At 63.1% G+C, this 461,373-nt stretch carries 395 protein-coding genes, 8 tRNA genes, 1 other RNA gene, 6 pseudogenes and 1 riboswitch (2 of these 411 running past the window's edge); of the genes and pseudogenes, 178 read left to right on the forward strand and 232 right to left on the reverse strand.

Going from position 1 to position 461,373, the window contains the following annotated elements; all coding sequences use genetic code 11:
- The 6 genes and pseudogenes from MOK15_RS04465 to MOK15_RS04485 form a co-directional block, all read right to left on the reverse strand.
- Window positions 1–307: the beginning of an LLM class flavin-dependent oxidoreductase gene (locus MOK15_RS04465; protein ID WP_242930501.1), read on the reverse strand. The gene continues 1,046 nt to the left of window position 1, outside the view; 307 of the gene's 1,353 nt are visible here — the first part of the coding sequence; the start codon lies at window positions 305–307; its stop codon lies beyond the left edge, outside the window.
- 99 nt (window positions 308–406) lie between these two features.
- A complete protein-coding gene (locus tag MOK15_RS04470; RefSeq protein ID WP_242930502.1) occupies window positions 407–1,093 on the reverse strand; it encodes a DOPA 4,5-dioxygenase family protein in 687 nt (228 codons plus the stop codon).
- A 1-nt stretch (window position 1,094) separates the two neighbouring features.
- Entirely contained in the window at window positions 1,095–1,601 is a 507-nt protein-coding gene (locus MOK15_RS04475; RefSeq protein WP_242930503.1) for a RidA family protein, read from the reverse strand.
- Between the two features lie 16 nt (window positions 1,602–1,617).
- Window positions 1,618–2,142, reverse strand: a complete 525-nt coding sequence (locus MOK15_RS21835) for an FAD-dependent oxidoreductase (RefSeq protein ID WP_347567174.1) — start codon at window positions 2,140–2,142, stop codon at window positions 1,618–1,620.
- 83 nt (window positions 2,143–2,225) lie between these two features.
- Window positions 2,226–3,152: pseudogene (locus tag MOK15_RS21985) on the reverse strand (FAD-dependent oxidoreductase); the annotation flags it as partial.
- Window positions 3,127–5,742 (reverse strand): TonB-dependent receptor, encoded by a 2,616-nt coding sequence (locus MOK15_RS04485; protein ID WP_242930504.1) that lies wholly within the window; start codon window positions 5,740–5,742, stop codon window positions 3,127–3,129. The pseudogene MOK15_RS21985 and the gene MOK15_RS04485, both read right to left, overlap by 26 nt.
- 420 nt (window positions 5,743–6,162) lie before the next feature.
- Between MOK15_RS04485 and MOK15_RS04490 the strand changes: the two genes are divergently transcribed.
- Complete coding sequence (locus tag MOK15_RS04490; protein WP_242930505.1) at window positions 6,163–7,023, forward strand: TauD/TfdA family dioxygenase; 861 nt, start codon at window positions 6,163–6,165, stop codon at window positions 7,021–7,023.
- Between the two features lie 60 nt (window positions 7,024–7,083).
- On the opposite strand, the gene MOK15_RS04495 is transcribed toward MOK15_RS04490, so the two are convergent.
- The 10 genes from MOK15_RS04495 to MOK15_RS04540 all read right to left on the reverse strand — a co-directional run bounded on the left by MOK15_RS04495 (window position 7,084) and on the right by MOK15_RS04540 (window position 15,116).
- On the reverse strand, window positions 7,084–8,004 hold the full coding sequence (locus MOK15_RS04495) for a formylglycine-generating enzyme family protein (protein WP_242932624.1): 921 nt from the start codon (window positions 8,002–8,004) through the stop codon (window positions 7,084–7,086).
- A 104-nt stretch (window positions 8,005–8,108) separates the two neighbouring features.
- Complete coding sequence (gene cobU / locus MOK15_RS04500) at window positions 8,109–8,621, reverse strand: bifunctional adenosylcobinamide kinase/adenosylcobinamide-phosphate guanylyltransferase (protein WP_242930506.1); 513 nt, start codon at window positions 8,619–8,621, stop codon at window positions 8,109–8,111.
- Between the two features lie 22 nt (window positions 8,622–8,643).
- Window positions 8,644–9,582 (reverse strand): adenosylcobinamide-phosphate synthase CbiB, encoded by a 939-nt coding sequence (cbiB, locus tag MOK15_RS04505; protein WP_242930507.1) that lies wholly within the window; start codon window positions 9,580–9,582, stop codon window positions 8,644–8,646.
- The gene (gene cobD / locus MOK15_RS04510; RefSeq protein WP_242930508.1) at window positions 9,575–10,555 is read right to left on the reverse strand and encodes a threonine-phosphate decarboxylase CobD; all 981 of its coding nucleotides are present in this window, start codon (window positions 10,553–10,555) and stop codon (window positions 9,575–9,577) included. The genes cbiB and cobD overlap by 8 nt, the downstream gene beginning before the upstream one ends.
- On the reverse strand, window positions 10,552–11,271 hold the full coding sequence (locus MOK15_RS04515; protein ID WP_242930509.1) for an adenosylcobinamide-GDP ribazoletransferase: 720 nt from the start codon (window positions 11,269–11,271) through the stop codon (window positions 10,552–10,554). The genes cobD and MOK15_RS04515 overlap by 4 nt, the downstream gene beginning before the upstream one ends.
- Window positions 11,268–11,837, reverse strand: coding sequence for a histidine phosphatase family protein (locus tag MOK15_RS04520; RefSeq protein WP_242930510.1), 570 nt, complete (start codon window positions 11,835–11,837; stop codon window positions 11,268–11,270). The genes MOK15_RS04515 and MOK15_RS04520 overlap by 4 nt, the downstream gene beginning before the upstream one ends.
- Window positions 11,834–12,850, reverse strand: coding sequence for a nicotinate-nucleotide--dimethylbenzimidazole phosphoribosyltransferase (cobT, locus tag MOK15_RS04525; RefSeq protein WP_242930511.1), 1,017 nt, complete (start codon window positions 12,848–12,850; stop codon window positions 11,834–11,836). Before cobT ends, MOK15_RS04520 begins: the two co-directional genes overlap by 4 nt.
- Window positions 12,847–13,254, reverse strand: a complete 408-nt coding sequence (locus MOK15_RS04530; RefSeq protein ID WP_242930512.1) for a DUF1636 domain-containing protein — start codon at window positions 13,252–13,254, stop codon at window positions 12,847–12,849. The genes cobT and MOK15_RS04530 overlap by 4 nt, the downstream gene beginning before the upstream one ends.
- An 87-nt stretch (window positions 13,255–13,341) precedes the next feature.
- Complete coding sequence (locus tag MOK15_RS04535) at window positions 13,342–14,124, reverse strand: ABC transporter ATP-binding protein (protein ID WP_242930513.1); 783 nt, start codon at window positions 14,122–14,124, stop codon at window positions 13,342–13,344.
- The gene (locus tag MOK15_RS04540) at window positions 14,118–15,116 is read right to left on the reverse strand and encodes an iron ABC transporter permease (RefSeq protein ID WP_242932625.1); all 999 of its coding nucleotides are present in this window, start codon (window positions 15,114–15,116) and stop codon (window positions 14,118–14,120) included. The genes MOK15_RS04535 and MOK15_RS04540 overlap by 7 nt, the downstream gene beginning before the upstream one ends.
- Before the next feature lie 47 nt (window positions 15,117–15,163).
- On the opposite strand from MOK15_RS04540, the gene MOK15_RS04545 reads away from it, so the two are divergent.
- Window positions 15,164–16,027 carry an ABC transporter substrate-binding protein gene (locus MOK15_RS04545; protein ID WP_242930514.1) on the forward strand — a complete coding sequence of 288 codons (864 nt, stop codon included), beginning with the start codon at window positions 15,164–15,166 and terminating at the stop codon, window positions 16,025–16,027.
- Here the strand turns inward: MOK15_RS04545 and cobO are convergent.
- The 4 genes from cobO to MOK15_RS04565 all read right to left on the reverse strand — a co-directional run bounded on the left by cobO (window position 16,024) and on the right by MOK15_RS04565 (window position 23,379).
- The gene (gene cobO / locus MOK15_RS04550; RefSeq protein WP_242930515.1) at window positions 16,024–16,632 is read right to left on the reverse strand and encodes a cob(I)yrinic acid a,c-diamide adenosyltransferase; all 609 of its coding nucleotides are present in this window, start codon (window positions 16,630–16,632) and stop codon (window positions 16,024–16,026) included. The genes MOK15_RS04545 and cobO overlap by 4 nt on opposite strands.
- Complete coding sequence (gene cobN, locus MOK15_RS04555; RefSeq protein WP_242930516.1) at window positions 16,629–20,354, reverse strand: cobaltochelatase subunit CobN; 3,726 nt, start codon at window positions 20,352–20,354, stop codon at window positions 16,629–16,631. Before cobN ends, cobO begins: the two co-directional genes overlap by 4 nt.
- Window positions 20,354–21,391: a cobalamin biosynthesis protein CobW gene (cobW, locus tag MOK15_RS04560; RefSeq protein ID WP_242930517.1), complete on the reverse strand. Its 1,038-nt coding sequence runs from the start codon at window positions 21,389–21,391 to the stop codon at window positions 20,354–20,356. The genes cobN and cobW overlap by 1 nt, the downstream gene beginning before the upstream one ends.
- A 62-nt stretch (window positions 21,392–21,453) precedes the next feature.
- Window positions 21,454–23,379 (reverse strand): TonB-dependent receptor, encoded by a 1,926-nt coding sequence (locus tag MOK15_RS04565; protein ID WP_242930518.1) that lies wholly within the window; start codon window positions 23,377–23,379, stop codon window positions 21,454–21,456.
- A 184-nt stretch (window positions 23,380–23,563) separates the two neighbouring features.
- Window positions 23,564–23,789, reverse strand: a riboswitch (cobalamin riboswitch).
- A gap of 151 nt (window positions 23,790–23,940) precedes the next feature.
- Between MOK15_RS04565 and MOK15_RS04570 the strand changes: the two genes are divergently transcribed.
- Window positions 23,941–25,956 carry a TonB-dependent receptor gene (locus tag MOK15_RS04570; protein WP_242930519.1) on the forward strand — a complete coding sequence of 672 codons (2,016 nt, stop codon included), beginning with the start codon at window positions 23,941–23,943 and terminating at the stop codon, window positions 25,954–25,956.
- Between the two features lie 10 nt (window positions 25,957–25,966).
- Here MOK15_RS04570 and MOK15_RS04575 read toward each other — a convergent pair whose 3' ends face one another.
- The 7 genes from MOK15_RS04575 to MOK15_RS04605 all read right to left on the reverse strand — a co-directional run bounded on the left by MOK15_RS04575 (window position 25,967) and on the right by MOK15_RS04605 (window position 32,396).
- A complete protein-coding gene (locus MOK15_RS04575) occupies window positions 25,967–26,407 on the reverse strand; it encodes a DUF6628 family protein (RefSeq protein WP_242930520.1) in 441 nt (146 codons plus the stop codon).
- A gap of 68 nt (window positions 26,408–26,475) precedes the next feature.
- Complete coding sequence (locus tag MOK15_RS04580) at window positions 26,476–27,801, reverse strand: folylpolyglutamate synthase/dihydrofolate synthase family protein (RefSeq protein ID WP_242930521.1); 1,326 nt, start codon at window positions 27,799–27,801, stop codon at window positions 26,476–26,478.
- A gap of 37 nt (window positions 27,802–27,838) precedes the next feature.
- Entirely contained in the window at window positions 27,839–28,687 is an 849-nt protein-coding gene (accD, locus tag MOK15_RS04585) for an acetyl-CoA carboxylase, carboxyltransferase subunit beta (RefSeq protein ID WP_242930522.1), read from the reverse strand.
- Window positions 28,684–29,505 (reverse strand): tryptophan synthase subunit alpha, encoded by an 822-nt coding sequence (gene trpA, locus MOK15_RS04590; protein ID WP_242932626.1) that lies wholly within the window; start codon window positions 29,503–29,505, stop codon window positions 28,684–28,686. Before trpA ends, accD begins: the two co-directional genes overlap by 4 nt.
- A gap of 8 nt (window positions 29,506–29,513) precedes the next feature.
- On the reverse strand, window positions 29,514–30,755 hold the full coding sequence (gene trpB / locus MOK15_RS04595; RefSeq protein ID WP_242930523.1) for a tryptophan synthase subunit beta: 1,242 nt from the start codon (window positions 30,753–30,755) through the stop codon (window positions 29,514–29,516).
- 99 nt (window positions 30,756–30,854) lie between these two features.
- Window positions 30,855–31,499 (reverse strand): phosphoribosylanthranilate isomerase, encoded by a 645-nt coding sequence (locus MOK15_RS04600; protein ID WP_242930524.1) that lies wholly within the window; start codon window positions 31,497–31,499, stop codon window positions 30,855–30,857.
- Between the two features lie 33 nt (window positions 31,500–31,532).
- The gene (locus MOK15_RS04605; RefSeq protein ID WP_242932627.1) at window positions 31,533–32,396 is read right to left on the reverse strand and encodes a lauroyl acyltransferase; all 864 of its coding nucleotides are present in this window, start codon (window positions 32,394–32,396) and stop codon (window positions 31,533–31,535) included.
- A gap of 58 nt (window positions 32,397–32,454) precedes the next feature.
- Here MOK15_RS04605 and MOK15_RS04610 point away from each other — a divergent pair, with 58 nt between their 5' ends.
- Window positions 32,455–33,564: a glycosyltransferase gene (locus MOK15_RS04610; protein ID WP_242932628.1), complete on the forward strand. Its 1,110-nt coding sequence runs from the start codon at window positions 32,455–32,457 to the stop codon at window positions 33,562–33,564.
- A gap of 6 nt (window positions 33,565–33,570) precedes the next feature.
- Here MOK15_RS04610 and MOK15_RS04615 read toward each other — a convergent pair whose 3' ends face one another.
- Window positions 33,571–33,918 (reverse strand): DUF952 domain-containing protein, encoded by a 348-nt coding sequence (locus MOK15_RS04615; protein ID WP_242930525.1) that lies wholly within the window; start codon window positions 33,916–33,918, stop codon window positions 33,571–33,573.
- Window positions 33,915–36,590, reverse strand: a complete 2,676-nt coding sequence (gene gyrA / locus MOK15_RS04620) for a DNA gyrase subunit A (protein ID WP_242930526.1) — start codon at window positions 36,588–36,590, stop codon at window positions 33,915–33,917. Before gyrA ends, MOK15_RS04615 begins: the two co-directional genes overlap by 4 nt.
- Before the next feature lie 278 nt (window positions 36,591–36,868).
- Between gyrA and MOK15_RS04625 the strand changes: the two genes are divergently transcribed.
- Window positions 36,869–38,143, forward strand: a complete 1,275-nt coding sequence (locus MOK15_RS04625; protein ID WP_242930527.1) for a hypothetical protein — start codon at window positions 36,869–36,871, stop codon at window positions 38,141–38,143.
- A 152-nt stretch (window positions 38,144–38,295) separates the two neighbouring features.
- Window positions 38,296–39,519: a tetratricopeptide repeat protein gene (locus MOK15_RS04630; RefSeq protein WP_242932629.1), complete on the forward strand. Its 1,224-nt coding sequence runs from the start codon at window positions 38,296–38,298 to the stop codon at window positions 39,517–39,519.
- Window positions 39,520–39,549: 30 nt separating this feature from the next.
- Here MOK15_RS04630 and MOK15_RS04635 read toward each other — a convergent pair whose 3' ends face one another.
- A complete protein-coding gene (locus tag MOK15_RS04635) occupies window positions 39,550–40,023 on the reverse strand; it encodes an Lrp/AsnC family transcriptional regulator (RefSeq protein ID WP_242930528.1) in 474 nt (157 codons plus the stop codon).
- Window positions 40,024–40,226: 203 nt separating this feature from the next.
- Between MOK15_RS04635 and MOK15_RS04640 the strand changes: the two genes are divergently transcribed.
- The 7 genes from MOK15_RS04640 (at window position 40,227) to mprF (ending at window position 48,623) form a co-directional block, all read left to right on the forward strand.
- Entirely contained in the window at window positions 40,227–41,960 is a 1,734-nt protein-coding gene (locus MOK15_RS04640) for a histidine kinase dimerization/phospho-acceptor domain-containing protein (RefSeq protein ID WP_242930529.1), read from the forward strand.
- Between the two features lie 44 nt (window positions 41,961–42,004).
- Window positions 42,005–43,042, forward strand: coding sequence for a polysaccharide deacetylase family protein (locus tag MOK15_RS04645; RefSeq protein WP_242930530.1), 1,038 nt, complete (start codon window positions 42,005–42,007; stop codon window positions 43,040–43,042).
- A 31-nt stretch (window positions 43,043–43,073) separates the two neighbouring features.
- Window positions 43,074–43,149, forward strand: a tRNA-Ile gene (locus MOK15_RS04650).
- Between the two features lie 161 nt (window positions 43,150–43,310).
- On the forward strand, window positions 43,311–43,718 hold the full coding sequence (locus MOK15_RS04655; RefSeq protein ID WP_242930531.1) for a DUF2147 domain-containing protein: 408 nt from the start codon (window positions 43,311–43,313) through the stop codon (window positions 43,716–43,718).
- A complete protein-coding gene (locus MOK15_RS04660; protein WP_242930532.1) occupies window positions 43,711–44,490 on the forward strand; it encodes a virulence factor in 780 nt (259 codons plus the stop codon). The genes MOK15_RS04655 and MOK15_RS04660 overlap by 8 nt, the downstream gene beginning before the upstream one ends.
- A gap of 27 nt (window positions 44,491–44,517) precedes the next feature.
- Window positions 44,518–45,984, forward strand: coding sequence for an AcvB/VirJ family lysyl-phosphatidylglycerol hydrolase (locus tag MOK15_RS04665; protein ID WP_242930533.1), 1,467 nt, complete (start codon window positions 44,518–44,520; stop codon window positions 45,982–45,984).
- Window positions 45,981–48,623, forward strand: a complete 2,643-nt coding sequence (gene mprF / locus MOK15_RS04670) for a bifunctional lysylphosphatidylglycerol flippase/synthetase MprF (RefSeq protein WP_242930534.1) — start codon at window positions 45,981–45,983, stop codon at window positions 48,621–48,623. The genes MOK15_RS04665 and mprF overlap by 4 nt, the downstream gene beginning before the upstream one ends.
- Window positions 48,624–48,932: 309 nt before the next feature.
- Here mprF and mazG read toward each other — a convergent pair whose 3' ends face one another.
- The 11 genes from mazG to MOK15_RS04725 form a co-directional block, all read right to left on the reverse strand.
- Complete coding sequence (gene mazG / locus MOK15_RS04675) at window positions 48,933–49,712, reverse strand: nucleoside triphosphate pyrophosphohydrolase (RefSeq protein WP_242930535.1); 780 nt, start codon at window positions 49,710–49,712, stop codon at window positions 48,933–48,935.
- A gap of 214 nt (window positions 49,713–49,926) precedes the next feature.
- Entirely contained in the window at window positions 49,927–51,237 is a 1,311-nt protein-coding gene (locus MOK15_RS04680) for an MFS transporter (protein WP_242930536.1), read from the reverse strand.
- Window positions 51,234–51,860, reverse strand: a complete 627-nt coding sequence (locus MOK15_RS04685; protein WP_242930537.1) for a TIGR02281 family clan AA aspartic protease — start codon at window positions 51,858–51,860, stop codon at window positions 51,234–51,236. Before MOK15_RS04685 ends, MOK15_RS04680 begins: the two co-directional genes overlap by 4 nt.
- Window positions 51,860–52,651, reverse strand: a complete 792-nt coding sequence (locus MOK15_RS04690; RefSeq protein WP_242930538.1) for an MBL fold metallo-hydrolase — start codon at window positions 52,649–52,651, stop codon at window positions 51,860–51,862. Before MOK15_RS04690 ends, MOK15_RS04685 begins: the two co-directional genes overlap by 1 nt.
- On the reverse strand, window positions 52,648–53,421 hold the full coding sequence (locus tag MOK15_RS04695) for a TatD family hydrolase (RefSeq protein WP_242930539.1): 774 nt from the start codon (window positions 53,419–53,421) through the stop codon (window positions 52,648–52,650). The genes MOK15_RS04690 and MOK15_RS04695 overlap by 4 nt, the downstream gene beginning before the upstream one ends.
- Window positions 53,422–53,425: 4 nt before the next feature.
- Window positions 53,426–54,988: a methionine--tRNA ligase gene (metG, locus tag MOK15_RS04700; RefSeq protein ID WP_242930540.1), complete on the reverse strand. Its 1,563-nt coding sequence runs from the start codon at window positions 54,986–54,988 to the stop codon at window positions 53,426–53,428.
- Between the two features lie 74 nt (window positions 54,989–55,062).
- Window positions 55,063–56,031 carry an AAA family ATPase gene (locus MOK15_RS04705; RefSeq protein WP_242930541.1) on the reverse strand — a complete coding sequence of 323 codons (969 nt, stop codon included), beginning with the start codon at window positions 56,029–56,031 and terminating at the stop codon, window positions 55,063–55,065.
- A complete protein-coding gene (gene tmk / locus MOK15_RS04710) occupies window positions 56,028–56,654 on the reverse strand; it encodes a dTMP kinase (protein WP_242930542.1) in 627 nt (208 codons plus the stop codon). The genes MOK15_RS04705 and tmk overlap by 4 nt, the downstream gene beginning before the upstream one ends.
- Complete coding sequence (locus MOK15_RS04715; RefSeq protein WP_242930543.1) at window positions 56,651–57,814, reverse strand: D-alanyl-D-alanine carboxypeptidase family protein; 1,164 nt, start codon at window positions 57,812–57,814, stop codon at window positions 56,651–56,653. The genes tmk and MOK15_RS04715 overlap by 4 nt, the downstream gene beginning before the upstream one ends.
- A 47-nt stretch (window positions 57,815–57,861) precedes the next feature.
- Window positions 57,862–58,818 carry an RlpA-like double-psi beta-barrel domain-containing protein gene (locus MOK15_RS04720; protein WP_242930544.1) on the reverse strand — a complete coding sequence of 319 codons (957 nt, stop codon included), beginning with the start codon at window positions 58,816–58,818 and terminating at the stop codon, window positions 57,862–57,864.
- On the reverse strand, window positions 58,802–59,851 hold the full coding sequence (locus MOK15_RS04725; protein ID WP_242930545.1) for a lytic murein transglycosylase: 1,050 nt from the start codon (window positions 59,849–59,851) through the stop codon (window positions 58,802–58,804). Before MOK15_RS04725 ends, MOK15_RS04720 begins: the two co-directional genes overlap by 17 nt.
- A gap of 133 nt (window positions 59,852–59,984) precedes the next feature.
- Between MOK15_RS04725 and MOK15_RS04730 the strand changes: the two genes are divergently transcribed.
- Window positions 59,985–60,074: transfer RNA gene (locus MOK15_RS04730), tRNA-Ser, on the forward strand.
- 27 nt (window positions 60,075–60,101) lie between these two features.
- On the opposite strand, the gene MOK15_RS04735 is transcribed toward MOK15_RS04730, so the two are convergent.
- Window positions 60,102–61,631, reverse strand: coding sequence for an MFS transporter (locus MOK15_RS04735; protein WP_242930546.1), 1,530 nt, complete (start codon window positions 61,629–61,631; stop codon window positions 60,102–60,104).
- Window positions 61,632–61,797: 166 nt separating this feature from the next.
- Here MOK15_RS04735 and MOK15_RS04740 point away from each other — a divergent pair, with 166 nt between their 5' ends.
- The gene (locus MOK15_RS04740) at window positions 61,798–62,655 is read left to right on the forward strand and encodes a LysR family transcriptional regulator (protein WP_242930547.1); all 858 of its coding nucleotides are present in this window, start codon (window positions 61,798–61,800) and stop codon (window positions 62,653–62,655) included.
- A gap of 239 nt (window positions 62,656–62,894) precedes the next feature.
- Here MOK15_RS04740 and secA read toward each other — a convergent pair whose 3' ends face one another.
- Window positions 62,895–65,630 carry a preprotein translocase subunit SecA gene (gene secA, locus MOK15_RS04745; RefSeq protein ID WP_242930548.1) on the reverse strand — a complete coding sequence of 912 codons (2,736 nt, stop codon included), beginning with the start codon at window positions 65,628–65,630 and terminating at the stop codon, window positions 62,895–62,897.
- A 249-nt stretch (window positions 65,631–65,879) separates the two neighbouring features.
- On the opposite strand from secA, the gene MOK15_RS04750 reads away from it, so the two are divergent.
- From MOK15_RS04750 to MOK15_RS04765, 4 genes are read left to right on the forward strand one after another with little or no spacing between them, the layout of a single operon-like run.
- Entirely contained in the window at window positions 65,880–67,418 is a 1,539-nt protein-coding gene (locus MOK15_RS04750) for a glycosyltransferase family 39 protein (protein WP_242930549.1), read from the forward strand.
- A gap of 56 nt (window positions 67,419–67,474) precedes the next feature.
- Complete coding sequence (gene argJ, locus MOK15_RS04755) at window positions 67,475–68,701, forward strand: bifunctional glutamate N-acetyltransferase/amino-acid acetyltransferase ArgJ (protein ID WP_242932630.1); 1,227 nt, start codon at window positions 67,475–67,477, stop codon at window positions 68,699–68,701.
- Window positions 68,701–69,498: an inositol monophosphatase family protein gene (locus MOK15_RS04760; protein ID WP_242930550.1), complete on the forward strand. Its 798-nt coding sequence runs from the start codon at window positions 68,701–68,703 to the stop codon at window positions 69,496–69,498. Before argJ ends, MOK15_RS04760 begins: the two co-directional genes overlap by 1 nt.
- 11 nt (window positions 69,499–69,509) lie before the next feature.
- Entirely contained in the window at window positions 69,510–70,121 is a 612-nt protein-coding gene (locus tag MOK15_RS04765; RefSeq protein WP_242930551.1) for a glutathione S-transferase family protein, read from the forward strand.
- Between the two features lie 16 nt (window positions 70,122–70,137).
- Here MOK15_RS04765 and trxA read toward each other — a convergent pair whose 3' ends face one another.
- The 9 genes from trxA to MOK15_RS04810 form a co-directional block, all read right to left on the reverse strand.
- Window positions 70,138–70,458, reverse strand: coding sequence for a thioredoxin TrxA (gene trxA, locus MOK15_RS04770; protein ID WP_242930552.1), 321 nt, complete (start codon window positions 70,456–70,458; stop codon window positions 70,138–70,140).
- A 59-nt stretch (window positions 70,459–70,517) separates the two neighbouring features.
- Complete coding sequence (gene addA, locus MOK15_RS04775; protein WP_242930553.1) at window positions 70,518–73,928, reverse strand: double-strand break repair helicase AddA; 3,411 nt, start codon at window positions 73,926–73,928, stop codon at window positions 70,518–70,520.
- Complete coding sequence (gene addB / locus MOK15_RS04780; protein ID WP_242930554.1) at window positions 73,909–76,881, reverse strand: double-strand break repair protein AddB; 2,973 nt, start codon at window positions 76,879–76,881, stop codon at window positions 73,909–73,911. Before addB ends, addA begins: the two co-directional genes overlap by 20 nt.
- Window positions 76,874–77,584 carry a nucleotidyltransferase family protein gene (locus MOK15_RS04785; protein WP_242930555.1) on the reverse strand — a complete coding sequence of 237 codons (711 nt, stop codon included), beginning with the start codon at window positions 77,582–77,584 and terminating at the stop codon, window positions 76,874–76,876. Before MOK15_RS04785 ends, addB begins: the two co-directional genes overlap by 8 nt.
- The gene (locus MOK15_RS04790) at window positions 77,581–78,567 is read right to left on the reverse strand and encodes a phosphotransferase (RefSeq protein WP_242930556.1); all 987 of its coding nucleotides are present in this window, start codon (window positions 78,565–78,567) and stop codon (window positions 77,581–77,583) included. Before MOK15_RS04790 ends, MOK15_RS04785 begins: the two co-directional genes overlap by 4 nt.
- A complete protein-coding gene (tsaE, locus tag MOK15_RS04795) occupies window positions 78,564–79,022 on the reverse strand; it encodes a tRNA (adenosine(37)-N6)-threonylcarbamoyltransferase complex ATPase subunit type 1 TsaE (protein ID WP_242930557.1) in 459 nt (152 codons plus the stop codon). The genes MOK15_RS04790 and tsaE overlap by 4 nt, the downstream gene beginning before the upstream one ends.
- Window positions 79,015–81,363 carry a PAS domain-containing sensor histidine kinase gene (locus MOK15_RS04800; protein ID WP_242930558.1) on the reverse strand — a complete coding sequence of 783 codons (2,349 nt, stop codon included), beginning with the start codon at window positions 81,361–81,363 and terminating at the stop codon, window positions 79,015–79,017. The genes tsaE and MOK15_RS04800 overlap by 8 nt, the downstream gene beginning before the upstream one ends.
- A gap of 172 nt (window positions 81,364–81,535) precedes the next feature.
- A complete protein-coding gene (ahcY, locus tag MOK15_RS04805) occupies window positions 81,536–82,954 on the reverse strand; it encodes an adenosylhomocysteinase (RefSeq protein ID WP_347567175.1) in 1,419 nt (472 codons plus the stop codon).
- 137 nt (window positions 82,955–83,091) lie between these two features.
- Window positions 83,092–83,652 (reverse strand): YqgE/AlgH family protein, encoded by a 561-nt coding sequence (locus MOK15_RS04810; RefSeq protein ID WP_242930559.1) that lies wholly within the window; start codon window positions 83,650–83,652, stop codon window positions 83,092–83,094.
- A 145-nt stretch (window positions 83,653–83,797) separates the two neighbouring features.
- Here MOK15_RS04810 and MOK15_RS04815 point away from each other — a divergent pair, with 145 nt between their 5' ends.
- Window positions 83,798–84,280, forward strand: coding sequence for a peroxiredoxin (locus MOK15_RS04815; protein ID WP_242930560.1), 483 nt, complete (start codon window positions 83,798–83,800; stop codon window positions 84,278–84,280).
- 88 nt (window positions 84,281–84,368) lie between these two features.
- Window positions 84,369–85,823, forward strand: a complete 1,455-nt coding sequence (locus MOK15_RS04820; protein ID WP_242930561.1) for an AMP nucleosidase — start codon at window positions 84,369–84,371, stop codon at window positions 85,821–85,823.
- 12 nt (window positions 85,824–85,835) lie between these two features.
- Here MOK15_RS04820 and MOK15_RS04825 read toward each other — a convergent pair whose 3' ends face one another.
- From MOK15_RS04825 to MOK15_RS04845, 5 genes are read right to left on the reverse strand one after another with little or no spacing between them, the layout of a single operon-like run.
- On the reverse strand, window positions 85,836–86,984 hold the full coding sequence (locus MOK15_RS04825; protein ID WP_242930562.1) for a GGDEF domain-containing protein: 1,149 nt from the start codon (window positions 86,982–86,984) through the stop codon (window positions 85,836–85,838).
- A gap of 31 nt (window positions 86,985–87,015) precedes the next feature.
- The gene (locus MOK15_RS04830) at window positions 87,016–88,824 is read right to left on the reverse strand and encodes a M2 family metallopeptidase (protein WP_242930563.1); all 1,809 of its coding nucleotides are present in this window, start codon (window positions 88,822–88,824) and stop codon (window positions 87,016–87,018) included.
- A gap of 52 nt (window positions 88,825–88,876) precedes the next feature.
- Entirely contained in the window at window positions 88,877–89,638 is a 762-nt protein-coding gene (locus tag MOK15_RS04835; RefSeq protein WP_242930564.1) for an alpha/beta fold hydrolase, read from the reverse strand.
- Between the two features lie 43 nt (window positions 89,639–89,681).
- Window positions 89,682–90,320 (reverse strand): DUF2238 domain-containing protein, encoded by a 639-nt coding sequence (locus MOK15_RS04840; RefSeq protein WP_242930565.1) that lies wholly within the window; start codon window positions 90,318–90,320, stop codon window positions 89,682–89,684.
- Between the two features lie 9 nt (window positions 90,321–90,329).
- On the reverse strand, window positions 90,330–91,355 hold the full coding sequence (locus MOK15_RS04845) for an aspartate-semialdehyde dehydrogenase (protein ID WP_242932632.1): 1,026 nt from the start codon (window positions 91,353–91,355) through the stop codon (window positions 90,330–90,332).
- A 159-nt stretch (window positions 91,356–91,514) separates the two neighbouring features.
- On the opposite strand from MOK15_RS04845, the gene MOK15_RS04850 reads away from it, so the two are divergent.
- Window positions 91,515–92,225, forward strand: coding sequence for a methyltransferase domain-containing protein (locus MOK15_RS04850; protein WP_242930566.1), 711 nt, complete (start codon window positions 91,515–91,517; stop codon window positions 92,223–92,225).
- A gap of 9 nt (window positions 92,226–92,234) precedes the next feature.
- Here the strand turns inward: MOK15_RS04850 and MOK15_RS04855 are convergent, their stop codons facing one another.
- Both MOK15_RS04855 and MOK15_RS04860 read right to left on the reverse strand, forming a co-directional pair.
- The gene (locus tag MOK15_RS04855; protein WP_242932633.1) at window positions 92,235–94,469 is read right to left on the reverse strand and encodes a S9 family peptidase; all 2,235 of its coding nucleotides are present in this window, start codon (window positions 94,467–94,469) and stop codon (window positions 92,235–92,237) included.
- A gap of 117 nt (window positions 94,470–94,586) precedes the next feature.
- Window positions 94,587–94,661: transfer RNA gene (locus MOK15_RS04860), tRNA-Val, on the reverse strand.
- 137 nt (window positions 94,662–94,798) lie between these two features.
- Between MOK15_RS04860 and MOK15_RS04865 the strand changes: the two genes are divergently transcribed.
- The gene (locus MOK15_RS04865; RefSeq protein WP_242930567.1) at window positions 94,799–94,927 is read left to right on the forward strand and encodes an entericidin A/B family lipoprotein; all 129 of its coding nucleotides are present in this window, start codon (window positions 94,799–94,801) and stop codon (window positions 94,925–94,927) included.
- A 26-nt stretch (window positions 94,928–94,953) separates the two neighbouring features.
- Here the strand turns inward: MOK15_RS04865 and MOK15_RS04870 are convergent, their stop codons facing one another.
- Window positions 94,954–95,142 (reverse strand): hypothetical protein, encoded by a 189-nt coding sequence (locus MOK15_RS04870; protein ID WP_242930568.1) that lies wholly within the window; start codon window positions 95,140–95,142, stop codon window positions 94,954–94,956.
- Between the two features lie 165 nt (window positions 95,143–95,307).
- Between MOK15_RS04870 and hslV the strand changes: the two genes are divergently transcribed.
- Both hslV and hslU read left to right on the forward strand, forming a co-directional pair.
- Window positions 95,308–95,877, forward strand: coding sequence for an ATP-dependent protease subunit HslV (gene hslV / locus MOK15_RS04875; protein WP_278254117.1), 570 nt, complete (start codon window positions 95,308–95,310; stop codon window positions 95,875–95,877).
- Between the two features lie 129 nt (window positions 95,878–96,006).
- On the forward strand, window positions 96,007–97,308 hold the full coding sequence (hslU, locus tag MOK15_RS04880; RefSeq protein WP_242930569.1) for an ATP-dependent protease ATPase subunit HslU: 1,302 nt from the start codon (window positions 96,007–96,009) through the stop codon (window positions 97,306–97,308).
- A 46-nt stretch (window positions 97,309–97,354) separates the two neighbouring features.
- Here the strand turns inward: hslU and proS are convergent, their stop codons facing one another.
- From proS to phaR, 3 genes are all read right to left on the reverse strand, one after another.
- Window positions 97,355–98,881, reverse strand: coding sequence for a proline--tRNA ligase (proS, locus tag MOK15_RS04885; protein ID WP_242930570.1), 1,527 nt, complete (start codon window positions 98,879–98,881; stop codon window positions 97,355–97,357).
- A 96-nt stretch (window positions 98,882–98,977) separates the two neighbouring features.
- On the reverse strand, window positions 98,978–99,322 hold the full coding sequence (locus MOK15_RS04890) for a hypothetical protein (RefSeq protein ID WP_242930571.1): 345 nt from the start codon (window positions 99,320–99,322) through the stop codon (window positions 98,978–98,980).
- 5 nt (window positions 99,323–99,327) lie between these two features.
- Window positions 99,328–99,900: a polyhydroxyalkanoate synthesis repressor PhaR gene (gene phaR, locus MOK15_RS04895; RefSeq protein ID WP_242930572.1), complete on the reverse strand. Its 573-nt coding sequence runs from the start codon at window positions 99,898–99,900 to the stop codon at window positions 99,328–99,330.
- On the opposite strand from phaR, the gene MOK15_RS04900 reads away from it, so the two are divergent.
- Window positions 99,899–100,987, forward strand: coding sequence for an alpha/beta hydrolase (locus MOK15_RS04900; protein ID WP_242930573.1), 1,089 nt, complete (start codon window positions 99,899–99,901; stop codon window positions 100,985–100,987). The two genes, phaR and MOK15_RS04900, sit on opposite strands and share 2 nt — an antisense overlap.
- Before the next feature lie 51 nt (window positions 100,988–101,038).
- Window positions 101,039–102,211, forward strand: a complete 1,173-nt coding sequence (locus MOK15_RS04905; RefSeq protein WP_242932635.1) for an acetyl-CoA C-acetyltransferase — start codon at window positions 101,039–101,041, stop codon at window positions 102,209–102,211.
- Window positions 102,212–102,272: 61 nt separating this feature from the next.
- On the opposite strand, the gene alr is transcribed toward MOK15_RS04905, so the two are convergent.
- Window positions 102,273–103,319 (reverse strand): alanine racemase, encoded by a 1,047-nt coding sequence (gene alr / locus MOK15_RS04910; protein ID WP_242930574.1) that lies wholly within the window; start codon window positions 103,317–103,319, stop codon window positions 102,273–102,275.
- 25 nt (window positions 103,320–103,344) lie between these two features.
- The gene (locus tag MOK15_RS04915) at window positions 103,345–104,934 is read right to left on the reverse strand and encodes an MFS transporter (RefSeq protein ID WP_242930575.1); all 1,590 of its coding nucleotides are present in this window, start codon (window positions 104,932–104,934) and stop codon (window positions 103,345–103,347) included.
- A 349-nt stretch (window positions 104,935–105,283) separates the two neighbouring features.
- Here MOK15_RS04915 and MOK15_RS04920 point away from each other — a divergent pair, with 349 nt between their 5' ends.
- The gene (locus tag MOK15_RS04920; RefSeq protein ID WP_242930576.1) at window positions 105,284–105,850 is read left to right on the forward strand and encodes an AAA family ATPase; all 567 of its coding nucleotides are present in this window, start codon (window positions 105,284–105,286) and stop codon (window positions 105,848–105,850) included.
- On the opposite strand, the gene MOK15_RS04925 is transcribed toward MOK15_RS04920, so the two are convergent.
- From MOK15_RS04925 to MOK15_RS04955, 7 genes and pseudogenes are all read right to left on the reverse strand, one after another.
- Window positions 105,844–106,215, reverse strand: a complete 372-nt coding sequence (locus MOK15_RS04925; protein WP_242930577.1) for a tRNA-binding protein — start codon at window positions 106,213–106,215, stop codon at window positions 105,844–105,846. The genes MOK15_RS04920 and MOK15_RS04925 overlap by 7 nt on opposite strands.
- Window positions 106,216–106,304: 89 nt before the next feature.
- Window positions 106,305–108,305, reverse strand: a complete 2,001-nt coding sequence (locus tag MOK15_RS04930; protein WP_242930578.1) for an acetyl/propionyl/methylcrotonyl-CoA carboxylase subunit alpha — start codon at window positions 108,303–108,305, stop codon at window positions 106,305–106,307.
- Between the two features lie 257 nt (window positions 108,306–108,562).
- Window positions 108,563–109,564 (reverse strand): biotin synthase BioB, encoded by a 1,002-nt coding sequence (gene bioB / locus MOK15_RS04935; RefSeq protein ID WP_242930579.1) that lies wholly within the window; start codon window positions 109,562–109,564, stop codon window positions 108,563–108,565.
- A complete protein-coding gene (gene scpA, locus MOK15_RS04940) occupies window positions 109,561–111,726 on the reverse strand; it encodes a methylmalonyl-CoA mutase (RefSeq protein WP_242930580.1) in 2,166 nt (721 codons plus the stop codon). Before scpA ends, bioB begins: the two co-directional genes overlap by 4 nt.
- 169 nt (window positions 111,727–111,895) lie before the next feature.
- Complete coding sequence (gene mce, locus MOK15_RS04945) at window positions 111,896–112,336, reverse strand: methylmalonyl-CoA epimerase (protein WP_242930581.1); 441 nt, start codon at window positions 112,334–112,336, stop codon at window positions 111,896–111,898.
- 49 nt (window positions 112,337–112,385) lie between these two features.
- Window positions 112,386–112,676: pseudogene (locus tag MOK15_RS04950) on the reverse strand (GIY-YIG nuclease family protein).
- 115 nt (window positions 112,677–112,791) lie between these two features.
- A complete protein-coding gene (locus tag MOK15_RS04955; protein ID WP_242930582.1) occupies window positions 112,792–114,324 on the reverse strand; it encodes an acyl-CoA carboxylase subunit beta in 1,533 nt (510 codons plus the stop codon).
- A 123-nt stretch (window positions 114,325–114,447) separates the two neighbouring features.
- On the opposite strand from MOK15_RS04955, the gene MOK15_RS04960 reads away from it, so the two are divergent.
- Complete coding sequence (locus MOK15_RS04960; RefSeq protein WP_242930583.1) at window positions 114,448–115,863, forward strand: helix-turn-helix transcriptional regulator; 1,416 nt, start codon at window positions 114,448–114,450, stop codon at window positions 115,861–115,863.
- 179 nt (window positions 115,864–116,042) lie between these two features.
- On the opposite strand, the gene MOK15_RS04965 is transcribed toward MOK15_RS04960, so the two are convergent.
- On the reverse strand, window positions 116,043–116,528 hold the full coding sequence (locus tag MOK15_RS04965; protein ID WP_242930584.1) for a DUF983 domain-containing protein: 486 nt from the start codon (window positions 116,526–116,528) through the stop codon (window positions 116,043–116,045).
- A 107-nt stretch (window positions 116,529–116,635) separates the two neighbouring features.
- Here MOK15_RS04965 and ychF point away from each other — a divergent pair, with 107 nt between their 5' ends.
- Window positions 116,636–117,736, forward strand: coding sequence for a redox-regulated ATPase YchF (gene ychF / locus MOK15_RS04970; RefSeq protein ID WP_242930585.1), 1,101 nt, complete (start codon window positions 116,636–116,638; stop codon window positions 117,734–117,736).
- A 45-nt stretch (window positions 117,737–117,781) separates the two neighbouring features.
- Here the strand turns inward: ychF and MOK15_RS04975 are convergent, their stop codons facing one another.
- Complete coding sequence (locus tag MOK15_RS04975; protein ID WP_242930586.1) at window positions 117,782–118,804, reverse strand: DUF2167 domain-containing protein; 1,023 nt, start codon at window positions 118,802–118,804, stop codon at window positions 117,782–117,784.
- 53 nt (window positions 118,805–118,857) lie between these two features.
- Between MOK15_RS04975 and MOK15_RS04980 the strand changes: the two genes are divergently transcribed.
- From MOK15_RS04980 to MOK15_RS05000, 5 genes are all read left to right on the forward strand, one after another.
- Window positions 118,858–119,376 carry a DNA-deoxyinosine glycosylase gene (locus tag MOK15_RS04980; RefSeq protein WP_242930587.1) on the forward strand — a complete coding sequence of 173 codons (519 nt, stop codon included), beginning with the start codon at window positions 118,858–118,860 and terminating at the stop codon, window positions 119,374–119,376.
- Window positions 119,377–119,455: 79 nt separating this feature from the next.
- A complete protein-coding gene (locus tag MOK15_RS04985; RefSeq protein WP_242930588.1) occupies window positions 119,456–120,739 on the forward strand; it encodes an ectonucleotide pyrophosphatase/phosphodiesterase in 1,284 nt (427 codons plus the stop codon).
- 10 nt (window positions 120,740–120,749) lie between these two features.
- Window positions 120,750–122,303 carry an alkaline phosphatase D family protein gene (locus MOK15_RS04990; RefSeq protein ID WP_242930589.1) on the forward strand — a complete coding sequence of 518 codons (1,554 nt, stop codon included), beginning with the start codon at window positions 120,750–120,752 and terminating at the stop codon, window positions 122,301–122,303.
- Between the two features lie 57 nt (window positions 122,304–122,360).
- Complete coding sequence (locus tag MOK15_RS04995; protein ID WP_242932636.1) at window positions 122,361–122,831, forward strand: MaoC family dehydratase; 471 nt, start codon at window positions 122,361–122,363, stop codon at window positions 122,829–122,831.
- A gap of 70 nt (window positions 122,832–122,901) precedes the next feature.
- The gene (locus MOK15_RS05000) at window positions 122,902–123,528 is read left to right on the forward strand and encodes a LysE family translocator (protein WP_242930590.1); all 627 of its coding nucleotides are present in this window, start codon (window positions 122,902–122,904) and stop codon (window positions 123,526–123,528) included.
- Between the two features lie 2 nt (window positions 123,529–123,530).
- On the opposite strand, the gene mutL is transcribed toward MOK15_RS05000, so the two are convergent.
- Window positions 123,531–125,318, reverse strand: coding sequence for a DNA mismatch repair endonuclease MutL (mutL, locus tag MOK15_RS05005; protein WP_242930591.1), 1,788 nt, complete (start codon window positions 125,316–125,318; stop codon window positions 123,531–123,533).
- 157 nt (window positions 125,319–125,475) lie between these two features.
- On the opposite strand from mutL, the gene MOK15_RS05010 reads away from it, so the two are divergent.
- From MOK15_RS05010 to MOK15_RS05035, 6 genes are all read left to right on the forward strand, one after another.
- Window positions 125,476–126,522, forward strand: coding sequence for a rod shape-determining protein (locus tag MOK15_RS05010; protein WP_021319842.1), 1,047 nt, complete (start codon window positions 125,476–125,478; stop codon window positions 126,520–126,522).
- Window positions 126,523–126,538: 16 nt separating this feature from the next.
- A complete protein-coding gene (gene mreC, locus MOK15_RS05015) occupies window positions 126,539–127,453 on the forward strand; it encodes a rod shape-determining protein MreC (protein WP_242930592.1) in 915 nt (304 codons plus the stop codon).
- Complete coding sequence (mreD, locus tag MOK15_RS05020) at window positions 127,450–127,980, forward strand: rod shape-determining protein MreD (RefSeq protein ID WP_242930593.1); 531 nt, start codon at window positions 127,450–127,452, stop codon at window positions 127,978–127,980. Before mreC ends, mreD begins: the two co-directional genes overlap by 4 nt.
- Complete coding sequence (mrdA, locus tag MOK15_RS05025) at window positions 127,977–130,052, forward strand: penicillin-binding protein 2 (RefSeq protein ID WP_242930594.1); 2,076 nt, start codon at window positions 127,977–127,979, stop codon at window positions 130,050–130,052. The genes mreD and mrdA overlap by 4 nt, the downstream gene beginning before the upstream one ends.
- On the forward strand, window positions 130,049–131,161 hold the full coding sequence (gene rodA, locus MOK15_RS05030) for a rod shape-determining protein RodA (protein WP_242930595.1): 1,113 nt from the start codon (window positions 130,049–130,051) through the stop codon (window positions 131,159–131,161). The genes mrdA and rodA overlap by 4 nt, the downstream gene beginning before the upstream one ends.
- A 120-nt stretch (window positions 131,162–131,281) precedes the next feature.
- Window positions 131,282–131,357 (forward strand) — tRNA-Lys (locus tag MOK15_RS05035).
- Window positions 131,358–131,511: 154 nt separating this feature from the next.
- Here the strand turns inward: MOK15_RS05035 and MOK15_RS05040 are convergent.
- The 3 genes and pseudogenes from MOK15_RS05040 to MOK15_RS05050 all read right to left on the reverse strand — a co-directional run.
- A complete protein-coding gene (locus MOK15_RS05040) occupies window positions 131,512–131,847 on the reverse strand; it encodes a hypothetical protein (protein ID WP_242930596.1) in 336 nt (111 codons plus the stop codon).
- A gap of 46 nt (window positions 131,848–131,893) precedes the next feature.
- Window positions 131,894–132,700 (reverse strand): IS21-like element helper ATPase IstB, encoded by an 807-nt coding sequence (gene istB, locus MOK15_RS05045; protein WP_242930106.1) that lies wholly within the window; start codon window positions 132,698–132,700, stop codon window positions 131,894–131,896.
- Window positions 132,690–133,457: pseudogene (locus MOK15_RS05050) on the reverse strand (IS21 family transposase); the annotation flags it as partial. The pseudogene MOK15_RS05050 and the gene istB, both read right to left, overlap by 11 nt.
- A gap of 58 nt (window positions 133,458–133,515) precedes the next feature.
- Between MOK15_RS05050 and MOK15_RS05055 the strand changes: the two are divergent.
- Window positions 133,516–134,739: an IS256 family transposase gene (locus MOK15_RS05055; RefSeq protein ID WP_242929997.1), complete on the forward strand. Its 1,224-nt coding sequence runs from the start codon at window positions 133,516–133,518 to the stop codon at window positions 134,737–134,739.
- A 39-nt stretch (window positions 134,740–134,778) separates the two neighbouring features.
- On the opposite strand, the pseudogene istA reads toward MOK15_RS05055, so the two are convergent.
- The 4 genes and pseudogenes from istA to MOK15_RS05075 all read right to left on the reverse strand — a co-directional run.
- Window positions 134,779–135,543 (reverse strand): annotated as a pseudogene (istA, locus tag MOK15_RS05060) (IS21 family transposase); the annotation flags it as partial.
- Window positions 135,544–135,724: 181 nt separating this feature from the next.
- On the reverse strand, window positions 135,725–138,034 hold the full coding sequence (locus MOK15_RS05065) for a TonB-dependent receptor (protein WP_242930597.1): 2,310 nt from the start codon (window positions 138,032–138,034) through the stop codon (window positions 135,725–135,727).
- 40 nt (window positions 138,035–138,074) lie between these two features.
- Window positions 138,075–139,037 carry a FecR domain-containing protein gene (locus MOK15_RS05070; RefSeq protein WP_242930598.1) on the reverse strand — a complete coding sequence of 321 codons (963 nt, stop codon included), beginning with the start codon at window positions 139,035–139,037 and terminating at the stop codon, window positions 138,075–138,077.
- Window positions 139,027–139,623 carry an RNA polymerase sigma factor gene (locus MOK15_RS05075; protein ID WP_242930599.1) on the reverse strand — a complete coding sequence of 199 codons (597 nt, stop codon included), beginning with the start codon at window positions 139,621–139,623 and terminating at the stop codon, window positions 139,027–139,029. The genes MOK15_RS05070 and MOK15_RS05075 overlap by 11 nt, the downstream gene beginning before the upstream one ends.
- A 209-nt stretch (window positions 139,624–139,832) precedes the next feature.
- On the opposite strand from MOK15_RS05075, the gene MOK15_RS05080 reads away from it, so the two are divergent.
- The 5 genes from MOK15_RS05080 to MOK15_RS05100 all read left to right on the forward strand — a co-directional run bounded on the left by MOK15_RS05080 (window position 139,833) and on the right by MOK15_RS05100 (window position 144,205).
- A complete protein-coding gene (locus MOK15_RS05080; RefSeq protein WP_242930600.1) occupies window positions 139,833–141,023 on the forward strand; it encodes a MipA/OmpV family protein in 1,191 nt (396 codons plus the stop codon).
- Between the two features lie 192 nt (window positions 141,024–141,215).
- Window positions 141,216–141,776, forward strand: a complete 561-nt coding sequence (locus MOK15_RS05085) for a TetR/AcrR family transcriptional regulator (protein ID WP_278254119.1) — start codon at window positions 141,216–141,218, stop codon at window positions 141,774–141,776.
- Window positions 141,777–141,907: 131 nt separating this feature from the next.
- The gene (locus MOK15_RS05090) at window positions 141,908–142,720 is read left to right on the forward strand and encodes a TauD/TfdA family dioxygenase (protein ID WP_242930602.1); all 813 of its coding nucleotides are present in this window, start codon (window positions 141,908–141,910) and stop codon (window positions 142,718–142,720) included.
- 40 nt (window positions 142,721–142,760) lie between these two features.
- On the forward strand, window positions 142,761–143,624 hold the full coding sequence (locus tag MOK15_RS05095; RefSeq protein ID WP_242932637.1) for an SDR family NAD(P)-dependent oxidoreductase: 864 nt from the start codon (window positions 142,761–142,763) through the stop codon (window positions 143,622–143,624).
- A gap of 23 nt (window positions 143,625–143,647) precedes the next feature.
- Complete coding sequence (locus tag MOK15_RS05100; RefSeq protein ID WP_242930603.1) at window positions 143,648–144,205, forward strand: nuclear transport factor 2 family protein; 558 nt, start codon at window positions 143,648–143,650, stop codon at window positions 144,203–144,205.
- A 23-nt stretch (window positions 144,206–144,228) separates the two neighbouring features.
- On the opposite strand, the gene hflX is transcribed toward MOK15_RS05100, so the two are convergent.
- From hflX to dusB, 7 genes are all read right to left on the reverse strand, one after another.
- Window positions 144,229–145,563: a GTPase HflX gene (gene hflX / locus MOK15_RS05105; protein ID WP_242930604.1), complete on the reverse strand. Its 1,335-nt coding sequence runs from the start codon at window positions 145,561–145,563 to the stop codon at window positions 144,229–144,231.
- 66 nt (window positions 145,564–145,629) lie between these two features.
- Window positions 145,630–146,112 (reverse strand): RNA chaperone Hfq, encoded by a 483-nt coding sequence (gene hfq / locus MOK15_RS05110; RefSeq protein WP_242930605.1) that lies wholly within the window; start codon window positions 146,110–146,112, stop codon window positions 145,630–145,632.
- A gap of 176 nt (window positions 146,113–146,288) precedes the next feature.
- On the reverse strand, window positions 146,289–147,659 hold the full coding sequence (locus MOK15_RS05115; protein ID WP_242930606.1) for a sigma-54 dependent transcriptional regulator: 1,371 nt from the start codon (window positions 147,657–147,659) through the stop codon (window positions 146,289–146,291).
- Entirely contained in the window at window positions 147,649–149,904 is a 2,256-nt protein-coding gene (locus tag MOK15_RS05120; RefSeq protein ID WP_242930607.1) for an ATP-binding protein, read from the reverse strand. Before MOK15_RS05120 ends, MOK15_RS05115 begins: the two co-directional genes overlap by 11 nt.
- A gap of 111 nt (window positions 149,905–150,015) precedes the next feature.
- On the reverse strand, window positions 150,016–151,458 hold the full coding sequence (ntrC, locus tag MOK15_RS05125) for a nitrogen regulation protein NR(I) (protein WP_242930608.1): 1,443 nt from the start codon (window positions 151,456–151,458) through the stop codon (window positions 150,016–150,018).
- Entirely contained in the window at window positions 151,458–152,567 is a 1,110-nt protein-coding gene (locus tag MOK15_RS05130; RefSeq protein WP_242930609.1) for an ATP-binding protein, read from the reverse strand. The genes ntrC and MOK15_RS05130 overlap by 1 nt, the downstream gene beginning before the upstream one ends.
- Entirely contained in the window at window positions 152,564–153,586 is a 1,023-nt protein-coding gene (gene dusB / locus MOK15_RS05135) for a tRNA dihydrouridine synthase DusB (RefSeq protein ID WP_242930610.1), read from the reverse strand. Before dusB ends, MOK15_RS05130 begins: the two co-directional genes overlap by 4 nt.
- A gap of 122 nt (window positions 153,587–153,708) precedes the next feature.
- Between dusB and MOK15_RS05140 the strand changes: the two genes are divergently transcribed.
- Together MOK15_RS05140 and MOK15_RS05145 are read left to right on the forward strand one after the other, a co-directional pair.
- Window positions 153,709–154,893 carry a bifunctional 2-C-methyl-D-erythritol 4-phosphate cytidylyltransferase/2-C-methyl-D-erythritol 2,4-cyclodiphosphate synthase gene (locus tag MOK15_RS05140; RefSeq protein WP_242930611.1) on the forward strand — a complete coding sequence of 395 codons (1,185 nt, stop codon included), beginning with the start codon at window positions 153,709–153,711 and terminating at the stop codon, window positions 154,891–154,893.
- A gap of 4 nt (window positions 154,894–154,897) precedes the next feature.
- Window positions 154,898–155,410 carry a CinA family protein gene (locus MOK15_RS05145; protein ID WP_242930612.1) on the forward strand — a complete coding sequence of 171 codons (513 nt, stop codon included), beginning with the start codon at window positions 154,898–154,900 and terminating at the stop codon, window positions 155,408–155,410.
- On the opposite strand, the gene MOK15_RS05150 is transcribed toward MOK15_RS05145, so the two are convergent.
- Both MOK15_RS05150 and lipA read right to left on the reverse strand, forming a co-directional pair.
- Window positions 155,362–155,832 carry a type II toxin-antitoxin system RatA family toxin gene (locus MOK15_RS05150; RefSeq protein WP_242930613.1) on the reverse strand — a complete coding sequence of 157 codons (471 nt, stop codon included), beginning with the start codon at window positions 155,830–155,832 and terminating at the stop codon, window positions 155,362–155,364. The two genes, MOK15_RS05145 and MOK15_RS05150, sit on opposite strands and share 49 nt — an antisense overlap.
- A 7-nt stretch (window positions 155,833–155,839) precedes the next feature.
- Window positions 155,840–156,856: a lipoyl synthase gene (gene lipA, locus MOK15_RS05155; RefSeq protein WP_242930614.1), complete on the reverse strand. Its 1,017-nt coding sequence runs from the start codon at window positions 156,854–156,856 to the stop codon at window positions 155,840–155,842.
- On the opposite strand from lipA, the gene MOK15_RS05160 reads away from it, so the two are divergent.
- From MOK15_RS05160 to MOK15_RS05175, 4 genes are all read left to right on the forward strand, one after another.
- Entirely contained in the window at window positions 156,855–157,493 is a 639-nt protein-coding gene (locus MOK15_RS05160) for a carbonic anhydrase (protein WP_242930615.1), read from the forward strand. The genes lipA and MOK15_RS05160 overlap by 2 nt on opposite strands.
- Before the next feature lie 32 nt (window positions 157,494–157,525).
- Complete coding sequence (locus MOK15_RS05165) at window positions 157,526–158,299, forward strand: NYN domain-containing protein (protein ID WP_242930616.1); 774 nt, start codon at window positions 157,526–157,528, stop codon at window positions 158,297–158,299.
- Between the two features lie 24 nt (window positions 158,300–158,323).
- Window positions 158,324–158,581, forward strand: a complete 258-nt coding sequence (locus tag MOK15_RS05170) for an acylphosphatase (RefSeq protein ID WP_242932638.1) — start codon at window positions 158,324–158,326, stop codon at window positions 158,579–158,581.
- A 160-nt stretch (window positions 158,582–158,741) separates the two neighbouring features.
- A complete protein-coding gene (locus MOK15_RS05175; protein WP_347567176.1) occupies window positions 158,742–159,740 on the forward strand; it encodes a cytochrome c peroxidase in 999 nt (332 codons plus the stop codon).
- Between the two features lie 169 nt (window positions 159,741–159,909).
- Here the strand turns inward: MOK15_RS05175 and ettA are convergent, their stop codons facing one another.
- Window positions 159,910–161,595, reverse strand: coding sequence for an energy-dependent translational throttle protein EttA (gene ettA / locus MOK15_RS05180; RefSeq protein ID WP_242930618.1), 1,686 nt, complete (start codon window positions 161,593–161,595; stop codon window positions 159,910–159,912).
- 113 nt (window positions 161,596–161,708) lie between these two features.
- On the opposite strand from ettA, the gene MOK15_RS05185 reads away from it, so the two are divergent.
- The 4 genes from MOK15_RS05185 (at window position 161,709) to MOK15_RS05200 (ending at window position 164,586) form a co-directional block, all read left to right on the forward strand.
- On the forward strand, window positions 161,709–163,082 hold the full coding sequence (locus MOK15_RS05185) for a M20/M25/M40 family metallo-hydrolase (protein WP_242930619.1): 1,374 nt from the start codon (window positions 161,709–161,711) through the stop codon (window positions 163,080–163,082).
- A gap of 156 nt (window positions 163,083–163,238) precedes the next feature.
- The gene (locus MOK15_RS05190) at window positions 163,239–163,442 is read left to right on the forward strand and encodes a hypothetical protein (protein WP_242930620.1); all 204 of its coding nucleotides are present in this window, start codon (window positions 163,239–163,241) and stop codon (window positions 163,440–163,442) included.
- Between the two features lie 269 nt (window positions 163,443–163,711).
- Window positions 163,712–163,788 (forward strand) — tRNA-Pro (locus tag MOK15_RS05195).
- Between the two features lie 159 nt (window positions 163,789–163,947).
- Window positions 163,948–164,586 (forward strand): integrase arm-type DNA-binding domain-containing protein, encoded by a 639-nt coding sequence (locus MOK15_RS05200; RefSeq protein ID WP_242930621.1) that lies wholly within the window; start codon window positions 163,948–163,950, stop codon window positions 164,584–164,586.
- Here the strand turns inward: MOK15_RS05200 and MOK15_RS05205 are convergent.
- A complete protein-coding gene (locus MOK15_RS05205) occupies window positions 164,475–165,002 on the reverse strand; it encodes a hypothetical protein (protein ID WP_242930622.1) in 528 nt (175 codons plus the stop codon). The two genes, MOK15_RS05200 and MOK15_RS05205, sit on opposite strands and share 112 nt — an antisense overlap.
- A gap of 611 nt (window positions 165,003–165,613) precedes the next feature.
- A complete protein-coding gene (locus MOK15_RS05210) occupies window positions 165,614–165,784 on the reverse strand; it encodes a hypothetical protein (RefSeq protein ID WP_242930623.1) in 171 nt (56 codons plus the stop codon).
- Window positions 165,785–166,096: 312 nt separating this feature from the next.
- Here MOK15_RS05210 and MOK15_RS05215 point away from each other — a divergent pair, with 312 nt between their 5' ends.
- Window positions 166,097–167,656: an alpha-L-fucosidase gene (locus MOK15_RS05215; RefSeq protein WP_242930624.1), complete on the forward strand. Its 1,560-nt coding sequence runs from the start codon at window positions 166,097–166,099 to the stop codon at window positions 167,654–167,656.
- Window positions 167,657–167,748: 92 nt separating this feature from the next.
- Here MOK15_RS05215 and MOK15_RS05220 read toward each other — a convergent pair whose 3' ends face one another.
- From MOK15_RS05220 to MOK15_RS05235, 4 genes are all read right to left on the reverse strand, one after another.
- Window positions 167,749–169,395, reverse strand: coding sequence for a family 43 glycosylhydrolase (locus MOK15_RS05220; protein WP_242930625.1), 1,647 nt, complete (start codon window positions 169,393–169,395; stop codon window positions 167,749–167,751).
- A gap of 61 nt (window positions 169,396–169,456) precedes the next feature.
- Window positions 169,457–171,076 (reverse strand): beta-xylosidase, encoded by a 1,620-nt coding sequence (locus tag MOK15_RS05225; protein WP_242930626.1) that lies wholly within the window; start codon window positions 171,074–171,076, stop codon window positions 169,457–169,459.
- Between the two features lie 115 nt (window positions 171,077–171,191).
- Window positions 171,192–172,745 carry a tryptophan halogenase family protein gene (locus MOK15_RS05230; RefSeq protein WP_242930627.1) on the reverse strand — a complete coding sequence of 518 codons (1,554 nt, stop codon included), beginning with the start codon at window positions 172,743–172,745 and terminating at the stop codon, window positions 171,192–171,194.
- Window positions 172,746–172,803: 58 nt separating this feature from the next.
- On the reverse strand, window positions 172,804–175,728 hold the full coding sequence (locus MOK15_RS05235) for a TonB-dependent receptor (RefSeq protein WP_242930628.1): 2,925 nt from the start codon (window positions 175,726–175,728) through the stop codon (window positions 172,804–172,806).
- A 380-nt stretch (window positions 175,729–176,108) separates the two neighbouring features.
- On the opposite strand from MOK15_RS05235, the gene MOK15_RS05240 reads away from it, so the two are divergent.
- A complete protein-coding gene (locus MOK15_RS05240; RefSeq protein WP_242930629.1) occupies window positions 176,109–176,894 on the forward strand; it encodes an IclR family transcriptional regulator in 786 nt (261 codons plus the stop codon).
- An 82-nt stretch (window positions 176,895–176,976) separates the two neighbouring features.
- Here the strand turns inward: MOK15_RS05240 and MOK15_RS05245 are convergent, their stop codons facing one another.
- Both MOK15_RS05245 and MOK15_RS05250 read right to left on the reverse strand, forming a co-directional pair.
- Window positions 176,977–179,061, reverse strand: coding sequence for a glycoside hydrolase family 2 TIM barrel-domain containing protein (locus tag MOK15_RS05245; RefSeq protein WP_242930630.1), 2,085 nt, complete (start codon window positions 179,059–179,061; stop codon window positions 176,977–176,979).
- A 52-nt stretch (window positions 179,062–179,113) separates the two neighbouring features.
- Window positions 179,114–180,754, reverse strand: a complete 1,641-nt coding sequence (locus MOK15_RS05250; protein WP_242930631.1) for a DUF5597 domain-containing protein — start codon at window positions 180,752–180,754, stop codon at window positions 179,114–179,116.
- Between the two features lie 222 nt (window positions 180,755–180,976).
- Between MOK15_RS05250 and MOK15_RS05255 the strand changes: the two genes are divergently transcribed.
- Both MOK15_RS05255 and MOK15_RS05260 read left to right on the forward strand, forming a co-directional pair.
- Entirely contained in the window at window positions 180,977–183,196 is a 2,220-nt protein-coding gene (locus MOK15_RS05255; protein ID WP_242930632.1) for a hypothetical protein, read from the forward strand.
- 114 nt (window positions 183,197–183,310) lie between these two features.
- Window positions 183,311–185,746: a glycoside hydrolase family 2 TIM barrel-domain containing protein gene (locus MOK15_RS05260; RefSeq protein WP_242930633.1), complete on the forward strand. Its 2,436-nt coding sequence runs from the start codon at window positions 183,311–183,313 to the stop codon at window positions 185,744–185,746.
- Window positions 185,747–185,984: 238 nt separating this feature from the next.
- Here MOK15_RS05260 and MOK15_RS05265 read toward each other — a convergent pair whose 3' ends face one another.
- Complete coding sequence (locus MOK15_RS05265; protein WP_242930634.1) at window positions 185,985–188,882, reverse strand: TonB-dependent receptor; 2,898 nt, start codon at window positions 188,880–188,882, stop codon at window positions 185,985–185,987.
- Between the two features lie 336 nt (window positions 188,883–189,218).
- Here MOK15_RS05265 and MOK15_RS05270 point away from each other — a divergent pair, with 336 nt between their 5' ends.
- Entirely contained in the window at window positions 189,219–190,463 is a 1,245-nt protein-coding gene (locus tag MOK15_RS05270) for an MFS transporter (RefSeq protein ID WP_242930635.1), read from the forward strand.
- Window positions 190,460–192,097, forward strand: coding sequence for a glycoside hydrolase family 43 protein (locus MOK15_RS05275; protein WP_242930636.1), 1,638 nt, complete (start codon window positions 190,460–190,462; stop codon window positions 192,095–192,097). The genes MOK15_RS05270 and MOK15_RS05275 overlap by 4 nt, the downstream gene beginning before the upstream one ends.
- Here MOK15_RS05275 and MOK15_RS05280 read toward each other — a convergent pair.
- Window positions 192,058–193,104: a LacI family DNA-binding transcriptional regulator gene (locus tag MOK15_RS05280; RefSeq protein ID WP_242930637.1), complete on the reverse strand. Its 1,047-nt coding sequence runs from the start codon at window positions 193,102–193,104 to the stop codon at window positions 192,058–192,060. The genes MOK15_RS05275 and MOK15_RS05280 overlap by 40 nt on opposite strands.
- Before the next feature lie 276 nt (window positions 193,105–193,380).
- Between MOK15_RS05280 and MOK15_RS05285 the strand changes: the two genes are divergently transcribed.
- The 4 genes from MOK15_RS05285 to MOK15_RS05300 are packed head-to-tail and all read left to right on the forward strand — an operon-like array spanning window position 193,381 to window position 200,839.
- Window positions 193,381–195,018, forward strand: coding sequence for a glycoside hydrolase family 43 protein (locus MOK15_RS05285; protein WP_242932639.1), 1,638 nt, complete (start codon window positions 193,381–193,383; stop codon window positions 195,016–195,018).
- 9 nt (window positions 195,019–195,027) lie between these two features.
- Entirely contained in the window at window positions 195,028–196,602 is a 1,575-nt protein-coding gene (locus MOK15_RS05290) for a glycoside hydrolase 43 family protein (RefSeq protein ID WP_242930638.1), read from the forward strand.
- Window positions 196,599–198,944 (forward strand): glycoside hydrolase family 95 protein, encoded by a 2,346-nt coding sequence (locus MOK15_RS05295; RefSeq protein WP_242930639.1) that lies wholly within the window; start codon window positions 196,599–196,601, stop codon window positions 198,942–198,944. The genes MOK15_RS05290 and MOK15_RS05295 overlap by 4 nt, the downstream gene beginning before the upstream one ends.
- On the forward strand, window positions 198,941–200,839 hold the full coding sequence (locus MOK15_RS05300) for an NPCBM/NEW2 domain-containing protein (RefSeq protein WP_242930640.1): 1,899 nt from the start codon (window positions 198,941–198,943) through the stop codon (window positions 200,837–200,839). Before MOK15_RS05295 ends, MOK15_RS05300 begins: the two co-directional genes overlap by 4 nt.
- Before the next feature lie 142 nt (window positions 200,840–200,981).
- Here the strand turns inward: MOK15_RS05300 and MOK15_RS05305 are convergent, their stop codons facing one another.
- The 5 genes from MOK15_RS05305 to MOK15_RS05325 form a co-directional block, all read right to left on the reverse strand.
- A complete protein-coding gene (locus MOK15_RS05305; protein ID WP_242930641.1) occupies window positions 200,982–203,087 on the reverse strand; it encodes an alpha-L-arabinofuranosidase C-terminal domain-containing protein in 2,106 nt (701 codons plus the stop codon).
- Between the two features lie 107 nt (window positions 203,088–203,194).
- Window positions 203,195–205,129, reverse strand: a complete 1,935-nt coding sequence (locus tag MOK15_RS05310; RefSeq protein ID WP_242930642.1) for a sialate O-acetylesterase — start codon at window positions 205,127–205,129, stop codon at window positions 203,195–203,197.
- 185 nt (window positions 205,130–205,314) lie between these two features.
- Window positions 205,315–206,388, reverse strand: a complete 1,074-nt coding sequence (locus MOK15_RS05315) for an alpha/beta hydrolase-fold protein (RefSeq protein WP_242930643.1) — start codon at window positions 206,386–206,388, stop codon at window positions 205,315–205,317.
- Window positions 206,389–206,432: 44 nt separating this feature from the next.
- Entirely contained in the window at window positions 206,433–207,452 is a 1,020-nt protein-coding gene (locus tag MOK15_RS05320) for a cupin-like domain-containing protein (RefSeq protein ID WP_242930644.1), read from the reverse strand.
- A gap of 3 nt (window positions 207,453–207,455) precedes the next feature.
- A complete protein-coding gene (locus MOK15_RS05325; protein WP_242930645.1) occupies window positions 207,456–208,139 on the reverse strand; it encodes a SapC family protein in 684 nt (227 codons plus the stop codon).
- A 285-nt stretch (window positions 208,140–208,424) separates the two neighbouring features.
- Here MOK15_RS05325 and MOK15_RS05330 point away from each other — a divergent pair, with 285 nt between their 5' ends.
- The 3 genes from MOK15_RS05330 (at window position 208,425) to MOK15_RS05340 (ending at window position 214,399) form a co-directional block, all read left to right on the forward strand.
- Complete coding sequence (locus tag MOK15_RS05330; protein ID WP_242930646.1) at window positions 208,425–211,331, forward strand: TonB-dependent receptor; 2,907 nt, start codon at window positions 208,425–208,427, stop codon at window positions 211,329–211,331.
- A 63-nt stretch (window positions 211,332–211,394) separates the two neighbouring features.
- Window positions 211,395–212,939, forward strand: coding sequence for a tryptophan halogenase family protein (locus tag MOK15_RS05335; protein ID WP_242930647.1), 1,545 nt, complete (start codon window positions 211,395–211,397; stop codon window positions 212,937–212,939).
- A gap of 329 nt (window positions 212,940–213,268) precedes the next feature.
- A complete protein-coding gene (locus MOK15_RS05340; protein ID WP_242930648.1) occupies window positions 213,269–214,399 on the forward strand; it encodes a glycoside hydrolase family 43 protein in 1,131 nt (376 codons plus the stop codon).
- Between the two features lie 325 nt (window positions 214,400–214,724).
- Here MOK15_RS05340 and MOK15_RS05345 read toward each other — a convergent pair whose 3' ends face one another.
- From MOK15_RS05345 to MOK15_RS05365, 5 genes are all read right to left on the reverse strand, one after another.
- Window positions 214,725–216,746, reverse strand: coding sequence for a hypothetical protein (locus tag MOK15_RS05345; protein ID WP_242930649.1), 2,022 nt, complete (start codon window positions 216,744–216,746; stop codon window positions 214,725–214,727).
- A complete protein-coding gene (locus MOK15_RS05350; protein WP_242930650.1) occupies window positions 216,733–217,065 on the reverse strand; it encodes a hypothetical protein in 333 nt (110 codons plus the stop codon). Before MOK15_RS05350 ends, MOK15_RS05345 begins: the two co-directional genes overlap by 14 nt.
- 489 nt (window positions 217,066–217,554) lie before the next feature.
- A complete protein-coding gene (locus MOK15_RS05355) occupies window positions 217,555–219,081 on the reverse strand; it encodes a DHA2 family efflux MFS transporter permease subunit (RefSeq protein WP_242930651.1) in 1,527 nt (508 codons plus the stop codon).
- Window positions 219,082–219,091: 10 nt separating this feature from the next.
- A complete protein-coding gene (locus MOK15_RS05360) occupies window positions 219,092–220,267 on the reverse strand; it encodes an HlyD family efflux transporter periplasmic adaptor subunit (RefSeq protein ID WP_242930652.1) in 1,176 nt (391 codons plus the stop codon).
- Window positions 220,260–221,732, reverse strand: a complete 1,473-nt coding sequence (locus MOK15_RS05365; RefSeq protein ID WP_242930653.1) for an efflux transporter outer membrane subunit — start codon at window positions 221,730–221,732, stop codon at window positions 220,260–220,262. Before MOK15_RS05365 ends, MOK15_RS05360 begins: the two co-directional genes overlap by 8 nt.
- Window positions 221,733–221,820: 88 nt before the next feature.
- Here MOK15_RS05365 and MOK15_RS05370 point away from each other — a divergent pair, with 88 nt between their 5' ends.
- Complete coding sequence (locus tag MOK15_RS05370) at window positions 221,821–222,456, forward strand: TetR/AcrR family transcriptional regulator (RefSeq protein WP_242930654.1); 636 nt, start codon at window positions 221,821–221,823, stop codon at window positions 222,454–222,456.
- A gap of 36 nt (window positions 222,457–222,492) precedes the next feature.
- Here the strand turns inward: MOK15_RS05370 and MOK15_RS05375 are convergent, their stop codons facing one another.
- The 13 genes from MOK15_RS05375 to MOK15_RS05435 all read right to left on the reverse strand — a co-directional run bounded on the left by MOK15_RS05375 (window position 222,493) and on the right by MOK15_RS05435 (window position 234,604).
- The gene (locus tag MOK15_RS05375) at window positions 222,493–223,236 is read right to left on the reverse strand and encodes an A24 family peptidase (protein ID WP_242930655.1); all 744 of its coding nucleotides are present in this window, start codon (window positions 223,234–223,236) and stop codon (window positions 222,493–222,495) included.
- Window positions 223,233–223,955, reverse strand: coding sequence for a type II secretion system protein N (gspN, locus tag MOK15_RS05380; RefSeq protein WP_242930656.1), 723 nt, complete (start codon window positions 223,953–223,955; stop codon window positions 223,233–223,235). The genes MOK15_RS05375 and gspN overlap by 4 nt, the downstream gene beginning before the upstream one ends.
- Window positions 223,952–224,440, reverse strand: coding sequence for a type II secretion system protein M (locus tag MOK15_RS05385; protein ID WP_242930657.1), 489 nt, complete (start codon window positions 224,438–224,440; stop codon window positions 223,952–223,954). The genes gspN and MOK15_RS05385 overlap by 4 nt, the downstream gene beginning before the upstream one ends.
- Window positions 224,437–225,555, reverse strand: a complete 1,119-nt coding sequence (gspL, locus tag MOK15_RS05390) for a type II secretion system protein GspL (RefSeq protein WP_242930658.1) — start codon at window positions 225,553–225,555, stop codon at window positions 224,437–224,439. Before gspL ends, MOK15_RS05385 begins: the two co-directional genes overlap by 4 nt.
- Entirely contained in the window at window positions 225,552–226,541 is a 990-nt protein-coding gene (gspK, locus tag MOK15_RS05395; RefSeq protein WP_242930659.1) for a type II secretion system minor pseudopilin GspK, read from the reverse strand. The genes gspL and gspK overlap by 4 nt, the downstream gene beginning before the upstream one ends.
- Window positions 226,534–227,217, reverse strand: coding sequence for a type II secretion system minor pseudopilin GspJ (gene gspJ / locus MOK15_RS05400; RefSeq protein WP_242930660.1), 684 nt, complete (start codon window positions 227,215–227,217; stop codon window positions 226,534–226,536). The genes gspK and gspJ overlap by 8 nt, the downstream gene beginning before the upstream one ends.
- Window positions 227,217–227,621: a type II secretion system minor pseudopilin GspI gene (gspI, locus tag MOK15_RS05405; RefSeq protein WP_242930661.1), complete on the reverse strand. Its 405-nt coding sequence runs from the start codon at window positions 227,619–227,621 to the stop codon at window positions 227,217–227,219. Before gspI ends, gspJ begins: the two co-directional genes overlap by 1 nt.
- Window positions 227,622–227,781: 160 nt before the next feature.
- Window positions 227,782–228,252, reverse strand: coding sequence for a GspH/FimT family pseudopilin (locus tag MOK15_RS05410; protein ID WP_278254207.1), 471 nt, complete (start codon window positions 228,250–228,252; stop codon window positions 227,782–227,784).
- Window positions 228,224–228,796: a type II secretion system major pseudopilin GspG gene (gene gspG, locus MOK15_RS05415; RefSeq protein WP_242930663.1), complete on the reverse strand. Its 573-nt coding sequence runs from the start codon at window positions 228,794–228,796 to the stop codon at window positions 228,224–228,226. Before gspG ends, MOK15_RS05410 begins: the two co-directional genes overlap by 29 nt.
- A 10-nt stretch (window positions 228,797–228,806) precedes the next feature.
- Window positions 228,807–230,024, reverse strand: coding sequence for a type II secretion system inner membrane protein GspF (gspF, locus tag MOK15_RS05420; RefSeq protein ID WP_242930664.1), 1,218 nt, complete (start codon window positions 230,022–230,024; stop codon window positions 228,807–228,809).
- Complete coding sequence (gene gspE, locus MOK15_RS05425) at window positions 230,017–231,558, reverse strand: type II secretion system ATPase GspE (protein ID WP_242930665.1); 1,542 nt, start codon at window positions 231,556–231,558, stop codon at window positions 230,017–230,019. The genes gspF and gspE overlap by 8 nt, the downstream gene beginning before the upstream one ends.
- Window positions 231,555–233,771: a type II secretion system secretin GspD gene (gene gspD / locus MOK15_RS05430; RefSeq protein WP_242930666.1), complete on the reverse strand. Its 2,217-nt coding sequence runs from the start codon at window positions 233,769–233,771 to the stop codon at window positions 231,555–231,557. The genes gspE and gspD overlap by 4 nt, the downstream gene beginning before the upstream one ends.
- A complete protein-coding gene (locus MOK15_RS05435; RefSeq protein WP_242930667.1) occupies window positions 233,768–234,604 on the reverse strand; it encodes a type II secretion system protein N in 837 nt (278 codons plus the stop codon). The genes gspD and MOK15_RS05435 overlap by 4 nt, the downstream gene beginning before the upstream one ends.
- Before the next feature lie 186 nt (window positions 234,605–234,790).
- On the opposite strand from MOK15_RS05435, the gene MOK15_RS05440 reads away from it, so the two are divergent.
- Window positions 234,791–235,432, forward strand: a complete 642-nt coding sequence (locus tag MOK15_RS05440; RefSeq protein WP_242932640.1) for a 2OG-Fe(II) oxygenase — start codon at window positions 234,791–234,793, stop codon at window positions 235,430–235,432.
- Window positions 235,433–235,748: 316 nt separating this feature from the next.
- On the opposite strand, the gene MOK15_RS05445 is transcribed toward MOK15_RS05440, so the two are convergent.
- The 4 genes from MOK15_RS05445 to ssrA form a co-directional block, all read right to left on the reverse strand.
- The gene (locus MOK15_RS05445; RefSeq protein ID WP_242930668.1) at window positions 235,749–238,442 is read right to left on the reverse strand and encodes a TonB-dependent receptor; all 2,694 of its coding nucleotides are present in this window, start codon (window positions 238,440–238,442) and stop codon (window positions 235,749–235,751) included.
- A gap of 88 nt (window positions 238,443–238,530) precedes the next feature.
- Window positions 238,531–240,126 (reverse strand): hypothetical protein, encoded by a 1,596-nt coding sequence (locus MOK15_RS05450; protein ID WP_242930669.1) that lies wholly within the window; start codon window positions 240,124–240,126, stop codon window positions 238,531–238,533.
- A 259-nt stretch (window positions 240,127–240,385) separates the two neighbouring features.
- A complete protein-coding gene (locus MOK15_RS05455; protein WP_242930670.1) occupies window positions 240,386–240,769 on the reverse strand; it encodes a tetratricopeptide repeat protein in 384 nt (127 codons plus the stop codon).
- A 294-nt stretch (window positions 240,770–241,063) separates the two neighbouring features.
- Window positions 241,064–241,410: a transfer-messenger RNA gene (gene ssrA / locus MOK15_RS05460) on the reverse strand.
- Window positions 241,411–241,435: 25 nt separating this feature from the next.
- Here ssrA and MOK15_RS05465 point away from each other — a divergent pair.
- From MOK15_RS05465 to glp, 6 genes are all read left to right on the forward strand, one after another.
- Window positions 241,436–242,191, forward strand: a complete 756-nt coding sequence (locus tag MOK15_RS05465) for an NRDE family protein (protein ID WP_242930671.1) — start codon at window positions 241,436–241,438, stop codon at window positions 242,189–242,191.
- Window positions 242,192–242,263: 72 nt separating this feature from the next.
- The gene (locus tag MOK15_RS05470; RefSeq protein WP_242930672.1) at window positions 242,264–242,854 is read left to right on the forward strand and encodes an aminodeoxychorismate/anthranilate synthase component II; all 591 of its coding nucleotides are present in this window, start codon (window positions 242,264–242,266) and stop codon (window positions 242,852–242,854) included.
- A 157-nt stretch (window positions 242,855–243,011) separates the two neighbouring features.
- Window positions 243,012–244,004 (forward strand): anthranilate phosphoribosyltransferase, encoded by a 993-nt coding sequence (gene trpD, locus MOK15_RS05475; protein ID WP_242930673.1) that lies wholly within the window; start codon window positions 243,012–243,014, stop codon window positions 244,002–244,004.
- Window positions 244,001–244,792 (forward strand): indole-3-glycerol phosphate synthase TrpC, encoded by a 792-nt coding sequence (gene trpC, locus MOK15_RS05480; RefSeq protein ID WP_242930674.1) that lies wholly within the window; start codon window positions 244,001–244,003, stop codon window positions 244,790–244,792. The genes trpD and trpC overlap by 4 nt, the downstream gene beginning before the upstream one ends.
- Window positions 244,789–245,262, forward strand: a complete 474-nt coding sequence (gene moaC / locus MOK15_RS05485; protein WP_242930675.1) for a cyclic pyranopterin monophosphate synthase MoaC — start codon at window positions 244,789–244,791, stop codon at window positions 245,260–245,262. Before trpC ends, moaC begins: the two co-directional genes overlap by 4 nt.
- Entirely contained in the window at window positions 245,259–246,440 is a 1,182-nt protein-coding gene (glp, locus tag MOK15_RS05490) for a gephyrin-like molybdotransferase Glp (RefSeq protein WP_242930676.1), read from the forward strand. Before moaC ends, glp begins: the two co-directional genes overlap by 4 nt.
- A gap of 47 nt (window positions 246,441–246,487) precedes the next feature.
- Here glp and MOK15_RS05495 read toward each other — a convergent pair whose 3' ends face one another.
- Window positions 246,488–246,643 carry a hypothetical protein gene (locus MOK15_RS05495; RefSeq protein ID WP_242930677.1) on the reverse strand — a complete coding sequence of 52 codons (156 nt, stop codon included), beginning with the start codon at window positions 246,641–246,643 and terminating at the stop codon, window positions 246,488–246,490.
- A 151-nt stretch (window positions 246,644–246,794) separates the two neighbouring features.
- On the opposite strand from MOK15_RS05495, the gene lexA reads away from it, so the two are divergent.
- Window positions 246,795–247,478 (forward strand): transcriptional repressor LexA, encoded by a 684-nt coding sequence (lexA, locus tag MOK15_RS05500; protein WP_242930678.1) that lies wholly within the window; start codon window positions 246,795–246,797, stop codon window positions 247,476–247,478.
- Here lexA and MOK15_RS05505 read toward each other — a convergent pair.
- Window positions 247,475–249,598 carry a ComEC/Rec2 family competence protein gene (locus MOK15_RS05505; protein WP_242930679.1) on the reverse strand — a complete coding sequence of 708 codons (2,124 nt, stop codon included), beginning with the start codon at window positions 249,596–249,598 and terminating at the stop codon, window positions 247,475–247,477. The genes lexA and MOK15_RS05505 overlap by 4 nt on opposite strands.
- A gap of 69 nt (window positions 249,599–249,667) precedes the next feature.
- Between MOK15_RS05505 and gltX the strand changes: the two genes are divergently transcribed.
- Together gltX and gltA are read left to right on the forward strand one after the other, a co-directional pair.
- The gene (gene gltX, locus MOK15_RS05510) at window positions 249,668–251,089 is read left to right on the forward strand and encodes a glutamate--tRNA ligase (RefSeq protein ID WP_242932641.1); all 1,422 of its coding nucleotides are present in this window, start codon (window positions 249,668–249,670) and stop codon (window positions 251,087–251,089) included.
- A gap of 20 nt (window positions 251,090–251,109) precedes the next feature.
- Window positions 251,110–252,396, forward strand: a complete 1,287-nt coding sequence (gene gltA, locus MOK15_RS05515; protein WP_242930680.1) for a citrate synthase — start codon at window positions 251,110–251,112, stop codon at window positions 252,394–252,396.
- Between the two features lie 98 nt (window positions 252,397–252,494).
- Here the strand turns inward: gltA and MOK15_RS05520 are convergent, their stop codons facing one another.
- The 4 genes from MOK15_RS05520 to MOK15_RS05535 form a co-directional block, all read right to left on the reverse strand.
- Complete coding sequence (locus MOK15_RS05520; protein WP_242930681.1) at window positions 252,495–253,871, reverse strand: HAMP domain-containing sensor histidine kinase; 1,377 nt, start codon at window positions 253,869–253,871, stop codon at window positions 252,495–252,497.
- Window positions 253,868–254,011, reverse strand: a complete 144-nt coding sequence (locus tag MOK15_RS05525; RefSeq protein WP_242930682.1) for a hypothetical protein — start codon at window positions 254,009–254,011, stop codon at window positions 253,868–253,870. The genes MOK15_RS05520 and MOK15_RS05525 overlap by 4 nt, the downstream gene beginning before the upstream one ends.
- Window positions 254,012–254,066: 55 nt before the next feature.
- Window positions 254,067–255,233: a hypothetical protein gene (locus tag MOK15_RS05530; RefSeq protein WP_242930683.1), complete on the reverse strand. Its 1,167-nt coding sequence runs from the start codon at window positions 255,231–255,233 to the stop codon at window positions 254,067–254,069.
- A gap of 87 nt (window positions 255,234–255,320) precedes the next feature.
- Entirely contained in the window at window positions 255,321–255,623 is a 303-nt protein-coding gene (locus tag MOK15_RS05535) for an Hpt domain-containing protein (protein WP_242932642.1), read from the reverse strand.
- A gap of 80 nt (window positions 255,624–255,703) precedes the next feature.
- On the opposite strand from MOK15_RS05535, the gene MOK15_RS05540 reads away from it, so the two are divergent.
- A complete protein-coding gene (locus MOK15_RS05540) occupies window positions 255,704–258,376 on the forward strand; it encodes a hypothetical protein (protein WP_242930684.1) in 2,673 nt (890 codons plus the stop codon).
- A 41-nt stretch (window positions 258,377–258,417) separates the two neighbouring features.
- On the opposite strand, the gene MOK15_RS05545 is transcribed toward MOK15_RS05540, so the two are convergent.
- Window positions 258,418–259,428, reverse strand: a complete 1,011-nt coding sequence (locus tag MOK15_RS05545) for a LacI family DNA-binding transcriptional regulator (RefSeq protein WP_242930685.1) — start codon at window positions 259,426–259,428, stop codon at window positions 258,418–258,420.
- A gap of 174 nt (window positions 259,429–259,602) precedes the next feature.
- Between MOK15_RS05545 and MOK15_RS05550 the strand changes: the two genes are divergently transcribed.
- From MOK15_RS05550 to MOK15_RS05565, 4 genes are all read left to right on the forward strand, one after another.
- Entirely contained in the window at window positions 259,603–261,825 is a 2,223-nt protein-coding gene (locus tag MOK15_RS05550) for a TonB-dependent receptor (RefSeq protein ID WP_242930686.1), read from the forward strand.
- A gap of 25 nt (window positions 261,826–261,850) precedes the next feature.
- Window positions 261,851–263,836, forward strand: a complete 1,986-nt coding sequence (locus tag MOK15_RS05555; RefSeq protein ID WP_242930687.1) for a glycoside hydrolase family 3 N-terminal domain-containing protein — start codon at window positions 261,851–261,853, stop codon at window positions 263,834–263,836.
- 66 nt (window positions 263,837–263,902) lie between these two features.
- Window positions 263,903–266,062: a glycoside hydrolase family 3 C-terminal domain-containing protein gene (locus MOK15_RS05560; protein ID WP_242930688.1), complete on the forward strand. Its 2,160-nt coding sequence runs from the start codon at window positions 263,903–263,905 to the stop codon at window positions 266,060–266,062.
- Window positions 266,063–266,065: 3 nt separating this feature from the next.
- On the forward strand, window positions 266,066–267,559 hold the full coding sequence (locus MOK15_RS05565) for a carboxylesterase family protein (RefSeq protein ID WP_242930689.1): 1,494 nt from the start codon (window positions 266,066–266,068) through the stop codon (window positions 267,557–267,559).
- Window positions 267,560–267,583: 24 nt separating this feature from the next.
- Here MOK15_RS05565 and MOK15_RS05570 read toward each other — a convergent pair whose 3' ends face one another.
- A complete protein-coding gene (locus MOK15_RS05570) occupies window positions 267,584–269,131 on the reverse strand; it encodes a glycoside hydrolase (RefSeq protein ID WP_242930690.1) in 1,548 nt (515 codons plus the stop codon).
- Window positions 269,132–269,198: 67 nt separating this feature from the next.
- Window positions 269,199–269,906 carry a FadR/GntR family transcriptional regulator gene (locus MOK15_RS05575; protein WP_242932643.1) on the reverse strand — a complete coding sequence of 236 codons (708 nt, stop codon included), beginning with the start codon at window positions 269,904–269,906 and terminating at the stop codon, window positions 269,199–269,201.
- Window positions 269,907–270,082: 176 nt separating this feature from the next.
- On the opposite strand from MOK15_RS05575, the gene MOK15_RS05580 reads away from it, so the two are divergent.
- The 3 genes from MOK15_RS05580 (at window position 270,083) to MOK15_RS05590 (ending at window position 277,006) form a co-directional block, all read left to right on the forward strand.
- Window positions 270,083–272,824, forward strand: a complete 2,742-nt coding sequence (locus tag MOK15_RS05580) for a TonB-dependent receptor (protein WP_242930691.1) — start codon at window positions 270,083–270,085, stop codon at window positions 272,822–272,824.
- A gap of 93 nt (window positions 272,825–272,917) precedes the next feature.
- Window positions 272,918–276,142, forward strand: a complete 3,225-nt coding sequence (locus tag MOK15_RS05585) for a glycoside hydrolase family 2 TIM barrel-domain containing protein (protein ID WP_242930692.1) — start codon at window positions 272,918–272,920, stop codon at window positions 276,140–276,142.
- Window positions 276,143–276,298: 156 nt separating this feature from the next.
- The gene (locus tag MOK15_RS05590; RefSeq protein WP_242930693.1) at window positions 276,299–277,006 is read left to right on the forward strand and encodes a GNAT family N-acetyltransferase; all 708 of its coding nucleotides are present in this window, start codon (window positions 276,299–276,301) and stop codon (window positions 277,004–277,006) included.
- A gap of 23 nt (window positions 277,007–277,029) precedes the next feature.
- On the opposite strand, the gene MOK15_RS05595 is transcribed toward MOK15_RS05590, so the two are convergent.
- From MOK15_RS05595 to MOK15_RS05610, 4 genes are all read right to left on the reverse strand, one after another.
- Window positions 277,030–277,767, reverse strand: a complete 738-nt coding sequence (locus MOK15_RS05595; protein ID WP_242930694.1) for a peptidase — start codon at window positions 277,765–277,767, stop codon at window positions 277,030–277,032.
- 84 nt (window positions 277,768–277,851) lie between these two features.
- Entirely contained in the window at window positions 277,852–278,718 is an 867-nt protein-coding gene (locus MOK15_RS05600) for a transglutaminase family protein (RefSeq protein ID WP_242930695.1), read from the reverse strand.
- Window positions 278,719–278,739: 21 nt separating this feature from the next.
- Window positions 278,740–279,672, reverse strand: a complete 933-nt coding sequence (locus tag MOK15_RS05605) for an alpha-E domain-containing protein (RefSeq protein WP_242930696.1) — start codon at window positions 279,670–279,672, stop codon at window positions 278,740–278,742.
- A gap of 133 nt (window positions 279,673–279,805) precedes the next feature.
- Window positions 279,806–281,215, reverse strand: coding sequence for a circularly permuted type 2 ATP-grasp protein (locus MOK15_RS05610; protein WP_242930697.1), 1,410 nt, complete (start codon window positions 281,213–281,215; stop codon window positions 279,806–279,808).
- 285 nt (window positions 281,216–281,500) lie between these two features.
- On the opposite strand from MOK15_RS05610, the gene MOK15_RS05615 reads away from it, so the two are divergent.
- Window positions 281,501–281,577: transfer RNA gene (locus MOK15_RS05615), tRNA-Met, on the forward strand.
- Between the two features lie 266 nt (window positions 281,578–281,843).
- Here MOK15_RS05615 and MOK15_RS21990 read toward each other — a convergent pair.
- The 7 genes from MOK15_RS21990 to MOK15_RS05650 form a co-directional block, all read right to left on the reverse strand.
- A complete protein-coding gene (locus MOK15_RS21990) occupies window positions 281,844–282,302 on the reverse strand; it encodes a MarR family transcriptional regulator (protein ID WP_347567177.1) in 459 nt (152 codons plus the stop codon).
- Window positions 282,283–282,699, reverse strand: a complete 417-nt coding sequence (locus MOK15_RS05625; protein WP_242930698.1) for a hypothetical protein — start codon at window positions 282,697–282,699, stop codon at window positions 282,283–282,285. The genes MOK15_RS21990 and MOK15_RS05625 overlap by 20 nt, the downstream gene beginning before the upstream one ends.
- 32 nt (window positions 282,700–282,731) lie before the next feature.
- Entirely contained in the window at window positions 282,732–283,082 is a 351-nt protein-coding gene (locus MOK15_RS05630; RefSeq protein ID WP_242930699.1) for a hypothetical protein, read from the reverse strand.
- A gap of 47 nt (window positions 283,083–283,129) precedes the next feature.
- Window positions 283,130–283,618 (reverse strand): LuxR C-terminal-related transcriptional regulator, encoded by a 489-nt coding sequence (locus MOK15_RS05635; RefSeq protein ID WP_242930700.1) that lies wholly within the window; start codon window positions 283,616–283,618, stop codon window positions 283,130–283,132.
- 58 nt (window positions 283,619–283,676) lie between these two features.
- Entirely contained in the window at window positions 283,677–284,357 is a 681-nt protein-coding gene (locus MOK15_RS05640; protein WP_242930701.1) for a S24 family peptidase, read from the reverse strand.
- Window positions 284,338–284,733 (reverse strand): thermonuclease family protein, encoded by a 396-nt coding sequence (locus MOK15_RS05645; protein WP_242930702.1) that lies wholly within the window; start codon window positions 284,731–284,733, stop codon window positions 284,338–284,340. The genes MOK15_RS05640 and MOK15_RS05645 overlap by 20 nt, the downstream gene beginning before the upstream one ends.
- Window positions 284,734–284,799: 66 nt before the next feature.
- On the reverse strand, window positions 284,800–285,009 hold the full coding sequence (locus tag MOK15_RS05650) for a hypothetical protein (protein WP_242930703.1): 210 nt from the start codon (window positions 285,007–285,009) through the stop codon (window positions 284,800–284,802).
- Between the two features lie 126 nt (window positions 285,010–285,135).
- Between MOK15_RS05650 and MOK15_RS05655 the strand changes: the two are divergent.
- The 3 genes and pseudogenes from MOK15_RS05655 to MOK15_RS05665 all read left to right on the forward strand — a co-directional run.
- A pseudogene (locus MOK15_RS05655) lies at window positions 285,136–286,145 on the forward strand (IS3 family transposase); the annotation flags it as partial.
- Window positions 286,146–286,215: 70 nt separating this feature from the next.
- Window positions 286,216–287,439: an IS256 family transposase gene (locus MOK15_RS05660; RefSeq protein ID WP_242929997.1), complete on the forward strand. Its 1,224-nt coding sequence runs from the start codon at window positions 286,216–286,218 to the stop codon at window positions 287,437–287,439.
- 34 nt (window positions 287,440–287,473) lie between these two features.
- Window positions 287,474–287,635: pseudogene (locus tag MOK15_RS05665) on the forward strand (integrase core domain-containing protein); the annotation flags it as partial.
- 131 nt (window positions 287,636–287,766) lie between these two features.
- Here MOK15_RS05665 and MOK15_RS05670 read toward each other — a convergent pair.
- On the reverse strand, window positions 287,767–289,254 hold the full coding sequence (locus MOK15_RS05670) for an amidohydrolase family protein (protein WP_242930704.1): 1,488 nt from the start codon (window positions 289,252–289,254) through the stop codon (window positions 287,767–287,769).
- A gap of 414 nt (window positions 289,255–289,668) precedes the next feature.
- Between MOK15_RS05670 and MOK15_RS05675 the strand changes: the two genes are divergently transcribed.
- A complete protein-coding gene (locus MOK15_RS05675; RefSeq protein WP_242930705.1) occupies window positions 289,669–292,020 on the forward strand; it encodes a TonB-dependent receptor in 2,352 nt (783 codons plus the stop codon).
- A gap of 156 nt (window positions 292,021–292,176) precedes the next feature.
- Here MOK15_RS05675 and MOK15_RS05680 read toward each other — a convergent pair whose 3' ends face one another.
- Window positions 292,177–293,484 (reverse strand): lipase family protein, encoded by a 1,308-nt coding sequence (locus MOK15_RS05680; protein WP_242930706.1) that lies wholly within the window; start codon window positions 293,482–293,484, stop codon window positions 292,177–292,179.
- Window positions 293,485–293,759: 275 nt separating this feature from the next.
- On the opposite strand from MOK15_RS05680, the gene MOK15_RS05685 reads away from it, so the two are divergent.
- Window positions 293,760–294,992 carry an MFS transporter gene (locus MOK15_RS05685; RefSeq protein ID WP_242930707.1) on the forward strand — a complete coding sequence of 411 codons (1,233 nt, stop codon included), beginning with the start codon at window positions 293,760–293,762 and terminating at the stop codon, window positions 294,990–294,992.
- Here the strand turns inward: MOK15_RS05685 and MOK15_RS05690 are convergent.
- Window positions 294,941–295,666 carry an SDR family oxidoreductase gene (locus MOK15_RS05690; protein WP_242930708.1) on the reverse strand — a complete coding sequence of 242 codons (726 nt, stop codon included), beginning with the start codon at window positions 295,664–295,666 and terminating at the stop codon, window positions 294,941–294,943. The two genes, MOK15_RS05685 and MOK15_RS05690, sit on opposite strands and share 52 nt — an antisense overlap.
- A gap of 138 nt (window positions 295,667–295,804) precedes the next feature.
- On the opposite strand from MOK15_RS05690, the gene MOK15_RS05695 reads away from it, so the two are divergent.
- From MOK15_RS05695 to MOK15_RS05705, 3 genes are read left to right on the forward strand one after another with little or no spacing between them, the layout of a single operon-like run.
- On the forward strand, window positions 295,805–296,620 hold the full coding sequence (locus MOK15_RS05695) for a DUF1445 domain-containing protein (protein WP_242930709.1): 816 nt from the start codon (window positions 295,805–295,807) through the stop codon (window positions 296,618–296,620).
- Window positions 296,621–296,623: 3 nt separating this feature from the next.
- Window positions 296,624–297,481, forward strand: a complete 858-nt coding sequence (locus tag MOK15_RS05700) for a phytanoyl-CoA dioxygenase family protein (protein ID WP_242930710.1) — start codon at window positions 296,624–296,626, stop codon at window positions 297,479–297,481.
- On the forward strand, window positions 297,481–298,275 hold the full coding sequence (locus tag MOK15_RS05705) for an SDR family NAD(P)-dependent oxidoreductase (protein WP_242930711.1): 795 nt from the start codon (window positions 297,481–297,483) through the stop codon (window positions 298,273–298,275). The genes MOK15_RS05700 and MOK15_RS05705 overlap by 1 nt, the downstream gene beginning before the upstream one ends.
- A gap of 58 nt (window positions 298,276–298,333) precedes the next feature.
- Here MOK15_RS05705 and MOK15_RS05710 read toward each other — a convergent pair whose 3' ends face one another.
- Window positions 298,334–299,773, reverse strand: coding sequence for a glutamine synthetase family protein (locus MOK15_RS05710; RefSeq protein WP_242930712.1), 1,440 nt, complete (start codon window positions 299,771–299,773; stop codon window positions 298,334–298,336).
- Window positions 299,770–301,098 (reverse strand): aromatic ring-hydroxylating dioxygenase subunit alpha, encoded by a 1,329-nt coding sequence (locus tag MOK15_RS05715; RefSeq protein WP_242930713.1) that lies wholly within the window; start codon window positions 301,096–301,098, stop codon window positions 299,770–299,772. Before MOK15_RS05715 ends, MOK15_RS05710 begins: the two co-directional genes overlap by 4 nt.
- Window positions 301,099–301,321: 223 nt before the next feature.
- Here MOK15_RS05715 and MOK15_RS05720 point away from each other — a divergent pair, with 223 nt between their 5' ends.
- Window positions 301,322–301,909 (forward strand): TIGR00730 family Rossman fold protein, encoded by a 588-nt coding sequence (locus MOK15_RS05720; protein WP_242930714.1) that lies wholly within the window; start codon window positions 301,322–301,324, stop codon window positions 301,907–301,909.
- 25 nt (window positions 301,910–301,934) lie between these two features.
- On the opposite strand, the gene MOK15_RS05725 is transcribed toward MOK15_RS05720, so the two are convergent.
- From MOK15_RS05725 to MOK15_RS05740, 4 genes are read right to left on the reverse strand one after another with little or no spacing between them, the layout of a single operon-like run.
- Entirely contained in the window at window positions 301,935–303,398 is a 1,464-nt protein-coding gene (locus MOK15_RS05725) for an aldehyde dehydrogenase family protein (protein ID WP_242930715.1), read from the reverse strand.
- Between the two features lie 4 nt (window positions 303,399–303,402).
- Entirely contained in the window at window positions 303,403–303,819 is a 417-nt protein-coding gene (locus MOK15_RS05730) for a DUF3830 family protein (RefSeq protein WP_242930716.1), read from the reverse strand.
- 22 nt (window positions 303,820–303,841) lie between these two features.
- Window positions 303,842–305,038 (reverse strand): cystathionine beta-lyase, encoded by a 1,197-nt coding sequence (gene metC / locus MOK15_RS05735; RefSeq protein ID WP_242930717.1) that lies wholly within the window; start codon window positions 305,036–305,038, stop codon window positions 303,842–303,844.
- 15 nt (window positions 305,039–305,053) lie between these two features.
- Entirely contained in the window at window positions 305,054–305,851 is a 798-nt protein-coding gene (locus MOK15_RS05740) for an SDR family oxidoreductase (protein WP_242930718.1), read from the reverse strand.
- Between the two features lie 243 nt (window positions 305,852–306,094).
- Here MOK15_RS05740 and MOK15_RS05745 point away from each other — a divergent pair, with 243 nt between their 5' ends.
- From MOK15_RS05745 to MOK15_RS05755, 3 genes are read left to right on the forward strand one after another with little or no spacing between them, the layout of a single operon-like run.
- Entirely contained in the window at window positions 306,095–307,102 is a 1,008-nt protein-coding gene (locus MOK15_RS05745; protein ID WP_242930719.1) for a 2OG-Fe(II) oxygenase family protein, read from the forward strand.
- Window positions 307,086–309,188, forward strand: a complete 2,103-nt coding sequence (locus MOK15_RS05750; RefSeq protein WP_242930720.1) for a hydantoinase/oxoprolinase family protein — start codon at window positions 307,086–307,088, stop codon at window positions 309,186–309,188. Before MOK15_RS05745 ends, MOK15_RS05750 begins: the two co-directional genes overlap by 17 nt.
- Window positions 309,185–310,858, forward strand: a complete 1,674-nt coding sequence (locus MOK15_RS05755; RefSeq protein ID WP_242930721.1) for a hydantoinase B/oxoprolinase family protein — start codon at window positions 309,185–309,187, stop codon at window positions 310,856–310,858. The genes MOK15_RS05750 and MOK15_RS05755 overlap by 4 nt, the downstream gene beginning before the upstream one ends.
- Before the next feature lie 34 nt (window positions 310,859–310,892).
- On the opposite strand, the gene MOK15_RS05760 is transcribed toward MOK15_RS05755, so the two are convergent.
- Window positions 310,893–311,876 (reverse strand): LysR family transcriptional regulator, encoded by a 984-nt coding sequence (locus MOK15_RS05760; RefSeq protein WP_242930722.1) that lies wholly within the window; start codon window positions 311,874–311,876, stop codon window positions 310,893–310,895.
- A gap of 198 nt (window positions 311,877–312,074) precedes the next feature.
- Between MOK15_RS05760 and MOK15_RS05765 the strand changes: the two genes are divergently transcribed.
- The 3 genes from MOK15_RS05765 (at window position 312,075) to MOK15_RS05775 (ending at window position 316,043) form a co-directional block, all read left to right on the forward strand.
- Window positions 312,075–312,863 carry an SDR family NAD(P)-dependent oxidoreductase gene (locus MOK15_RS05765; protein WP_242930723.1) on the forward strand — a complete coding sequence of 263 codons (789 nt, stop codon included), beginning with the start codon at window positions 312,075–312,077 and terminating at the stop codon, window positions 312,861–312,863.
- Window positions 312,864–312,889: 26 nt separating this feature from the next.
- Window positions 312,890–314,314, forward strand: coding sequence for an allantoinase AllB (allB, locus tag MOK15_RS05770; RefSeq protein WP_242930724.1), 1,425 nt, complete (start codon window positions 312,890–312,892; stop codon window positions 314,312–314,314).
- Window positions 314,315–314,816: 502 nt separating this feature from the next.
- A complete protein-coding gene (locus MOK15_RS05775) occupies window positions 314,817–316,043 on the forward strand; it encodes an FAD/NAD(P)-binding oxidoreductase (protein WP_242932644.1) in 1,227 nt (408 codons plus the stop codon).
- A 9-nt stretch (window positions 316,044–316,052) separates the two neighbouring features.
- On the opposite strand, the gene MOK15_RS05780 is transcribed toward MOK15_RS05775, so the two are convergent.
- The 4 genes from MOK15_RS05780 to MOK15_RS05795 form a co-directional block, all read right to left on the reverse strand.
- Window positions 316,053–316,556: a 2'-5' RNA ligase family protein gene (locus MOK15_RS05780; protein WP_242930725.1), complete on the reverse strand. Its 504-nt coding sequence runs from the start codon at window positions 316,554–316,556 to the stop codon at window positions 316,053–316,055.
- Window positions 316,557–316,577: 21 nt separating this feature from the next.
- Window positions 316,578–317,549, reverse strand: coding sequence for an endolytic transglycosylase MltG (gene mltG, locus MOK15_RS05785; RefSeq protein WP_242930726.1), 972 nt, complete (start codon window positions 317,547–317,549; stop codon window positions 316,578–316,580).
- Window positions 317,550–317,754: 205 nt separating this feature from the next.
- Window positions 317,755–319,014 (reverse strand): beta-ketoacyl-ACP synthase II, encoded by a 1,260-nt coding sequence (gene fabF, locus MOK15_RS05790; RefSeq protein ID WP_242930727.1) that lies wholly within the window; start codon window positions 319,012–319,014, stop codon window positions 317,755–317,757.
- A 178-nt stretch (window positions 319,015–319,192) separates the two neighbouring features.
- Complete coding sequence (locus MOK15_RS05795) at window positions 319,193–319,426, reverse strand: acyl carrier protein (protein WP_007689016.1); 234 nt, start codon at window positions 319,424–319,426, stop codon at window positions 319,193–319,195.
- A 204-nt stretch (window positions 319,427–319,630) separates the two neighbouring features.
- On the opposite strand from MOK15_RS05795, the gene MOK15_RS05800 reads away from it, so the two are divergent.
- Window positions 319,631–320,857 (forward strand): glycosyltransferase family 87 protein, encoded by a 1,227-nt coding sequence (locus tag MOK15_RS05800; RefSeq protein ID WP_242930728.1) that lies wholly within the window; start codon window positions 319,631–319,633, stop codon window positions 320,855–320,857.
- Here the strand turns inward: MOK15_RS05800 and MOK15_RS05805 are convergent.
- The gene (locus MOK15_RS05805; protein ID WP_242930729.1) at window positions 320,854–321,327 is read right to left on the reverse strand and encodes a hypothetical protein; all 474 of its coding nucleotides are present in this window, start codon (window positions 321,325–321,327) and stop codon (window positions 320,854–320,856) included. The two genes, MOK15_RS05800 and MOK15_RS05805, sit on opposite strands and share 4 nt — an antisense overlap.
- A 126-nt stretch (window positions 321,328–321,453) precedes the next feature.
- Between MOK15_RS05805 and betI the strand changes: the two genes are divergently transcribed.
- The 5 genes from betI to MOK15_RS05830 all read left to right on the forward strand — a co-directional run bounded on the left by betI (window position 321,454) and on the right by MOK15_RS05830 (window position 326,650).
- Window positions 321,454–322,092 carry a transcriptional regulator BetI gene (gene betI / locus MOK15_RS05810; RefSeq protein WP_242930730.1) on the forward strand — a complete coding sequence of 213 codons (639 nt, stop codon included), beginning with the start codon at window positions 321,454–321,456 and terminating at the stop codon, window positions 322,090–322,092.
- Window positions 322,093–322,234: 142 nt separating this feature from the next.
- Window positions 322,235–322,798, forward strand: coding sequence for an alkyl hydroperoxide reductase subunit C (gene ahpC, locus MOK15_RS05815; protein WP_242930731.1), 564 nt, complete (start codon window positions 322,235–322,237; stop codon window positions 322,796–322,798).
- Window positions 322,799–323,026: 228 nt separating this feature from the next.
- On the forward strand, window positions 323,027–324,607 hold the full coding sequence (ahpF, locus tag MOK15_RS05820; RefSeq protein WP_242930732.1) for an alkyl hydroperoxide reductase subunit F: 1,581 nt from the start codon (window positions 323,027–323,029) through the stop codon (window positions 324,605–324,607).
- 329 nt (window positions 324,608–324,936) lie between these two features.
- On the forward strand, window positions 324,937–326,094 hold the full coding sequence (locus tag MOK15_RS05825; protein WP_242930733.1) for a cupin domain-containing protein: 1,158 nt from the start codon (window positions 324,937–324,939) through the stop codon (window positions 326,092–326,094).
- 4 nt (window positions 326,095–326,098) lie between these two features.
- Window positions 326,099–326,650: an rRNA large subunit pseudouridine synthase E gene (locus MOK15_RS05830; RefSeq protein ID WP_242932645.1), complete on the forward strand. Its 552-nt coding sequence runs from the start codon at window positions 326,099–326,101 to the stop codon at window positions 326,648–326,650.
- 122 nt (window positions 326,651–326,772) lie between these two features.
- Here MOK15_RS05830 and MOK15_RS05835 read toward each other — a convergent pair whose 3' ends face one another.
- From MOK15_RS05835 to MOK15_RS05890, 12 genes are all read right to left on the reverse strand, one after another.
- Window positions 326,773–328,044, reverse strand: coding sequence for an MFS transporter (locus tag MOK15_RS05835; RefSeq protein ID WP_242930734.1), 1,272 nt, complete (start codon window positions 328,042–328,044; stop codon window positions 326,773–326,775).
- Between the two features lie 68 nt (window positions 328,045–328,112).
- On the reverse strand, window positions 328,113–328,757 hold the full coding sequence (locus MOK15_RS05840; protein WP_242930735.1) for a L,D-transpeptidase family protein: 645 nt from the start codon (window positions 328,755–328,757) through the stop codon (window positions 328,113–328,115).
- 269 nt (window positions 328,758–329,026) lie between these two features.
- A complete protein-coding gene (locus MOK15_RS05845; RefSeq protein WP_242930736.1) occupies window positions 329,027–329,626 on the reverse strand; it encodes a ribonuclease HII in 600 nt (199 codons plus the stop codon).
- A complete protein-coding gene (locus MOK15_RS05850; protein ID WP_242930737.1) occupies window positions 329,619–330,470 on the reverse strand; it encodes a bifunctional hydroxymethylpyrimidine kinase/phosphomethylpyrimidine kinase in 852 nt (283 codons plus the stop codon). The genes MOK15_RS05845 and MOK15_RS05850 overlap by 8 nt, the downstream gene beginning before the upstream one ends.
- A complete protein-coding gene (locus MOK15_RS05855; RefSeq protein WP_242930738.1) occupies window positions 330,467–330,691 on the reverse strand; it encodes a DUF1272 domain-containing protein in 225 nt (74 codons plus the stop codon). The genes MOK15_RS05850 and MOK15_RS05855 overlap by 4 nt, the downstream gene beginning before the upstream one ends.
- Before the next feature lie 44 nt (window positions 330,692–330,735).
- Entirely contained in the window at window positions 330,736–332,076 is a 1,341-nt protein-coding gene (glmM, locus tag MOK15_RS05860) for a phosphoglucosamine mutase (RefSeq protein WP_242930739.1), read from the reverse strand.
- Between the two features lie 154 nt (window positions 332,077–332,230).
- On the reverse strand, window positions 332,231–332,413 hold the full coding sequence (locus tag MOK15_RS05865; protein ID WP_242930740.1) for a CsbD family protein: 183 nt from the start codon (window positions 332,411–332,413) through the stop codon (window positions 332,231–332,233).
- 84 nt (window positions 332,414–332,497) lie between these two features.
- The gene (locus MOK15_RS05870; RefSeq protein ID WP_242930741.1) at window positions 332,498–335,284 is read right to left on the reverse strand and encodes a DUF3857 domain-containing transglutaminase family protein; all 2,787 of its coding nucleotides are present in this window, start codon (window positions 335,282–335,284) and stop codon (window positions 332,498–332,500) included.
- A gap of 160 nt (window positions 335,285–335,444) precedes the next feature.
- Window positions 335,445–335,993 (reverse strand): 30S ribosomal protein S9, encoded by a 549-nt coding sequence (rpsI, locus tag MOK15_RS05875; protein ID WP_242930742.1) that lies wholly within the window; start codon window positions 335,991–335,993, stop codon window positions 335,445–335,447.
- Entirely contained in the window at window positions 335,993–336,472 is a 480-nt protein-coding gene (gene rplM, locus MOK15_RS05880; RefSeq protein WP_084438944.1) for a 50S ribosomal protein L13, read from the reverse strand. Before rplM ends, rpsI begins: the two co-directional genes overlap by 1 nt.
- Before the next feature lie 259 nt (window positions 336,473–336,731).
- On the reverse strand, window positions 336,732–337,856 hold the full coding sequence (gene folP / locus MOK15_RS05885) for a dihydropteroate synthase (protein WP_242930743.1): 1,125 nt from the start codon (window positions 337,854–337,856) through the stop codon (window positions 336,732–336,734).
- 101 nt (window positions 337,857–337,957) lie between these two features.
- Complete coding sequence (locus MOK15_RS05890) at window positions 337,958–339,100, reverse strand: site-specific DNA-methyltransferase (protein ID WP_278254121.1); 1,143 nt, start codon at window positions 339,098–339,100, stop codon at window positions 337,958–337,960.
- Between the two features lie 293 nt (window positions 339,101–339,393).
- On the opposite strand from MOK15_RS05890, the gene MOK15_RS05895 reads away from it, so the two are divergent.
- Both MOK15_RS05895 and MOK15_RS05900 read left to right on the forward strand, forming a co-directional pair.
- Entirely contained in the window at window positions 339,394–339,729 is a 336-nt protein-coding gene (locus MOK15_RS05895; RefSeq protein ID WP_242930744.1) for a metalloregulator ArsR/SmtB family transcription factor, read from the forward strand.
- Window positions 339,726–340,292, forward strand: coding sequence for a hypothetical protein (locus MOK15_RS05900; RefSeq protein ID WP_242930745.1), 567 nt, complete (start codon window positions 339,726–339,728; stop codon window positions 340,290–340,292). The genes MOK15_RS05895 and MOK15_RS05900 overlap by 4 nt, the downstream gene beginning before the upstream one ends.
- Before the next feature lie 80 nt (window positions 340,293–340,372).
- Here MOK15_RS05900 and fabG read toward each other — a convergent pair whose 3' ends face one another.
- Genes fabG through fabD form a run of 3 tightly spaced genes read right to left on the reverse strand, consistent with a single transcriptional unit; the run spans window position 340,373 to window position 342,870 of the window.
- Window positions 340,373–341,113, reverse strand: coding sequence for a 3-oxoacyl-[acyl-carrier-protein] reductase (gene fabG, locus MOK15_RS05905; RefSeq protein ID WP_242930746.1), 741 nt, complete (start codon window positions 341,111–341,113; stop codon window positions 340,373–340,375).
- Window position 341,114: 1 nt separating this feature from the next.
- Window positions 341,115–341,933, reverse strand: coding sequence for a crotonase/enoyl-CoA hydratase family protein (locus MOK15_RS05910; RefSeq protein ID WP_242930747.1), 819 nt, complete (start codon window positions 341,931–341,933; stop codon window positions 341,115–341,117).
- Between the two features lies 1 nt (window position 341,934).
- The gene (gene fabD, locus MOK15_RS05915; protein ID WP_242932647.1) at window positions 341,935–342,870 is read right to left on the reverse strand and encodes an ACP S-malonyltransferase; all 936 of its coding nucleotides are present in this window, start codon (window positions 342,868–342,870) and stop codon (window positions 341,935–341,937) included.
- Window positions 342,871–343,030: 160 nt separating this feature from the next.
- On the opposite strand from fabD, the gene MOK15_RS05920 reads away from it, so the two are divergent.
- The 6 genes from MOK15_RS05920 (at window position 343,031) to MOK15_RS05945 (ending at window position 349,358) form a co-directional block, all read left to right on the forward strand.
- Entirely contained in the window at window positions 343,031–344,503 is a 1,473-nt protein-coding gene (locus tag MOK15_RS05920; RefSeq protein WP_242930748.1) for an efflux transporter outer membrane subunit, read from the forward strand.
- Window positions 344,493–346,028 (forward strand): efflux RND transporter periplasmic adaptor subunit, encoded by a 1,536-nt coding sequence (locus MOK15_RS05925; protein ID WP_242930749.1) that lies wholly within the window; start codon window positions 344,493–344,495, stop codon window positions 346,026–346,028. The genes MOK15_RS05920 and MOK15_RS05925 overlap by 11 nt, the downstream gene beginning before the upstream one ends.
- Window positions 346,029–346,033: 5 nt before the next feature.
- Window positions 346,034–346,747: an ABC transporter ATP-binding protein gene (locus tag MOK15_RS05930; RefSeq protein WP_242930750.1), complete on the forward strand. Its 714-nt coding sequence runs from the start codon at window positions 346,034–346,036 to the stop codon at window positions 346,745–346,747.
- A 76-nt stretch (window positions 346,748–346,823) separates the two neighbouring features.
- Entirely contained in the window at window positions 346,824–348,029 is a 1,206-nt protein-coding gene (locus tag MOK15_RS05935; RefSeq protein WP_242930751.1) for an ABC transporter permease, read from the forward strand.
- A gap of 75 nt (window positions 348,030–348,104) precedes the next feature.
- The gene (locus MOK15_RS05940; RefSeq protein WP_242930752.1) at window positions 348,105–348,821 is read left to right on the forward strand and encodes a CPBP family intramembrane glutamic endopeptidase; all 717 of its coding nucleotides are present in this window, start codon (window positions 348,105–348,107) and stop codon (window positions 348,819–348,821) included.
- 156 nt (window positions 348,822–348,977) lie between these two features.
- The gene (locus MOK15_RS05945; RefSeq protein WP_242930753.1) at window positions 348,978–349,358 is read left to right on the forward strand and encodes an RcnB family protein; all 381 of its coding nucleotides are present in this window, start codon (window positions 348,978–348,980) and stop codon (window positions 349,356–349,358) included.
- Window positions 349,359–349,416: 58 nt separating this feature from the next.
- On the opposite strand, the gene MOK15_RS05950 is transcribed toward MOK15_RS05945, so the two are convergent.
- Window positions 349,417–350,817: a GntP family permease gene (locus MOK15_RS05950; RefSeq protein WP_242930754.1), complete on the reverse strand. Its 1,401-nt coding sequence runs from the start codon at window positions 350,815–350,817 to the stop codon at window positions 349,417–349,419.
- 289 nt (window positions 350,818–351,106) lie between these two features.
- On the opposite strand from MOK15_RS05950, the gene rpsF reads away from it, so the two are divergent.
- Genes rpsF through rplI form a run of 3 tightly spaced genes read left to right on the forward strand, consistent with a single transcriptional unit; the run spans window position 351,107 to window position 352,385 of the window.
- Window positions 351,107–351,535 (forward strand): 30S ribosomal protein S6, encoded by a 429-nt coding sequence (gene rpsF, locus MOK15_RS05955; RefSeq protein ID WP_242930755.1) that lies wholly within the window; start codon window positions 351,107–351,109, stop codon window positions 351,533–351,535.
- Window positions 351,536–351,548: 13 nt separating this feature from the next.
- Window positions 351,549–351,773 carry a 30S ribosomal protein S18 gene (gene rpsR, locus MOK15_RS05960; protein ID WP_004212076.1) on the forward strand — a complete coding sequence of 75 codons (225 nt, stop codon included), beginning with the start codon at window positions 351,549–351,551 and terminating at the stop codon, window positions 351,771–351,773.
- A 12-nt stretch (window positions 351,774–351,785) separates the two neighbouring features.
- Window positions 351,786–352,385 carry a 50S ribosomal protein L9 gene (gene rplI / locus MOK15_RS05965; RefSeq protein ID WP_242930756.1) on the forward strand — a complete coding sequence of 200 codons (600 nt, stop codon included), beginning with the start codon at window positions 351,786–351,788 and terminating at the stop codon, window positions 352,383–352,385.
- A gap of 114 nt (window positions 352,386–352,499) precedes the next feature.
- Here the strand turns inward: rplI and MOK15_RS05970 are convergent, their stop codons facing one another.
- Complete coding sequence (locus tag MOK15_RS05970) at window positions 352,500–352,979, reverse strand: GNAT family N-acetyltransferase (RefSeq protein WP_242930757.1); 480 nt, start codon at window positions 352,977–352,979, stop codon at window positions 352,500–352,502.
- Window positions 352,976–353,539: a TetR/AcrR family transcriptional regulator gene (locus tag MOK15_RS05975; RefSeq protein WP_242930758.1), complete on the reverse strand. Its 564-nt coding sequence runs from the start codon at window positions 353,537–353,539 to the stop codon at window positions 352,976–352,978. Before MOK15_RS05975 ends, MOK15_RS05970 begins: the two co-directional genes overlap by 4 nt.
- Window positions 353,540–353,629: 90 nt before the next feature.
- On the opposite strand from MOK15_RS05975, the gene MOK15_RS05980 reads away from it, so the two are divergent.
- Both MOK15_RS05980 and mtgA read left to right on the forward strand, forming a co-directional pair.
- Entirely contained in the window at window positions 353,630–354,919 is a 1,290-nt protein-coding gene (locus MOK15_RS05980) for an MFS transporter (protein WP_242930759.1), read from the forward strand.
- A 57-nt stretch (window positions 354,920–354,976) separates the two neighbouring features.
- On the forward strand, window positions 354,977–355,672 hold the full coding sequence (gene mtgA, locus MOK15_RS05985) for a monofunctional biosynthetic peptidoglycan transglycosylase (RefSeq protein ID WP_242930760.1): 696 nt from the start codon (window positions 354,977–354,979) through the stop codon (window positions 355,670–355,672).
- 141 nt (window positions 355,673–355,813) lie between these two features.
- Here mtgA and MOK15_RS05990 read toward each other — a convergent pair whose 3' ends face one another.
- The 6 genes from MOK15_RS05990 to MOK15_RS06015 form a co-directional block, all read right to left on the reverse strand.
- Window positions 355,814–358,306, reverse strand: a complete 2,493-nt coding sequence (locus MOK15_RS05990; RefSeq protein WP_242930761.1) for a TonB-dependent receptor — start codon at window positions 358,304–358,306, stop codon at window positions 355,814–355,816.
- A 364-nt stretch (window positions 358,307–358,670) separates the two neighbouring features.
- Entirely contained in the window at window positions 358,671–359,939 is a 1,269-nt protein-coding gene (gene clpX / locus MOK15_RS05995; RefSeq protein WP_242930762.1) for an ATP-dependent Clp protease ATP-binding subunit ClpX, read from the reverse strand.
- Window positions 359,940–360,079: 140 nt separating this feature from the next.
- A complete protein-coding gene (gene clpP, locus MOK15_RS06000; RefSeq protein ID WP_242930763.1) occupies window positions 360,080–360,715 on the reverse strand; it encodes an ATP-dependent Clp endopeptidase proteolytic subunit ClpP in 636 nt (211 codons plus the stop codon).
- A gap of 90 nt (window positions 360,716–360,805) precedes the next feature.
- Complete coding sequence (locus tag MOK15_RS06005; protein ID WP_242932648.1) at window positions 360,806–361,798, reverse strand: glycosyltransferase family 2 protein; 993 nt, start codon at window positions 361,796–361,798, stop codon at window positions 360,806–360,808.
- Between the two features lie 142 nt (window positions 361,799–361,940).
- Window positions 361,941–363,542, reverse strand: coding sequence for a trigger factor (tig, locus tag MOK15_RS06010; protein ID WP_242930764.1), 1,602 nt, complete (start codon window positions 363,540–363,542; stop codon window positions 361,941–361,943).
- 59 nt (window positions 363,543–363,601) lie between these two features.
- Window positions 363,602–363,686: transfer RNA gene (locus MOK15_RS06015), tRNA-Leu, on the reverse strand.
- A gap of 124 nt (window positions 363,687–363,810) precedes the next feature.
- On the opposite strand from MOK15_RS06015, the gene MOK15_RS06020 reads away from it, so the two are divergent.
- The 3 genes from MOK15_RS06020 to MOK15_RS06030 all read left to right on the forward strand — a co-directional run bounded on the left by MOK15_RS06020 (window position 363,811) and on the right by MOK15_RS06030 (window position 365,748).
- Complete coding sequence (locus MOK15_RS06020) at window positions 363,811–364,005, forward strand: hypothetical protein (protein ID WP_242930765.1); 195 nt, start codon at window positions 363,811–363,813, stop codon at window positions 364,003–364,005.
- A 191-nt stretch (window positions 364,006–364,196) separates the two neighbouring features.
- The gene (locus tag MOK15_RS06025; RefSeq protein ID WP_242930766.1) at window positions 364,197–364,802 is read left to right on the forward strand and encodes a sigma-70 family RNA polymerase sigma factor; all 606 of its coding nucleotides are present in this window, start codon (window positions 364,197–364,199) and stop codon (window positions 364,800–364,802) included.
- The gene (locus MOK15_RS06030; protein WP_242932649.1) at window positions 364,720–365,748 is read left to right on the forward strand and encodes a FecR domain-containing protein; all 1,029 of its coding nucleotides are present in this window, start codon (window positions 364,720–364,722) and stop codon (window positions 365,746–365,748) included. The genes MOK15_RS06025 and MOK15_RS06030 overlap by 83 nt, the downstream gene beginning before the upstream one ends.
- 183 nt (window positions 365,749–365,931) lie before the next feature.
- Here MOK15_RS06030 and MOK15_RS06035 read toward each other — a convergent pair whose 3' ends face one another.
- Both MOK15_RS06035 and MOK15_RS06040 read right to left on the reverse strand, forming a co-directional pair.
- Complete coding sequence (locus MOK15_RS06035; RefSeq protein WP_242930767.1) at window positions 365,932–366,633, reverse strand: NAD-dependent deacylase; 702 nt, start codon at window positions 366,631–366,633, stop codon at window positions 365,932–365,934.
- Between the two features lie 38 nt (window positions 366,634–366,671).
- Entirely contained in the window at window positions 366,672–367,325 is a 654-nt protein-coding gene (locus tag MOK15_RS06040) for an MOSC domain-containing protein (protein WP_242930768.1), read from the reverse strand.
- A gap of 273 nt (window positions 367,326–367,598) precedes the next feature.
- On the opposite strand from MOK15_RS06040, the gene MOK15_RS06045 reads away from it, so the two are divergent.
- The 4 genes from MOK15_RS06045 (at window position 367,599) to MOK15_RS06060 (ending at window position 371,083) form a co-directional block, all read left to right on the forward strand.
- Window positions 367,599–368,777, forward strand: coding sequence for a glycosyltransferase family 1 protein (locus MOK15_RS06045; RefSeq protein ID WP_242930769.1), 1,179 nt, complete (start codon window positions 367,599–367,601; stop codon window positions 368,775–368,777).
- Window positions 368,778–368,805: 28 nt separating this feature from the next.
- Window positions 368,806–370,125, forward strand: a complete 1,320-nt coding sequence (locus MOK15_RS06050; protein ID WP_242930770.1) for a replication-associated recombination protein A — start codon at window positions 368,806–368,808, stop codon at window positions 370,123–370,125.
- Window positions 370,122–370,979, forward strand: a complete 858-nt coding sequence (locus MOK15_RS06055) for a hypothetical protein (RefSeq protein ID WP_242930771.1) — start codon at window positions 370,122–370,124, stop codon at window positions 370,977–370,979. The genes MOK15_RS06050 and MOK15_RS06055 overlap by 4 nt, the downstream gene beginning before the upstream one ends.
- A gap of 29 nt (window positions 370,980–371,008) precedes the next feature.
- Window positions 371,009–371,083, forward strand: a tRNA-Thr gene (locus tag MOK15_RS06060).
- A 495-nt stretch (window positions 371,084–371,578) separates the two neighbouring features.
- Here the strand turns inward: MOK15_RS06060 and MOK15_RS06065 are convergent.
- Entirely contained in the window at window positions 371,579–372,019 is a 441-nt protein-coding gene (locus tag MOK15_RS06065; protein ID WP_242930772.1) for a cupin domain-containing protein, read from the reverse strand.
- A gap of 121 nt (window positions 372,020–372,140) precedes the next feature.
- Here MOK15_RS06065 and MOK15_RS06070 point away from each other — a divergent pair, with 121 nt between their 5' ends.
- Window positions 372,141–372,443, forward strand: a complete 303-nt coding sequence (locus MOK15_RS06070) for a glycine zipper 2TM domain-containing protein (protein WP_242930773.1) — start codon at window positions 372,141–372,143, stop codon at window positions 372,441–372,443.
- 247 nt (window positions 372,444–372,690) lie between these two features.
- On the opposite strand, the gene MOK15_RS06075 is transcribed toward MOK15_RS06070, so the two are convergent.
- Entirely contained in the window at window positions 372,691–372,969 is a 279-nt protein-coding gene (locus tag MOK15_RS06075) for a hypothetical protein (protein WP_242932650.1), read from the reverse strand.
- A gap of 154 nt (window positions 372,970–373,123) precedes the next feature.
- Window positions 373,124–373,531 (reverse strand): EVE domain-containing protein, encoded by a 408-nt coding sequence (locus tag MOK15_RS06080; RefSeq protein ID WP_242930774.1) that lies wholly within the window; start codon window positions 373,529–373,531, stop codon window positions 373,124–373,126.
- A 103-nt stretch (window positions 373,532–373,634) separates the two neighbouring features.
- Here MOK15_RS06080 and MOK15_RS06085 point away from each other — a divergent pair, with 103 nt between their 5' ends.
- A complete protein-coding gene (locus tag MOK15_RS06085; RefSeq protein ID WP_242930775.1) occupies window positions 373,635–374,582 on the forward strand; it encodes a 2-oxoglutarate and iron-dependent oxygenase domain-containing protein in 948 nt (315 codons plus the stop codon).
- A 6-nt stretch (window positions 374,583–374,588) separates the two neighbouring features.
- Here the strand turns inward: MOK15_RS06085 and MOK15_RS06090 are convergent, their stop codons facing one another.
- A complete protein-coding gene (locus MOK15_RS06090; protein WP_242930776.1) occupies window positions 374,589–374,972 on the reverse strand; it encodes a dihydroneopterin aldolase in 384 nt (127 codons plus the stop codon).
- A gap of 111 nt (window positions 374,973–375,083) precedes the next feature.
- On the opposite strand from MOK15_RS06090, the gene MOK15_RS06095 reads away from it, so the two are divergent.
- Genes MOK15_RS06095 through MOK15_RS06110 form a run of 4 tightly spaced genes read left to right on the forward strand, consistent with a single transcriptional unit; the run spans window position 375,084 to window position 378,039 of the window.
- Window positions 375,084–375,620, forward strand: a complete 537-nt coding sequence (locus MOK15_RS06095; RefSeq protein ID WP_242930777.1) for an N-acetyltransferase — start codon at window positions 375,084–375,086, stop codon at window positions 375,618–375,620.
- Between the two features lie 55 nt (window positions 375,621–375,675).
- Window positions 375,676–376,242 carry a DUF1285 domain-containing protein gene (locus tag MOK15_RS06100; protein ID WP_242930778.1) on the forward strand — a complete coding sequence of 189 codons (567 nt, stop codon included), beginning with the start codon at window positions 375,676–375,678 and terminating at the stop codon, window positions 376,240–376,242.
- Window positions 376,239–376,847 (forward strand): CoA pyrophosphatase, encoded by a 609-nt coding sequence (locus tag MOK15_RS06105; RefSeq protein ID WP_242930779.1) that lies wholly within the window; start codon window positions 376,239–376,241, stop codon window positions 376,845–376,847. Before MOK15_RS06100 ends, MOK15_RS06105 begins: the two co-directional genes overlap by 4 nt.
- The gene (locus tag MOK15_RS06110) at window positions 376,828–378,039 is read left to right on the forward strand and encodes a CCA tRNA nucleotidyltransferase (RefSeq protein WP_242930780.1); all 1,212 of its coding nucleotides are present in this window, start codon (window positions 376,828–376,830) and stop codon (window positions 378,037–378,039) included. The genes MOK15_RS06105 and MOK15_RS06110 overlap by 20 nt, the downstream gene beginning before the upstream one ends.
- On the opposite strand, the gene MOK15_RS06115 is transcribed toward MOK15_RS06110, so the two are convergent.
- The 5 genes from MOK15_RS06115 to MOK15_RS06135 are packed head-to-tail and all read right to left on the reverse strand — an operon-like array spanning window position 378,003 to window position 383,678.
- Window positions 378,003–379,757: an EAL domain-containing protein gene (locus tag MOK15_RS06115; protein WP_242930781.1), complete on the reverse strand. Its 1,755-nt coding sequence runs from the start codon at window positions 379,755–379,757 to the stop codon at window positions 378,003–378,005. The genes MOK15_RS06110 and MOK15_RS06115 overlap by 37 nt on opposite strands.
- A gap of 60 nt (window positions 379,758–379,817) precedes the next feature.
- The gene (parC, locus tag MOK15_RS06120) at window positions 379,818–382,106 is read right to left on the reverse strand and encodes a DNA topoisomerase IV subunit A (protein ID WP_242930782.1); all 2,289 of its coding nucleotides are present in this window, start codon (window positions 382,104–382,106) and stop codon (window positions 379,818–379,820) included.
- A 52-nt stretch (window positions 382,107–382,158) separates the two neighbouring features.
- Complete coding sequence (locus tag MOK15_RS06125; protein ID WP_242930783.1) at window positions 382,159–382,455, reverse strand: CcdB family protein; 297 nt, start codon at window positions 382,453–382,455, stop codon at window positions 382,159–382,161.
- Window positions 382,455–382,712 (reverse strand): type II toxin-antitoxin system CcdA family antitoxin, encoded by a 258-nt coding sequence (locus tag MOK15_RS06130; protein ID WP_242930784.1) that lies wholly within the window; start codon window positions 382,710–382,712, stop codon window positions 382,455–382,457. Before MOK15_RS06130 ends, MOK15_RS06125 begins: the two co-directional genes overlap by 1 nt.
- 45 nt (window positions 382,713–382,757) lie before the next feature.
- Window positions 382,758–383,678 (reverse strand): LysR substrate-binding domain-containing protein, encoded by a 921-nt coding sequence (locus MOK15_RS06135; RefSeq protein WP_242930785.1) that lies wholly within the window; start codon window positions 383,676–383,678, stop codon window positions 382,758–382,760.
- Window positions 383,679–383,810: 132 nt separating this feature from the next.
- Here MOK15_RS06135 and MOK15_RS06140 point away from each other — a divergent pair, with 132 nt between their 5' ends.
- The 6 genes from MOK15_RS06140 to MOK15_RS06165 all read left to right on the forward strand — a co-directional run bounded on the left by MOK15_RS06140 (window position 383,811) and on the right by MOK15_RS06165 (window position 388,667).
- Window positions 383,811–383,981 carry a hypothetical protein gene (locus MOK15_RS06140; protein ID WP_242930786.1) on the forward strand — a complete coding sequence of 57 codons (171 nt, stop codon included), beginning with the start codon at window positions 383,811–383,813 and terminating at the stop codon, window positions 383,979–383,981.
- Between the two features lie 63 nt (window positions 383,982–384,044).
- On the forward strand, window positions 384,045–384,824 hold the full coding sequence (gene otsB, locus MOK15_RS06145) for a trehalose-phosphatase (RefSeq protein WP_242930787.1): 780 nt from the start codon (window positions 384,045–384,047) through the stop codon (window positions 384,822–384,824).
- 94 nt (window positions 384,825–384,918) lie between these two features.
- Entirely contained in the window at window positions 384,919–386,688 is a 1,770-nt protein-coding gene (locus tag MOK15_RS06150) for a glycoside hydrolase family 15 protein (RefSeq protein WP_347567217.1), read from the forward strand.
- Complete coding sequence (gene otsA, locus MOK15_RS06155; protein ID WP_242930789.1) at window positions 386,685–388,091, forward strand: alpha,alpha-trehalose-phosphate synthase (UDP-forming); 1,407 nt, start codon at window positions 386,685–386,687, stop codon at window positions 388,089–388,091. The genes MOK15_RS06150 and otsA overlap by 4 nt, the downstream gene beginning before the upstream one ends.
- Window positions 388,091–388,501: an SRPBCC family protein gene (locus tag MOK15_RS06160; protein ID WP_242930790.1), complete on the forward strand. Its 411-nt coding sequence runs from the start codon at window positions 388,091–388,093 to the stop codon at window positions 388,499–388,501. Before otsA ends, MOK15_RS06160 begins: the two co-directional genes overlap by 1 nt.
- Before the next feature lie 4 nt (window positions 388,502–388,505).
- Window positions 388,506–388,667: a hypothetical protein gene (locus tag MOK15_RS06165; RefSeq protein ID WP_242930791.1), complete on the forward strand. Its 162-nt coding sequence runs from the start codon at window positions 388,506–388,508 to the stop codon at window positions 388,665–388,667.
- 131 nt (window positions 388,668–388,798) lie between these two features.
- On the opposite strand, the gene groL is transcribed toward MOK15_RS06165, so the two are convergent.
- Together groL and groES are read right to left on the reverse strand one after the other, a co-directional pair.
- Window positions 388,799–390,442 (reverse strand): chaperonin GroEL, encoded by a 1,644-nt coding sequence (gene groL / locus MOK15_RS06170; RefSeq protein WP_242930792.1) that lies wholly within the window; start codon window positions 390,440–390,442, stop codon window positions 388,799–388,801.
- 130 nt (window positions 390,443–390,572) lie between these two features.
- Entirely contained in the window at window positions 390,573–390,860 is a 288-nt protein-coding gene (gene groES, locus MOK15_RS06175; protein WP_066859148.1) for a co-chaperone GroES, read from the reverse strand.
- A 406-nt stretch (window positions 390,861–391,266) separates the two neighbouring features.
- On the opposite strand from groES, the gene MOK15_RS06180 reads away from it, so the two are divergent.
- Window positions 391,267–391,701: a universal stress protein gene (locus tag MOK15_RS06180; protein WP_242930793.1), complete on the forward strand. Its 435-nt coding sequence runs from the start codon at window positions 391,267–391,269 to the stop codon at window positions 391,699–391,701.
- Window positions 391,702–391,789: 88 nt separating this feature from the next.
- Window positions 391,790–392,659 (forward strand): glutathione-dependent disulfide-bond oxidoreductase, encoded by an 870-nt coding sequence (yghU, locus tag MOK15_RS06185; RefSeq protein WP_242930794.1) that lies wholly within the window; start codon window positions 391,790–391,792, stop codon window positions 392,657–392,659.
- A 434-nt stretch (window positions 392,660–393,093) separates the two neighbouring features.
- Here the strand turns inward: yghU and MOK15_RS06190 are convergent, their stop codons facing one another.
- The gene (locus tag MOK15_RS06190; RefSeq protein ID WP_242930795.1) at window positions 393,094–393,705 is read right to left on the reverse strand and encodes an NAD(P)-dependent oxidoreductase; all 612 of its coding nucleotides are present in this window, start codon (window positions 393,703–393,705) and stop codon (window positions 393,094–393,096) included.
- A gap of 104 nt (window positions 393,706–393,809) precedes the next feature.
- On the opposite strand from MOK15_RS06190, the gene MOK15_RS06195 reads away from it, so the two are divergent.
- The 3 genes from MOK15_RS06195 to MOK15_RS06205 all read left to right on the forward strand — a co-directional run bounded on the left by MOK15_RS06195 (window position 393,810) and on the right by MOK15_RS06205 (window position 397,562).
- Entirely contained in the window at window positions 393,810–394,205 is a 396-nt protein-coding gene (locus MOK15_RS06195) for a helix-turn-helix domain-containing protein (RefSeq protein WP_242930796.1), read from the forward strand.
- 137 nt (window positions 394,206–394,342) lie between these two features.
- A complete protein-coding gene (chrA, locus tag MOK15_RS06200; RefSeq protein ID WP_242930797.1) occupies window positions 394,343–395,650 on the forward strand; it encodes a chromate efflux transporter in 1,308 nt (435 codons plus the stop codon).
- 100 nt (window positions 395,651–395,750) lie between these two features.
- A complete protein-coding gene (locus tag MOK15_RS06205; RefSeq protein ID WP_242930798.1) occupies window positions 395,751–397,562 on the forward strand; it encodes a DUF885 domain-containing protein in 1,812 nt (603 codons plus the stop codon).
- 126 nt (window positions 397,563–397,688) lie between these two features.
- On the opposite strand, the gene MOK15_RS06210 is transcribed toward MOK15_RS06205, so the two are convergent.
- Window positions 397,689–399,173 (reverse strand): replicative DNA helicase, encoded by a 1,485-nt coding sequence (locus MOK15_RS06210; protein ID WP_242930799.1) that lies wholly within the window; start codon window positions 399,171–399,173, stop codon window positions 397,689–397,691.
- A 114-nt stretch (window positions 399,174–399,287) separates the two neighbouring features.
- Here MOK15_RS06210 and MOK15_RS06215 point away from each other — a divergent pair, with 114 nt between their 5' ends.
- The 6 genes from MOK15_RS06215 (at window position 399,288) to MOK15_RS06240 (ending at window position 405,280) form a co-directional block, all read left to right on the forward strand.
- Complete coding sequence (locus tag MOK15_RS06215) at window positions 399,288–399,770, forward strand: UPF0262 family protein (RefSeq protein ID WP_242930800.1); 483 nt, start codon at window positions 399,288–399,290, stop codon at window positions 399,768–399,770.
- 28 nt (window positions 399,771–399,798) lie between these two features.
- Window positions 399,799–400,467: a GH25 family lysozyme gene (locus MOK15_RS06220; protein WP_242932651.1), complete on the forward strand. Its 669-nt coding sequence runs from the start codon at window positions 399,799–399,801 to the stop codon at window positions 400,465–400,467.
- The gene (locus MOK15_RS06225) at window positions 400,467–400,925 is read left to right on the forward strand and encodes a cytidine deaminase (RefSeq protein WP_242930801.1); all 459 of its coding nucleotides are present in this window, start codon (window positions 400,467–400,469) and stop codon (window positions 400,923–400,925) included. The genes MOK15_RS06220 and MOK15_RS06225 overlap by 1 nt, the downstream gene beginning before the upstream one ends.
- A gap of 6 nt (window positions 400,926–400,931) precedes the next feature.
- Entirely contained in the window at window positions 400,932–401,486 is a 555-nt protein-coding gene (gene dcd / locus MOK15_RS06230) for a dCTP deaminase (protein WP_242930802.1), read from the forward strand.
- 16 nt (window positions 401,487–401,502) lie between these two features.
- Window positions 401,503–402,273 (forward strand): metallophosphoesterase, encoded by a 771-nt coding sequence (locus MOK15_RS06235; RefSeq protein WP_242930803.1) that lies wholly within the window; start codon window positions 401,503–401,505, stop codon window positions 402,271–402,273.
- 178 nt (window positions 402,274–402,451) lie between these two features.
- A complete protein-coding gene (locus MOK15_RS06240; protein ID WP_242930804.1) occupies window positions 402,452–405,280 on the forward strand; it encodes a TonB-dependent receptor in 2,829 nt (942 codons plus the stop codon).
- 119 nt (window positions 405,281–405,399) lie between these two features.
- Here the strand turns inward: MOK15_RS06240 and MOK15_RS06245 are convergent, their stop codons facing one another.
- Window positions 405,400–406,089, reverse strand: coding sequence for an anti-sigma factor (locus MOK15_RS06245; protein WP_242930805.1), 690 nt, complete (start codon window positions 406,087–406,089; stop codon window positions 405,400–405,402).
- A complete protein-coding gene (locus MOK15_RS06250) occupies window positions 406,086–406,574 on the reverse strand; it encodes an RNA polymerase sigma factor (protein WP_242930806.1) in 489 nt (162 codons plus the stop codon). Before MOK15_RS06250 ends, MOK15_RS06245 begins: the two co-directional genes overlap by 4 nt.
- A 90-nt stretch (window positions 406,575–406,664) precedes the next feature.
- Between MOK15_RS06250 and MOK15_RS06255 the strand changes: the two genes are divergently transcribed.
- Window positions 406,665–407,915: a S8 family serine peptidase gene (locus tag MOK15_RS06255; protein WP_242930807.1), complete on the forward strand. Its 1,251-nt coding sequence runs from the start codon at window positions 406,665–406,667 to the stop codon at window positions 407,913–407,915.
- A gap of 98 nt (window positions 407,916–408,013) precedes the next feature.
- Complete coding sequence (locus MOK15_RS06260; RefSeq protein WP_242930808.1) at window positions 408,014–408,649, forward strand: hypothetical protein; 636 nt, start codon at window positions 408,014–408,016, stop codon at window positions 408,647–408,649.
- A 126-nt stretch (window positions 408,650–408,775) separates the two neighbouring features.
- On the opposite strand, the gene MOK15_RS06265 is transcribed toward MOK15_RS06260, so the two are convergent.
- A complete protein-coding gene (locus MOK15_RS06265; protein ID WP_242930809.1) occupies window positions 408,776–409,483 on the reverse strand; it encodes a response regulator transcription factor CtrA in 708 nt (235 codons plus the stop codon).
- Between the two features lie 281 nt (window positions 409,484–409,764).
- Complete coding sequence (locus MOK15_RS06270; protein WP_242930810.1) at window positions 409,765–410,658, reverse strand: LysR family transcriptional regulator; 894 nt, start codon at window positions 410,656–410,658, stop codon at window positions 409,765–409,767.
- Window positions 410,659–410,797: 139 nt separating this feature from the next.
- Here MOK15_RS06270 and MOK15_RS06275 point away from each other — a divergent pair, with 139 nt between their 5' ends.
- The 4 genes from MOK15_RS06275 to purQ all read left to right on the forward strand — a co-directional run bounded on the left by MOK15_RS06275 (window position 410,798) and on the right by purQ (window position 413,492).
- Window positions 410,798–411,517, forward strand: a complete 720-nt coding sequence (locus tag MOK15_RS06275) for a pirin family protein (protein ID WP_242930811.1) — start codon at window positions 410,798–410,800, stop codon at window positions 411,515–411,517.
- 126 nt (window positions 411,518–411,643) lie between these two features.
- Window positions 411,644–412,243 (forward strand): NAD(P)H:quinone oxidoreductase, encoded by a 600-nt coding sequence (gene wrbA, locus MOK15_RS06280; protein ID WP_242930812.1) that lies wholly within the window; start codon window positions 411,644–411,646, stop codon window positions 412,241–412,243.
- A 337-nt stretch (window positions 412,244–412,580) separates the two neighbouring features.
- On the forward strand, window positions 412,581–412,814 hold the full coding sequence (gene purS, locus MOK15_RS06285) for a phosphoribosylformylglycinamidine synthase subunit PurS (RefSeq protein ID WP_021224554.1): 234 nt from the start codon (window positions 412,581–412,583) through the stop codon (window positions 412,812–412,814).
- Window positions 412,815–412,817: 3 nt separating this feature from the next.
- Window positions 412,818–413,492: a phosphoribosylformylglycinamidine synthase subunit PurQ gene (purQ, locus tag MOK15_RS06290; RefSeq protein ID WP_242930813.1), complete on the forward strand. Its 675-nt coding sequence runs from the start codon at window positions 412,818–412,820 to the stop codon at window positions 413,490–413,492.
- A gap of 429 nt (window positions 413,493–413,921) precedes the next feature.
- On the opposite strand, the gene MOK15_RS06295 is transcribed toward purQ, so the two are convergent.
- From MOK15_RS06295 to wecB, 8 genes are all read right to left on the reverse strand, one after another.
- A complete protein-coding gene (locus MOK15_RS06295) occupies window positions 413,922–415,148 on the reverse strand; it encodes a class I SAM-dependent methyltransferase (protein WP_242930814.1) in 1,227 nt (408 codons plus the stop codon).
- Window positions 415,149–416,067: 919 nt separating this feature from the next.
- Window positions 416,068–419,172, reverse strand: coding sequence for a glycosyltransferase family 1 protein (locus tag MOK15_RS06300; protein ID WP_242930815.1), 3,105 nt, complete (start codon window positions 419,170–419,172; stop codon window positions 416,068–416,070).
- Window positions 419,169–419,690, reverse strand: a complete 522-nt coding sequence (locus MOK15_RS06305) for a DUF4214 domain-containing protein (protein WP_242930816.1) — start codon at window positions 419,688–419,690, stop codon at window positions 419,169–419,171. Before MOK15_RS06305 ends, MOK15_RS06300 begins: the two co-directional genes overlap by 4 nt.
- A gap of 601 nt (window positions 419,691–420,291) precedes the next feature.
- Window positions 420,292–422,424 (reverse strand): polysaccharide biosynthesis tyrosine autokinase, encoded by a 2,133-nt coding sequence (locus MOK15_RS06310; RefSeq protein WP_242930817.1) that lies wholly within the window; start codon window positions 422,422–422,424, stop codon window positions 420,292–420,294.
- The gene (locus tag MOK15_RS06315; RefSeq protein WP_242932652.1) at window positions 422,424–423,098 is read right to left on the reverse strand and encodes a polysaccharide biosynthesis/export family protein; all 675 of its coding nucleotides are present in this window, start codon (window positions 423,096–423,098) and stop codon (window positions 422,424–422,426) included. Before MOK15_RS06315 ends, MOK15_RS06310 begins: the two co-directional genes overlap by 1 nt.
- A 153-nt stretch (window positions 423,099–423,251) precedes the next feature.
- Window positions 423,252–424,547: a UDP-N-acetyl-D-mannosamine dehydrogenase gene (gene wecC, locus MOK15_RS06320; RefSeq protein ID WP_242930818.1), complete on the reverse strand. Its 1,296-nt coding sequence runs from the start codon at window positions 424,545–424,547 to the stop codon at window positions 423,252–423,254.
- Between the two features lie 497 nt (window positions 424,548–425,044).
- Entirely contained in the window at window positions 425,045–425,281 is a 237-nt protein-coding gene (locus MOK15_RS06325; protein ID WP_242930819.1) for a hypothetical protein, read from the reverse strand.
- A gap of 174 nt (window positions 425,282–425,455) precedes the next feature.
- Window positions 425,456–426,574, reverse strand: coding sequence for a UDP-N-acetylglucosamine 2-epimerase (non-hydrolyzing) (gene wecB / locus MOK15_RS06330; RefSeq protein WP_347567180.1), 1,119 nt, complete (start codon window positions 426,572–426,574; stop codon window positions 425,456–425,458).
- Window positions 426,575–426,744: 170 nt separating this feature from the next.
- On the opposite strand from wecB, the gene MOK15_RS06335 reads away from it, so the two are divergent.
- Both MOK15_RS06335 and MOK15_RS21845 read left to right on the forward strand, forming a co-directional pair.
- A complete protein-coding gene (locus MOK15_RS06335; RefSeq protein ID WP_242930820.1) occupies window positions 426,745–428,058 on the forward strand; it encodes a UDP-glucose/GDP-mannose dehydrogenase family protein in 1,314 nt (437 codons plus the stop codon).
- Window positions 428,055–428,183, forward strand: coding sequence for a hypothetical protein (locus MOK15_RS21845; protein WP_278254123.1), 129 nt, complete (start codon window positions 428,055–428,057; stop codon window positions 428,181–428,183). Before MOK15_RS06335 ends, MOK15_RS21845 begins: the two co-directional genes overlap by 4 nt.
- A 39-nt stretch (window positions 428,184–428,222) precedes the next feature.
- Here MOK15_RS21845 and MOK15_RS06340 read toward each other — a convergent pair whose 3' ends face one another.
- The gene (locus MOK15_RS06340) at window positions 428,223–429,095 is read right to left on the reverse strand and encodes an ABC transporter permease (protein WP_242930821.1); all 873 of its coding nucleotides are present in this window, start codon (window positions 429,093–429,095) and stop codon (window positions 428,223–428,225) included.
- Between the two features lie 115 nt (window positions 429,096–429,210).
- Here MOK15_RS06340 and MOK15_RS06345 point away from each other — a divergent pair, with 115 nt between their 5' ends.
- Entirely contained in the window at window positions 429,211–429,894 is a 684-nt protein-coding gene (locus MOK15_RS06345; protein ID WP_278254124.1) for a GcrA family cell cycle regulator, read from the forward strand.
- Between the two features lie 56 nt (window positions 429,895–429,950).
- On the opposite strand, the gene MOK15_RS06350 is transcribed toward MOK15_RS06345, so the two are convergent.
- Together MOK15_RS06350 and MOK15_RS06355 are read right to left on the reverse strand one after the other, a co-directional pair.
- Window positions 429,951–431,153, reverse strand: a complete 1,203-nt coding sequence (locus tag MOK15_RS06350) for a M48 family metalloprotease (RefSeq protein ID WP_242930822.1) — start codon at window positions 431,151–431,153, stop codon at window positions 429,951–429,953.
- 210 nt (window positions 431,154–431,363) lie between these two features.
- A complete protein-coding gene (locus MOK15_RS06355) occupies window positions 431,364–432,230 on the reverse strand; it encodes an outer membrane beta-barrel protein (RefSeq protein WP_242930823.1) in 867 nt (288 codons plus the stop codon).
- Between the two features lie 243 nt (window positions 432,231–432,473).
- On the opposite strand from MOK15_RS06355, the gene parE reads away from it, so the two are divergent.
- The 3 genes from parE to MOK15_RS06370 all read left to right on the forward strand — a co-directional run bounded on the left by parE (window position 432,474) and on the right by MOK15_RS06370 (window position 437,065).
- Window positions 432,474–434,477, forward strand: coding sequence for a DNA topoisomerase IV subunit B (parE, locus tag MOK15_RS06360; RefSeq protein WP_242930824.1), 2,004 nt, complete (start codon window positions 432,474–432,476; stop codon window positions 434,475–434,477).
- Window positions 434,478–434,596: 119 nt separating this feature from the next.
- Window positions 434,597–435,871, forward strand: a complete 1,275-nt coding sequence (locus MOK15_RS06365) for a serine hydrolase (protein ID WP_242930825.1) — start codon at window positions 434,597–434,599, stop codon at window positions 435,869–435,871.
- A 138-nt stretch (window positions 435,872–436,009) separates the two neighbouring features.
- Window positions 436,010–437,065, forward strand: coding sequence for a nitronate monooxygenase (locus MOK15_RS06370; protein WP_242930826.1), 1,056 nt, complete (start codon window positions 436,010–436,012; stop codon window positions 437,063–437,065).
- A gap of 96 nt (window positions 437,066–437,161) precedes the next feature.
- Here the strand turns inward: MOK15_RS06370 and MOK15_RS06375 are convergent, their stop codons facing one another.
- Window positions 437,162–437,818: a histidine phosphotransferase family protein gene (locus tag MOK15_RS06375; RefSeq protein ID WP_242930827.1), complete on the reverse strand. Its 657-nt coding sequence runs from the start codon at window positions 437,816–437,818 to the stop codon at window positions 437,162–437,164.
- A 99-nt stretch (window positions 437,819–437,917) separates the two neighbouring features.
- Window positions 437,918–438,319 (reverse strand): M67 family metallopeptidase, encoded by a 402-nt coding sequence (locus tag MOK15_RS06380; RefSeq protein ID WP_242930828.1) that lies wholly within the window; start codon window positions 438,317–438,319, stop codon window positions 437,918–437,920.
- A gap of 17 nt (window positions 438,320–438,336) precedes the next feature.
- Between MOK15_RS06380 and MOK15_RS06385 the strand changes: the two genes are divergently transcribed.
- Both MOK15_RS06385 and rpoH read left to right on the forward strand, forming a co-directional pair.
- Window positions 438,337–439,290 (forward strand): RluA family pseudouridine synthase, encoded by a 954-nt coding sequence (locus MOK15_RS06385; RefSeq protein WP_242930829.1) that lies wholly within the window; start codon window positions 438,337–438,339, stop codon window positions 439,288–439,290.
- Window positions 439,291–439,373: 83 nt separating this feature from the next.
- A complete protein-coding gene (rpoH, locus tag MOK15_RS06390) occupies window positions 439,374–440,285 on the forward strand; it encodes an RNA polymerase sigma factor RpoH (protein WP_242930830.1) in 912 nt (303 codons plus the stop codon).
- A gap of 71 nt (window positions 440,286–440,356) precedes the next feature.
- Here the strand turns inward: rpoH and MOK15_RS06395 are convergent, their stop codons facing one another.
- Window positions 440,357–440,662: a plasmid stabilization protein gene (locus MOK15_RS06395; RefSeq protein ID WP_242930831.1), complete on the reverse strand. Its 306-nt coding sequence runs from the start codon at window positions 440,660–440,662 to the stop codon at window positions 440,357–440,359.
- Window positions 440,663–440,780: 118 nt separating this feature from the next.
- Here MOK15_RS06395 and MOK15_RS06400 point away from each other — a divergent pair, with 118 nt between their 5' ends.
- The 5 genes from MOK15_RS06400 (at window position 440,781) to MOK15_RS06420 (ending at window position 444,534) form a co-directional block, all read left to right on the forward strand.
- A complete protein-coding gene (locus MOK15_RS06400; protein WP_242932655.1) occupies window positions 440,781–441,113 on the forward strand; it encodes a hypothetical protein in 333 nt (110 codons plus the stop codon).
- Window positions 441,110–441,355 carry a hypothetical protein gene (locus MOK15_RS06405; protein WP_242930832.1) on the forward strand — a complete coding sequence of 82 codons (246 nt, stop codon included), beginning with the start codon at window positions 441,110–441,112 and terminating at the stop codon, window positions 441,353–441,355. The genes MOK15_RS06400 and MOK15_RS06405 overlap by 4 nt, the downstream gene beginning before the upstream one ends.
- 349 nt (window positions 441,356–441,704) lie before the next feature.
- On the forward strand, window positions 441,705–442,634 hold the full coding sequence (locus MOK15_RS06410; protein WP_242930833.1) for a DUF808 domain-containing protein: 930 nt from the start codon (window positions 441,705–441,707) through the stop codon (window positions 442,632–442,634).
- Between the two features lie 177 nt (window positions 442,635–442,811).
- A complete protein-coding gene (locus MOK15_RS06415; RefSeq protein ID WP_242932656.1) occupies window positions 442,812–444,122 on the forward strand; it encodes an MATE family efflux transporter in 1,311 nt (436 codons plus the stop codon).
- A gap of 91 nt (window positions 444,123–444,213) precedes the next feature.
- Window positions 444,214–444,534: a hypothetical protein gene (locus tag MOK15_RS06420; protein WP_242930834.1), complete on the forward strand. Its 321-nt coding sequence runs from the start codon at window positions 444,214–444,216 to the stop codon at window positions 444,532–444,534.
- 56 nt (window positions 444,535–444,590) lie between these two features.
- Here the strand turns inward: MOK15_RS06420 and bluB are convergent, their stop codons facing one another.
- The 3 genes from bluB to MOK15_RS06435 all read right to left on the reverse strand — a co-directional run bounded on the left by bluB (window position 444,591) and on the right by MOK15_RS06435 (window position 447,014).
- Window positions 444,591–445,238 (reverse strand): 5,6-dimethylbenzimidazole synthase, encoded by a 648-nt coding sequence (gene bluB, locus MOK15_RS06425; protein ID WP_242930835.1) that lies wholly within the window; start codon window positions 445,236–445,238, stop codon window positions 444,591–444,593.
- A 76-nt stretch (window positions 445,239–445,314) separates the two neighbouring features.
- Window positions 445,315–446,085 (reverse strand): ABC transporter permease, encoded by a 771-nt coding sequence (locus MOK15_RS06430; RefSeq protein ID WP_242930836.1) that lies wholly within the window; start codon window positions 446,083–446,085, stop codon window positions 445,315–445,317.
- Window positions 446,082–447,014 (reverse strand): ABC transporter ATP-binding protein, encoded by a 933-nt coding sequence (locus MOK15_RS06435; RefSeq protein ID WP_242930837.1) that lies wholly within the window; start codon window positions 447,012–447,014, stop codon window positions 446,082–446,084. The genes MOK15_RS06430 and MOK15_RS06435 overlap by 4 nt, the downstream gene beginning before the upstream one ends.
- Window positions 447,015–447,144: 130 nt before the next feature.
- On the opposite strand from MOK15_RS06435, the gene MOK15_RS06440 reads away from it, so the two are divergent.
- Entirely contained in the window at window positions 447,145–447,762 is a 618-nt protein-coding gene (locus tag MOK15_RS06440) for an RcnB family protein (protein WP_242930838.1), read from the forward strand.
- A gap of 56 nt (window positions 447,763–447,818) precedes the next feature.
- Here MOK15_RS06440 and MOK15_RS06445 read toward each other — a convergent pair whose 3' ends face one another.
- Both MOK15_RS06445 and MOK15_RS06450 read right to left on the reverse strand, forming a co-directional pair.
- On the reverse strand, window positions 447,819–448,448 hold the full coding sequence (locus MOK15_RS06445; RefSeq protein ID WP_242930839.1) for a methyltransferase domain-containing protein: 630 nt from the start codon (window positions 448,446–448,448) through the stop codon (window positions 447,819–447,821).
- 38 nt (window positions 448,449–448,486) lie between these two features.
- Complete coding sequence (locus tag MOK15_RS06450) at window positions 448,487–449,389, reverse strand: LysR family transcriptional regulator (RefSeq protein WP_242930840.1); 903 nt, start codon at window positions 449,387–449,389, stop codon at window positions 448,487–448,489.
- A 106-nt stretch (window positions 449,390–449,495) separates the two neighbouring features.
- Between MOK15_RS06450 and MOK15_RS06455 the strand changes: the two genes are divergently transcribed.
- Window positions 449,496–450,995 (forward strand): CoA-acylating methylmalonate-semialdehyde dehydrogenase, encoded by a 1,500-nt coding sequence (locus tag MOK15_RS06455; RefSeq protein ID WP_242930841.1) that lies wholly within the window; start codon window positions 449,496–449,498, stop codon window positions 450,993–450,995.
- Window positions 450,996–451,337: 342 nt separating this feature from the next.
- Here MOK15_RS06455 and MOK15_RS06460 read toward each other — a convergent pair whose 3' ends face one another.
- On the reverse strand, window positions 451,338–451,640 hold the full coding sequence (locus tag MOK15_RS06460; protein WP_242930842.1) for a GIY-YIG nuclease family protein: 303 nt from the start codon (window positions 451,638–451,640) through the stop codon (window positions 451,338–451,340).
- A gap of 147 nt (window positions 451,641–451,787) precedes the next feature.
- Between MOK15_RS06460 and MOK15_RS06465 the strand changes: the two genes are divergently transcribed.
- The 3 genes from MOK15_RS06465 (at window position 451,788) to mmsB (ending at window position 455,151) form a co-directional block, all read left to right on the forward strand.
- A complete protein-coding gene (locus MOK15_RS06465) occupies window positions 451,788–452,930 on the forward strand; it encodes an acyl-CoA dehydrogenase family protein (RefSeq protein WP_242930843.1) in 1,143 nt (380 codons plus the stop codon).
- 88 nt (window positions 452,931–453,018) lie between these two features.
- Window positions 453,019–454,101: an enoyl-CoA hydratase/isomerase family protein gene (locus tag MOK15_RS06470; protein WP_242932657.1), complete on the forward strand. Its 1,083-nt coding sequence runs from the start codon at window positions 453,019–453,021 to the stop codon at window positions 454,099–454,101.
- A gap of 162 nt (window positions 454,102–454,263) precedes the next feature.
- The gene (gene mmsB / locus MOK15_RS06475; RefSeq protein ID WP_242930844.1) at window positions 454,264–455,151 is read left to right on the forward strand and encodes a 3-hydroxyisobutyrate dehydrogenase; all 888 of its coding nucleotides are present in this window, start codon (window positions 454,264–454,266) and stop codon (window positions 455,149–455,151) included.
- A 180-nt stretch (window positions 455,152–455,331) separates the two neighbouring features.
- Here mmsB and MOK15_RS06480 read toward each other — a convergent pair whose 3' ends face one another.
- From MOK15_RS06480 to folE, 5 genes are all read right to left on the reverse strand, one after another.
- Window positions 455,332–456,555: a dipeptidase gene (locus tag MOK15_RS06480; RefSeq protein WP_242930845.1), complete on the reverse strand. Its 1,224-nt coding sequence runs from the start codon at window positions 456,553–456,555 to the stop codon at window positions 455,332–455,334.
- Window positions 456,555–458,975 carry a TonB-dependent receptor gene (locus MOK15_RS06485; protein ID WP_242930846.1) on the reverse strand — a complete coding sequence of 807 codons (2,421 nt, stop codon included), beginning with the start codon at window positions 458,973–458,975 and terminating at the stop codon, window positions 456,555–456,557. The genes MOK15_RS06480 and MOK15_RS06485 overlap by 1 nt, the downstream gene beginning before the upstream one ends.
- A 170-nt stretch (window positions 458,976–459,145) precedes the next feature.
- On the reverse strand, window positions 459,146–459,925 hold the full coding sequence (locus tag MOK15_RS06490) for an enoyl-CoA hydratase-related protein (RefSeq protein ID WP_242930847.1): 780 nt from the start codon (window positions 459,923–459,925) through the stop codon (window positions 459,146–459,148).
- An 88-nt stretch (window positions 459,926–460,013) separates the two neighbouring features.
- Window positions 460,014–460,853: an SDR family oxidoreductase gene (locus tag MOK15_RS06495; RefSeq protein ID WP_242930848.1), complete on the reverse strand. Its 840-nt coding sequence runs from the start codon at window positions 460,851–460,853 to the stop codon at window positions 460,014–460,016.
- A protein-coding gene (folE, locus tag MOK15_RS06500; protein ID WP_242930849.1) for a GTP cyclohydrolase I FolE crosses the window boundary here: on the reverse strand, window positions 460,850–461,373 show its 3' portion. Its footprint extends 82 nt past the window's final position; only the last 524 of its 606 coding nucleotides appear in the window; the start codon falls outside the window, past its right edge; its stop codon occupies window positions 460,850–460,852. The genes MOK15_RS06495 and folE overlap by 4 nt, the downstream gene beginning before the upstream one ends.

Below are 461,373 nucleotides of genomic sequence, written 5' to 3' on the forward strand. Positions count from 1 at the left end.
AATAGGAAGTGGTCAGCGTGCCGACCAGTCCGATGCGGGATGTCGAGGCCGCAATCGCGGACAACAGCGTCAGCGGCTCCAGTCTGTTGAGGAAATGGGGCGCCGTATCGGGCGTGATGTAGGGCGAATCCACAATGAAGACGAGGTCGAACTTGGCCGCCTCGGCCAGGCGGGCCTGTTCGATATACCAGCCAATGTCGATGCTCGCGTCACCGGGCAGGTCGGGGTCGAGCCAACTGCTGTGATCGGCCCCGACGCCCTCCAATATGGCGCCCAGATGCAATTGTCGTTCGGTCTGCTCCACCATGTTCGGTCCTTCCTTTAGAAGTATGACTGAACGATAGGGCGGTAGTGGACCGACGAATAACGAGAGCTGCTCAATCGCTGGTGATTTTGTTCAATGGGATCAGCCCCGTTCGACGGCGATGGTCGGTCGCGTATTGGGGTAGATCTGTTCGACGGCCGGTTCGCCGGCGGCCAGGTCCGGTTTCTTCATGCCATAGGCGTTGACCGGCTGCGACCGGTTCACCCACAGCGCATAATGGAGATGGTCGGCGCGCGGATCATCCGTATTGGGATGGATCAGGATGGTGAGGCCCAGGCTGTTGAGCTGCAACCATGGCAGGATCACCGGCTGGAGATCGGTGCCGAAACCGAAATAGAAGGACGGCGTGACATGCGGTCCGCGCGGCTCCGGATTCCAGTTGCCCAGTTCCACGTCGAATCGCTCGGCCGACCATCGGCGGATGAGGGCGGCCTTCTCGTAGCTGTCCTCATCGAAATAGATATGGGCGTGGTAGCTCTTGATATCCGTATAGGCGCGGGGATGCGACGGCAGGCCATTTTCCTCGCCGGGCCGTACCGATTTGGGCCGGGGTGTCGGCTCCCTGTCCGTCTCATAGCCCCAGGGGCTTTTGCCGGTGCGGGCAGCGACGGCGGCGGGGGAGAGCCTTGGCGATGGCTCGGCGGCGAAGGCGGGCGCGCCGATCAGCCCGCCGGCCGCAGCGGCTCCGCCCGCCTTCAGCAAGGCACGCCGCCCCGGCGAAACAAGATCGGCCCAATGCTGGTCGACGGGATCGTGCAGGTCGCTCATATCACTTCGCCTTGACAGCGGTCGCTTCGATTTCGACCAGGAAACCGGGATTGGCCAGGGCGGCGACCTGAACGGTGGAGCGGGCGACCTTGTTGGGCTGTTCGGCCGTGCCGAAGAATTGGGCATAGCCTTCGGAAAAGCCCTTGAAGTCCTGCTTCCCGCCCAGCTTGGGGTCGCCCACCAGGAAGACGGTCAGTTTCACCACATCCTTCAGGCCATAGCCCTGCGCGGCGAGCAATGTCTCGATCTTGCGGAAGATGCCGAGGGTCTGGGTCTTTGTGTCGCCATAGGCGGCGGGGGTCGCCGGGTCGGCGGCCTTGTCCGCAACTGGCGGCACCTGACCGCTCAGATACAGGGTTTCAAGGCCCGCCGGCACGGTCACGCCCGTCAAAATGGGGGATGGGCCTTCGGCGCCATGGCGGACGACCGTGGGCTGGGCCTGCGCGATGCCGACGCCGCCCAGCAACAGGCTGATTGCGGCGAGGGGGTGGGAAATGGACAAGGACATGGACTGCTCCGTTCGGTTAGATGTGGGTTAGGGCAGGGGCGATGGCGTCGGCGGCGCGGCGGCCGGAAAGAACTGCCCCCTCCTGCCAATGGCCCGAATATTGGGACAGGTGGCTACCGGCGAACAGGAAGGGACCGTCAGGCTGGTTGAGCAGGCGGAAGCTGTCCAGCCTGTTGCCGTCTTTTTCCCATTCCAGCCATGGTCCCCGGCTGTAGGGGATTTTCGCCCAGTTGATGACGACCGGCCGGTTGAGGTCGCCACCATGGCCGGGATGGATGCGCTCCACCGCCGAACGGGCCAGCGCGATCTGCTCGCCAAGCGGCCTCCGGGCGAAGCTGCGCGCGGCATCCTGCGCCATATAGGCGGCGAGCAGCACCGCCTGCGGCTGCTGGAAGCGGTCGGACGGATACCAGATGATCGATGTTTCCCCACCGACGAAGGACAGGCCGCCATAGATTTGCTGCTCCTCCCAGAAGGGGCGGCTCTGGAAGGCGACCTTGACCGAATCCTCATACGTGGCCGTCGCGATCGCCTGACGCACCGGGGCGCTGAAGTCGGCGGCGATCTCCCGGCCAATACCGGCAGCGGCACGGTGACGATCGCCCGATCCGCCGTGACGGCATGTGCCCGGCCCGCAGCATCGCGGTAGGCGATCCGCACACCCTGACCCGAACGACGGATTTCCGTGACCTGTGCACCGGTGACGACAGGGCGGCGCAGCGAGGCGGCGATGGCGCGTGGGATGGCGTCCATCCCGCCGACCGGCGCCAGCATCGTCGCCTGCATCAGGATATTCTCCTCGAACAGCAGGCCGATCATGTTGGGATTGGCGAGCAACTGGTCCAGGCTGCGCGGCGCGACCGCCTGCTGCGCCTGGTCGAAGGCGCCGGGAACGCGGGCCAGGCCGGATCGGGCGCTGCCGCCATAATGGCCGTCGGCGGCCAGATCGCCATAACCGGTCAGGAAGGTCGCCAGCGCCTTGCGCGTCGGCGCGTCGAGCGTCTGGTCGAGGCTGCCCGATCGCAGGGCTGTTTCGAGCAGTTCGGACAGATGGCCACGCAGGTCGTTGGCGGCCTGCCGCAGGCGCAGCGGCCCGGACGAGTCGGCGATGAAGGCACTGCGGCTGCTATTGACCAAGACCTCCAGCGGAACATGCAGATCGCGGCTCAGGCCCAATATGCCGTCATGATGGCTGGGAATGCGCGCCGCCCCGGCGTTGAGATAGAGGCCGGGGTCGAAATTCACCGACTGGCTCTGCCCGTCCGTGTCGGTGAAGCGATCCCCGCCGCGCACGGTCCAGACGCGCCCGCCGACCCGGTCGCGCGCCTCCAGCACGGTGACGTCGATCCCGCGCGCCTCCAGTTCGCGCGCGGCGACCAACCCCGCGATGCCCGCGCCAAGGACGACGACGCTCCCCACCGGTCCTGTCCGGGTCGCACTGAACAGGGGAGAGGGAAGCGCCGCCGCCAGGGTGGCGCCGCCCATCGACCGCAAAAGGGCACGACGGTCGAGGGCGAGGCCGCGCTTAAAGACTGGCTGAGACACGGACATACCAGAAGCCCCCAAGGACGCCGAGCGGAGAAGCGTCGGGATAGATGAAGCCGCTCGCCGGCGCGTTGGTCGACGGATAGAGCAGCCGGCTTTCGCGATCGGGATAATTGTCGAAGATATTCTCCGCGCCGACGGCGATGCGGAATTTGTCCGCGACCTTCACGCCCACCTCCAGATCGAAGGAGAGTTCCGCGCCGAAGGTCTTGTTCCCGCCATTGGCCTCCAACTGGTTATTGGTGAATTTTCCATAATAGTTGGCGCGTGCGACGACATCGACCGGCCCGGCTTCGGCCGTCTGGGTGAAGACGCCACGCCAGCGCGGCAGCAGGCTTTCAATATCCCGCTTGCGCACATCGTCGATGAGTTGACCGGTGCGGCCGCCCGGCAGGGTGATGGTCCGGCGCGACAGCAATTTCGTCCGGTTATAGTTGACCGCCAGGGACGATCCCAGCTTGCCCCAGCCGGGGTTCGCCCGATAGCTGGCCACGAAGTCCACCCCCTGGGTCCGCGTCGCGAAACCGTTGGTGAAATAGCGCACGACGCCCAGCGAATTGGGATCGACCACGCCCAGCGCGCCAAGTTGGGTCCGGTCGGCATCCGTGACCGTGAAGTTGCTGGTCAGGCCGATCCGGTTCGTGACCTTGATATTATAATAGTCCGCCGTGACCGTGAAGCTTGACGTCGGCGTCAGCACCACGCCGCCGCTGAAGTTGACGGATTCCTCCGGTTCCAGCTTGGTGGCGCCGTAGTAGATGGCGGCCGGGTCGCCGGGCGAAAGCGTGGCCACCTGCACCGGCACGGGATTGGTGCCGATGAAGCTGGTTTGCAGGTTACGCAGGTAAAGCTGACCGGGCGTCGGCGCGCGGAAACCGGTGCTGGCCGCGCCGCGCAGGGCGATGGCGTCGCTGAAGGCGTAGCGGGCCGTCGCCTTCACATTGGTGGTGCCGCCGAAATCCTCGTAATGCTCATAGCGAACCGCGCCGCCCAGGGTGAAGCGCGGCGTCACATCGACTTCCAGGTCGAGATAACCGGCATAGCTGGCGCGCGACCGGTCGACGATGGAGTTCGGACCATAGCCGGGAAAGCCATTAGAACCGACAGCATGGGTCAATGGGTCGATCGCCGGTGTCGATGGATTGAAATCGATCAACGTACCATCGGCGCGACGGACATATTGCGCTGCATATTGCCCCTGGGTGTAGGAGCCTTCGTCTCCCGCGCCGATCAGGAAACTTTCCCGTCGAAATTCCAGGCCGCCGGCGATGTTGAGCGGGCTGGCCAGCCCGATTTCCAGCGGATAGGTCAGGTCGAGATTGGCGTTGAGTTCGCGCTGTTCCAGCGATCCCGCATAGAAGCTGGTCGGGGATTCCGGCCCCAGCGACGGGTTGAAGGTATCGGAGATGTAATATTTGATCCGGTTCTGGCCGTAGGCGAGGCTGGCGTCGTAGCTGAGGCCGAAGCCGGTCTCGCCCTTATAGCCGCCGACCGCCGACACATCCGTATTGGTGCTGCGGAACCGCGGGGTGAAACCGTTGGGAAAGAGCGTCGCATCGTTCCAGGTCCGCCCGTTCGCGTTCCATGTACCGTCGGCATTTTTATCGAGATAATAGAGGTTGATCGATTTGCCGAAGGTGAAGGGCGCGCCGGTAGGACCGGTCGTCGTCACCGCGACGGGGCGGCGATAGTTGAAGTCGATCACTTGATCGCTATGGCCATAATTGCCGAAGAAATAGAGGGTGTCGTCGCCCAGCGGCAGTTCGGCGTTGACGAAGAAGCGATAGGCCTCCGTATCCGGGCTGCCGAAGCGGGTCACTGGCTGCTTCACATCATAGCCCAGCGATTCCAGCACCAGCGCATCGGGGCGCTGCACCGCGCGGTTGGTGTCGTTGGCGTTGATATACTCGCCGGTCAGGTTGAGGAAACCGCCGTCATGGCCGAGTTTCAACCCCAGATTGCCCGATAGCTGGATGTCGCGGCCGTCGCCGGCATAATATTCGCCATAGCGGGCGTTGAGGTCCAGCCCTTCGGATTTGCGCTTGAGAGCGAAGTTCAGCACGCCCGCGATCGCGTCGGACCCATATTGGGCGGCGGCGCCATCGCGCAGCACCTCGACCCGCTCGATCGCGGCGCCGGGAATTTGCGAAAGGTCCGCGCTCTGCGATCCGGCAGCGAGCGACCCACCGCTCACCTGCACCAGCGCGGAACGGTGGACGCGCTTGCCGTTGATGAGCACCAGCGTCTCGTCTGGCGGCAGGCCGCGCAGCGTGGGCGGTCGGACGAAAGCGGAACCGTCGAACAGGGCGTTGCGCTGAAGGTTGAAGGAGGGGACGAGATTCTTGAGTGCCGTCTTGATGTCGCTGGTCGCCTGGGACGCGAGGTCGTCGGCGGAGAAGACGTCGATCGGCACGGCGGACTCGCTGACGGTGCGATCGGTGCGGCGGGTGCCGGTGACGATGATCGTGTCTCGGCCCGCACCAGCCGCAGCGACGGCCGGCTCCTGAGCGGCGGGTTCCTGCGCCTGCGCGCCCTGGGCGAGCGCTACCGCCGCCAGAGCCGTGCCGGCCCTGGCTAATATCTTCACCGATGTCATGAAGTCCCCCTGGCTATTGTCGCAATATGGTCCGCCGGGGGCAGACCCTCCCCAGCGGTTATTTATCTACTAATATTGTAGAATATGTGCGCAATCGAGTTTTGCTCATATCAAGCAAGAGTGACCAACCTATTGGAAAGGCTTCTACAGGGACGAGATGTCGCCCGTGCCGGTACATGGGGCGATCAACGCGGAAAAATCGGGTAGACGCCATATATTGGAATTTATCGACGATGTATGGCGGTCGCCAATATATGAGATAAATGCTGCGATGAGGCGGATTCTATAGAAGATATTGGTGAAATGGCGATTGCTCGTCATAGGATATCAAGAATTAATCATGGGATTTGACAGGCAGGATTTCCTAACCCGGCTGTACCGCTCCGCAGAAGGGGCATCATGGCAGGAAAGGATGAGAGCATGTCCACCGCTACCGCTGAAAGCATCGCTACCGCTCCACTCGACATTCGTCCGCTGCAACCGACGATCGGCGCCGAAATCCACGGCATCGACATTGGCAAGCCGATCAGTCCGGAGGTGCGCGACGCCATCCGCGCCGCCGTGCTCCAGTATAAAGTCGTCTTCTTTCGCGACCAGAATCTGGACAATGACAGCCATGCCGATTTCGCCCGGCAGTTCGGGCCGCTCTATACCCATCCCAGCACGACGCATGATCCCAAGATCACGCCGATCCACAATATTTCCGCTCTGGATAACGCCCGTTTCGACAAGCGTCAGGCCAAGGTGAAGATCAAGCCGGGCGAGGCCTATCATACCGATACGAGCTGGCGTCTGGTGCCGACCTGGGGCGCGGTGCTGCGCGCGGTCGACCTGCCGCCGGTGGGTGGCGATACGGTCTGGGTGGATGCGAATCTGGCGTGGCAGGGTCTGCCCGACGACCTCAAGGAACGGCTGGAAGGGCTGCATGTCACCCATGACTATCGCTCGGCATTGCTGGCAGATGGCCATGATTACCCGATCGTCGCCCATCCGGTGGTGCGCACCCATCGTGAGACGGGGCAGAAGATATTGTGGGTGAACCTGACACAGAACCCGCAGATATTGGGCGTGGAATTGTCGGAAAGCCGCGCCCTGATCGAGGAAGTGCTGTTGCAGTATAAGCGCCCGGAATATCAGGTCCGCTTCTCCTGGAAGCCCGGCTCCGTCGCTTTCTGGGACAATCGCGCGGCGGTCCATTATGCGGTGCGTAACTATGGCGACTATCCGCGCTTGCTGCATCGCGTCCTGATCGCCGACGATCCGCTATACGCCGATCTTTAAAGCACCGATCCGGTCGGATCGAGCCGCGAAGGCGATCTTTGATCGTTGATGATCGGCGCGCTACTTCCTGCCGCGAAGGATGCAACGAAAGCCGATATGGCTGGTGGCGCTGTCCACCGCCTGGGGATGACGCGCAGCTGGCCGGTAGCGCTGGCAATAATTGGCGGCGCACAGATGCGATCCGCCTTTCAGCACCTTTCGGGGGATGGCGACATGGGGCATGGCCGGATCGAAACTGTCCCGCTTTGTGCCTCCACGGGGATTGGACGGCACGCAGCAACTCCCTTTCGCCTTGCGTTCGATCCGGGGCTGGGCGAACCAGTCGACCGTCCATTCCCAGACATTGCCGATCATGTCGTACAGGCCGTGGCCGTTGGCGGGATAATGGCGCACCGGTGACGTCCGTTCATAGCCATCCTCCAGCGTGTTACCGTAGGGGAAGGCGCCTTGCCAGTAATTGGCCAACATCGCCCCTTCCGGGGCAAGCACATCGCCCCAGGCATAGTCCGCGCCATCCAGTCCACCCCGCGCCGCAAACTCCCACTCGGCTTCCGTCGGCAACGCCTTGCCCGCCCAGCGCGCATAGGCTTCCGCATCCTCATAGGCGACATGGACCACCGGATGATCGGACAGGTCGTCCATATGGCTGTCCGGTCCATGGGGATGGCGCCAGTCGGTCCCGAAGCTGAAGCTCCACCACTGGCTGTAGTCGCCCAGATCGACCGGGCCGGCGGTACGCTGAAACAACAGCGATCCCGCTTTCGCCATGGCGGGGTCCATGCCCGGATAATCCTTTGGGTCCGGCGGTATTTCTGCAAGGGTGCGATAGCCGGTCGCCTCCACGAAGCGAGCAAATTGGCGGTTGGTGACGGGGGTCTCGTCGATCCAGAAGCCATCGACCTGGACCCGGCGCACCGGTGCCTCTTCCGGATAGAAGCGATCCGATCCCATCAGGAAGGCGCCGCCCTCCACAAAGCGCATTTCCTTTGTCCGGTCGTCGATCGCTTCAGTCATGTCGGTATCCGCAGGGCATGTTCTCACTATCCCCTTTAGAAGCGCAATCCGCGGCGGCAAGCCAGTCCTGTCTATTTCAGCCGAAGGGGCAACCCTGCGGTGACGAGCATGACCTCATCGGCCATGGCGGCGATCGACTGGTTCAATCGACCGGCATCATCGCGGAACCGGCGTGCCAGTGCATTGTCGGGTACGATGCCCAGGCCAACTTCATTCGCGACGAGAATGAGATGCCCGGAAAAGCGGCTGACGGATTGCGTCAGCCGCGCGCACGCCGCCGGAATGTCCGCATCCATCAGCAGAAGGTTGGACAGCCAGAGGGTCAGGCAATCGACCAGCACGACGGAGTCGGGGCTGTCCAGCGTCGCGATGGCTTCCGGCAGGTCGACCGGCGCTTCGACCGTCCGCCAGCGATGATCGCGATCGGCCTGATGCTGCGCGATGCGGCGGCGCATCTCATCATCATAGGCCTGCGCCGTTGCGACGAAGCATGGATGCCCTTCGATCGTTTCCGCGCGCTGTTGTGCATAGCGGCTCTTGCCGGAACGGGCGCCGCCCAGCACGAAGAGGCTATGTCCGGTCATGAGACGTCCTTTCGACAAGGGATCAAAACAGCCATGCGGCTCCTCCGGCGATCAGCCACAGTAGCAGGCAGGCGCGACGATAGATGACGAGCGCGCGTTGGATGTCGCACGCAGAGGCATCCCGTCCTTCGCCGCCGATCCATGGCTTGGGATGGATCACGGCATCATAGGATATGGGACCGGCAAGGCGGACCTGAAGTGCGCCAGCCATGGCGGCTTCGGGCCAACCGGCATTGGGGGAGGCATGTTTGCGCGCATCGCGCCACAGGATGTGCCAGCCCCGTCCCCCGGCAAGACAGAGCAACAGGCCGGATAGCCGGGCCGGGGCGAGATTGAGCAGATCGTCCAGCCTGGCGGCGGCCCAGCCGAAGGCGCGCCACCGTTCCTCGCGATGGCCGATCAGGCTGTCGGCGGTATTGATCGCCTTGTATATCCACACTCCCGGCAGTCCGAACAGCAACAGCCAGAAAAAGGGTGCGGTCACGCCGTCGCAATAGCTTTCGGCGAGGCTTTCTATGGCGGCGCGGGCGACGCCACCTTCATCGAGGGCCGTCGTATCGCGGCCGACGATGGCGCTGACCGCGACGCGCGCGGCGGGAGGGTCGCCCGCCTCCAACGCAATGGCCACCGGGCGGACATGATCGTACAGGCTGCGCTGCGCGAGCGCGGGCCAGGCGAGCAGCGCAAGCCCGACCCAGGCGTAACCGCCCAGCGCGCGAACCACCCATATTTGCAACGCCCAGCAAAAACCGCCGACAATAAGGAGCAGCAACAGGATCGTGGAGATTCCCAAGGCCCGCCGCATCCCAAACCGCCATTCCTGCCGATTCCAGCGCCTCTCGCACCCTTCGATCAAGCGCGCGAACAGGCCGACGGGATGACCGATGCGCCGATAGAGGGCGTGGGGCCAGCCCAGGCCCGCATCCAGCGCCAGGGCGACGAGGGCAACCGGGTCAGCCATGACCAAGGGCGCGTTCCAGGCGCGCCTGTGCGGCCTGGTCGGGTGGAAGGCCGAAGCGCAGCCAGTGCGGCTGATCGGCGAAGGGACGGGTCAGGATAGACGCGCGGGTCAGTCGATCGAACAAGGACTGCGCCTCTTCCGTCTCGATCAGGCGGAACAGGGGGCAATGGCCGATGGGCCGATAGCCCGATCGTTCAAGCATCAGGTCGAGGCGCGCCGCGTCATCGTGAAGCCGGCGGCGGGTCGCGGCGATCCAGTCCCGATCGCGATAGGCGGCTGTGCCGATGGCGATCGCCGCCGTGGAAAGCGGCCAGGCCCCCAGTTGCGCCCGCAAAGCCGCCAGAATGGACGGGGGGCCAAGTACGAAGCCCAGCCGCACGCCGGCCAGCCCGAAAAATTTGCCGAAGGAACGGAAAATGAGCAGCAACTCGGTCTCACTCACCATGGGGGTCATGCTGATGGCCGGGTCACTGTCCGCAAAGGCTTCGTCGAGCAGCAGCCATTGCCCATCCGCACGGGTCCGCAACAATTCCGATAGCTGCTCCGGTTTCAGCAAGCGGCCGTCGGGATTGTTGGGATTGGCGAGGATCAGCGTCTGTCCGGATTGAGCGTCGCCGTCCCATTCGGTGGCCGTCGAACCGGCAATCATCTCACCATGGGTACGATAGCTGGGCGCGACATGGTGTGCCGATCCGCCGATCAACCGGCCTGCCAGCCGAAGGCCGATTTCCGTGCCCGGCACGGCGCAGACATGCTCCGCCGCGACACCGAAATAGACGGATGCCGCCGCTTCGAGTTGTTGCAACAGTTCGGGTTCGGGCAAGCGCTGCCAATCGATGGCCAGGTCGTCGGGGACCGGCCAGGGATGCGGGTTGATGCCGGTCGACAGGTCGATCCATGGCTCGACACCGGTGCCGAAATGGCGCTTCGCCGCATCCAGCGCGCCGCCATGCCAGGTCCAGATGTCGCTCATGCCAACCGTACCCATAGCAGCGCCGAAAGCAGCAGCAGCGTTTCCGTGATTTCGATCCCGGCACCATGGCCATCACCTGAAATGCCCCCGATCTTGCGACGGAGCCAGTACGCCCAGAGCATAAGGGCCAGTGGCGTCATCCAGAGCGAGGGCGAGGCGAAGCTGGCGCCGATCAGGCACAAGCTCCAGATGATGAGATCGCACGGACGCACGGCATCGCGGAAGCGGGAACCCAGCCCATCATGAAGCGGTGGAAGGAAGCGCGACCAGAAAAGAGGACCGATGCGCCCGGCAAAGGGGATGAGCGCAATGGCGACATAGGCTTGCGCCTCGATCAGCAGGTGGAGCAGCAGCAGCTTGGCAAGGAGTTGCAGCACGATGGTTACGATGGCGAAGCTGCCCGTGTGCGGATCGGCGAGGACGGCGATCAACCGCTCCTGATCCTTGTGCGCGGCGCCCGCCGCATCCGCGATGTCGCCCAGCCCGTCGAGATGAAGCGCGCCCGTCACCGCCACCCAGCAGATAAGGGCGGCAAGGGCGCCCAGCCACGGGTCGACAAGAGCGCCAGCCCACGCCGCCGCCGCTATGATCGCGCCGACAATCAGGCCAACAGCCGGAAACCAGCGCATCGAGGCGGCAAACTCGGTACTGCTGACCGGGATACGCGGGGTCGGCAGGCGGGTGAGAAACTGGATCGCGATGACAAGCCCCTTCATCCGCGCAATCCCCTGATCTGGGCGCTTCGCGGCTCTCCCGGCCAGACATGCAGGGATAGCAGCGCGCCATAAGGCAAGTCGAACGCCCAGAGTTGGGGGCGGGGAATGCCGCACAACAGGTGGAGGACGGCCCGGATCGCGCCGCCATGGGTGACGATCAAGGTCGGGCGGAGCTGAAGCTCGGCCAGCGCCGCCCCGATCCGGTCGAGCATGGACGACCAGCGTTCGCCATCGGGCGGCGGATAGAGGTCGGGATCGTTCCAGAAGCGCCCGAGCGGTTCGGCCGCGATCGTGCTTGCGGCCTTGCCATCCCATGCGCCGAAATCCAGTTCGCGCCAGCGTGGATCGATTTCCGTCGCCATATCCCGCGCTTCGCCGATCGCGGCGGCCGTGAGGCTGCACCGTTGGAGATCGGACGCGACGATCCGCTCGACATCAAGGCGGGCCGCCTGCTGCACGCAGGCGGCGATTCCTTCCGTCGTGGGGGCGGCGTCGGTGCGACCCAGCATCAGGCCGGGCTGAACGGGCGCGCCATGGCGCAGCAGATGGAGGGGGAAGTCGCTCACAGGGACGCGGAAACGGCCGCTTCGGCGAAGGTCGCCATCTGGTCATGCGCAGCGAGTGCCGCCCGCACCACCCCGGCCGCGACCGCCGCGCCGCTGCCTTCGCCCAGCCGCATGTCAAGCGATAGCAACGGTGTAAGGTCCAGTTGGTCGAGCAGGCGCGCATGACCCGGTTCGGCCGAGCAATGGCCCGCAAGGCAATGCGCTGTGATGGCGGGATTGTCGATCGCGAGCGGTGCGATCGCGGAACAGCAGATGAAGCCGTCCAGTAGCACCGGGACCGCCAGTTGACGGGCGCGCAGCATCGCGCCCGCGATGGCAGCGATTTCCCTGCCACCCACCCGCCGCAGCGTTTCGAAGGCGGAACGGGGAGCGGCGGCATGGATGGCCAGTGCGCGGTCGATGACGGCGACCTTGCGTGCGATGCCGTCGCCATCGACCCCCGTGCCGGGGCCGACCCAGGGCGCGGCGGCGGAACCGAAACTGCGCGCGCACAGCGCTGCGGCGGCGGTCGAATTGCCGATGCCCATCTCCCCAAGGACGATGAGGTCCAGCCCATCCTCGACCGCAGCCGCGCCGATGTTGAGTGCGTCGAGACATTCGTCCGCCATCATCGCCGGCCCGGTTGAAAAATCGGCGGTTGGCCGATCCAGATCGATCGCCACGACCTTCAACTCCAGACCGGCCGCGCCCGACAAGGCGTTGATGGCCGCGCCGCCCGCCTGGAAATTGGCGACCATCTGCGCGGTGACGCTCGTGGGGAAGGCGCTGACGCCATGGACGGTCACGCCATGATTGCCCGCGAAGATGGCCGCGCGTGCGCGCTCCATCCGTGGACGTTCCCGGCCCTGCCAGCGGGCGAGGAAGATCGCGATCTCCTCCAGACGGCCGAGCGACCCGGCCGGCTTGGTCAATTGCGCCTGGCGCGCCCGCGCGGCGGCCTCCGCCTCCCGATCCGGTTCGCGCAGGTCGGACAGGGCGGTTTCGAAGGCGGTAATGGACGTAAAGCTGGTCATTCGACGGTAAATCCCGGTGGCGGCGTGCGGGTGATGAAATGGCCCTTGATAGCCTGCGGCCAGAACGAAAAGGGAACCCGGCCATGCTCGCTCGCCGCATAATGGACGGCATAGTCGAGAATGGCGCGCGCGGCTTCGTCATCCGGTTGGAAACGGCCGAGCACATAGCCAACCTTGTCCGGCGCGCGCAGATGCACGGTGCAGAAATCCTGACAGGCAAAGAGGCAGGGCATTTCCTGCACCGTTATGCCGTCATAGCGCGGGTCGCTGCCCTTGACGCGCCTGAGCGCGGCGATCAGGCGCGCGCCGCCCCGCACGCCTTCCTGATCTTCCCGCGCATCTTGGCTGTGGCGGCACGTGTTGCACGCCACCACTGCCGGGCCGGGATCGACCGGTGTCAACATGATCGAAACCTCCAAATTGGGCCGAACCCGCCATGCGTCAGTGAAGACGGGAATAGAAAGCTGGACAGAGATACCCGCATACGCCGGTCAATCGCCGTGCCTGCTGCGGCCAAGCGGCGTGATGGTCGGCCAGGCACCGTCCAGACGCACCTCCGCATCGATGCCGTAGACCATGCGCAAATTGCCGGGGGTCAATACCTGCTGCGGCGAACCATCGGCCACCAGCCTGCCCCGGTCGATCAGCAGCAGCCGGTCGCAATAGCGGGCGGCCATGGTGAGATCGTGCAGGACCGCGATCACCAGCGCGCCGGCATGGGCTTCGGCCCGGAGAAGGTCCATCACGTCGATCTGGTGGCCGGGGTCCAGGCTGGCGAGCGGCTCGTCGGCGATCAGGGCAGGCGCTTCGACCGCCAGCGCCCGCGCCAGCAGGACGCGCGCGCGTTCCCCGCCGGATAGTTCGGTGGCGTCCCGCTGCCGCAGGTCGAGTATGTCCGCGCGTGTCATTGCCCGCTCGATCGCCGCGCTGTCACTGGTGCCGATGCGCGACATGGGGCCTAGATGCGGCAGGCGGCCCAGGCCGACCAGCCGCTCCACCGTCAAAGGCCAGTGCAGGGTTTGCCCCTGTGGTAGATAGGCCATCCGCCGGGCCAGATCGGCGCGGGGCATGGCGGCGATATCGGTTCCCTCGATCCGGATGCGCCCCTGCGAAGGGATGAGCGCGAGCATCGCCCGCGCCAGCGTCGACTTGCCGGCGCCATTGGGACCAACCACACCGACGAGCGTGCTCGCATCAAAGGTGGTACTGATCCCGTCGAGCACCTGCCGACGGCCCAGCCCGACGCTGACCGCGTCCAGTTCCAGCATCACCATAGCCGCCGCTCCCGCATCAGATGGACAAGGAAGATCGGAACGCCAAGGAAGGCCATGACCACGCCCAGCTTCAACTCATTCTTCGTATCGATCAGCCGCACCACAATATCGGCAAAGGTCAGCAACGCCGCGCCGCCAAGCGCCGAGGGCAGCAGGATCGCCGACGGGCTGCGATCGGTCAGCGGGCGCAACAGATGCGGCACGATCAGTCCGATGAAACCGATGGCACCGGACACCGCCACCGCGCCACCCACGCCGATCGCCGTGCCGAGCATCAGCCGCACCCGCGTGCGCCGCAGGTCCACGCCCAGCGCCTGCGCGCCATCTTCGCCCAGGGTCAGCGCATCGAGCGCATGACCGTCCCACAGCAGCAGCGTCATGCCCACGGCGATGCAGGGCAGGGCGATCCACAGATGGTCGAAGGACCGGTTTTCCAGGCTGCCCATCAGCCAGGTCATGATCTCCATGGCGGCAAAGGGATTGGGCGACAGGTTGAGCGCCAGGCTGATCCCCGCCTGCGCCAGGGTGGCGACGGCGATACCCGCCAGGATCAGCGTCAGCGAGCTTTCAGAGCGCCCTGCAAGGAAGAAGAGCAGCAACAGCGAGATGCAGGCCGCACCGATTGACAGCAGCGGCAGCATCGCGGGATGGATTTCGGCAAGGCCGAAATAGATGGCGCCCACGGCGCCCAGTGCGGCCGCGCTTGATGTGCCCAGAACCGACGGTTCGGCCAGCGGATTGCGCAGATAGCCTTGCAGCGCCGCACCCGCCAGGCCCAGCATCGCCCCCACGGCAAGACCGATCAGCGTACGCGGCAGGCGCAAGTCGAACAGGATTATATCCGTTACCCGGTCGCCATGGCCGGTCAGGGCAGCCCAGAGCTGCGCGACGGGAATATCGACCGACCCCAGCAGCAGCGACCCGATACCCGCAGCCAGAGCGAGGCAGGCCAGTCCTGCAATGAGGGGGATGCGATATTGTTGCACCGCCATCATCTTATCCATTTGCCACGCATGGGCAGGGGATTATGGGAAGGTGCATGTCGCGCAAAGCCTTTCTTGCTTCCGCTGCTCTCTGTCTCGTCCTTGCGGGTGGTTCGGCCTTGTGGGCGGCTGTTTCGCGTCCGGCCGCGCAGTCCGACGCCAGGCCGCGACGTATCGTGTCGCTGAACCTGTGCGCCGACCAGTTGGTCCTGGCCCTTGCCGATCGCAGCCAGATCGCGGGACTGACGCGCAATGCGACCGATACGGACATGTCGGGCGAAGCGGCGCGGGCGCGCGGACTGCCCATCCTGACCAATTCGGCCGAGCAGATATTGGCTATCGATCCCGACCTGGTGATCGGTATGCCCGCCCGGCGCAGCACGGCGCTGGGCGTGCTCAAGGGGCAGGGTTACAAGACGCTCGACCTCAAGAGCGCGGACAGTCTGGACGATATCTACGCCTCGATCCGCGCCACGGCCGCCGCCGTCGGCCATAGCGATCGGGGCGAGGCGATGATCGCGGGCATGAAGCGCGACCTGGCCGGGCTTGGCCGCCCCGGCGCGGGCCGTGTCGCGGCCTATTATCAGCGGCGCGGTTTCATGACCGGCACCGGCACCCTGGTCGACGATCTGATGCAGCGCATGGGCCTCGTCAACCTGGCCGCCAAGCTCGGCAAGCCGGCGCTGGCGCAGGTCAGCCTGGAGGAAATGGTCGCCGCCCGTCCCGACTATCTGATCGTCGAAAGCGCCACCAGCCGCGTGACCGATCAGGGAAGCGAAATGCTGCACCACCCCGCGCTGCGCGATATTCCGCGGATCAGCATCCCGCAGGCATGGACGGTGTGCGGCAGTCCCGCCTACACGCTGGCGGCGCGCGCCATGGCGCAGCAGATCGTACGGCTGAACGGCGGGCATCGTTAGAACTCGATCCCCGGCTGCGCCTTCACATTCTGCTCGCGGAAGGGGTGCTTGACCAGCGTCATGTCGGTGACGAGATCGGCCGCCTCGACCAGCGCGGGTTGCGCGTTGCGCCCGGTGACGATGACATGGGTCAGCGGCGGCTTGGCGGCCAGAACGGCCAACACTTCGTCCAGCGGCAGATAGTCGTAGCGCAGCACGATGTTGAGCTCGTCGGCTAGCACCATCTGGTAGGAAGGATCGGCGATCATGCGCTTCACCTCCTCCCAGGCTTCGCGCGCCACGGCGATGTCGCGAGTGCGGTCCTGCGTGTTCCAGGTGAAGCCTTCGCCCATCGCCTTGAATTCCACCTGATCGGGAAAGCGGTCGAACACGGCCTTTTCGCCCGTGGTCATGGCGCCTTTCACGAACTGGACGATGCCGACCTTCATGCCATGGCCGATGGCGCGCACCACCATGCCGAGCGCGGCGGAGGTCTTGCCCTTGCCGGTGCCGGTATGGACGATCAGCAGTCCTTTCTCGATGGTCTTGGCCGCGACCTTCTTTTCCTGCGCGGCTTGCAGCTTCTTCATCTTTTCCTGATGCTGTTCATCGGTACGCGGCTTCATGCCTCATCTCCTGCGATGTCGGCGAGCAGCAGGGCGGCGCTGTTCGACCGGGGTTTCCATAATTGGCGGTCCAGCGCTTCGCGCAGCCGCCGCGCGGTTTCGCGCAAGGCGGCGGGATTGGCTTCGGCCATGAAGGCGCGCACGGCTTCATCCTCGATGAAGGCGGCGTGGACGGCGTCGAAATGATGGTCCTTCACCGCATGGGTCGTGGCGGCAAAGGCGAAGAGATAGTCGACGCTGGCCGCAATCTCGAACGCGCCCTTATAGCCGTGGCGCATGACCCCCGCGATCCATTTGGGATTGGTGACGCGGGCGCGCACGATCCGGCCGATCTCGTCCTCCAGGCTGCGGATCACGGGGCGTTCGGGGCGGCTATGATCGTTGTGATAGCTGCGGACCGCGCGGCCTTTCAGATGCTCGACCGCCGCCGCAATTCCACCCTCGAACTGGTAATAATCGTCGCTGTCGAGCAGGTCATGCTCGCGATTATCCTGATTTTGCACCACTGCGTCGGCATCGGTGAGGCGCGCGGCGAACAGGGCGCGTTCCGGATCGCCTTCGACGCCGGAACCATAGGCATAGCCGCCCCAGTCGAGATAGACATCCGCCAGGTCGGCGCGACTGTGCCAGAGCCGTTCGTCGATCATCGCCTGTAGCCCCGCGCCGTAGGCGCCGGGCTTCGATCCATAGACCCGTGCGCCGGCACGGCGGGCGGCGGAGGCGGGATCGGCGCCCTCCGCGACGAGCCGCGCCGTTTCGGCGCGATAGCGCGCGGCGGCGGGATTGTCGCCATCCTCCTCGTCCAGCGCCATGACGGCGCGGGCGGCGCTGTCCAGCAGGTCGATCTGTTCGGGAAAGGCATCGCGGAAAAAGCCCGATATGCGCAATGTCACGTCCACGCGCGGGCGGCCCAGTTCCGCGATGGTCATGATCTCGAAGCCGACGACGCGGCCCGATGTCCATTCCCAGCGCGGCCGGACGCCCATCAGCGCGAGCGCCTGGGCAATATCGTCGCCGCCTGTGCGCATATTCGCCGTGCCCCAGGCGGAAACGGCCATGGCTTTGGGATAGTCGCCCTCGCGCTGGAGATAGTCCTGCACCAACAATTGCGCGGATCGCAGGCCCATATCCCAGGCAACAGCGGTAGGTACGGCGCGCGTGTCGACCGAAAAGAAATTGCGCCCGGTGGGGAGGACATCGGGCCTGCCGCGCGTTGGCGCACCCGATGGGCCGGGCAGGACGAAACGGCCGTTCAGACCCGCGAGCAAGGCCGTCATCTCGGCCTGCCCGCAAGCGTCCACGCGGGGGGCGAGGTCCCCGGCTATCCGATCCAGCACGGCGTCGCTCGCCGGGCCGATACGCGGCGCATCCTCAACAAGCGCGCAGGCGAGGGCTTCGAGCCGTTCGACCGTGTCGCCGACCGTGCGCCAGGGGGCGTCGTCCAGTTCCGCAAGCCGTTCCGGCCGAGGGCCAGCCCACGGATCACCCAGTCGGCAATCGAGTGGATCGAAGGCAAGCCCAAGATCGTCGGCGATGGTGCGGAGCAGCGATTTGTCCCCCGCGCCATCATAGCCGCGCGGGGTGCGGGCAAGAGCGACCAACAAATCACGGCGCAAACGACCGTCGGGCGAACGGCCGAAGATATGCAGACCGTCACGGATCTGCATTTCCTTGAGTTCGCAGAGATAATTGTCGATCGCGGCGAGCGCGTCCTCCCCTTCGCCGATCGCGCCCGCATCCTGATCCAGCCCATGGCCGCGCGCCAGGTCGATGATGTCGCGGTGCAGCCGTTCCAGCCGGCGCGGGTCCATCCCGGCGGCGAGATAATATTCGTCGACCAGCGCCTCAAGCTGCTTGAGCGGGCCGTAGCTTTCGGCGCGGGTGAGGGGCGGGGTGAGGTGGTCGATGATGACCGCGCCGATACGCCGCTTGGCCTGCGTGCCTTCACCCGGATCGTTGACGATGAAGGGGTAAAGCTGCGGCATCGGCCCTGCGCAGATTTCCGGGAAACAGGCGCTCGACAGCGACACCGCCTTGCCCGGCAGCCATTCGAGGTTGCCGTGCTTGCCGACATGGGCGACGGCCTGCGCGCCGAACATATGCTCCAGCCAGATATGGAAGGCGAGATAGGCATGGGGCGGCGGCAGCGCCGGGTCGTGATAGCTTTCCTTCGGGTCGATATTATAGCCGCGCGCGGGCTGCACCGCGACGGCGACATGGCCGAAGCGATGGACAGCCAGGCGGAACGCGCCCTCGCGCACGAACGGGTCGTCGGCGGGATCGCCCCAACGGTCGAGCATGGCCTGCCGCGCCTCTTGCGGCAGTCGTTCGAACGCCTTTGCATAGATGTCCAGCGGCAGGCTGGCTTCGGACGGACGCGCCAGCGACGAAGGATCGTTGGTCACGCCGCCGGTCATCAGGCGCATCAGCCCTGCGCCCTCTTCGGGGGCATGGCCGACGTCATAGCCGGCTGCCTTGAGCGCCGACAGGATCGTCGCCGCACTGGCTGGGGTGTCCAGGCCGACGCCATTGCCGATCCGGCCGTCGCGATTGGGATAGTTGGCGAGCACCAGCGCCACGCGCCGATCCGAAACGGCGGTGCGTCGCAATCCTGCCCAGTTCCAGGCGAGGTTGGCGACGAAGGCCAGCCGGTCGGGCGCAACCTTCGGCACGATGATGCCGCATTCGGTACGGCGATCGAATCGTTCCGCCGCCTTGAATGCGACGGCGCGGGTGAAGATGCGGCCGTCCACCTCCGGCAGGGCGACATTCATGGCAAGGTCGCGTGGGCCAAGGCCGCGCGCGGCCGATGCCCATTTTTCCTCTTCCATCCCGGCGAAGGCGATTTGCAGGATCGGGCAGTCGGCACGTTCGAGGACGCCGGGCGTGCGGGGTTCACTGGATGAGGACGCCGCGAAGCTCGTGGCGTTAAGGATCACGTCCGGCGCGACCACACCCAGCAGGGCGCCCAGCCACTGCGTGGCAAAGGGATCGCGCAGGGAGCGGACATGCGCGGCAGCGACGTTGAAGCCCTTGGCCCGCAGCGCGGCGATGGCCGCATCGACGGCCTCAAGCGTCCCGGCGATCATGAGAGCGCGATAGAAGAGCAGCAGCGCCACCGGCCGGCTGTCGTCCCAATCCTGCCGAAGCTGGGCGATGCCGGGGCGCTCGACGCCCGGCAGATAGAGGCCCGCGTCGGCGATCGGCACGGGGTCGTCGGCCTGCCCCACATCATGGCCGATCAGCCGCGCCGCCGTCCGCAGGAAGGCAAGGGCGTTGGCGGTGCCGCCCTGACGCAGATAGTCGCCGAACCGTTCCAGCATCTCCGGGGGCAAGGTCGACGCACGATCGAGGGCGGGATCGCTATCCTGCCCTGCGGCTATGGCGGCGAAGGCGATGCCTCTGGCGCGGGCGACGGATGCGATCTCATCGACGCCATAGGGCCAGTAGCTCTTGCCGCCGAGCAATATGACACAAACGAAACGGGCCTGCGCGATGACCTTTTCCACATAAAGGTCGACCGAATAGGGGTGGCGAAGCTGGAGCAGGTTGGCGAGGCGGATGCTGGGGCCATCTTCCGGCAGCATTGCCGCCGCCCCGGCAAAACAGGTCAGTTCGCTGTCCGCCACGGTCAGGATCACGATGTCGCCCGGCGACTGGTCGAGGTCGATCGCCTCGTCGCCGTTGGAGATCGTTCCGGGGGTGGCGGACAGGAGGTGCATCAGCCGATCAGCGGTGCGATCGCCGCGCGGATCGCGGCCTCGTCCACGCCCTTCTGGCCGATCACGACCAGCCCGGTGCGGCGCGTTTCCTCCTCGCGCCAGGCGCGGTCGAAGAAATGCTGAATGCGTGGACCGACCGCCTGGACGACCAGGCGGCTGGGCTTGCCCGCCACCGCCGCCATACCCTTCACGCGCAGCACGTCATGCTCCGCGATCACCGATCCGAGCGCCTCGGTCAGTGCGTTCACATCCGCGACGTCGCCGCCGGTCAGGACGAAGCTGTCGAAATCATCATGGTCATGGTCCGCGTCGGCACCATCATGGTGCGAGGGGCGCGAATCCAGATCATCCTCCGCCGCGGCGGTGATGCCCAGAAGCGCGGCGATGTCGACCGCGCCATGGCTGGCGCGCACGATCCGCACGCCGGGGCGGGTTTCGGCATTCACCTGCGCCTCGACCGCCGTCAGCGTTTCGCCGTCCACCAGATCGGCCTTGTTGAGCACGACCATGTCGGCGCAGCCCAGTTGCTCCTCGAACAATTCCTCCAGCGGCGATTCATGATCGAGATTGGGGTCCGCCGCGCGGGCCGCCGCCAATGCCGTTTCATCGGTGGCGAAGCGACCCGCCGCGACCGCATCGGCGTCGATCAGAGCGATCACGCCGTCCACGGTGGCGCGGGTGCGGATATCGGGCCATTGGAACGCCTTCACCAGCGGCTTGGGCAGCGCCAATCCAGACGTTTCGATGATGATATGGTCGGGCGGGCTGGGTCGGTCGAGCAGCTTCTGCATCGTCGGCAGGAAGTCGTCGGCCACGGTGCAGCAGATGCAGCCATTGGCCAGTTCGACGATATCGTCCTCCGGGCAGGCTTCATCGTTGCAGCCCCGGACGAGATCGCCATCCACGCCGACATCGCCGAATTCGTTGATGATGAGCGCCAGCCGGCGCCCTTTGGCATTTTGCAGCAGATGGCGGATGAGCGTGGTCTTGCCCGCGCCCAGGAAGCCGGTGATGACGGTGGTAGGAATCTTGCTCACGCGTCTTCTCCCAAGGAGGTGGATAGGGGACGCGCGACATCGTGCCGCGCGCCGGTCTGGTGTCAGAAGGTCAGGCGAACGCCGCCATAGGCAGCGCGCCCGGCGGTGGCGAAGCTGAACACTTCCTCATATTTCTCGTTGGTGAGGTTCTCGACACGGCCGAACAGCGCCACGTTGCGCGCCAGCTTGTAGTCGAGGCTGAAGTTCACCAGCACATATTCCCGCATCGACATAGTGACGGGGATGTAGCTGGGATCGGTATAGGCCGTGTCGGTCGCCCGGCCGTTGTAGCGGATCGTCAGCGTGCCTGCAAAGCGCTGGTCGGCGCTGCTCACCGTCGTATTGAAGCTGGCGATATGCCGGGGCCGACGGATTTCGCGGACGCCATCCTCCTTCGCGTTGAGCCAGGTGTAGGCGAGGTCGAAGCGCAATTGCGGCAGCGGCTGAGCGCTCACGAACGCCTCGATGCCATGCTGGTTGCTCTTCGTGTCCCGGTTGGCGGGTGTCGCGACGAAGTCCGGGGCGGGATAGCTGGTGTAAATCTCATCCTTCAGCCTTGAATCGAACCAGGTCGCGCCGATGGTCGCCCAACCGCCGACACTTTGCTCAAGCCCGGCTTCCCAGCCTTCCGACTTTTCCGGCTTCAAGTTCGGATTGCCGATATATTGACCATCCATATAGCCGTAGAGTTCGTAATAGCCGGGATTCTTGACGCCCGTACCATAGGCGGCGCGGACACGCGTTCCGGTCGGCAGCGCGTAGCTGCCCTGGACGCGCCAGGTGGTGGTGTCCTGAAAGCGGTTATTGTCGTCGTAACGCACCGACCCGCCCAGCGAGAGCGCGCCGGCCGTCATCTCATATTGCCCGACCAGCCCGATATTGTCGGTATGCCGCCTGCCCATGAAGGCAAAGCTCGAAAGGTTCCGGAAACTCTCCCGCTCCACATCGATCGCGCCGGTGATGCGGTGCGTCACCGCTTCCGTGCCGAGGGTCAGGCTGGAAGAGAGGGAGCCTTTGTAGCGGCGACCCTTGTCACCATAGTCGAAGCCAAAGGCGTTATAGCCCTTGCGCGTCGTATCGGCGAACTGGCCCGACAGCGTGCTGATCCATCGCCCGTCCAGCCCGGTAAGCTGCGCCGATAGCAGGCCATAGAGCGCTTCGTTGCGATAACGGACACCGGGGCTGTCGACCGTGTAACCGAACAGAGGGCTGGTGGGATCGAACTCGCTGTTGTTGGTGTCGGCCTTGGTCAGGCTGTAGCGCAGCACGCCCGTCAGCTTGACGGCGTCGGTCGGCGTCCAGTTGACCTTGCTGGTCGCGCCCAGGCTTTGGGAGCCGATGTCCCGGTTGCCGCCGCGCGCGGTGGGATAGCCGTCCGTGTCATAATAAGAGGCGGACAGGGCGTAGTCGAAGCCGTCGCTGGCGCCCGCCACGCGCGCGGCGCTGCTGACCGTGCCGAAGGAACCGCCCTCGATCCGTCCGCTGATGCCCGGCGCCTCGCGACCCGACAGGGTGATATAATTGACCACGCCGCCGATCGCGTCGGAACCGTAGAGCGAGGATTGCTGGCCGCGCAGCACCTCGATCCGGGCGGCGGGATCGGCGATCAGCGTGCCGAAATCAAATTCGCCATAATAGGGATCGGCGGCCTCGATACCATCGATCAGCACCAGAACATGATTGGCTTCGCTGCCGCGCAGGCGGATTTGCGTCTGGCCGCCGACTCCGCCGATCCGGCTGATGGCGATGCCGGGCACGTCGCGCAGCACGTCGGACACGATGCGCGTCTGCCGCGCTTCCAGCGTGGCGGCGTCGATCACGGTGACGGACGCGCCGAGCTGGCTGGCCTTCACCCCTTCGCCGGAACGGGAGGCGGTGACGAGGATCTCATCGCCGGGGCGCGTGCCGGGTTCCGTTTCGGGCGCCTGAGCCAGGGCAGGCGTCGCCGCTGCCAGGGCCAATAGGGAAATAGTCTTTACAGTCTTCATCGGAGAGCCCCCTCCGAACGCCGGCAACGAAGGCAGGGCCTGCCGAACGCGCAACGCGATCGACCGGCGCATGGTGGCGGACTGGCGTTGTTGCGCCCGCATACCCCGCGCCGAAGCGGCCCCGGCCGCTTGGTCGTCGCTCGACGGACATTCTCCGTGCCCTGGTCTCTCCCTGGACCTGGGACAATGAGCGACCCACGCTGGCTGGTCTCCTGGCTCGCGGGTCGTCGCTTGATGCACACCTTCCCAGGGTCTCCCCCAGTGGCTGTCCCGGCCTGTTCCGGAACCTGTGCATCGCGCTCGCCGCTTACAGTTGCAGGGACAGCCCTGGATTTGCCGGCTCTTGTTAAGCCGCCTCACCATGTTCCCATTCAAGCCCCTCGCGGGGCACCGACGCGGTCATGGAGAACAGATATTCCCCACCATCATGCCCATAACGCGCCGCACCATTTTGGCAATGTGCTTTCGTCCGGCGCCTCTGTCGGGGGGAAGAGGGATGCTGCCCTTTCCATTTGCAAAGACGGTGAAAAACAACAAAGGGGGCGCATCAAGGGGAGCGCCATGAAGAAGCAGCTATTGTCCGCCATCCTGTTGGCCGTGCCAGCCACCGCCTGGGCTGAAGCGCCCGACGATGCGCCGTCCATCGTGGTGACGGGGGCGGGGCTGGACCTGCCGCCGGGCACGCCGGTCTATGGGTCGGTGGTGATCGACCGGCAGCGGCTGATGGACAGTGCTTCAGGCCGGATCGAGAGCGTGCTGGGCGATGTCGCGGGTTTCCAGCAGTTCCGCCGGTCAGACAGCCGGTCGTCCAACCCGTCCAATCAGGGGGCGACCTTGCGCGCGCTGGGCGGCAATGCGTCAAGCCGTACGCTGATGCTGCTCGACGGCGTGCCGATCGCCGATCCCTTTTTCGGCTATATCCCGTTCAGCGCGCTTGCGCCCGAGCGACTGTCGGTGGTTCGCGTGACGCGGGGCGGGGGCATCGGCGCTTTCGGCGCGGGAGCGGTCGCCGGCACCATCGAAATGGCGAGCGCGACGCGCGACCAGTTGCCCGACATCGCGGCCAGCGCCTTCTATGGCAGTCGCGATTCGACGGAGGTATCTGCCGGGCTGACCCAGGATCTGGGCGGCGGTTATGTCTCGCTGTCGGGCCGGTGGGACCGGGGCGACGGATTCGAGACAACCCCGAAGGACCAGCGCAACGCCGCCACCGTGCCCGCCGCCTATGATGGCTGGTCGACCAATTTGCGCGCGGTCGCACCGATCAGCCCCACCTCCGAACTGCAATTCCGCGCGACCCTGTTCGAGGATAACCGCACGCTGCGCTTCCGCGGCGCGGACAGCATGAGTCAGGGACAGGACGCCAGCATCCGCTACATATCCCGCGGCCCATGGCAGGTCGATGCGCTCGCCTATGTGCAGGCGCGAAACTTCTCCAATATCGTCATATCCTCGTCCAGCTTTCGCAAGTCGCTGGACCAGCGCAACACGCCCTCGACCGGCCTGGGCGGCAAGATCGAGCTGCGGCCGCCGGTCGGTGACGATCATGTGTTGCGCATCGGCGCCGATACCCGCTTTGCGACCGGCGACATGTATGAGGATGCCTATAACGCCAATATCGCCAGCAATCCGCGCACCTTCCTGCGCCATGCCGGTGGCGATCAATGGACCACGGGCATCTTCGCTGAAGATGACTGGACGCCTGAAGGTTTGGGGGGAAAGCTGATCCTGACCGGCGGCGCGCGGGCGGATCGCTGGACGATCCGCAACGGCTTTTACCGGGAAGTGAGCGCCACCACCGGCGCAGCGACGGGCAGCGACTATGCCGACCGATCCGACTGGGAAGTATCCGGGCGGGTCGGCGCGCTCTACCGGGCAAGCGATGCGCTGGCGTTGCGGGCGGCGGCCTATAGCGGTTTCCGCCTGCCGACGCTCAATGAGCTATATCGCCCCTTCGTGGTCTTCCCGATCACGACTAGGGCCAATGCAGCGTTGACACCGGAAAAGCTGAAAGGCGCGGAGGCCGGCATCGACCTGACCCCGGTGGAAGGGGTCAGCCTGTCCGCGACTGCCTTTTACAACCGGCTGGACGACGCCATCGCGAATGTGACGATCGCGCCCAACATCCGTGAACGGCGGAATGTCGACCGGATCGTCGTCAAGGGGATCGAACTGACCGCAGCGGCGGCGATGGGCGATTTCCGCCTGTCCGCCTCCTATGCCTATAGCCATAGCACGGTCCACGCGCCCGGTGCCGCCTTCGACGGTTTTACCCCGGCGCAAAGCCCGCGCCATGCCGCCAGCGCGACGCTTGCCTGGGCGCCGCAACAGGGGCCGTCATTGTCGGCGACGCTGCGCTATGTGGCGGATCAATATGAGGACGACCTGCAAAGCGACGTGCTGCCCGATGCGCTGACGCTCGACACCATTGCGCGCCTGCCAGTGGGCCATGGTGTGACCCTGGTCGCGCGCGGCGAAAATCTGTTCGATGCGGAAATCGTCACCCGCAACGCCGGTGGATCGATCGACCTTGGCACACCACGCACGCTCTGGATCGGCGTCAGCTTCCGCCATTGACCCATGACAGCTAACCGGCGGCGTAGAGATCGAGCGGGCGACCAAGGTCCGTGTGCGCCTGCGCCACGGCCTGAAGGCAGGTCAGCGCGCCCAGCGCATGGTCGTTGCCCAGCAATTTGCTGACCCGGTCATAGGCGGCATTGGGATCGCGCAGCGCTTCGCTGGTTGCGTACATCATCAGCGCCTCGTCGGCGGTCATGCGGGCGCAGCAGCAGGGGGCGACCAATATCTTGCGGCTCGACGCACGGGCCAGTTCCAGCATCATGGCTCGCATCAGCACCAGGGGACGCCGATAGCTGCGGCCGAACGCGCCCAGCATGGCGTTGGCGGCATGGGCGTCATTGACCCCGGCGGTCGCCATGCGGCGCATCACGAACAGGAAGAGACGATTGCCATAGCCGCCCGGAATGGGACGGGGCAGGTCGAGGGGGGAGGTCTCTCCATAAGCCATAGAATCGCGCCTTCTGCGTTGGTCGGGTAACGCATAGTACGCTATTGCGAGTCAGTCGCAAGTATTATTCAATCGGGCAATTGTTCGTTCAGTCGCAAAATCTCGCCCGCCAGATAGAGCGATCCGCCGATCAACAGCTTGGGTGAGATGTCACCGGCGGTGGCCGCTACGGCACGGATGGCGGCTTCCGGTCCGGAATGGGCGGTGCAGCTTATGCCCCATTGAGCGGCGATGGCGGCAAAGCGTTCGGCCGGATGATGGTCGTGCCCCGGCACCGGCAGTGCATATATATGGGCGATACGCCCCGCAAAAGGGGCGAGGAAGGCGTCCGCTTCCTTGTTCGCCAACATGCCGATGATGAGGTGCAGCTTCTGCCCCTCCAGCCGGTCGGCCGTGAAATAGGCGCTGATCGCTTCGCCCGCACCGGCATTATGGCCACCGTCGAGCCAGGCAGTGGAACCTGTGGGCAGGGACGCCAGTAGCGGGCCATGCTCCAGCCGCTGGAGCCGGGCGGGCCAGTGCGCCCATAGCGGCGCGGCCTTGAGAGCGGCTTCGGACAACGGCACCGCGTCCTGATGGCGGAGCATTGCGAAGGCGAGGGCGGCATTCTGCACCTGATGCGCGCCGGCCAGGCGGGGCAGCGGCGTTTCGAGCCGGCCCAGATCGTCGCGATAATGAAGACGGTCGCGATAGATAGCGGCGTCCCAGCCATCGCCCTGGCCGATCCAGACAGTGCCGGCCTTTTCAGCGGCTTCCTCCATCACGGGAAAGAGCGATTCGGGGTAGCGCTGCGTCACCAGCGCCGCGCCAGCCTTGGCGATGCCAGCCTTCTCCGCGGCGATCTGTGCCAATGTGTCGCCCAGAAAGGCCTGATGGTCGATGCCGAGCTGGGCGATGCCGCACACGGCCGGATCGGCGATGACATTGGTGGCGTCGAGCCGGCCGCCCAGGCCCACCTCGATTATGCAGGCGTCGGCGTCATGCTCCGCGAAGGCGAGGAAGGCGGCGGCGGTCGTCACTTCGAAGAAGCTGGCGTTCACGCCTTCCGCTATGTCCAGCACCCGCGCCAGATAGCGGGCGAGCAACTCGTCGCTGATAAGCTGGCCCGCCACGCGGATACGCTCGTTGAAGCGCACCAGATGGGGCGAGGTGAAGACATGGACGCTCTTGCCGTCCGCCTCCATCGCAGCACGCAGGAAAGCGCAGGTCGACCCCTTGCCGTTCGTGCCCGCGACATGGAAGACGGGCGGAAGGGCGCGGTGCGGATCGTCCAGCCGCTCCAGCAACTGCGTGATCCGCTCTAGGCCGAGTATGTCCGCGCCGGGGGACAGCGACCAAAGCCGGTCAAGCTGGGCCTGCACCTGTGGATCGTCCGAAACGGCGTGGTCGGCCATGGCGCGCTTGCTCCCCTACGGCGCGGTGATGTCTGGATCAGGCGGCGGCGCGTGGCGTCAGATAGCCGATCACGCGGGCGAGCGTATCGCGCAGCTCACTGCGATGCACCACCATGTCCAGCATCCCGTGATCCAGCAGATATTCGGCGCGCTGGAACCCTTCGGGCAGTTTCTCGCGGATCGTGCTTTCGATCACGCGCTGCCCTGCAAAGCCGATGAGCGCGTTCGGCTCGGCGATCTGGATGTCGCCCAGCATGGCGTAGCTGGCGGTGACGCCGCCGGTGGTGGGATCGGTCAGCACGACGATATAGGGCAGGCCCGCCGCGTGCAGCTTCTGGATTGCCACGGTCGCGCGCGGCATCTGCATCAGCGAAAGAATGCCCTCCTGCATCCGCGCGCCACCAGCGGCGGTGAAGATTACATAGGGGCATTTATGGGCGATCGCGTCATTGACGCCCTGGATGAAGGCTGCGCCCACGCCCATGCCCATGGAGCCGCCCATGAAGGCGAAATTCTGTACGCCCATGACGAGCGGCACGTCATCGATCGCGCCGCGCGCGTTGATAAGGGCGTCCTGATCTCCGGTCGATGCCCGCGCGGCCTTGATCCGGTCGGGATAGCGCTTGGAATCGCGGAACTTGAGCGGATCTTCGGCGACATGCGGCGTCGGCAGCAGGATGAAGCCCGCGTCCAGTATCTGTTCGAAACGCGCGTCGGGACCGATGCGGCCATGATAGTCACAGCGTGGGCAGACGGAGAGATTTTCCTCCCACTCCTTGATGAAGACCATCTCTGCGCAGGATGGGCATTTGTGCCACAGCGTCTCGGCAGTGGTTTCCTTCTTAGTGAAGGGCAGGGCGTTGCGAACGCGGTTGATCCAGCTCATGCGGCGGTCTCCCGTGAATAAGTGGTAAGGGCGCCGCTCAGCGACGCGACGAAATCCTGAACGAAAGGTCCGGCGGCGTCACCATGTGATCCGACGATATCAACGATGGCGGAGCCGACAACCACACCATCGGCGATGCGACCGATGGCGGCGGCCTGTTCGGGCGAACGGACACCGAAACCGACAGCGATCGGCAGGTCGGTGGCGGCCTTGAGCCTGCCCACCGCCATTTCGATCGAGGCCTGCGCCGCCTGCTGCTTGCCGGTGATCCCGGCGACAGCGACATGATAGAGGAAGCCGCTGGCGCCATCGAGTACGGCGGGCAGCCGCGCCGCATCGGTGGTCGGCGTGGCGAGGCGGACGAGGTGGACACCGGCCGCGCGCAGAGAGGGACCGATCTCGGCATCTTCCTCCGGCGGCACATCGACACAGATCACGCCATCGACGCCTGCCGCCTTGCACTGGTCGGCGAACCATTCAGCGCCGCGCACCAGCATCGGATTGGCATAGCCCATCAGGATCAGTGGCGTGTCAGGATGGCGCGCACGGAAATCGGCGGCGAGGGCGAAGATATGCTTCGTCTTCGTGCCGGCGCCAAGGCTGCGCAGGTTGGCCAGTTCGATCGCGGGACCGTCGGCCATCGGATCGGTGAAGGGCATACCCAGTTCGATGATGTCCGCTCCGCCTGCGACCAGCGCGTCGAGGATGGCGGGGGTTGCGGCGACATTGGGATCGCCCGCAGTCACGAAGGTGATGAGGGCGGCGCGGCCTTGCGCCTTGCAGGCGGCGAAGCGGGTGGAGAGGCGATCCCCAGTCATAACGGCGCTCACATCTCCACTCCCAGTGCATCTGCGACGGTGAAAATATCCTTGTCTCCCCGGCCGGACAGGTTGACGACGATGATCTTGTCCGCGTCCAGCGTCGGCGCGACCTGCTCGGCGGCGGCGATGGCGTGCGCGGATTCGAGCGCCGGGATAATGCCCTCAAGGCGCGAGAGTGTCTGGAAACTCGTCAATGCCTCATCATCCCTGATGGGCAGATACTGGACGCGGCCGATTTCATGCAGCCAGCTATGTTCCGGGCCGATGCCGGGATAGTCGAGACCGGCGGAAATGCTGTGCGCCTCGGTGATCTGGCCATCCTCGTCCTGGAGCAGATAGGTGCGGTTGCCGTGCAATATGCCCGACGCGCCGCCCGCCAGCGATGCGGCGTGCTTCTTGTCCAGCCCTTCGCCCGCAGCCTCGACGCCGATCATCGCGACTTCGGGATCGTCCAGGAAGGGATGGAACAGGCCGATAGCATTGGAGCCGCCACCCACGGGGGCGATCAGCAAATCGGGCAGACGGCCTTCGGCTTCCAATATCTGCGCACGGGTTTCCTTGCCGATGATCGACTGGAAATCACGCACCAGCTCCGGATAAGGATGCGGGCCGGCAGCGGTGCCGATGATGTAGAAAGTGTCGTGGACGTTCGATACCCAGTGGCGCAGTGCGTCGTTCATCGCGTCCTTGAGGGTTTGTGATCCCGACACGACCGGGATCACCTCCGCGCCCAGCAGCTTCATGCGGAAGACATTCGGCTTCTGCCGCTCGACATCCTTCGCGCCCATGAAGATCTTGCATTCCATGCCGAACAGGGCGGCGACGGTAGCGGTGGCGACGCCATGCTGGCCCGCACCCGTTTCGGCGATGACCTTCTTCTTGCCCATGCGGCGGGCGAGCAATGCCTGGCCGATGCAGTTGTTGATCTTGTGCGCGCCGGTATGGTTCAGTTCCTCGCGCTTGAGGTATATCTTTGCGCCTTTGCCTTCGGGCGCCCTGGCGCGAAGCGCCTCGGTCAGCCGCTCGGCATAATAAAGCGGATTGGGCCGGCCGACATAGGAGCGCAGCAGTTCTGCGAACTCGGCGTCGAATTCCGGATCGGTCTTGGCCGCCGTGTAGACCTTCTCCAGCTCCAGGATCAGCGGCATCAGCGTTTCGGCGACGTAGCGGCCTCCGAATGCGCCGAAATGGCCGCTGGCGTCGGGCTGGGTGCGAAGGCTGTTGGGCAAGGCAATGGTGTCGGTCATGATGTCAGTCTTTCCGGGACAGATATGGGCGTTCGCTTCGGTTCGGAAGAAGCGATCAGCGCCATCGTTGTCCGATGCGCATGACGGTGAGTGTCTGCGTCAACATGCGGACACCGCTTTGCAGAAGGCCATGATCTTGTCCACACTCTTGATGCCCGGCGCGCTTTCCACGCCGGACGACACATCGACCAGAGGAGCGCCGGTGACGCGGATAGCTTCGACCACATTGCCGACGTCAAGGCCGCCGGAAAGGCCCCAGGGGGACGAGACGGCAACGCCGCGCAGCAGCGTCCAGTCGAAGCGCAACCCCATTCCACCGGGAAGCGCCGCGCCGTCCGGGGTCTTGGCGTCAAAGAGCAGAAAGTCGGCGGCGCCGTTATAGGCTTTCGCTGCGTCGATATCGGCGCGGGTCTTGACGGAAATCGCCTTCCAGACGGGAAGGTTGAAGCGCGCGCGAATGGCCGCGGCGCGTTCCGGGGTCTCCTTGCCATGAAGCTGGAAGGCGGTGATCGCGCCGGTGGCGGCAAGTTCGGTCAGGATATCGTCGCTGGGATCGACCAGAATGGCGACCCGTTCGATCGGCGCAGGGACGAGCGCCGCCAGTACCTGCATCCGGTTTACATCGACATAGCGTGGGCTTTTGGGAAAATGGTTGAACCCCAGATGGGTCGCCCCGGCCTTGATGGCGGCGCCGATCGTGTCCGGCGTCGACAGGCCGCAAATCTTGATCGCGAGTCGTGACATGGAGGGAGCCTTTAGACCGTAAGAACGGTCAAGTCACACCAGACCCGAAACCGGATCGGCAAGGTCCATGTCATGCAGCGCCAGCCACTGGTCGGCATGGGCGATGCTGGCATCCCCCAGGAAATGGTCGAGCGCGGCGATGATTTCGGGGTCGCTCATCGTCGCGGGATCGAGCGGTTCGTGCCAGTGGAGTTCGAAATGCGGGCCGCTGGTGCGGACGAGATAGAAGGGCAGGAAACGCGCGCCGACCTTGCGGGCGAGGCGCAGCGCGATCGAGAGATTGCCCGATGGCTCCAGAGACCGGCCGAAGGTCGGGAACCAGACCTGCCGCTCGCGCCGTTCATCGGCGAGGATATAGAGGGTAGCGCGATCCTTTTGCGTCAGATGCTTGAGCACGCCGCGCGCCGCACCCCCGCCGCCGATCGCCTCACCCATATAGCTGGAGCGGGCCTTTCTGAGCTGGGCGGCGATCCTGGGGTCTTCGGGGTCTTCATAGACGCCCAGGCCCGGCCGATCAGTCGACCATTTGATATGAGCGGCGAGTAGGTCCCAGTTGCCGATATGACAGGTGAAGGCGATCAGCGGGCCGGGGGCGTCCAGCACCTCCCTGTAACCGGCGCGGTCGATCACGGTCACATGCGCATCGTTCACTAAGCGGTCGATATTAGCGAGTTCAGCCATGGTGCGGCCGATATTGACCCAGCGCCGGGTCAGCATCGCCTCCCGCTCAACCTCCGGCAGGTCCGGGCGCAGGATGGCGAGATTGGCGCGCGCGCGCGCATCGCGTAGCTTCATGCTACGTCGCGCGATATGGACCGAAAGCTGGCCGCCGATCCAGGATGCGAGCCGTGCGGGCAGGAAGCGCAGCAGGGTGAAGAGAAAGGGGTTGGAGAGCATCGCCCAAGCGTCATACAGCAGCAGTCGAGACGGTAAAGGGGCATGGAAGCTGGCGATGATGATGGGGCTGTGGGTCTTTCTCCAGACGCTGACCGTGCTGGGTGTGCTCAACTATCTGCGTCACTTGCCGACCGATCGGAAGATCGAGACGCCCGATGGCGTGGTCGTGATCCTGAGCGTGCGGGATAATTGGGATGGTGGAGCGGAATTGATCGCCCGGCTAAAGGCGCAGGGCGCACCTTTCCGCCTGCTTGTGGCGACATCGGGGAATTGCCCGGCAGCGACGGCGCTGGCTGAGCGGGAAGGGGATTGGGTGCAACTGGTCGTGGCCGGCGTGGCGCAGGATGAAGGGCAGAAGGTGCACAAGCTGCGCGCAGCGCTGCGCGCCTTGCGGCCGGAAGATCGCTGGCTGATCTTCATCGACGCCGACATAGAGCCACCGGCGCGACTGGTGGGGCGGCTGCTCTTTCCGCTCGTGCAGGGCAAGGCGGACATCGCGACCGGATACCGGATGCTGCTGCCGGAGCGAGGCGCGATGCCGGGGCTGGTCGGCGCGGTGGAAATGCAGTTGGCGACATTGCCACGCCATGCCAGCGCAACCATGCCCTGGGGCGGGGCAATGGCGATGACGCGCGACGTGGCGGACCGGCTGGATCTGGACGCGGCGCTGGCCGGGCGGCTGTCGGACGACATGACGATCGGCCTGGCAGGATGGCGCGCGAAGCTGCGGCTGCGGCCGGTGCGAGACCTGCTGGTGGCCAGTCTGCTTGATGCGCATGGCGCCTTTGCCTTTGGCGTGCGGCAATATCGGCATATCGTCACCAACAGCGCGGGCATGTGGCAATTGGCGACGGGGGTCGTCGCGATCCAGTCCCTGATGTGGGCCTGGGCGCTGGGATGGGGCGGATGGTCGGCGATCGCGGTCGGCTATGGCGCGGCCCTGGGCAGGGCGCTGGTACGACGACGGATTGTCGGCGCGGTGCTGGAAGTCGAGCAGGCAGCGAAGGCGCGGCGTTCGCTGATGTGGGATATGGTGGCGCCCTTCGCCGTGACCTGGGCGCATCTGACGATGCAGGTGGCGGCGGCGACGTCGAGCCGCATTCGCTGGGGTGGCTGGGACTATTGGGTCAGGCGCGGCAGGGTGGTGCGGATGGAGCACATCACCTGACTTCCATCAGAAACCCGCCGGGAACAGATGCTGGCCGTCGTCGCCGATGCGCAACACCACCTTCCCCGCGACCGCGCTCATCGGCAGGTCCCCATAGAGATGCGGGAAAAGCGCGCCGCCGCGTGACACTTCCCATTTGACCGCCTCGCCAAAGGGAGCAAGGTCGATCATCAGCATGACCAAGCGATCCTGCCCCGCGAAATGCTTGGCGACCGTTTCGGCCGCCTGATCGCGGGTCGACATATGGATATAGCCATCGGCCAGGTCGATCGGCGCGCCTTTGAACACGCCGTCGGCCTTGAACTGCTCATATTGATCGGCGGTCAGCACCTTGTAGGCAAAGAGGTCGCTCACGCTTCGGTGGCTTCCTGTTCGCCCTCTTCGTCGCTTTCCTCGATCTTGGCCGCGCTCACCACATGCTCGTCCTCGGCAACGTTGAACAGGCGCACACCTGCCGAATTGCGGCCGATGACGCGCAGACTGTCGAGGCCCATGCGGATCAGCTTGGCCTGATCGGTGACAAGCATCAACTGGTCGGCCTGCGTGGTGGAGAAGCTGGCGACGACCCGCCCATTGCGGGCGATATTGTCGATATTGGTGATGCCCTGTCCGCCCCGTCCGGTGCGGCGATAGTCATAGGCCGACGACAATTTGCCATAGCCGTTGGTGCAGACGGTCAGGATGAACTGTTCCGCTGCCGCAAACTCGGCGGCTCGCTCTGCGGGCAGGGTGGTTTCCGCCTCATTGTCCTTCCAGGGCGCGGCGCGCAGATAGGCTTCGCGTTCGTCCGGTGTTGCGGCAAAGCCCTTGAGGATCGACAGCGAGATGACCTCGTCATCCTCCTTCAACGACATGCCGCGCACACCGGTCGCGGTGCGGCTCTGAAATTCGCGCACATCGGTCGCGGCGAAACGGATCGCCTTGCCCTGGCGGGTGGCGAGCAGGACATCGTCCTCCTCCGTCAGCAGCGCTACGCCGATCAGGCGATCCTCGCTGCCTTCGTCGAAGCGCATGGCGAGCTTGCCGTTGCTCGGTACATTGGCGAAAGCGTCCATGCTGTTGCGGCGGACCGTGCCGGTCGCCGTCGCGAACATGACATGCAGATCCTTCCAGCTTTCCTCATCCTCCGGCAAGGGCAGCACGGTCTGGATGGTCTCACCGGGGCCGAGCGGCAGCAGGTTGACCATGGGACGACCGCGTGTCGCCGGGCCACCTTCGGGCAGGCGCCACACCTTCATGCGATAGACCTTGCCGGCGGTCGAGAAGAACAGAACCGGCGTATGGGTCGAGGTGACGAACAGTTCGGTGACGGCGTCCTCATCCTTGGTCGCCATGCCGGAACGGCCCTTGCCGCCGCGCGCCTGGGCGCGGAAGCTCTCCAGCGGCGTGCGCTTAATATAGCCCTGCACCGTGACGGTGACGACCATCTCCTCGCGCTCGATAAGGTCTTCGTCCTCGATCCCGTCGGCAGCGGCGGTGATCTCGGACAGGCGCGGCGTCGCGAACTCGCGCTCGACGGCTTCCAACTCCTCGCGCATCACGGCATAGAGCTTGCGCCTGTCGCCCAGGATAGCGAGATATTCGGCGATGGCTTCGGCCAGTTCGGCCAGTTCCTTGCCGATCTCATCGCGGCCGAGCGCCGTCAGGCGATGCAGGCGCAGGTCGAGGATGGCACGAACCTGAAGGTCCGACAACTGATAGAACTCGCCCGACACTTCGGTGTCGATCGCTTCGACCAAGCGGATATAGGGCGCGATCTCCCCGATCGGCCATTCGCGCGCCAACAGTTTTTCGCGGGCTTCGGCCGGGCTGGAGGAGCCGCGGATGATCTTGACCATTTCATCGAGGTTGCTGACCGCGACGACCAGGCCGAGCAAGATATGGGCACGATCGCGCGCCTTGTTCAGCTCGAACTTGGTACGGCGGGTGATGACCTCCTCGCGGAACTTGACGAAGGCCTCGATAATCTCGCGCAGGCCCAGCAATTCCGGCCGGCCGCCGCGAATGGCAAGCATGTTGGCGGGGAAGCTCGACTGCGCCGGGGTGTTGCGCCACAACTGGTTCAGCACCACGTCCGGCGTCGCATCGCGCTTCAGGTCCATGACGATGCGCACGCCTTCGCGGCTCGATTCGTCGCGAATGTCGCTGATGCCTTCGATCCGCTTGTCCTTGGCGGCTTCGGCGATCTTTTCGACCAGGCCGTTCTTGCCGACCTGATAGGGGATGGCGGTCAGCACGATCGAGCGGCGGTCCCCGCGACCTTCCTCGACCTCATGGCGCGACCGCATCATGATCGAGCCACGGCCGGTATGATAGGCGCTGCGCGCGCCCGACTGACCCAGGATCAGCGGCGCGGTCGGGAAGTCGGGGCCGGGAACGATCTGGATCAGTTCATCGGTGGTGATGCCGGGATTGTCGATATAGGCGAGGCAGGCGCGCAGCACTTCGCCAAGGTTGTGCGGCGGGATGTTGGTCGCCATGCCGACCGCGATGCCGCCCGCGCCATTGACCAGCAGGTTGGGGAAGCGCGCCGGCAGCACTTGCGGCTCATTTTCCGAGGCGTCATAATTGGGCTGGAAATCGACGGTGTCCTTGTCCAGATCGTCCAGCAGCGCGGTCGCCACCTTCGCCAGGCGCGCTTCGGTATAGCGCATCGCTGCTGGCGGATCGGGGTCCATCGATCCGAAATTGCCCTGGCCGTCGATCAGCGGCACGCGCATCGACCAGTCCTGGGTCATGCGCGCCAAGGCGTCGTAGATCGAACTGTCGCCATGCGGGTGATATTTACCCATCACCTCACCGACCAGACGGGCCGACTTGCGATAGGGGCGATTATAGACGAAGCCCGATTCCTGGGCCGAGAAGAGAATGCGGCGATGAACCGGCTTCAACCCGTCGCGCACGTCCGGCAGGGCGCGGGCGACGATGACCGACATGGCGTAATCGAGATAGCTGGTCTTCATCTCCTCGACGATGGAGATGGGGCTGATATCCGAAGGGTCGGCGAGGGCAGTCTCGTCGGTCAATGCGATTCTCTTTTTGGATGGATGCGTGTCGTTGCTGATGCACTAGCCCAGCGAAACAAATCTGTCACCCCTCGCGCGCAGGCGCGCGCTTGCGCGTGCAACCAAGGCGGTGTGTCGCGCGGGAATGTTTACAGCCGGAACGAACGGCGCGCATAACGGTTGCAAATTGCGCCGATATAGGCTTGTTCAACGGTCATTCACGCGCCGCTCCCTAGTCGGCGCTCAACCGCGAAAGCACGCCTGAGCCCCCTATCAGGCGCGCAGAGGAGATGAGGATCATGCGTTTTGTTACTCCGGTGTCGCTCGCGCTGGCTCTTGCGCTGACGGGCGGGGCTGTTTCCGCGCCCGCCTTTGCCGCGAAGAAGGAAGAGAAGAAGGCCGGGCCGAAACTCAACGTCTCGCCGGACGTCGTCAAGGCGCTGCAAACCGCGCAGGCCGCCGCCGAGAAGCAGGATTTCGCGGGCGCCAAGACCGCGCTCGCCGAAGCGGACAGCAAGGCGCAGTCGAACGACGACAAATATCAGATTGGCGCGATCAAGCTGAACACCTCGATCGCATCGAAGGACGCGGCGCTCCAGAGCGAAGCGTTGACCCAGATGCTCGACAGCGGCCTGACGCCGCCGGAACAGGCGGGTCAGTTCAACGCCATTGCCGCCGACCAGGCGCTTGGCGCCAAGAATTATGACCTGGCCATTCAGCGCGCCGAAGCGGCGCTGGCGGCGGGCTATAAGGCTGAGGCGGTCAATCCTACCCTCGCTCAGGCCTATTTCGGCAAGGCGGGCACCGCCAATGCTTCGGTCGAACCGGCGCGCGGCTTCAACCAGAAGGGTCTGGCCGCGCTCAAGGCTGCGGCCGATGCGTCCAAGGCTGCGGGTCAGCAGCCTCCGGCACAATGGTATCAGATCGGCGTCGGCCGCGCCGAGGCGGCGAAGCTGCCCGAAGTGACCGACTGGGCGAAATGGGCCTATCAAGCCGAACCGAGCGGCCAGAATCTGCGTACGCTCGTCCGCCTGTTCCAGCGCGCCAATCCGAACATCTCGAACCGCGAAAATCTCGACGTTCTGCGCTTGCTGGGTGCTTCGGACGGCCTCGTGATCGCGGCCGACTATACCGAATATGCCGAAATGGCATCGAAGACCGGCATCTATGGTGAGGTCAAGTCGGTGATCGACAAGGGGCGGGCGAAGGGCGTGCTGAACGCCAGCGCCGGCGCCGACGTCTATCAGACCGCCGTGCCGAGGATCGCGGGTGACAAGAGCACCCTGGGTTCGGCCGAGGCCGATGCGCAGAAGGCGGCCAATGGCAAGATCGCGGCGGCGACCGCCGACGCCTATCTGGGCTATGGCGATTATACCAAGGCGGCGTCCCTGTTCGAACTCGCCAAGCAGAAGGGCGGCGTCGACGCGGACGAGGTGAACACCCGTCTGGGCATCGCCAAGACATTGGGCGGCGACACGGCCGGCGCCAAGTCTGCATTCCAGTCGGTCCAGGCCGGATCGCGCAAGCAGATCGCCGACCTGTGGCTGGCCTATCTGGGCACCAAGAGCGCCTGATCCTTTGATCCTTCCGCGCGCTGCCGTCGAAGCGGCGGCGCGCGGAAGGATATTCGATTGTTGATGAAATGATGCCGGAACATTCCGGCATAATATTGGGGGAGGCCGGGACGGCCATGCGTAGATTGACGGATATTTCGGGCAGCCTGTCGATGGCGGCGGTAGCTGGGGCGGCAGTTGCCGGGATGTTGGCGGTAACGCCCGCTTATGCGAAGAAGCAGGTCGTTTCCGGCCCGCCGATCGTCATGTCGGACGCTTTTCGGACCAATGCCCAATCGGCCGAGGCAGCGCTGAAGGCGCGGGATGCGGCCAGCGCGGCCGCGCGCATTAGCGCGCTGACGCCCACGACGGATTTTGAGGCCTATGCCGCGTCGGGTCTTCGCTATCAACTCGCCGTGCAGCAGCGCGACGTGCAGGCGCAGCGGGTCGCCCTGACCGACATGTTCAAGACCAGTTCGGTTCCGGCCGCGGATGCGCCGCGCCTGCGCTATGTCGCGGGCTATCTCTCCTATCTCGTAGGCAATTATGACGATGCGGTGGCGCAGCTCGATTATGCCAAAACGCTGGGCTATAGCGGCGTCGACGCGACCATGTTGCGCGCCGACATCGCCATGCGGCGCAAAAAGCCCAAGGATGCCCGGCCTTATCTCGAAGCGGCGATGGTGCAGAAGCGGGCTTCGGGCGAACCGGTGCCGCTTCCCTGGATCGATCGCGGCATTTCGATGGCCTATCAGGCGGGAGACTGGGCCGAGGTCAGCCATCTCTATCGCGAGCGCCTAGCACGGGCGGCGAGCCGGGAAGACTGGCGTTCTGCGTTGACCAATTATCTGTCGGTCGCGGGCCTTGATACCCAGGCGCAGCTTGATCTGTATCGCCTCCAGGCCGCCAATGGCGCAATGGCGAGCGAGCGTGACTATCAATCCTATGCGCAACTCGCGGAGAAGGCCGGCTATTATGCCGAGGCAAAGGCGATCATCGAATCCGGCCGCAAGGCGGGCAAGCTGATGCCGACCCAGGCCGTAACCAGCCAGTTGCTCAAGGGCGTGACGCCCAAGGCGACCAAGGAGATTGCTGGCCTGCCCGCGCTGGCGAAGAAGGCTGCCGCAGCACCCACCGGCAAGGAAGCGCTGACGCTGGGCGACAGCTATGTGTCGCTCGGACAGTTCCCGCAGGCGGTCGAACAATATCGGCTGGCGCTCAGCAAGGGTGGCGTGGACGCTGGCCGGGTCAATGCGCGGCTCGGCATGGCGCTGGCGCGGTCGGGCGACCTTGCCAGCGCACAGACGGCGCTCAGCCAGGTCGGCAATGGCGACTGGGGGAATGTGGCAGGTTTCTGGTCGGTCTGGATCGACCAGCAAAGCAAGAAGGCGGCCTGACGCCGCCTTCTCTTTCCGCTGCCGCGTCGATCAGACCGGTAGCGGAACGCCCGGCAGGTTCTTCGATGTCCGGATGGTGAGCGAAGTCTTCACGCTCACCACATTGGGGGCAGGCGTCAGCTTCGACGTCAGGAATTGCTGAAAACTCTGAAGATCCTTCGCTACAACCTTCAAAATAAAGTCGATTTCACCATTCAGCATATGGCATTCGCGCACGTCGGGCAGGCTCGCGACATGATCCTGGAACGCCTTGAGATCGGCTTCCGCCTGGCTCTTGAGGCTGACCATCGCGAAGACGGTGATCGTGTATCCCAGCATCGCCGGATCGACGACCGCATGGTAGGAGGTGATAGCGCCCGCCTCCTCCAATGCACGCACGCGGCGCAGGCACGGCGGGGCCGTCAGGCCAACCTTGCGTGCCAGCTCCACATTGGTCATTCGTCCGTCCTGCTGCAACTCTCCAAGGATCTGCAGGTCGATGTCGTCGATATTCGGCCCGGCCATTATTCCGATTATTTCCTGTCCTGTTTGTTAGGTGCACCATAATAATATTTCAGAACAATGCAATTGTCCCACTATGCGACGTTGCATTTCTGTCGCACCGGTCCTCCCTCTTTCCCTTTTGGTAACGAGTGCCTATCCATAGGATTTGTTAGGACGTGCGTAGATGGATCGGTGGTCTGTCCTGCGGCAAATAAGGATTTCAGGTGCGGTTCAACGATCTCATGCAAACGGTGCTGGCGGCGGAAAACCGTACCGGACTGAGCGCTGTGACGTTGTGGCGCCAATGTGTCGACCTGCTTGCCCAGCATGACCGCGCCGATGGTGCATCGATAGAGGCGCAGGAGCGGGCAGGGCTGCTCGACCGGCTCACCGACCTGCGGCCCGAACTCACGGAAGCGCAGCGAATCGCGACCGTCGTCGAACTGGGGCGTCGCCTGCGTTCCGCGACATTGGTCGTTTTCTTTGCGGGGGACAGGCCGTCCATCGCGGCCGCCGCCATGGCGCGTGCGGAATTGCCCGATGCGGCCTGGGCCGACCTGCTTCCCAAACTGACACCCACGGCGCGCGGCGTGCTGCGTGGCCGGCGGGACATGGGGCCAAAGACCCGGCAGGGATTGGAAGCGTTCGGTTCGGCTGATCTGGTGCTGACCACCGGACGGCAGGATATGGTCGGCGATGCCGCGATGCTGCTGACCGGCGAAATGGCGTTGAAGCAGGACGTTTCCACACCGGAAATGCGAAGCGCCACCATCACCCCGTTGCGGCCGCCCGCGCGCGATGAAGACCAGATCCGCAATCTGGTCGACCGAATCGCCCAATTCACCAGCACACGCCGGTCGATGGCTGAAACAGCACCTGTGTCTTTGCCCGAAGCAGATGCGGCCGTCGTCCATCCTTTCGCCTTTGAAACCGATGCTGATGGCGTGATCCTGTGGATCGATCGGGGACCGCGCGCCGCATTGATCGGCCTCTCGCTGGGCGAGGCGGCATTGGAAGGCGGCAGCGGACCCGATGGGCATGTGGCCGGAGCCTTCGCCCGCCGCAGCGCTTTTCGGAATGGCCGCTTTACCATTGTGGGCGGCGCGGTGGCGGGCGAGTGGCGCATATCGGCCACGCCCTTCTTCGATCCGCGTTCCGGGCGATTCCAAGGTTATCGTGGGCAGGCACGTGCGCCCTATCTGCATGAAGTCGCTGCCCAACCCGCTCCAGCGCCAACGGCGGTCACGGGCCTGTCGGCCGATTCCCTGCGCCAGTTGGTGCATGAGCTGCGCACGCCGCTGAACGCTATATTGGGCTTTGCCGAAATCATCGAGCAGGAACTTTTCGGCCCGGCTGGCGATGGTTATCGCGACATGGCAGGGAAGATCGCCGTCGATGCGCGCCATCTTCTGGCGGCATTTGATGATCTGGACCTGGCCGCGCGCGTATCACGTGGCGAGGATGGGGCGGCGCTGTGCCTGGTTGATCCCCGACAATTGGTGACGCAGATCGCCGCGCGATTCCGCGAACAGGGACGTGTCGCGCTGTCGCCGGTCGAAATCGCCATGACGCCCGAACTGCCGCCCTTGCTGATCGATCCCGTACAGGGTGAGCGCATGGTGCAGCATCTGTTCCGCACGATGATCTCCGTCGCGCCCGCAGGGGAGGTTCTGACCGGGGCCTGCTGGTTGCGCCCCGATGGCGCGCGCGCGCGCATCATTCTGGCTGTTGACCGCCCCTCAAGCCTGATCGGGCTGGATGAAGCGCAATTGCTTGATCCGGCTTATGGCGTGGATGGCGACCGGGTCGACGGGCCGTTGCTGGGCCTTGGCTTTTCGCTGCGGTTGATCCGAAGCCTGGCGACGACATGCGGCGGCGACCTGGAAATCGGGGAGACACGGATAATGTTGATCCTGCCGGCCGCCGTTACGGCGAGAGAGGTCGCGGATATCGGCTGATCGCCGGCAACTCTCTGGCAACCATTGGGGGTTAGGAAGGGGGCATGATGGCTTCCCTTCACGACGGCAACCTGCTTGCATCGCCACTGGCCGGGGACATGATCCTGCTCGATCCCGCCTTTGGGACTCGATTCATGCTTTTCGTCGATACCGAGGAGGAGTTTGACTGGAACGCGCCGTTCAGTCGCACGGGACATGGCGTGACGGCCATCGCCGGAATGGCGCGCGGGCAGGCCTATTTCGCGGCTGCGGGGGTCAAGCCCGTCTATGTGACCGATTATCCCGTGGTGGAATCCGATGCCGCCGCAGCCATGATGGGGCAGTGGGCGAGCGACGGCATGGCCGATATCGGCGCGCATCTTCACCCATGGGTCAATCCGCCCCATGTTGAGAATGTCAACGCGGTCAACAGCTATGTGGGCTTCCTGCCGGAGGCGGTGGAGCGCGCCAAGCTCGAAGCCTTGTGCTGTCGCATGGAGCAGCGCTTCGGGGAACGGCCGGTGGTGTATCGCGCGGGGCGCTATGGCGTTGGACCGAATAGCGCCCGCTTGCTGGCCGAAGCCGGCTTCCGCCTCGACAGTTCGGTGCGCAGCCGGTTCGACTATAGCAGGCAACATGGCCCTGATTTCCGGGGGCTGCCGCAAAATCCCTATTGGGCAGGACCGAAGCGGACCTTGGTGGAACTGCCTTTGTCGACGGCCTTTACAGGCATGATGCGCGGCGGGGGGGAGCGGCTTCATCGGGCGGCCCAGAATATGGGGCCGCTTGCCGGCGCCCTGTCGCGCGCTAGGATGCTGAGCCGAGTGCCGCTGACGCCCGAAGGCATAGCCGTGCATGAAGCCATTGCCGCTATCGATGCGCTGATCGAGGAAGGGGTGCGCCTCCTCAATTTCAGCTTTCATTCTCCCACGCTGGAGCCGGGCCATACCCCCTATGTCCGGACCGAGGCCGATCGGACGGCCTTCTACGCCTGGTGGGACGCCATATTGACGCATCTTGCCAGGCGGGGTGTGGGGTCTGCGAGTCTGGCCGAACTGCTGGCTGCCATTCCCGCGCGCGCAGAGGCTTGCAAAGCGGCGTGATGCTGCCTAATCGGGCCAATGTTGACGGGTGGGGCCTGTAGCTCAATGGTTAGAGCTGGCCGCTCATAACGGCTAGGTTGCGGGTTCGAGTCCTGCCGGGCCCACCATAAAGACAATCCTGCAGCAAGATCCTCCACGTCCGATGCATGGACGCGCCACAGCGAGCGTCCAAGGATTAAGAATCTGTCATCAACCGGCCAACATCAGGTAGGAAGAGGCAGCATATGGAAGGGGTCTGACTATTTTCGAATCATGAAGGACCAAAGGAATGTGGAGGGTTCCCGCCGCGGTCTTGCTCGCACTGGCGGTGCCGGTTGGGCAGGCCGACGCTCAGGTTGAAGGGCTTTGGTTGAATCCGCATAATAGTGTTGCGGTGCGCACCGGCTCCTGTGGCGATCGTCTGTGCGGTTGGGTCGTCTGGGCGAATGCGGCGGCCCGCCAGGACGCCAGGGATGGCGGGGACGGGGAACTGATCGGCACCCGTCTGCTCGAAAATTACCGGCCGGACGGCCGCTCCTGGGCTGGCACCGTCTATGTGCCGGATATGGGGCGGCGTTTTTCATCGCAAATCCAGGAAATGTCGCCGCAGCAGTTGAAGATCACGGGCTGCCTGCTGGGCGGTTTCATCTGCCGGTCGCAAACCTGGACACGGATCGAGAAAACACCCGATGCTTGAACGGTCGCGACATCCCGTCCGCTGGTTCATGGCGGCTGCATTGCTCATCATTCTGCTGACGGTTGCCGCGATGGCGACGCCCGTGCTGAAAGGAAGCGCCATCCGCGACTTTGGCGGCGCAAAGGGCGCGCCCGTGGCCGTCGCCTTCTTCTCCGGCGACATGGGGTTCGATTTCGGCATGAGCGGAAAGGTGGGGGAGGCGATCGCGAGGCGTGGTATTCCAGTCATCGGTTTCAATTCCGCCAAATATTTCAGCAAGCATCACAGCCGGGCGGAAGTGGACGGCATCGTCGCCGACGCCATTCGCCTCACTCTGGCGCGTAGCGGTGCGCGGCGCATTGTGCTGATGGGCCAATCCTATGGAGCGGACATGGTTGCGACTGTAGCCCCCGATCTGCCGCCGGACCTGAAAGCGCGACTGGCGGCGGTCGCAATGATCGTGCCTGCGCAGACCGTTTATTTCCGGGCCGATCCGCTGGGCTTCGCCTATCGCGGCACGCCGGATGCGCAGCCGCTGGAGGCGATCCGCCGGTTCGACGCCGCGCCGCTCGTCTGCATCTACGGGCTGGAGGAGGAGGATAGCCTTTGCCCGCCGCTTCTGGATGCGGGCGCGCATGTAACGGGCCTGCCCGGCGGCCATTTCCTCCATCATGATTCGCGGCGGTTGTCGGACACGCTACTCAATCAGTTGCAGGCCGCCGATCCGACGATCCTTATGACGGGAGCGTCTGTTCCCGTGACAGCCAGTCCGTCGGATAGTAAAAGCGGTTAGGCTGGAGGGGCCGGGGAGGGGACGCATATGACGAGGATATTCCGCTCCATCATGGGGCCATTTCTGCTGACATTAATCATGCTCCCCGTGTCGGCACTGACGTCGTCCGTCCCCGATCTGGCGCGCGCGGAGGCCGTGGCGCTGCCGGAAGCCCTCCATTCAATGCCGGAGTCATCGCAGGCCGACATAGCCTATACCCTTCCTCCACTTGGGCGACTGGCCATCTACCGGCCTGCCGGGGCGCCTCGCGGCCTCGTCATCATCCTGTCCGACGCGCGGGGGTGGAGCGAGAGCGATCGGGCGCTGGCGCTGCGGTTGAATGCCGAAGGCGTGCTGGTGGCGGGTGTGTCCACCCCAACTTTCCTGCACGCCCTCTCGATGCAGAAGGGGTGCATCAATCCCAATTATGCGATCATCGATCTGGCGCGGGATATCCAGCACCGGCTGAAACTGCCCATGTATATGAAGCCCATCATCCTGGGGCGCGGGCAGGGGGGAACGCTTGCCTATGCTGCGCTCGCCTCCGGCCCGGACGGGTCTTATCAGGCGGTACTGTCCATCGCTTTCCAGCCCTTCCTGCCGGAGACGGGCCAATGGTGCAAATCGGGTACGCTCAAATTGACGGCGCGTGCGCGTCCCCATCGGGGCTGGACGCTTGCGCCCGCCACGTCGCTGCCGTCGCCTTGGATTGTCGTGCAGGCGCAGAAGGGGGCCGTGCCGCCAAGCGGCTTTCTGAACAGCGCTACGGGCGGAAAACTGGTCGAGCTAGCGCCGAACACCGATCCGGACACATTGATAGCCGCGCAGATCGCGCCTTTTCTGGCATCGCCGCCACGACCCGGCGGGGGCGCACGACAGGGCGCGGCGGCGCTGCCCACGGACCTGCCATTGACGATCGTCGCCGATGCCGCCGCGCCGCGTACGGACCGGATGGCCGTGATCTATTCGGGTGATGGCGGCTGGGTGGGACTGGACAGGGATGTGGCGACCCAATTGGCGAAGGCTGGCATTCCGGTGGTCGGCGTGGACAGCCTGTCTTATTTCTGGAGCCAGCGCACGCCCGCCGGTGCGGCGGCCGACCTGAGCGCGATCATCCGCGGTTATTCGGATCACTGGCACCGGCCTAACATATTGATGATCGGCTACAGCTTCGGCGCAGACGTGCTGCCCCATATCGTTGGGCACCTGCCCTCATCGGAGCGGGCGCAGGTGAAGGGGCTGGCGATGCTGGGCCTCAGTTCGTCGGCGGATTTCCAGTTTCATCTCAGCAGTTGGCTCAATATCGGGTCAACCGATGCCTATCCGACCGTACCGGCGGTCGTCCGTCTACGCGGCCTGCCGATGCTGTGCATCAGGGGCCAACTGGAAACCGACAGCGCCTGTCCCGCCATACCCCGCGGCGTGGCGCAGGTCGTGACCGTGCCGGGCGGCCATCATTTCGATCGCAACGCACCGCTACTGGTGCAGCAGATATTGGGCCGCCTGCCGAAATGACACGCTCGGACGCATTATCGATAAGAGCATGGGTGGGCAGCCATCGCGGCGCGCTGAGCATTGCGGCGATGCTGGCGGTGTCGGCGCTGGGCCTCATCGCGCTACATGCGTTGCTGGCCGACGTGCGCCTGCGCGACATTCGCGCCGCGTTCCACATGATCGCGCCCCGGCAGGCCGCCCTGGCGCTTGGGCTGACGGCGCTCAGCTATGTGGCGCTCACCTTCTACGATCATGTCGCCCTGCGTGTCATCGGCCGACCGCTCCCCTGGCGGACGGCCGCGCTCGCCTCCTTCTGCAGCTATACGCTGAGCCATAATCTGGGTCTGTCGCTATTGACCGGAGGATCGGCGCGCTATCGCATCTACACCGCGGCGGGATTGGAACCGGGCGACATCGCCCGTATCATCGCGTCGGCCAGCCTGTCCTTCTGGGGCGGGGTGGTGGTGATGACGGGCCTGCTGATGGCGGTGCATCCCTCGCTTATCACGCTGGGCGGGGTTGCCTTGTCCATCCCGGTGCAGCGCGTTGTGGGGGTCGTCATCCTCTTGACGGCGATAGGTGTCCTTGCGGCAGCGGGCCGGACGGGACGTAACCCGAAACTGCTGGGCTGGCATATCGCCCTGCCCAGCCGGGGGCAGGCCGCAGCGCAGATCGGCGTGGCCTGCATCGATCTGGCCGCAGCCAGCGCTGCTTTGTTCGTGCTGGTGCCGCATGTGGACGGCGCGCTCTATCCCACTTTCTTCCTGGGCTATGCGCTGGCGATCATCGTCGCGCTGGTCAGCCATGTGCCGGGCGGGCTGGGCGTGTTCGAAGCGGTGATCGTGGCCACGTTGCCGGACGTCGATCGGCCCAGGCTGCTCGCGGCGCTGATCGCCTATCGCGCCATTTATTATCTGCTGCCTCTGATGCTCGGCGTGATCGCCATCGCCCTGCACGAAGGGGCGAGCTGGCGGCGGCCGGTCAGGCGTCTGCTCGGCGGCGCTCAGGCGGCTGCGTCCGGCATGGCGCCGGTCATGCTGGCGATCCTGGTGGCGGTCGGCGGCATCATCCTGCTCGTTTCGGGCGCCTTGCCTGCTGTGCCCGCGCGCCTTCACACCATTCACGGCCTGTTCCCGCTGGCCTTCATCGAAGCCTCCCACTTCGCCGCCAGCGTGGTCGGCACGCTGCTGATCCTGCTTGCGTCCGGTCTGTACCGGCGCCTTGATGCGGCTTTCTGGATGACGCGCGCCCTGTTGCTGGCGGGCATCCTCTTCTCGCTGATCAAGGGGCTGGACTATGAGGAGGCGAGCGCCCTCCTGCTGATCCTCGCAGTGCTGCAATGGACGCGCGGAGCCTTTTATCGCCGCACCCGCTTCACGGCCGACGCGCTCAGCCCGGCCTGGCTGGCGACATTGGCGGTCGCCGTGGGGCTGTCCACCTGGATCGGCTTCTTCGCCTACAAGCATGTCTCCTATCAGAGCGATTTGTGGTGGGATTTCAGCCCGCGCGACGATGCATCCCGCTTTCTGCGCGCTGCACTGGCGAGCGGCGTGCTGGTCGTGGGGGCGGCGCTCTGGCGCCTGTCGCGTCCGGCGTCGCCAAAGCAGGTCCGCGAACATGCCGATGTGACGGCCAGCCCGGCGGCGCTGCAACTCGCCAATCGCACCGACGCATTTCTGGCCACCACCGGCGACAAACTGTTCCTGACATCCAGTACCGGCCGGGCCTTCGTCATGTACCAGGTGCAGGGGCATAGCTGGATCGTGATGGGTGATCCCGTCGGTGATCGCGCCGAATGGTCGGACCTGCTCTGGACATTGCGCGAAATGGCGGACGAAAGTCAGGGCCGGCTGCTGCTGTATCAGATCAGCCTGGATTCGCTGGCACTTGCCATCGACCTGGGTCTCTCCATCGTCAAATATGGGGAAGAAGCGCGCGTCGATCTGCAGCGTTTCACCCTGGACGGGCCGGACGCCAAGCCGTTGCGCTATGCCGAGCGGCGCGCGGCAAGGGAGGGGGCCAGTTTCGAGATCGTCGCGGCGGCCGACATATCCCCTTTGCTGCCGGAATTGCGGGCAATTTCCGACCGCTGGCTCGCCGCCAAGGGGCACAGCGAAAAGGCGTTCAGCGTCGGACGCTTCGATCCTGCCTATCTCAGCCAAGGCGATTGCGCGCTCGTTCGGCAGGAGGGACGCATCGTCGCCTTCGCCAACATCTGGGCGACCGACAACCGCAACGAATTGTCGGTCGACCTGATGCGGCATGACGAAGCGATGCCCTATGGCACCATGGATTTCCTGTTCATCCGCCTGATGCAATGGGCGCGGGAGCAGGGCTATGACTGGTTCACCCTGGGATTGGCGCCATTGTCGGGGATCGAGGCGCGACGCCTGTCGCCGCTCTGGGCCAAGGCGGGCGCATTGCTCTACCGTCATGGAGAGGGCTTTTATGGCTTCGAAGGGCTGCGCGCCTATAAGGACAAATTCTCTCCCTCCTGGGAGCCGCGCTTCATCGGCGGCCCGCAGGGCGTATCTATGGCGCGGGCGATGCTCGACCTGCAAAAACTGGTGTCCGGCACGCCGGGCAGCGCGGCCGCGCGCACCAGGCTGCGGCGATCTCCGGAAATGGCCGTTGAACCCGCGCTTTCTGGAGGAAAATGATGACGTTATACCCGGCTGCGTAGAAAATGACTCATCAAGATCGACCGATTGCTGTCCCCGGCGAAAGCCGGGGTCCAGTTCCACGGTTCGAACTGGACCCCGACCTTCGCCGGGGAACAGGCCGGCATGAGTTCTCATCAATGCATTTTGGTATTACAGGGTGAGAGGGGCCACGTGCCCAAAAAAACGAGGGGTGAACGGATATTCCCCCCACTTTTCGTCATCCCGGACTTGATCCGGGATCCAGGAGCCTCAGCCTCACATTGACGCTCAACGCCTGCTGATTTTCGTCAGCATGATGGAAAAGGGCTATAGACTCTTTTCCCGGCGCTTGGCCTGCTGCCATAGCGCCTCTTTTGCATCGAGCGAGAGGGAAGGGAAGGCGTCACCGGCCAACTCTTCCATCATCCGGAAACGCCTATCGAACTTGCCATTTGCTTTACGTAGAGCATCTTCTGGATCGATCTTCATATGTCGTGCAAGGTTTACCACGGCAAAAAGCAGATCGCCAATCTCCTCCGCCTGCGCGTCGTGCCCCTCAGCCTCGCGCACCTCGTCCAGTTCCTCCTCGATCTTGTCGAAAACCCCCACGGTATCGGGCCAGTCGAACCCGGTGCGCGCCGCGCGCTTCTGCAGCTTTTCCGCGCGCAGCAGCGCGGGCAGCGTGATCGCCACTCCGGCCAGCGCGCTTGGGTCCGGCTCCTTCTCGGCGCGCTCGGCCGCCTTGATGGCTTCCCATTGGGCATGGCCGTCCTCGCGCCGCGCGCCTTCGCTAAAGACATGAGGGTGACGACGGACCATCTTCTCCGTGATCGCGTCGATCACGTCCTGCAGGGCGAAATGACCGGCCTGCTCGGCCATCCGGCTGTGAAACGCCACCTGTAACAACAGGTCGCCCAGTTCGTCACGCAGCGCCACCATATCCTCACGCTCGATGGCGTCGGCAACCTCATAGGCTTCCTCGATCGTATAGGGTGCGATCGACGCAAAATCCTGATCGATATCCCAGGGACAGCCCGTGTCGGGATCACGCAGCCGCGCCATCACATTGGCAAGCGGCATGATGTCGGCGGGACTGGCTTTTGACATGGGAACCTTCAACGATGGAGCGGACGTCCCGCCGATAAGCGCCCGGCAGGATCATGGCCAGCCCGAATGATTATACCATGTTGGGGCGGCAAGAGGGCTACCCGCTTCGTTCCTAATATAAGTTCGATAATAAGGATTATGTTAAATTAATCCACGCTCTCACACCATCGCGTAGCTGTCCGCCTTGCTGTCCGCATTCCGCCAATGTGCCCCGTCAATCCTCGCGGATCATGCTGTGCTTGGCGGTGTCGCGCATCCGGACATAGACGGTCAGCGAGATCGCGATCATGATCGTCACATAGATATAGAATGCCTGTTCCATCCCGGCCTGCTTGAACCACAGCGCGACAAACTCCGCCGTGCCGCCGAACAATGTATTGGCCAAGGCGTAAGGCAGCGCCACGCCCAGCGCACGGATATGCGCCGGAAACAGTTCCGCCTTCACCACGGCGTTGATCGATGTATAACCGGTCACGATCACCAGGCCCGCCATGACCAGCAACCCGGCGATCAGCGGGTCCTTGGTCACGGCCAGTGTCGCGAAGATCGGATAGGTGCAGAACACACCAAGAACACCAAAGCCGATCATCAACGGCTTGCGCCCGATCCGATCGGACAATGCGCCTGCCACGGGTTGCAACAACATGAACAGGAACAGCGTTATCGCATTGATCTGCGATGCCATTTCCCGGCTCAATCCGCTCGTATTCACCAGGAATTTCTGCATGTAGATGCTATAGGCATAGAAGGCGATCGTGCCGCCAGCGGTCAACAGCATCACGGTCAATGTTTCGCGCGGATGGTTGGTGATGAGTTCGACAAAGCCCGATTTGGGCGCACCCTCAGCCTTCGCGACGGCGAAGCTCTGCGTCTCCGCCAGCCCACGCCGCAGCCAGAAGACGATGATCGCCAGCGCACCGCCAATGAAGAAGGGAATGCGCCAGCCCCAGGCGTCAAGCTGTGCCTCGCTGAGCGTCGCCTGGAGCAGCAGCAGGACGCAGATCGCCACCAGTTGCCCGGCGATCAGCGTCACATATTGGAAGCTGGAGAAGAAACCGCGTCGGTTCTTCCCCGCCATTTCGGAAAGATAGGTGGCGCTCGCTCCATATTCGCCGCCGATCGAAAGCCCCTGCATCAGCCGCGCCAGCACCAGCAGCAAGGGCGCGGCAACGCCGATCGTCTCATATCCCGGCGTAATGCCGATCAGCAGCGACCCTGCGCACATCAGCGCCACCGACAGGGTCAGGCCGCTCTTGCGACCATGGCGATCGGCATAGACGCCCATCAGCCACGCGCCGATCGGCCGCATCAGGAAACCGACCGCGAAAATGCCCGCAGCGCTCAGCAGTTGCGCCGTGCGATCCTCGCTGGGGAAGAAATGCGGCGCGAAATACAGGGTGAAGGCCGCATAGGCGTACCAGTCATACCATTCGACCAGATTACCGGTGGAGCCGCCAATGATGGCCTTGAGTCGCTGCGCCTGCGTAGGCGCGCCCTGTTCTGTATATTTTATGGATGACGTCATGGAGTCAGCACCATTTCCCCATTTTGTACGCCCCAGCTTTTGAGACGGGAAAGCATATTCATACCGATGACGTTGACCTCGCCAAAAGCAGGCGACACCACGACCGGCAGGTCGCCGGCGCGGATCGGCCCGATCGCGAGGGTTGAAATATTGGATCGCCGCGCCTCTACCTTGCCATTGGCGGTAGACATGATGACGCCCGGCGCGCCGACATCATAATTGAGCCCTGCGGCGCGAGCGGTGGTTTCGGACAAGGCCGTGAACGTCGCGCCGCTGTCGATCAGGAACCGGGCGGGCGTGGCGTTGATGGTGCCTTCCACCCAATAATGGCCGTCCGGCGCCACGGGAATACGCAACGTCTGCCCATCCGTGCGCGCCGCCGGCAGGGAATCCGGCGCTTCATCGGGCGTGGCGACGCCTCCCTGCTCCGCCCAGCGGCCGGTTAGATAGCCTTGCGTCTGCGCGAATTTGAAGATTCCCAGCAATCCGGCGAAGATCGCCACCCAAAGCAAGACCATGCGCAACATGCTGCCCCAGGCCAGCCGCCGTCCGATCAGCGAGGAGGCAACCAGCATGATCGCCAGTACATACCAGATAGTGGATGCCGTCTGATCCGTATCCATCAATCGCCCCCCTCTTCCCTGCCCAGTTCCACCACCATGCCGTCATAACCCGGCTCCACACCCTTGGGGAGGGTACGACATAATGTGTCATAGTCCATGCTCTGATCCATATGGGTCAGGATCGCGCGGCCGGGCCGGGTGGCCGCGATGCCGTCCAGCGTCAGCGCCAGATGCGGATGGGTGGGATGCGGCTTCTCCCGCAATGCATCGACCACCCAGACGTCCAGGTCATCATAAAGCGCCAGCATGTCAGGCGTAATGGCATGAAAATCGGTAGCATAGCCGATGGAATGGCCATCATATGTGAAGCGAAATCCGGTGGACCAGATGTCGCCATGGGGCTGATCGACGCAGGCGATATCGATGTCGCCGATGCGCAGCCCGTCGGGCAGCACATATCCCGCAATCGTCGGATGATAGCCGTTGCGCCCATCGAACGCATAGCCGAACCGCTCGCGCAGCAGCTTCAACGTCTGGGCGCGCGCATAGCCCGGCACCGGCGTGCGCCGATGATGGTAGAGCTGGCGCACATCGTCGATACCATGGCTGTGGTCGGCATGGTCATGGGTCCACAGGATCGCGTCGATCGCGATGACGTCGGCCGCCAGTAGCTGGGCGCGCATGTCGGGCGATGTATCGACCAGGATGCGCGTGGTCGGACTTTCGACCAGGATGGAAACGCGGGTGCGCCGGTTCTTCGGCTCGGTCGGATCGCATGTTCCCCAGTCATTGCCGATCCGCGGCACGCCGGATGACGTGCCGCTGCCCAGGATCGTGAGCTTGAGGCTCATGCGACCTTCGAGAAGAGGGTGCGGAAATTGGCCGACGTCGCCGCCGCCAGTTGCTCGATGCTTTCACCGCGCAGATTGGCAAGGAACCGGGCAGTGTCGGCGACAAAGGCCGGCTCGCATGGCCTGCCCCGATGCGGGATGGGCGCGAGGAAGGGAGAATCGGTTTCCACCAGCAGCCGGTCGAGCGGCAGTCGCGCCGCCGTTTCCTGCAAATCCCTGGCGTTCTTGAAGGTCACGATTCCTGAAATGCTGATGTAGAAACCCAGTTCCATCGCCGCGTCGGCAAAGGCGCCGCTGGCGGTGAAACAATGGATGACGCCGCTATAGGCCCCCTTCCCCATCTCATCACGCATGATCGCCAGCGTGTCCTCCTCCGCATCGCGGGTATGGACGATCAGCGGTAGTCCGGTTTCGCGACAGGCGGCGATATGGGACCGGAAGCTCTTCTGCTGCCGCTCCCGATCGCTATGGTCATAATAATAATCGAGGCCGGTTTCGCCGATGCCGACCACGCGCGGATGGACGGCGCGTTCGACCAACTTGGCGGTATCAACATGGGGATGTTCGTCCGCCTCATGTGGGTGGATGCCGACCGTGGCCCAGACATCCGGTTCGCGCACGGCGGTATCGAGTACCGCATCCCATTCGCTTTCCCGCGTGGCGATGTTGAGCATCAAGCCGACACCGTTCGCTCGCGCGCGTTCAAGTACATTGACCTGATCCTCAATCAAGCCTTTGTAATTCAAGTGGCAATGGCTGTCGATCAACATGGCGTCAGGCTTCGGCCTCCGTCAGTTCAAGGCGCGGAAAGAGCGGCTTTGGCGGGCTGAGGGTGAAGCCTGATCCGCGCAGGCTCGCATAGAAATCGCTCCCGATGACGCCATAGCCGCGCCCTTCCCCGTCGATACCCAACTGGTCCAGCAGGGCGGCGGCGCTGGCCGGGATGACCGGCTGGATCATGATGGCCAGGCTGGCGATCGCCTCATAGAGGGTGGCAAGCACTGCTTCCATCCGCGCCGGATCGGTCTTCCGCAGCGTCCAGGGCGCCTGCGCGTCGATATAGGCGTTGCAGGCGAACACAGCGCGCATCCATGCCTCGATCGCGACCGATGGGGCGAGATCGGCCATGACGGCCTGGAAGGTCTGCGCGGCGTCCGCAACCGTCTTCAGCAGGTCGTTATCGACCTCCTGCGGCGCCGGTTCGGGCAGGCGGCCGTCCAGATTTTTGGCGATGAAGCTCAGCGTCCGCTGCGCCAGATTGCCGAAGCTGTTGGCAAGATCGCTGTTCGACCGCGCGACGATCGCCTCCGCGCTATAGCTGCCGTCATTGCCGAACGTGACTTCGGACAGCAGGAAATAGCGCAACTGGTCGACGCCGAACGTCTCCGCCAGTTCCATCGGATCGGCGACATTGCCGAGCGACTTGGACATTTTCTCGCCGCGATTAAGCAGGAAACCGTGGCCGAACACCTGCTTGGGCAAAGGCAGCTTCGCACTCATCAGGAAAGCTGGCCAATAAACCGTATGAAAACGCACGATATCCTTGCCGATAATGTGCGTGATGTCACCGCCCTCGGCCCAATAGCGCGCCATGCGATCGGCATCGTCCGGATAGCCGCAGCCGGTCAGATAATTGGTGAGCGCGTCGACCCACACATACATGACATGGCCGTCGCTGCCCGGCACCTTGACGCCCCAGTCGAAACTGGTGCGCGACACGCTGAGGTCGGACAGTCCGCCCTCGACAAAACGCAGGATTTCGTTGCGGCGGCTGTCGGGCTGGATGAAGTCGGGCAGGCTGCTGTAAAGGTCCAGCAGACGGTCCTGATAGGCCGACAGGCGGAAGAACCAGCTTTCCTCCACGGTCCATTCGACCGGCGTACCCTGGGGCGAGAGCTTGACGCCCCCTTCCCCATCGGTGATTTCCTTCTCGTCGTAAAAGGCTTCGTCGCGGACCGAATACCAGCCTTCATAGCGACCGAGATAGAGATCGCCATTGGCCTCCATCGCCTGCCAGATGGCCTGGCTGGCGCGGTGATGCTCTGGCTCGCTGGTGCGGATGAAACGATCATAACTGATATTCAGACTGTCGTTCATGTCTTTGAAATACGATGACATATCATCGGCCAGATCGCGCGGCTCGATCCCGCGCGCGCGCGCGGTCTGCGCCATTTTCAGCCCATGCTCGTCGGTGCCGGTCTGAAAGAAGACATCGCGGCCCATCATCCGCTGGAAACGGGCAACCGCGTCGGTGGCGATCACCTCATAGGCGTGGCCGATATGCGGGCGGCCATTGGGATAGGAAATGGCGGTGGTGATGGTGAAGGGCTTGGACATGGCGCTTTCCCTAAAGCGATTTCAAGTCAGATGGAACATCTGACGGCTCGGAAATCGCGGAAAAGAAAAGCCGCTCAGGCAGGAGGAGCGAGCGCCGCCACATGTCCCGCCAGTTCGAACACCACGGCCGCCGGATCGAGAGACAGGATGATCGCGCCGCCCGCCAGATGTCGTGCCTGCTCCCAATGATCCAGAGCGGTGCCCAGCGCCCGCCCCTGTCGCGACCGTGCCACCTGGGCGATGAAGGCGGGCGCGCGCTCCAGAAAGGCCTCGTAACGCGGCCTGGCGGATTTGAGCGCCAACGCCTTGGCAAGGGCGAGGCGGCGGCGATTTCCAGGATCGCCCTGCGTCGCGAGCATGCTGAGCGCCTGTTCAATGTCGAACAGGTCAAGACCCGCATAGCGCAGCGCCTGCCCCGGCGACCCTTCGCCCGCTTGCACCAGCGCGTCCATTTCCTGCGGCGACAACGCTTCATCTACGGCACGCAAAGCTGTACGCATCGTCGTATCGTCCAGCGGATCGAAGCGCAGGGTGCGGCAGCGCGATCTTATGGTCGGCAACAGCCGTCCCGGCGCATGGCTGACCAGCAGGAACAGCATATCGGCCGGCGGTTCTTCCAACGTCTTGAGCAGCGCATTGGCCGCGCCCCGTTCCAGATCATCGGCGCTGTCGATCACCACGACGCGGCGGGAGGAAAGCGACGGTGCCGACTGGATCAGCCGTTGCAGCCCACGCACCTGATCGACGCTGATATTGCGTGCGGTGACGCCATCCTTCTCCAGCGGCGACAATTCGGCATAATCGGGATGCGCACCGGCATCGATCAGGCTGCGGATCGGGTGGCTTTCCGGAACGGACAGCCCCTCCCCATCGATCGCCGGCCCGGCGGCATCCGCCAGCAGGCGCAAGGCAAATGCCTTCGCGAACCTGCCTTTGCCAATGCCCCTCGGTCCCGCGAGAATCCAGCCATGGTGCATTCGACCACTGCGCGCAGCGGTCGTCAGGGTGCAGACCTGTGCGTCATGGCCCAGGAGGAACGTCATGGCAGCAAGTCTTCGATCGCTTCGAGCAGCCGAGCCGTCACCGCATCCGTCGGCCCCGATGCATCGACGGCGTGGACGCGATCAGTCTCCTCGCTAGCGAAACGAGTGAAAGCAGCGGCTACGGCGCGATGAAAATCGTTGGCGCGACCGCCGATCCGATCCGCCGCATCGCCGTCACGCGCCTTCGCCCGGCTTATCGCTTCCTCGTCAGGCAAAGTGAGCAGCAGCGTACGATCGGGCAGGAAGCCCGCGCTGCCGATCCTGTGCAGCGTCAATATGTCGGCGTCGCTCAGCTCGCCCTGCCCCTGATAGGCGCGGCTCGAATCGAGGAAACGGTCGGACAGCACCCATGCGCCGCGCGTCAGCGCCGGACGGATCGTCTTTTCGACATGATCCGCCCGCGCTGCTGCGAACAGCAGAGCCTCGGCGCGCGGACTCCAGCGGTCGGCCCCGCCAGTGAGCAGCAATGCACGGATCGCCTCCGCCCCTTCGCTGCCACCTGGCTCGCGCGTCTCGACTACCTCCAACCCACGCGCGCGCAGCGCTGCGGCAAGCGCCCTTAGCTGGGTCGACTTGCCGGCGCCCTCGCCGCCTTCCAGCGTGATGAAACGGCCTGAATTCACCCGAAGAGCGACTTTACACCGTTCCACAGGCGGCCGAAAATACCCGCCTCGGCAACATCCTCACCTGCGACCAGCGGCATGATCTGCGGCGGCGTGTCCGGTGTCTGGACGATCAGTTGGGCAATCTGCTGCCCCTTGACGATCGGCGCCTTGATCGGGCCGGTATAGACGACCTTGACCTGCACATTGGCCGACGCGGTTCGCGGCAGCGTGACGGCCAGGTTCTGCGGTGCGACCAGCGAGACGCTCGTCGCGCTGCCGAGCTGAACTGCGGCCGTCTCGACCGTCTGCCCCTTCTTGAACAAGGGCTGCGCCTTCCACGCCTTGAAGCCCCAATCCATGAAACGCACGGATTCGGCAATGCGGCCATTGAAGGTCGGAAGGCCAGCGACCACCATCACCAGGCGGCGGCCGTCCTGTTCGGCCGAACCGGTGAAGCCAAAACCTGCTTCCTCCGTATGACCGGTCTTCAGGCCATCGGCGCCAGCGATCTTGCCCAGGATCGGATTACGGTTCCCCTGCTCAATGTCCGCGCCGCCCATGGTCTTGCCCCAGGTGAAGGAGCGGGTGGCGTAGAAGCGCTTGTAGAGATCGGGTGTCTCCTCCACCGTCGCCTGTGCCAGCTTGGCCAGATCCTCGGCGGTGACATAAGTCACGCCTTCGTCCGGCCAGCCGTTGCTCGTCCCGAAATGGCTGTTCTTGAGGCCCAGGCGCTTGCCCTCTTCATTCATCAGGGCAACGAACGCCTGTTCGGTCCCAGCGATGCCTTCAGCCAGCACGACGCAAGCGTCGTTGCCTGACAGGGTGACGATGCCATGCAGCAGATTTTCGACCGACACCTGTTCACCAACCGACAGGAACATGGTCGATCCCGCCTGCGGCCCGTGCCATTGTTTCCAGGTTTCCGGGCGCACCGTGAACTTGGTGTCGAGCTTCAACTCGCCCTTCTGGATCAGGCGGAAGGCGACATGGGCGGTCATCATCTTCGCCATGGAGGCCGGCGGGATTCGCGTTTCGCCGCCCTTGTCATACAATACTGCGCCCGATGACAGATCCTTCATATAGGCGATTGGCGCCTCGCTGGTATAGGGCGGCGCGGCCGCGATCAGCGGTTGAGCCAGCAGCCCGGCGGCAAGGAGGACGGCAACGCTTTTCTTCATCGGAAATTGCTTTCGATTGGAATGGAATCGCTCTCGAACCACGATCTCTATCGCGCGTCATTAGCTATGATGCGGGCATTCTCAAAGCCCTTGGTCCTTGCCGCACGGACACCGGCCTGCGCGGCCTGCTGTGTCGGGTAAGGGCCGAAGCGAACGCGCCACAAAGTACCGCCTTGTTCCGTATGTGCGCCTATGTTTTTCGCCAATGTTTCGGCGCGCGCCTGCGAGGAGAAAGCGCCCACCTGCACGACATAGCCGCCCTTGCGGATTGGCATGGCAGATTTGGGCACGGCGGGCTTCGGTGCCGCGCCAACCGCCGGCTTATCGAAGTCGGCGCCTGGCTTTGTCAGCGAGGAAGGGCTGGCTGGCACAATGGCGGGTTTTGCCTTGGGCAAGGCCGTCATGGCCGTCGATCCGACGGGAGGGAGTTTCCCTCTCAACACCTTGAGCAAGGCGGCCGGAGTTTCCAGTCGCTCGGCCGCCCGGCCGTGCGCGCGCAGCGCCGCCCGTTCCTGTTCGGGCGGATTGACCCGCCGTACACGGACCGGGATTGCGCCCTCACCGCCGACGCCCAGTTGCGCCACCGCGCCGGGTGACAATGCGATAAGCCGGTCGTTGCGCATCGGGCCGCGGTCATTGACGCGCACCAATATGGTCCTGCCGCTATCGAGCGCTGTCACCTCGACATAGCTGGGCAGCGGCAAGCTTTTGTGCGCGGCGGCGATCGCCGCCGACACAAAGGCTTCGCCATTGGCGGTGGCATCGCCTCGGCTGCCGCCATCCAGCAGCACGGCATAACCCACTTCGTCATAATAAGCGGGATCGGTCGGGGTATAGGAGATGCCGGCTATGGTATAAGGTTCGCCGATCTGTACGGGCGTATCGGCTACCATGCGGCCCGGCATCGCCGTGTCGGACTTTTTGGGCTGGGCGTGCAGCGCGCTCCCGCCGGCCATGGCCAGCATCAACGCGAAGGCGCGCATCCTCTTATTGTTTGACCGCATCCGCCAGCAATCCCACCGACAAGGCATAGAAATTGGAGCAATTATAATCGAGGATCACCCGATAATTGCTGGTCAGCAGATAGGCGGTTTTGCCCGGCCCGTCCGGCTCCAGCAACGTCGCCAGCATGTTGTCGGCGGGCCAACTGCCATTGGCAGGAACCAGCCCCAGCTTGCGCCATTCCGCCATTGTCAGCCAGCGGCTGTGCCGGTTGAATACGCGCGGGCAGCGGGCCGGCGTGGTGCGGGCCGCGACACTTGTCCGGTTAAAGCTGCCGGGCACCGATACCGCGATGCCCCATGGCTGGCCGCGCCGCCAGCCGGAATGGACGAAATAATTGGCGATCGAAGCGAGGGCGTCCGCCTCGCTGGTCCAGATATCCGCCTTGCCGTCCCCATCGCCGTCCTTAGCAAGGCGCAGATAGACGCTGGGCAGGAATTGCGGATAGCCGGTTGCCCCCGCCCAACTGCCGACCAGTCGGCTGCGCGGCACGCCATTGTCGAGCATCTTGAGCGTCGCCAGCAGTTCCGGCTCGAACAAGGTGCGCCGCCGCCCTTCCCAGGACAGGGTGGCCAGCGAGCGGATCAGGTCAAAATCGCCGGTATAGGAACCATAATTGGTTTCATGGCCGTAGATGGCGACCATGATCTCTTCCGGCACGCCGGTTTCCGCCTCTATCCTGGCGAGCCGCGCGCGATTGGCCTGATAGGCGATACGCCCGCGGCTGATCCGGGCCGCATCGACATGCTGGCGCCGATAAGGCTCGAAATTGGGGATCGGGGAATAGGCGCCCCCACCGGGCTGGTTCTGGTCGAGCTGGATGACGCGCGGATTGGGTGTCAGGCTAGGAAACACGCTGTTGAGCGTCGCATCCCGGATGCCCATGGCGCGCGCCTTTGGCCGCAGGCTTTCCAGATATGCCTGGAATGCCGCATTATCCTGCGCATAAGCGGGGACAGGAGCCACTCCAGTCGTAACAACAACGGTCAGCCCCAAAAACAGCGCCAGGACGGATGAGCGCAAAGAATCTCCCATGTCCCTGTTGTTGCACAGCCTATGCGAGGCGGGAAACCCCTTATTGGAAATCGGCCGTCAATTAGACGATGAACCGTGCACCGCGCGATTTTGCGCTTGGCAAGTCCGCACGGCACGCTAGGAAGCGGGCAACGGACAGGTGGCCGAGTGGTTTAAGGCAGCGGTCTTGAAAACCGCCGTGGGTTTACGCTCACCGTGGGTTCGAATCCCACCCTGTCCGCCATGGACAAACCGGAAATATAGGTTTCGTCTAGCTTTTCGCCAAAGCCGTCTCCGCTTCCTTGCGGCCGAAGGTAACGAAACTGAGCGCGGCAAGTAGCCAGACGCCGATGCCGCCATAGAGCATGACCCAGCCAAATCCCTGGGCGAGCGCCTGGTGGACGATGGTGGTGGACACGCCCTCGCCCGGCGAGACGGCGGCCCCCGATGCGATCCGTTCCGCCAGCGATCGCAATTGCGCCGCATCGGCAGCGCCCGGCAGCGCAGCCCTTAGCGACGCCCCGACCCCCTCGACCAGAACGAAGCCCATCAGCGCGATGTTGATCGCGAGTGAAATCATCCTTGCGCTCATGTCGATGCCCGACGCCATGCCGGCACGCTCGTTCGACACCGAACCCGTGGTCGTGTTGGTGACAGGCGTGTTGGTGAAACCCAGGCCGATTCCAGCCAGCAGGCAACCGGGCAGCATCGTCAGCCAGCTCGTATGCGCCGTGGCGCTTCCAAGCTTCATCAGGATAAAGCCAAGTCCGATGATGAACAGGCCAGCCGGAATGACCAGGCCTGGCCGGTAACGCAGCGACAGGCGCTCCGCCACGGGCGGCACCACCAGCGTCGGCAATGTGTAAGCGAGCAGCGCCATACCGGCTGTCATGCTGTCATAGCCCAGCCCGGCCTGAAACCAGATCGGCAGATAGATCATGAAGGGCCAGAAGCTGATATTCATGGCCGCCGAACCGATGACGGCACCTGAAAAAGGGCGAATCCGGAACACGGAAAAGTCGAACATCGGCCTGGGGCTGAACTTTTCCGCAATGAGAAACGCGATGAAGCTCGCGACGGCGATGCCGAGGATCGCGAGCGCGGCGGGGCTTGCGAAGCCGAGGTCCGGTCCCTGCGTGATGAAATAGGCGAAGCAGAACACCGACAGGGACAATGTGAGAATCCCGGCCAGGTCGAGGTGCATCGCATCAGGATCGCGCGATTCCCGCACGCCGTCGAAAGCGAGGAGGAACGTCACGACGCTAAGTGCGACATGGACGAGAAAAACCCATTCCCAACTCGACACGGCGACGATCACCCCGCCAACGATCGGACCGAAGCCCAGCCCGATGCCGAAGATGACACCCCACCAGCCAAAGGCCACGCTCCGCTCACGCCCCTCCTGGAACTGGTGAGACAGTATCGCGACCTGGCAGATCAGCATCGCGCCACCGCTCATGCCTTGAAGAAAGCGGGCAACGATCAGTACAGATGCGCTCTGCGTCAATCCGCAGATGAGCGAGGAAACGCCGAACGCGACGATCCCGATCAGGAAGACCCGCTTGCGGCCGTAACGATCGGCCAGCGTGCCTGTCGCCATGAGCACCGTGGTCACGGCGATCGTATAGGCGTTCATGATCCACTGGAGTTGCTTGAAATCCGCGTGCAGCACCTGCTCCAGCGTCGGCAGGATCGCCGGCACGCTGGAAATCTCAAGCCCGAACATCAGGGAGGAGAGGCAGACGGCGGCAAGAGCGATGCCGCTCCTGCTGGAGAGGGACAGGGGAACGGCAAGGGTCATGCATCGGCCTTTCGACACTGGAACGGCAACGGCGAAATCTGGTTGGCGGGGAGGTCTTGCGTCGCTCGATCCCGCTGTTGCGTTGATGGGGGAGCATAGCCACCCCTTGACCACATCAAAACCGGATGAGAAGATATTTCAGAGACAACGATATTGGATTATTGGTATGACCACGCTGGATGTGGAGTCGGTTCAGGCCTTCGTCGCTATCGCCGATTTCCAGAGCTTCACCCGTGCGGCCGAAGCGCTCGGCTCGACCCAGGGGGCTATCAGCGTGAAGCTGAAACGGCTGGAGGATCGGATCGGCCAGCGACTGATCGAGCGGACGCCGCGGTCGGTGCGGCTATCGGCGCAGGGTGCGGTGTTCCTCGATGGCGCACGCGGTTTTCTGGCGGCGCATGAACGCGCTGTTGCCGGACTGTCCGCTTGCCGCCGCCGCTTTACGCTTGGCATAGCCACGCATGTTGCAGGGCCGGAACTGACGACGTTACTGGCACGGCTCAACGCCCATGATCCCGGCCTGACGATCGAGGTGCGGCTCGACATTTCCCGTGGCTTGCTCGACGCCTTCGATCGTGGCGAACTCGACGCGGTCATCATCCGGCGAGAGGATGACCGCCGCGACGGCGAGGTTCTGGGGCCGGAGCATTTCGGCTGGTTCGCCGTCCCGCAGTTCGAGCATCGTCAGGGCGAGCCGGTCCGTCTTGCCGCGCTCGCGCCCTCTTGTGGGGTGCGGGATATCGCAACCCGCGCGTTAGACGCCGTCGGCATTCCGTGGATGGAGGTTTTCCTGGGCGGAGGGTCATCGGTGGTGACGGCGGCCGTCTCTGCCGGCCTTGCCATCGGGGCCTTCTCCTGCCGGCTCTCTCCTCCCGGTACGGTGGAGGTCAGCCAGCGTTTCGGATTGCCTGACCTGCCATCGTCCGAAATCGTGCTGCATTCAACACTCACCGATCCCAAATCCCGCGATGCGTTGCGTACGCTGGCGGCGGCATTCCGGGAGCATCGCGCCGCCATCTCCTGATCCGGAAATGTCGGATAACGACTTCCGGCTCACGCAGATAGGCCCTGCGCAACAATTCCAGGAACCCCGGCGCGATGGGGATGGTCCTATCGGCAGCCGGACCCATGCTCGCGGGTTTCTATGAAAGCCTCGAACGAGACCGTGGTCATCCCCGACCGCCAGAGTAAAACTTGGCGTTGCCAAAGGCTGAAACAGCATAGGCCGCCGGACTGGGCAACCAGCCCGGCATGGCAATCTCGTCAGGCCAGCGCGCCGTGGCAATGCTTGTACTTCTGGCCGGAACCGCAGGGGCAAGGCGCATTGCGGCTGATGTCCAGATTGGTGTACTCGCCCGCCGGCGCGGCGGCGACCGTCGCGCGCGGGATGGTGGTCGTGATGCCGCCCAACTGCCCGGCGTCGATGTCCGCGCTATTATCCTCGCCTGAGAAAGGATCGATATGCGTGGTGATGAAGTCGGGCAGGACCGGCAGGCCGTAATCCTGTAGCGGCGGCTGCTCCATGCGGAACTGGACGCGCGCGATCGATCCGGTCACATCTTCGCGGATATTTTCCAGCATCCGCTCGAACAGGGCGAAGGCTTCCTGCTTATATTCGTTGATCGGCGTCTTCTGCGCATAGGCGCGCAAATGGACAACCTGACGCAGGGCGTCGAGCGTCGCCAGATGCTCCTTCCAATGATGATCCAGGCTCTGGAGCAGGATCGACTTCTCGATCATGTGCCAGTCGGCCGTCTCGACCTCCTTGACCTTTTCCGCTACCGATTCGTCGGCCAGTGCCACCAGCCGTTCCTCGATCATCTCAGGATCAACCGCATCCTCAGCCAGCCAGGCGTCAAAATCCGGCTCCAGGCCCAGGATTTCCGCCGTTCGCGCTTTCAGGCGATCCATGTCCCACTGTTCGGGATAGGTGCCCGGCGGACAGGATGCGCCGACCAAGTCGTTCACCGTCTCCCGACGCATGTCGGTGACGACATCGTCCACCGTTTCCGCATCCATGATGTCGCTGCGCTGTTCGTAAATGACCTTGCGCTGGTCGTTCATCACGTCGTCATATTCGACGACCTGCTTGCGGATGTCGTAGTTGCGCGCCTCGACCTTCTTCTGCGCGGTCTCGATCGCCTTGCTCAGCCATTTGGACGGGGGCAGCGCCTCGCCATCTTCCAGGTTGGAGCGGATCATCTTCGCGAACATCGTATCCGGGCCGAAGATGCGCATCAGGTCGTCGTCAAGGCTGAGGTAGAAGCGGGACAGGCCGGGATCGCCCTGACGCCCCGAACGTCCGCGCAACTGATTGTCGATGCGGCGGCTTTCATGACGTTCGGTCGCAAGGACGAACAGACCGCCGGCGGCCAGCACTTCCTGCTTCTCCGCCTCGATTTCCGTTTCGATACGGGCGATGGCGGCGTCGCGTTCCGGCCCTTCGGCCATGTCGCGCAGCTCGTCCTCGACCCGCATCTCCAGGTTGCCGCCCAGTTTGATGTCGGTGCCGCGACCAGCCATGTTGGTGGCGATCGTCACCGCGCCCTTGCGGCCTGCCTGGGCAACGATATGGGCCTCGCTCTCATGGAAACGCGCGTTGAGGACAGCGTGCTTCACCCCTTCCTGGTTGAGGAATTCGGACAGCATTTCCGACTTTTCGATCGACACGGTGCCGACCAGCACCGGCTGACCCTTTTCGGCATGGACCTTGATGGTCTTGGCGATGCCACGGAATTTGTCTTCCAGATTCTTGTAGAAACTGTCTTCCTCATCGATCCGCTGCACCGGCCGGTTGGTCGGGATCGTGACGACATTCATCTTGTAGATTTCGTAGAACTCAGTCGCTTCGGTCGCGGCCGTGCCGGTCATGCCGCCCAGCTTGGGGTACATGCGGAAGTAATTCTGGAAGGTGATGGAGGCGAGGGTCTGGTTCTCCGGCTCGATCTGGACGCCCTCCTTGGCCTCCACTGCCTGGTGCAGGCCGTCCGACCAGCGACGCCCGTCCATCATGCGGCCGGTAAATTCGTCGATGATGATGACCTTGCCGTCCTTGACGATATAGTCGATGTCGCGGCGGAACATGGCGTTCGCGCGCAGCGCCTGGTTCACATGATGGACGACGGCGGTATTCTCGAAATCATAGAGATTGGCGCCCTGCAACAGGCCCGCCTGTTCCAGGAGGCGCTCGATCTTCTCGGTGCCGTCCTCGGTCAGCGTGACGGTGCGCTGCTTTTCGTCCTTGTCATAGTCGGCCTCGGTGATCTGCTTCACGATCGCATCGACCGCGACATAAAGCTCCGACTTGTCATCGGTCGGGCCGGAAATGATGAGCGGCGTGCGCGCCTCGTCGATCAGGATCGAGTCCACTTCGTCGACGATCGCGTAGTTGAACGGCCGCTGGGCCATCGAGGCGCGGTCATATTTCATATTGTCGCGCAGATAGTCGAAGCCAAGTTCGTTGTTCGTCGCGTAGGTGATGTCGGCATTATAGGCCTCGCGGCGCTGATCCTCCGACAGGTTCGGCACGATGACGCCGGTGGTGAGGCCCAGGAAACGATAGACCTGGCCCATCCATTCGCAGTCGCGCGTGGCCAGATAGTCGTTCACCGTGACGACGTGGACGCCCTTCCCTTCTAGCGCGTTGAGGTAGGTGGCGGCCGTCGCGACCAGCGTCTTGCCCTCACCGGTCCGCATTTCGGCGATCTCGCCGCGATGGAGCACGATGCCGCCCACCATCTGCACGTCGAAATGACGCATCCCCAGCACGCGAACCGACGCCTCCCGCACGGTGGCGAAGGCTTCTGGCAGCAGGTCGTCGAGCGTTTCTCCGGCCGCCAGCCGTTCACGGAATTTGACCGTCTGCGCCGTCAGTTCCTCATCGCTCAGCGCCTGCATCGCCTCCTCGAAAGAGGCGATCTTGTCGACGATCTTGCCCAGCGACTTTACATAACGTTCGTTGGACGATCCGAAGATGGACTTGGCGAGTGCGCCGAACATGCAAATTCCTGACAAAAGGGGGACGCCCAGCCCCCTCGCGAGGACCACACGCAGATATGCGCCGCGATTTAGGCACGGCACATCCTTTAGTCAATCAAGCTGCGCCTGAACCAGTGCTGTCGCGAAGCCGTCATGATCGCGCGGCAGGCGGTTTTCGTCGGATGGCGGCGTCAGGACAGCGCGAGGGATTTGCACTTCGCGCAGGCTGCGCCACAAGGACGCAGCACAAGCCAGGGGCCGCAAAACATAATGTTCCGCCAATCCATACGGGCGCCGGTGCGCGGCCATAGCCTGCCCGTCGCCCTTATTCTGGCATTGGCCCTGACCGTCTGGTTCGGCCTGACGGCGATCGCGACCCCGTTCGATCATGATGAAAGCCAATATGTGGCGGGCGCTTATTTCGGCGGCCAATTGCTGATCTTCCGCGATTTCCTTTATCTTCAGCCGCCGCTGCATAGTTGGGTCTACGCCCCGCTCGCCTCGCTGTTTCCCGGCGATATGGTGCTGGCAATGCGATTGGCGACGGCGGCGACGGCGCTCTGCACATTGTCCATCCTGTGGGTGGCACAGCGGATCGCGGGCATTTCACGGGGCAGTGCAGCGATCGCAACCCTGCTGGTGGCCGCTACCGCCGCCTTCCAATTCACCGGCAGCGTGGTGCGCAACGATATGCTGCCGACCCTGCTGTCGTCGAGCGGCCTGCTAATCAGCCTGCTGGCGCTACGGCATGGCACGCCGCGATACTGGTTCGCTGCCGGATCGCTGTTCGGTCTTGCCATTGCGACCAAGCTGAACTTCGCGCCATTGGGTCTTATGGCCGGTCTGTTCGTGATCGGCACCGGCGGCCGGTGCGGCTTTCGCGCCGCCTGCTGGCTGGCGGCAGGCGCGGCGGCGGGAATGGCGCCGATGCTGATCGTCTGGGCGCTGGCGCCGGACGCCTTCCTCTATGGCGTGTTCACCTATGGCGCGACCGCGCCCCATGCCTGGTATGCGGCGAATGGCGCGTTCGATGAACTCAGCACGCTCGAAAAGCTGACCGACCTGCTCAAATATCTGTGGAAAGGATCGGCGCTCGCAGCCCTGATCCTGCTCAGTGCCAACTGGATCACCACACGCCAGCGGATACGCTCACCGGGTCGGCGGCTGGCGATCTGGATGACCGGCGGCGCGTTGATCGGCGCGGCGCTACCCACGCCTTCGCAGGTTCAATATGTGATGCCCCTGCTGCCACCGCTCGCGCTGGCGCTCGGCTATCTGCTGGACGATGCGCGGCGCTGGTCCTTCGCCCAACGACGAGTGTTGCTCGGTTTCCTGTGTCTGGCCACCATACCGGGTATGCTAACGGCAGTTCGCCATGTCGGGGCCATGATGCACAAGGGATCGCCGGTGCTGGAAGCAGATGCCGCCGCACGCTGGGCCGGCGCGCAGGTGCGCGCAATGGGGCACGGCGGCGATGTCGTCACCCTGTCGCCCCACATGATTCTGGGCAGTGGACTCGCCCTCGACCCGCGCTTCGCTACGGGGGCGTTCGCCTACCGCACCGGCTGGACCATGCCGCCCCGGTTCGCTCGGCATATCCATGCGATGACTCCTGAAACGCTGAGCGATCTCGACCACGCGCCGCCCGCAGCGATCCTGACCGGATATGAGGCCGGGACACGCAAATTGCCGTTACGGCCCGATGACGGCTTAGTCGCTTATGCCCAGCGACGCGGTTATCGGATGACGGTAATGCCTGACGGAGTTGGGCGGCTCTATGTCCGCCCGACGAAACACGCGCCGCGCTGACCGAAGGAGGGTTGCGAATGATTGACCCCCGCCCGATTTTGCCCCATTCGCGCGCCATGACCGACCGCTCTCCCCTCGCCCCCGCCGCCTTCCCGTCGTTGCCCACCATTGCAGGCGTGACGCTGCGAACTGCGCGCGCCGGTTACAAGGCCTGGGAGCGTTGCGATCTCACCTATGTCGAGCTGGATGCCGGCACCGCCGTGGCGGGCGTCACGACCCAGAGCCAATGCCCCTCGCCTGAGGTGGAATGGTGCCGGGACGCCATTCCGCTGGGATCGGCGCGGGCGCTAGTGGTGAATGCCGGCAACGCCAATGCCTTCACCGGTCATCGCGGCCGCGCTGCGGTGGAGGCGATTGCCGCCAAGGTCGCCAACCACCTGTCCTGCCAGCCGTCGGATATCTTCATCTCCTCCACCGGCGTGATCGGCGTACCGCTGCCCATCGACAAGGCAGAATCGGGCCTCGAAGCGGCCTTCACCGCCGGCCCCTGCGATTGGGAACAGGCGGCGACCACGATTGGCACCACCGACACCTATCCCAAGGGCGCGCATGTCTCCGCCATGATCGGCGACAGGCGGGTCGAACTGGTCGGCATCATCAAGGGTTCCGGCATGATCGCGCCCGACATGGCGACGATGCTGGGCTATATCTTCACCGACGCGGCGATCGATCCGGCGCTGCTGCAACAGATGCTGTCGAGCGCCAACAAGCGGACCTTCTCCTGCATCACCGTCGATAGCGACACGTCGACCAGCGATACTGTGCTGGCCTTCGCCACGGGCAAGGCGGGCAATGCGCCGCTCACCGCAATGGACGATGCCGGGGCGGATGCCTTCCACGCGGCGCTCGGCGACCTTTGTCGCCAGCTCGCCCATCTGGTGGTGCGCGACGGCGAAGGCGCGACCAAGTTCGTGGAGATCACCGTCGAAGGCGCGGTCAGCGACGAAAGCGCGCACCGTATCGGCCTGTCGATCGCCAATTCTCCCCTGGTCAAGACCGCCATCGCGGGCGAGGACGCCAATTGGGGCCGCGTCGTCATGGCGATCGGCAAGGCGGGCGAACCGGCCGATCGGGACAAGCTGTCCATCCGCTTCGGCGCGACCCAGGTGGCGACCGGTGGCCTCGCGGTGGAGGGCTATGACGAAGCGCCCGTTGCCGCTCATCTGCAGGGTCAGGATATCGTGATCGGTGTCGACCTGGGCCTGGGCGAAGGGCGCGCGACCATCTGGACCTGCGACCTGACCCACGGCTACATTTCGATCAACGCGGATTATCGTAGCTGATGACGCTGGAACTGCATGATCCCGTCGTCGCGCTGATGCGTCAGGTCGGGCGCGATATCGTGATGCCGCGCTACCGCAACCTGTCCGCCGATGAGATCAGCGAGAAGGCAGCCAACGACTTCGTCACCATTGCTGACAAGGAAAGCGAAATCCGGTTGGCGGAGGGGCTGGCAAACATCCTGCCCGAAGCCGGGATCATCGGCGAGGAAGCCTGCGCCGCCGATCCCGCTATCCTCGAACGGGCGGGTGACGGGCTGAACTGGATCATCGACCCGATCGACGGCACCGGCAATTTCGCGTCGGGCCAGCCGCCCTTCGGCATCATGGTGGCGCTGGTCGATAGCGGCGCGACACTGGCCGGGTGGATATTGGACCCACTGACCGGACGGCTGTGCCACGCCATGCTGGGCGGCGGCAGCCATATCGACGGCGAACGGGTGTTGGCACGCGAAAGCGATGGCGAGCTGCCGATCGCGGCGCTCGCGGTCTATTTCATGTCGGACGAGGAACGGGCCAACATACAGCGCCGATCGGAGGCCAGCTTCACGCTGGTGGATATTCCCCGCTGCGCCGCCGAACAATATCCCCGGCTGGTGCTGGGACAGAATGACGTGTCGGTCTTCGCGCGGACCCTGCCCTGGGATCATGCGGCGGGGACTTTGTTCGTCAACGAAGCGGGTGGCTGCTGCCAGCGGACCGACGGTACGCCCTATGTCGTGGGCGACCTGCGCCGTGGGTTGATGGGTGCGTCCTCCCCGCGCTTGTGGGACAAGGCCGCGGCGACGCTATTTGGATAAGAGAGACTGCTATGCTGACGATCTGGGGACGGCTGAATTCGCATAATGTGAAGAAGGTTGCCTGGTTCGCGGACGAGATCGGCGTGCCCTATGTCCGGCATGATGTCGGCGGTGCATTCGGCATGGATGCGGCCTATCTGGCCAAGAATCCCAATGCGCTGATCCCGACGATTGAGGATGGCGATGTGATAATGTGGGAATCCAATGCGATCCTGCGCTATCTGGCCGCCCGCTATGCGCCTGCCGAAATGTGGCCCGCCGATCCGGTGGCGCGGGCGCTGGGCGACAGGTGGATGGACTGGCAGTTCGGCTTCGCCAATGCCCAGCTCGACGCCTTCGTCCAACTGGTGCGACGACAAGCCGGACAGCGAAACGGACAGCTCATCGCGAAATCCGCCGAAGCGGCCGGCGCCGCGATGCAGATCCTCGACCGGACGCTCGCTGCCCAACCCTGGCTTTCAGGTGTACGGTTCGGTGTCGCGGATGTGCCGATGGGCGTCTATGCCCACAGCTTCTTCACGCTGGATATGGAGCGGCCGGACGTGCCGCATGTGCGCGCCTGGTATGACCGGCTGCGCGAACGGCCGGCCTATGCCAGATCGGTAATGATCCCGCTGACATAGGCCGAACGGTTTTCCGTCAGAGGACGCTTTCGATCCAGCCCTTGAGCGCGCTCTTGGGCGCGGCGCCGACCTTGGTGGCGCTGACTTCGCCATTTTTGAACAGGATCATCGTCGGAATGCCGCGCACGCCATATTGGCCCGGCGCGTCGGGATTTTCGTCGATATTGATCTTGGCGATCGTCACCTTGTCCCCCAGTTCGTCGGAGATTTCCTCCAGAGCCGGGCCGATCATCTTGCACGGGCCGCACCATTCGGCCCAGAAATCGACAAGCACGGGCTTGTCGGAATCGATGACGTCTTCCTTGAAGCTGACGTCGGTAACTGCCTTGGTGGCCATGGCTTTAATCTCCTTTTGTTGGGCGATATTTAGGATGGATGCGCGTCAGGCTCAACGGGCTAGAGCGGCAAATTCTCCTGCGTGGGTACAAAGCCCGGCTTGTGCCCCGCCAGTAGATGCGGCGGTAGAACGACCAGATGCGGACCGCTGGTATAGAGCAGACCGGCCTCGATCGCGCGGCCGGGGAAAATGACTTCAAGAGCGGCGACATAGGCCGCCATCTGCCGCACATGCGCCATCGGCACCTCATCCGGCGATTGAGGAGCGATGCGCCCGGTCTTGAAATCCACCAGTTGAATGCGATCCGCACCGATGCACAGCCGGTCGACCGTGCCGGCGATCACGGCCTCCCCCACGACCGCGGCGATCGGCGCCTCGGCCAGGGCGTCGGGACCGAACAGATCGGCAAAGGCCGGGGCCTCGATAACGCGGAGCGCCTGGTCGATGACATCCCGGCGAACGGCCGGATCGTCCACCCCCTGCTGCGTCAGCCAGCGGTCGGCGGCATCCCTGCGTCCCGCCACGGGAACGTCGGGCAAGCGTTCGAACAGGCGGTGGAGCCAGCGGCCGCGCTCGGCCGCCGCGCGCATGGCGGGCGTAGGCGGTGGATAGGGCACGTCGTCCTCAACCGCCGCCGATGGCGCGAGCGGCCGCGGCGGACGCGCTTCGACCGGCGCGGGCGCGCGCAGCCAGCGCGGCTCCGCGACCTTTGCGCGCTCCTCGGCCGTCTCCGGCTCGGCTTTCCTGGGTTGCAATTGTTCGGTTCCGCGCCAGCGTCGGACGGCGCCCCAGAGCGGGTCGGCCTCCCAATCGGCGTCAAGCGAGATCATCGCGCCTTCGACGGCGGCAAACCAGCTTTCCAGCTTGACCTCTCCCTTGGCGCGCGGCCCCAGCGAACCGGCGACGATCAGCTTTTCCTCGGCACGGGTCAGCGCGACATAGAGCAGCCGCCAATGCTCGCGCCGCTCTTCCTCCGCAGCTTCCTCCGCCACCGCACCGATCGGCCCCTGTCGTTCGGCCTTGCGCGGGGCGAGGATCGGCAGGCCGTTCCATTCCAGCGAATCGTTCCGCTGACCCGCATCCGGGTCCATGCAGGCGTCGGCCAGGATGACGATCGGCGCCTGTAACCCTTTGGCGCCATGCACCGTCAGCAGGCGCAGCATGCCGCCCTGAGCGGCGGCATCCCGGACGATTTCCACCTCCCCGCGGTCGAACCAGTCGATGAAGCGTTGAAGCGAGGGATAATCGTCACTTTCGAACGCCAGCGCGGCGTTGAGCAGTTCCTCGATCGGGTCGGCCGCCTCGATCCCCAGCCGCTCGACAAGGCGACGGCGGCCGTCGATGGGGCCGGACAGGATGGCTTCCAGATAGCGATAGGGGGTGGTAAAATCGGCGGCGGAGAGCAGGCCGCGCAACGGCTCCAGTTCCGTATCGGACAGCGTCTGGTTGAGGTGCCGCCACAGGCCGACCCTGCGCCCGATCAACCGCTGCATCAGTTCATCCTGGCTCCAGCCGATCAGCGGAGACACGAGCAGCGACGCGAGGTTCAGTTCATCTTCCGGCTGCACCGCGAAGCGCAAAGCCGCCAGCAGATCGCGCACCGCCAGTGGTGCGTTCAGGCGAAGCCGGTCGATCCCCGCGACGGCCACCTGCTCCTCATAAAGGCGCGCGACGATAAGGCGCGCCAATTCGCTGCGCCGGCGCACCAGGATCATGATGTCGCCCGCGCGCACGGGGCGGCCCCGGCTTTCGAGCATAAGCCCATCGTCGATCCATTGCCGGATCTGGCGCGCGATCCGGGCGGCGAGGACACGTTCCTGATCCGCCGCCCAATCTTCCTCGCCCTCGGCATCTTCGTTGAGGTTGGCGACGACCGGCTTCCACAGTTGCACTTCGCCGGGATGACGGTTTGCACTGAGATGCCGCACATCGCCCGGTTCCAGCCCCAACCGCTCGGCGCGCAGCGTAGCGATGGTGCGGTCCACCACGTCGAGGACAGCCGGTGTCGATCGGAAACTCTGATCTAGCGAGAGATTGAAGAAATCATGACCGGAGCGATCGGCGTCGCGCTGGAAAAGGATTTGCGCGGCGGCGAAATTAGCCGGGCTGGTGCCCTGGAAACCGAAGATCGCCTGCTTGAAATCGCCAACGGTGAAGATGGTGCGGACCTTCTGCCCCGGCTCCCATTCCGTGGCGAAAAACTCCTCCGCCAATGTTCGGACGATGCGCCATTGCGCTGCGTTGGTATCCTGCGCCTCATCCACCAGAATATGGTCGATCCGCTGGTCAAGCTTGTAGCGTATCCACTCGGCGATGCCGTCCTGCTCCAGCAGACGCGCCGTCCGGGCGATCAGGTCGTCAAAGTCCACCACGCCCGCCAAATGCTTGGCCTGCGCATAATCTTGCGCATAGGCGCGCCCTGCATGAAGCGCCTGCGCCAGCAGCGCCGCATAATCGGCGCGCAGCTTGACGGCGATCAGGTCGTGGGATCGATCGTAAAGCCGCGCAGCCATTTCCAGATAGCCGTCGAACGGCGGCACCCAGCCCTTGGCGTCGATAAGGTCGCCGTCCGCCTTGGCCCAGGCGCGATGAAGGTCACTCAGCCCTGCCGCTCTGCCTGCCGGGTCGAGCGCCCGCCACGCGGCAATGCGGTCGCACCGCTCCAGCCCCCGCCCCTTGCCCCAGTCGACATTGGCGCGAACAATGGCGTCCAGTGCGCGCATGTCGAACATATCATCCGAGCATTGCTCGGCAAGCCATTGATCTATATCGCCATCGGGCAGGTCGAACTCCGCCGCCAGCCAGGGCAATATGCCATCGGGCAAGGCTTCCAGCGCGTCACCCGCCCCGGCGCAGCGCAACAGGAAGCGTTCAGCGCCCCCTTCGCCCAATCGCAGGCTGAGCGCCTGCAAGGCACCGATCAGCCGTTCATCCCCCCGTTCCTGCGCCTGCACGGCAAGGTCCGCGAGGGTCTCGCGCGCCAGGCTGGCCTGTTCGCGCTGGTCGAGCGGGCGAAAGCCGGGCGCCAGATCGGCTTCCAGCGGGAAGGCTGCGAGCAATTGCTGGCAGAAGCCGTGGATGGTCTGGATGCGCAAACCGCCGCCGGTCGACTCCAGCACTTCGGCGAAGAGGCGTCGGGCCTTGTCCTGCATCTGGGGACCATGATCCTCCCCCAGGGCGATAAGGTCGGCGGCCAGCGCCGGGCCATCCAGTTGCACCCAGCCGGCAAGCCGATCGTGAATGCGATCCGCCATTTCCGCCGCGCCCGCCTTGGTGAAGGTGAGGCAGAGGATATTTTCGGGCCGCACACCCTGAAGCAGCAGGCGGAAGACGCGCGCGGTCAGCACATGGGTCTTGCCGGTGCCCGCCGACGCGGACAGCCACACATGGGCGGCGGGCGCGGCGGCGCGCGCCTGGTCGCCGAGCAGTTTCTGCAAGGGGCGCGGCTTGTCAGCCATCGTCGCGGCCATACCATTCCTCCAGCCGCATGAGCTGGTCATAATCGCCATAATTGGCCACTTCGGGGTTTATTTCGGCGCGGAACGGGACCGATCCCAGCAGATAGTCGTTCGCCACGCCCTCAAATTGCTCATGGGCATGGGCCGTGAAGTCGGCGGTGACGATCTTGTCGCGCTTCCCCATCGGATCGACCGGGCTTTCCCGATAGCCGAACTGATCGCCCTTTTTGGCGAGCGACCAATATTCGAAATCGCCTGCTTGCGGCCTGGGACCAAGCCCCTCGAACCCGCCCAGTTCAGCGATGATGCCGAGCAGCCCCAGTTGGAGGGCAAAACCCGCCTTCACCTGCCGCGCGCTGGGCGGCTTGCCCGTCTTATAGTCGATGATGCCGATCCGACCGTCGGCCAACCGGTCGATCCGGTCCGCCTTGCCCATCAGGGTGACGCCCGCGATCTCCGCCCGTCCCTCCTGCTCCACCGCCAATATGGTGCGGCCTTCGGCCTTGTCCTTCGCCACTTCGGCGGCGATCCAGCGTATCGCTTCGATCAGGCGGGGCTGCCACAGCGCGCGGAGCAGCGGATGCACCTCCGGCCGCTCGAACATCGCCCTGGCCCGCGCTTCCAGATCGGCCGGGTCGAACCGTTTCTCCTCCGCCCAATGTTGCAGAATCTCGTGCACAGCCGTGCCGCGCCAGGCCGGTCCGGCATCGGCGTCGACCGGATCGAGCCGTGCGAGCCGCAGGATGCGCCGGGCGTAGAAGGCATAGGGATCGGCTTTCAGCCGGTCGACATCGGTAACGGGGATCAATTTGGGCCGGACTTGCGTGGGCGGGATCGGCGCGGGACGGCGTTCGGGCGCGTGCATGTGCGGACGGTCGATCGCCTGCGCCAGCAGCGCATAGCGATCCGCCGCCTTCCATTGCACGCCCGCCATCGCCTTCAACCGCAGCCAGAAGCGCGATGCCACGGCCGGTCCGCCACTCCCGCGTCGTGCTCGCGTGATGAGGACATGCGGGGCGCCCAGGGCACCGGCAAAATCATGGGCGGCCAGGCCGATGCGGCTTTCCAGGCCCGGCAAGCCAAGTTCGCGGCGGACACGCGGTGCAAGCCAGGGATCGGGTGCGGGCAGGCCCGGCCACGTCCCTTCGTTCAATCCCCCCAGGATCATGAGATCGGCCTGCGCCAGCCGCGCCTCGATCAGGCCGAGGATCGCGATGCGCGGATGCCCACCCTGCGGCGGGCGCACGGCGACGCCCGCCAGCATATGCTCCAGCAGCAGGGGAAGCGCGCGGATGTCCGCCTGCCGTGGCCCCTCCTGCGCGAAGGCTTCCATCTCGGCGAAAATATCCGCAGCGGCATGGCCCTGATGCCCGGACCAGACCATATCGCCCGACAACGCACCGGCCTGCGTGCGGATCATTGCCAGTTGCCCGGCCAGATCGGACACGATGCGTACGCCCTCTTCCAACCGTTCCAGCAGGGCGCGGGCGTCCGGCCACCAGGCACGCACCTCGTCGCGCAGCCGCCTGTCCCGATCATCGCCCCCGCGCGGCGCAAGCAACAGATCGATACCGACCAACCCCGCCTGTGGGCGCGGCCCGCGCAGCAGCAGGTCCAGTCCGCGCACGCCCTCCAGCCAGGCAAGCCGCGCCTCACCCCGCATCACCAGCGGATGCTTGAGCAGGGTCAGCAATGCGACCGGGGCAAAGCGTTCGGCCACCGCCTCCGCCATGGCGATCAACAAGGTGCCGGGCGGCAGCCGTGAAAGCGGCAAACCGGCAGAATCGTCCGCCTCTATGCCCCAACGCCGTAGATGTGCGGACACGCGCGTCGCCAACTGCCGATCCGGCGTCACCAACGCCGCCGTCCGCTCCGGGGTTTCCAGCGCCTCGCGCAGCGCGATGGCAATGGCCTGCGCCTCCTCGCCGGGCGTTGCGACTTCCAGCGCCTCCACCCCAGCGAGCGACCGGTCGGCCGTCTTGAGGTCACGCCAGCGGCTGGTCAGGCGCGGCGGCAGCATGGCGTTAGAGATATTGCGCCCTCGCACGGCGCGTGCGTCATGCTCGCTGCCCCAGCGCCATTGCGCGATATCGTCCCGCGTCGCGCTCATGCGGTCGAGCAGGCGCTTGAGCGCATATTGCGGATGCGTCTCGTGCGGCGCGGATGCATGACCGGTCAGCGGGTCCGGATCGAAGGGGCCAATCGCGTTCCAGGCTTCCTCGTCCATATTCTGGTCAAGCCCGGCGAAGACCACCATGCCCTGGGGCATTTCCGCAACGCGACGCAGCAACCGGGCGACGCTCGGCGCGGTGGTGGAGATGCCCGCAGCCACCACGAAGCCGGGAGGAGGCGTATCAGCCCAGCGCGTCGCCAACCGATCGAACAGGCGGTTGCGGCGATCGGCTAGGTCGATACAGCCCAACCGCGCCAATTCCGCTGGCCAGCGCGACAGGAGAATTTCGAACAGAGTGAGCGACGCCTGCCAATGGCTGGAGAGTTCCGCCGACAGATTGAGGTCGCGCAGGGCGTTGAGCGGCACCTGTTCCACCTGCATCTGGTCCAGCACGCTGCCCAACGCCTGCCCCAGTTGCAGGGCAAGTGCTGCATCGGTGCCCGGCTTCACATCCTGTACCATCCGCGCGAGGATCATCTGACGGCGGACCGACGCGATGGCAGGCGGGATGGGATCGCCCTCCCCCAACGGATCGAGCGCGCCGCCCACCTGTTCGCCCAGGTCCGGATCGCCCATCGTCACCAGCCGGGGCAGCAGCAGGCCACCGCCGGACTGCCGGACGAAGGCGTCCCGCACGGCGCGCACGGCGCGATTGCTGGGCAGCAGGATCATGCCCTGCGCAAGCGCGCGGACATCCTTGCCATGGCGCGCCAGCAGGCCGCTTACCAGCGCGTCGGCGAAGGCGCGGTGCGCCGGAATGGTGTAGAGCGCCGGATGCGTCTGCTCACCCATGGGTGAGGATCGACTCCACAACGGGAATGGCCTGCGGCGTACCGACGTCGAACCACAGTCCCTGATGCGCTACGCCGTAAAGCCTGCCGGCTTCGATGGCGCGGTTCCAGAAGATATTGGTGGAAAAGACGTCCGACGGCGGATCGCGCAGCACGGCCGGCGACAATATCTGGATACCGATATACACGAACGGCGCGACATGTCCCTGTTTCCGGCGCAGCAGCCGCCCGTTGGCATCCATATGGAAATCGCCCTGCCCGGAGTGGCAATAGGCGCGGGCCTGCGGCACGAGGAGAAGCAATGCGTCCATGCGCACAGGGTCCCAGACCCGCTGCATCATGGCAAATGTCTCGGCGGGACCATCGATCCAGAAATTGTCGCTGTTGACGCAGAAGAAGGGTTGGTCGCCCAGCGACGCCTTGGCGTGCATGAGGCCGCCGCCGGTCTCCAGCAACTTGGCCCGCTCGTCCGAAATGACGAATTCCATCGCCCCCTTGCGCGCCTGCAGATGCGCTTCGATCGTATCGGCGAGATAATGGACGTTGACGACCACCTTGCGGATGCCGCCCGCCTCCAGCCGGTCCAGCGCATGGTCCATCAGCGGCTTGCCGGCAACCTTGACCAGCGGCTTGGGCCGGGTGGCAGTGAGCGGACGCATCCTTTTGCCAAGTCCTGCGGCCATCAGCATCGCCGTGTCGATCATGCGAGGGCAAACTCCTGAAGCGCCTGATGGCGCTTGTCGGCGGGAATATTGGTGGCGAACCATTCGGCCACCGGGGCCAATGCCGGATGGGCCAGATCGCGCTCCAGCAGGCCCCACATGCGCGGCAGATAGGCTAGGTAACGCGGCTTGCCGTCGCGCTTCCACAGGCGCGTGAAGATACCGATGATCTTGGCGTTCCGCTGTGCGCCCAGCACGGCATAGGCCGCATCGAAATCCGCCGGCGGGGATGCCAGCGCCTTGTAGCGGGCGAGCATCGCGGCCTCGATCTCCGGCGGAACGTCGCGCCGCGCATCCTGCAGCAGCGACACCAGATCATAGGCCGGATGTCCGGCCAGAGCATCCTGGAAATCCAGCAGGCCAAGGCCATAAGCTTCCGGCTGGTCGATCAGCATGATATTTTCGGCATGATAGTCGCGCAGGACCGTGACGATCGGGCTGGCCGACTGCTCCACGATCGGCAGCACGCTATCCCAGGCGCAGTTATAGGCGTCTTCGTCGACCGCCAGACCGATGGCGGGGCAATACCATTCGGTTACAAGGCCGACTTCGCGCCGATAGACGGCGCGGTCATAGGGCGGCAGGTCGGCGGCAGGCAGCTTGTGAAGGTCCACGAGCAAATCGATCGCGCGGCTATAGACCGTCATCTCGTTATCCGGCTGGGCGTCGACATGCTCCTTCAGTCGATCGTCGCCGAAATCCTCGATCAGCACCAGTCCTTCGTCCAGGTCACGCGCCAATATCCGTGGCGCGGCAAAGCCGTCCGCCACCAGATGTTCGGCTATGGCGATGAAGGGGCGCGGATCTTCATGCGGCGGGGGCGCATCCATCAACACGGCGCGCCGTCCACCATCAAGGACACGGAAGTAGCGGCGGAAGGAAGCATCGCCCGCGAGCGGGACGATAGCGGCGCCAGGCCAGCCGGCCTTGACCAGGAAATCCGGGGCGGAAACGGGAGGGATCATAGATGCGACCATCGATCCGTCCAAGCGTCCGACACGTCCGCTGTCAAGCGTCGCGCGCCGTCCGGTTCGATTGTGATATGCAGGCGGAGGCTGTGCGACCATAGAGCACCGCCCAGCCGGTCCGGCCATTCCACGATCAAGAGGCTGTCCATCAGATAATCACCGAGCGCCAGTTCCTCCGCCTCCGCCGCGTCATCCAGCCGATAGAGATCGACATGAGCGACCGGCAGACGCACTTCCGGCACATCATAGGGCTGCACGATGGCGAAGCTGGGACTGGGCGCTTCGCTCTCCAGCCCCAGTGCTTCCAATATGCCGCGCGCGAGGGTGGTCTTGCCCGCGCCCAGTCCGCCTTCCAATGCGATCACATCACCGATGCGGACATCTGCGGCGATCCGTCGGCCAAGATCGAGCATCACCGCCTCGTCCGCTATAATCATGCTGGTTTCAGCCACGCGGCAGCTCGATCACGACCATGGTCCCCTGCCCCTTTTCCGATATGAGCTGCAACGTGCCGCCATGGGCTTGCGCAAGTTGTCGTGCCAGTGGCAGGCCAATGCCTGCCTTGATACCAGCGCGCGCCTGCTCGGCCCGCGCCGCCGGATCGAATATCGTCGCTTGTTGAGCGGATGAGATGCCGGGACCATTATCTGAAATCACGATGCGCGCCCTGTCCGCGCCGCCATCACCGTGAAGGAGAATGCGGGCACCCTGGCTGCAATAGCATAGCGCATTTTCCAGCAGATGGTCGATCGCCTGGCTGATGCGGCGTGCATCGCCCTGTACGTTGCCCAGCGATGGTTCGATCTGGATAACAAGGTCCATGCCTTTGACCGATGCCTCGCTATGAAGCCGATCGATGCGGGCTTTGGCAACTGCCGTCAGGTCAACGGCTGTACGCTCGATCGGCAGCGTTCCCGCCTCCCCCTGGGTCAGGTCCAGCACATTGTCGATCAACATGGACAGACGCCCCGTACTTTGCAGAATGCCGTCGACATAATCCTTGGCTGATCCGCTCAATTCGCCAGCATAGCCTGCGCTCATCATCTCCGCGAAACCGGCGATCGTCGTCAGCGGTGTGCGCAGTTCGTAGCTCATATTGGTGACGAAGGCGGTCTTGATCTGGTCCGCCTGCTCCAGCGCCTCGTTGCGATCGCGCAGCACCTGCTCCACGCGCCGGCTGTCCGTCACGTCCAGCATGGTGAAGAGCGCATTGCCGTCAGGCAGCGGAATGGCCGCAAATTCGAAGATGCGCCCATCCGCAAAGCCTACATGCCCCACACGTTGCTTGCGTTCCACAGTGGCGGCGCGAACCAGTTCGCGGACGAGATTGGATTGCTGCGGTTTGGCGAGGCGCGACTGCACTTCCCGCATCAGGTCGTCGATGCGCGGATGGGTCGCCAACATCTCCTCATTCGCGCCCCAGATGGCACGGAAGCGGCTGTTCCACATCTGCAAGCGCCCATCGGCGGAAAAGACGCCGATCGATTCGAACAGATTGTCGAACGTCGCGGTGCGGACCCGGAGCAGCGTATCGCGCGCGCTGGACAATTGCACCTGCTCGGTCCGGTCCTCGAAGATCAGCAGTAGGCCGCCGTCGGGCAAAGGCTGGGCATAGACGCGCAGATGCGTACCGTCCTGCAACAGCCAGTTTTCCTCCAGCGGATCGGGAGACAGGAACCAGTCACGCCGCTCCGCGCGCCAGGCGGGAAAGTCGCGATGCTCCGGCAGGCGACGGGCGTCGCGCATCTGGTCGAGAACACGTTCGAACAGCGGGGCGTCGGCAAGCGCATCCTGTTGCAGTCCGAACAGGCTGATGAAAGGTTGATTCCAGAAGCGCAACGTGCGGTCCGAACCAAAGCGCGCCACACCGGCGGAAAGCCGATCGAGCAAGTCGCGCTGAGCCGCCTCCAACCGCCGATGTTCGACCCGCGACTGCTCCAGTTCATGCTGGTCGACGGCATAGCCTGCTATGCCAGCCTCCCCCAGGGGCACATCGACGACACGCATCGTGCGGCGCTCGCCCTTGATCGTGGCCGGCACCATCCGGTCGACCAGTTCGTCCCGCGCCATCGCATCCGCCGCAGCCGCTTCGGGCGGCACGCCGCCAACCGACTCGACCAGTTCCGTCCCGTGCATGATGACATCGCGGGCGTCCTGTCCGTCCACGGCACGGACATAGGCGCTGTTGACCAGGCTCAACCGCAGATCGGACGTGCGGTGCCACATGGGGAAGGGCGCGGCCTCGACCAACCCCGCCAGCGCCTCCAGCGCCTCCCGCAACTGTTCGACCTGCGTCTTCAGTCCCTGAATTTCACTCTGGCTGTCGGTCGCGTCGAAAATCCAGAGCACAACGCCGCCGCTGCTCGCCAGGTCGGGACCAGCGGGCGCGCCGCGCACCAGCAGCAGGCGTGAAGAGCCGATCCCGCGCACTGGCAGGGCAAAACTCTTCCCCGCGCGCTGTGCCGATGCAATCTCATGCGCCAGAACCGCACCGTCTTCGGGTTCAAGTCCGCCATCGGGCGCGGTCAGTTCGGATACGTAGGTCGGTACGCGGGGCTTGCCCAGCCATTTGGCGAGGCGATCCGCAGCTTCCAGCCGACCGTCGGGATGGATGATGATGGGGGCAGCCGGGGCCGACGCCAAGAGAACAGCCAGCCGGTCCAGCTTGCCCTGCGCCTGCGTGCCTTCGCGCCGCATATGCTGCCCACTGGCTAACGCCCAGATCGCGGCGCCCAGCCAAATCGCCAGAACGATCCCGAAAATGATGGCAGCAAAAGGCGACAGCGTCGTCATGCGCGCGCGTCCCTATTTTGCTGAACCTGCCCGACCCTGTTCATAATCGACACCGACCTATCGCAAGTCTGGCGCAGCGGGAAGCGGGTGATGGAAAGATTTGCGCGCCGTAATGGCCGAGCGCCAAGAAAAAGGGGGAAGGCGTTGCCGCCTTCCCCCTTTTTGTACCGCCTTAGTAGCGGTAATGATCCGGCTTGAACGGCCCTTCCACAGGGACGCCGATATAGTCGGCCTGGCGCTGGCTCAGCTTGGTCAGCTTCACGCCCAGCTTTTCCAGGTGCAGTTCGGCGACCTTCTCGTCCAGATGCTTGGGCAGGACATAGACGTCGTTGCCGTAGGTCTCGCTCTTGGTCCACAGCTCGATCTGCGCCAGCGTCTGGTTGGTGAAGCTGGCCGACATGACGAAGCTGGGATGGCCGGTGGCGTTGCCCAGATTGACCAGACGGCCCTTCGACAGGACGATGATCTTCTTGCCGTCGGGGAATTCGACTTCGTCGACCTGCGGCTTGATCTCGGTCCACTTCATGTTGGACAGACCAGCAATTTCGATTTCGCTGTCGAAATGGCCGATGTTGGACACGATCGCCATATTCTTCATGGCGCGCATGTGATCGACGGTCAGGACGCCTTCGTTGCCGGTGGCGGTGACGAAGATGTCGGCGCGGGGCGCCGCTTCTTCCATCGTCACGACCTCATAGCCTTCCATCGCGGCCTGCAATGCGCAGATCGGATCGACTTCAGTCACCATCACGCGCGCGCCGCCGTTACGCAGCGAGGCGGCCGATCCCTTGCCGACATCGCCGAAGCCCGCGACGCAGGCGATCTTGCCGGCCAGCATGACGTCGGTGCCGCGACGGATCGCGTCGACCAACGATTCCTTGCAGCCGTACAGATTGTCGAACTTCGACTTGGTGACGCTGTCGTTCACGTTGATCGCCGGGAAGGGCAGCTTGCCCTTCTTCGCCAGTTCATACAGGCGATGGACGCCGGTGGTGGTCTCTTCCGACACACCCTTGATCGACTGGACGGTCTTGGTCAGGAAACCAGGACGCTCGGCCAATACGCGCTTGAGGACGGCGACGAAGATTTCTTCTTCCTCGTTCGACGGGGTGAACAGTTCTTCCCCGGCCTCGACGCGGGCGCCCCACAGCGCGAACATGGTGGCGTCGCCGCCATCGTCCAGGATCATGTTGGCGACGCCGGACTCATCCGTGTGCCAGTCGAAGATGCGCTCGACATAATCCCAATATTCCTGGAGCGTCTCGCCCTTGATCGCGAAGACCGGCACGCCCGACGCGGCGATGGCGGCGGCGGCATGGTCCTGCGTCGAATAGATGTTGCAGGTCGCCCAGCGAACCTGCGCGCCCAGCGCGGTCAGCGTTTCGATCAGCACGGCGGTCTGGATCGTCATGTGCAGTGATCCGGTGATGCGCGCGCCCTTGAGCGGCTGCGACGGGCCAAATTCCTTACGCAGGGCCATCAGGCCCGGCATTTCGGTTTCGGCGATGTCCATCTCCTTGCGGCCGAAACCGGCAAGGCCGATGTCGGCGATCACATAGTCCTGCGCCTGGGTGGCGGGTGCGGTGGCCACGAGCGTGTCTCCGTTTGGTCTAGAATGTATCTGCGCCACAGGCTCGATCCCACGGCAACATGGTTAGCGCCTTACCAAGGGGTAGTCCGCAAGGCAACTCAATATAAAGTTTTCTTTATGTCGCCTCGCCAATTGGTTCAGGCCGAACCGGCGCCACCGACCAGATGCGATGAATCGATCCCCGCCGCGGCGAAGATGGCAGATCGTTTGCGGCGAGTCGGTGTGTCGAACAGCAGTTCCTGGTCGCCGGGTGCAAGGAACCAGCTTTCGCCGGTCATTTCCTGTTCCAATTGCCCTGCTCCCCACCCCGCATAGCCGAGCGCGATCAGATAATGACGCGGACCTCGCCCTTCCGCGATTGCCTTGAGGATATCGAGCGAGCCGGACAGACCCCACAGATCGCCCACCCGCACCATATCCTGACCCGGCCAGTCGAGCGAATGCAGCACGAAACCGCGACGTGGCTCCACCGGCCCGCCGCGCAGGACGGGGATGTCCGGCACGCCGCTGCCGTCTATATCGAAACTGTCCAGCAGATCCCGGAACCGTACGCCCTCCATCTCCTCACCCACCGCAATGCCCAAGGCGCCCTGGGCATCATGGACGCAAAGCGCAATGACCGAATGATCGAACCGCATGTCTTCCATGCCGGGTAGGGCGAGCAAGAAATGCCCGCCATAGAAGTTCGCCTGGGTCATGCGTCGAATATAGATTGCAGTCCGCGCTTGCCAAGGACGGGCAATCGCATGGATGGGGCGGCACGACATATTCCACGTCCCTCCCTTGACAGGGCGCGCGTCAAGGCCGACCTCCCGGCGCGTCACAGGCCAGGAGACTTGAACCATGACCATTTCCAAGGGCGATCGCCTTCCTACCACGACTTTCACCAAGATGACCGAGAATGGCCCCGAAGCCGTTCCGTCCGACGATTATTTCGCGGGCAAGACCGTCGCCATCTTCTCCGTGCCGGGCGCCTTCACGCCGACCTGCTCGGCCAAGCATCTGCCCGGCTTCATCGAGAAGGCGGATGCGCTCAAGGCCAAGGGCGTCGATGAAATCGCCTGCACCGCTGTCAATGATGCCTTTGTCATGGGCGCCTGGGGCAAGTCGGCCGGCGCCGAGGGCAAAGTGACCATGCTCGCCGACGGGAATGGCGACTTTGCACAGGCCGTCGGCCTTACCATGGACGGCAGCAAGTTCGGCCTGGGCACGCGCGGTCAGCGCTTCTCCATGATCGTCAAGGACGGTGTGATCGCCGAACTTAACGTTGAAGCGCCGGGCGATTTCAAGGTTTCGTCGGCGGACCATATGCTGGAACAGCTCTGATCTAGCAAATGGCGCGCCGGATGAATAATCCGGCGCGCCTGCTTTTCAGCGTCTTCCTTCCGTCACGCAAAAACGGTAACAGGAGGCGATGACACAAAGCATCGGCAGCGCCGCGGTCGCGCAACTCGACCGCATCTATCAGACATCCATCGAAAATCTGCGTGAGGCGATGCGGACTTATGCAAGAGATGGCAGCATCCCACCCGTAGAAGCGCGTGCCGACCGGCGCTTCTGCTATCCTGAACTGCGCATCACCCATCATAGCGACAGCAACGCGCCGCCGCCGGGCCGTTCCTTCGCCCGCCTGTCCAAGCCGGGCCGCTATGTGACCACGGTCACACGCCCCGCCATGTTCGCCGACTATCTGGCCGAACAGATCGACCTTCTGGTCCGCGACTATGGCGTGGAGGTCGAAACCGGGCTTAGCGACCAGCAGATCCCCTTCCCCTATGTCCTCGACGGATTGGACATCAGCGCGCTCGACGGTACGCCACCGACCGAACTGGCCCGCTATTTCCCGGCGACCGAACTGGCAGAGATCGGCGACGAGATCGCCGATGGCCTCTTCATCGTTGATGCCGATGGCGACCGGCCGCTGGCCCTGTTTGACGGCCTGCGCACCGATTTCTCGCTGGCGCGCCTGAAACATTACACCGGCACGCCCGCCGAACATGTGCAGCGCTACATCCTGTTCACCAACTATCATCGCTATGTCGATGAATTCGTGGCCTGGGCCTGCGCGGAGTTGCAGCGCGAAGGCAGCCGTTTCACAGCCCTGTCGGGTGCCGGTGGCGTCTATGTGACTCCCGAGACGGCGGACCCGGCGGGCATGATCGCCGACAGCGCCTGGCGCAAGCACCAGATGCCGGCCTATCATCTGATCGCGCCCGACCGCAGCGGCATCACCCTGGTCAACATCGGTGTCGGCCCGGCCAACGCCAAGACGATCTGCGACCATCTGGCCGTCGTCCGTCCCGAAGCCTGGCTGATGATCGGCCATTGCGGCGGCCTGCGCCCCAGCCAGCGCATCGGCGACTATGTGCTGGCCCACGCCTATCTGCGCGACGACAAGGTGCTGGATGACATGCTGCCGCCGGAAATCCCGGTGCCGGCGATCGCGGAGGTGCAGGTTGCGATGGCGACCGCGGCCGAAGCCATATTGGGCGGCAACAATCCGGAGGATTTCAAGCGCCGTCTGCGCACTGGGACGGTCGTGACAACCGACGACCGCAACTGGGAATTGCGCTATTCCAGCTCGGCCCTGCGGTTCAGCCTGTCACGCGCCGTCGGCATCGACATGGAATCGGCAACGATCGCGGCTCAGGGCTATCGCTTCCGCGTGCCCTACGGCACTTTGCTCTGCGTTTCGGACAAGCCTATCCATGGCGAACTGAAGCTGCCGGGTCAGGCCAATCGCTTCTATGAGGAAGCGATTTCGGGGCATCTGCGTGTCGGTCTGATGGCCTGCGAACTGCTCCGCCAGGAGGGAGCAAAGCTGCACAGCCGCAAGCTGCGCGCTTTCAATGAGCCGCCATTCCGTTGAGCCTGTGCCGGGTCAGGCCGCAGGGCGCGCTATGCTGACCCGGTTCTTGCCATCCTTCTTCGCGGTATAAAGGGCATCGTCGGCGCGGGCCACCATGTCTTCCAGCCGCATGTCGGTGCCGATAAGCTCCGCCACGCCAAAGCTGGCGCGCAATCGTGTGTTCGGAATCCGGGGCAGCAAAAGGTGACTGACTTCAGCGCGCACCCGCTCCATGACGTCGGCCGCTGCGCCAGCGCTGCTATCCTGCAACAAAAGCCCAAACTCGTCGCCACCCATGCGGCCGACAACATCGCCTCTGCGCACTGCGAGGGTTAGGAGTTGCGCAAAACCCTGCAACGCCTGATCCCCGGCGATATGACCATGGCTGTCGTTCAGCGCCTTGAACCCATCGAGATCGCAGACGACGAGCGCCAGCGGACGTTGATGACGCCGTGCCTGCGCAATGGCGCGTTCGGCGGCTTCATCCAGGCCGCGGCGATTGAGAACCTGGGTCAGAGGATCGTGCCGCATCTGCCGACGCAGTTGCTGCGCCAGATCGCCGGCAACCACCAGAACTGCGGCGACCCCGGTGCCGACATAGATGGACGGCATAAACAGACTGAGGATCGCGCGATATAGCTCCTTGCCTTCCTCTGGCCCGCGGATGAGGATAGCTGATCCGGCCAATGCCATCTGCGCGACGGCAAAGGCAATCAGAAGCGAGAAGAAGGCGAGTTCAGGTGTGGTGAAGCGGCGCCCCTTAGGCCAAAGCAATATGGCGCTGATCCCCATCAATACGCCGACATAGGTCGGGGTAATCATGCCCTGCATGGCTTGGCTGCCCATCGGCGAGATAGCGATAGCGGTCGCCCCAATCGCGATCAAAGCCGGAATGGCAAACAGCCGGACCGAAACAGTTCGGCCCGATCGTTGCCGAATGCCGATGGCCAACAGCGTGGCGCTGGTCACTAATCCGACACCGGCCAGGGTGAACAATGGCCCGCTTTGCAGAAAATAGCCGCCGGCATTGGCCAGCCATTGAAAAACGGCCACGGCATAAGATGCCGTCCAGGTCAGGACATGCTTCTGGCGCCCGAAATGCAACCAGGCGACCGCCATGGCGATAGCCATGACGACGCTGGAACCGAACAACAGGGAAAGGACAACGATTGACACGCTCATGCATCAGCCGTTTACCAAGATTTACTCGCGCTTACCAGCCGCAGGACTTGCCCTTGTTCTGCGTAGTCAGCCATTTTTGTAACGGCGCGAAATAATTCACCAAAGCCTTTCCAGACATCTCACGACTGCCGGTGAAGGCCTGCAGCGCGTCGGGCCAGGGTTTTGATGCGCCCATTTCCAGCATGGCGTTGAGCTTCGCGCCGACTTCCTTGTTGCCATAGAAGGAACAACGGTGAAGTGGCCCCTTCCAGCCGGCCTGCTTGCACGCGGCCTCATAGAATTGGAATTGCAGCACGCGGGCCAGGAAATAGCGGGTATAGGGGGTGTTGCCGGGGATATGATATTTTCCGCCCGCGTCGAACTTCGTTTCGTCACGGGCTACGGGCGGGATGATGCCCTGATATTGAAGACGCAGGTCGGTCCAGCTCTTTTCATATTGGCTTTCCGGAATCGATCCGTCGAACACGCCCCAGCGCCATTTGTCGATCAGCAGGCCGAAGGGCAGGAACGCTACCTTGTCCATCGCCTGCCGCAACAGCAGACCCAGATCCTTGTCCGCGCCGGGAACCTTCGCGGGATCAAGCAGGCCGATCTTCACCAGATAGTCGGGGGTGATCGACAGGGCGACGAAATCGCCGATCGCTTCATGGAATCCGTCATTGGCGCCATCCAGATAGAGCGGCTTCTGGATCTGATAGGCACGCTGGTAATAATTATGGCCCAGCTCGTGATGGATGGTCACGAAATCGTCGCCATTGACCTTCGTGCACATCTTGATGCGGATGTCGTTCTTGTTGTCCAGATCCCAGGCCGAGGCGTGGCAGACGACTTCGCGATCGCGCGGCTTGACGATCTGCGAACGGTCCCAGAAGCTCTGCGGCAGTTGTTGAAAGCCGAGCGAGCTGTAAAATCCTTCACCTGCCTTCACCATCTTGACGGGATCATAGGCTTTGGCCTTGAGCAAGTTGGTCACGTCATAGCCCAGGTCGCCCGCCCCCTGCGGCGCGACGATATCGTAGATATTGCCCCATTCCTGCGCCCACATATTGCCCAGCAGGTCAGCGCGGATCGGGCCGGTCCTGGGCTGGACGGCGTCGCCATATTTCTCGTTGAGCTTCGTGCGGGTGTAGCAGTGCAGCTCGTCATAGAGCGGTTTCACCTCCGCCCAGATCTTGTCGGTCAGCTTGGCGAAATCGTCGGCGGGCATATCATATTTGGACCGCCACATGACGCCAGTGTCAGCAAAGCCCAGCTCCTTGGAACCGGCATTGGCGATGCTCACCAGCTTGGCATAATCCTGCCGCATCGGTGCGCCGACATTGTCATGCCAACTGACCCACATTTCCTTGAGTTCTGCGGGGTTGCGGTTCTCCCCCATCTGCTCTTCGATATCGCTGCCGTTGATCGGCTGCCCCTTGAGCGTACCCTTGCCTTTGCCATAGGCGGACTGGAGTTTCGTCGCGAGGTCGTTCAGTTCCTCCGCCGCGCCCGGCGTTGTCGGCGCGGGCAGAGTCAGCGCGGTGCGCAGCAGCGTCAGCCGGCGCTTCGTCTCCTCGCTCAGGCCCGGCGCGGTTGCGAACTTGGCGGCGTCCAGCGCGTAATCGACCCGCATCTTGGTGTCGATCGCCCCGAAATAGGAAGCTATCGCGTCGGTATCGTCAGTGAGGTAGGTCGCGTTGATCCAGGCCGCCCGGCTGCTGACAATCGACTGGTCGAACAAGCTCTGTTCGGCCTTGGCGAGGAAGGCTTCGGCGTCGGCCGCAGTCGGTGTTTGCTGCGCCATCACCGGCGAAACAACAAGGGCGGCCGCAAGCGCGGCCAGCGAAATAGCGATTTTCATGGAGTTCCCCTTATCGGTTATGAGGGGAAGGTGGCTTCCTCCGGCGATCCAGTCAAGCGGTGAGGAAGTCGATGATCGCCTGCCCCAATTCCTTGCGGGTCACGGCGTTCATGTGGTTGCCGGGAATTTCGACATAACGGCCGTTGGGCAGTATATCGACCAGTTCCTGCGCAATACCATTGTCCTGATCGTCCGCACCGCAGATCACTTCGGTCGGTTGCTGGAAGCCGGCAATGACAGCCTCCGGCGTATCGACGAAGGTGTTGAGGATATGGAGCATCGCCACGGGATCGCCCTTGGTGGTCTTGAGGAACGCCTCCGTCATCCATTCGGATGTGCCGCGTTCGAAGCTGCCAAGGTTGGTGAGGACATTCTTGTAATAGCCGCCCTTATCCAGCGTCTTGACCAGGCCGCGCAGCCCCATGCCGGCCAGGATCACGCGGCGGGGGGTAGCCCCGCGCGCCAGCATCCGCACGGTAGTCCGCGCGCCCAGCGAATAACCGCCCAGGTCATAGTCGGTCAGGCCCATCTGCTCGACCAGCGCCAGATTGTCGTCGGTCAATGCGTCGGGCGGATAGGCCGTCGCGTCGTGCGGCTTGCCGCTCTCGCCATGACCGCGCAGGTCCGGCAGGATCAGGCGAAAGCCTGCCTCCACTAGCCTGGCGGCATGGCCATATCGTATCCAGTTGGTCCAGGCATTGGAGAAATAGCCATGGATCAACACCAGATCCCGCCCTTCCCCCACGACATGCACCGCAATCGGCAGCCCGTCCCGCCCCTTTATGTCATGGCGTTCGATCGGCAGGTCGGTCATTGGGCAGTTCCTTATCAGGCGGGGGCAGTTTGCCGATATGGCGTCATCGGTTGCGGCGCAAGAGCGCGATGAACGCCAGCGTGGCGCCCACCTGTGCAACCGCCATGTCCTTTTGCGCGTCCCAGACATCGCCCTGCTGGCCGTTATAATAGTCGGCCGTATCGCCCGCAGCGACGATGGTGAGCAGCCATTCGAATATCTCATATAACGCACTGCCCAGCCCAATGGCGGCAAAGGCGAAGACCAGGCTCCAGCGCCATGGCAATCCGCCATGGCATCGCGCACTTTCGGCAATCGGAAAGGTCAACAGTGCGCCGAAGGCGAAATGTACTAAGCGATCATAACCGTTGCGCTTCATGCCAAAAAGGCTGGAAATATCATGGCCGCTGATCGCCCGCGCCCAATCGTCATAGGGCACATAGCTGTAAATCCAGCGCGCGCCCAAGGTGTGCAGCAACAGGAACAGCCAGATGCAGGTGACAGCGGATGTGGACAGGGGCCAACGTCGCAGCAGCCACGGCGCGGCGACAACCAGTGCAACCGTTGGTCCATGCTGGAGCGGCGCTAGATCGGGATAGGGCTGCGCGATATTGGCGAGGCCGATCGCAGCAAGCAGCAGCAGGATCATCCGGCGCTGCGCGAATGGAAGGGCTTTCCACACCGCTACAGCGCCGGAGATCATAAGGGCGGCTTAGCCCTTCTTGAGGTGACGGCGGCCCAGCAGTTCCGCGATCTGCACCGCGTTCAGCGCTGCGCCCTTGCGAAGATTGTCGCTGACGCACCAGAGGTTGATGCCGTTTTCGACGGTCGAATCTTCCCGCACGCGGCTGATGAAGGTCGCGAAATCGCCCACACACTCGATCGGCGTGATATAGCCGCCATCCTCGCGCTTATCGACCAGCATCACGCCGGGCGCCTCACGTAGGATATCCTGGGCTTCCTTGGCCGAAATTTCCTTCTCGAACTCGATGTTGATCGCTTCGGAGTGACCGACAAACACCGGCACGCGCACGCAGGTCGCCGTAACCTTGACTTTGGGATCGAGGATCTTCTTGGTCTCCACGACCATCTTCCACTCTTCCTTGGTCGATCCGTCGTCCAGGAAGCTGTCGATGTGCGGAATCACGTTGAAGGCGATCTGCTTGGTGAACTTTTTCGGTTCGGCCGGATCGCCGACGAAGATGTTGCGGCTCTGCTCGAACAGTTCGTCCATGCCCGCCTTGCCCGCGCCGGAAACCGACTGGTAGGTCGCGACGACGACGCGCTTGATCGTCGCGGCATCATGCAGCGGCTTCAAGGCCACGACCATCTGAGCGGTCGAGCAGTTCGGGTTGGCGATGATATTCTTCTTCTTGTAGCCGTCGATTGCATCCGGGTTCACTTCGGGCACAACCAGAGGCACGTCCGGGTCCATGCGGTAGAGCGACGAATTGTCGATCACGACGCAGCCGGCGGCCGCCGCCTTGGGCGCATATTCAGCCGTTGGGCCGGAGCCAGCGGCGAACAGGGCAATGTCCCAGCCGGTGAAGTCGAAATGCTCAATATTCTGGCATTTTATGGTCTTGCCGGTTTCGCCGAAATCGACGGTCAGCCCCTGCGACCGCGACGAAGCGACGGCTGCGATTTCGTCAATAGGGAACTCGCGTTCGGCGAGAATGGTCAGCATCTCGCGGCCCACATTACCGGTGGCACCAACGACGACGACCTTGTAACCCATGACTAAAGTCTCCACTCATATGCGATATTGCAGCGTGGGCGCCATAGCGATACTGGGGCGTTTGTCCAGAAATAAGGGCTTGTCGAACCGATAGCGAGCAGATTACCGATCCCGCCGCAACAGCCCCTTTCCCATCCTCCTGTCACCGGATTATAGTTGATGCAGTCAAAGTCGCTGCCACCCCTGCCCCAGCATTGGTTTCACAGTTTCCAATTTCCCGATGGCGAGCGCGTAGACGGCATAAAGCCGCTGGAATCGCTGCGCGAGGAAGCCGATCAGATTTTCAGCATGTCGATGGCCGGCCGACGGGTACTCGACATCGGCGCATGGGATGGTTTCTTTTCCTTCGAAGCGGAACGGCGTGGAGCCGCAGAAGTGCTCGCGACCGATCATTTCTGCTGGTCGGGCCAGGGCTGGGGCGACAAGAGCGGTTTCGACCATGCCCATGCCCGCTTCGGATCGAAGGTCCGATCGCTTGACCTGGATGTCGCGAATCACCGGGTAGAGCAATTGGGCCAGTTCGACACCGTCCTGCTACTCGGCGTCCTCTATCATGTCACCGATCCCTACCGCGTATTGGAGGCCGCCGCGGCGATGAGCCACGATCATCTGGTGGTGGAAACGGTGACGGCGCTGCGGCACGAACCGGTTCCGGCGATGCGCCTCTTCACCGAACTGGAACTGAATCGCGATCCCACCAATTTCTGGGCGCCCAATATCCTGGCCCTGCGCGAAATGTGTCAACGCTTCGGCTATTCGCGTTTCAAGGTTCTGCCGGAGGTGCTGGACAATGAGGGCTGGCGCAAATGGGCCATGCCCTTCCGCAAGAAGGATCGCTATCGCCGTGCGGTCTTTCACGCCTGGCGATAGCGATCCAGATCATTTGTTGATCGGGCCACCGGTATGTTCCGCAAGGAAATGCTCGATCGTGCGCCACAGATGAACGCTGATGCCCGGCCCACCGATACGGTGGGTCTGGCCGGGATAGGCCATCATCTCGAACGGCACCGCCGCACCCTGCATCCTGGCCATCAGCGCGGTCGCATTGTCGAACACGACATTGTCGTCGGACATGCCGTGGATCAGCAACAGCGGGTCCGTGATCTTTACCGCCTCATCCAACGCGCCTGACGTCGGATAGGCACTGGGCTTGTCCTGCGGCTGGCCGAGATAGCGTTCGGTATAATGGGTGTCGTAGAGTTGCCACTTCGTCACCGGTGCGCCCGCCACCGCCGCGGCGAAGACGCCCGGCGCCTTTTCTAGCAGCTTCAGGGACATATAGCCGCCATAGGACCAGCCATAGGTGGCGATCCGCTTGGGATCGACATAGGACTGGGCCTTCAGCCATTCGACGCCCTTCAACTGATCCTCCACCTCCACCGTGCCCATGGCACGGTAGAGGTGATCCTCGAACGCCTTGCCGCGATCGGGCGTGCCGCGATTGTCGATGGCGAAAACGATCCAGCCGCGATCCACCAGATATTGATTGAGCGCGCCCGACCATGTGTTCGTGACCTGCCGCCCCCCGCCGGGGCCGCCATAATGGATCATGAAGACTGGGTAACGCTTCCCCGGCTCCATCGGCGGGGTCATGATCTTGGTATAGAGGGTCGTGCCGTCCGCCGCTTTTACCGTGCCGAACCGCGTCTTCACATGACTGGCGACATAGGGCGCATAGGGATGGCCGCCGGTCAGCGCATTTTCCGACAACCATTGTAGCTGCTTGCCGCTGCTGTCGGCCAGATAGACCTGCTTGGGCTGGTCCGTATTCTGGCGCGTCACGACGATGCGGCTCGCGGCGCCGTCCATCACGGCGTCATTCCACCAGCCATTTGCCGTCAGCGCGCGCGCCTGTCCGGGCTTGCCCAATGGCGCGACATAGAGTTGCTGCTCCAGCGGCGTTTCACGATTGCCGGTGAAATAGACGAGGCCCTTGTCCTCATCCACACCCACGACGTCACGCACTTCCCAATCGCCGCTGGTCAACGCGGTCCATTTTGCTCCATCCACGCGATAGAGATGGCCATGGCCGGTTCTTTCCGACCACCAGAGGAAGCTGCCATCCTGTAAGGCATGGAAATTATTGGACAGGTTGATCCAGCTTTTCGCCGTCTCGGTCAGCGCGACTTTCGCCCTGCCGGTCGCGGGATCGACGGCGAGCAGATCAAGCGTCTTCTGATCGCGGCTCTCCCGCTGGACATAAAGCGTTCTGCCGTCCTTCGACCAGTTGACACGGGCAAGGTAGATGTCCCTGCTCGCGCCCAGATCAACCTTCAACTGGCCGGATCCGTCACGCTTCATTACATAAAGGTCGACGTTCGCATTGGGCGTGCCAGCAGCGGGATAACGTTGCTGATATACCTTTGTCCCCTCCCCGCCGATCGCGGTACGGGTGACGATGCCGACCGGACTTTCATCGACGCGGGCCACCGCGATCAGATTATCGTCGGGCGACCACCAATAGCCGGTGCGCCGGTCCATTTCCTCCTGCGCGACGAACTCGGCCACACCCCAACTCACGGTATCGCTCGCGCCCTGCGTGAGTTGGTGTTCCTGTCCGCCGATCGGCTGCACGAACAGATTGCCGCCGCGCACGAAAGACACAAATCCCCCCTTGGGGCTGACCACGCCATTCAGCTCTCCGTCGGGCGTATCGGTCAGGCGTGTCACCTTCCCGTCCAATCCGGCGAGATAGAGATCGCCATCGACGGGTACGAGGATACTCTTGCCGTCGGACGACCAGTCATAGCTGGTGATGCCGCTGCTGCCCGCCACCGATCGGTCGCGTTCGCGCTGCATCTTTTCTGCTTCGGAAAGCTCTGCGCCGCTACCGGTCTTTTTGGAATCGACCAGCATTCGTTCCGCACCTGTCTGGCTGTCGATCGCCCAGAGATCGAGCCGTTCCTTCTCGTCCGCGCGCGGCTTGAGCAGCGTTACCAGCGTACCGTCAGGTGATAGCTTGAGCGCGCGCGGCTGCGACCCGGCCAGATCGGGGCTGGCGAAAACACGCTCCAGCGTCAGCTTCTGCCCTGCTATATCCTGGGCCTGAACGGGGAAAATGGGGATCAGCAGCAGCGCGCCTAGAGCCGCGCCGGCTTTCAGATAGGGAGGCATCGTCATCCTTTCCGGTCGGCGCGCGCACGCACCGCTTCATGGCACGCAGGCTTAGCGCGACGGACAAGAAAAGATCAATGCCGGGAAATAATCTATCCAGCCATGACCGGAAGGCCATGGTGGGCGCGACAGGGATTGAACCTGTGACCCCACCCGTGTGAAGGGTGTGCTCTACCGCTGAGCTACGCGCCCCCTGTAAGGAGGAGGCGGCCATTGGCATTGGCTGCCTGCCCTGTCAAGCGTGCCAGCGTCCCTTCGATGCAAAATGCTTTCCTGTTCGCTGGATCGGCGCCTATAAAAGGGCGTCAAAGTTCAGGAGTATAGCCTTTATGCGTCAAATCCTTGCCCTGGTGATCGGCAGCTTGCTGTTGAGCGCCCTTGCCGCCTGCAACACGGTGCAAGGCGTCGGCCGGGATATCGAATCGGTGGGTCGCGCCGGAAAGGACGCCATACACTGAGGGGCCATACGCCCCTTCCCTAGGCCCTATTGCAGGATGCCGCTCCCTGCGGCGGCACTCCTGCGCAGGCGAACCCCATCACAATCCGGTTCGCCACATTCGCACGCCTCGACGGTGTAGCGCACACCGCACATGACCAGCACATCCCGGTCGAACGAGTAATTGGAAATACCCGCACGCTCGACCTTTTCCTGTGCTTTGGCCCTGAGAGACATGGCTGCTCCTTCCGGTCAGCAATCATTCGTTGTGCGATGCACAATGTCAATTGACCGAAATTCGTTCATGAACATTTTGTAAGAATATTGTCGCTGAAAAGGCACGACCTGACGCGCGCGAACGCATCACTTGCACGCCACGGCGGCGCGTCCCATATGCCGGCCATGAACGACCAAACTAACTCTTCCGCCATGCCTGTCTGGCACGGCACCACCATCATTTCCGTCCGCAAGAATGAGAAGGTCATCGTTGCCGGCGACGGCCAGGTATCCATGGGCCAGACCGTGATGAAACCCAATGCCCGCAAGGTGCGCCGCCTGCATGACGGCTCCGTCATCGGCGGCTTTGCCGGCGCCACTGCCGATGCCTTCACCCTGTTCGAACGGCTGGAAGCCAAGCTGGAACGCCATAATGGTCAGTTGATGCGCGCTGCCGTGGAACTGGCCAAGGATTGGCGCACCGACAAATATCTGCGCAATCTGGAAGCGATGATGATCGTCGCGGACAAGGATGTAACGCTGATCCTGACCGGCAACGGGGACGTGCTGGAACCGCTGGGCGGCGTGGCCGCGATCGGTTCGGGCGGCAATTTCGCGCTGGCCGCTGCCCGCGCATTGGTGGAATATGAGGAGGACGCCGAAACGCTCGCTCGCAAGGCAATGGCCGTGGCGGCGGATATCTGCGTCTATACCAACGACCAGCTTACGATCGAAACGCTCGACTCAGCCGTTTAACTTCCGCTCGGCCCCGGACCTGATCCGGGGCTGTCGCAGCCCTTCCTTTCTTTAAGAAGCACAGCCCTTCGACATTTGAATGAGCCAGGTGGCTCATGAAAACAGGGCGAACGGATCGCAAAGAAGAATATGAACGACAATCTGACCCCCAAAGCCATCGTTGCGGCACTCGACGCACATATTATCGGGCAGCGCGACGCCAAGCGCGCCGTTGCCGTGGCGCTGCGCAATCGTTGGCGCCGTCAGCACCTGTCCGCCGACCTGCGCGATGAGGTGACGCCCAAGAATATCCTGATGATCGGCCCGACGGGCTGCGGCAAGACCGAGATCAGCCGTCGCCTCGCCAAGCTGGCCGACGCCCCCTTCGTCAAGGTGGAGGCCACCAAGTTCACCGAGGTAGGCTATGTCGGCCGCGACGTGGAGCAGATCGTCCGCGACCTGGTGGAGGAAGCTGTACGCCTGGAGAAGGACCGCCGCCGTGAAGCTGTGCGCGAAGCCGCGTCCGAAGCCGCGATGGGCCGCCTGCTCGACGCGCTGACCGGCAAGGAAGCGAGCGAAGCCACGCGCCTTTCCTTCCGCCAGAAAATCGAAAATAACCAGATGAACGATGTCGAGGTGGAGGTGGAAGTCGCCGACAGCCCGTCCATGCCGATGGAGATCCCCGGCATGGGTGGCCAGGTCGGCATGATAAACCTCAGCGACATGATGTCCAAGGCGTTCGGCCAGCAGCAGAAGAAGCGCCGCAAGATGCGCGTCGCCGAAGCCTGGGACAAGCTGGTCGAAGAGGAACAAGACAAACGGCTGGATCAGGATGACGTCGCTCGCGTCGCCATCACCAGCGCCGAGCAGAACGGCATCGTCTTCCTGGACGAAATCGACAAGATCGCGGTCAGCGACGTGCGCGGCGGTTCGGTCAGCCGCGAAGGCGTGCAGCGCGATCTGCTGCCTCTGATCGAAGGTACGACCGTATCGACCAAATATGGTCCGCTCAAGACCGACCATATCCTCTTCATCGCGTCGGGCGCTTTCCATGTGGCAAAGCCCAGCGACCTGCTGCCTGAGCTACAAGGCCGCCTGCCGATCCGCGTGGAACTGAAGGCGCTGACCGAGGAGGATTTCGTCGCGATCCTCTCCGACACCAAGGCCAGCCTGGTGGCGCAGTATCGCGCGCTGCTGGCGACCGAGGAAGTGACGATCGACCTGACGCCCGACGGCATCCGCGCGGTCGCGAAGATCGCCGCCGATGTAAACAGCGAGATCGAGAATATCGGCGCCCGCCGCCTTCAGACGGTGATGGAAAAGCTGCTGGAAGATGTGAGCTTCGAGGCGGAGGATCGTCGTGGCGAAACGCTGGTGATCGATCAGGCTTATGTTGAAAAGCAGTTGTCAGCCGTGGCGCACGACACCGATCTCAGCAAATATGTGCTGTAACTAATTGCTGTTCCCCGGCGCTCGCCGGGGAACAGCAATGCCGGCCTCAGTAACTCCGCCCAACCAGTACGCGCTCCACCGCCTTTTCGCCGGTGAAGATGCAGGCGCCGTCGGCGGCGTCCGCGTCGAGCGGTATGTTGCGCAGGGTGAGCTTTTCACCCTTGAGCCACTGCACCACCTTCTCCAGCGCCTCACCGGTCGGCTTGGCCCACTGAACCAGCGCCCAGCCTGGCTTCGCGCTGGCGTTGAAATGGGCTTTCAGCGCGTCAAGATCGGTAATCGATCGATCGATACCGCCGTCGAGCCGCGCCTTGGCGTCGGCGAACAGCGCCTCCTGGATTTCACTCAGCAGGTTGCCCGCATTCTGTGCGAAATCGCCCTTCGCAACGACCTGACTGTCGAGCTTGCCATCCTCGCGATAAAGCCGGTCGCGGCGGATGACCGAGACATTGCCGCCGGCAACATCACGGCCGCCGACCTCGATCACGATCGGCGCGCCCTTCTTGACCCAGCCCCAGCGCTTGGTCGCCGCCTTGGCCGGGCGTTTGTCGAGCAGCGTGCGTACCGGTTCGCGGAAGGCGTCGAGGCCATTGAGCTGCGTCACCAGGTCAGTGCAATAATCGAGGATTGCGGCATCCTCTTCCGTATCACGGAGCATCGGCACGACGACGATCTGATAGGGCGCAACGCGCGGCGGTACGCGCAGGCCGTCATCGTCGCCATGCACCATGATGAGACCACCGATCATGCGGGTCGACATGCCCCAGCTTGTCGTCTGCGCCAGTTCCTGCTGCCCTTCGGCATTCTGGAACTTGATATTCTGCGCCTGGCTGAAGGTCGTGCCCAGGAAATGCGAGGTGCCGGCCTGAAGCGCCTTGCCGTCCTGCATCATCGCTTCGATCGAATAGGTGGCGACGGCGCCGGGAAAGCGTTCGTTCTCCGGCTTTTCGCCCGCGATCACCGGCAGGCCGACGCATTCCTCGGCGAAACTGCGATAGACTTCGAGCATCTTCATCGTCTCTTCCATCGCCTCGTCGACAGTGGCGTGCGCGGTATGCCCTTCCTGCCAGAGAAACTCGCTGGTGCGCAGGAACATACGGGTGCGCATTTCCCAACGCACGACATTGGCCCACTGGTTGATGAGCACGGGCAGGTCGCGCCAACTCTGTACCCAGCGGCTGAACGCCGCGCCGATCACGGTTTCCGACGTCGGTCGCACGACCAGCGGCTCTTCCAGCTTCGCTTCGGGGTCCGGCACCAGCTTGCCGTCCTGCTGGATCAGGCGATGATGGGTAACGACCGCCATTTCCTTGGCGAAGCCGTCGACATGCTCGGCCTCCTTCTCGAAATAGCTGAGCGGAATGAAGAGCGGGAAATAGCAATTTTCATGGCCGGTCTGCTTGATCCGCGCATCCAGCAGAGTCTGGATGCGTTCCCAGATGCCATAGCCCCAGGGACGGATGACCATGCAGCCGCGAACGCCGCTTTCCTCGGCCATGTCGGCCTCCGAAATGACGGCCTGATACCAGGCGGCGAAATCCTGTTCGCGGGTAACGGAAAGGGCGTGCTTCACGTGGGTCGAGCCTTGGCTAGTCTGAAAAGAAGAATGGCGCGCCATAGGCCAGACGCGCCATGCCTGTCGACCCCTTCGGATGCAGGAAGATCGACGTCAGTCGGCCGGCGCGCCCAACCGATCGAGCCATGCCCTGGCCTGTTTGGGTTCGCCGACCGCATCGGCCGCCGCGGGGCCGCGCACCGCCATGAAATCCTGGTGCAGGTCGAACGGCTCCAGGCCCAGGGTTGCCCGCATATCGTCAATTTCGTCCGCCAGCTCGGACAGCGTTTCGATGACCGGTGCGGCACGCGCTTTGGCGACGCGATCCTTCTGATGGTCGAACAAGCCCCAACGCCCGTCAGCGGTCACGCGCAGTGCCGCGATCAGGGCGTCGCGATATTCGCCTTCCAATTCCGCCCGGCGGATATCGAGCCGTTCCAGCCGGTCAGCCTTCGCCATCAGGTTCAGCTCAGCTTGTCGATCTTCGCGTTGAGCGCAGCAAGCTGGGCCTTGAGTATGGCGATCTCGTCATCCTTGGCCTCCTCCGACGCAGGCGCAGCGGGTGGCGGTGGCGTAACGCCAGGGATGCCACCGCCAAAAGCGCTGGCAGCGGCTTCGAACATCTGCAGATTGCGCTTGGCGATCTCGGCCAGCGGGCCGCCGCCGAATGCCCCTTTCATCGCTTCCTGAAACTGCTGCTGATTCTTGCGAAAGGCGTCCATCGACGCTTCCAGATATTGCGGCACCATCGACTGCATCGAATCGCCGTACATGGCGATGAGCTGGCGCAGGAAGTTGACGGGCAACATATTCTTGCCGCGCTGTTCCTCTTCCATGATGATCTGGGTCAGGACATTATGCGTGATGTCCTCGCCCGTCTTGGCGTCAACGACAACGAACTCACGCCCTTCACGTGTCATCTGCGACAGCAAATCGAGCGTGATATAGCTGGAAGTTTCGGTATTATAGAGTCGCCTGTTGGCGTACTTCTTGATGACGACCGGTTCCGATTCATTGACGGTCTTGGATTTGGTCATGGATTCCTCTCCCACACCTGCTCATATCGCAATAGCACAAGGCGATGCCGCACCGCAACATGGGCCGCGTCCTTTGCCCCTTTTTCTCAGTATTTTATGGCGCGAAACGGAGGATGATCCGGAACTGCGCCGTCGCGCCTTCCTTGGACTGCGCAAATATCAGGAGGCGCAGCGTCCGGCGGCCGCATCGCTGGGGCATTGCGTGACCAGCGCCGGACCATCGCGATTACTGCAATATGGGAAGGAAAATGGCCGATTTCCGGTGGTTTTCATCCCCTCCCTTATCAATCCTCCCCAGGTGCTCGACCTGTCCGAAAGCCGATCCTTGCTGCGCCACATGGCTGCAGCAGGACATGATACCTATCTGGTCGATTGGGGCGCACCTGGCGTGGAGGACGCCTCACTCGGACTGGACGGACATGTGATGCATCGGTTGCTGCCGATGCTCGCCACCCTGCCCCGTCCGCCGATTCTGGTCGGCTATTGCCTGGGGGGCAGCCTGGCGCTGGGGGCGGCGGCGATGCGACCCTTTCCGGCGGTGGTGACGATCGCCGCGCCATGGCGGTTCGACGCCTTCCCCTCGGCGGACCTCGACCTCATCAGCGGCCTGTGGCAGGGCGCGAAGGCGATGTGCGAGCGCATCGGCTATGTCCCGATGGAGGTGCTGCAATCGGGCTTCTGGGCAATGGACCCCGTGCGCACCATCCGGAAATATGCCGCCTTTGCCGATGTCGAAGCGGGATCGGACGCGGAGCGCGCCTTCCTGGCGGTCGAGGATTGGGCCAATGGTGGGGCGCCGCTGACCTTCGCGGCCGGCCGCGACCTGTTCGAAACATTCTATGCCGCCAATGCCAGTGGATGCGGCCAGTGGACGATGGATGGCCGTCCCGTCGATCCCTCCGCTCTTGATTGCCCGACCCTTTCGATCGTCTCGACCAGCGACCGCATCGTGCCTGCCACCGCCGGTCCTCGCCTGAACGAAGAGCGCAGCGTTCAACTCGGCCATGTCGGCATGGTTGTGGGCGGCCGCGCGCGCGAAACGCTATGGGAACCGCTATCCCTTTGGCTTTCCAGCCATGGTGGTTGATGCTATGTGCGCCTGCGAAAAAATCGTCCATCACCATAGAGGATCATGGCATTGTCAGACATCGTCATTACCGCCGCCAAGCGCACGCCTGTCGGCAGCTTTCTGGGTGCTTTCGCTTCGACCCCCGCGCATGAACTTGGCCGCCAGGCGATCCTTGCCGCGCTGACCCAGGCGGGCGTCGCGCCGGACGAAGTGGATGAAGTCATACTCGGTCATGTTCTGACTGCCGGCCTTGGACAGAATCCCGCGCGTCAGGCAGCGGTGAATGCCGGGATTCCGGTTGATCGCACTGCCTTCGCCATCAACCAGGTCTGCGGATCGGGGCTGCGGGCCGTTGCCCTTGCCGCCCAGGCGATCGCAACCGGCGACGCGCGTATCATGGTCGCCGGCGGGCAGGAAAATATGTCGCTCTCGCCCCATGCCCAACTGCTGCGTGGCGGCACGAAGATGGGCAATGTCAGCCTGATCGATACGATGATCGTCGACGGCCTCACCGACGCCTTCAACAATTACCATATGGGCATCACCGCTGAAAATCTGGCGGAGAAATACCAGATCAGCCGTGAGGCACAGGACGAATTTGCCGTCGGCAGCCAGAACAAGGCGTCCGCCGCACGCGCATCGGGCCGCTTCAAGGACGAAATCGCACCTGTCACGGTCAAGGGGCGCAAGGGCGATACGATCGTCGATACCGACGAATATATCCGCGACGGCGCCACGATCGAAGCAATGCAGGGCCTCAAGCCCGCGTTCAAGAAGGATGGCACCGTCACCGCCGGCAACGCCAGTGGCTTGAATGACGGTGCGGCCGCGCTGGTGCTCATGACCGCCGATGAAGCCGCCAAGCGGGGCGCGTCCGTGCTGGGCCGCATTGCCGGATTCGCAACCTGCGGCGTTGATCCGTCGATCATGGGCATCGGCCCGGCCCCGGCCAGCCGCAAAGCGCTGGCAAAGGCGGGCTGGTCGGTCGCAGACCTTGATCTGATCGAAGCCAACGAAGCCTTCGCCGCGCAGGCGCTGTCGGTCGGACAGGAGTTGGGTTGGGACGCAGCAAAGGTGAACGTCAATGGCGGCGCGATCGCCATCGGCCATCCGATCGGCGCTTCGGGCGCGCGCGTGTTGACCACCCTGCTTTACGAAATGGCCAAGCGCAACGCGAAGAAGGGCCTTGCCACCCTGTGCATCGGCGGCGGCATGGGCGTCGCCATGTGCATCGAACGCTGAGGCATATTTCATGAAAACGAGAAGGCCGCCGGTCGAAGGATCGGCGGCCTTTTTCTTTGCCTCAGTTCCACACCCGATCGAACCGCGCGCCCAGCCCAGTCAGCAATTCATATTGCGACAGGCTCGATAGCCGCGCCGCTTCCGGTAGCGCATAGTCGATCGTCAACCAATCGCCCTCGGCCACGTCAGCGCGCAGGCTGACATCTACCGCAATCAGATCCATCGACACCCGGCCCAGCACCGGCAAGCGCTCACCGTCGATCAGCACCGCTCCCCTGCCGGAAAAGCCGCGCAGATAGCCGTCGGCATAGCCCAGGTTCAGGATTGCCACCTCATGGTTGCGCTCGGCAGTGAAGATGGCATTATAGCCGATGCTGTCTCCGGCGATCAGCCGGCGGCGTTGCAGCACCTGCGCCTGCGGCTGCACCACGGCGCGGATATGGCCGTCCGCCTGCGCGCGCGGAATGCCGCCATAAAGCGCCAGCCCCGGCCGGGTCAGGTCGAACCGATAATCGCTGCCCAGACAGATGCCCGCGCTGTTCGCCAGGCTGTAGCGCGCGGCGGAAACCGTACCCATGATCCCGACGAACCGTTCCCGCTGCGTATCGTTGAGCGGCACATCTTCGTCCGCCGAAGCGAGATGGCTCATCAGCGTGGCGATCTCCAATCCCTCGGTCACCGCCGCAACATCATCTCGCCAGTCGAGGCCGAGCCGGTTCATGCCGGTATCGACCATCACGTCACATACGCCTCCACCAGCGGCGCGCCAGCGCGCGACCTGCATGGGGGTGGAAAGCACGGGCCGGGCGCGGGCGCCGAGCGCCTGAGCCATATCCTCTTCCCGCACACCGTGCAGGACGGACAGAGCGATCCCATCCTCCAGCAGATGCTCGACCGCCGCCGCCTCACCCCAATTGGAGACGAAGAAATCCCGGCATCCCGCCCGGATCAGCCGGGCCATGACCTCGGCCGCGCCCAGCCCATAGCCATCCGCCTTGATCGCCGCGCCACAGGCCGCGCCGCCGCTCTGGGCGGTGAGCCAGCGCCAGTTCGATATAAGCGCGTCGCCATCCAGGCGCAGGCGCAGCGGAGCGATATAGCCGTGCATGACGGTGCCGATAGCCTCCCCAGCGTCAGGCGTCGAGGGGGCGATCCCTGGTTTCGGGCAGCGCGATCAGGCAGGTGAGCAGCGCCAGCGCCACCACCGCCAGCGTATACCATAGGCCTGCATAGGGATTGCCCGTCCGCGCGACGATATATTGGCTGACCAGAGGCAGAAAACCGCCGAAATAGCCGGTGCCGATATGATAGGGGATGGAAAGCGAGCTATAGCGGATACGCGCCGGAAAATATTCCGATAGCAAAGCCGCCACCGGCCCATAGGTTGCGCCCGACAGGGTCCAGAGCACCAGCAAAGCACCGAACAGCAGCATGGCGCTGCGCCAATCGGGCGTTACCGCGCCGAAATCATAGCCCTGCGTCGTGAGCGCAGCGTCCAGCCCATCCGCACTGAGATCGCGCACCGCCACGCCGCCGATTGCCACGGCGGGTGCCGCCCCTTCCCTCTTCTCATAGGGAATGCCGCGCTTGGAAAAATGGTCGAGCAGTTTGCCGCAGGCGGTCGGCTGCACCTTGGCGAAGGGATCGAACCGGCAGTCGAGACCGCTCACCACAACCGGCGCGCGAATTGACGCATCCTGAAGGGCCGGGTTCGCTGTCTTCCCCATGAACTGATAGAGCGGCAGCGCCAGCAGCAGAACCAGTGCATAGCCGATGATGATCGGTTTCCGCCGCCCGACCCGATCGGACAGCCAGCCGAAGAAGATGAAGGAGAATATCCCTGCAAGGGCGCTACCGCCCACCAGAAGCTGCGCAATGCCCGGCGCGACATGCAGACTGCTTTGCAGGAAATAGAGCGCCTGAAACATCACCGTATAGGCGATGACGGTGAACCCTGCGGCGATGCCGATCATCGCGACGAACATGCGTTTCTTGTTGCCTGGAGCGGTGAAGGCTTCCTTGAGCGGGTTCTGCGCCTGCGTGCCTGCGGCCTTCATCGCCGTGAAGACCGGACTTTCGCGCAGCATCAGCCGCATCCAGAGCGAAATGGCGAGCAGCAGCAGCGACAGGATGAAGGGGATGCGCCATCCCCAGGCGTCCCACACCGCCTTGCCCACGATCCATTGGGTGCCAACCACGACGATCAGCGAGAGGATGAAGCCGCCAATGACGCCCGCCTGGATGAAGCTGGTGTAGAAACCGCGCTTCCCGGCAGGCGCATGTTCGGCGACATAGATGGCCGCGCCGCCATATTCGCCGCCCAGCGCCAGCCCCTGCGCGATCCGCAGCAGGATCAGGATGATGGGCGCGGCCACGCCGATGCTGGCGGCCGAGGGCGTGAGGCCCACCCCCGCCGTCGCTGCGCCCATCAGGATGATGGTGGCAAGGAACGTATATTTGCGCCCCAACCGGTCACCCAGATACCCGAACAGCATCGCGCCGATCGGCCGGAAGGCGAAGCCGATGGCGAAACCCGTAAGCGTGTAGAGCAGTTCGACGGTGGGATTGTCGGTCGGGAAGAAAGTGCGCCCGATGATTGGCGCGAGAACGCCGTAGATGTAGAAATCATACCATTCGAACACAGTGCCGAGCGCCGACGCGGTGATGACCAACCGGTCCCGCCGTGCATCCATCACATAGTCGCTGCCAACCGTATCGCTCATTCCACCCCCGAAGTTCACACCGTCACTGGGGACCGCTCGCAATGCGTCGATCCCCGAAGTTCACACCGTCACTGAGGGCCGTTCGCTTCGCGCCGATCCGCCATCATCATCGCCTCCGTGCTTGCCCCCGGTTGTTTCCATCCGCTGTCATGCTCATGAGCATCCGCATGACGGGATCGATCGGGTCGATCATTCCAATTCCCTGCATGTCGTTTCTCCCCAAGATCATGGCCGGCCGCCGGTCGAGTATGACGCGAACGGGACCGGTAGGACAGGCGGTAATTCGTCATGCGGTACGATCCTTTCGCCGCGATACAGGAAGCAGGTTGGAAGGAACGGCCCGCATGGCGTGGAAAGCACCGCGTTCATGGGCTATGTCGGACCTATGAAGCTGATCTTCCTCTATGGCCAGGCCGCCGCCGGCAAGCTGACGGTGGCGAGGGCGCTTGCGGCGCGCACCGGCTATGCGCTGTTCCACAATCATCTGGTGGTCGATGCGGTCGGAGCGGTCTTCCCCTTCGGCTCGCCTGACTTTGTACGGTTGCGTGAGCGCTTCTGGCTGGACATCATGACGGCTGCGGCGCGCGCCGACCGGTCGCTGATCTTCACCTTCGCGCCCGAATCCAGCGTCGCACCGGATTTCCCCGAACGGGCCGCCAGGCTGATCCGGGCCGAAGGTGGCGAAGTCCTGTTCGTGGCGCTGACGGTGGATGCCACCGAACAGGAACGGCGCATCGCCAATGCGGACCGGAGCGCGTTCGGTAAATTGACGTCGATCGATCTGTTGCGGACGCTCCATGCCGATTTCTGCCGCTGCATGGCGGCGATGCCACCACCGCTGGTCAGCATCGATACCGGTCTGACCGGGCCGGATGAGGCGGCCGCGCACATCCTGTCGGCGATCGGCGATCAGTAGAGCCGCGCGCCGTTCGGCACCGGCTTGTCCGGCGCGAACAATGTCACCGCACCCGCTTCGTCGGCGAAGCCAAGCGTCAGCACTTCGGACAGAAACTTGCCGATCTGGCGTGGCGGGAAATTGACCACGGCGGCGACCTGACGGCCGGGCAGATCGTCCAGAGCGTGGTTTTCGGTAATCTGGGCGCTGGATTTTTTCCGGCCGATCGTGGGACCGAAATCGATCAGCAGCTTGTAGGCGGGCTTGCGCGCTTCGGGATAGGGTTCGGCCGAGACGATCGTGCCGACGCGGATATCGACTTTCAGGAAATCGTCGAAGGCGATCGTTTCGGCCGCGGGAGCGTTGGGGTCATGGGTCAGGTGCATGGTGCCACCCTAGCCGTTCGGGTCGAGCGAAGTCGAGACACGGTCGTGGGAACGCTTCTCAACTTCGCTCGAAGCGAACGGAGGTTTGTTCACGCCAGTTCCAGGATCACCGCGTCCACGGGCAGGCTCTCGCCCTGCGCGGCCGAGACACTCTTGACCGTACCGGCCTTGGCGGCGCGGAGGATATTTTCCATCTTCATCGCCTCGATCACGGCGAGCGGCTGGCCGAGTTCAACCTTGTCGCCTTCCTTGACGTTGAGCGCGACCAGCAGACCCGGCATCGGGCAGATGAGGAAACGCGACAGATCCGGTGGAACCTTCTCGATCATATGCGCGGTATAGGGCGCCGCATGGGCGGGCAGGATGCGCAGCTTATGGCTTGCCCCATGCGCGGTCAGGACGAAACCCGAACGCACCGGGGCGATCTTCACCGCCAATGCGTCCTCGCCGAACTCCGCCTCGATCAAGCGATCGCCGGGCGTATATTCCAACGCCATGTCCAGGCTCACGCCATCGACGGTCACATCGTCGCCATCGATCTCCACATCGTGGATCGCATCACCGATCTTCACCTGCCAGCCAGTTGGCGGTGGAAGCCGACGCCCAAGCTGCCCGTCGATGCGGCGGGCACGATCGGCCTGGGCCATGGCGGCAAAGGCGCCGATCGCGGACAGGCGCTGAAGCAGTTCGGGCGATGCAGGCGCGCCGGTGAAGCCCTCCGGATATTCCTCCGCGATGAAACCGGTGGTGATGTTGCCCGATCGGAACCGCTCATGCTGCATCAGCGCGGAGACGAAATCGATATTATGGCCCGGCCCCTCAATCTCGAACCGGTCGAGCGCCTCGATCTGCTTGTCGATCGCTTCGAGGCGGGTAGGCGCCCAGGTGATGAGCTTGGCGATCATCGGGTCGTAGAAGATCGAGACTTCCCCGCCCTCCTCCACGCCGTCGTCCACGCGGATCAGCGCGCCGCTCTCATCCGTGCCGGTTTCGGGCGGGTTGTAGCGGATCAGCCGGCCGGTCGACGGCAGGAACCCGCGATAGGGGTCTTCGGCATAGACGCGATTTTCGATCGACCAGCCGTTGATCTTCACGTCCGCCTGGGTGAAGGCGAGTTTTTCGCCACTCGCGACGCGGATCATCTGCTCGACCAGGTCGACGCCGGTGATCTCCTCGGTGACGGGATGCTCGACCTGAAGCCGGGTGTTCATCTCCAGGAAGTAGAAGCCGTCGCCGGTCTTGTCCTCGCCGCTGACGATCAGTTCGACCGTGCCCGCGCTGAAATAGCTGACCGAGCGGGCGAGCGCGACGCACTGCTCGCCCATCTTCCTGCGCATTTCGGGGCTGACGAAGGGCGACGGCGCTTCCTCCACCACCTTCTGGTGGCGGCGCTGGATCGAACATTCGCGTTCGTTCAGGTAGACGATATTGCCATGCTGATCGCCCAGGACCTGGATTTCAATATGACGCGGGCTTTCGATGAACTTTTCGATGAACACGCGGTCGTCGCCGAAGCTGTTCAGCCCTTCGCGCTTTGTCGCCTCAAACCCTTCGCGAACATCCTGTTCGGAATAAGCGAGGCGCATACCCTTGCCGCCGCCGCCGGCCGACGCCTTCATCATCACCGGATAGCCGATCTCGTTGGAGATGCGGACGGCGTGTTCGGTGTCGTCGATCACGCCGACATAGCCGGGGACGACGTTGACGCCCGCTTCCAGGGCAAGCTTCTTGGACTCGATCTTGTCGCCCATGGCGGCGATGGCATTGGCGGGTGGGCCGACGAAGATGATGCCTTCCGCGTCCAGCGCCTTGCGGAAGCTCTCTCGCTCCGAGAGGAAGCCGTAGCCGGGGTGGACCGCATCGGCGCCGGTGGCCTTGCACGCTGCGATGATCCTGTCGGCGAGCAGATAGGATTGGGCGGCGGGCGACGGGCCGATATGCACCGCCTCATCGGCCATCAGGACATGCGGCGCGCGGGCATCGGCATCGGAATAGACCGCGACGGTCTTGATGCCCATCTTGCGCGCGGTGCGGATGACCCGACACGCAATTTCGCCACGGTTCGCGATCAGGATCTTGGTGATTGCCATTTTGTGTCCTTGCCCCAGTCCTATCCAGTTTCCATTTCCGTCACCCCGGACTTGATCCGGGGTCCAGGGTCACATGCGTTGTGCGGGGAACCCTGGATGCCGGATAAAGTCCGGGGTGACGCTATTATTTCAGTCCGTCTTCTGACCCCGTTCGGGTTGAACTTGTTTCAAGGCCCCTCCTTCCCCACGCCCCATCGCTCCCGAAGGCGCGATGGATGCTGAAACAAGTTCAGCATGACGGGAGAAAGCAAAACAGATCACTCCGCCGCTTCCAGATGCCCGTGCGGTTGCGCCATCATCGGTGTCAGGCCCAGCTTGCCGAGCAGCGCACTGTCCTTGTCATCCCCGGCATTGGCTGCGGTCAGCAGCTTGTCGCCGGTGAAGATGCTGTTCGCGCCCGCCATGAAGCAGAGCGCCTGGCAGGCTTCGCTCATGCTCTCGCGACCCGCGCTCAGGCGCACCATCGACTGGGGCATGACGATACGGGCCACCGCGACGGTGCGGACGAACTCCACCTCGTCGATCTTGGCGAGCGGCGTGTCCTTGAGCATATCGCCCAGAACCGTGCCCGCCACCGGCACCAGCGCGTTGATCGGCACGCTTTCGGGGTGCGGCATGGTGGCGAGTGCGTGGAGGAAGCCGATACGGTCGCTCCGCGTCTCACCCATGCCGACGATGCCGCCGCAGCAGACATTGATCCCCGCCGACCGCACATTTTCCAGCGTCTCGATCCGGTCTTCGAAGCTGCGGGTGGTGATGACGTTGGCGTAGTTCTCCGGCGAGGTGTCGATATTATGATTATAATAATCGAGACCCGCGTCGGCGAGCGTTTTCGCCTGCTTTTCGTCCAACATGCCCAGCGTCATGCAGGTTTCCATGCCCATCGCGCGCACGCCCTGCACCATCGCGACCAGCTTTGGCATATCGCGTTCCTTGGGGTTGCGCCATGCCGCGCCCATGCAGAAACGGCCGGAGCCATGGTCCTTCGCCTGTGCAGCGGCCTGAAGCACGGCTTGCACGTCCATCAACTTGGTGGCCTTGAGGCCGCCTTCGGCTTCGGTCGACTGGCTGCAATAGCCGCAATCTTCCGGACAGCCGCCCGTCTTGATGGACAGCAAAGTGGACAGTTGCACTTCATTGCGCGGATGGTTCGCCCGATGGATCGACTGCGCTTCGAACATCAGGTCGTTGAAGGGCAGATCGAACAGCGCGGCGATCTCTTCGCGGGTCCAATCGGTGCGGGCGGTAACGGTATTCAAGCGGCTTCCTCCAGCCCGGCGGGGGGCATGTTGTGGCCGAGAAGGCGCAGCACGTCGGCGGCGCATTCCACGACATTGGAACCCGGCCCATAAATCCCCTGAACTCCGGCGTCACGAAGATAGTCATAATCCTGCGGCGGGATCACGCCGCCGGCGATCACCTTGATGTCGCTGCGCCCCTTTTCGCGCAGCTTCTGGATCAGTTCCGGGATCAACGTCTTGTGCCCTGCCGCTAGCGACGATGCACCAACCACGTCGACGCCGCTGTCGAGCGCCAACACTACCGTTTCCTCCGGCGTCTGGAACAGCGGGCCGGACACCACGTCAAAGCCCATGTCGCCAAAGGCCGATGCGATGATGTTGGCGCCCCGATCGTGACCATCCTGTCCCATCTTGGCGACGAGCAGTTTTGGCCTGCGACCGAGGCGCCGTTCGACGGCCTGCACGCCGTCGAGAACCTGTTTCCAGCGGCTGTCGCCTTCATATGGCGCGCCGTATACGCCCTTCACTGGCGTGGGCTGCGTGCCGTAGCGGTTGAAACTTACCTCCATGGCGGAGGAAATCTCCCCCAGCGTGGCGCGGGCGCGGGCCGCTTCGACCGCATGGGCGAGGAGGTTGTTTTCGATCGACTGCGGCCCGGCGGCGGCGGCGCGGAGGGATTCCAGCGCGGCCTGGCAGGCGTCTTCGTTGCGCTCCGCCTTCACCCGGTTGATGCGGGCGATCTGCGCCTCGCGGACCTTGCTGTTGTCGACTTCCAGCGTTTCAAGCAGATCTTCACTGGCGAGGCGATATTTGTTGACGCCGACGATGACGTCCTCGCCCCGGTCGACACGCGCCTGACGCGCGGCCGCGGCGGTCTCGATCATCGCCTTGGGCCAGCCCGCCGCGACGGCCTTCGCCATGCCGCCTTCGGCCTCCACGCGATCGATGATCTCCTGCGCGGCGTCGACCAATTGCTGGGTCAGCGCTTCCACATAATAGCTGCCCCCCAGCGGATCGACGACATTGCACATGCCGGTCTCTTCCTGGATGACGATCTGCGTGTTGCGCGCGATGCGGGCCGAAAAGTCCGTCGGCAGCGCGATCGCTTCGTCCAGCGCGTTGGTGTGCAGCGACTGCGTGCCGCCCAGCATGGCGGCCATCGCTTCGATCGTGGTGCGCATGACATTGTTATAGGGGTCTTGCTCGGTCAGCGAGACGCCCGAGGTCTGGCAATGAGTGCGCAGCATCTTGGAGCGCTCGTCCTGCGCACCCAGCTTGGTCATGACGCGATGCCAGAGCACGCGGGCGGCGCGCAGCTTGGCGATTTCCATGAAGAAGTTCATGCCGATGGCGAAGAAGAAGCTCAAACGCCCGGCGAACTTGTCGATGTCGAGGCCGCTCGCCACGCCAAAGCGGACATATTCCGCTCCGTCCGCGATGGTGAAGGCCAGTTCCTGCACCTGCGTCGCGCCGGCTTCCTGCATATGATAGCCGGAGATGGAGATGCTGTTGAACTTGGGCATCTCGCGCGAGGTGTAGCCGAAAATGTCCGAGATGATCCGCATCGAGGGTTCGGGCGGGTAGATATAGGTGTTGCGGACCATGAATTCCTTCAGAATGTCGTTCTGAATGGTCCCGTCCAGCAGCTTGCGCTCGACCCCCTGCTCCTCGCCCGCGACGATGAAGAAGGCCAGGATCGGGATTACCGCGCCGTTCATGGTCATCGAAACGGACATCTGGTCGAGCGGAATGCCGTCGAACAGGATCTTCATGTCCTCGATGGTATCGATCGCCACACCCGCCTTGCCGACATCGCCGACGACGCGTGGATGATCGCTGTCATAGCCGCGATGGGTGGCAAGATCGAAAGCGACGCTGAGGCCCTTCTGCCCCGCCGCCAGGTTGCGGCGATAGAAGGCATTGGATTCTTCGGCGGTCGAGAAGCCCGCATATTGGCGGATAGTCCAGGGACGCCCGGCATACATGGAGGCGCGCACGCCGCGCGTGAACGGCGCAAAGCCGGGAAGGCCCGGATCGCCAATCTTATCTGGGGTCACGTCCTCCGCCGTGTAGAGCGGCTTCACCGTGATCCCTTCCGGGGTCTCCCAGTTCAGGTCCTTGCCCTTCACTTCCTTGACGGCGGCGGCGGCCCATTGCTCCAGCGTCGGCTTGTCGGTCATTTGCGTCCCTACCTTATTCCTCTCCCACAAGCGGGAGAGGATACGCAGGCTTGCCAGCTTGTCTGGCTAGCCGGAGTTGGAGTGGGCTGTCCGGCCCACCCCGCTGCGACTAGGGCCTGCTGCGCAGCCCCAAGTCTCGCTGCCCCTCCCGCAGGCGGGAGGGGTGGTGTTAATGTGCGCCCTCCTTCGGCGTCTCCATAATCTCGGTCAGCACCCCGTTCATATCCTTGGGGTGGACGAAGAAGATCGGCGTGCCATGCGCGCCGATGCGCGGCTCCCCCAGAACCTTCTTGCCTAACTCTTCGAACCAGCTTTTGGCTTCATATATGTCGGGCACTTCGTAGCACATATGGTGCTGTCCACCGGCCGGGTTCTTCGCGATGAAGCTATGGATCGGGCTGTTCTCACCCAGCGGTTCGATCAGTTCGATCTGTGTCCCCGCCGTACCGCCTTCACCAGGCGTATCAACGAAACACACCTTCACGCCCTGCGCGGGCAGGTCGAAGGGTTCATGCGCGATCGTCGCGCCCATGACGTCGCGATAATAAGCAAGGCTCGCCTCCAGCGAAGGCGTCGCGATGCCGATATGGTTGAGACGGCCGAGTTTCATTTCCTGTCCTTCGTCATTGCGAGCATAGCGAAGCAATCCATTTGACGTATCAACCTTGCACAATACTCTCGTATAAATCCTGCCAACCGGGATTGAGGGCGATAATCAAAGCAATCTTCTTTGCCCGTGATCATGCCTTGATTTGCTTTTCCCGTAAGATGGCCGCTTCCATCGTGTCGGCCATTTCGAACCACACCAGCATCTTACAGTCGTAACGCTGCGTGAACCCATCCGCGACGCCCTCGCGATGCTGCCATGCGCGCTGCGGCAGGTTCGACGTCACGCTGGTGTAGAGCGTCCCGTTGCACCTGTTGGCCATGATGTAGACAGCGGGTTGCATCATCCCACTTCGTCATTGCGAGGAGCCAAAGGCGACGCGGCAATCCAAAAATCGCGCCAATGGATTGCTTCGCTTCGCTCGCAATGACGAAGGAGGAGATGGCGTTCATCGTCTGTCACAGCGGAATATTGTCGTGCTTCTTCCACGGGTTCTCCAAGCTCTTGTTGCGCAGCTTGCGCAGCCCCAGCGCGATGCGCTTGCGGGTCGAGTGCGGCTGGATCACTTCGTCAATGAAGCCCTTGCTTGCCGCAACGAAGGGATTGGCGAAGCGATCTTCATATTCCTTCGTCTTTTCAGCAATTTCTTCCGGGGTCTTGCCACGGAAGATGATCTCCACCGCACCCTTGGCTCCCATCACCGCGATTTCGGCAGTCGGCCAGGCATAGTTCAAATCGCCGCGCAGATGCTTGGAGGACATGACGTCATAGGCTCCGCCATAGGCCTTGCGCGTGATGACTGTGATCTTGGGTACGGTCGCCTCGGCATAGGCGAACAGCAGCTTGGCGCCATGCTTGATGATGCCCGAATGTTCCTGCGCCGTCCCCGGCAGGAAGCCTGGCACATCGACGAAAGTGACGATCGGAATTTCGAAGGCGTCGCAGAAGCGCACGAACCGCCCTGCCTTCTTGGACGAGTTGATGTCGAGCACGCCGGCCAGCACCATCGGCTGGTTGGCGATGATGCCCACCGTCTTGCCCTCAACCCGGCCGAAGCCGCAGAGGATATTGCCGGCGTGCGCGGGCTGCACCTCGAAGAAATCGCCCTCGTCCACGACCTTGCGGATCAGTTCGTGCATGTCATAGGGCTGGTTGGCGTTGGCCGGGATCAGCGTGTCCAGACTTTCCTCGACCCGATCCCATGGGTCTGCGCTCGGCCGTTCGGGCACCGGATCGCGGTTCGAAGCGGGCAGGAAGTCGACGAAATCGCGGGTCGCCAGCAACGCCTCGATATCATTCTCGAACGCCACGTCGGCCACGCCCGACTTGGTGGTGTGGGTGATGGCGCCGCCCAGTTCCTCCTGGGTCACGACCTCGTTGGTGACGGTCTTCACCACGTCCGGGCCGGTGACGAACATGAAGCTGCTGTCCTTCACCATGAAGATGAAGTCGGTCATCGCCGGCGAATAGACCGCCCCGCCCGCGCATGGCCCCATGATGACGCTGATCTGCGGCACCACGCCCGACGCCAGCACGTTGCGCTGGAAAATCTCCGCATAGCCCGCCAGCGAAGCCACGCCTTCCTGAATGCGCGCGCCGCCGCTGTCGTTGAGGCCGATCACCGGCGCGCCGCCCTTCAACGCCATGTCCATGATCTTGCAGATTTTCATCGCGTGCCGTTCCGACACCGCGCCGCCATAGACGGTGAAATCCTGGCTGAACACGAACACCAGACGCCCGTTGATCGTGCCAGATCCCGTCACCACGCCATCGCCGGGGATATGCTGGCCGTCCATGCCGAAATCGATGCAGTTATGCTCGACATACATGTCCAGCTCTTCGAAGCTGTCCTCGTCCAGCAGCACTTCCAGCCGCTCGCGCGCGGTCAGCTTGCCCTTGCCGTGCTGGGCGTCGATGCGGCGCTGGCCGCCGCCCAGGCGCGCAGCCTCGCGCTTCGCTTCAAGCTGTTCGATGATGGCGAGCTTCGACATGTAGGGCTTCTCTCCGGTTCAGGCGAACGGTCGTCGTATCATCCCCTATCCAGCCCCTGCGGACTTTCGCAAATGCAAATTTGCTAATTTGCAAATCGCGATTTCGCAAATTAGAAGCGGAATATGGCACGCGGCAATCGTATCTTCGCAGGTCCACGCCTGCGCCAGCTCCGCCTGGACCACCGTATGGACCAGGCGACGATGGCGCAGGCGCTGGGCATATCCGTATCCTATCTTTCGCAGCTTGAGAATGACGACCGACCGCTGACCGCCAAGGTCAAGGCAGCGGTCGCCAACAGCTTTCCCACCGACTGGGCCAGCTTCGACAGCCGGGAGGATGAGCAGTTGCTGGGCGCCTTCACCTATGCGCTCGCCCATCCCGAACTGCCCGGCGTGCAGATGGAGCCGGAGCGGATCGAGAAGCTGCACCTGCAATTTCCCGAATTCGCGGCACGCTATGTCGATCTCTACAACGCCCATATGCGCGCCAATGAGCGAATCAACATGATCGAGGAGGCGATCGCCAACGATCATGAGGTGCAGGCGCGACTGCCTTGGGAAGCCGCCCGCGACTGGTTCCACGAGGCAGGCAATTATGTCCATCCACTCGACTGCCTGGCGGAGGAGATGGCGGAAAGCTTCACCCAGGGGCAGGTGCTGGATGAAGGGATGCTGGTGGAAGCGCTCGCCCGTCGCCACGGCATCGAGACGCTGATCGCCGAAACGCCCGACAGCGCCCTGCGCGCCTATCGCGCCGCCGACCGGCAGTTGTTCGTCAACGCCGCGCTGCCGACCGAAAGCCGCAAGTTCATGCTGGCGCACCAGCTCATGATGCTGGAGGGGCAGGCGGTGATCGCCGATGTGGTGGGCAAGGCCGCCCTGCCCGTCCCCGGCGCGGACCGGCTGCTGGCGATTGGCCTGGGCAATTACGCCGCCGGCGCGCTGCTGCTGCCCTATGCCGCCTTTCGCGAAGCGGCGCGGACGATGCGGCATGACATAGACCGGCTCGCGCGCACGTTCGGCGTCAGTTTCGAGCAGGCCTGCCACCGCCTTTCGACGCTCCAGCGGCCGGGACTGCGTGGCATCCCCTTCTTCTTCTGCCGCGTCGACATGGCGGGCAACATCACCAAGCGCCATAGCGCCACCCGCCTGCAATTCGCCCGCTTCGGCGGCGCCTGCCCGCTCTGGAACGTGCATGAGGCGGTGGCGGTCCCTGACCGGATCAACGTGCAGCTTGGCGAGACGCCTGACGGAGTGCGTTATGTGTCGATGGCCAAGGGGCTGGTGAAGCCATCGGGCAGCTACAAGCGGACACCGCGTCGCTTCGCCGTGGTGCTGGGCTGCGAGGTCGCCCATGCGGCGAACTTCGTCTATGCCGACGGCCTGCAACTGGAGGTGGAGGGCGCAGCCACCCCGATCGGCATCACTTGCCGCCTATGCCCCCGCCAAAGCTGCGACCAGCGCGCCTTCCCGCCCGCCGACCGCCCGATCCATGTCGATCCGGACAATAGGCAGATCGTGCCTTACTGGATAGGCTGAGCCGCCTAGGGCCGATCAACATTCAGGTTAAAGCAGAAGCCTTGGCCTGATTCTCAACGTCATGCCGGACTTGATCCGGCATCCAGAGTCGCAGGCGACGCCTTTTGTGGCCCTGGATGCCGGATCAGGTCCGGCATGACGGCTTGGGAAGCGCCTAAGACTGCGAATGTCGATCCGCCCTAGGGCCTCCCATCTCCATGTAGTTTGGCCCACAGATCCGCCGTGCCGGCTTCCTGCGCCCTGGTGGTGAACTGGGCGGCAATCAGCCAGCCCTTGATCGGGCGCATCGGCAGCACCGTGGTCAGGATGAGCACGGGAATGCCCACGGCGACATGCACCCACCAGGGCGGCCGCGCCAATATCTCCAGCATGATGATGAAGATCACGCCCGGCACACAGGCGAAAAGTTGGACAAATACCGCCGGGCCATCGGCAGGATCGGCGAAATTATAGTTGAGGCCGCAAACCTCACAATGGTCGCGCATGGTCAGGAAACCGGTGAAGATATGCCCCTCGCCACAACGCGGGCAGCGGCCGAAGACGCCGGTCTCATGCGCCGGGCGCTTCTTCCATTGCCGGCCGGATTCATCGACCCAATGGGCTTCGCTCTTCTGTTCCATCTCGTCTCCCATCGTCCCGACCCATGTCCCGAAACCCTGGCGCATGTCCATTGCGCCTTTTGTCCCACCCTCGCCCTGCGCCCAAGGCTGGCCTTTGCGTCCACAAAGCGCTATCGGGCGCGCCAATCATCCCGATCTTATAAGGCAGTCAAATGGGCTTTCGTTGCGGTATCGTCGGTCTTCCCAATGTGGGCAAGTCCACCCTGTTCAATGCGCTGACCGAGACGCAGGCGGCGCAGGCGGCGAATTATCCCTTCTGCACGATCGAACCGAACGAGGGCCGCGTGGCCGTGCCGGACGAGCGGTTGCAGACCATCGCCAGGATCGGCGGCAGCGCCAAGATCATCGAGACGCAACTCAGTTTCGTCGACATTGCCGGCCTGGTGCGCGGCGCGTCCAAGGGCGAAGGGTTGGGCAATCAGTTCCTGGCCAATATCCGCGAGGTGGATGCGATCGTCCATGTGCTGCGCTGCTTCGAGGATGACGACATCACCCATGTCGAGGGCAAGGTGGACCCCATCGCCGACGCCGAGACGGTCGAGACCGAACTGATGCTGGCGGACCTGGAAAGTCTGGAAAAGCGCGTCCCCAACCTCGCCAAGAAGGCCGCGCAGGGCGACAAGGAGGCCAAGGCCGCCGCGTCGGTGCTGGGCCAGGCGCTCGACCTGCTGCGCGACGGCAAGCCCGCGCGCCTGACCGTGCCGCGTGACGTCGAGGAAGAACGGCTGTTCGCCCAGGCGCAGTTGCTGACGGCCAAGCCCGTCCTCTATGTCTGCAATGTCGAGGAAGACGCCGCGTCGGAAGGCAATGCCCATTCGGCGCGCGTGTTCGAGAAAGCAGCGGCCGAAAACGCCAAGGCGGTGATCGTCTCCGCCGCGATCGAAGCCGAACTCGTCACCATGCCGATCGAGGAGCGTGCGGAATATCTGGAAGCGCTGGGCCTGACCGAAGCCGGCCTCGCCCGCATCATCCGGGCGGGCTATGAACTGCTGGGCCTCATCACCTTCTTCACCGTCGGACCGAAGGAAGCCCGCGCCTGGACCGTGAACAAGGGCAGCAAGGCGCCCCAGGCCGCCGGCGCGATCCACACCGATTTCGAAAAGGGCTTCATCCGCGCCGAGACCATGGCCTATGCCGACTATGTCCAGTTCAACGGCGAGACCGGGGCCAAGGAAGCGGGTAAGTGGCGCTCCGAAGGCAAGGAATATGTGACGCAGGACGGCGACATCATGCTGTTCCGCTTCAACGTCTGACCGGATCGGCGGGGAAAGGGCGTATCGCCCCTCCCCGCCTTGCCATCAGGTTTCGGAGGGGCGCGGTGCCCCTTCTTCAGGCGTTTCGGCGATCGGTTCTGCTTCGCTTTCGACCGGTGCTTCATAGGCGACAGTCTCTTGCTCCGCTGCCTTGCCCCGGCCGAGCCGGCCCTTGATCCAGCGCCAGCCGACACCGAAGACCAGAATGATCGGCAGCAGCAGCTTCTTGCCGAAGGCCAGCATCAGTGCCAGGAAGCCCAGCTTCTTCGCCGCCAGCAGCCCGGCTCCGGCCGCAACCAGCCCGCCAATGCCATATTCGGCGACCTTGTCTACATTGGGTATGAAGTCGGCATAGCGCGCGCCCTGGTCGAAGGTGACGGAGCCGCCGAATTTCGCGGCGGCCGCTTTCACTTCGGACAGATGCGACATGGTGGAGATCATGTTGAGGCTCAGCACGCCATGGCGACCGAGCAGCCGGACATCATAGTTGAGCGTGCCTTCAGCCACATCACCGAAGCGGATGTCGCGCGCCCATATGACGCTGTGATGCGCGCGGTCATAGGTGGGGCGCTCGGCCCAGCCGGCCAGATGCACGGGCGGATAGCCCGCTTCGGTCCGTTCCTTGTTCCGATCCGCTTCGCCGGACTTCATCTCGGTCATCAGCGCGTCGAAATCGGTTGAGGCCGCGTCGTCATCCTTCACATAACCGCTCTGGTCATAGGTGATGACCGCGCCCCAGGCATCCTCATCCATGAAGGTCTTTCCGGCCGGGAAGACCAGGCCCAGCACGCCATCCGCCTGCGCAGCGGGATTGCCCCAGGCATCGACGATCACCTCGCGCGCAGCCTTGGCGTCGAGATAATAATAATCCTTGCCCAGACGCAGCGTCGCCTTAGCCTCCGGCAGCGCGATGTCCCCGGTCTGCGGCTGCTGCCGCTGCAACATGTCCTTGATCTTTGCTTCATAAGCGCGTTGTTCCGCGCTCGGCGCTGGCTGTTGTGCCAAGAGTGTTCCCGGCGTCGCCCCGATCAGCAACATGGCGCCGACCGCGCCCCACATTCTCTTCATGACAACTCCCCCAAATGAGGGGTAATATTCTAGAAACAAACGAATAGATCGCAATGGCTCAAGGAGAATTTGTGCACGCGCCCAGGAAAATCGCCTTCCCGCCCAGTATCGATGTGCAGACCCGGTTGCTGATCCTGGGCAGCCTGCCGGGGGATGCGTCGATCAAGCAGGGCGAATATTATGCCCATCGCGGCAATGCCTTCTGGCAGTTGATCGGCGACGTGCTGGAAGAGGATTTGCGCGGCCAACCCTATGCGATGCGGCTGAAGCGGTTGCGGGCGCATGGTGTCGGGCTGTGGGACGTCATCGAAAGCGCCGAGCGGCCGGGGAGCCTGGACAGCAACATCCGGGGCGCAGAGTTGCGCGATCTGGGATTGTTCGTGGAACGGCTCCCGGCGCTGCGGGCGATCGGCTTCAACGGCAAGACCGCGGCGCTGCACGGACGGCGGCAATTGGGCGAGCGGCCGGGGCTGGCGCTGGTCGATCTTCCCTCTTCCAGCGGCGCCTATGCCAGCCTGTCGCGGGAAGCGAAGCGGCAGGCCTGGGGTGCTCTGCGCGATCACCTGGGGTGAAAGCCTACCAAAACGTCACTTTACCGTCATCGCATGGCTGCTAAGCGATTAGCTTCGAAAAATATCCAACAGAGTCGCCATGCTGAGCCGTTCCCCTGCCCGCCTTGTCCTCCCCGTCCTTCTCGCCTTCGGCGCGCTAAGCGCCTGCGCCACCGCTCCGACCGGTCGCCCTGCGCCGGTCGCGCAGGCTGAGCAGCGCGCGCCCGTCACCATCCTGGTGTCGATCGACGGATTCCGCGCCGACTATCTGCAACGCGGCGTGACGCCCAATCTGGCGGCGCTGGCGGCCGGAGGCATCGAGGCGCCGATGCGCCCGTCCTTCCCGACCAAGACTTTCCCCAATCATTGGGCGATCGTCACCGGCGACCGGCCCGACCGGAACGGCATTGTCGCCAACAATATGGAAGACGCCAGCCGCCCGGACGAGAAATTCACCATGGCGAGCGACGATCCATTCTGGTGGAACGATGTCGAGCCGATCTGGGTGACGGCGGAAAAGGCGGGCGTGCGCACCGCGACCATGTTCTGGCCCGGCTCCAACGTCCCCTGGGGCGGGACGCAGGACAAGGCGTGGCCCTACACCATCCATGGCGGCGAGCGGCCGAGCGACTGGGCGCAGTTCAACCAGCAGATCGGCGGCACGCAGCGTGTCAACATGGTGCTGGACGTGCTGCGCCGTCCGGCCGACATCCGCCCGCGCTTCGTGACGCTCTATTTCGATACGGTCGACACGGCAGGCCATATCAACGGGCCGGACGCTCCCGAAACCACCCAGGCGCTGGCCGAAGTGGACCAGCATATCGGTGAGTTGGTCGCGGGCCTCAAGGCCATGGGTCAACCCGCCAACCTCGTCATCCTGGCCGATCATGGCATGGCGGCGCGTTCGACCGACCGGGTTATCGCGCTGGACAAGGTGGCCAACCCCGCCGACTATCGCGTCGTGGAGTCTGGCCCCTATGCCAGCCTGGTCGCGCAACCGGGGCATGAGGCGGCGCTGGAGGCCGCTCTGCTCAAGCCCACGCCCCATATGCAATGCTGGCGCAAGAGCGACATTCCCGCGCGGTTCCACTATGGCGCGCATCGCCGCATTCCGCCCTATTTCTGCCTGGGCGAAACGGGCTGGGAAATTCAGCCCACCACTCCCACCAAGCCGGTGACGGGCGGCAATCATGGCTGGGACGACCGCGCGCCGGAGATGCAGGCGCTGTTCATCGCCAACGGCCCCGCCTTCGCGCCGGGCGCGAAGCCCTTGGCGGGCTTCGCCAATGTCGATGTCTATCCGCTGATCGCCCGGCTGATCGGCGTGATGCCGCGCGCTTCGGACGGCGATCCCGCCGCGCTTTCCGGCCTTCTCGCTCGCTAGGATCACTGCCATGCTGACCCGCCGCCAAATCCTCACCGCCGCCACCGCCACGCCGCTGATCGGCACGCCCGCGATCCTGAAAGCACAAAGCTGGTTCGCGGGCTATCCCTTCGCGCTCGGCGTCACGTCGGGTGATCCCGCGCCGGACGGCTTCGTCATCTGGACCAAGTTGGCGCCCAAGCCCTTCGACCTGCATGGCGGGATGCCGATGGTGCCGCTGCCGGTCAAATGGGAGGTGGCGAGCGACGATCGTTTCAAGACCATCGTCGCTTCGGGCGAAGCGACCGCGCGGCCTGAACTGGGTCATAGCGTCCATATCGAGGTGACGGGCCTCCAGCCCGACCGGCCCTATTGGTATCGCTTCACGCTGAGCGGCGATCAATCGACGCGCGGCCGCGCCCGCACGCTGCCCCTGCCCTCCGCCAGCCCGGCGAGCCTGAAGTTCGGCGTGGCGGGATGCCAGAATTATGAGGATGGCCTGTACACCGCCTTCCGCCATCTGGCGCGGGAGGACGACCTGGCCTTCGTCTTTCATTATGGCGACTTCATCTATGAATATAAACGGCGCGGCCCGAACTATGACAAGGACGGCCTGCCCGTGGCACAGGTGCGCCAGCATATCGGCCAGGATTGTTTCGATGTCGCCGACTATCGGCTGCGCTATGCGCAATATCTGAGCGATTACGACCTTCAGGCCGCTCGCGCCCGGCATACTTGGTTCCCCACCTTCGACGATCATGAGATCGAAAATAACTGGGTCAGCGATTTCGCCGGAAAGGGCGACGCCCCGGCCGAAGTCTTCCGCCTCCGCCGACAGGCCGGATTGCAGGCCTGGTATGAATATATGCCGGTTCGCGCGGCGATGCTGCCACGCAACGGCATCATCACCGACATGTATCGCGAGGCGCGCTATGGCGATCTGCTCTCGATCGATTTTCTCGACACCCGCTCCTTCCGCAGCGACCAGCCCTGCGGCGATGGGTATAAGCCGCATTGCCCCGCCATCGACGACGGCAAGGCGCAGGTGATTTCACCCGAAGAGGAAGGCTGGCTGGTCCGCAACCTGACGCGCGGACAGACCAAGTGGAACTGCGTCGCGCAACAGGTGATGATGATGTCGCTCGACCGTCGCCGTTATGCGGACGAAAAGACCGTCGTCTATAATATGGACACCTGGGCAGGCTATGCCGCGCAGCGCAACCAGCTGCTGGCGAAGATGCGCGGCCTCGACAATGTCGTCGTCCTGACCGGCGACGAGCATCAGAATTTCGCCGGGCTGCTGGACAATGGCGACAAGACGGTGGCGGTGGAGTTCGTGTCCACCTCCATATCATCGGGCGGCGACGGATCGAACCTGCGCGCGGGCAGCGACATCATCCTCAAGAATAATCCGAACCTGAAATTCATCAACGACCAGCGCGGCTATCTGGTCTGCGAGGTCGCGCCTGACGCCTGGACAACACGGGTCCGCGTGGTCGATCAGGTATCGACCCCCGGCGGCGCGATCAGCACGCGCGCCAGCCTGACCGTGCCGCGTGGCCAGCCGTCGATCAGCATCGCCTGACATTGACGTAAACGGAAAGCGCCTCTACATCATCTCCGTTGCAATAGGAGACGGATGATGACGGACGAGATTCTCTATTTCGAGGATATCGAGGTCGGCGACAGCATCGACTTCGGCCCGCTCACCGTATCGCGCGAAGAGACCGTCGCCTTTGCCGCCGAGTTCGATCCGCAGCCCTTCCACCTGTCGGACGAGGCGGCGGCCACCACCCATTTCGGCACCATCTCCGCCAGCGGCTGGCACACGACCGCGCTCTTCATGAAGATGTTCGTGACGGAAATCCAGAAACATCCCGGCCGGCAGGCGGCGAGCCTGGGGGCCATGGGCGTGGACGAACTGCGCTGGCTGCGGCCGGTGCGGCCCGGCGACACGCTGCGCGGCAGAAGCGAGGTGATCGACAAGAAAGCCTCCCAAAGCCGCCCGGAAATGGGGATCGTGCGCAACAAGGTGACGATCCTGAACCAGGACGATCAGCCCGTGCTGACCATGATCCCGATCGCTATGTGGCGGACCCGGCCAGCGCGGTAATAGTGGCCCTGCGCGATCATCTTCGCCTGGCGTAAGGCGGGCGGCGCATCGTCGCCAGGGAGAATGATACATGCCAAGTGCCGCCCATCTCATCGCCTTCGCCCTGATTTCGCTGGGCATGGTGCTGACGCCGGGGCCGAACATGATCTATCTGATATCGCGCTCCATTTCCCAGGGGCGCACGGCCGGAATGATCTCCCTTGGCGGCGTCGCCTGCGGTTTCCTCTTCTACATGGTAGGCGCGGCGTTCGGCATCACCGCCCTGCTGATGGCGATGCCCTTCGCCTATGACGTGCTGCGGATCGGCGGTGCGCTCTATCTGTTGTGGCTGGCGTGGAACGCAGTGCGTCCCGGCGGCCGTTCGCCCTTCCAGGTCCGTACCCTGCCCCAGGATTCGCCGCGGCGGCTCTTCACCATGGGGCTGGTCACAAACCTGCTCAATCCCAAGGTAGCGATGATCTATCTGTCGCTGCTGCCGCAATTCGTCGATCCCGCGCGCGGCAACATCCTCGGCCAGTCGCTCCTGCTCGGCGCGACGCAGGTCGCGATCAGCCTGTCGGTCAACGCGGTGATCGCCTGCCTGGCCGGATCGATATCCTCTTTCCTGGGCGAGCGACCGCTCTGGCTGACGATCCAGCGCTGGTTCATGGGCACCGTGCTGGGCGGGCTGGCGGTGCGGATGGCGGTGGAACGGTAGGGCTATTTCCGCCCGAACAGCTTCTCGATATCGCCATGGCCCAGCTTCACCCAGGTCGGGCGGCCATGGTTGCACTGACCGCTCCTGGGCGTGACTTCCATTTCGCGCAGCAGGGCGTTCATTTCCGCGACGCTCAGCACCCGGCCCGCGCGCACCGATCCGTGGCAGGCCATGGTCGCAGCGACGAGATCGAGCCGTTCCTTGAGCGACAGAGCGCTGTCATAGGCGGCGAGATCGTCGGCGAGATCGGTGACAAGGCCCTGCACGTCCGATTGCCCCAACATGGCGGGAACGGCGCGCACCAGCATGGCTGAGGGGCCGAAACGCTCCAGGTCGAGGCCAAATTCCTTCAACTCCGCCACACGCGCTTCCAGCCGGTCGCAGGCCGGTTCGTCCAGTTCCACCACTTCGGGCAGCAACAGCGCTTGGCTGGCGACGCCTTGCCCCTCCATCGCGCGGCGCATTCGTTCGAGCGTCAGCCGCTCATGCGCGGCATGTTGATCGACGATGACCAGGCCGTCCTCCGCCTCCGCCACGATATAGGTGCGGGCTACCTGGCCGCGCGCGACGCCCAGGGGAAAGCTCTGCGCCTCCGGTGTGGGCATGGCGGCGGGCTCGGCGCGAGCCTGGGGCGGCGGCGTGAGGAAGGATGGGCGGCGATCGGCAAAGGAGGGTTGCGCCAGCGGGTTGTAGTTGACCGGTGACGAAGCCGCTTCGAAGATCGGCATGGCCCCTATCGGTGTGGGGGAGACCGGTTCCGGCTTCCAGGCGGACAGGGCCGCCGGGTCGGCATGTTGCACCGCGCGAAACCCCTCGGCATCGAGCGCGCGGCGCAGGCCGGAAACGATCATGCCACGGATCAGCGCCGGATCGCGGAAGCGGACTTCGGTCTTGGCCGGGTGGACGTTAACATCCACCTCCAGCGGCGGCACGTCCAGGAAGAGCGCCACCACCGGATGCCGATCGCGCGCCAGCATATCGGCATAGGCGCCACGTAACGCGCCGATCAGCAGCCGGTCGCGCACCGGCCGGCCATTGACGAACAGATATTGGTGATCGCCCACGCCGCGATTGTAGGTCGGCAGCGAAGCGACGCCGGACAGGCGGATACCCTCTCGCTCCAGCGACACGATCACATGATTGTCGGCCAGTTGCCGGTCGGTCAACGCAGCGACCCGATCCTCCCGCGCCTCATTTTCCTGCACGCCCAGCACACGGCGGCCATCATGCTCCACGGAGAAGGCGACGGACGGATGCGCCATGGCGAGACGGCGGATAATGTCGAGGCAGGCGGCATATTCGGACTTGGGCGATCGCAGGAATTTGCGGCGCGCGGGCACCTTGGCGAAGAGCTGGTCGACGGTGACGCGCGTGCCGGGCGGCAATGCCGCCGGCCCTTCCGCCACCAACTGGCCATTGTCGACGGTGCGGTTCCAGCCGTCGCTTCCGCGCGGGCGACTGTCGATCGATAGCCGTGCGACGCTGGCGATCGACGGCAAGGCTTCCCCGCGGAAGCCCAGAGTCGCCACATTTTCAATGGCATCGTCGGGCAGTTTGGAGGTCGCGTGACGCTCCAGCGCCAGCGCCATATCGGCCGAATCCATGCCGCAGCCATCATCGCTGACCTCGATCCGGTCCAGCCCACCGCTCGACAGACGAACGGCGATACGAGTCGCCCCGGCGTCCAAAGCGTTTTCAACAATTTCCTTGAGCGCGCTGGCGGGTCTTTCGACCACTTCGCCCGCAGCGATACGATTGACCAAATGTTCGGGTAGACGGCGTATTGACATTGATTAGTGACTAGCCCAATCGAGCGCTTTCCGCGAGCCGCGATCCCAGATTTTTTGCACTGCAAGGCGCAGGGAAGGATGGGCGGACGGACGAGCGAACAGCTATCCGACCGACCCCATATGCGTCGCGGGGACGGCGGGCGAAACAGGATAAGGCATGTCGATCTTCTCGCGTCTCTTCAAATTCTCCTCGCAGGATATGGCCATCGACCTGGGCACCGCCAATACGGTGGTCTATGTGCGCGGGCGTGGCATCGTGCTCAACGAACCTTCGGTGGTGGCGGTCGAGACGCTGAACGGCGTCAAACGGGTCAAGGCCGTTGGCGAAGACGCCAAGCTGATGATGGGCAAGACCCCGGATTCGATCGAAGCCATCCGCCCTCTGCGAGACGGCGTGATCGCCGACATCGACGTCGCCGAACAGATGATTAAGCATTTCATCACCAAGGTGCATGGCGGCAAGCACAGCCCCTGGCGCGCGCCGGAAATCGTGATCTGCGTGCCCAGCGGCTCGACCAGCGTCGAGCGCCGCGCCATCCGCGACGCCGCCAGCAACGCCGGCGCGTCACAGGTATTCCTGATCGAGGAGCCGATGGCCGCTGCGATCGGCGCCGACATGCCCGTGACCGAGCCGATCGGTTCGATGGTCGTCGATATCGGCGGCGGCACCACCGAGGTCGCCGTGCTGTCGCTCCGTGGCCTGGCCTACACCACCTCGGTCCGCGTCGGCGGCGACAAGATGGACGAAGCGATCGTGTCCTTCGTCCGCCGCCATCACAACCTGCTGATCGGCGAAGCTACGGCGGAGCGGATCAAGAAGCAGTTCGGCGTCGCCCAGCCGCCTGAGGATGGCGTGGGCGAGACGATCCATATCAAGGGCCGCGACTTGGTGAACGGTGTGCCGAAGGAAATCTCGATCAACCAGGGCCAGATCGCCGATGCATTGGCAGAACCGATCAGCACCATCGTCGAAGGCGTGCGGATCGCGCTGGAAAATACCGCGCCCGAACTGGCGGCCGACATTGTCGACCAGGGCATCGTCCTGACCGGCGGCGGCGCGCTGCTCAAGGGGCTGGACGACGAACTGCGCGATGAGACGGGCCTGCCCGTCACGATCGCCGAAGATCCGCTGACCTGCGTTGCGATCGGCACCGGTCGCGCGATGGAAGACCCGATCTTCCGGGGTGTGCTGCAAACCGCCTGATCGGAAGGAAATCCTGATGGCGCGGCCACCCAGCCGACGCCCCGGCATCAACCGGAAGGCGCAATATAGCCTCTTTGCAAGCTATGTAGTGGCGGTTGCCGGAGCGGTAGCCGGCTTACTGCTGGTCGTGGTCGCGGTCTTCGACCCGACCGGCTTTTCTGGCCTGCGGACCGTCACGGCCGAACTGATGCGTCCTGTGTCCACAGGGCTGAAGAATATGGTGAGCGGCGTCAACTCGATCGACGAAGTCCTGGCCTCCTATTGGCACGCGGGGTCGCAGAATGTCGCGCTGCGCCGTCAGGTCGAGGCGGATCGCAATCGCATCATCGAAGCGAAGGCGGTCAGGCAGGAAAATGCGCGCCTGAAAAAGCTGTTGAAACTGGTCGACGAAGATCAAAGCGACCTGTTGACCGCACGGCTCATCAGTTCCTCCCCCAGCAGCACGCGGCGTTTCGCACGACTCAATGCGGGACATTGGCAAGGTGTCCGCCCCGGAATGCCGGTCCGCGCCACCGAAGGGCTGATCGGCCGCGTGCACAGCACGACGCCCAACACCGCCGAAGTCTTGTTGCTGACCGATACCGGCAATATCGTTCCGGTTCGCCGCGCCAATGACAGTGTGCCGGCCATTTCTACCGGTGCGGGCGATGGCTCGCTCGAAATTCGCGCCCTTTCGGCAGGACGCAACCCGTTCAAGCCCGGCGATCTGCTGGTGACGTCGGGTATCGGCGGCATTTACCAGCCCAATATTCCGGTGGCCGTGGTGGTCCGCGTCGAGGGGGAGATCGCCTGGGGCTTTCCGCTGGCTAACCCATCGCGCGTAGACGCGGTGGTGGTCGAGCGCGCTTTCGAGCAGGTGGTGACACGCGGCGATCCGGGCGTGGCCGCGCAACAGGAGACCGCGCCCGCCAGCAACGCGAGCGTGCCGTGATCGACCCGCATCTGCTGCATGTGCCGCGCCTCGGCCGATATCCGGGCCAGTTTCGCCTGATCGGCACGCCGGTCATCACGGTGATGCTGGGTTCCCTTGCCAGCGCCATACTACCCCTGATTGCCCAGTCGCCGGTCATGCCGCTCTTCGGCCTGCTGCTGCTGCTGTCCTGGCGGTTGCTGCGGCCGGAACTGTGGCGCGCCTGGATCGCCCTGCCGCTCGGCCTGTTCGACGATCTGGTGAGCGGACAGCCCATCGGGTCCGCCATGTTCCTGTGGACCGTCGCGCTGATCGGAATAGACGCCATCGACCATCGCATGGTGTGGCGCAGCTATAAGCAGGACTGGCTAATCGCTTCTGTCGCCATTATCTTCTGTATATCCGGAGGTGTGTTCTTCGCGCGGATCACGGGCGGAGGCGAAATAAGATTGCTGTTGGTCGCGCCGCAAATGGTCTGGTCGGTCCTGCTCTTTCCCTTCATGATCCGGCAATGCGCCCGGATCGATCGCTGGCGCGTAATGGCATGAAGCTCCTAAAATCCAAGCGCAAGATCGTTACCGAAGCCACTCAATCCTTTACCTTTTCTCGTCGCGCGATGGTCGTGGGAGGGTTGCAGGGTGCCGTTGGCGCGCTGCTGGTCGGCCGCATGGCCTGGATCAGCGTGGCGGAAAATGAGAAGTACAGCCTTCTTTCGGAAAGCAACCGCGTCAACCTGACGCTCATCCCCCCGCGGCGCGGCTGGATACTCGACCGGCACGGCAAGCCGCTGGCCAATAACCGCACCGATTTCCGCGTCGACCTTATCCCGCAGAGGGTGGTCGACGGCGAAGCCACGATCCGGCATCTCGCCCAGTTGCTGAGCCTGGAACCGGACGATGTGGACCGCATCCGCGAGGAACTGGACAAATCGGCGGGATTCCGCCCCGTCCAGATTGCCGACAAGCTGACCTATGACCAATTTGCCGCCATCAGCGTCCGTCTGCCCGACCTCCCCGGCGTGGCGCCCAGTCAGGGCTTTTCGCGCTATTATCCGGCTGGCGCCACGGTAGGACATCTGCTCGGCTATGTCGGCGCGGCCACGGCGGAGGATTATAAGGCGCGCAAAGATCCGCTGCTGATTACGCCGGGCTTCAAGGTCGGCAAGGACGGGCTTGAGAAGGCGTTCGACCGGCACCTGACCGGAAAACCCGGCGCCAAGCGGGTGGAAGTGACGGCGCGCGGCAAGATCGTTCGTGAACTCACCACGCGGCCCGATACGCCCGGCAAGTCCATCCAACTGACGATCGACGCCGGGCTGCAGGAATTTGCGGGGCGGCGCCTTGCGACGCAGAGCGGTTCGGTGGTCGTCATCGATTGCACCAATGGCGACGTGCTCGCCATGGCCTCCATGCCCAGTTTCGATCCCAACAGCTTTTCCGACGGCATCAGCCATATGGAATGGGACATGCTGTCGAAGGACGATCATGTCCCCTTGCGCAACAAGACCCTGCAGGGCCTCTATCCGCCCGGATCGACGGTCAAGCCGATGGTGGCGCTGGCCCTGCTGGAGGCCGGTGTCGGGCCGCAGGAGACGATCAGTTGCGGCGGCGCGATCCGCGTCGGCAATACGCTGTTCCATTGCCACAAGCGCCGCGGCCATGGTCCACTCAACATGCGCGGCGCGATCGCGCAGAGCTGCGACATCTATTTCTACCAGATGGCGCAGCGCATCGGGATGGACCGGATCGCACAGATGGCGCGACGCGCCGGCATGGGCCAGCGTTTCGATCTGCCCTTCCCCAGCCAGAGCTTTGGGACGGTCCCCGACCCGGCCTGGAAAGAACGCAAATATAACAAGCCCTGGCAGGTGTACGACACGGTGAACGCGACCATCGGTCAGGGCTATATGCTCATCAACCCGCTGCAGATGGCGGTGATGGCGGCGCGCCTGGCGACCGGCAGGCAACTGATGCCGAACTTCGTGCTAGGCGCTCAGCGCCCTGCGCCCGCGCCCGTGGGGGCCACCGAGGAGCATCTGGCCATCATTCGCGACGCGATGAGCGCCGTGGTCAATGGCGGCGGCACGGGTGGTGCGGCGCGGATGAACATTCCCGGCGTGCTGATCGCGGGCAAGACCGGCACCGCGCAGGTGCGGCGCATCACCATGGCCGAGCGCGCCGGTGGCGTGCGCGGCAACAGCTCGCTCGCCTTCAAGCTGCGCGACCATGCCCTGTTTCAGGGTTTTGCCCCATTCGACAATCCGCGCTACGCCGTCGCCTGCATCATAGAGCATGGCGGGCACATGATCCGGAACGAAGACGCGCCGATGATCGCCAGCGACACCATGTCCTATCTGTTCGATCCCGACAAGGCGATGGAGAAGCTGGTCACGCTGGAAAAGGGTTGGGGCGGTACGCCCGCCGAGCGACAAGCGCGGCAGATGGCGGCCTTCCGCCTCACCAAGGCGATCGAGAAGGGACAGGCACCTCCCCCCGTCGCAGACACTGCCACCAACGCGGCCTCCAACACGACAGCGCCAGCCGCTTCTCCCGCCGCAGCGCCAGACGACGCCGACGACATCCCGCCGCCGCCAGGCAGCGACGCCACGGACGCGCCATGAGCCTCATTCCCCAACCCCTGACCCAATTCCCCTGGCGCGTGCTGCTATTGCTGCTGGCCATCGCCACCTTCGGGACGCTGGTGCTCTATAGCGCTGCGGGCGGCAGCATCTTTCCCTGGGCCGTCAACCAGGGTGTCCGCTTCTGCATCTTTTCCGTCATGGCGCTGGTACTTAGCCGTGTGCCGGTGGAATTGTTCGCCCGCTTCGCTTTCCCCGCCTACGGCGCGATACTGCTCGCGCTCGTGCTGGTGGAACTGATCGGCGGCGTGGCCGGCGGCAGCCAGCGCTGGATCAATCTGGGCTTCATGCAGTTGCAACCGTCCGAGTTCATGAAGCCCATCATCGTCCTGGCCGTCGCCCGCTTCTACGCCATGCTGCCGGTGGGCGAAATCCGCCGCTGGAACGCGATATGGCCGGCGCTCGTCCTCATCGGCTTCCCCTGGGCGCTGGTCCTCATCCAACCGGACCTGGGGACCGCCACTATGATCCTGGCCGGCGGCATCACCGTGATGTTCCTGGCCGGCCTGCCACTGCGGCTGTTCGTTGGTTCCGGCCTGGCCCTGGCCGCCGTCGTCCCCATCGCCTTCAGCTTCCTCCATGATTACCAGAAGAACCGCGTCCTCATCTTCATGGACCCGGAAAGCGATCCGCTGGGCGCGGGCTATCATATCAGCCAGTCCAAGATCGCGATCGGTTCGGGCGGCATGTGGGGCAAGGGTTTCCTGCAAGGCACACAGAGCCATCTCGACTATCTGCCCGAAGGCCACACCGATTTTGTCTTCGCAACCATGGCGGAGGAATGGGGGCTGCTGGGCGGCGTGCTGCTGATCGGCGGGTTCATGCTGCTGTTCCGTTGGGGTATTCGCGTTTCGATGCGCACGCAGGACAAGTTCGCACGGCTGGTCGCTGCGGGCCTGACCACCACCATATTCTTTTATGTCGCGATCAACCTGATGATGGTGATGGGCCTGGCGCCGGTGGTGGGCATTCCCCTGCCCTTCATGTCCTACGGCGGATCGTCGATGCTGACGGTCATGCTGTGCGTGGGGATCATCATGGCGATCGACCGATCGACCAGACGTCGCGCAAACCCGGGGAACTGGGCCTGAGCCGCTATCGTTTGAAAAATTTCCATCATAAACGATTTACTATTTGCAGAATCGCAAGCGACTGCTAACAGCCCGCCCACGCCGGAGCGATACCCGCAGGGGTTCAGCCAACGCCAGCGTGGACGCATAGCTCAGTTGGTAGAGCAGCTGACTCTTAATCAGCGGGTCCTTGGTTCGAGCCCAAGTGCGTCCACCATTTTTTCCAACAAAATCAAGTGAATATGTGGAACGCAAATCGCTCTGAAAACTGCTTACGGTTTTCCCATAAGCAAATCGTAAGCAGCGGCCGGGGAGCGTAAGCGCCCATCATAGCAGCGCCCCACACCGGCTAGGTGTGGGGCCTGATAGCGTTAGGCACCCCCCGACCGCAGCCCTCCCGTCCGTCCGGGAAACTGCGCCTTGCTGTTCTGTCGCCACCAAAACTCCACCTTCACCGGGACGCTCCATTTCTTGGCAAGCCGGTCGACTTCCTTCCATGCGTCCGCAGCAGATTGCCCCTGCAAAGAGATTCCGAGCTTGTGGTGATAGCGGAACCCTTCGCCAGTGTGGCTTCCTACCTTCGCGGGGATATGCAGTTCGCGAACAAGCTGCTCGCCCTCAACTCCCGCTGCTTTCAGGTGCGAGATCATCGCAATCAGTATGGACGACCACCGAGGGCTTTGGATCGCTTTGCTGTTGATTTCCACTGAGAAGTGACCCGGGTTTTCCATCGAGAAGTGACCCGTCTGCGGATTATGTTTCGGGTGTCATGGGCGGGTCAACCCGTGGTTTTCTCCTTTCGGTTCTGATCTGCTTGGCAGAGCTGTTTTTGAAGCGGAAGCTATCGTTGCCGGTCTCCAGGATGTGGCAATGATGGGTAAGCCGATCGAGAAGCGCCGTGGTCATTTTGGCGTCGCCGAACACGGTGGCCCATTCGCTGAAGCTGAGGTTTGTGGTGATGATGACGCTGGTGCGCTCGTAGAGTTTGCTCAGCAGATGGAAGAGCAGCGCGCCCCCTGAAGCACTGAACGGCAGATATCCAAGCTCATCCAGGATAACGAGATCAGAGTGCAGGAGGCGATTGGCGATCTGACCGGCCTTGCCCTGTGCTTTTTCCTGCTCGAGCGCATTGACCAGTTCGACCGTCGAGAAGAAGCGGACGCGCTTTCGATGATGTTCGATGGCCTGGATGCCCAGCGCCGTTGCCACATGGCTCTTGCCGGTGCCAGGACCGCCGACCAGCACGATATTGTCGGCGATGTCGATGAAGTCGCAGCGATGCAACTGACGCACCAGAGCTTCATTGACCTCGCTACTGGTAAAGTCGAAGCCGGCCAGATCGCGATAGACAGGGAAGCGCGCGATCTTAAGCTGATAGGCCACAGATCGAACCTCCCGTTCTGCTGTCTCGGCTTTGAGCAACTGGGAGAGGATCGGAATGGCGGCTTCGAAGGCTGGAGATCCCTGTTCCATGAGATCGGTGACGGCCTGCGCCATGCCATGCATCTTGAGGCTGCGGAGCATGACGACGATGGCGCCGCTGGCAGGGTCATGACGCATGACGCTTCTCCTTGCGCAGATCATCATAGCGTTCGACATTGGCCATCGGCTCGCTGACCAGCTTGAGCGCCTGGGGCGCCGTCACCGGCGGCGTGGAGATCGGTTTTCCGTCGACCAGCCTGTAGAGCAGATTGAGGATATGGGTCTTGGTCGGAACGCCAGCCTCCAGCGCCATGGTGACCGCCGTCAACACCAGTTGCTCATTATGATGAAGAACCAGCGCCAGTATTTCGACCATTTCCCTGTCGCCGCCAGGATTGCGCAACAGATGTCGCTGCAGACGCTGGAACGCATCGGGTAGCTCAAGGAAGGGCGCACCGTTGCGCAGGGCGCCGGGCTTGCGCTGCACGACCGCCAGATAATGGCGCCAGTCATAAACCGTATGACCTGGACCGTCGTGAGAGCGGTTGATGATGCGCTGATGCGTGCAGATTGGCTGTCCCTCGGCGACGACCTGGAAGCGATCAGGATAGACGCGCAGGCTGACAGTGCGATTGGCGAAAGAGGCCGGTACGCTGTAGCGATTGCGCTCAAAGTGGATGAGGCAGGTCGGCGATACCCGTTTGCGATATTCCACAAAACCATCGAAGGGCCTGCCCGCAACCATCAGACACTCAGATTCATCGGCCCAGGCATTGGCAACCGATCCGGGTTCGATCCCGTGAGGGATGTCCTCCCATAACGCCTTGCAGCGCTCCTCCAGCCACAGGTTCAGCGCATCAAGGCTCTCGGCCTGCGGCGTTGGTTGCCACAGACGGGGGACTGTCAGGAATTCCGTGTGTGGGCGGGCATAATGGGTAAGAAGGAGACCCTGTATGCCTCGACGCAAGGAGCCGGCGATCCCGGCTGATTTACTCGATCAACTCTTGGCCGGCAGCGATGCCGCCAGTGCGCTCCAGCAGGGCGGCCTGCTGGATTCATTGAAGAAGGCGCTGGCCGAACGGGCGCTCAACGCCGAGATGGATTACCACCTTGGCGATGCCCCGCAGGTCGGGAACAGCCGCAATGGCTATGGCCGCAAGACGGTGGTGACGGACACCGGCAAGATCGAGATCGAGGTGCCGCGCGATCGTCATGCCAGCTTTGATCCGCAACTGATCGCCAAGTACCAGCGCCGGTTTCCGGGCTTCGACGACAAGATCGTCTCGATGTATGCGCGCGGCATGAGCACACGGGAGATCGTCGGGCACTTGCGCGATCTGTACGGTATCGACGTCTCGCCGGACCTGATCTCGACGGTGACCGACGCCGTGCTCGAAGAGGTCGCCGCCTGGCAGGCCCGACCGCTCGATCCGGCCTATCCGCTGGTTTTCTTCGACGCGATCCGGGTCAAGATCCGTGACGAAGGTCTGGTCCGCAACAAGGCTATCCACATCGCGCTGGGCGTGCGTGCCGATGGCGGCAAGGTCGTCCTGGGCCTGTGGATCGAGCAGAACGAGGGCGCCAAATTCTGGCTGCGGGTGATGAACGAGCTGAGGAACCGCGGTGTTGAGGACATCATGCTGGCCGTCGTAGACGGCCTGAAGGGCTTTCCAGAGGCCATCACCGCCGTGTTCCCCGAGGCGATCGTCCAAACCTGCATCGTCCACCTGCTGCGCAACTCGATGGACTTCGTGTCGTGGAAGGATCGCAAGGCGCTCGCTGGTGCACTGAAGACCGTCTACCGCGCCACCGATGCCATCGCTGCCGAGGAGGCCCTGACAGCCTTCGAGGCCGGCGAATGGGGTCGGCGCTATCCTGCGATCGGCCAGAGCTGGCGCCGTGCATGGGCCGAGGTTATCCCGTTCTTTGCCTTCCCCGACGAGGTCCGCCGCATCGTTTATACGACAAACGCCATCGAGGCGTTGAATGCCCAGCTTCGACGGGCGGTCAGGGCCAGGGGGCACTTTCCCAGCGACGATTCAGCGACCAAGCTGCTCTATCTGATCTTGAACCGATCCGAGAAAGAGTGGAAAATGCCGCCACGTGAGTGGTCCATGGCCAAGGCCCAGTTCGCCGTGCTGTTCGGAGAACGCTTCATCAAGGCCATGGCAGCGTAATGTTCAACCGCCCGCCCACACACGGAATTCCTGACAGTCCCACAGACGGTGCCGCGCATCCTGGACATTCTTCTCGACCTGCCCCTTTTCCCATCCCGCAGCCGGGTTACAGAACTCAGCTTCGAACAGATAGTGGCTGACCATCGTCAGGAAGCGTGCGTTGACGGTGCGTTTCTTGCCACGCCCGACCTTGTCGACGGCAGTGCGCATATTGTCATAGATACCCCGGCGCGGCACGCCGCCCAGCACGCGGAAGGCGTGATTATGGGCGTCGAACAGCATCTCATGGGTTTGCAGAAGGTAGGCACGCACGATGAATGCCCGGCTGTAACTGAGCTTGAAATGCGCGACCTGCAGCTTGGTCCGAACCCCGGCGATGATTGCCCAGTCCTCGCTCCAATCAAACTGAAAAGCTTCCCCCGGCGCGAACGATAGGGGCACGAATGTCCCACGCCCGCCAATCTGTTGCTGGCGCCGATAATCTTCGCGCCAGTCCCGAGCAAAAGCGGCAACCCGGTTGTAGGATCCTTCATAGCCCAGGCTCACCAGATCGGCGTGAAACTGCTTGATCGTGCGCTTCTGCTTGCGCGATCGGCCCATCTCGCGCCGCAGCCAGGCCGCCAGATGCTCAGCAAATGGGTCCAGTTTGCTTGGTCGATCGGGCACCTTGAACCGCGGATCGATCGTCTCGGACCGCAAATATTTGCGGATCGTGTTGCGTGATAGTCCGGTGCGCCGCGCTATCTCCCGGATCGGTAGATGATCGCGAAAATGCCAGCGCCGGATAACGCTTAATAACGCCATGTCCAACACTCCATATACCCTCGCTTGTCAAAGCCAGGGACGAGTTCAACATGGGTCAATTCTCAGTGGAAATTTACGCCCTACCCGGGTCACTTCTCAGTGGAAATCAACAATGATTGCCTACATAAGCCAGGCTAATAAATTCAGGGGAGGTCTCTCCCGGCTTGTAATGTGAGGCACCCTAAAATTGCGCGTTGATGCCAAGCCGGATGGTTCGCGGTCGAAGTGGCGTCATCTGATCGCGCCGCGCCAGGCTGAAGGGATTCCCGAATGCGAAGCTGTTGGCGCGAATATCGCTTATATTGGTGACGTCCAACGAAAGGCCAAATCTGCCAAAGTCGATCCGCGCACCGACATCTCCGACCGTATAATCTCCCTGCGGAATATCGAGCAACGGCCCTACGCCGAGCCGGGATTTTCCAATGTACCGCACCGATGCTTCGCTGCTCAGGGTGACGCCAGGTGCAATATTCCTGCGCCAGCCTGCGACAAGGCGGATCCCATCGCGTGCAATGTTCGGCAAGGTTTGCTCGCCGGGCGTCGCAAATTCCGCTTCCGGCGCATAAAGGTCGCTATCGTTGAGGAAGGCCGCTGCGGTAAGTGTGAGCGCCGATGACAAGCGCCATATAATCTCTCCGTCTAGCCCGTAAATCCTGCCGCTGCCGATATTGGCGGTATAGGGCAGGCCGGAATTGTCGATCAGATCGGCCTGAATATGATTCCAGTCGGCGAAGAAGAAAGCCGCCCGAACCGATAACCGGTCCTTCTCCCTGTTACCCAATCGAAGGCCGATTTCACTCATGGACAAGTCGTCAGCCGCGAATTTCCTGCTTTCCAGGGCCGATCCTGATGGAGCTACCGCCAACCCACCGGCCCGATATCCCTGCTGATAATGAACGAAGGCCGAAAAGGAACCGGGCGGATGCCAGTCCAGACCGAGCGTGCCGGAGAAGCGCAATTCATTGCTGAACGGCTCGTTGGATTTGTCCATGGGGTTATCGAGCAGGTTTCCGACGCTGCGCGCATAGGTCAATCGTCCGCCGACCGTGCCCGTCAATGTCGATAGGATAGGCCTGGAGAACTGCCCGAACAGAGCCGCCTCTGCCTGATAGTTGACGACGCCTGTTATCTGCACCGGGGCATCAGGTTTTCCGAGGGTGCGGGACAGTGCGCTGGCATTATAGATTAGGGAAGCGCCCGCCACCCATGGCGTCTTTTTCCCGCCGCCCGAAACCCTCGTTTCGTGGCTGAAAAGCGTGATGTTATTATTTTCCTCAAATTGTGCGGGCGACGTCGATCCGTCATGCCCGGATGCGTCGAACACTGACCTGAGATCATGGCGGACGACCGAAGTCGTCGAAACCAGTTCGGCCTTTCCCAGCATCCGTCGTGCAGTGAGGTAGCCCAGATAATAAGTATTTTTGAAGGGTTGAGAGATGCTGTTGCTGCGGGTCAGCGGTTCATCGCCGCGCAGCGTATATTGCCCGTCGCCGGTGGCGGTATTATGTGTAGCGATGCCCAGATCAACAGTCAGACCTAAAATGTCCTCAAAGCGCCAGGTCATCCGCTGACCATAGCTGGTGGTGCTGTTGATGTTCCGCAGCCCACGCGAAGGATCGTCGATATACCCTGCCTCATGCGTGACAAAAGTGACGAAGCGGACGGCGATCCGACCGTCGATCACCGGCAGGTTGATCATGGCTGCGCCATCGCCGCCCACTCCCCCGAAACGGGTGGAACTGATGCCCGCCGACGCAGTCGCGGACGCATTGTCGATATCTGGCGCATTGGGCACAAGCCGAATGACGCCGCCAAGCGAGCTTGCACCATATAGCGTGCCCTGTGGGCCGACCAGCACCTCGATATGCTTCATGTCATAGAGATTAAGATTGGGGTCGGGCGCATTATAGTTGAGCCGGACATCGCCCAGATATTGCCCCACCGTGGCCTGGGTCGGACCATTGAAGCTGCTGTCGGCGATACCACGAATGAACAGCTTGTTCCGCGCGGGGCCAAGATTGGTCGCTCCAAGCGTTGGCAACAGCTTGGTGATGGCGGCGGTGCCACCTGCCGCATTGCTGGCGATCCAGCCGGAATTAAACTCGACGAACTTCACCGATCCGGGATAGGTATCGAGCGGAATATTCTGCTTGCTGGCGGTGACGAGAATATCTGGAAGCGGTTGGATATCAGGGATTTTTGCGGGCGCAGGCCTTGTGCTTCTGGGTGGTGGTGGTGGCGTCGCCCTTTGCCGGACAATGCGAACGGTAGCGCCGTCATAGAAGACAGCTTCCGTACCCGTTCCGCGCAAGGCGCGGGTCAAGGCCGTGCGGACGGAAATATTGCCCCTGGCACCCGGAGAGCGGCGGCTTGCAAGATCCGGGTCCGCAACGGCAACCGTGATGCCCCCCTGCGCACCCAGCGCCGCCGCGACTTCACCCAGGCGACCGGGTGGAATGTTGAAATGCCGCGCATAGGCAACATCGGCCATGCCAAACCCGAACATAGCATTGACGGCGACAGCCGCCCAACTAGCGGCCCGCACCGGCAGGCTTCATCGTCCAGCCGTCGGGTCCGGCTTCAAAGGTGACATTGAGGGCCGGCATCAGGCGCCTGAGCTGATCCGGATCATTCCCATCGATGGCGATGGCGCCGGAAAAGGGGCGACCCGCAATAGCGGGCGATACAGCGACGCGGACACCTATCGCACGACCAAGATCGGCCGCTACCTGCGACAATGGCTCGCCCGTATAGACGAGATGTCCCTTCTGCCAGGCCCCGACAGAAGCGACCGGAGCAGGGATTATGCGGATCGATCCGCGAGCGGATGAATCGACCAGAGCCTGACCCGCCTGGAGCGGGATCGCCTCCCTTTCGGGATTATAGAGAATCTTGCCCTCGGCCACCGCAACCCGCACCTCCCCTGCGTCGCGCACGACGTTGAAGATCGTTCCAAGATCTTCGATCTGATTATCGCCGACCTTCAGTCTGAACGGCCTGGCGCTGTCATGCTGAACATGGAACAGAGCCTCCCCGGCCGCGAGAGACGCAAAGCGAGTATCCTTACGGTCGAAGGTCATGCGCGTCGAACCATTGAGCATTACCTGCGTTCCGGCGTCGAGGCTGACGATCTCCCTCTGTCCTGGACCGGTAGCAACCTCATACCGGCTGGTGGTGAGCTGTGGAACGAAAATGATGGCCGCAGCAACCGATACCGCCAACAGACTGCCGACCAGTCCCCAGCGGCCCCATCGGGAAGCTGGTGGATCGAGCGGAATATCGTCATCATTGACGGCCTCCGGGAAAGTCACATCGGGCAGCAGCGCTTCGATCGTGAGATCGGTTTCTTCTATTTCGTCATAGGCATCCGCATGGCGCGGATCCTCCGCAAGCCATTGGGCAAACGCATCCCAGGTGGCATCGTCGCCCTGGCGTAGACGGATGTGCCATTCGATGGCCTGCGCGCGCGCGCTGTCCTGTGCCTCAGATCCCATGACGCCCTCTTTCCCCCCTGAGATGCCGCGGATCGCCGCGATCCCCATCAAGGCGCAGCTTCGCGGCTGCAATTGCCTCATAGGCGCGGGTCAGATGCTTCTCGACCGCGCTGACGCTGATGCCGATATCGGCCGCGATCTGACGTTGCGGTTCGTTCTCGATCCGAAAGCGGCGGAAGATCGTGCGGGTTCGCTCAGGAAGGCCGTCGAGCACGCGTTGCAAGATGGCAAGCTGCTCACGTGCGATAAGTTGCGCTTCGGCCGACGGCCGCTCGTCGACCTCCCGCTCCTCCCCGCTATGGACATCCACCCAATCTTCCTCACGGCGGATGCGTCGGCCCGCTGCGCGACGATGTCCCAGAAAATGATTATTGGTCATCCGGTACAGATAGGCGCGCGGCTCGGCGACCGGCCCGATCCTGTCGACCGACAATTTGAGATAGATTTCCTGAAGGATATCCTCCGCTTCCTCCGCTACCGCGCCGCGCAGCATGAGGTAGCGTAACAGAGCGGGACGGGACGCTATAAAGACGCCCAGCAAGCCGCCAGTTGCCATATCCTGCTGATCGACCCGTTCCGAACACATGGCGCGGTCCTAACCCCGGCACCGACATCTAACAATCGACTTGTTTGATGTCCTACATGGAAGGGACCGGCAGGCCGTGGACCAGGCGGTGACGCGGGCAGCGCAGCACCATGCCCCTACGCCATTATCACCGAACGATTTTTTTGATGGGGGTCCACACAGGCATCGGCATCTCAGGAGGAAAGGAGAATGCCCCGGTGCCCGATGCCATGATGTCATCCATCGAATTGACGGTGATCGCCCTGTCGCGTCACGATCCTTTGTCCAGCCTGAAGCCACCGGGGAGCCGCTCATTCAGCCTGTTCGGGTCGCAAGCGCATCTGCCACTCGCCAACCCCCGGCTCGAAGCGCTCCGGCGTTATGCGGTGCTGCTTCGGCTTCGGGGGCATGGATTGGCGCAGACTGAACATGAACGTATCCGCAACGCCGGTTACGATCCGTGTCAGATCGATGCGATAGCCCGGCTCGTTGCACCGACCTGTCCGCCACCATCCATTGCCCGCTCCCGGCGCCAGCGCGAAGCAACCATGGCAGATCGGCTGAACGGCTATGATCTCGAACAAGAAAATCGCCTATCCCAACCCATGTCCACAGTCTCCTGTAGACCGAAACTTGCGAGAATATTCATGCTCTATCTGGTCAAATCCTGTCCCCGCCTCCTTGCAGTCGTTCCCGTCCTTTCGCTCATTTGCTGGGGGGCGTCCGCACAGGCACAGGACAAGGATCATATCATCATTGGTCTCGGCGCGGCCTATACGCCGGCCTATCAGGGTGCCGATGACTATCGGCTGATGCCGCTCCCCGCGATCGATATAGCCTGGGGACCAGTCTTCGCTAATCTCCGCAACGGCATCGGCATCAACGCAATCGACAACGACGTCATCACGGCCGGCGCCAGCGTGACGTTCATGCAGGGCTATCGCCGCAGGGACGCACCCGAGGGGATCGGCCGACTCTCGGTGGGAGCGGGCGGACGGCTCTTCGTCAATCTGAAGGCGGGAGGTTTCATCGCTACCTTGGGAGCGACAAAGGGCTTCGCTGGCGGCACCAAGGGCGTCATCGCCGATGCCAGCCTGTCCTATCCGATCATGCTATCTTCCCGCCTCGTCCTTGTTCCAACGATCGGAACGACATGGGCGGACAAGAAGCATAATGACCGCTATTTCGGCGTAGATGCGGAACAATCCCTGGCGTCCGGACTGCCGCAGTTTCGGGCCGGGAGCGGTTTCAAGGATGCATCCGCGATGGTTAGCGCGCAATATCGTCTGACGGATCGTATCAGCCTAGGTGCATCGGCCGGTGTCACCACCCTGCTCGGCAAGGTGCAGGACAGCCCAATCGTCTTTCACAAGACGCAGCCTCTTGGCTTCCTCTCCCTCTCATACCGCTTTGGATCGTAAAATTGCCCCGCTGTCGGTCTTTGGCTGACGGCGGGGTGGCCCGCCTATAGGGAAGCGCAACCAGATCGGCTATTCAGCCCGCATATTCATTTTGCGGAGCCAAAGTTGAACGTCCCCTCCCCTCCATCACCCAAGACCGGCAAAGGCACAGACCGACGCTTCGGAACGGAAAAACCTGCCACGCGGGCAAAATTGCTGGATGCAACCTTGGCCCTCCTTGTTGAGGAAGGCTATGCAGCGGTGAGCGGCCGCAAGGTGGCAAGCCGGGCTGGCCTCAATCCCTCCCTGGTGCATTATTATTTCCCCACGACAGATGATCTGTTGGTCACCGCCTATCAGCGGGGCGCGGAACAAAGCCTGGAGCGACATAAGGAAGCGGCGCTCGCGGATGATCCATGGGCCGCGTTATGGGCGCTGAGCATCGATCCCAGCCGCACGGCCCTGGCCATGGAGTTCATGGCGCTCGCCAATCATCGAAAGGCGATCCGCGGGGAGATTGCCCGCTATGCCGATGAGATCCGCGCCGTGCAATCTGTGGCGCTGAAGCGGGCGATGGAAAAAGCGGGCATAGATCTGGGACCATGCACCCCCGCGACCGCTTCGGTCCTACTGGCGGGCATAGCGCGCGTGCTGGTGATGGAGGAAGGCGTCGGCATCGTGGCCGGACATGATGAAACATACCAGTTCATGGAGTGGCTTTTCGCACGCCTGAAAGACCGCCCTGGCGATGGAATGGGCGGTGGGACGCCATAAGCGGATTTCCTTTTGCCAGCCGCGCCGTCCGGACGCTAAGCAAATGCTTAGCATGATGGGAATGCGATCACCCGCCCCATGGATCGCGACATTGCGCCCAGCTTTATGGCGCAGGCTGGAAGGGAAGGCATATGGATCAGGCAGGTTTCGAGGTCAGGGACCTGGCGCCAAGGATCGGCAGTGAAATCACGGCCGATGTAGACATGCTGATGAGCGGCGCCTGTTCTGCCCGTATCCGGTCGATGCTGGAGGAGCGCGGCGTGATCGCGATCCGCGGCATCCATCTCACCGACGAACAACAAATCGACTTTACCAAGACCCTTGGCTCGATCGCTGAGGAAAAGACCTTCAAGATCACGATGGACCCCAGGGAAAATCCGGTCGCCGAATATATCAAGGGCGCCTTTTACTGGCACATTGACGGCACCATGGGCGACGTTCCGATCTTCGCATCGCTGATGAGCAGCAGGCGCTTGTCCGATACCGGCGGGCAGACCGAATTTTCCAACACCTATGCCGCCTATGACGATCTGCCGGAATCCGAAAAGAAAGCCCTGGAAAAGCTGAAGATCGTCCACATGTTCGAAGTCGCCCAGCGCTATGTCCAGCCCGAACCAAGCCATGCCTTGCTGCAATCCTGGCAGCAGTTCCAGCCCAGCAGGCTGCCGCTGGTCTGGACGCACCGGTCAGGCCGCAAATCGCTGGTGCTGGGGTCGACCGCTTCGCATGTCGAAGGCATGGATCTGCGTGAAGGCTGGGCCTTGCTCACCCGTCTGCGCGATTATGCGACCCAGCCTCAGTTCGTCTATCGCCACGAATGGACGCTGGGCGACCTGGTGATCTGGGACAATACGGGAACCATGCATCGGGCACTTCCCTATGCGATGGATAGCGGGCGGCTGATGCATCGTACCACGCTAGCCGGCGAAGAACCCTTCGCTTGAGCGCAAGTCGCTTTCCATTCATTCATTGAGGAAGCCGATGATGAAAGAACCGCCGCCCGTTGCGGTCGTGACCGGCGCCAGCCGAGGTGCAGGACGAGGTATAGCCATCGCGCTGGGTCGCCATGGCTGCACCGTCTATGTCACGGGCCGTTCGGAAAAGACCGGCGATCACGCCCTTCCCGGCACGATAGGAGAAACGGCCCAGGCTGTCACTGATGCGGGCGGGCATGGTATTGCCGTACGCATCGATCATGCCGACGACGCACAGGTCCGGGCACTGTTCATGCAGGTGGAACAGGAGCGGGGTCGGCTGGACATCCTCGTCAACAATGCCTGCGCCCTGCATGACGATCTGACGGCGCCCGGCGATTTCTGGGAAAAACCGATCGGGATCGTCGACATGCTCGATGTTGGTCTGCGCAGTTCCTATGTCGCAAGCTATTATGCAGCGTCGCCCATGGTCGCGCGGCGCCACGGGCTAATTATCTTCACCTCAGCCTCCGGCGCGGCGCATTATTCTTTCGGCCCCGCTTATGGCGCGCACAAGGCGGGGGTGGACAAATTTGCTGCCGACATGGCGGTCGACCTCCGCCCTCATGGCGTCGCGGCCCTTTCGATCTGGATGGGCGCGCTGCTGACCGACCGGCTGCGCATGGTGATTGCCTCCGATCCCGTGAAATATAAGGACTTGGAAGCCACGACCGAGACGCCGGAATTTACCGGGGAAGCCATCTGGGCGCTATATACTGATCCCGCGCTGATGGACCTTAGCGGCCAGACCGTGATCGGCGCGGAAATCGGCCTGCGCTATGGATTTGCCGACAGCAATGGACGCCAGCCACGCTCCTGCCGTGACACGCATCAGGTAGCGCCGCGGCCTCAACATCCCCTGATATTGCGATGAATGCAGGACGAAGGAGGCACGGGATGAATGATGCGGATCTGGAAAATCTCCGCCAGGATGTGGCTTATCTGAAGGATCGATTGGCCATTCAAGATCTGATCGCACGCCATGCGCGGGGCCATGACCGGCACGATGTCGACCTGCTGACCGCCGCCTATCATCCGGACGGGATCGACGAACATGGCCATGCCATCAATGCCGGGCCAAACTATGCGCGCTGGTCCAATGCGGTCCATGCAGCCGGATCGGAGTCTCACCTGCACAATATCACGACGCATTTGTGCGAAATCGATGGGGATGTCGCGCACTGCGAAAGCTATGTGATGGTATCGCTGCTCGATTGCGGCGGGAAGACGGCGCGGATCATCAACGGTCGCTATATCGATCGCGTCGAACGGCGCGACGGCGAATGGCGGATCTCCCTTCGGCGCTCGACGGTCGACACATTGATCGCGGGTGACGCATCCATCCTGCAACATCCCCGGTTCATCGAACAGGGCTACACCAGGGGGCAACGCGACAGACGCGATGTCTCCTATCAATATCCTCTCTCGCTGGACCAAGCCGTCGACCGATGGTGAACAAGATCGGGCGACAGCGCCCTTTACTTCCGGCTTCGCTTGGTAAAACGCGCGAATGCCGCATCGGAAAGGCGCACTTCGACCCGTGTCTCTTCATCCTCGACGGCGGTGGAGAGCATTTCGCCATGTTCGTGCAGCCAGGCGATCGCCGCGCCATCCGAAATCGGAATGCGCAGGCCATAGATTTTCGCGCCGCGTGTCATGCGGTCGCTGATCGTGCGCTGGAGCATCTCGACCCCCTCGCCCGTGAGCGCCGAAAGGATTACCACATCGTCGCGCCGGACAGCCTGTTCGCGGACAAGCACCTCTTCCTCGCCGCTCAACAGGTCAAGCTTGTTCCATGCCTCGATGATTGGTGGCGGTTCGGGATCGCCTTCGCTCCGATCCAGCGCGGATTCGCCGCTGACCCCTAATTCACCCAGGACGTCGAGCACATCATCCCGTTGCGCTTCGCTATCGGGATGGGCGATATCGCGAACATGGACGATGAGGTCGGCCGACAGCACCTCCTCCAGCGTCGCGCGGAAAGCTGCGATGAGCTGCGTCGGCAGGTCGGAAACGAAGCCCACCGTGTCGGACAGGATCGCCTTGTCGAGGCCAGGCAGAGCAATCTGGCGCATGGTGGGATCAAGCGTGGCGAAGAGCAGGTCTTCCGCCATGACATCCGCCCCGGTCAGGCGATTGAACAGCGTCGATTTCCCGGCGTTGGTATAGCCGACCAGCGCGATCACCGGCCAGGGCGCGCGCTGACGCCGGGCGCGATGCAGACCGCGGGTGCGCGTTACCTGATCCAGTTCACGGCGTATCTTGGCCATGCGGTCGCGGATCATGCGGCGATCCGCCTCGATCTGCGTTTCGCCGGGGCCGCCGAGAAAGCCGAAACCGCCCCTTTGCCGCTCAAGGTGAGTCCAGCTTCGCACAAGGCGGCCGGCCTGGTAATCGAGGTGGGCGAGTTCCACCTGAAGGCGGCCCTCGTTGGTGGCCGCACGTTCGCCGAAGATTTCGAGGATCAGACCGGTGCGATCGATCACCTTGGCTTCGCACGCCTTTTCAAGGTTGCTCTGCTGGACCGGCGACAGGCTGTTGTCGACGATGACCAGTTCGGCCTCTTCCTGTTTGACGAGGGTTGCGATCTGGTCGACCTGACCGCTGCCAAAGAGCGTGGCTGGTTTCCGGTCGCGCACGCGAAAAGCCTGGGCCGCGCGCACATCGATACCGATGGCTAGGGCAAGGCCGCGCGCTTCCTCCAGCCGCGCATCACTGTCGCGGCGGTCGGCGCCATGGGTTTCGGCATGAACGACGACGGCGCGCGCGCCGCGCGCCACTTCATCATCGGAGTCGCGGTTGAATATGGCCATGGCGGCTTAAAGCATCTCCCCGCGTACCGGTCCACTGGATCAACGGCGGACCGGCCGGGCGGACGATCAATCGTCCTGTTCGTTCTCGCCGGTCAGGTCGAGCGCATGAAGCGGCTGGACCGTCGAAATAGCGTGTTTGTAGACGAGCTGTACCATGCCATCCCGCTCCAGCAACATGCAAAACAGGTCGAAGGCGGCGATTTCGCCCTGCAGCATGACGCCGTTGACCAGGAACATCGTCACCGGGCTGCCCGACTTGCGGACAGCAGTCAGGAAGATTTCCTGCAGCAGCTTCGACTTGCCGTTGCCGTCGCTCGACTTGCGTAATTCGGTCAGGTCCATCGACTGGGCCGGCATCACGGTCGAAATCGCATGTTTGTAGACAAGCTGCGACTGGCCGTCACGGCGCAGCAGCACGGAGAAATTATCGAACCAGGTGATGATGCCCTGCAACTTCACGCCCTTGACCAGGAACATGGTCACAGGGGTCTTGCTCTTGCGCAGGCTGTTCAGGAAAATGTCCTGAAGATTGTTCACTTTATCGGCCATGGTCGTCGCCGGTCCTATATTCTTGGCGGGACGTTGCCCGCTCTCGCACCCTTAAGCAGAGTGTCTTGCTCGCCCCCGCGCACCGGGAGCGCGCTCGTTCTACCGCAATGGCGAAGAGGCGTCCATGGTCGAGATGCGCTTTGGCCAAATTCCGTAACGCATTGGCCAAAAACGGGCTATTCCTTGCCTTCGGTGATGCCGAGCAGCTTGAGCTTGCGATGCAGCGCCGATCGCTCCATGCCGATAAAGGTCGCGGTGCGTGAGATATTGCCCGAAAAGCGCCGGATCTGGATCCGCAGATATTCGCGCTCGAAACTTTCCCGTGCCTCACGCAGGGGCGCGCCCATGATCGCGGACTGGCCGATCCCCTCCCCACCACCACCGCTCGTCAGTTCGGCCGGCAGCATGTCGAGTTCGATCCGGCCGATCCGGTCGCCCGGCGCCAGGATCATCGTGCGTTCGATCACATTGCGCAGTTGGCGGACATTGCCCGGCCATTCATTGGCCTGGAGCGCGGCTAGAGCGTCGCTGGCGATCTCCGGCGACGGCACGCGACGATCCGCTGCGAAACGGGCAAGATAATGATCGACCAGCGGGGGAATATCATCGCGTCGTTCGGACAGCGGCGGAATGGCGAGTGGCACTACATTGAGGCGGTAGAACAGATCCTCGCGAAAGCGGCGTTCCTCAATCTCGCTCGCCAAGTCGCGCGCGGTCGAGGAAATGACGCGCACATCGACCTTCACCTGCCGCTGGCCGCCGACGCGGGTAAAGCTCTGGTCGGTAAGGACGCGCAATATCTTGCCCTGCGTCGTCAGCGGCATGTCGGCGATCTCGTCCAGATAGAGCGTGCCGCCATGTGACTGCTCCAGGAAACCCGGTCGGGCAAGCCCGCTGGAATCTTCCAGACCGAACAGTTCCTCCTCGACGCGATCAGGGTCCATGCGCGCAGCGGCGACGATGATGAAGGGCGCATCGGCGCGGCCGCTCCAGCTATGAAGCATCCGCGCGGCGACTTCCTTGCCGACACCGGCCGGACCGGAAATGAGAACACGGCTACCGGTGCCCGCGACCTTCTTGATCGTGGCGCGGACGCTGTTGATGACCGCCGACGTGCCGGTCAACTCATCATCCTGGCCAAAGCGGGCGCGCAGCACCTGGTTTTCCCGCCGCAGCCGCTCGGTTTCCGTCGCGCGGGCAACGAGATGGAGCAGACGGTCGGCCTCAAACGGCTTTTCGATAAAATCGGCCGCCCCCTTCCGAATGGCGGCGACGGCGGTGTCGATATTGCCATGACCGGAAATCATCAGCACCGGGATGCTCGGATCGCGGCGCTTGATCTCGTCCAGCAATTCCAACCCATCCAGACGCGACCCCTGCAACCAGACATCGAGGAGCACGAGCGAAGGACGGCGCGAATCCAGCGCATCGATCGCGCTGTCGCTGTTGGCGGCGGTGCGGGTGGCGAAGCCTTCATCTTCCAGAACACCCGCGACCAGATCGCGAATATCCTCTTCATCGTCCACAATCAGAATATCAAGCGCCATTGGCCGTCACTTTTCCTTTAGGCAGGGCTATCACCTGACCCTCTTCCAGTTTTTCCAGCGCACCCGCGGCGAACCGCAAGGTCACAGATGCGCCGCCACCATCGGCATCGTCAAAGCGAATCTCCCCCAGATGCTCCTCGACAATCTTCTTGACGATGGCGAGGCCCAGACCCGTCCCCTTGGATCGCGTCGTCATATAGGGTTCCAATATCCGCTCACGCTCCGGCGGCAGACCGATGCCATCGTCGCGCACGCCGATCAGCAGATCGTCCCCTTCGCGCGTCAGCCACATGCGGACATGGCCTCGCGGCGTCCCATCGTTCGAAACTGGCTTTGGTTCAATGGCTTCGACGGCATTTTTCACGATGTTCGTCAATGCCTGCCCAAGCTGACGCCGGTCGCAGACCAGTTCCATACCCTCCGAAGCCGCTTCATATTCGAAGCGGATGTCAGGATGCGCCACCTCGTGCAGGAACAGGGCGTGGCGCGCAATGTCGCCAATCGCCTCACGCCGGAAAACGGGCTTTGGCATCCGCGCGAAGGAAGAAAACTCATCCACGATCCGACGCAAATCGCCCACCTGGCGGACGATCGTGCCGGTCAGGCGCGTGAAAGTCGCCTTGTCGCTCGTTATTTCCTCGGCATAGCGGCGTTGCAGCCGTTCGGCGGCAAGCTGAATCGGCGTCAGCGGGTTCTTGATCTCATGCGCGATGCGCCGCGCTACGTCGGACCAGGCGGCGCGGCGCTGGTCGGACAGTTGCTGGGTGATATCGTCGAAGGTCAGGATATGGCGTGACGCATCCTGCGACAGCTTGACCGCGAGCGTCCGCAAATCACCATGCGCACGCACCTGGACGATGCCGGCACCTTCTTCCGACGCAACGAACTCGGCCAGTTCCGGCGACACGTCGGCAAGCGGGCGACCAACCGGATCATCCCCCTCCTCTACCAGGATCGCAGCAGCCGAACTGTTGAGCAGCAGGATCACGCCCTGTAGATCGACCGACAGCACACCCGCGCTGACGCCGGACAGGATCGCCTCGATAAAGGCGCGGCGTTCATCCAACTGGCTATTGGCGGCTACAAGCGCGCCGGTTTGCGCTTCCAGCCGCTGGGTCATGCGGTTGAAGGCGGCAGCCAGCGTGCCGATCTCGTCCCTTGCCTGTGGGCTGGTGACGCGCGCCGACAGATCACCCGCCGTAATCCGTCGCGCCGCCGTCACCAGTTCATTGACGGGCCGGACCATCCAGTCGGCGACGGCCAGCGCGATATAGACGGCAATGCCGACCAGCAGCAGCGACCCCACGAACAACGCGATGTTGAACCGCAATTGGAGCGCACGGGACTGAGCCGAGAAAATATCATAGTCGGCCAGCACCTTTTGCGCCTGCGTCACATTGCTGAAAGAGGACGTACCGGCGTTTCGGGTAGCATAGAGGTAGATTTTCGAATTGGGGTAGAGCAGGGTCACTGCTTCGACCTGATTGGGCCGGGCGCGGACCACGATATCCTCGCCGGCCGCCAGCCGCTTCACCACTTCAGGCGCGAGCATTTCCGAAGCCGGCCGGTTTTCGGGATCGACGGTTGCCGCGGTGCGGGCAATGCCGTCCTTGCCGACTTCGATGATGGCCGATCGGTTCAGCTTCCGGGTAACGACCTGATAGATATAGCCCTCTGCAAAGCGAGGGCTGGAAACCTCCGACTGGTTCAGATAATCGCGCAGATCGCCCGCCATGGTGAGCGTTTCGTCGCGCACCTCGCGCTGATTCTGCTCATAATAGCCGCGCGCCAGTTCGCTCGCATTTTGCAGCATCCCCCGCGCGCTGTCCGAAAACCAGAATTGCACGCCATATTGGAACAGCAGGGACGCGAAGATCACGACCAGCAACATCGGCACGCTGGCGACGATAGAGAACATCGCAACCAGCCGAACGTGCAACTGCCCGTCGCTACCGATCGCCGATTGAGCCGCGCGCCGCTTCGCCACCCGCCGACCGAGCAGCATTAGGAGGGCGATGGCCGGCACCAGATTCGCCACCAGCAGCAGCGCGACGATTGGCGGCGTCAGCAGCGTGTAGGATTCGCCGCTGCGTGCCAGCAGATGATAGGTCAGGCCCGCCATGCCCACCAACAGGGCTAATGTGAAAGCCTCCACCAGCACGGCCAGGCGCCCACGGCGCAGGAAAGGCGGCAAATGCCTTCGCCATGCGGTGGCCCGCCTGCGTAGGGTGGTTGCGCCGTTCATAGTGGCTTTGTTACAACAAGCCCGTGCCCATTCAAACACAGTATTTTGGGCTTTCCATGTCGCTGATCGATACAGACCGTCGGTTCGTCCTGATATGCCACGGAATTTCCGTCAATCACTCAGCCGCAACTGAAGCGGGTCGAGACCATAGTCGGTGAGCTTCTTGCGAAGCGTGTTCCGATTGATGCCAAGCAGCGCCGCAGCGCGAATCTGATTGCCATCAACGCTGGAAAGAACTTCCTCCAGCAGGACCGGCTCGATTACCGCCAGCAGATCGTCATGCAGGCTGCGCTGGGGCTGGCCGATGCCCACGCCCAATTGCCGCTTCGCCCAATCCCGCACGGCATGGACCAACTGATCGGCCGGCGCCACATAGTCGGCGGGCACGGCGTCGATCGGCAGCATGTGCCGCAACATCTCCGCCGTGATGATATTTTCGCGGCTGAGGACCGACAGGCGCTGCATCATATTCTGTAGCTCGCGTACATTGCCCGGCCAGTGCCAGGCCATCAGCAGTTGCGCCGCATCGTCGGCCAACGTCTTGCGCGGCAGCCCATCCCGCGCGGCACGTTCCAGGAAATGGCGGGCCAGCAGGATCACGTCCTCGCGCCGCTCGCGCAGCGCCGGCAGGGCGATCGGCACGACATTGAGGCGATAATAGAGATCCTGGCGAAAGCGACCTTCTTCGATCAGATGGGGCAGATCCTTGTTGGTCGCCGCGATAATGCGGACATTGACCCGGACAGGTTTCGACCCGCCCACAGTCGTCACTTCGCCCGATTGAAGCACACGCAGCAGCCGGGTCTGCGCTTCCATCGGCATATCGCCAATTTCATCGAGGAACAGCGTGCCGCCCTGCGCCTGCTCGAACTTGCCGGCGGTACGGGCGTGCGCGCCGGTAAAGGCGCCCTTTTCATAGCCGAACAGTTCCGCCTCGATCAGTTCGCGCGGAATTGCGGCCATGTTGATCGGCACGAAGGGCTTGGTGCGCCGCTGCCCCAGGCTGTGGATCGCTTCCGCCACCAGCTCCTTGCCCGTGCCCGACTCACCCAGCACCAGAATGGAAAGGTCATTGGACAGGACGCGGGCAATGGTGCGGTAAACTTCCTGCATCGCCGGAGAACGGCCGACCAGCGGCAGACCGTCATGGGGCAGCCCGACTTCTCCCGGTTCCTCCGCGCTCTGCCGGGTGCCGAGCGCGTCGGACACCGCGCGGGTCAGCTCGTTGAGATCGAAGGGCTTGGGCAGATATTCGAACGCCCCCTTCTCGGTCGCACGGATCGCGGTGTTCAGCGTGTTCTGCGCCGACAGGATGATGACATTCAGGCCAGGCTTGGTCGCCAATATGTCCGCTACATCGTCCAGCCCGTCGCCGTCCGGCAGCATGACGTCGGTAATGAGAACGTCGGGCGCGAAACTTTCCATCAGCGCAGCACGCTCGCGGATGGAAGCGGCGGTCTTGACCTTATGCCCCTGCCGGCGGAGCGCTTCGCCGACCACCACGCAGATGGCGGGATCATCATCCACCACCAGGATCGCGCCAGTCGCCGCCATCACGCCATTCCCATCGGCAGCAGGATGCGGAAGCTGGACTCTCCCGCCTCCGCGTCGCGCGCATATTGGACGAAACCGCTCATGTCGCGAACCAGCTTGTCCACCAGCGCCAGGCCCAGCCCTTGCCCGTCGCGCTTGCCGGTGATGAAGGGATTGAAGAGATGGTCGAGAATATGTTCGGGCACGCCGGGTCCATTGTCGATAACGAGGATTTCGATTGGCAGCACCGCGCTGCCCTTGCCGTCACCAACCACGACCGAGACGCCATGGCGGAAGGCGGTTTCCACACGGATGCGCGGCTTGGCGACATGCTCCAGCGCCTCGGCGGCATTTTTGAGCAGATTAATCATCACCTGCACCAGCGCATCGTCATTAATGTTGGCGAATGGTAAAGATGGATCATAATGCTTTATGATCTTTATATTTTTTGCAAATCCTGCTGCTGCAATACCCGCCGCCCGATCGATCAGGGGATAGATGTTGCCGGGGTGGCATTCCAGCGTGCGGTCGGTCGTGAAATCCTGCATCCGGTCGATGAGGGCCGCGATCCGGTCCACCTCGTTGCAGATGAGCTGGGTCAGCGCCGCGTCGCGCCCGCCATGGCTGGATTCCAGCAATTGCGCCGCGCCGCGAATGCCCGATAGCGGGTTCTTGATCTCATGCGCCAGGATCGCGGCCGCGCCCATGGCGGAACGGGCGCCCCCCGACGATCCGCGATGGCCGATCTTGCGCGCCTGGCTCTGGGCATGGAGCGACACGACGCGCCAGCCCTCATGGTCGACGATCGGCGCGATCATCAAGTCCACTTCCATCTCGGCGGTGCGGCCGGCATGAACCTTGATATCATAGGCGGCGATCGGCTTGTTGCTGTGCCAGATGTCGAAACGCGCGCCGGCTTCGGCGATGCGGATCGTACGCGCTATATCGCTGCCGATGATCGCCGATCGCGCCATGTTGAGCAGCGTTTCCGCGCGGACATTGGCGTCGGCGATGCTGTTGTCCGGCTTCACGACGAGCGTCGCGACCGGCAACGCGGTCATCTGCTCACCCAATGATGGCCCGTCCTGCTGCACGCGAAGCGGCGGGGCGGACGACAGCGCCACTGTCATGCCGCCTTGCGCAACTCCGCCGGATCAAGGCCGCTGGCGATCAGCGGTTCATAGAAGCGGGCGAGCATGTCGAGCACCTTTTCCGCTTCCGGTTCCTGGTTCACGGCGTTGCGGAACTCAGCCGATCCGGTCAATCCCTTGGTGTACCAGCCGATATGTTTGCGGGCCATATTGACGCCGGTGTAATTATCATAATGATCGAGCATTGCGTGATAATGCTCTATAATCACTCGATATTGCTCCGCCAGAGACGGATCAGGCAAGCGCGTGCCATCGGCCAGCCAGGCCATGACCTGACCGATCAGCCAGGGCCGGCCATAGGCCCCGCGGCCGATCATGACGCCATCGGCGCCGCTCTGTTCCAAGGCCGTATCCGCATCCTCGATCGAGCAGATGTCGCCGTTGACGATGACCGGCAGCTTCACCGCATCCTTGACCGACCGAACGAAGGCCCAATCAGCGCTGCCCTTGTACATCTGGCAGCGGGTGCGGCCATGGACGGTGATAAGCTTCGCGCCCAGATCCTCGGCAATATGGGCGAGTTCTGGGGCGTTGAGGCTGGAATGATCCCAGCCCATGCGCATCTTCACGGTCACGGGAACATCGACCGCCTCCACCGTCGCCTTGATGAGGGCGGCGGCCAGCGGCAGATCGCGCATCAACGCGCTGCCCGCATCGCCATTGACGACCTTCTTCACCGGGCAGCCCATATTGATGTCGATGATCGCCGCGCCACGATCGGCATTGAGCTTGGCGGCGTCGGCCATTTCCGTGGGCGAACAACCGGCAAGCTGCATCGACACCGGCTCCTCCAGCGGATGCCAGGCGGCCTTTTGCAGCGACTGGCGGGTCTCGCGGATCATCGCCGCCGACGCGATCATCTCCGTCACGTTGAGGCCCGAGCCATAGCGGCGGACGAGCGTGCGGAAGGGCATGTCGGTGACGCCCGTCATCGGCGCCAGCACGACCGGCATGTCGATGGTCACTGGACCGATGGAGATGGGAGAAAGCCTGCGCATGATCTTTACTTTGATGAACTGCCTAAAAAACAGGCAGCCCTTAGCGGAAAATGGGTCCGGCGGCAAGCGAGCCTCCCTTGCCCCCAACAGAAGCGCACTTCCAGTCTGTCCCACGACCCGCTATGCGCCGCCCCATGACATCAAACAGCAAGATCGTCGCGCTGATCGTCGCCGCGGGCCAGGGAAGCCGGGCGGGCGGGAGCGTCCCCAAGCAGTTCAGGATGGTGGCGGGCCAGTCCGTTTTGGCGCACGCCTTTAACGCGCTGGCCGCGCATGGCGGGATCGACACCATCCATATCGTGTTGGGCGCGGAACAGGCAGAAACGGCACGCGCCTTGCTGGGCGATCGCGATGTCGCGTCCTTCATCACCGGCGCGGACAGCCGGCGCGGATCGGTCCGCGCAGGGCTGGAAGCGATCGCGGACAATGGTGGCGCGGATGTCGTGCTGATCCATGACGCGGCTCGCCCCTTCCTGCCGGCTGCCGTGATCGACCGGCTGCTGGTGGCGTTGGATGACGCACAGGGCGCCATCCCCACCCTCCCCGTCGCCGACACGCTGGTACGTGGCGCGGATGGCGTGATGGCGGATGGCGTCGATCGGGCGAGCCTTCATCGCGTGCAGACGCCGCAGGCCTTCCGCTTCGACGCGATCCTCGCGGCGCATCGGGCATGGGATGATGCACAGGAAGCCACCGACGATGCGCAGATATTCCAGGCCTGGGGTCATGACGTCAACCTGGTGCAAGGCGATGAAAGGCTTGAGAAATTGACCTATGACCGGGATTTCGCCCGCGCCGAAGAGCGACTGGCGACACCGCGCAGCACGCGCGTCGGCATGGGCTATGACGTCCATCGCCTCGCCCCTGATGAAGAGCTTTGGCTGGGCGGCATATTGGTCCCGCACGATCGCGGCCTGGCCGGACACAGCGACGCCGACGTGGCCCTTCACGCGATCGTGGACGCCATTCTCGGCGCGTTGGCGGAGGGTGATATCGGCAGCCATTTCCCGCCCTCCGATCCGCAATGGCGCGGCGCATCCTCCGACCGTTTCCTCGCCTATGCGCGTGATCGGGCGACGGCGCGGGACGGCATGATCGAGCATATCGACCTGACGATCATCTGCGAAGCGCCCAAGATCGGTCCGCATCGCGACGCCATGCGCTCGCGGATTGCCAGCATATTGGCGATCCCGCTCGACCGTATCAGCGTCAAAGCGACCACCACCGAGAAACTGGGGTTTGCCGGCCGGGGCGAAGGCATCGCCGCGCAGGCGGTTGCCACCCTCTCCCTCCCCGCGCTATCCTGACCTTATGCCCGATACCGTCCTTCCGACCCAATTGGTCGAACTCGCCGAAAAAGTCATCGTCGCCAATCGTCGCGCAGGACGCACGGTCGCGGTGGCGGAAAGCTGCACCGGCGGCCTCGTGTCGGCAGCGCTCACCGAAATCGCCGGCTCGTCCGAGGTGTTCGAAGCCGGTTTCATTACATATTCCAATGATATGAAGGCGAAACTTCTGAACGTTTCGCATGATGTGCTTGATACATTTGGTGCGGTGTCCATCGCCACCGCCTGGGCCATGGCGCAGGGCGCGCTCAACATGAGCCATGCTCATGTCGCCGTCGCCATCACCGGCATTGCCGGGCCGGGCGGCGGCAGCGAGCAGAAGCCGGTTGGCACGGTCGTCTTCGCCCGTGCCGAACGCGGCGCCAGCCCCGACAAGGTCGTGGCCGACATGCATCATTTCGAGGATAATGGCCGGGGCGGCGTGCGGCTTCAGGCGGCGCTGTGCGCGCTGGAACTGCTGTTGCCCGAAGGCGCGTAAAGCGCCGCCGCACGCGTTTCGAACGCACCGATCATCTTGCGCAGCGCCTTGTCGAAGAACTGACCGGCCAGCATTTCGAACAGCCGGTTCTTGAATTCGAACTCCACCTCGAAATCGACCAGCACCCCGCCCTGCCCGTCGTCACGAAAGCTCCACTCATTGTGGAGATGCTTGAGCGGGCCATCCAGATAATCGACCCGAACATGGTCGGGCCGATGCTTGTGGACACGCGAGGTGAAGCTTTCCTTCACCCCCTTGAAGCCCACGATCATGTCGGCAACCATTTCCGTCTCGCTGTCGGAACGGACGCGGATAGCGCTGATCCATGGCAGAAATTCGGGATAGGCGGCGACGTTCGACACCAGGTCGAACATCTGCGTCGGCGTATAGGGAAGGTGGCGCGTCTCGTTATGCTTGGGCATGAAAGGGTCAGGCCTTCGTCGCCGCCTTGGCCAGTTGCGCCTCGCGCGCGGCCTTCATCTCGGCGAAATCCTTGCCCGCATGATAGCTGGAACGGGTCAGCGGGCTGGACGCCACCTGCAGGAAGCCCTTGGCCCGCGCAATGCCTGCATAGGCGTTGAACGCGGCCGGGGTGACGAACTCCATCACCTTGGCGTGCTTGGGCGTGGGTTGGAGATATTGGCCCATGGTCAGGAAATCGATATCGGCCGAACGCATGTCGTCCATCACCTGATGGACCTCCAGCCGCTCCTCGCCCAGGCCCAGCATGATGCCCGACTTGGTGAAGATCGACGGATCGAGCTTCTTCACCGACTCCAGCAGGCGCAACGACGCATAATAGCGCGCGCCGGGGCGGATGGTCGGGTAAAGGCGCGGGACCGTCTCCAGATTATGGTTATAGACGTCCGGCCGGGCCGTGACGATCATCTCGACCGCGCGCTCATGCTTGTTACGGAAGTCAGGCGTCAGAATCTCGATCGTCGTGTTCGGCGTGGTCCGGCGCAGCGCCTCAATCACCTTGACGAATTGCGACGCGCCGCCATCGGGCAGGTCATCGCGGTCAACCGACGTGATGACGATATGTTCCAGCCCCATTTCGGCGCAGGCGTCGGCCAGATTCTGCGGCTCTTTGGGATCGACCTTGCGCGGCATCCCGGTCTTGACGTTGCAGAAGGCGCAGGCGCGGGTGCAGACATCACCCAGGATCATCACCGTGGCGTGCTTCTTGGTCCAGCATTCGCCGATATTGGGACAGGCCGCTTCCTCGCACACCGTGTTGAGGCCCTTGTCGCGCATCAGCTTGCGGGTCTCATGATAGGCGGGGCTGGTCGGCGCCTTGACGCGAATCCAGTCGGGCTTGCGGGCGCGTTCCGGGCTGGCGGGCTGACCGGGCACGGGGATCGGGCTGATGTCGTTCATGCGCCCCAGATAGCGATGCTTGGGCCTACTTGCCAGTCCTGACTTTGTACGGCACACCCACGCCATGAGCGACTTTGCCGACATGCTTCAGGGCTACCACCGCTTCCGCAACACCGGCTGGAACCAGCAGCGGGAGCGATGGGGCGAACTGGCCGAGGGGCAGAGCCCCAGGGTGATGGTGATCGCCTGTTCGGACAGCCGCGTCGATCCGGCCCAGATTTTCGACACCAGCCCCGGCGAGATATTCGTTGTGCGCAATGTCGCGGCGCTGGTCCCTCCGTTCGAAACCAATCCCGGCCATCATGGCGTATCGGCCGCACTGGAATTCGCGGTGCAGGTGCTGAAAGTCGGTGAAATCGTCGTCATGGGGCACGGCAAATGCGGTGGTTGCAAGGCGGCACTCAGCCATGATCTGAAGGATGCGCCGCCGGGCGAAGGCGGCTTCATCCATAACTGGATCGAGCTGCTGGACGGCGCGCGCGACGTGGTAGTGGGCCGCTATGGCGAGCAACGCGACCGCGATGTGGAGCGCGCCATGGAGCAGGAAGCCGTCAAGGTCAGCCTCGCCAATCTCCGCAGCTTCCCCTGCGTCCGGTCCAAGGAACGCAATGGCGAACTCAAACTGATCGGCAGCTTCTTCGCCATCGCGGACGGACAGCTTCACATATTGGACGAAGCGAGCGGCGCCTTCTCCCCTGCCTGATCGAAAACCCGCCTGAACGAAAGGAAGCCGCCATGGCGACACGACAGGAAGGCCGCGGCAACATTGCCCTGCTGATCGACGCGGACAATGCGTCGGCGGCGCATTTCGATTCGGTGATGACGGTGCTGGCCGAACTGGGGACGGTCAATATCCGTCGCGCTTATGGCAACTGGAGCAAGGCGACGCTCAAGGCGTGGGCCGCCCTTTCCATCACCCAGGCGATCGAACCGCAGCAGCAGTTCGACCTGACCAAGGGCAAGAACGCCACCGACATGAAGATGACGATCGACGCGATGGACCTGCTGGCCAGCGGGCGCGTCGACGGCTTTGGCCTCATGTCCAGCGACAGCGACTTCACGCCACTGGTCACGCGCATCCGGCAGGATGGCATCCCGGTCTATGGTTTCGGCACGGCCAACACGCCCGAAGGCTTCCGCCGCGCCTGCACCCGCTTCATCGACGTCGCCGCCTTGGAATCGGCCGAAGTGCCGATCACGAAACCCACCGCGAAAAGGGCCGCCGGAGCCGCTTCAGCCAGACCTGCGCCGAAAAGCAGCGGAGAAATCAAGGCCAAGCCGGTCGATGCCGAGGTCGTGAAGCTGCTGATCGATGCTTATGATGCGGTGAAGCGCGACGAAAAGGGCTTCGCCTCGCTGGGCAGCGTCGGACAGTTGGCGGGCAATCGCTCCAGCTTCGACACGCGGAACTATGGGTATAAGCGACTGTCGGACCTGGTGCGCACCATCCCCAATTTCCTGGTCGAAGTCCGCGAAGGTGGGCAGACATGGATCAAGCGGGTCCGCTGATGCCTGTCATTTGCCCGCCGCTTGATGGTTCACGGCCGCGTCCAGGGCGTCTGGTATCGCGCCTGGGCGGCAGAAACAGCGTGTGGACTCGGTCTTGCCGGGTGGGTGCGCAACCGAACGGAAGGCGGCGTCGAAATGCTGTTACAAGGTGAAGCAGAAACGATAGAGCGCTTCATCATGTTGGCGCATGAAGGGCCATCGGCTGCGCAAGTGATGCGGATCGATACCACGGACGCAACAGTCCAGGCGCTCAACGGGTTCGAGAAACACCCGACGATCTGAAGGATTTGGACTACAGAGCCGTTTCGACCGGACGAGAGGACAGCCTCGCAACAATCCCCCAACTCCTGCTTTCCCCCCTCCTCTCCTTCCTTGTTTACCCCACCTTGCGGATCAGGCAGCCTGTCTTCGTCTTCCACGGCAAAGGGGACAGGTTATGCGGATGAACGTGGCACCCATCATTGTCGGTATGGCATTGCTGGCTACAGGCGTGATCGCTGCTCGACCCGCATGGCGCTGGCCCGCCCTGCCAGCCGGAGTCATTGTTCCGTCCATCCCTGCCGATAATGACATGAGCGCCATCAAGGTCGCGCTTGGCCGTCGCCTCTTTTATGATCGCGCCTTGTCGCAGAATGGCAGCATGGCTTGCGCCGATTGCCATAGCCAGTCTCACGGTTTCAGCGATGGCCTGCCTACCCATATTGGCGTCACGGGAGAGATGGGCGTACGCAATGTTCCGGGCCTTGCCAACGTCGCCTGGCGCACAGGCTTCACGTGGATTGAGGCGGGCATCTCGACGCTGGAGGCACAGGCGATGGTGCCGATGACCGGAACAAAGCCGGTCGAGATGGGCATGGCCGGCAACGATGCTGAACTGGCCCAGCGGCTAGATACCGATTCCTGCTACCGCCGCCTGTTCACGCAGGCGTTCCCGAATGCGAAGGGTGGCGCGACTTATGCGAAGGTGACGGCAGCGCTTGGCGCCTTCGAGCGAACCATGATTTCCTTTGGCAGCCCCTATGACCAGGGCAATCTTTCCCCGCTGGCACAAAAGGGAGCAGCGCAGTTCGCGGCGTCGGGTTGCGTCTCCTGCCATAGTGGTCAGGATTTTACCGATGGAAATATTCATTATGTCGGGAGCGCCGCGCCGGGTGAGATCGACAACAGCGCCTATGGCGGCAAACCGCTACCACCCGGATTTGAACCGCCGCCCGAACGCTTCCGCACGCCCTCGCTCCGCAATGTCGCCGTGACCGGCCCATGGCTGCATGATGGGCAAAGCCCGACCATGGAAGCGGCGATTCGGCGTCATGCGGCGACGCAACTTGGCGATATCGAAATGCCCGCTCTGCTGGCGTTTCTCGATTCGCTGACCGATCGCGATTTCCTGAAGAACGCCGCCCTTGGCCCGCCGCCAGCCGCTTGCCCAACCGTCATCTGACCAAAAAAAGGCCGATCCCAATGGGACCGGCCTGAAAGTTTTTAGGAGAGGATGCCTGAAAGGCCTGCCCTTTATGAAATGTTAGCGTCACCATCGCAAGTGCGAAACAACCGTTTGCGGTTGCAAAAATTGCAACATGGTTGTCCCATACGCAATCAGCCGTGGCCGATCAGCGGGTCAACTTCTTGTAGGCCAGGCGCGTCGGACGATCGGCAGCATCGCCCAGGCGGCGGCGCTTGTCTTCCTCATAAGCCTCGAAATTGCCTTCGAACCACTCGACATGGCTGTCGCCTTCGAAGGCCAGGATATGGGTGGCGAGACGATCAAGGAAGAAACGGTCATGGCTGATGACCACGGCGCAGCCCGCGAAATTCTCGATCGCTTCCTCCAGCGCGCCCAGCGTTTCCACGTCGAGGTCGTTGGTCGGTTCGTCGAGTAGCAGCACATTGCCGCCCTTCTTCAGCATCTTGGCGATGTGGACGCGGTTGCGCTCACCACCCGACAGCTTGCCGACATTCTTCTGCTGGTCCTGCCCCTTGAAGTTGAAGGCCCCGACATAGGCGCGGGTCGACATGTCGTGACCGTTGACCTTCACATAGTCCAGGCCGTCCGACACTTCCTCCCAGACATTCTTGGAGGCATCCAGATGGTCGCGGCTCTGGTCGACATAGCCCAGGCGCACGGTCGAACCGATGTCGACTTCGCCCGAATCGGGGGTCTCCTGACCGGTGATGATGCGGAACAGGGTGGATTTGCCCGCGCCGTTCGGACCGATGACGCCGACGATACCGCCCGGTGGCAACAGGAAGGACAGGTCCTCGAACAGCAGCTTGTCGCCATAGGCTTTGCTAATGCCCTTGAACTCGATCACCTTGCCGCCCAGCCGTTCCGGCACCTGAATGACGATCTGCGCCTTGCCGGGCGTGCGGTTGTTCTGGCCGGCGACCAGTTCCTCGAACTTCTTGATACGCGCCTTGGACTTGGTCTGGCGGCCCTTGGTGCCGGCCCTGATCCATTCCAGCTCATCGTTGATCGCCTTCTGGCGGCCGGTGGCCTCGCGGTCCTCCTGCTCCAGGCGCTTGGCCTTCTTCTCCAGATAGGTGGAGTAGTTGCCTTCGTACGGGAAATATTTTCCGCGATCGAGTTCCAGGATCCAGCCGACGACATTGTCGAGGAAATAGCGGTCATGGGTTATCATCAACACCGACCCGGCATATTCCTTGAGGTGGTTTTCCAGCCAGGTAACGCTTTCGGCGTCCAAATGGTTGGTCGGTTCGTCGAGCAGCAGGATGTCCGGCTTCTGGATCAGCAGGCGGGTCAGCGCGATGCGGCGCTTTTCACCACCCGACAGGCTTTCCACCGACCAGTCCGACGGCGGGCAACGCAGCGCTTCCATCGCGATTTCAAGCTGGTTGTCGAGCGTCCAGCCGTCGACCGCGTCGATTTGCTCCTGCAACGTGCCCATTTCCTCCATCAGCGCGTCGAAATCGACGTCTTCCGGCGGATCGGCCATGATCATACTGATCTCGTTGAAACGGTCCATCTTGTCCGCGATCTCGCGAGCGCCGTCCTTCACATTCTCCAGCACCGTCTTGGTCGGGTCGAGCTGCGGTTCCTGCGGCAGATAGCCGACCGTGATATTCTCGCCCGGCCAGGCTTCACCGCTGAAATCCGTATCGATGCCGGCCATGATCTTCATCAGGGTCGACTTGCCCGCGCCGTTGGGGCCGACGATGCCGATCTTCGAACCGCGATAAAATTGCAGGTTGATCTGGTTCAGCACCGGCTTCGCCGCGCCGGGGAAGGTCTTGGTCATGCTCTTCATGACATAGGCATATTGCGATGAGGCGGACATGGGTTCGCGCAGCTCCGAAAAGACAGGTAGGAAAATCAGGTGGAAAAACTGCGCCGAGTTAGCGGAGGCGGAAGGCATTGGCAAATGGGGGATGCCCGGATAAGCCTTCACCCATGTATAAAATCCGATCGGGCCTGTCTGCCGCCCTGCTCCTTGGCAGCATCCTCACCCCCGCCCTTTCCCATGCGGCGTCTGCCGACAGCAGCGCGATTCGCGATGCGGCGCTCAAAGATGGCGTCGCCTGGGACTTTACCGAAGGACTGACCACCGAAGTCGGCCCGCGCCCTGCCGGTACGCCGCAGGAAGCGCGGGCACGCGATTGGGCGGTGGCAAAGCTCAAGGCGCTGGGCTTCTCCAACGTCCGCGCCGAACCTTATACCATGCCGGTCTGGGTACGCGGGCATGACGAAGCCCGCATCCTTTCCCCCTTCCCGCAGAATCTGGTGCTGGCGGCACTCGGCAACAGCGGATCGACCAGCGACAAGGGAATTGAAGGCGAAGTCGTCTATTTCCCCAGCATCGCCGATTTGGAAGCCGCGCCCGAATCCGCCCTCAAGGGCAAGATCGCCTTTGTCGACCATGATATGAAAGCGACGCAGGACGGCTCCTCCTACGGCTATTTCGGCGCTGCGCGGCGTCAGGGCCCAAGCATAGCATCGAAGAAGGGCGCGATCGCCATCCTGATCCGATCGATCGGCACCGACCATCATCGCGTGCCGCATACCGGCGTGCAAATGTGGGCGGATGGCGTGACGCCGATCCCGGCGGCGGCGCTTTCAGTGCCCGACGCCGAGCAGCTCGCCCGCGTGATCGCGCGCGGACAGCCGGTGAAACTGCACCTGACGCTCACCTCCAAGATGTTGAAAGACCAGCCCTCCGGCAATGTCATCGCCGAAATCCCCGGCAGCGATCCGGCGGCCGGTATCGTCGTGGCCGCCTGCCATCTCGATAGCTGGGACCAGGGCACCGGCGCGACCGACGACGCGACCGGCTGCGCCATCGCGGCGGCATCCGCGCTTCAAGTCTCCAGGGCCGGCCGGCCCCGCCGCACCATCCGTGTGCTGATGGCGGGCGCGGAGGAGATCGGCGGTGATGGCGCGCGCGCTTATTATAAGGCGCATGGACAGGAAAAACATGCGCTGGCGATCGAATCGGATTTCGGCGCCGACCGCATCTGGCGCGTCGATTTCAAGCTGCCGCAAGGTCATGAAGCCTTGGCAAAAACTATCGCACAGGCGCTCGCACCGCTGGGCGTAGGCGCCAGCACGCAGGAAGCGGGCGGCGGTGCAGACATTGCACCGCTTGTGAAGGCCGGCGTGCCTGTCATTGATTTGCAACAGGATGGCACGCGCTATTTCGACATCCACCACACGCCCGACGACACGCTGGACAAGGTCGATCCCGAACAGTTGCGGCAGAATGTCGCTGCCTGGGCCGTGACGCTGAACCTGGTCGCTAACGCATCAGAAACATTGAGCGCTAACTGAACTTTTATAGTAGACAACGCCCTGTCGCGTGATTCTGCCGCTTCACCGACGCAGAAAAGCATTGATTTGTGCAGCGCACACGTTAATGCGGGTCGCTCGCGTAGGGCCACATCATAATGTGCCAGACGCGGCATAATGCTATGGGAGCCGTACACAATGAAGAAGATCGCTGTTGTTTTCGCTTCGGCCAGCCTGATGGCCCTCGCCGCTTGCGGTGAGAAGCCGGCCAACGAGACCGCGAACGCTTCGAACGCTGTCGTCGAAAACGTCGTCGAAAACGCCGTCAACGCTGCTGACAACGCCGCGAACGCTGCCGACAACGCCGCGAATGCGACGAACAACGCTGCGAACGCGCTGTAATCTCTGCATTAAGCGAGATTTCGAAGGGCGGATCCGAAAGGGTCCGCCCTTTTCGTTGTCCGCTTCCCATGGCCATGGCTCTCAGTAGAGCAGGAACATCGCGCCGTTCCCAAGGGTTTCCCTTCAAACGAAACGGAGAGATGATATGGGGAAAGGCATATTGCTGTGGTTGCTGGGCGTACCGATCCCGATTATTCTGCTTTTATGGCTCTTCTTCCACTGATCGCCGATTGACGGGACACGCGCTTCCCCGCTAAGGCCGCCCCATTCGGGGAGTAGCGCAGTCTGGTAGCGCGCCTGCTTTGGGAGCAGGATGTCGCAGGTTCGAATCCTGTCTCCCCGACCACTTTCCTTTCTTACACTGTCTCAACCTGTCCTGAAGCTGTTGCAATTGCGCCAGTTTTTGGCCATTCGGCGGTGCCGGGGCGTCCCATCCCGGTTCATGCCTTCCCGATGCCGTCGGGGGCGTTTCGGGGGCGCGCTCTTTTGACAGTGGGGGCGTTGGATGCTGACGGACAAGGAGTGCAAGGCGGCAAAGGCCGGAGCGAAGCCCCTCAAATTGTTCGACGCACATGGCTTGCACCTGCTGGTAAGCACCACCGGTCACAAAAGCTGGCGCCTCAAATATCGCATCGGCGGGAAGGAAAAGCAGATTGGCTTCGGGGCATACCCGGAAGTCAGGTTGCAGGAAGCGCGGGAAATGTCCGTAACTGCGCGCAAGACCTTGAACGAAGGACGCGATCCGGCGTTGGAATTCAGCACCAAGGCCAAGCGGCGCGCGCTTGCCACCAATCCAGACAACAGTTTCGAGGCGGTAACGCGGCGCTGGCACGCATTGCAGGAACCGCAATGGAAGCCCCGGCACGCGACCGAAGTGCTGAACAGCTTTCAGCGGGACGTGTTCAAGGCGCTGGGCGCCTTGGATATTCGGCACGTCAGGGCGCAGAATGTGCGCGACTTGCTGGTGGGCGTGCAGTCGCGGGGCGCACTGGAAACCGGACACCGGCTACTGCAACGAATTTCGGCCGTGTATCAATATGCGATTGCGGAGGAATTGGTGATCTGCCCCCTTCTGAGTGGCCCATTGACTAGCTGCTCCTCCACATCGATCACCGCCTGCTGGGCATTGCGCCCAGCGCGATAGGCGTAGATTTCAGGTGGAAGATCGGCCTCGAAGATCGGCTCCAGCACCAGCATTGCTGCTGTCATGCAGACCCGATCCCGCATAGTGGAAATGCCCAGCGGCCTGAGTTTGCCGTTGGCTTTCGGTATGTAGACACGTCTGATCGGTTCCGGCCAATACGTCTCCTCTCTGAGCGACAGCGCCAGTTCCGCCAGCCACCGCTCGGCACCATATACCTCGATGTTCGCAAAATCCTGTCCATCCACGCCCGGCGCGCCCTTATTGGAGCGACACTGGGCATAGGCATGAGCCAGAATGTCATCGCGGCTGATCTTGTCATACAGCGCGTAAAAGCGGTAACCGGCCTCTGCCTTCGCTTTCGCGTGCAACGCCTTCTGCAGTTTCTGGACGCTTTTCGGAGCTGATAGGTTGCCCAATCTCCTGCCCCTCACCACGTGTCGCGTTCGTCTTGAACTAAGGCTCCTTCCCTCCACCGGCATTACCCGGCTTCATCGGTACTACGGGCCTCTCCGCCACCCCATCACGCCCTTCCCATCCCTCGCGGGCGTCCGGTTGCCGATCCCTCGGCACGCCATGGGGCTTCCCGTGTTGCGTGCACTTTCCTTGCGTACATGCCGTCGCCACTACCCCGGTGCCGCAGACGGGCTCCAACGTCGCTCAAACTTGCCCGCCCATATCAACCTTCCCCGTAAGGGTTAACGGGTCGGCCTGCACATCGTCCTTTTCGAGGATTGCTCAGCGTTCACTCACGTTACGGCCTGTACGCTCGCACGGTCACCTACGTGACCGTCATCCGAGGGCTTCAGACATATCGTCACCTCCATGCCTGCCCCGGTTGCTTCCGGCTGGAGCATCGCCGGGTGGGCCTTTCACCCCGCCTTTGCACGGCGCACACCCTTTCGCGACATTTCGCCGCCGATTTCCGATCCTCAGATGTGAACCGGCGGGTTTTCGCTCGTCATGGTCAAGACCAGGGATCGGACTCACTACAGCCACCAGATGACGGCTGCGGCGCCGCTGATGGCGCTCATGAAGTTTCTGACGTTGCAATCGAAGCGAGTGGCGATGCAGCGCCAGTCCTTGAAGCAAGTGCCACGCTCGATAAGCCATTCGCGCGGGCCTGACTGTCACAGCCTTTGGCGGCGACCATTTCGGCGTGAATATTGCCGATGATCATGCGGGCCAGGACGCCCATCATGAACCCGGGGCGGAATCAGGCCAATGGACAAGAGCATGACGCCGCCCTCCCCAGATGGTCAGCGCGCACCCGCTTGCACCACAGTCACCCTGGACTGACGCGAACCTATGACGCGGCGAGGTTGAAATATGAAAACACACTTGCAAATATACCATCATACAGGCATCGCATCAGTCTGATTTGGGGGGACGTTTTCAGCTCAGCCCGGACTGTGCCCAGTGCAATGACCTTACGCGCAGTCGCTAGAATATAAGCAGCAAGGCGACGAAAGCCCGGCGGATGGATCGATCAAGAGGATGATGGAGTGTCTCTATGAGCAAGTTTAGCAAACGGGATCTCTTGAGCGGCACGGTAGCCGCCGCGTTTGGACTGAGCGCCGCACGAGCACAGGCGGCTGCCGCGACAACGAACATGGCTCCTGCCGCTGGGCCGCAGATTCCGCCGGGCCGCTTCAATAGCAGCGTGCAATCCTTGAAAGGCTACGAAACGCCCGAATGGTTCCGTGATGCCAAGTTCGGAATCTGGTCGCATTGGGGGCCGCAGGCCGTACCCCGTCAGGGCGACTGGTATGCTCGGTTCATGTATGTCCCCGGCCATCCGCACTATGATTACCATGTAAAAACATACGGCCACCCGTCGGAGTTCGGCTACAAAGACATTATCCCGCTGTGGAAGGCGGAGAAATTCGATCCCGATGCGCTGATGAAGAAATATGCGGCCGCCGGCGCAAAATATTTCGTGTCCATGGGCGTGCATCATGACAATTTCGATCTGTGGCGATCCACGCATCATCGCTGGAATGCCACCGCCATGGGTCCAAAGCGAGACATTGTAGGGGATTGGCAGAAGGCAGCCCGTGCGAACGGCCTGCGCTTTGGCGTCTCCGAACATCTGGGGGCCAGCTACAGCTGGTGGTATCCCAACCATCTTTACGACCAGTTCTGGCCGAAGTTGGGCCTCGCCTATGACGGCGCCAATCCCGAATTTTCTGACCTGTATCACGACAATCGCGACGAACCGTTCCGCAACACCTCGCAAAGCTGGTACACGACAAAGCCCGACTACCATCAACTGTGGTTCCGCCGCATTCGCGACCTCGTCGATAATTATCAGGTCGACTTGCTCTACTCTGACGGAGGGTTGCCCTTCGGAGAGGTCGGCAGGTCGCTGGTTGCGCATCTCTATAACCGCAGCATCGCACGGTCGGGTAAGCTGGAAGCCGTCTATACCTGCAAGGATTCCGGCACTGGCGAGTTTCACAAGGAAGCGTCCGTCCAGGATGTCGAGCGCGGCGTGCTCAAGGACATCAATCCCCTGCCGTGGCAGACGGATACGTCCAACGGCGACTGGTTCTTCGCTGATCGATATGACTATAAAACGTCGGCGCAGATCGTGACCATGCTGGCGGACATCGTCAGCAAGAACGGCAATATGCTGCTCAATGTCGTGCAATATCCGGACGGTAGCCTGCCACCTCAATCCGAAGAACTACTTGCGGACCTCACCGCCTGGATGAAAGTCAACGCCCCTGCCATCCATGGCACGCGGCCGTGGAAGATCTTCGGCGAAGGGCCGACCGAGACCGCCGAAGGCATGTTCCAGGAAAAGGGGGACTATACCCCGCAGGACATCCGCTTCACCACCAAAGGCGAAGCGCTCTACGCAATCACGCTGGGCGAACCGTCCGGCCAGGTCGCGATTACGTCGCTGGCCAGCGGAAATCCGAACGAGCGGCGCGCCGTCCGCCGTGTCCGGTTGCTTGGGCATCGGGGCAATCTGACGTTCCGGCAAGCCGGTCAGGCGCTGGTGATCGATCTGCCGTCGCAACTGCCTTCGCGGCATGCCAGCGCATTTGAAATATCATTTGCCTGATCATCCCCGTTGTTCCCCGGCACAGGCCGGGGAACAACGGGGATGATAATGGTGTATCCAGCCTCTTTCCGATGGGCGGATCGCCTTAATCCTCAACCACTATCGCCGGTCCGCCGACGTGCGCGATAAAGCAGGTTCTGGAATGTCGCCGTACCCGATCCTGCTGCGTAAAGCCCCGGACGCAGGCTCAGGAAACCATCACCGACGTTGTGATTATAGCCGGCGACCTCGACCGATCGCTCCTTTTTCCATGCGCCACCAGGGGCAGAATAATAGAAAGTCACGACATTCTCGTCGTTGACGAGCCGCAATCGGAGGCGTTTCGTGGATATCGGGGCACCGGCCGGCCACCGCTCCTCCTGACCGATACGATAGGCGTGCAGGCGATCATCCCCCACGCCCAGGCCGCAGAACAGCTTGTCATTGTAGAAAAGGATCAGCCCCGCCTGCGTCCCTGCCTGTATCTCGACATCGACTATGATCTCGTAGGAGCGGTCGCCTGCCACGAACAGCAGCGGCGACGCATCGGCTGGTCCCGTCCCCTGCGCTGCCAGCGACAGACTGTCTCCCTGGAAACGCGCACGCTTCAGATAGTCGCCCTTGGGTGCGAAGAAGGTCAGTCGGTTGCCGATCGCCTCCTGCGACAGGCCCGAAAGCGGCTGGCCATGCGTGCCACTCCCGGCAGCGGGCTTGAGAAACGGCTGGTCGAGCGCACCTCCCAATGCGCGCGGCCAACCGTCCTGGGTCCATTCCATCGGCTCCAGCAACAATTGCCGCCCCAGCGTTCGAAAGCCGTTCTCATAGCCATGATAGGCGAGCCACCACCGGCCGTCCGGTCCCTCGACCGCTGTCGCATGTCCCCGCGACCACCACGGCTCTTCCCGCGATACGGTCCGCACGATCGGATTATAGGGGCAATTTTCCCATGGCCCATTGATCGAGCGGGATCGTGCGGCAACCACCATATGGCTCGTCGGCGGACCAGCCGTACCGCCCTGTGCCGCGATGAGATAATGATAGCCGTCGCGGTGAAGCACCTTGGGGCCTTCCAGCGCGAAACCTTCGATCACATAATCGCTGGGGATCGGCCAACCATTATAGACATGCTCGACCGCGCCATCGGCGGCCAGCCCGTCATCACGCAGCTTCACCCTGTTGCCACCGTTGAAGAAGAGGTAGCGCTTGCCATTCTCCCCGACCGCGTGGCCCGGGTCGATCATACCGTCGATATGCATATCGATCGGCTCGCTCCACGGCCCGCTCATCGCAGGCGCATGAATGACATAGGTGCGCAGCGGCCGCGCATCGCCATCGGACGCCAGAACCGGGATATAGATGAAATAGCGATCGCCATGTTTGGCGATATCGAGCGCCCAGACCGTGCCGGTCGGGGTCTTCAAGGCTGCCGTTACGGGCGTCCAGTTGACCAGGTCGCGTGAATGCCAGATCGGCACGCCCGGATAATAGAGAAAGGAGGAGAAGGCGGCGTAATAATCCTCACCATCCTTCAGGATAGTGGGATCGGGTCGATCACCGGCCAGCACGGGATTGACGTAGCGGCCGTCGCCCAGATCGCCCCGGCGGGATCCTTCCACCCCTATGCCGCTCATGGAACCGGTGCCGGACATGTCCGGTTCGCCGATCGCTTTGCCGATCGGACGCGCCGCAACGCCGGGCGCCAGGGCGGCCCCGGCAGAAGCGGTGGCGAGGGTTAACAGGTGCCTGCGGGTCGGGTTCATGACAATCTCGCGAGAAGAGAGAAAGAAAAACAGCCCGGAGCAGGCGGGATTGGAAACGGCTTTAGCGGCCCGATGCCGACACGGGTTCGATCGTCGTGAATACGACGTCATTACTACGCATCGGCACAGCCAGCTTGTAGCGCCCGTCCTTCCCGACACGGATCACGCGATCGGTTTCGGGAATATCCTGGGTCAACGCCTGCAACTCACCAAGCTGCGCATCGCTGAGCTTTGCCGGCGCTCCCATTTCCAAATAGCGGCTATGCGCATCATTGGCTTTATATCCGGTCCTGTGGACCTGAAGCCGGTACGTCCCGGGCGCCATGCCGGTGAAGCGAATGGCGGCCGGCGCCTCTGCCTGCGCGGGCAGCAATTTGGTGAAGAAGGGACGGTTGCTGGCGTCCTGCTTGGGCTGGCGCCAGTTCCAAAGCAGCACGGCGCTTCGCCCATCCTGCGTTGTGGCCAGGGCCTGCGAATCCGCAAGAGGAATTTCCTTGCCGTCCAGTGCGTGCAGATATTTATAAGCGAACCAGGCCGCCTTGCGGATGCCTTCCCTGTTCATCAGACCGAAACCACCATGAAAGGGCGTAGGGGGCGGCCCGGCCTCCTCAAACAGGTCGCTATAGGTCCAGTAGCTCATGCCCTGCGCCAGACCGCGCGAGCCACGCAGCTTATTAAGGATAAAAGCCGCGCTGATATAGGAATCATGCACCGGGTCGCGCGGGTTGTAGCTGGCGCTCCATTCGGTGAAGAATAGCGGAATGCCTGGAAAGGCCGACGCATCGATCTGTGCACGGACCCTTCGCACGTCGCCGACGACCGCATCCGGATTGGTCGACAGCTTGTTGTCGTCCACCCCATTCTCGTCCAGAAAGCCGCCATCGACGCCATAGGTGTGCGTGGTCACGAAATCGACGGGTATCTTGCGCTGGGCGGCGCGATCGAGAAATTCCGGCACCCACGCCGCGCCTGCGGTCGCAGGACCGCCTACCCGCAGGGCAGGGTCGATCGCCTTGATCGTCCGAGCGCTCGATTCATACAGGTCAAAATAAGCGGGCTGGTCCGCCTTCTCCCAGAATCCGTCCAGATTGGGTTCGTTCCACACCTCGAAATACCAGCTGCGGACTTCTTCCGCGCCATAGCGTTCGCGCATATGCCGGACGAAAGCGTCCACCAGCGCTGCCCAAGCCTTCGGTTCGGGATGGGAGGTGTTGCCCTTCCAATAAAAGATGGTCTGCTTCGACGTCGCCATGGCTTCAGGTGTGAAGCCCAGTTCGACGAAGGGCTTGATCCGCCGCGCCAGCAAAGCGTCGAACAGGCGATCAAGGCCGGCCCAGTCATAGACGATCTTGCCGTCGCGCCGCTGAACCGTGTGCAGCGCATCATGGAATGGGGCATGGAAGCGGACATAGCGAAAGCCCAATTCATCCACGGCTGTAGCAAGCTGGGCCAGGCTGTCCGCACGGCTCAGCGTTCCTGCGAAATCCGACCCGACCGACAGGTCGAACGCGCGATCGATCGGCGCGCCCGCGCGGCTCAGATCGACATCCAGCGACCGCCCCTGCGCCGCCGGAGCAGATGGCGCCTTGGAGGATTGGGCGAGAGCAGGCTGCCCGATCGCTATCATCAATGCGGCCGCGCCACTGAACATGCGGAAACGGGTACGCTGCGATTTCGTCATGAACTCACCTTGATGCAATGGAAAGAAAAGCGCCCAGCCGTGCGGCGACACGGCTGGGGCAATTGGGCGCAACGAAACCATGGCTACCCAATGGAGGGATCGATCCTGCTTTCGTTCATGCCGCCACGGGGCGGGCGCCAAAAGCGCCCCTATGCGCATGACGGATCAAATCCCGGTTCGACGGAAGGTTCGCGATCGCAAAATCGGCCTGACGTCGCACTTCGGCAAACGCCTTTCGCGCGTCATCATGATAGCGGTAGACGCCCGCCTTTCCGCTGAGGTCGGTCTTCCAGCCCATGCCATAAAGGACATATTGCCAGCTCATTTCGGAAAAAATATCGACCTGAAGATCGAAGTCCATTTCCGTGGGTGGGCGGAAACGCCAGCGGTCGAGCAGTTCCTGCAAGCTGTCGGGGATGGACGATGGCGCAACATTGTCGATCCAGAATTGTGAATCCCGTCGTTCCGAAATGCAATAATGCAGCTTGATGAAGTCGAGCGCCCGTTGATAGCGGGCGAGCATATTGGCGTTATACTGGCGCGCGGACGTCTCGAAATCGCCGCCCCAGGGGAAAAGATTGGCGACCATGTTCGCCGCCACTTCCGAAAAGACGATGCCGGTCGCTTCCAGCGGTTCGAAAAAGCCGCTCGACAGGCCGATGGCGACGCAGTTCTTGTGCCAGTTGGTTTCGCGATACCCCGCATTGAATTGGAACTTGCGAAACTCCAGCTGCTCCGATGCTGGACCGACATAGGCGCGCAGCCGGGCTTCGGCCGCCGCATCGTCCATATGGGCGGACGAGTAGACATGGCCGATGCCCCGGCGCTTTTCCAGCCCGATGTCCCATATCCAGCCGGCATCCTGCGCCGTGGATAGGGTGTAGGATACGATTGGATCGTCGGCGCTGCCATAAGGCACCTGCATCGCCATTGCGCTGTCGCAGAACAGGACATCGCGGCATGACCGATAGGGCATACCCAGCGCCTTGCCGATCAATTCGGCCCGGAAGCCCGTGCAATCGATATAGAGGTCGGCCTTGAGAACCCCATGTTCCGCCGTGCGTACGCCGTCGATCGCGCCATCGCCGCCGACGAGTACCTCCGTGACACGGTCGGTCATATGATCCACGCCATTTTCGACCGCCTTGTCGCGCAGCAATTCCGCCAGCGTCACGGCATCGAAATGATAGGCATAGTTAAGCGGCCCGACATAATCGGGGTGGCTCTGCAATTTGGGCGCCCGACCGGTGTCGGCGGCCTTCTTCTGCGGTCCGCAGACCTCATCCCAATTTTCCGCGCCACCCAGGCCAAGCAGCCAATAGGGGAGCAGTTCCAACCCATCCGGCGATTCTGCGACCTGGAACGGATGCGTATAATGGTCCGGTCCCGCTTGTCCGGGAGCATTTCGCCAATGGACGAATTTCGCGCCCTGTTTGAAACTTGCGCCGCATCGCCGGATCATTTCGGCTTCATCGATGCCAATGGCGGCGAGCGTGCGACGGATCGTGGGAAAGGTACCCTCCCCCACGCCCAATATGCCGATTTCGGGGGATTCCACCAGTCGAATGGATATTCCGCCAGGCAAGTCGGCGCCCAGTCTGCGGGCAAGATATCCTGCCGTCAGCCATCCGGCGGTTCCGCCACCAACGATCAGGATAGTCTTGCCCATAGCACCTTCTCTTCAAGAGAAGTGATTGCCGGGATCAGCCGGCAATCACACCATTAGCTCAAAATGCCAGATTGATCCCGGTGCTGATGCGCCGGTCGGACTGGAACCAGCTACGCCCCTTGAGCTGGCCGCCCGGATACCCTCCCATCAACGTCCGCTGGGTCGAATTGGTCAGGTTCGTGCCCTGGATGCCGAAGGAGAAATTCTCCGTCACCTTGAACCGGACCCCCGCTTCCAACTGCCCATAGACATCGCCATAGACCGGCAAAGCTATCTGTACGGGCGTGCTCGACCCTGGCGCACTATAGAAAGGATAGGTCGGGTTTGTGCCGTTGCTGTTGGTCGTTTGCAAATATTTGGAGCGCCAGGAATAAGCGATCCGCGCCGAGATCACGTTGCGCTCATACAGCAGCGTCGCATTGAAATTATGCTTCGACAAACCGACCAGCGGCACATCGTTGCGGACAACGCCGTTAATGTCGCGATAGATATCACCCGGATTCTTGCTATCGAGGAAGGTGTAATTGCCTTCAAAGCCAAATCCGCTCAGCCAGCCCGGCAACATGTCCAGGAACATGCGCCCCCCAATCTCGAAACCCTTGACCGTTGCCGCCCTGGTCGAGTTCACATAGTCGGATGCGGCCGCGTTCACGTTTTCGCTGCGTCCGTCGGTAAACACCACCGTCACTTGCCGCTGAGTGAGCGAGTAGATGGGAAGATTGGTTATCCGCTTGTAGAAAGGCGCGAAGTGGAAGGACGTGCCCGCCTTCGGATAATATTCGAACGACAAGTCGAAATTGTTCGACATGGTAGGCTTCAGCAACGGATTGCCGGTTGACGCAGTGAAGTTGGTGAACAGGTTCGGCAGATTATTATCCGGTGTGCTGGCCGGATTGGTTGTCGTTTCCACCCCCACGGAACCCGACGCACGCAACGCCTGGAACGATGGAAGGTCGAGCGTAATATTATAGCCAAAGCGGATTTTCATGTCCTGGGCAGGCTCATAATCAATGTTGATGGAAGGAAGGAAGCGCGTGAACGTCGCCTTTCCTCCACGGGGAATAAATTGTTCGCCCAGAGACAATGTTTCGCCGTTGCGGATGAAGGTCGTGGCGTTCTGCGTGATGAAACCGCTACCTTCGTTCTTGATACGCACCGCGCGCACGCCGACATTACCCGAAATGCTACGTTCCTCGCCGAACCGTACCAGGGCGTAGCCCGCTGTGGTTTGAGTCATATTATCCACGCGGTCGCCCGGCAGAACAAACCCGGGCGCGCGGATGCCCGCACCGCCGCCATAGCCGGTCTGCGGCAGCGGGCCTGCGGCAGAGCAGTTATTTTCCATACCGGTGCAGAAACCGGCCGGCGGCGATGTCGTCAATTGACGGCGATCAAACCGACGTGCCAGTTCATCAGTCGGGAACATCAAATTCGCAGGCAATGATGCCGAACCGTGGAAGAAGTTCTTGAACGCGTGCATCTCGACATCGCCCGGCGCCGCATTGGCAAAGGTCAATTGTGGATCGACGTTCCAACCACGGCCGAGCGCTGCCCAATTATATCCATTGCCCAGGTCACGCTCGGTGCGCTTGGCATAACGACCGCCAAATTTTACGGAGCGGAAGAAGCTATCCTCGAACTTATACTCCAGGTCCAGATTGGCGGAGTTCAGGCGGCCTTTATTATCTTCATTATGCGGCATGGATGCCGACCAGAAATAATTGGCCGGATCTGAAAGCGCCACCTGCGACCCTGCCGGCAAACTCACGACGGGAAGATCACCGCTCAGATCGAAGCCATAGCCATCCGGGAACGCGACATCGCGAAACAGGTCCATACGATTGAAAATCTGGGCCGAATCGACCCGCTGGATCGCGCCCTTGATCGACAATGGACTGTTGTCGGGCGACCAGTCGAAGCTCAGCGAATAGTCGCGCGTCCGTGTGTTGCTGGCATAAGCGCCCTTATTGCCGCCGCTATTGAGCGAGCCGGCGGGCAGGAATGTCTGAGGATCGCGAGTAAACATGCTTGGCGTGGAAATCAGCATGTTGTTCTCGTCGAACTGGCTCACGGTCGGATCGACGCTCAGCGACTGTGAGGACACCTGCGCGCCCCAGTCGCCCGACTTGTTGCGGTAGCGCGATTGGAAGAAGGTGCCGGTGAAGGTCAGCGAGTCGGACGGCGCCCACTGAATGGCGCCGTAAATACCAGTGCGCTTGCGCTGGAATTGCTCCTCGCCATAGGTGTAACCGCCTGGAATATAATAATCTTCGTTGCCGATTCGCGTGCGGAAATAAGGTTCGACGCGGAAGAAATGCGAATTGGAGCTGAGGCGGCTATAGGCCACGTCGCCCAGGACACCGATTTCACCGATCGGGGTCGACCAGCGCTTCGTGATGAGGATCGATCCGGACGGGTCGGTCTTCCGGGCCAAATCGCCCATGCTTACGTCACCTGTCGCCGCAACATGCCAGTTGCCGTCAAAATCGAACGGAACCTTGGTGCGCAGGTCGATCTGGCCGCCCGTGCCGCCTTCGATCAGGTCGGCGGTCGACCCCTTGTAGACGTCCACGGCCGCCATCAGTTCAGGCGTCACATCCGCAAACTGTATCGATCGGCCGCCATTGGCGCTGAAGATATCCCGCCCGTTGAGGCGCGACGCCACACCGGTCATGCCGCGAACCTGGATGCCCGATCCTTCGACCGAATAATGGTCAGGGTCGTTGAGCGCGGCAAAGCGGACGATCGTCACGCCCGAAACACGCTGCAGGACTTCAGTGATGGAATTGTCAGGCAGTTTGCCTGCATCGTCGGCCACGATCGAATCGATCACGGTCTCACTGCGGCGCTTTCTTTCTTCAGCCTTCTGCAAGGCCTCCCGGCGGCCTGTGACGACGATATCCTGGTCGGATACCGGAGCCGACGCTTCGGAATCCTGCGGCAATCCCTGCTCTCCGGCCCATGCCGGGACAGCACAGCTCATGGCTGCAATCGCCAGGCTTGATGCGCTCAGATTCTTGAAAAAACACCCCAGATTTCGAGCTCGAGATTCGCTGCTCATATCCCCTCCCTTTACCGGAACTGCTCAATGCACCTTCTCGGTAGCGCTCCCATTAACCGATGCTGACAACGCTGCCAAGCGTTTCTTCATATTTGAAAGCTTATTTTATAGTTCGCCTATGATACTTAATTGCCCGCGGAGATGCGCCCGTTCTCGACGCCGGCCATTCATCGCAACGAAACGCGATACCGGAACCATCGAACGGCCGATGCCGGCCGGTCCCGCAACAACAGGTAAAGAGGAAATTTGACAGTCGGCCCGTCGCATATCATTGCTCGTCCAGCCCCTTGGCTGATGGAGATATGATGCGAACTGGCCCGAAGGCGAGCTATGCCGCGCCGGCTGTCGAAAAGGCTTTCGAGGTGCTCGAACTGCTGACCAACCACCCCGGCGGCGCGTTGATCAGCGAGATGGCCGTGTTGATGAACAGGTCCATCGGCGAAATATTTCGTATCGTCATCGTCATGGAAAAACTTGGCTATCTGCATAAGTCCCCCAGGGATGATCGATATTCGGTAAGCTATAAGCTGCTGGACCTCGCTTTCAGGGCCACCCCCGCACAAGATCTGGTCGCCGCCGCCACATCCGCGATGCGCAAACTGGTTATCGATGCCGAACAATCATGCCATCTCGTCGTCATCAACGAGGGGGCAGGCCTGGTGATCGCGCGAGAGCAGAACCCTGGCACGCGCGGATTTTCCTTACGTCTTGGGGCTGAGGTTGATCTGCTGACCAGTTGCTCAGGGGCAGTGCTGCTGGCTTTCTCTCCCGACGATCTACGCGACAGTCTGGTCAAGCAGGCGACCGCCTTGTCCGGATGCGTGATAGATCAGGAAGAACTCGAGAAGAGGTTCATATCCATCCAGAAGCGCGGCCATGAACAGCGCAAAAGCTTCATTACCCGCGGCGTTACGGATTTAAGCTATCCGATATTCGGATTTGACAGGAAAGTTGTAGCGGCGCTCACAATCCCATTTCTGGAACTGATCAATGGATCGCAGAGAGTCGATATAGGAGTTGCCAAGCAATATTTGCGAGATGCTGCGGCGGACATCTCCAATATGCTTGGATATAGCGACGTCTCTTGAATTTTTCGATCCAGGACGCCCCGTTCAGGAAACGCCAACCGGACGATAATGGCCGCTTCCGTGCAGCACCGCCACGCCTGAATCAATCTGCCGCGCCCGGTATATGAGCCAACATGCCGGGCGGGCGCTCATATAACCACATAACCTTGTCCGTCAGCGTTTCGCCGCCCACCACAGCGCGTACCTCGATCACATTGGCGCCGGTGCGCAGTGTCACGGGCCAGCGTATAATACGGTCCGTCGCCTGCTGCGTGCCGACCTCGACACCGTTCAGGAACAGGGTCGCCTGCGGCGCGCTGGTGTAGATTTTCACCACGACATCGGGATCGGGTCGCTGGGTGAAGCGGCGGCTGGTGATGTACAGCGTCGGGCGATCGGACCACCAGGCGCGATACCAGTACCAGGCGTCCTTGCGCACCTGACGGTCATAGGTGACAAGCCCCTTGTCGTTGATCCCGCGCCGATCGCCTTCATGCCGCCCTGCCGAGGCGAGATCGAAACCGACCCAGATGAAGGTTCCCCATAGATAGGGCTTGTCCTTCAACGCAAGCCAGTTGCGCTCATGATAGAGCGCCTGATTTTGTTCGGGATGCCAGCCGCTCGACGGAACCACCGGGCCGGGTGGATCTTCCTGGTGCAGGATGCTGGCGCCCGCGCCATATTCGCTGACCCCGAAGGAACGTTCCGGGTGGCTGGTGTGGAAGCCCGCGGCCCAATCGCCGATCGAACCTTTCTGGTCGGGATACCAGCCAAAATAGCGGTTGAACCCGATAATGTCGGAAATCAGCGCCTTGGGATGATCGTCCTGTTGGCAGCAATGCGCATAGGCCGTCGGTCGATCCTGATCCATCTGCTTCGTCACCGCCTGCAACGCGCGCAGCACTTGCTCCACGATGGGTTCGGTCGAATAGACCTCATTGCCCAATCCCCAGATCACTACCGAGGGATGATTGTAATTCTGGGCGATCAACTCGCGCATCTGCTGCTCGGCATTGGCCTGGAAGGCGGGGCCATCATCGACCACGCCGTTGATCCCGATCTCCGTCCATAGGGCAAGGCCCAGCCGGTCGGCTTCGTCATAAGCAGCCTGGGGATGCTGGAAATGCGCCAGCCGCGCGCCGGTGGAGCCCATGTCGCGCATGATCGCGAAATCTTCCGCAACCTCCGCATCGGTTACGGCTGTCCCCTCGCCCGGTCGGGCGCTGTGCATCAGATTGACCCCGCGCAACGGATAGGGCTTGCCGTTCAACAGGAAGCCCCGCTCAGGATCGATGCGGACCGTGCGCACGCCCAGCGGAACCGAAACCTCGTCACCAGCTTCGCCGATGCGGGCGACAAGCCGGTAGAGATAGGGATCACGCACGCCGTCCCACAATCGCGGGGATGGAAGCCGCATATCGAACATGGCCTCGCGCCCCCGGCCCGCAGGCGCTAGGACTTTTGCCGATACCTGCGCCACCTCGCGCCCCTCGGCATCGAGGATGCGCGCATGGATGGAAACGGTCTGCGCGCGGGGGCCGTCGTTGGCAATCTTTGCCACTGTCGATATCGTCGCGCCATAGGCTGTGATCCCATGCGCGCGGGCGTATAATCCCGGACCGCCATGATCTAGCAGGTCGAAATGCACATCATCCGTCTCGATCAGCGACACGGGGCGATACAGGCCACCGAACACGGTGAAATCGCCGCCCAGCGGCGTCACGGCGCGATTGAGGCTATTGTCCACGCGTACGGCCATCAGATTGACGCCATGTACGAGTGCGCCGGTCAGATCGCAGCGGAAGGCTGCGTAGCCCCCCTGATGACGACAGACGGGCTTGCCGTTCAGATAGACAGCGGCGACTAGCGCCGCGCCATCGAACTGAACGAAAAGTCGCCGTCCGTGACGCAGCTCGGTGATGTCGAAGGCGCGCCTGTACCAGGCGGGTCCGCGATAATAGGTGCCATCGCCGGTTTCGGCCGCGTTGAACGTGTGCGGCAGGGTGATACGCGTCCAGCCGCTATCGTCGAACGCCGCTGCCGCAGCGCCCTCCTGCTCGCCTTGCGCGAAGCGCCAATCGGCCAGAAGCCGTGTCGTCTCACGCGAACTGGCGGCGGCCTGTGCCGCTACCGTTTCCGGCACAGTAAGGACAAGAACCGAAAGGATGCAGGCGAACAGTCTGAACATGGGTGACGGCACTCCTCTTCCTCGGCTCGGCGGGCGGCCTTTTCTTATGGGATCAGTTGGGATTTCCCACGGGGATCGGCGGCGTTCCCTTATATGTTGTCAGCTTGATCCGAAGCACCTGTTCGCGGTCGGTGAAGTTGATGCCGTAATCGATCGCATCACCGTTCCACACGCGGCGGAATATCCATTTGCCATTGTCGAAACGGCCTTCCTCGACCCGCAGCATCATCATCGATTCGAGCGGGGCGGGCTTGCTCAGGCCGAAATAGACGCGCGTCCGAAAACCGGTGACGAGGAACTCATTCTCGCCCAGTTGCGCGACAGCGACGCCACCAACAGGTTCGGGGTTGCCGGTTGGCTTGTCCGTGCCGAACTGCCACTGACCGAAGGTCGCGGTCATATTATATTTGCCCATGTCGATATGCTGGGTATGCGCGGCCTTGGGGTCGGTCGGCTCGGCCACGCCCCAGGTCTTGCCTTCGAACGCCCATTTCGCCCATTCGCGCTGCATCGGTTCGAACAGGCGATAGTTGCGCGCGAACAATTCCATGGTCGCGTCGTCCAGGTCCTTCGCGCCCAGCGGATAATTATAATAGCCCGTATAATCCATGCCGAAGGGCGCAAAGCCAATCGCGCCTCGCCCCACGGCAGGGAAGAAGTAGCGCGCAAACTCCTTGTCATTGCCCGTTTCCGGCACCATCAGGGCATTATCTGGGCGGTCGTAAAAGCCGAGATAGGCAAGATAGGCGGCGTGATCGCGCGCGTAGATGTCCGGCGCGACCAGATCGATCGCTGGCGCCGCCGCCTTATACACATCGATCACATGATGGACTGGGCCGCCGCTGGAATAGGTCGTCGCGGGCTGGCGTCCGAAGGCGGAGGCGAGCGCGGCGTTCATCAACATTGGCAGCGGCTTCACCGCCTTGCCGGCTTCGGCGATCTCATTGGTATAATGGGCGATCGACCAGGCGTGGAAATATTCGTCCGCATCGCCGCCAAATAGCTGGCGCCAGGTGCCCGGCTGCTTGTTCATCCGCCTGACCAGCGACGCAGGAACCGGCCCGTCGAACAGCTTCTGCGCCGTCGGAGAGAAATCGCGCACGCTGCCATAGCTACCGACCTCATTTTCCGGCTGCACCATGATGACGGTATTTTGAGGATCATTTTTCTTCAGATATTCCATCAACTTGACGAAGGCGCACTTGTCCGCGTCCAGCGTTGCGCGATAATGGGGCGAAAGCGCGTAATGGGTTTCGCCCTTGGCGTTGATCATGTGCGGAAAGCGCTTCGGGTTCAGCTTGACCCATTCAGGCACATAGCTGGCCGAGGTATTCTTCCAGGTGCCGAACCACAGCAGCACCACGCGCAGATTGCGCGCGCGCGCCTGCGGCAGCAGCGCGTCGAGGAACGAGAAATCGAACTGCCCCTCCACCGGTTCGACCTGTTCCCAGCCGACCGGCACCTCGACCGTATTGGCGTGCATCTTCTCGATCGCCGGCCACACTTCGGGCAGCATGGCGGGATAATTGGCGCTGTTGTTGACCTGCGCTCCCAGCATCAGGAAGGGCGCGCCATCCACCATCAGCGCGTGATGGCCCGCCCGCGAGGCAATATAGGGCGTATCCGGCGCGGCCAGCGCGGGGCCGGCGACAAGGGCCAGACAGGTCAATGTCGAAAGCAGTCGGCTGGTCATGCGCATTAATCTATCGTCCCTTCTGTAGTGCGGTGAAAACGAACGGAGCGGGCAGCGCAGAAACCGAGACTGAAATTGGGGCGTGCGACTATCGCCGCTGCCACCAATGCACGCTGCATCACCTTCATGATCCTTCTCCCTATGCCCTTCACTTGCGTAAATGCCCTTTATAATGCAAGGCATTTTTGATAGCGCTATCATGAGTATAGCCGGGAGATGAGGATGAAATGGGCAATCACCCTGCTTGGAATTTTGGCGGTCGCGGGCGCAGCGCCGTATAGCGCGAAAGCGGAAAAGGCAGAGGCGCCTGCCCCCTATCTCTGGCGCAACGTTACGGTCGGCGCGGGTGGGTTCGCGCCCAATATCATCTTCAGCACGGCAGAGCGCGATCTTGCCTATCTGCGCACCGACATGGGCGGCGCCTATCGCTGGGAAGCGAAGGAAGCCCGCTGGGTTCCGTTGCAGGACAGCATGGCCGAAGGCAGCTATATGGGGATCGAGAGCCTGGCTGCCGATCCCAGCGATCCGAACATCGTCTATCTGGCCGCCGGCATGTATCGAGGGGGAGCCGCCGCGATCCTGCGTTCGGACGATCGGGGCACGACCTGGCGCGTAACGCCCGTGTCCTTTGCGATGGGCGGGAATGAAGATGGCCGCGGCATGGGCGAGCGGCTGGCGATCGATCCCGGCAACACCCGCACCCTCTTCTTCGGATCGCGCCATGACGGCCTGTGGCGGAGCGATGACGGTGCCGCGACCTGGCGGAAGGTCGACAGCTTTCCCCTGCCCGGCCTGGGCTTGCCCGGCCGTAGACAGCCGACACATGGCGGCATCAGCTTCGTCGTGATCGATCCGGGGACCGGCGCCATCTTCGCGGGGTCGGCGGACCCCGGTGATCGCCACCTGTTCCGTTCGCTCGACCATGGCGCGACTTGGCAGCAGGTCGAGGGCGGGCCGCCGCCCACGCTGCTGCCGGTGAAGGCGGCGATCGACCGCCGCGGGATGCTCTATATCGCCTATTGCAACGGCATCGGCCCGAACGGCATCACGGCAGGCGCAGTCTGGCGTTTCGACACGAAGCGCAGCCGCTGGACCGACATCACGCCCGACAAGGCCCAGGTGGGCGGATTCATGGGGCTAAGCCTCGACCCGTCCGCACCCGGCACCTTGGCGGTCAGCAGTGTCGATCGCTGGAAACCAGGCGACACGATCTGGCGCACGCAGGACGACGGGGCGCACTGGACCGACATCCATGACATGAGCCGGCACGACACGCACGCATCGCCGTTCCTTCAGATGGACGGCGACAGCGCCGATTTCGGTCACTGGACCGCCGGTGTTGCGATCGACCCGTTCAATCCGGGCCGGGCCGCCTATGTCACCGGCGCCACCGTCTATATGACCACCGACTTCGCCGATCCCAAGGCGATGCTCTGGAAACCGTGGGTCAAGGGAATTGAGCAGACCGCCATCATCACCCTCGTCAGCCCGACCGGCGGCGCGGCGCTGATCTCTGGCTTCGGCGATATTGCGGGGTTCGTACATGACGATCTTACGGTCTCGCCGGCCCATGGATTTTCGAACCCCTATCTCTCCAATACCAACAACATCGATTATGCCGGTCGCCACCCCGATATCCTGGTGCGCAGCGGCAGCCTCCATGCGAACCGTCCGCGCGACGCCACGCTGGGTTGGTCGCAGGACGGTGGGCGCAGTTGGCAGCCGTTGCGCGTTCCGCCAATGGCCGCAAAACCCGGCGCGGAGGAACAGCGGCAGGACCTGGAGGGCAACGCGCCCATCGTCACATCGGCCGATGGCGCAACCTTCATCGTCGCCACGCCGATCGTCATGTTGACGCGCGACCGGGGCAGCACATGGCTCGTTCCCAAAGGGCTGACGTGGAACGTCCAGCCGGTCGCGGACAAGGTCGATCCCCGGCGCTTCTATGCCGTCGACGTGGATCGGCACCGACTGCTGGCCAGCAAGGACGGCGGACTGAGCTTCGCGCCCGTCAAGGGCCGTGGGCTTCCCGCCGATCTTGAGGGCGCACGGATGATGGGGCGCGAACAGCCCGCCAGCCTGGTCGCAAGTCCGTTCGCGGCCGGCGACCTCTGGCTGCGCGTCGGCACCGATCTCTATCATAGCATCAATGGCGGCGCTTCGTTCGACCGGGTCAACGGAACGCTGCCGTTGAGACTGTTCGCACTTGGCAAGCCGGCACCAGACAGCGGCATCGCCACCATCTTTGCAACCGGGATATTGGACGGGACGAATGGCATATGGCGTTCGACCGACGAGGGGCAAAGCTGGCGCAGGATCAACGATGATGCACATCAGTGGGGATTACGTTTCCGCGTCATCGCCGGCGATCCCCGCATCTTCGGCCGCGTCTACCTGGGCACGGACGGACGCGGGGTGCTGTATGGCGATCCAGGCCGCTGAGGTGCGCCCCGCCCCCCCATTTGAACAAACCAATCACACCCGCGCGCTTTCCCAAATGCGTTGAAGATTTGCCGCGCCCGAACCGACAAAAAATACAGATTAGGAGGAAATAGAGTGCCGACCCTTGCCAAGTTCCTGAGCCGTTTTTGGCTGACTCCCCTTCTGTGTGCCACCGCCGTTCCGGCCTATGCCGCAACGCGCAGCCTGTCAGAGGACTGGCTGTTCACGCGCGGTGAGGTCAAGGGTGCGGAGGCATCGGCATTTGGCGACAGCGGTTGGTTGCCGGTCGCCGTCCCGCACGACTGGGCGGTCATGGACGGCCCCAACGGCGCCCCGCCCTTCACGCCCCAGGCCGTGGGCGGACAGGATTCGGGCTACCTCCCCGGCGGTATTGGTTGGTATCGCCGCCATCTGCGCCTGGACTCCGCCGAGGTGCAGAAGCTGGTCCGCCTGAATTTCGAGGCGGTCTATATGGACGCCGACATCTGGCTGAACGGCGAATTGCTGGCCGAACATCATTTCGGTTACACGGCCTTTACGGTCGATCTGACGGGCAAGCTCAAGGCCGGCGACAATGTGATCGCGGTGCGCGTCCACCATGCCGACCCTTCGTCGCGCTGGTATGGTGGATCGGGTATCATCCGTCCGGTCTCGCTCGACATTCTCGATTGTGTCCATCTTCAGCCCGACAGCATCTTCGTGACCACCCCGGTCGCGACCGAGGCGTCGGGCACCGTCACCGTCCGCGCTGCCACCGGCAATTGCGCGGGCCGCGCGCAGCCGATGGAACTGGTCACGCAAATCGTGGCCCCCAATGGCGATGTGGTGGCACAGACAAGCGATGTTCGCACCGTGGCCGGGAAGGGCAATGCCGACTGGAACCAGTCGTTCACGGTGCCGCGCCCGGCGCTATGGTCGCCCGATGCCCCCAATCTCTATACGCTGGTTCAACAGGTGCGGGTCCAGGGCGCCGTGACCGACGAGCGGCGGACCCGTTTCGGCATTCGCACGATCAGCGCCGATGCGGTGAACGGCCTGCGGGTCAACGGCAAGCCGGTGCGCCTGCGCGGCGGCAATTTCCATCATGACAATTACATGCTGGGCGCAGCCGGCTTCCCCGATGCTGACATGCGCAAAGTCGCGCTGATGAAGGCTGCCGGTTATAATGCGCTTCGCAGCTCGCATAATCCCGCCAGCCAGGCGACGCTCGACGCAGCCGACGAACTTGGGATGCTGGTGATCGACGAATCCTTCGACGCCTGGAACAAGAGCAAGCGCGACATGGATTATGCGCGCTTCTTCAAGACCGACTGGCAGCAGGATATCGACTCCATGGTCATCAGCGGGCGCAATCATCCCAGCGTCCTGTTCTGGAGCATTGGCAACGAAATTCCCGAACAGGGTTCGCCGCTGGGGGTCGATACAGGGCGCAAGCTGGCGGAGCGCGTGCGGCTGCTCGACCCCACCCGGCCGGTGACGCAGGCGGTCAGCACCGACGCACCCGCCAGCGACGCCCAGTTCGCGGTGCTGGATATCGCGGGCTATAATTATCGCGCGAACATGTTCGAGGACGATCATAAGAAATTCCCCGAACGCGTGATGTACACGTCTGAATCGCTGCCCCTCGACGCCTTTTCCTATTGGCGCAAGGTGGAGACCATGCCCTGGGTGATCGGCGATTTCGTCTGGACGGCGGTCGATTATATCGGCGAAAGCGGGATTGGCTGGATGGGCTATAGCCAGGACTGGCAGAAGCTCGGCCCCTATCCCTGGCACCTTGCCTATTGCGGCGAGATTGACGTGACCGGCCGCAAGCGACCAGCGGCCTATTACCGCCAGATACTCTGGAAAACCGGGATCGACCCCGTGGTGGCCTTTGTCCGTCAACCCAAAGGCACAGAGGATTTGCCGGATCGGCATTATTATCCGATCACGCCCCCGCATCTCGACTGGTCGCATCCCGATGTTCACCCGAGCTGGACGTGGCGGGGGCAGGAGGGCAAATCGCTGGAGGTGGAGGTCTATTCAGAGCTTCCAGAGGTCGAACTGTTCCTCAACAACAAAAGCCTGGGCCGCAAGATGGTGAGCGTGGACACCGAGTATAAGGCGCTGTTCAACGTAACCTATGCTCCCGGCCGTCTGACCGCAGTGGGCTATCGCGCCGGACGCGAAGCCGCACGCTGGGAATTGCGCACCGCCGGGGCGCCCACCAGCGCGAAGGTGAGCGTTGATCGCCAACGCCTCACCGCCAATGGTCAGGATCTGGCCTATGTGGCGGTTCAACTGGCCGATGCCGATGGCACACCAATCTACGCGCAGGCGGACGATCGTCGCGTAACCGTGCGTGTCACGGGTGCCGCGAACCTGGCCGGTATCGGCAATGGGGATCCACGCGATGCGTCAAGTCTCCAGTCGGGCACCCGGACCAGCTTCCACGGCCGCGTCGTCGCCGTCATCCGCGCCGGGACACAGGCCGGGCCGGTCAAGGTCGAAGTCGCAGTCGATGGCGTGCCGGTCCAGGAGTTACGCCTCGACACCGTATCACGGTAAGGACGTCGGGGTTGGTCCGTCACGACTACCCTTTGGCAGGGTGGCAAACCATCGTCAGATGCCATCGGCGGGGCTTGTCGCCTCTTCCCTCCCTTTGCGGGAGGGAAGAAGGGGGAGAGGCAGTCCACAAAGCGATCGGGAGGGAAACTAATCGCTTCACGCAATCCTCTCCCCAGTATCAAACAGCCTTCCCGGATCGCGGATCATGTCGATCCGCGATCCGGAAATATCTTGCAGGTCAGAATCGAAAACGGACGCCCGCCCGGTACATGCGACCCACCACGTCATACAGCGCCGGATTGACGAAATAGGGCGACTTGGCCGGATCACGGTCGAACAGATTGTCGACCTTGAAGTAAGCGGTCACTTTCGGCGTGATGTTGTAGGTGCCGCCAATATCCATATAGAAGGCGCCGGGCATGAAATTCTGGTCGATCGTCGGCTCAGCCTGGGTCGATGCAGGGCAACTGCCCGGCTGGCACACCACATATTGATGGCCCAGTACGCCGTCGCTGAACCAGCGTTCCTGAACCATGAACGAGAATTTGTCATTCTCGTAGCTCTGGATCGCCAGCCACTTCCAGTCGGGCGTATTGCCCAGGTTCACGCCCGCGCTGTCGACGCCCGTAGTACCCGGCAGGCCGCTGGTGGTTACGAACTTGCTCACATGGGTCGCCAGCGCCCGGAAGGTCAGGCTGCCGGGAAGGCCCAGCGGCCGCTGCCAGCGATAGCTCGCCTCAATGTCGAAGCCGCTGGTGTCGATCGACGCCAGGTTGAACGCCTGCACGTTGATGAAGTTCGGCCCGCTCTGGTTATTGAGGTTGAAGGCGCTGCAAGTTTCCGGAACCAGATTCTGGAAGCACAGGTTGACGATGTCGCCCGCGCCGATGCTGGAAATCACGTCCTTGATCTTGAGCTTGTAATAATCGAACGACACACTAAGCCCCGGCAGCCAGGACGCGCCGGAGAAGGCGATGCCGGCGGTCGTGTTGCGCGCGGTTTCGGGCCGCAGGTTGGCGTTGCCGATCGTGTTCTGGATTGCCAGCACGTTCACGCCACGGAACGGATCGAAGAAGTTGGGCAACGTGGTCGTGACCGGGGCTGCGAACAGTTCCGACAGGTTGGGCGCACGCACATCCTTCGACGTCACGCCGCGCAGCCGGAACCCTTCGATCGGCAGGCTCCAGGTGCCGCCGACCTTCCAGGCCCAGATGGTGCCCGACGTGCTGTAATCGGTCACGCGCACCGCGCCGTTGATGTTGGCGCGGCCCAGCGCATCGCTGTTGAGAACCGGCAGGTCCGCCTCGAAAAAGGCTTCCTTCACGCTATAAGCGCCGCCGCCATTCTTGTAATTGCCCGCATACCAGTTGTTGCCGGCGTTCAGCAGCGTCGGGTCGGCCGGATAGTCAGTCGTAGGCGGGCTGAACGCGAATCCAGCGCCGTAGGGGTCAGCCTTCACCCGGTAGAATTCGTGACGATATTCGCCGCCGAACGCGATCGAGAGCGGCCCGGCCCACAAATCGATGGGCGATCCCGAAATATTGATGCTGACCACATCCTGCGTCTGGCGCGTCCGCTGGAACGGCCCATTTTCAGGAATGATATAATCCAAAGCCGCCTGAGACGGATTGCCGCCGAAAATGTTGAGCGGCTGGCAGCCATTCGCCCGCGCCACGGGATCGGCGCACACGACCGCACCGTTCAATGTGGTCGCATTGATCGCCTGGTTGAAGCGGTTCGACAGCATGATGTTCGACACATCGATGTCGGTATAGGTGGTGCCCCGCTCATAATAATTGTCGTAGCTCCATTCCGTGCCCAGCAGATCGAACTCCCCCTTGGCGCCGATTACCGCACGATACAGGCGACGGTCGGTGTTGACCTGCGTGTTGCCCAACGCCGCATTGCTTGTGCCATAGCCGAAGCTGGTGATGCCCGCCGTCGTACACGCCGCCTTGATCGCAGCGGGGACGAAGGGATTGGCGCACTGGATCGTCAGGCCGGGTCGGTTCATGCCGCCCACCGGCTGATTCTGGGTCTTCACCTGCCCGTAGTTGAAGCTGACATAAAGTTCGTCATTGTCCGAGAAGTCGAAACCCAGACGGCCATAAGTGTTGACGCGCTCGATCGATGACTGAAGCGTACGGCCCGCATCGACATTGCCCGAAAGGTCGCCGCCAATGCAGAAGCCGGGGAAGCATCCGCGCACGTTACTCGTGCCATCCCGCGCAGGCACGCCGTTCGATCCATATTGGAACTGGAACGGATTGCCCGACTGATCGAACGCGGTGCCCTGGAGCGGACCGGACGTAATCAGGCCATATTTCGTATAGTTATAGGCCTGCCCAAAATCGCGCAGCACATAGCGCGGCGAACCGTCGTTGACCACGCCCCGGTCGATCAGGCTGGTCTGCTTGAACCAGTCGCGCCCGCCGGCCAGACCGATCCCCCAATCGCCACCACCGACGCCATCTTCATTGGCATATTCCGCGCTGACGACCAGGTGCGCGCGATCATTGGCGAAGCTGGTGCCGGCCGCAAGCTGGACCAGCACCTGCTCATTGTCGTTATACCGGCTGATGCCGCCCTGGATATTGCCCTTGATGCCCTTGAACCGGGTGTCCGTGATGAAATTGACGACACCGCCCACCGCATCGGAACCGTAGGAGGCGGACGCGCCGCCATTCACGACATCGACACGCTGTACCAGCAGTTGTGGAAACAGGCTGATGTCGGGCACGCCGGTCACGTTCGCGCCAACGACGCGCTGGCCATCGAGCAGCGTCAACGTGCGGATCGCGCCCACGCCGCGCAGCGAGAAGGAACTAAGTCCCTGCTGCCCGCTCGACGTGCTGAACGTATTGACGGACGTCCCGCTCGACCCCTGCAATGAAGGAAGCTGCGCGATAGTGGTGAAGATGTTGGGCTGCGCATTGGCCTCGATCGCGCCCGAATCGATCACAGTGGTCGGCGTGGGCGCAGTGTATCCGCTGGCCTTGATGCGCGATCCCGTTACGACGATGTCGGCACTCGCGTTGCGCCCGGCTTCATCCTGTGGCGCAGCCGTTTCGGCCGTGGACTGAGCGAGCGCCGGAGCGACGGCAAGGCCGATCGACAATGCTGCAGCACTCACCATCACAAAGCGCGCACGCGCCGAACCACGGTGCAAATGGAAACCTGACATCATTCTCTCCCCAATTCATCTTCTGTGTAGATTGTAGGGCCCCCGGCCCAGCGCCCGCACCATCCCGTCCTCCGTAACAAAGACTCGACAGAATTTTAGTTAGCGCTAACAACATCTATTGCTATCTGCGCCGATTATTGTCAATACTCCTACAAGATTTACATCGAGAGGATGATGTGCCTTGAACCTTGCCGCACCTTGGCGCACGCGAAACCGGCCATACACGGAAGAACAGACGCGGACGCTCCATGCCATGGCGCGCGTAGATAACGTTAACGGAGCCGTTTCATGATCCGCACGATCGGCCGGTTCCGCTGGACCATCATCAGCCTCTTTGTCGGGGCCATGGTGATAAATTATCTCGCCCGTTCGGTCCTGGGCGTCGCCGCACCGGTCATTCTTACCGAACAAGCGATCAGCAACGTTGAATATGGCTGGATCACCGGCGCGTTCCAGCTCGGCGTGATGCTGCAGCCTGCGGCCGGCTACTTCCTCGACAGCGTGGGCCTTCGCGTCGGCTTTACAATTTGCGTGGCAATCTGGTCGCTCGTCACCATGGCGCACGCTTTGGTGAACGGCTGGTTCGGTTTCGCCGCGCTCCGCGCCCTGCTTGGCCTGGCGGAAGGGTCGGCCCAGCCGGCTGGGCAAAAGCTGGTAGCGGAATGGTTTCCATCCAAAGAACGTGGCGCAGCGGGCGGGATATATAATATCGGCGCGTCTTTCGGCGCCGTCTTCGCTCCGCCACTGGTCGCCTGGGCCGTCATGATGCACAGTTGGCGACTGGCTTTCGTGATCGCCGGGGGCATCGGCCTCGTCTGGGCGCTACTTTGGTATCTTCACTATGACAGCCCCTCCCGCCACCGGCGACTGGGTTCTGCAGAGCGCGACTACATCCTGAGCGGCCAGGAAGCCCGCCTCGCCGCCCGCAAGGAAAGACCGTCCATCCTGGCGCTTGCGCGACGCCGCGATCTGTGGGGTATCGCCCTGCCCCGTATGTTGGCGGATCCGGTCTGGGGCATGTTGTCCTTCTGGATGCCGCTCTATCTTGCCAGGGTGCGGGGCTTCGACCTGGCGCAGATCGCCATGTTCGCCTGGCTTCCCTTTCTCGCCGCCGACCTTGGCTGCATGTTCGGTCCAGCCGTCGTGGCATTCCTTCAGCGCCGCAATGTCGACCTGATCGACGCGCGCCGCTGGGCCTTCACGCTGGGTGCCGCAATGATGACCGGCATGGCCTTTGTCGGCCTGGCTACCAACCCCTATGCTGCGATCGCGCTGCTGTGCCTCGGCGGCTTCGCCCACCAGACCCTGTCGGTTACGGTGATTACCATGGCCTCCGACCTCTTCGCCAAGAACGAAGTGGCGACTGCCGCGGGCATGGCCGGAATGGCCGGAAATCTTGGCGTCCTCATTTTCTCCCTGCTGCTGGGCCAGATGGTCGACAATGTCGGATATGAGCCCTTCTTTATCTTGCTTGGCATACTCGATCTGATCGGTGCCGTGCTTCTTTGGACATTGGTGCGCAAGCCTGCATGAATATTATCTCCAATCCTATCCTCCGGGGATTCAATCCCGACCCGTCAATCGTGCGCGTCGATGATGATTTCTACATCGCGACATCGACTTTCGAATGGTATCCCGGCGTCCAGATTCATCACAGTCGCGACCTGAAACATTGGCGGCTCGCCGCGCGCCCGCTCGCACGCTCATCTCAACTGGACATGCGTGGCGATCCCGATTCCTGTGGCGTGTGGGCGCCCGACCTCAGCTATGTCGATGGCCGGTTCTGGCTTATCTTCACGGACGTCAAGCGCTACGGCGCCACAACCGTGAACGGAGCCAAGGGATTGTCGTTGCGCGACTTTCCCAATTATCTGGTGACGTGCGATCGCATCGATGGCCATTGGTCCGATGCCGTTCACCTCAACAGCAGCGGCTTCGATCCCGCCCTGTTCCATGATGACGACGGCCGCAGCTGGATGCTCAACATGCTGTGGGATCATCGACCGGACCGTGGCCGCTTTGCCGGTATCCAAATTCAGGAACTCGATCGCGCCAGCCTGAAGCTCGTGGGTGAACCGCACTTGATCTTCAAAGGTACCGACCTTGGCTTCACCGAAGGTCCCCATATCTACAAGCGCGGCGGATGGTATCATTTGCTGGTGGCGGAGGGCGGCACGGGATGGGATCATGCCGTCGTCATGGCCCGGTCACGCAACCTGCTTGGACCATATGAAGTCCATCCCGATGGCGCGGTCCTGACCTCGGCAGGCTGCCGGGATGGAAATCTCGCCCGTGCAGGACATGGCGACCTTGTCGAACTGGCGGACGGGACGCCATGGATGGCGTATCTCTGCGGCCGGCCATTGCCAGGGCGGGAACGCTGCATCATGGGACGGGAAACAGCGATCCAGCCGATGCAATGGGGGGAAGACGAATGGCTGCGTACCCGGCACGGTGACGCGCGCCCCGATCCGACCCCGCCAACGCCTGAACTTCCCGCTGCCCCGTGGCCGAAACAGGAGTGGGACGGACGCTTCGACACCCCGATCCTTCCTCAAGAGTTCCAATGGTTGCGAAGCCCCTTTCCCGATCGCCTGTTCAGCCTTTCGGCCCGTCCCGGCTTCCTGCGTCTTTACGGACGGGAGACGGTCGGCAGCCTGTTCGAACAAGCGCTCGTGGCGCGCCGCCAGGAGCATTTTCGCTTCACCGCAACGACCTGCCTCAGCTTCGCGCCGCACAGCTTTCAGCAAGCCGCCGGGCTTATCCTCTATTATAACAGCACCAAATTCTATTATCTGTGCGTCAGCGCGGAGGAGGATGCCCGCCAACTTCAACTCATGTGCGCATCCCCGGAACTGGAAGAAGGCATCACCCTGCAAGTCGTCGTCGCCGCCTTGCCGGATGGCGCAATCGAGTTGCAGGCGGAAGTAGAGGGAGACAGACTGCGCTTTGCCTGGCGATTGCAAGGATCGACGCCTTGGAACCAGTTACCCCAAATTCTCGACATCAGCATTTTGTCGGATGAAGTGACTTTTCCAGGCCTTCCAAACTTTACCGGCACATTTGTCGGCATGGCGTGCCAGGATCTTTCAGGCTCGGCAGTCCCTGCGGACTTTTCCCGGTTCGACTATCGGGGCGAGGACGGCTTTACCGCACCGGTCGATTGACGTTCCACGATCGCATGGCTGAGGATGCTTTCGCGCGGGACACGCGACTTGCCGTCTTTCGCCGCGATTTCGGCGATCAGCAGGCCCAGCGCCTCGGCAGCCAGTTCCCGTACCGGCTGACGCACGGTCGTGAGCGGCGGCCAAAGCGTAACGGCCGCCGTCGTGTCGTCGAACCCCGCGACAGTCAGTTCAGCGGGCACATCGAGATGGCGGCGATGGGCAACAGACACCACCGCAGCGGCCATGTCGTCATTGCTGGCGAATATGGCGGTCGGGGGTTCGGGCATGGTTAAAAGCTGCTCAGCGGCAGTCAGTCCCGACGCATAGGTGAAATCTCCCTGCACCACCTGCACATTCACGCCGCCGGTTTCGCGAACCGCCGCGTAAAATCCCGCCATGCGTTCCGCGCTTGCCGCCTGGTCGGGATTCCCCAGGATGAAACCCAGTTGCCGGTGCCCAAGGTCCAACAGCAGTCGCGTCATCTGATAGGAGGCGGCACGATCATCAATCCGTACACAAATGGTCTCGGGCGATTGATAGGCGCCCACCGCCGCCACGGCGCATTCCGCGTTGCGCAGCACGCGCAGAACCTCTGGCGCTTCCCCCAGGGGCGGCGCAAGCAGCACGCCGCTCAAACCCGTCGCAACCAGATCCTCCAACGCCTTTGTCGCCGGAGGTCGCCCGCCCTCACCCTTCAGCAAGATCAGGCGTGCGCCGCGCGACGATGCTTCCTCAAACACGCCTGTCATGAACTCGCTCATGAAGGCGGCGCTGGCGTTCGAATAGATCACACCGATCCGAAGCTCGGTGGAGGTGACGAGGTTTCGCGCAGCGACATTGGGGGTGTAAGCCAGCGCCTTGATGGCTTCGTCCACTACGACGCGGGTTTCGTCGCTGACACCCGGCCGTCCGTTGATGACGCGCGAAACGGTCATCGACGACACACCGGCCCGCCTTGCAACATCCACGATGGTCGCACCGCGCGCGGATCGCTCCGATCTGGCCATCTTTTCACCTGCTTTCAGAAATGTAAATTATCGACCTAAGCTATCGATCAAACTCGGCAAAGGGAGAAATGAGGCGCGTATGGAAGCGCAGCCCAATCCTTGTTTCGGGTCTCGATTATCAGCCGACAGCAGCAGGTGGCAATACAGGGTCGTTTCGCCTCGACATCAATCAATGTTAGCGTTATCAAGTCGACAGTCGCAAAGGATAGGCGGCAGGATCAAGGAGAGAAAGCAATGCAGCACCGGATTTCGACCTTTCGGGTTCTAACCCCTGTGATGCTGTACGCATCGTTGTTCGGTTTCAGCGCCGCGTTTGCCCAGTCCGCCCCTGCCCGCTTCGATCGCTTCACTTATCAGGGGCAGGCCACTGAGCAGGTCGCAATCAAGCCCGGCGAATATCGCAACCCGATCCTGTCCGGCTATTATCCTGATCCGTCGATGACGCGCGTCGGCGACGATTATTATCTCGTCAACTCCTCCTTCGCCCATTTCCCCGGCCTGCCGATCTTCAAATCGAAGGATCTCGTCAACTGGACGCAGATCGGAAACGCGATCGACCGGCCCGAACAACTGGACTTCGACGGCCGCCGCATCTCCCAGGCCGTGTTCGCGCCCGACATCAGTTTCCACGACGGCACATTCTACATCGTCAACACTTGCGTCGAGTGTAAAGGCAATTTCGTCATCACGGCGAAGGACCCCGCCGGTCCCTGGTCCAATCCCATCTGGCTGCCCTTTGAGGGCATCGATCCTGCCATCTACTGGGAAGGTGACAAGGCCTATATCGTCAATAATCGCGCACCCGACGAACCGCCCCGTTACAGCGGCCACCGCGCCATCTGGATCCAGGAATATGACTGGCGCGCGGGCAAGATGGTTGGCGAAAGCACGCAGATCGTCAATGGCGGCGTCGACATCTCCAAAAAGCCGGTCTGGATCGAAGGACCGCATATCTTCCGCAAGGATGGCTATTATTATCTGACCGCAGCCGAAGGCGGCACCAGCGTCAACCATTCGCAGGTGGTGCTGCGCGCGAAGGAACTGCGTGGCCCCTATATCCCGTTCGAAGGCAACCCGATCCTCACCCAGCGCGATCTCGACCCCGCTCGTCCGAACCCGATCGGATCAGCGGGCCATGCGACACTGGTGGAGACGCAGACGGGCGACTGGTGGGCGAGCTTCCTCGCCGTCCGTCCCTATACAGACGACTTCTACAATATCGGGCGGGAAACCTTCCTGCTGCCGGTGACATGGAAGGACGGCTGGCCGATGATCCTGCCCAAGGGGCAGACGATCCCCTATGTCGCCAAAGCGCCGCGCCTGCCCGCCGGCCCCAAACCTGCCCTGCCGACCAGCGGCGACTTCGCCTATACGGACGAGTTCGACGGCAAGAGTCTGTCGATGCAGTGGATCGGCATCCGCACCCCGCGCCAGCCCTTCTACCGCCTCTCGGGCGGGGCGCTGGAACTGGGAAGCGGTGCGCCCCTCGGCTATCTCGACGGCGTTCCCGCCTTTGTCGGCCGCCGACAACAACATGCCAACGCCACCTTCTCCACCACCCTGCGCTACACTCCGGTCAAGGATGGCGACCGCGCCGGCCTTGCCGCCGTGCAGAGCGACCGCAGCAACCTCTTCTTCGGCCTGACACGCATCGCGGGTAAGTCGATGGTGGCCCTTTACACGCGCGATACTGCCGACGCCGACACCCTTGTCGCCTCCGCGCCCGTCACGACGATCGGCCCCGTGACGCTGACCATCCGCGCCAAAGGCGGGACCATGGCCTTCGACTATAGCGTGGGCGGAACAGTGCGCACTCTCAAGGCCGATCTGGACGTCACGCTGCTCAGCACGAAGAAAGCGGATGGCTTCGTCGGCACCGTGGTCGGCCCCTATCACTACACGCCAGGCACGTAAGGAGCTGGCATGGCAGTGATGCGTACAAAGATGTTCAGCCTCGCCCTCGCAACCGGCCTGATCGCTGGCGCCCTCCCGGCGCAGGTCTGGCGTGCCGATCAGGGCGACGGCACCTATCGCAATCCCGTGCTGTTCGCCGACTATCCCGATCCCGACATCATCCGCGTTGGAGGCGATTTCTATTTCGTCAGCACGACTTTCGCCAATTCACCGGGCGTCACCGTCCTCCATTCGAAGGATCTGGTGAATTGGCGGATCGTCAGTCATGTGGTCGATCGTCTCGACGGCGACCCGCGCTACGATCTCAAAAATGGCGGCGATTATCGCCACGGCTTCTATGCCGCCAGCCTGCGCCGCCATAACGGCCTCTTCTACCTTGCCGTAACCCCGGTAGGGCATAAGACCCGTATCTATCGCTCCGCCCGGATCGACGGTCCCTGGACCTATAAGGAACTGGACCGCGAAGCCTTCGATCCCGCACTGTTCATCGACGCGGATGGCACCGCCTATCTCGGCACCTCGATCGGCACGGACGGCACGGTCACGCTGCTGACGCTCGACAAGGATTTGAGCGCCGTCACCGCCGCCCGGCAAACCTATTATAACAAGGGCGCGGAAGGATCGAAGATCGTCCGGCACAACGGCTGGTATTATTTCTTCAACGCCATCCCCTCCAAACTGGCGATGACGGTATCCCGCTCGCGCAGCCTGTGGGGACCGTGGGAAACCAAGGCTTCGATCGACGACAAGACCGGCGGTCATCAGGGCGCGATCGTCGATCTGCCCGATGGAAGCTGGTACGGCTTCGTCATGGTCGACGCGGGCGCGATAGGCCGCATGACCAATATCAGCCCGATCCATTGGAAGGATGAATGGCCCTTCTGGGGGACGCCGCAAGCCCCCGATCGCGTGCCCGACCGATCGCCCAAGCCGATCCAGGGCTATCCCTTCGCCGAACCGCCCTCCTCGGACGATTTCTCCTCGCCCAGGCTCGGCCTGCAATGGCAATGGAACCATAATCCCGACGATAGCCGCTGGTCATTGACACAGCGCCCCGGCTTCCTGCGTCTGCACGCCACCCAGGCAGACGGCATTTGGACCGCGCGCAACACGCTGACGCAAAAGGCGCAAGGGCCGCGCGCTCGCGCGGTCGTGAAGCTCGATACCGCCGGTATCAAGCCTGGCGACATCTGCGGCTTCGGCAGCTTCGGCAAATATAGTGCGCAACTTTCGGTCGTTGGCGGAGCACAGGGCACCCTCACGCTTCGGATGCAGCTCACGGAGTCCACCACGGACGGCCCGCTTACACAGGTTCGCGTCCCGGCTCAACCGATTGCCGGCCGCACGCTCTGGCTGCGCACCGACATGGATTTCGACGCGAAGGAAGGCCGCGTCGCCTACAGCCTCGACAATCGCCGCTGGACCGAATTGGGCGGCGCCTTCCCGCTCGCCTTCGACTGGCGCACCGGCACCTTCCAGGGCCAGCAGCTCGCCATTTCCTGCTACAATTTGACGGCTGACGGCGGCTATCTCGATGTCGACAGCTTCACGCTCTCCCCTCTTTCGAATGGAACCCGACCATGAGCGTTACTCGCCGCGAAGCCGCCGTCAGCCTTGCTGCAAGCACCCTTGCGCTCACCGCCACGCCCGGCCGCGCGGCGAACGGTGCGTCGCCTTCGGCCCAACCACTCGCCCTCTGGTATCGCCAGCCTGCCGTCGAATGGACCGAAGCGCTTCCCATCGGTAATGGCCGCCTCGGTGCGATGGTCTTCGGTGGAACCGCACAGGAGCGGCTGCAACTCAACGAAAGCACGCTCTGGGCAGGCCAGCCCTATGATCCCGTCAACCCGCAGGCCAGGGAGATGCTGCCCAAGGTCCGCGCCCTGATCTTCGAGGGGAAGATCGAGGAGGCAGAGGCGCTCGCCAGCCAGACGCTGATGGCCAAGCCCCTGACGCAGATGCCCTATCAAACGCTGGGCGACCTGACACTCGACTTTCCCACCCTCGGCGCGACGGACGGCTACCGGCGCGAGCTTGACCACGACAGCGCGATGGCGACCACCCGCTTTACTGCGGGCGGCGTCAGCCATGTGCGGCAGGTCGTTGCATCGCCCGCCGATCAGGTCATCGCAGTACGCCTCTCTGCTACCGGTGCGGGCAAACTCGACGTCGATATCGGTCTGCGCTCCCCCCAGCAGGAGGTGAAAGTCGTGGCGGATGGTCCGTCCGGCTTGCTGATGACCGGCCGCAACGGCGCGTCCAAGGGCATAGAAGGCAATTTGCGCTTCGCCGCGCGCCTGCTGACGCAGGTCGAGGGTGGACGCATCACTTATGCGGCCGACGGACGGCTCAGCATCCGCGGCGCGAAGGCGGTGACGTTGTTCATCGCCATGGCGACCAGCTACAAGCATTTCGACGATGTGAGCGGCGATCCACTCGCCGCCACCGCGACGGCGATCTCCAGGGCACGGTCCCGCCCCTTCGCCCGCATCGCTGCCGACACCGCCGCAGCGCACCAACGGCTGTTCCGCCGTGTCGCCATCGACCTCGGCACGACACCCGCCGCAGCGCAGCCCACGGACGAACGCATCGTCGCCTCCCAGACCAGCGACGACCCCGCGCTCGCCGCCCTCTATTTCCAATATGGCCGCTATCTGCTGATTTCGTCGTCGCGGCCGGGCGGCCAGCCCGCCACGCTTCAGGGCCTGTGGAACGACAGCCTGAACCCGCCCTGGGGCTCCAAATATACGATCAACATCAATACCGAGATGAACTACTGGCCCGCCGAGCCGACCGCCCTTGGCGAATGCGTGACGCCGCTGGTCGACATGATGCGCGAGATTGCCATCACCGGCGCGCGCACGGCCCGGACCATGTATGGCGCGCGCGGCTGGGTCGCGCATCATAATGTCGACCTGTGGCGCGCCAGCGCGCCGATCGACGGCGCACAATATGGCCTGTGGCCCACCGGCGGCGCATGGCTCTGCACCCATTTGTGGGATCATTATGAGTATAATCGCGATCGCGCCTATCTCGCTTCAGTCTACCCACTGATGGCAGGCGCAGCACGTTTCTTCCTCGACACGCTGCAAAAAGACCCGACGACCGGCTTCCTCGTCACCAACCCGTCGATGAGTCCGGAAAATCCCCACGGTCATGGCGGCACCCTTTGCGCCGGGCCGACGATGGACATGGCCATCCTGCGCGACCTGTTCACCCAGACCATGGAGGCGGCCGCCATCCTGGGCACCGATGCAAGCCTTTCCGCCGAAATGCGCGCCGCCCGCGACAAGCTCGCTCCCTATAAGGTCGGCCGGCAGGGCCAGCTACAGGAGTGGCAACGGGATTGGGACGCCGACGCACCCGAACAGCACCACCGCCACGTCTCTCACCTCTACGGCCTTCACCCGTCGCGTCAGATCACGCTGGACGGCACGCCCGATCTCGCCGCCGCCGCGCGCCGCACGCTGGACATCCGCGGCGACCGTGCGACCGGCTGGGCTACGGCCTGGCGCATCAACCTGTGGGCGCGGCTGCGGGAGGGCGACCATGCGCATGAAATCCTTCGCTTCCTGCTCGGCCCGGAGCGCACCTATCCGAATATGTTCGACGCCCATCCCCCCTTCCAGATCGACGGCAATTTCGGCGGCGCGGCGGGTATCGTCGAAATGCTGATGGACAGTCATGGCGACGTCATCGACCTGTTGCCGGCCCTGCCGCGCGCCTGGCCGACCGGCCATATCCTGGGCCTGCGCGCTCGTGGCCGCTGCGCCGTTGACATCAAATGGCGCAACGGCAACCTGGATCAGGCGATGCTGCACCCCGAGCGCGATGAGCGCAGGATCATTCGCCTCGGCAAACGAAGCCGCACCTTGCCTCTGAAGGCCGGCACCCCAGTCACACTCACGTCGAGAGATTTTGCATGACCCTGCGCCGCTTCCTCCTGCCCCTTGCCATATTGTGCGCCGGGACGTCGCTGTCGGCTCAAACTCCCAATCCGTTGGCGCCTTCCGGCCACTGGACCGCTTATCAGGGCGGCAGCGCCACGCTTCCGCCCATGGGCTGGAATAGCTGGAACGCCTTCTTCACCGAAATCGACGAGGAAAAACTGCTCGGCTCCGCCCAGCGCATCATCGACACCGGCCTCGCTAAGAAAGGCTATCGCTATATCAACATCGACGATGGCTGGTGGCTGAAACGCCGTGCCAGCGACGACCGGCTGATGATCCGCGCGGACAAATTCCCGTCCTCCCTGACGGTCAAAGGCGATCCCTCCTTCCGCCCGCTTACCGACAAGCTGCACAGCATGGGTTTCAAGGCAGGCATCTATTCCGACCTTGGCCGCAACAGTTGCTCGCAGGCCTATTCCACCGGCCCGGCGCAATTGCCCGAAGGCACGGTGGCGGAACGTGAGGTCGGCCTTTACGGCCATAGCGACCAGGACATTCGCCTTTTCTTCGCCGACTGGGGCTTTGACGCGATCAAGGTCGACGGATGCGGCATCCGCGCCTTCACGCCCGACTTTGAACGGGTCCGCGATGGTCAATATCGCCCGCTCACCCCCCTGATCGATCAGGCATCCATCACCCGGTCAAATATTCCCGCCGTCAAGGCGCTCTTTGCCGACATCAACCAGTCCCTCGCCCGCCACAATCCGGATGGCGACTATATGCTCTCGCTCTGCATCTGGGGCAGCGCCAATGTCCGCTCCTGGGGGAAGGATGTCGGGAATATCTCGCGCACGAGCGACGACATCTCGCCCAACTGGAACCGGATGCTCACCAACTATGACAGCGCCGTCCGCCGTGCGCTCTACGCCCATCCCGGCTCCTGGAATGATCCCGACATGCTGTTCATCGGCGCGGGCGATTTCGACGCACGGCACCTGACCGAAGCCCGTTCGCACTTCGCCCTCTGGGCGATGATGAACGCTCCGCTGCTGATCGGTGCGGACTTGCGCAAGACGCCTCAACCGCTGATCGACATCTTCGGCAACGCAAGTCTCATCGCAATCAATCAAGACCCGGCCGGCAACCAGGCCGTGCTCGCCTTCGACAGCAACGAACTCCAGATACTGGTCAAGACGCTGGCCAATGGCGACAAGGCCGTTGCGCTCTTCAACCGGGGCATGGCGCCGGTAGATGCGGTGCTGACATCAGACCATCTAAAGTTCCGCGCCAACCACGCCATTGCCCTATCCGACCTCTGGACCGGAGCGAAGAGCGACTTCACCAGGGAAACAACCCTGCGGGTGGAGCCGCGCCAGACGTTGATATTCCGCGCTTCGGGTGAGCGAGCGCTGGCCGACGGCCTCTATCTCTCGGAACAGCCCGGCAACGTCAATCCAGCCGTCGACGGCGTCGTCGAGCCCCAACCCGATCCCACAATCTACCGCTCCATTCCTGGTTGGCGCAGCACGCGCGGCATCGGCGAACGTCCGATGTACGCCGGTTGGGGCGGCGCCATGGCCGACGCGACGCCCTATGACCAACCCCTCTTCATCGGTGGCAAGGCTTTCGCCTCCGGCATCGGCGTCCTCGCCAATTCGCGTCTGGAAGTGCGGAACAAAGGTTTCGCGCGCTTCACCGCCAGCGTCGGTGTGGACGACAGTGCGCTCGACGGCAGTCAGCAAGTCCGCTTCTTCCTCTATGGCGATGGCAAGCCTCTCGCCAGCACGATGTCCTTGCGCCGTGGAGACGCACCGCAATCCTTGGCGGCCGATGTGAAAGGCATCGCCCTCATCGAACTGGTCGCACGCGCCGATGGCGCGCAGGGCAATGCGGTCCCGGTCACATGGGGCGACGCGGCGCTGCGTCGCTGACGTCTTGTGGCGCGGCAAGAAGGAATGCGTGGAACATTCCGACCTGCCGCTTTCGTCCACAGTTCGGCACGTCGCCCCTCTCCGGACCCAGACGACCATGACAGGGAGACGCGCCGATCCACGCGCCTCCTTCCGAAACAGGTCAGCGACCGCCTTGTGCGCCGTCGATCGGATATTCGAAAATGGATGTCGACATAGGCGGCACGGTCAACCGACCGTTCATGGCCGGAGCCGCAGCCTCGGTTATGGTGACACCGGGCTTGGCTCCAACCTTGTTCGCAGCGCTCAGCGATTTGGCGGTGATACGCCAGACCTTCCCCTGACCACGCGTACGCACATGTGGCATGTCGATCGCCACGCTCTGCGACTTGAAGGTCGCGTTGACGACGCCGATCCGCAAGTACCGACCGTCCGGACTCAACCCTGCGATCATATCCAATGGCCAGGTCGCGCTGCCCGCCTTCACCTGTGGGTGAGCAGACCCGACGACATGTTTGGGATCGGGCTGCCGCACATTGCCTTCCAGCCCCACCGGTACGGTGCCTGCTCCAAAATGCTCACCATAGAGTTTGAAGACCAGTCCGGTCGTGTTCATCACCGCATCGGTCGCGCTTATGTCCATGGTAGACGTCCCGGTGGTGAAGGCCGCCATCGTCAGGAAATCGGTATGCCGCAGCATTTCCTGGATCACCATGGAATAGGCGAGCGCCGATTTCAGCGTCGCGCCGTCCTTCGCCATATAGGCATATTCGTCCATCGACAGGAAAATGCCCTTGCCGCCATTGGCTTCCCTGATGGCCGGAAAGCGTTGCCGGTAGATGTTCCACTCCTCCGCCTTCATGCGCACATTGTTGGAAGGCGAGCGCGCGAATTCGATCAATTCCTCGTCTGCCGGCGCGTTCGGGCGTTCCTCGCCCCGATCATAATAATGTTCGGTGATGCCGTCGAACGTTCCCATCGCTTTGGCGAAGAAGCCGCCGGTCCAATCCTCCTCGGTTCCAAACTTATGTTGGATGCTCCCCAGCGATGGGTTTTCCTTGACGTCCCGGGGATGCAACTGGTCCGGCATCGCCCCCGACGCGATCAGCGTGATGCCCGGATCCTTCGCCCGCATCGCAACCGCGAAATTCTTGTGCTTCATGAGATAATAGTCGAGCGATGTCTTGCCGATCTGCCACCAGCCATAGGGCTCGTTGCCGATATTCCACCATTTGACGCCATAGGGCGCCCGATGCCCATTGGCCGCACGCTTCGCGCCCCATTCGCTTGTGGGCGCGCCGTTCAGATACTCGACCTCCTCGGCCGCCGAATTGGCATCGCCCAAGCCCGCATTTACCGTCACATAGGGCTCCACGCCCAGGATGCGCGTCAGGTCCATCCACTCATCCATGCCGATGTCGTTGGTCTGCATCGCGCTCCAGGCATGGTCGAACATCGGCACTCGCTTGTCACGCGGTCCCAGCGCCTGATGCCAGTCCCAGTTGGACAGGAAATTGCCGCCGGGCAGACGCCAGAAGCCGGAATTGAGCGACTTCGCGATCGCCGTCACATCTGCGCGCCAGCCATTGATATTATCCGCCGGCATCAGCGAAACCGCACCGACGCGGAAATGCTCGCTGCCCGTCCCCGTCACCTCCAGCCGGGCGTCGGACGACGCCTTGCCGGCAGTGAAGCGGAACGGAAGCTCGGTCCATTTCGCGCCAGGCGCGGGCAGCCTCACCACCTGTCGATCTTGTGGGCCATCGCCCCACACAAGCGCCACCTGCACCTTGGCCCCGGAATCACCGCTAAGAAAGATGCGGCCGACATACGCCTTCCCCGCGACCACGCCCATGCCGCCTTGACTGAACCCACGGGGACTGTCGCCCAGCACCGCCACCTTCGGGCTATGCGTGCCGACGAACGGATCGTCGCCGTCCATTACAATTGCATCCTCGCCCCCGATCGGCCGCCATTTGCGGAATTGGGCCGCAGGGCGTCCCTCAACCGTGTCCGGGACTTTCTCGTCTTTCCCCTCGGCGCAAATGGGATAGTAAAATTTGCGGTCATCCAGCATTTCCGCCCATAATGTGCGGTTCACCAGCCCGCCTATCGGCTCAATGAACATGCCATATTCATAGGGCGTCACCGCTGCGCTGATGCGGCTGGTATCGATCGTCGCCCGGATCGCTTGCGCCTGCCCCGCGCCAACACTGGCAGCCACCAGCGCCAGACAACAGCCTGCCTGCAAAAGATGCACCCGTCGCATGAATATCCTCTCCCTTTGGGGACGCGCATCGACACCACGCCGACGCGCGTCTTGACAGTTTCCAATGTGCGTCTCGCTTTGGCCGCTTATGGGTGCGGCCTTGTGCGTCAGCGTGCCGGCGCTATCGGCAGATCGAAGGAACCGACCGGCAGCGGCGCTTCGTCGTAAAGATTGATGACCGGCGAGCCAGCCCAGGCATAGCGCACGCGCGTCGCCGGACGCCCGTCACCCGCCAACACCACCCGCAACCCTTCCACCTTGCCCGGCACAAAGCGGCAGGTGCCTGCCATTTCCCCGCACAATTCCAAGCCGATCACCTGCGCCGCGCTACGTGTATGCAGCCCACCGGCAAGTCCGGTGAACTCGATCACCGCGCCACCATCGGTCGTCGCAATCGCCCGCGCCGCCTGTGGTCCGGACCGCGACCCCGCCTGACCATAGGCGACCGCGCGCATCGCCGCCGCCAATCTGCGACCGACCTCCTGCTTCTCGCCCGGATGGATGTCGAACGGGTCGCCAATATCGATCGCCGTGGCAAGGCCACCATGATCGTCCCGGACCATGGCCTGATACTGCGCCTGCCGCATCGCGGCCCATCCATTTTCGACCGGCTCGGTTTCCGGCCTGCCATAGGCGGCGAGTTGGACAGCCACGAAGGCAAGGTTCGGCGAACCGAACTGCCGCCGCCAATCGGCCATCATCGCCTTCATACGGTCAGCATATCCAGGCAGGTCGACATCCGACTCGCCCTGATACCAGGCCACGCCCTTCAGCCCGATCGCCCCCAACGGCGCGATCATCCCATTATAGAGCGTTCCGGAACCGGTCGTGTCGCCCCATGGCACGCGCGGCGCATCTGCCGGCCAATGGGTCGCCACGGCGTAACGCCAGCCCTCGCCCAACGGCAACGCGCCTGCCTGCCCCAGCCCCAGCTTGATATCGGCGATCGGGCCGGACAGTCCGCCATTTGCGTAATTGTCCAGCACATTGACGATCATGACATTGCGTCCGGCCTTCAACACGCCCGGCGGGACGTCAAAGACGCTCGGTTGCCAGCTCCGCGCGCTCATGCCGACCGGCTTGCCGTTGATCCACACGCGCCCGACATCGTCCAGCAGCCCCAGCGATAATATCTTGGCTTCCCTGACCTGCTCTGCCGTCAGTTCAATTTCACGGCGAAACCAGACCATGCCATTATAGTCGACAAGCGCGGTCATGCCCCATTCCTCCCAGGGACCGATGCGCGGAACATCGGTCCAGGTGATGGCGCTGTCGGGCTGCCACGGTTCCTTGCCGACCGCGTCGCCGGTCTCCTCGCGCCACCATTTTTCCCATTCGGCGCTGGCCACGCGCTCCGCCGCGAAGGGATCGCGTCCGTGCAGCGACACGAGCGCGGATTGCGCCGCCTGTCCGACGGCCGCCTGCGCCCGCGCGCCCATCCATGGGCTGATCCGCGATCCGCCCCAGCTACTCGCAATCGCGCCAATGGGCACTTTCGCCGTCTTGCGCAGCTCGCGCGCCATGTAAAAGCAGGCGGCGGAAAAATCAGCAACGCTATCCGGCCCTGCCTTGCGCCACGTCGGCGCTTCGCGGAAGTCGCGCAACGGCTCGTCCGCCACGGCGCGCGGCACCAGCATCAGTCGCAGTTGGTCGTCGGCTGACAAGCGGATCTGCGTCGCTGCGTCCTGCGCATTTCGCACTTCCAGTTCCATGTTGGACTGGCCCGAACAAAGAAATACATCGCCCACCACGACATCCTGCGCCGTGATGCTGCCCGACGCTGCGCGCGCGTTCAGGGCTATGGCCCCTGTGGCGCCGATCGGGGCAAACCCTGCCTTGAATCGACCATCCTTGTCGGCGCGCACTTCGCGTGTTTCCGAACCCAATGTTATCGCAATCACTTCATGGGAAGCGGTTCGGCCCGTGATCGTGACGGGATGGTCGCGCTGGATCACCGCATGATCCCCGAACATCGGATCGAACCGGGGCTGTGCCAGCGCGGTTGTGATACTCGCCGCTGTAAAGCTGATGATCAATCCCAAGGATAATGGCATATTATTGTGCGGAAACATGGCCGCTCGCTCCTCCCCTGCGCCGGTCTGTCTGGTGCCGGATCGTTACGGCAGGAATAGTCTATTTTTCCCGCGCCACAATAATTTTGTTATCGCTACCTAAAGTACCCATATTACAAGATATGCGGTCAGGCCCGGCACCGCGACGCATGTGTCTACTTTGCTGTCGCGAATTCAAGGTTTCGATCAAAGAAGGGCAGCAGATGATCCTGAAATCGCCATGCTACGCGGTTGGTATGGTCACCCTCATAGATTTCGAAGCTGTTCGCTATGCCATTGCGGTCCAGCACCTCGTGCAGCGCCTGCGCATCGCCTTTCAGCCCGTCCTTGTCGCCCACATCGATTGCTATGGCCCGATAGCGGCGCAGATTGCCGATATACTGATCGACAAAAGCGAGCGGCGCATTGGCGGCCCATTTGGCGAGCACGTCACCCCGCACCGCCCCGTCCTTCACCGGCAGGTCCAGGTACAGCGGCGGATTTTTCGGATTTGGCGACCAGGCCGCCGACGTCGCAAGCTGCGCGCGCAGGAAGAAGGGCAGTTTGGCCGAGTCCGCAGGCGTCTTAACCGATTCGAGCGCGGTCATGGCCGCCGCATCCATCTGCCCGGCCTGCCGCGCCGACAGGCAGCAGGGGCTCATGATATAAAGCGCTCCGAACATGTCGGCGTGCTTCATGCCGATTCGGCTGGTGCCGTAGCCACCCATGCTGTGCCCGGCCAGCCCCCGGCTCTCTCGCTTGGCGATGGTGCGATAATGGCTGTCGATATAGGCGATAAGGTCGCGCGAGATGAAGGTTTCAAAGTCTCCGGTCGTCACCGAACTTGAGTACATCGACCCATTATGCACCGTCTTTGAATCGGGCAGCACCAGGATGATGTCGCGCGCACCCTTCGCGAAGGCATTCTGTACCGTGGTGGTTATATGAATTTCCTTCGTCCATTGCTCCACACCGATCGAATAGCCGTGCAGCGCATATACTACCGGATAACGCCGCTTCGGCTCCTTGCCGTAGCTGGGCGGCAACACGACCAGAACATCACGGTCCGCCGCGTCTCCTTCCAGATTGCCTTCGATGGTCGGCGCGTGGACCTTGATCCGTTCGATCGTCACCGCCTTAGCATCGGCTATCGCGGCTGGCCCTTCCGTGGCCATCTGCGCCCATGCCGTCGCCGGCCCCATCGACAGCGCGACTCCCAGGAGCACCGCGATTCGCTTGACCTGTTTCATTTCATCCGCTCCCTTTTCATTGCTAACATCGTTGTGAAACTGTCCTAACCGCCCCGCAGCATCCGCATCACCAGCATACGGATCCGGCCGTAATTGCCATTGGCCAATGGCCCCAGCACGCCATGCTGTTCCTCCGGCAAATGCTCCAGCGGATGCCTGTCGGATCGAAACACATAATGGTCGAAATAGGCTCGCCAGGCGGCACGCTCGGGCGCAGGTCGTTCGGCCAATGTAATCATCGCCAGCAGAAGAGCGGCGTAGGGCGCATCTGGACCTGACGAAAACCCGTCCCACCAGTAGTTCACCAGGATGTTGGCCGGATCGAGCGCTTCTACCTGGTGCCACCAGAGCTTGGGCAGATACAGCGCATCACCCGGCCCAAGAACGACAGTAAGCGCCTTGGCGCGCGCCGCCGCAAAGCGCGGATATTCACCCACTCCCTCCCCAGCCCTCGCCGCCATCGATACCGGCTGTCCCGATAGCGTATGATCGATCGGTCCCACATAGAGATCACCGATCGCGTCGGGAGGATAGAGCGTGAAGCAGCGGCGCCCCGCCAAGACACACGCCAGATTGTCATAGGCGTCATAATGACAGGCGATCGTGGATGGGTTCCCGATCCACAGGCGCGGCCGAACCTCCGTCCCCAAAAATATGCAGGGATTGGCGTCAGCAAAACCGGGAAAGTGAGCGTCCGCTGGGAGCGATCCCATATAGCCCGTACCGCCACCGCCGGCCGCATTGTCCATAATGCGCCCAAGCGCGTCGCCAACCCGAATCGTCTCCCGGGCGAAGTTGAACCCGCCCGGCCCCTCGCCATAATGATAACGCCCCAGAAGCTCTGCCGGCGCGGAAAAATATTCAGCGGTCAGCCCGGCGTCGAATCGGGCGAGATAGTCGAATGCGGCAGAGACGCCCTGACGCCCCGCCGCCGCCGCCGGCCAGGCCTCGCACAGACCGCGAATCACGATCGGTCGACAGGCCAATGCAAGCGCGCGCAAGCCATCGGCTCCACCGACGTCCGATGCCGCGAGTTCCTGCACGGAAGCGACCGCTACCGTCATCCCTCAGGCCGACATAGCCAGCCGCTCATTGCGACGCCGAGCCATTAGCGAGATATGATGCAGCGACGCGACCATGATATGGGCGCATTGCAAATGCCCCGCGCGAAAAAGCTTCAGCGCCGCAGCGTCTTCCAGGTCGCCCAGCGCGTCAAGACTGACGGTGTACAGCCCCTCCAGATGCAGGCGCTCCCCATCATCGAAGTTCAGCTTGATGTCGATGGGCTCAATCAATCCGTGCGCGACAAGCTCCGCAATGAAAAGCTCGGTCCCCGCCGAACCGGCCATCAAGCGCCCCAGAGCCGTCTGCACCACCTTGAGCGAGGATGTCGGCCGTCCCTCCGAATCGAACAACAGATCGCTAGCGCCGTTCGCAAAGCGGCTATGCGCGCGATCCAGCGCAATATTCTCGCCGATCGCGAAAAACCCATCGCGATCCGCCTCCATCGGTTGAAAGGCAGGCCGCCCGTCCGGGCAATCGATGAGATTTTCGCCTTCTTTAAAGCCCATCAGCGCGCCGACATAAAAAGCGCCAGTCTCCGCATGTTTGGACAGCAAAAGCGGGCAAGCGGCAGCGGCTTGTGCAAACTCATTATGCACCACGCGAACAAACGGACTCCCTCCCAGCCCGGAAGGCCGCATCCTTAGTGTTGCATGAGCGTCACTATTGACCAGTTCGAGCGTCTCCACATCCCCTCCTAATCGCATAATATGATCCTTGGCCGCCCACGCATCTGGCTCTTTTCCACGGCTTAAAGACCGCTTTAGCGCTAGTGGACCGTTACACCTACAATTTCTCTTGATAGGCCGTTTCGATAGCGCTAACATTTCCAACAGAAAAAGAGAAGACCAGGATGAGGACGATAACATCTGCCCAACAGGCAGAGAAAATATCATCCCGGTTATAAAAACATGATCGCCGCAACACGGTGTTGTGGCGTTCGGGCGAGACATTGTCTGAACAAGGGGAGGATCATGAAGTATAGATTCCATAATTCGTCATCGTTGCGCGTGCACGCAACGTTGTCGACGACGGCAAGCCTGCTGGCGCTGGCGATTGCCGTGCCTGCGGGCGCACAAGTTGCCGACCAAAGCACGGTGGGATCGTCGACCAGCGACGCCGACATCATTGTGACCGGCATCCGCGGCTCACTGCAGCGCAATCTCGACATCAAGCGCGAATCCTCCGGCGTCGTTGACGTCATTTCCGCAGAGGACATCGGCAAGTTCCCCGACTCCAACGTCGCCGCCTCGCTACAGCGCTTGCCAGGCGTGTCCATCAACCGCGCCGGTTCCCGCGGCGAGCCGGACGGCATCACCGTTCGCGGCTTTGCCGGCGACTTCAACGAAACCCTGATCGACGGCCGCAGAATTTCCACGGCAACCGGCGGTCGCTCTGTTGACTTCACCACTGTCGGGTCGGACTTTGTGGGCCAATTGGCAGTCCTCAAGACCCCCGACGTGTCGTTGTCGAGCAGTTCGATCGGCGCCACGGTCAATATTTCCTATCCCAAACCCTTCGACCGTCCTGGCACCCGCGTCGCGATGACTGCGGCAGGGTCGATTCAGGATGATGCCGGCAAGGTCGTACCGACAATCGGTGGCTTGTTCAGCACGACCTTCGCCGACGACACCATGGGTTTCCTCGTCGACGCCGTGTATACCCGCCGCGACACGCAGGTGAACCGGGTCTATGTGTCCGGCTGGCAGGGCGGCCTTTTCGCGCCTTGCCAGTTGGCGGGCAGCACGGCTGCGTCGTGCAGCCCCTCCGACGCTGCAACGGCGCCGGCATCCGACCGCAAAAGCGTCGTAGGCTGGTATCAACAGCAATATGGCGCCGATCAGCGCTATACAAAGGATGAACGCGTCGACGGCCGCATCGCTTTCCAGTGGCAACCTTCGGATGACGTGCTCCTCACCATCGACGACAATTATTCGCGTCAGAAGATCGTGACCGACATCTCCGGCTTCGGCATGTGGTTCAACCAGGGCGACCTGCGCAATGTGGAGCAGGACAGCAATGGCACGGCGATCAATTTCATTCAGGCCGGGACGCCCACCGATTTCACGGCCGGGCGTGACAGCCGCCTGCTTGAAACCAACCAAGTCGGCCTCAACCTCAAATGGGATGCTACCGAAAACCTCAAGTTCGAGGCGGATGCTTCCTATGCGAAGAGCAAACAGAATCCCGGCAACCGCATCGGCAGTGAGAATGGCGACATCGGTTATGGCGGGTTGCTGGGCACGGCGCTGGGTGTTCGCGTCACGGGTGACAGCAAGAACAGTTTTCCGGAACTGACCACCTATGGTCCCGCCGGCGATCAATCGCGTTGGAGCGATCCGTCCATCATCGGTTCGCACGTGACGGTACGATCGGTTCAAAAAAACTCGGATGAAATCAAGCAGTTTCGCCTTGGCGGCACCTGGGAGGAGGGCAGCTTCCGCGTCAAGTTCGGCGGTCGTTACATGGAGGACCGCTTCAAGCTGGAAAACCGCAACACCTTTGCCAATAATTTCTGGCAGGCCTATGCCGGTTACGGCACACCGTCGGGCAGAAATACCGGCGTGCCGATCCCGACCAACCTCTATGGCCGCCCGATCAGCATGAAAAACTGGATTCCAGGCTTTTCCGGCAATCTGCCGCCGGAATTATTGGCCTATAATGCCAGGGCCTATCAGCAATATCTGGAAGGTCTGGGCAATCCTCAGACGAAGAACATTCCCGGCTTCAATTATGCCGACCCTACTGTGGGACCGAACTTCACCGGCGCCTTCGATCTCGCTCTCGATCCGGGAAGCATCCAGGATATCAGGGAACGGACCTGGTCTGCCTATGTCAGCGTGAACTTCGAGCATGAAATTGCCGGGATGCCGTTCCGCTTCAATGCCGGTATGCGGGAAGAGATCACCAATCTCACATCCAGCGGCGTCGGTCGCGTACCGATTGCCCTTGTTGGCAGCGAAGCCGATCCCACGCTTCTCAACGTGACCTTTTCGGAAAGTCAGCCGATCTCGACGAAGAGCAGCTATTCTTATCTTCTTCCCAGCCTCGACATGAAGCTTGAGATCACAGATAAGTTCCATCTCCGCTTCGACGCATCGCGGACGCTGACCCGTCCCTCGCTCAATACGCTTACACCCGTGCTGAATGTCGGTATCGGTCAACGCGTTGGCGCATTGACGGCGACTGGCGGCAATCCGGAACTGCAACCTTTCCTCGCGGATAATTTCGACTTCGCGGCGGAATGGTACTACCAGCGCAACTCCTATGCAGCGGTGAACTTCTTCATCAAGGATGTGTCGAACTTCATCGTTGCCGGTACGCAGCGTCAGACGATCAACGGGGTGATCGATCCCACGACGGGCCAGCCGGCTATATTCACCGTGTCCCAACGCGTGAATGGGCCGTCCGCCACGATCAAGGGTGTGGAGTTGGCCTGGCAGCATGTCTTCGGCGACAGCGGCTTCGGCTTCAATGCCAACGCCACCTTCGTCGAAACGAACAAGCCCTATGATCGCACCGATCTGTCGCAGAGCGGATTTGCTGTGACCGGCCTTGCCAATTCGGCGAACTTCGTCGGCTTCTACGACAAGAATGGCTTCCAGATCCGTGCCGCGGTCAACTGGCGCGATAAATATCTGCAGGCGTTCGGTCAGGCGCAGAACAACTCGGCCTTCGGTGCGGAACCGACGTTCGTGAACGAAGCGCTACAGGTCGATCTCAGCTCAAGCTTTGATATTACGAAGCAACTGACGGTCTTCGGCGAGGCGCTGAACCTCACCAACGAGACAGTCAGCACCCATGGCCGTTTCAGCAACCAGTTGCTTGACGTCTATGCCTATGGTCGGCGGTTCACGGCGGGCGTTCGCTACCGCTTCTAACCCTGTCTCGTCCTGGAGGGGAAGTCGGTTGACATCCCCTCCCTTTTCATGGGTAATTTCTTCATGGTTCACCCCATCCGCAACATCGTGATCGTCGGCGGTGGGACCGCCGGATGGCTAACCGCCGGTATCATCGCGGCACGGCATCGGACCCGCATCGGCAACGGCTTCAAAGTCACGCTGGTTGAATCTCCCAACACGCCCATTATCGGCGTGGGCGAAGGGACCTGGCCCACGCTCCGCACCACGCTGTCCCGCATGGGCGTGTCGGAAACCGATTTCTTTCGCGAATGCGACGCCGCGTTCAAGCAGGGCGCACGCTTTGCCCGCTGGACGACAGGCGCCCCTGACGACGGCTATTACCATCCGCTGATGCTTCCCCAGAATTTCGGGCAAGTAAACCTTGCCCCGCACTGGCTGGCGAACGATGCCGATGAGAGTTTCTGCGACAATGTCTGTTCCCAAGGCCGCATCTGCGATGACGGATTGGCGCCCAAGACAATCGCGACGGCCGAATATGACGCGCTCGCCAATTATGCCTATCACCTCGATGCCGGCAAGTTCGCGCCGTTCCTGCAGCGTCACTGCTGCGAAAAGCTGGGCGTGCAGCATATCCTTGCCGACGTCGAACAGATATTGATGAAGGATGATGGCGACATCCGCGCCATCACCACGACCCAGGCCGGCGAGATAGAGGGCGACCTGTTCGTCGATTGCACCGGCTTCAAGGCGCTACTGATCGAAGGCGCGATGAAGGTGCCCTTCAAGGAGTGCGGCGACGTCCTGTTCTGCGACACGGCGCTCGCGATGCAGATACCTTATGAACGCCCCGACAGCCCGATCGCGTCACACACCATTTCAACCGCGCAAAGCGCGGGCTGGATCTGGGATATCGGCATACAGACCAGGCGGGGCGTCGGCCACGTCTACTCCAGCAGCCATATTTCGGACGAAGAGGCGGAGCGCGAACTGCGCGCCTACATCGGCTCCGCGGCAGAGGGCCTGAATGCCCGCAAGATTTCAATCCGCTCGGGTCATCGCGAAACCTTCTGGAAGGGCAATTGCGTGGCGGTGGGCCTCGCCGCCGGCTTCCTGGAACCGCTCGAAGCCTCTGCCATCGTCCTCATCGAACTGTCAGCCAAGATCATAGCCGAACAAATGCCCGCGTGCCGCGAGGTGATGGACATCGTCGCGTCCCGTTTCAACGCGACGACCCAATATCGTTGGGGGCGTATCATCGATTTCCTGAAGCTCCATTATGTGCTGACGCAGCGTACCGACAGCGATTTCTGGCGCGACAATGTGCGTGATGAATCCATCCCCGATCGGCTCAGGGAATTGCTGCTGCTCTGGCAATATCAGTCCCCTTGGTTCCATGACGAGTTCGACCGGGCGGAGGAAGTCTTCCCGGCAGCGAGCTATCAATATGTGCTCTACGGCATGGGCTTCCGCACCGAGGTCGATCGCACCTCACTCGCCCGCGACACCCATCTGGCGGGACGCGCCGTGCGGGAAAATGTGGCGCTTACCGCGAAGCTGCGCGCAGGCCTGCCGCGCCACCGGGATCTTATCGACAAAATCCTGTCGCACGGGCTGCAGCCGGTCTGACCGGCCGCAGCACGAACCTGCCATTCTGCACCCGGTTGCGGCTGTCATAGGGTGCATCGGGCAATCGCTGCAGTGGCTTGCTGCGCTGGATATTCTGGTGCCAAAACGATCACTAAACGCCGGCGCTACCGAGTAGAAGGATGCCGTCGAGCGCAGACGTGAGCTTCCAATTGATGATCCTCTCCATTGTTTCCGCTACCAGTGATGGCGTTCGCAGAATTGCTCTTCACTATTCTTGATACCGCATATAGCGAACAGGGCCTGCGACAGTGATTGCGTTAACGCTATGATAGCGCTATCCGATCGGCAGATAACAAGGGAGGATCATTATGCCCAAGCATTCGCGCAAACTGCACGCCCTGCTACTCGGTGTCACCATGCTTGCCGCCGGATGCCAGCAGCCTCAGCCCACTAATGAGGCGCCGGCGGCGAAGGAGTCAAAGCGCAGTGCGTCTGAGTATCTTTCCCAGCCGCTGGTGAGCGACATCTACACGGCCGACCCGTCCGCCCATGTGTGGAACGGCAAGGTCTACGTCTATCCCAGTCATGATATCGACGGGCCGACGCCCGAGGACGATCTGGGCGGCCATTTTGAAATGCGCGATTATCGTATCCTCTCGATGGACAGGATCGGCGGGCCGGTAACGGTCGGCCCGGTGGCCTTGGACGTCAAGGATGTGCCCTGGGCCGAAAAGCAGATGTGGGCGCCGGATGCTGCGCACAAGAACGGCACTTATTATCTTTATTTCCCTGCGAAGGACAAGGAAGGTGCCTTCCGCATCGGCGTAGCGACGTCCAACAACCCAATGGGTCCGTTCAAGGCGCAGCCGCAACCGATCAAGGGCAGCTATTCAATCGACCCGGCAGTCTTCACGGATGGCGATGGTTCGAGCTATATGTATTTCGGCGGCATTTGGGGCGGCCAGCTTCAGCGTAACATCGACGGCAAATATGATCCCAACGGGTCGAAGACCGACCTGGGCCAGGACGACAAAGCCGCACTGGCCCCGCGTGTCGCCAAAATGACTGGCGACATGCTCGAATTCAGCGAAACACCACGCGCGGTGCAGATACTGGATGAGAAGGGCAAGCCTTTACTGGGCGGCGACCATGACCGTCGCTTCTTCGAGGCGGCGTGGATGCATAAGTATAAGGGCAAATATTATTTCAGCTACTCGACCGGCGATACCCATTATCTGGCCTACGCCATCGGCGACTCCCCCTATGGCCCCTTCACCTACAAGGGCCGCATCCTGGAGCCGGTGGAAGGATGGACTACCCATCATTCGATCGTAGAGTGGAACAACCGCTGGTGGCTCTTTTACGCAGACAGCCAATTGTCGGGTCAGACCCGGCTGCGTAACGTCAAGGTGACAGAGTTGAAGTATAATCCTGACGGTACGATCCAGACAATTAATCCGTTCGTCACCAAGGGGACGAAGGACGGCGCTGCGCATTGAGCGCGCCGAGCGCGGAGGAAGTGCCCTCCTCCGCGCTCAAATTTATTACGAGCCGCGCAGCGATGCGCAATCAATAGCCGACACGATACCAGCTATGCGGGAGGCCGATCGGCCTCCACCCGGCCGGTGGACGCTGGCGGGTGCGGGCCGGCATCGCCGCCCCGCCTGAACGTTCAGTCATCGCGCCGTTGGAGCATGACGCGCGGGTCTGTGTCCACGCGATGTCCTTGCGCCGTTGCAACGGACGCGGCGCCGGACGCCGCCAGCACCACCCTCATTGCCCATGCCAAAAACCGCCGCATCTTCTTCATCCGTCGAGACCGGATCAGGTGCCCGGTTGAGGCCGCCGATAGGTCTTGCCGTCGATCGTCGTGACCAGATCTCCTTCGAGCGGCTGGCCCGTAACGCTCATGATGAAGCCACCCGGTTCGGTGCTCTTCTTCGTGCCGACCTGCTGCCCACTGGACCGCAGATCCGAATGCCATATGATCCGGGGCAGCCCGGTGCCTGGGACCATTTCCGCGCTTTCGGTGCCGTCGATAATGTGGGCGCCGTCGTCGGTATAGCGTTCGTAATTTGCGGAAATGAAGGTCAGGCGACCATTCTCCGTCGTGCGCACTTCGACCTGCGCAGAGCCGCCCACGCGGCCCTGCAGGGTGAACTTGCCCGCCGGAAGGCTGGGGTAGCGGGTAGGCATGGAATCGCCGGGCTTGTAGGGAACACCCCAGGGCACCGTGAGGCGGCCCGGCTTGGCCACATGGCCAAGCGGCAACGGCTTCCGGTCCGGCAACCGCGCGATCATCAGTCGCGAATGGCGACCACCCGGTTCGGTGGAGACAGGACAAGGCAAGGGATTGGCGCCACCGCAGTCGGGCGTAGTGACCAGCGCCTGCCAATAGACGACAGCGGTCCCATCGGGCGACCAGGCCGGATCGGCGCGCGCGTTCCAGTTGGGATCGCTGGGGCTGCCCGGCGTTCCGTCGCCTGCATTGAGCTGCTGCCCGGCATAGCCCCCGCGATCGCCTGCCCGGTCAATCAGGAAGGGCTGGAAGAAACGGCGCATCCCGTTGCGATAGCCATAGGTTGAATTCAGCATGATCATGCGTGTGAGCTGATCGAGCAGCGGCGGTATGCCCTGCATAGCCCCATAATACATGTGCCGATCGCTCGACCGATTGTCGAAAACGACGAACCATTTATCGTCGGGGGACATCAGGATCGGGTCCGCATAGCCCGGCGCACTGGTCAGGCGATGGGACGCGCCGCTCTTCAACTCGGTGATGTACATGTCCACATTGCCGGACTCCGCCTGCCCCATGCCCACCGCATCCTTGCCGTCGCGCGTCCAGCCGCGCGCCTCGCCGATCGTACCCTGAACGGGATTGAGGATCAGCCGGCCGGGATTTTTCGGGTCGGCGCGAAACGGCGCATATTCCGGCTTGCCGGTACTGGTGAGGACATAGACGTCGTCCAAATCATAGCGCGGGACACGCGATTCGCCAGTGCGCGGCGCAGGGTTGAACGCCAGACGCCCGACCAACCCATGCTGGTCCAGCTCGCCCGTGGTGCGGTTCATGTGGCTCCACATCAGGTGAACGCCGTCCGGGTTGAGGCGCAATTCGCGGATAGCTCCCCCCGGGCCGGAGCCGTCGGCGGAGGTGTTCCACCGGATCGGGTAAACGCGCACGCGATCGGGCGTGCAGGCGTCGTCGGTGATCTTAAGGGTTCCGCAGTCGAGAATATTCGTACCCGCGAGTATCTTGCGATCACCGGGGAACGCCTGCGGATGATCGACCATCAGCGCGCGTTTATGGGCAGGATTGGCCAGGACGCCCGTTCCCTGCGTGCTGAAATTGGCGCCTTCCAGCGTCGTAGCGGGAATGCCGCAGGTGATGCACTTCCAGGGGTCTCCATTGGGGAAATGGCCGCCGTCCGTCTTGATGGCGATCACTTGCGGCCCGTCATAGATGCTACCCGCACCGGCCGACGCCGGCGCGCCCGCATATTCGACGGCCAGCAGCACATGCTGTCCATCCCATGTATAGGCAGGCCCTTCGATGATCGCGTCTATCTGAGCCGACATGCAGCCGGTTCCGCGCGGATTGATCGCAGACGTACAGGTGCCTGCGGCATCCGACGGCGCCGTCGGCGGCAACGGCAGCGACTGGATCTGGACGGATTCCGGCTTTGGCGGCGGAGGCACCGCGCGCGATGGCGCGGTCGATGACGCCGCCGCCAATCCGCCCGCGCAGACCAGCGCCAGCCCGACCGTGGTCTTGAACGCCGCCTTGCGATTGCCGGTGCGCGCTACGCCCGTGCCGATTATCCGAGCGTCAGTCCTGTTCATCATCATGGCTCTCCAAATTGCCTGCCTCATTGCCAGCAGTGCCGTCGTTCAAAATCATCTCTCGGTGCAGGAGCGCGAAGTCGTTCTGCGGACTGTCCGTCGCCCTTCCCATCAGCGCGAACCGAAGGCGTAGCGGACGAGTACGGTTGCGCCAGTTTCTGGGCGCGATTGCGCAGCGCGTGCAGGCACATCCTGCGCGAAAGCCAATGATGCCGTGGAAAGAGTCGCAGCAGAGGCGACCCCGACGTGCAATATACTCCTGAAAGCCTGCTTCACGGCCATCTCCCCTGGTTCGGCCAGTCGCTATCTCGCTGGTCATTATGCGACCCTGTAGCGCACAAAATTGGTCTGGTCAATTTATGCGACACTAAATCGCACAAATTGACCAGACCAACTTCGCTCATGCCGGAACCCTGCTCCTCACTGACCAGGATGAGGCATCCTGAGTCTGGCGCGGATTGGGAGAAGGAAGTCTAAGGCTAAGCCCTCATCACGGGAGGTGGAGGCGTGATAATATCTGCAATATAAGCAAAGCATAGCTCAAACTTGCTTTTTCAGATCAGCCAGATTTCACAAAATCGCCAACGAATTTTAAGACAAAGCAAGATGTACCTATCCTGAAATCCACAATCATTCATGAGAATGCACGGCATCACTTACCCGGCCTTCCTATAGATTCATAGGAATCCGGAACCCCTATTTGGTAATACCAATTTTTGTATAACCGTTGAAGCTCCGCTATGATTGCATGACTCGTCAGCAATCCCCCACAGCAGCGATGAATCTGTCGTGGGGTCAACTCCCTGCATCAATGCGCCGCCCCCGCCTCAATCGCGCGCCCTGGCCGGGGAGCCAGCCAGATCACCATGGCAGCGGCGACGAAAACAACCATCGCAAGCAGGAAAATCTGGGTGATCGCCATCGCGTTGCTTTCCTGGACGACGAACTGCTCGATCGTGCCTCTCACCTGGCCCATGGAAAATCCGGCCGCCTGAAGCGCCTGGCTTGAGCCGTTGCTATTGAGCTTCGAGACGATCTCGCTGCGCGCCACGACGCCGCCATTCTGGTACAGGGTCGTCCAGATGGACGTTCCGATCGCGCCAGCCATCGTGCGAAGGAAGCTCATCACGCCCGCCGCAGAAGCGGTTTCCTCCGGCTCCACCGCCGCCAGGGCGATGGTGGTCAGGGGGATCATGAAGAAGGGCAGCCCGATACCGAGCAGCATTTGCGGAATGGCCAGCGACCAGTAATCCGCTCCACTGCTCCAGCAAGATTCCAGATAGGCGACAAAGCCCATCCAGAGGATGCCGAAGCAGACCAGGCCACGCTGATCCACTTTTTCGCCAAGCATGGCGACAATCGGCGACATCAGCACCGCACCGACGCCGGAGAAGGCCGTGACATAGCCCGCATAAGTGGAGGTATAGCCCATGCTCGACTGCAACCATTGCGGGATCAGCACGGCCGAAGCGAAGAAGACCGCGAAGGCAAAGGACAGGCTCGCCACAGCGACCGTAAAACCGCGATGGCGAAACACCCTCAAATTGACGATAGGCTGCTTGTCCGTCATCTCCCACGCCACGAACATGACAAAACCGATCACCGCCACGACGGCGAGGGTGACGATGAAATTGTCATTGAACCAGTCATGTTCCCGGCCGAGATCGAGCATGATCTGCAATGCAGCGATCCAGAGGATCATCAGCGCCAGTCCGATCTTGTCGATGCCCAATTTTTCGGTCCGGGTTTCGGCGGGCATCAGGAGCTTGAACGTCCCGAAAGCACAGATGGCGGCAACGGGGATGTTGATGAAGAATATCCAGTGCCACGACCAGTTATCGCTGATGGTGCCGCCAAGGATCGGACCCAATATAGGGGCCGTCACCGTGGTCATGGCCCACAGGCCCATGGCCTGCCCATGCTTTTCCCTGGGGAAGATGCGCAGCATCAGCGTCTGGCTGAGCGGCATGAGGGGGCCGCCGCACAGACCCTGCCCTATCCGGCAGACCACGATCATCGTCAGGCTGACGGACAGGCCGCAAAGGATGGAGAAAATGCCGAAGCCGATCATGCCGAAAGCAAAGGTGCGCACGGCGCCGAAGCGGGCGGCAAGCCAGCCGGTAAGGGGAACGCAAACGGCTTCCGCCACGGCATAGGAGGTGATGACCCAGGTCCCTTGCGTGGAAGAGATGCCCAGTGACCCCGCAATGTGCGCGACCGAAACATTGGCGATCGAGGTATCGAGCACCACCATGAAGTTGGAAAGCGCCAGCACCAGGCCGGCGAGCAGCAGGGTGGCGCCCGATAGCGGTTTGAAATCATCCGTCCCGCTCATGGTACAACTCCTAACGGGCCGAAGTGTCGACGGTGACGGTCATGGAAAGGCCGACACGAAGCGGATGGGCAGCGAGTTCCCGGGGATCAAGCCCGATGCGCACGGGCAGTCGCTGGACTACCTTGATCCAGTTGCCGGTCGCGTTCTGCGCCGGGATCAGCGCGAACGAAGCCCCCGTGCCGCCGGAAAAACCCTCGACCTTGCCATGATATTCGACGCTGCCACCATAGAGGTCGGCCGTGAGTGTCGCGGGTTGCCCCGGTTTCACCTTCTGCAATTGGCCTTCCTTGAAATTGGCGTCGACATAGACCTGCGCGACCGGAACGACCTGCATCACGATAGCTCCCGGCGCCACGCGCTGGCCAACCTGAACCGCGCGGCTGGTAACGACGCCGTCGATGGGCGCACGAATGACCGTTCGCTCCAGATCAAGCCTGGCCTGCTTCACCCGCGCTTCTGCGGCCTGAACATCGGGCGCGGTATTGACCGTCGATCCGCTGATGAGCGCATCATTGGCCGCCAGGCTGCCTTCTGCGGCGGTCGCCTGCGAACTGGCCTGAGCCACCGCCGCACGCGCCTGCGCAAGCGACGCTGACGCACTGGCGAGAGAGTTGGTCGCAGTGGTCAGTTCATCACCGGATACGGCTCCGTTGGGCGCCAGCTTCCTGCGGCGATCATAGTCGACCTTCGCCTTGTCATAGCTCGCCTGCGCCGCAACCAGTTGCGCGCGGGCGCTGGTGATTTCGGCGCCGCGTGCCGTCACCTGCGCGGACAGGGAGGAACTGGTCGCCGATGTCTGGCCGAACTGGCGACGCGCCTTGGCCAAATCTGCCTCGGCGGAGGCAAGCGCGATCTGCGCGTCGCTGTCGTCGATGCGGACGAGTATCTCGCCGCGCTTCACCATCTGGGTATCCTGCTTGAGAACGGCAGCCACCTGGCCCGATATCATCGGCGTGATCTGCGCCGTATCGGCCCCGACATAGGCATTGTCGGTTTCGACATGGTGGCTCCCGATGAGCATATACCAACCGCCATAGGCTGCGCCCGCAAGGAGGACGGCGGCCGCGATGCCCGTCAGCAGCTTCCTGCGGCGGGCAAGGCGCGCTTCATCGGCGTTTGAGGCAGCGGTTTCGTCTTCGATTTCAAGCCTGTCCAGGGACGGCATGTTCGCATCGGCTTCAGCCATTGTTCGGTTCCTTGCTGGTCTGATGGGAGGCAGCGGCGGGGGACGAGAATCCACCGCCAAGCGCGCGCACGAGCGCGACGTCGAGAGAAAAGGCACGGGCTTCGAGATCAGTGACGGTCCGCTGCGCCTGGAGAGCGCGCTCCTGGGCGCTCAGCACGTCGAGAAAACGGGAAAGGCCGCCTTCATAGCGTTGCTTCGCGATGGCATAGGCGCCCCGCGCATCTTCAAGCGATAAACGGGATTCGCTCAGCCTTGTCGCGAGCGCCCGTTGGCTGGCCACTGCATCTGCGACGGCGTGATAGGCGTCCGTGACGGCCTGGTCATAGCTTGCAACCGCTTCGTCATAGGTGGCGCGAGCGCTACGATAACGGCCCTGAAGTTCTCCACCATGAAACAGGGGCAGGCTGAGCGCTGGTCCGGCGCTGCCGAAGCTGGAACCGCTTTTGAACAGATTGTCGAGACCGAGCGACTGAAAGCCGAATAGGGCGCTGAGGCTGATGGAGGGATAGAAATCAGCGCGGGCCACCTTGATCCGGCTTGCTTCCGCTTCCACCCTCACGCGGGCAGCGATGATGTCGGGGCGACGCCCGATCAGGTTCGTGCTGGCGTCTTCGGGAAGGCCACGCGCCGGAATCGATGTGGCAGGCGCCGAGATCGAAAGGCCACGATCAGGTCCCTTACCGAGCAAGGCGGCTATCCGGTTGCGCGTGAGCGCAATCTGCTCGTCCGTTTCGGCCAGGTCAGCGCGAGCGGCAGGAACGGCAGAACGCGCTTGCTTCAACTCGGCCTGGGTGTCGAGACCGCTCGCCACGCGGTCATCGGTCAGGGAAGCGGTCTCTTCCTTGATCCGCAAGGCCATCTGCTGCACGCCGCGTTCAGCGAACAGGCGCGCTAGATCGGCATAGGCGTCCGCCACATTGGTCGAGAGCGTGAGGGATGCCTGCGCCAGATCAAGCCGCGCAGCCTCCGCATCCGACCGCGCCGCAGCGTAGGACGCCTTGTTCTTGCCCCACAGGTCGAGATCGAAACCGAGTTCCGCCTGCACCTTCCCGGTACCGTTCCAGCCATGCGGCACGAAATCGGCGGGAATGCCATTATTGTAGCTCTGTTTCGCCGTGCCCGCGCTCCCGGATGCATCCAGCGTTGGAAGGCGCGCCGCCCCCGCTTGCTGGACATAGGCATCAGCGCGCTTCACCCGCGCCGCCGCAGTGGCAATATCTGGTGCGTTGCTCAAGGCCTCCGCGACAAGGGTGTCGAGTTGCGGATCGCCATAGCCCTTCCACCATTGGGCATCGGGCCAGGCATAAGCATCGCCGGCAGCAAGGCTTTGCTCCGCCGCATAGGCGGTTGGGGGCCGGACAACGGGCGCTGAACCAAGCTTTGGAACAGACGCACAGCCCGGCAACAGGAGAAGGAAGGCAGACAATAGGGTGCCTGCCCCCGAAATGCGGGAGAATCGAGCCATTTTGAAAAATCCGTACTTATGGGTACAGTTTTCAGATGGGCGATCACCCAATGCTTGTCAATAGAAAAATGTACCCTATAGTACAGTTATGGAAATCAACGATACGACCCCAACCACCGGCAAACGGGAAGCCCGCAAGCAGGACCGACGGCAGGCCATTATCGAGGCGGCTCGCCAATCTTTTCTGGAAGCAGGCTATGCGGCCACCTCCATGTCGGGCCTGCTGAAAACCCTGGGTGGTTCGAAGGCGACGCTGTGGGGTTATTTCCGGTCAAAGGAGGAATTGTTCGCCGCCGTGGTCGAGGACCTCACGGTAACGTTTCTTCAGGAACTGGAACGCGACCTGGCCCTGACCGGCGCGCTTGAACCGACGCTGACCCGTTTCTGTCGCCGCTTCATGGAATCGCTCTCAGGCCCCGAAGCGCTAGCGACATGGCGCCTTGTGGTCGCGGAAAGCGGTCGTTTCCCGGAAGTTGGGCGGATATTCTTCGAACAGGCGCCGCGACGCCTTCAATCGGCGCTTCGCCATTATCTGGCCCATAAGATAAATCTGGGAGAGCTGCGCGACGAAGATCCCGGCAAAATGGCGGAAATGCTGGCCAGTCTCTGCGCGTCGCAGCATACACGAATGCTTTGGGGGGGATCAGATATCGACCTGGCCGACATACACCAGCGATCCCAGGAATATACCGCCTATTTCCTGCGCGCCTTCCGCGCGGAGTGAGGGACAGGCGCTCGACCTTCATCAGAAGGACGGCCATTACCCCATCAGGTGCGACGCAATAAGCCAGCCGGGCAGCGCGGCCAGCGCCAGAAAGATGCCAAGCGGCACCCGCGCCGTCGGCTGTCGCGCCTGCCCCGTCACCAGCATCACCATCAGTCCAAAAAGGGATGCGATCAGCAGGATGAAGGGCAGCGCCTGCCATCCAAACCAGGCGCCCAGCGCACCCAGCAGTTTCGCATCGCCCAGCCCCAGCCCCTCCCGACCGCGCAGGGCCTTATAGCCAAGGGCAATGGCAAGCAACGCGCCATAGCCGATCGCCGCCCCGATGATCCGGTCCGTCAACATCACATCGGTCGCCCACAGGCCCAGCGTGAAGCCCAGAAAGGCGAGCGGGTAGGTCAGCGCATCGGGCAGCCAGAAATGCCGCCAGTCGAGCAAGGCGAGCGTCAGCAACAGCCAACCGAGCAACGCCCAGCCGATTCCGCCCAGATCTGGCACGAAGCCCAGCGCCAACATGCCGATGAAGGCACAGCCCGCCTCCACCCGTCCATGAATCGGATCGATCCCTGCGCCGCACGTCCGGCAGCGTCCGCGGCTCAGAAGAGCGCTCAGCAGCGGCACCAGATCGCGTGCAGTCAGGGTTCGACCGCAGCCGTCGCAGGCGGATCGTCCACGCATGACGCTGCGCCCCTGTGGCCAGCGCAGGATCAGCGTCGCCAGGAAACTGCCAAGGATCGCGCCGGCCAGCGCACCGATCAGCGCCGCAACCGGTTGGATCACAGCGTACCTTCGACCTTCAACAGTTGCGCATTGCCAACGCTGGTGAAACCGATCTGGCCCAGCGTACCGGCCAGCGCGGGGTCGGCGGTTTCGACCCGCATTTCCGCTACATAGCGCCCCGAACGCCAGATACGCAGATTGATCTTCTCCAATCCCGACTGGCTGACCAGCGGCAGCAGCAGTGCGTCGCCGTCGCACGTCACCACCCCTGACAGCCCCTGCGACAGGTTCAGTCCCGGAAACTGCCCGGCCATCCGCGCCCGCACCCGTCCTTCGGCATGACCGCAGCGATCGTCGCTATAATAGGCGCTGACATCCTCCAGCATCAGGCTGCTCAACGGCAGCGGCGCAAAACTCCGGCCCAGCGGCACGGCGCCGGTCACGTCATCCACGCCGATGCGACCGAAACCGACCGTCAATGCGCCCTTGATGTCGTCCGGCAGTCCCTTGGTCCGAGCCACGTCGAAGCGGGCGCGGCCCATCAGCAGCGAAGTCGGCGATAGCCCCGCGCGCACGCTGCCCAACGGCATATTGCCAAGCATCAACTGGTCGACCCGGCCGCTCCATACCGTGCCGCGCACGTCCCGCGCCGCGATGCCCAGCCGCTCCAGCCCGGCAAGGCCGAGCGCGACACGCATCGGGAAGAAGAAGAACAAACCGAATAGGAGGAGCAGGATCAGCGCGATCCGACTGCGACGCGAAAGGCGCAGGCCTATCATCGCGCCTCTCCCCGCACCAGCACCGCCTGTACCGACACGCTGCCCGCCGTGGGCGATGGCCGTGCGCTCATCGTCTCGACACGTACGCCCTGCCCTTCCAGCCGGGCCAACCAGGAAAAGAGCGCGACCGGCCGGACCGAAGCGATGGCGATCTCCATCCGGTCTTCGCCCTGCGCCTGCGCGCGTTCCAGCGTCAGGCCGGCCTCCCCCGCGTCCTGCCCGACAAACTGGTCGAGCGGGATCACGGGGCCATTGGCGGCGGGCGTGCGGGGCAGCGCCTTCAACTGCTTCACCGCCGCGCGAACTGCCGCGTTGCGATCGATCGCCTCGCCCAGCGTATCGCGCGCGCTGCGCTGCGCCCGGTCGAGCGGGGCGATGATGGCGAACCACAAGATCACCCCGGCCAGCAACGCGAACATCACGCCCAGCATATATTGCTCGCGGGTGGAGCGTTCCGCCCAATAAGTGGCTATCCGTTCGATCATGAGCGCACCGTAATCTCTGCCAGCGTCCGCCCGCCGGGGTCCTGGGACGGGGTCGCCGTAATCGTGAAGCCGGCGGCCTGCAGCGCCAGCAACGCCGTGTTGATATCATCCGCCTTGGCCGCTGCCAGCGTTGCACGCACCATTCCGTCGGGATCGCGTGACAGGCTGGTCAACACGACACCCGGCGCATCCTGCATCGCGGCGAACAACCCGGCGACCGGCGCGGTGAAGGCCCGCCCGCCCGCGCCCCGCGCGGCCAATCGCCCGTCCATTTCCACCTGCGCCTGCACCACATCGGTGGCTTCGGGCAGCACCTGCTGCGCCAGCGCCAGGCTGTCGCGATCGAGGCGGCTCGCCTCCATATACTGCCGGGCGGTTGCGACCAGTCCGATCAGAAGGCTGGCGAGCAGGATAAGGCCGCTCCACACCACCATGCGGGCGATCGCCTGCTTGTCCACGGCGCGGCGCGCGCGCTTGGCGAAATCGCCCTGACGCAGATCGAGCGGCGGCGCGTCGAGCGCGACGATGGCGCGCCCTTCGATGATTCCCGCCGACACATCGGCAATCGCCGCGTCGCCGACCAGTACAGGCAAGGCCATGTCCGCCGGGAGCGCCATATCCTGACCGCGCAGCACTGCCTCCCCACCGATCACGCCGCGCGTGAACCCGCTGTCCGGCTCGGGCAGAAGCAGCGGCATGGGAATGATGATGTCCGGGTCCAGCCCGTGATGCTGCGCCCAGAGCAGCCAATGCTGCATATCGGAGCGGCTGGCGACCGCCACGATATGGGACTTGGCCGGATCGTCATTCTCGTCGGTCGCGGCGAAAAGCTGATCGGACGGCAGCAGTCCCGCCGCCAATGCCGCAAGACGCGATGCCGCCCGCCCCTGCCGCACGGGCAGGTCGGGATGGAATATCCAGTGCAATGTCACCAACGCGGCCGGCGGCACCAGCAGCACGCGCGCATGATCCGGCAGCGCGGCGATCCCGCAGGCGGCCAGCCAGTTCGCGCCCACCCCGGACTGGACCGGTGCGCCGTCCACCACGCGCATCCAGCGCGGCGGCGCCTGATCCGTTTCAGGCAGGAAGACGATCAGGGCGTCACGGCTGCTCATGTGCCTGCCCCCCAGCTCCGCCGTACCAGTCTGGCCGGACTTTCCCGCGCGTCGATCAGCGCCCGCTCGACAACCTGTGTTCCCCCGACATCCACCGAAACATCTACTCCGAAAAATCCCGTGGTCATTTTGACCTGTTCCTGCACCTCGGTCATCGGCGACAGACCGACGAGCGAGGGCGCCGCCCAGAATTGCACCGTGCTGCCGTAGCCATCCGCAGGCCGCTGCGCCAGCAATTGCCGCGCCTGAGCGATGCTCAACTGCCCCGGCAACAACATGGCGAAGAGCGGCGCCTGGCCGGGCAGCAGCGTATTGATGTTGATCGGCGACAAATCCGTGACCGGCAGCGCACAAATCCATGGTTTCACCAGATCATATATGGCGGGCGTGATCCCCGCCACCGCCCGCAATTCGCTGGGATCGACCATCATCCGGTTGGCCGCGCGATAGGGACGGGCGGCCCGGGCATAATAATCGTCTTCCGCGCCACCAGGCTGGGGAACGCTGTCGCTGTCGATCCAGTCGGCCAGGCTGGCGGACGCCCCCTGCGCCTGCCGCGCATCCACGCCCAACGCTTCGAGCAACCCCTGGAACTGCGCGACGCCGATCGGGCGAACCTTGAGCGCGGCTTCACTCTCACCACTGACCACGCTGTTGAGATTGAAACAGTTGCCCGCATCGCTCACCCGCGCGATCGCGACGCCGCCGGGCACCGGGATCGTCTGCGGCGCGCCAAGCCAGCCGCCGGCAAGCGTGATCTTCGCCGGACTTGAGGCGACCAGATCGCCAATCCGCAGTCGCGCAACCTCCGTGCCCGCATCGGCGTAGGCCCGCGCCTGGTCGACCGCCCCACCATTGCCCGTCATGCGCGTCGCCAGCGCCAGCCGCTCCAGCGCAATGGAGGCAACCACGGCCATGACCGCCACCAGCAGCAACACGGTCAGCAGCGCGGCGCCCTGCTCGCTTTTCCTGCGCGGATCAGCCACCGACCGCTCCCGCCGTTTCGGCCTGTTTTTCAACCGGCCCCGGCGCCACCAGGAAGGCCAGCGTAACGGGCGGCTCCCCAGTGCGCGTCACGGTCATCTCCACCGCTTTCGGCAGTAAATCCGGCTGGGTCGGCGTCCAGTCCTCACGCCATTCACCCTGCGCGTCGCGAAAGCGCAACGTCACATCCTCGACATGCTCCAGCAGCGCCGCCGGATCGTCGCCCGCCGCGCCGTCCAGCTGCGCATAGGTGCGCCGTTCCAGCCGCCCCTGCCGGACCCAATATTCGACCTTTTGCAGCGATGGGCGCGCCAGGTCGCCCAGATTGTCCCAGCCGCCGCGCACGAACTGCATCACCGGCTGGCCCTCACCCTCGCTATGCGCCCAGAAAGCGGGGGCGAGCGTCCCCGCCTCAGTCCGGGTGATGCGTGGTACAGCCTGGCCCAGGTCGCCGGCCAGCGCGCCACCCGCCCGCTGCACCGCCGCCATATCATCCAACCGCGCCTTGATCTGCGCCTGCGCAGACACGCTGTTGCCCAGCAACAGCACGCCCGCCGCCGCCAGCATGGCAAAGATCATCAGCGCGACGAGCAGCTCGATCAGAGTGAAGCCCTGTTGGGCGGAACGCTCCAGCGACGTGAAGCCGCGCTCGTCGCGCGAAGGTCGCGGATGATCCATCACCCCACCACCCGCACGAAGCTCAGCACCACGGGCGATGTGCCTGGCTGGCCGTCAACAGTCAGGTCGACCTGCAACAGGCGCTTGTCGTCGGTCGCCTTGATGGCGCGGCTCCAGTGCCAGCGACGCCCGCCATTCTCGACATCGCCATCCTCCTCGCCAATCGACGGTGGCGTGGGATCGGTCTGCACTTCCACCATCAGATTGCGCGCGACGATCTGCCCCATTGCCTTGCTGTCGAGATCGGCCGCAGTACGCAGCGTGACGCCCTGCAATCGCACCAACGCCAGCGCCGCGAGACTGAACACCGCCAGCGCCACCAGCATTTCCAGCAGCGTGAAGCCGTGTTCGGCGGAACGCCTGGAAAATAGGAAGCCGTGTTCGGCGGAACGCCTCGGAGACATGAAGCCGTGTTCGGCGGAACATAGCGGAGACTTCGAACCATGCTCGTGCCTCAAACACTCGTCACCCCGGACTTGATCCGGGGTCCAGAGCGTCCGATGCCACCCCTGGCCGCCCTGGATGCCGGGGCGAACCCGGCATGACGGTGAGAGGCCTCCTACTTTACCCACCGACCATGACCTTCCCCGCCATGTCGATGGTCACGGACACCCGCTCGCCTTCGCGCGCCAGGGTCACGGTCAGGGGATCGGTCGGCAGACCAGTGCCGTCGAAGGCGATCTGCTGGCGGCCATCCTTGCCTACCAGCGCACGGGTGCCGCTCTTCCAATTGGCCGTGGCGAAGGGTTTTTCCTCCAGCGGCGCCCATTGACCGCCCTCGCGGCGCTGGAAGCCATAGCCGGAGGCGGAAACCCACAAGCCCATGGGACGCGCGGTAACGACCGCTTCGTCGCGCGCGGCGGCAACGCGCGCGGCAAAGCGGTCGGCATCATCGACCACCCGGCCGCGCGGATCGGGGATGGCAAGCACAACGGCGGCCGAGATGAAGCCGATGATCGTCAGCACGACCATCAGCTCCAGCAGGGTAAATCCGTTTCCGGAACGATCAAAGCTCGCTGGAATAGATATCCGCATTTTCATTCTCGCCGCCCGGCTGGCCATCCGCGCCCAGCGAGCTGATGTCGAACGCCCCCCTGCGACCCGGCACGGTGTAGATATAGGCGCGGCCCCACGGGTCTTGCGGCAGCTTCTTGATATAACCGCCCCGACGGTAACGCTGCGGCTGGGCGAGCGAGGCCGGCGGGTTCAACAGCGCCTGCAACCCATCGCTCGCCGCCGGATAGGTCAGGTTATCGAGCCGATACTGCTCCAGCGCCTGCTCGATAGTCGAAATATCGGCCTTGGCCTTTTCGATGCGCGCAGTGTCGGTCGCGGGGATGACGTTGATCGCGACGATCGTCGCCAGCAGACCGATGATGACGATGACGACCATCAGTTCGACCAGTGTGAAGCCGTGTTCGGCGGAACGCCTCACGGGCGTGAAGCCCCGCTCATTGGCACTTGAGCGCGTCCCCGCGAAAGCGGGGACCCAGGGTTCCGGACACTGCGCTTCGGACTCTGGACTCCTGCTTTCGCAGGAGCACGGGTCAGCCTCATTGTGACGAAATACAAAACGCATATTCACTCCTTCAAGCCCCGGTGAGGCTTTGCAGTTGCAGGATCGGCAACAGGATGGACAGGATGATAACGGCGACAATGCCGCCCATCAGTATGATGATGATCGGCTCCAACATCGCCAGCGCCGCCGAGGTGAAGCTATCGAACTCGCGCTCCAGATACTCCGCAGCGCGCTCCAGCATCGTGTCGAGCCGCCCCGCGCTCTCCCCGCTCGCCGCCAGATAGACCAGCAGCGGCGGAAACACGCCCGCCCTGCGCAGTGCGGCCGACAGGCTGCCGCCGCCCCGGATCGCCTCGACAATCTCGTCAGATGCCTTGCGCAGCACCCGGTTGTGGACAGTGTTGGCGGTCAGCGAAAGACCCTCCATCAGGGGCAGACGGCTCGCCACCATGGTCGACAGGGTGCGCGCCATGCGCGCGGCGTGCAAATCACGGATCAATCTGCCGAATATAGGCAAACCCAATAACATGGCGTCGAAGCGATACCGGAAAGTCTCGATCTTCAACGCGCGCCACAAGCCCACGCCCGCCAGCACGATCAGGATCAACAGCAGCCACCAATAGCCCGCAAGAAAAGCGGAGATCGCCATCACCATCCGGGTCAGGAACGGCAATTCCTGCCCGACCGTATCGAACTGCTCGACCACCTTGGGCACGACGAAAATCATCAGCGCCGCGACCACGAACACGGCAAAGGTCGCCAGCACGGTGGGATAGGCAATCGCGGTCAGCACCTTGGACCGCATCACCGCCTGCCGCTCCATCAGGTCAGACAGGCGTTCCATGATCGTGGGCAGGCTGCCCGAACTTTCGCCGGCTGATATCATCGCGCGGTAGAGCGGCGGGAAACTCTTCGGCTCCGCGCCCAGCGCATCGGCCAGCCGCCGCCCTTCCAGCACGCCCGAATGCACCTTGCCCACGATCGTGCGAACATGATCCTGCTCGCTCTGTCGGCCAATCGTCCGCAGCGATTCCTCCAGCGGACTGACCTGGGTCAGTGTCGCCAGTTGTCGGGTGAAGAGCGTCAGTTCCTTGGCCGACAGGCGCGGGCTTCGCAGTGACAGGCCTGCCCGCTTGCGCGTAGCCACGACCGCGCCAGGCTCCAGCCGCACGATGAACAGTTTGCGCGCGTCGAGCTTTGCCCGCGCATCGTCGACCGTTTCCGCCTTGATCTTCCCAAGACGCTCCTTCCCCGTCGGGTCGATCGCCACATAGTCGAAATCAGCCATCGACGATGGTTTCCACCTCGGTTGAATCGCGCCGCGACACGCGGATCGCCTCCTCCGCCGTGGTCTGCCCGTCGCGCACCAGCGCCCGCGCCGCCGACCCCAGATTGGGGGCGTTCAGGAAGGCATGACGCGCGATCAGCGATTCATCGCCACCGTCATTGATGAGCCGGCGGATGGTGTCGTCCACCCGGATCGCCTCGAACACGCCGATCCGCCCCTTATACCCGCTACCGCTGCATTCCTCGCAACCGTGCGCCCTGTAGATGATCGTGCCGGGATCGAAGCCGAGCAGCGCACTCGCCGATTTGTCCGCCTGCACCGGCTCGCGACAATGCTGGCACAGGCGGCGCACCAGTCGCTGAGCGATCACGGCGCGCAGGGTAGAGGCGAGCAGGAACGGCTCGACCCGCATGTCGCGCATCCGGGTAATCGCGCCGACCGCGTCATTGGTGTGGACGGTCGAAAGCACCAGATGCCCGGTCAGCGACGCCTGCACCGCGATTTCCGCCGTCTCCCGATCGCGAATTTCACCGACCATCACCACGTCGGGGTCCTGGCGCAGGATGGCGCGCAGCCCCGCGGCGAAGGTCAGGCCGACCTTGGCATTGACCTGCGTCTGGCCGACGCCCTCGATCGCATATTCGACCGGATCTTCCACGGTCAGGATATTGCGGCTGCCGTCGTTCAGGGTGCGGAGGCCCGCATAGAGCGTGGTCGTCTTGCCCGAACCGGTCGGCCCGGTGACGAGAATGATGCCATTGGGTTCGCTCAACCCTTCGCGGAATATCCGGTCCGGCGCGCCGGTCATGCCCAGCAGGTCGAGCGTGATGCCCGCATTCTCCTTGTCGAGAATGCGCAGCACGACCCGCTCGCCCGCCCGGCTCGGCAGGGTCGATACGCGCACGTCGAGCAGCTTGCCGCCCAGGGTCAGGCCGATACGCCCGTCCTGCGGCACGCGCCGCTCCGCAATGTCGAGCCGCGCCATCACCTTGATCCGGCTGACCACCACCGGTGCGACATGCGGCGGCATCCGCAGCGTCTCGCGCAGCACGCCGTCGACGCGCATCCGTACGATCAGGCCCGTTTCATAGGGTTCGATATGGATGTCCGACACGCCCTGCCGCGCGGCCTCGGCGATGATCCCGTTGATAAGGCGGATGGCCGGCGCGTCGTCGGCGCTGTCGAGCAGGTCGTCGGCGGTCGGAATATCGGCGGCCAACATGTCCAGTTCGTCCGCGCCAACCTCCAGCGATCCCGCCATGGCCGCCGCGCTGCCCTCCATCGCATAATGATCGGACAGATGCCGGTCGAACTGTGCCGGCTCCACGAAGCGCACATCGAAACTGCGCGCCAGATGCCGGCGGACCTCCAACAGCACGCGCGGGTCACTTCCCTCGCGCACCGCGATCGTCAACCGCTCGCCTTCCAGCGGCAGCAATACGACACCATGCCTGCGCGCGAACGTGTAGGGAATGTCGATGGGACGCGGCGTGATGGCTGGGGAAATGACTTCGTCCTGGACGGGGTCGCTCATTTCCTTTCTCCGCTGGCGGGAATTTCAACGGGTCGCACCACGCCGCTCGACTTGCGGACGGTCGGCTCGATAATCTGTATCGGCTCGGCCGAAGCCTGCGGCTGTACCACCGCATCGCCGGGCTGGGGCGACGTGATCGGCGGGGTCGCGCCCATATAGTCGCGAACCAGTTCGTCGATCGTCGGCTCGCTGTCGGGGCTGCGTTGCAACTGCATCCCGCGCACATAGCCGTAGCGCTGCTGGGTCAGCCGCTGCGCATCCTCCTTCGACCGCAGGATGGTCGGACGGATGAAGACCATCAAATTGGTCTTGGTCCGGCTCTTGCTGCGCGACTTGAACAGTTCGCCGATGCCGGGGATATCGCTCAGCAGCGGGATGCGTTCGATCGTCTTGCGTTCATTATCGTCCAGCAGGCCACCGAGCGCGAGGATTTCGCCATCATCCACCGTGACCGTAGTCTCGATCTCGCGCTTGTTGATGATGAGGTCGCTGCTCGAATTGCTGACCGGTCCGGCCACGCTCGACACTTCCTGCTTCAAGAACAGCTTGATCGCGCCGCCGGTGTTGATCTGCGGCTTCACCTCCAGCTTGATGCCGACATCCTGCCGCTGCACGGTGCGGAACTGGTTGTCGAAATTCTGGCTCAGCGCCTCGCCGGTCGTTACCGGCACCTGTTGGCCGACCAGGATCGACGCCTTCTGATTGTCCAGCGTCATCACCGACGGCGTGGACAGCAGATTGCTTTCCGTATCGGATTTCACCGCATTGATGATCGCGCCGAAAATGCCGTTCCTGCCGATCTGGGTGCCAAGGCCCCCGATAATGCCGGTGGCGCTGGTCAGGCTGTCCACCGCCGCCTGCGTCAGGCTGTTGGACAGGTCGCTGTTCGTTTGCGTCTCGGTCGTGGTCCTCGTGCCGTCGGCCGCCACCACCGTCGTCGTGGTCGTGCCCAACTGGGTCGCGCCATAAGCCCCCGCGATCGTCAGCAGACTGGGGGAGGCGTTGGAATAGTTGGTCGCGGCAAAGCCTGTCGATGTGCTGCCCACCAGGAACTGCACGCCCAGCTTCTTGGCCGCCGCGTCGCTGATCTCCACGATGATCGCTTCCACCAGCACCTGTTCGCGGCGCGTATCGATCTGGCGGATGGTCTCGCCCAGCATCCGCTGTACGTCGCTGTTGGCCGCGACGATGATGGCGTTGGCGCCTTCATAGCGGGTGACGATCGCCGGACCGCGCGTGCTGATCCCGCCGCTGGAAGAGGATGATGACGATACCGCCGCCACCGGCACTGCCGCCTGCGACGCGGGCGCCGCGCTCTTTCCGCCCGCCGCCGGGAGCGACGCCGTCACGGGTTCGTTGGTGGACTGCCCCACCAGTTGCTGGAGAACCGGCAGCAGCTTTTCGGCATCGGCATGTTCCAGCCAATAGACACGGATTTCGGTGCCGCTGGCCGCCTGTCGGTCCAGCTCGCGCGCCATGTTGGCGAGCCGCGCCACGGTGTTGGCCTCCCCCCGGATCGCAACCGAATTGCTGCTGTCGATCGGCACCACCGTCGCGGCGGACGGCGCTGCATTCTCGCCACCGCCACCGCTCGCCACCAGCGCCTGGAGCGAGGTCGCAATCTCGCGCGCGCCGGCATTTTTCAGGCTGACCATCTGCGTCGCCGACGTATCGCGATCGATCCGTGCGATCACCTGGCGGATGCGGGCGATATTGTCGGCATAGTCGGCCACCACCACGCTGTTGCCCGCCCGGTTGGCGGTGACGGAGCCGTCCTTGCTCACCAACGGCCGCAGCGTTTCCAATGCGCTCGCCGCGTCGATCGACCGCAAGCGGAAGACTTCGGTGACGAAGCTGTTGCGATTGGCCGCCCGGCCGACGCCGCTCGGCTGGCCCGCCGCACCATCTGCCGGCTGGATACGATAGGCGCCGCCCGGTCCCGGCACCGCGACCAGTCCGTTGGCGCGCAGGGTCGACAGGAAAATCTCGAAATATTCGGAACGCGACAGCGGCCGGTCAGTCACTACCGACACCTTCCCCTGCACCCGATTGTCGATGATGAAGGTGCGCCCGGTGACGCGCGCGGCATCCTGAATGAAGGCGCGGATATCGGCATCGCGGACGTTCAACGTCTGCTGGGCCTGTGCCGGAGTGACAACCGGTGCGGCCAGAACAAGGGCCATGGCGGCCGAAAGGAGGAGTTTGCGGGTCATTGGCCTTGCACTATTAGGTTGATGGGGGCGACGACGGCGCCGCGCTCAACGCTCAGGGACAGACGCGCGCCGGGCGCGATCTTGTCTTGGATGTTGCCCATGTCGCCGACCGGCTGGCCGTCGACCTGGGTAATGACGTCGCCGGGCCGGAAGCCCGCATTGGCGAAGGCCGGCCCCTTGGACAGGACGGCCAGGCCCGTGACCCGGCCATTCTGCATTCGCGGCGCAAAACCGATGTCACGCTTGAGGCTTTCGACGGTGGGAGAGTCAACGCCAACCGGAGCGGGTGGCGGCGGAGCGGCGCTCTGCCACCCCCCGCCCGACCTCGCCGGGGCAGCGGCAGTCGGCACGGGCGCGGATTGATCGAGGAAGACCTGCTCTTCCGCGCCGCCGCGATCGATCGTCACATGGTCGAAGGCAACCGCCTTCAGGACCACGCCCGGCAATATCTCGTCCCCCACGGCAAAGCTGTTCTGCACGCCGTCGGGCGTCGCGATGATGGCCGATCCCAGCCCCGATCCTTCGTTGAGGCGAATGCCATAGACGGTCAGCGCCAGCGAAGTGACGACACCGCCGCCCTGTTGCGGCGCATCGGACCGAAAAAAGGGATCGAAACTGGCGAACAGCGCCTGACGCGCGCTGGCCGGCAGAAGCTGGGCCTGGCGTCCTTCCCACGGGCCGAAACTACCGATCGGCGTTAGCACCACCCAGATAAGGCGCACAATCTGCAACGCGAGCAACGCTAGCAGCAGTCGCTCACCCAGCTTCAGCCAGTCGATCGCGGGCACACCAGCTTTGAGACTGCGGATTCTGTCGCCAAACGGCACGCGCATAATATCAGATCGCCCCTCAAGTTCCCCCTTGCCTGCTAGGCAACTCTTCTTACTCAGAAATGACAGTTATGTGACTCGTATATGACATAGCAAGGCAAGAGCGACGGATGCTTGCATTTCGCACCATCAACGATAGCTAAACCCAGCCGAACCGTGTCTGTCTGTGAGAGGCCCGCCTTGTCCGATATTGCCGATCGCCCCAAAGCCGCCGATGCCGACCCCGCCTGGATCGCCGGCCATCCGCGCGTCCAGAAGCTGCCCAACCGGGAATTGACGCTGTTCATACAGCGGGATTTCCTCTCGGCCGAAGAATGCGCGGCTTTGATCGAGCGGATCGAAACGAACCGTCGTCCCTCCACCATCGCCGACGCCAATGGCGACGGCTATTTCCGTACCAGCGAAACTTGCGATCTCGATCCGGCGGATGCCTTCGTTGCCACCATCGACGCCAGGCTGTCGGCCTTTTCGGGGATCGATCCCCTCTATGGCGAACCGATTCAGGGCCAGCGCTATGCCGTGGGGCAGGAATTCAAGGCTCATACCGACTATTTCGATCCGAAGGGCGCGGATTATCTCCAATATTGCTCGGTCGCGGGCAATCGCACCTGGACGCTGATGGTCTATCTGAACGAACCGGCAGCGGGCGGCGCCACGCGCTTTGCGAAAGTCGGCAAGATGGTCCAGCCCGAAACCGGCAAGCTGCTCGCCTGGAACAACCGCATCGCACCGGGCGAACCCAATCCCGCCAGCCTCCACCATGGCATGAAGGTGCGGAGCGGCGTCAAGCATGTCATCACCAAATGGTATCGCGAACGCCCCTGGGGGTGATATCAGGATATATTGATGGGAACTCACGCCGACATGTTCCCCGGCGAAGGCCGGGGTCCAGTCCCACGGGCTGAACTGGACCCCGGCCTTCGGCCTACGGCCGAAGTTTATCCTGAGCGCCTGCTGCAAGCAGGCAGTCGAAGGGCCGGGGAACAACAATCAGTCGACCCTGATGAATCATCCTCTACCCAGCTTGGTATGAGCCGCAACTTGCCCGCGTTGGTCCGCCCAACCATCCTCTGGGACCTTCCAACATGGCCTATCGTTCCAGAACAGGAACAGCCGACCTGCCAAGGGCAGGCCGGCCGCCCGTCGATCAGAACACTACGGTCAGCGACGCCGCGATCGTCGTGCCGATCTTGTACCGGTTATAATAGACCCGGTTGCCGCCCAGTTGCTGGAACTCCTGGAACTTTCGGCCGGTGAGGTTGCGGGCTTCCAGCTTGAACTCGCTGTTGATCCCGCCCGGCAGCGTCACGCCCTGGCGTGCAACGAAATCCAGCGTCAGGCCGGGCCGTTCCTTGATGTCGGGTTGCAGGTTCGGCCCGCGGCTGGTGACGCGATCGCTGGCATAAGTCAGCATCAGCGTCTGCTGCGACAGCTTGTCCGTATCCTCCAGGCCGATCTGCAGATTGACCAGATGGTCCGACTGCCCCGTCAGCGGCGATCCGTTCACAAAATAATCCGACGCCGCCGGCAGGTCGCCGGTGGTATAGGTATAGGGAATGGTGGTGTCCCCTTCCTTCACCTTCAGCTTCGACTGGGTATAGGTGTAATTGCCGATCAGCACCACACGACGGCTCTGGAAGAAGGACGAGTCCATCCCGTCGAGCGGGATATATTTCTGCACTTCCAGCTCCGCGCCATAAAGCGTGGCTTCGGGCGCATTGGCAAAGCTGGTCGTCACCGCATAGGTATCGTTGATCGTCGTGAAGGTTTCGATCGGATTGTCGATCTTCTTGTAGAAGCCCGCGACCGTCACCCGCTCGTCACGCCCCATATACCATTCGCCGCGCACCTCGGCATTCCACAATTCGCTGTCCTGCAGGAACGGGTTGCCGCGATAGAAGCGGTTGGAGTCCGTATCGAGATAGGGCTGAGCGATCAGTTCGCGGAACTGCGGCCGGGCGATCGTCTTCGACCCGCTCGCGCGGAACTGCAATCCTTTTGCCGCTTCGAAAGTCAACGTCACGGCCGGCAGCCAATAATTTTTCTTGATCTCGTTGAATGGCGTCAGGCCAGTCGAATAAACATCGACGCCCGTTACCGACTGGCGACCCTTTTCGTAGCGGACACCGGCATTGACCGTCACGCCCGGAATAACTTCCGCCTGTAACTGACCATAACCGGCATGAACGCGCATGGCCGCATCATAGACCGGATAATTACCCGAAAATTCCAGCAGGCTGATATCGTAAAGCTGGATCGACGCATCCGACAACAGATAGTCGGGGCGCAGTTGCTGCACGGGGATCGGCAAATTGGTCGCATCGAAATGCAATTCGTACCGCGACGAGGTACGCTTGGTATCGGTAAAGGCATAACCCGCCGTCAGCGACACATTCGGCGAGAATTTATAGCTGAGGTCAGCCCCGGCCGACCACAGATCCTCGTTCAGGTCGCTGAAGGTGATCGACGCATCGCCACGCTGGCGATTAAGCGCGTTGATGAAGCGATCACCAACCGGGTCGATCGCCGTGTCGATATTAGAGCGCACATATTCGAAATCGCGCTCATAGGGCGCTTCACGCTGCGAATTGGCATAACCGCCGCGCAGGTCGAGACTCAGGGCGTCGCTCAGCTTGAACTCACCGACCATCTGCGTGTCGATCAGTTGGCGCTCATACCAGGCGGTGCTCTGGTTCATATAGTCCGCACCCTGGATCTGGCCGTCGTTTCGGCCGATCGATAGAGCGCTGCGCTTGAGCGTGTCGCGGATATAGAGGTTGGTCCAGCGCAGTTTCTGGTTGCCCAGTTCCAGGCCGAAACCGAGCAGGGCGTTCACCGTCACCTCGTTGTCGGTGCTGATCTGGTGATAATCCTTGCCCGCGCCCTGCGACACATCAAGCGACGCCTGCTGGATATTATCGCGGGTGCGCCACTTGTTGCTGTAGCTGGCCGTAGCCAGGATGCCGAACCGCCCATCGCTGCCCACGTCGAACGCCGTGCCGCCATTGAACGAGCCGGAGAAGTTGAAGGGCAGACTGTTGGTCCGCTGCAATACCGATGTGTTGCTGTTCTGGAACTGCATCGCGATGGCGCGCAGGTCTGACCGCGGCATGTTAGAGAACGGCGTGCCGCTACCGATCGCCTGCTTCAGCAGACCAGGCACATCGCGCGTCCCGTCGTCGAAGCCGGTCCAGTCTGATTTGCTGCCATAATGGGTATAGCCCATCTGGCCTGACGTTTCGGTATTGGCCGAACTGCCGGCGCTCAATTCCAGATAGCTTTCGGTCGGGATAGCCTTGGTCGTCAGGTTGATGACGCCGCCGCCGAACTCACCGGGAAAATTGGCCGAATAGCTTTTCTGCACCAGGGTGGAGGCGATGACGCTGGTGGGAAAGATATCCAGCGGTACGACACGCTTCAGCGGTTCGGGGCTGGGTAGCGGCGAACCGTTGAGCAGCGCCAGCGAATAACGGTCGCCAAGGCCACGAACATAGACATAGCCGCCCGACACGACCGACAGGCCGGTCACGCGCTGCAGCGAACCGGCGATGTCACCCTCGCCCGTGCGCTTGATGTCGGCGGCCGACAGGACGTTCACCACCTGCGCCGCGGCCTGGGAGATGTTCGCGGTACGGCGACCGGTGACGACGATATCGGCGCCGGGGATCGCCACATCGACTCTGCCCGACTGGGCATCGGCTTCCTCGGAAGCGGTGGGCACGCCCGGTGTCACCGAACCGGCCGGTTCCGAGCCGGTCGGCGCGTTCTGCGCCATGGCTGCGGGCGCGACCAGCGCGGTGGAAATCAGAAGCAGGCGCGCCAGGCTCAGCGGCATCGACATGAAGGTTCCCCTATAGAATTCAGAGCAAAGAGGGCGGGAAAGCGCCAATGAACGCTCTCCCGCCCCTATTGAGGTCAGGTCCGTCCGATCAGGTCGTCGGAATGGCCGTGCAGGCCCTGCTGCTGTTGCCGAAGTTCGCCGTCACCGAATTGCAGGTCCAGCCCGCATACCAGGTGTCGTTGCTGTCCTTGACCGCGCCGACATAATTGGTCGTGGTGAAATTGCTGTCGATCGTCTTCGGGTCAGTTGCCACCAGCGCCGTTTCGGTCGCGCCGTTGATGAACAGGCTGGTCAGCGACGGCGTATAGGTGATCGTGCTGTTCGGGCCGGCTTCGAAGATCGAACGGACGGTGGCGGCATCGACGCCACGCTCACCCCTGAATGGTGTCGCTGCGAGACACTGCATCGCCACCGAAATGTAGCGCGGCTTGCCGGCATCCTGCAAAGCCGTATCGGCGTCACGAACGGTCGTGGCGCTGTCGATACGCAGGCAGGTCTGGGTCGGGCTGACGATCAGGCCGTTGACCAAGTTCAGGTCCGCGCCGCCGCGCAGCAGCATCGCCGAACCGTTGCTGCCGCTGGTCGAGCGGTTGATCCAGGTGAAGTTGGCGACCTTCACGAACTGGCGCGGCAGGGCGTCTTCGCCATTATTCGACGCCGAACCACCGTTCGAGTCGGTTTCCATGAAGCTGTCGCCGATATTGTTGCCGTCGCGCTGAACGCCGATCACATATTGGATGGTGCCGCGATAGCCGACGTCGGTGTCCAGATTATCGTCTTCGTTGCCGGTCAGCACCAGGTAACGCGGATGGACCGAACCACCGAAGATTTCGATGCCGTCGTCCGAGCTGTTGTGGACCTGGATATGGTCAAGGACAGTGCCGGTGCCGACACCGGAGGGGGTCAGGCCCTGCAACTCGCTCGAACCCGACAGGACGAAGCCCGAATAGCGGATCTGGACATAGGACATGCGGCCCGAATTGTCGGCGTCGTTCGCGCCGCCATAAAGAGCGCCGCTCGCGCCTTCGGTGTCGCGTTCGCAGGCCGTGGTGCCCGGCGCGGCGGCCGGAGCGGCACAGTCGGTGATCCTGCCGCGACCGAGCAGCACGACGCCGCCCCACTGGCCCGACGACTGGTCCGTCGCGGTGCCCAGCACATTTTCACGGCTGGTGAAGATGATCGGCTGGCTGGCGGTGCCGACCGCGTTAATCTTGTTGCCGCGATTGACGGCCAGGAAGGTGTTGCCGGTGCCGGCGAAGATGACCACACCCGGATCGATCGTCAGCGTGACGTTGGTATTGGTGCTGGCGGCGCCCTGGTCGGTGCCGACGTCGACGCGACCGGGCATCGAATAGATCACGCCGGCGACCTTGGCGATCGCGGTCGAGCTGTTGAAGCGCGCGGGGAAGGCACAGTTGCGCCAGGTGTTGGTGCCGTCCGAAATCGTGCCGAGATCGCTCAACTGGTCCGAACCGGTAATGGTCGGGCAATTCGCCGCCGGAGTCACTGCGGTCGGTGTAGGCGTCGGGGTGGGTGTAGGAGTCGGCGTTGGGGTCGGCGTCGGAGCGGGAATGACGATCGTGCCTTCGCCTGGCGAAGAAATGTCGTCCGCACCGCAGGCGCTCAGGCCTACGCAGGCGCAACTCGCCATCAGGATCGTGTGGATACGGTTAATCTTGGCCATGTCGTCTCCGCTCCGGCTTTGCCGGGTTGTTGAAATGCGGAGCGCAGGGGAAACTCGACTCGGACAACGCCCCCTGTCGCCCTCTTCCGGGGCAGGTAGGGACGGCAAATGACACGATCATTCTGTTTCAATGACAAAACAGAGACTTTAAAATGACAATTTAACGACTTTCCTTCCAGCTTCAGGCCGGCACCCGCGCAAAAGGGCGCCACCCTGGCCGGGTGACGCCCTCTATTCCCCACACCTGTTCCCGAAGAAATCAGCGCATCGCATAGCTCGGATTGAGGCGACCAAGCGCCCGCGCGGCAATATCGCGCGAGGATTCCTGGTTGCCGTTCGCCAACACCAGCGTCACTTCCGGAGCGAAGCGGGCAGCGCGATAGGCTTCGCGGGCCTGCGCCATCTTGCCCATGCCGGCATAGGCACTACCCAGATTGATGAGGCGGGCAGGATCATTCTCGCCATAAACCGGCATCGGCGCCAGCTTGCGCAGCGCATCCTCGAAACGACCGGCCGTCAGCGCTTTTGCAGCCAGACCGCCATCGGGAACGCCCACGACGACCATCTCCTCAGGCGCTGCCTGAGCCATGCCCGGCGCCATTGCGGCCAGCACCAGCCCCATCATTACAGCGGCCTTCCTCATCTCAAAATCTCCTCGAAAAAACTTTCTAATGTAGCGAGAAGTATTTCATTTAGATGACATCAGGGCAAGGTAGCCACGACACCCAAAATTGCTTTTTCTTTAATTAAAAAACAATGGCTTATGAATTTTACGCGAGACTGTCATAAAACAGTAATTTAAATGAATTGCAGATTCGACCATCGATTCGAATCGCACTGCCCCTCCACGCGACACGCCGCCGTGCGCGCTCATAAGAGTCTCGATGATGATGAAAGGGTCCGGAGGCTTCTGTTGCCCGGCGCCTCCGGGGGCCGCTGAATTCCCTTCTGTTGCCCGGTGGGTTCAACCGCGCTATTTTAGAATAATGTCAGGCCGCGAGGCCCTCAATTACGCTGCAATGGCGAGTGCTTCGTTATCGTTGGCACTTATGAGTTTTGCACAGTTTAACGGCTTACACGGGCCGGGTAAAAACATCGCCTTTGAACACACGTCGATCCTAGTTCGGCCCCATCAGAGATCCCGCCTCAAAGACGGGACTTGTGGTGGAACCGCCGGGTACTGCCCCCGGGTCCGCTGCGTCTATTATACGACACAATTTATCACCATAGCCGGGCGAACCCGGCAGTCCCTATATGGCGCGCGACGGCCCGTTTATCAAGTCATTCACGCCGGGAGGGAAAAGTCCGCATGTGCATCATGGCCATGGCATGGAACGCGCATCCGCGCTGGCATCTGATCCTGATCGGCAATCGTGACGAATATCATGCCCGCCCGGCAGCGCCGATCGCCCGCTGGCAGGATCGACCGGGCCTGATCGCCGGACGTGACCTGCAATCGGGCGGCACATGGCTTGGCGTGTCCGAAGCCGGGCGCGTGGCGATCGTCACCAATCTGCGCGGTTATGGCGACCCCCGGCCCGATCACGTGTCCCGCGGCGCGCTGGTGACGGATCTGCTGGCGGGTGACGGCCCCTATGCGGATGTCGCACAGGCAGCCTTCGATGATTTCAACCCGTTCAACCTCATCCTGATCGATCGCGACCGCGCGCACTTCCTCACCAATCGACCGGCCCCGCTGCACACCACCCTGACGCCGGGCCTATACGGCCTCTCCAACGGCGCGCTGGACGCACCCTGGCCCAAGACGCTGGCGCTGAAAGCCGCCCTTCTCGCCTGGCTGACGCAGGGCGCGGAAGAACCCGAACGCCTGCTCGACGCATTGCGCATCGAAACCCTCCCCGACGCCGGCATCGCCCCCGCCATGCCCTCCGACGCCCCGGATGAAGCCGCCGCCTCCCCGATCTTCATCCGCAGTCCCGTCTATGGCACCCGGTGCAGCACGGTCGTTGCGATCGACCATAATGGACAGGGCCGCATTGCCGAGCGCCGCTTCGATGAAAATAGTCGGATTGCGGGAGAGTCTGAGAAACGCTTCTCCTGGTAGAGGGCGCAGCCACCTGTCTTCTCTCCCTTCCCGCTTCCCCCCGCGCGCATCCCGCGCTAAAGCCCTGTTCCCATGATCCTCGTCATCGACAATTATGACAGCTTCACCTGGAACCTGGTCCATTATCTGATGGAATTGGGGGCTGAGGTGGAAGTCGTCCGCAACGACGCCATTTCCGCCGGACAGGCGCTTTCCAGCGGCGCCAAGGCCTTCCTGCTGTCGCCCGGCCCCTGCACGCCCAATGAAGCCGGGGTCAGCCTGGATCTGGTCGCCGCCTGCGCCGATGCGGGCGCGCCGCTGCTGGGCGTGTGTCTGGGGCATCAGGCGATCGGCCAGCATTTCGGGGGCAAGGTGGTGCGCGGCGGCCTGATGCACGGCAAGACATCGCCTGTCAGCCACGACGGCACCGGCCTGTTCGAAGGGCTTCCATCGCCCTTCACCGCGACCCGCTATCATTCGCTGATCGTCGAGGACATTCCCGACAGCCTGATCGTCAACGCCACCAGCGCGGACGGCTCCGTCATGGCCTTCCGCCACGCGACCCTGCCGATTCATTCGGTGCAGTTCCACCCGGAAAGCATCGCGACGGAATATGGGCATGAGATGCTGGCCAACTTCCTGCGGATCGCCGGCCTGCCCGTGCGGGAGCGCGAGGCGGCCTGACGCTGTCCTATCCGAACCGGCCGGGCTATACTGGCTCGGCCGCTTTGCGGATATTACGGTAATAGGAAATCATATTTCAAAATCTGCGGGAAATGTGCGAAGTTAAGCGCGATCGCCCCCTCGACACTGCCGCCCACGGAAGACTAAGGCAGGCCCGATGACCAGCCTGCCCGATCCTTCCTCGCCACTATCAGTCGATGTCGCCGCACAGGCGTTCGACCTGTTGTTCGACGCCGACCTGCCCGAAGCGGATATTGCCGCCTTCCTCGTCACCATGGCGCGACGCGGTGAGAACGCGATCGAGATCGCCGCCGCAGCTCGCGCCATGCGCGCGCGCATGATCCCGGTCGAAGCGCCCGAAGGCGCGATCGACGTCTGCGGCACCGGGGGTGACGGCCACCATACGCTCAACGTCTCGACCGCCGTCAGCCTGGTTGTCGCGGCTGCCGGCGTGCCGGTCGCCAAGCATGGCAACCGCGCGGCGTCCTCCAAGGCAGGCGCCGCCGACACGCTCGAAGCGTTGGGCCTGAACCTCGACCGCGCCGCCGCGACCGCGCAAGCCACCCTCGCCGACCTCGGCATCTGCTTCCTCTTTGCGCAGAACTACCATCCGGCGCTGAAACGCCTCGGCCCGATCCGCAGGGCGATCGGCGAACGCACCATCTTCAACCTGATGGGGCCGCTCGCCAATCCGGCCAATGTCCGTCGCCAACTCGTCGGCATCGCCCGCCCGGCCTATGTCCCCATCTATGCCGAAGCGCTCGCCGAACTGGGCGTCGATCGGGCGATGATCGTCTCCGGCGACGAAGGGCTGGACGAACTGTCCCTCGCCGGCGGCAACGACCTGGCGGAAGTGAAGGATCACAGCCTGGTCGCCATGCACCGGCTGACCGCCGCAGATCTTGGCCTTTCAACCCATCCGGTCGAGGCGATTCGCGGCGGCGACGCCGCCCATAACGCCGCCGCCCTGCGTGCGCTGCTGCAAGGCCAGCCGGGGCCGTATCGCGACGCGGTGCTGCTGAACGCCGCCGCCGCCCTTGTGATCGCCGATGCCGTACCCGATCTTCGCGAGGGTGTGGAGGAAGCCGCCGAAACCATCGATCGCGGCCTTGCCAACGCCCTTCTGAATTGCTGGATTGCTTATACATGACCAACAAGCTCATCGAGATTTGCGATTTCAAGCGCGAGGATGTCGTCCGCCGCAAGGCAGCGACCACCGTCGCTGCGCTCCACGCCCGCGCCAGCGAACAGACGCCCCCGCGCGGCTTCCGCAAGGCGCTGGACGATGCCGCACGCTCCGGTTTCGGCCTGATCGCGGAAGTGAAGAAGGCGAGTCCCTCAAAGGGGCTGATCCGCGCCGATTTCGATCCCCCCGCCCATGCGCAGGCCTATGCGGCAGGCGGCGCCGCCTGCCTCTCGGTGCTGACCGACGAGCCTTATTTTCAGGGGCATGACGATTATCTGATGGCCGCGCGGTCGGCCTGCGCGCTGCCGGTGCTGCGCAAGGATTTCATCATCGATCCCTGGCAGGTGCTGGAAAGCCGCTCGCTGGGTGCCGATGCCATCCTCATCATCGTCGCCGCCCTGGACGACGGTCAGATGCAGGAGATTGAAGACGCCGCCCTGGGCCTGGGCATGGACGCCCTGATCGAAGTGCATGACGAGAGCGAACTGGAGCGCGCCCTCAAGCTCCGTTCGCGTCTGATCGGCGTCAATAATCGCGACCTGCGCGACTTCAGCGTCGATTTCGCCCGCACCTATGAACTGGTGGGCAAGGCGCCCGAAGGCTGCACCTTCGTCGCCGAAAGCGGCCTCACCAGCCATGCCGACCTCACCGCCATGGCGGATCATGGCGTACGCTGCTTCCTGGTGGGCGAGACACTGATGCGTCAGACCGATGTCGAAGCGGCGACCCACGTCCTGCTGACGGGCGAATGACCAAGCTCACCCATCTTGACGATGACGGCGCGGCCCGCATGGTCGATGTCTCCGCCAAGGCGGTAACGGCCCGCGAAGCTGTCGCTTCCGGTCGGATCGACATGAGCGGGGAAGCGGCGAAGGCCATCGCCGACGGACTCGTCAAGAAGGGCGACGTGCTCGCCGTGGCGCGGGTGGCCGGCATCATGGCCGCCAAGCGTACCGCCGACCTCATTCCCCTCTGCCACCCGATCGCGCTTAGCGCCGTGACGGTCGATTTCGTATCGGACGACAGCGGCGTCACCGTCACCGCCACCGCCCGCACCGCCGGCCAGACCGGGGTGGAGATGGAGGCTATGACCGCCGCCTCGGTCGCGCTTATGACCGTCTATGACATGGCAAAAGCAGTCGATAAGGGAATGATAATCGGGAATATTCGCTTGATCGCCAAGACCGGCGGAAAGTCGGGCGACTGGCGACGCAGCCCATGAGCCTGCTGCCGGTCGCGCAGGCGCAGGCGCGTCTTTTCGCCCTCGCCCGCCGCCTTCCGACCGTAACGGTGCCGGTTGCCCATGCGGTCGGCCGCTGGCTGGCGCAGGATATAGTCGCGCTGCGCGACCAGCCCTGGGCCGATCTATCCGCCATGGACGGCTATGCGGTGCGTGCCGCCGAATATCCCGGCCCCTGGCGCGTCATCGGCGAAAGCGCGGCCGGTACGGCCATCCTTCCCCCGCTCGCTCCCGGCGAAGCCTGCCGCATCTTCACCGGCGCTCCGCTTCCTCCCGGTGCCGACGCCATCCTGATCCAGGAAAATGCGACCCGTGAGGGCGACCGGTTGGCGGCCAATGCCGATCCGCTCCCTGCCCGTCGCCATATCCGCGCCGCCGCATCGGACTTCGCGCGCGATGCGCTGCTGCTAAAAACCGGCACGCGCATCGGCCCAGCCCAGATCGCGCTCGCCGTGCTGGCCGGCCACGGCAGCCTGCCGGTCGGCGGCCGACCAAAGGTCGCACTGCTTTCCACCGGCAACGAACTGGTCCCGCCGGGCATGGCGACACCGCCCGGCTTCCTTCCTTCCTCCAACGCCCCGATGCTTGCCGCGATGCTGGCTGGCCTGCCCTGCGACGTGATCGACCTCGGCATTGTCCCCGACGATCTCGACGCCATGGTCACCGCGCTGAAGCGCGCCGCCGAAGCCGATATCATCGTTTCCACCGGCGGCGCATCGGTCGGCGATCATGATCTAGTCCGCCCCGCCTTTGCCAAGGCAGGCGGTTCGCTCGATTTTTGGAAGATCGGAATGCGCCCCGGCAAACCGTTGATGGCCGGACGCCTGGGCGACTCGCTGTTCCTTGGCCTGCCGGGCAATCCGGTATCGGCCTTTGTCACCGGCACCTTGTTCCTGCTGCCGCTTGTGCGCCATATCTGCGGTGCGGCCGATCCGCTGCCGCCGATGGGCGAAGCGCTGCTCGCTTCCCCCCTGCCCGCCACCGGCGAGCGGGACGATTATCTCCGTGCCTGGCGCAGCCCGGACGGCGTCGTCTCCGTCACCTCGCAGGACAGCGCCGCCACCGCCGCCATGGCCATGGCCGACTGCCTCATCCTGCGGCCCGCCGGATCGCCCGCCGCCCAACCAGGTGAACGAGTCGCTATACTGCCCATCCCATGAAAAAGGGGCCGTCGCGCGGCCCCTTTTCCGGTGATATATCTGGACAATCAGCGTTGCTGCTTGTTGCCCGGCGCCTGATCCTGACGACGTTCATCGCCCATCTGGCCCTGCCGGTTCTCCTGCTGCTGCTGACGGTCGCGCTGACCGCCGCTACCCTGCTGATCCCGACGCTGGTGCTTGTCCTGATCCTTCTGGTTAGGCATTGTGACTCTCCTATAGCCCTTTTGCGGAGGGCGAAGGCAGAACCCCTGGTTGCAGCGCCTGTTCCTCCGAATGCGACCAGCCGTTCAACGCTTGACTAATCCCGATGTGTTTCCTATGCGTTCTTCATACGTTCCACGGAGGACCGCAGCGATGTTGACGCCCAAACAGCAGGAATTGCTGAGCTTCATTCAAACTCGGCTGGAGGAGGGCGGCGTGTCGCCCTCGTTCGAGGAGATGAAGGACGCGCTCGACCTGCGTTCCAAATCCGGCATCCATCGCCTTATCAACGCGCTGGAAGAGCGCGGCTTCATCCGCCGTCTGCCCAACCGCGCCCGCGCGCTGGAAGTGCTGAAACTGCCCGACGCCATGCATCGCGCGACCGCGCCGGTCATCGCGCCCCAGCCCAGGTCCGCACCCACTCCGCCGTCCATTCTGCCCGTCGCAGCCAATGACGTGATCGAAATCCCGCTGCACGGCCGCATCGCCGCCGGCGTCCCGATCGAGGCGATGGAGGGGCAGACCATGCTCTCCGTCCCTGCCGCCCTGCTCGGCGCGGGCGATCATTATGCGCTGGAAGTGTCAGGCGACTCGATGGTCGAGGCTGGCATACTCGACGGCGACTTTGCCCTGATCCAGCGCACCGAAGTCGCACGCGAAGGCCAGATCATCGTCGCGCTGATCGACGAAGCGGAAGCCACGCTCAAATATTTCCGCCGCGAAGGCAGCAAGGTCCGGCTCGACCCGGCCAACGCCGCCTATGAACCGCAAATCTACGATCCCCGCCAGATCCGCATCCAGGGTAAATTGGCCGGTCTGCTGCGCCGTTATAATTAAGATTTCGGTCTTCCCGGACGCACGATCCAGGGATGCCCGTCACCCGGCCGGTGGACGGTGTGAACTTCGCCATTTTTCAGGGTGATAGACAGGCCGCCGGTGCGCATCAGCAACCGGCGGTCGATCTTCATCCAGCGCGGACGGCACCAGCGCGGCAGACCGCGATCGCTGACGACGATATCCGCCGCCGCACAATCCCGCGCAAAATCCTGCCGGGCGATCAGCACGTCGCTGCGGGTGAAGAGCAGTCGCCAGTTGCGGCCTTGCCCGTCCTTCAGCCTGACGGCGCAAAGGTCCGGCGAACATCGCGCCTCCGGCAACGCCGAAATGGCCTCCAGCGCCCCGTCATAGCCCGCGCTTTCGGACAGGACGTCACGAACATAGTCGCCCGCCCGATCCCGGAGAATCGCCATCCCCTTCCCGGCCCGCACCGCCACATGCCGCCCGTCGCCGGTGATGAAAATGTCGGGCGGCGACGCGGCAAAGGTCGCGACGATACCGATTACTACCGGCACAAGCCCAACCCAACGCACACCCGTTCGCCATAACAGGCACCAGAGCAATCCAATGATCGTCATGCCGAACAATGCCATGCCCATGGTCGGCGCAAGCAATGTCGCCATCGGGCTGGCGGCCACGCCATGGGCGATCAACAGTAGAAAATCCAACGCCTTCTGCGTCAGCCACCAGGCTGGTGCGCCCAGTCCCACCACATCCAGCAGCAGCGCCAGCGCCTCCAACGGCATCACCACGAAGGTGGTGAGCGGAATCGCGATCAGATTGGCGAAAGCTCCCAGCAGGCCCGCCTTGTGGAAATGGAACAACGCAATCGGCATCAGCACCAGTTCAACGGCGATGCCGGTCGCCAGCAGAACCGCCAGGCCCCGCCCAAGCTTGCGAAGCATTCCCTCATCACGCGCCGCCGCAAAGAGGCGAAAGCGCGGATGCTCCGCCAGCGCCACCAGTGCGGTCACTGCGGCGAAGCTCATCTGGAAACTTGGTCCGACCAGCGCCTCAGGCCACAGTGCCAGCACGATCAGCGCGCCCGTGGCCACCAGCCGCAGAGTGACGGCATCGCGCCCCATCGCCAGCCCGCCCAGCACCAGCAGCGCAGCCACGCAGGATCGCACCGTCGGCACCTCAGCCCCGGTCAGCAGGGTATAGCCAATGCCCGCCAGCGCCCCGCCCGCGGCCGCGATCAGCATCAGCGGCCAGCCAAGTGCGGCCCACTGGCTCAACGCCATGATCCGCATCAACAAGAAGATCACCGCACCGATCAGCGCCGTCACATGCAGCCCGCTGATCGACAGCAGATGCGCCAGTCCGCTGCGCCGCATCGCTTCCGCATCGGTTTCGGATATGGCGCCCTGATCCCCGGTGGCCAATGCGGCCGCTATTCCTTCGGCCGGGCCATCCACCCTTTCCAGGATATGACCGAACAATCGTGCCCGCAGTGGCGGCGGCGCGGTCGAAGGTCGCAGCACCTCGACCGGCTTCAACGCCTTGCCCGTCGCGCCGATCCCCAGGAAATAGGCGCGGGCGGCGAAATCATAGCCGCCCGGCACGCTCGGCGGCGCGGGCGGCATCAATCGCACCCGAAAGCGGACGCGCGCGCCCTCCCCCAGCCCGGCCGGCACATCGGCATCGGCGATATTCACCCGAACCACCTCCGGCAATCCGGGCGCATCGACCGGACGCAGCATGACCCGCACCATCGCCTGCGCCGGGACCGGCCGCAGCGAAGTGACATCGCCGGAGAGTTGCACGAAGGTCGCCTTGACGAGCGGCTGCTGCCCGAACAGCACCGCCTTGCCCCAGACCAACAGACAACCGATACAGGCCAATATTGCGCCCGCGACGATCATCCGCCGCAAACGACCACCAATCGGCAGCATGACGCCCAGACAGGCGATCGCGAGCGCACCACAGCAAAAAGCCAGCCAGCCCATGGCATGGGGCAGCACGAACCAGGCAGCAATGCCCGCGCCCAACCCCACCGGCGCCCACAGCCCAAGCTGCTCCCGCTCTCGCTCCAGCCAGCTTTCCACTGCGGCAAGACCAGCCCGCGACAACGCCGCCAGCCTCCAGCCAAGGGAGGTTTGTCGTGGCTCAAAAGCCATGCTAGGGGGCATCGCATCCATGGGTCAGCAAGGCGAATGTCAAAGAATATGACGGCAAGTGCAACGGGAATGAACAAGCAGGTGGTGACCCGTTTCGCCCCGTCGCCCACGGGCTTCCTGCATATTGGCGGCGCCCGCACGGCGCTCTTCAACTGGCTGTTCGCGCGCCATCATGGCGGCAAGTTCCTGCTTCGCATCGAAGACACCGACCGCGCCCGCTCCACCGACGCCGCCGTGGCGGCGATTTTCGATGGTCTGGAATGGCTGGGCCTGGGCGGTGACGAACCTGCCGTCTTCCAGTTCGAGCGCACCCCGCGCCATGCGGAGGTCGCCAATCAGCTTCTGGCCGCCGGCCATGCCTATCGCTGCTATGCGACTCCAGAGGAACTGGCGGCCTTGCGCGAACAGCAACGCGCTGCCAAGCAGCCGATGCGCTATGATGGCCGCTGGCGTGACCGTAATCCGTCCGAGGCCCCCGAAGGCGCGCCCTTCGTCATCCGCATCAAGGCCCCGCGCGAAGGCGAGACCGTGATCGAGGACGCCGTGCAGGGCCGGGTCGTCGTGCAAAATGCAGAATTGGACGATATGATCCTGCTGCGTTCCGACGGCACCCCCACCTATATGCTGGCCGTGGTGGTCGACGATCATGACATGGGCGTCACCCATGTCATCCGCGGTGACGATCATCTCAACAATGCCTTTCGCCAGCTCGCCATCATCCGCGCCATGGGTTGGGAAGAACCGGTCTATGCGCATATTCCGCTGATTCACGGTTCGGACGGTGCGAAACTGTCCAAGCGCCACGGCGCGCTGGGCGTGGACACCTATCGCGACGAAATGGGAATGCTGCCCGAAGCGGTGCTGAACTATCTGCTGCGCCTGGGCTGGGGCCATGGCGACGAGGAAATCATTTCCATCGCCCGCGCCATCGACCTGTTCGACATTGGCGGCGTTGGCCGCTCGCCGTCGCGCTTCGACATCAAGAAGCTGGAAAGCCTCAACGGCCATTATCTGCGGGAGGCGGACGACTCCCGCCTCGCCACCCTGATCGCCCCGCGCGTTGAGTCGCGTCTCGATACGCAACTGAATGACGCCCAGCGCGACATTTTGACCCAGGCGATGGTTTCGCTCAAGCCACGGGCTAAAACCCTTAACGAAATTGCGGAGGGGGCCGAATTTCTGTTCAAATCTTGCCCACTCGATTTTGACGAAAAGGCCTCCGCTCTGCTAGATGAGTCCGCGCGCGCGCTGCTGATAAAGACAGCCGATGCTCTCCAGCCCGTCCAGTCCTGGACGGTCGAAGCGATCGAAGACGTGATACGCCGCGTGGCAGAGGATGCCGGCCTGGGACTGGGCAAGGTGGCGCAACCGCTGCGTGCGGCGCTCACCGGACGCACAGTCTCGCCGGGTATTTTCGATGTCCTCTTCCTTCTGGGGAAAGAGGAGAGCTTGGAACGGCTGGCCGGTGCAGGGCACGCAACGGCTGGTTGATGGCACTCAAGGAGAAAAACATGTCGGATAATAAAGCCAATTTGACCATCGGGGGAGCGAGCAACGACTATGCCATCATGGACGGCACGGTCGGTCCTCAGGTCATCGACGTTCGCAAGCTCTACGCCCAAACCGGCATGTTCACTTATGATCCGGGTTTCACCTCGACCGCCAGTTGTGAATCCGGCCTGACCTATATCGACGGCGACGCGGGCGTGCTGCTGCACCGCGGCTATCCGATCGGTCAGCTCGCCGAACAGTCGAGCTTCATGGAGGTCTGCTATCTGCTGCTGAACGGTGAACTGCCGTCGAAGAGCGAACTGGCCGACTTCACCAACACCATCACGCGCCATACCATGGTGCATGAGCAGTTGACCGCCTTCTTCCGTGGTTTCCGCCGCGACGCCCATCCGATGGCGATCATGGTGGGCGTGGTCGGCGCTTTGTCGGCTTTCTATCATGACTCGACCGACATCAACGATCCGGAACAGCGTCGCATCGCCAGCCATCGCCTGATCGCCAAGATGCCGACGATTGCTGCGATGGCCTATAAATATTCGGTCGGCCAGCCCTTCGTCTATCCGCGCAACGACCTGAGCTACACCGCCAATTTCCTGCGCATGACCTTCTCGGTCCCGGCCGAGGACTATATCCCCGATCCGGTGATCGTGGACGCCATGGACAAGATTTTCATCCTCCATGCCGATCATGAGCAGAACGCCTCGACCTCGACCGTGCGCCTCGCCGGTTCGTCGGGCGCCAACCCGTTCGCCTGCATCGCCGCGGGCATCGCCTGCCTCTGGGGTCCGGCACATGGCGGCGCGAACGAAGCTGCGCTCAACATGCTGCGCGAGATCGGCACCGTCGATCGCATTCCGGAGTATATCGCCCGCGCCAAGAACAAGGACGATCCGTTCCGCCTGATGGGCTTTGGCCATCGCGTCTACAAAAATTACGATCCGCGCGCGACCGTGATGCAGAAGACCGCGAAGGACGTGCTGGAAAAGCTGGGCGTCAACGATCCGGTCTTCGATGTCGCCAAGGAACTGGAGCAGATCGCGCTTAACGATCCTTACTTCATCGAGAAGAAGCTCTATCCGAATGTCGATTTCTATTCGGGCGTGATCCTGTCGGCCATCGGCTTCCCGACCGAGATGTTCACCGTGCTCTTCGCCCTCGCCCGCACCGTCGGCTGGGTCGCGCAGTGGAACGAAATGATTTCGGACCCCGCGCAGAAGATCGGCCGTCCGCGCCAACTCTACACCGGCCCGACGCAGCGCGATTATGTAGCGGTCGAGAAGCGCTGACAGGCGCAAGGCCCAGACCAGAATGAATAACGGCGCCCCATGAAAGGGCGCCGTTTTTTTTTGACACCCGCCCCAAATGGCAGCCAACTAGGCGGACACTAACAGGTCCCCGGCAATGACAGGGTGAAATGCCCCCCTTCGCCCGGCATACCGCCGATACGAATATCGCCGCCCATCGCGCGCGCGAGGCGGCGGGATATATAGAGACCAAGACCGCTGCCGCTCGTATCGTTACGGCCAAGCCGCTCGAACTTATCGAAAATACGCTCGCGATCGGCCATGTCGATACCTGGCCCCTGATCGATCACCATGATGCGGGCGTCGTGCAGACCCTGCTCCGTCACGATGCGAACCGAACTTCCCTCCGGCGCGTAGCGGACCGCGTTGTTGACGAGATTGACCAATATCTGGAGTACCCGACGAAATTCTCCAACAGCGATCACCGTGGTTTGGGCATCCGGGACAATGATGTTGATCTTCCGGTCCAATGCCTTGACCGCAAGCAACCCGGCCGCGCGGCGACCAAGATCGGCCAGGTCCACATCCTCGGCCGCCACGGTGAAATCCGGACGATCTATCGCCTGCAGATCGGCCAGATCATCTACCAGGGCCATCAGATGCCGACCAGCCGACGCGATATCCTGCGCATAGTCCGCATAATCGGGACGCAGCGGCCCTTCCAATTGCGCACTGATCGTGTCGGCGGTGGCGATGATACGGCTCAATGGCTTTCTCAGCGACCTGTCGAGCCGCTTGCCAAATTCCGATGGATAGAGAGTGACCGTCGCATCCGAACGAAAAGGCGCCATTACCTGATCGAATGGGAGAGCGGTTCCTCTGTAGCCACTCAATTGGCCGGTCAGGTCGAATAGCGGGAAAGCCGACAGCCGGAAGAGGCGCGTCGGATCGGCGACCAACGCGGCTGACTGCTCGCGGAACGCACGGTTCTGTGCCAGGCCACGCAACATCACCATATCGCCTTCGTCATCGGCCTTCAGGTCGAAATAGGCGGAAAAACGCATGCCTGGAACGGGCGGATCAGCCGGCAGCGCGCTCTGGGGATCATCTCCGGCCAATATCATCTGAAAGCGAAGTTGCATGTCGATCTGCCAGATCCACCCTTCCGCCAATGCAGCGATATCCGCCTCGCGCGCCGCCTCATCCACCAGCGCCCCTACAGCGGGCCGTTCGTGCCAATCGATGACGGACAGAAGCACCCCGCCCCCTTCGGGCCGGGCGCGTACCCACATGCCGATATCACCCTGCTCTGCAGCGGCAATGACCGGCCGGGAAACCGTCACGCCCAGCCGCTGTGCCAAACGGACGACCGCCGCCAATTGAGGTATGGCGAGCGGGGTGCCCAAATCACCACCCGCTGTCCGCTGCAATCCAAGCAATGGCGCATCCGCGCTCGCCAGACAGCCGTTCGGCAAAAGCGAAGCGTGCAATATGGCCGGATGGGCGGATTTGCTCATACGGCCATGACGCAAAATAGATGGTCGATCATCACCTGAGAAGCATGGCCGACAGGCATGGCGGACAGGCCCGCCATGACGCAAGTCATCGGCCAACTGTCCGCCACTGTCGATCCGGCAAGGGACGAATGGGCGCTCATGCGGTGAAGCATAGCTCCACGTCGTTAAAATGCACTAAACCTTGGCAGCGAAATCTTATGATCTGCGGGCCAAAATGATGGCGCAGACTGAACCGATGACGGCGATCATCGCGACCCGAAAGCCCTGGGCGAGCATGTTCACGCAACCGAAGACGATGAGCAACAGCAGCGCGCTACCCGGCGTAACGATCATCCACGGTTTGGCACGCCCCGTCAGCAGCCACCGGTCGGCCATAGTCACGATAGCCAGCAACAGCACGAGATCCGTTGCCTGGGTGCTGCCGCCAACCAGCAACAGCGCGACAAGCGCCATCAGCGGCACAACGAAAGCCAACCAGCCCATGGGCGGCGACCGCAACGCCAGTTCATCAAGCCGATCGGATGTCTCAGCCAGCAGCAGCGCCAGCAGCAGCAGCGCGAACCCTGTCAGCGTCCATTGTAATTCGATTGGAACCAGCGCGATCGCCGCCAGCGCGATTGCCGCGATCCGCACCTGCATGGCCGGCACCTGCATACGCATGATCGTCGGACTGATCACGCGCGCCAGCGGAGCGAGAAGAAGATGCTCGATGCCGCCGCGTGTCCGCCCCCCGGCAGCGCCAACGGAAGTGACCGCCTGCGCCACCAGATCCGCCTGCTCCTGGCTCTCCACCAATGCGACGCGGCCCTCCAGCAAATCATCCTGCGGTACGGTGATCCGACGCACACCTTTTTGCACCGCCGCCCGAACCAGCGTCAGCGCCAGATCCCAGTCGCCGATCATATCGATCGTACCGAACAACAGGGCCGGACTGAGGCGGGCGATACCGGCCCAGCGCTGCCCGGCGTCGATCCGCTCGAAAGGCGCGCTCGCCCGGCTGTCGTCAGTCACCAGCAGCGCATCGCCCTCGGCCTTTCCGAGGCTGTCGACATGGCTTTGCGCGATGATCGCGCCATCGGCGATCAGCAACACGTCCACATCTCGCGGCGCATCGCGCACCATCGTCACCATGTCGCGAATCAGGGCGACGGCGATACCGTCTGCGCTCAGCCGATCCACCGCTTGAGACAAAGCGGGCGTAATGACGCTGACCATGATGAGAATACGATCCGCGCCCGCGCGGACAGCCTGACGCGCCTGATATTCCACCAGGGTTTGCCCGGCGAAATGCAGGCTCGCGCGCAAGCCGGCCGACGAATCGGCTGACGTCCGGCTGGCGCTGAGAATAGCCGCAAAGCTCATATCGTTACGCTATCGACCCGTTCATTGTGCGGCCGACCTTTTCGCAAGGCAGACCGTCGGACGCAAGCAGCGCGTATGTCGAATAATTCAGCCCTGCTCCAGGACAGCCAGAGTGGCTTGCAAACGCCGCAGGATTCGGGGATCGCCGGGTGCCGATTCCGCCGCCTCATCCGCCTGCGCCATCAGCGAGGTCAGGCCGAAACTGGCGGCGAGGCCTTTCAAGCGCCAGGCGGCAAGATGCCAGTTCGCATCACAGCGCGCCCGTCCCAGAAGATCGATCTGGCGTGCGGCGCTTTCCAGAAAGGCGATGCGCAAATCGGCAATCAGCGCGCGATCATCGCCGACAGCGGCGGCCAAAGCCGCGTCAAGGGCGCCAGGATCATAAGACATGGCGACCAACGCTATCGGGTTTGCGTTAAGTTTTGGTAACTGGCCATATGCCTGAGCGGAAAAGATGCTAGGATGGGGAAATGACAGGGGGCAGCACAATCGTCGAGTTCTGGCGCGACGAACAATCCGCGACGGAGACTCATGCGCAGGCGGACGATATCTTGCTTTTGAAACAAGCGGTCCTCGACATCGATGAAAATGATCCCGCCGACAATGGTGGCGAGGGCTGGGTCAAGAAGCTCCGGATCGCCCTGTTGCTGCCTGCCTTGGCCTGGATCGGCTTTGTCGGTTGGGCCTTTGCAACCTCCGGAGATATGCAAACAGGCCCTTCCGCCTGGGCAGGCGCCATCGCCACGCTGGTCGCGCCGCTCATCCTGCTCGGCATGATCTATCTGCTGCTGGTGCGCAACAGCCGTACCGAGTCGCGACGTTATCTCGACACCGCACGCGCGCTCCGGATGGAGACAGACCTGCTGGAATTGCGCCTTGCCCGCATCACCGCCCAGCTAGAATCTGCGCGCCAGACGATGCAGGATCAGGCCGAACTGCTTGACAGCTATGGCGCTGCGGCCAGCAGCAATATGGAAGCGTCGGCCGAACTGATCGCAGGCCGCGCCCAGATCACCGTCGATCGCGCCGAAGCCGCAGAACGGGCGGGCGGAGCACTGATGACGCGCATGGACACGCTGATCGCCGCAATTCCCGAACTGGAAGAGCGCACCGGCGGCATGGCGGCGCAGATCATGGACAATGGCCATGCGCTGGCCGAGCGCATCGATACGCTCGAAGCGCGATTGCATAGCCTGACCGAATTGTCGGATGAAGCCCGCGCACGCACCTTGGCCGCGACCAAGAGCTTGACCAGCCAGCTCAACCAATTGCAAGACGCGACCCGGACGGCAGCGGACGAAGTGAACGGCATGGCCGAAATCGCCGCCGGTCGGATCGAAGCCACAGCCCTGGGCGCGCGCCAGGCGATGGATCGGAGCCGGCAGGATCTGGAAGCTCAATCTTCCGCACTGGCAACATTGATCGAAGCGGCACAGACTGGCGTCGCGAACACAAGCGACCATGTACGCACGGCGCTGATCCACGATCTGGATATCGCCCAGTCGGAAATGGATGAGCGTCTGGAGAAGCTGCTCACGACGGTACGTATGACGATGGTCAGCACCGACGAAGGTCTTTCCCGTCGCGCGGATACGCTCCAGGCGCTTGTCGCCGCCGCCCATGCCGGCATTGGCAGCACCAGCGACGAAGTTACGGCGACACTGGCGCGCGATATGGATGCGATCGAAGTCGATCTGCGTCGCCGTCTCGATGCGTCCCTCAACCGCGCGCAGGAAGCGCTCGCCTTGACCGATGGAAGCCTTGCCAATCAATCGGATGCGCTCGAAACGCTGATCGCCCGGTCGCGCGCGCATCTGGACGCCATCGGAAACGATACAGTCCTGGGCCTGTCGAGCGCTATTGGTGATGTCGAAAACCGCCTGCACCAGATTCATGACTTGATGGAAGGCCAGCGCACGCTGATGTCGGACCTGCACGGCAGCCTGCAGGACTCGGTCGCCGCAACGGAGGGGCAATTTGCGACGCTGGAGGACAATGCCATCGCCCGCAGCCAACGGCTGACACAGGTGCTCGCGCGACTTACTGACGAGACGCAGCGGATCGACAATGCGCTGGCAATTGGCGGCCTGACTGCCGACAAACTGATCGGCAGCGCCGAAACGCTGTTGGTCGCCCTGGATTCGAGCGTGCGGGAGCTGGACGAAACCTATCCGGCGGCGCTTGCTCGCTTCGACAGGCGTCTGGAGCAGAGCCGTGCATTGCTGGGCAGCGCAACGCCGGAAATGGAACGCCTGGAAGCTATTTCCGAAGCGTTGGTCGGTCGTACCGAAGAAGCCGAATCCATGCTCCGCGGTCAAGGCCGCCGGCTTACCGAATGGCTGGAAAGCACGCAGGGCGGGCTTGAAGCCAATCGCGAATCGGTCGATCGGTTGCGCGCGGCGCTGGATGCCGCGCATCAGGACGCCAGCCGCATCACCGAGGGCGCCGGACCGTTGCTGGTAACGGCGTTGTTGCGGGTCAAGGACACTGCCGAGCAGGCCGCCGAACGGGCGCGTCAGGCGCTGGGCCGCGCCATCCCGGACGCCGCAAAGCAACTGGCGGACGCCAGCGAACAGGCTCTACAGGCGGCGGTCGGTGAGAAGGTGGCGGCCCAGATCGAACAGATTGCGCGTGTCGCCGAAGAAGCCGTTAAAGCGGCGCATCATGCTTCGGAGCGGCTGACTCGTCAACTTTTCACCATCGCCGACACCAGCGCCAGTGTGGAACAGCGGATAGAGGAAGCTCAGCAAATCGCGGAAGATCGCAATCGCGACCATTTCGCCCGCCGATCCGCCTTGTTGATCGAAGCGCTCAACAGCACGGCGATCGATGTCGCCAAGATCCTGTCCAACGACGTACCCGATTCAGCCTGGTCCTCTTATTTGAAAGGCGACCGGGGCGTGTTCACACGTCGAGCAGTCAAGTTGCTGGACGCTGGGGAATCACGGGAAATCGTGCTTCATTACGATAGTGACGCGGAGTTCCGCGAGCATGTGAACCGCTACATCCACGATTTCGAGGCGATGTTGCGGATCATCCTGTCCGCGCGCGATGGCAATGCGCTGGGTGTCGCGATTCTCTCATCCGACATGGGCAAGCTCTATGTCGCGCTCGCCCAGGCGATCGAACGGTTGCGCCAATAGCCTCCCCCGGCATTGGATGATATTTCCGAAGGGGGCGGGCGTTATTCCCTGCTCGTGCTCTTACGGATAATCAGGGACACGGATTGTTCGATCAACTGCGGCTCAGGCGATGTTTTCGGGTCGATCAACAGTCGGGTCGCTGCTGCGGCCTGTTCCATGATCGATTGCCGGATGGTCGTCAGAGGCGGCCAGATCATCCGCGCTATCTCGCTGTCATCGAACCCCGCCACCGCCACATCCCGTGGCACGACGATATTGCGTTGGCCCAGGGCCGAAATCACCCCCGCCGCCATTTCATCGTTGAAAGCGCAGATCACCGTCGGCCGGGCGACCGCCAATATCGCCGCCGTGGCGTCCATGCCCGACCGATAGGTATAGTCGCCACTTTTGAAGACGGCCTGCCTCCCTTCTATCCCATGCCGGGCCAGCGCACCCACGAAGGCGGCATGACGCACCTTCGCCGATCCGTGCGACGCTGGTCCAGCGACGATGCCGAACGTCCGATGGCCGATGCTGACGAGATGATCGACCAGAGCCTCGATCCCCTCCGCGTCCCGCACGATAACGGCATGGCTGCGCCCGATATTGCCGGCTGGCGTCAGGCGAACGAAGGGGATGTCATGATCCTCCAACTGCATCAAAACCGGGTCGTCGTCGGTCAGGGGCGGAACCAGCAGCGCCCCGGCGATCCGCACCGATCGCAGCAGCTCACCCACCGCCTGCGCCACATTGCAGTCGTCAGGGGCAAATTCCTCCAGTGTCAGATAATAGCCCGACCCCTTGCAGGCGCGCGAAACGCCCCGGACGACATCGGCGACATAATGGAGCGAGGGATTATTGTTCAGGATCGCAATCTGAAGCGACCGGTCGCTCTTCAACGCTCGCGCCGCCAGATTGGGCCTGAACCCCAGTTGCGCAATCGCCTCACACACCTTTGCCGCCGTATCTCGCGACACGCCCGCTTCGTTGTTGATGACGCGCGATACCGTCCGCGCCGCTACACCGGCGAGGGCACCAACATCATGCAAGGTAGGCTTACCTCGGTCGTCCATGGGCCATCCTCTGCGCCAGGATCAATCGCCTCGAAGCAGTTTTAGCTCCCGTCGCTCCCGCATTTCTGGCCTTTCTGAGAAAAATGTCAACGTTGACAAAAAACAGTTGTCAACGTTGTCAGCAATCGATAGCCTAAGTTCACATATAAGAAAATTTCAGGAGAGGAGACTGTTGTGAACTATAATCACGGCTTGCGTTCGTCCATTTTTGCCCTCGTCGCCACGATGGCGGCGACATCCCCGGCCCTCGCGCAGCAGCCGCAAAGCGGCATTCCCGATGGCGAAATCATCGTCACGGCAACGCGCAGCGAATCCCTCGCGTCCAAAACCCCCGTCGCGCTGACAGCGGTTACGGGCGACACGCTGACGGCGCAGGGCATCACCAACCCGACCAGCCTGGCCGAACAGGTTCCCAACCTGTCCATCGATCGGTCCAACGGGCTTCAGATCACGATTCGCGGCGTAACGAGCACCGACAACACGGAAAAGGGCGACCCTTCCGCAGCGTTCATGACGGACGGCATCTATATCGCCCGTTCGCAGGCGCAGGAGGTCAGCTTCTTCGACGTGGCCCGTGTGGAAGTGCTGCGCGGTCCGCAGGGCACGCTCTTCGGCCGCAACACCACCGCCGGCCTCGTCAACATCATCACCCAGAAGCCCCAGCTCGGCAAATTCAGCGGATCACTGGAGGGCGCCTATGGCAATTACAACACGCAGCAGGCCACCGGCGTCCTGAACGTGCCACTGGGGGATTCGGTAGCTCTGCGCGGCGCCGTGAACTATGACCGGCGCGACAGCTATCTGCGCGAAGGCTCCAACTGGCGCACCGACCTCAGCCCCTTCAAGAAGAATCTGTCCGGCCGCCTGTCCGCATTGTTCGACCTGGGGGATGGCGAATTGCTCATCCGCGGCGATTATTCGTCGATCAAGGGCAATACGGCCAATGGCCTGCTCCTGTCCAACTTCTACTCCACCCCCATCGCCACCGGTGTCGATCCGGTCTATCGCGCCAATGGGAAGAGCGCGAAGAGCCTTCTGTCCCTGAACGTTCCCTACTCCGGTCCGCTGGAACGCGACAACGACACCTGGGGCGTGATGGCGGACTTCAACTATGATCTGGGTCCGGTCACGGTCAGCTATCTGGGGTCCTACCGCAAGTTCAACCGGCATGAAGATACCGTCTCGCTCCTGGCCGACGGATCACGCGGGGTGCCGGGACGCTTCGACGGAAACTACTGGCAGAACAGCCAGGAATTGCGGCTGTCCTCCAATAGCGACGGCCCGCTGAAAGCGCAGGCAGGCCTCTATTATTTCAAGGAAAAGTCGGGGATCGACTATCATCTGTTCGGCCTGCTTTCGCAGACGCCAGGTACGGTGGGCTATGTCTTCGGCTTCCCGCAGGACCCGACCATTTCGAAATCCTGGGCGGGCTTTGGCCAATTGACCTACAGCCTGACCGACGCATTGCGGGTGACAGGCGGCGTCCGCTATTCGAAGGATGACAAATCCCGCGTCGGCTTCACCGTACGGTGCGGCAGCATTGCCTGCGATCAGCCCGGCGACATCAGGACGCCCAACGTCGCCGAGCGCAAATTTTCCAAGACCACCTGGCGTGCGGGCATCGACTATGACGTGAATGCCCGGACGCTGCTCTACGGCGTCGTCGCCACGGGTTACAAGGCGGGCGGCTTCAACGATGGTTGCGAAATCGGCACCGGCGCCAATTGCACCCTTCGGGCCGAAGCGCTCTATTACAACCCGGAAACACTGACGTCGTATGAAATGGGTATCAAAACCCGATTTGCCGACAATGCGGTGCGTCTGAACCTGTCCGCGTTCCATTATGACTATAAGAGCATTCAGCTCAGCCAGTTGTCGGATATCTGCGGTGGCCCCTGCAACGTGACCACCAATGCCGGTGCGGCGAAGGTGGACGGCATCGAACTGGAAGGCGTCATCAATCCAGTCCGTTCGTCGCGCCTCGATTTCGCCGTTTCCTGGCTCAATGCGCGCTATGACGAATTCTTCCCGCAACCGACTATCGACTGGTCGGGCAAGAAGCTGGATCGTTCGCCCTCGATCGTGGTGACGGCCGGTTACACCCAGACCTTCGAACTGGGCAATGGCGGCAATATCCAGGCGGGTGTGCGGTCACGCCTGTCGGACAGCTATGAATTGGCGGCACTGGCCACGGTGAACCAGTTCCGCGTGCCCAGCTATACCAAGACGGACTTGTTGCTGTCCTACAATGCACCGGGCGACCGCTGGTATGTGCAGGGCTTCCTCAAGAATATCGAAAACTCCATCGTGGTTACGACAGTCAGCGTGGGCAGCCTGTCCAGCCTTCAAGTGGCCGATCCGCGCACCTATGGCGCCCGCGTCGGTTTCCGCTTCTAACATGATGAACGCCAGGAGGATCCGGATGACACGCATGTCGAAACGCGCCCTGTCAGTGAGCGTTGCAATGCTCGGCATTCTCCTGGCCGCCAGGGGCGGGGCGGAGGCGCCGGCCTCCGCCCCCACCCTCTCCAGCCACGCCGTCCCCATCATCGAAGTGGGCGGCTTGCGCTTCCGCGATCTCGACCGAAACGGCAGGCTTACGCCCTATGAGGATTGGCGGCTGACGCCGGAGGCGCGGGCAAAGGATCTGGTGTCGCGCATGACGCTGGAAGAAAAGGCCGGCGCCATGATGCATTCGACGCTGGTGGCAGTGGACAGCCCCGTCGGATTTTCACACAATGGCTATGATAATATAGCCGTCGGCAAAGAGATTGCTGACCGGAAGATCACCAGCTTCATAACCCGCCTGCAAGTATCGCCGCGCCGCATGGCAGAGGAAAATAACAAGGTACAGGATCTGGCCGAAAAGACCCGGCTTGCCATTCCCGTTACCGTCAGCACCGATCCGCGCCATCATTTCCAGCATGTGCTGGGCGCCAGCAGCGCAGGCAGCGGCTATTCCCAATGGCCTGAAACTTTGGGCTTTGCCGCGCTGCGCGATCCCGCCCTGATGCAGCGTTTTGCCGACATCGCCCGACAGGAATATCGCGCCACCGGCATCCAGATGGCGCTTTCCCCGCAGGCGGACCTGTTCACCGAACCACGCTGGCCGCGCGGGACCGGCACTTTCGGTTCCGACCCCGCCCTCACCCGCGCGCTGGTGAAGGCTTATGTCGAAGGATTTCAGGGCAGCGATCATGGACTGACCGGCAACGGCGTGATTACGGTGGTCAAGCACTGGGTTGGCTATGGCGCCACGCCGCAGGGTTGGGACGGGCATAATCATTATGGCCGCTTCGTCGACCTCGACGACCAGTCCCTGGCGCTGCATATCGAGCCGTTCAAGGGCGCCTTTGAGGTGAATGTGGCGGGTGTCATGCCCACCTACAGCATCGTGCGCGGTCCGCACGTGGCGGGCAAAGCGCTGGAACCGGTAGGGGCGGGGTTTAATCGCCAACTGCTCACCGACCTGCTGCGCGGCACCTATGGCTTTCGTGGATTGGTGCTGTCCGACTGGGCCATCACCCGCGATTGCACCAAGGAATGCTCGGACCCGCAGACGATGCAGCCACCATCGGCCATCGCCATGCCCTGGGGTGTTGAAAATCTGTCGCCGCTGGACCGTTATGCCAAGGGGATCAATGCGGGCATCGACCAGTTCGGCGGCGTCTCCGAAACCCAAATGGTAGTCGACGCCGTCCACCGCGGCCTGGTCAGCCAGGCACGGATCGATGAAGCGACGCAACGCATATTGGAAAGCAAGTTCGCGCTCGGCCTGTTCGAAAATCCCTTCGTCGATCCGAATGCAGCCGAAGGGGCTGTGAATAGCGCCGCTACGCAGTCAATCGCCTTCGACGCGCAGGCGCAGGCGCAGGTGCTGCTGAAAAATGAGGGCCGCGCACTGCCGCTTAAGGCTGGAACGCGGGTCTGGCTGCACGGCATCGACGCCGCCAAAGCACAAGCGGCGGGATTGCAGGTGGTGGACAGCCCGGAACAGGCCGATTTCGCACTCGTGCGAGTCTCCACGCCGTTTGAACGCCCTCATCCCAATTATTTCTTTGGATCGCGTCAGAATGAAGGGCGACTGGACTATCGCCCCGGTACGCCGGACTATGATCTGGTCGCCAGCCTCAAGGGCAAGACGCGCGTGGTCCTGGCCGCCTTCACCGATCGCCCTGCGGTCATGACGCAGATCGCGCCGCTCGCCGACGCCATTCTCGTCAATTTCGGCGTCAGCGATGACGCGCTGCTGGCGGTGCTGAACGGCCGTCAGAAGGCGCGGGGCCGTTTGCCCTTCGAACTGCCCCGTTCCATGGCGGCGGTGGAAAAGCAAAATCCGGCACTGCCGGATGATAGCGGCAATCCGCTTTATCTGGTCGGTGCGGGTTTGGTGGAAGGAAACGACTAAACCCTGCCTCTCCCCACCCGCCGCCCTTTTCGGGGTGGCGGTTCACCATCTCAAAGGACATCATCCATGCGTCTGGCTCTATTCGCGCTTTCCACGATCCTCGCGACCCAGCCCCTGCTGGCGCAAACGAAGCAGGAAGACCCCGACGCCAAGGCCGCCCGTGTCGAAGCGCAGATGACGGATGACGAACGCTTCAGCCTGCTGAGCGGCATCATGCCCATTCCCTTCCCCGGATCGCCCGTCACGGTCCCGGCGGGCGTCCCGGTTACGGCGGGCTATGTGCCCGGCATCGATCGTCTTGGGATAGCGCCACAGCTCGCCACCGACGCCAGCCTTGGCGTCACCAATCCCGGCCAGCTTCGCAAGGGCGACGTCGCCACCGCCATGCCATCGGGCCAGTCGCTCGCCTCCTCCTTCGATCCGGCCATGGCGGAACGGGTTGGCACGACGGTCGGTGCAGAAGCGCGCGCCAAGGGTTTCAACATCCTGCTGGGCGGCGGCATGAACCTGTCGCGAGACCCCCGCAACGGCCGCAATTTCGAATATCTGGGCGAAGACCCGTTGCTGGCTGGCACGCTGGTCGGCCATGCCATTCGCGGCACCCAGTCGCAGGGCGTAGTTTCCACCATCAAGCATTTTGCGATGAACGCGCAGGAAACACTGCGCTTTACCGCCAATTCCATCATCGCCGAAAGCCCCCTGCGCGAAAGCGAACTGCTGGGTTTTCAGATCGGCATAGAGGTCGGCCAGCCCGGTTCGGTCATGTGCGCCTATAATCTGGTCAATGGCGCAAAATCCTGCGGCAACGACCATCTGCTCAACACCGTGCTGAAACGCGACTGGCGTTACAAGGGCTGGGTGATGTCGGATTGGGGCGCGGTCAACGACGCGTCCTATTTCATGGCGGGGCTGGACCAGCAGGAGGGCAGCCAGCTTGACCAGCAGATATGGTTTGGAAAGCCGCTGAGGGATCTGGTCGCTTCGGGCGCCGTGCCCAGGGCGCGGGTGTCCGATGCGGTGCGGCGGATGCTGCGCAGCTTTTACGCCGTGGGCATCACTGGCCCCTATCAACCCAAGCCCATCGATTATCCCGCCCATGCCGCCGTCGCGCTGGACGCCGCGCGGGGTGGCATCGTCCTGCTCAAGAATGACGGTGTGCTTCCGCTGGCCGCGACGGCCCGCAACATCCTGATCGTGGGGGGCAATGCGGATTTCGGCGTCCTGTCGGGCGCTGGTTCGAGCCAGGTCACGCCATCGAACGGCACGCCCCGGATCATCGAAAATGGCGGGGAAGGCCTTATGGCTCTGTTCAATCGCCAGCTCTATATGCCCAGTTCGCCGCTGAAAGCGCTGCGCACGGCACTACCCAACGCCAATATCGAATATGTCAGCGACTATACCCCGGAAATCGCGGCAGCCCAGGCGGCGAAGGCCGACATGGTCATCATCTTCGGCACCAAATGGCAGACCGAGACCCTGGACGCCGGTTCGCTGTCCCTGCCCCAGGGGCAGGATGATCTGATTGCGCAGGTGGCCGCCGCCAACCCCCGCACGGTAGTCGTGCTGGAAACCGGCAATCCGGTCGACATGCCCTGGCTGGACAAGGCCGCCGCCGTGGTAGAGGCCTGGTATCCGGGGCAGGAAGGCGGCACCGCCATCGCTGATGTCCTGACCGGAAAGGTCAACCCGTCCGGCCGCCTGCCGGTATCCTTCCCCCGATCGCTGGACCAATATCCGCGCAAGGACCTGCCCGGCCTTGGCCTGCCCGACAAGACGCCCATCGAGGTTCGCTATGATGAGGGCGCGGACATCGGCTATCGCGCCTACGCCAAATCGGGTGACAAGCCGCTATTCCCCTTCGGCTTCGGCCTCAGCTACACGCGGTTCGGCCACTCCGCCTTGCGGGTGACGCCCGGCGCGACGGTGAAGCTGAACTTTACCGTCCGCAATGACGGGGATCGCGAAGGCGCCGACGTGCCGCAGGTCTATCTCGTGTCGCGCAACGGAGCGAAGCTGCAACGGTTGGTCGGTTTCCAGAAGCTGGTCCTGAAACCGGGCGAAAGCCGCGCCGTAACCCTGACGGTCGACAACCGTCTGCTCGCCGACTGGAAGGATGGCGGCTGGTCGATCGCGGGCGGCAGCTATGGCTTTGCCCTCGGCAAAGATGCGGAAACGTTGGATGCCGCGTCCGTCGTCAAGCTCCCCGCCAAAAGCTGGAAGGACTGATCGATGCGCAGCCTGCCCCTCATCGCCATCTTGGCTGCCTCGGCCGCGCCCGTTTCGGCACAGGTCGTCCGCACCGAATCCGGTGCGGTCAGGGGCACGACATCCGGCACCGTATCGGCGTTCAAGGGCATCCCCTATGCCGCGCCGCCCGTGGGCGACAACCGCTGGCGCGCGCCCCAACCGGTCGTGCACTGGACCGGTGAGCGCGACGCCGCCGACTATGCCAGCGACTGTTCGCAGGCGCCCTTCCCGCCCGACGCGGCGCCCATCCGCACGAAGACGTCGGAGGATTGCCTCTACCTCAACGTCTGGCGGCCCGCGACGGCAAAGAGCGGCGCGAAACTGCCAGTGATGCTCTGGGTCCATGGCGGTGGCTTCGTGAATGGCGGCTCTTCGCCCGCCGTCTATTCGGGCGAGAATTTCGCGCGCGACGGCGTCATCCTGGTCAGTCTGAACTACCGGCTCGGACGCTTCGGCTTCTTCGCGCATCCCGCGTTGGAGGCGGAGGGCTATGGCGGCAATTTCGGTTTCCTGGATCAGATCGCGGCGCTGAAATGGGTCCAGCGCAATATTGCGGCCTTCGGCGGCGATCCGGCCAATGTCACCATCTTCGGCGAAAGCGCGGGTGGCATGTCGATGCATATGCTGCTGCAAACGCCGATGGCGCGCGGTCTCTTCGCCCGTGCGATCATCGAATCGGGCGGAGGACGCGAGCGCGCCCTGCCCATGCCGAGCATCGCCCAAGGCGCGCAGATCGGTGCGACCTTCGCGCCGGGACTGACGGCGGCGCAGTTGCGTGCCCTGCCGGCGGAAAAGATCACCGGCGACCTCAGCCTCATGACCATGGCGCAACCGGGTTACGGCGGACCTATGACGGACGGCAAGACCATATTGGGCGGGCCGGTGAACGTCATCGCGGCTGGCCATTATGCGCATGTGCCCATCATGATCGGCGCCAATTCGGCCGATGGCTTCCCCTTCGTGACGGACAAGGACAAGATCTGGGCCGCCTATGGCGACAAGGCTGACGCAGCCCGTGCGCTCTACGACCCGGACAGCAAGGCCAGCGGGCTGTTAATCGCCACAGCGACCAGCGCCGATCGCATGATGATAGAGCCGGCCCGCGCCGCCGCGCGCCTGCTCGCCGCGTCGCAGCCGGTGTGGCTGTACCGTTTCGCCTATGCGGTGCCGTCAGTGGCGGAAGCGATGGGCGGCGCGCCCCATGCAAGCGAGATTCCCTATGTGTTCGACACGGTGGAACAACGGCACGAGCCTGCGCCGATCGCGGCGGAAAAGCCGGTGGCAACCCTGACTCATCGCTATTGGGTCAATTTCGCGCGCACCGGTTCCCCCAACGGCGCCGGCCTGCCCGAATGGCGGCAGGCGACGACGGACGACAGGACGGTCCAGATCATCGACGCGAACGGTGCAAGGCAGGTGACGGACCCGCTCAGCGAACGGCTGGATTTCACGGAAAAGCGCGCCACCGGCCAATAAGCTGGCCGGTTCAGTCTACGGAGCCTATTGAGGACAGGCGCCGACCCGTGACAGTTCGACCGTCAGGATCGAGCGGGGCGGAACGAGGATGACGCCTGCACCCGGCGATGCGATCTTTTCGGCCTTGTGCGTGGCGTCCGTCAGCACGGACGAGCATGGCCGAAAGCCTGTGGGTGCGATCGCAAGGCGTCGGCGCACAATGCCACCGTTGACATGGACAAGGACAATGGCGTCGTTGTTGGGCGAAAGCGCCGCAACCGTATCGGGGTCATCCGTCGGGATCAGCTTGTAACCCGGGCGGATATAGCGGCTGAACTGCCGCATGGCCCAATATTTCTGCGTGATATGAATGGGATGGGCGGCATCGACGGGCGCCGTCAGATCCATCTTCACCAGCCCCCAGTTCGACCCGTCGCCCCCACTCTTCCGGCTAAGGGTCTCGACGGCCTGCCAGAACACCCATGCCTGAGGTTCCAGATTTTTGAGATCCTGAACCACATGCTCCGCAAAGGCGAGCGCGGACGGCATACCTTCGAAATCTTCAGGGTCTTTGGACAGGGGCGTGTCATTTTCGCTCATCCACAGTCGAATGCCGGCTGCCTTCGCGGCGTCGCGCACCCCGGTCTGATGGACCGTGCCATAGCTGTGTACATTGAGCTGACCCACCTTGGTCCGCGTTTGCGCGGGATAGGCCGCCCAGTCTTCCAGGAAAAGGTGGGAATTGGTTTCGTCGGGCGCAGCGATCTCCGTCGTCAATCCGCGCTTGCGCAGGGCGTCATGCATGGCATCGACCATCCTGACCTGGCGCGCGGGGCTCCAATGCGCGCCCTCCTGCGTATTGGCGGCGAACCAGTAATCCGTATTCGGCTCGTTGAACGGGGAGAGTGTCCGGAACCTGATCTTGTGACGGCGTTGCAGTTCATCGACGACATGCGCGAGATAGGTGGCGAACGCCTCCTCCTGCCCCGGCAGAAGATTATCGTCCGTGCCCTTTTCCGCGCCCGATACGCGGCCGCTGACCGTCATGAACCAGGGGGGAGAGTTGGAGAAGGCCTCGAAGATCGGCTGCTCGACCCGCCGGGAAATCGCGTCCAGCCACCAGCGCTGATTGGTGTCGGCGGAAAAATCCCACAGCGCCGGATCATCGTCACGCCACCAACCAGTCCCCTGCGCGCCCGCAGGCTGCCGCCAGAACCCCGGTATCGCGGCGCCGGTGCGTAGATAGGGCGGCGTGGCCGCTGCATTTCCACCCCCAATATTGTAGCGGGCGATCGTCCAACCCAACCCATCCTTTCCGTAGAAAAGATCGGCCAGCCGGTCCTTCACCGCATCAGGATATCCGCCCGTCACATGGGCGAACCAGGCAAGCGCCGTTCCCCAACCCTCGAACGGCGGCGCCGGGCGATCCAGGCTCAGGCGAATGTCTCTTGCGACCTCAGCGGTCGGCGCCGCGCCGCCATCGCCCGGCGCTGCCCTGGCAATTCCGGCCGACGCCAGCGACAAGATGGTGGCTGCCCCGAAAAGATGTTTCGCATAATGCCCTACGCCCCGCCGGGGCCTGTCCGCGATCATCTGCAACGCTCCTATTTCTCGTACAATTTAGCTGCGATCCTCATCGGAGTGCCGTTGAAAACCCGGATCAGGGCTGTAGCAACATGATCGTGTCGTCTTGCGCCTGCTTAATCAGAGTGACTGTCGCATCGCGTGCCGCTGCGGGATCGGAATCTGCGATCGCGGCGAAAAGAACACGGTGTAATGGGATCGAATCGCGAAGAGGCCGCGCCTGGCGATGCTTGAAAAAGGTCGTCCAATGCACAGCCGCGCCAATGCTGCCCGCGAGACTGACGAGCAATTCGTTCCCGGCGGCTTCGAGAATGATCTTGTGGAACAACTGGTCAGCGGCCCGCCCCTGTTCCGTCGAAAGCCCATGCTCCTGCATCTGCTCCAGGGCAAAACCCATGCGGGAGACATGCGTGCCATCGCGGTGGGTGGCCGCAAGCTCCGCCGCCGCGGGTTCGATAATCAGCCGGAGTTGGAACAGATCCCGGACAAATTGCAGCGCAGGTTCACCACGGAACATCCAGGCCAGCAGGTCCGGATCCAGCATATTCCAGTCGGCGCGTTCACGCACGCGCGTCCCCGCCTTCGGCTTGCTTTCCAACAGCCCCTTGGCCGCTAGCATTCTCAAGGCTTCGCGCACCACGCTGCGCGAAACGCCGCGTTCGGCCGCCAGTTCATGCTCGCCAAGCAGGCCGGCGCCGGGTTGATATTGCCCCGTAACGATGGCCACGCCCAACTCTCGCGCTATCTCCCGATGGGCAGGCTCGCGCCTTATCTTATCTGACAATATATCCTCCCACCCGGCCATGATCGCCAGCGCCGGAACGTTTTGTCCTATTTTTGGTTCTCGCGCAATTTGATACTTGTCGGACAATTTTGACCAACATATAAGTCAGACAATAAGGCGAGCGTCGAACGAGATCGAACGCTGCCGGAACACAAGCCCCTGGGAGGAAACTGACAATGGCCCGCTATCACACCCTGATCCACGCTTCGCTGCTCGCCATCGGCGTAGCCACCGCCATCCCGGCATCGGCGCAAAGCAGCGATTCCAATAGCGACGACATCGTCGTCACTGGGGTGCGGGAAAGCCTTCGTTCGGCGCAGGCACTCAAGCGCAATTCCAACCAGATCGTCGATTCGGTCCAGGCGCAGGATATCGGCAAGCTGCCCGACGCGAACACGGTCGAGGCGTTGCAGCGCATCACCGGCGTCCAGATCCAGCGCCGCTATGGCGAAGGCGCCACCGACTTCGACCATCGCACCCAGCCGGCCATCACCGTCCGCGGCCTGACTCAGGTGAGCAATTTCATCGACGGCCGCGCCGCCATCTCCGCATCGGGCGGCCGTTTCCTCGACCTCGAGGCCATTCCGCCCGAACTGCTGGCGGGCATCGATGTCTTCAAGAACCCGCCCGCCAACACGATCGAGGGCGATGTCGCCGGTGTCGTCAACATCCGCACCCGCCTCCCCTTCGACGCGCCCGGACAGCTCATCAGCGCGACGGTGAAGGGCAATTATTACGACAGGGCGGACAAGTTCGGCGGGTCGGTGTCGGGCCTTTACAGCAACCGGTTCGATACCGGCATCGGCGAAATCGGCATCCTCTTCAACGTCAGCTATGCCAAGAGCCAGTATCGGCAGGACGCGGTGATTATCGGCGCTTACGGCGATATTCCCACCGGGACAACGATTCCCGGCGCACCGGCAAATGCGCAGGTTCCCTATGGCGTCCAGGTCTATGATGATGGCGGCGATCGGCGGCGTGTGGGCATTGCCGGCGCAGTGCAATGGCAAGCGGCGCCAAACCTGCTCATCACGGCACAAGGCCTGTTCTCTCGTTACAAATTCTTCCGCCAAGGCAAATATTATTATTACAACAATAACGGCAATCCTACGACGACACCTCTGGATGGCGGCAACTTCACCTTCGACAAGTCGGGTTATGCGACATCGGGATCGCTGGCGAACATGGTGTTCGAATCCGCCCGCTACGATCAGGACCTGACCAACGATACCGGCAATTATACGCTGAATGCGAAATGGGATGTGTCCGACCGGCTGCACGCGAAGTTTGACGCACAATATCTGAAGTCGCGTTACGACGCCGATCGCAATGGCTTCGTCATCTCGCTCTACGATCAGACCGGGCAGACCCCCTATACCGCCAAGAACCAAAGCATCGTCGATTTCGACCTGCGCGGCTCGCGCCCGACATGGAACGTCCGCAATCCGGGCCTGCTGACCGATCCGAACAACTATGCGTTCACCTACATGGCCGACGCGCTGCAACGGAACGATGCGCGCCAGATCGCCTTCCAGTCCGACCTGGAATATGATGTTGATGGCGGCTTCCTCCAGAAGCTGCGCGGCGGAGTGCGCTATGCCGACAGCACGATCGACCTGCGCGGCACGTGGAACGCCTTCTGCCTGCTGCCCACCGGTCCCAATCCGAGTTGCCAGTCAGCTTCGGGCACCGCTTTCGTCCCGGTCAGCGCGCATCCGGAACTGGTCATGACGGGTCCGTCAAAGAATTTCTTCGATGGCAATACGGTGCCGGGCGGCATCCTCTACCCCGCTTTCTCCAGCGGCAAAAATCTGTGGGACAGCATCACCAAGACCGAGGCGCTGTTCGGCGCCACGCCGAAGACCGTGTTCACCCCGGACAACCTCAACCACCAGACCGAAAAGAGCTGGGCTGGCTATATCGCGGCCGATTACAAGGGATCGGTGCTGGGCCTTGAAGTTGACGGCAATGCGGGTGTTCGCGTGGTACGGACACAGTCGGGATCACGCGGAACCATCTTCAACGATGATGGCACGCTTGAACCGATCAGCGTTCAGCGGACCTATACGCGGGCGCTTCCCAGCTTCAACCTGCGCGTCCATCTCACCGACGACCTGCAACTCCGCTTCGCCTTCTCCAAATCCTTCGCGCGGCCGAATTTCGACGTCATGTCGACCAACGTCACGCTCAACCCGATAACGCCTGTCAATCCGATCACCGGACGCCCAGGCGGCAGTTCGGGCAACCCCTATCTGCGGCCCATCAGTTCGACCAACTATGATGCGACCATCGAATGGTATTTTGCTCCGGCGGGGTCGGTTACGCTGGGCGCTTTCTACAAGGATGTGAACGGCTTCCTGGCCGGCGGCACGGTGGTGCGGACTTATGGTGGCGTTGCCTATGACATCGGCACCACGGTCAACAGCGGCAACGGCAAGATCAAGGGTATCGAGGCAGCCTATCAGCAGTTCTTCGACTTCCTTCCCGGTTTGCTGAGCGGCTTTGGCGTGCAGGCCAACTACACCTATGTGGACAGCAGCGTCACCAATCCCTTCGCCACGACGGGCAGCGATATTCCGACGATAGTGCCACTCGAAAAACTCTCCAAACACAGCTATAATCTGGTCGGCCTGTACGAAAAGGGTCCGATCACCGCACGTCTGGCCTGGAGCTGGCGCGGCAAATATCTCGACACCACCTATGGTAGCGGCGCCAACGGCCTACCGCAGTTCCAGAAGCCCTATGCGTCGCTGGACTCATCGATCAGCTTCAACCTCAACTCGCATATCGCCGTCTCGGTCGATGCGGTGAACCTCACCAACCGGATGAACGTCACCTATATCGACACCCCCAGCCAGCCGCTGCAATATACGCTGAACGACCGGCGGTTCGGTTTCTCGATCCGCGCGACCTATTAATCTCTCCCCTGCCGGCGCGGCTGCACCCGCGCCGGCCATTTTTGCCGGACCCTGTGCTGGCGACCAGATTTTATGCTTCAGGCCGGAGTGCATATGCCCGTTCGATTTCTTCTCGCCGTCAGCGGCATGGCCCTGTCCGTCGCGGCCAACGCGCAGAATGCGCCGCAGGTGCAGCCGGTGCAGGTCGATCCCGCCCGCCCCGACTGGGAGAATCCGGCCGTCAACGCTATCGGCAAGCTGCCCGCCCGCGCGACCGGTTTCCCGTTTGAAAGCCGGGATCGCGCACTGGCCGGCCATCGCACCCAATCGTCCCGCTTCCTGTCGCTGGACGGGACATGGAAGTTCGCCCTCTCCCCCAATGCCGACAATCTGCCGACCGGGTTTGAGAAGCCCGATTTCGACGTGTCCGGCTGGAAGAATATCAAGGTGCCCGCCGACTGGCAGGCCGAAGGGTTCGACCAGGCGCGCTACAACAACATTACCTATCCCTTTCCGGCGAACCGGCCGCTCATCCCCCACGCGACCAATCCGGTCGGCTCCTATCGCCGCGACATCGATGTGCCTGCGGGCTGGACCGGGCAGGATGTCATCCTGCACATCGGCGCGGCGGGATCGGCCTATTATGTCTGGGTGAACGGGCAGAAGGTCGGCTATTCGGAAGACAGCAAGCTGCCCTCCGAATTCGACGTGACGCCCTATGTAAAGCCGGGGCGCAACAGCATCGCGATCCAGATTTTCCGTTGGTCGGACGGCTCCTATCTGGAGGATCAGGATTTCTGGCGCGTATCGGGCATCGAACGCGAAGTCTTCCTGATGGCCGCGCCCAAGACGCGCATCCGCGACTTCTTCGTCCATGCCGGACTGGATGACAGCTTCACCACCGGCACGCTGGCGGTCGATGTCGCCGTCACGCCCGGCGCAGCGACCAGCGCGCGCTATGTGCTGATGGACGGTGATCGCACCCTGCTGGAAGGGCGTCAGAATGTGGCGGCGGGCCAGGCGGAACGGACGGTGACGCTGGGCGGGCGACTGCCGGGCGTCAGGCCGTGGAGCGCCGAAACGCCCAATCTCTACATGCTGCTGGTCGAGCTATATGACGCGCAGGGGCGGATCATCCAGTCGACCTATTCCCGGATCGGTTTCCGCACCGTCGCGATGAAGGACGGCCTTGTCACCGTGAACGGCAAGCCGATCACGATCCGGGGCGTCAACCGCCACGAACATGATCCCGAAACCTTCCATGTCGTGTCGCTGGAAACGATGGAGCATGACATCCAGTTGATGAAGCGCGCCAATATCAACGCGCTCCGCACCTCCCACTATCCCAATGATCCGCGTCTCTACGAACTTGCCGACCGCTATGGCCTCTATGTCATGGACGAGGCGAATATCGAGAGCCACGGCTATATGGACTATGCCAACAAGCATCCCGAACACCGCGCGGAATATCAGATCGGGTTCGATCCGGCATGGAAGGACGCACATATCAGCCGCGTCACCAACATGGTCGAGCGCGACAAGAACCACCCCTCGATCATCTTCTGGTCGCTGGGCAATGAAGCGGGCATCGGTCCCAATTTCGAGGCTGCCGCCGCAGCGGCCAAAGCCCGCGATCCCAACCGTCTTATCAGCTATCTGGGCTGGGGCACCTGGGACGGGATCAGCGACCATCGCCCCAACTGGTACGCCGACATCTACGCCCCCATGTATGATCCGGTCGAAAAGCTGGTCGACTATGCGACCAACTGGAATTTCAAGCAGCCCATGATCCAATGCGAATATTCCCACATGATGGGCAATTCGGGCGGCAATCTGAAGGAATATTGGGACACCATCTACGCCCATCCGAACAAGCTGCAGGGCGGCTTCGTCTGGGACTGGGTCGACCAGTCCATGTATCGTTACACCAAGGATGGAAAGCGCTATTGGGGCGACGGCAGCGAATATGGCCCCAATCCGGGCGGTGAGATCGAGTTTGGCGACGGCCTGCTTCAGTCCGACCGGACACCCAACCCCGCGCTCTATGAATTGCGCAAGGTCTATGCGCCGGTCCAGTTTGAGGGATTCGACCCGGCGACCGGCCGACTGACGGTGCGTAATCGCCATGATTTCATCGACCTGTCGGGCTTCACCTTCGATTGGGAATTGCAGGAAAATGGGGTGACGGTGGCGAACGGATCGCTGGCCGCACCCAATGTCGCCGCACATGGATCGGGCAGCCTGACGCTGCCGCTGTCCAGTTATCAGCGGCGGCCCGACGCCGAATATTTCGTGACGGTGCGCGCCCATGCCAAGGCCGACCTGATCCCGGCCGTTCCCGCCGGGCAGGTCATCGGCTGGGAACAGTTCGCGATGAACAGCGCCACGCCGCCGCTCGCCCCGGACGCAACCGGAACTGTCCTGGCAACGGACAAGGGCGGCCTCATCCGCCTGTCCGCAGCCGGTGCGTCGCTGGATGTCGACCGGGCGAGCGGCCTCATCCGCTCCTATGTCAAGGATGGCAAGCCGCTGGCCGAAGGCGGCGCCCCCCATTTCTGGCGCGCCGTCACAGACAATGACATCGGCATCGGCACCGACAAGCAACTGGCGGTCTGGAAGGGGATGAGCGAGACGCGCACCGTGACGTCGGTCAAGCTGCGCAGGCTGGTCGACGGCGCGCAGGAAGTCGCTGTCGACTTCGCACTGGGCGACGGCGCGGCGACCTTCCATTCCACCTATCGCATGGCCGGTGACGGGTCGGTTACGGTATCGGGCGATCTGACGCCGGTGAAGACGGACCTGCCGCCGCCCTTCCGCGTGGGGCTGGCGTTCGCCCTGCCCTCCGACCTGGACATTGTGGAATGGTATGGGCGCGGCCCGCATGAAAGCTATGTCGATCGCAAGACATCGGCGCCGATCGGCCTGTGGCGCGGCAAGCTGGCCGAGCAGGATCATGACTATATCCGCCCGCAGGAAACCGGGAACAAGGTGGACGTGCGCTGGATGGAATTGTCGGGGGCCGGGCGCGGGCTGCGCGTGCAGGGCAACCAGCCGCTGATGATGAACGCGCTCGCCTTCCCCTATGAAGACCTCGACCGGCACACGCCCGGCACCTGGAAATCGAGCGATATCAAGCCGCATGGCAACGGCACCCTGCTCGTGGACTCCGCGCAATGGGGCGTGGGCGGCGACACGCAATGGAGCGAGTTCGGCAAACCCATGGAACCCTATCGGACCAAGGCAGTGCCGACCCGGATCGAAGTCCGCCTGGCGCCCTTTGCGGGTGAAGGAACCATGGTGGACAAGGCCCTGCCGGCCCGCGCGACCGAAGCTGAATAAAGGAAAGGGCGCGCGCATTCTGGAGCGCGCCCTTCTCCCCTCCCCGGTCGAGCCGGTTGGTGACATGCCGAAGGGCCGTGGGGTGGCCGTATCGGCACTTGACGCCCCTATGTTCGTCGGTAATCGCTTCCTCCAACGCCATGCTCCCACGACGCGATGGCGGGATCTGACTGGAGGCCCAATATTCATCCGCTCGACCATCCTGTCTGGCATAGCCTGCGTTCGGGCTGGTCCGCGCTGGCACAGGGCGATGACCATGCCATGCGCCTCGATCCACGCCACGGCCCCTTCGCTGCCGTCGCGGACGGTCGGCGAGACGGTCTGGCAGCGCTCCAGCCGCTGATCCCTCCAGACGGGGAGCTATGGGTTGTCGGACGCGATGCAACCCTCGCTCCGCCGCCCGCCATGCATGTCGCCCGCACCGCCCTGCTGGCGCAGATGGTCGCGCCCACCGTCTCCTCCGCGAAAGGCGCAGCGCCCGATTGGAGGGTGCTGGACGAGGATGACGCGCAGGATATGCTGGAGCTGGCGCTGCTGACCAAGCCCGGCCCATACCGCTTCCTCACCCACCGGCTGGGGCGCTTCATCGGTATATATAAGGACAACAAGCTGGTCGCCATGGCGGGGGAGCGGATGCGCCTGCCGGGCTTTACCGAGGTGAGCGGCGTATGCACCCATCCCGACTGGCGCGGCCGGGGCCTTGCCGGCGCATTGATGCGGATCGTGATGCAGACGATGGTGGATCGCGGAGAAACACCCTTCCTCCATGCCTATGCCGCACATGAGAAGACGATTGGCCTCTATCGAACGCTGGGGTTCGAGGTTCGCGCCGAACTGCCGATGGCCGTTATCACCGCAGCCTGAGTACGACCGCTGATCCGAACGGATCAATCCAGGACGTTGGGCAAATCCTCAAACCCTTTGCGCAACGCCACGCTCCAGCTTTGGGAAATCATGGCGAACTCCTCATTATCCGCCTCAATCCGGGTGCGGACGCGAAAGTCGAAACTGTCGGTCGGGATGACCGTCAGGTCGAGCGGCATCCCCACCGAGAGGTTGGAACGCAACGTCGAATCCATCGACACCAGCACCGCCTTGGTCGCATCCTCCAGGCTGGTTTCGCGCTGGATGATGCGGTCGAGGATCGGCTTGCCATATTTATGCTCGCCGATTTGAAAGAAAGGCGTGTCCTCGGTCGCTTCGATGAAATTGCCGGCGGAATAGATCAGGTAAAGGCGTGGTTTGCCGCCCTTGCGCTGGCCCGCGATCATGATCGAGGCACTGGAACCGGAGCCGCCCATCTCGATACTGTCGCGGTAGCGGGTCTGCATCGCGCGCATCGCATCGCCGACAATCTGGGCCACGCGATGCATGGTGTCGCAGTTGAGGATCGTTTCGATGTCGGGGTTGAGTTGGGCTTCCTTGATCGCCTTGCTCAGCACCGCCTTCACCCCCTGGGTGATGGACAGGTTGCCCGAACACATCAGCGTGATCGCCCGCTCACCGGGGACATGGTAAGTGAAGCTCTTCCGGAAGCGCGCGATATTATCCATGCCCGCATTAGTGCGGGTGTCCGACAGCATGACCAGTCCCTGGTCCACGCGCACCGCCACACAATAGGTCATGGCCTCCCGGCCTCCTGCAATCTGTTTGTCGCGATCGACGAATCGCCGGATATTCCATCCGACTTGCGATCGCTTGTTTCAACCCTAGGAGTCGGGCGGCGGGATGCTTTGCTGTTGCTGCTTCTGCAACTGCCGTTCCTCAACTCCGTCCTCCGCCTGCGCGATCCGGACGTCGGCGTCAATCCAGATATCGCCCGCCACCGTCACCGAACCACGGATCGGTGCGGCGTCATTGGCATCCAGCCCGCTGGCCACACGGAGATAGCGTTCAGTCACGCAAACGCGATTGGACGGATCGAAGCCGATCCAGCCCAGTTCGGGGACAAAGGCTTCGGCCCAGCCATGGGTTTCGTGCAACGCATCCCTCTCGCCCGCGAGCAGATAGCCCGAAACATAGCGCGCGGGGACGCGCAGCGCGCGCGCGGCGGCGATGAAGACCTGCGCATGGTCCTGGCAGACACCGGCCCCCAGTGCGAAGGCTTCGGCGGCGGTGGTATCGGACGTGGTGACGCCGGCGCGATACTGGACGGCGTCACTGACAGCCGCGGACAGGGCATGGAGCGTGGCGAGTGGACCATCTCCCTCCGGCAAATCGCGCGCCAGGGCGGCGATTCCCTCCGACCCGCGAGTCAGCCGGGTATCGCGCAGGAAATAGCGGGGGTCGACCCGGCTCTGCAGATGGCCGACCACGCCATGACTCTCGCGCGTCTCGACCAGTCCTTCGGCCACGATCGTCGCATTGTCGAGCTGGTCGTGGCGTATCCAGATCGCCTCCCGTTCACCGTAGCTATTGGGGCGGAAGCTGGTCAGCGGCTCATCATTGACGCTCACCTGCCATTCCAGCACCCTCTGCGCCGGCGTATCGACCGGCATCAGCTTCAGGCGCATCGCCACCCGCCCGGCCGAAGCGGCATAGCGATAAATGGTCTGGTGACGGACGAGCAGCTTCATCGACGGCCTCCCCTTCCCTCCTCAGCCGAAATGATAGGTCTGGGCGATTTCGGCGCCCAGTCGGTTGGTCATCAACAACCCGTTCTGCACCGTTTCATGCAAGCCGCGCCGAAAGATTTCGCCGCTGTCCTGGCTTTCAAGGCCAACGACCAGATCCTGCACCGTGTCATGGCAGTCGCCACGCGCGTCATGCCAGCCACCCAGACGATTGAGACGGTAGGCGAGTTGGTCATAGCAATAGGCGACGCTGCGCGGAAAAAGGCGGTTGAGCATCAGGAAATCGGTGATCTGCCAGGGCGTGTAGGTGCCGCCATAGACATGATGATAGGCGCGCGCGCCCGACAGCGCGTACAGCACCGACGTCCATTGATAATGATCGCGATTGCCGCCGATCACCTCGGTTTCGGGCAGCAGCACATAGTATTTGACGTCGAGCAGACGCAGGGTCATCTGCGCGCGCTCCAGCGCCGATCCGGTACGTAGAAAATCATGCCCCTCATTGCGGAGCTGACCCGAATGGGCCGCGCCGCGGAAGGTCATGACACGGGTCTTCACCCAATCGATCAGGGCGGGAAGCTGCTGCCGCGCCTCGCTCACATCATAGCTGTCGAGCTTGCGCCAGCCTTCGTTCAGTGCTTCCCACATGTCCTGGGTCAACATGGTGCGCGCCGACTTGGCGTTGGCGCGGGCCTTGAGCAGGCAGGAGCGGATCGAGCTGGGATTGTCCAGGTCCAGCATCAGATAGGCGATGGCGTCGCTTTCCGTGACGATCGTGCCTTCAGGGAATTGATGCCCCGCCCCGGTCGCGCGAACAACGGAGCGCCATTCGTCGCGATGATGCGCGCCCGGCAGGATCGCCATGCGCTGCCCCATGGTCAGCAGCCGCGCGGTGGCCTCCGCCCGCTCCATATAGCGCGCCATCCAGAAGAGATTTTCGGCGGTCCGGCTCAGCATGGCATTGCCTCAATATCCGTCATCCCCGCGGAGGCGGGGATCCATCTCCCACCCCTTCCGCTTGGTGCAATGGCAGGAGATGGATTCCCGCCTGCGCGGGAATGACGATGAAAAGGGTGAGAGGGCACGCGCATCAGTCCTGCAACACCCAGGTATCCTTCACCCCGCCGCCCTGGCTGGAGTTGACCACCAGCGACCCTTCCGTCAGCGCGACGCGGGTCAGGCCGCCGGGGACGAGGCGTATCTGCTTGCCGACCAGGCAATAGGGGCGGAAGTCGGCATGACGGCCGACCACCGCCGCCGGGCCGAGCGTCGGCACGGTCGACAGGTCCAGCGTCGGCTGGGCAATGAACTCGCCCGGATTGGCCTTGATCCGTTCGGCATAGGCGGCGATCTCGTCCTTGGTCGACTTGGGACCGATCAACATGCCGTAGCCGCCCGATCCATGGACTTCCTTCGCGACCAACTCATGCAGATTTTCCAGCACATAGGCCAGTTCGTCCGGCTTGCCGCATTGCCAGGTCTGGATATTGTCGAGGATCGGCTTCTCACCCAGGTAGAAGCGGATCATCTCCGGCACATAGATATAGACCGCCTTGTCGTCGGCGATGCCCGATCCGGGCGCCGATGCCAGCGTCACGCCGCCGCTCCGATAGACGTTGAAGATGCCCGGCACGCCCAGCAGGCTGTCGGGGCGGAAGACCAATGGATCGATATATTCGTCGTCGATACGGCGATAGATGACATCGACGGCTTTCGGTCCCAGCGTGGTCTTCATCCACACCCGGTCATTGTCGACGAACAGGTCGGCCGGCTCCACCAGTTCCACGCCCATCAGGTCGGCGAGGAAGCTGTGCTCATAATAAGCGCTGTTGAGCGATCCGGGGGTGAGCACCACCACCACGGGATCGCCTTTGCACGCCGGGGGCGCGACTTCCTTCAGGCTTTTCAGCAATTCGGCGGGATAATCATCAACCGGGGCCACCACCCCCTGCGCGAACAGTTCCGGGAACATGCGCGTCATGATCTCACGATTTTCGAGCATGTAGGACACGCCCGACGGGGTGCGGCAATTATCCTCCAGCACCTCGAAACTGCCCGGCCCGGTGCGCACGATGTCGATGCCGACAATATGGCTGTAGACCTTCCCCGGTGGAGTGAAGTCGGCCATTTCCGCCAGATAGGCGCTGTTCTGGTAGATGATGTCGGCGGGCATGACGCCCGCTTTCACAATCTCGCCCCGATGATAGACATCGTGGAGGAAGGCATTGAGCGCGCGCGCGCGCTGCCGGATACCCTTGTCAAGGATGCGCCATTCCTGCGCGGTGAAGATGCGCGGCAGCAAGTCGAAGGGGATCAGCCGCTCCGGGTCGCCGCCCTCGCCATAGACGGCGAAGGTGATGCCGATCCGACGAAAGATCGCCTCCGCTTCGTCCATGCGACGGTTAAGCCCGGCAATGCCCGTTCGCTCCACCCACTTCTGCACTTCGTCGTAACAGGGGCGTATCGAACCCTCAGGCTCAAACATTTCATGGAAGGGCAAGTGGTCGATCCTCCCTCGGCCAGCGGCCGGTTGTGCATTGCAATATTAGTGCGCCGCGCCGTGGCGATTGCAAGGCAAAAATGGCAAGCGCGAAAAAGGTTGCCGCACCATTCACCACCATAGCGGAAAAGCCGTCCCGCTTCGTTTATGCTGCACGAGATTGAACCCTGCGCAAATGAGGCCATTTTTTTCGATATTGATCGCCCAGCCCCGTTGACCGACCCGCATTGCCTGCGTATAGCGCCGCCTCACCGCAGGGCGAACCGCCCCGCGAGGTCCTTTTGGGGCGGAGTAGCTCAGCTGGTTAGAGCAGCGGAATCATAATCCGCGTGTCGGGGGTTCAAGTCCCTCCTCCGCTACCAGTCAAGGGGTTTATCGTGTTGTATTTGCACGATAAACCCCAGACCCTCGCAAGAAAATGCCACATTTGTTCCCACGTTTTGATTGAGCCGCGATGGGATGATTCGGACCAGAACAGGACGCAACCGGTCTCTGCTAGTTGGTGGCGCTCAAGCGTGGGCCACGGTGTGTGGAAATAATCTGTTCGCCTTGAAAACTGACTATTTCGGTTCGCCGCTTTTAGGTGCTAACGTCATGACAAAGCAAATCGATGCGATGCCTCGACGCCTTACATCATGCGCGCAAGCCGGACCATAAAGCGTGCGACCAAATCCTGGCCCATTGGGGTTAAGTTCAAAATCCGGAGCCGTCCGTCTTGTTTGTCGCAGGAGCTATCAATGAACCCTCTCTCTTGGAGATGACCAATATATCTCAACGCGGTGGTCGGCGGCGCACAGGATGCAATGCAAGCGCTGCTTACCGATACTCTTTTTCCGTTCAGATTGGACAAGAAGAGATCAATGAGGATATCCCAAGCAGGATCTTGGAACAGATCCGGCACTTCCTCGCATCTTTGACGTCGTATTTCGAGATATTGCTTAGCCACAGATATGAGGCGATCATCCGTCAACGGGCTAAAGACAGGTATCGAAGCCGAATGATGACGGAGACGATCCACTTCATCATTGAGAATAGCCAAGACATTGCTTACTCGCGCCCAAGGATCTTCAATTGTGTGCATCAGCATGATTGGTACCCCTGCTATCTAGAAAGATGCCAAGTGCCATCGTGAGCTGTACCGGGATCGACCAGAAAGCGATTATCGCATGGTAGACGTTCCAAGGAAGATTGGGCGTCAATGTCGAAGCGATATGGCCGGCGACAGTAACACCATGCATCCCGGCAACCCACATCGGCCAGAAATATCTGGACCTCATGGCCAGCATCGTCAGGCCAACGAGGAGAGATGAGTCAACGAGAAACAATGGCCACCGCGCATGGGAGAACAGTGTCACCATGGGCGTGAGCAGAGATGCTGAAACGAGCATCGCACATGCAATTCGCGCGTCGCGTCCACCGGCGATGAGCGCATAGGCACAACTCATCACGAGCAATAGAAGAAAGCTGAACATCACGATTTGCATGCGCTCGCATCAGCACGCCCTGCGATATAATATCAAGCGTCTACTTGCGTCGGAACGGACGAAGCCTGCTGCGTTGACTCCATGGCTGGGAACATCCAGCAGCCATAATCATAGATGTCGAGATTGCTGTCCCGCTTGATCGCAACCATCACGCGCTGGGCATCGATCATGTCGGCCCGGCTTTCGACCGACTTGTTCAGGCTTGCAGCGAGGGCGCGAAGCGCACGCTGCGAACGCGATGGTGCGAGATCAGAGCCCTTCATGGCTTCGAGAAAGGTTGTCATCAGGCGAGCGCTGTCATGGACGCTTGTGTCGAGGCTAACAAAAGCGTCGCGCAGTTCGTCGGCAACAACTTGGCCTGCTGCGGGGTTGAATTCAGGCATAACACCTCCGTGGCGCGAAACGCGCATCCCAACGATTATTACGGCGATCAGATAAGAAGCTGAGCGATGCCCTGAACGATCACAACCGCAGCGATGAGAAGCAAAGCGCATACAAAGGTAATGCGCGCCATTGCCAACACTCGTTCGCCATTGTTCAGATCATTTGCTCGACCTCCTATCGGTGGAAGGCGGAACAAGGCAGCCAATGTCTCTTTCAACGTTGCGAGAACGCCTGGCTGTTGTTCGGCCTGGACCCGTTCATCATCGGCAATGGACGCCGATGCAACGCCCACCGGCTGCACATGCAATTGCTGCACCCCGCTATTTTCCTCAGCCAACAATATCCGTGCGGCCTCTCTGCGACTGCGGACGCCAATTTTCAGGCAGGCGGTTGAAATGATATTATCGACCACGCCATAGGTGGTCTCCGCGATCGGCGCGATTTCTTTGGAAGACAATCCCTGTCCCACCAACCGCAGACAGAGCTTCTGTTTCTCGGATAGACCTTCCGTCCGTTGGCTCACGATATCCCTCATGACCACATCATTTTACGAGGAGCGATACAGCAATGTAGTGAAAGAAATCTTCAACATGTTAGTTCAAGCGGCGGCCGGTCCAGACGACCCGGCCGACAATATCCACCAGCGCAGGATCGATGTCAGCCCAGTCGGGATAATGGGGATTGTCGCTGACGACGCTGAACCGCCCGCGCAGCGGCCCCATGGCGATGCGCTTGACCATCAGCACGCCGTCGAGCCGCAGCACATAAACGCCGTCGCGCAACCGATCCGCATCATCGTCATGATCGACCATGATGTCGTCGCCGTCGCTCAGCGTAGGCGCCATCGATTCGCCGTCGACCCGGATCATCGAGACGCGCTGTGGCCGCACGCCCAGATGCCGCAACCAGCGCGCGTCGAACGCCATCACGCCCGCCGCCCGTTCATCCTCGTCCAGCGTGCCGCCGCCCGCAGATGCGCCCAGCGCGAGACGCGGCACGGCGACGATGGCCGGCAACCCCCGCAAGCGTGCAGGCGGAGCAGCCCCCACCGACGCCCCGCCCAGCATCGTTTCGGACACGCCGAAATACCGCGCCAGCACCCGCCGATCCTCCTCATCCAGCTTACGCGGGGTACCGCGCTTGATGAATTGCTGGATATATGCGGAATTGCGACCAATCAGCCGCGAGATGTCAGAATAACTTTCCCTGCGCTCGGCGATCAGCCGATCTAACGTTGACCGAACGTTCGCAGCCTCATGGCTTTCCTCGAGCATATCGACACTCCCCCGCGAGTCGTCGCCCATTGTCCCACTTCGGCTTATAAATGACCATCCCAGCGCGCAGTTGAGCGCAGGCAACATTCCTGTCGCCTGCGTATACCTGGGCGACGGTTCGGCCATACCTGTCCCGTGTCACCGGTGCGATCGTCACGCCGCCGCGGATCAACCACGCCAACTTCGCTTTGCTCTTCATGGGATCGCCCACAACGCAGATACGGCCCTTGCGGCAATGTCCCGCCATCTCCGGCGCATCGATGCCCAACAGTCGAACCCGGCCGATCTCCGGGCAGCGGATGGTGTCGCCGTCAATTGCCACACAGGTTACTGGAGCTTGATAAATGCTGATCAGAAACGGAAGAAGCGCAATCATCTGCAGGCCGTTAACCGATTTGCGGCAGAATGCGAATGTTTGATGGATGCCTCGGCTGCTTAAACTCTATTCCAAGGCTGCATCAGATTTGAAGTTGCTTTTAATGGCTGCGCGCAAATTCACCGCTTCCGTTTGAAACAGCAAGCGAGCACCTTCCGTACCGCGTCGGTGCATCTCTTGCACGCTCACGCCTTCACGTTGGGCATTAGCTATAGTCAGAGCGAGATAATCCGGCTTGCCCAACAGATGAAGGACGCCATCATCCAGCTGAACCAAGATAGCCTCCACTTCGGCCAGCCTGGCCTGGAGCGTTGCGCGGGCAGTGGGGTGAAGTGGTCTGCCTTGAGACAATTGGTCCAATTCTGAAGCGAGCCCGTTTGGGCGAGAGAATTGGAGAAATGTATGGGACGACAGCGATTTAGTCCGGAGCAGATCATCGCGAAGCTGCGCGAGGTGGATGTGATTGTCGGGCGGGGTGGGACCGCCGTCGAGGCTTGTCGGCAGATTGGGATTGCGGAACAGACGCTCTACAGGTGGCGTAAGGAATATGGTGGCCTGAAGGTCGACCAAGTGCGTCGGATGAAGGATTTGGAGCGGGAGAATGCGCAGCTGAAGAAGCTGGTTGCAGACCTCGCGCTAGATAAAGCGATCCTTCAGGAGGCGTCGAAGCTGACTTTTTGAGCCCCTCCCGTCGTCGTGAGGCGATCGAGCAGGTCCGTCGCGTTCCGGTATCGGAGCGGCGGACCTGCCGTGTTCTGGTTCAGCATCGTTCGACGCAGCGACATCGTCCGAAGGATGACGGCGACGAGCAGCGTCTGACGGCTGACATCATCGCGCTGGCCAAGGATTATGGCCGGTACGGCTATCGCCGCATCCATGCGCTGCTCGGCAACGCTGGCTGGCAGGTCAGCCTGTCGGTGGTGGAACGCATCTGGCGGCGGGAGGGTCTCAAAGTGCCGAAGAGGCAGCCGAAGCGACGGCGGCTATGGCTGGGCGACGGATCATGCATCCGGCTGCGCCCGCAGCATCGCGGGCATGTATGGTCATACGACTTCGTCGAAGATCAGACGCGCAACGGACGCAAGTTCCGGATGCTCAACATCATCGACGAGTTCAGCCGGGAATGCTTGGCGATGGTGCCGCTGCGGCGGTTCCGATCGAACGACGTGATCGACGTGCTGGCCGATCTGTTCATCGAGCATGGGCCGCCCGAGCATATCAGGTCCGACAACGGCCCTGAGTTCGTCGCCCATGCAGTGCGCGAATGGTTGGGCAGGCTCGGCGTCACTACGCTCTACATCGAGCCGGGAAGTCCCTGGGAGAATGGCTATATCGAGAGCTTCAACGCCCGTCTGCGTGACGAACTGCTCAATGGCGAGATCTTCTACAGCCTTGAGGAAGTCCGCTGTGTCACCGGCTGGTGGCGGGACTGTCAGGAATTCCGTGTGTGGGCGGGCATAATGGGTAAGAAGGAGACCCTGTATGCCTCGACGCAAGGAGCCGGCGATCCCGGCTGATTTACTCGATCAACTCTTGGCCGGCAGCGATGCCGCCAGTGCGCTCCAGCAGGGCGGCCTGCTGGATTCATTGAAGAAGGCGCTGGCCGAACGGGCGCTCAACGCCGAGATGGATTACCACCTTGGCGATGCCCCGCAGGTCGGGAACAGCCGCAATGGCTATGGCCGCAAGACGGTGGTGACGGACACCGGCAAGATCGAGATCGAGGTGCCGCGCGATCGTCATGCCAGCTTTGATCCGCAACTGATCGCCAAGTACCAGCGCCGGTTTCCGGGCTTCGACGACAAGATCGTCTCGATGTATGCGCGCGGCATGAGCACACGGGAGATCGTCGGGCACTTGCGCGATCTGTACGGTATCGACGTCTCGCCGGACCTGATCTCGACGGTGACCGACGCCGTGCTCGAAGAGGTCGCCGCCTGGCAGGCCCGACCGCTCGATCCGGCCTATCCGCTGGTTTTCTTCGACGCGATCCGGGTCAAGATCCGTGACGAAGGTCTGGTCCGCAACAAGGCTATCCACATCGCGCTGGGCGTGCGTGCCGATGGCGGCAAGGTCGTCCTGGGCCTGTGGATCGAGCAGAACGAGGGCGCCAAATTCTGGCTGCGGGTGATGAACGAGCTGAGGAACCGCGGTGTTGAGGACATCATGCTGGCCGTCGTAGACGGCCTGAAGGGCTTTCCAGAGGCCATCACCGCCGTGTTCCCCGAGGCGATCGTCCAAACCTGCATCGTCCACCTGCTGCGCAACTCGATGGACTTCGTGTCGTGGAAGGATCGCAAGGCGCTCGCTGGTGCACTGAAGACCGTCTACCGCGCCACCGATGCCATCGCTGCCGAGGAGGCCCTGACAGCCTTCGAGGCCGGCGAATGGGGTCGGCGCTATCCTGCGATCGGCCAGAGCTGGCGCCGTGCATGGGCCGAGGTTATCCCGTTCTTTGCCTTCCCCGACGAGGTCCGCCGCATCGTTTATACGACAAACGCCATCGAGGCGTTGAATGCCCAGCTTCGACGGGCGGTCAGGGCCAGGGGGCACTTTCCCAGCGACGATTCAGCGACCAAGCTGCTCTATCTGATCTTGAACCGATCCGAGAAAGAGTGGAAAATGCCGCCACGTGAGTGGTCCATGGCCAAGGCCCAGTTCGCCGTGCTGTTCGGAGAACGCTTCATCAAGGCCATGGCAGCGTAATGTTCAACCGCCCGCCCACACACGGAATTCCTGACAGTCCCGCTGGTGGCGCGATCATTACAACCGACTGCGCCCGCACAGCAGTCTTGGCTACCGTCCACCGGCCCCGGAAACCATCAAGATGCCAGCCTGGCCACTCGGCTCCGCTACGCTCCGCCTCCCGCCCAGGCTGGCATCCGAAATGCGGATCAGCTAATCATGAAACCGGACCAGTCATCGCGGGCAGTCCAACGGCTTGGCTCTCCATCGCGTCGATCCAACTCTTCACTCGCCGCATCGCAAGGATATGAAATCAAACCGGATAATTATGAATCAGACACTTAGCAATCATGGTCGATTAACCCCGCCTATGAGATGGCATCCGCACTTATAGTAGTTTTGAATTGCATCCTGCATTTCCGTAATGGAATCCGCGCCGGAGAAGGACATAGCATGATAGCGCCGCGCCTCCTCGATCAGTCGAGCCTCCAGCGCGGCAAGGTCGATGCCCGTGCAGATTCCCTTTTCCGCTACGATACGACCGCGCGCAAAGACACGGCGGACATGGCGCGATTGCGCACGACCGAGCAGAAGTCGAACGGGGTCAGGGTCCGGCATCACATAATCGGCCGAAAGCGCCGCGAAGTCGAGCAGGACGAGATCGGCCGGGGCACCCGGAGCGATCCGGCCGCCACTATCCTCGCCGACGATCGAACGGCGCCCATCCTCCAGCGCGCCCTTAAGGATCATGCGCGGATCGAGCCCCTTGCCCAGCGCTTTGCCTCGCGCACTGGCGTGCCAGACCAGCCGCAGTTCGCGCAGCATATCCTCGTCGTCGTCCAGGGCCATCCCATCGAGCCCGAACGCGACGCGCACCCCTGCCTCCAACAACGCACCCACTTGCGGGAAGCCCGAGCGCAGCCGCATGTTGGACGAGACGTTCACCGATACCGTCACTCTCCTTTCGGCCAGCAGCGCGATATCCTCGACGTCGAGCCAAACGGCGTGGGCAACGGTCAGTCGGTCACTCAGAAGTCCGAGTTCGTCGAGCCATGCCACAAATCCTTGGGGATGATGGGCATATGCCCATTCACGCTGAAGTTCGGTTTCGAGCAGATGCGTATGAACCTTGCGCCCGTCGGCGGCCGAAGCGCGCGCTATGGCCGCCAATGTTTCCGGCATGGTCCATTGCGGGGCAACCGGGTGATATTGCAGCGTGAACCCCTCATGCTCGAACGCCTTGGCCTGGTCGAACAGCGCGAAGTTGATCGCGCAGTCGCGCATCCCCCCCGCTGCCGCCAGAACCCCGGCACGCCGCTCCTCCGGCAGCCGCGCGGCCAAAAGCGAAAGCTCGCCGTAGACGAGGGGATTTCGGTCGAAGAACGGCCAGGCAAAGGCAACTGAAATACCGACGTCCCTGGCAGCCCGCGATACCGCCTCTGCCTCGACGAGCAAGGCACGACCGTCCTGCGTATTGTGGCAATGATTGACCGCCGTGACGCCATTTCGCGCCAGCCGGCCGAGCGCCACGACGGCATTGAGCCAGGGATCGATGCGGGGCTGGCGGCCAAGGTCCGGCAGCCAGGTTTCAAGGGACTGGTCGGCAGCGCCGAACGCCAATGTTCGCAAACCTCGTCCGTGATCATGCGCGTCGGCCAGGCCGGGGATAAGCAGCGCGCCCGCTTCATCCGCGGTCAGGAAATCAACTGAAACAGGGGCGAGCGAAGCGATGCGTCCGTCAGCGCCGATCCTCACCTCGCTCGGCCCCAAGACATCGCCAAAGGCGCTGGTCAGCACGCGGCCGACACGCAACGTGAAGGGTGTAATTTCGGTCATCTCGACAGGACTCGCATCAGTGAGGTGGCACAACAAGCTGCCCATGGTGCCAATGATGCATACGGGGCGCAGCCTGGTTCGAATCGGGTTCCCGGTCCCCCTAATCGGCCCAAAAGCAGCCGACGCGATGCAAAAATGTCAGCCCCTCGCGACGCGGGCAGCAACGCAGCGAACATCCGCACGAAAATTGCAACAGGTCGGTTCGGTTCTTGCAATGGTGTTGGCTCGATATTTTTGTCTTGATGTGCCCGCACGCCGAGACAGTCGGCCAAGCAAAGGCCGGGACCGTGGAACATCGTGGAACCCGGAGAACCATCAGTGGAGAACCACGTGAGCATAGAGATGACAATGCGTGGCACACGGGAGGGTGGAAAGGGAATTGAAGAGTTCCGACCAAAAAAGGGGTTCCGCGTCATGTCTCGTACCAACAACTCTCACTGGTCAGCCGATCGCCACCTGCTTCGGCGGCTTGCCGCATCATGCGCGGCGATCGCCCTTTTGGGGGCAGCACAGAGCGCCTTGGCGGCCGATGCCGCTGAAAGCCCCCCTGCCGCCGACACGGGAGACAACGGAAACCTCATCGTCGTTTCCGCACTCCGCCGCGATCAGAGCATCAACGAAGTGCCGATCTCCATCACCAGCTTCGACAAGCAGATGATGGACCAACAGGGCATCCGCAGTATCGACGACCTGTCGCGGCTCACCCCGGCACTGAATTTCGCGCCGTCCGCAGGCGTGACTGCCAATAACGGCACCAACATCTCGATCCGCGGCATGGCGTCGGACGTAGGCTCGGCCACCACCGCGATCTATATCGATGATACGCCCATCCAGATCCGCAACGTCGGCTACTATGGCGGCAACCCTTATCCCAAGGTGTTCGACCTCGACCGCGTCGAAGTCCTCTACGGCCCGCAGGGAACGCTGTTCGGGGCCAGCGCCGAAGGCGGCGCCGTGCGCTTCATCACTCCAGGCCCGGACTATGACAAGCTGCACGTCTACAGCCGTTCGCAGCTTTCCTTCACCCAGGAAGGCGACCCCAGCTACGAGGCCGGACTCGCCTTCGGCGCGCCGATCACCGACAATCTCGCCTTCCGTATGAGCGGCTGGTATCAGCACACCGGGGGCTATATCGACCAGGTTACGCAGGGAACCGACACCGTCATCAAGAACAACATCAACTCCGGCAATTCCGCTGTCTTCCGGGCGGTGGTCGGCTGGAAACCCACCGACAGCCTGACGATCACACCCAGCTTCTACTACCAGCGCACCCACAGCGCATCACGCGACGATTATTGGGAAGGCTATGGCCTGGCCCAGGACAACGACTACCATACCGGCGTCTACTCGCTCGAACCCAGCACCGACACATTCTATCTGCCCGCGCTGAAGGTCGAGTGGACGGTCGCGCCCAACGTCGATCTTATCACCAACACCTCCTATTTCGCCCGCAAGCAGGAGCAGACGCTCAACTACGCCACCTATTTCTCGGTGCTGCGCTCCGGCAGCCCGTTCGGCACATATTCCAACAAGGATATCACCAACAATGATGATTTCCTGACGGTCAAGCAAAAGAACTTCGTTCAGGAGGCGCGGCTGCAGTCCTATGACAACAAGCTAATCGACTGGACTGCGGGCGTATATTATTCGAAGACCAAACAGGATTTCAGCAACTACACCAGTTCGGGGCGCATTCCCGGCACGCTGATCAACGGCTATGTGCAGTATGACGGGCGTTACAGCCTTGTAAATCTCGTCAATGCCAAGGACGAGCAGATCGCCGGTTACGCCAGCGTCGACGTGAAGCCGACGTCGGAACTGACGCTGACCGCGGCCATCCGTTACAGCCACGTCGATTTCGACTTCGTCAACGTCACCGACGGCACCGGCGCAAGGAACATCCGCACGACGACGACCGCCGGCGTGAAGGAGGGCGCCTGGACGCCCAAGATCGGGATATCCTACAAGATCGCACCCAACAACATGGTCTACGCCTCGGCTACCAAGGGCTTCCGGCCGGGTGGCGCACAGGCCAGGATCATCAACGACCTGTGTGCCGGCGACCTTGCGACCCTCGGTCTCACCGAAAGCCCCACCTCATACCAGTCGGACTCGCTATGGTCGTATGAGGCGGGCACCAAGAACGCGTTGTTCGGCGGCAAGGTGAGCCTGGGCGCCAGCGTCTACCTGATGAAGTGGAAGAACATCCAGCAATCGGTTCGCCTCCCGACCTGTTCTTTCTCGTTCATCTACAATCTCGGCAACGCGACCGGCAAGGGCGGCGAACTCTCGATTGATGTGCGACCCATCACGGGCATGTCGGTCGGCGGCAACCTAGCCTATGTCGATCTCACCTACGACAATGACGTCCTAGGCGGCAACGGCCTGCTGTTGAAGGCGGACGGCCAGCATATCGGCGGCCCCTCGTGGACCGGCCACGTCTACGGTTCCTATGATGCGGCGGTGAGCGACAGCGTCACGGCCTATATTCGCGGCGACTACACCTTCGCAAGTCACTCCTATGCGGCGGCCGAACCACAGGGCTACGGCTATGATTCGGGTCTCTATGCGCTGGGCGGGCGCAACTTCGTGTCGGCTCGCATGGGTGCGCGTTTCAGCGGTGTCGACCTGTCGGTGTTCGTCGACAACCTGCTGAACTCGAACGACATATTGTCGCGCAACCACGACTCGATCGGGTCGAGCCTCTATTATGATCAGACCTACCGGCCCCGCACGGTCGGCCTGACGGCTCAGGTCCGTTACTGACAGGGCACGCCTCGCGGGGTTCGCAGGCAACGGCGGGAGCAGCGATGCTTCCGCCGTTGCCATTTCCCTTATAATGCCGTGGTTGGAACTGGGAACGAAAAAGGCCTCCGCCAATGGCGGAGGCCCTTCGACAGTATCCCGCGGACTGCCGACGGATCAGCCCCCGACGTCTGTACGTTTCTTCTGAACCGGCCCTGGCGGCGATATCGTCGCACAGTTGGACGCAGGCGTCTTACCTGCAAGCAGCGCCTTCGCGAACGGAATCGAATCGCGCGCGGAGGCATTCACCGCGCTGCCATGATCCTCGCCAGGGTAGACATGCCATTGCAGGCTGGTGCCCGCTGCGCACATCGCCTTGACCGCATTATACTGTCCCTGCGTGCCGGCCATGTCGTCGGCAAGACCGGTGCCCACGAAGATCGGGCCTGGCATATGTGCGTCGGGGAAATCGAAATTGGCATTCATGGTTCCGTCGATCGGATCGAGATTTTCGACGAAGACCTGCTGGCCGTTCAGCCCTTCCCTATCGGCCTGGGCGAACAGGTCATGCAGGCAGGCGGTGCGCGCGGTGCGCAGCAAGGCCCGCCCCGCCGGCTTCACGAAATCCGCCGGGTCCAGTTCGGGATGGAGCGAGCGGTCGATCCCGGCAATGCGCAGCATGGCGAAGCCCGGATTCATGAAATGCGGGTCGGTGAGGGTGGCCGACTTGGCAACATAATCGGCGCCATGCGGCGTATCGAACGTCATCACAAGGCCCGTCGCCACCGTGCCGAGGATGTGGAGTTGCGGGGCATAGTCCTTCGCCAGATATGTCGCGCCGAGCGCGGCGCCCGATCCCTGCGACTGGCCGACGATGAGAACCCGGTTCGAGAGCTGGCGAGGATAGGCCCCGAGCGCGGCGCGGGCGGCGTCAAGCACCGACCGCCCTTCGGATCGCCAGATCAGATAGGGATGCACCCCCTTGGTGCCGAGTCCTTCATAGTCGCTGGCGACGACCGCGAAACCCGCTTCCAGCCACTTTTGGAGATAGTCCTTGTCGCGCGCCGAGGTGCCCGTCCATGACGGTGCGCAGACGTCGGCGAAGCCGGTGGTTCCGTGCGCCCAGGCGACGATCGGCCATCCTCCCTTCGGCGCGGCGCCCTTCGGCAGGAAGACCATGCCGGAAACCGCGATGGCGCCCTGCTCCACTCCGCTGGTGGAACTGTAAAGCACGCGCAGCACCGTGCCCGCGTCCGGCTGGATACGGTCGGTGGGCAACGGTTCCTGCCGCAGCATTCGCCCCGGCGCGCCCGGCTTGCCGGTCCAGTCGTAGAAGCCCGAAACGCCGCCGTCGCCGTCGATATGGCCCAGATCGGCTCGCGGATCAGCGGGAGCCTGGCCAGGCTGCACCCCGACGACGGCAGAAACGCTCGCGACCAGCGACACCGTGGCGAGCGCGGTCAAGTGCCAAAGCCATCTCTTCATGTTAGGCCTGTCTTTCATGTCGGGATCGTTCGCTCCTTGTTGATCGCGCGTGCGTGCCGCACTGGTCTAGACGTAAACCGCCCGGAAAGCGGACGCCGTTCGCGCATCGCCGCATTGCCGCATTGCCCGCGCGGCAACGCGCGGCGGGACCATCACCCACACTGCCCGACCTGGCCATTATCCAAAAAGTATACGCCTCGTTGCGGATTACGAACCCGCCTTGCCCGCAGACCCAGCCTGCCTATCCTCACCGCCGAACAAGGAGACGACCGGACATGGCAGACGCAATACCGCAAGGACGCTGGTCGACGGTCGCACTCATATACGCCATCGGACTGGGCAGCATGGCACTCGTCGGCATTCTCTCGCCATTGGCATTGCGGATCACGCAGGGACTACATGCGCCCGCGGCCGCCATCGGCCTGACCATCGCGCTGTTCTCGCTGCCGGCCGCGATAGTGGCCACCGTCGGCGGCGGCATCGTCGACCGACTTGGCCCCCGCCTGGTCCTTCTTCTCACCTCCCCTGTTTTCATACTCGCGGATGCCATCATATGGTTTTCGCGCGACATCTGGATGTTGAACCTTGGCGTGCTGCTCGCCGGGATCGGCTATCTGGGCATTCTCAACGGCGGCGCCGCCATGCTGATCGGCGCCCTCGACGGAACGGCACGGACCAGGGCCATGACGCTATGGTCCACCTACGCGCCGGTCGGCTTCTCGCTGGGCCTGCTGGTCGCCGCGCCATTCACGGCGGGGGAAGCGTGGCGCTGGGCGATCCTGCTCCACGGCGCGTTCATGCTGGTCTGCGCGGCAGGCTCGATCATCCTTCCGCATGTGCCGCTGATCCGTGGGCAGGGCGCGAGCGCGCGCGAGAAGCTCACCAGCCTCTTCGCGGGTCTGCGCCACCCGCCGATCCTGATGCTGGGCCTTGCCATGGCGATGCCCGCGATGATCTCCTATGGCACCAGCCTGGCGGCGGCGACCTACCTCGCCAGGGTCCATGGCGTTTCGCTCGCAGCCTCGGCCAGCATCGTCGCCGTCGCCAAGATCGCGGCCGTCCTGCTTGGCGGCACCGTGACCGGCGCCCTGCTCGCACGTGATTTCCCGCCAAGACGACTGCTGGCGATCGTCGTGGTAATCGGGATCATCGCCCAGACCCTGCTGTTCCTGCCGACCAGCCCGTTCGTGCTGGCGATTGCCGGACTGATGGCATGGCTTTTCACCTACGGCGCGGCGACCGGCGTGTGCATGGCGACGATGCCCGCGCTTTCCACCCGGGGTCTGGGCGGCGGCAGTGTGGCGGGACTGGTCAATCAGTTCGTGTCGATCGCCTCGTTTTTGACGCCGACGATCTACTTCTCCCTGACCCACTGGGGCGCCTATGTCGCGATCGCGGTGGTCGGACTCCTGACCTGCCTGATCGCGCTGCCCAAGGTCGGACATAAGGCAGGGGATCAGACCGCGGTGTCACCGCCGTCGACCGGCAACATCGCGCCCGTCAGGTAGCTCGCCGCGGTGGAGGCCAGGAACCGCACCAGCGCGGCAGCCTCCGCCGCCGTGCCGTGGCGCCGCAGGGGAAGCCGCCTGTCGAGCCGGGCGCGCTCCCCGTCGGCATCCTCCACCCCGGCCCAATAGGCGCGCGTCAACGGGGTATCGAGCCAGCCGGCCAGCACCGCGTTGACCCGGATTTCTGCCGGCCCCAGTTCGGCGGCTAGGCTGCGCACCAGTCCCGCGACTCCCGCCTTGGTCGCCTGATAGCCATGGGTATGGACCTGTCCCCGCATCGTCGCGGTCGAGGATATGAACGTCACGCTGGCATTGTCGGAAGCGCACAGCCACGGCAACGCCGCCTGCACCGCCAGGAACGGCAGGCGCAGGTTCACGGCGGCGGCCCGGTCCCACATCGCGGCGGTCCACGCCGTGATCGGCGCGCTGTCCATCGCCGCAGCCGCCACGACCAGCGTATCGATCGACCCGAACCTGTCCACCGCTTCGCGTACCGCCCGTGCCCCGCTATCCTCGGCTGCGAGGTCCAGCGCGAGATAGGCCACGCCCGCCCCGAGTCCGGCGGGAACCGCGCCCTGATCCACCAGCAGCACGCCGTCCCCGGACCGTGCGAAATCGGCGGCGATCTCCCCGCCAAGGCCGCTCGCGCCGCCTATGATCAAAATACCGGCCATATGCGTGTATACTCTCTTCCATCGCGATGCGGTTCAGCGAAGCACGAGTGTGCGGTTGCCGCCCATGGCCCTATCGGCAACGGGTACGGCATCAAAAAGCAACTCTCGGCAACACCGGGATTGGCTAATATCGTCGGCATGGCACAGTCATATCCCATCGACATCCCCTCGCCAGACTTCGATGTCGGCGATCCGGCCGCCACGCGCCGCGCCATTCGCGACGGGCGGTTCACCGGCTTCACCAACCTCGTCGCGCGCGATTTCGTGCAGGGCAACCTCGTTGCGGTGCCCGAAGCCCATGCCGACGCCTTCGAACTCTATTGCCGTTCGAACCCGCAGGCGCTGCCGATCCTGGGCCGCAGCGAGCCGGGATCGCGGACCATCCCCGCTCTCGCCGCCGATCTCGATCTCGCCCGCGACACCGGCGGCTACATGGTCTTCCGCGACGGCGAACTGGCAGAGACACCGCGCGACGCCAGCCACGCCTGGCGCGACGACCTGGTCTCCTTCGTGCTGGGATGTTCGTTCTCGTTCGAGGCGATCCTCCAGGCCCATGGCGTGCGCCTGCGCCATCTCGACGAAGGCAATGTCTCCGCCATGTACGAGACCACGCGCGACACCGTTCCGGTAGGTCCGTTCAGCGGCAAGCTGATCGTCTCGATGCGCGCGCTCTCGCCGACCGACGCCATTCGCGCGACGATCCTCTCTGCCCGCTATCCGCGATATCACGGCGCGCCGGTATCGCTCGGGCTGCCCGAGGATCTCGGCATTGCCGACCTCGCGAACAGCTATGGCGGCCACGGCCTGACCCGGCTGAACCCCGGCGAGCTGCCGGTCTTCTGGGCCTGCGGCGCGACCGGGCAGAACGCGATGCGCAACGCGCGGCTGCCGCTGTGCATCACCCATTACAAGGCGCATATGGTCGTCACCGACCTGCGCCTCCCCAAGGACTGAGTCATGAACCTCGACGACATCGTTTCGCACTATCTCGAACATGGCTATGTGGTCGTGCCCGGACTGCTGCATGGTCCGGTACTCGAGAATCTGCGCGCCCTGACCGACAGCGTGGCGGCCCGTGCAGCGCAAGCCGAAGGCGACGACGCCAGGTTCGATTTCGACACCGACGCCGACGGCCTTCGTACGATCCAGCGCATCAAGAAGCCCAACCGCATCGATCCCTATTATGCCGAGCAGGCCGGCAACCCGCAGGTGCTGGAGATCCTCACCCGGATCATCGGCAAGCTGGTCCGGCTCAGCCACACCAAGATCAACATGAAGTCGGCCAATGGCGGCGCCGCGCTCGAATGGCACCAGGACTGGGCCTTCGCCCCGCACACCAACATGTCGACCTGCGTAGCCTCGATCATGCTCGATGGTGCCTCGGCATCGAATGGGGCGATGCAGGTCATTCCCGGCAGCCACAGGGGGCCGCTGCTCGATCATCATGATGAGGAAGGCTTTTTTTGCGGGGCGGTGGACGTCGCCGGGTTCGACATCGCCAAGGCGGTGCTGCTCGAAGGCCCTCCCGGCACCGTCAGCTTTCACCACCCGATGACGCTCCATGGATCAAGCGTGAACCGCTCGGGCGATCCGCGCCGCATCCTGTTCTACGAATATGCCGCCAGCGACGCCTTCCCCCTCTTCTACAAGGTCGACTGGGAGGAATATGAATCGCGCCTCGTCTGTGGTCCTTCCACCACCGAAATCCGCTTCGAGGAAAATTACGTGAAGCTCCCCTTCCCCTCACGCGCCGGCAGCTCGATCTACAAGATCCAGGCCGAATCGAAGCGCAAATTCTTCGCGGACGCCCAGTGATGGCCACATCCGGCCGGCGGCCCATCGCCATCGTTACCGGCGCGAGCGCGGGCACCGGGCGCGAGATCGCGCTCTCGCTCGGTACGGCGGGCTACGACGTCGCGCTGCTCGCCCGGCGCACCGCCGAGATGGAAGCGGCCGCCGAGACAATCCGCGCCGACGGCGGCGATGCGCTGATCCTCACCGTCGATGTGCGCGACGCGGCCGCGCTCGACGCCGCACTCGACGGCTTTCTTGCATGGTCGCGGGGGCGGGTCGACGTGGTGGTGAACGCGGCGGGCTATACCGGTCCGCTCTCGCCCCCGATCGGCGAATTCAGCATCGACGAGTTTGACAGCACCCTGGCCACCAATCTGCGCGCGCCCTTCATCGTCCTGTCACGGCTGCTGCCGGTGATGCGCAAGGCAGGCGCGGGCCGCGTGGTCAACATCGGCGGCAACCACGGCATGCGCGGCCGGGCCGGACGATCGAGCTATTCGGCTTCGAAATGGGGTCTGCGCGGCCTTACCCGCAGCGCGGCGCTGGAAGCGGGGCCGGACGGCGTGACGGTCAACTATGTTGCGCCGGGTCCGATCGCGGTGCCACGCATGAAGGCGAACTGGCGCCGATTGGCTGAGCAGCGGGGACTCAGCGAGGAAGAGGCGCTCAAGGCTTATGTCGCCGACATGGGCATCCCGCTCGAGCGCCCCAGCGAGATGGAGGACATCGTCGCGATGATACTCTACCTCGTCGGCGAGGGCGGCCGGAACATCACCGGGCAGGAACTAGTCGTGGACGGCGGCGCGACGCTATAGAGGCTTTCCGATCCGAATGTACGTCGTCCCGGGATGTCCTCGGGACGACATCGTTTCCTTAAAACAAGTCAAAATACTCCCGATGCTCCCAGTCGGTGACCGTCTGGTTGCAGCGCGCCACTTCCGCGCGCTTTATCATCAGGAAATGGTCCACGAAGTCGTTGCCGAAAGCCCCGCGCAGCAACGCGCTTCCATCGAGCAGGTCCAGCGCTACCTCGAGGCTGCGCGGCAGGCTTTCCGCCTCGGCGGCATAGGGAGAATCGACGGCTGCCGGCGGCTTCATCCCGGCTTCGATTCCGGCCAGTCCCGTTACCATCTGCGAAGCGAGGTAAAGATAGGGATTGGCGGCCGGCTCGCCCACGCGGTTTTCGATGCGACGCAGCTTGGGTGCGCCTTGGGCGAGCACGCGCAGGAGGGCGCCGCGATTGTCCTGCGCCCACGCCAGCCGGTCGGGCGCCAGCGAGTTGGGACGATAGCGCTTGTAGCCGTTGATCGTCGGCGTCGAGAACGGCGTTGCGGCCGCCGCGCCCGCCAGCAGCCCTGCGAGAAACTGCCGGCCGACTTCCGAGAGGCCCGCCGCGCCGTCATCGGGCGCGAAGGCGTTGGCCCCGGTGCGAAGGTCGCGCAGCGACTGGTGGAGGTGCCAGCCGCTCGCCATCGCCTCGGGCAATTGCGGGCGGCACATGAAACTGACATGATGGCCGTGGCGGCGCGCGACCTGCTTGGCCATGCTGCGGAACAGCAGCATGTCGTCAGCCGGACCGATGCCGGTGCCGGTACGGAACACGAATTCGCACTGGCTCGGGCCAAATTCCACTTCCATCGAATGGAGCGGCAGGCCGAGCGACAGGCAGTTGCGCCGCAATATCTCCAGGATCGGCTCGACTTGATCGTAGCGCTGCTCGGTCAGATAATTATAGCCCTGATGCAGGAGCGAAACCTGCGGCGGCCGCGCCGGTTGCCCGGCATCCTGCAGCGCCAGCGCCGGATCATCCAAGCGGGTCAGGTAAAACTCCACCTCCAGCCCGCTGACATATTCGAACCCGCGCCGCGCCAGCCGCGCCACCGCATCGCGTGCCAGCCTGCGCGTCGAGGCGACGACCGGGCGGCCATCATTGTGAAACAGGTCGCACAGCATCCAGCCGGTGCCGGGCGCCCAGGGCAGCATGCGGAAAGTAGCTGGGTCGGGCACCATGATGACGTCGCCGCCGCCCTGGAGGTCGGCATTGCCGATCCCCGCCCCCGCCGCGAACACCGGCGCGACGGTGCGATGCGAGGTATCCTTGAGCAGCAGTGTCGAGGTGATCGCACAGCCGTCCTCGAGCGCGCCCGGCAGCGAGGCGGCCAGCAGCGTCTTGCCGCGCAGGATGCCGTGCATGTCGGCAAAGCACAGGCGCACCGTCGCGACATCGTCCGCCGCGATCCGGCGTTCGACCTCACGGACGAGCCGGGCCTGATCCTCGTTCCAGAGGCCGTGGCCCTCGATAAAGCCGGTCATGCGGCGGGCGTCGCGATGCGCGCGGCGGCCCAGGGCGCAGCCTCGCGGCGGCGCGCATCGACGCCGCGCCAATAGGCCTCGAGGTCGGCTCCGGCAGGCGCGACGCCGTCGATCGTTCCGGGATCGCCGATCCCCATTGCTTCCTCCGCCGTCAGGTCGAGCAACGGGCGCTCGCCCTGCTCCACCTTGCGGATCTGCCTCAACAGCATCGTGCGGTAGGCGACAATGCCCTTGTCCGTGGTGCCCAGATGCTCGCGGGTGCGGTCCTGGATTCGGCCCATCGATTCGACCGCCCACTGGTCATGGACGTTGATGTCCTCGCCCATGCCGGTGTAGGTTCGGCCCCTCTGCTCGACCATGTCGTAGCCATAGTCATTATGACGGCCCAGGCGCGGCTTATAGTCGGGCAGTTCGTAGAGCGTCAGGCGCTGGCGGCGCATCTCGGGCTTGTCGACCGCATCGGTGAAGCTGGTGAAGGCGGCGTACCAGTAGCAGCTATGATCGTCGATCGGGACGTGCCATTGGGTGATCGTCATCGTCTCCGACAGCGGGATCACGAAGGCCTGCGGGAAGAACAGATTGGTGATGCGCACATGGGTCTGCCCCTCGGGCAGCGGGCGCAGCGCCGTGAGGCGGAAGCCGATATCGGTGGGCGAGATCGTGATGTCGGGATTCTCGAACTCGCGCAGCACCTGGATCATCGTCATGTCGCTGTCGGCCGAGCGGGCGCGGAACTGCTTGCCGTAGGCGTCAGCCTCCTCGTCCTCGAAGAAGCGATGCAGGAAGCTGGCATGGGCCGGATCGACGCCCACTTCGAGCGCCTGGAGCCAGTTGCAGTCGAGATAGCCCTTGAAGGCGAAGACGTGGCTGTCGGGTGCCGCGAAGCAGTCCAGGCCGGGGAAGGCCGGCGGCTCGCCTTCTCCAAGAAAGCCGAAGATCATGCCGGCACGCTCGACGACGGGATAGGCGCGCTGCCTTACGCGCGTGCACAACTTGCTGCCAGCCGGCTCGCCGGGCGTCTGGATGCAATTGCCGTCCACGTCGAACAGCCAGCCGTGAAACAGGCAACGCAAACCGCCGTCCTCGAGCCGACCGAAGGCAAGGTCTGCCCCCCGGTGCGGGCAATCGCGGTCGAGCAGGCCGAGGCGCCCCGCCTCGTCACGGAACAGCACCATGTCCTGCCCCAGCACCTTGACCGCCTTGGCCGGGCGCGGGCCGTCGAGTTCCTCTAGCAGCGCGACCGGCTGCCAGTAGCGACGCAGCAGCGCACCGAGCGGGCGATCCTTGCCGCTGAGGGTGACGAGATCGTTCTGTTCAGGTGTCATGGGCGTCTAATCCGTCAATCATCGAACCGAGGCTCTGTCCGGCCAGCCGCCTCGACGCGGCTGCCGTCGGCCACTGCCCGCTTCATGCCCGATCGCGCACGCGGCGCGTGTTGCCGAGAGGCCCCCGCGATGTTGCCGGAAGCGCTACACATGTGCCGTTGCAGCGCCATTATTTAGAACCTAGTGCTACCGCACTTGCTGCCATCCCGAGAGTATGTCCCGAATGAACCAGCCCCAGCGCGAAATCCGCCGCGTCGCCGTATTCTGCGGCTCCAACACCGGCCTCGGCGACAAATATGAGCAGGCCGCGGCTGCCCTTGGTTCGGCCCTGGCCCGACGAGGCATCGGGATCGTCTATGGTGGCACCCACAAGGGTCTGATGGGCATCCTCGCTGATGCCGCGCTGGCCGGCGGCGGCCACGTCCACGGCGTTATCAACCAGCGCCTGTTTGACAAGGGGCACCTCCACCCCGGTCTCACGCGGCACGAAGTCGTCGAATCGATGCGCGTGCGCAAGGAGCGTATGCTCTCGGTCGCGGACGCCTGCATCGCCCTGCCCGGCGGCATCGGCACGCTGGAGGAGTTCATGGAGGCCTGGACCCTCAATCAACTCGGCGAGCTGGACAAACCCGTCGGCCTCTACAATGTGGGCGGCTTCCACGAACCGTTCATGGGCTTCATCGACCGCATGATCGAGGAGAAGTTCCTGCCCCCCGAACACCGCAAAGGCATCGTCCTGGAAGCCGAACCCGACGCCCTGATCGACGCCCTCGCCGCGTTCGAGAAGCCGATCGTGCCCAAATGGTTGTGAGGCAAGGACAGCTTACCGCGTCCAATCACACCGTCGTGTCGATCCAGATCGATTTGGTCTGGAAATGCTCCTCGACATGCTGGCGGCCATATTCGCGCCCGTGTCCGCTGGCCTTGATCCCGCCCGATGGCACGGCCGGGTCCATGCGGTTGTAGCAGTTCACCCAGACCGAACCCGCTTTCAGCGCCCGCGCCATGCGGTGGGCGCGCCCCACGCTGCCGGTCCACACGCCTGCGCCCAGTCCAAACTCGGTCGCGTTGGCGCGGGCGATCACTTCCGCCTCGCTGTCGAAAGGCAGGGTCGCAAGGATCGGACCGAATATCTCCTCACGCACCGCCCGCATGTCATCGCGCGCATCGACGAGGACCGTCGGCGGAAAGAAGAAACCCTTGTCATATTCCCCGCCGGTGAGCCTGCCGCCACCCGAGATCGCCTGCGCCCCGGCCGCCAGGGCATCGTCCATGTGGCCGCACACCCGCTCCAGCTGGCGGCCGGAGACCAGCGGGCCGAGGTCCGTCGCCGGATCGAGCCCATCGCCGACCTTGAGGCTCGCGGCGATGCGCGCCACTTCGGCGGCGAATTCGCGGTGGACGGCGCGCTCCACGAAAAGGCGCGTGCCCGCGCTGCACACCTGGCCCGAATTGGCGAAGGCGGCGATCACCGCCATCTTCGCTGCCGCTTCCAGATCGGCGTCGGCGAAGACGATGTTCGGCGACTTGCCGCCCAACTCCAGCGAGAGCAGCTTGAGATTGCCCGCCGAGGCCGCGACGATGCGCCGCCCAGTGGCTTCCGAGCCGGTGAAGGCGATCTTGTCGACGCCAGGGTGCGCAGCCAGCGCCGCCCCGGCCTCAGCCCCATAGCCGGTGACGACGTTGAACACGCCGTCGGGTACGCCGGCCTCGAGCGCCAGTTCGGCGAAACGCAAGGGCGCAAGGCTGGCATCCTCGGCGGGCTTGAGAACGAGCGTACAGCCGCTCGCCAGCACCGGGCCGAGCTTGAGGACGCTAGCCCAGAGCGGGCCGTTCCAGGGAATGATCGCGCCGCACACGCCGACCGGCTCCTTCACCGTACAGACGAACGTGCCGGGATCGGACGGGGCGTTCGTCGTCCCCTCGATCGAGCGGGCGATACCGGCGAAGTAGCGCAGTAGGTCGACCAGCATCGCCACCGAACCGCGCGTGTGGCGGATTGGCGAGCCCATCTCCAGCGTGTCGAGCCGGGCGAACCCTTCCGCATCGCGTTCAAGCAGGTCGGCGAGGCGCAGCAGCAGCTTTTGCCGATCCGCCGGCGAAAAGCGCGGCCACGGACCTTCCTCGAAGGCCCGGCGCGCCGCCGCGACGGCCCGGTCGACATCCTCGGCCGTGCCCCGCGCGATCCGGGCCAGTATCTCGCCGGTGGCGGGATTGCTGGTCTCGAAGGTTGCGCCCGCGCTGGCCGGGCGCCACTGGCCGGCGATCAGCAGGCGTTCCTCGCGAAGGTCCGTCCCCATCGGATCAAGCTCTCAGTCGGAAGCTGACGGCCTGCGCGCCTTCCCAGAGCACCCTTCTGCCCAACTCCGGCAAATGCTCCAGCCCTTCGACGATGGTCAGGAAGTGGATGCCCGCCAGCGGACCCAGCTTGCTGGCGAAAGCGACGCCGCCATAGGCCAACAGGATCTCGCATTCGCTGTAGCCGCCGGGATAGAAGATGAACTGGCCGGGCGCCGGGTAGCGGGTGGGGTTCTCCCAAGGCAGTTCATAATGCGCGTCACCCATGGGAATCCACACGCCCTCGCCGCTCCAGCGGACGTGGATGAGCCTCTCTTCATAGGGCAGCATCGCCTTGAAGCGAGCGGCGGTGACGGGGGCTAGGGTCTCCTCCAGCTTCGCGACGAACTGGAACGGGCCGGCGGTGATGTCGATCAGGGTCATGATGTCTACTTCCGTAAAATGGTCAGGCAGCGGCGGCGAGGCGCGCGAAACCGCGTTCAAGGTCGGCGACGAGATCCTCGATCGCCTCGAGGCCGACATGGATGCGCACCGCCGGCCCGGGCGCGGACCATTCGGTCGCCGAGCGCAGGGTGTTGGGGTAGGTCGGCACCACGAGGCTCTCGAAGCCGCCCCAGGAATAGCCGAGCTTGAACAGGTCCATATGGTCCATGAAGGCGGCGAACTGCTTTTCCGTGCACGCCTCCAACACGAAGCCGAACAGGCCGGAGGCGCCGTCATAGTCGCGCCTCCAGATCGTGTGGCCGGGATCGCCGGGCAGCGCGGGGTGCATGACGCGGTGAACCTCGGGACGGTCCTGCAGCCACTGGGCGATGAACAGGCCGGATGCATGGTGCTGCTTCATCCTGAGCGGCAGCGTGCGAAGCCCGCGCATCGCCATGTAAACGTCATCCGGCCCGCCGCAATAGCCCGAGCCAGACGCGGTCTTCTTCACCGGGATGAAAGCATCCCGGGTAGTCACGGCGATGCCGAGCATGAGGTCGGAGTGCCCGGAGATATATTTCGTCGCCGCGTTGATCGAGACGTCGACCCCATGCTCCAGCGGGCGGAAGTTGATCGACGAACCCCAGGTGTTGTCGAAGATCGTCCAGATTCCGCGCGCGCGGCATTCCCGGGCAATGGCCGGCACGTCGGTCATCTCGAAGGTCAGCGAGCCGGGACTTTCGAGATAGACGACCCTGGTATTCTCCCGGAACAGATCTACGATGCCTGCGCCCACATCCGGGCGGTAATAGGTGATATCCACCCCGAACTTGCGCAGGAAACTCTCGCAGAAGTCGCGCGCCGGGCCGTAGAGGCTGTCGACGATCAACAGGTGGTCGCCAGCGGAGAGGAACGCCGTCAGCGATGCGCAGATCGCACCGAGGCCGCAACTGGTGGTGATCGCCCGATAGCCACCTTCGAGCAGCGTGATCGCATCCTCAAAGGCGCGCGTGGTGACGGTGCCCTCGCGCCCGTAGGTGAAGCCCTCGAAGGCGCCCGAGGCGCGGTCGCGGCGGGTCTCCAGCAGAGCCTCCACCGAATCGAACAGCACGGTCGAACAGTGATAGACCGGCGGATTGACGACGCCGAAATTGGCTTCCGGATTGCGACCCGCATGGAGCGCCTGAGTCTCACGCCGGAAGCCGGTAATGTCGGTCATGATGCTGCGGTCTCCTTAAATCACGGTGCCGGAATCGACGACGATATCCTGCCCGGTTATCATGCGCCCGCCCGGGCCGACGAGGTGAAACAAAGCCCCGGCGATGTCGCCCTCGGTGACGAGGCGGCCGAGCGCGGTACCAGCGAGGAAACGCTTGAGCGGCGCATCCTCCGGCTCGCCATTGCGCTGGGCGGATTCGCGGAACAGGCGGTGGATTCGCTCGCCCTCGACACCGCCGGGCGAGATCATGTTGACGCGCACCCCATGCGGCGCGGCGTCGAGCGCGGCGGACTTGACCAGCCCGCGCAGCGCCCATTTCGAGGCGGCATAGAGCGAGAATCCGGCGACACCCTTATGTCCGTAAGTCCCGCCGATGGCGACGATATGCCCTACCTCGCGCGCTACCATAGCGGGCATGACCGCCGCCATGGTGTTGACCACGCCAAGAACATTGATGTCGAAACAGCCGCGATAGTCGGCGGCTGTCGCTTCCCACACCGGACGGCGCGGCGCGCCGACGCCGGCGGCGCAGACGAGTATGTCGATCGCACCCAGCCGCGCCTGAACGGCGGCGGCGGCATCGTGCATCGCGGCATCGACGGAAACGTCGGCGGCGAAAGCGCAGGCGGCGATGCCCTCGTCGGTCAGCGCCGCGACCGCGGCCTCCCCGGTAGCGGCGTCGCGCCCGACCAGCGCCACACGCGCGCCCTTGCGACCCAGCGCGCGCGCAAGGCCGAGGCCGAGGCCGCGCGTCCCGCCGGTCACCAGCACGACCTTGCCGGCAAGGCTCGTCTGTTCGGCTGCTTCGTTCATCCTCACGTCATCCGCCATGTCGTTTCAGGGCCTGGTCTTCCGGCCAATGCCTACCTCAAGGCGGTCATAGCGGAAGGTGATCATTAGTAGACGGGTCCGATACGAAAAAGCACAGCAAGGGCCGTTTGCGTTGTCCTAAACGTTGCAACAACGGACCGCATCGGCCCCGCGAGACGCACTGCCGGACGCACCGCTGCACAACGAAAGGCACCCTCCCACGGCGCCGTTCAAGGAGTTTCGAGAATGAGCCGTAGCGAAAGAAGCGAGGACGATATCACGGCGGCCGCCGCCGTGTCGCTGGAGGAGATTCCCCTGATCAACTTCGCGCCCTTCCTCACCGGCGATGCCCGGGCGCGCCGCGTGGTGGCAGGCGAGATCGCGCAGGCCTGCGAGCAGATCGGCTTCTTCTACCTGACCGGCCACGGCGTCCCTCAAACCGTCGTCGACGCGATCCTCGCCGCCGCCGCCGACTTCTTCTCGCGCCCTGCCGAGGAGCGCGCCGGCGCTTATGCCACCCCCGAATGGTATCGCGGCTATCTGCCCATGCCCGAGCGCCAGCCGCTCTCGCGCAACACCCGCATGTTCGAGCAATACCGCCTGCAGCATGAATGGCCCGCCGACCCCGGCGACATGGAGCACGCCCGCATCTTCGACCACGCCAACCGCTGGCCCGAAGGCATGGACGCCTTCCGTGCGGCGAACGAAGCGTACCTCACCGCGATGCTGGGCCTGGGCCGCGAACTGCTGCGCGCCTTCGCGCTGGGCCTCGGGTTGGAGGAGAACCGCTTCGATAGCTGTTTCGTCCAGCCGCCCTCGCAACTCAGCCTCAACTATTATCCGGTCCTGCCGGACAGCGCCGACACCGACGTCTCGAACATGATCTCGCACACCGACGAAGGCCCCTTCACGATCCTCGCCCAGGGGCGGATCGGCGGGCTAGAGGTCAAGCGCCAAGACGGGACCTGGATTCAGGCCCCGCCGATCCCAGGCGCCTTCACCATCAACGTGGGCGACATGATGATGTGGTGGTCGAACGGCCGCTTCATCTCGAACTATCACCGCGTGCGCAACCGCACCGACGTCGAGCGCTTCTCGGTCCCCTACTTCGCCAACCCGGACCGCACAGTGACGGTGGCGCCGCTGCCTGAACTCCTCGGCGACGGCCCCCGCTACGCGCCGGTCCGCGTGGCCGACCATCTCGCCCGTTTCTACAGCCAATTGTCCAAGAACCCCCATGATGCCTATAACTGATCCGATGATTTCCGCCCAGATCGGCGCCGACATCGGCGGCACCTTCACCGACGTCGTGCTTGAGATCGACGGCCGCCGCCACTCCACCAAGCTGCTGACCACCTACGACGCGCCCGAGTGCGCCCTGCTCGACGGCGTGAGCCTGCTGCTCGACGAAGCCGGCATTGCGCCGGCGCAGGTCTCGCTGGTGGTCCACGGCACCACGCTCGCCACCAATGCGCTGATCGAGCGACGCGGCGTCACCGTCGCGATGCTCACCACCGAGGGCTTTCGCGACGCGCTGGCGCTGGGCACCGAGAGCCGCTTCGACCAGTATGACATTTCCATGGAAAAGCCCCAACCGCTGGTGCCGCGCCGCTTGCGTCTGGGCGTGCCCGAACGCCTCGACGCACTGGGCAACATCCTCGTCCCGCTCGACGAACAGGCCGTGCGTGAAGCCGCGGCCGCGTTCCGCACACAAGGCGTGGAAAGCGTGGCGGTCGCTTTCCTGCACAGCTACGTCAACGACGCGCACGAGCAGCGTGCCGGCCAGATCCTGCGTGAGGAAATGCCCGGCGTCTCGATTTCGCTCTCTTGCGAGGTTTCGCCGGAAATGCGCGAATATGAGCGCTTTTCCACCACCACCGCCAACGCCTATGTGCAACCGCTGGTCGACGCTTACTTGCGCCGGCTGGAGCGCAGGCTGGTCGAGATGGGCTTCGCCTGCCCGCTCTACCTGATGCTCTCCTCGGGCGGGCTGACCACGGTCGATACCGCCGCCCGCTTCCCGGTGCGGCTGGTCGAGAGCGGCCCGGCGGGCGGCGCGATCTTCGCCGCCTCGGTGGCTGTCGAATGCGGCGCGGACCGGGTGCTGGCGCTCGATGTCGGCGGCACCACCGCCAAGATCTGCCTTATCAACGATGGCGCGCCACAGACCTCGCAGGTGTTCGAGGTCGGCCGCGTCCACCGCTTCCGCAAGGGCAGCGGCCTGCCTCTACGCATCCCGGTCGTCGAAATGGTCGAGATCGGCGCGGGCGGCGGCTCGATCGCCTCGGTCGACAGCGCCGGGCGCCTCGCCGTCGGCCCGCACAGCGCCGGGTCCGAACCGGGTCCGGCCGCCTATGGGCGCGGTGGCGAGCGGCCGACCGTGACCGATGCTGACATCATGCTCGGCCGCATCGACCCCGCGCGCTTCGCCGGCGGCAAGGTAACGCTGCGGCCCGAAAATGCCGCTACCGCGCTCGCGGGCCTCGGCCTGTGGGACGGCAAGGCCGAGACGCTGGCGGTGGGCGTCAGCGAGATCGTCGACGAGACCATGGCCAGCGCCGCGCGGGTCCATGCGGTCGAACAGGGCATGACGCTGGACGAACGAACCCTCATCGCCTTCGGTGGAGCCGCCCCGCTCCACGCGGCCAGCTTCGCCGAGAAGCTGGGTATCGGCACCGTCATCGTGCCCTCGGGCGCGGGCGTCGGCTCGGCGGTGGGCTTCCTGCGCGCGCCGGTCTCCTACGAAGTCGCACGGAGCCTGACGATGCGGCTCGACATGGTCGATATCGACCGGCTCAACGCCCTGCTCGACGAGATGGCCGACGAAGCGCGGGCGCTGGTCAGCGCCGGGGCGTCGGGCAAGGCGCAGGCGGAAAAGCGCGTCTGCCTGGCCCGCTACCAGGGCCAGGGCTATGAGATTCCCTTCGAGTTTCCCGCCCGCACGCTGGGCGCGCAGGACATAGCGGTGCTCAAGGCCGCGTTCGAGGCGGCCTATCGCGCGCAATATGGCGGCATGATACTCGACCTGCCGATCGAGATGTTGACCTGGCGCGTTACCGTCGCGGCTGGCGGCTTCTCCGCCCAGGGCGCCACGGCGCCGGCCTCCCCGCGCGACGCCGTGCCCGTTGGAACCCGCAAGGTGATCGACCCGCTCACCGGCGAACCGCTCGACTTCGCCCTCTATGCCCGCGAGGATATGCGACCGGGCGACCGTTTCACCGGCCCCGCACTCGTCGCCGAGCGCGAGACCACCACGGTCGTCTCCCCTCGCTTCGACGGACGCATGGACGAACGCGGCTATCTGGTGCTGACCCGCCGCGAACAGGGAGTTTCCCGATGACCTCGAATTCGACCGGCCACGCCCTCACCGAACTGCGCATGCAGGTGATCTGGACGCGCCTGATCTCGATCGTCGAAGAGCAGGCGCAGACGCTGATGCGCACCGCTTTCTCCACCACCGTGCGCGATGCCGGCGATCTTTCGGCGGCCCTGTTCGACCTCGAAGGCCGCCTCATCGCCGAAGCCGTCACCGGCACGCCCGGCCACGTCAACTCGATGGCCGAGGGCGTGCGCCATTTTCTCGCCAGATTCCCGATCGCGACGATGCAGCAGGGCGATCACTTTATCACCAACGACCCCTGGCTTACCGCCGGGCACCTGCACGACGTCACTGTCGTCTCGCCTGCCTTCCACGATGGGCGCGTCGTCGGACTGTTCGGGGTGTGTTGCCACCAGGTCGACATCGGCGGGCTTGGACAAGGCCCGGACGGGCGCTCGATCTACGAGGAAGGCCTGCAGATCCCGCTGATGAAGCTCGCCTCGGCGGGCGTCGTCAACCAGGATCTGATCGACATACTGTGCGTCAACGTGCGTATGCCGATGCAGGTCAAGGGCGACGTCCTCTCCTACATCACCAGCAACGAGGCGGCGGCCCGGCGCCTCGCCGCGATGCTCGGCGAATTCGCCATGGCCGACCTGTCGCATGTGGCCGACTACATCGTCGCACGCTCGCTCGCCGCAACAAAAGCGGAGATCGCTCGGCTGCCCGACGGCTCGTGGTCCAGCACGCTCGTCATCGACGGCTATGACCATCCGGTGACGCTGCGCGGAACTTTGACGATCGCGGGGGACAGCCTGACGATGGACTATGAAGGCACCGACCCGTGCCTGCCGCGCGGCATCAACGTGGTGCTCAACTATTGCCGCGCCTATACGGTGTTCGGCCTGCGCTGCGTGATCTCGCCCGACGTGCCCAACAATTTCGGCGCGCTGGAACCCTTCCGCGTCATCGCGCCGGAAGGTTCGATCCTCAACGTCCAGCGCCCCTGGCCGGTCGCCGCGCGCCACGTCATCGGCCAGATGCTGCCCGACCTCGTATTCGGCTGCCTGTCGCAGGCGATCCCGGACCGGGTGCCGGCCGAGGGCAGTTCGTGCCTGTGGTCGGTACAATTGCGCGGCAACCTGCCCGCGCAGGGCAATTCGCGACAGGGCCAGAGTTTCGATGCGATCTTCTTCAACTCGGGCGGCTCGGGCGCGCGGCCCGCGCAGGACGGTCTTTCGGGCACCGCCTTCCCCAGCGGCGTACGCGCCATGCCGGTGGAAGTGACCGAAAGCGCCGCCCCGATCGTCATCTGGCGCAAGGAACTGCGCGCCGACAGCGGCGGCCCCGGCGAGCGCCGCGGCGGTCTCGGCCAGACGGTGGAAGTCGGCATGCGCGACGGCAGCGGTTTCGAGGTACTCGCCATGTTCGAGCGCGTCGAGCGCCCGGCCAAGGGACGCGACGGCGGCCACGACGGAGCATCCGGCAAAGTGGGAACTTCAGGCGGCAAGGCCATGCGTGCCAAAGGTCTTCAGGCAATCCCGCGGGGCGAACGGCTGATACTCGAAATTCCAGGTGGTGCCGGGCTGGGCACGCCGACCACACGCGATCCGGCGAAGATCGCGCACGATATCGAAGAAGGCATGATCACGCCGCAGGCGGCCGCCAGGGACTACGGGTTCGCCGGATAGGTCCGGTATGCGAGGGCCGCGGCCCTCGCACCTGCTATTTTTCCAAACCGATGTCCTCGACATCTTCCTCTTCCTCGCCGCTCCAGTCTTCGCCGCCCGGAATCGTCGGCAGTGAGCGGCAGTCGTTGAGGTCGCGCGCCATCTGTTCCGCGAACTTGGCCGCGACCAGCGGCAGCGGTCGGCCCTTGAGCTGACCCAGCACCAGCGGTCCATAGGTGCGATCGATGTCGCTGATCCGCCGCACCGCATAACGCGGGTCGTGCCGCCAGGTATCCGCGCCGATGTCGATCTGGAAGGTGATGAGATTGCTGCTCGCCACCAGTTCGCCTAGGAAATCAAAACTATTGGCCTCCACCGCCACGTTGAGTTTGGCCGAACTCGACAGCAACCGGCTTTCCACGATCTCGCGCCCGCCAAAGGCTATGTCAGGCATCGCCACTTCATACTCGGCACATTGCCGCAGCCGCAGGATGTCGTTCTTCGCCAGCGGGTGATCCGCCGCCATGACGGCTACCAGGCCCTGCCCGATGGACATAATGGGATGCAGTTCCAACGAGCGCAGCGGACGAAAGATCAGCACGAGATCCATTTCATATTCCATCAGCGAGCGGACGGCAGTGCTGTGGTCGGTCACCGCGACCTTGAACTTCACGTTCGGGTGCTGCTTGCGGAAATTCGTAATGTGCCGGAGGACGAAGCTGCGGGCGACGGCCTGGCTGCACGCGATGCGCACTTCCCCGCGCTGCAGGCCTTCGAGTTCCTCGATCTGCGAGTAGACCCGGCGCAACTCGGATGTCTGCAGGCGTATCCAGCCGATCAGCACTTCTCCCGCCGCCGTCAGGCGCACGCCTGAAGAATGGCGCTCGAATATGATGGCGTTGAGATCGTGCTCGACGTCCTGGATACGGCGCAGCAGAGCCGACGGTGTGACGTTCAGGCGCTCGGCCGCCTGGCGGACCGACCCCACGCGGGCCACCTCATCGATATATTGCCAGATTCTCTGGTTGCGTAGCGCCATGCGCGACTCCGTTCGGTTTTTGGCTACACCGTGCCCGCAGTTTAGCACCGCTTGGGCAACGGTACATCCCTTATGCAACAAGCATTGGAGGGTGCGATTGGCAAGAAACGCCCCTCCAGAACTCATAGTATCGATTATCTGTCAATATAATTATTATTAACGCACTATAAATTTCCAATGTACGCATTTGGGGTAACAATGAATCTTTCTCTTAAAGATAAAGTTGTCGTCATTACTGGCGCTGGCAAAGGAATGGGGCCAGATATTTCGACAGCTTTCGCTAACGAGGGCGCCAATCTTGTTCTTATTGGAAGAGATATGGATGCTCTCCAGCTTCTTAAGACGCAGATCGACACGATTACATCGGCGCTGATTCTGCGCTGCGACGTGACGAATCCCAAGGACTGCGACAGCGCGATCGCCGTAACGCTGGCCGAACTGGGCCATGTCGACGTGCTGGTGAACGTCGCCGGCGGCACCGGCCCGGTGGGCGACACCGCCTGGGATACGACGCCCGAGGGCTTCGACGAGATCGTCAAGCTCAACATGGGCGGCTGTTTCCTGATGATGCGCGCCGTGCTGCCCGGCATGATCGCGCGCCGCTACGGCAAGATCGTGAACGTGGGCGGCACGTTCGGCATGCATGGCCGCGCCGGCCGTATGGCGTATTCAGCGTCGAAATGGGGCCTGCGCGGCATCACCAAGTCGACCGCGATCGAAGCAGGCCCTTACAACATCAACGTCAATATCGTCGCCCCCGGCATGGTCGACGGCCCACGCTTTCGCACGAAGGTCATGCCTGGCATGGCCGAGGCGCGCGGGTTGAGCGAGGACGAGGTCATCGCCGAGCACGCGGCCGAATATGCCCTGCGCCGCATCAGCACCGGGCAGGACGTCGCTTCGGCATGTCTGTTCATGGCCTCCGACGTCTCGCGCCAGATCACTGGCGTCGACCTGCCAGTCGATGGCGGCTGGGCCGCACTCTGAACATCCATCTCGATACGGAAAAGACCATGAAAGCCGACATCGTCATCAACGGCGCCACCCTCGTCACCGACAACGCCATGTTCGAAGCCTCGATCGCGATCCGCGACGGCGCGATCCTGGCAATCGGCGCCGCCGACGCCATGCCCGAAGCCGACGATGTGGTCGATGCCACCGGCAAATATATCCTGCCCGGCGCCATCGACGCCCACGTCCACTTCCGCGATCCGGGCTACACCCACAAGGAAACCTGGGAGACCGGCACCGCCAGCGCGGCAATGGGCGGCGTGACCACCGTCTTCGAGATGCCCAATACCAACCCGCCCACCGGCACGGTCGAGGCGCTCAACCTGAAGCTGGCATCGGCGAAGAAGGCCTATGTCGACTTCGGCATCTACGGCCTGTTGGGCGAGGACAATCTCGACCAGCTCGAAGCGCTGATCGAAGGCGGTGTCGCCGGCTTCAAATGTTTCATGGGCAACACCTTCGGCAACCTGCCCTCGCCGCCGAGCGGCGCCATCCTCGAGGGCTTCGAGATTATCGCCAAGCACGGCTACCGCGTTGCGCTCCATGCCGAGAATGCCTCGATCATGGCCCGCCGCTCGAAGACGCTGCGTGAGAATGACTGCTGCGATCCGCTCGCCCATCTCGATGCCCGCCCGCCGGTGGTCGCGGTGGAAGCGGTCGCCCGCGCCGCCATCCTCGCCGAATGGACCGGCGCGCGCATCCACGTCCTCCACGTCTCCTCGGGCGACGAACTGCGGCCCTTGCGCGAAGCCAAGGCGCGCGGCGTCGACATCACCGCCGAGACCTGCCCGCACTATCTGCTGCTGGACGAGCACGCCTATACCGAGAAGAAATCGCTGATCCGGGTCAATCCACCGGTGCGCGAGAAGGTCCATCAGGAGCAGCTGTGGCAGGGCGTTGCCGACGGCACGATCGACATGATCGCCACCGACCACGCGCCGCACAGCCATGCGGAAAAGCATAATGACGACATCTGGCGGGCCGATTGCGGCTTCACCGGCGTACAGACGCAAATGCCGCTGATGCTCACACAGATCGCTAACGGGCGCATGACCCTCAACCAATATGTGCGCATGACCTCGCTGGCGCCGGCCAAGGCCTTCGGACTCTACCCCCGCAAGGGCGCATTGCTGCCCGGTTCGGACGCCGATATCGTCGTCGTCGACCTCGACAAGGTGGTCACGGTGGATTCCGCGTTGCTGCAGTCCAAAGGCTCCTCGACGCCCTTTCACGACTATGAGACGAAGGGTGCACCGATCCACACGCTGGTCCGTGGCCGCTTCGTGATGCGCGACGGCGAACTGGTCACCGAGGCAATGGGCCACGGCCTCAACGTGCGACGCATCCAGCAGATGCCTACCCCGACGCCGAAGAACACCCACACCACGACCCGCGCGATCCTCGAAAAGCGCGGCAAGGCCTACTGAACCCTGATCCGCCTTGATCGCCTTGATCCGGGCAACTTCGGCGACAGCTTTGTCGGGTTCGCTATACAATAAGCGTAAAATCACGCAGGATTAATCCATGCCCGTCTTGCCGGGGGTCCAATAGGCTTTCGTCGCGAGTTGGGCCGATGAGACGCCATGTTGCTTCAAGGTCCGTCGGAGCCTCTGTATCGTGCCCGCTTTCCCTGTCAGCACGAAGGAAGCGCCCTGCGCGACAAGGGTGGAAAGTGCGGTTTCCATTTCGGCGACATGCATATCGCCTGCGTCCCGCGCGAACAGGGCGACATCGCAAAAACCTAATCGATCGATGACGAGCCTCGCACCCGTGGGATTCCGCACTTCGAAAAAACAGGAAACGGGCCGCTTCGGGTCCTCCTCCGCTACCAATTATATCATCCTACCGATCAATATCCTTCTTGCCTACCCCGGCAAAGCACGCCAATCAGCCTCGCAAACGGGGCATGATGAAGAGGATATCGGGCGGATGGGCTATTATGATGTTCTAATCGTGGGTGCGGGCCATGCGGGCGCGCAGGCGGCGATTTCCCTGCGACAGTCCGGTTTCGACGGCACGGTCGGCATGATCGGCGACGAGCAATATCCACCCTATGAGCGTCCGCCGCTGTCGAAGGAATATTTTGCCGGCGACAAGAGCTTCGACCGCATCCTGATCCGCCCCGCTGCCTTCTGGGAAGAGCGCAAGATCGATATGCTGCTGGGCAAGCGGGTCAGGAGCGTCGATCCGGTCGGCAAGTTCGTCACTGCGGGCGACGAAGAGATCGGCTATGGCAAGCTGATCTGGTGCACCGGCGGCTCTCCGCGAATGCTCACCTGCAACGGTGCTGACGCGAGCAACGTCCATGCCGTGCGCCGCCGCGACGATGTCGACGCGATGATGGCGAAGATCGAGGCTATCCGCCATGTCACCATCATTGGCGGTGGCTATATCGGGCTGGAAGCAGCGGCCGTCCTCTCCAAGTTCGGCAAGACGGTAGTGCTGCTCGAAGCGCTCGACCGGGTGCTTGCCCGTGTCGCGGGGGAGGATCTTTCGCGCTTCTACGAGGCGGAGCATCGCGCCCATGGCGTCGACCTGCGGACTGGCGCGAAAATGGACTGCATCGACGTGCAGGACGGTAGGGCGACCGCCGTGCTGATGGCCGACGGCGAGCGGATCGAGACCGACATGGTGATCGTGGGCATCGGCATCATTCCGGAGACCGGCTCGCTGATCGCGGCGGGCGCGGCGGGCGGCAACGGGGTCGATGTCGACGAATTTTGCCGCACCTCCCTGCCCGATATCTATGCCGTGGGCGATTGCGCATCCCACGCCAACCGTTTCGCGGGTGGCACGCAGATGCGCCTGGAATCGGTGCAAAACGCCAATGACCAGGCGAAGGTCGCCGTCGCCCACATAATGGGCAAGGACGAAGCCTATGATGCCGTGCCCTGGTTCTGGTCGAACCAATATGATCTGAAGCTGCAGACGGTGGGCCTGTCGACAGGCTTCGACCAGACGGTGCTGCGCGGCGATCCGGCCAAGCGCAGTTTCTCGGTCGTGTATCTCAAGGGCGGCAAGGTGATCGCGCTCGATTGCGTCAATGCGATCAAGGATTATGTCCAGGGCCGCGCCCATGTGCTGTCCGGCGCGGCGCTGGACATTGCCCAATTGGCGGATGCAGACATACCGCTCAAGGAAGTCGGACTGGCCTGAAGGCACGGGCTACCCCCGGAACATCGCCTTCGTCGCCAGTTCCCACGGACCGCCGCGATAATGCCAGGCGGCCAAGCCCGCGATCGCCAGCGGACGTGGGCGGAAGTCCTTGCGCAATTGCATTGCGAGAGCCTTTGCTTCGTTCCGCGCCACCTTGTTCTGCACCGTAATATGAAGCCGCACCGGCACCTGATCCTGCGGCGTCAGCAGGCCTGCGAACGCTTCGACCAGTAGCTCACGCATCGTCATGAGCGCCGGACTGTCCACCCGATAGGCGACTCCACGCTCCAATAACATGACCTCCGTCAGCCGCGCGGCCGGCGAAGGTTCCGCGCAAATACGCTTCAACCGCATCGCCAGTTCCTCCAGCACCGAAGGCGGCAGGTGATGAAAAAGCGTGATATGCGCCGGCAGCAGGTTGCGATCGGGTGGAAAATGGGCGCGGCGCCGCCTATCCGCCCAGGCAAAATCCGCCGCGCCCATCAGCGCCGTGACGATGATCGGCACGCTCATCGATCCGCCTGACGGCTTAGCTCAAAGCTCACCGCGCGCGCGTCTGATCTCGAACCATTTGCGCACATTTTCATTATGCTGCTGGTAGGTGTCGGCAAAGATATGCCCCCCCCTCCCGTCCGCAACGAAATAGAGCGCCTTGGTTTCCGCCGGGTGCAACACGGCGAGGATGGAAAGCCGGCCGGGATTGGCGATCGGCCCCTTGGGCAGGCCGACCATGGCGTAGGTGTTGTAATCGTTGACGGCCGCGATTTCCGACTTGCGGATACGACGGCCCAGAGGTTTGCCCTGGGTAATCGGGTAGATGATCGTAGGATCGGCCTGCAGCATCATGCCCTGGCGCAAGCGGTTGCTGTAGACGCCCGCGACCATTGGCCGTTCGGACGGCACGCCGGTTTCCTTCTCCACGATGCTGGCCAGGATGATCGCTTCCCTGGGCGTCTTGGCGATCGTATTGGACGCACGTTCGGCCCAAAGCCGGGCGAGCAACTTGTCCATCGCACCCTGCATCCGCTTCAGGACGGCGGCGCGCGCCTCACCCTTGTCGAAGGCATAGCTGTCGGGCAACACGCTGCCCTCCTCCGGCACCTGCAACGCGCCGGTCAGCTCATCATTCGCCATCAGCCGCTCATAAACCAGAATGGAAGGCATCCCCTCCGGTATGGTGACGAGCCGGGTCAGCGTCTTGCCGCCTTGCAGGATGGAAAGAATGTCGCGGTTGCTGGAACCTGCGGGGATGACGAACTCGCCCGCCTTGATCGACTTGCCCGCGCCGAAGACCTTGGCGCGGGTCAGGAAGGCGTCGGCGGACCGCACTGCGCCCGCCCGCTTCAACAATACCGCCGTGTCGGACAGGGTAGCCCCTTCCGGCACGGTGATGCTGATCTTAGCGGTCGCCGGTCCCTGCTCCGTCCAGCCATGGACGAAGCGGAAGGCGATGAAAGCCGCAACGGCCAAGCCGATCAGGAGAATGATACAGCCAAGGCGGCGCATGGGATTTCCCGATCGTCTTGCCATCATCACAACTGCCCGACCAAAGAAAAGTCCAACCGGCTAAGGCTTATAACATCCTCCCCTGTAAGGGGAGGGGGACCGCCGCCAAAGGCGGTGGTGGAGGGGTATCCCGCTATCGATAAGGTGACACCCCTCCGTCAGGCCTTCGGCCTGCCACCTCCCCTACAAGGGGAGGATTTAGGGGTCAGACCGCCTTCATGATGAGCGAAGCGTTGGTGCCGCCGAAGCCGAACGAATTGTTCAGCACCGCACGCACCTTGCGCTCCTTGGCGACGTGCGGGACCAGGTCCACGCCCTTGCAGCTCTCGCTCGGTTCGTCGAGGTTGAGCGTCGGCGGCACGATCTGGTCACGCATGGCGAGGATGCAGAAAATGCTCTCCACCGCGCCGGCACCGCCGAGCAAGTGGCCGATGGCGGACTTGGTGGACGACATCGACATGGTCGAAAGATTGTCGCCGAACAGCCGCTTGACCGCGCCCAGCTCCAGCTCGTCGCCCAGCGGGGTCGAGGTGCCGTGCGCATTCACATAGTCGATGTCCTCAAGGCTGAGGCCGGACTTCTTGAGCGCCATCTGCATCGACCGGAAACCGCCGCTGCCCTCCGGATGGGGCGCGGTGACGTGATAGGCGTCACCCGACAGACCGTAGCCGATCACTTCGGCATAGATTTTCGCACCACGCTTCTTGGCGTGCTCATATTCTTCCAGCACGACCACGCCCGCGCCTTCGCCCATGACGAAGCCGTCACGGTTGACGTCATAGGGACGCGAAGCCTTTTCCGGCGTGTCGTTGAAACCGGTCGACAGCGCACGCGCCTGCGCGAAGCCGGCGATACCGATCGGACAGATGGCGCTTTCCGCGCCGCCCGCCAGCATCACGTCGGCATCGTCCATCGCGATCATGCGCGCGGCGTCGCCAATCGAGTGAGCGCCGGTCGAGCAGGCGGTGACGACCGCATGGTTCGGCCCCATCAGGCCATATTTGATCGAAACCTGACCGGAAATCAGGTTGATGAGGCGACCATGGACGAAGTGCGGCGACACCCGGCTCGGCCCTTTATTGGCCAGCACCAGCGATTCGCTTTCGATGCCCGGCAGGCCACCGATGCCCGACCCGATCGAGCAGCCGGCGCGCAAACGCTCCTCCTCGCTCATATTGTCGAGCCCCGCGTCACGCAGCGCTTCGCTGGCGGCGGAGATGCCGTAGACGATGAAAGGGTCGACCTGGCGCTGAATCTTGTGATCAACGTCCAGTGAGGGATCATAACCATATTCATGATCGGCCGGCTTCACCTCACAGGCGATGCGGCATTTATAATCGGTGGCATCGAAGCGGGCGATCGTCGCCGCGCCGGATTTCGCCGCGATGATGTTCTTCCAGGTGGTTTCGACATTCCCGCCCAGCGGGCTGACCATGCCAAGGCCGGTTACGACAACACGACGCATATCCTAGCTCCGAATTACCTTTGGGCTTTGTGCCGCCCATGTAGCCACTTGCAACGCGCTTGTGAACGGCGCGCCAGAAATGAAAAGGCTCCCCAAGCTCCGGGATCACCGGACAGGAGGAGCCATCTCTTGAACGTAAGGACGGCCCTTCCCCGGTGGGATCAGGCCGAAAAACGCCTTACTGCTTGCTGTCGATATAGTCGATCGCATCCTTGACGGTGGCGATCTTCTCAGCCGCATCGTCAGGGATTTCGACACCGAATTCTTCTTCGAACGCCATCACCAGCTCGACAATGTCGAGGCTATCGGCGCCCAGATCGTCGATGAAGCTCGCATCTTCGGTCACTTTCTCGGCTTCGACGCCCAGATGTTCGACGACGATTTTCTTTACGCGATCCGCGGTCTCACTCATGAGTGGTCCTTCTTACTGGGTATCGTTGGTGGTTCTGAACAACCGTTAAGGCATGCCCTAGTGCGAAGCCCCGATAGAGGCAAGAGGGAAGGCCGCCAAGCCCCTTCATTCCGCCACGGCGGCTATCGGGCAAAAAAGGGCCAAAAAGAAAAGCCAAAGCAAGGCATTTACCGAAATTTCAGCCGCTTGCGCTAAGCATTCGGCATGATTGCGCTTTCTTCCATCGACCGACTGGTGACGCGCGACCGCGTGCGGATCGCAGCCACCTGCGTCCTCGCCGCGACCGTCATCGGGCTGCTTTATCTGGTCGGAACGGCCCATGGCACGGTGGATTCGCTGGGGCGGCCGCTCGGCACCGACTTTTCCAATGTCTGGACGGCGGGCTGGATGGCCGACCACGGTCAGGCGCCCCAGGCATGGGATTGGCCGACCCAGCATGAAGTCCAGAAACAGGTTCATCACGATCCCGCCATCCCCTTCTACGGCTGGCATTATCCCCCGCCCTTCCTGATCGTCGCGACATTGCTGGCGCACCTCCCTTATATCGTCGCACTGTTCGTCTGGCAGGGCGTGACGCTGGCTCTGGCCCTGTGGCTGGTGCGACGCATCCTGCCGCGGGACCGCGACGCGCTGCTCGTTGCGCTCGGTGCGCCAGTGGTGCTGGTGTGCCTGGGCCATGGGCAGAACGCCTTCCTGACCGCCAGCCTGCTCGGCGGCGGGATGCTGCTGCTCGACCGGCGTCCCTGGATCGCTGGCGTCCTGCTCGGAGCGCTGGTTTACAAGCCGCAATTCGCCGTGCTGATCCCGGTGCTGCTGCTGGCGCACGGCAACTGGCGCCCTTTCATCTCGGCAGGGTTGACGGCCGCAGCACTATGCCTGCTCACGCTGGTGATATGGGGCTGGCCGGTATGGCAGGCCTTCCTCGATTCCCTGCCGCTGACCCGCCATATCATTATCGAGGCGGGGGCGACCGGCTGGGAAAAGATTCAAAGCCCCTTCGCCGCCATCCGCCAATGGGGCGGTTCCATCCCCCTCGCCTACGCGGTGCAGGGCGTGGTCAGCGCCCTTGCCATCGTGACGGCGGCATTGGTAGCTCGGCGAGGGGCGATCGAATTGCGTGGTGCGGCGGCGCTCAGCGCGGCTTTGCTCTGTACGCCCTATGTCCTTGATTACGATCATGTCCTGCTGGGCATCGCCATCGCCTTCCTCGCGGCTGACATGGCCAAGCGCGGCACGTTGCGCTGGGAACCGACCTGGCTCGCTTATGCCTGGATCGCGCCGCTTTATGGCCGCACCGTATCGGAATGGACGCATTTCCCGGTCAACCTGGTTGCCGCGATCGCCCTGCTCGCGCTGGCGGCGCGGCGCGCGGCCATGTTCGACGCCATATTCATACCGCTTGGTGGTCGCGAAGAGCATCGCCACGCCTAGCGGCAATAGCCCTCCTGCCCCTGCACCACGACCAGACAGTCCTGCTTGCCGGCCAGATATTTGAAGCCGGTCTCATCCCCCTTGCCGGGACGGATGGCCAGATCCTTGCCTTCGCGCACGAAGCGGATCGTCGATCCATCGGCAAGGCCGGTATAGTCACCCTGCCGGTCAAGATTATCCTTGTTGGTGATCGCATAATGGCCGGGCTTTCCGTCCGGCGAAGGCTGGATGTCGAGGAACAGCCCCTCCGGCCCGGTCCAGCGGCCCACCCAGTCGTCGGTCGGCAATCCCGCCACTTTATTGTCGGCCGCGCCCAGCGCATCCGGGTCATCAATATTCTCGACCGTCGCGGCGGGCGCTGCGGCATTGTTTGCCGCATTGCCATTATCAGCCTGTTTTGCGCAGCCCGCCAGCAACAGCAATGCAGCCATGCCGACCAGACTGGTCCGAGGCGAAGGAAAGCGCATCATCCGTCAATCTCCTTTGTCGATCGCAGAATCGAACCGATAAGCCCTTCGCTTCGATCCCTCTTCCCTAGACGACAACTTGCCAGTTGCACCGTCTGCCGCCAAAGATCGATCCCAAGGGGAAGCATAATGAACGCAATCAGGGGGAAAAACGGTACGACGGCGCGTCCCAGGGCGCGCTTCGTGCGCGAAGCGCCGGACGTGCGGCGACAGGCCCTGATCGAGGCGACGGCGCGCTGCCTTGCTGAAAAGGGCGTGGGCGGTACATCGGTGCGCGCTATCTGCGCCCAGGCCGGGGTTTCGTCGGGCCTGCTCACTCACTATTTCGATGGCGTCGATGCGCTGATTCTGGCCACCTATGCCGATGTCGGCGCCAGGGTTTCCGCGGCGCTCGACGCGGCGGTGGAGGCGGCTGGCGACGATCCGTGTGATCGGCTGCGGGCCTGCCTCCAGGCCAATTTCCAGCCACCAGTGCTCGACCCGGACCTGCTCGCCACCTGGATCGCTTTCTGGAGCCTGGTCAAATCCGATCCGAAGATCGCCGCCATCCATGCCGAAGTCTATGGCGCTTCCCGCGCGCAACTGGCAGGTCTGCTCCGCGCCGCAGCACCCGCCCTCACCCCTGCAAAGACGCGAATCGCCGCGATCAGCCTGACCGCGCTGGTCGATGGTCTGTGGCTGGAACTCTGCCTCGACCGCTCGACCTTCTCCCCCGAAGAGGCGCAGGCCATGGTCGAGGAAGCGATGAAACAGGCGCTCAATCTATAAGATCAAACGGTCGATTAATGAGTTTTGCTGTAATCGCTTTTCTCACTTAACCCATCCAAGAAAACCAATTTCCCCCGAATCGTCCGTCCCCGTACAGGGGTCTTCGCAACTGCAACATTCAATGCGAGGAAATGGACAGCCTATGGCTCTCATCAACACCCCCCTGAAGCCCTTCACGGCCACCGCCTACAAGGAAGGCAAGTTCGTCGACGTCACCGATGCCGATGTTAAGGGCAAGTGGGCCGTCTTCTTCTTCTATCCCGCCGACTTCACCTTCGTCTGCCCGACCGAGCTGGAAGACCTGGCCGACATCTATCCGACCCTTCAGAAGCTGGGCGTGGAAGTCTATTCGGTGTCGACCGACACCCATTTCAGCCACAAGGCCTGGCACGACACCTCGCCCGCGATCGGCAAGATCAACTATTATATGGTTGGTGACCAGAACCACGCGCTGGCAACCCAGTTCGACGTTCTGCGCGAAGGCGTTGGCCTGGCGGACCGTGGCACCTTCGTGCTCGATCCCGAAGGCGTGATCCAACTCGTCGAAATCACTCCTGAGGGCGTGGGTCGCAATGCGGCAGAACTGCTCCGCAAGGTGAAGGCGTTGCAATATTGGGCCAGCCACCCCGGTGAAGTGTGCCCGGCTAAGTGGGAAGAGGGCGAAGCCACCCTTGCGCCCTCGCTCGACCTCGTCGGCAAGATTTAAGACCTAGTTAGGCACCTGCCGGACCGGGTCGAGATAACTCCCTGGTCCGGCAGGATTTTATACAGAATTTCATCGCTGTGCTGAGTGCAGGGTCTTCGGGTCGCACCGCCCCCCGCGACATCATAGCCTTTTATTGTCACATCGGTGACACGGAAAACCGGTTCCAACTTTTCCGCCCGATGCTTCTGCGTGCCCAGAGCCGGCGCGCCCAACCCATGGAGACACAAGATGTTGGACGCAAATCTCAAGGGCCAGCTCAAGGCCTATATGGCGAACATCACACAGCCGATCGAACTGGCGGCGTCACTGGACGACAGCGCGAAATCGCATGAGCTCAAGGAACTGCTGAACGAAATTGCCGAGCTTTCGGACAAGGTCAGCGTGACGGACGGCTCCGACAAGCGCAAGCCCAGCTTCATGATCCGCCGCGTTGGCACCGATATCGGCGTGACCTTCGCCGGCATTCCGATGGGCCACGAGTTCACGTCGCTGGTGCTGGCGCTGCTACAGGTCGGCGGCCATCCGTCCAAGGCCGCGCAGGATATCATCCAGCAGGTCAAGGATCTGGACGGCGACTTCGCCTTCGAAACCTATTTCTCGCTTTCCTGCCAGAACTGCCCCGACGTTGTGCAGGCACTCAATCTGATGAGCGTGCTCAATCCCCGGATCAGCCATGTCGCCATCGACGGCGGCCTGTTCAAGGAGGAGGTCGATGCGCGCAAGATCATGGCGGTGCCGACCGTCTTCCTGAACGGCCAACCCTTCGGCCAGGGCCGGATGGAACTGGAGCAGATCGTCGCCAAGATCGACAGCGGCGCCGAAGCCCGCGCGGCGGAGAAGATCGAGGCGCAGGACCCGTTCGAGGTGCTGGTGATCGGCGGCGGCCCCGCCGGCGCTGCGGCGGCCATCTATTCAGCGCGCAAGGGCATCCGCACCGGCGTCGCGGCGGAGCGTTTCGGCGGCCAGGTGCTCGACACCATGGATATCGAGAATTTCATCTCGGTCAGCCGCACCGAAGGGCCGAAGCTCGCCAGCGCCCTCGAAGCCCACGTCAAGGATTATGACGTCGAGATCATGAACCTTCAGCGGGCGGCCAAGCTGATCCCGGCCAGGACCGAGGGAGGCTATCATGAAGTCGTGCTGGAAAATGGCGCGTCCCTCAAGGGCCGGACACTCATCCTGTCCACCGGCGCCCGCTGGCGGCAGATGGGCGTACCCGGCGAAGAGGAATATCGCAACAAGGGCGTGGCCTATTGCCCGCATTGCGACGGCCCGCTGTTCAAGGGCAAGCGCGTGGCGGTGATCGGCGGCGGCAATAGCGGCGTGGAGGCGGCAATCGACCTGGCCGGCATCGTCGCCCATGTCACGCTGGTCGAATTTGACAGCCAGTTGCGCGCCGACGCGGTGTTGCAGCGCAAGCTCGCCAGCCTACCCAACGTCAAGATCATCACTTCGGCCCTAACGACCAAGGTGGAGGGCAATGGCGAGCGCGTGACCGGCCTGTCCTACAAGGATCGCAACCACGGCACCGAGCATGATGTCGAGCTGGAGGGCATTTTCGTCCAGATCGGGCTGGTCCCGAACACCGAATGGTTGAAGGACAGCATCGCCCTCTCCACCCGTGGCGAGATCGAGATCGATGCGCGCGGCGAAACCAGCCAGCCGGGCATTTTCGCCGCGGGTGACTGCACGACCGTGCCGTACAAGCAGATCGTGATCGCCATGGGCGCGGGGTCTACGGCGGCGCTGTCCGCTTTCGACTATCTCATCCGCCTGCCGGCAAGCGAGGAAGTCGCCGTAGCGGCCTGACCCAGCACCGCAAAATGGGAAGCAGCGAAGCGGCCAATCCGGTGACGGGTCGGCCGCTTTTTTTCATGTGTTGGGGAGACGGAAGTAGCTGGTTCTGAGATATAAGCCCCTCCCTTCCAGGGAGGGGTTGGGGTGGGTGCGAGCGAAGCGAGCTTCCAATCTATCGATGGCGGAACGCCGCTGACGCGGCGTACCCACCCCCCGGCCCCTCCATGAAAGGGAGGGGAGAAAGTAGGTCCGCTCTTCGCCGAACACTCCCGCCTCACTTTGACAGAACCGCTGCGGAACGGCAAAGCCATGCCCGCCCCCTCTCCTCGCCGCGAGTATCCATGCAGCTTTCCGATTTCGACATCGATCTTTTCCTGCGCGATTATTGGCAGAAGAAGCCGCTGCTTATCCGCAATCCATGGGCGAAGTGGCGCAATGTGCTGGAGCCGGACGAACTGGCCGGCCTCGCGTGCGAAGAGGGCATCGAATCACGCCTGATCGTCCAGTCGGGCGAGACCTGGGTGCTCGAACATGGTCCCTTTGCCGAGGACCGATTCAGCCAGCTCGACGGCGCGCCCTGGACCCTGCTGGTGCAGGCGGTCGATCATTATGCGCCCGATGTCGCCGCGCTGCTTGATCCGTTCCGCTTCATCCCCAACTGGCGCATCGACGATGTAATGGTCAGCTATGCGACCGACGGTGGCGGCGTGGGGCCGCATTTCGACCAATACGACGTGTTCCTGATCCAGGGGCTGGGCAAGCGCCGCTGGCGCGTGGGCGACCAGTGCGACCGGACCACGCCGCTGCGTCCGCATGACGACCTGCGTCTGTTGACCGATTTCGAGGCGACGGGCGAGTGGGTGCTGGAGCCGGGCGATATCCTCTATGTTCCGCCCGGCGTCGCTCATGACGGCGTGGCCGTGGGCGATGATTGCATGACCTATTCGATCGGATTTCGTGCACCGTCGCGCCCGGATATGCTCATGGAGTGGGCCGAGCATCTGGTCGATGGCATGGCCGATGATGATCTTTATGTCGATCCCGACCTCAAGGCGGCGGGCAATCCCGGCGAGATCGCGCCGTCGGCCATCGACCGTCTGCACGCCATGGCCGTCGAAAAACTGCTGGACCGGGACGCCTTCGCCCGCTGGTTCGGCCAGCACAGCAGCACGCCCAAATATGCCGATGCCGACTGGCGCCCGGACGAACCGATCACGATCGAGGAACTGCAGGCCCTTGCCAGAGACGGCGCGACGCTGGCGCGCAACCCGGCCAGCCGCTTCGCCTTCCTGCGGCAAAATGACGGCGTCCTGCTGCTGTTCGCCGACGGCAGCGCCTTCCCGTGCAGCGGCGCCAGCGCTGCGCTGGCGGAACAGCTTTGCGCGCAGGATCATATCCTCCTCGACCCATCGCTGTCGGGGGCCATGGAAATGCTGGCGGCGCTGGTCAATCAGGGCAGTCTGGCGCCCGCTGATGATGGCGATGAGGATGGGGACTGACGCCATGGCCCGGCTGATCCTGTTCAACAAACCCTTCAATGTGCTGACCCAGTTCACCGACCGCAGCATCGGGGCAGAGCGCCAGACGCTTTCCAATTATATCGACGTGCCTGGCGTCTATCCGGCGGGACGGCTGGACCTCGACAGTGAGGGATTGCTGCTGCTGACCGACGACGGGCGGTTGCAGGCGCGCATCGCCGATCCGCGCTTCAAGACTCCCAAAACCTATCTCGTCCAGGTCGAAGGTGACGTGCAGGAAGACGCACTCGACCAGTTGCGCAAGGGCGTGATGCTGAAGGACGGCCCGACCCTGCCGGCCGGGGCGGAGCGGATCGACGACCCGGCGCTCTGGCCGCGCGATCCGCCGGTGCGCTTCCGCAAGACGGTGCCCGACTGCTGGCTGCAACTGACGATCCGCGAGGGCCGCAACCGGCAGGTGCGCCGGATGACGGCGGCGGTCGGCCACCCGACGCTGCGACTGGTACGCTGGCGTATCGGCGACTGGAGTATCGACGGCTTACAGCCGGGCGAATGGCGCGAGGTACAAGCCGCTTAAAGAATCGGGATCGCCTCTATCTCCGTTCGCCCTGAGCCTGTCGAAGGGCCTTACTTCACTTCAAGAAAGTACGGGGCTTCGACACGCTCAGCCTGAACGGTTTCTATGTATCGCGCATTGCTCTAGACTCTCCCCTTCCGTCGCGCCGGCGCTGTTTCGGGCAGGGCCAGCAGCACGGGCAGGGCGCACAGCGCTACCAGCGCGATCATTGCGCCGGGCGCCAGCGTCCAGCCGGTCCGCTCGATCAGCAGATGTGACAGCCAGGGCGTCAGGCCGCCGAACAGCGCGGTCGCGGTCGTCGCGCCCAGGGCCAGTCCGGTCAGCCGCCCCTCGCCGGGGAATTGCTCGGCGGTCGTGACCGCCCCTACCGCGCTGACCGCCCCGCCCAGGCAGGCGAGGATGACGGCGCCGAACAAAGCTGTCCCATGCCCCTGCATCATCATCAGGAACATCGGGATCGGCAGGCCGACGCCCAGCATGCTCAGCAGCACCAGCACCGGCCTGCGCCCGATGCGATCCGCCAGCAGGCCCGTGACGGGCGTAACCAGGATCACCGCCAGCGCCGCCGCCGTCGACAGCCACAGCGCCGCGCCCTCGTCCATGGAACCCGTCCCGGTCAGAAAGCTCGGCACATAGGTGATGCCGACATAATAGGTGATCGACCCCAGCGCCGATATGGCGAAACCGCGTCCGATCGCCGCGCGATGATGGCGCAAACTCGCGCGCAGCGGATGACGCGGCACGCTGTCCATCGCCTGCTGGCGGATGAAGTCGGGCGATTCCTCCATGGTCGACCGCGCAAGCAATATCAGCCCCGCCATCCCCGCGCCGACGAAGAAGGGAATACGCCACCCCCATGATTCCAGACTGGCATTGTCGAGCGAGGCGACGGTCAGCGCCGCGATGCCGGCCGCCAGCAGCGCACCCACTTCGCTGGCAGCCGAGGCGAGCGAGGTGACGAAGCCGCGGCGCGGCGCGCTTGCCCCTTCCATCAGATAGGCGACGACACCGGTATATTCGCCTCCAACCGAGAAGGCCATCAGGCAGCGCAGCGCCAGCAGCATCCATCCCGCCGCCGGTCCCGCCTGCGCATGGGTGGGAAGCAGCGCCGTCGCCAGCATGGCGGCGGTCATCATCCCCATCGACAGCAACATGGTCAGGCGGCGACCATGGCGATCCCCGATATGACCGAAGACGATCGCGCCCAGCGGCCGCATGGCATAGGCGAGGGCGAATCCCGCCAACGCCTCCCCCAAACCCGCTGCACCGCCGCCGAAAAAGATACGCGACAGCAGCGTCGCCAGATAGAGATAGAGGGTGAAATCATACCATTCGACGATGGTGGAGAAGGTCGCCACGGCCAGCGATCGCTTGGACATATGACTGGCCTGCATCGACGCGCCCCTTTCTGATTTCTATCCGCTATCGTGCGGAGAAAGCCGGAAAAGGGCAAATGTTTCGCTTATCTCCGCATATGCGGTGTGAAGATGGCCGGATCGACCTCCAGCATCGGCACGCTGTCCTCATGCCGATCGGGCAGCGCAACGCTTCGTCCGCGCGCGGGGCCAATGCTTACCACCGTGCTGCCGGGATCGCTCACCACCAGCGGGTCGAGCTTGAGCGCGGCGGTGAGCCGCGCCTGCGTCACCTCGACCTGGGTGCCGATCTTCGTCAGCATGAAGAGCTGGCGCGCGAAGGCATAGGGCAGGCGAATGCAGCCATGGCTGGCCGGATAGCCCGGATTATGCCCGGCATGCAGCGCGATCCCGTCCCAGGTCAGCCGCTGCATGAAGGGCATGGGCGCGTTGCTGTACAGGTTGGACCGGTGCCATTGCCGCTTTTGCAGGATCGGATATTCGCCGACCGGGGTGCGATGCCCCTTCATGCCGGTCGATACGCTCGCCACGCCGATCAGCCGGTCGCCGCTATAGACATGGACCCGCTGTTTCTCGATGCTGATGACCATGTAGAGCGGGCCGCCACCCGCCCCGTCCTCCAGCCAGCGAAAGCCGCCCGGCACCGGCGCTATCTCCGCCTCGGCCCTCACCTGCGTCGGCAGGACCAGGACGAGAAGGAGCGCCAACAGGGAACACAAAGGCTTATACATAAGCCTTTCTTAACCATGATCTGCACCAGTGCCAGCCTGTCCGCAAAGCCCCCGCAGCAATGGTCCCGGCTTGGGACAGGTGCAAATCCCTGCGCCTGGCGCCGACCGACATTCAAGTTGAAGCGAAAGCCTCATTCCCATTTTCAGCGTCATGCCGGACTTGATCCGGCATCCAGGACGACAAAGGGTGGCACCTTCGACTCTGGATGCCGGATCAAGTCCGGCATGACGGCTCAGGAAGCGCCTGAAACGGAGAATGTCGACCCGCCCTAGATCAGGGTGAGTTGCGCTACCGGCGCGAAGCTGCGGCGGTGAAGCGGTGTCGGGCCATGTTCGCGCAGCGCAGCGAGATGTTTCGCGCTGCCATAGCCCTTGTTACTCTCCCACCCATAGTGCGGATGGTCGGCTGCCGCCGCGATCATCATCCGGTCGCGCTCCTCCTTGGCGAGGATGGACGCGGCCGCGATCGACAGGCATTTGGCGTCGCCCTCCACGATCGCGGTAGAAGCCCAGCGCCATTTGGGGCAACGATTGCCGTCGACCAGCACATGGGCGCAGTCATGGGCCAGCGCCTCGACCGCGCGGGTCATCGCCAGCATCGTTGCCCAGAGGATGTTGATTTCGTCAATCTCCTCGACGCTCGCCATGCCTATGGCCCAGCACAAGGCGCGGGCCTTGATCTCGCCCTCCAGCACAGCGCGTTTCTTCGCGCTTAGCTGCTTGGAATCGTTGAGACCATCGGGGCAATCCTCCGCGCGCAAGATGACGGCGGCGGCGACCACCGGCCCGGCCAGCGGTCCCCTGCCCGCTTCGTCAACCCCGGCGACCAGACCGGGATGATGCAGCAATTCGTGGGAGAAATCAGGCATAAGCGTGGAACCCGAAGGGCGCGCCCATCGGGCCATGACCAGCGCCAAAGCCGGGCGCCAGCCTCAGCGCTTCACGCACATATTTGCGCCCGCGCTCTATCGCTTCGATCAGGTCCAGCCCCTGCCCCAGCCCCGTCGCTATGGCGCTGGCCAAGGTGCAACCCGTGCCATGGGTATGCGGCGTGTCGATGCGCATGTTGCTCCATGCCTTGAGTACGCCTGTTGGCGCCAGCAACCGATCCGTCAGCATTGGACCTTCGCCATGGCCACCCTTGGCAAGGATGTGGGTGCCAAAACGAACGGCAATCTCTTCACCGCCCAGCGCCGCCAGTTCCGGAATATTGGGCGTCACCAACGTGGCGATCGCCATCAGCTTTTCGAACGCCGCGACGGTAGCATCATCCGCCAGCATCGATCCGCTGGTCGCGACCATGACGGGATCGAAGACGATCGGAATTTCTCTCTGCCCGTCATCCCCGCGCTGCCGGGTATGCATCTCCCTGTCTTGCATCGCGTCGAGCGGTTGAGAGAGGGTTCCCCGCTTTCGCGGGAATGACGAGGAAAGAAAATCGGCGACGGCGTTTGCCGTTTCCGCGGAGCCGATCATGCCGATCTTCACCGCGTCGACGCCGATATCGCTGATGCAGCTTTCCATCTGCGCCAGCACCATGTCGGCCGGGATCGGATGCACGCCCTGCACACCCAGCGTATTCTGCGCTGTAATCGCGGTGATGGCGGTCATGCCGAAGCCGCCCAGCAGGATCACGGTCTTCAGGTCCGCCTGAATACCCGCGCCGCCCCCACTGTCGGAACCGGCGATGATGAGGATGCGTGCAGGGGTCATGGCTGGTATTTGCGCTCCGTCGAGGCGGGATGACGCTTGAGCGCATCACCGACGCGGGCGGGCCGGTCCATGAGTTCCCCGCCGCAATTGGGGCAACGATCGTCCAGCGCCTCGGCACAAGGCGCGCAGAAGCTGCATTCGAAGGAACAGATGAACGCGCCGGGTTCGTCGGCCGGCAGATCGACGCCGCAGCGTTCGCAATCGGGGCGCATTTCAAGCATAGGATACCTTCAACATATCGTCAGGACGACGGAAGAAGAGCGATTCACGCCGCCGCCTTCTCCACGGCGGCGCAGATACGCTCCACCACATCGCGCACCTGATCCTCGCGGTCGCCTTCGGCCATGACGCGGATCACCGGTTCGGTGCCGGACGGGCGGATGACCAGACGGCCGGAGCCGTTCAACTCCGCCTCGGCCTGCGCGATGACACGCTTCACCTCGTCATGCTCCAGCGGCTTGCCGCCCGTGAACCGGACATTCTTGAGCAGTTGCGGCACCGGGTCGAACTGGTGCAGCGTCTCGCTCGCCGGCTTGCCCGACCGAACCAGCGCAGCCAGCACCTGAAGCGCGGCGACCGTGCCGTCGCCGGTGGTGGCATAGTCGCTCAGGATCATGTGCCCGGACTGCTCGCCACCGACATTGAAGCCACCTTCGCGCATCCGTTCCAGCACATAGCGGTCCCCGACCTTGGTGCGTTCAAGAGCGATCCCCTTGTCCGACAGGAAGCGTTCAAGACCCAGGTTCGACATGATCGTCGCCACCAACCCGCCGCCGCGCAACGTGCCTTCGCGCGCGAAATTGCCCGCGATCAGCGCCATGATCTGGTCGCCGTCGACGATCTTGCCATGTTCGTCCACCACGATCAGCCGGTCGGCATCGCCATCCAGCGCGATACCGATGTCCGCGCCGGAGGAAACCACGGTTTCCTGCAACAGCAGCGGCGCGGTGGACCCGCAGCCATCATTGATGTTGGTGCCGTTGGGGGTGACGCCGACGGCGACGACGGTGGCACCCAGTTCCCACAAGGCGGAAGGCGCGACTTGATAGGCGGCGCCATTGGCGCAATCGACCACGATCTTGAGGCCGTCCAGGCGCAGGTCGGCGGGAAAGCTGGATTTAACCGCATGGATGTAGCGGCCGCGCGCATCCTCGACCCGGCGGGCGCGGCCGATATCCTTGGACGCGGCCAGCGGAATATCCTGCCCCAGCAGCGCCTCGATCTTCAGCTCATCCTCATCTGACAGCTTGTAGCCGTCCGGACCAAACAGCTTGATGCCATTATCATAATAGGGATTGTGACTGGCCGAGATCATGACGCCCAAATCGGCACGCATCGAATGAGCGAGCAAAGCCACGGCCGGCGTCGGGATCGGGCCGAACTGCACAACGTCCATGCCCACCGCCGTAAAACCGGCGACCAGCGCATTTTCGACCATATAGCCCGACAGGCGGGTATCCTTGCCGATCACGACGCGATGGCGGTGGCTGCCGCGCTGGAAATGGGCGCCGGCGGCCATGCCGACCTTCATCGCCAGTTCCGCCGTCATCGGCCATTGGTTGGTACGTCCGCGAATGCCGTCGGTGCCGAAATATTGCCTGCTCACATGTCCCTCGCCGCTTTTGGGCCGGAAGAGTCTAACGTTATAGGCCCATAGCAATCTTTGATCGACATGCCACCCGTCCGCCTGCCCATGGGACAGAAATGCAAAAGGCCCCGCTCCCTTCGGAGCGAGGCCCTTTGCATCGCGGTAAAGACCGTCAGAGCTTGTCGCCGAGCGCCCCCTTGATCGATCCGGCGACGTCCTGCGCGGTGCCCTTGGCCTTTTGCACCTTGCCTTCGGCTTCCAGCTTCGGATCGTCATTATGGCGGCCCACGGCTTCCTTGATGCTGCCGGCGACCTTGTTACCCGCCGCTTTCATCTTGTCGGTCAGTTCACCCATGAATCATCTCCTGTGGTTGCAGTTACAGGGTCAACAAACCGCCAGCCGCAAAGGTTGCCGTCAAAACGCAGGCGCAATGATAATTCAGGGCTTGATGCCGAAGCGGGCATAGGTCGCGTCGATCCGGGGGTCGATCCGCCGCGCCACGGCCAGATCCACATCGCCGTCCGCCGCCCGCCCCAGCCTGTGGAGTACGACACCACGCATGAAAAGACTCTCTTCCTGTCCCGGCACCTCGGTGATCACGCCGTCCAGATCGCGAAGCGCATCATCATATTTGCCCAGGCGGAACCAGACCATGGCGCGGCTGTCGAGCGTCGCGATGGTCGATCTGCTTAGTTCGATCGCCCGCGTGCAATCGCCGATCGCGCTGTCCAGCATTATGTTGCGCGTCCCCTTGATCCAGCAGCGCTCGTTCAACAGCGTCGGCAAGCCTGGCTTTTCCGCAATATGTGCATCGAGCAGTTCCACGGCCTGGGTTGCATCGCCATAGGTGCCCAACAGGCTCGCCTTCAGGCTGCGATAGGCGTCGCGCGTCTCGCCGCCGATGGTGATGCGCTGGTCGACCATCGTCACCGCTTCGTTGATCTTCCCGCTTTCGGCCAGATAGGTGGCAACTGCACTGATGGCGTCGAAGGAGGAAGGGTCGAACTGGCGCGCCTTACGGGCATCGGCCAGGGCGCCAGCCAAATCGCCTTGTTTAAAGCGCATCCCGGCCCGCTGGAGGTGGAGTCCAAGGTCCGGTGCAATGCCGATCGCCTTGTCGATATCCCCCAGCGCATTTTTATAGTCGCCGATGGCCCAGCGGAAACTGGCGCGGCTGCTATAGCCCGTTGCTTCGTCGGGATCTTCAGCGATCGCCTTGGTGAAAGCGGCCTCGCCGCGCTTCACCTGCGGCCATTGCGCGACCTGACTGGCGGGCATGTCCCAGTAAAAGATCGGCTTGGCCGGCGCAATCAGGCGAGGTGCCAACGCCACGGCCGTCGCCAGCCGGTCACGCTCGTCAGGCACCTGCACCGCCGGTATTTCCGTGCCGGTCGTATCGACCCGCTCGTCAATGTCCAGCAACCCGCCATTCAGTTGCACGCTGCGCCGAACATCATAACCCGCGATCGTCTGCCGGATGGACTGGTCACCTTCCAGCGTATAGCCCTTACCGCCGTCGGGCAGACGCAGTTTGAGCCGGTAGCGCATCCCGGCCGGCGCAGGATTGGCGACCGGAATGTCCGACCAGACCGGTTTGCCGCGATCGGGCGAAAACTGGATACTATCCACGGCCCGCCCGATTGCGCGACGATAGCGATTATCGGAAAGACGCCAGGGCGTCGTCGTGATGCCATGCGCCTTCAATGTCACGGTGGCGGACGCCTTATCCACGGCCGCGCTCACATCGCTGAACTGCGACGTACCGATCTGTTGCGTGAAAAAGCCACGCACCATGTCCGTACGCTGCTTGGCATCAAGTTGCCCCAGCGTCACGTTAATCATCGCCGCCATCGGCCCGCGCAGAACCGCCGTCGCATCGAACACGCTGGGCAGCTTGACGCTGCCACTCTCATCGGCATCGATCAGGATATCGATCATCGGCCGGGCATTGGGGTGGGTCTGGATCAGCATCAGGTCAGCGCCCGCGCTACGCACCGGGAGCACCGACCCGAAAGCCGGCGTGTCATCCAGATCGTCGATCCGCGTCCCGCTGCCCGTACCGTCCAGCCACAACGGCTTGCCGTCGATCACCGCACGGACGAGCACATGGTTGAAGGCCGCGACACTGGGCAGCCGACTGGACACGAAATCCCCCGCCGTCGCGCTGGCCAGCACCGGCTCCGCCTCGATCCCGATCCCCCGCAGCAGCGCCAGCAACAGCAGCGTCTTCGCCTTGCAGTCACCATAGCGCAGCGTCCAGGTCTGCGCCGGGGTTTGCGGCGTATAATTGCCGCCATCCATGCCGATCGCCAGATAGCGGATATGGTCCTGAACCAGTTGCAGCGCCGCTGCGGCCCGGTCGCGCGGCGACCCCGGCAACGCCTTGAGCCTGGCCAATTCGGTAGCCAGCGGACTATCCGGAGCGATCAGCCCCTCAGTGGCGTACAGCGGTGACATCGTTTTGGACACGTCCGCCCAGGAGGCGAAGGTGGACAGTTCGAACAATGGCGGATGGCGATAACGCAACGGCGCATCGTCGGGCATTTCCGGCTGCTTGACGAGCGGCAGAGCTATGGTGAGTTCGCTAAAGCCGCCCTTCTTCTGTTGCTTGACCGGCGCATCCTTCGCCAGCAATCGCCATTTCATGCCGCTGCGTTCGTCCCACTGGACCCGGAAGCGCCCCTGCCCGATCCGCAACGGCGCGGCAAAGAGCGGGGCACCTCCCTGAACATGCCCGGCCAGCGCCGCGTCCTTCAACGTCGTGGAGTAGCGCACGCGGACGATATCGCCCACCTGCACACCCTCCACCGCCATGGTCGCGGTCAAGATACCGGTTATCTCGCGCGCCTCCAGATTCTCCTCGCGGCGCAGCACGGAGAAGGTCTTGCCCGACGCCAGCACATCGATCACCTGATCGCCGCGCAGGATCGACAGTTCATGGATGATGAGGTCGCCCTTGTCCGGCGCCCAGGGCAGCGTCATCGACGACAATTGTCCCAGCGCCTCGGCCGATCCGGCGCGCGTGGCGAAATCGACATAGCTCCATAGCCGACCCTGCTCGATCCGCTGCTGACTGTCGAACAATATCATCATGGGCGGCTCGCCCTCAAAGGTCGTCAGCTTGGGCACCGAAGCCTTCTCGACCCAGGCAGGAGCGGGTTGATAGAGCGGCAACTCACCCGCGTGCGCCTGCACACCGGCCATCAACGCGGCCGGCGCCGCCATCCACCATGAATGTCGCATATTCCCCGAAAATCCCCCAAAAACACCTATTGGCCGCAAAACTATTGCATCGGAGAGCCACACTCAAGGGCACGCGCAGGACAAAAGAAAAAGGGGCCGGAAACCGGCCCCTTCTCCAAAAATTCGCGTGTCGCGAAGCCTATTAGCGCTTCGAGAACTGGAAGCTGCGGCGGGCCTTCGCCTTGCCGTACTTCTTACGCTCGACGACGCGGCTATCGCGGGTCAGGAAGCCTTCGGCCTTGACCGCGCTGCGCAGCGCCGGCTCATATTTCGACAGAGCCTGGGCGATGCCGTGCTTGACCGCACCGGCCTGACCCGACAGACCGCCGCCCTTGACGGTGGCGATCACGTCATACTGACCTTCACGCTCAGTGACGCCGAACGGCTGGTTGATGACCAGACGCAAGGTCGGACGGGCAAAATAGATTTCCTGATCGCGGCCATTGACCGTGATCTTGCCGGTGCCGGGCTTTACCCAGACGCGGGCAACGGCGTCCTTGCGGCGGCCGGTGGCGTAGGCGCGGCCGAGACCGTCGATTTCCTGGGCGCGCAGCGGAGCCGAAGGCTGAACCGGAGCGGAGACGACAGGTGCGTCGACGGCAACATCCGAAACCGGGGCAGCAACCGGGGCGACGGCGGCTTCAGCGGCGATCGCCGCGAGGTCGGACAGGGACTGGCGGTTATCGGTCATTATGCACCCACCTTGTTCTTGCGGTTGCGCGACGCGAAGTCGAGCACTTCGGGGTTCTGGGCTTCATGGGCGTGTTCGGCGCCGGCGAAAATGCGCAGGTTGCGCATCTGCTGGCGGCCCAGCGGACCACGGGGGATCATGCGCTCGACGGCCTTTTCCAGGACGCGCTCAGGGAAACGGCCTTCCAGAATCTTCTGGGGAGTGGTTTCCTTGATGCCGCCGGCATAGCCGGTGTGCTTGTAATAGACCTTGTCGGTCAGCTTGCGGCCAGTGAACTTGACCTTGCCCGCATTGATGATGATGACATTGTCACCGCAATCGACGTGGGGCGTGAAGCTGGTCTTGTGCTTGCCGCGCAGGATATTCGCTACGGTCGAAGCGAGACGACCGACGACGAGACCTTCCGCGTCGATCAGTATCCACTTCTTTTCGACCGTTGCCGGGGTCGCCGGCTTGGTGGTCTTCATCAGCGCCTTCATGGTGCTTATGCTCCAGAATGAAAAAAGAAACCGGACACCCTTGCGGACACCCGGAAGTGAGGCGCTAATGACGATGGAGGCGCAAGAAGTCAAGAGATGCGCGGCTTTCCTGACGGGTAAAATAATACCTGCGCATCATTCAAGCACTTCGAGTGCACTCCCCAACCGCATCACACACTCCTCGTCATTGCGAGCGCAGCGAAGCAATCCAATGGCGCTTTCATGGATTGCTTCGCTGCGCTCGCAATGACGAAGTCAGTCAGACCGCGCTCAACCCCGCGTCCGCCAGCCCGCGCCAGAGGTGGAGCGCCTGTACGCTTTCCTGTACGTCATGGACGCGCACCATCTGCGCGCCGAGCTGCGCCGCACGGAAGGCCAGCGCCACCGACCCACCCAGGCGCTGGGCTGCGGGCGCTTCATTGGAGAGGGCGCCGATCAGACGCTTGCGGCTACCCGCGAAGAGCAGAGGCACGCCCAGCGCCTGGAAGGCCGCAAGGCCGTTCACCAGCGCCAGATTGTCGGCCAGGCTCTTGCCAAAGCCCAGACCCGGATCGACCATGATCTTCTCCCGCGCGATGCCCGCGTCGATGCAGGCCGCGATCCGCGCCTCCAGATGGTCGTAGACGTCGGCGACTACATCGCCATAGCCCGCCGGGTTGTCATGCGGGTCGTCCCCGGCCGAGGGCGCGTGCATAAGGATGACCGGGCAGCCCGCTGCGACAGCCACGTCCATGGCGCGCGGGTCGTGCCGAAGCGCGCTGACGTCATTGATGATATGAGCACCGGCGGTCAGCGCCGCCTCCATCACTGCGGCCTTGCGCGTGTCCACCGACATGGCGACGCCCGATCCCGCGAGCCGCTCCACCACCGGCACGATGCGGGCGATCTCATCCCCCTCCCACAGGCGGGGCGCCTTCGGCCGGGTGGATTCGCCGCCGATATCGATCAGCGCTGCACCGGCGGCGGCCATGGCGAACCCCGCATCGGCAGCACCTTGAGGATCGTCCATATGCCTGCCGCCGTCGGAAAAGCTGTCGGGCGTGATGTTGAGGATCGCCATCACCTGCGGCGCATCGAAACGGATCGTCCGGTCGCCCAGCGTCAGCGGCGGTCGCTGCGCGGAGATGTTGGCGGCAAGCGTCTGCGCGCGCTGCGCCAGCGTATCGGGCAAGGTGGAAATGGCATCGGCAAAATCCGCGACCGGGATCGTCACCCGCGCGATCCGCCGCGCGCCGCTCAGCACGGTCAGCTCATAGGCCTGGAACCAGATCAGCCCATTGCCCATCCGCGCCGCCGCGCCATCGGCCAAACCGATCGGGCTTGGTACGAACCAGACCGGCTTGAGATAGAGGCGCGCGTCGGCGGGGATGCTCGGAGAAATCATTTCTAATCCCGTTCGCCCTGAGCCTGTCGAAGGGCTTTTCTTTCTTAAAGAAAAGGAAGGGGCTTCGACAAGCTCAGCCCGAACGGTGTTAAGCTCCTATTTCACGGCTCGTTCGCGAGCAGATAGGTCTGGCGCAGCGCATCGATGGGCTTCAGGCCCCCTTCCGCCTCATAATGCCAGAAGGTCCAGCCGTTGCAGCTCGGTGCGCCCTGCAAAGTCGCGCCCATCTTGTGGATGGAACCGGTGTCGGCGCCCACTGCCAACGATCCATCCGCGCGCACCTGCGCCTGCCAGCGGCGCTTGGTGTCGGTCAGAATCGCGCCGGGCTTGAGATAGCCCGTCTCGACCAGAGTGCCGAAGGCGACCTTGGGCTGGCTCCTGGCGCTCTGCATGATGGTGAGCGCGGATTCATCGAGCGGCAGCGCGTCGGCGATACGCTCTAGCGCGACCTCGATATAGCTTTCCTCGCGCTCGATGCCGATCCACTTGCGCCCCAGACGCTTGGCGACCGCGCCGGTGGTGCCGGTGCCGAAGAAGGGATCAAGCACCACGTCGCCCGGCTTGGTGCAGGACAGCATCACGCGATAGAGCAGGGATTCCGGCTTCTGGGTCGGATGCGCCTTGGTGCCGTTGCGTTTGAGGCGCTCCTGCCCACCGCAGATCGGCAGCACCCAGTCGGAGCGCATCTGCAACTCATCGTTGAGCGTCTTCATCGCCTTGTAGTTGAAGGTGTATTTCGCATCCTCGCCCTGGCTGGCCCAGATCAGCGTCTCATGCGCGTTGGTGAAGCGCGTGCCCTTGAAATTGGGCATCGGGTTCGCCTTGCGCCAGATGATGTCGTTGAGGATCCAGAAGCCTTCATCCTGCAACGCCGTGCCGACGCGGAAGATATTGTGATAGCTGCCGATCACCCAGATGCTGCCATTGGGCTTCAGGACGCGGCGTGCCTCCCGCAGCCACGCCTTGGTGAAGCGGTCATAGGCGCCCAGCGTGTCGAACTTGTCCCAGTCATTATCGACGGCATCGACGCGCCCGCCCTCCGGGCGAAACAGGTCGCCGCCCAGTTGGAGATTATAGGGTGGGTCGGCGAAGATCATGTCGATGCAATTGTCGGGCAGCGACGCCATCTGCGCGATGCAGTCGCCACGCAGCAGGGTGTCGACGGGGGTTTTGGCAGCCTCGATCTCGACCGATGCAATCGCCTTCTTCCGCCGCGGCGGTGCGACGCGCGTCATGACACCCATATTTGCTGAACCCCCTTCTGTCTTGAGAACCACCGAATGAGTCCAACGAGGCCTGTCGTCAAGGGCATGGGACTCGCGGAGCTAGCGCGAGTCGCGGGGTATGAAAGGGAGAACGAAAGGTGGACCCACAAGATGTTGAGTCAGCGGAGTCGGCATGGACTCAAGATGGGGCAGTGTGACTCAAAAGACTCAGCCTTCCGGAGCAACGCACTTTTTTTTGGTTAACTCCGTTGAAAGCCGTTTCGGCGCAGCGAGGCTTGCTCCATTCATAACCATCTGGTTATGACACAACCATGGCGAACATATTACAAGATGATTGCAGCCCCGGCATCGACGCGCAGTTCAAGGCCTTGTCGGACGGCACCCGGCGCGCCCTGCTGGAACATCTGGTACGCGAAGGCGAACAGAGCGTCCATGCCCTGACGGCAGTGTCGGGCGTATCGCAACCGATGGTGTCGCGCCACCTTGGCAAGCTCAAGCGGGCAAAGCTCGTGACCGCCCGACGCGCAGGCCGCGAAACCTACTATGCCGCCCGCGCCAAGGGGCTGGCGCCGGTCGTGCAGTGGATGGCGGTCTATGGCGCGCTCTGGTCGCAACGCTTTACCGAACTGGAAGGGATGGAGGCATGAAGCGGACCATCGCCCCTTTCCTCTTGGCATTGTGTCTGACAGCGCCGGCACCGGCGCAGGAGGACATGGCGGCGCAACGGGCCGCCAGACGGCTCGGCCTGCCGGTTGAGGCGGTTCATACCACGCCTGCCACATGGAATGGCCGCGCGGTCGTCTTCGCCGACTATCTGACCGGGAAGGAAGGCGAAGAGGAACGACAACTGGTGATGCTGTCCGGATCGATGAACAACGCGCCCGTCAGCGTCACCGTGGGCGAACAGGAAGGCGGCGTACCCGAGGTCGCCGCCATCGGTTTCGCTAATGCGGACAGCGACGCGGCGAAGGAACTGATCGTCATCCTCACCTGGGAAATCCGCCATTATGATGTCAGCGGCACGCTTTACGATGTGCGCATCCTGGACGACTGGAAGGATGGCCAGAACGCCCTTGTGCCAGTGAAGGCAGCCGAGCAATTGTTCGAACGTTATGATTGCGACTGCGGCTGGCGTGACGGATCGTCAGAAACCGCCGAGGTCAAAACGATCACAGCGGTGAAGCAGGTCCTGAAACGCGCGGGCTATTGAAAAGGGCCGAAACGCATAGCGCTCGGCCCTCACAAAAACCGTCATTCCCGCGAAAGCGGGAATGACGAACGTGATTAACCTCAGATCATCGCCATGCCGCCATTGACGTGCAGCGTCTGGCCATTGACGTAACCGGCCTCCTTACTCGCCAGATAGACGACCGCCGCGCCGATATCGTCACCGTCGCCCAGATCGCCCGCCGGTATCTTCGCCAGGATCGATCCCTTCTGCGTATCATTCAGCGCATCGGTCATGGCCGAACGGATGAAGCCGGGCGCGACGCAGTTGACGGTGATGCCACGACTGGCCAGTTCCTGACCCAGCGACTTGGACATGCCGATGATACCCGCCTTCGACGCGCAATAATTGGCCTGCCCCGGATTGCCGGTTACGCCTACGACCGAGGTGATGGAGATGATGCGGCCGAAGCGCGCCTTCATCATCGGCTTGGCGGCGGCGCGGACAAGGCGGAAGGCTGCTTCCAGATTGACCGAGATAACCTGTGACCATTCCTCATCCTTCATGCGCAGGATCAGGTTGTCGCGGGTGATGCCCGCATTGTTGACGAGGATGTCCAGCTTGCCGCCCAGTGCTTCCACCGCCTGCGGCACCAGCGCATCGACCGACGCCGGGTCGGAGAGGTTGCAGACCAGCGTCTTGTGATCCCCACCCAGTTCCGCGGCGAACGCCTTCAGCTTCTCCTCATTGCTGCCCGACAGAGCCAGCGTCGCGCCCTGCGCGGCGAGCGCCCTGGCGATGGCGGAGCCGATACCGCCCGAAGCGCCAGTCACCAGCGCGGTCATTCCTGTGAGGTCGAACATGTCAGTCTCCTTTGAAATGGGGAGTGCGGCGGTCGAAGAAGGCTGTGATCGCCTCATCATGATCCGCCGTCGCATGGGCCAGCGCCTGCATCGCGCCGGCCATGTCCAATATATGGGCCAGTTCGGCCGTCTGCGCCGCGCGCAGCAGTCGCTTGGTCATCCGCGTCGCATGGGGCGGGTTGGCGGCGATCGCATCCGCCCGCAACCGTGCAACCGCCAGCAAGTCTTCATCGGGCACGACATCACCGACCAGCTCGATCGCCAGCGCCTCGGCCGCATCGATCGTCCGCCCGGTCAGCGACAGGTCCGCTGCCCTCGACATGCCGATGATCCGCGGCAGCAACCAGGCGCCGCCATCGCCCGACACCAGGCCCAGCTTGACGAAACTTTCGGCAAAGCGCGCCGATTGCGCCGCGATCCGCAGGTCGCACATGCAGGCCAGATCCAACCCCGCGCCGATCGCCGGGCCGTTGATCGCAGCGATCACCGGCAGTTCGATCGCCTGGAACAGCAACGGCAGGCGCTGGATGCCCGCGCGATAGTTGCGCCGCGTCTGCGCCGGCAGCCCAGCACGCAGACCGCCCGCGTCGGGCCGCATCGCATTCAGGTCGCCACCAGAGGAAAAGGCGCTGCCCGCCCCCGTCAGGATGGCGACATGGATGGAGATATCGCGGTCCGCCGCCTCGAATATATCGCACAGCGCATCGACCATCGCCGGATCGGAAATCGGATTCCGCCTGTCCGGCTGGTTGAGCGTGACCGTCAGGACAGCCCCGTCGCGTTGCGTGAGAACGGGTGAGATGGCGCCCACATCGCCCATGTCACATATCTCCCAGCGCGGCCTCGATATCGTCCATCGTCACGATGCTGCGCACAGTGGCGTCCGGCGCGATGCGCTTGACCATCGGGCCAAGCACCTTGCCGCCGACTTCCACGAAATCGGTAACGCCCGTGTCCCACATCGCCGCCACGGATTCGCGCCAGCGGACGCGGCCCGTCACCTGTTCGACCAGGCGCGCCTTGATCTCTTCCGGATCGGCGATCGGCGCGGCGAGGACATTGGCATAGACCGGCAGCAGCGGCGCGGTGATGGCCGCCTTGGCCAGCGCTTCCGCCATCGCTTCGGCAGCGGGCTGCATCAGCGGGCAGTGGAAGGGCGCCGATACCGGCAACAGCACGCCACGCTTGATGCCATGATCCTTGACCAGCGCGACCGCGCGCTCGATCGCGCCCCTGTGGCCGGAAATCACGACCTGGCTGGGATCATTGTCATTGGCGACGGTGCAGACTTCGCCTTCCGCAGCAGCGTCGGCCAGCGCCTGCGCCTTTTCGATGTCCGCGCCCAGCAGCGCCGCCATCGCGCCTTCGCCCACCGGTACGGCCGCCTGCATCGCACGCCCGCGCAGTTTGAGCAGGCGTGCGGTGGTGCCGATATCGAATGCCTCGACCGCGCAGAGCGCGCTATATTCGCCAAGGCTGTGACCGGCGACATAATCGCCCTTCTCGGCCAGCGAAAAGCCGCCTTCCCTCTGCATCACGCGCAGCGTGGCGATGGCGTTGGCCATGATTGCCGGCTGCGCGTTTTCAGTAAGGGTCAAGTCGCTGTCCGGCCCCTCCACCATGATGCGGAATAAATTTTGCGACAGCGCGTCGTCAACTTCCTGAAACAACTCTCTGGCCGCTGGACTGGCGTCAGCCAACAGCTTGCCCATGCCCACCGACTGGCTGCCCTGTCCCGGAAAAAGAAATGCCCGCATCATCCACCTTCCAAACCACAGCGCTTTCAAAAAGCGCTGATATCCAATATCGTTACACTTTGAGACATAAATGTCATTGAGACGTACATAACCCTGCGGCAGTCAGGACATGGATGCCCACCATCCCGCCAGGAAACGGCGTGTGGCGGCCCCTTTAACGATGACGGAGTGCAAGGAAAAGGTGCGATATCGCATATCCTGGATCAGCGGAACGTCGCTGCTGCTGTCCGCCTGCGCCGCCGGTCCCGATTATCACGCCCCGCAAACGGCAGCATTGGGCGTTCCCGCCACCTATAGCCAAGGCGATAGCGCAGCACTGAGCGATGCGGAACTCGCCCAATGGTGGACGCGCCTTAACGACCCGACGCTCAGCAGCCTGATCGACAGCGCCATCACGAACAATCTGGATATCGTTCAGGCCCAGGCCCGCCTTCGTCAGGCGCGCGAAAGCCTGCGCCAGGCCAATGCAAGCTTCCTGCCGCAGATCAGCGGTTCCGGCAGCGGCGGCAAGAATTATAGCAGCCAGGATGCCGGAGGCCGCCTGGACAGCAGCGGCAATCCCATCAGCGGCGGCGGCAAAAACTGGTCCAGCAGCTATTCGCTCCGGGCCAATGCAAGCTGGCAGCTCGACCTGTTCGGCGAACTGTCCCGATCGGCCGAAGCCGCGCGCGCGGACCTTGCCAGTTCAGGCTATGACCTCGCCAATGTGCGGATGACGATCATTTCCGAACTCGTCACCAACTATGTCCAGGCGCGGCTGGCGCAGGAGCAGTTGCGCGTCACGCGCGAAACGCAGGCGATCCAGCAGGACAATTATCAGATCGCAAGCTGGCGGCTGCAGGCGGGCCTCGTTTCCTCGCTGGATGAGCAACAGGCCAAGGCCCAACTCGCCCAGACCAACGCCAGCATCCCGCAGCTCGAAGCCAGCCTGAGGGGCAGCCTCAACCGTATCGCCGTGCTGACCGGGCAGGCGCCGGGCGAAGCGACCCGCGCACTGGAGGCGCCCGCCCCCATCCCGGCCGCCGCGACGCAGATCGCAACCGGCATCCCCGCCGACACGCTGCGCCAGCGGCCCGACGTGCGGAGCGCCGAACGCGCGCTGGCCGCCGCCACCGCGCGGATCGGCGTGGCGCAGGCGCAACTCTATCCCTCGCTCGGCATCAGCGGCAACATCGGCACCACGTCCAACGCCTTCAAGGATATGTTCGACCTGATTACCGGCGGCGTCTTCGCCAATGTCGCACAGACCATATTCGATGGCGGTCGCCTGCAATCGCAGGTCCGTTCGCAAAAGGCGGCGGCGGACGGCGCCTTCGCCGCCTACAAGCAGAGCGTGCTGGGCGCGCTGGAGGATGTCGAGAATGCGATGGCGTCACTCAGCAGCGCCCGCGCGCGCAAGGCCGAGTTCGCCACCGCCTATGAGGCGTCGAACAACGCCGCGATCCTGGCGCGCAGCCAGTATCAGGTCGGCCTTATCGATTTCCAGACGCTGTCCAGCAGCGAAAACACCCTTTTGACCGCGCGCAACAGCCTGGCTTCCGCGCAATCCGATGAGGTTCTGGCCATTGCCCAGCTCTATAATGCGCTGGGCGGCGGCTGGCAGAGCATGGAAAACCGCCCCGATGAGCAATGATGTGACCAAAGATCCGGATCTGGACGATTTCCTTGGCGTCAAGCCACAGAAGCCATGGCGCAAATGGGTAATCCGGGGCGGCATCGGCGTTGCGTTGCTGATCCTGGTGCTGCTCGTCGCCCGCTGCTTTTCGAACGACGACAAGCCTAACTATGCGACACGCGAAGTGCGGCAGGGCGACCTGACGGTCAGCGTCTCCGCCACCGGCAACCTTAAACCCATCAATCAGGTCGATGTCGGTTCAGAACAGTCGGGCAAGATCACGGCGGTCTATGTCGACGTCAACGATCGCGTGACCAAGGGCCAGAAGCTGGCCGAACTCGATACACGCCGCCTGGTCGACACGGTGAACCAGACCCAGGCGCAGGTTGCATCCTCGCAAGCCAGCGTCGAACAGGCGCAGGCGCAGGTCGCGCTGGCCAAGGCGACGCTCGACCGGCAGGAAAATGTCTTCAAACTGTCAGGCGGCCGCGTGCCGGCGAAGACCGAACTGGATTCAGCGCGCGCCAATTATCAGAGCGCGCTCGCCACGCTCCGCTCCAGTCAGGCGCAGGTGCACGTGTCGCAGGCCGGGCTTTCCACCGCCCAGACCAACCTGTCGATCGCGCAGATCGTGTCGCCGGTGAACGGCGTCGTCCTGTCGCGCGATATCGAACCGGGTCAGACGGTCGCGGCATCCCTCAACGCGCCGGTCCTCTTCACCCTGGCGGAAGACCTGACGCAGATGGAGGTCGAAGTGTCGGTGGACGAAGCCGATGTCGGCCAGGTGAAGGAAGGCCAGACCGCCAATTTCGCTGTCGACGCCTTCCCCGGCCGCACTTTCCCGGCAAAGGTCACGCGGGTCAATGTCGGGTCGAACAGCAGTTCCAGCAGCTCCTCTTCCTCCTCGACCAGCAGCACGACCAGCAGTTCGACGGGCACGGTGGTCGCTTATACCGCGGTGCTTTCGGTCGACAACAAGGACGAGACATTGCGCCCCGGCATGACCGCGACGGCGGATATCGTGACGCAGGAACTGCATGACGTGCTGCTCGTCCCCAACAGCGCGCTGCGCTTCAAGCCCAGCACCCAGTCGCAGGGCGGCGGCATCACCAGCGTCCTGCCCGGCCCCGGCCGGCTGCGGCGCGGCGGCGCCAACCGCCAGGTGAGCTTCGGCGCGGGCAGCAGCCAGACCGTCTATATCGTGGGCGAGGATGGGAATCCCAAGGCGGTGCAGGTGACAGTGGGCGCCAGCGACGGGTCGCGCACGGTCATCACCAGCGGCGACCTGAAGGCTGGGGCGCGCGTCATCACTGGCCAGTTGGCGAAGGGTCAGCAGGCCCCGGCCGAAGATCAAAAGGCCGATAGCAGCGATACCAGAACCGGCGACCGCCAGCGCAATCCGTCAACCGACGGCAGCCCGGCGAGCGTCGGCAAGCTCGGCAATTCGGGCGACGCCCCGCCCGAAACCGCCCCGGTCGCACCGACCAACGGCCAATCCATCCCGGCGCAGACGCGCGGCACCGGCCGCCAGAGTGGAACCTGACGCAGATGGCTCCCGCTCCATCCGGCGCGCCCATCATTACCCTGCGCGGCGTGACCAAGGTCTATGGCGAGGGACCGACCGCCTTCCAGGCGCTCAAGGGCATCGACCTCGACATCACGCAGGGAGATTTCGTCGCAGTCATGGGGCCGTCCGGTTCGGGCAAGTCGACGACGATGAACATTCTCGGCTGCCTGGACGTGCCCTCCGACGGCGAATTTCTGTTCAAGGGCCACCATGTCGAGCGGCTCGACCGCGACCAGCGCGCACTGCTGCGCCGCCGCTATCTCGGCTTTGTGTTCCAGGGCTTCAACCTGTTGTCACGCACCACCGCGCTGGAAAATGTCGAACTCCCCCTGCTGTATCGCGGCGAGGACAAGAAGCTGCGCTACGACATGGGCATGGCTGCGCTCGACAAGGTGGGCCTCAAGGAGTGGTGGGACCACACCCCCGCAGAGCTTTCCGGCGGCCAGCAGCAGCGTGTCGCCATCGCCCGTGCCATCGTCACCCAGCCCGACGTGCTGCTGGCGGACGAACCGACCGGCAATCTCGATTCCGAACGGTCGGTGGAGATCATGGAATTGCTGACCGACCTCAACCGCAACAGCGGCATCACCGTGCTTATGGTCACGCACGAACCCGACATGGCCGCCTTTGCGCGCACCATCGTCCATTTCAAGGACGGACTGGTCGAGCGGATCGAGGAAAGGGTGAAGGCGTGAAAAGGAATCAAGCCCCCATTTGCCCCAGCAGGCAGTCGAAAGGTTCAGCCCGAACGGAGTTGGGGTTTGCACATTCATGCTAGGCACCACCATCATCCTCGCCTTTCGTGCGATCAACCGGCACAAGCTGCGCAGCTTCCTCACGACCCTGGGCATCATCATCGGCGTGGCCGCTGTCGTCACCATGGTGACGCTGGGCAATGGCGCCACGGCGGCGGTGCGCGAACAGATTAGTTCACTGGGCGCCAATGTGCTGCAACTTCGCCCCGGCCAGGGCTTCGGCCGCGGCGGCGGCGGTCCGCGCCCGCCCGACTTCAAGCCGCAGGATCTGACCGCGATCGAGAACCAGTTGACCGGCGTGCGCGCCGTGGCGCCCATCGTGCAGTCGAGCGGCACCGCCATCTATGAAGGCAATAACTGGTCGACCACCGTCTATGGCACCACCTCTGCCTATTCGGAGGTCCAGCAGTGGAAGGTGGTGGACGGCCGCCTGTTCCTGCCCGATGAGGAAGAAGCGGGCAAATCCGTCTGCATCATCGGTAATACGGTGCGCACCAACCTCTTCCAGGGGGCCGAGCCGGTGGGCCAGCGGATGCGGATCAAGGGCGTGTCCTGCCAGGTGATCGGCATATTGGCGACACGCGGCCAGGGCGGCTTCGGCGACCAGGACGATGTCGTCGTCATGCCGATCAAATTCGTGCAGCGCCGCTTCACTGGCGACCGCGACATCAGCCAGATCATGGTCGCGGTGGATGACGCCTATGACACCAGCACTGTCCAGGCGAGCCTGGAGGAACTGATGCGCGAACGGCGCAAGATCAAGCCGGGCACGGAGGATAATTTCAATGTCTTCGACACCAAGCAGATCAGCGACACGTTGACCGGCACCACCACCATATTGACGCAGATCGTCGGCGCGGTGGCGGCCATCTCGCTGCTGGTGGGCGGCATCGGCATCATGAACATCATGCTGGTATCAGTGACGGAACGCACGCGCGAGATCGGCATCCGCCTCGCCATCGGCGCGGTCGCGCGCGAAGTGCTGATGCAGTTTCTGGTGGAGGCGATCGTCCTGTCCTGCCTGGGCGGCCTCATCGGCCTGTTCCTCGCCCTGATCTCCTCGCTCGTGATCGCCCCGCTGATGCAGGTGCCCTTTCTCTTCGACCCGAAGGTGAATGTGATCGCTTTCCTCTTCTCCGCCGCAATCGGGGTGGTGTTCGGCTATTTCCCGGCGCGCCGCGCCGCCGCGCTCAACCCGATCGACGCGCTGCGGCATGAATAGGCCGATACGCTTTCCCACAATTGGCGGACACAGGGGCGCAAGGCCGCGACGATCTGCCCCAAAGACCTACGCGGCATGAACAGCTTCATTAGCCTGCTCGGTACGCTGGCGCTCCTACTTCTGGCTGGCGGGGGTATCGGCCTTGCCGATCGGCGTGGCTTTTCGTTGCGCTGGCTGTTGGTCGCCGCAGCGCTCGTGGCCTGCAATGATGCATTGCTGACCCGCTTCTATCATCTCGCCCCTAATCTCATCCCCGGCGCCCATTGGAACTGGCAGGGCAAGATACTCGCCATCGCTCTTACCCTCCTGATTGCGGCGCTGCCCGCCTTCGGCTGGCGACGCATCGGGCTTACGCTGAAGCAGGCGCGCGGCAGCATGATCGCTACGCTGCCGGTGGTCCTGATCTACTGCTCGTTCTTCACGCTGCTCGCACTTTATTTTCCCGATGATCCCAGCGGCGTGGAGGAAGTCGCTTTCCAACTGACCATGCCGGGTCTGGAGGAAGAACCCTTTTACCGCGGTATCCTGCTGTTCGCGCTCGACCGCGCCTTTACCCGCCGGGTCCGCTTTCTGGGCGTCGATTGGGGCTGGGGGGCGCTCCTCTCCTGCGCGCTATTCGGCCTGGCCCATGGCTTTGGCTATGCCGACGGCCATTTCAGCATTGATCCCATAGTAATGGCACTGACTGCCTTGCCTTCCTTGCTGGCGGTATGGCTGCGCTTGCGCACCCGAAGCCTGATGATGCCGATCCTGCTGCACAATTTCGGCAACGTCATCTCATTGCTATTCTGACGCGGCATTATGAACAGCCGCTCAGACTAAATCGCGCACTGATACACTTTCCGACAATCCTGCCTCCTCCCTGACACAGGCTTGCGACAAGCGCTGCCTATCTCTGTCTTCGACGCCATGGAACGGCGCCCGAAACAAGGCAAAGGAGCAAAACATATGTTCAAGAAGATCATCATGGCCCTGACCACCTCCACCCTGCTGGTCAGTCCCATCCTCACCACCCAGGCGCAAGCGCAAAGCCATGGTCCGCAACATCGTCAGGAAGTCAGCCGCACGGTCGTCCGGGAAAAGCCCAATGGCCGCACCGTCGTGAAGAAGCAGACCGTCGTCCGCAAGGACACACATCGCCGCTGGGCCAAAGGCCAGCGTTTCGACCGGCGCTATGCGACCAACTATCGGGTCATCAACAATTATCGCGACTATCGCCTGTCCGCTCCGCCGCGCGGCTATCATTGGGTTCGCTCAGGCAATGATGCGGTGCTGATCGCAGTCACCAGCGGCATCATCGGCGCGGTCGTCGGCAGCGCAATCCGCTAAGGTCGGAAGTCAGATCAGAACCTGCCCCGGAAGCTCGCCTTCCGGGGCGGGGTCATGTTCAGACCAGACCCGTCAGATAATAAACCGCGATCACCACGAAGACAGTCAGCGTCTTAATAAGAGTCAGCGCGAATATGTCCTTATAGGCCTGCCGATGGGTCAGCCCCGTCACGGCAAGTAGGGTGATGACAGCGCCATTATGCGGCAGGCTGTCCATCCCGCCCGACGCCATGGAGGCGACCCGGTGCAATACCGCGCGCGGGATACCCGCCGCATCCCCGGCAGCCGCGAACTGTTCCGCCATCGCCGCCAGCGCGATCGACAGCCCGCCCGAAGCCGATCCGGTGATGCCAGCCAGCGAGGTCACGGTGATCGCTTCATTGACCAGCGGGTTGGGGATGGATCGCAGTGCTTCCTTGACCATCAGGAACCCCGGCAGCGCCGCAATCACCGCGCCAAAGCCATATTCGACCGCCGTGTTCATCCCCGCCAGCAGTGCGCCGCCGACCGCCGCCTTCGATCCGTCGGCAAAACGCTTTGCCACGGTGGGATAAGCAAAGAGCAGGATTGTGCCGATCCCCAGCAGCAACGCGCCCTCCACAGCCCAGAGCGCGGAAACCTGCGCCACCTTGACCACGACCGGCTCCGCCATGCCGGGCAGCGAGAGCGTCACCTTCTCCTCCGTCACCCAGCGCGGGATCGCCAGCGTCAGCAGCAGATTACCAAGCCCCACCACCAACAGCGGCAGCAGCGCGATCAGCGGATGGACGCGCACGCTTTCCTCGACCGGCTCAGGCTCGTTCACCAGGGTTTCGAGCGCGCCATAGCCCTCCCCCGCCGCCGCCATCCCGCGCCGCCGCCAGCCCAGATAGGCCAACCCCATCGCCGCAATGCAGCCCGACCCGATCACCCCCAACACCGGCGCGGCCCAGGCGGTGGTGCCGAAAAAGCTGGTCGGAATGATATTCTGGATCTGCGGCGTGCCGGGCAGCGCATCCATGGTGAAGGTGATGGCGCCCAGGCCGATGGTGGCCGGGACCAGCCGCTTGGGGATGTCGGCGCGGCGGAACATTTCGGCCGCGAAGGGATAGACGGCGAATACCGCGACAAACACCGACACGCCGCCATAGGTCAGCAGCGCGGTCACGATCATGATCGCGGGAATGGCCCGCGCCGCGCCCACCACGCCGATCACTGCCGTCACAATGGCACGCGAGAAACCCGAAATTTCGACCAGCTTGCCGAACAGCGCGCCCAGCAGGAAGACGGGGAAATAGAGTTTCAGGAAACTGGCCACCCTTTCCATGAACAGGCCGGAAAAGGCGGCGGGGACGGCGGCGGGATCGGTCAGGAACACCGCGAGCATCGCCAGCAGCGGCGCCATCACGATGACGCTCATGCCGCGATAGGCCGCAACCATCAGCAGGATGAGGGACAAAGCTGCGATTGCGACGGCCATGCCTAAAAGTCCCCTCAATCCGTTCGCGCTGAGCTTGTCGAAATGCTCTACTTCTTCCGGGCAAGATAGAAGGAAGTGGGAGGCTTCGACAAGCTCAGCCCCAACGGGATTGAGGCAGGTGCGCCCTGCATCGATGCGCCCTTGCCTTTCCCCCGCTTTTCCGCCATAGGCGCGCCTTCGCATCTGGGCCGGGGTGACTCGGCCTTGCCGCGAAGCATGTAAACGACAGCCGGAGGGGCGTTCCACATGGGGTGGGCGTCAGCGATCGGCCAACAGATGAGGCTTACCCATGGCTCTTTACGAGCATGTGTTCCTTGCGCGCCAGGATCTGGCACAGGCGCAGGTAGACGCACTGGCGGAAACCGCCACCAAGATCGTCGAGGAAAACGAAGGCAAGGTCACGAAGGTCGAGACCTGGGGCCTGCGTTCGCTCGCATACAAGATCGCCAAGAACCGCAAGGCGCACTATGTGATGCTGAACATCGACGCCCCCGCTGGCGTTGTCGCGGAACTGGAGCGCCAGACCCAGATCAACGAAGACATCATCCGCTACATGACCGTCAAGGTCGATGAGCTGGAAGGTGGCCCGTCGGTCATGATGCGCAAGCAGGAACGTTCCGAGCGTGGTGATCGCGGCCCCCGTGGCGATCGTGGTCCCCGTGGCGATCGCGAAGATCGTGGCCCGCGCCGCGACCGCGAAGAAGCCATCGGCGAATAAGGAGATCTGAACAATGGCACGCCCGTTTTTCCGCCGCCGCAAGAGCTGCCCCTTCGCCGCCAAGGATGCGCCGAAGATCGATTATAAGGACGTCCGTCTGCTGCAGGGCTTCGTGTCCGAGCGCGGCAAGATCGTCCCCAGCCGTATCACGGCTGTGTCCGCCAAGAAGCAGCGCGAGCTGGCCCAGGCCATCAAGCGCGCCCGTCACCTGGGCCTGCTGCCCTACATCGTGAAGTAAGGGGAAAGACCCATGGAAATCATTCTCCTCGAACGCATCGAGAAGTTGGGCGCGATCGGCGACGTCGTCACCGTGAAGGACGGCTATGCCCGTAACTTCCTGCTGCCCAACAAGAAGGCGCTGCGCTCCAACAACGCCAACAAGAAGGTCTTCGAAGCCAACCGCGCGAAGATCGAGGCGGACAACGCCGCTCGGCGCTCGGACGCCGAAAAGGCTGCCGAAGGCGTCAACGGCACGCAGATCGTCCTGATCCGCCAGTCGTCGAACGCTGGCCACCTCTATGGTTCGGTCGCCGTCCGTGACGTCGTGGAAGCGCTGGAAGCGGAAGGCATCACCAACGTCACCAAGGCGATGGTCGTGCTGGAACGCCCGATCAAAACTTTGGGCGTGTTCGACGTCAAGGTCGCGCTGCACCCCGAAGTCGCCGTCACCATCACGGTGAACGTCGCCCGTTCGCCTGAAGAAGCCGATCTTCAGGCACAGGGCGTCAATGTGATGGCCGACCTGTTCGAAAAGGACGAGGCGGGCTTCACTGAAGATTATGATCCCAACGCGGAACCCGGCGAAATCGTCGCGGAAACCGAAGAAGGAGCCCCGGCTGAAGAAGCCTGAGCCTTCTTACAGGATCAAACGAGAAAGCCGCCCTTCACCGGGCGGCTTTTTTGTTGGGGGGATTGCCGTGGATGATGAGGACGCCTCATCCCCATGAATCCATTGTGCGGCGCATCAAGTTCCAACCAACCGTTCCATGGCAAGACTGTCGCCGCCATAGGCCGGCGCGTCGCATACGGGCTGAAATCCCTGCTGCCGCCAGAAGCCGTCCGCGCCGTTGACCGCCGTCAGCCCAATCCGGGCAAAGCCTGCCACCTGCGCACGTTCCAACGCAATGCGAACCGCCGCCTGCGCCGCCCCCGTGCCGCGCGTTTCGCGCGCCAGCGCCAGATCGTGGAGATAATAGAGATCTGCTTCGGCAGGGATCGCACCAATCGGCCGGTTCAGTGCCGGGGGATGCCCACTGCGCCAGGGATGGCTAATCAAGTAGCCCAACGCCCCGCCATCTCTCTCGAACAGGAAGCAGCCCGCTGGATACAGCATCAGCCGTTCCGCATAAATTGCCGCCCATTCGGTATAAGCGCCATGCACAGCATCGGAGATCGAAGCGACCACCGCGATATCCTCCACCCGCATCGGCCGCCAACCCGTCACGCCTCCAATCCGATCGCCTTGCGCGCTGCCGCCAATATCTCCTCGGACAGCGCCGGATCAGCTACCCCTCGCGCCAGCACCATCGCGCCCACCATCTGCGCCATGCGCGCCAGAGCCGTTTGCCGATCCATGTCCGGCGTGGACTCCTGCAATATGCCGGTCAATTCCTCGAATCCCTGCCGAAACGCCCCGGCAAGATCGCCACCGCGCCGCGCTGCATCCGGCCCCAGAGCGATCAGCGAGCAGCCCGTTGCCGGCGCGTCACGATTACGAGCGCTGAGATAACTAGCCGCGATCGCCGCTGGCGCATCACTATTCTCCGCTTCCGCCACGATGGCACGCCAATGCTCGGCGCTCCTGGCCAGCGACGTCGCGCAAGCCTCAGCCGCCAACGCTTCCTTGGATGCGAACTGATTGTAGAAGCCGCCATGGGTCAGGCCGCATTCGCGCATCACTTCACCGATGCCGACACCTTCAACACCGCGCTCGCGAAACAGGCGGGAGGCCATGTCGACCACCTTCTCCCGATTGCGCGTGGCTTGCTCACGGCTGACCTTCATCGCCTATTTTTCCTCAATCGACCTCTTGACCTTATATATTGCATTCATCATTTAACGCCAGTCCAGTCGTCACCCAAAAGGGGGAAGTTGATGTTGTCGACGCAGTTTGCGCGCCGTCTGTCCGCACGCAACATCCATTATGGCTGGGCGGTGGTAGCCGCCACTTTCCTGACCATGTTGGTGGTCGCGGGCGCGGTGGGCGCACCCGGCGTCTTCATCGTGCCGCTGCAAAAGGAATTCGGCTGGAGCGCGGCCGACATCAGCGGCGCGCTGGCGATCCGGTTCCTGCTGTTCGGTGGCATGGGGCCGTTCGCCGCCGCCTTCATGAACCGCTTCGGTGTACGGCGGATGATGCTCATCTCGCTCTCCATCGTCATCGGCGGACTGCTGCTGTCCCTCGGCATGACGCAGCTCTGGCAGCTTGTGCTGCTCTGGGGCGTGGTGATCGGCCTGGGCACGGGCCTCACCGCCATCGTCCTGGGCGCGACGGTCGCGACACGCTGGTTCAATCATCGGCGCGGACTCGTCATGGGATTACTCTCGGCCAGTACGGCCACGGGCCAGCTCGCCTTCCTGCCCCTGCTCGCCAGCCTGACCGAAGCGCAGGGCTGGCGCACCGCCTTGCTGTTGGTGTGCGGCGCAATCCTGCTGGCGGGCATCGTCGTAATCCTGCTGATGCGTGACCGCCCGGCCGACCTGGGCCTTGCCCCCTATGGCGACACGCAGGTTCAGGCCGCCCCGCCCCAGCCCACCAGCCTCGGCGCGCTGCTGGCCATGCCGATCACCGTGCTGCGCGATGCGGCGCAGGTGCCGACCTTCTGGATTCTCTTCTTCTCCTTCTTCGTCTGCGGCGCCAGCACCAACGGCCTGATCCAGACCCATTTCATCGCCATGTGCGGCGACTACGGCCTTGCCGCCGTGGGCGCCGCATCCATGCTGGCGATGATGGGACTGTTCGACTTTTTCGGCACATTGGGATCGGGGTGGCTCAGCGACCGGTTCGACAATCGCTGGCTGCTCTTCTGCTATTATGGCCTGCGCGGCCTGTCCCTACTGTATCTGCCGTTCAGCGACTTTTCGCTCTACAGCCTGTCGATCTTCGCGGTCTTCTACGGCCTCGACTGGATTGCCACGGTGCCGCCGACGGTGAAGCTGACCGTGCAGCAATTTGGCGCGGATCGCGCCAACATCGTCTTCGGCTGGATCTTCGCCGGGCATCAGCTTGGCGCGGCGAGCGCGGCATTGGGCGGTGGCCTTTCTCGGACGGTCTGGTCCAGCTATATGCCCGCCTTCATCGGCGCGGGCATTCTCTGCCTGGTCGGTGCGGGGCTGGTGCTGCTCATCAATCGCGAACGGCCAGGGCAGTTCGCGACCGCTTGAACCGGGCGCTTGAACCGGGCGCTTGAACCAGTCTGGGCGACCGCGCTACCACGGGGCATGAACGCCAAACCCGCTTCGCCACGCCGCCGATCCCGCTGGATCATGATTCCGATCAAGCTCGTTCTGAGCTTCGTCGCCCTGTCGCTGTTGATGGTGACGATCTATCGCTTCGTGCCGCCGCCGGTGACATGGACGATGCTGCTCGACCCGAACGGCATCACCAAGGATTGGACCAGCCTGGACGAGATTGATCCCGTCATGGCGCGCGCCGCCATTGCTGGCGAGGATGGAAAATTCTGCCGCCATCACGGCTTCGACGTGGACGCCATTGCCAAGGCGGCGATCCATAACGCCAGCGGCGGCCGCGTCCGTGGCGGCTCCACCATCAGCCAGCAGACGGCAAAGAATGTCTTCCTCTTCCAGGGGGGCGGTTTCGTCCGCAAGGGGCTGGAGGCGTGGTTCACCGTCCTGATCGAGGCGATCTGGGGCAAGCGCCGGATCATGGAAGTCTATCTGAACGTCGCGGAAACCGGCATCGGCACCTATGGCGTGCAGGCGGGCGCGATGCGCTATTTCCACCATGGCGCCGACAAGCTGACCCGCGCCGAAGCCGCACGCATCGCCGCCGTCCTGCCCCTGCCCAAGAAGCGCGCCGCCATAGCCCCCGGCGGCTTCACTCGCCGCTATGGCAATAACATCGCCACCCGCATCGGCGTGGTTCAGCGGGACGGGCTGGATGAGTGTTTGCGGTGAAAATTCCCTAACATCACACATATCGCATGTGGTCAGTCGAGCGGTAGCGGGCGATTTCCAACATTGCCAGCGCAAATGCGGACCACGAAAAAGAGGCGCGGATCGCTCCGCGCCTCTTTTTTTTTCGATTGTCGTTCAGATTTAGAAACCGACGACCAGCGATCCAATGAAGGTGCGCGGCGCACCGATCTGGGCGAAGCTGACGCTGGTGTTCGACAGCGTGCCGTCGAGACCGCCGACATAAAGCTTGTCGAACAGGTTGGTGACGTTGAGTTGCAGGGCGACACCCGGAGCACCAAACTTCTCCAACGAGTAGCGGGCATCAATGTCCACCACGGTGAAAGCCGGCACCTTGGCGCCATAGACCTGAGCACCGGAGATAATCACCGGCAGATTCTGATCGTTCACATAGCGCGGACCGGTGCGCTTCGCCTGGACACCCAGACGGAAGCCCTCAATCTCACCCTGCATACGCCCACCAAACGTGTAGACCGGTGCACCCGATTCCCGCTTGCCAGCGGTCTGCGCCACGGTGGTGGCGGACAGCTCGACATTATCCTTGATCTTCGACTTCAAGTAGGAACCGAAGGCATAGATCATGAACTCAGGAATCGGCTGATAGGTGATGCTGCCGTCGACACCATATTTGTCGACACGACCCAGGTTACGATAGATGGTCGTGTCGAGTTCACGGTCATAGGCCGAAGCCAGACGATCACTATAGATGGTGTACCAACCGGACAATTGTGCCTGCAGCGTGGACGAACGATAGCGCACACCAAGGTCGAAATTGTCGGTCGTTTCCGGTTGCGGGTTCGCACGATCATCCGAAGCGACATAGAAGAAGGTCTGGTACAGATTGTCCGTACCCGGCACCTGCAAGCCCTTCGAATAGTTGCCGAAGACATCAACCGCGCCAGTCGCGTTGAAGACGAACCCGGCGCTCGGCAGCAACTTGTCATATTTGAAGACGCGCTGCTGCGGCCCTTGAATCGCCGGATTGGCTGTACCGAAGGCAGTTTCCGCTGTCGACCCCGGCTCGAAGCAACGCAAGTTGCCCGAAGCAGTTGAAGTGAAGCAGTAGTTGTTCAGGTCGCGCTTGAAGAAAGGCGCGCGCAAACCCAGAGTGACTGTCAGTGCATCCATGAACTTGCCGCGATATTCACCCGAAACCTGGTGCAAGATTGCGTAGGACAGGCGATTTCGTTTCTGCAGCGTGGCGCCGTTCACGTCCAGGATCGGATTATCGACCGGAAAATAATCCGCTCCAAAGCCATTGTTGGTCAGATAGCCAGCTTCGCCGGTCTGACGGTGGCGACCACGATCATAGCTGTACGCCAGACGAACGGTGTTATTCTGGTCGATATCATAACGCAATGAACTAATCAGGCCATAGCGGTTGGTCTGTGTCTGGCTCGGCGTGTGAACGCGCACGGTATCCAGCATGTCGCCGTCACCATTGATGTCACGGCCGAAGAAATATTGCGCAACGCTGGACGAACCCTGGATGAAGCCCGTGTAACGCATACCGCCGATGGTGGTGGTACTTTCCGAAGCCAGCGAAGTGCCGCCGCCATTGGCCTTGGTATATTGGAAGCTCGGATCGACGGTCAGCACCAATCCATCCGTCAGGGTAAAGCGGGAATTAATGCGGATATTGCCCGTGTTCGAGGGGTTCCAGCGATATTCGAAGTCCGAACCGCAGCTAGTCGAACCATCGACATCCGCGACACCAGCACGGGGCGTTGCCGTAAGGCAGCGAGCCGTTTCATAGAAACGCTCATCCTTGGTCAGCGGGAAACGCCCTGTGGTGCTCGAACTGCCAACGGTACGTCCACCGTCAACGCGCAACGGGACCGAGCCGAAGAAGTTATTGCGGTTCTCGTTCCAGTGACCGGCGAGCGAGATGAAGTCGCCGTTACTGCCGATCGGCTGGTAGATCTTGGCGTTATACTGCTGCTTGTCGATACTGCCGATGCCGCCGTAGATGGCATCGTTGCTGGCGCGGCTGGCAGAAATGAAGGCGCGCGTGCCCCATTTGGTGAAGCTGCCGGTCTGGACCAGGCCAAACAGGCGGAAGAAGGAGAAGTCGCCAACCGAGGCAACCATCTTCGCGCTGAAATCCTCGCTCGGCGTAATCGAGCGATAGTTGACAGTCGAACCCGTGGCAGCGGCGGTGGGGCTGTCGACATCAGTCGACCCCAGGTTGACGTTCACCTGATCGATGATTTCGGGGTCAAGCTGCTGGTTCGAATAAAGCGCATAACCACCAGTGTCGTTCAGCGGCAGACCGTCGAAAGTCTGCGAGATACGAGAGTCGTCGAAACCACGAATGGTTAGCGTACCGCCAGCAGAACCGAACGGATCGTTATTCTGGAAGCTAACGCCCGGAAGCTGGTTGATGACTTCATTGATGGTCTGACCAGGGGTCTGGGCCTGGATGAATTCGGCACCCAGCACTGCCTTGGCACGGCTGGTATCCGGAAGGATGACGCCTGAAATGCCAGCGTCGGTCTTAGCGCCGGTAACGACGATCTGGTTATCGAAATCGATCGAACCCGTCGACTGCGCGAACGCCGCGCCCGGAATGGCAACGGCGATTACCGCTGCGCTGCCCATCAGAAATTGCTTCATATGCCCCTTGTCCCTTTTCAAGAGTGGCGCGTCGCGCCCCAATGTCCTGCTCATTTCAAGCCTGTGCCGCCTCTGACGACCTCTCGCGACGCCCCTGTGATGCTATGATTGCAATTTTGTTACAATGCATCAACTGGACCGCCACACTCCTCTCCAACGCCAATCCAGCGCCTGGTGAAGCACTGTGCAAATGTATGTAGTTTGTTGAAATTTAATGACGAATCTTAGGTGCGAGCCATTAGTTTGACGGTGGTGCAATTATGCAACGCAAAGGGAATTTTTGTGCGCTGCACCCATTTCACGACAAAGGGACCGGCAATCGCTTGCCGGTCCCTTCAAAATTCGGTCCTGAGGCTGATCGGAATCAGGCTGCGTCTTCGGCCCGTTTCTTGTTTTCGCTGAACACACGAATCGGCTCCTTGGTGCCGGCGACCACATCCTTGTCGACCACCACCTCGCCGACACCTTCCATCGAAGGCAGGTCGAACATGGTGTCGAGCAATATCCCTTCCAGAATGGACCGCAGGCCGCGCGCGCCGGTCTTGCGCTCGATCGCCTTTTTCGCGATCGCCGTCAGCGCATCGTCGGTGAAGCTGAGGGCGACATTCTCCATGTCGAACAGCTTCTGATACTGCTTCACCAGCGCGTTCTTCGGTTCGATCAGGATCTTGACCAGAGCGGTCACGTCCAGATCCTCCAGCGTCGCGATTACGGGCAGACGGCCGACAAATTCGGGGATCAGGCCGAATTTCAGCAGATCTTCCGGCTCGCTCTGACGCAGCAACTCACCGGTCTTGCGCTCTTCGGGCGCGGCGACATGGGCACCGAAGCCGATCGACTTGGCTTCCAGACGGTCGCCGATGATCCGCTCCAGCCCCGCAAAGGCGCCGCCGCAGATGAACAGGATGTTTGTCGTGTCGACCTGCAGGAACTCCTGCTGCGGATGCTTGCGCCCGCCCTGCGGCGGAACCGAGGCCGTGGTGCCTTCCATCAGCTTGAGCAGCGCCTGCTGCACGCCCTCACCCGACACGTCGCGCGTGATCGAGGGATTTTCCGCCTTGCGGCTGATCTTGTCGATTTCGTCGATATAGACGATGCCGCGCTGCGCCTTTTCCACATTATAGTCGGAAGCCTGGAGCAGCTTGAGGATGATATTCTCCACATCCTCACCGACATAGCCGGCTTCGGTCAGCGTGGTCGCATCAGCCATGGTGAAGGGCACGTCGAACGTCTTGGCCAGCGTCTGCGCCAGCAGCGTCTTGCCGCAGCCGGTCGGGCCGACGAGCAGGATGTTCGACTTGGCCAGTTCCACCTCGCCCGGCTTGGAACCGTGGTTCAGGCGCTTGTAATGATTATGGACCGCCACCGACAGCACGCGCTTGGCACGGTTCTGGCCGATCACATAATCGTCGAGCACATCGCAGATTTCCTGCGGGGTCGGCACGCCGCCATCCTTCTTGCCGACGAGACCGCCCTTGGTCTCCTCGCGGATGATGTCGTTGCACAATTCCACGCATTCATCGCAGATGAACACGGTCGGCCCCGCGATCAGCTTACGCACCTCATGCTGCGACTTGCCGCAGAAGGAGCAGTAAAGCGTGCTTTTCGAATCCGAACCGGTAAGCTTAGTCATTCGCCATTCTCTCTTCCCACCCGGTCTACAAACATCAAAACCGTGTCCGGCGAGGGATTTTCTGGTCCAAAGGCTATCCTAGACCGCGGTGCGCCCGTTCCACAAGGGGAGAAAGTGGAGCACCGCGGTAAAGATGGCCTTTAGGTCTCTGTTGTTTCAGCGATGGCCGGGCGACGATCGAACACTTCGTCGACCAGGCCGAATGCCTTGGCTTCATCCGCTTCAAGGAAAGTGTCGCGATCCATCGCCCGTTCGACATCTTCCAGCGACTTGCCGGTATATTTGACATAGAGGTCGTTCAGACGGCGACGAATCCGCAGGATTTCCTTCGCCTGAATTTCGATATCGGACGCCATGCCCTGAGCGCCGCCCGAAGGTTGGTGCACCATGATCCGGGCGTTGGCGAGCGCGATGCGCTTGCCCGGCTCACCCGCGGCCAGCAGGAAGCTGCCCATCGACGCGGCCTGGCCGATGCATACGGTGCCAACCTGCGGGCGAATATATTTCATCGTATCATGGATCGCCATGCCCGCCGTCACCACGCCGCCGGGCGAGTTGATGTACATCCAGATGTCCTTCTTCGGATTTTCCGATTCGAGGAACAGGAGCTGGGCGACGATCAGCGAGGCCATATGATCCTCGACCTGGCCGGTTACGAAGATGATCCGTTCGCGCAACAGACGGGAGAAGATGTCGAAGCTGCGCTCGCCGCGATTCGACTGTTCGATGACAATGGGGACCAGCGCGGCCATGGGATCATGCATGATGTTGGTCATTGTGCTCTTTCAGAGTGGTTGCTTTTGCCCAGGCCCTACATCGGCACAAATGGCGAATGGTTCAAGGGGCTTGCCGATCGGAACCGCCGATCAATCGCGGCGGGCGAAATCGGCGGGCGCCCGGAAGGTCAGATAGGCGAGCCGCCGCACCTCACGCCGCCCGCGTACCACCGTATCCAGGATAAGCCCACACATCATCGACAAAGTGGCGAGGATCATGAGGCCCGTAACCAGGATCGCGGTCGGAAAGCGCGGCACCAGGCCGGTCTTGGCATAAGTCACGATCAAGGGCGTGGCCAGACCCAGCGCCAGCGCCGCCAGGAAGGCCGCGATCACACCGAAGAACAGAACCGGCCGCTCGATGCGATAGAGGGTGAAGATGGTCCGCAGGATGCGCCAGCCGTCGCGATAGGTGGATAGCTTGCTCACCGACCCCTCCGGCCGCGCGCCATAGGCCGTCATGACTTCGGACACCGGCATCGCCAGTTCCAGCGCATGGACGCTGATCTCGGTCTCGATCTCGAAACCGGCGGACAGCACCGGAAAGCTCTTCACGAAACGGCGGGAAAAGATGCGATAACCGGACAATATGTCGGTGAAGCTGCGGCCGAAAAGCTGCTTCAACAGGCTGGTCAGCGCCCAGTTGCCGAAGCGGTGGCCGCGCCGATAGGCCGCCTCCACCGCATCCCGACGACACCCGACCACCATGTCGAGATTATCCTCCAGCATCGCGGCAATCATCGCCGGGGCGGCGGCGGCTTCATAGGTCGCGTCGCCATCGGCCATGACATAGATGTCGGCGTCGACATCGGCGAACATGCGGCGCACCACATGGCCCTTGCCCTGCTGGTTCACGCGGCGGACGATCGCCCCCGCGCCGGCCGCCAGTTCGCGGCTGCCGTCGCTGCTATTATTGTCGAAGACATAGATATCGGCAGCGGGGAGCGCGCGGCGAAAATCCTCCACCGTCTGCACGATCGCACCCGCTTCATTATAGCAGGGCAATATCACCGCGACGCGCGGCGCAGCGACGGCAGACTGATTTTCCACGCTTTCGCCCATCACCGGCGGAAATTCCTTCATCGTCGCAACTGGCCCCTGCCCCTTATGCTGTATCCGCATGGGTCATCATGATTAATATTTCATCTGCCATGCCGCTTTCGAAATGAAAAGCGCCCGCGCTTCCCATGGAAGCCGGGCGCTCATCATAGCTGGTCGGGCGGCCTTATTCGGCCTTGGCGGCTGCCTTCTTGGGAGCAGCCTTCTTCTTGGGCTTTTCCTCAGCGACGGCATCGGCCTCGACAGCCTCATCCTTCTTGGCGGCGGCCTTCTTGGCGGCCGGCTTCTTGGCGGGCGCTTCTTCGGCAGCAGGCGCGGCTTCCGCTTCGACAGCTTCGGCGGCCTTCTTCTTGGGCGCGGCCTTCTTCGCCTTGGGCTTTTCATCATGGTCATGGTCGTGACCACAACCCGGACCATGGACGTGCGGCTTCAGATCGCCATCTTCCGCTTCGATCGCGGCTTCCAGCTCTTCACGGGTCACGGCGCGGTCGGTGACTTCGGCCTTGTCGAACAGGAAGTCGACGACCTTGTCTTCATAGAGCGGCGCGCGAAGCTGCGCGGCGGCCATCGGGTCCTGACGGACATATTGGACGAAACGCTCGCGGTCCTGCGGACCATATTGCTGCGCGGCCTGCATGATGAGGCGGTTCATTTCCTGGTCCGAAACGGTCACGCCGTTGGCCTGGCCGATTTCCGAGAGCAGCAGGCCCAGGCGGACACGACGCACGGCGATCGCGCGATAATCGTCCTTCTCGTCTTCCATTTCCTTGAGGGCCGCCTCGGGATCTTCCTCATGGCCTGCCTCGTGCTGAAGCTGCGCCCAGATCTGGTTGAACTCGGCCTCCACCATGCTCGGCGGCACGTCGAAATCATGGGCGGCGGCGAGCTGATCGAGCAGCTTGCGCTTCATATGGGTGCGGGTCAGGCCGTTATGTTCCTGCTCGATCTGCCCCTTGAGCAGCTCGTTCAGCTTCTCAAGATTTTCCAGGCCCAGCGACTTGGCGAAATCATCGTCCAGCTTGGGCTTGTCGCCGTCCAGCACCGACTTGACCGTGACGTCGAAGGTCGCGGCCTTGCCGGCCAGGTGCGCGGCGCCATAATCTTCGGGGAAGCTGACCTCGATGGTCTTTTTCTCACCCTTCTTCACGCCGGAGAGCTGCTCCTCGAAGCCGGGAATGAACTGGCCCGAACCGAGCTTCAGACGGATGTCCTGGGCCGAACCGCCCTCGAACGCTTCGCCGTCGACCTTGCCGACGAAATCGATGACCAGCGTGTCACCTTCGGCAGCCTTGTGGCTATCGGCCTGTTCTTCCAGCGCGCCCTGCTGGGTAGCGATGCGGCCGGCGGCCTCAGCGACCTGCGCGTCGGCGACATCGACGGTCAGGCGCTCCAGCTTCAGGCCGTCAACGCTGGGTGCGGCGATCTCAGGCAGCACTTCCAGCTCGACCTTGACTTCCGCGTCCTTGCCGAACTCGAAACCTTCGTCCAGTTCGACCGAAGGCTGCATCGCGGGACGCAGCTTCTGGTCGGCGATCAGCTTCTGGATGCTTTCCTGAATCGAATTGTTGAGCGCATCGCGCTGCAGCGATTCCCCGTGCATCTTCTTGACGAGGTTCACCGGCACCTTGCCGGGGCGGAAGCCGGGCATACGCACCTGCGGCGCAATCGCCTTCACTTCCTTTTCCACGCGGGCGTCGATATCCTTCGACGTGATGGTCACGGTGTAGGCGCGCTTCAGGCCCTCGTTCAACGTCTCGACAGTCTGCATCTCTTCTCTCAAACGCTTTCTTCAGCTGAATTTCGGTGGCTTGGCCGCAGGCGGCGCTCTGGTGCGGGCGAAGGGACTCGAACCCCCACATCTTGCGATACCAGAACCTAAATCTGGCGCGTCTACCAGTTTCGCCACGCCCGCATCGGTCGCCGGTCGGCGCGGCATAGAGAAAAGCGCGCGCAGTAGCAAGGGATAGTGGAAACAGGCGCGGAACCGGTTGTGCAAGCCATGCGTAGCTCCTTCATAAGACAAAGGAGAGACAGCGATGGCCACCCGCCCCAACGCCGCGCCGGACAGCATTCCCCGGCCCGATACCATCGAACCGCAATCGCCCGACGAAGCGCCGTCGCCCGACCGGCCGATCGAAACACCGGCACCCAGACCCGACGAAATTACGCCGGTCACTCCGGACTATGACCAGCCCGATCGCGCACCGCCAGAGATTCCTCCAGCCGGTTGAGCAACGAAATATGCGTCCAGCGTGGCTTATCCACAACAAATTTACCCGATGCCGGAGATTTTTGGTTGATCGCTAAAATTATCGTTGCCTGACGGCTGGACAGCCCCCTGCATCCATGATTGAGTATGACAAATATAAGAACAGATATAAAAATACAGGGAGAGGCGCGGCTGACAAATAAGGGGGTCAACGTGCAAAGGGTTCGCGCCAAACTGGAATGGTTCAAGACGGTGATCCTGCCACAGGAAGCTGCCCTTCGTGGCCGGCTCCGCAGGATACTTCCTTCCACCCATGAGCTGGAAGACATGGTGGCCGAGGTGTTGGCTCGCGCCTATGCCACGGAAAATTGGGAAAATGTCACCACCGGGCGAGCCTATCTCTTCACCATCGCCCGCAACCTGGTCATCGACACCGCTCGCCGCAACAAGGTGGTGAGCTTCGAGACCATCGCCGACCTGGAACTGCTGGGCGGCGAGAATAATATCGAGGCGCAGCTTCATGCCCGCGAGGCCCTGCGCCAGGTCGAGGCGATCGTCGAGTCGCTTCCGCCGCAGTGCCGCCGCGTCTTCATCCTTCGTCGCATTCACGAAAAATCGATGCTGGAAATAGCGGAGGAGATGTCGCTGTCCGTTTCAACAGTTGAAAAACATCTGGCCAAAGCAATCGCAATAGTTATGCGGGCCTGGGCAGAACGTGAGGAAACGGACTTCGAACGTGCAGGGGTCGGAACCAAGTTCAAGTTGCGGGAACAGGGACGCGATCGAGGCGGAAGCCGCGCGCCTGCTGGCCCGGCTTAACAGCGATCCAACCCCGGAAGACGAAGCCGAAATCTGCGAATGGATCGAGGCCGATCCGCGCCACGCCGTTGCCTTCGCCCGCGCCGAAACCGCCTGGGAGGCTGCCGAGCGGTTGAAGAGCGCCGCCGCCGACATCAGCTTGCCACCGCTCCAGCCGATCATCAGCGAGGAGCAGCAACGCCGCCTGTCCCGCAATATCATGGCCGCAGCCGCGATCGCGGTCCTCCTGTTCATCGTCGCCGCCATCGTCACGGTCCGCACGTTCAGCGGGATCGAACGCTATCAGACGGCCATCGGCCAGATGCGCGACATCGCGCTGGAGGACGGCTCCACCCTGCATCTCAACAGCGACAGCGAGGCGGAGGTCCGCTTCACCGCCAATGGCCGCAAGGTCCGCATCCTGAAAGGCGAAGCCTCGTTCGACGTCGCCCATGACGCGGAACGCCCCTTCGACGTGGAAGCACGGTCGGCCCTCATTCGCGCGGTCGGCACCGCCTTCAACGTACGTATGCGCCCTTCGCTGATCGAACTCACCGTGACCCATGGAACCGTTACCGTCCATTCGGGCAACAACGTCCAGCAGAAGGTGGCGGCGGGCAGCGGCGCGGTGATCCAGCCACGCACCGTCGCGCTCACCCGGCTCGGCCCCAAGCTGATCGACCAGCGCATCGCGTGGCGCGAACAGATGGTCGAGCTGGACGGCGAAACGATCGAGCAGGCGGCGGGCGAGTTCAACCGCTACCGCAAGACCCCGATCCTGATCGGCGACACGCGCGTTTCGGCGCTCCGCATCGGCGGCCGCTTTCGCACCACCGACAGCCGCGAATTCCTGTCCGCCCTCCAGTTCAGCCTGCCGATCCGCGTGGTCGATGGGGAGGATGGTTCGGTGATGCTGCTCTATCGTGACGAGGAACCGTCCGAAGCGCCTAACGCAACAACCAGCTAATCAGCTTAAGGCCAGATCGACATTCACGGTTTTAGGTGCTTCCTAAGCCGTCATGCCGGACTTGATCCGGCATCCAGAGTCGCAGGTGCGCCCTTTGTGCTCCTGGATGCCGGATCAAGTCCGGCATGACGTTGAAAATGAGGCCGAAGCTTCCGCTTTAACCTGAACGTCGATCCGCCTTAATCAGCCCAGCAGCTCCTGCACCAGGTCCGGCACCAGCTTGCTCGCCGGCCCCATCCGGCTTTCCTCGAAATAGAAGCTGCCCGCCGAAGGATCGAGATTGAGTTCCAGCGTCCGTGCGCCAACATGGCGCGCGGTCTGGACGAAACCCGCCGCCGGATAGACCGCGCCCGACGTGCCGATCGACACGAACAGGTCCGCATCCCGCAGCGCCGCGTCGATCCGCTCCATCTCATAGGGCATCTCGCCAAAGAAAACGATGTCGGGCCGCAGCGATGGGCGGCTGCACCCATCGCAGACCGACGCCGGCGGCAGCGGACCGGGCCAGGCGACCGCCTTGCCGCACGCCGCGCACAGTGCCGATTTCAGTTCGCCATGCATGTGGATCAACCGCTTCGCACCGGCCCGCTCGTGCAGATCGTCGACATTCTGCGTCACGATCAGCAATTCGCCTCCCCACGCCCGATCGAGCGCCGCCAGCGCCTCATGCGCGGCGTTGGGCGTCACTTCGATCAGCTTCGCGCGCCTCTCATCATAGAAGCGATGAACCAGTTCGACATCTCGCGCCAACGCCTCCGACGTGCAGACATCCTCCACCCGATGCCCTTCCCACAACCCGTCCGGCCCGCGAAAGGTCGCCAGGCCGCTTTCCGCAGAAACACCGGCGCCGGTCAGAATGACGATGTTGCGAATATCCCCGATCATAGGCCCAGGGTAGCGATGCGATAGAGGTTTCGCCAGCTTTACCCCGCGAGCTTGCGCGCCCGATCACGCCAGGCTTCCGCCAGCACATCCGTAGCTGCAAGCGTCCGCACAGCATCCGGATCGGCTTTATGTCCACCGCCGATCAGCAGCCGGAACACCCGCGCGATCGGCCAGTCCGGCAAAGGCCGTTCCAGCAGATCCATGCGCGTGCCCGCTTCCGCTTCACCTTCGCGAATGACCCGGAAATAGATGCCGCAGCGGCCCGTCTTCACGATCGTCGCCATGACGTCCCGCGTACCGAATCGATGATCGAGCTTCCAGCAGGGCTGCCGCCCATGACTGACCTCCACGATCGCACTGCCCAGCGAAAAGCGATCGCCCAGGCACAGATCATCCTCGGTCATCCCGCGCGATGCGATATTTTCGCCAAAGGCGCCGGGCGCATCGAGCAGCGGATGATCCGGCTTCGATTCCCGCCACCAGCCATAATGATCCTGCGGATAAAGATGGATCGCCTTGTCCCAGCCGCCGTGATGAACGCGATCGGCCACCGCATTGCCCGCGAACCCATCCCATGTGATCCGCACCGGCCCTTCGACCGGTATCTTGGCGATGGCGCTATATTCCTCACCGCGAAAGGGAACAGGCGTCCCCACCAACAGCGCATCGATAGTCATATGGGGCCTGCTCATGCCCCATCATGCCATGGGCGCGCCAGGGATGCGATGGCCGATCCGATCGCAATGGCGTCATCCGCTCAACATGGCGGTCGAACCGTTCAGCGATGCGTACATAACCAAGCCCTGTTCTCAGTTCCACTTGACCCGCATTCCCCTACCGAACGGATCGGTAATCAGGCCCCCCATCTTCTTTAAGCGCTGTCGCGCCGGTCGGCATCTCTCAAAATTCCCAGGGGTTTCCATGGTTCCCTTGGGTTTTTACGCGGCGTAAGCTAAGGGGCGCCGATGGATGTTACCGGCCTTCGCGTCGCCCTGTTCAGTGGCAACTACAACTATGTTCGGGATGGGGCGAATCAGGCGCTCAACCGTTTCGTCGGCTATCTGCTGAAGCAGGGCGCCGTCGTCCGCGTCTATTCCCCGACCACCGACACCCCCGCCTTCGAACCCGCCGGCGATCTGGTCAGCGCACCATCTTTCGCCGTGCCGGGACGTAAGGAATATCGGGTGCCCTACCGGCTGTCGGCGGCATTGCGCCGTGATCTCAATAATTTCCGTCCCAACCTGGTCCATCTGTCCAGCCCCGATCCGCTCGGCCATCGCGCCCTGAGCTGGGCGCGCAGCCATGGCCTGCCCACGGTCGCATCGGTCCATACCCGGTTCGAAACCTATCCGCGCTATTATGGTCTCGCCTTTCTGGAGCCGCTGATCGAATCGCTGCTCCGCCGTTTCTACCGCCGCTGCGACGCGATCGTCGCGCCGTCCGAATCGATGGCGCAACTGCTGCGCGAACAGCGGATGAGCTATGATGTCGGCATCTGGACCCGTGGCATCGACCGGGACATCTTCAATCCGGAGCGCCGGGATCTTGGCTGGCGGCGCTCTCTGGGCATTGCCGACGGCGTGCCCGCCATCGGCTTCATCGGTCGGCTGGTGATGGAAAAGGGGCTGGATGTCTTTTCCGATACGATCGACAAGCTCACCGAACGCCGGGTACAGCATAAGGTGCTGGTGGTGGGCGAAGGCCCGGCCCGCGAATGGCTCCAGAACCGGCTGCCCGATGCGGTCTTCACCGGGTTTCAGATGGGAGCCGATCTTGGCCGCGCGGTTGCTGGCATGGACATGCTGTTCAATCCGTCGATCACGGAAACCTTCGGCAATGTGACGCTGGAGGCGATGGCTTGCGGCCTGCCGACCGTCGCTGCGCGCGCCACCGGCAGCGAAAGCCTTGTTACCGAAGGCATCACCGGCCGGCTGATCCGCCCCGGCGCGATCGGTGACTTTGCCGACGCTCTGCAACATTATTGCCAGGATGCCGCCGCGCGTGAAGCCGCCGGACGGGCGGCGCAGGCGCGCGCCGAGCGTAACGGCTGGGACCAGGTCAACCAGGCATTGGTCGACACCTATCTGCGCGTCATCCGCCAGCGCGCCCAGGGCCTGGCTCCCTATTCCAGCCCTGTTCCCTGATCCGTTCTCCCTCCCTATATCGGTCGCAATGACCGACCTTTTCGATCCCGATGATCTTCCCGCCGCGAATGGCGCAGCGGACACCGCTCCCCTTGCGGACCAGTTACGCCCGCGCACCCTGACCGACGTGGTGGGTCAGGAACATCTGACCGGCCCGGAAGGGGCGATTGGGCGGATGGTGGCGGCGGGACGCCTTTCCTCCATCATCTTCTGGGGGCCGCCCGGCACCGGCAAGACGACGATTTCGCGCCTGCTGGCCGATGCCGTCGGGATGCGGTTCGAGCCGATCTCCGCCGTCTTTTCCGGCGTCGCCGACCTCAAGAAAGTCTTCGCTGCGGCAAAGGAGCATGGCCGACGCGGCGAGAAGACTTTGCTCTTCGTGGATGAAATCCACCGCTTCAACCGCGCGCAGCAGGACAGTTTCCTGCCCTTCGTTGAGAACGGCACCGTCACCCTGGTCGGCGCAACTACGGAGAATCCGAGCTTCGAACTGAACGCCGCGCTCCTTTCCCGCGCGCAGGTGCTGATCCTTCGCCGCCTGGACGCCACTGCCCTGGAACAATTGCTGGACCGCGCCGAAGCCCTGACCGCGCGTCCGCTGCCGCTCGACGCCGCTGCGCGCGAGGCGCTGCTGGCGAGCGCCGACGGCGATGGCCGCTTCCTGCTCAACCAGGTCGAAACCCTCTACTCCATCGACATCACCGAGCCGCTCGATCCGGCGGGCCTTTCCGCCCTGCTTCACCGCCGCGTCGCGGTTTACGACAAGGATCGGGAGGGGCATTACAACCTGATCTCCGCCCTGCATAAGTCGCTGCGCGGGTCCGATCCGCAAGCGGCGCTTTATTATATGGCGCGGATGCTGACCGCGGGCGAAGAGCCACTCTATGTGCTGCGCCGCCTTGTCCGGTTCGCGACCGAGGATATCGGCCTGGCCGACCCGCAGGCCGTGGTCCAGTGCCTCGCCGCCAAGGATGCCTATGACTTTCTTGGTTCGCCGGAGGGCGAGCTGGCGATCGTGCAGGCCTGCCTCTATTGCGCCACCGCGCCCAAATCCAACGCCGCCTATATGGCGATGAAAGCGTCCTTCAGGTCGGCCCGCGACACCGGATCGCTGATGCCGCCCATGAACATCGTCAACGCCCCCACCAAGCTGATGAAGCAAGTCGGCTACGGCAAGGGCTATCAATATGACCATGACGCGGACCAGGGTTTTTCCGGCGCCAATTACTGGCCGGAGGAGATGGAGCCGCAGACCTTCTACAACCCCAGCGATCGCGGCTTCGAAGCGCGAATCGCCGAGCGTATCGCCTATTGGAACAAGCTACGGACTGAGCGCGGACCGGCATGACGCCCCACTTCGCGCGCTTCGCCGCGATCGACTGGTCGGGCGCCAAGGGAGCGCGACACAAGGGAATCGCCGTCGCCCTGTGCGAAGCCGGAACCGCCGTGCCTCGCCTGATCCCCGCACCTGACAGCATCTGGTCGCGGCAGGCAGTGGCCGACTGGCTTGTCGAGACGGCGGCCGAATCCGCTACCCTGTTCGGCTTCGACTTCAGCTTCGCACCGTCCTTTGTCGCGCGTGGCGCTTATCTGCCCGGCGATCCGGTGCCGGAGGATGGCCCGGCCTTCTGGGCCTATGTCGATGCCATCTGCGCCGATACGGACCTGGGCGCGGCGAGTTTGCTGGAAGTCACCCATCGTCCCCATTTCTATTTCGGCAAGGCGGACGGTGTGAAGGCCGCCTTCATGCACAATCGCGCCTGCGAAGCCCATTATAATGCGGGCGGCGGCGGCAAGCCTTCGACCGTCTATGATGCGATCGGCGCGGCGCAAGTCGCCAAGGCGAGCTTTGCGGGGATGCGGCTGCTGCATCATGTGCAGCGCCAGGTGCCGGTCTGGCCCTTCCATCCCCTGCCCGCTGCCGGATCGCTGGTCGTGGAAATCTACACCAGCATAGCCGCACGCGCAGCGGGACGACCCAAAGGCCGCACCAAGATGCGGGATCTGACCGCGCTGAACGATGCGCTGGCGGCTTTGGGCACAGCCGGTCATGACGGCCCGATGCCGGACGACCATGGCGCCGACGCGATCGTCACTGCCGCCTGGATGCGCAAATCGGCGCTTTGCCCGGAACTTTGGACGCCCCCGGCGCTAACCCCGCAAATAGCGCGAACTGAGGGCTGGACCTTCGGCGTGATCTAATAGTAAGGGCGTCGCACCCGAAATGGCGGGCCGGATTAGCACAGCGGTAGTGCAGCGGTTTTGTAAACCGAAGGTCGGGGGTTCGATCCCCTCATCCGGCACCATTTCCCGTCAAATATGCCAGCCCCAAACGCAAAATGGGGGCCGGCATTGCTGCCGGTCCCCACTTCCGTCGGGTCTAGCGATCCGCGTCTCTTGCGAGATGCGATCATCGGCCCGGCGTATCCTTCGCATCATCCTCTGAAAGAGGTTGCTACTCAGGTTTTGCTCCGGGGCTTTGGCCAAAGGCCGCCTTCCCGGCGCTGGTCGCTTGTCCCCGATACCCGACGTTCACTTTCGCGCGTACCCGGCAACGGCTTCAAACGTCCTGTCCGTCAGCGTCAGCGCCGTCCTTGCGGACCTTACCTGCCGGCGAACCATCGACCCGAATTAAATATCTGATTTCTCATCTATTTTTGGATCAGGATCACTCCGTTTCCATCGTTCCGATAAGAGGAAGGTGTCACCTTATCCGAGTCGTTCAAAGCGAAATCCGACAGATTTTTGACAGGTCCACGCGCAAAACTGTGGATAAGTGTGGATAAGTTTTGCCGCATCGGTCAGCCGGGCGGCGACCAGCCCGGCGGCGCCAGGGTAAAGCCCGCAAAATCAAAGCCCGGCGTCACCGTGCAACTGACCAGCGCCCATCCGCCCTGTGGCGCGGCGGCCTGCCAGTGATGCGCAGGCACCCAGCCCTGCGGCCTCTGCCCCGTCAATATGTCCGGCCCCAGTAGCAGGTCGCCCGCCGCTTCCCCTTCCGCGGCGATCGACAGGACCAGCGGTGCGCCCATATGCCAGAACCAATGCTCGTCGGCATCGACCCGGTGCCAGTGCGATCGCTCATGCGCCTCCAACAGGAAAAGAATCGCCGTGCCCGCAGCCCGTTCGCCCGATGCGGAGGCAGCGCGCCATGTCTCCCGATACCATCCGCCTTCGGGATGGGGAGCGAGTCCCAGCGTCTCAATCAACGCCCGCCCGTCCCGCCCATCGTCCGCGCGCATCCCTTCACCTCAAATTTTATTTCTGGAGAAACAGCATCTTAGATTGTTGTATGAGGTTCATGCAACCTCGATCAATATTGGCGGGTTCAAACGACAAACTACGCTATCGGAGGAGATATTCATGCGTAAAGCCCTGTTGGCCCTGGCCGCCGTTTCGCTGGCCGTTCCCGTGTCGATGGCAGTGCCGACCGACGGCGCCCAGGCCCGCAAAAATTATCGCTACAAGGAATGGCGCGGTCGCGATGGCCGCACCTATTGCCGCAAGTCCAACGGGACCACCGGCCTGATCGTCGGCGGTGTCGGCGGCGCACTGGCTGGCCGTGCGATCGATACGCATGGAGACCGTGCGACCGGCACCATCCTGGGCGCAGCCGGCGGTGCGCTGCTCGGCAAGGCGATCGACAGCAAGCGCACCTGCCGCTGATCGGCGCTCAACAAAAAGGGGCGGCTTTCCAGTTGGAAAGCCGCCCCTTTTTGTGGCGATGAACGCCGGATCGCTTAGGCCGGATCGACATTCACGGTTTTAAGCGCTTCCTAAGCCGTCATGCCGGACTTGATCCGGCATCCAGGGCCACAAAACGCATCGCCTGCGACTCTGGACCCCGGATCAAGCCCGGGATGACGTTGGAAATGAAGCTGAGCCTTCTGCCTAAACCTGAACGCCGGATCGCTTAGTTCGAAGCCGCGCCCCGCGCGTCTTCAACTTTGAAGTTGACCTGCTGGCCGCCCGACACACCCGAAACCTTGCCGTTCTTGACCGACAGGTTGAAAGCGACGGCGTCGGGGAAACGACGGCCCGAAATCACCTTGCCAGTCTTGGTGTCCTTCACCTCGTAGACATAGGTGTAGCCTTCGTGGGTGAAGCGCTGCTTGGGGGCTTCCTCGGCGGCCTGACCGGCGGTGGCGGCGATGGCGCTCAGGGCGCCGGCGACAATGAACTTGGACAGCATTCGCATGGGTATACTCCTTGTGAATGCCGATCAAACACCTCTGGTTCTTATTCTTGTTCTGTTGAAACCTTCATATGTTGCACTGCGGCATAACCACAATCGCAAAAAATGACGGTCCGATTGCATCATGTGCAACCGGGGGCCATTGCTTCCTTCAAGCCTTTGACATGGCGACGATATGATCGAACTGCACCTTGGTCAGCGGCGAGACGGAAAGCCGCGACTGGCGCAACATCACCATGTCCGCCAGCGCCGAATCGGCCTTCATCGCCTTGAGCGTCACCGGCTTTTCCAGCTTTTCATATGGTCCGACATGGACGGCGATCCACTTGCCGGTCTCATCCGTGCTGTCGGGCGCGGCTTCCTCGACGATCGTCATGATGCCGACCGCCTCCACCCCAATATTGCTGTGATAGAAGAGGGCAAAGTCGCCCTTGCGCATTGCCTTCATATGTCCCTGCGCCGCATGGTTGCGCACGCCGTCCCATTCGGCCTTCCCCTTTTCGACCAGGTCGTCATAGGAAAAGACGTCGGGTTCCGATTTCATCAGCCAATAGTTCATTTTGCCTCCTTGCAACAGCGGCCCGGCGCGATCAAGGATGCGTCCATGTGCGGGCGGTCCCATATGGATGTCACGCCCCTTGTCGATATTTGGAGATTGAGACGTGTCGCAATCGGTGCTGGAGCAGGTGCCTGTCCTGTCGATGGCGGAGATGCCCAAGGCGGATTTCGCCAGGGCCTTCGGCGAATCCTTCCAACGCTTCGGCTTCGCCATGGTGCGCGACCATGGCATGGACCAGGCGCTGGTCGATCAAGGCTGGACGCTGGCCCGTAGTTTCTTCGACCTGCCCGAAGATGTGAAGCAGCGCTACAACGCCAAGGTGAATGGCGGCCAGCGCGGTTACACCGCCTTCGGCACCGAAATCGCCAAGGGCGCGAGCGAGAATGACCTGAAGGAATTCTGGCATGTGGGTCGCGATCTGCCGGCGGGCGATCCCCTCGCCGAAACCATGCCGCCCAATATGTGGCCCGACGAAATGCCGGAGTTCGAGCCGGTCTTCGCCAGGCTCTATCGTGAGTTCGATCGAGTCGGCGCGAAATTGCTGTCAGCGATCGCCCTCTATCTCGGCCTGCCCGAACGCTGGTTCGACGGCCCGGTCGAGAATGGCAATTCCATCCTCCGCCTGCTCCACTATCCGCCCGTGTCGCCCCAGGCGCCCGGAATCCGAGCCGGCGCGCATGAGGATATCAACCTCATCACGCTGCTATTGGGCGCGGAAGAAGGCGGGCTGGAGTTGAAGGACCGCGATGGAAACTGGCTGCCGGTCGTCCCGCCGCCGGGCGCGCTGGCGATCAATGTCGGCGATATGCTGCAACGGCTGACCAACCATGTGCTGCCGTCGACCAGCCATCGCGTGATCAACCCGCCGCCGGAGCGGCGCGGCCATTCGCGCTATTCCATGCCCTTTTTCCTGCACTTGCGCCCGGATTTCATCATCGATGCGCTACCCCAATGTGTGACCGAAGAGAATCCGCGCCGGGAAGCGCCGATCAGCGCCCATGACTATCTGACCGAGCGACTGATCGAGATCGGGCTAATCAAGAAGGGGTGAAACAGCTTATTTCCGCCCGCGCCCCAGGGTGATGCCGATCTCCTCGCCCCGCTCGCTCAGCGCCAGCTTGACGATCTTCACCTCGACATGGCTGACCTTGTCGTCCTGAAGGAATATGGTGTCGATGATATGGTCGGCCACCGCTTCGATCAGGGTGAAATGCACGCCTTCGGGCAACGCGGTGGATGCGGCGTGCTTCAGGTCCATGTAGTTTTTGGACTGGGCAAGCGGCGTCACCGGCTCGTAATGATCGGCGATTCGCAGGCGCGCGCGGATGGAAATGCGCAACGGCTGGGGGAGATGCGTCTCCTCCGAATAGATGCCGGTCAGAACATCGACGTGCAGGTTGTTGACCTCCAGCGTCAGAAAATCATCAAATCCAGTGTGCATAGCCCGCCACATGCGGCCCATATCCTGCGGTCAGGAAGGGCCTATTTAGTCTTTCATTTTGCGGCATGGGCGCTAAAGCCCGCCGCTCCGGCGCTGCCCCATGCGCCATTGATGGCGGATCGGCAAGACGTGTCTCACATTCTTCCCCTGGATAGTCAGCCTGACGAAGCAATCGAGCATCTGCTCGACGCCGCTTTCGGCACCGACCGTCATGGCCGCACCGCCTATCGCATCCGTCAGGGAATGCCCTGGCTCCCTGCCCTGTCCTTCGCCGTGGTGGATGATGCGGGCGCGCTTATCGGATCGCTGCAAAGCTGGCCGGTGGCGCTGACCCAGGCCGATGGTTGCCAGATCCCGCTCATCATGGTCGGCCCGGTCGCGGTCGCCCCCGCGCACCAGCAGGGGGGGCATGGCCGCGCGATGATGGATGCCGTCATCGCCGCCGCGCGGGAACAGCGCACCGAACCGCTGATGATGATCGGCGATCCCGAATATTATGGCCGCTTCTGGGGCTTTACCGACGAAGGCACGAGCGGCTGGGACGCGCCCGGCCCTTTTGAGAAGCGCCGGCTGCTGGCGCTGTCGGTCGATGGCCGGCCGGTCGGCGGCGTGGGAATCTTGGCGCCGCGGATCGCCGTCGCCGCCTGAACCGCTCCCCAAATACTTCTTTGCCTTCGGGACGGCGCGCCCCTATCTCCGGCCCATGCCGATGGAGCCATTGCCCGACCTGTCCACCCTCTCGCTGGCCGACATAGCCCGCCTTCTGGCGGAAAAGCGCCTGCCGCCGGTCGAGAAATGGAATCCCGACCATTGCGGCGACAGCGAGATGCGGATCGCCCGCGACGGCACTTGGTTCCACCAGGGATCGCCGATCGGCCGCGAGACGATGGTGCGCCTTTTCTCCAGCATATTGCGGCGCGAGCCGGACGGCAGCCACGTCCTCGTCACCCCGGTCGAGAAGCTCGACATCGCGGTGGAGGACGCCCCCTTCGTTGCCGTCGAACTCAAGACCGAGGGCGAAGGCCGCGACCGCACGCTCATTTTCCGCCTCAACAGCGGCGACCTGGTGACGGCGGGACCGGACAATGCGATCGCCCTGCGTGAGACGCCGGACGGCCCACATCCCTATCTGCATGTGCGCGGCGGGCTGGAGGCGCTGGTCACGCGCAGCGTCTATTATGAGTTGATGAACCTGGCTCTGGACGAAAGCGAAGCCCGTGTGGGCCTGTGGAGCAACGGCGCCTTCTTCCCGCTGGATGGCGGGCAATGACCCTGGCGGAGCGGCTGCGCGCCGCGCTCGACGAAGGTCATCGCCGGGAAGCCCTGTCCCTTTCGGATACACGCGATCCACAGATAGAGGGCGACATCGCGCTGGCGCCCGCCGCCGTGCTGGTCGCGATCACCGACCGGCCGGAACCGGGCCTGATCCTTACCGAACGCTCCACGGCCCTGCGCAAACATGCGGGCCAGATCGCCTTTCCGGGCGGCCGGGTGGATGAAGGCGATGCCGACGAGATTGCCGGCGCGCTGCGCGAGGCGCAGGAGGAAATCGCCCTGCCGCCTGCTCAGGTGCAGGTGATCGGCACGACCGACCGCTATCACACATTCACCGGCTTCGACATCGTGCCTGTGCTGGGCGTCATTCCGCCGGACCTGCCGCTGCGCGCGCAGGAGGGGGAGGTCGCCAACTGGTTCGAACTGCCGCTCGCCTACGCGCTCGATCCCGCCAACAGGGCGAAGCGTGAAGTCGAGTTCGCCGGCGCCATGCGTCATTATTATGAGATAATCTGGCAGGAGCGCCGCATCTGGGGCATCACCGCCGCCATTCTCGCCAATCTTTCCCGAAGGCTGGGCCATGACCGTCTTGCTGCCTGACGCCGACTGGCGCCATCGTCCCGGACTGAATAGCCTGCTCGCCGCCCTTGATGCAGCACAGGGCAAGGCCCGCTTCGTCGGCGGGGCGGTGCGCGACGGGCTGCTCGGCCTGCCCGTCAACGATCTCGATATCGCGACCAGCCTTGACCCGCATGACGTGGTCGATCGGTTGAAGGCCGCGGGGATCAAGGCGGTGCCGACCGGCATCGACCATGGCACCATCACGGCCGTCCTGCCCCACGGCCCGGTGGAGATCACCACACTGCGCCGCGACGTGAACACCGACGGCCGGCGCGCCACCATCGCCTATACCGATGACTGGCGCGAGGATGCCGCCCGGCGCGACTTCACCATCAATGCCCTCTATGCCGATCCGCTGACCGGCGAGATCAGCGATTATTTCGGCGGCCTCGCCGATCTGGAAGCCCACCGGCTGCGCTTCATCGGCGACGCATCAGCCCGCATTGCCGAAGATCATCTGCGCATCCTGCGCTATTTCCGTTTCCTGGCGCGCTATGGCGACAACGAACTGGACAGCAAGGCCTATGATGCGTGCGTCACCGCCGCCAACAGCCTGATGGCGCTGTCACGCGAGCGGATCGCCGACGAGATGCTCAAGCTGCTGGGCGTAGCCGCGCCTGTCCATGCGCTACGCTTGATGATCGAGGGGGGCATATTGCTGCCGGTTCTGCCCGAAGTGGCGATGGACGGGATCGATCGGGTCGAACGCCTCATCACGCGCGAAGCGGAAAGCGGCATCGCGCCCTCCGCTTTACGCCGCTTCGCCGCGCTGCTGCCTTCCGACCCATTGCTCGCCGATCAGGTCGGCGCCAGGCTCAAACTCTCCAAAAAGGCGCGCAAGCGGCTGGTCGTTGCACTGGAGTCCGGCGTCGAGGGCGAGCCGCCGCGGGCGTTGGCCTATCGCGTGGGCATGGAGGGCACGGTCGACCGGCTACTGCTCGATTCGGCCCAACCCATCTCGATGCTCGCCCCTCTCGACGGCTGGACCCCACCCGTCTTGCCCATCAGCGGCGGCGCGCTGATCGCGCGCGGCCTGGAACCTGGCCCCGATGTCGCCAAGGCGTTGCAGGACGTGGAGAAACTCTGGGTTGCGGAAGATTTCCCCGATGCGGCGCGCGTCGCGGAACTGGCCGATCAGACCGTCTCGAAATTCCAGCGCGCGCGCCAATAATCGAAGGCATCGGCCTCGCCCATCGGCTTGGCGAAATAATAGCCTTGCCCCTGCCAGCACCCCATCTGCTGGAGCGCATGGGCCAGATCCTGGGTCTCGATACCTTCGGCCGTCACCCGAAGGTTCAGCGATTCGGCCAGCGACAATATGGTGCGGACGATCACCGCCTTGTCATGATCCTCCAGCATCGTGGACACGAAACTACGGTCGATCTTCAATATGTCGATCGGCAGGCTGTGCAGGCTGGCGAGATTGGAGAAGCCGGTGCCGAAATCGTCCATCGCGATCGGCATCTGCAAATCCTTGAGCGCGAACAGCAATTTGCGCGCCTTGTCCGGATCGGCGACGATCGCGCTTTCCGTCAGTTCGGCGGTCAAGCGGCTGCCCGCGATACCGGAATAGCGCAGCGCTTCCTCGAACATCGACGCCACATCGTCGCGCGCCATCTGGATCGGCGAAAGGTTGACGTTAACGCCCACGGGCAGCGGCTGGCCGAATTTTGCGTCCCAGCGCGATAGCGCCTGCGCCGCTTCATAGGCCGCCCAACGGCCAAGCGAGGTGATGAGGCCGCTTTCCTCCGCGACGGCGATGAACTCGACCGGCGACACCTTGCCCAGTTCCTCGTCATCCCAGCGGGCCAGCGCCTCGAACCCGGTAATTTCCCCGGTCTGGAGATGGATGAGCGGCTGATAGGCCAGCGTCAGCCCGCCCTGGGCCAAGGCCTCGCGCAAGCGGCTCTCGATCGAGAAGCGGCGTTGCGCTTCCTTGAGCACGCCGTTGCGATAGATTTCCACCTTGCCGCTGCGCTTGGCGATCTTGACCGCCGCCTGCGCCTTGCGGACCACATCGTCGGGATCTTCCTGCAGGCTGATCGACAGGGCGCAGCCGATCGCGCAGTCCACCCTGATTTGCAGACCGCTCAGCCGGATGGGTGAACTCAGCGCCTCCCTGATCCGCTGAACGATATGAAGAGAGTCAGATAATCCATTGTTAAGACGTGCAAAAATGGCAAAATCATTGCCGCCGATCCGGGCAAGCACATCCCCCTGACGCAGGCAGGATTTCAACCGCTTGGCGACCGTGATGAGCAGTTCGTCGCCCGCCATCGGTCCCAGCGATTCGTTCACCCGGCTGAAACGGCTCAGGTCGATGGCGATGATCCCGAACTGGGCCTGATCCGGCCACATATTATTCTTGAGCCGATCGTCGATCTCCTCGCCGAAGCCCGTCCGGTTGGGCAAGGCGGTCAGCCCGTCGGACAGAAGTTCCCGACGCAGATTCTTCTCGATCGCCCGCTCGGTCGTCCGGTCCGTCACCGTCAGCAGGACATGATGCGCATCATCTTCGTCCATCGGGAGACGCCCAAGCGTGCACATGAAATATTCCGGCCCCAGCTTGCCGTCCCGCCGCATCTCGAAGTTGATGGATTGGCTGTCGGACTGGATGAAGTCGGTGATGCGTTCCCTCCATCCATCAGCGCCCTGCCCGTCACTGCCGACACGTCCCTGATAACGTCGAACCGCGTTGAAAAAGTGACCGTTGCCAGAAACGACAGATAAATTATCGTCTTTATAGGATAATATACCGGCCGCCTGCGGCAAAGCCGCCAGCCATTGATCGATCCCCACCACCAGTTCGGGATGTGCGCCATCGCCCTCGCACGGAGGCTCACCACTGGTCTTTTTGACCGGCCAGTTGCGCACGGACATGGATTCCATGTGTCCAGCCTATCGAGAAGTGGTAAATTTTCCGGAAACGTCGTTCAAATTTGCGATCAATCAAAAGCGGTTATCGCGCGGGAAGCCCGTCGGCGGCATTCGCCCAGCCGCCCCGCGTGCGACTTTCCAGGGGCTCATGTCCGATTCGGTTCGAACGCGCCCCGAATCGCCGCCCATGGTCCAGCTCAGACCGTCCGCTAGGCGGAACGCGATCGCATCGGACAGACCGCCGTCACGATAACGCTGTAACTGTACCCCCTGCCCGCGCGCCATTTTCGGTATTTCACCGATCGAAAAGACCAGCAGCTTCCGATTTTCACCGATCACCGCAACACTGTCCGCTTCCGGCGCGACCGGATGGACGACGCTGAGCCGCGCGCCGGTGCGGATATTGACCACCTGCTTGCCCTTGCGCGTTTCCGCAATGACATCGCCCACCGCCGCAAGGAAACCGCGCCCGTCGGATGACGCCAGCAGCAATTCGCCACCAGCCTTGGTGGGCATCAGCGCCACGATCGCGCCTTCATTGTCCATGTCGACCAGCGAACGCACGGGATCGCCGAAACCGCGCCCGCCCGGCAGCTTGTCCGACGCCAGGGTGAAGACGCGACCGGTGGAGGTCGCCAGCAGCAATTTGTCTGTCGTATAGGCGTGGAAGGCAAACTGGGGGCCGTCGCCTTCCTTGAATTTCAATGTATCGGCAGCCGCCAGATCGCGATGCCCGCTCATCGCCCTGATCCAGCCGCGTTCGGACAGGATCACCGTGATCGGCTCACGCTCGATCATCGCCTCCAACGGGATTTCGCGCGCGGGCGCGGCTTCCTCCACCAGCGACCGGCGACGGCCCAGATCGGTCTCCGGCCCATAGCGCGTGCGCAGCGCCGCCAGATCCTTTTTCAGACGGGTGCGCTGGCGGGCCGGGCTTTCGACCAGCTTTTCCAGTTCGTCCTTTTCCTTGAGCAGCTCTGCATGTTCGCGCCGCAGTTCCATCTCCTCCAGCTTGCGCAAGCTGCGCAGACGCATGTTGAGGATCGCCTCGACCTGCCGGTCGTTGAGGGCAAATTCGGCCATCATCACCTCTTTTGGCTCATCCTCGGTGCGGATGATCTCGATCACCCGGTCGAGGTTGAGATAGGCGATGATATAGCCGTCGAGCAGTTCCAGCCGCGCCGCGATCTTGTCGATCCGATGCTGCGCACGACGCACCAGCACGTCGATCTGATGCTTGAGCCATTCGATCAGCAGCGGCTTCAAACCCAGCACGCGCGGCGTATGCGTGGCGTCGAGGACGTTCAGATTCAGCGGAAAGCGATTTTCCAGATCGGTCATCCGGAACAGACTGTCCATCAACACCTGCTCATCCACCGTGCGTGCGCGCGGTTCGATGACGATGCGGATCTCCGTATCGGATTCGTCGCGCACATCCGCCAGGATCGGCAGCTTCCTGTCGTTGATGAGCGCCGCGATCTGCTCGATCAGCTTGGATTTCTGGACCTGATAGGGAATTTCGGTGACGACCGCGACCCAGGTGCCGCGCCCGCCATCCTCCTTGTGCCAGCGCGCCCGCGTGCGGAACGCGCCGCGCCCGGTGGCATAGGCTTCGGCCATGATCGAGGGGTTGTCGACCAATACGCCGCCCGTCGGGAAATCCGGTCCCTTCACGATTTCCATCAGCGCGGCATGATCGGCATCGGGGTTTTCGATCAGCAGGCCGGCGGCGTCGATCAGTTCGGCGACATTGTGCGGCGGGATGCTGGTCGCCATGCCGACCGCGATGCCGGTGGCGCCATTGGCCAGCAGGTTGGGGAAGAGGCCGGGGAAAACCTCCGGCTCTTCATCCTCACCGTTGTAGGTGGGGCGGAAATCGACCGTGCCTTCGTCCAGGCCCGCCATCAGATCGGCTGCCGCCTGGGTCAGCCGCGCCTCGGTATAGCGCATGGCCGCCGCATTATCGCCGTCGATATTGCCGAAATTGCCCTGTCCGTCGACCAGCGGCGTGCGCAACGAGAAATCCTGCGCCAGGCGCACCATCGCATCATAGACCGACGCATCGCCATGGGGGTGATATTTGCCGATGACGTCGCCGACGACGCGCGCGCATTTCTTGTAGGCCGTGGTGTTGCGCGCCGGATTGGCGACCAGCACGTCAGGATTGGCGCCGCCCGGCTCCATCCGCAACAACCGCATCGCCCAGAGCAGGCGGCGATGCACCGGCTTCAAGCCATCCCGCAAATCCGGCAACGACCGCGCGGTGATGGTGGACAGCGCATAAACGAGATAGCGCTGCGAGAGCGCTTCGTCGAACGGGTGATCCTTGATAGCGTCGAACGGGTCGCGAAAATCGGTCATCGCGGACGGCTTAGCAGGCGGACGAGAAGAACGGAACGGGAATTGCGCAGGATCAGAAGCCCGTCAGAAGGATGTCGAGCGCACGCATGATGGCGTCCTGCTGATGGTGCAGCATTGTAACGGGCCGTTTCATCAACCGCGAATGCACCGCGCCAGCCAAGTGCGTGGCCATCATCAGCCGCTTGCCATCTATGTCGAAGCAGGGATGCAGCGACGGCAGGGCGGCAGGCAGATCGCCGGGCGATAACAAAGGCACGACCAGACGGGTGCCCAGATGATCGACATGATCGCTTTGGCAATCGAGCACAAGGCTATCATCCGGGAGGCGATACACACCGAACCGTGCCATCAGAACTGCCGATATTTATCGAGAGGCAATTCGTTATTTTCGGCCCAAATGTTCCAAGCGGCGATCGCTTCCTTATTCTCCTCCTGCCAGCGTCGCGCGCGTTCGGCGGCGATTTCTTTCCGGAGCGCGTCTTCGCACGCACGGGACAGGTTGATACCCAGATCACGCGCATCCGCGACAAGGTCAGCATCAAGCGACAGGTTCGTCGGCTTGCGTATCCCGACCCGTTCCTGCTTCGTCACATCGATCCTCTGCATTTTATATGCGCATGAATATGCGCACAGGAATATACATGTTCGGCCTCAACGCGGCAAGTAGCGTCCCTCCGGATCGGCCGTGATCGCTGCAGCAAATTCCGCGCTGAGCCAGTCGCGGAACGCCTTTACCTTGGGTGTGTTGCGGGCATGGGGCGGATAGACGATCCAATAGCTCGCCACTTCGCGGACATAGGAAGGCACGGCTTCGACCAGCAGACCGGCCTCGACCTCCGCCTTCCACAGGAAATGGTTGAGGATGGCGATCCCCTGCCCCGCGATGGCGGCGCGTCCTTCCATCACCTGGCTGTCGAGCGCGATGCCGGGAGGTCCGTCCGCAGGATCGGCCTCCACGCCCATCGCCGCAAACCATTCATGCCACCATATGTCGTCCGGCGACAGCCGTGGCATGGCATGGAGCGCCTGCGCATCCGCAATCGGGCCATATGCCGCCAACCAGCCGGGACTGCACATCGGGACAAGGCGATTATGGGTCAGCAGCTTCGCCTCCAGCCCCGGCCATTCGCCCTTGCCGCCACGGATCGCCATGTCCACCCCGTCGCGGGCGAGGTCGACCACCGAATCCTCGGCCTGGATGCGGACGGCAAGGTGCGGATGCCGCATCTGGAACGCGCCGATCCGGGGCGCCAGCCAGAGATGGGCGAAGCTGTTGGTGCAACTGATCGTCAGCACCGCCGAATGATCCTGTGTCAGGGCGGCGAAGCCTTGCCGCATCTGGTCGAAGGCGCGGGTCAGGACGGGCGCGATCTCCCGTCCCTTGTCGGTCAGCACCACTTTGCGCCCGACACGTTGGAACAGACTGAGGCCAAGCCGTTCTTCCAATAGCTTCACCTGATAACTGACCGCCGCCTGGGTCATACCCAGTTCCTGCGCGGCGGCGGTGAAGTTTTCCAGCCGCGCGGCAGCTTCAAAGACGCGGATGGCGGACAGGGGCGGCAAGATGGACATCGCCGTTCAAATAAGCTCAGCTTATATGAATCGTCCAGCCTTTTGTTGGCGGAGGCGACGGAAAACGGGCATCTCCCTGACTGCGAGCATCGTACCGCTCTCTTGTCACCGACATATAGGAAGGACCGCATCATGCGCGACGAATATGACGACCGGCTGTGGAATGACGGCCGCACAGTTATCAACCACGGGATCGACCGTCTGATCGCCACGATCATGCAGGCTTTCCGGGTTCTGCACTGCATTCACTGGTCAGCGCCCTGGACGGACGCTTCCGCCCAGGATCGGCACTGCCGATCGTAGATTGAGACCACGCCTGCGCAATGCAGGGTTGCGGTTTCGGCCGGGAAGGCCGACCTTAACAATGTGACCGAAACCCTTCTCTCCCCGCCCGACCTTCCTGCCCCGCCCGTCACATTGTTGACGGAGGCCGCGTTGTTCCTGGACTTCGATGGCACGCTGGCACCGCTTGCCGACACGCCTGACGGCGTGGATGTGGGCGATGACCTGCTTTCGATACTGGCCCGGTCGCGCGACGCGCTGGGCGGGCGCCTGGCGATCGTCAGCGGCCGGTCGGTGGCGACGCTTCGCGATCTGGGCCTGGGCGATTTCCTGCTGGCCGGCACCCATGGGCTGGAGTTTGCGCGTCCGGGCGAATCCGTCAACGCCCCGCCCCGCCCGCCTGCGATCGATGCCGTCGAAGCGGCCTTCCACATCTTTGCCGACGACAAGCCAGGCCTGCTGGTTGAGCGAAAGTCGATCAGCGTCGGCCTCCATTTCCGTCGCGCACCAATATGGAGCGAGGATGCGCGCGATCTGGCTGAACGTCTGGCGCAACAACATGGCCTGACGGTCCAGCGCGGCAAGATGCTCTATGAACTGCGCCCCGGCGGTGCGGACAAAGGCAGCGCCGTGCGGAAACTGATGCAAGACGCGCCCATGGCCGGCGGCGTTCCCCTCTTCATCGGCGACGATGTGACCGACGAGGAAGGCTTCGCCGCCGCCGTCGCATTGGGCGGCGCGGGCATATTGGTCGGCGCACCACGATCGACCCTGGCGACATTCTCCCTGGAACAGGTTACTGCGGTCAGGCATTATTTGACGTTGGGGATCGCCGAACAGAATTTTCGGCGCCTTTCATCCTGACCAGCCATTCCGTTAGCAAAAAGAGGCGCAGACGATCCAAGAAGCAAATCACTCCATCCTGGCCGACAATGAGCGAACGCTCGACCTTTGGCCCATCGGCAACTGCCAGGCTTCCGCGCTGATCGACCGTGCGGGCCGCATGGTGTGGGCCTGCGTGCCCCGCGTCGATGGCGATCCCGTCTTTTCAGCCCTGCTCGATCACAGACAATGGGACGACCCGCAATCGCGCGGTTTCTGGGCGATCGAGCTGGAAAACTGCGTCGCCGTCGAGCAGCATTATATCCGCAACACGCCCATATTGGTCACGCGCCAGAGCGATGCGCAGGGCAATGCCATCGAAATCTATGATTTCTGCCCGCGCCACAAGCATAAGGGGCGGATTTACCGCCCGGTGGCCTTCATCCGCATCGTGCGGCCGGTCGCGGGTTCGCCGCGCATCCGCGTAAGGCTGCGCCCGACCACTAGCTGGAACGGCGACAAGGTGCCGATCAGCTACGGCTCCAACCATATCCGCATGGTCCTGTCCTACATGGCGATGCGCGTGTCGACCAATGCCCCCATCGGCCTCATTTCCCAGGAAAGCTGGTTCCGGCTGGAACAGGACATGCATTTCTTCATGGGACCGGACGAAGGTTTTTCCGACGCGCTGCGCCCGGCGATCGAGCGGATGCTGGACGACACCATCCATGAATGGCAGCTCTGGGTGCGCGGCCTGGCCATTCCCGCCGAATGGCAGGAGGCGGTGATCCGATCCGCCATCACGCTCAAGCTCTGCCAGCATGAGGAAACCGGCGCGATCGTCGCGGCGCTCACCACGTCCATCCCCGAACATGCCGACAGCGGGCGGAACTGGGATTATCGCTACTGCTGGGTGCGCGACGCCTATTATACGGTGGAGGCGCTCAACCGCCTCGGCGCGCTCGACGTCCTCGAAACCTATCTCGTCTATCTCCGCAACATCGTGGACGGCGCCAAGGGCGGGCATATCCAGCCGCTCTATGACGTGCGCGGCAATGCGACCCTGACCGAATGGGAGGCGGAAAGCCTGCCCGGCTATCGCGGCATGGGACCGGTGCGGGTCGGCAACGCCGCCTATGGACAGATACAGCATGACGCCTATGGCCAGATCGTGCTCTCCTCGGTTCAGGGCTTCATCGACCAGCGGCTGCTGCGCATGGCCGGCCATGCCGATTTCGAAGCGCTGGAGGTGGTGGGCGAACGCGCCTGGCAGGTCTACGACCAGCCCGATGCGGGCCTGTGGGAATTGCGCACCCGCGCCCATGTCCACAGCTATAGCGCGGTGATGTGCTGGGCGGCGTGCGACCGCCTGGCCCATGCCGCCGCCGCGCTCGACCTGCCGCTGCGCGAAGCCCATTGGCAGAACCGCGCCGAAACGATGAAGGCCCGTATCCTGAAAGCCGCCTGGCGGGAAGACAGCAAGGCCATCTCCGCCAATTTCGAGGATGACGCCCGCGACGCTTCGCTACTGCAACTGCTCGACCTGCGCTTCCTGGCCGCCGACGATCCCATGTTCGTCGGGACGCTGGCCGCGCTGGAGGCGGACCTGCGCCGTGGCAACAACATGCTGCGCTACAGCACGCCCGACGATTTCGGCGAGCCTGTCACCGCTTTCAACGTCTGCACCTTCTGGCTGATCGAAGCGCTGCATCGCACCGGCCGTACGGAAGAGGCGCGCGCGCTGTTCGAGGAAATGCTGTCCCGCCGCACCGCCGCGGGCCTGCTGTCGGAAGATATCGACCCCGCCACCGGGGAATTGTGGGGGAACTATCCCCAGACCTACTCATTGGTCGGCATCATCAACTGCGCCGTCTTGCTGAGCAAACCGTGGAGCGCGATGCGTTGAGCCGCCTTATTGTCATTTCCAACCGGGTCAGTCGACCCAGCAAGTCCGGCAATCAGGGCGGCCTGGCCCTCGCCTTGTCCCAGGCCTTGCGCGAAAGCCGGGGCATCTGGATGGGCTGGTCGGGCGAAGTCACCGACAATTTCACCGGCCATATCGGCTTTGCCGAGGATGACGGCGTCAAGACGGCGACGATCGACCTGGAAGAGCAGGATGTCGACGAATATTATAACGGCTACGCCAACAAAACGCTGTGGCCGCTGTTCCATTTCCGCATCGACCTGGCCGAATATGCCCGCGATTTCGAGGGCGGCTACAACCGCGTCAACCAGCGCTTCGCCGACACCGCCAGCCCGCTGATCGAGCCGGAAGACGTCATCTGGATACATGACTATCACATGATCCCGCTGGGCCAGATGCTGCGCGACAAGGGGTTGAAGAACCGGATGGGCTTCTTCCTCCACATCCCCTGGCCGCCGACGCGCCTGCTGGTATCGCTGCCCCATCACAAGAAGCTGGTCAGTACCCTCTTCGCCTATGACGTCGTCGGTTTCCATACCGAGGAATGGCTCGAATCCTTCCGCCACTATGTTGACAAGGAGCTGGGCGGCACGATCGAGGGTGACTATGTCACGGTCGGCGATCGCACGATCCAGGCGGTTGCCTGCCCGATCGGCATCAATGCGCAGGAATTCAAGGACGCCGCCGTCAGCCAGGCCGCCGACGAGATGGGCGAACTGGTTCGCGCCTCGCTCCAGAACCGGGTCATGATCGTGGGCGTCGACCGGCTCGATTACAGCAAGGGGCTGGAGGAGCGGTTTAACGGCTATGCCCGCTTCCTGAAAGATCATCCCGAACATCATCGCCAGGTGCTGCTGACCCAGATCGCGCCGCCATCGCGCGGGGAAGTGGAAAGCTACCAGCAGATTCGCGCGACCCTGGACTCGCTCGCCGGGCGCATCAACGGCGAATATAGCGATGTCGACTGGACCCCGATCCGCTACGTCAACCAGGGCTATCCACGCGACAAGCTGGCGGGCATCTACCGCGCGGCGAAGATCGGGCTGGTGACGCCGCTGCGCGACGGCATGAACCTGGTCGCCAAGGAATATGTCGCGGCGCAGGATCCGGAAGACCCCGGCGTCCTCATCCTCTCCCGCTTCGCCGGCGCGGCGATGCAGCTCAAGGACGCGCTGCTCATCAACCCATACAGCCCGGAGGAGATGTCCGACGCGATAAACCGCGCGCTCGCCATGCCGCTGGACGAACGCAAGCGGCGCTGGCGGGCGATGATGGACAGCGTGGAGACGCAGGATATCAGTTGGTGGCGGGAATGTTTCACCAGCCGCCTGATGGCGGTGGACCGCGCCGACCTGCCGGTCGAGACCGAGGAAGCGGCGGGCTGATGGCGCTGCATCAGGCCCGACATCTGAGCATCAGCATCGCCGTGCCGCTGGCGCAGGCTTATGATTTCGCGCATCGGCCGGAGAATTTCCCGCGCTGGGCGTCGGGCCTTGCCTCGTCCCTGCGCCGCACCGCCCAGGGCTGGGTCGCCGACACGCCCGAAGGACCGGCAACGGTCGCATTTTCACCGCCCAATGATTTCGGTATCCTCGATCATCGCGTCGGGATCGCGGGAAAGCCGGAAGTCTATATTCCGCTGCGCCTGATCGAAAATGGCAACGTCACGGAGGTGCTTTTCACCCTGCTACGCCAGCCCGACATGGACGACGCCGCGTTCGATCGCGATGCGGACCTGGTGCGGGCTGACCTGCGCGCGCTTAAGACGTTACTGGAAACGAAGCACTCCGGTTGAGCGTGTGCTGATCCCCAGCTACGCCCAGCCAATGCAGATCGATCATGAAGATGAACCGCGCGGCCTCTGGCCCGCCATCCGCGCCCGATCCGGCGTGATCCTGGGCGCGACCGGCCTTGTCGCCTGGCTGGCCCTGCTGTGGTTCATGTTCGGCGACGTGCTGTAGGCGTAGAGAAAAGAAAAAGGCCGGCGCATTGCTGCGCCGGCCTCTTCATTTTCGCGTGAGGGCAGGACTTCGGGCATTTCTGCCGCGATCGAACCACGGGCGGGGACAGGCCCCGCCCGCTACGATCGCTATTAGAAGTCCATGCCGCCCATGCCACCCATGCCGCCCGGCATCGCAGGAGCGGAAGACTTGTCTTCCGGCAGCTCGGCGATGGAGGCTTCGGTGGTGATCAGCAGACCAGCAACCGAGGCAGCGTTCTGGAGCGCGGTGCGCACGACCTTGGTCGGGTCGATGACGCCGGCGGCGACCAGGTTCTCATAGGTATCGGTGGCTGCGTTGAAGCCGAACGAGGTGTCGTCCTGGTCCAGCAGCTTGCCCGACACGACGGCGCCGTCCTGGCCCGCGTTGCTGGCGATCTGGCGAACCAGAGCGGTCAGCGACTTGCGGACGATGTCCACGCCGCGGGTCTGGTCGTCATTGACGCCCTTGAGGCCGTCGAGCGCCTTGGTCGCGTACAGCAGGGCCGTGCCGCCACCGGGGACGATGCCTTCTTCGACGGCTGCGCGGGTTGCGTGCAGCGCGTCGTCGACGCGGTCCTTGCGTTCCTTGACTTCCACTTCGGTCGCACCGCCAACCTTGATGACGGCGACGCCGCCAGCCAGCTTGGCCAGACGTTCCTGCAGCTTTTCACGGTCGTAATCGGACGTGGTGCTCTCGATCTGCGAACGGATCTGCTCGGTCCGGCCCTTGATCGAGTCGCTGTCGCCAGCGCCATCGACGATGACGGTGTTGTCCTTGTCGATGGTGACGCGCTTGGCGGTGCCCAGCATACCCAGCGTCACGCTCTCCAGCTTGATGCCCAGGTCTTCCGAGATCACTTCGCCCTTGGTCAGGACGGCGATGTCTTCCAGCATGGCCTTGCGGCGGTCGCCGAAGCCGGGCGCCTTGACCGCAGCGACCTTCAGGCCACCGCGCAGCTTGTTGACGACCAGGGTCGCCAGCGCTTCGCCTTCGATGTCTTCCGCGATGATGAGCAGCGGACGGCCCGACTGAACCACAGCTTCGAGGATCGGCAGGATCGACTGCAGGTTCGACAGCTTCTTTTCGTGGATCAGGATGTACGGATCAGCCAGCTCGACAGCCATCTTTTCCGGGTTGGTGATGAAGTAGGGCGACAGGTAGCCGCGATCGAACTGCATACCTTCAACGACGTCCAGTTCGAAGTCGAGACCCTTGGCCTCTTCCACGGTGATGACGCCTTCCTTGCCAACCTTTTCCATGGCTTCGGCGATCTTCTCGCCGACTTCACGGTCGCCGTTGGCGGAGATGATGCCGACCTGGGCAACTTCGGCCGAACCCGAAACCGGCTTCGAACGCGCCTTGATGTCGTCGACAACCTTGTGGACGGCGAGGTCGATGCCGCGCTTCAGGTCCATCGGGTTCATGCCGGCGGCAACCGACTTCATGCCTTCGCGGACGATCGCCTGCGCCAGGACGGTCGCGGTGGTCGTGCCGTCACCGGCGATGTCGTTGGTCTTCGAGGCTACTTCGCGCACCATCTGGGCGCCCATATTCTCGAACTTGTCCTTGAGTTCGATTTCCTTGGCGACCGAAACACCGTCCTTGGTGATGCGGGGCGCGCCGAAGCTCTTGTCGATGACGACGTTGCGACCCTTCGGGCCGAGCGTCACCTTGACCGCGTCGGCCAGGATGTCGACGCCGCGCAGGATGCGCTCACGAGCGTCACGCGAAAACTTTACGTCCTTCGCTGCCATGATCTTTTACCTCTTCTGAGAAATTGCAAAATTTGCGAAGTTCACACCGTTACAGGGTGCTAATTTCCGCCGAAAATCCAAAGATCAGCCAGGTTCGCAGCTTAGCTGACGGCAACCCGGCCCGTCGGCGTCAGCCAACGATACCAAGGATGTCCGATTCCTTCATGATGAGCAGGTCTTCACCGTCGACCTTGACCTCGGTGCCCGACCATTTGCCGAACAGGACGCGATCGCCAGCCTTGACGTCGAGCGGCGTCACCTTGCCGTCTTCGGCCTTGCTGCCGGTGCCGACGGAGACGATTTCGCCTTCCTGCGGCTTTTCCTTGGCGGTGTCGGGGATGATGATGCCACCGGCGGTCTTCTCTTCCGCTTCCACGCGGCGGACGAGAACACGGTCGTGCAACGGACGAAATGCCATGTTGATTGCCTTTCCCTTCGATGTGGGAGGGGTAGCGCACGGAGCCGGGGCGACGCCCCGCAATACCCTGTCCGCCTGTCCTTCTCCCGATGAACCTTTTGGTTGTTAGCACTCCCTGATCGAGAGTGCTAGCGGCATGAATATGGAAAAGTCGTTTCGCTGGTCAAGGGCGGGAAGGCAGAAAATTTCCGCCTGCCCCGAACAATGATCCCCAACAGGACTCGCAAGGCGCTGTCACCGATACGCCCCGCCTGCCCGACCGTCATCCCGACCGCGACGGATTGCGCGGATATTGCGATCATTCCTCTTACATGTCGCTTCGGGAATCTTTGATGACAGCGGCATCCCGCAGCATCGCCTGCGCCACCCGCGCGTTGATCCGGCATAACAGGAAAAGGACCAGAGGATGCCCTATGCAACGATCATCGCCGCCGTCGATGTCAACGATCCCGACCTGGCCCGCGCCGCCATCGCCGGGGCGGCGGAGGTCGCCGGCAAGCAGGGGATCGTCCACATCCTCTATGTCCGCTACCATCTGCCCACCCGCTATTCGGAATTGCTGGCCAGCGATTTCGACGAGCGGGAGGAAGCGGAAGCGCTGGCCGACATGCAGACATGGGCGGCGGAAGCGGGGCTGGACACGGCCCGCACCCAGTTCTTCACCCGGCGCGGCCGCGTACGGGACGAGGTGATGATCGAGGCCGATCGCCGCAAGGCCGACCTGATCGTGCTGGGATCGCACCAGCCTTCCCTCACGTCCCGGCTGCTGGGGTCCAATGCGTCGGCCATCGTCCACCAGTCGCCGGTCAGCGTGCTGGTGGTGCGGACGAATGCGAAATAATCATCGATAGTTGAGAGGCGCTCGGTTGCGGGCGGCAGTGGCGCTTCCTACCTGCGGGCAAGATTTCGCAACATCGGAGCCAGCCCGCATGACCGACAGCTACACCCCGCCCAAAGTCTGGACCTGGAACAAGGATGATGGCGGCCCCTTCGCCTCCATCAACCGGCCGATCGCCGGACCGACCCATGACAAGATACTGCCCGTCGGCAAGCATCCGCTCCAGCTCTATTCGCTTGCCACGCCCAATGGACAGAAGGTGACTATCCTGCTGGAGGAGTTGCTGGAGGCCGGGGTCAAGGCGGCGGAATATGACGCCTGGCTCATCAAGATCGGCGATGGCGACCAGTTTTCCAGCGGCTTCGTCGACGTGAACCCCAACAGCAAGATCCCCGCGCTGATGGACCATAGCGTGTCGCCGCCGCAGCGCGTGTTCGAATCGGGCGCAATCCTGCTCTATCTGGCGGAGAAATTCGGCAAGTTCCTGCCGACCGATCCGGCCAAGCGCGCCGCGACGCTGAGCTGGCTGTTCTGGCAGATGGGCAGCGCGCCGATACTGGGCGGGGGCTTCGGCCATTTCTTCGCCTATGCGCCGGAGAAGTTCGAATATCCGATCAACCGCTACACGATGGAGGCGAAGCGCCAGCTCGACGTGCTGGATCGGCATCTGGCGGAGAATGAATATATCGCGGGCGATGAATATGGCATCGCCGACATCGCCATCTGGCCCTGGTATGGCGGCGTAGCGCTGGACCGGGCCTATGGCGCGGCGGAGTTTCTGGACGCGCAGAGCTACAAGCATCTGCTGCGCTGGGCCAACCAGATCGACGCGCGCCCGGCGGCAAAGCGCGGACGCATCGTCAACCGGACCAGCGGGCCGCTGGAAGAACAATTGCACGAGCGCCACGACGCCGGCGACTTCGAGACGAAGACGCAGGATAAGTTGGAGGGGGTCGCCTGATAGGGCCAGTCCTAACCTTTCTTCGAGCACCGCCTGAAGACGACCATAGAGTGGATATCAATATCCTCCCCTGTAAGGGGAGGGGGACCACGAAGTGGTAGAGGGGTGTCCCGCTATCGTGAGGGTGACACCCCTCCGTCACGCGCTTCGCGCGCGCCACCTCCCCTTACAGCGGAGGGTGCACTACCGTAACCCACATCCGCCACAGTGCCGCGCCCGTCTATCCTTGTTCCAAAAGTGCCAAACGGGCGCGCCCCTCTTTAGGCCAGATCGACATTTACGGTTTTAGAGGTTTCCTACGCCGTCATGCCGGACTGGGTCCGGCATCCAGGGCCACAACGGGCGGCACCTGCGACTCTGGATGCCGGGTCAGGCCCGGCATGACGTTGAAAATGAGGCCAAGGCTTCTGCTTTAACCTGAATGTCGATCCGCCCTAATAGCCCACAGTGAACCGCGCGCGGCTGTGCTGCGGCTTTTCGATCTCGTCCGCCAGCGCGATGGCGTAATCGGCGTAGGAGATGCTGCTATTCCCCTCGGCGTCGACCAGCAGCGCGTCCTTGCCCAGGCGGAAGCTGCCCTTGCGGTCGCCCACGAAGAACAGGGCGGAGGGGGAGAGGAAGGTCCAGTCGATATCATCGACGCCGCGCAGGTAATCGAGGAAGTCCGCGCCCCGGCCGGCTTCGGCCTTATAGGCTTCGGGAAATTCGGGGGTGGTGATGAGCGGCACGCCGGGCGCAACCTCCAGGCTGCCGGCGCCGCCGACCACCAGATAGCGCGGCACGCCGGACGCCCGCACCACGCCGACCAGCGAAGCGGGATCGGTGTCGGAGAACATGACCGCGCTCACCACCGCGTCATGGCCGCGGATCGCCTCGGTCAACGCGGCGGGTTGCTGGACATCGCCCGCGACCGCAGTGACGCCTTCGACCTCCACCGCATTCTCGGGATGGCGCGAAATGGCCGTCACCTGATGCCCGCGCCGCGCCAGTTCCGCGCTGATTTCCTTACCCGCCCGCCCGCTGCCGCCGATGATCGCTATCTTCATGCCGTGTCTCCTTGTGGTTACTGATGGAAACCAGATAGCGATTGGGATATCATGATCGCAAGAAGGCACTTTGCCTTCACCTGGTTACGCCGAGGATACCGCTTGTGAACGCTCCATCTCCCCAACCGCTCCGCATGGGCGATGCTTATAATCCCGACTGTCCGACCCGTCATGTGCTGGACCGGATCGGCGACAAATGGGCGGTGTTGGTGCTGCTGACGCTGAAGGACGGGCCGGTGCGGTTCAACGACCTGCGGCGGCGGATCGGCGCCATATCGCAGAAGATGCTGTCCCAGACGTTGAAGAGCCTGGAGCGCGACGGGCTGGTAAGCCGCGCCGCCTTCCCCACCGTGCCGGTGACGGTCGAATATAGGCTGACCCCGCTGGCCGGCGGGCTGATCGGCATATTGGACCAGATCACCCGCTGGGCCGAAGCCCATGTCGGCGTCATCATGGCGTCGCGACGGGCGCATGATGGGGATACCGCCCTCGCCGCCTGATCCGGCTTGCCGAAATCGCTTGATCCCGTGATGACGCCATCGCATGATATGTCCACGGGGCAAGGCAATCCCCCGTTCAGGCGTTCCCCGCCCAAGCATTGCGGTTTAATCGGGCTTCATCGCCCAGGGGAACGTGCATGTCGCATACAGGTTTTTCGGAATTGGTCCGCCTTTTCGGCAAGATCGGCTTGTTGAGCTTCGGCGGGCCGGCCGGGCAGATCGCGCTGATGCATCGCGAACTGGTGGAGGAACGGCGCTGGGTCGAGGAAGGGCCGTTCCTGCGCGCGCTCAATGTCTGCCACTTGCTGCCGGGGCCGGAGGCGCAGCAGCTTGCGACCTGGATCGGATGGCGGTTGCACGGCACGAAAGGCGGACTGGCGGCGGGACTGTTGTTCGTGCTGCCGGGCGCGGCTGTGATGCTGGGGCTGTCGATTCTCTACGCCTATGCCGCCGATCTGAAGCCTGTCGCCGCGCTGTTCCTGGGGATCAAGGCTGCGGTGCTGGCGATCGTCACGCAGGCGCTGATCCGCATCGGCAGGCGCGCGCTCGATACCGGATTCAAGCGGGCGCTGGCGCTCACCGCCTTCCTTGCTCTCTTCCTGTTCGCCCTGCCCTTTCCGATCGTCGTGCTGGGCGCGGCGGCGCTGGGATTTCTGCTGGCGCGGTTCAAGCCCACATGGCTGAAGGCGCATGGCGTGGCGGCGGGGAGCGCGTCGTCCGGCCCGCTGCCCTGGGGGCAGACCGTGCGGACGATCCTGCTGTGGCTGCTGATCTGGGCCGCGCCCATGGCCGCGATCCTGCTGCTGCTCGGCCCGGACCATGTCCTCTGGAAGATCGGCGCTTTCTTCTCCCAACTGGCGATCGTCACCTTTGGCGGCGCCTATGCGGTGCTGGCCTATATGGCACAGGAGGCGGTGCAGTCGATGCACTGGCTGTCGGCGGGCGAGATGACCGATGGCCTGGGGCTGGCCGAAACCACGCCGGGGCCGCTGATCCTGGTGACGCAGTTCGTCGGTTTCCTGGGCGCCTTCCGCGCACCGGCGCCTTTCCCGCCGCTGGTGGCCGGGATGCTGGGGGCGATTGTCACCTTGTGGGTTACGTTCTCGCCCTGCTTCCTCTGGATATTCGCCATGGCGCCCTGGATGGAGCGGCTGGAACATGCGCCGCGCCTGCAGGGCGCGCTCGCCGCCCTGACCGCCGCGATCGTCGGCGTGATCGCCAACCTGACGCTCTGGTTCGCGCTGCATGTACTCTTCACCCGGCAGCAGCAGGTGGAGGCCGGGGGCCTGCACCTGCTGCTGCCCGATCCGGCAAGCCTGGACTGGCGGATCGCGCTGATCGCGATCGGCGCGGGCGTGATGATCTTCCGGCTGAAACAGGGCGTCATGACGACGCTGGCCGTGGCGGCGCTGGCCGGGCTGGCGCTCACCTATCTCGGCGGTTAGGCGACGGCGTAATTTTATTACAAGGAACGGGATGGGGGACTGGACGAGCGGCGGTGGCGGATTAAGACAAGAGCCTGAAAAACATCAGGGAGTCGCCACCATGGACCGCCGCCAGTTTCTTTCCACCGCAGGGGCCGCCGCGCTCGCCACTGCTGCTCCGCGCGCGCTGGCGCAGGGTGCGGGCAATGACGATGCGCGCCTGTCGGCCGCCTTTGCCGCGATCTTCGAGCGCACGCTCGACCTGTCGCCCAGCTTCGTCACCAGCCTGGGGCTGGACAAGGGCGCGCGCGCAGGGGCGAAGAGCCAGCTCGACGACAACAGCAAGTCGGGCATGATGAAGAAGCTGGCCGCGACCCAGGCGGCGATCAAGGAACTGGACGGCTATAAGAGCGCCAGCCTGTCCGACGCGCAGCGGCTGAACCTGGAGGTGGTGCTCTATGCGCTCGACCAGCAGACGGTGGCTCCGGCGAAATTCGGCCTCAACAGCGTGCAGCGGCCCTATCGCATCTTCCAGCAGGGCGGCAGCTATTTCCAGACGCCCGATTTCCTCAATTCAAACCACACCATCAATGTGGCAGCGGATTGCGACGCCTATGTCGCCCGCCTCGACGATTTTGCCCGCAACTTGCGGACGGACACAGCGCTCCAGCGGGACGAGGCGGCGCGCGGCTATCTGGCGCCGGGCTGGTCGCTGGACCTGACGCTGGGCCAGTTGAAGAAGCTGCGCGGCCAGCCGGCGGCGGACAGCTCCATCGTCCAGTCGCTGGTCAAGCGCGCCGCCGCCAAGAGCATCGCCGGGGACTGGCAGGGTCAGGCGACCGCGATCGTGGAGAAGGCCATCTATCCCGCGCTGGACGAGCAGATTGCGGCGATCGAGGCGCTGAAGGGCAAGACGGCGGCGGGCGACGGCGTGTGGCGCACCCCGCGCGGCGACGAAATCTACGCCGCCGCGCTCAGCCAGGCGACCACCACCGACCTGAGCGCCGACCAGATCCACGCCATGGGCCTGGAGCAGGTCGCCGACCTGAGCGCGCAGCTCGACGTGATCCTGAAGGGCGCGGGCCGCGCCAACGGAACGATCGGCGAGCGGCTGGCGGCGCTCAATGTCGATCCCTCGCAACTTTATGCTGACAGCGCGGAGGGTCGCACCGCCCTTATCGCGCAATTGAATCGCGATCTCGACGCGATGAAGGCGAAACTTCCCAATGCCTTTCAAACCATTCCTGACACCCCGCTGGAAATCCGCGCGGTGCCGGTGGAGATTCAGGACGGCGCGTCGAACGGCTATTATAACCGCGCGGCGCTCGACGGGTCGCGCCCGGCCATCTACTTCATCAATCTGAAGGATGTCGGCGACTGGCCGAAATATGGCCTGCCGTCGCTGACCTATCATGAAGGCGTGCCGGGCCATCACCTCCAGATTTCTACCGCGCAAAATGCGGGCGACGTGCCGATGCTGCGCAAGACCGCCTTCATGAGCGCCTATACCGAAGGCTGGGCGCTCTATGCCGAGCAACTGGCGGACGAACTGGGCGGCTATGCGACGCCGATCGACCGGGCGGGCTATCTCCAGTCCTTCCTGTTCCGCGCGGCGCGGCTGGTGGTCGATACCGGCATCCATGCGAAGAAATGGAGCCGCGAGCAGGCGACCGACTATATGATCGAGAAGACCGGCTTCGCCCGTCCCCGCTGCCAGCGCGAGGTCGAGCGTTACTGCACCCAGCCGGGTCAGGCGACCAGCTACAAGGTCGGCCATGGCGTCTGGAGCAAGGCCCGCGCAGCGGCACAGGCGGAATTGAGGAACAGCTTCGATATCAAGCAGTTCCACGCCATTCTTGAGGAAGGCGCGATGCCGCTGTCGATGCTGGAGAAGCGCGTGGCGGCGCGGGCGAAGGCGGTGAAGGGAGCGTAAAAAATCCTCCCCTTGTAGGGGAGGTGGCTGGCCGCAGGTCAGACGGAGGGGTGTCACCTTATCGATAGGGTGACACCCCTCCACCACTTCGTGGTCCCCCTCCCCTTACAGGGGACGATGAAGGTGTCACTCGTAGCTCAAATCCTGATAACCATCGTCGGCGATGTCGGAGAAGCGGGTGATCTTGGCGTCGAACTTCATGCGGATGCGGCCGGTGGAACCGTGGCGCTGCTTGGCGATGATGACTTCGGCCAGGCCGTAGATGCGCTCCATATTCTCCTTCCACGCGGCATAGGCGGCCTCGTCGTCGGGCTTGGGCTCCCTGGCGGCTTCGTAATAATCCTCGCGGAACACGAACCAGACCATGTCGGCGTCCTGCTCGATCGAGCCGGATTCGCGCAGGTCGGAAAGCTGGGGACGCTTGTCCTCGCGCTGTTCCACCGCACGGCTGAGCTGTGACAGGGCCAAAACCGGAACATGAAGTTCCTTCGCCAAGGTTTTCAAACCACGAGAAATTTCCGAAATTTCGTTGACGCGATTCTCGTTGCCGCGCCCGGTGCCCTGCAAAAGCTGGAGATAATCGACGACGATGAAGCCGATATCATGTCGCCGCTTCAACCGGCGCGCGCGGGTGCGCAGCGCGGCGATGGTCAGGCCCGGCGTATCGTCGATGAACAGCGGCAGTTCCTGCAAGTCGCGGGCCGCGCGAGAGAGATTCTGGAAGTCCGCACGGCTGATCTTGCCCATGCGCAGCGCTTCACCGCTGATGCCCGACTGTTCGGCCAGGACGCGGGTCGCCAACTGGTCCGCCGACATTTCGAGCGAGAAAAAGGCGGTCTTCGCGCCCATATTCTTGTCCAGCGGGATGCCGTCGGCATTGTCGCGCAGCCAGCGGGACGCGGCATTATAGGCGATATTGGTCGCCAGCGACGTCTTGCCCATGCCCGGACGCCCGGCCAGGATCATCAGGTCCGAATTGTGCAGACCACCGATCTTGGCGTTGAGGCTGTTGATGCCGGTGGTGATGCCCGACACATGGCCGCCGCTGTTGAGCGCGCGTTCGGCCACCTGTACCGCCGCCGTCGACGCCATGAGGAAGCTCTTGACCGAGCCGGTCTCCCCTTCCCCCTCCGACACTTTGTAGAGCGCGACCTCGGCCGCCTCTATCTGTTCGCGGGGATTGACATCCTCGCTGGTGTCCATTGCATTTTCAACCAGTTCCCGGCCGACAGTGACAAGCTGCCTGAGCAAGGCAAGGTCGTAAATCTGGGTGGCGAAATCGCGCGCGCCGATCAAGGCCGCGCCATTGCCGGTGAGCTGCGCCAGATAGGCCGCGCCGCCCAGTTCCTTGAGCGCCGGGTCCTGTTCCAGCATGGGCTTCAGCGTCACCGGATTGGCGACCATGTCCTTGTCCAGCAGCCGCATGATCGCGTCATAGATACGGCCGTGAAGCGGCTCGAAATAATGTTCGGCCTTCAGCTTCAACTGCACGTCTTCCGCGATGCGGTTGTCGATCATGATCGCGCCCAGAAGCGCGGCTTCGGCTTCGACATTGCGCGGCAATTCGGTTCCGCCCGTCTCGGCGGCGTTGATTTTCAGCAGTTCGACCATCCACCCTTTTTCCTCTTCCGAAACGATACACGCAAGGGGTTTGGCGGAACACAACTGTGGATAAGTCCCGCTTGCTTTTCGGCGCGCACCGCCGCACTGACTGTTCGCTTGCATATGGCTGATCCGCGCATCATAGACATTCAGCTCGACCAGCGCACGATCCTGTGGCGCAACGCCGACGTCGAGCAGGAACGGCGCATCGCCATCTTCGACCTGCTGGAGGATAATCATTTCGCTCCCCAGCGTGACCATGACGACGGCTATGCCGGTCCCTACAAGGTGTTGCTGCGGGTCGAGGAAGGCCGGCTGGTGATCGAGATCAACCGGGAGGATGACAGGCCGCTGGAGGCCATCATCCTGGGCCTGGGCCGTTTCCGCCGGCCGATCCGCGACTATTTCGCCATTTGCGACAGCTATTATCAGGCGATCAGCAATGCATCGCCCCAGCAGATCGAAACGGTCGACATGGCCCGCCGCGCCATCCACAATGACGCGGCCGAACAGTTGATCGAACGGCTGGAGGGGAAGATCGCGGTCGATTTCGATACGGCGCGCCGACTTTTCACGCTCATCTGCGTGTTGCATATCAAGGGGTAAGACGATCAGGGTTGTGACTTTGGGGGGCTTGCTGGTCCGCATCGGGGCGGGACTGGCGGTGGTCGTGGCGCTGGGCCTGGCGCTGTGGCTCTATGCCTGCGCCTGGGCGCCCAGCCGTGCGCAATATCCGGTACAGGGCGTCACCGTCAGCGCCGATACCGGCCTGGTCGAATGGGGTACGCTGGCGGCGCAGGGGACGGACTTCGCCTATGTCCGCGCCACTTATGGGACCAGCCAGCGCGATCCCGCCTTCGCCGCCAACTGGCGCGGCGTGCGCACGGCGGGGATGCGCTATGGCGCGCTGATCGAATTCAGCCTCTGCCGCCAGCCGAGCGACCAGGCAACCGCCTTCATGACCACGGTGCCGCGCGACAATGCCGCGCTGCCGCCGGTGATCCGCCTGGCCTTCGACCCCGGTTGCAAGGTCCGGCCGGGGCGCGACCAGTTGCTGTCCGATCTCAACACGCTCGTCAACCTGATCGAAGGACATGCGGGGAAACCCGCGCTGCTCAACGTCAGCAAGGATTTCGACAAATCCTATGATGTCGGCTCCGGCGTCAACCGGACCTTGTGGCTGGACGGCAATTTCTTCCCGCCCGATTACGCCACGCGGCCATGGGTGATGTGGACAGCCAGCGACATGCGACATATCGACGGCGTCGACGGTCCGGTCCGATGGAATGTGGTGACGCCCTGATGTCTGAAAATGATCCAACCCAGCAACTGATCGCCGCCGCGCGCGGAGCGATGGCGAACGCCCATGCGCCCTATAGCCGCTTCGCCGTGGGCGCGGCGGTGCGCCTGACCGACGGCAGCATCGTCACCGGATGCAATTTCGAAAATGCCAGCTACGGCCTGTCGCTCTGCGCCGAAACCGTGGCGCTGGCGAGCGTCAACGCGCAGGGCCGCTTCGCCGACGTGGCGGAAATCGCCGTGGTCGGCGGCGCAATGGACGGGGTGCAGGAAGCGCTCGTCACCCCCTGCGGCCGGTGCCGCCAGATCATGAACGAGGCCGAACAGATGGCGGGCCGTACCCTCGCCATCTATTGCGCCACCCCCAGCGGCGATCGCTTGCTTGATCTGCGCGTCGCCGACCTCCTCCCCCATGCCTTCGGTCCGGCGGACCTGGGCATCGGCCCCACGAAAAAGAGCTGAGACCCCATGGCCATTCTTTCCGACAAGTGGATTCGCGAACAGGCACTTTCGACCGGCATGATCGAACCGTTCGTGGAAAGCCAGAAGCGCGAGGGTTGCATCAGCTACGGCCTGTCCTCCTACGGCTATGACGCGCGGGTGGCGGATGAATTCAAGATCTTCACCAATATCGACAGCGCGGTGGTGGATCCCAAGGATTTCAACGCCAACAGCTTCGTCGACCGCAAGACCGACTGCTGCATCATCCCGCCCAACAGCTTTGCGCTGGCCCGGACGGTCGAATATTTCCGCGTGCCGCGCGACGTGCTGGTCATCTGCCTCGGCAAATCCACCTATGCGCGCTGTGGCATCATCGTCAATGTGACGCCGCTGGAGCCGGGCTGGGAGGGGCATGTGACGCTGGAATTTTCCAACACGACGCCGCTGCCCGCCAAAATCTACGCCAATGAAGGCGCGTGCCAGTTCCTGTTCCTCCAGGGCAATGAGCCGTGCGAGGTCAGCTATGCCGACCGGGCGGGCAAATATATGGGCCAGCAGGGAGTGACTCTGCCCCGCCTGTGATGCCAAACTGGTTAATATGAGCTTCTGGCGCATCCGAAAGCGGCCGGACATCCAGGCCGCCGGTCGTTCCTCCCCTGATCTGGGCGAGGATATACGCGTCTATGCGGTCGGCGATATCCATGGGCGGCTGGACCTGCTGGAGCAATTGCTGCGGCTGATCGCCGACGACAGAGCGGTGCGGGAACCGATGCCCGCGCGCATCCTCTTCCTGGGCGACCTGGTGGATCGCGGCCCCTCCTCGCGCCAGGTGGTCGATCGGGTGATGGCGCTCGTGGGACAGGGGGATGCGCTCTGCCTCAAGGGCAATCATGAGGAATTGTTCGTCCATGCGGCCTGTGGTGATATGCGCGTCCTGCCAGTCTTCCGCCGGGTGGGCGGCGCGCAGACGCTGGAGAGCTACGGATTGGCGCCCCGCCTGTTTCACGCGATGAGGGATGAGGAGGCCAGCGAATGGATGCTGGCCCATATCCCGCGCAGCCATGTCGATTTCCTGGACATGCTGCCCGACAGTCTGGAGATGGGCGATTATCTGTTCGTCCATGCCGGCATCCGTCCCGGCGTGGCGATCGTCGATCAGGCCCCGGCCGACCTGCGCTGGATCAGGCGCGAATTTCTGGCCTATGACCGCCCACATCCGAAGATGATCGTACACGGCCACAACATCGCCGTCGAAATCGACGAGCGCCCCAATCGCATCGGCATCGACACCGGCGCCTATATTTCGGGACGCCTGACTGCCATCGGCCTGGAGCGCACCGATCGCTGGTTCCTGCAGACCAGCATCTAATTTTTGCGCCGCAGCATAATATAGCGCCGCCGCCAAATGAGACGCGCCCTGCACTTCTCATAGCCTTATCAGTAACATTTTATGTCGTAGCACTGTCATCTGCGGTAGCGGAATGACGAGATAGCTTCGTTGCAGGCAATAGAGTGACATAAAGGTCGCCACATCAGGGGAACGGACAATGGATATTCGTCATGCCATGGCGGGGGCCGCCCTCGCCATATGCCTTGTTTCGCCTACTCAACTTCTCGCAGCCGCAACAACAGACGCGACATTGGTCCAGCGGCACAAGTTCGACATCCATATCCAGCCGCTGAGCGGCGCGCTGCGACAGCTTTCCGCGCAGTCGGGCGTGCGCATCCTCTTTCCCTATGATGAGGTTGCGGCCATCCGCAGCCGCCATGTGCAAGGCTGGATGTCCACGAAGGAGGCGCTGGCGCGCCTGCTGGCGGGAACCAACCTCTCCTCCGCCCCCGCCGGCGCCGGCGTGATCGCGCTGGCTTCCCCCGCCAATCGCAGCATTGCGCGCCGCAGCCCGCTGGCCCTGCAATATGCCCAGGCGAACATTGCGGGCGCCGAAACGCTGACCATGGCCCCTGCCCCGGAGCCGGTCGAGGATTCCACGCCGATCATCGTCACCGGCACCCGCACCACCACCCGCACCGTCGCCGAAAGCCTGGCGCCGATCGACGTGCTGGGCGCCAAGGATCTGGAAACCAGCGGCAAGCAGTCGGTGCGCGACCTGCTCGGCACGCTGGTCCCGTCGATCAACGTGTCGAACAACGGCGCGGGCGCGAGCTGGGCAGTGCGCACCCTGTCGCTGCGTGGCCTTGGCGGCGACCAGTTGCTGGTGCTGGTCAACGGCAAGCGGCGGCACAACACGGCCACCCTCTTCATCAACGGATCGGTCCAGAACGGCCAGTCGCCGCCGGACCTGGACCTGATCCCCGGCAACGCCATCCAGCGGATCGAGGTGCTGCGCGACGGCGCGTCGGCGCAATATGGGTCCGACGCGATCGCCGGCGTGGTCAACGTCATCCTGAAGAACGACACGTCCGGCGGCGCGGCGCTGACCATGGGAAGCACCGCCGACAATGGCGGCTGGCAGGGCCGGTGGCAGGTCGACAAGGGATTTTCGATCGGCCCGGACGGCGGCTATATCCACCTGTCGGCCGACGGCGCGCTACAGGATAATACGATCACCAAGAGCAGCCCGATCACCGGGCAATTCTACCCCACAGGCGACCCGCGCAACGCCGATCCCGACCGCATCCGCGCCAAATATGGCCAGCCGCAGGTGATCGGCGGCAATGTCGGCTATGACGCCATGATCCCGGTGGGCGACGCGCTGGAACTCTACAGCTTCGGCACCTATTCCAAGCGCCATGCCGCCGGCTGGCTGACCTACCGCACGCCCGCCGCGCTCAACAATATCTACGAACTTTATCCGGAGGGCTATATCCCGCGCATCCACGTCTATGACGAGGATTTCCAGGTCGCGGGCGGCCTGCGCGGCGAAGTGGGCGGCGGAGTCCATTTCGACTTATCCACAACTTATGCACAGGATGCGGTCAAATATTCGCAGACCACTTCGCTCAACCCGTCCATGGGCACGGCCAGCCCGACGCGCTTCTACCTGGGCAAGATCCGCTTCGACGAATGGACCAGCAATCTGGACCTGAGCAAGGAGCTCGACGTCGGACTGGCCGGACCGCTCGCGCTGGCGGTGGGCGCAGAATATAAGAAGAACTGGTTCCTGATCGGCCAGGGCGACCCGGAATCCTATATCGACGGCCGCTATCGATCGCCCGCCGGCACATGGTTGGCAGGCCAGGTTCGCACCGGCGTCGGATCGCAGGGCGTCACCGGCTTCCTGCCCGAAGGATCGGGCGAATGGAGCCGCGACAATTGGAGCGCCTACGTCAACCTGGAAGGCAAGATCGTCGAGGGCCTGGAATTCGGCCTGGCCGGGCGGCATGAGGATTATTCGGATTTCGGCACCACCGACACCGGCAAGGCGTCGATCCGCATCGAACCGACGCGGGGCTTCGCCATTCGCGGCACCGCCAGCACCGGTTTCCGCGCGCCCACGCTGCAACAGCAGCATTATGCGTCGTCCTCCACGATCAACGTGCCGGTGAACGGCGTCAACCAGTTGCTGCCGGTGCAAGCGTTGCCGGTGGACGGCATCGCCGCCCGCGCGCTGGGGGCTGTGTCGCTCAAGCCGGAAAAATCCACCAACTTCTCGGCCGGTATCGTCCTCACGCCCGCGCCGAACCTGAACCTCACGGTCGACGCCTATCAGATCAAGATCAGGGACCGCATCCTGCTGAGCGAGACGCTGAGCGGCACCGTGGTCATGAACGCGCTGGCCGCAGCGGGCATTCAGGGCGTTGCGGGCGGCCTCATCTTCTCCAACGCCGCCGACACGCGCACGCGCGGCCTGGACATCGTCAGCACCTATCGCGCGGGGCTGGGCGGCATGGGGACAGCGACGTTCAGCCTGTCAGCCAACTTCAACAAGACCATCTTCACCCATATCGACCCGGTGCCAAGCGTGATCGCCGCATCAGGCCTAGCGCTGATCGGTCGCGCCAAGATCGGCGATCTGTCGGAAGGCACGCCGCGCAACAAGTTCATCGCCAACATCCTGTGGGAAAAGGATGATTTCAACCTGAACCTGCGCGCCACCCGCTTCGGCAAGATTACCCAACGGGCCAGCGCCCGCGTCTATCACACCAGCGACTATGCCGCCTGCACCGCCGGCAGCGCGGGCTGCACGCTCGACTATGTGGACGAGGTGCTGAACCCCAAGACGATCCTCGACCTGGAAGTCGGTTACAAGCTGGCCAAGGGCGTCAAGCTCTCGGTCGGCGCGAACAACCTACTCAACACCTATCCCAACAAGCTGAAACCGGTGAACCGCACCGCAGGCAGCCTCTACAACGCCTATGCCCCCTACGGCATCAGCGGCGGCTTCTATTATGGCCGGTTCAACCTGGAATTTTAAGGGACTGATCCAGGGACGCCCCCGTTCGTTTCGAGTGAAGTCGAGAAATATTGAGCGCCATATCAGTGCTTCTCGACTTCGCTCGATGCGAACATATGTTTGATATCTACTCCCTCAGCTCAACGCCACCCCGCAGCCTGCGCCGCCTTTTCCCCGGCGGCGTCTACCGGTGCACCGTCGATCAGCGTATCCACCGTCGCCATCACCCGCGCATCCGCCGATGATGCCTGCCGATAGTCCGTGCTTTGTCCGGCGCCGGGCAAAGCCTGCTGCACCTGCCAGCTTTCGCCATCGCGGCAGGCGACGCCCGCGACCATACCCTCAAAGCTGCGGCACCAGCCGCCGCCCTTGCGCCTGAAACTCAAACCCATGCGGATCGGCGCGCCGTCCTGTGCCGAGGCCAGTTGGCTATCGAGCGCGTCGGCGAGCGCACCTCGCGCCACCATGACGCCATCGTGCATCCCGATCAGCCCGGCTTCACCGCCCGACATGCGCCCGATGCCAAGGCCCAATACCAGGCTGGCCGCGACCGCGCCGCCCATCGCCCAGTTCCGCCAGCGCGCAACCGGCCGAACCATCGGCGTCACCTTCGCGCTGTCCTCCAGCAGCGCGCGCAGCCGTTCCGGCACAGGCTCTTCCGCCACCGGGCCATAATGGCCGGACAGGCGCGCGCGCAGCCGCCGGTGCGCCTCCACCCGTGTGGCAAGCGCCGGATCGTCCGCCACGGCTCGCTCAACGCGGCGACGGTTCACCTCGTCCAGTTCGCCGTCGACCAGCGCGATCAGCATCGCTTCATCGATCCCGCTCATGCCGCTTCTCCCATCATTTCGATCAGCGCGCCGCGCCCGCGCACCAGCCGTGACGTCAATGTCCCCATCGGTATGCCCAACGCCTCCGCCGCTTCCTTGTAGGACAGCCCCTCTACCAGAACGAGCGCGATCGCTTCACGCTGTTCCAGGGGCAGGGCCTGCATCGCCTGGTCGACATCGGACAGAGCGATATGCGCCTCCATATCGCGATCGCCGGCATATCCCACGGTCGCTCCCGCCTCTTCCGGCGCGAAAGTCTTCCCCGCGCGTTGCCGCGCGCGTGCCTCGTCGATCCAAAGGTTGCGCATGATCCGGTACATCCAACTGTCCAGACGGGTGCCCGCTTGCCACTGGTCGCGTGCCTTGAGCGCCCGTTCCACCGCCGCCTGGCACAGATCGTCGCCATCGGCGCGATCCCGCGACAGGCTGGCGGCGAAACGCCGCAGCCGGGGCAGGATCGCCAGTAGGTCGCGCTCGAACGACATCAGGTCTCCGTCTCTTGTTCCAGGGATGAAACGCATCGGCCCGGCCGTTTCATCCCTGACGAAGAGAAGACAGATGGAAATTTTTTCGCAATGGATCATCTTGCAGGCGAAAGGACCGGTGAGACGGAAATGAAGCTGACGCGCCCCTGGATGATCGCCGGGCTGATCCTGATCGCACCGGGCGCGCAGGCACAGTTGCTGCCCCAGGTCGGCCAGGTCGTGCCCGATCTGCTCGACCGGGTGGAAGGCGCGATCGACGCGACCGGGCTGGATCGCTTGTCCCCCACCCGCCTGGCCGACCGGCTGGCGGCGGCGCGCGCCACGCGCATCACCGACCTGCTGCGCCAACATGGCGACCGGATCGAACTGGACGACCGGCGCGAACCCGCCCGGCGCGGCCTCATCCTGCTGACCGGCGCGGATGCCGCCACGCTGACTATGTTACGCGCCGCCGGTTATGGCGTGGCAGGCGAGATGGTCGAGGGGCTGGACCTGGTCATAACACGGCTCACCCCGCCCAAAGGCCGCAACCTGGCCAGGGCGCTGCGCGAGGTGCGCAGGATCGCCCCGCACGCGCAGGCGAGCGCGGACAATCTGTATTTCCCAAGTGGGCCGACGCTGGCGCTTTCCGCAAGCGCATTGGCCGATGGCCGGATCGAAGGACGCGCGGCCGGCCTGATCGACGGTGGCGTGGCGCGCCATCCTTCGCTTACCGGCCCGGTCGGACAGCGCGGTTTTGCCGATGGCGCGCCCCGCGCCAGCGCCCATGGCACCGCCGTCGCCTCGCTCATCAGCGGCGACGGCATGGTTCGGGGCGCGGCGCCGGGCACGCCGCTGCTGGTCGCCGATGTCTATGGCAATGATCCGGCGGGCGGCAGCGCCTTCGCGATCGTGCGCGCGCTGGGCTGGATGGCGGCGCGCGGGGTGCGCGTAGTGACGATCAGTCTGGTCGGCCCGGCCAATCCGCTGCTGGACGGCGCGATCCGTCTGGCGCGGGACAAGGGCGTCATGCTGGTTGCAGCGGTGGGCAATGACGGTCCCGCCGCCCCACCCGCCTATCCCGCCTCCTATCCCGACGTCGTCGCCGTCACCGGCGTGGATGGTCGTGGCCGCCTTCTCCCCGAAGCCGGGCGCGCGCTCCACGTCGATTTCGCCGCGCCGGGCGCGGACATGCAGGCCGCAACCATGACCGGCGGCAAGGGCGCGGTGCGCGGCACCAGCTTCGCCGCCCCGCTGGTCGCCGGCCGCCTCTTCATGCGCGGCAGCCTGGACGCCCTGCGCACCGAAGCGGCAAAAGGAAAACCGCCGCTCATCTGCAAAGATTGCAGAAATAATGAATGAGTTTCAATACCTTGTAAAATTTTTTTACCTTCGGGATGAAAGCTCCACCTCCTTCCGTTCTCCTTGCATCGCATCGACACGCATCAAGGAGACACGCGATGAAGACGATATTTCTGATTGCCGCCACCTGCCTCACTGCACTGACGACAGTCCCCGCTTCGGCCCAGTTACTAGGCGGCGGAGGCCTTGGCGGCGCGCTGGGTGGCACGATGGGTGGCCTGGGTGGATCGCTGGGCGGCACGCTCGGCGGTTCGGGTAGCCTCGATCGCAGCATGGACCTGGACAATGGCCGCGTCAGCGCCAGCGGATCGCGCCGTGGCCGCGCTTCCGCGGAAGGAACGACAAGCCGCAACGGCAAGACGCACGGCGCTTCAGGTTCCGCCGATGGATCGGCCAGCAGCGCCCTGGCGGTCGACACGCTGGGTGTCAGCGACGCCCGCAACGCCGTGGGCAATGTCCGCGACCGGGCGAGCGATAGCGTCGGCGCAGCGCAGGAACGGGTTGCCACCACCGCCGCGAGTGCGCGTGATCGGGCCGATAGCGTGGCGAGCGCCACCCGCGACCGCGCCTCCTATGCCGCCAACCAGGCCGGATCGGCTGCGGGCAATGCCGCCGGCCGTGCTACAGGCGCGCTCGACAACGCCGCCTCGATCGATGCCAGCGGACAGGTTTCGGGGCAGGCCCAGGGCGCGACGTCCTCGTCACCCTCCACCCCGGATCAGGCGAATAACTGACCCCCGCGCCATTGCCTGAATGGACCGGCGATCCTTTCATTATCATCGCCCCTCCTTTCACCACAACGGAAAAGGCCGGCGCCCTTTCGGACCCCGGCCTTTCCACCCCTTTCGAACCGACGCGGATCAGGCCACCTTGGCCTGTTCCTCCAGCACCTCGTCCGGATCGCGCAGTACATAGCCGCGGCCCCAGACGGTCTCGATATAATTGTCGCCGCCGCAGGCCAGCGCCAGTTTCTTGCGCAGCTTGCAGATGAAAACGTCGATGATCTTGAGTTCCGGCTCATCCATGCCGCCATAGAGATGGTTCAGGAACATCTCCTTGGTCAGCGTGGTGCTCTTGCGGAGCGAGAGCAACTCCAGCATCGAATATTCCTTGCCGGTCAGGTGGACGCGATTGCCGTCCACTTCCACGGTCTTGGCGTCCAGATTGACCGCCAGCTTGCCGGTGCGGATGACCGATTGCGAATGCCCCTTCGACCGGCGCACCACGGCATGAATGCGGGCGATCAGTTCTTCGCGGTGGAAGGGCTTGGTCACATAATCGTCGGCGCCGAAGCCGAAGGACCGGACCTTGCTGTCCATTTCGCTGATGCCCGACAGGATCAGGACCGGCGTCTGCACCTTGGCCGCGCGCAGCTTCTTGAGCACGTCATAGCCATGCATGTCCGGCAGGTTCAGGTCGAGGCAGATGATGTCATAATCATAGAGCTTGCCCAGATCGAGGCCTTCCTCACCCAGGTCGGTCGTATAGACGTTGAACCCCTCGGTCGTGAGCATAAGCTCGATCGCCTTGGCAGTACTCGGTTCGTCCTCAATCAGCAGCACGCGCATGTGAAGCCCCTTCGTGTCGCAGCCCCCGGTTACCCCAACCAGAATGGGTTCTGCTCCAATTTGTTAACCAAAAAACTTCTGAAGGACAAAGGTTAATTTTTTCATAACCGGCAGGAATCCGCGAGTCGCTGCAAAACGAATCTGTTTACAAAGAGTTGAGGCGAAAGCGCTCAAATCGGAGTCAAGCGGGATTCATTCGCAAAATAAAGCGTTAGCGGCCACGCGCCGCCCGGCCCTGCCGCCATCGCCGGCAACTCTTTCACCAATCTTGACGAGTGGGGTTAACAGCCGTGATGGCGGATCAGGAAATCGAGCAACGCATCGACCCGCGCCGGACGCAGGCGCGACGGCGGCGTCACCAGATGCAGACCAAAGGGTGGCGGCCGCCAGTCGACCAATATCTCCTCCACCTCTCCAGCGGCGAGCGCGTTGCCGACGATGAAGTCGGGCAACCGCGCAATGCCCACCCCCAGCTTGAGCGCGGGCAGCATCGCCTCCCCACTGTTCACGGTGATGCGGCTGCGCACCTGCACCACCACATTCTGCTGCCCCGGTCCGGAAAAGCGCCAGACATCGGGCGTCGGGATGTTGGAATAGCAGAAACAGTCATGGCTCCCCAGGTCCGAGGGATGCTGCGGCCGCCCCCTTGCATCGAGATAGGCAGGCGAGGCGATGGTGTGCATCGTCACATCCGCCAGCCGCCGCGCGCGCAGCGAGCTGTCGGGCATGTCGGCGATGCGGATCGTCGCGTCCAGCCCCATGTCCACAATGTCTATCTTCGCGTCGGACAGATGCAGGTCGACATCGACCAGCGGATGATCCTTGGTGAACTGCGCGATCAACGGCGCGATGCGCAGCAGGCCGAAGGTCATCGGCGCGCCCAAGCGCACCACGCCGGAAAGCGCCACCGTTTCGTCGCGCGCTGCTTCTTCGGCCGCCTGGCCCTCCACCAGGATGCGCTGGGCATGGTCGGCCAGCCGCTTGCCGCTTTCGGTCAGCGCCAGGCGGCGGCTGGTGCGGTTGAACAGGCTGGTGTCCAGATGCTCCTCCAGCCGCGTCACCGCCTTGGAGACCGTCGCCTTGGAGACGGAAAGCGCCTTGGCCGCATCGGTGAAACTGCGATGTTCGACCACCGCGGCGAACATCGCCCAGGCCTCGAAATCAGGTAGTCGCATCGGGAAACAATCCGTTTCAAAGCTGCTTGTTCAAGAAACGATCCTGATCGCTAGATTGTCGGAAAGCAAGCGGAAGCATCCGCCTCCGCAACGAAAGCCCCTCGAACCTTCCGGTTCGAAAAACCAAAGGTTAAGACTCATGACCACGACCACCGCGAGCCGCATCGAGCGCCGCCCGTTCGCGTCGCTCGGCCATGCCGACCATGGCTGGCTGAATGCACGTCACCATTTTTCCTTCGCCGACTATCATGACGAAGAACGTATGCACTGGGGCGCGATCCGGGTGTGGAACGACGATGAGATCGGTCCGCGCTCTGGCTTTCCGCCGCATCCGCACAGCGACATGGAGATCATCACCTATGTCCGTACTGGCGCGATCACTCACCAGGACAGCCTGGGCAACAAGGGGCGCACCGAAGCGGGCGACGTTCAGGTCATGTCGGCCGGCACGGGCATCCGTCACGCCGAATATAATCTGGAGGATGAGACCACCACCCTGTTCCAGATCTGGATCATTCCCCGCGCTCGCGGCGGCCAGCCCAGTTGGGGGGCCAAGCCCTTCCCGAAGGGCGACCGCTCCGGCAAGCTGGTGATCCTGGCCAGCGGCTATGACGAGGACAGGGAAGCGCTGCGCATCCGCGCCGATGCCCGCCTGCTGGGCGGCACGATCAAGGCAGGCGAGAGCGTGACCTATGAAAGCGGCGAAGGACGCCACCTCTATCTGGTCCCGGCGACGGGCCGGATCGAGATTGACGGGCAAGGCTTCGAAGCCCGTGACGGCGCGGCAATCATCGGCGGCGGGCCCATCACCATCACCGCCCTGGAGGACGCTGAAATCGTCCTGGTGGACAGTCTGTAATCCCTTTGGCTGCACCCCCCTTGGCCCGTCCTCTTCCCCCCTCGGACGGGCCGGGCCGCTCGCATATCCCCCCTCATGCGGGCGGCCACCCTTTTCTTCGGCAATTTTTAGTAAGGAAGCATGACAATGGCTAAGGTTCTGGTTCTCTATTATTCCTCCTATGGTCATATCGAAACGATGGCCAAGGCCATTGCCGAGGGCGCGGCGTCCGCCGGTGCGCAGGTCGACATCAAGCGCGTGCCCGAAACCGCCCCGCTCGAAGTCGCGCAGGCCGCGCATTTCAAGCTGGACCAGGACGCGCCCATCGCCACCGTGGCCGAACTGGCGGATTATGACGCGATCGTCGTCGGCACAGGCACGCGCTTTGGCCGCATGTCGAGCCAGATGGCGGCCTTCCTCGACCAGGCCGGTGGCCTGTGGATGCGCGGCGCGCTCAATGGCAAGGTCGGCGGCGCCTTCACCTCCACCGCGTCACAGCACGGCGGTCAGGAAGTGACGCTTTTCTCGATCATCACCAACCTGCTGCATTTCGGCATGACCATCGTTGGCCTGGACTATGGCTTTGCGGGCCAGATGGGCGTGGACAAGGTGCGCGGCGGATCGCCCTATGGCGCGACCACGCTCGCCGACAGCGACGGCAGCCGTCAGCCGAGCGAGGAAGAGCTGGACGGCGCCCGCTACCAGGGTCGCCGCATCGCCGAAACCGCGATCAAACTGCACGGTTAACCGCGCGCCGCACCGTCTATCGGATGCGGCATGATTAGGCCTTTGGGTCGCATCAAGGCTTGAAACAGGCCGTAAGGAGGGGCTGGCGCATCGGGACTATGCGCCAGCCCCTTTTTGCTTGGGGATCAAGGCAAAATCTCGTCCTCTCCTGGCAGGGGAGGATTTTCTCATGGCGTTTGCAAATGCCATAATCGCCTTTTGTTTGCGCAGGCGGGATGACGGGCGATTCTGTCATAATGGCTTGCCTCAGCGCCGCACCGCGCCTAGGGGGTGCGGCAACGCCATTTCCCCCGCGCATGAGGCGCGGTATTTGTCGATTCCAAGGAGTCCGCACCCCATGAAAGCCCGCATCTTCGTCACCCTCAAGGGCGGTGTCCTCGATCCGCAGGGCAAGGCGATCCACCATGCGCTCGAAGGTCTGGGCTTTGGCGGCGTCAACGACGTGCGCGCCGGCAAGCTCATCGAACTGGACCTGGCCGACGGCACCAGCGACGAGGATATCGACGCCATGTGCCGCAAGCTGCTGGCCAACACCGTGATCGAAAATTACCGCATCGAAAAGGTGGCCTGAATCATGAAGAGCGCCGTCATCGTCTTTCCCGGCAGCAATTGCGACCGCGACCTGGCGGTGGCGTTCGAAGCTGCGACCGGCACCAAGCCAGCCATGGTCTGGCACCGCGACACCGAATTGCCCGACGACATCGACCTGATCGGCGTGCCGGGCGGATTTTCCTATGGCGACTATCTGCGTTCCGGCGCGATGGCCGCGCGTTCGCCGGTGATGCAAGCGGTGGCCAAGGCCGCCGATCGCGGCGCCTTCGTCCTGGGCATCTGCAACGGCTTTCAGGTGCTGACCGAAACCGGTCTGCTGCCCGGCGCGCTGCTGCGCAACGCCGGCGGCCATTTCGTCTGCCGTGACGTCGCCCTGACGGTCGAAAACGCCCAGAGCGCCTTCACCAGCCGCTATGACGCGGGTGAGGCGATCAACCTCCCCGTCGCCCATCATGACGGCAATTATTTCGCCGACGCCGCGACGCTGGATCGACTGGAGGGCGAAGGCCGCGTCGCGCTGCGCTATGCGGAGAGCGTCAACGGATCGGCCCGCAACATCGCGGGCATCCTCAACGAAGCGGGCAATGTGCTGGGCATGATGCCCCATCCCGAGCGCGTGATCGAACCCGCCCATGGCGCAACCGATGGCAAGCGCCTGTTCCAGGGCTTGGTCGAGGGATTGCTGACACGGGCATAAGTCCGGGCTGTATCGAGACACAGAAAAGGGGCGCTTCCGCGATATGGAAGCGCCCCTTTTTATGTTTTGAGCGGGAAATCAGCGAAGGAATGCGCGGGCATAAAAATTACCCCTTGTGATGCATGCCTCTACTGAACCTGACAGTTGTGTTGCGCCAATCTCAGTGAAACGCGACACGCCCATTTCCAACCGCGGCGCGGGAGAATGAAGAACAGTCTTTGGCGAGCCGGTGCCACCGCGATCCTCGACTGCCTTCTTCTCCACAGCCATGGCAGCACGATCCGCAGTGATAGCTATCGATCAAGCGAAAGTGATGGGGCGACCCTTTGCAAAGGCCGCTGACCGGCAAACCACAATATACTCTGCCAGATTGCGCCATACACATGGTTCCGCCACCGTGATCCGAGACATGAATATCCAAAATAAAGCTCAGGTGAAGGTGAAAATCTTCGAAATATGAATGCCATGTGCCTGATTGTCTTCGCTGCCGCTTTCCACAGACGGGTACCATGCCTCAATATCCAGATGCAGTCGCTTGCCGGCATAAGAACGATCGAAAGTCAGGAAATGCCGACCGCTGGGATAACACATGGCGTGCGCCTCGCCAGAGTCTGTGTGCCATGTCATGTTGATCGGGCGCGGCCGATAATTCTCAAACTGTAAGGTAACCAGTTGCGTGTCCTGTTCGAACATAGGCGTCAGTGCACACTCACCCGATCCAATAATGTAATCGCCATTACGCCTCAGACCTTGCATCTGCCAGGATGAAACCGCCTCATCAAGCTCAAGCAACCTGCGTCCACGCAGATTGGCCACCCATACCTGACCGATATCCGAATCGGCATGATCGAATACTTCTACGTCCAAGCCTGAGCGCTGGAATGCATCAAGCAGGAACGGCTGCGACCAGCCGCTTTCGAACCAGCCAAATTTGCGGATGCAATAGACCGAAAGCGCATCAAGCCGCAGCCCCCAGTTCTTCCACCAATTCTGGTTGACCGGCTCCCCAGACAACACGATCTTGCCTTCGGGCTTGAGATGCGCGGCCATGCGCTGGATCAACTCCCAAGGCTTCGCAGCGTGGTGGAAGCATTCATAGAACTGGATGACATCATATTGCTCGTCCGCACTGAACGAATCGAAGCTGCTTTGGTGCGCGCTGATCCTGCGGCTGCCCGCAGCAGCGCGCTGATTGATGAGATTCACGAACTGCGGGTTGATGTCGATGCTGGTGACGTCAAGACCGCTATATGCGGCGATCTCGGACGAGAGGCCCCAGCCGCAGCCCATGTCGAGCATCTTGCCACCCAAAGGCGGCCGGGCGAATTTCAGCGCGCGCGCCAGCCGCTCGAGATGCACGGCAAGCCCGGAAGGCGAATCATGATTATAGGGATTGGCCGCCGAAATATGTGCAGCGGTATCGATATCGCCCAGTTCATTCTTGGCCTGTTCGAATTCTCGGTTCGAAAGTTCGTTATAAAGCCCAATCTGTGCCGCATAATACTCATCCGAGAATGGATCAAGTTCCTGGTCGACAAAGACAGTCGGCTCATAAGAAAAATCGTGCCAATACTGATTACATTCTGCTGCGCCTGGCCCCCCGAACCTGTCGGATAAGCTAACGAATTCATCGAGATCGGGCGCCCGTAACTGCATAAAATCTATCCATTATCTTGTTCTTAATGAGAAGGAAAACATCCCTCCGGATCATGGTCTAGAGCATCGAGCGCAGAAGGAAAAAGCGTTTTTTCATTGAGTGGTGCGAGTGTAGAAACTCATTGCATAGCGCAAAGGAGAGATAACCAGTGTTCCGCTGATACCAAGCTCCTGTGATGCTGACTCATCGGGGACCGAGGACGAAGCCGTCTGGCTTGGGGCAGCTTGACGACCTTCAACGTGATACTGCTGCATCGGCCAGCCCGCGCACCGATATTAGCCCTGATCGACCTAGCAATGTCCACATGATCGCCCGTGACAGTTTGAATGGTAGCGCGGGCGAGCCTTTCTTTCATTTGCCGTCGCCATAGTCGGCGCATTCACCACTCTCTGGTGTAGAGCGCAACGTCCCGCTGTCGATTATCACAGCGGTGGTCTCGACCGATCGCCCTCCCACTAGGCAGCGCACAGCGCGAAGCTCATCGACCAGTGCTTCCGAAGCAGCCCGCCGCTAGTCAGCGCTGAGTCTCCGCTGCCCAAGGTGCCAGGTCGTTCAGCATCCAACGCCACGGCGCACCAGTTTTCACCATATGACGCAGACCATTGAACACCTCATGAGGGCCGTGCTCGTGTTGCCACGCATCCTCACTCTATAGCGTCATATTCGGCGCGATTAACTTTCGATGGATAAAGTTTGCGATGAAGTTCCAGTCAAGGTTTCGAATCCATTCGAACTCGCGGGTCCATAACAGCCTCTAATGGTCCGATTCCGGCATTTGTTACCCTGAATCCACGCTATGAAGCGAATGCCAGAATCATCAGGACCACTAGCAACTATTTGATTCTAGTAGATTGTATGATTTTGACATTTGCAGACCCATCCCAACCGCCAGGGGGTGCAGATGTCAAAATCAATCCACTAGGACTCTTGCATGACATCGCCCAGCCGCCGAATATCTATCGACAGCAGTTCCACCATCATACCCTCATCGAGCATAACGTTCAGTTCCACATCAGAAAAAGACCGGGGCAAGGACATCTTCAGCCTGACATCTTTCTCTTCCGTTGCCACCTTGCACAGATCCTCGACCCGCTTGTATGCAAAGTCGACCTGACCGCCCTGTCCATAGACCTTGAAATGAGCTTGGCCCTTGGACGCCCGAAACACCTTCAGGCGGAAATTAACTTCATATTTGCCCGCTGTAAGCGCCAGCCACGGTCCAAACACCAAAGTCCCGCCTTGCCCGCTAGCGACAAGGCGACCATCGTCCCGCCTTCCAACATGCGAACCCAGGCGCTTGTCAACTGGCTTGATCGAAAAGCTGCGCGGCGCGGAAAGGCTGGAGTGCCATTCGCCGTCAATAATGCTGGCGAGTATCTGCTTGGCACTGTCGGACCAGTTCTGCGGCAGATGCGACTCCACCGCATCGACGGCAGAGCGGAGCGTCACCGGCGACTTCTCATCTTGCGCCAGCCATTGTGTGAGCGCTTCCGCGAGGCTCGCGGCATCGGTTCCGGTGAAGAACATCGTACTTTTTGGCGCAACTTCGCGGAAGACAGGCATGTCGCGCGCCAGAACTGGCAACCCGAACTGCTCAGCTTCCGCCAGCGGCAGACCAAAGCCTTCCCCACGCGACGGCGCAACCAGGCAGTCCGCTGCTTCATATAGTGCGGCCAGCATGTCATCGTCCGCCGAATCGAACCAGAAGAAGCGTTTCTGGCGTTCGGGATGTGCATCAAAGCGCTTGATCAGATCATCGACCATCCAGCCCTTTTTGCCAACCAGCACCAGGTAGACGTCCTCACCTTGCCGCCATAGCAGGTCGAAGGCGTCGAGCAATTGAGCCTGCCCCTTACGCGGTTCGATAGTGCCGACCGAGAGAAAGGTTTTGGCCCTCCGCAAAGTATTGAGCAGGAATGCGTCCGCTCCTTCCAACTTCGCTTGAGCTGGCGCCCGGCTCGCAAGATCACCTGAATTGTGAAACCAGCCAATCTTGAAATCGTCAGCGATAAATTCATTTTCTGCGACAATATACGCCGCGAATTCCTCGGCCACGGTTTTCGTCACCGCGATAATGCCGCTCATCTCGGCGACCGTCCGCAACCATTGAGCGTTGTTTTCGACCACCAATGAGGGAAAAAATTCCTTAAACTGTTGCGGCAACAGATCGTGGACGACGAAATAGGCCGGCACTCCCAACAGGCGCAACTTGCGGAAAACTTCCTTGCGGGCCGGCATAAGGACATCGTGGAAGTCCAAACCCAAAAAGATATCGCCAGGTTTGGGATCGATCAGATAATTTGTGGTCCGCGCCGCCGTGATATTGCGATATCGGGCCAATATGTCGGTAGCGACATGATAATCATTGGTCGCACCAGTATAGACCGGCAATATGTCGAAATCGGCCATTTCCATCGACAGCAACGCATCAAGGATATTGCGCGTAACACGCTGGATGCCGGTCCCGCTATCGCGCACATATAATTCAGAGATATCCACGAAGATCGCGCGACGCCGAGGCAGTGCCTTGACCACCTGCCGCGCGATATGGATTGCTTCACTGTCATAACTCAGGCGCGTCGGAGCGACGGCACGGAGATAATCCACCAGCAACTGCCGTTGCTCCGGACGGGGCAGCGTGGAAAAGCGGCTTCGTGTGAGTTCGCCGCGGGCATATTTGGCCTCGATTGCTTCCAGCGCACGACGCGCGACCTTTTCCCACGAAAATTTCGAAAGTTGTTTCGCACTCGATGCGATCAGTCGCTGCCGGAATGGCTCGTCCGTCAGCACACGATTGATGCTGCGAGACATGTCGGCCAGAGAATGGGGATCGAATAGCGCCTCCTCCAATTCGATGATCTCCGGGACGCTGGCGGCATTGGCACCTATCACGGGAATACCAAATGCCATCGCCTCCAACACCGGCAGGCCGAATCCCTCATGATAGGAGGGAAAGACGAATGCCTTGGCATTGCGATATAAGCCAACCATCTCGTCGTCGGTAATCCGATCGGTAAAGACCATGCGGCCGTGCAGGCTCGGGTGGCGTGCCGCACGAGCCTGCAGATCTTGCATATGCTCATATGGCATGCCGCCAGCCATTACGAGTTGGTGTTTCGACAACACGGCCGGATCGATTTCGGCCATCGCATCGATCAACCGGTTCAGATTCTTACGCGCGTCCGTCGCGCCACTGTACATCAGGTAAGGGCCGGTTATACCGAATTTCTTCTTCAGTACATTCAGTGGCGTACCCTGCGTCGTTGCAAAGGTCTCCGAAATTGCGGCAGAGATGGTGACGATGTCGTCCGGATTCTTCCCGACATATTCGATACCTTCTCGACGAGAGGATTCCGAAATGGCAAGCAACAGGTCACATTCACTGAAATGATCCACCTTTTCCATGAACCACTGCAAGAGACGAGCGTCCTGCAGATAGGTGCTCTGATAGATAAGCGGGATCAGGTCGTAGAAAATCGCCGCGGTGGGAATGTCCTTGATGAATCGGCTAACGGACGTGATCGTCTGATCGCCGGCCCCTTCGGACATGCTCGACACAATAACAATATCCGGACTCAAGCCGGCCAGGGCGGCTTCACGGAGTCCCTCGGAGGCGAAGCGATGCTCGTCATTCTCCTCCAGCGCATAATGGGCGATGCCGCTGGGGTGCCACAGCAAAATGTTTTGCGCGCCGATCTGCCTCTTAAAATGATCGATCATGAACGTCAGTTCGCTGGCGAAATCGGTGTTGAATACGAGAAACACCTCGTGGCGACCATGACATAGCGCGATAAGCGCCTCGGTAAAGGCGAAGGTGTATCGGCCGATGCCGCGGTAGCGGCTTCCATTCTGCACACCCTGCATGTCGATGACGATGCGCAGCTTATGGTCAACCCGATCGGCAACTGGAAGTTTTGCGATCACGCGCTGATCGGCAGCAGAGAGTTTTGTAGTCTCTTGCCGATCGGCAACAGGAAGCTCTGTGGTCACTTGCCGATCGGCAACAGGGAGTATTGTGGTCACTTAGACCTCTTCAGTAAGGCGTAAACCGCAATCGTTTCAGCGGACAGATCCTCCTGGCACGTGACGTCCAAGACGGAATATGCCGTGTCGACATGAAACGGTTCAACATGCTGGAAAGAAGGGAAGGACGATAGGTCCCCTGCCCCCTGTACGGCGTGTCCCGGACCTACGCCCGGGCCGTTGATCGCCAACTGCATTTGCAGCGCGCGGACCTGGCGACTGATTGAATCGTCGCTCTCGACCTCATAGAATCTCCGCACTATCCAGCCGACGACGGGCATATCCGCCCAGCGCTGGCGAGCGAGATATTGCTTCATACCCTGCACGACCGCGCGGGTCTTGCGTGCCTCGGCCGATTGCACGAGGGTCGAGATCACCTCATATTTGCGCATACCAGCGAGCATCTTCGCGCAATAATAATTTCGACCGTCGTCATCGATATCGCGCTGCAATATAAGCTCATAGGCCGATTGCAAAAACGCAATCCCGTTGAGCGCCAGCAGATCGTTCAGCGACATGGCGCTGCCTTGACGAAGGTGGCGAGTTGTCATGATTTAACCCAGTTGATTTAGGCGCCCTACTAGATATTTTTACGCTCGTTTCAAAGCTTTTTTGACCCATATCAACCCAGTTCGAGACTAAACCGCGGCAAGCTGTCCGACATGGACGGGCATCCTGAGCTATTTTGGCTAGCTCCGATATTGGATTTGCAAAGTCAAGAGGGCGGCTTGAGCAGGAATGTTGCCCCTGCTCACTTTCAGTGCACACCCTGGGCATCGCCGTTATGGCCTCCTCGATGGTGTGGCCCTAGAAGCTGTTACGAACTTACGAGTCCGAATAAATTCAAAGGCTTGACTAACACGTCCTCGCAAGCTTTATCCGTCCGACGTATCGGACGCTAATCGAGCCATATCCGACGCTGCAGCGTGAGGATGCGGGGTAACGGGAACACGGCATCCGCGTCACAACGTTTGTGGAAGGCGTCGAGGTCGGCGCTTTCATCGCGGACAAGGCCTTTGACGGCGATGATATCGTCGCCGCCCTCCTTGAGCGCGGCGCCAAGATCCTCATCTCGTAGCGTTCAGCCGCACCAAGCCGCTCCCGCTCAATGCCGAAGCCTCACCCGCCCCGGTGATAGTCATATTCCAGGGCGCGGCCTTGCTGCTTGGTGAGGATGGCGCCGATGATGACGCCACCCGCCCGGCGCAGCCTTTCGACCGAGACGCGCAGGCCGCCATGATGGTTGCGGCCCCATTCGACCACCATCAGGCTCGCCTGCACCCGGGCGCAGAGCAAAGGCGTGTCACCCAGCCCCAGGATCGGCGGCGCGTCGATCAGGATCGTGTCATAATCGTCGCGCACCGCCGCCAGCAATGCGTCTAGCGCCGGGGTCGCCAGCAGCTCCGTCGGATTGGGCGGCACCGCGCCGCAGGGCAGCAGTGACACCCGGTCTATCCCGGTGGGGATGATCGCATCGGCCGCCTTGGCCTGCCCGGTCAGCACCTCGCTGATGCCCTTCCCCGGTGCGACGCGGAACAGCGCATGTTGCACCGGCCGGCGCATGTCGCCGTCGATCACCAGCACCGTCTTGCCCAGACCCGCCAGCGCACGCGACAGGGCGTTGAGGGTCAGCGACTTGCCCTCCCCCTCCTGCGCGCTGGTGACGAGGATGGATCGCGGCAACCCACCCGTCGACGCCAGCAACAACGACCGCGCGATCGGCGTGAAGATTTCGGGCGGCTGGGGATTGTCCCCCGCCACCGGCACCGCGCCCAGCAACGGCAGCCCGACCCGCTCCGCCAGCGTATCCGCCGACGTCACCGCATCGTCGAAGATATGCCGCGCCGCCACCAGCAGCAGCCCCAGTGCCAGCCCGCCCAGCGCGGCGAACAATAATGTCTCGCCGACCTTGGGCGAGAAAGGCCGCGACGGCACCGCCGCCCGGTCCAGCGCCTGGATGCGCCCGGCCTGGAATCCCGCCTGCGACGCCATGTCGCGATAGCGCTGCAACAGGCTGTCATGCAGCATCCGGTAGGTGTCGACCGACCGTTCGTAGATGCCCATCTGAACGTCGCGCCCACGCGCAGCCTGCGCGTCGCGCTCCAGTTCGGCGATTTCCGCGCCGATCTGCTTTTCGCCATGGACGGCGACGTCATATTGTTCTTTCAGCGACGCGCGGATGCGGTTCGCCATCTCCTGCGCCTGATCGTCCAGCGCCGCCAGCTTCGCGCGCGCCTCCCGCATTTCGGGGTGCGCATCCTTGCGGAACTGCCGTTCCTCGACCAGCGAGGCGCGCGCCTGCGCCCGGTCGGTCATCAATTGCTGCATGGCGCCGTTGTTCAGCACTTCGGGCAGCGTCTCGACGCTGGCGCGGCGCGCGCTTTCCCAGCGTTTCTGCGCCGCGATCCGGTCCGACACGGCCTGCGCACGATAGCCGTTGAGTTGCGCCAGCCGGGTTTCGATCGATCCTTCGGACGGCGCGAACTTGCCCTCGACCGGCTTCACCTTGGCCGCGTCATCCGTACCCTGATCGCCTGCCACCGGCGCGCCGCCGGTCCGCGCCGCATAGACGGCGAGATCGCGTTCCGCCCGCGCCAGATCGTTCCGCGCGCCATCCAGTTCGCCCAGCAGAAAACGCCGCGCCTGCACGCCCGATTCGAACCCGCGTTTCAAATCCGACCGGATCAGGCTGTCAGCATAGCTGTTGGCGACCCGCGCCGACAGCACGGGATCGGCGCTAACGAAGTTGATGCGGATGACCCGCGACTTGCCGGGCAGTTCGACTTCCAGATTCTGCCGCAGCAGGGCGATGACCCGCTCCTGCTCCACCTGCCGCTGGCTGAGGCCGCCCGATCCTTCCTTCGGCCGGCTGACGCCCATGCCGTTGAAGAAAGTCGGCGTGCCGACCAGCGCCAGGTCGCGCGCCACCTCCTCGGCCAAGGCGCGGCTGCGCAGCACTTCCAGTTCGGTCTGCATGACCGTTTCGGTGTCGTCGGTAGCCGGACGTGGCGTTCCCGCCCCTGCGGCTCCGGCCGGCAGATCCTCCACCTCGACCGAAGCGGTCGCGCGATAATCCGGGCTCGACAGCAGGATATAGAGCAAAGCCGCCAGCAGGCAGAGCGCCATGGTGACGAACAGGATGATGCGGTGGCGGCGCAATACCGTCCAGTAGGCGCGCGCGCTCCGCGCCAGCCGGGCGCCCGCACCCTCCACCTCGGATATGTCCACAATATCGGTCAGGCTCGCAGCCATTAGCGGCCTCCATCCAGCGCGATAAAGCCCGCCGCAACGACCGGCACCGCGATCAGCGCGCTGCCCAGGATCGCCTTGGCGCGCGACAGGCCGACGATCACCTGATCGCCGGGCAATATTTCGGGATCGGGCGCCTTGCCCTTGCGGATGGCGGAAAGGTCGAACATCGCCGCCCGGCGCTGCCCGTCCATCCGGCGCACCACGACCACCTGACTGAGGCCCGCGAGCCGGGTCGGCCCCTTGGCCAGCGCCACGGCCTGCGACAGGGTCAACCGCCCGTCGAGTGGATAAAGGCCGGGTTCGCGCACCTCGCCGTCCAGCGTGATGCGACGGCCCACCGCCTTCTTCACGAACAACGTCACCTGCGGCGACACCAGATAGCGTTCGCCCAGTCGCCCCGCGATCACGTCGGCGGCCTCGCTGGCGGTCAGCCCCGCCATCGGCACATCGCCGATCAGGGGCATACGCACCATGCCGGCCGCCGTAACCTGCGCATCTTCCAGCGACAGGCCAGGCTCATGATAGATCTGGATGCGCAGCACATCGTCAGGGGACAGGCGATAATCCATGCCTACCGCCGGCGGTGGCGGCACCACCGCATAGGCGGCCTCGCCCCTCGGCGCATCCTCGACCGTCGCGCAGCCCGCCAGCCCCGGCAGGGCCAGGGCAACCATCCAAAGTCGTGGCGTGCGCCAGCGCTTCATGCCTCACGTCCCCCTCTGGCGATTGATCCATGGCGCGGACGAGCGCCGTTGGCCACGGGGGTTAGCGGCGGGACAGAGGGATGGCAACCGCCAGCGCGACGGGGCGCACCCGTGCGCTGACGGTCAGACGGCGATACGGTCGGGTGTGGAGGCCGCGATCCGGCGGGGCTGGTCGGGCCAGATTCCCCGCGTGTCATAGACCGCCTTGCCGGCGCGTTCGTCGACGGGGACGGATTTGAACATGTCATGATCGACCAGAATGACGAACAGGCCACATTGTTCCAGAGCCGTATCGAGATCGATCAGTTCGGCGCCGGTTCCGGCGAACTCCATCGGCAGCTCGCGCGCATGGGGTTCGACCAGCTTGATGCGGCGACCGTAGCGGCGGGCCAGGCGCGCGGCGACCTTCACCGCCGGGCTTTCGCGGAAATCATCGATATTCGCCTTGAAGGCGAGACCCAGGCAGGCGACATCCTCTTGCGCGAAATCATCGATCATATCGGATGCCCTGGCGACGACATGATCGGTCTTGCCGTCATTCACCTCACGCGCAGTGCGGATGATGCGCGCATTCTCCGGATCGCCATGGACGATGAACCAGGGATCGACGGCGATGCAATGACCGCCAACGCCGGGACCGGGATTGAGGATGTTGACGCGCGGATGCCGGTTGGCGAGGCGAATCACCTCCCACACGTCGATGTCCATATTCTCCGCGATTACCGACAATTCATTGGCGAAGGCGATGTTGACGTCGCGGAAGCTGTTTTCGACCAGCTTCACCATCTCGGCCGCGCGGGCGGTGGTGGTGATGCAGGCGCCGCGTACGAACTGGCGATAGAAGCCCAACGCTTTGCGCGCGCAGCGCGGCGTGATGCCACCGATGCAGCGGTCATTGTCGATCAGTTCGACCAGGATGCGGCCGGGCAGCACCCGCTCCGGGCAATAGGCGATGGCGATATCACCCTGCGCACCTTGCCCCGGCATCTTCAAATCCGCGCGCAGCGATCCGATCACATCGCGCAGCGCTTCGGTGGTGCCGACGGGGGATGTGGATTCGAGGATCACCGTGTCGCCGCTTTTCAGCACCGACGCGATCGTCCGCGCGGCCTTGAGTACATAGCTGATGTCGGGCGCGCGATCCTCCGCCACCGGGGTCGGCACCGCGATGATGAAGACGTCGCTTTCCTCCACCTCCAGCGATGCACGCAGATTGCCGCGAGCCACCACGCCCTGCACCAGGCCGTCCAGGTCGACTTCCTCGATATGGACGCGGCCCGAATTGACCGTTTCCACCACATGGGCGGATACGTCCACGCCCACCACCTGACACCCTCCACGCGCGATCAGCGCGGCGGTCGGCAGGCCGATATAGCCAAGGCCGATGACGGAGACCTTCTGCTTGGTGTCGACGGGCATGAGGCGGGCAATCCTTTGGGCCGTTTCAATTTGGCCACTTTTCTGCCCGGAAATGCTGAAGATTTCGGTAACGCTGACCGGCTGCCTTTGTCGCGCCAGCCCAGCCGCCCTAGGGCGGATCGACATTCACGGTTTTAGAGGCTTCTTACGCCGTCATGCCGGACTTGATCCGGCATCCAGGGCCACAAAAGGCGTCGCCTGCGACTCTGGATGCCGGATCAAGCCTGTCCTGAGCGTGTCGAAGGGTCCGGCATGACGTTGAAAATGAGGCTTCTGCTTTAACCTGAATGTCGATCGGTCCTGGCCTGCTGCATTCACCCCATGCAGCCTGCCTCAGTCTCCTGGAGTCTGTTTGAAAATGCGCGGAAGAGCGCATTTTGAGACCGCACCGGCCCTCTCCCCCACCCGGCCACCCATAGAATATAGCCGTTGGGTGGCCGGGTGGGGGTGTGGGCCGGTGCCGCAATGCGCCGAATGGCGCATTTTCAAACACTTCCTTAACGATAACGCGGCAGAGGCTGGCGCGCCATGTGCATGGGCGATCGCACCACCTTGGTGGTGATGATCTTCGTCTTCATCAATGTGCGGATACGATCCGCGCCATCGGGATTGAGCAGAACCACGCGCGTGCCGCCCGATGTGAGCGTCTCGATGGTGGAAATGGCGATGGCATGGCGTGCGCACAGCGCTTTCACATCGTCCTGCGACGCATCGAGGTTGATGGCGCGGCTCATGCGGACTGCCCCTTCATGCCGACAACCGGGGTAGGACGAAACAAGATGGTCATGAAACACGCTCCTTGCGTTGCAAGCGGGAGCGCGAATTGTCTCTCGGTCGTGGCGAATGCTTGCGGGCAGGATTCGCGCGATGCCGTCCGGTAGCAGATAGGTGTCGCAACGTCGCCGCTTTTATTGCGGCGCGCGGCCGATCACCTCGGCAATCCGCTCCGCAGCCTTGCCGTCGCCAAAGGGATTATGCGCCCGCGCCATCGCCTGATAGGCATCCTCATCGTCCAGCAGCCCTAGCACCTCGCTCACGATCCTTTCCCGGTCCGCCCCCACCAGTTTCGCCGTGCCCGCCGCCACGCCTTCGGGCCGCTCGGTCGTTTCGCGCATCACCAGCACCGGCTTGCCGAGCGAAGGCGCTTCTTCCTGCACACCGCCGCTGTCGGTCAGCGCCAGATGGCACAGGTCCAGCAATCGCACGAAATGCGGATAGTCGAGCGGCTCGATCATCGCGACATTGGGCAGCCCGCCCAGCACCGCGTCCATCACCGGCCCCACATTGGGATTGGGGTGGACCGGAAAGATCACCGCCACATCCGGCCGCGCGGCGATATCCGCGATCGATCGTGCGATCGCCTCCATCCCCCCGCCGAAATTCTCCCGCCGATGGCTGGTGACGGCGACAATGCGCTTGCCCGCGAAGCGCGCCGCCAGATCGTCCAGCCCGCTCGCCAGCGCCGGTTCCGCCAGCACCCGCGCGCGCGTCGCCAGCAGCGCATCGATCACGGTGTTCCCTGTGACATAGATGCTTTCGGCCACGCGATTTTCCGCGAGCAGCGCATCGGCCGCCGCCTGGGTCGGCGCGAAGTTCATGTCGGCGATGCAGGCGACGACGCGGCGGTTGACCTCCTCCGGCCAGGGATGATGAATGTCGCCGCTGCGCAGCCCGGCCTCGACATGGGCGACAGGGATCTTGCGATAATAGGCGGCCAGGCTCGCCACCATGGTGGTCAGCGTGTCGCCATGCACGACCACGCGGTCGGGCCTTTCCCTGTCGAACGCCTTGCCCAGTTCGACGATCAGCTTTGCCGTCAGGCCGTCCAGCGTCTGGTTGGGCACCATGACGTCCAGGTCAATGTCGGGCATGATCCCCGCAATCTCCAGCACCTGATCCAGCAGGCCGCGATGCTGCGCGGTCACGATGACGCGCGTTTCCACGCCGGCCCGCGCCTGCAAGGCATGGACCACGGGAAACATCTTGATCGCTTCGGGTCGCGTCCCGAACACCACTGCTATCTTCACGTCTCTTCCTTTTGCCTGCCGCTGCGCTCCGCCTGTCGCAGAAATTGGTATACAGCCGCTGAATCGCTTGCGCATTTCTTCGCTGCATTGCAGCGAACCAAATGTGCAGCGGCTTTGTGAGAGCCGCGTTGCACCCCCCTTTTTCTTTCTATGCGGAGCCGGAGCACCTCATGAAAATCACGATGATCGGCACGGGTTATGTAGGCTTGGTGTCGGGAGCCTGTTTTGCGGATTTTGGTCATGATGTTGTGTGCGTCGACAAGGATGCAGGCAAGATCTCGGCGATTGAATCGGGACGGATGCCGATTTTCGAGCCGGGGCTGGACCAGTTGGTAGGCAGCAATGCGGCAGCCGGTCGGCTGACCTTCACCACCGACCTTGCGGACGGGGTCAAGGGCGCGGACGCGATCTTCATCGCGGTGGGCACGCCTTCGCGCCGGGGCGATGGCCATGCCGATTTGAGCTATGTCTATGCTGCAGCGCGGGAAATCGTAGAATCGCTCGATGGCCCGGCGGTCATCGTCACCAAGTCGACCGTGCCCGTGGGCACCGGCGACGAGGTTGAGCGGATCGCGCGCGACCTGCGCCCGGACCTCGACATCCAGGTCGTTTCCAACCCTGAGTTCCTGCGCGAGGGCGCAGCGATCGGCGACTTCAAGCGCCCCGACCGCGTCGTTGTGGGCACCACCGGGTCGGAGCGCGCCATTGCGGTGATGAGCCAGGTCTATCGCCCGCTCAACCTCAACCAGGCGCCGCTGATGTTCACCGGCCGGCGCACCGCCGAACTCATCAAATATGCCGCCAACGCCTTCCTGGCGACCAAGATCACCTTCATCAACGAGATGGCGGACCTGTGCGAGGCGGTCGGCGCCGAAGTGCAGGACGTGTCGCGCGGCATTGGCCTGGACAACCGTATCGGCTCCAAATTCCTGCACGCAGGGCCGGGCTATGGCGGTTCCTGCTTCCCCAAGGATACGCTCGCCCTGGTCAAGACCGGGCAGGATCATGACGCCCCGATCCGCATCGTCGAGACGGTGGTCCAGGTCAACGACCTGCGCAAGCGGGCAATGGGCCGCAAGATCGTCAAGGCGCTGGGCGGCGACGCGCGCGGCAAGACGGTCGCGCTGCTCGGCCTCACCTTCAAGCCCAACACCGACGACATGCGCGACGCCCCCAGCATCGCCATCGTCCAGGCGCTCGAAGATGCCGGCGCCAAGGTCGTCGCCTATGATCCCGAAGGCATGGAGGTCGCAGCGCCGCTCGTCCCCGGCGTCACCATGGTCAAGGACGCCTATGAAGCCGCACAGGGCGCAGACGCCCTCGTCCTCGTCACCGAATGGGACATCTTCCGCGCCCTCGACCTCAAGCGCCTCGCCACCTCCATGGCCCAGCCCGTCCTCGTCGACCTGCGCAACATATACCCACTCGCAGAAGCCGCAGACGCTGGCTTCGCCCTCTCCCGCGTCGGCGGAATGGGCATTTGAACTGGCCCTGGGAGGAAGGACGCGGCGACGACCGCGTCCTTCCCCGCCTCCATCACTGGATGATCGCAGCACTGCTGCTGACCGGCATGATGATCGTCATGCCGGTTTTCTTCGCCTTTATCTGAGGGGCTTTCGGCGCAATGCCGCACCGACCCTCACACCCTTCAGGCCTTGATCTTCCAGCCCCGGCGCAGCAGGCCGTAGCACAGGCCGCCTAACACCAGATTGAGCGCCAGCAGCACCAGGCTACCCGTCACCACATTGGTGTCCGCCGCCGCGACGAAGCCGTAGCGGAAGCCGGAGATGATGTAGAAGAAGGGGTTGGCGTGGCTGATCCCCTGGAAGAAGGCCGGCAGCCGGTCGATCGAATAGAAGGTGCCCGACAGCAGGGCGAGCGGGCCGATCACGAAATTGGTGATCGCCGCGCCATGGTCGAACTTGTCCGCCCAGATCGACGTCAGCACGCCCAGAAACGCGATGAAGCTGGTGCCGAGCAGCCCGAACCACAGCACCGCCCACAGATGGGCCGGCGTCACATGCACGCCCGGCCAGGCCGCCATCGCCAGCCACAGCGCGAAACCCACGAGCACCGCGCGCGTCACAGAGGAAGCGGCGAGCGCGAACAGCAGTTCGCCCACCGAGATGGGCGGCATCAGATAATCGACCAGCGTCCCCTGCACCTTGCCCACCATCAGCGCGAAGCTGGCATTGGCGAAGCAGGCGTTGATCATGCCCATGATGATGAGGCCGGGCGCGATGAAGTCGGCGAAGGGCACCGCCTCCCCGCGCAGCGTGACCGTGCGGCCGCTGCCGCCCAGCGCGACGATGAAGATGACCAGGAACAGCAAGGTGGTGATCGCCGGCGCCCAGACCGTCTGCAACTGCACCTTCATGAAGCGCCGCACTTCCTTGCGGTACAGCGCCCAGGTGCCGGGCCAGTTGATGTTGCGAATCTGCGGAACGCCCGGTTCGGCGAACGCCCGGTGGGCGTCGACAGGGGCGACAGAAGGGACGGCAATTTTGGGCTGGTCGTTCATGGCTGGATCGACTATCGGCTGGTTCGTTGTGCTGCAAGCGCTCAGTTCAAGGATTTGAACCGCCGCGCCTGATCCCCATATAGGATGCACGCAGAGATTTGTGAGGAGTTTTTCATTGTCCTGGACCGACGAACGTATCGACCAGCTCAAGGCGATGTGGGAACGCGGCCTGACCGCCAGCCAGATTGCGGATGAACTGGGCGGCGTCAGCCGCAATGCGGTGATCGGCAAGGCGCATCGCCTGGGCCTGCAATCGCGCCCTTCGCCAGTGAAGGCGAACGAGACGCCCAAGAAGGCCGCCGCCCCGCGCAAGCCCGCGCCCGTCGCGCCCACACCCGCGATCGAGACGCCGCGCGCCGCCGCACCGGTTGCGCCGCCGCACCGCCCGGTCGCGGCACCGATCGCCCCGGCGGCCCCTGCCGCGCCAGAGGCCGCTGCCGATGCGCCTCCCGCACGGCCGCAGCCGCGCATCGTTTCGGTCGGCCCCGGCGGCTTTCTGCGCCAGGGTCCGGGCGACCAGCAGGCGCCGATCCCGCCCGCTCCGCCGCGCCGCCTGGTACCGGCCAAGCCCAGCGCGGACATCGCCGACAAGACCAGCCTGCTCGACCTGACCGAGCGGATCTGCAAATGGCCGATGGGTCATCCGGGCGAACCGGATTTTCATTTCTGCGGTGAGCAGGTGAACCCCGGCTTCCCCTATTGCGTCGAGCATTGCGGCCGCGCCTATCAGGCGCAATTGCCCCGCGGCACGCGCCGCCCGCCGCCGCCCATGCCCTTCGGCGGCCCCCGCGTCCGTTAACGCCAACCACTGATCCAGCAAAAAGGCCGCCCCGAAAAGGCGGCCTTTTTCTTGTCCTATTTTCCCACCAGGTCCGGGTGCTGGGCCTTCCACAGCATGGCGGCATGGATACGCCGCTCGACGCTGGGATGGTCGTAGAACAATATCTCCTCCAGCCGCGAAGGGGAAGACGCGCGATATTGGATCGTCTTGACCAGCGCCTTGGCAAGCCCGTCCGGTTCATGCGCGATCTGGAGTGAGAAGCGATCGGCGGCATTTTCGTCATAGCGACTGATGCTGTTCATCAGCGGCACCAGGAACAGGCCGACCACCACAGCCACAGCCCAGGCGACCGGCATATGCGCCGGATCACCGATCGCCGCCCCCGCGCCAACCCACCGCGCCACCGTTGGATAGAGGCGGTCGACCAGCCAGAAGAGCAGCATCGCCAGCAGGCTCATGCCCCCCGCCAGCCACAGGACATGATGTTCGGCATAATGGCCCAGTTCATGGCCCACCACGCCGCGCACTTCGGCCAGGTCGGCGCCCTGCTTGACCATCGTGTCGCTCATCGCGACGCGGGCGGTGCCGAACAGGCCGGAGACATTGGCGGTATAGCGTTCCGACTGTTTCGACCCGTCATAGATGTAGATCTTGTCGCCCGGCACGCCGGCGCGATGCGCCAGTTCCACCGCCGCATCGCGGGTCGGCCCGGCGGGCGCGGGCGTGTATTTGTTGAACAGTGGCTCGATCGTCACCGGCGCGACCACCACCATCAGGACGATGCCCACGACAACGACCAGCCCCGACCAGGCCCACCACCAGCGCGGCGTCCGCCGCATCAGCGCGTAGATGGCGATTGCGAGCAACGCCAGCAACGGAATGCTGATCGCGGTCGACATAATATCCTCGCCCAGCCAGTCGCCGAAAGATTGCGCGGTGAGGCCATAGCTGCGCTCGCGCCACCAGTTGGCATAGATGCTCCATGGCAGTTCGATCGCCCAATCGCACAGGAAGAAAAGGATCGTACACAGGAACGCCGTCAGATTGGGCCGCGCCTTCACGCCGCTGATCCGCCCCGCGAACCGCGCCAGCAGGCCACTGCGCCAGATCAGCAGCATCGCCGCCACCGTCACCAGCGTACCCCAGAGCAGCAGCCAATGCCCGCCCTGGGTATAGGCGATGGCGCGTTCATGCTGGGCCGGGGACAGGGTGGCGAGATAGGCGGCGGTCGCCGCGTCGGGATCAAAAGGCGCTGCGGACAAAAGGGCATCCCCCATGGATCGATGAAGAGGCGCAGCCTATCAGCTTGGCATTGCGCGTAAAGCGTTGATGAAGGGATGTTAGTCCCGCCGCGCAGCAGGACGCTTGCGCCCACCGCGCCATGCCCTTCAGCGGCCCGCGCGTCACCGATCCAGAAAAAAAGGCCGCCCCGAAAAGGCGGCCTTTTTCTTCTTGCCTGGAAGGAAGGCGGAAAATCCCGCCCCTGCTCAGAAGCGATATGCTGCCGTCACGCGGACACTCTGCGTTGTATATTGCTCGTTGCTACGGCCGATCACCGTCTGGCCGGAGGTGCTGGCCGGATTGACGAAGGGGTTGGTCGCCGGCGCACTGCCCTGCGTCACAGTCACGCTATAATCGTTCGGGTTGAAGCGGGTATAACGATAGAGCAGGCCTATCGAGAAATTGTCGCTGATCTTCTGGTCGATGCCTCCGCCCACGGTATAGCCCCAGTCGTCCTCGGTCCGATTATTCTCGGCAAAGGCGTTGGCCGTGTTGGTGGTCAGGAAGCTGTTCTTGAACTTGCCATAAGCCAGACCGCCCGTCGCATAGATCAGCGTGCGGTTGAGGCTGTAGCCAGCGCGCAGGCGGGCCGCGGCTTCCCAGTCGAGCCGACGGACCAGCGTATAGCTCGCCGGGGTCGTGCTGAACCCGGAGACATAGTTGCTGCCATAGGATTGGCCGCCCTCGATCACGCCACCCACGACGATATTGCCGAATTGCCTGTCATAGCCAGCCATGACCGACCAAGCCGCCTTGCCCTCCCGATCGCCCCTCGAACAGGTGGTGGCGCTGGTCGCCTTGCCGTTGCAGAAGCCCGGCGCAAAGGCGTTACCCCCGGCTGGCGTGCGAACGATGTCGCCATATTGGCCATCGCCATTAGTATCGAAATAAACCTGTTCGATATCATTGGCGGTATTGTTGGGCTGCCAGTTATACCCCAGCGATCCGCCGATATACGGTCCGGTCCAATTGGAACTGCCGGCGTCGTCCTGCGCCGTTGCCGGCGTCGCCAGAACGCCAGCCAGAGCGAATGCAACTGCGGCGCCAAATGGCGCGATGCGGTTGAGCTTCATAAACGTCTCCTCACTGTGAAGGCTTTACACCCCTGTCGGTCGGCTAACGGCTTGACCTTCCTCTTTGTTTCATCGCCAACCGCAATATATGACAGTGCGTCCCCGGAGACACAGTTTGTATCTGAACGGACAAAAACCCGCCGCAAATGAAGCCGTCTTCCACCCGTCAGGCCATGCCCGTCAGCGATTATCAGACCGACGCCATGCTTGCGCCCGCCGCAGGCCCCCTTATAGCTTGTCGCCATGTCCGAAGACCTGTTCGCCGCCAACACGCCCGCCACCCCCGCCTATGACGCGTCCACCATCGAGGTTCTGGAGGGACTGGAACCGGTCCGCCGCCGCCCCGGCATGTATATCGGCGGCACCGACGAGCGCGCGCTGCATCATCTGGCCAGCGAAGTGCTGGACAACAGCATGGACGAGGCCGTCGCGGGCCATGCGACCCGGATCGAAGTGACGCTGGAGGCGGGCAACCGGCTGACCATTACCGACAATGGCCGCGGCATCCCGGTCGACCCGCACCCGAAATTTCCCGACAAATCGGCGCTGGAAGTGATCCTCACCACCCTCCATTCGGGCGGCAAGTTCGAGGGGAAGGCCTATGCCACCTCCGGCGGCCTGCACGGCGTCGGCATCTCCGTGGTCAACGCGCTGTCGACCGGCACCGTCATCGAAGTGGCGCGCAACAAGGAATTGTTTCGCCAGAGCTTCTCGCAAGGCCTGCCCCAGACGAGCCTGGAAAAGGTCGGCGCCGCCCCCAACCGGCGTGGCACCCTGGTCAGCTTCATCCCCGACACCGAAATCTTTGGCGAGCAGAAATTCAAGCCCGCCCGCCTCTATCGCCTTGCCCGGTCCAAGGCCTATCTGTTCGCGGGCGTCGAGATACGCTGGAAATGCGATCCTTCGCTCATCAGCGACGATACGCCCACCGAAGCCGTCTTCCAGTTTCCCGGCGGCCTGGCCGATCATCTGAAGGAACAGGTCGGCGATCGCGAATGCGCGACCAGCATCTTCTTCTCAGGCAATCAGGATTTTCCCGGCTCCGCAGGACGGCAGGATTTCCCCGGCTCCGCCGGGCGGGTCGAATGGGCGGTCGCCTGGCCGCTCTGGTCAGATGGTTCCTACTCCTGGTATTGCAACACCATCCCGACCCCCGATGGCGGCACCCATGAAGCGGGCCTGCGCACCGCCCTGGTCAAGGGCATTCGCGCCTTCGGCGACCTTGTAGGGCAGAAGAAGGCGAAGGATATCACCGCCGACGACATCATGACCTCTTCGGAAATCATGCTGTCGGTCTTCATCCGCGATCCCCAGTTCCAGAGCCAGACCAAGGATCGGCTCACCAGCCCCGACGCGGCGCGACTGGTCGAAAACGCCGTGCGCGACCATTTCGATCATTATCTGACCGACCATATGGACCGGGGCAGGGCACTGCTCGCCTATGTGCTCGACCGCATGGACGAGCGCCTCAAACGCAAGCAGGAGAAGGAGGTCAAGCGCAAGACCGCGACCAATTCGCGCAAGCTGCGCCTGCCCGGCAAGCTCACCGACTGTTCAAACGACGACCCGGAAGGCGCTGAAATCTTTCTGGTCGAAGGCGATAGCGCAGGCGGCTCCGCCAAGCAGGCGCGCGACCGCAAGACCCAGGCGATCCTGCCCCTGCGCGGCAAGATTCTCAATGTCGCTTCGGCCAACACCGCGAAAATCCTGGCCAACCAGGAAATCGCCGACATGATCCTGGCGCTGGGTTGCGGCACGCGCAAGGACTGCAACCCGGACAACCTCCGCTATGAACGCATCGTCATCATGACCGACGCGGACGTCGACGGCGCGCATATCGCGACGCTGCTGATGACCTTCTTCTTCCAGGAAATGCCCGAACTGGTGCGGCGCGGGCATCTTTATCTCGCCCAGCCGCCGCTCTACCGCCTGGTCGCAGGCGGCAAGAGCCTCTACGCCAAGGACGACGCCCATCGCGAGGAATTGATGGAGAAGGAATTCAAGGGCAAGAAGGTCGAGGTCAGCCGCTTCAAGGGCCTGGGCGAAATGAACCCGATGCAGCTTCGCGAAACCACCATGGACCCCAAGACCCGCAGCATGATCCGCATCACCCTGCCCGCCGATGTCGAGGAGCGCGCCGGGGTGCGCGATCTGGTCGACCGGTTGATGGGCACCAACCCCGCCCACCGCTTCGCCTTCATCCAGGAAAATGCGGCCGCGGTGGACGAAGAAGCGATTGATGCGTGAAAATGGATATTATCCTTTCGCTCTCCGTTCGCTTCGAGCGAAGTCGAGAAGCGGATAGCGCATCCCATACGTTCGGCTGCGTTGAACTCGACTACGTTCCAAACGAACGGACGTGGTAGGTGCGCGGCTGGTCGATCCTGATCGCTCTGATCCTGTTGGCGCTGCCTCCTGCCCGCGCAGCCCCCACCTCCGGATATCAGGCCCGCGCCGAACAGCTTCTCCGCATCCTTTCCGGCCCCGGTGACGAGACCGATTTTTTTGCTCCCCTCTTCCTAGACGCAGTGCCGGTGGACCGCTGGCGCGCGATCGCGGCGGACCTGCGCGCCCAGCATGGCAAGCCCGTGTCGCTGGGCGCCGTGCGCACCGAAAGCGCCACCGCGGGCCAGGTGGAAATCCGCTATGAGCACGCCACCGTCGGCTTCACGCTGGTCGTCGCGCCGCAGCCGCCGGGTCGGGTGATCGGCCTCCGCATCGTCAGCGCGCGCACCGCCAATGACAGCCTGGACAAGGTGATGGCGGAGATCGCCGCCCTGCCCGGCAACACTGCCTTCGCCATCGCGAAACTGACCGACACCGGCCCGCAATTCTTGCGCGCCCGTCGCGCCGACGCGCAGATGGCGATCGGCTCCAGCTTCAAGCTCACCATCCTTGCCGAACTCGCCCGCGCGGTGGCCGCCGGGGAACGTCGCTGGAGCGACGTCATCCCGCTCGGCCCCAAGAGCTTTTCCGGCCGCCTCATGACCTGGCCTGACCGTGCGCCGATGACGCTCCACAGCCTAGCCACCACGATGATCGCCGAAAGCGACAACAGCGCCAGCGACACGCTGCTGCTGGCGCTGGGCCGCGACCGGGTGGATGCGATGCTGGATGCGACCGGCCATGCCGACGCGGCGAAGGCGCTGCCGCTCCTCACCACCGCCGAAGCCTTCGCACTCAAAATGCCGGCCAATGCCGACCTGCGCCGCCGCTACGAGAGCGGATCGCTCGCTGCGCGTCGTGTCCTTCTGCGCGACGCCGCGCCGCGCCTTACCGCCGACAAGGTGGACATAGGCAGCGTCGCCGAAGTGCCGATCGCCATCGACAGCGTCGAATGGTTCGCGTCGCCCAGGGACATGATCGCCCAGATCGACTGGCTGCGCTTCCACGGCGGGGACGCGCTATCCATCCTGGCCGTCAACCCCGGCATCGCCCCCGCCGACGCGAAACGCTGGCGCTATCTGGGCTTTAAGGGCGGCAGCGAGCCCGGCGTCATCGCGATGAATTTCCTGGTGCAGGCGCAGGATGGCGGTTGGTACGCCGTCAGCGGAAGCTGGAACAACGCGGCGGCGCGGGTGGACGACGCGAAGTTCGTCGCGCTGATGACGCGGGCGCTGAATGTGCTGGCGGCGGAATAGCGAAGGCATCCTCCCCTTACGGGAGAGGATTTTCATCCCTCGATACCGACGTTCAAAAAGCGGGTTTGCAAAGGCGATAATCGCCTTTTCTCCATGCGGTGATTGCGACGCGGGACGGGACGGTCCACATAAGGCGGCATGAATCCGCTTGAAGCGCTCCATCTTTCCCTGCCCCTTATCCAGGCGCCGATGGCCGGCGTCTCCACCCCCGACATGGCCGCCGCCGTCAGCAATGCGGGAGCGCTCGGTTCGATAGCCGTCGGTGCGGTAGAGGCGCCTGCCGCACGGGAGATGATCGCCTCCGTCCGCGCGCGCACGGCCCGCCCCTTCAACGTCAACCTCTTCGTCCATTCGCCCGCGCAGGCCAGACCGGATGTGGAGGCACGGTGGCTCACCGCGCTGAAACCGCTCTTCGCCCAGTTCGGCGGCGCTCCCCCCGCCACCTTGCGCGAAATCTATCGCAGCTTCGCGGTGGACGACGCCATGCTTGGCCTTGTCGTCGAAGCCCGCCCCGCGGTCGTCAGCTTCCATTTCGGCCTGCCGGAAGCCTGGCGGATCGCGACACTCAAGGCGGCGGGATGCATCCTCTTCGCCAGCGTCACCAGCCTGGCCGAGGCCCTCGCCGCGCGCGCGGCCGGGATCGACATGCTGGTCGCGCAAGGGTTTGAGGCTGGCGGGCATCGCGGCGTCTTCGACCCCGACGCGCCCGACGACCGGCTTGGCGCCATGGCACTCACCCGGCTATTGGTGGAGCAGGCCGGCCTTCCCGTCATCGCGGCGGGCGGCATCATGGATGGCCGGGGAGTGCGCGCCGCGCTCGACCTGGGCGCTGTCGCGGCGCAGCTTGGCACCGCCTTCATCGGCTGTCCCGAAAGCAGCGCCGACGCCGCCTATCGCGCCGCGCTGTTCGGCCCGGCCGCCGCGCATACTGCCATGACGCGCGCGATTTCCGGCCGTCCCGCACGCTGCCTGCCCAACCGCTTCGTCGGCTGGGGCGCGGAAACGGACCTGACGCCGCCCGACTATCCCATCGCCTATGATGCCGGGAAAGCGCTCCATCAGCTTGCCAAGGCCCATGGCGAAAGCGGCTATGGCGCCCAATGGGCCGGCCAGGGCGCGCCGCTCGCCCGCGCGCTGCCGGCCGCCGAACTGGTCGACAGGATCAGGACGGAGATGGACGAAGGCGAATATTAGCGCCAATCGGCATTCAGTTTAGGGCGGAAGCCTCAGCCTTATTTTCAGCGTCATGCCGGCTTGGGAAGCGCTTAAAACTCAGAATGTCGATCCGCCCTAGCGCTCCTGATCCGGTATCACCGCGCCGAACAAGAGGGTCGGCTCACCTGCCGGCGACAGGACGATATCGCCGCCCGCCTCGGCCACCAGTTGCCGCACCATCCAGGCCGCCGCGGTGCGCGACACCAGCCCTTCGACCGGCAGCGTCCCCGCCAGCGCCGCGCGCAGATCCGGGTCCAGCACGACCTTCGGCCCTTCGGCGCGCACCACGATTTCCGTCACGCCCGGCCGGCTTTCCGCGCCGATATCCAGTTGCCCGCCCCGCACCAGCGCGTCGCCCGCGATCAGCGCCAGGTTGAGCAATATCTTGGCCGGCAACTTGCCGAGCATCTTCTCCTCGACCATCCAGCCGACCTTGACCCGGCCCGACGCGGCATACATGCCCTCGATCGCGACCCGCGCCTCATGCGGCGGCACCGCCTCGCCAAAACCGCCCGCCGACCCGAAGGCCAGGCGGAAGAATTTCAGCTTGTTGGCCGATGTCCGCGCGCTGTCTCCCAGCAACTCCAGGCAACGCGCGCGCATTTCCGGGTCATTTTCATCCGCCATCAGTTCCAGCCCGTTGTTGAGCGCGCCGACCGGACTCAGCAGGTCATGGCACAGGCGCGAACAGAGCAGGCTGGCAAATTCGATGCTGTCGGTCGGATTGGTCATGCGGATGTGGATCGCCGAATAAGGGGAGGAGAAAAAAGGATGTTCCCGGCTAATGCGCCGCCGCGTCCCCCGATGCAAGCCCGGCTCGCCGCCTTTCGATCACCTTATATCGAGCATCGCCTCAGTGAATCCCGCGCCGTCGCCCTCCCCCGGCCCGGCGACCCAGAGCCTGGCGCCACCGGCCGCCACGATCAGCCACAGGCTGCCGTCGGGCGCGGCGCTGGCGGCATCGGTCTTCGACGGGACGGCGATGCCCGAAGGGTGGGAATGATAATGGCCGACAATCTGCGGCCCGCCCGCCCGCGCCGCGCGATGCGCCGCAATCAGCGCCGCCGGGTCCAGATCGAAATGGCGCGCCGGATCGGGGGCGACATTGGCGGCGGGCAGGAAAGCGTCGATCCGCCCCGCCTGCCCGAACAGCAACCCGCACACCTCATCCCTGCTCGCCGCACCCAGGGCCACGATTTGTTCCACCAGTCCTCTTGATATCGCGATCCTCATTCCTACATGCGTAGAGCATGATTCCGGGGGATTCCATCATCGAAGCAGCGATCGGCGAAGCGCAGCATGGACTGCGCCTCGATCGCGCGCTGGCGGACCTGTTGCCCGACCTGTCGCGCGAGCGATTGAAGGTGCTGATCGGCGAGGGCCATGTGCAAAGCGCCCAGGCCGCGAAGATCAACGCATCGATGAAGGTCGCGGCGGGCCAGCTTTTCAGCGTGACCCTCCCCGCCCCCACGCCGCTCGACACGGTGGCGCAGGACATACCGCTCACCATCGTCCATGAGGATGCCGACCTGATCGTGGTGGACAAGCCTGCGGGCCTGGTCGTCCATCCGGCCGCCGGCAATCTGGACGGGACGCTGGTGAACGCGCTGCTCCATCATTGCGTCGGGCGGCTGTCGGGCATCGGCGGAGTGGCGCGGCCCGGCATCGTTCATCGCATCGACAAGGATACTTCCGGCCTGTTGGTCGTTGCAAAGACGGACAAGGCGCATGAAGGACTCGCGCGCCAGTTCAAAGATCACAGCATCGACCGGCTCTACGCCGCGATCGTCTACGGCGTTCCAGCGCCGGGCAGCGGCACGGTCGACACCTGGATCGGCCGTTCCGACGCTGATCGAAAGAAAATGGCGGTTCATCGGGAAGGGCGCGGCAAACATGCCGTCACCCATTATCGCACGGTGGAGCGCCTCAAGGGTGCGGCGATGGTGGAATGTCGGCTGGAAACCGGCCGTACCCATCAGGTCCGCGTCCATATGGCGCATATCGGCCACCCCTTGATCGGGGACCCGGTTTACGGTAGAGAGAGAAAAGGTTTCAAATCAATACTGGAAACGCTGGGTTTCAAAAGGCAGGCATTGCACGCCAAAACGCTGGGGTTCATACATCCGGTAACGGACAAGCCCCTTTTGTTTCAAAGTGTGATCCCGGCCGACATGCAGGAACTGTTAAGCGAGCTTCACGTATAGATTTTTGGGTTTGATGATTTTTGCGACGGCGCCTGTGACGCCTCTTCTGGGTCCCGCCGCGCATGAAAGGGAAAGGTGACGACATGGCCAAGAGCAATGTCCCCGCGGTTCCGACGCTGGGCGGTGAAGCCAGCCTCAATCGCTATCTGTCGGAAATTCGCAAATTTCCGCTGCTCACGCCTGAGCAGGAATATATGCTGGCGAAGCGCTATGAGGAGCATCAGGATCCTGAGGCTGCGGCGCAACTCGTCACCTCGCATCTGCGCCTCGTGGCCAAGATCGCCATGGGCTATCGCGGCTACGGCCTGCCGGTCAGCGAACTGATCAGCGAAGGCAATATCGGCCTGATGCAGGGCGTGAAGAAGTTCGAAGCCGATCGCGGCTTCCGCCTGGCGACCTACGCCATGTGGTGGATTCGCGCATCGATCCAGGAGTTCATCCTGCGGTCCTGGTCACTGGTGAAGATCGGCACCACCGCCGCGCAGAAGAAGCTTTTCTTCAACCTGCGCCGGATGAAGAACAATATCGAAGCGTTCGAGGACGGCGACCTGCGCCCGGAGGATGTGACCAAGATCGCGACCGATCTGGGCGTATCCGAAGAGGATGTGGTCTCGATGAACCGTCGCATGGCAATGGGTGGCGACGCATCGCTCAACGTGCCGATGCGCGAGGATGGCGAAGGTCAGTGGCAGGATTGGCTTGCCGACTCCGACCCGTTGCAGGACGAACGTGTCGCCGACGAACAGGAAAAGGTCATGCGCCACGACATGCTGGTCGAGGCGATGGACGACCTCAACGATCGCGAGAAGCACATCCTGGCCGAACGCCGTCTGGCCGAAGAGCCAAAGACGCTGGAGGAACTCTCCCAGGTCTATGGCGTGTCCCGCGAACGTGTCCGCCAGATCGAGGTCCGCGCCTTCGAAAAGCTGCAAAAGGCGATGATGCGCATCGCCGGCGACAAGCTGGGCCGGATGGCCCGCTTCGCAGCCGCCTGATCGGACGCAAGCAACGAAAATGAAAAAGCCCCGGAGCGATCTGGGGCTTTTTTCATGTCATGGCGCCCGCCTCACCCATGCGCCCGCTTGCGCCGGGTTTCCCAGCCTTTCTTCGCGGCGACGGAGCGGTCGGCCGCTGGTCTCCGTGCGGACGCTGCACCGCCCTTGCGCCCACCCTTGCGCGACGAGACATGGGTATCGGGTTTGCCGCGACCGGAGCCGGACAGGTTGCCGCCGCCCGAATCCTTGTTCACCGTCGCCCAGGCGCGTCGCTCGGCCTCCTTGTGGCTGACGCCGCGATCCTCATAGCTTTGCTCGATATGCTCGGCCTTGCGCTTCTGCTTGTCGGTGTAGCTGCTCTTGTCGCCCTGGGGCATGACATCTCTCCTTGCCGTCCTGTTCCCTTCCCAACACGCGGCGCGCGTGCCGGTTCATATCGATCCGCCATCGTCACGACGATGCGGAACGGCCACCCCCGACGCGCGTTCGGTCATCATGGAAGACCGCACCCTGATCGAAAGGCTGGCCCGCCATCTCGCCTCGGCGGAGCCGGACCATTGGCCCGTCCGGGTGGAGGACGCCGCCAGCATCCTCGCCCTGCTCAAGGAGCCGGACGACGCCATGCGCGAGGCAGGCGATCCCGCCATCTGGCGCGAGATGATCGACGCGGCGCTGCGCGAACGCTGGAACGTCGCCCGGCTTGCCGCCGATGACGAAACGCCGTCAGGATCGGACGAGGAAGGCGAGATTCGCCTGACGCCCGACACCGTGCGGGGCGACCATGCCGAATGGGTTCATCTTCATCCCAAACCGGAGAAGCGAGCATGAAGGGGCTATTGAAACTGGCCATCGTCACCGGCCTTGGCGCCATTGTGGCCAAGGGCGCGATCAAGGGCTGGCGCGAATGGATGGGCGACGCCAGCATCGCCGACGATCGCGGGCCGGTGGGTTCTTCAGGGATCGTCCGCGACGCAGGGCCGCAACATGGCATCACGTCCCAGGAATGGGACATGGTCGACGAACAGTCGGACGAAAGTTTCCCCGCCAGCGACCCGCCCGGAAACTTCTAGGGCGGATCGACATTCAGGTTAAAGCAGAATCCTCGGCGTCATTTTCATCGTCATGCCGGGCCTGACCCGGCATCCAGAGTCGCAGGTGCCGCCCTTTGTGCCCTGGATGCCGGATCAAGTCCGGCATGACGGCTTAGGAAGCATCTAAAACCGTGAATGTCGATCCGCCCTAATACCAAGATACATTGATGAGAACTCATGCCGGGGGGACAACAACCAATCGATCTTGATGGGCCATTCTCTACGCAGTTTGGCATAACCGCCCATTCCTTCCATTGCTCCGCTGAGGCGCGCCCTCTATGAGGCGAGGCCAAGGGCCTGACTGCTCGCAACAGGGGAATGAAAGACTATGCCTTCGGGGCTGATCGCGCTGCTCGACGATGTGGCGGGCATTGCCAAGCTGACTGCGACCTCGCTGGACGATGTCGCCGCTGCGGCCGGCAGGGCCGGGTCGAAGGCCGCCGGCGTGGTGATCGACGACGCCGCCGTCACGCCCAAATATGTGATGGGCCTCACCCCGGATCGCGAACTGCCGATCATCTGGAAGATCGCCAAGGGATCGCTGCGCAATAAGCTGGTCTTCCTGCTGCCCGCCGCATTGCTGCTGTCCGCCTTCGCGCCGTGGCTGCTGCCGCCGCTGCTGATGCTGGGCGGCGCCTTCCTCTGTTTCGAGGCGGTGGAGAAGCTGCTGGAAGCATTCCAGGGCGGCCATGACGTCGCCGAGGAAGCACTGGAAACCCATAATTCCGTCGAGCTGGAAAATCAGAAGGTGGCGGGCGCCATCCGCACCGACTTCATCCTGTCGGGTGAAATCATGGCGATCGCGCTGGGCACGGTCGCAACCGAGCCGGTGTGGGAGCAGGCGATCATCCTAGTGGTCGTCGCCCTGCTCATCACGGCGGGCGTCTATGGCGTGGTCGGCCTGATCGTAAAGATGGACGATATCGGCCTTCACCTTGCCAAGCGTGAATCCGCCGGGTCGCAGGTGCTGGGCCGCAGCCTGGTGAAGGCGATGCCGATCCTGATGTCGATCCTGGCCGTGGTCGGCACGGCGGCGATGCTGTGGGTCGGCGGCGGCCTGATCGTCCATGGCCTGCATGAATTTCACTGGGATCTGATCCCCGGCGCGATCCATCATGTGGCGGAGGCCGCGACCCATGCTGTGCCCGCGATCGGCGGCTTCCTCGACTGGCTGGTCAACGCCGTCGGCGGCGCGATCGTCGGGCTGGGTGTAGGCGGGATCATCGTCGGCGTGCTGCACCTGTTCAAGAAGCATTGAGGCATTTATGAGCGCCGTGCTCCTGCGAAAGCAGGAGCCCAGGGCGTCGATAGGCGCCCAGCATCCTGGGCTCCTGCTTTCGCAGGAGCACTCTATCTTGTTGTTTGGACCATCAACGTGACCCACCCCTCCCCCTGGCGCATTGAGGCCGGCGCGCTGCTGGCGCTGGCGCTGCCGATGATCGCGGGCAATATCGCCTGGTCGGCGATCGCCGCGAGCGACCTGCTGCTGCTCGGCCGGCGGGGGGCGGAGAGCGTGGCGGCGGGCGCGCTCGCCATCAACCTGTTCCACGCACTGCTGATCTTCGGCATGGGGCTGGTCACGGCCGCTTCGCCCCTGATCGCCAGCGAACGGGGCCGCCGCCGCCATAGCGTGCGCGACGTGCGGCGCACCGTCCACCAGACGCTGCGCGCGGTCGTCTTCTTCGTCCTCCCTGCCTGGGCGATCCTGTGGGAATGCGAGACGATCCTGCTCGCCATGGGGCAACAGCCCGACCTCGCCCATGAAGCGGGGCAGTTGATGCGCGGGCTGCAATGGGCGCTGCTCCCCTTCCTCTGCTTCACCACGCTGCGCAACTTCATCGCCGCGCTGGAGCGGCCCATCTGGGGCCTGGTCGTCATGCTGGCGGCGATCCCCCTCAACGTGCTGATGGGCTGGGCGCTGATCTTCGGCCATCTGGGATTCCCCGCGCTCGGCCTGTTCGGCGCGGGCCTCGCCAGCAGCCTGTCTTCCAGCTTCCTGTTCCTGGGGCTGCTGACCGTCATCCTGGTCGACCGCCGCTTCCGCCGTTACAGCCTGATGGGCCGCTTCTGGACCCGTGACCGCGAACGCCACCGGCAGGTCTGGGCGCTGGGCCTGCCCATCGCGATCACGCTGGGGTTCGAGACGACGGTGTTCAACGCCTCCGCCTTCCTCATGGGCCTCATCAACCGCGATTCGCTCGCCGCCCATGCCGTCGCCATCCAGATCGCCGCTCTGGTCTTCATGGTGCCGATGGGCATCGGCCAGGCCGCAACGGTGCGCGTCGGCATCGCCTTTGGGCGCAAGGATCGCGCCGGCATCGGCCGCGCCGGCTGGCTGGCGCTGATGATCGGCACCGGCTTCGCCTTCTGCTCCGGCGCGCTGCTGATCCTGATGCCGCACACATTGGTCTCGGCCTTCCTCGACCTGTCCGACCCCGGCAATGCCCGCACCATAAGCCTGGCGGTCAGCTTCCTTGCGGTCGCCGCCCTGTTCCAGTTGGTCGATGCCGCACAGGCAGTAGGCGCGGGCGTGCTGCGTGGGTTGCAGGATACCAAGGTGCCGATGATCTTCGCCCTTATCGGCTATTGGGTGGTGGGCATCGGCGTCGGCACCTTGCTCGCTTTCCCCTTCGGCATGGAGGGGGTCGGCATCTGGTTCGGCCTCGCCAGCGGCCTGGGCGCGGTGGCGGTGCTGCTCATCATCCGCTGGAGCCTGCGCGAGCGGCTCGGCCTCGTGCCCGCCTGAACGCTTCGTCCCGGCGATTGCACGGCAGGAATATGGTGCAGCGCACAAAGCAATTGAAAGAATCGCGCAAATCGGTCAATAGGGGCCGATCATGCAAGCCCCGACCGAGATTTTTGAAGCGATCGCGCTCCAGAAGTGCCTGAAGGTGACCTATAACAAGATGGTCGTCACCCTGGCACCCCACATCCTCTACACGCGCCATGACGAGCTGTTCATCGACGCCGTGACCACGGATCGCGATGGCCGCCCGCCGCGCGAGTTGAAGCTCGGCACCTTCAAGCTGGTGGGCCTGTCCGACATCCAGGTGCTGGATGAGCCGTTCGAGGCGATGTACGGCCTCTATAATGACGGCGATGACAAATATAAGGGCGTGACCCTGTTCGCCGTGGCCCCCGAAAGCGCGGCGGCCTGATCTTCAGAGCATTTGCAGGTCGGCGCATCCACTCTGTCGAAACAGGGATGCGCAGATCATCGCTCGAACAGCCGGTCGGCCCATGGCTCGCGGGCCTGCCAGCCACGCTGTTCCAGTTCGGGCGTGGCCGATAGCTCGGCCGGGTAGCCGATGCACAGCAGCGCAATCAGCGACCAGTGGGCAGGCACATCCAGCATCGTCGTAACGGCCTGCGGGTCCAGTATCGACACCCAGCCGACACCGATGCCGCGAACCCGCGCCGCCAGCCATAGATTGTGGATGGCTAGAACCGTCGAATAGCGCAGCATTTCGGGCATAGTGGCGATACCAAGGCCGTGCCCCGCCGATGGATGCCCATCGCAGAAGACCGCCATCAGTTCGGGCGCCTCGCGAACACCATGCAATTTGAGGGAGCGATAATGGTCGCGCTGCTCCTGCTCGGCGTAGCGAAGGGACGCCTTCGCACTCTCATCATCGATATGGCTGGCGAGCATGGTCCGGATCGCGGCGGAGCGCAGGCGGACAAACCGCCACGGCTGCGAATTTCCGACCGATGGCGCGAGGCAGGCACAGCGCAGCAGGTCATCCATGTCCGCTTCCGGCACCGCGCGGCGGTCGAAATGGCGAACATCGCGGCGCCAGTGGAGCAGGGATTCCAACTGCGCGGCGAAAGCCGGATCGAAAAACGGGGCATCCTCGGTCAAAGTTCGATTCCAGCCTGTTTCCCGAATGCGCCCGAACGAACGAAGGGTCGGGACGGTCGCCCCAACCCTTCAAATATCACTTCTTCAACCGATATCCCGTCCGGAACATCCAGCCGATGATGCCCAGACACAGCGCCAGCATCCCCGCGACGAAGAGCAGGCTGAACTCGATTCCCACATCGCCCTGGCCGAAGAAGGTCCAGCGGAAGCCCGATATCAGGTAGACGATCGGGTTGAACAGGGTGATGGTGCGCCACGGTTCGGCCAGCATATGCACCGAATAGAAAGCGCCGCCCAAAAAGGTCATCGGCATGATGAGCAGCAGCGGGATCACCTGCAACTGCTCGAAACTCTGCGCCCATATCCCCAGGATGAAGCCGAACAGGCAGAAGCTGACGGCGATCAGCACCATGAAACCGACCATGGCGAAGGGATGCGCGACCGGCACGTCGACGAACAGATGAGCGGTCAGGAAGATGATGGTCCCCACGATCAGCGACTTGGTCGCCGCCGCGCCGACATAGGCGATGATCGTCTCCGCCGCGGAAACGGGCGCCGACAATAGTTCATAGATGGTGCCGGTGAATTTGGGCATGTAGATGCCGAAACTGGCGTTGAAGATGCTTTCGGTGAACATCGCCATCATGATGAGGCCCGGCACGATGAAGGCGGCATAGGGAATGCCGTCCACCTCCGTCATGCGCGATCCGATCGCCCCGCCGAACACGACGAAATAGAGCGACGTGGTGATGACCGGCACCAGCAACCCCGTCAGCAGGGTGCGGCGGAAACGGTGCAGTTCGAACTTGTAGATGGACGCGATGGCGCGCAGATTCTGGAGGCTCATGCGGCCTTCTCCTGATGGACCAGTTCCACGAAAATATCCTCCAGGCTACTCTGCCGCGTGTTCAGATCCTTGTAGCCGATGCCCATGTCGCCCAGCTTGCGCAGCAGCAACGACACGCCGGTCCGCTCCGCCTGGGTATCGAACACATAGTTCAGCTCATGGCCCTCCGCGCCCAGCGTGACATTCCATTCCGCCAGTTCCGGCGGCACGGCGGCGATCGGATCGGCCAGCACCACGGTCAGCGTCTTCTTGCCCAGCTTCTTCATGAGGGCGGTCTTTTCCTCGACCAGCATCAGCTCACCATGGTTGATGACCCCCACCCGGTCGGCCATTTCCTCGGCCTCCTCGATATAGTGGGTCGTCAGGATGATGGTGACGCCGGTCTGGCGCAGCTCGCCGATCAGCTTCCACATGTCGCGGCGCAGCTCCACGTCGACACCGGCGGTCGGTTCGTCCAGGAACAGCACGCGCGGTTCGTGGGATAGCGCCTTGGCGATCATCACGCGCCGCTTCATGCCGCCCGACAGTTCGAGAATCTTGCTGTGACGCTTGTCCCACAGCGACAGGTCGCGCAAAATCTTCTCTATATGGGCGTCGTTGCGCGGCTTTCCGAACAGGCCACGACTGAAGTTCACAGTGTCTATGACCCGCTCGAACTGGTCGGTGGCAAGCTCCTGGGGGACGAGGCCGATCGCGGTGCGCGCGCCGCGATAGTCGCGGACGATGTCATGCCCCGCCACGGTCACGCTGCCGCCGGTCGGGCGCGCGATGCCGCAGATGATGGAAATCATCGTCGTCTTGCCCGCGCCGTTCGGCCCCAGCAGCGCGAAAATCTCCCCTTCCTCAATGGTCAGGTCGACGCCCTTCAGCGCCTCGAAACCCGACGCATAGCGTTTCGTCAGGCCCTTGATTTCAATGATGGATGCCATGGATGGCTCTGCCCCCTTATGCTTGAGCCAGAAGATAGGGTCGCGCCGCCGCGATGCAACCGATGTGAAAAACATTGCTCCGGCAACATGATGGGCATAGCTTCCGCTTCCCATAAGCGGAGAAGGCTCAATGAAAAAGGCAGTCCTCTTTCTTTCGATCGCGCTCACCGTCGCCCCCGACGTAGCGCTGGCCCAGCAACAACAAGATCGAATGCAAAGGCCGTCCCAACCGACGACGCGTCCCGCTCCGCCCTCTCGCCCCAATCCACCTCAAACAACCCGGCCTCAACCGCCGCGCCCCGGCGGCCCTTCCGTACAGCCCGTCCGTCCGGGCGGCCCGTCCGTCCAACCCCCGCGTCCCGGCACGGGTGGACCGGCCATTCAGCCACCGCGACCCGGCACCGGCGGGCCAGCCATCCAGCCGCCCCGGCCCGGCAGGCCGCAACCGCCGCGCCCGGTAAAGCCACAGCCGCCGCATCGTCCCGGCGCGGGCCGTCCGCCGCATTTCAAGCCGATCCACCGGCCCGGCTTCCAATATCCCCAGGGCTATCGCTATCGCCGCTGGACCGTCGGCCTGTTGCTGCCGTCGATCTTCCTGTCGTCGCGCTATTATTATAACGACTATGCCTATCTGGGCGTCGGCGCGCCGCCCCGCGGCTATCGCTGGGTGCGCTATGGCCCCGACCTGCTGCTGGTCCGCACCCGCACCCGCAAGGTCGTGGACGTCATCTACGGCGCGTTTTACTAAGCCCAACGAAAAAGGGGGCCGCGTCATCCGACGCGGCCCCCTTTTTGTATTCGCGCCTATTCGCCGCGACGGAAGAAGCGGAAGACCGTCGCCGGCGGGAAGTTGCGCACCGTCTGCCCGACACGCACCACGTCCAGGTCCAGCGCGTCCAATATCTCGCGGTTGACGGGCGGACGCAGCGAATAGGTGAATTGCACGAAGCTGCCGCCCGGCTTCAACATGCGGAAGGCTTCGGACAGGATGTCGACATGCATCCGCCGGTCCATCGCCAGCAGGGGCAGGCCGCTCACCACGCTCTGATAATCGCCCGGTTCGCCCGCCGTCGCGGTCGATACGATCTGCGCCGGGGTCTCCAGCACGGAAACATAGGGGAAATGACGGCGCAATCCGCGGGCGAAGGCAGGATTGATCTCCACCACCTCCAGCTTTTCGGGCGCCAGGCCGGTTTCCAGGATCGCGCGGGTGAAGACGCCGGTCCCCCCGCCCAGTTCCAGCACGCGGCCATCCTGCGGATCGATCTGCCCCACCATCAGGCGCGCCAGATACCGGCTCGACGGTACGACCGATGCGGTCTGTCGGGGTTTCTTCACCCAGGCGGCCAGGAAATCCAGATATTCGGCCGCGCGCGCGCGAAATTCGCCGCTCGGCAGGGCAACCGCCCGGCTACGCTTGGGCTTACATTCCATGCGCGAAATACGACCACTTTCTATCCATCGCGACTCCCTTAGCGGGATGAACGGGCCACGTCGATTGTCTTTAGCGTATCCACCCTTTCCTGCAGCCAATCGGCGACAGCGGCGATGCGCGCGAGCCGCCGGATGTCGTCCTGCATGACCAGCCAGAAACTGCGGACAATCTCCACCCGGTCGGCCATCAGCGGCATCAGGCCTGGGTCGCGGCGCCCGATGAAGTCGGGTAGCACGCCGATCCCCGCCCCTTCGGCGATCATCCTTTGCTGCATGATGATGCTGGTCGACCGTAAATTGGCCTCCAGCCCCGCCTCCACCTCATCCAGATAGTCGAGTTCGGGGGAGAAGATGAATTCCGGCACATAGCCGATCAGGGTGCAGTCGCGCAGGTCGGCGGGCTTTCCGGGCCGCCCGACCCGCTCCAGATAGGCGGGCGAGGCATAGAGGTGCAGCCGATAATCGCCCAGCCGCCGCACCGTCAGCCGCCCGCGCTGTGGCCGCGCCAGCATCACCGCCATGTCGGCCTCCCGCTTGGAGGGGTTGAGGAAACCCGACGCGGTGATGAGGTCCAGCCTTATACCCGGATGCCGTCGGTTGAAATCGCCCATGCCCGGCGCCAATACCCAGGTGCCGAACCCTTCGGCCACCGACAATCGCACCTGCCCGCTGAGTTTGCTTTCCTGCCCGCTCATCTGCTCGACCGCCGCCAGCGCCGCGCTTTCGGCGGTCTCGGCATGACCCAGCAATTCCTGTCCGCGCAACGTCAGCGACCGTTCGCCTGCCCCGACCTCGAACAATTCGGCATCGAGCGCCTTTTCCAGCCGCGCCAGCCGCCGCGCGATGGTGGTCGCGTCGATCCCCAGCGCCCGCGCCGCCGGCGCCACCTTGCGCGCCCGCGCCACCGCCAGAAACACCCTCAGGTCATCCCAATCGAACATGTCGCCCCTTGCCCTGCATTATTGCAGCAAGGTCATGCAATACTCTCCTGTTGCTTGCAATAACGCCGGATGGCTACAAGAGGACAACCATAGGAGAGGATGTCCCATGCGGGAAATTTCGCACAAGCTCGCCTTCGCTCACGACGCCGCGCCTACCCGCTACAGCGATGTGTTCGATCCCAATAATGGCGGGGTGCAGGCCCGCGTCGCGCTGGGCGACGCCGCGTTGCTCGACCTGGCTGTCGCCGCCGCCAAGAAGGCGCAGCCCGCCTGGGCCGCCATCAACCCGCAACGCCGCGCCCGTGTCATGTTCGCCTTCAAGGCGCTGGTCGAAAAGCATATGGACGAGCTGGCCCACCTGCTCAGCTCCGAACATGGCAAGGTGATCGCGGATTCGAAGGGCGACATCCAGCGCGGGCTGGAAGTGATCGAATTCTGCTGCGGCATCCCCCACGTCCTCAAGGGCGAATATACCCAGGGCGCGGGTCCGGGCATCGACGTCTACAGCTTCCGCCAGCCGATCGGCATCGGCGCGGGCATCACCCCGTTCAACTTCCCCGGCATGATCCCGCTGTGGATGTCGGGCGTCGCCATCGCCACCGGCAACGCCTTCATCCTGAAACCCTCCGAGCGCGATCCCTCGGTCCCCGTCCGCCTGGCCGAACTGTTCCTGGAAGCAGGCCTGCCCGAAGGCATCCTGCAAGTCGTGCAGGGCGACAAGGAAATGGTCGACGCCATCCTCGACCATCCGGACATCGGCGCGATCAGCTTCGTCGGTTCCTCCGACATCGCCCATTATGTCTATAATCGCGGCGTCGCCGCCGGAAAGCGCGTCCAGGCGATGGGCGGCGCGAAGAATCACGGCATCGTCATGCCCGACGCGGACCTGGACCAGGTGGTGAACGACCTGTCGGGCGCTGCCTTCGGTTCGGCCGGCGAGCGCTGCATGGCGCTGCCCGTCGTCGTGCCGGTGGGCGAGAAGACCGCGCTCGCGCTGCGCGAAAAGCTGATCCCCGCGATCGAGGCGCTGCGCGTCGGCGTCTCCACCGATGCCGAAGCCCATTACGGCCCGGTCGTCACCGCCGCGCACAAGCAGAAGATCGAGAACTGGATTCAGACCGGGGTGGACGAAGGCGCCGAACTGGTGGTCGACGGCCGCGGCTTCAAGCTGCAAGGGCATGAGGAAGGCTTCTTCGTCGGCCCGACGCTGTTCGATCATGTGACGCCCGAGATGAGCGCGTACAAGGAAGAGATTTTCGGCCCCGTCCTCCAGATGGTCCGCGCCGACAGCTTCGAGGAGGCGATCGCCCTGCCCAGCAAGCATCAGTACGGCAATGGCGTCGCCCTCTTCACCCGCAACGGCCACGCCGCGCGGGAATTTGCCGCCCGCGTCAATGTCGGCATGGTCGGCATCAACGTGCCGATCCCGGTGCCGGTCGCCTATCACAGCTTCGGCGGCTGGAAACGCTCCGCCTTCGGCGACACCAACCAGCACGGCATGGAAGGCGTGAAGTTCTGGACCAAGGTCAAAACGATAACGCAACGCTGGCCCGATGGCGGCGTAGGCGACGCCGCCAACGCCTTCGTCATCCCGACGATGGGGTGATCCAAGCGATGCCCTTTCCTTCCGTCATCCTGACGAAAGTCAGCATCCAGAGTCCCGCGCTCAATGCGTACGGCCCTGGATGCCGGATCAAGTCCGGCATGACGATGAGGCAAAGGCAGCGCGTGTCCCCAAACTGCCGTCATCCTGACGAAAGTCAGGATCCAGAGTCCCACGCTCTACGCCTGCGGCCCTGGATGCCGGGTCAAGCCCGGCATGACGATGAGAGAACGACCGGGAATCATCTGCACATCCGTCATGCTGACGAAAGTCAGCATCCAGGGCGGCAAACACCACACTCCGGAACCCTGGATGCCGGGTCAAGCCCGGCATGACGAAGGGATATCACAAAGGATCAAACCCCAGATCCTCGGCCAGATCGCGCCAGCGGGGATTGCCGGCTTCGATCAGATCAAGCTTCCATTTCCGCCGCCAGTTCTTCAACTGCTTCTCGCGCATGATGGCCACTTCCATGGCGTCGCACATCTCGAACCACACCAGTCGGCTCGCATCATATCGCGCGGTGAATCCATCCATGGCCTTCGTTCGATGCTGAAAAATGCGCCCCATGAGATCGGACGTGACGCCGACATAGAGCGTCCCGTTGCGATCACTGGCCATGATATAGACAGCGGGCTGGCGCTCCATGCGGGAATGATGCGGGGTCCAACATGGTAAATCAAGCCAATCATCGTCATGCTGACGAAAGTCGGGATGCAGGGCGACAAACGCCACGACGACAACCCTGGATGCCGGATCGGGTCCGGCATGACGCCAGTAAAAGATGAGGTTGCCATGACCCAATTCGACCTGACCGAAGACCAGCGCGCTATTCAGGACATGGCGCGCCGCTTCACCGCCGACGCGATCACCCCGCACGCGGCCGAGTGGGACGAACATCATATCTTCCCCCGCGACACGATCCGCGCGGCGGCGGAGCTGGGTTTCGGCGGCATCTATGTGTCGGAGGAAGCGGGGGGCATCGGTCTTGGCCGCCTGGAGTCCGCGCTCATCATGGAAGCCATGGCCTATGGCTGTCCCAGCACCAGCGCCTTCATCTCGATCCACAATATGGCCGCCTGGATGATCGACCGCTTCGGCGCCAGCCAGGTGAAGGACAAATATCTCCCCGATCTCGTCCCCATGATCCGCATGGCCAGCTATTGCCTGACCGAAGCGGGCGCGGGGTCGGACGCCGCCGCGCTCAAGACCAGGGCCGTCCGTGACGGCGACCATTATGTCGTCACCGGCTCCAAGCAGTTCATCTCCGGCGGCGGCGAGAATGAACTCTATGTCGTCATGGTCCGCACCGGAGAAGACGGCCCCAAGGGCATAAGCTGCCTCGTCATCGAAAAGGATATGTCCGGCGTCAGCTTCGGCGCGCAGGAGCGCAAGCTCGGCTGGCATTCGCAGCCCACCGCCCAGGTCAATTTCGATGCCGTGCGCGTGCCGGTGGAAAACCTCGTCGGCGCGGAGGGCGAAGGCTTCCGCATCGCGATGATGGGCCTTAACGGCGGCCGCCTCAATATCGGGGCCTGCTCGCTCGGCGGCGCGCAGCGCTGCATCGACGAGGCTGTGCGCTATACCAAGGACCGCAAGCAGTTCGGCCAATCCATCGCCGATTTCCAGAACACCCAGTTCACCCTCGCCGACATGCAGACCGAGTTGGAGGCCGCGCGCACGCTGCTCTACGCCGCCGCCGTCAAGGTGACGGAGAATGCGCCCGACAAGACCCGCTTCGCCGCCATGGCCAAGCGCTTCGCCACCGACACCGGATCGTCGGTGGTCGATCGCGCGCTGCAACTCCATGGCGGCTACGGCTATCTGATGGATTACCCGATCGAACGCTTCTGGCGCGACCTGCGGGTGCATTCCATCCTGGAAGGCACCAACCAGGTCATGCGGATGATCGTGGCGCGCGATATGTTGCGGCAATAATGCCAGCCATTCCCCACCTCCGTTCGGTTCGAGCTTGTCGAGAACAGCGCGCGGAGTTCTCGACAAGCTCGAACCGAACGGAAACATGATGACCGATCAAGTCCTGACCCTGATCGAAGACGGCCCCGGCGGCAAAGTCGCCCGCATCCGCCTCAACCGGCCCCGAGCGATCCATGCGCTGACGCCGGAGATGTGCGAGGCGATCAACGACGCGCTGCTGGCCTGGGCGCAGGACGACAGCGTGGTCGCGGTGATGATCGACCATCTTCCCGCACCGGACGGCGACCCCAAATTCTCGCGCGGCTTTTGCGCGGGCGGCGACATCGCGCTGATCGCCAACAGCGCAAAGGCCGATTGCGTCGAAGCGGAGCGCTTCTTCACCCTCGAATATCGGATGAACCATCTGCTGTTCGTCTATGAGAAGCCGATCGTCGCCTTCATCGACGGCATCGTCATGGGCGGCGGCGTGGGCATCTCCCTCCCCGCCCGTTTCCGTGTCGCGACCGAGCGGACGACTTTCGCCATGCCCGAAACCGGCATCGGCCTGTTCCCGGACGTGGGCGGCGGCTGGTTCCTGCCGCGCCTGCCCGGCCGGGTCGGCGCCTGGCTGGCGGCGACGGGATCGCGGATCGACGGGGCGGATTGCGCCGCCATCGGCATCGCCACCCATTATATTCCTTCCGACAGGCTGGACGCGATCAAGGCGCGCATCCTGGCCGATCCGATGGGGCTGGGCGAGATATTGGACGAAAATGCGGTAGTCCCGCCGCCCTCCGGGCTGGAGGCCGCCCGCGCCGACATCGACCGCCTCTTCGCGTCCGACCGGGCGGAGGAGATCGTCGCCGCGCTGCGCGCCGATGGCGGCGAATGGGCGATGAAGCAACTCACCATACTCGCCACCAAATCGCCCCAGACGATCAAGGTCGCGCTGCGCCAGTTGGTCGAGGGTGCGGCCAAGACCCGCTTCGCCGACAATATGGCGATGGAATATGGCCTTGCCTGCGCCGTCATCCGCCGCCCCGATTTTGTCGAGGGCGTCCGCGCCGTGATCTTCGACAAGGATAACGCCCCCGTCTGGAACCCGGCCACGCTGGAGGATGTGACGGACGCGATGATCGACGCGATCTTCGCGCCGCTGCCGCCGGACCGGCAATGGACGCCGCTGCCGTAACTGGCGGAGGCGGACTGATCCTGTCCTATAGGGCGGGCGTCTGTTAGACTTGACGACCGCTCTCCTCGGCCCTTCACGCCCAACTTTCCGATAGGATCGGAACGACGCAATAAAATGTCAGAATCTACAGGAAATGTGCGAAGTTAAGCGGGAGATGATGCAATGAGCCAGACGACGATCGCCTTCATCGGCCTTGGCAATATGGGCGGCGGGATGGCCGCCAATCTGCTCAGGAACGGCTATGCCGTGCGCGCCTTCGACCTGTCCGAGGAGGCGCTGGCCAAGGCGGAAAGCCATGGCGCCGTCCGCGCGGGCAGCGCCGCCGATGCCGTCAACAGCGCCGACGCGGTCGTGACGATGCTCCCTGCGGGCAAGCATGTCGAAAGCGTCTATACCGGCGACGTGTTCGGCGCGGCCAGGCCCGGCGCGCTGTTCCTCGACTGCTCGACCATCGACGTCGCCACTGCCCGCCGGGTGATCGATGCGGCGACGGCGCTGGGCTTCGACATGGTCGATGCGCCCGTCTCAGGCGGCATCGCGGCGGCCAATGGCGGCACGCTGACCTTCATGGTGGGCGGTTCGGACGCGGCCTTCGAAAAGGCGAAGCCGATCCTGTCGGCCATGGGCAAGGCGGTGATCCACGCCGGCGGCGCGGGCAATGGCCAGGCGGCCAAGATCTGCAACAATATGCTGCTCGGCGCGACCATGGTCGCCACCTGCGAAAGCTTCGCCATGGCCAAGAAGCTCGGCCTCGACCCGCAGACTTTCTACGATATCAGCAGCGTGTCGTCGGGCCAGAGCTGGTCGATGACCAGCTATTGCCCCGTCCCCGGCGTCGGCCCGCAATCGCCCTCCGACAACGGCTATCAGGGCGGTTTCGCCGTCGGCCTGATGCTCAAGGACTTGAAGCTCGCGACCGAAGCCGCCGCCTCGGTCGGCGCATCCGTGCCGATGGGCAATGCCGCCGAAGCCCTCTATCAACTCCTCGCCAACCGGGGCGAAGCAGCGCGCGACTTCTCCCTGATGATCGAGATGCTGGAGGGGAAGTAATAGCAGATAGCGGAGGGAAGGACTCATCAAGATTGGCTGGTTGTTCCCCGGCGAAGGCCGGGGTCCAGTTCCAACGTTGCGACTGGACCCCGGCCTTCGCCGGGGAACAGGTTGGAAAGGGTTCCAGTCATTGCATCCTTGTACAAGCCCTCCCCGCGAACGTCAGGATGACGGATTGGCCTATTTCCCCTTCGCCGCCTCGGCCGCCGCCAGCACGTGCAGCACATTGCCGGACCAGATTTTCTGGATGTCCGCCTCGCTATACCCCGCCTTCAGCAGCGCGGCGGTGATCTTCGGCAGGGCGGTCACATCCTCCAGCCCGACCACACCGCCGCCGCCGTCCCAGTCCAGACCGATGCCGACATGATCCGGCCCCACGACCTTCAACGCATGGAGCATATGCGCCATGAAATCGTCGAAGGTTGGGCGGTCGGTATCGGGGTAGAGCCGATCGATCTCCTGCCGCTTGGCCAGCAGTTGGGCACGCTTTTCGGGCGTCAGCTTGGCGTCCTCGCGCATCTGGGCGTAGAGCGCCTTCAACGCCTCCTGCCGCTGCGGGTTGGGCTTGGATGCGCGCAGATAAGCGCCATAGGCGTTCATCTGGATAACACCGCCCTTGGCCGCCAGCGCCTTGAGATGCGCGTCGTCGATGTTGCGCGGATGGTCATAAACCGCCTTGCAACCCGAATGGGTCAGCAGCACCGGCGTAGTCGACAACGCCAGCAGATCGTCCAGCACCTGATCGCTGCTGTGCGACGCATCCGGCACAACGCCCAACCGGTTCATCTCCTTGAGCAGTTCCTTGCCCAGCGGACTAAGCCCGCCATAACGCGGCTTGCCCGACGGGTCGGTGGAACTGTCGGCAAACTGGTTATGCGCGAAATGGGCGAAGCCCGACACGCGCACGCCTATGTCGTAGAAGGTCTTGAGCAGCGACACATCCTCGCCCAGCGGATAGGCATTCTCTATCGAGATATAGACCACCCGCTTGCCCGACGCCGCGATCGGCGCTGCGTCCTTCGCCTCCGTCGCCAGCACGAAATTGGCCGGGTCCGCCGCCACCATGTTGCGGATCGACAGGCCGCGCAGGATCGCGAAGTCGCGTGCCTTGCGGAAGCCCTCGATCGTCAGCGGCCCCTGCCCCGTATAGATCGCCCAGAAACCGCCATCCAAGCCGCCCTTCTTCATCCGGGGCAGGTCGACCTGGGTATAGTCGGCATGGACATCATGCTCCGTCTCGATCGACCAGCCCGGCAGGTCGAGCGAGGCAGGCGTATCGAGATGGGTGTCGAGCGTCAGCAGCCGCTGGTGCAGCGCCAGGTCCTTCTTCGACACCGGCTGCCCTTGCGCGGAGATCGGGACCAACGCAGCCAGCGCCACGCCCATCAGAAAGGCGACCCGCATCAGATTTCCCCTGAAATGGTGAACTGGAAGGTGCGCGGAGACAACGGACGGAAGGAACCGTCCCCCGTCACCGCAGGCGAGATATAGGACAGTGTATCCTTGTCGAAGATATTGTCGACATTGAACCGCGCCTTCACACTCTTGATCGGCCCAAGGCTGAAGCCGTCGCCAATATCGACATAAGCGCTGAACACGGTAAAGCCCGGCACGCTGGAACCGGCCGGATTGGTAACCGTTGGCCCCGAATTATCGAAAGTCGACCAGCGGCGCGAAGTATATTTGCCACTGAAATTGCCCACCAGCCAGCTGGCAGGCTCGATGGTCACGCCCCCGCTGACGATCCACTTGGCGCTGTCTGGAATATATTTGCCGTCGGTCTGATAGACCAGCGTTCCGGTCGCCGTATTAGTGACGATATCGTCCTTGAACTTGGCGATATTATAGGTGGCGTTGAGGTTGAAATAGGCCAGGCCATTGAGCGCCGACGGCTTGAACGTGCCGCTGAATTCCGCGCCATAGGCCGTCACCCGGCCGACATTCTGGTAAAAGGTTTCGATGACGTTGGTCGTGCCGGGCAGGATCGATCCGATCGACTGGATGCGGTTTTTAAATTTGGTGTAATAGCCCGCGAGCGAGGCGTAGAACTGCCCCTGGTTGGTGCGGATGCCGGCTTCGAAATTCTGCGATCGCTCCGGCGCCGGGGCGGACACTACCGCCGCGCTGCTGTTCAGCGAGACGGAGAAGATGTCATCCATCCCCTTGGGCAGCGCCATATTCTCCGCATAGGAAGCGAAGACCTGCGTCTGGTTGTCCAGTTTGTAGAGGACACCCGCCATCGGCAGGAAGCCGTCGCCATAGCTGGCGCGGTTGGTCTGTGGTCCCCAGCCCGCGACCCAGACGGGCGCGGTGGCCGTCCCGGCGTTGCGATAATAATCGTTGAAGTCGCGATAGCCGCTGTGGCGATAATCGATGTGCAGCGCCTTCACCCCCAGGTCGAAGATCAGCCGATCATCCGCCAGCGAAATACGATCCTTGATGAAGGCCTGCGTCGTGTTGCGTTCCGACTGATAGTCGCGCCGCAGATAGACCGGTTCGTTGAGGTTCGGCGCGCTGGCGGGCGATCCGTCGGTCGTGTTGTAGCGCGCCTGGGTGCGGTTATAGGTGTCGACCTCTCCCCAGACCCCGGCCTCCAGCGTGTGTGCGCCGACCTGCCAATGCAACTTGGTGGTCAGGCCATAGCGGTCGCCGCCTACGGTCGACAGGCCATATTGGGTGCCCTTGGGCGCGAAGAGCGTCCAGCCCACCGCCGTCTGCCGTTGATAGATGGGCAGGCTGTTGGCGTAGGTGTCGGGCGACACGCCATAGCCGCCCTTATCCTCATAATAGGCCGTCGCTTCGGCCCATATGCCGTCGGCGATGCCGGCATGGACGGTGCCGCCATACAGCTTGTCGTCGCGCACATTGATGGCGAGCGTGTTGGTATAGGCATAGTTGGCGTTGCTATAGGCTGGACCGCCCGTGACAGGGGCAAAGCCGGGTGTCGTGTTAGGCACGACCGCAATATAGCCACGATCGCGTCCGGTGTTGCCGCCGACATCGGGGATCGCCGACAGATATTGCGCCCGGCTCAGCGTCGGGGAATCGAAGTCATTGAACTTGTTCGACACGAATTTGAAGCGCGCCCAGCTATCGCCGCCCAGATCGGCGTGCAGCATCCCCTCCCAATGCTCGCGATCGACCGTACCCTTGCCGCGCCAAAGGTCGCTGTTCAGCTTGGTGCGGCTGACATAGGCGCGGAACGGGCCGACCTGGCCTGTGCTGGCGCGGATGAAGGTGCGCTTCATCCCGAAATCGCCGAAGCTCTGGGAGACGAACAGACCCAAATCCTCCTGCGGCGCGATGCTGTTATACTGCACCACCGGGCCAAGCGTCGAATAGCTGGGCAGGCCGACATCGCCCGCACCGACCGCAGCCTCCACCACGCCCAGATTTTCATTATCGACATAACGGAACACCGGGCTGCCGCCGAAAGCGTCGCTGCGGCCTGTCGGGATGCCGTCGACCACGAAGCCGATCTGGTCGAGGTTGAAGGCGCGGGTCTGGACGCTGTTGCCGAATTCGTAGAGGCCCAGCGCGCCGTCAGTCTGCACGTTGAAGCCGGGCAGTTGCTCCAGCATCTTGAGGCCCGAAATGCCCGATGGCGCCGACAGCAAAGCCTCGCGCGTCACCGCCACGACATTGCTCACCTTGTCCTCGCCGATCGCTTCGGCCGATTGCGAAATGCGGCGGCCGGTGACGGTAATGGTGCCGTCCTCATCCGCGACCGGCTCCTGCGCGTGCGCGGCACTCAGCGCCCCGGCGGCGCAGGCGAGCAGCAACGCCGCACGCGAGGAAAAGCGGATGGGCGAAATGACGGACATGCAAAAGTTCCCTGTTTCACAACGCGACGGCGGAAAGGACACGCACAGGCGCGCGCCTCTCTGCCGTCGTGTCTACGTTTTCTTGTGAAACGAGAGTGCCGGGGGACTCCGCCACGAACCAATGAGAATTTCTCAGTCCGTGGCGAGATAATCAAAATATTATGAGGTGCTTAGCGCCCTTTCCAGACGCCGGGCCGCTTTTCGACGAAGGCGGTCATGCCTTCCTTCTTGTCTTCGGTCGCGGTCAGGATCTGGAACAGGCGGCGTTCGGTCAGCAGCCCCTGGGCCAGTCCGGTTTCGAAGGCGATGTTCACCATTTCCTTGTTCACCATCGCCGCCATGGACGGCAGCGACGCGATGGTCGCAGCGGTCTTGAGCGCATCATCCAGCAGGTCGGCGGCCGGGACGATGCGGCTGACCAGGCCCGCGCGCTCGGCTTCGGCGGCGTCCATCATGCGGCCGGTCAGGCACATGTCCATCGCCTTCGCCTTACCCACCGCGCGGGTCAGGCGCTGCGACCCGCCCATGCCCGGCGCGACGCCCAGCTTGATTTCGGGCTGGCCGAACTTCGCCGTGTCGCCCGCGATGATGAAGTCCGCCATCATCGCCAGTTCGCAGCCGCCGCCCAGCGCAAAGCCCTGCACCGCCGCGATCCACGGCTTGCGGGTCGCGACCACGCCGGTCTGCCAGCCGGAAAAGAAATCCTGCAGGAAGAAGTCGGCCGCTTCCTTCTCGACCATTTCCTTGATGTCGGCGCCTGCTGCGAACGCCTTTTCCCCGCTGCCGGTCAACACCGCGCAGCGCTGGGTAGGATCGGCGTCATAGGCGGCGAAGGCGGCGCTCAGGTCGGCGAGCACCTGGCTGTTCAGGGCATTCAATGCCTGTGGCCGGTTGAGCGTAATCAGCGTCACCGCGTCACGCTGTTCGACCAGGATCGTTTCATAGGTCATCGCCATCTCCCTTCATCCATTTTAGAGGCCGCTCTATTGCGCCCGGCAATGCGGCACCAGCCCTGCACGCGCAGCATCTTTGCCGACGCTATCGGCACAGATGCATGAAATCGCGATCATAGCTTTTGAGATGCGCGCCGCCGTCGACATAGAGGGTCTGCCCGGTCACGGCGGTCGCGTTGACCAGATAGAGCACCGCCTGCGCGATCTCCTCCGCCTGCGGCAACCGGCCGAGCGGCATCAGCGCGCCCAGCCGCTCCATCTGCGCCTCGTCATAGTCGGCCGTCGCGATCGTCAGGCCCGGCGCAACGGCGTTGACCCGTATCCGCGGCGCCAGATTGTGGGCGCTGGTCCGGGTAAGCCCCGCCAGCGCCAGCTTGGACAGCGTATAGGCCAACTGGTCGGCATGGGGATGATCGATGCGCTGGTCGAGGATGTTGATGATGCAGCGGTCGCCCACGCCCGCCGGCACGGTCGCGAAAGCCTTGGTCAGCATCGCCGGCGCGGCGCAATTGACCGCATAATGGCGCATCAGGTCGTCCGCCGTCACCGTCTCCAGCCGATCCTGGCCGAAGATGGCGGCACTGTTGACCAATATGTCGGGCGGGCGGCCGAAACGGGCCGCGACCATGCCCACCAGTTCCTCGGCGCTTTCCGGATCGGCGAAGTCGACGACGAAGCCGTCCCACTCCGTTCCTTCCTCCTCCAGCGTCAGCGCCAGATGGGAATCGAGCCGCGTGTCGTGACTGCCGTGGATGGCGAGCGAATGTCCCGCCTTCGCCAGCGTCGCCGCGATGATGCCGCCCAGCCGCCGATGCCCGCCGGTAATCAGCGCCAGCCGCTTCTGCGCCAGCGGCGCGCCCACGGGCCTGGCGTCATCACGGGCCTTGCCCAGCGGACGATAGGAAGGTTCCTCCCCTTCGATCATGAGGCGATGAGCTTCAGCACTTCCTCGCGCGACTTTTCATCGTCACGGAACACACCCAACATGCGGCTGGTCTTCATGATGACGTTAGGGGTCCGCACGCCACGCCCGGTCATGCAGCCATGGGTCGCCTCGATCACAACGGCGACGCCCTGGGGCTTGAGATGTTCCCAGATGCAGTTCGCCACTTCGGATGTCAGCCGCTCCTGCACCTGCAACCGGTTGGCGAAGGCGTGGAGGACGCGGGCGAGCTTCGAAATGCCCACCACATATTGGCCGGGCAGATAGGCGATATGCGCGCGCCCGACGATGGGCGCCATATGATGTTCGCAATGCGACTGGAACGGAATATCCTTCAGCAGGACCACATCGTCATAGCCGCCCACTTCGTGGAAGATGCGCGAGAGATGATAGGCCGGGTCGTCGCCATAGCCCCGACAATATTCCTTCCACGCCCGCGCCACGCGCTCAGGCGTTTCCAGCAGTCCTTCCCGCTCAGGCGCATCGCCCGCCCAGCGGAGCA

This window comes from Sphingobium sp. BYY-5 (assembly GCF_022758885.1).
In the GTDB taxonomy this organism is placed as follows: Bacteria; Pseudomonadota; Alphaproteobacteria; order Sphingomonadales; family Sphingomonadaceae; genus Sphingobium.

Coding starts and splice junctions, on each gene's coding strand:
- MOK15_RS05385 (WP_242930657.1), bottom strand. CDS start 224,440: ATGATCGAACGGATAGCCACTTATTGGGCGGAACGCTCCACCCGCGAG.
- MOK15_RS05940 (WP_242930752.1), top strand. CDS start 348,105: ATGAACAGCTTCATTAGCCTGCTCGGTACGCTGGCGCTCCTACTTCTG.
- MOK15_RS06380 (WP_242930828.1), bottom strand. CDS start 438,319: ATGAGGATCGCGATATCAAGAGGACTGGTGGAACAAATCGTGGCCCTG.
- MOK15_RS05410 (WP_278254207.1), bottom strand. CDS start 228,252: ATGCGGATATCTATTCCAGCGAGCTTTGATCGTTCCGGAAACGGATTT.
- MOK15_RS04995 (WP_242932636.1), top strand. CDS start 122,361: ATGACGGACGAGATTCTCTATTTCGAGGATATCGAGGTCGGCGACAGC.
- MOK15_RS05605 (WP_242930696.1), bottom strand. CDS start 279,672: ATGCTGAGCCGGACCGCCGAAAATCTCTTCTGGATGGCGCGCTATATG.
- MOK15_RS05140 (WP_242930611.1), top strand. CDS start 153,709: ATGCGCCGCCCCATGACATCAAACAGCAAGATCGTCGCGCTGATCGTC.
- MOK15_RS04530 (WP_242930512.1), bottom strand. CDS start 13,254: ATGTTGACACCGGTCGATCCCGGCCCGGCAGTGGTGGCGTGCAACACG.
- dcd (WP_242930802.1), top strand. CDS start 400,932: ATGGCCATTCTTTCCGACAAGTGGATTCGCGAACAGGCACTTTCGACC.
- MOK15_RS05455 (WP_242930670.1), bottom strand. CDS start 240,769: ATGAGGAAGGCCGCTGTAATGATGGGGCTGGTGCTGGCCGCAATGGCG.
- MOK15_RS06055 (WP_242930771.1), top strand. CDS start 370,122: ATGACGCCCCACTTCGCGCGCTTCGCCGCGATCGACTGGTCGGGCGCC.
- MOK15_RS04840 (WP_242930565.1), bottom strand. CDS start 90,320: ATGATCTCCGGCGCTGTAGCGGTGTGGAAAGCCCTTCCATTCGCGCAG.
- MOK15_RS05465 (WP_242930671.1), top strand. CDS start 241,436: ATGTGCATCATGGCCATGGCATGGAACGCGCATCCGCGCTGGCATCTG.
- MOK15_RS04855 (WP_242932633.1), bottom strand. CDS start 94,469: ATGCCTCCCTATCTGAAAGCCGGCGCGGCTCTAGGCGCGCTGCTGCTG.
- MOK15_RS05640 (WP_242930701.1), bottom strand. CDS start 284,357: ATGCTCGAGGAAAGCCATGAGGCTGCGAACGTTCGGTCAACGTTAGAT.
- MOK15_RS05720 (WP_242930714.1), top strand. CDS start 301,322: ATGAACCAGCCCCAGCGCGAAATCCGCCGCGTCGCCGTATTCTGCGGC.
- rpsF (WP_242930755.1), top strand. CDS start 351,107: ATGGCTCTTTACGAGCATGTGTTCCTTGCGCGCCAGGATCTGGCACAG.
- cbiB (WP_242930507.1), bottom strand. CDS start 9,582: ATGGCTGACCCGGTTGCCCTCGTCGCCCTGGCGCTGGATGCGGGCCTG.
- mrdA (WP_242930594.1), top strand. CDS start 127,977: ATGAAGCTCCTAAAATCCAAGCGCAAGATCGTTACCGAAGCCACTCAA.
- MOK15_RS05350 (WP_242930650.1), bottom strand. CDS start 217,065: ATGACCAGCGAGATAGCGACTGGCCGAACCAGGGGAGATGGCCGTGAA.
- MOK15_RS04975 (WP_242930586.1), bottom strand. CDS start 118,804: ATGAAGAGAATGTGGGGCGCGGTCGGCGCCATGTTGCTGATCGGGGCG.
- MOK15_RS06005 (WP_242932648.1), bottom strand. CDS start 361,798: ATGAAGGAATTTCCGCCGGTGATGGGCGAAAGCGTGGAAAATCAGTCT.
- MOK15_RS04925 (WP_242930577.1), bottom strand. CDS start 106,215: ATGCACCTGACCCATGACCCCAACGCTCCCGCGGCCGAAACGATCGCC.
- MOK15_RS05855 (WP_242930738.1), bottom strand. CDS start 330,691: ATGCTTGAAATGCGCCCCGATTGCGAACGCTGCGGCGTCGATCTGCCG.
- MOK15_RS05760 (WP_242930722.1), bottom strand. CDS start 311,876: ATGGCGCTACGCAACCAGAGAATCTGGCAATATATCGATGAGGTGGCC.
- hslV (WP_278254117.1), top strand. CDS start 95,308: ATGAACGACCAAACTAACTCTTCCGCCATGCCTGTCTGGCACGGCACC.
- mprF (WP_242930534.1), top strand. CDS start 45,981: ATGACACGCTCGGACGCATTATCGATAAGAGCATGGGTGGGCAGCCAT.
- MOK15_RS04635 (WP_242930528.1), bottom strand. CDS start 40,023: ATGGCCGGGCCGAATATCGACGACATCGACCTGCAGATCCTTGGAGAG.
- MOK15_RS05290 (WP_242930638.1), top strand. CDS start 195,028: ATGGCAGTGATGCGTACAAAGATGTTCAGCCTCGCCCTCGCAACCGGC.
- MOK15_RS06400 (WP_242932655.1), top strand. CDS start 440,781: ATGGAAGACCGCACCCTGATCGAAAGGCTGGCCCGCCATCTCGCCTCG.
- MOK15_RS05865 (WP_242930740.1), bottom strand. CDS start 332,413: ATGGGTGAACTGACCGACAAGATGAAAGCGGCGGGTAACAAGGTCGCC.
- MOK15_RS05285 (WP_242932639.1), top strand. CDS start 193,381: ATGCTGTACGCATCGTTGTTCGGTTTCAGCGCCGCGTTTGCCCAGTCC.
- MOK15_RS05240 (WP_242930629.1), top strand. CDS start 176,109: ATGATGCGAACTGGCCCGAAGGCGAGCTATGCCGCGCCGGCTGTCGAA.
- MOK15_RS06090 (WP_242930776.1), bottom strand. CDS start 374,972: ATGCACACTGGATTTGATGATTTTCTGACGCTGGAGGTCAACAACCTG.
- MOK15_RS05745 (WP_242930719.1), top strand. CDS start 306,095: ATGAGCCGTAGCGAAAGAAGCGAGGACGATATCACGGCGGCCGCCGCC.
- rpoH (WP_242930830.1), top strand. CDS start 439,374: ATGGCCAAGAGCAATGTCCCCGCGGTTCCGACGCTGGGCGGTGAAGCC.
- MOK15_RS05630 (WP_242930699.1), bottom strand. CDS start 283,082: ATGCCTGAATTCAACCCCGCAGCAGGCCAAGTTGTTGCCGACGAACTG.
- MOK15_RS05580 (WP_242930691.1), top strand. CDS start 270,083: ATGGCCCGCTATCACACCCTGATCCACGCTTCGCTGCTCGCCATCGGC.
- MOK15_RS04820 (WP_242930561.1), top strand. CDS start 84,369: ATGACACAAAGCATCGGCAGCGCCGCGGTCGCGCAACTCGACCGCATC.
- MOK15_RS06350 (WP_242930822.1), bottom strand. CDS start 431,153: ATGGGGGATGCCCTTTTGTCCGCAGCGCCTTTTGATCCCGACGCGGCG.
- MOK15_RS06190 (WP_242930795.1), bottom strand. CDS start 393,705: ATGAAGATAGCGATCATCGGCGGCAGCGGGCGGGCGGGTAAGGAAATC.
- MOK15_RS05265 (WP_242930634.1), bottom strand. CDS start 188,882: ATGGTGAGTGCTGCAGCATTGTCGATCGGCCTTGCCGTCGCTCCGGCG.
- MOK15_RS04980 (WP_242930587.1), top strand. CDS start 118,858: ATGGCTCAAGGAGAATTTGTGCACGCGCCCAGGAAAATCGCCTTCCCG.
- MOK15_RS04915 (WP_242930575.1), bottom strand. CDS start 104,934: ATGAGCGATACGGTTGGCAGCGACTATGTGATGGATGCACGGCGGGAC.
- MOK15_RS06410 (WP_242930833.1), top strand. CDS start 441,705: ATGCCTTCGGGGCTGATCGCGCTGCTCGACGATGTGGCGGGCATTGCC.
- hflX (WP_242930604.1), bottom strand. CDS start 145,563: ATGGCCATATTCAACCGCGACTCCGATGATGAAGTGGCGCGCGGCGCG.
- MOK15_RS05445 (WP_242930668.1), bottom strand. CDS start 238,442: ATGTCGATGCCGCTGAGCCTGGCGCGCCTGCTTCTGATTTCCACCGCG.
- MOK15_RS05890 (WP_278254121.1), bottom strand. CDS start 339,100: ATGGGTGTCATGACGCGCGTCGCACCGCCGCGGCGGAAGAAGGCGATT.
- MOK15_RS04665 (WP_242930533.1), top strand. CDS start 44,518: ATGACGAGGATATTCCGCTCCATCATGGGGCCATTTCTGCTGACATTA.
- MOK15_RS05930 (WP_242930750.1), top strand. CDS start 346,034: ATGGCTCCCGCTCCATCCGGCGCGCCCATCATTACCCTGCGCGGCGTG.
- mltG (WP_242930726.1), bottom strand. CDS start 317,549: ATGCGCCGCCTTGGCTGTATCATTCTCCTGATCGGCTTGGCCGTTGCG.
- MOK15_RS06140 (WP_242930786.1), top strand. CDS start 383,811: ATGCGCGACGAATATGACGACCGGCTGTGGAATGACGGCCGCACAGTT.
- MOK15_RS04785 (WP_242930555.1), bottom strand. CDS start 77,584: ATGATCGACACGGCGATGCTGATGGCCGCAGGACTTGGCAAAAGGATG.
- MOK15_RS06100 (WP_242930778.1), top strand. CDS start 375,676: ATGCCGATGGAGCCATTGCCCGACCTGTCCACCCTCTCGCTGGCCGAC.
- MOK15_RS04680 (WP_242930536.1), bottom strand. CDS start 51,237: ATGACGTCATCCATAAAATATACAGAACAGGGCGCGCCTACGCAGGCG.
- MOK15_RS06225 (WP_242930801.1), top strand. CDS start 400,467: ATGTCTGAAAATGATCCAACCCAGCAACTGATCGCCGCCGCGCGCGGA.
- groES (WP_066859148.1), bottom strand. CDS start 390,860: ATGGCATTTCGTCCGTTGCACGACCGTGTTCTCGTCCGCCGCGTGGAA.
- MOK15_RS05625 (WP_242930698.1), bottom strand. CDS start 282,699: ATGCAAATCGTGATGTTCAGCTTTCTTCTATTGCTCGTGATGAGTTGT.
- MOK15_RS04580 (WP_242930521.1), bottom strand. CDS start 27,801: ATGGCCGACCACGCCGTTTCGGACGATCCACAGGTGCAGGCCCAGCTT.
- MOK15_RS06240 (WP_242930804.1), top strand. CDS start 402,452: ATGGATATTCGTCATGCCATGGCGGGGGCCGCCCTCGCCATATGCCTT.
- MOK15_RS06430 (WP_242930836.1), bottom strand. CDS start 446,085: ATGAGCCTCCAGAATCTGCGCGCCATCGCGTCCATCTACAAGTTCGAA.
- MOK15_RS05200 (WP_242930621.1), top strand. CDS start 163,948: ATGCTGACGGACAAGGAGTGCAAGGCGGCAAAGGCCGGAGCGAAGCCC.
- MOK15_RS04720 (WP_242930544.1), bottom strand. CDS start 58,818: ATGCGGTCAAACAATAAGAGGATGCGCGCCTTCGCGTTGATGCTGGCC.
- MOK15_RS04725 (WP_242930545.1), bottom strand. CDS start 59,851: ATGGGAGATTCTTTGCGCTCATCCGTCCTGGCGCTGTTTTTGGGGCTG.
- gspG (WP_242930663.1), bottom strand. CDS start 228,796: ATGCGTTTTGTATTTCGTCACAATGAGGCTGACCCGTGCTCCTGCGAA.
- MOK15_RS05090 (WP_242930602.1), top strand. CDS start 141,908: ATGGATCAGGCAGGTTTCGAGGTCAGGGACCTGGCGCCAAGGATCGGC.
- MOK15_RS05160 (WP_242930615.1), top strand. CDS start 156,855: ATGAGCGACTTTGCCGACATGCTTCAGGGCTACCACCGCTTCCGCAAC.
- MOK15_RS04965 (WP_242930584.1), bottom strand. CDS start 116,528: ATGCGCCAGGGTTTCGGGACATGGGTCGGGACGATGGGAGACGAGATG.
- cobD (WP_242930508.1), bottom strand. CDS start 10,555: ATGAGCGACATCTGGACCTGGCATGGCGGCGCGCTGGATGCGGCGAAG.
- MOK15_RS05555 (WP_242930687.1), top strand. CDS start 261,851: ATGACACGCATGTCGAAACGCGCCCTGTCAGTGAGCGTTGCAATGCTC.
- MOK15_RS05945 (WP_242930753.1), top strand. CDS start 348,978: ATGTTCAAGAAGATCATCATGGCCCTGACCACCTCCACCCTGCTGGTC.
- MOK15_RS05190 (WP_242930620.1), top strand. CDS start 163,239: ATGAAGAAGATCGCTGTTGTTTTCGCTTCGGCCAGCCTGATGGCCCTC.
- MOK15_RS05185 (WP_242930619.1), top strand. CDS start 161,709: ATGTATAAAATCCGATCGGGCCTGTCTGCCGCCCTGCTCCTTGGCAGC.
- gltA (WP_242930680.1), top strand. CDS start 251,110: ATGTCGGATAATAAAGCCAATTTGACCATCGGGGGAGCGAGCAACGAC.
- MOK15_RS05145 (WP_242930612.1), top strand. CDS start 154,898: ATGCCCGATACCGTCCTTCCGACCCAATTGGTCGAACTCGCCGAAAAA.
- gspL (WP_242930658.1), bottom strand. CDS start 225,555: ATGAGCAGCCGTGACGCCCTGATCGTCTTCCTGCCTGAAACGGATCAG.
- MOK15_RS05315 (WP_242930643.1), bottom strand. CDS start 206,388: ATGAAACAGGTCAAGCGAATCGCGGTGCTCCTGGGAGTCGCGCTGTCG.
- MOK15_RS05950 (WP_242930754.1), bottom strand. CDS start 350,817: ATGGCCGTCGCAATCGCAGCTTTGTCCCTCATCCTGCTGATGGTTGCG.
- gspF (WP_242930664.1), bottom strand. CDS start 230,024: ATGGCTGATTTCGACTATGTGGCGATCGACCCGACGGGGAAGGAGCGT.
- MOK15_RS04890 (WP_242930571.1), bottom strand. CDS start 99,322: ATGGCGAAGGCTGACCGGCTGGAACGGCTCGATATCCGCCGGGCGGAA.
- mutL (WP_242930591.1), bottom strand. CDS start 125,318: ATGTCAATACGCCGTCTACCCGAACATTTGGTCAATCGTATCGCTGCG.
- MOK15_RS04625 (WP_242930527.1), top strand. CDS start 36,869: ATGCGTTTTGTTACTCCGGTGTCGCTCGCGCTGGCTCTTGCGCTGACG.
- MOK15_RS04655 (WP_242930531.1), top strand. CDS start 43,311: ATGTGGAGGGTTCCCGCCGCGGTCTTGCTCGCACTGGCGGTGCCGGTT.
- MOK15_RS06235 (WP_242930803.1), top strand. CDS start 401,503: ATGAGCTTCTGGCGCATCCGAAAGCGGCCGGACATCCAGGCCGCCGGT.
- MOK15_RS05595 (WP_242930694.1), bottom strand. CDS start 277,767: ATGACCTATTGTGTGGCGGTGCGCGTGGACCAGGGACTGGTCATGCTG.
- MOK15_RS06435 (WP_242930837.1), bottom strand. CDS start 447,014: ATGGCATCCATCATTGAAATCAAGGGCCTGACGAAACGCTATGCGTCG.
- parC (WP_242930782.1), bottom strand. CDS start 382,106: ATGACCGATTTTCGCGACCCGTTCGACGCTATCAAGGATCACCCGTTC.
- MOK15_RS05370 (WP_242930654.1), top strand. CDS start 221,821: ATGGAAATCAACGATACGACCCCAACCACCGGCAAACGGGAAGCCCGC.
- MOK15_RS05705 (WP_242930711.1), top strand. CDS start 297,481: ATGGCCACATCCGGCCGGCGGCCCATCGCCATCGTTACCGGCGCGAGC.
- MOK15_RS05280 (WP_242930637.1), bottom strand. CDS start 193,104: ATGGCCAGATCGGAGCGATCCGCGCGCGGTGCGACCATCGTGGATGTT.
- tig (WP_242930764.1), bottom strand. CDS start 363,542: ATGCAGACTGTCGAGACGTTGAACGAGGGCCTGAAGCGCGCCTACACC.
- rpsR (WP_004212076.1), top strand. CDS start 351,549: ATGGCACGCCCGTTTTTCCGCCGCCGCAAGAGCTGCCCCTTCGCCGCC.
- alr (WP_242930574.1), bottom strand. CDS start 103,319: ATGCACGGCTATATCGCTCCGCTGCGCCTGCGCCTGGATGGCGACGCG.
- MOK15_RS05270 (WP_242930635.1), top strand. CDS start 189,219: ATGATCCGCACGATCGGCCGGTTCCGCTGGACCATCATCAGCCTCTTT.
- MOK15_RS04695 (WP_242930539.1), bottom strand. CDS start 53,421: ATGTTGATCGACAGCCATTGCCACTTGAATTACAAAGGCTTGATTGAG.
- MOK15_RS05660 (WP_242929997.1), top strand. CDS start 286,216: ATGCCTCGACGCAAGGAGCCGGCGATCCCGGCTGATTTACTCGATCAA.
- MOK15_RS06125 (WP_242930783.1), bottom strand. CDS start 382,455: ATGGCACGGTTCGGTGTGTATCGCCTCCCGGATGATAGCCTTGTGCTC.
- MOK15_RS06040 (WP_242930768.1), bottom strand. CDS start 367,325: ATGAGCAGGCCCCATATGACTATCGATGCGCTGTTGGTGGGGACGCCT.
- MOK15_RS05895 (WP_242930744.1), top strand. CDS start 339,394: ATGGCGAACATATTACAAGATGATTGCAGCCCCGGCATCGACGCGCAG.
- lipA (WP_242930614.1), bottom strand. CDS start 156,856: ATGGCGTGGGTGTGCCGTACAAAGTCAGGACTGGCAAGTAGGCCCAAG.
- moaC (WP_242930675.1), top strand. CDS start 244,789: ATGACCAAGCTCACCCATCTTGACGATGACGGCGCGGCCCGCATGGTC.
- glp (WP_242930676.1), top strand. CDS start 245,259: ATGAGCCTGCTGCCGGTCGCGCAGGCGCAGGCGCGTCTTTTCGCCCTC.
- MOK15_RS04870 (WP_242930568.1), bottom strand. CDS start 95,142: ATGTCTCTCAGGGCCAAAGCACAGGAAAAGGTCGAGCGTGCGGGTATT.
- MOK15_RS04900 (WP_242930573.1), top strand. CDS start 99,899: ATGGATTCCTCTCCCACACCTGCTCATATCGCAATAGCACAAGGCGAT.
- MOK15_RS06105 (WP_242930779.1), top strand. CDS start 376,239: ATGACCCTGGCGGAGCGGCTGCGCGCCGCGCTCGACGAAGGTCATCGC.
- parE (WP_242930824.1), top strand. CDS start 432,474: ATGTCCGAAGACCTGTTCGCCGCCAACACGCCCGCCACCCCCGCCTAT.
- MOK15_RS06490 (WP_242930847.1), bottom strand. CDS start 459,925: ATGACCTATGAAACGATCCTGGTCGAACAGCGTGACGCGGTGACGCTG.
- MOK15_RS05900 (WP_242930745.1), top strand. CDS start 339,726: ATGAAGCGGACCATCGCCCCTTTCCTCTTGGCATTGTGTCTGACAGCG.
- MOK15_RS06395 (WP_242930831.1), bottom strand. CDS start 440,662: ATGCCCCAGGGCGACAAGAGCAGCTACACCGACAAGCAGAAGCGCAAG.
- MOK15_RS05150 (WP_242930613.1), bottom strand. CDS start 155,832: ATGCCCAAGCATAACGAGACGCGCCACCTTCCCTATACGCCGACGCAG.
- MOK15_RS05070 (WP_242930598.1), bottom strand. CDS start 139,037: ATGGGATCTGAGGCACAGGACAGCGCGCGCGCGCAGGCCATCGAATGG.
- MOK15_RS05450 (WP_242930669.1), bottom strand. CDS start 240,126: ATGGCCAAGATTAACCGTATCCACACGATCCTGATGGCGAGTTGCGCC.
- MOK15_RS04955 (WP_242930582.1), bottom strand. CDS start 114,324: ATGTCGAAGCTCGCCATCATCGAACAGCTTGAAGCGAAGCGCGAGGCT.
- MOK15_RS05570 (WP_242930690.1), bottom strand. CDS start 269,131: ATGATCGCGGACAGGCCCCGGCGGGGCGTAGGGCATTATGCGAAACAT.
- MOK15_RS05215 (WP_242930624.1), top strand. CDS start 166,097: ATGAGCAAGTTTAGCAAACGGGATCTCTTGAGCGGCACGGTAGCCGCC.
- MOK15_RS04960 (WP_242930583.1), top strand. CDS start 114,448: ATGGCACGCGGCAATCGTATCTTCGCAGGTCCACGCCTGCGCCAGCTC.
- MOK15_RS21990 (WP_347567177.1), bottom strand. CDS start 282,302: ATGCTGATGCACACAATTGAAGATCCTTGGGCGCGAGTAAGCAATGTC.
- MOK15_RS06460 (WP_242930842.1), bottom strand. CDS start 451,640: ATGGAGCGCCAGCCCGCTGTCTATATCATGGCCAGTGATCGCAACGGG.
- MOK15_RS05495 (WP_242930677.1), bottom strand. CDS start 246,643: ATGCCTAACCAGAAGGATCAGGACAAGCACCAGCGTCGGGATCAGCAG.
- MOK15_RS05115 (WP_242930606.1), bottom strand. CDS start 147,659: ATGGCGCTTGATATTCTGATTGTGGACGATGAAGAGGATATTCGCGAT.
- MOK15_RS05850 (WP_242930737.1), bottom strand. CDS start 330,470: ATGACCCCTGCACGCATCCTCATCATCGCCGGTTCCGACAGTGGGGGC.
- MOK15_RS06115 (WP_242930781.1), bottom strand. CDS start 379,757: ATGGAATCCATGTCCGTGCGCAACTGGCCGGTCAAAAAGACCAGTGGT.
- MOK15_RS06420 (WP_242930834.1), top strand. CDS start 444,214: ATGCAAGCCCCGACCGAGATTTTTGAAGCGATCGCGCTCCAGAAGTGC.
- MOK15_RS06045 (WP_242930769.1), top strand. CDS start 367,599: ATGGATGTTACCGGCCTTCGCGTCGCCCTGTTCAGTGGCAACTACAAC.
- MOK15_RS05775 (WP_242932644.1), top strand. CDS start 314,817: ATGGGCTATTATGATGTTCTAATCGTGGGTGCGGGCCATGCGGGCGCG.
- MOK15_RS05300 (WP_242930640.1), top strand. CDS start 198,941: ATGACCCTGCGCCGCTTCCTCCTGCCCCTTGCCATATTGTGCGCCGGG.
- fabF (WP_242930727.1), bottom strand. CDS start 319,014: ATGCGTCGTGTTGTCGTAACCGGCCTTGGCATGGTCAGCCCGCTGGGC.
- MOK15_RS06035 (WP_242930767.1), bottom strand. CDS start 366,633: ATGATCGGGGATATTCGCAACATCGTCATTCTGACCGGCGCCGGTGTT.
- addB (WP_242930554.1), bottom strand. CDS start 76,881: ATGGGTGAGCAGACGCATCCGGCGCTCTACACCATTCCGGCGCACCGC.
- MOK15_RS05435 (WP_242930667.1), bottom strand. CDS start 234,604: ATGCGCGTGCCGTTTGGCGACAGAATCCGCAGTCTCAAAGCTGGTGTG.
- MOK15_RS06080 (WP_242930774.1), bottom strand. CDS start 373,531: ATGAACTATTGGCTGATGAAATCGGAACCCGACGTCTTTTCCTATGAC.
- MOK15_RS05355 (WP_242930651.1), bottom strand. CDS start 219,081: ATGAGCGGGACGGATGATTTCAAACCGCTATCGGGCGCCACCCTGCTG.
- MOK15_RS05700 (WP_242930710.1), top strand. CDS start 296,624: ATGAACCTCGACGACATCGTTTCGCACTATCTCGAACATGGCTATGTG.
- MOK15_RS05335 (WP_242930647.1), top strand. CDS start 211,395: ATGGTTCACCCCATCCGCAACATCGTGATCGTCGGCGGTGGGACCGCC.
- MOK15_RS05690 (WP_242930708.1), bottom strand. CDS start 295,666: ATGGCCGGTATTTTGATCATAGGCGGCGCGAGCGGCCTTGGCGGGGAG.
- MOK15_RS05670 (WP_242930704.1), bottom strand. CDS start 289,254: ATGACCGAAATTACACCCTTCACGTTGCGTGTCGGCCGCGTGCTGACC.
- MOK15_RS06375 (WP_242930827.1), bottom strand. CDS start 437,818: ATGACCAATCCGACCGACAGCATCGAATTTGCCAGCCTGCTCTGTTCG.
- gspD (WP_242930666.1), bottom strand. CDS start 233,771: ATGACCCGCAAACTCCTCCTTTCGGCCGCCATGGCCCTTGTTCTGGCC.
- MOK15_RS06260 (WP_242930808.1), top strand. CDS start 408,014: ATGAAGACGATATTTCTGATTGCCGCCACCTGCCTCACTGCACTGACG.
- MOK15_RS06480 (WP_242930845.1), bottom strand. CDS start 456,555: ATGCGGGTCGCCTTTCTGATGGGCGTGGCGCTGGCTGCGTTGGTCCCG.
- MOK15_RS04470 (WP_242930502.1), bottom strand. CDS start 1,093: ATGAGCGACCTGCACGATCCCGTCGACCAGCATTGGGCCGATCTTGTT.
- metG (WP_242930540.1), bottom strand. CDS start 54,988: ATGTCCAAGCCCTTCACCATCACCACCGCCATTTCCTATCCCAATGGC.
- MOK15_RS04485 (WP_242930504.1), bottom strand. CDS start 5,742: ATGACATCGGTGAAGATATTAGCCAGGGCCGGCACGGCTCTGGCGGCG.
- MOK15_RS05535 (WP_242932642.1), bottom strand. CDS start 255,623: ATGTCTTATGATCCTGGCGCCCTTGACGCGGCTTTGGCCGCCGCTGTC.
- MOK15_RS05920 (WP_242930748.1), top strand. CDS start 343,031: ATGACGGAGTGCAAGGAAAAGGTGCGATATCGCATATCCTGGATCAGC.
- MOK15_RS06310 (WP_242930817.1), bottom strand. CDS start 422,424: ATGGCTGCGAGCCTGACCGATATTGTGGACATATCCGAGGTGGAGGGT.
- MOK15_RS05010 (WP_021319842.1), top strand. CDS start 125,476: ATGTCGATCTTCTCGCGTCTCTTCAAATTCTCCTCGCAGGATATGGCC.
- trxA (WP_242930552.1), bottom strand. CDS start 70,458: ATGGCCACCAAGGCAGTTACCGACGTCAGCTTCAAGGAAGACGTCATC.
- MOK15_RS04495 (WP_242932624.1), bottom strand. CDS start 8,004: ATGCGCTTTGTGGAGGGCGGCGCCTTCCTGATGGGATCGGATCGCTTC.
- yghU (WP_242930794.1), top strand. CDS start 391,790: ATGACCGACAGCTACACCCCGCCCAAAGTCTGGACCTGGAACAAGGAT.
- rplI (WP_242930756.1), top strand. CDS start 351,786: ATGGAAATCATTCTCCTCGAACGCATCGAGAAGTTGGGCGCGATCGGC.
- mreC (WP_242930592.1), top strand. CDS start 126,539: ATGGCGCGGCCACCCAGCCGACGCCCCGGCATCAACCGGAAGGCGCAA.
- MOK15_RS05080 (WP_242930600.1), top strand. CDS start 139,833: ATGATGTCATCCATCGAATTGACGGTGATCGCCCTGTCGCGTCACGAT.
- MOK15_RS04630 (WP_242932629.1), top strand. CDS start 38,296: ATGGCGGCGGTAGCTGGGGCGGCAGTTGCCGGGATGTTGGCGGTAACG.
- MOK15_RS06250 (WP_242930806.1), bottom strand. CDS start 406,574: ATGTCGTTCGAGCGCGACCTACTGGCGATCCTGCCCCGGCTGCGGCGT.
- MOK15_RS04990 (WP_242930589.1), top strand. CDS start 120,750: ATGCTGACCCGCCGCCAAATCCTCACCGCCGCCACCGCCACGCCGCTG.
- MOK15_RS05840 (WP_242930735.1), bottom strand. CDS start 328,757: ATGTATAAGCCTTTGTGTTCCCTGTTGGCGCTCCTTCTCGTCCTGGTC.
- MOK15_RS06050 (WP_242930770.1), top strand. CDS start 368,806: ATGACCGACCTTTTCGATCCCGATGATCTTCCCGCCGCGAATGGCGCA.
- MOK15_RS06065 (WP_242930772.1), bottom strand. CDS start 372,019: ATGCGCGCGGACGATGGGCGGGACGGGCGGGCGTTGATTGAGACGCTG.
- MOK15_RS05320 (WP_242930644.1), bottom strand. CDS start 207,452: ATGACGGTAGCGGTCGCTTCCGTGCAGGAACTCGCGGCATCGGACGTC.
- wecC (WP_242930818.1), bottom strand. CDS start 424,547: ATGCCCGTCGACACCAAGCAGAAGGTCTCCGTCATCGGCCTTGGCTAT.
- MOK15_RS05345 (WP_242930649.1), bottom strand. CDS start 216,746: ATGAACAGGACTGACGCTCGGATAATCGGCACGGGCGTAGCGCGCACC.
- MOK15_RS04865 (WP_242930567.1), top strand. CDS start 94,799: ATGCGTCAAATCCTTGCCCTGGTGATCGGCAGCTTGCTGTTGAGCGCC.
- MOK15_RS06485 (WP_242930846.1), bottom strand. CDS start 458,975: ATGTCCGTCATTTCGCCCATCCGCTTTTCCTCGCGTGCGGCGTTGCTG.
- MOK15_RS05755 (WP_242930721.1), top strand. CDS start 309,185: ATGACCTCGAATTCGACCGGCCACGCCCTCACCGAACTGCGCATGCAG.
- ntrC (WP_242930608.1), bottom strand. CDS start 151,458: ATGGCGGCGACTGGCGCGATCCTGGTGGTGGATGATGATCCCGCCATC.
- MOK15_RS04740 (WP_242930547.1), top strand. CDS start 61,798: ATGACCACGCTGGATGTGGAGTCGGTTCAGGCCTTCGTCGCTATCGCC.
- MOK15_RS06405 (WP_242930832.1), top strand. CDS start 441,110: ATGAAGGGGCTATTGAAACTGGCCATCGTCACCGGCCTTGGCGCCATT.
- MOK15_RS05295 (WP_242930639.1), top strand. CDS start 196,599: ATGAGCGTTACTCGCCGCGAAGCCGCCGTCAGCCTTGCTGCAAGCACC.
- MOK15_RS05065 (WP_242930597.1), bottom strand. CDS start 138,034: ATGGCCGATGTTGCCTATGCGCGGCATTTCAACATTCCACCCGGTCGC.
- MOK15_RS05055 (WP_242929997.1), top strand. CDS start 133,516: ATGCCTCGACGCAAGGAGCCGGCGATCCCGGCTGATTTACTCGATCAA.
- MOK15_RS05130 (WP_242930609.1), bottom strand. CDS start 152,567: ATGACAGTGGCGCTGTCGTCCGCCCCGCCGCTTCGCGTGCAGCAGGAC.
- mce (WP_242930581.1), bottom strand. CDS start 112,336: ATGAAACTCGGCCGTCTCAACCATATCGGCATCGCGACGCCTTCGCTG.
- betI (WP_242930730.1), top strand. CDS start 321,454: ATGAACGCAATCAGGGGGAAAAACGGTACGACGGCGCGTCCCAGGGCG.
- MOK15_RS04815 (WP_242930560.1), top strand. CDS start 83,798: ATGACCATTTCCAAGGGCGATCGCCTTCCTACCACGACTTTCACCAAG.
- MOK15_RS06335 (WP_242930820.1), top strand. CDS start 426,745: ATGAAAATCACGATGATCGGCACGGGTTATGTAGGCTTGGTGTCGGGA.
- accD (WP_242930522.1), bottom strand. CDS start 28,687: ATGAGCTGGATCAACCGCGTTCGCAACGCCCTGCCCTTCACTAAGAAG.
- MOK15_RS04800 (WP_242930558.1), bottom strand. CDS start 81,363: ATGACGACGCTGTCGCCTTTTGCTGCCATCATTTTCGGGATCGTTCTG.
- MOK15_RS05990 (WP_242930761.1), bottom strand. CDS start 358,306: ATGAAGCAATTTCTGATGGGCAGCGCAGCGGTAATCGCCGTTGCCATT.
- MOK15_RS06130 (WP_242930784.1), bottom strand. CDS start 382,712: ATGCAGAGGATCGATGTGACGAAGCAGGAACGGGTCGGGATACGCAAG.
- MOK15_RS05925 (WP_242930749.1), top strand. CDS start 344,493: ATGAGCAATGATGTGACCAAAGATCCGGATCTGGACGATTTCCTTGGC.
- MOK15_RS04705 (WP_242930541.1), bottom strand. CDS start 56,031: ATGACGTTCCTCCTGGGCCATGACGCACAGGTCTGCACCCTGACGACC.
- clpX (WP_242930762.1), bottom strand. CDS start 359,939: ATGACTAAGCTTACCGGTTCGGATTCGAAAAGCACGCTTTACTGCTCC.
- folP (WP_242930743.1), bottom strand. CDS start 337,856: ATGATTTCTCCGAGCATCCCCGCCGACGCGCGCCTCTATCTCAAGCCG.
- MOK15_RS06325 (WP_242930819.1), bottom strand. CDS start 425,281: ATGAGCCGCGCCATCAACCTCGATGCGTCGCAGGACGATGTGAAAGCG.
- gspN (WP_242930656.1), bottom strand. CDS start 223,955: ATGATAGGCCTGCGCCTTTCGCGTCGCAGTCGGATCGCGCTGATCCTG.
- MOK15_RS05360 (WP_242930652.1), bottom strand. CDS start 220,267: ATGGCTGAAGCCGATGCGAACATGCCGTCCCTGGACAGGCTTGAAATC.
- MOK15_RS04565 (WP_242930518.1), bottom strand. CDS start 23,379: ATGAAGACTGTAAAGACTATTTCCCTATTGGCCCTGGCAGCGGCGACG.
- MOK15_RS06215 (WP_242930800.1), top strand. CDS start 399,288: ATGGCTGATCCGCGCATCATAGACATTCAGCTCGACCAGCGCACGATC.
- MOK15_RS05545 (WP_242930685.1), bottom strand. CDS start 259,428: ATGGACGACCGAGGTAAGCCTACCTTGCATGATGTTGGTGCCCTCGCC.
- MOK15_RS05780 (WP_242930725.1), bottom strand. CDS start 316,556: ATGAGCGTGCCGATCATCGTCACGGCGCTGATGGGCGCGGCGGATTTT.
- MOK15_RS04850 (WP_242930566.1), top strand. CDS start 91,515: ATGCAGTCAAAGTCGCTGCCACCCCTGCCCCAGCATTGGTTTCACAGT.
- MOK15_RS05100 (WP_242930603.1), top strand. CDS start 143,648: ATGAATGATGCGGATCTGGAAAATCTCCGCCAGGATGTGGCTTATCTG.
- MOK15_RS05530 (WP_242930683.1), bottom strand. CDS start 255,233: ATGAGCTTTGCGGCTATTCTCAGCGCCAGCCGGACGTCAGCCGATTCG.
- phaR (WP_242930572.1), bottom strand. CDS start 99,900: ATGACCAAATCCAAGACCGTCAATGAATCGGAACCGGTCGTCATCAAG.
- MOK15_RS05935 (WP_242930751.1), top strand. CDS start 346,824: ATGCTAGGCACCACCATCATCCTCGCCTTTCGTGCGATCAACCGGCAC.
- metC (WP_242930717.1), bottom strand. CDS start 305,038: ATGACCGACATTACCGGCTTCCGGCGTGAGACTCAGGCGCTCCATGCG.
- MOK15_RS05565 (WP_242930689.1), top strand. CDS start 266,066: ATGCGCAGCCTGCCCCTCATCGCCATCTTGGCTGCCTCGGCCGCGCCC.
- MOK15_RS04535 (WP_242930513.1), bottom strand. CDS start 14,124: ATGGTGATGCTGGAACTGGACGCGGTCAGCGTCGGGCTGGGCCGTCGG.
- MOK15_RS06075 (WP_242932650.1), bottom strand. CDS start 372,969: ATGCTGTCCAAGTTCATTGTCGCCGGCGCCCTGAGCGCCATCGCCGCC.
- MOK15_RS06305 (WP_242930816.1), bottom strand. CDS start 419,690: ATGTCGCTGAACGATCTGCTGGCGCTCAACGGGATTGCGTTTTTGCAA.
- MOK15_RS06110 (WP_242930780.1), top strand. CDS start 376,828: ATGACCGTCTTGCTGCCTGACGCCGACTGGCGCCATCGTCCCGGACTG.
- MOK15_RS05710 (WP_242930712.1), bottom strand. CDS start 299,773: ATGACCGGCTTTATCGAGGGCCACGGCCTCTGGAACGAGGATCAGGCC.
- MOK15_RS06095 (WP_242930777.1), top strand. CDS start 375,084: ATGGCGGATCGGCAAGACGTGTCTCACATTCTTCCCCTGGATAGTCAG.
- argJ (WP_242932630.1), top strand. CDS start 67,475: ATGACCGACCGCTCTCCCCTCGCCCCCGCCGCCTTCCCGTCGTTGCCC.
- MOK15_RS05245 (WP_242930630.1), bottom strand. CDS start 179,061: ATGTTCAGACTGTTCGCCTGCATCCTTTCGGTTCTTGTCCTTACTGTG.
- MOK15_RS05980 (WP_242930759.1), top strand. CDS start 353,630: ATGTTGTCGACGCAGTTTGCGCGCCGTCTGTCCGCACGCAACATCCAT.
- MOK15_RS04575 (WP_242930520.1), bottom strand. CDS start 26,407: ATGGCTTATGGAGAGACCTCCCCCCTCGACCTGCCCCGTCCCATTCCG.
- MOK15_RS05120 (WP_242930607.1), bottom strand. CDS start 149,904: ATGAACGGCGCAACCACCCTACGCAGGCGGGCCACCGCATGGCGAAGG.
- MOK15_RS05275 (WP_242930636.1), top strand. CDS start 190,460: ATGAATATTATCTCCAATCCTATCCTCCGGGGATTCAATCCCGACCCG.
- MOK15_RS05210 (WP_242930623.1), bottom strand. CDS start 165,784: ATGATGGGCGTCCTGGCCCGCATGATCATCGGCAATATTCACGCCGAA.
- MOK15_RS05830 (WP_242932645.1), top strand. CDS start 326,099: ATGGCCCGGCTGATCCTGTTCAACAAACCCTTCAATGTGCTGACCCAG.
- MOK15_RS05540 (WP_242930684.1), top strand. CDS start 255,704: ATGACAGGGGGCAGCACAATCGTCGAGTTCTGGCGCGACGAACAATCC.
- MOK15_RS05525 (WP_242930682.1), bottom strand. CDS start 254,011: ATGAGCGCCCATTCGTCCCTTGCCGGATCGACAGTGGCGGACAGTTGG.
- MOK15_RS06465 (WP_242930843.1), top strand. CDS start 451,788: ATGACCCAATTCGACCTGACCGAAGACCAGCGCGCTATTCAGGACATG.
- addA (WP_242930553.1), bottom strand. CDS start 73,928: ATGGCCGCGACGATGGCTGACAAGCCGCGCCCCTTGCAGAAACTGCTC.
- MOK15_RS05765 (WP_242930723.1), top strand. CDS start 312,075: ATGAATCTTTCTCTTAAAGATAAAGTTGTCGTCATTACTGGCGCTGGC.
- MOK15_RS06370 (WP_242930826.1), top strand. CDS start 436,010: ATGAATCCGCTTGAAGCGCTCCATCTTTCCCTGCCCCTTATCCAGGCG.
- MOK15_RS05795 (WP_007689016.1), bottom strand. CDS start 319,426: ATGAGTGAGACCGCGGATCGCGTAAAGAAAATCGTCGTCGAACATCTG.
- MOK15_RS04810 (WP_242930559.1), bottom strand. CDS start 83,652: ATGACCCAGGCGAACTTCTATGGCGGGCATTTCTTGCTCGCCCTACCC.
- MOK15_RS06440 (WP_242930838.1), top strand. CDS start 447,145: ATGAAAAAGGCAGTCCTCTTTCTTTCGATCGCGCTCACCGTCGCCCCC.
- MOK15_RS05330 (WP_242930646.1), top strand. CDS start 208,425: ATGAAGTATAGATTCCATAATTCGTCATCGTTGCGCGTGCACGCAACG.
- MOK15_RS06295 (WP_242930814.1), bottom strand. CDS start 415,148: ATGCAGTTACGGGCGCCCGATCTCGATGAATTCGTTAGCTTATCCGAC.
- mmsB (WP_242930844.1), top strand. CDS start 454,264: ATGAGCCAGACGACGATCGCCTTCATCGGCCTTGGCAATATGGGCGGC.
- MOK15_RS06385 (WP_242930829.1), top strand. CDS start 438,337: ATGATTCCGGGGGATTCCATCATCGAAGCAGCGATCGGCGAAGCGCAG.
- allB (WP_242930724.1), top strand. CDS start 312,890: ATGAAAGCCGACATCGTCATCAACGGCGCCACCCTCGTCACCGACAAC.
- MOK15_RS05805 (WP_242930729.1), bottom strand. CDS start 321,327: ATGATGCGCTTTCCTTCGCCTCGGACCAGTCTGGTCGGCATGGCTGCA.
- rodA (WP_242930595.1), top strand. CDS start 130,049: ATGAGCCTCATTCCCCAACCCCTGACCCAATTCCCCTGGCGCGTGCTG.
- MOK15_RS04685 (WP_242930537.1), bottom strand. CDS start 51,860: ATGGATACGGATCAGACGGCATCCACTATCTGGTATGTACTGGCGATC.
- MOK15_RS06070 (WP_242930773.1), top strand. CDS start 372,141: ATGCGTAAAGCCCTGTTGGCCCTGGCCGCCGTTTCGCTGGCCGTTCCC.
- MOK15_RS06470 (WP_242932657.1), top strand. CDS start 453,019: ATGACCGATCAAGTCCTGACCCTGATCGAAGACGGCCCCGGCGGCAAA.
- MOK15_RS04715 (WP_242930543.1), bottom strand. CDS start 57,814: ATGAAGAAAAGCGTTGCCGTCCTCCTTGCCGCCGGGCTGCTGGCTCAA.
- MOK15_RS05695 (WP_242930709.1), top strand. CDS start 295,805: ATGGCACAGTCATATCCCATCGACATCCCCTCGCCAGACTTCGATGTC.
- ettA (WP_242930618.1), bottom strand. CDS start 161,595: ATGTCCGCCTCATCGCAATATGCCTATGTCATGAAGAGCATGACCAAG.
- MOK15_RS04790 (WP_242930556.1), bottom strand. CDS start 78,567: ATGATCCCTCCCGTTTCCGCCCCGGATTTCCTGGTCAAGGCCGGCTGG.
- MOK15_RS06245 (WP_242930805.1), bottom strand. CDS start 406,089: ATGAGCGGGATCGATGAAGCGATGCTGATCGCGCTGGTCGACGGCGAA.
- MOK15_RS04605 (WP_242932627.1), bottom strand. CDS start 32,396: ATGCTCTCCAACCCCTTTCTCTTCACCCTGCTGCGCTTCCTGCCCGCA.
- chrA (WP_242930797.1), top strand. CDS start 394,343: ATGTCGCATACAGGTTTTTCGGAATTGGTCCGCCTTTTCGGCAAGATC.
- MOK15_RS05305 (WP_242930641.1), bottom strand. CDS start 203,087: ATGCGACGGGTGCATCTTTTGCAGGCAGGCTGTTGTCTGGCGCTGGTG.
- trpB (WP_242930523.1), bottom strand. CDS start 30,755: ATGACCGACACCATTGCCTTGCCCAACAGCCTTCGCACCCAGCCCGAC.
- MOK15_RS05590 (WP_242930693.1), top strand. CDS start 276,299: ATGGCGGGATCTGACTGGAGGCCCAATATTCATCCGCTCGACCATCCT.
- MOK15_RS05730 (WP_242930716.1), bottom strand. CDS start 303,819: ATGACCCTGATCGACATCACCGCCGGCCCGTTCCAGTTCGTCGCGAAG.
- trpC (WP_242930674.1), top strand. CDS start 244,001: ATGACCAACAAGCTCATCGAGATTTGCGATTTCAAGCGCGAGGATGTC.
- MOK15_RS05675 (WP_242930705.1), top strand. CDS start 289,669: ATGTCTCGTACCAACAACTCTCACTGGTCAGCCGATCGCCACCTGCTT.
- cobT (WP_242930511.1), bottom strand. CDS start 12,850: ATGACCAGCTTTACGTCCATTACCGCCTTCGAAACCGCCCTGTCCGAC.
- MOK15_RS06020 (WP_242930765.1), top strand. CDS start 363,811: ATGGCCACCCGCCCCAACGCCGCGCCGGACAGCATTCCCCGGCCCGAT.
- MOK15_RS05725 (WP_242930715.1), bottom strand. CDS start 303,398: ATGGGGACGGACCTTCGCGAGGAACGCCTGCTGATCGCCGGCCAGTGG.
- dusB (WP_242930610.1), bottom strand. CDS start 153,586: ATGCGCAGGCTTTCTCCCATCTCCATCGGTCCAGTGACCATCGACATG.
- istB (WP_242930106.1), bottom strand. CDS start 132,700: ATGCGTCATGACCCTGCCAGCGGCGCCATCGTCGTCATGCTCCGCAGC.
- MOK15_RS06205 (WP_242930798.1), top strand. CDS start 395,751: ATGGACCGCCGCCAGTTTCTTTCCACCGCAGGGGCCGCCGCGCTCGCC.
- clpP (WP_242930763.1), bottom strand. CDS start 360,715: ATGACCAACATCATGCATGATCCCATGGCCGCGCTGGTCCCCATTGTC.
- MOK15_RS05835 (WP_242930734.1), bottom strand. CDS start 328,044: ATGCAGGCCAGTCATATGTCCAAGCGATCGCTGGCCGTGGCGACCTTC.
- MOK15_RS05560 (WP_242930688.1), top strand. CDS start 263,903: ATGCGTCTGGCTCTATTCGCGCTTTCCACGATCCTCGCGACCCAGCCC.
- MOK15_RS05220 (WP_242930625.1), bottom strand. CDS start 169,395: ATGAACCCGACCCGCAGGCACCTGTTAACCCTCGCCACCGCTTCTGCC.
- ahpF (WP_242930732.1), top strand. CDS start 323,027: ATGTTGGACGCAAATCTCAAGGGCCAGCTCAAGGCCTATATGGCGAAC.
- MOK15_RS05825 (WP_242930733.1), top strand. CDS start 324,937: ATGCAGCTTTCCGATTTCGACATCGATCTTTTCCTGCGCGATTATTGG.
- MOK15_RS05715 (WP_242930713.1), bottom strand. CDS start 301,098: ATGACACCTGAACAGAACGATCTCGTCACCCTCAGCGGCAAGGATCGC.
- gspE (WP_242930665.1), bottom strand. CDS start 231,558: ATGAGCGACCCCGTCCAGGACGAAGTCATTTCCCCAGCCATCACGCCG.
- MOK15_RS05095 (WP_242932637.1), top strand. CDS start 142,761: ATGAAAGAACCGCCGCCCGTTGCGGTCGTGACCGGCGCCAGCCGAGGT.
- MOK15_RS06255 (WP_242930807.1), top strand. CDS start 406,665: ATGGATCATCTTGCAGGCGAAAGGACCGGTGAGACGGAAATGAAGCTG.
- MOK15_RS05175 (WP_347567176.1), top strand. CDS start 158,742: ATGAACGTGGCACCCATCATTGTCGGTATGGCATTGCTGGCTACAGGC.
- gspI (WP_242930661.1), bottom strand. CDS start 227,621: ATGTCTCCGAGGCGTTCCGCCGAACACGGCTTCCTATTTTCCAGGCGT.
- ychF (WP_242930585.1), top strand. CDS start 116,636: ATGGGCTTTCGTTGCGGTATCGTCGGTCTTCCCAATGTGGGCAAGTCC.
- MOK15_RS06135 (WP_242930785.1), bottom strand. CDS start 383,678: ATGTCCATCTTGCCGCCCCTGTCCGCCATCCGCGTCTTTGAAGCTGCC.
- wrbA (WP_242930812.1), top strand. CDS start 411,644: ATGGCTAAGGTTCTGGTTCTCTATTATTCCTCCTATGGTCATATCGAA.
- MOK15_RS05680 (WP_242930706.1), bottom strand. CDS start 293,484: ATGAAGAGATGGCTTTGGCACTTGACCGCGCTCGCCACGGTGTCGCTG.
- rplM (WP_084438944.1), bottom strand. CDS start 336,472: ATGAAGGCGCTGATGAAGACCACCAAGCCGGCGACCCCGGCAACGGTC.
- MOK15_RS05225 (WP_242930626.1), bottom strand. CDS start 171,076: ATGACGAAATCGCAGCGTACCCGTTTCCGCATGTTCAGTGGCGCGGCC.
- trpD (WP_242930673.1), top strand. CDS start 243,012: ATGACCAGCCTGCCCGATCCTTCCTCGCCACTATCAGTCGATGTCGCC.
- MOK15_RS05235 (WP_242930628.1), bottom strand. CDS start 175,728: ATGAGCTGTGCTGTCCCGGCATGGGCCGGAGAGCAGGGATTGCCGCAG.
- MOK15_RS05800 (WP_242930728.1), top strand. CDS start 319,631: ATGATTGCGCTTTCTTCCATCGACCGACTGGTGACGCGCGACCGCGTG.
- fabD (WP_242932647.1), bottom strand. CDS start 342,870: ATGCGGGCATTTCTTTTTCCGGGACAGGGCAGCCAGTCGGTGGGCATG.
- MOK15_RS04830 (WP_242930563.1), bottom strand. CDS start 88,824: ATGAAAATCGCTATTTCGCTGGCCGCGCTTGCGGCCGCCCTTGTTGTT.
- MOK15_RS05750 (WP_242930720.1), top strand. CDS start 307,086: ATGATGCCTATAACTGATCCGATGATTTCCGCCCAGATCGGCGCCGAC.
- MOK15_RS06340 (WP_242930821.1), bottom strand. CDS start 429,095: ATGAACGACCAGCCCAAAATTGCCGTCCCTTCTGTCGCCCCTGTCGAC.
- MOK15_RS04645 (WP_242930530.1), top strand. CDS start 42,005: ATGATGGCTTCCCTTCACGACGGCAACCTGCTTGCATCGCCACTGGCC.
- MOK15_RS04475 (WP_242930503.1), bottom strand. CDS start 1,601: ATGTCCTTGTCCATTTCCCACCCCCTCGCCGCAATCAGCCTGTTGCTG.
- MOK15_RS06445 (WP_242930839.1), bottom strand. CDS start 448,448: ATGGAATGTAAGCCCAAGCGTAGCCGGGCGGTTGCCCTGCCGAGCGGC.
- MOK15_RS04515 (WP_242930509.1), bottom strand. CDS start 11,271: ATGAAGGGGCTTGTCATCGCGATCCAGTTTCTCACCCGCCTGCCGACC.
- MOK15_RS04750 (WP_242930549.1), top strand. CDS start 65,880: ATGTTCCGCCAATCCATACGGGCGCCGGTGCGCGGCCATAGCCTGCCC.
- MOK15_RS06315 (WP_242932652.1), bottom strand. CDS start 423,098: ATGGTTGCCCTGGCCCTGCCGGGGCTGGCGGGCTGCGCGACGGTCGAG.
- gspJ (WP_242930660.1), bottom strand. CDS start 227,217: ATGGATCATCCGCGACCTTCGCGCGACGAGCGCGGCTTCACGTCGCTG.
- purS (WP_021224554.1), top strand. CDS start 412,581: ATGAAAGCCCGCATCTTCGTCACCCTCAAGGGCGGTGTCCTCGATCCG.
- MOK15_RS05365 (WP_242930653.1), bottom strand. CDS start 221,732: ATGGCTCGATTCTCCCGCATTTCGGGGGCAGGCACCCTATTGTCTGCC.
- MOK15_RS06455 (WP_242930841.1), top strand. CDS start 449,496: ATGCGGGAAATTTCGCACAAGCTCGCCTTCGCTCACGACGCCGCGCCT.
- cobN (WP_242930516.1), bottom strand. CDS start 20,354: ATGCACCTCCTGTCCGCCACCCCCGGAACGATCTCCAACGGCGACGAG.
- MOK15_RS05645 (WP_242930702.1), bottom strand. CDS start 284,733: ATGATTGCGCTTCTTCCGTTTCTGATCAGCATTTATCAAGCTCCAGTA.
- MOK15_RS05165 (WP_242930616.1), top strand. CDS start 157,526: ATGGCGACACGACAGGAAGGCCGCGGCAACATTGCCCTGCTGATCGAC.
- MOK15_RS05845 (WP_242930736.1), bottom strand. CDS start 329,626: ATGCCTGATTTCTCCCACGAATTGCTGCATCATCCCGGTCTGGTCGCC.
- MOK15_RS04760 (WP_242930550.1), top strand. CDS start 68,701: ATGACGCTGGAACTGCATGATCCCGTCGTCGCGCTGATGCGTCAGGTC.
- purQ (WP_242930813.1), top strand. CDS start 412,818: ATGAAGAGCGCCGTCATCGTCTTTCCCGGCAGCAATTGCGACCGCGAC.
- MOK15_RS05505 (WP_242930679.1), bottom strand. CDS start 249,598: ATGGCTTTTGAGCCACGACAAACCTCCCTTGGCTGGAGGCTGGCGGCG.
- MOK15_RS05520 (WP_242930681.1), bottom strand. CDS start 253,871: ATGAGCAAATCCGCCCATCCGGCCATATTGCACGCTTCGCTTTTGCCG.
- MOK15_RS05685 (WP_242930707.1), top strand. CDS start 293,760: ATGGCAGACGCAATACCGCAAGGACGCTGGTCGACGGTCGCACTCATA.
- MOK15_RS05230 (WP_242930627.1), bottom strand. CDS start 172,745: ATGGGCAAGACTATCCTGATCGTTGGTGGCGGAACCGCCGGATGGCTG.
- MOK15_RS05975 (WP_242930758.1), bottom strand. CDS start 353,539: ATGAAGGTCAGCCGTGAGCAAGCCACGCGCAATCGGGAGAAGGTGGTC.
- mazG (WP_242930535.1), bottom strand. CDS start 49,712: ATGTCAAAAGCCAGTCCCGCCGACATCATGCCGCTTGCCAATGTGATG.
- MOK15_RS06270 (WP_242930810.1), bottom strand. CDS start 410,658: ATGCGACTACCTGATTTCGAGGCCTGGGCGATGTTCGCCGCGGTGGTC.
- MOK15_RS05470 (WP_242930672.1), top strand. CDS start 242,264: ATGATCCTCGTCATCGACAATTATGACAGCTTCACCTGGAACCTGGTC.
- rpsI (WP_242930742.1), bottom strand. CDS start 335,993: ATGACCGATAACCGCCAGTCCCTGTCCGACCTCGCGGCGATCGCCGCT.
- hfq (WP_242930605.1), bottom strand. CDS start 146,112: ATGGCCGATAAAGTGAACAATCTTCAGGACATTTTCCTGAACAGCCTG.
- MOK15_RS04690 (WP_242930538.1), bottom strand. CDS start 52,651: ATGAGCCTCAAGCTCACGATCCTGGGCAGCGGCACGTCATCCGGCGTG.
- MOK15_RS05870 (WP_242930741.1), bottom strand. CDS start 335,284: ATGGCGGCGCCGGCCGCGTTGATGGCCGGTGTGCAGGCGCACGCGGGT.
- ahpC (WP_242930731.1), top strand. CDS start 322,235: ATGGCTCTCATCAACACCCCCCTGAAGCCCTTCACGGCCACCGCCTAC.
- MOK15_RS04735 (WP_242930546.1), bottom strand. CDS start 61,631: ATGACCCTTGCCGTTCCCCTGTCCCTCTCCAGCAGGAGCGGCATCGCT.
- MOK15_RS04545 (WP_242930514.1), top strand. CDS start 15,164: ATGTCGCGCAAAGCCTTTCTTGCTTCCGCTGCTCTCTGTCTCGTCCTT.
- MOK15_RS05170 (WP_242932638.1), top strand. CDS start 158,324: ATGGTTCACGGCCGCGTCCAGGGCGTCTGGTATCGCGCCTGGGCGGCA.
- MOK15_RS06495 (WP_242930848.1), bottom strand. CDS start 460,853: ATGATCGAAGGGGAGGAACCTTCCTATCGTCCGCTGGGCAAGGCCCGT.
- MOK15_RS06450 (WP_242930840.1), bottom strand. CDS start 449,389: ATGTTCGATTGGGATGACCTGAGGGTGTTTCTGGCGGTGGCGCGGGCG.
- hslU (WP_242930569.1), top strand. CDS start 96,007: ATGAACGACAATCTGACCCCCAAAGCCATCGTTGCGGCACTCGACGCA.
- MOK15_RS04930 (WP_242930578.1), bottom strand. CDS start 108,305: ATGGCAATCACCAAGATCCTGATCGCGAACCGTGGCGAAATTGCGTGT.
- MOK15_RS04570 (WP_242930519.1), top strand. CDS start 23,941: ATGAAGAAGCAGCTATTGTCCGCCATCCTGTTGGCCGTGCCAGCCACC.
- MOK15_RS05910 (WP_242930747.1), bottom strand. CDS start 341,933: ATGGGCGATGTGGGCGCCATCTCACCCGTTCTCACGCAACGCGACGGG.
- MOK15_RS04985 (WP_242930588.1), top strand. CDS start 119,456: ATGCTGAGCCGTTCCCCTGCCCGCCTTGTCCTCCCCGTCCTTCTCGCC.
- MOK15_RS05000 (WP_242930590.1), top strand. CDS start 122,902: ATGCCAAGTGCCGCCCATCTCATCGCCTTCGCCCTGATTTCGCTGGGC.
- MOK15_RS06210 (WP_242930799.1), bottom strand. CDS start 399,173: ATGGTCGAACTGCTGAAAATCAACGCCGCCGAGACGGGCGGAACCGAA.
- MOK15_RS05585 (WP_242930692.1), top strand. CDS start 272,918: ATGCCCGTTCGATTTCTTCTCGCCGTCAGCGGCATGGCCCTGTCCGTC.
- MOK15_RS06355 (WP_242930823.1), bottom strand. CDS start 432,230: ATGAAGCTCAACCGCATCGCGCCATTTGGCGCCGCAGTTGCATTCGCT.
- MOK15_RS05255 (WP_242930632.1), top strand. CDS start 180,977: ATGAAATGGGCAATCACCCTGCTTGGAATTTTGGCGGTCGCGGGCGCA.
- MOK15_RS04540 (WP_242932625.1), bottom strand. CDS start 15,116: ATGGCGGTGCAACAATATCGCATCCCCCTCATTGCAGGACTGGCCTGC.
- MOK15_RS06275 (WP_242930811.1), top strand. CDS start 410,798: ATGACCACGACCACCGCGAGCCGCATCGAGCGCCGCCCGTTCGCGTCG.
- cobO (WP_242930515.1), bottom strand. CDS start 16,632: ATGAAGCCGCGTACCGATGAACAGCATCAGGAAAAGATGAAGAAGCTG.
- secA (WP_242930548.1), bottom strand. CDS start 65,630: ATGTTCGGCGCACTCGCCAAGTCCATCTTCGGATCGTCCAACGAACGT.
- fabG (WP_242930746.1), bottom strand. CDS start 341,113: ATGTTCGACCTCACAGGAATGACCGCGCTGGTGACTGGCGCTTCGGGC.
- groL (WP_242930792.1), bottom strand. CDS start 390,442: ATGGCAGCGAAGGACGTAAAGTTTTCGCGTGACGCTCGTGAGCGCATC.
- MOK15_RS05250 (WP_242930631.1), bottom strand. CDS start 180,754: ATGACCAGCCGACTGCTTTCGACATTGACCTGTCTGGCCCTTGTCGCC.
- MOK15_RS04600 (WP_242930524.1), bottom strand. CDS start 31,499: ATGTCACGACTCGCGATCAAGATTTGCGGCCTGTCGACGCCGGACACG.
- mtgA (WP_242930760.1), top strand. CDS start 354,977: ATGAACGCCAAACCCGCTTCGCCACGCCGCCGATCCCGCTGGATCATG.
- MOK15_RS06160 (WP_242930790.1), top strand. CDS start 388,091: ATGGCGCTGCATCAGGCCCGACATCTGAGCATCAGCATCGCCGTGCCG.
- MOK15_RS05740 (WP_242930718.1), bottom strand. CDS start 305,851: ATGAACGAAGCAGCCGAACAGACGAGCCTTGCCGGCAAGGTCGTGCTG.
- MOK15_RS04835 (WP_242930564.1), bottom strand. CDS start 89,638: ATGACCGACCTGCCGATCGAACGCCATGACATAAAGGGGCGGGACGGG.
- scpA (WP_242930580.1), bottom strand. CDS start 111,726: ATGACCGACAAGCCGACGCTGGAGCAATGGGCCGCCGCCGCCGTCAAG.
- lexA (WP_242930678.1), top strand. CDS start 246,795: ATGTTGACGCCCAAACAGCAGGAATTGCTGAGCTTCATTCAAACTCGG.
- cobU (WP_242930506.1), bottom strand. CDS start 8,621: ATGACCGGACATAGCCTCTTCGTGCTGGGCGGCGCCCGTTCCGGCAAG.
- MOK15_RS04765 (WP_242930551.1), top strand. CDS start 69,510: ATGCTGACGATCTGGGGACGGCTGAATTCGCATAATGTGAAGAAGGTT.
- trpA (WP_242932626.1), bottom strand. CDS start 29,505: ATGACTGGGGATCGCCTCTCCACCCGCTTCGCCGCCTGCAAGGCGCAA.
- MOK15_RS04825 (WP_242930562.1), bottom strand. CDS start 86,984: ATGAGCGTGTCAATCGTTGTCCTTTCCCTGTTGTTCGGTTCCAGCGTC.
- MOK15_RS04610 (WP_242932628.1), top strand. CDS start 32,455: ATGATGGGGCTGTGGGTCTTTCTCCAGACGCTGACCGTGCTGGGTGTG.
- MOK15_RS05600 (WP_242930695.1), bottom strand. CDS start 278,718: ATGAAGCTGCTCGTCCGTCACCAGACCATTTATCGCTATGCCGCTTCG.
- MOK15_RS04845 (WP_242932632.1), bottom strand. CDS start 91,355: ATGGGTTACAAGGTCGTCGTCGTTGGTGCCACCGGTAATGTGGGCCGC.
- MOK15_RS05635 (WP_242930700.1), bottom strand. CDS start 283,618: ATGAGGGATATCGTGAGCCAACGGACGGAAGGTCTATCCGAGAAACAG.
- gltX (WP_242932641.1), top strand. CDS start 249,668: ATGAACAAGCAGGTGGTGACCCGTTTCGCCCCGTCGCCCACGGGCTTC.
- MOK15_RS04660 (WP_242930532.1), top strand. CDS start 43,711: ATGCTTGAACGGTCGCGACATCCCGTCCGCTGGTTCATGGCGGCTGCA.
- MOK15_RS06180 (WP_242930793.1), top strand. CDS start 391,267: ATGCCCTATGCAACGATCATCGCCGCCGTCGATGTCAACGATCCCGAC.
- MOK15_RS06415 (WP_242932656.1), top strand. CDS start 442,812: ATGATCGCGGGCAATATCGCCTGGTCGGCGATCGCCGCGAGCGACCTG.
- MOK15_RS05075 (WP_242930599.1), bottom strand. CDS start 139,623: ATGTGTTCGGAACGGGTCGATCAGCAGGATATGGCAACTGGCGGCTTG.
- MOK15_RS05340 (WP_242930648.1), top strand. CDS start 213,269: ATGCCCAAGCATTCGCGCAAACTGCACGCCCTGCTACTCGGTGTCACC.
- MOK15_RS04490 (WP_242930505.1), top strand. CDS start 6,163: ATGTCCACCGCTACCGCTGAAAGCATCGCTACCGCTCCACTCGACATT.
- MOK15_RS06265 (WP_242930809.1), bottom strand. CDS start 409,483: ATGCGCGTGCTGCTGATTGAGGACGAACCGAGTACTGCCAAGGCGATC.